General features: G+C 63.6%; 439 protein-coding genes, 2 tRNA genes, 1 other RNA gene, 1 pseudogene and 2 riboswitches (2 of these 445 cut by a window edge). Of the genes and pseudogenes, 257 read left to right on the top strand and 186 right to left on the bottom strand.

Features of this window, described 5'->3' with window-relative positions; translation table 11 throughout:
• From AC07UC_RS07050 to AC07UC_RS07075, 6 genes are all read left to right on the top strand, one after another.
• A protein-coding gene (locus AC07UC_RS07050) for a divergent polysaccharide deacetylase family protein (protein ID WP_494904829.1) crosses the window boundary here: on the top strand, positions 1 to 1,102 show its 3' portion. The gene continues 77 nt to the left of window position 1, outside the view; 1,102 of the gene's 1,179 nt are visible here — the last part of the coding sequence; the start codon falls outside the window, past its left edge; it ends in the stop codon at positions 1,100 to 1,102.
• A gap of 35 nt (positions 1,103 to 1,137) precedes the next feature.
• Positions 1,138 to 1,659, top strand: coding sequence for an RNA pyrophosphohydrolase (locus tag AC07UC_RS07055; RefSeq protein WP_202325516.1), 522 nt, complete (start codon positions 1,138 to 1,140; stop codon positions 1,657 to 1,659).
• Positions 1,660 to 1,751: 92 nt separating this feature from the next.
• A complete protein-coding gene (gene alr / locus AC07UC_RS07060) occupies positions 1,752 to 2,891 on the top strand; it encodes an alanine racemase (RefSeq protein WP_494904831.1) in 1,140 nt (379 codons plus the stop codon).
• A gap of 272 nt (positions 2,892 to 3,163) precedes the next feature.
• On the top strand, positions 3,164 to 3,586 hold the full coding sequence (rnk, locus tag AC07UC_RS07065; protein WP_494904833.1) for a nucleoside diphosphate kinase regulator: 423 nt from the start codon (positions 3,164 to 3,166) through the stop codon (positions 3,584 to 3,586).
• 14 nt (positions 3,587 to 3,600) lie between these two features.
• A complete protein-coding gene (locus AC07UC_RS07070; protein WP_494904835.1) occupies positions 3,601 to 4,143 on the top strand; it encodes a GreA/GreB family elongation factor in 543 nt (180 codons plus the stop codon).
• Positions 4,144 to 4,265: 122 nt separating this feature from the next.
• Positions 4,266 to 5,522 (top strand): D-amino acid dehydrogenase, encoded by a 1,257-nt coding sequence (locus AC07UC_RS07075; RefSeq protein ID WP_494904837.1) that lies wholly within the window; start codon positions 4,266 to 4,268, stop codon positions 5,520 to 5,522.
• Between the two features lie 109 nt (positions 5,523 to 5,631).
• Here AC07UC_RS07075 and AC07UC_RS07080 read toward each other — a convergent pair whose 3' ends face one another.
• Positions 5,632 to 7,791, bottom strand: coding sequence for a phospholipase D-like domain-containing protein (locus AC07UC_RS07080; protein ID WP_494904839.1), 2,160 nt, complete (start codon positions 7,789 to 7,791; stop codon positions 5,632 to 5,634).
• Positions 7,788 to 8,231, bottom strand: a complete 444-nt coding sequence (locus AC07UC_RS07085) for a phospholipase A2 family protein (RefSeq protein ID WP_140776576.1) — start codon at positions 8,229 to 8,231, stop codon at positions 7,788 to 7,790. The genes AC07UC_RS07080 and AC07UC_RS07085 overlap by 4 nt, the downstream gene beginning before the upstream one ends.
• Before the next feature lie 203 nt (positions 8,232 to 8,434).
• Between AC07UC_RS07085 and AC07UC_RS07090 the strand changes: the two genes are divergently transcribed.
• The gene (locus tag AC07UC_RS07090; protein ID WP_494904841.1) at positions 8,435 to 9,010 is read left to right on the top strand and encodes a hypothetical protein; all 576 of its coding nucleotides are present in this window, start codon (positions 8,435 to 8,437) and stop codon (positions 9,008 to 9,010) included.
• Between the two features lie 133 nt (positions 9,011 to 9,143).
• On the opposite strand, the gene AC07UC_RS07095 is transcribed toward AC07UC_RS07090, so the two are convergent.
• On the bottom strand, positions 9,144 to 10,022 hold the full coding sequence (locus AC07UC_RS07095) for a LysR family transcriptional regulator (RefSeq protein ID WP_494904843.1): 879 nt from the start codon (positions 10,020 to 10,022) through the stop codon (positions 9,144 to 9,146).
• 161 nt (positions 10,023 to 10,183) lie between these two features.
• Between AC07UC_RS07095 and AC07UC_RS07100 the strand changes: the two genes are divergently transcribed.
• Complete coding sequence (locus AC07UC_RS07100) at positions 10,184 to 11,680, top strand: CoA-acylating methylmalonate-semialdehyde dehydrogenase (protein WP_140776570.1); 1,497 nt, start codon at positions 10,184 to 10,186, stop codon at positions 11,678 to 11,680.
• A gap of 258 nt (positions 11,681 to 11,938) precedes the next feature.
• Here the strand turns inward: AC07UC_RS07100 and AC07UC_RS07105 are convergent, their stop codons facing one another.
• The gene (locus tag AC07UC_RS07105) at positions 11,939 to 12,739 is read right to left on the bottom strand and encodes an SDR family oxidoreductase (RefSeq protein ID WP_494904845.1); all 801 of its coding nucleotides are present in this window, start codon (positions 12,737 to 12,739) and stop codon (positions 11,939 to 11,941) included.
• Positions 12,736 to 13,065 (bottom strand): nuclear transport factor 2 family protein, encoded by a 330-nt coding sequence (locus tag AC07UC_RS07110; RefSeq protein ID WP_202325525.1) that lies wholly within the window; start codon positions 13,063 to 13,065, stop codon positions 12,736 to 12,738. Before AC07UC_RS07110 ends, AC07UC_RS07105 begins: the two co-directional genes overlap by 4 nt.
• 209 nt (positions 13,066 to 13,274) lie before the next feature.
• Between AC07UC_RS07110 and AC07UC_RS07115 the strand changes: the two genes are divergently transcribed.
• Both AC07UC_RS07115 and AC07UC_RS07120 read left to right on the top strand, forming a co-directional pair.
• Positions 13,275 to 13,598, top strand: coding sequence for a winged helix-turn-helix transcriptional regulator (locus AC07UC_RS07115; protein ID WP_181180148.1), 324 nt, complete (start codon positions 13,275 to 13,277; stop codon positions 13,596 to 13,598).
• Positions 13,599 to 13,824: 226 nt separating this feature from the next.
• Positions 13,825 to 14,136 carry a hypothetical protein gene (locus AC07UC_RS07120; RefSeq protein WP_494904847.1) on the top strand — a complete coding sequence of 104 codons (312 nt, stop codon included), beginning with the start codon at positions 13,825 to 13,827 and terminating at the stop codon, positions 14,134 to 14,136.
• Between the two features lie 8 nt (positions 14,137 to 14,144).
• Here AC07UC_RS07120 and AC07UC_RS07125 read toward each other — a convergent pair whose 3' ends face one another.
• A complete protein-coding gene (locus tag AC07UC_RS07125) occupies positions 14,145 to 14,837 on the bottom strand; it encodes a GntR family transcriptional regulator (protein ID WP_483120293.1) in 693 nt (230 codons plus the stop codon).
• A 69-nt stretch (positions 14,838 to 14,906) separates the two neighbouring features.
• On the opposite strand from AC07UC_RS07125, the gene AC07UC_RS07130 reads away from it, so the two are divergent.
• The 13 genes from AC07UC_RS07130 to AC07UC_RS07190 all read left to right on the top strand — a co-directional run bounded on the left by AC07UC_RS07130 (position 14,907) and on the right by AC07UC_RS07190 (position 29,994).
• Positions 14,907 to 15,800, top strand: a complete 894-nt coding sequence (locus AC07UC_RS07130; protein ID WP_494904850.1) for a dihydrodipicolinate synthase family protein — start codon at positions 14,907 to 14,909, stop codon at positions 15,798 to 15,800.
• A gap of 63 nt (positions 15,801 to 15,863) precedes the next feature.
• On the top strand, positions 15,864 to 17,183 hold the full coding sequence (locus AC07UC_RS07135) for an NAD(P)/FAD-dependent oxidoreductase (protein ID WP_494904852.1): 1,320 nt from the start codon (positions 15,864 to 15,866) through the stop codon (positions 17,181 to 17,183).
• A 15-nt stretch (positions 17,184 to 17,198) separates the two neighbouring features.
• Positions 17,199 to 18,200 carry a 4-hydroxyproline epimerase gene (locus AC07UC_RS07140; RefSeq protein WP_494904854.1) on the top strand — a complete coding sequence of 334 codons (1,002 nt, stop codon included), beginning with the start codon at positions 17,199 to 17,201 and terminating at the stop codon, positions 18,198 to 18,200.
• Positions 18,201 to 18,535: 335 nt separating this feature from the next.
• Positions 18,536 to 19,438: a branched-chain amino acid ABC transporter permease gene (locus tag AC07UC_RS07145; protein ID WP_140776556.1), complete on the top strand. Its 903-nt coding sequence runs from the start codon at positions 18,536 to 18,538 to the stop codon at positions 19,436 to 19,438.
• A 4-nt stretch (positions 19,439 to 19,442) separates the two neighbouring features.
• Positions 19,443 to 21,038: a high-affinity branched-chain amino acid ABC transporter permease LivM gene (gene livM / locus AC07UC_RS07150; RefSeq protein WP_140776554.1), complete on the top strand. Its 1,596-nt coding sequence runs from the start codon at positions 19,443 to 19,445 to the stop codon at positions 21,036 to 21,038.
• Positions 21,038 to 22,582, top strand: a complete 1,545-nt coding sequence (locus tag AC07UC_RS07155) for an ATP-binding cassette domain-containing protein (protein WP_494904856.1) — start codon at positions 21,038 to 21,040, stop codon at positions 22,580 to 22,582. Before livM ends, AC07UC_RS07155 begins: the two co-directional genes overlap by 1 nt.
• Positions 22,582 to 23,310, top strand: coding sequence for an ABC transporter ATP-binding protein (locus tag AC07UC_RS07160; protein WP_140776550.1), 729 nt, complete (start codon positions 22,582 to 22,584; stop codon positions 23,308 to 23,310). The genes AC07UC_RS07155 and AC07UC_RS07160 overlap by 1 nt, the downstream gene beginning before the upstream one ends.
• A 17-nt stretch (positions 23,311 to 23,327) precedes the next feature.
• Positions 23,328 to 23,675, top strand: coding sequence for a DUF6867 family protein (locus AC07UC_RS07165; protein WP_140776548.1), 348 nt, complete (start codon positions 23,328 to 23,330; stop codon positions 23,673 to 23,675).
• 137 nt (positions 23,676 to 23,812) lie between these two features.
• Positions 23,813 to 24,928 carry a branched-chain amino acid ABC transporter substrate-binding protein gene (locus AC07UC_RS07170; protein WP_140776546.1) on the top strand — a complete coding sequence of 372 codons (1,116 nt, stop codon included), beginning with the start codon at positions 23,813 to 23,815 and terminating at the stop codon, positions 24,926 to 24,928.
• Between the two features lie 281 nt (positions 24,929 to 25,209).
• The gene (pyc, locus tag AC07UC_RS07175; protein ID WP_494904857.1) at positions 25,210 to 28,668 is read left to right on the top strand and encodes a pyruvate carboxylase; all 3,459 of its coding nucleotides are present in this window, start codon (positions 25,210 to 25,212) and stop codon (positions 28,666 to 28,668) included.
• A gap of 163 nt (positions 28,669 to 28,831) precedes the next feature.
• Complete coding sequence (locus AC07UC_RS07180) at positions 28,832 to 29,092, top strand: DUF2312 domain-containing protein (RefSeq protein WP_027053014.1); 261 nt, start codon at positions 28,832 to 28,834, stop codon at positions 29,090 to 29,092.
• A 146-nt stretch (positions 29,093 to 29,238) separates the two neighbouring features.
• Entirely contained in the window at positions 29,239 to 29,679 is a 441-nt protein-coding gene (locus AC07UC_RS07185; protein WP_140776542.1) for a hypothetical protein, read from the top strand.
• 6 nt (positions 29,680 to 29,685) lie between these two features.
• The gene (locus tag AC07UC_RS07190) at positions 29,686 to 29,994 is read left to right on the top strand and encodes a hypothetical protein (protein ID WP_494904859.1); all 309 of its coding nucleotides are present in this window, start codon (positions 29,686 to 29,688) and stop codon (positions 29,992 to 29,994) included.
• Positions 29,995 to 30,067: 73 nt separating this feature from the next.
• On the opposite strand, the gene msrB is transcribed toward AC07UC_RS07190, so the two are convergent.
• The 4 genes from msrB to AC07UC_RS07210 form a co-directional block, all read right to left on the bottom strand.
• Positions 30,068 to 30,472: a peptide-methionine (R)-S-oxide reductase MsrB gene (gene msrB, locus AC07UC_RS07195; RefSeq protein WP_202325532.1), complete on the bottom strand. Its 405-nt coding sequence runs from the start codon at positions 30,470 to 30,472 to the stop codon at positions 30,068 to 30,070.
• Between the two features lie 102 nt (positions 30,473 to 30,574).
• Positions 30,575 to 31,765, bottom strand: coding sequence for a vWA domain-containing protein (locus AC07UC_RS07200; RefSeq protein ID WP_494904860.1), 1,191 nt, complete (start codon positions 31,763 to 31,765; stop codon positions 30,575 to 30,577).
• 7 nt (positions 31,766 to 31,772) lie between these two features.
• On the bottom strand, positions 31,773 to 32,219 hold the full coding sequence (locus AC07UC_RS07205) for a GNAT family N-acetyltransferase (RefSeq protein WP_140776534.1): 447 nt from the start codon (positions 32,217 to 32,219) through the stop codon (positions 31,773 to 31,775).
• A gap of 91 nt (positions 32,220 to 32,310) precedes the next feature.
• On the bottom strand, positions 32,311 to 33,150 hold the full coding sequence (locus AC07UC_RS07210) for an AAA family ATPase (protein ID WP_140776531.1): 840 nt from the start codon (positions 33,148 to 33,150) through the stop codon (positions 32,311 to 32,313).
• A 145-nt stretch (positions 33,151 to 33,295) separates the two neighbouring features.
• On the opposite strand from AC07UC_RS07210, the gene ssrS reads away from it, so the two are divergent.
• The 4 genes from ssrS (at position 33,296) to AC07UC_RS07230 (ending at position 35,867) form a co-directional block, all read left to right on the top strand.
• Positions 33,296 to 33,451, top strand: a non-coding RNA gene (gene ssrS, locus AC07UC_RS07215) — 6S RNA.
• Positions 33,452 to 33,546: 95 nt separating this feature from the next.
• On the top strand, positions 33,547 to 34,134 hold the full coding sequence (locus AC07UC_RS07220) for a 5-formyltetrahydrofolate cyclo-ligase (protein ID WP_140776529.1): 588 nt from the start codon (positions 33,547 to 33,549) through the stop codon (positions 34,132 to 34,134).
• A 70-nt stretch (positions 34,135 to 34,204) separates the two neighbouring features.
• On the top strand, positions 34,205 to 35,029 hold the full coding sequence (locus tag AC07UC_RS07225) for a TIGR00282 family metallophosphoesterase (protein ID WP_056575335.1): 825 nt from the start codon (positions 34,205 to 34,207) through the stop codon (positions 35,027 to 35,029).
• A gap of 70 nt (positions 35,030 to 35,099) precedes the next feature.
• Positions 35,100 to 35,867: a TerC family protein gene (locus tag AC07UC_RS07230; protein WP_140776527.1), complete on the top strand. Its 768-nt coding sequence runs from the start codon at positions 35,100 to 35,102 to the stop codon at positions 35,865 to 35,867.
• 25 nt (positions 35,868 to 35,892) lie between these two features.
• On the opposite strand, the gene AC07UC_RS07235 is transcribed toward AC07UC_RS07230, so the two are convergent.
• Both AC07UC_RS07235 and AC07UC_RS07240 read right to left on the bottom strand, forming a co-directional pair.
• The gene (locus AC07UC_RS07235; RefSeq protein WP_494904863.1) at positions 35,893 to 36,255 is read right to left on the bottom strand and encodes a VOC family protein; all 363 of its coding nucleotides are present in this window, start codon (positions 36,253 to 36,255) and stop codon (positions 35,893 to 35,895) included.
• A 15-nt stretch (positions 36,256 to 36,270) separates the two neighbouring features.
• Positions 36,271 to 36,753: an SRPBCC domain-containing protein gene (locus AC07UC_RS07240; RefSeq protein ID WP_494904865.1), complete on the bottom strand. Its 483-nt coding sequence runs from the start codon at positions 36,751 to 36,753 to the stop codon at positions 36,271 to 36,273.
• A gap of 51 nt (positions 36,754 to 36,804) precedes the next feature.
• On the opposite strand from AC07UC_RS07240, the gene AC07UC_RS07245 reads away from it, so the two are divergent.
• The 4 genes from AC07UC_RS07245 to AC07UC_RS07260 all read left to right on the top strand — a co-directional run bounded on the left by AC07UC_RS07245 (position 36,805) and on the right by AC07UC_RS07260 (position 39,285).
• On the top strand, positions 36,805 to 37,128 hold the full coding sequence (locus AC07UC_RS07245; RefSeq protein WP_140776521.1) for an ArsR/SmtB family transcription factor: 324 nt from the start codon (positions 36,805 to 36,807) through the stop codon (positions 37,126 to 37,128).
• Between the two features lie 204 nt (positions 37,129 to 37,332).
• Positions 37,333 to 38,082 carry a YebC/PmpR family DNA-binding transcriptional regulator gene (locus AC07UC_RS07250; protein WP_140776519.1) on the top strand — a complete coding sequence of 250 codons (750 nt, stop codon included), beginning with the start codon at positions 37,333 to 37,335 and terminating at the stop codon, positions 38,080 to 38,082.
• Between the two features lie 82 nt (positions 38,083 to 38,164).
• On the top strand, positions 38,165 to 38,968 hold the full coding sequence (locus tag AC07UC_RS07255) for an RDD family protein (RefSeq protein WP_494904868.1): 804 nt from the start codon (positions 38,165 to 38,167) through the stop codon (positions 38,966 to 38,968).
• Complete coding sequence (locus AC07UC_RS07260) at positions 38,965 to 39,285, top strand: Rdx family protein (RefSeq protein WP_202325540.1); 321 nt, start codon at positions 38,965 to 38,967, stop codon at positions 39,283 to 39,285. Before AC07UC_RS07255 ends, AC07UC_RS07260 begins: the two co-directional genes overlap by 4 nt.
• A 34-nt stretch (positions 39,286 to 39,319) precedes the next feature.
• On the opposite strand, the gene AC07UC_RS07265 is transcribed toward AC07UC_RS07260, so the two are convergent.
• Both AC07UC_RS07265 and AC07UC_RS07270 read right to left on the bottom strand, forming a co-directional pair.
• Positions 39,320 to 39,796, bottom strand: coding sequence for an anthrone oxygenase family protein (locus AC07UC_RS07265; RefSeq protein ID WP_202325541.1), 477 nt, complete (start codon positions 39,794 to 39,796; stop codon positions 39,320 to 39,322).
• Between the two features lies 1 nt (position 39,797).
• Positions 39,798 to 40,625, bottom strand: a complete 828-nt coding sequence (locus AC07UC_RS07270; RefSeq protein WP_494904870.1) for an NAD(P)H-binding protein — start codon at positions 40,623 to 40,625, stop codon at positions 39,798 to 39,800.
• A 125-nt stretch (positions 40,626 to 40,750) separates the two neighbouring features.
• On the opposite strand from AC07UC_RS07270, the gene AC07UC_RS07275 reads away from it, so the two are divergent.
• Entirely contained in the window at positions 40,751 to 41,380 is a 630-nt protein-coding gene (locus tag AC07UC_RS07275; protein WP_494904872.1) for a TetR family transcriptional regulator, read from the top strand.
• A gap of 200 nt (positions 41,381 to 41,580) precedes the next feature.
• Here the strand turns inward: AC07UC_RS07275 and rpmE are convergent, their stop codons facing one another.
• The gene (gene rpmE, locus AC07UC_RS07280) at positions 41,581 to 41,802 is read right to left on the bottom strand and encodes a 50S ribosomal protein L31 (protein WP_010912060.1); all 222 of its coding nucleotides are present in this window, start codon (positions 41,800 to 41,802) and stop codon (positions 41,581 to 41,583) included.
• A gap of 206 nt (positions 41,803 to 42,008) precedes the next feature.
• On the opposite strand from rpmE, the gene AC07UC_RS07285 reads away from it, so the two are divergent.
• Positions 42,009 to 43,808, top strand: coding sequence for an ABC transporter transmembrane domain-containing protein (locus AC07UC_RS07285; protein WP_202325544.1), 1,800 nt, complete (start codon positions 42,009 to 42,011; stop codon positions 43,806 to 43,808).
• Positions 43,809 to 43,860: 52 nt separating this feature from the next.
• Here AC07UC_RS07285 and AC07UC_RS07290 read toward each other — a convergent pair whose 3' ends face one another.
• A complete protein-coding gene (locus AC07UC_RS07290; protein ID WP_494904875.1) occupies positions 43,861 to 45,345 on the bottom strand; it encodes a carboxypeptidase M32 in 1,485 nt (494 codons plus the stop codon).
• A gap of 141 nt (positions 45,346 to 45,486) precedes the next feature.
• Between AC07UC_RS07290 and AC07UC_RS07295 the strand changes: the two genes are divergently transcribed.
• Positions 45,487 to 45,840, top strand: coding sequence for a DUF1304 domain-containing protein (locus AC07UC_RS07295; protein ID WP_494904877.1), 354 nt, complete (start codon positions 45,487 to 45,489; stop codon positions 45,838 to 45,840).
• Between the two features lie 110 nt (positions 45,841 to 45,950).
• On the opposite strand, the gene AC07UC_RS07300 is transcribed toward AC07UC_RS07295, so the two are convergent.
• The 9 genes from AC07UC_RS07300 to AC07UC_RS07340 all read right to left on the bottom strand — a co-directional run bounded on the left by AC07UC_RS07300 (position 45,951) and on the right by AC07UC_RS07340 (position 53,982).
• Positions 45,951 to 46,379, bottom strand: a complete 429-nt coding sequence (locus AC07UC_RS07300) for a hypothetical protein (protein ID WP_494904878.1) — start codon at positions 46,377 to 46,379, stop codon at positions 45,951 to 45,953.
• A gap of 247 nt (positions 46,380 to 46,626) precedes the next feature.
• A complete protein-coding gene (locus AC07UC_RS07305; RefSeq protein ID WP_140776501.1) occupies positions 46,627 to 47,658 on the bottom strand; it encodes a peptidoglycan -binding protein in 1,032 nt (343 codons plus the stop codon).
• A 1-nt stretch (position 47,659) separates the two neighbouring features.
• Positions 47,660 to 48,685 (bottom strand): MotA/TolQ/ExbB proton channel family protein, encoded by a 1,026-nt coding sequence (locus AC07UC_RS07310; protein WP_140776499.1) that lies wholly within the window; start codon positions 48,683 to 48,685, stop codon positions 47,660 to 47,662.
• Between the two features lie 164 nt (positions 48,686 to 48,849).
• Positions 48,850 to 49,536, bottom strand: coding sequence for a PAQR family membrane homeostasis protein TrhA (trhA, locus tag AC07UC_RS07315; RefSeq protein ID WP_494904881.1), 687 nt, complete (start codon positions 49,534 to 49,536; stop codon positions 48,850 to 48,852).
• Positions 49,537 to 49,636: 100 nt separating this feature from the next.
• Positions 49,637 to 50,437: an inositol monophosphatase family protein gene (locus tag AC07UC_RS07320; protein WP_202325548.1), complete on the bottom strand. Its 801-nt coding sequence runs from the start codon at positions 50,435 to 50,437 to the stop codon at positions 49,637 to 49,639.
• A gap of 122 nt (positions 50,438 to 50,559) precedes the next feature.
• Positions 50,560 to 51,126: an elongation factor P gene (gene efp / locus AC07UC_RS07325; RefSeq protein WP_019861758.1), complete on the bottom strand. Its 567-nt coding sequence runs from the start codon at positions 51,124 to 51,126 to the stop codon at positions 50,560 to 50,562.
• A gap of 128 nt (positions 51,127 to 51,254) precedes the next feature.
• Positions 51,255 to 52,295: a tetratricopeptide repeat protein gene (locus AC07UC_RS07330; RefSeq protein WP_494904884.1), complete on the bottom strand. Its 1,041-nt coding sequence runs from the start codon at positions 52,293 to 52,295 to the stop codon at positions 51,255 to 51,257.
• 1 nt (position 52,296) lies between these two features.
• The gene (locus AC07UC_RS07335; RefSeq protein ID WP_494904886.1) at positions 52,297 to 52,944 is read right to left on the bottom strand and encodes a thiamine phosphate synthase; all 648 of its coding nucleotides are present in this window, start codon (positions 52,942 to 52,944) and stop codon (positions 52,297 to 52,299) included.
• A 132-nt stretch (positions 52,945 to 53,076) separates the two neighbouring features.
• The gene (locus tag AC07UC_RS07340) at positions 53,077 to 53,982 is read right to left on the bottom strand and encodes a DMT family transporter (protein ID WP_494904888.1); all 906 of its coding nucleotides are present in this window, start codon (positions 53,980 to 53,982) and stop codon (positions 53,077 to 53,079) included.
• Positions 53,983 to 54,113: 131 nt separating this feature from the next.
• On the opposite strand from AC07UC_RS07340, the gene AC07UC_RS07345 reads away from it, so the two are divergent.
• The 3 genes from AC07UC_RS07345 (at position 54,114) to AC07UC_RS07355 (ending at position 56,279) form a co-directional block, all read left to right on the top strand.
• Positions 54,114 to 54,560 (top strand): Lrp/AsnC family transcriptional regulator, encoded by a 447-nt coding sequence (locus AC07UC_RS07345; protein ID WP_140776488.1) that lies wholly within the window; start codon positions 54,114 to 54,116, stop codon positions 54,558 to 54,560.
• Positions 54,561 to 54,657: 97 nt separating this feature from the next.
• Positions 54,658 to 55,386 carry a class I SAM-dependent methyltransferase gene (locus AC07UC_RS07350; RefSeq protein ID WP_202325551.1) on the top strand — a complete coding sequence of 243 codons (729 nt, stop codon included), beginning with the start codon at positions 54,658 to 54,660 and terminating at the stop codon, positions 55,384 to 55,386.
• Between the two features lie 122 nt (positions 55,387 to 55,508).
• Positions 55,509 to 56,279, top strand: coding sequence for a sulfite exporter TauE/SafE family protein (locus AC07UC_RS07355; protein WP_172371935.1), 771 nt, complete (start codon positions 55,509 to 55,511; stop codon positions 56,277 to 56,279).
• Positions 56,280 to 56,318: 39 nt separating this feature from the next.
• Here the strand turns inward: AC07UC_RS07355 and AC07UC_RS07360 are convergent, their stop codons facing one another.
• Entirely contained in the window at positions 56,319 to 56,870 is a 552-nt protein-coding gene (locus tag AC07UC_RS07360) for a DUF2269 family protein (protein ID WP_140776482.1), read from the bottom strand.
• A gap of 335 nt (positions 56,871 to 57,205) precedes the next feature.
• Between AC07UC_RS07360 and AC07UC_RS07365 the strand changes: the two genes are divergently transcribed.
• The 6 genes from AC07UC_RS07365 (at position 57,206) to AC07UC_RS07390 (ending at position 61,874) form a co-directional block, all read left to right on the top strand.
• Positions 57,206 to 57,586: a hypothetical protein gene (locus AC07UC_RS07365; protein WP_140776480.1), complete on the top strand. Its 381-nt coding sequence runs from the start codon at positions 57,206 to 57,208 to the stop codon at positions 57,584 to 57,586.
• A 382-nt stretch (positions 57,587 to 57,968) separates the two neighbouring features.
• Positions 57,969 to 58,502: a protease adaptor protein RcdA gene (rcdA, locus tag AC07UC_RS07370; RefSeq protein ID WP_140776478.1), complete on the top strand. Its 534-nt coding sequence runs from the start codon at positions 57,969 to 57,971 to the stop codon at positions 58,500 to 58,502.
• Between the two features lie 94 nt (positions 58,503 to 58,596).
• On the top strand, positions 58,597 to 59,106 hold the full coding sequence (ruvC, locus tag AC07UC_RS07375) for a crossover junction endodeoxyribonuclease RuvC (protein ID WP_056575418.1): 510 nt from the start codon (positions 58,597 to 58,599) through the stop codon (positions 59,104 to 59,106).
• A 13-nt stretch (positions 59,107 to 59,119) separates the two neighbouring features.
• Positions 59,120 to 59,740 (top strand): Holliday junction branch migration protein RuvA, encoded by a 621-nt coding sequence (gene ruvA / locus AC07UC_RS07380; protein WP_140776711.1) that lies wholly within the window; start codon positions 59,120 to 59,122, stop codon positions 59,738 to 59,740.
• 43 nt (positions 59,741 to 59,783) lie between these two features.
• Positions 59,784 to 60,821 (top strand): Holliday junction branch migration DNA helicase RuvB, encoded by a 1,038-nt coding sequence (ruvB, locus tag AC07UC_RS07385; RefSeq protein ID WP_010912034.1) that lies wholly within the window; start codon positions 59,784 to 59,786, stop codon positions 60,819 to 60,821.
• A 156-nt stretch (positions 60,822 to 60,977) separates the two neighbouring features.
• Positions 60,978 to 61,874, top strand: a complete 897-nt coding sequence (locus AC07UC_RS07390; RefSeq protein WP_494904893.1) for a metallophosphoesterase — start codon at positions 60,978 to 60,980, stop codon at positions 61,872 to 61,874.
• 55 nt (positions 61,875 to 61,929) lie between these two features.
• On the opposite strand, the gene AC07UC_RS07395 is transcribed toward AC07UC_RS07390, so the two are convergent.
• A complete protein-coding gene (locus AC07UC_RS07395) occupies positions 61,930 to 63,180 on the bottom strand; it encodes a glycoside hydrolase family 5 protein (protein WP_494904895.1) in 1,251 nt (416 codons plus the stop codon).
• Between the two features lie 144 nt (positions 63,181 to 63,324).
• Between AC07UC_RS07395 and ybgC the strand changes: the two genes are divergently transcribed.
• The 12 genes from ybgC (at position 63,325) to ftsH (ending at position 74,357) form a co-directional block, all read left to right on the top strand.
• Positions 63,325 to 63,807, top strand: coding sequence for a tol-pal system-associated acyl-CoA thioesterase (gene ybgC / locus AC07UC_RS07400; protein ID WP_202325555.1), 483 nt, complete (start codon positions 63,325 to 63,327; stop codon positions 63,805 to 63,807).
• 57 nt (positions 63,808 to 63,864) lie between these two features.
• Positions 63,865 to 64,140 carry a type II toxin-antitoxin system ParD family antitoxin gene (locus AC07UC_RS07405; protein ID WP_494904897.1) on the top strand — a complete coding sequence of 92 codons (276 nt, stop codon included), beginning with the start codon at positions 63,865 to 63,867 and terminating at the stop codon, positions 64,138 to 64,140.
• Positions 64,130 to 64,438 (top strand): type II toxin-antitoxin system RelE/ParE family toxin, encoded by a 309-nt coding sequence (locus AC07UC_RS07410; protein WP_494904899.1) that lies wholly within the window; start codon positions 64,130 to 64,132, stop codon positions 64,436 to 64,438. The genes AC07UC_RS07405 and AC07UC_RS07410 overlap by 11 nt, the downstream gene beginning before the upstream one ends.
• 258 nt (positions 64,439 to 64,696) lie before the next feature.
• On the top strand, positions 64,697 to 65,407 hold the full coding sequence (gene tolQ / locus AC07UC_RS07415) for a protein TolQ (RefSeq protein ID WP_010912029.1): 711 nt from the start codon (positions 64,697 to 64,699) through the stop codon (positions 65,405 to 65,407).
• Between the two features lie 10 nt (positions 65,408 to 65,417).
• A complete protein-coding gene (gene tolR, locus AC07UC_RS07420; protein ID WP_140776466.1) occupies positions 65,418 to 65,870 on the top strand; it encodes a protein TolR in 453 nt (150 codons plus the stop codon).
• A gap of 7 nt (positions 65,871 to 65,877) precedes the next feature.
• On the top strand, positions 65,878 to 67,035 hold the full coding sequence (gene tolA / locus AC07UC_RS07425) for a cell envelope integrity protein TolA (RefSeq protein ID WP_202325558.1): 1,158 nt from the start codon (positions 65,878 to 65,880) through the stop codon (positions 67,033 to 67,035).
• A gap of 68 nt (positions 67,036 to 67,103) precedes the next feature.
• Positions 67,104 to 68,387, top strand: coding sequence for a Tol-Pal system beta propeller repeat protein TolB (gene tolB, locus AC07UC_RS07430; protein WP_494908909.1), 1,284 nt, complete (start codon positions 67,104 to 67,106; stop codon positions 68,385 to 68,387).
• Between the two features lie 26 nt (positions 68,388 to 68,413).
• Positions 68,414 to 68,791, top strand: a complete 378-nt coding sequence (locus AC07UC_RS07435) for a four helix bundle protein (RefSeq protein WP_494904902.1) — start codon at positions 68,414 to 68,416, stop codon at positions 68,789 to 68,791.
• Positions 68,792 to 69,027: 236 nt separating this feature from the next.
• Complete coding sequence (pal, locus tag AC07UC_RS07440; RefSeq protein WP_140776460.1) at positions 69,028 to 69,534, top strand: peptidoglycan-associated lipoprotein Pal; 507 nt, start codon at positions 69,028 to 69,030, stop codon at positions 69,532 to 69,534.
• Positions 69,535 to 69,758: 224 nt separating this feature from the next.
• Positions 69,759 to 70,874 (top strand): tol-pal system protein YbgF, encoded by a 1,116-nt coding sequence (gene ybgF / locus AC07UC_RS07445; protein WP_202325559.1) that lies wholly within the window; start codon positions 69,759 to 69,761, stop codon positions 70,872 to 70,874.
• Positions 70,875 to 70,932: 58 nt separating this feature from the next.
• Positions 70,933 to 72,306, top strand: coding sequence for a tRNA lysidine(34) synthetase TilS (tilS, locus tag AC07UC_RS07450; RefSeq protein ID WP_494904904.1), 1,374 nt, complete (start codon positions 70,933 to 70,935; stop codon positions 72,304 to 72,306).
• A 122-nt stretch (positions 72,307 to 72,428) separates the two neighbouring features.
• Complete coding sequence (ftsH, locus tag AC07UC_RS07455; RefSeq protein WP_140777132.1) at positions 72,429 to 74,357, top strand: ATP-dependent zinc metalloprotease FtsH; 1,929 nt, start codon at positions 72,429 to 72,431, stop codon at positions 74,355 to 74,357.
• A 465-nt stretch (positions 74,358 to 74,822) separates the two neighbouring features.
• Here ftsH and AC07UC_RS07460 read toward each other — a convergent pair whose 3' ends face one another.
• Positions 74,823 to 75,275 carry a hypothetical protein gene (locus tag AC07UC_RS07460; RefSeq protein WP_494908910.1) on the bottom strand — a complete coding sequence of 151 codons (453 nt, stop codon included), beginning with the start codon at positions 75,273 to 75,275 and terminating at the stop codon, positions 74,823 to 74,825.
• Between the two features lie 243 nt (positions 75,276 to 75,518).
• Complete coding sequence (locus AC07UC_RS07465) at positions 75,519 to 76,355, bottom strand: hypothetical protein (protein ID WP_140777130.1); 837 nt, start codon at positions 76,353 to 76,355, stop codon at positions 75,519 to 75,521.
• A 370-nt stretch (positions 76,356 to 76,725) separates the two neighbouring features.
• On the opposite strand from AC07UC_RS07465, the gene glmM reads away from it, so the two are divergent.
• From glmM to serA, 5 genes are all read left to right on the top strand, one after another.
• Positions 76,726 to 78,078, top strand: coding sequence for a phosphoglucosamine mutase (gene glmM / locus AC07UC_RS07470; protein WP_056575467.1), 1,353 nt, complete (start codon positions 76,726 to 76,728; stop codon positions 78,076 to 78,078).
• Between the two features lie 253 nt (positions 78,079 to 78,331).
• Positions 78,332 to 79,174, top strand: coding sequence for an outer membrane protein (locus tag AC07UC_RS07475; protein WP_494904906.1), 843 nt, complete (start codon positions 78,332 to 78,334; stop codon positions 79,172 to 79,174).
• Positions 79,175 to 79,416: 242 nt separating this feature from the next.
• On the top strand, positions 79,417 to 80,199 hold the full coding sequence (locus AC07UC_RS07480; protein WP_494904907.1) for an outer membrane protein: 783 nt from the start codon (positions 79,417 to 79,419) through the stop codon (positions 80,197 to 80,199).
• A gap of 201 nt (positions 80,200 to 80,400) precedes the next feature.
• A complete protein-coding gene (locus AC07UC_RS07485) occupies positions 80,401 to 81,576 on the top strand; it encodes a phosphoserine transaminase (protein WP_494904908.1) in 1,176 nt (391 codons plus the stop codon).
• Positions 81,577 to 81,641: 65 nt separating this feature from the next.
• On the top strand, positions 81,642 to 83,243 hold the full coding sequence (serA, locus tag AC07UC_RS07490) for a phosphoglycerate dehydrogenase (RefSeq protein ID WP_494904909.1): 1,602 nt from the start codon (positions 81,642 to 81,644) through the stop codon (positions 83,241 to 83,243).
• Positions 83,244 to 83,402: 159 nt separating this feature from the next.
• Here the strand turns inward: serA and AC07UC_RS07495 are convergent, their stop codons facing one another.
• Positions 83,403 to 84,335 (bottom strand): DMT family transporter, encoded by a 933-nt coding sequence (locus AC07UC_RS07495; RefSeq protein ID WP_140777118.1) that lies wholly within the window; start codon positions 84,333 to 84,335, stop codon positions 83,403 to 83,405.
• Between the two features lie 213 nt (positions 84,336 to 84,548).
• On the opposite strand from AC07UC_RS07495, the gene AC07UC_RS07500 reads away from it, so the two are divergent.
• Together AC07UC_RS07500 and AC07UC_RS07505 are read left to right on the top strand one after the other, a co-directional pair.
• The gene (locus AC07UC_RS07500; protein ID WP_140777116.1) at positions 84,549 to 85,847 is read left to right on the top strand and encodes an adenylosuccinate synthase; all 1,299 of its coding nucleotides are present in this window, start codon (positions 84,549 to 84,551) and stop codon (positions 85,845 to 85,847) included.
• Positions 85,848 to 85,921: 74 nt separating this feature from the next.
• Positions 85,922 to 87,604 carry a hypothetical protein gene (locus AC07UC_RS07505; protein ID WP_494904911.1) on the top strand — a complete coding sequence of 561 codons (1,683 nt, stop codon included), beginning with the start codon at positions 85,922 to 85,924 and terminating at the stop codon, positions 87,602 to 87,604.
• Between the two features lie 44 nt (positions 87,605 to 87,648).
• Here AC07UC_RS07505 and AC07UC_RS07510 read toward each other — a convergent pair whose 3' ends face one another.
• Genes AC07UC_RS07510 through AC07UC_RS07520 form a run of 3 tightly spaced genes read right to left on the bottom strand, consistent with a single transcriptional unit; the run spans position 87,649 to position 90,418 of the window.
• On the bottom strand, positions 87,649 to 87,900 hold the full coding sequence (locus AC07UC_RS07510) for a type II toxin-antitoxin system CcdA family antitoxin (RefSeq protein WP_494904913.1): 252 nt from the start codon (positions 87,898 to 87,900) through the stop codon (positions 87,649 to 87,651).
• A gap of 36 nt (positions 87,901 to 87,936) precedes the next feature.
• A complete protein-coding gene (locus tag AC07UC_RS07515) occupies positions 87,937 to 89,757 on the bottom strand; it encodes an ABC-F family ATP-binding cassette domain-containing protein (protein ID WP_494904915.1) in 1,821 nt (606 codons plus the stop codon).
• 1 nt (position 89,758) lies between these two features.
• Positions 89,759 to 90,418 (bottom strand): thiamine diphosphokinase, encoded by a 660-nt coding sequence (locus AC07UC_RS07520; protein WP_202325581.1) that lies wholly within the window; start codon positions 90,416 to 90,418, stop codon positions 89,759 to 89,761.
• An 87-nt stretch (positions 90,419 to 90,505) separates the two neighbouring features.
• Positions 90,506 to 90,621, top strand: a riboswitch (TPP riboswitch).
• A 43-nt stretch (positions 90,622 to 90,664) separates the two neighbouring features.
• Between AC07UC_RS07520 and thiB the strand changes: the two genes are divergently transcribed.
• The 4 genes from thiB (at position 90,665) to AC07UC_RS07540 (ending at position 96,015) form a co-directional block, all read left to right on the top strand.
• Positions 90,665 to 91,663 carry a thiamine ABC transporter substrate binding subunit gene (gene thiB, locus AC07UC_RS07525; RefSeq protein ID WP_494904918.1) on the top strand — a complete coding sequence of 333 codons (999 nt, stop codon included), beginning with the start codon at positions 90,665 to 90,667 and terminating at the stop codon, positions 91,661 to 91,663.
• Positions 91,664 to 91,900: 237 nt separating this feature from the next.
• Positions 91,901 to 93,517 carry a thiamine/thiamine pyrophosphate ABC transporter permease gene (gene thiP, locus AC07UC_RS07530; RefSeq protein ID WP_494904920.1) on the top strand — a complete coding sequence of 539 codons (1,617 nt, stop codon included), beginning with the start codon at positions 91,901 to 91,903 and terminating at the stop codon, positions 93,515 to 93,517.
• Complete coding sequence (gene thiQ, locus AC07UC_RS07535) at positions 93,510 to 94,286, top strand: thiamine ABC transporter ATP-binding protein (protein ID WP_494904922.1); 777 nt, start codon at positions 93,510 to 93,512, stop codon at positions 94,284 to 94,286. Before thiP ends, thiQ begins: the two co-directional genes overlap by 8 nt.
• 259 nt (positions 94,287 to 94,545) lie before the next feature.
• Positions 94,546 to 96,015: a M48 family metalloprotease gene (locus tag AC07UC_RS07540; RefSeq protein WP_494904924.1), complete on the top strand. Its 1,470-nt coding sequence runs from the start codon at positions 94,546 to 94,548 to the stop codon at positions 96,013 to 96,015.
• A gap of 157 nt (positions 96,016 to 96,172) precedes the next feature.
• Here AC07UC_RS07540 and AC07UC_RS07545 read toward each other — a convergent pair whose 3' ends face one another.
• Both AC07UC_RS07545 and AC07UC_RS07550 read right to left on the bottom strand, forming a co-directional pair.
• Positions 96,173 to 97,036: an RNA polymerase factor sigma-32 gene (locus AC07UC_RS07545; RefSeq protein WP_140777102.1), complete on the bottom strand. Its 864-nt coding sequence runs from the start codon at positions 97,034 to 97,036 to the stop codon at positions 96,173 to 96,175.
• Positions 97,033 to 97,296, bottom strand: coding sequence for a hypothetical protein (locus AC07UC_RS07550; RefSeq protein WP_494904926.1), 264 nt, complete (start codon positions 97,294 to 97,296; stop codon positions 97,033 to 97,035). The genes AC07UC_RS07545 and AC07UC_RS07550 overlap by 4 nt, the downstream gene beginning before the upstream one ends.
• A gap of 61 nt (positions 97,297 to 97,357) precedes the next feature.
• Between AC07UC_RS07550 and AC07UC_RS07555 the strand changes: the two genes are divergently transcribed.
• The 3 genes from AC07UC_RS07555 (at position 97,358) to AC07UC_RS07565 (ending at position 99,712) form a co-directional block, all read left to right on the top strand.
• Entirely contained in the window at positions 97,358 to 98,131 is a 774-nt protein-coding gene (locus AC07UC_RS07555) for an amino acid ABC transporter substrate-binding protein (RefSeq protein ID WP_140777098.1), read from the top strand.
• A gap of 136 nt (positions 98,132 to 98,267) precedes the next feature.
• Positions 98,268 to 98,948 (top strand): amino acid ABC transporter permease, encoded by a 681-nt coding sequence (locus AC07UC_RS07560; RefSeq protein WP_202325587.1) that lies wholly within the window; start codon positions 98,268 to 98,270, stop codon positions 98,946 to 98,948.
• Complete coding sequence (locus AC07UC_RS07565; protein WP_140777094.1) at positions 98,945 to 99,712, top strand: amino acid ABC transporter ATP-binding protein; 768 nt, start codon at positions 98,945 to 98,947, stop codon at positions 99,710 to 99,712. Before AC07UC_RS07560 ends, AC07UC_RS07565 begins: the two co-directional genes overlap by 4 nt.
• 87 nt (positions 99,713 to 99,799) lie before the next feature.
• Here AC07UC_RS07565 and AC07UC_RS07570 read toward each other — a convergent pair whose 3' ends face one another.
• The 7 genes from AC07UC_RS07570 to AC07UC_RS07600 form a co-directional block, all read right to left on the bottom strand.
• The gene (locus AC07UC_RS07570) at positions 99,800 to 100,381 is read right to left on the bottom strand and encodes a CarD family transcriptional regulator (RefSeq protein ID WP_010911999.1); all 582 of its coding nucleotides are present in this window, start codon (positions 100,379 to 100,381) and stop codon (positions 99,800 to 99,802) included.
• Between the two features lie 370 nt (positions 100,382 to 100,751).
• Positions 100,752 to 101,090 (bottom strand): ferredoxin FdxA, encoded by a 339-nt coding sequence (gene fdxA / locus AC07UC_RS07575; RefSeq protein ID WP_008873823.1) that lies wholly within the window; start codon positions 101,088 to 101,090, stop codon positions 100,752 to 100,754.
• Between the two features lie 249 nt (positions 101,091 to 101,339).
• Positions 101,340 to 101,726, bottom strand: a complete 387-nt coding sequence (locus AC07UC_RS07580; protein ID WP_494904930.1) for an RNA-binding S4 domain-containing protein — start codon at positions 101,724 to 101,726, stop codon at positions 101,340 to 101,342.
• 15 nt (positions 101,727 to 101,741) lie between these two features.
• Entirely contained in the window at positions 101,742 to 105,224 is a 3,483-nt protein-coding gene (locus AC07UC_RS07585) for a helicase-related protein (RefSeq protein WP_494904932.1), read from the bottom strand.
• Between the two features lie 299 nt (positions 105,225 to 105,523).
• Positions 105,524 to 105,760: a hypothetical protein gene (locus AC07UC_RS07590; RefSeq protein ID WP_494904934.1), complete on the bottom strand. Its 237-nt coding sequence runs from the start codon at positions 105,758 to 105,760 to the stop codon at positions 105,524 to 105,526.
• Positions 105,761 to 105,933: 173 nt separating this feature from the next.
• Entirely contained in the window at positions 105,934 to 106,659 is a 726-nt protein-coding gene (gene phbB / locus AC07UC_RS07595; protein ID WP_140777088.1) for an acetoacetyl-CoA reductase, read from the bottom strand.
• A gap of 90 nt (positions 106,660 to 106,749) precedes the next feature.
• Complete coding sequence (locus AC07UC_RS07600; protein ID WP_140777086.1) at positions 106,750 to 107,928, bottom strand: acetyl-CoA C-acetyltransferase; 1,179 nt, start codon at positions 107,926 to 107,928, stop codon at positions 106,750 to 106,752.
• Between the two features lie 86 nt (positions 107,929 to 108,014).
• Here AC07UC_RS07600 and AC07UC_RS07605 point away from each other — a divergent pair, with 86 nt between their 5' ends.
• Both AC07UC_RS07605 and phaR read left to right on the top strand, forming a co-directional pair.
• Entirely contained in the window at positions 108,015 to 108,143 is a 129-nt protein-coding gene (locus AC07UC_RS07605) for a hypothetical protein (RefSeq protein ID WP_494904937.1), read from the top strand.
• Positions 108,144 to 108,224: 81 nt separating this feature from the next.
• Positions 108,225 to 108,836 (top strand): polyhydroxyalkanoate synthesis repressor PhaR, encoded by a 612-nt coding sequence (phaR, locus tag AC07UC_RS07610; protein ID WP_202325591.1) that lies wholly within the window; start codon positions 108,225 to 108,227, stop codon positions 108,834 to 108,836.
• Positions 108,837 to 108,874: 38 nt separating this feature from the next.
• Here the strand turns inward: phaR and AC07UC_RS07615 are convergent, their stop codons facing one another.
• Both AC07UC_RS07615 and AC07UC_RS07620 read right to left on the bottom strand, forming a co-directional pair.
• Entirely contained in the window at positions 108,875 to 109,357 is a 483-nt protein-coding gene (locus AC07UC_RS07615) for a GNAT family N-acetyltransferase (RefSeq protein WP_494904939.1), read from the bottom strand.
• Positions 109,354 to 109,773 carry a rhodanese-like domain-containing protein gene (locus tag AC07UC_RS07620; RefSeq protein ID WP_494904941.1) on the bottom strand — a complete coding sequence of 140 codons (420 nt, stop codon included), beginning with the start codon at positions 109,771 to 109,773 and terminating at the stop codon, positions 109,354 to 109,356. The genes AC07UC_RS07615 and AC07UC_RS07620 overlap by 4 nt, the downstream gene beginning before the upstream one ends.
• A 111-nt stretch (positions 109,774 to 109,884) precedes the next feature.
• Between AC07UC_RS07620 and ftrA the strand changes: the two genes are divergently transcribed.
• Positions 109,885 to 110,868 carry a transcriptional regulator FtrA gene (gene ftrA, locus AC07UC_RS07625; RefSeq protein ID WP_494904942.1) on the top strand — a complete coding sequence of 328 codons (984 nt, stop codon included), beginning with the start codon at positions 109,885 to 109,887 and terminating at the stop codon, positions 110,866 to 110,868.
• A gap of 14 nt (positions 110,869 to 110,882) precedes the next feature.
• Here the strand turns inward: ftrA and AC07UC_RS07630 are convergent, their stop codons facing one another.
• The gene (locus AC07UC_RS07630; protein ID WP_494904944.1) at positions 110,883 to 112,025 is read right to left on the bottom strand and encodes a citrate/2-methylcitrate synthase; all 1,143 of its coding nucleotides are present in this window, start codon (positions 112,023 to 112,025) and stop codon (positions 110,883 to 110,885) included.
• A gap of 93 nt (positions 112,026 to 112,118) precedes the next feature.
• On the opposite strand from AC07UC_RS07630, the gene AC07UC_RS07635 reads away from it, so the two are divergent.
• A complete protein-coding gene (locus tag AC07UC_RS07635; protein ID WP_494904946.1) occupies positions 112,119 to 113,207 on the top strand; it encodes a citrate synthase/methylcitrate synthase in 1,089 nt (362 codons plus the stop codon).
• Positions 113,208 to 113,400: 193 nt separating this feature from the next.
• Positions 113,401 to 114,531 carry a patatin-like phospholipase family protein gene (locus tag AC07UC_RS07640; RefSeq protein WP_140777072.1) on the top strand — a complete coding sequence of 377 codons (1,131 nt, stop codon included), beginning with the start codon at positions 113,401 to 113,403 and terminating at the stop codon, positions 114,529 to 114,531.
• Positions 114,532 to 114,568: 37 nt separating this feature from the next.
• Here the strand turns inward: AC07UC_RS07640 and AC07UC_RS07645 are convergent, their stop codons facing one another.
• Both AC07UC_RS07645 and AC07UC_RS07650 read right to left on the bottom strand, forming a co-directional pair.
• Entirely contained in the window at positions 114,569 to 115,561 is a 993-nt protein-coding gene (locus AC07UC_RS07645; RefSeq protein ID WP_494904948.1) for a methionyl-tRNA formyltransferase, read from the bottom strand.
• Positions 115,562 to 115,668: 107 nt separating this feature from the next.
• Positions 115,669 to 117,123 (bottom strand): aldehyde dehydrogenase family protein, encoded by a 1,455-nt coding sequence (locus tag AC07UC_RS07650; protein ID WP_140777068.1) that lies wholly within the window; start codon positions 117,121 to 117,123, stop codon positions 115,669 to 115,671.
• 230 nt (positions 117,124 to 117,353) lie between these two features.
• Between AC07UC_RS07650 and AC07UC_RS07655 the strand changes: the two genes are divergently transcribed.
• The 4 genes from AC07UC_RS07655 to AC07UC_RS07670 all read left to right on the top strand — a co-directional run bounded on the left by AC07UC_RS07655 (position 117,354) and on the right by AC07UC_RS07670 (position 123,914).
• The gene (locus AC07UC_RS07655) at positions 117,354 to 118,430 is read left to right on the top strand and encodes a substrate-binding domain-containing protein (protein ID WP_494904950.1); all 1,077 of its coding nucleotides are present in this window, start codon (positions 117,354 to 117,356) and stop codon (positions 118,428 to 118,430) included.
• 775 nt (positions 118,431 to 119,205) lie between these two features.
• Positions 119,206 to 120,381, top strand: coding sequence for an efflux RND transporter periplasmic adaptor subunit (locus tag AC07UC_RS07660; protein WP_140777065.1), 1,176 nt, complete (start codon positions 119,206 to 119,208; stop codon positions 120,379 to 120,381).
• 77 nt (positions 120,382 to 120,458) lie between these two features.
• Complete coding sequence (locus AC07UC_RS07665) at positions 120,459 to 123,635, top strand: efflux RND transporter permease subunit (protein ID WP_494904953.1); 3,177 nt, start codon at positions 120,459 to 120,461, stop codon at positions 123,633 to 123,635.
• A 120-nt stretch (positions 123,636 to 123,755) separates the two neighbouring features.
• Complete coding sequence (locus AC07UC_RS07670; protein WP_140777061.1) at positions 123,756 to 123,914, top strand: DUF3309 family protein; 159 nt, start codon at positions 123,756 to 123,758, stop codon at positions 123,912 to 123,914.
• Between the two features lie 69 nt (positions 123,915 to 123,983).
• On the opposite strand, the gene AC07UC_RS07675 is transcribed toward AC07UC_RS07670, so the two are convergent.
• Complete coding sequence (locus AC07UC_RS07675) at positions 123,984 to 124,943, bottom strand: SDR family oxidoreductase (RefSeq protein ID WP_494904955.1); 960 nt, start codon at positions 124,941 to 124,943, stop codon at positions 123,984 to 123,986.
• Between the two features lie 91 nt (positions 124,944 to 125,034).
• Entirely contained in the window at positions 125,035 to 125,244 is a 210-nt protein-coding gene (locus AC07UC_RS07680) for a DUF680 domain-containing protein (RefSeq protein WP_140777057.1), read from the bottom strand.
• Positions 125,245 to 125,358: 114 nt separating this feature from the next.
• On the opposite strand from AC07UC_RS07680, the gene AC07UC_RS07685 reads away from it, so the two are divergent.
• Positions 125,359 to 126,273 carry a LysR family transcriptional regulator gene (locus AC07UC_RS07685; protein WP_494904957.1) on the top strand — a complete coding sequence of 305 codons (915 nt, stop codon included), beginning with the start codon at positions 125,359 to 125,361 and terminating at the stop codon, positions 126,271 to 126,273.
• On the opposite strand, the gene AC07UC_RS07690 is transcribed toward AC07UC_RS07685, so the two are convergent.
• From AC07UC_RS07690 to AC07UC_RS07705, 4 genes are all read right to left on the bottom strand, one after another.
• Positions 126,231 to 127,412, bottom strand: coding sequence for an MFS transporter (locus tag AC07UC_RS07690; RefSeq protein ID WP_494904958.1), 1,182 nt, complete (start codon positions 127,410 to 127,412; stop codon positions 126,231 to 126,233). The genes AC07UC_RS07685 and AC07UC_RS07690 overlap by 43 nt on opposite strands.
• 168 nt (positions 127,413 to 127,580) lie before the next feature.
• On the bottom strand, positions 127,581 to 128,522 hold the full coding sequence (locus tag AC07UC_RS07695) for an IS110 family transposase (RefSeq protein WP_494903677.1): 942 nt from the start codon (positions 128,520 to 128,522) through the stop codon (positions 127,581 to 127,583).
• Between the two features lie 335 nt (positions 128,523 to 128,857).
• Positions 128,858 to 129,166, bottom strand: coding sequence for a DUF1244 domain-containing protein (locus tag AC07UC_RS07700; RefSeq protein WP_494904959.1), 309 nt, complete (start codon positions 129,164 to 129,166; stop codon positions 128,858 to 128,860).
• Positions 129,167 to 129,177: 11 nt separating this feature from the next.
• A complete protein-coding gene (locus AC07UC_RS07705) occupies positions 129,178 to 129,975 on the bottom strand; it encodes an N-formylglutamate amidohydrolase (protein WP_202325603.1) in 798 nt (265 codons plus the stop codon).
• Positions 129,976 to 130,263: 288 nt separating this feature from the next.
• Here AC07UC_RS07705 and AC07UC_RS07710 point away from each other — a divergent pair, with 288 nt between their 5' ends.
• The 3 genes from AC07UC_RS07710 to AC07UC_RS07720 all read left to right on the top strand — a co-directional run bounded on the left by AC07UC_RS07710 (position 130,264) and on the right by AC07UC_RS07720 (position 133,078).
• Positions 130,264 to 130,710: a DUF1036 domain-containing protein gene (locus tag AC07UC_RS07710; protein WP_244735517.1), complete on the top strand. Its 447-nt coding sequence runs from the start codon at positions 130,264 to 130,266 to the stop codon at positions 130,708 to 130,710.
• Positions 130,707 to 132,143 carry a pyruvate kinase gene (gene pyk / locus AC07UC_RS07715; protein WP_056575575.1) on the top strand — a complete coding sequence of 479 codons (1,437 nt, stop codon included), beginning with the start codon at positions 130,707 to 130,709 and terminating at the stop codon, positions 132,141 to 132,143. The genes AC07UC_RS07710 and pyk overlap by 4 nt, the downstream gene beginning before the upstream one ends.
• 200 nt (positions 132,144 to 132,343) lie before the next feature.
• Positions 132,344 to 133,078, top strand: coding sequence for a L,D-transpeptidase (locus tag AC07UC_RS07720; protein WP_494904961.1), 735 nt, complete (start codon positions 132,344 to 132,346; stop codon positions 133,076 to 133,078).
• Between the two features lie 35 nt (positions 133,079 to 133,113).
• Here AC07UC_RS07720 and AC07UC_RS07725 read toward each other — a convergent pair whose 3' ends face one another.
• From AC07UC_RS07725 to ykgO, 3 genes are all read right to left on the bottom strand, one after another.
• On the bottom strand, positions 133,114 to 134,181 hold the full coding sequence (locus AC07UC_RS07725; RefSeq protein WP_494904962.1) for an alpha/beta fold hydrolase: 1,068 nt from the start codon (positions 134,179 to 134,181) through the stop codon (positions 133,114 to 133,116).
• 122 nt (positions 134,182 to 134,303) lie between these two features.
• Positions 134,304 to 134,912 carry a tetratricopeptide repeat protein gene (locus tag AC07UC_RS07730; protein ID WP_140777041.1) on the bottom strand — a complete coding sequence of 203 codons (609 nt, stop codon included), beginning with the start codon at positions 134,910 to 134,912 and terminating at the stop codon, positions 134,304 to 134,306.
• A gap of 108 nt (positions 134,913 to 135,020) precedes the next feature.
• On the bottom strand, positions 135,021 to 135,146 hold the full coding sequence (ykgO, locus tag AC07UC_RS07735; RefSeq protein ID WP_006327841.1) for a type B 50S ribosomal protein L36: 126 nt from the start codon (positions 135,144 to 135,146) through the stop codon (positions 135,021 to 135,023).
• A 231-nt stretch (positions 135,147 to 135,377) separates the two neighbouring features.
• Here ykgO and AC07UC_RS07740 point away from each other — a divergent pair, with 231 nt between their 5' ends.
• On the top strand, positions 135,378 to 135,800 hold the full coding sequence (locus AC07UC_RS07740; protein WP_494904963.1) for a lysozyme inhibitor LprI family protein: 423 nt from the start codon (positions 135,378 to 135,380) through the stop codon (positions 135,798 to 135,800).
• A gap of 69 nt (positions 135,801 to 135,869) precedes the next feature.
• On the opposite strand, the gene AC07UC_RS07745 is transcribed toward AC07UC_RS07740, so the two are convergent.
• From AC07UC_RS07745 to AC07UC_RS07795, 11 genes are all read right to left on the bottom strand, one after another.
• Complete coding sequence (locus AC07UC_RS07745; RefSeq protein ID WP_494904965.1) at positions 135,870 to 136,946, bottom strand: 5-(carboxyamino)imidazole ribonucleotide synthase; 1,077 nt, start codon at positions 136,944 to 136,946, stop codon at positions 135,870 to 135,872.
• A complete protein-coding gene (gene purE, locus AC07UC_RS07750) occupies positions 136,943 to 137,440 on the bottom strand; it encodes a 5-(carboxyamino)imidazole ribonucleotide mutase (protein WP_027141852.1) in 498 nt (165 codons plus the stop codon). Before purE ends, AC07UC_RS07745 begins: the two co-directional genes overlap by 4 nt.
• A gap of 99 nt (positions 137,441 to 137,539) precedes the next feature.
• Positions 137,540 to 138,448 (bottom strand): anti-sigma factor family protein, encoded by a 909-nt coding sequence (locus tag AC07UC_RS07755; RefSeq protein ID WP_140777035.1) that lies wholly within the window; start codon positions 138,446 to 138,448, stop codon positions 137,540 to 137,542.
• Entirely contained in the window at positions 138,445 to 138,984 is a 540-nt protein-coding gene (locus tag AC07UC_RS07760) for a sigma-70 family RNA polymerase sigma factor (RefSeq protein WP_202325608.1), read from the bottom strand. The genes AC07UC_RS07755 and AC07UC_RS07760 overlap by 4 nt, the downstream gene beginning before the upstream one ends.
• 46 nt (positions 138,985 to 139,030) lie before the next feature.
• The gene (locus AC07UC_RS07765) at positions 139,031 to 139,234 is read right to left on the bottom strand and encodes a hypothetical protein (RefSeq protein ID WP_140777031.1); all 204 of its coding nucleotides are present in this window, start codon (positions 139,232 to 139,234) and stop codon (positions 139,031 to 139,033) included.
• Between the two features lie 140 nt (positions 139,235 to 139,374).
• The gene (locus AC07UC_RS07770) at positions 139,375 to 140,580 is read right to left on the bottom strand and encodes an aminotransferase class V-fold PLP-dependent enzyme (RefSeq protein WP_494904968.1); all 1,206 of its coding nucleotides are present in this window, start codon (positions 140,578 to 140,580) and stop codon (positions 139,375 to 139,377) included.
• Between the two features lie 25 nt (positions 140,581 to 140,605).
• Complete coding sequence (locus AC07UC_RS07775) at positions 140,606 to 141,067, bottom strand: RidA family protein (protein ID WP_010911960.1); 462 nt, start codon at positions 141,065 to 141,067, stop codon at positions 140,606 to 140,608.
• Between the two features lie 70 nt (positions 141,068 to 141,137).
• Positions 141,138 to 141,932 (bottom strand): amino acid ABC transporter ATP-binding protein, encoded by a 795-nt coding sequence (locus tag AC07UC_RS07780; protein ID WP_494904971.1) that lies wholly within the window; start codon positions 141,930 to 141,932, stop codon positions 141,138 to 141,140.
• Between the two features lie 4 nt (positions 141,933 to 141,936).
• The gene (locus tag AC07UC_RS07785; RefSeq protein ID WP_140777025.1) at positions 141,937 to 142,587 is read right to left on the bottom strand and encodes an amino acid ABC transporter permease; all 651 of its coding nucleotides are present in this window, start codon (positions 142,585 to 142,587) and stop codon (positions 141,937 to 141,939) included.
• Position 142,588: 1 nt separating this feature from the next.
• Entirely contained in the window at positions 142,589 to 143,254 is a 666-nt protein-coding gene (locus AC07UC_RS07790) for an amino acid ABC transporter permease (RefSeq protein WP_056575612.1), read from the bottom strand.
• Positions 143,255 to 143,327: 73 nt separating this feature from the next.
• On the bottom strand, positions 143,328 to 144,158 hold the full coding sequence (locus AC07UC_RS07795) for a transporter substrate-binding protein (RefSeq protein WP_171883346.1): 831 nt from the start codon (positions 144,156 to 144,158) through the stop codon (positions 143,328 to 143,330).
• Positions 144,159 to 144,329: 171 nt separating this feature from the next.
• Between AC07UC_RS07795 and AC07UC_RS07800 the strand changes: the two genes are divergently transcribed.
• Positions 144,330 to 145,118: an IclR family transcriptional regulator gene (locus tag AC07UC_RS07800; RefSeq protein ID WP_494904974.1), complete on the top strand. Its 789-nt coding sequence runs from the start codon at positions 144,330 to 144,332 to the stop codon at positions 145,116 to 145,118.
• A gap of 40 nt (positions 145,119 to 145,158) precedes the next feature.
• Here AC07UC_RS07800 and AC07UC_RS07805 read toward each other — a convergent pair whose 3' ends face one another.
• Positions 145,159 to 147,135, bottom strand: coding sequence for an AAA family ATPase (locus AC07UC_RS07805; RefSeq protein ID WP_494904976.1), 1,977 nt, complete (start codon positions 147,133 to 147,135; stop codon positions 145,159 to 145,161).
• A gap of 263 nt (positions 147,136 to 147,398) precedes the next feature.
• The gene (locus AC07UC_RS07810; RefSeq protein WP_010911954.1) at positions 147,399 to 147,602 is read right to left on the bottom strand and encodes a YdcH family protein; all 204 of its coding nucleotides are present in this window, start codon (positions 147,600 to 147,602) and stop codon (positions 147,399 to 147,401) included.
• 242 nt (positions 147,603 to 147,844) lie between these two features.
• On the opposite strand from AC07UC_RS07810, the gene AC07UC_RS07815 reads away from it, so the two are divergent.
• The 5 genes from AC07UC_RS07815 (at position 147,845) to AC07UC_RS07835 (ending at position 152,166) form a co-directional block, all read left to right on the top strand.
• On the top strand, positions 147,845 to 148,024 hold the full coding sequence (locus tag AC07UC_RS07815; RefSeq protein ID WP_010911953.1) for a YdcH family protein: 180 nt from the start codon (positions 147,845 to 147,847) through the stop codon (positions 148,022 to 148,024).
• 620 nt (positions 148,025 to 148,644) lie between these two features.
• The gene (gene ispG, locus AC07UC_RS07820) at positions 148,645 to 149,898 is read left to right on the top strand and encodes a flavodoxin-dependent (E)-4-hydroxy-3-methylbut-2-enyl-diphosphate synthase (RefSeq protein ID WP_494904978.1); all 1,254 of its coding nucleotides are present in this window, start codon (positions 148,645 to 148,647) and stop codon (positions 149,896 to 149,898) included.
• Positions 149,899 to 149,903: 5 nt separating this feature from the next.
• Positions 149,904 to 150,758 carry a lytic transglycosylase domain-containing protein gene (locus tag AC07UC_RS07825; protein WP_140777019.1) on the top strand — a complete coding sequence of 285 codons (855 nt, stop codon included), beginning with the start codon at positions 149,904 to 149,906 and terminating at the stop codon, positions 150,756 to 150,758.
• A gap of 38 nt (positions 150,759 to 150,796) precedes the next feature.
• Positions 150,797 to 151,348, top strand: coding sequence for a phosphotransferase-like protein (locus AC07UC_RS07830; RefSeq protein WP_494904981.1), 552 nt, complete (start codon positions 150,797 to 150,799; stop codon positions 151,346 to 151,348).
• Between the two features lie 56 nt (positions 151,349 to 151,404).
• Entirely contained in the window at positions 151,405 to 152,166 is a 762-nt protein-coding gene (locus AC07UC_RS07835; RefSeq protein WP_494904983.1) for a Stf0 family sulfotransferase, read from the top strand.
• 6 nt (positions 152,167 to 152,172) lie between these two features.
• Here AC07UC_RS07835 and AC07UC_RS07840 read toward each other — a convergent pair whose 3' ends face one another.
• From AC07UC_RS07840 to AC07UC_RS07850, 3 genes are all read right to left on the bottom strand, one after another.
• Positions 152,173 to 154,509 carry a response regulator gene (locus AC07UC_RS07840; protein WP_494904984.1) on the bottom strand — a complete coding sequence of 779 codons (2,337 nt, stop codon included), beginning with the start codon at positions 154,507 to 154,509 and terminating at the stop codon, positions 152,173 to 152,175.
• Between the two features lie 113 nt (positions 154,510 to 154,622).
• Entirely contained in the window at positions 154,623 to 155,378 is a 756-nt protein-coding gene (locus tag AC07UC_RS07845; protein WP_494904985.1) for an SDR family oxidoreductase, read from the bottom strand.
• A 55-nt stretch (positions 155,379 to 155,433) separates the two neighbouring features.
• Complete coding sequence (locus AC07UC_RS07850) at positions 155,434 to 156,351, bottom strand: polyprenyl synthetase family protein (RefSeq protein WP_494904987.1); 918 nt, start codon at positions 156,349 to 156,351, stop codon at positions 155,434 to 155,436.
• Between the two features lie 221 nt (positions 156,352 to 156,572).
• Here AC07UC_RS07850 and AC07UC_RS07855 point away from each other — a divergent pair, with 221 nt between their 5' ends.
• The 8 genes from AC07UC_RS07855 (at position 156,573) to AC07UC_RS07890 (ending at position 162,504) form a co-directional block, all read left to right on the top strand.
• The gene (locus tag AC07UC_RS07855) at positions 156,573 to 157,334 is read left to right on the top strand and encodes a biosynthetic peptidoglycan transglycosylase (protein WP_140777010.1); all 762 of its coding nucleotides are present in this window, start codon (positions 156,573 to 156,575) and stop codon (positions 157,332 to 157,334) included.
• Between the two features lie 289 nt (positions 157,335 to 157,623).
• Positions 157,624 to 157,806, top strand: coding sequence for a 50S ribosomal protein L32 (gene rpmF, locus AC07UC_RS07860; protein WP_008834724.1), 183 nt, complete (start codon positions 157,624 to 157,626; stop codon positions 157,804 to 157,806).
• Positions 157,807 to 158,085: 279 nt separating this feature from the next.
• On the top strand, positions 158,086 to 158,670 hold the full coding sequence (locus tag AC07UC_RS07865; protein WP_202325617.1) for an Lrp/AsnC family transcriptional regulator: 585 nt from the start codon (positions 158,086 to 158,088) through the stop codon (positions 158,668 to 158,670).
• A 2-nt stretch (positions 158,671 to 158,672) separates the two neighbouring features.
• Entirely contained in the window at positions 158,673 to 159,530 is an 858-nt protein-coding gene (locus AC07UC_RS07870) for a transporter substrate-binding domain-containing protein (RefSeq protein WP_202325618.1), read from the top strand.
• A 100-nt stretch (positions 159,531 to 159,630) separates the two neighbouring features.
• Positions 159,631 to 160,290 carry an amino acid ABC transporter permease gene (locus AC07UC_RS07875; RefSeq protein WP_494904989.1) on the top strand — a complete coding sequence of 220 codons (660 nt, stop codon included), beginning with the start codon at positions 159,631 to 159,633 and terminating at the stop codon, positions 160,288 to 160,290.
• On the top strand, positions 160,287 to 160,961 hold the full coding sequence (locus tag AC07UC_RS07880; RefSeq protein WP_494904990.1) for an amino acid ABC transporter permease: 675 nt from the start codon (positions 160,287 to 160,289) through the stop codon (positions 160,959 to 160,961). The genes AC07UC_RS07875 and AC07UC_RS07880 overlap by 4 nt, the downstream gene beginning before the upstream one ends.
• Before the next feature lie 33 nt (positions 160,962 to 160,994).
• Positions 160,995 to 161,948 (top strand): agmatinase, encoded by a 954-nt coding sequence (locus tag AC07UC_RS07885; protein WP_494904991.1) that lies wholly within the window; start codon positions 160,995 to 160,997, stop codon positions 161,946 to 161,948.
• Between the two features lie 154 nt (positions 161,949 to 162,102).
• On the top strand, positions 162,103 to 162,504 hold the full coding sequence (locus AC07UC_RS07890; RefSeq protein WP_483120184.1) for a hypothetical protein: 402 nt from the start codon (positions 162,103 to 162,105) through the stop codon (positions 162,502 to 162,504).
• Between the two features lie 72 nt (positions 162,505 to 162,576).
• On the opposite strand, the gene AC07UC_RS07895 is transcribed toward AC07UC_RS07890, so the two are convergent.
• From AC07UC_RS07895 to AC07UC_RS07905, 3 genes are all read right to left on the bottom strand, one after another.
• The gene (locus AC07UC_RS07895; RefSeq protein WP_172348204.1) at positions 162,577 to 163,008 is read right to left on the bottom strand and encodes a GlcG/HbpS family heme-binding protein; all 432 of its coding nucleotides are present in this window, start codon (positions 163,006 to 163,008) and stop codon (positions 162,577 to 162,579) included.
• A 170-nt stretch (positions 163,009 to 163,178) separates the two neighbouring features.
• Positions 163,179 to 163,412, bottom strand: coding sequence for a hypothetical protein (locus tag AC07UC_RS07900; protein WP_056576497.1), 234 nt, complete (start codon positions 163,410 to 163,412; stop codon positions 163,179 to 163,181).
• 76 nt (positions 163,413 to 163,488) lie between these two features.
• The gene (locus AC07UC_RS07905; RefSeq protein ID WP_140776994.1) at positions 163,489 to 164,010 is read right to left on the bottom strand and encodes a winged helix-turn-helix transcriptional regulator; all 522 of its coding nucleotides are present in this window, start codon (positions 164,008 to 164,010) and stop codon (positions 163,489 to 163,491) included.
• A 90-nt stretch (positions 164,011 to 164,100) separates the two neighbouring features.
• Here AC07UC_RS07905 and AC07UC_RS07910 point away from each other — a divergent pair, with 90 nt between their 5' ends.
• From AC07UC_RS07910 to AC07UC_RS07925, 4 genes are all read left to right on the top strand, one after another.
• On the top strand, positions 164,101 to 164,946 hold the full coding sequence (locus AC07UC_RS07910) for an alpha/beta fold hydrolase (RefSeq protein ID WP_494904994.1): 846 nt from the start codon (positions 164,101 to 164,103) through the stop codon (positions 164,944 to 164,946).
• Between the two features lie 115 nt (positions 164,947 to 165,061).
• Positions 165,062 to 165,718 carry a glutathione S-transferase family protein gene (locus AC07UC_RS07915; RefSeq protein WP_494904996.1) on the top strand — a complete coding sequence of 219 codons (657 nt, stop codon included), beginning with the start codon at positions 165,062 to 165,064 and terminating at the stop codon, positions 165,716 to 165,718.
• Between the two features lie 5 nt (positions 165,719 to 165,723).
• Positions 165,724 to 166,059: an ArsR/SmtB family transcription factor gene (locus AC07UC_RS07920; RefSeq protein WP_494904998.1), complete on the top strand. Its 336-nt coding sequence runs from the start codon at positions 165,724 to 165,726 to the stop codon at positions 166,057 to 166,059.
• An 11-nt stretch (positions 166,060 to 166,070) separates the two neighbouring features.
• On the top strand, positions 166,071 to 166,535 hold the full coding sequence (locus AC07UC_RS07925) for an SRPBCC family protein (protein ID WP_202325623.1): 465 nt from the start codon (positions 166,071 to 166,073) through the stop codon (positions 166,533 to 166,535).
• Between the two features lie 36 nt (positions 166,536 to 166,571).
• Here AC07UC_RS07925 and AC07UC_RS07930 read toward each other — a convergent pair whose 3' ends face one another.
• From AC07UC_RS07930 to AC07UC_RS07940, 3 genes and pseudogenes are all read right to left on the bottom strand, one after another.
• On the bottom strand, positions 166,572 to 166,835 hold the full coding sequence (locus tag AC07UC_RS07930; RefSeq protein ID WP_027031521.1) for an ArsR/SmtB family transcription factor: 264 nt from the start codon (positions 166,833 to 166,835) through the stop codon (positions 166,572 to 166,574).
• Between the two features lie 31 nt (positions 166,836 to 166,866).
• A pseudogene (locus AC07UC_RS07935) lies at positions 166,867 to 168,138 on the bottom strand (MFS transporter); the annotation flags it as partial.
• Between the two features lie 65 nt (positions 168,139 to 168,203).
• Complete coding sequence (locus AC07UC_RS07940) at positions 168,204 to 168,398, bottom strand: DUF1192 domain-containing protein (RefSeq protein WP_494908911.1); 195 nt, start codon at positions 168,396 to 168,398, stop codon at positions 168,204 to 168,206.
• Positions 168,399 to 168,520: 122 nt separating this feature from the next.
• Here AC07UC_RS07940 and AC07UC_RS07945 point away from each other — a divergent pair, with 122 nt between their 5' ends.
• From AC07UC_RS07945 to AC07UC_RS07960, 4 genes are all read left to right on the top strand, one after another.
• Positions 168,521 to 169,531 (top strand): NAD(P)H-quinone oxidoreductase, encoded by a 1,011-nt coding sequence (locus AC07UC_RS07945; protein WP_140776982.1) that lies wholly within the window; start codon positions 168,521 to 168,523, stop codon positions 169,529 to 169,531.
• A gap of 300 nt (positions 169,532 to 169,831) precedes the next feature.
• Entirely contained in the window at positions 169,832 to 169,972 is a 141-nt protein-coding gene (locus tag AC07UC_RS07950) for a DUF1127 domain-containing protein (RefSeq protein WP_064987068.1), read from the top strand.
• Positions 169,973 to 170,325: 353 nt separating this feature from the next.
• Positions 170,326 to 171,408, top strand: a complete 1,083-nt coding sequence (locus AC07UC_RS07955) for a helix-turn-helix transcriptional regulator (protein ID WP_202327209.1) — start codon at positions 170,326 to 170,328, stop codon at positions 171,406 to 171,408.
• 180 nt (positions 171,409 to 171,588) lie between these two features.
• Positions 171,589 to 172,281 (top strand): DUF1013 domain-containing protein, encoded by a 693-nt coding sequence (locus tag AC07UC_RS07960; RefSeq protein WP_044548374.1) that lies wholly within the window; start codon positions 171,589 to 171,591, stop codon positions 172,279 to 172,281.
• Between the two features lie 56 nt (positions 172,282 to 172,337).
• On the opposite strand, the gene AC07UC_RS07965 is transcribed toward AC07UC_RS07960, so the two are convergent.
• The 4 genes from AC07UC_RS07965 to AC07UC_RS07980 form a co-directional block, all read right to left on the bottom strand.
• Positions 172,338 to 173,057, bottom strand: a complete 720-nt coding sequence (locus AC07UC_RS07965; protein WP_027031515.1) for a helix-turn-helix transcriptional regulator — start codon at positions 173,055 to 173,057, stop codon at positions 172,338 to 172,340.
• Positions 173,058 to 173,129: 72 nt separating this feature from the next.
• Positions 173,130 to 173,537 carry a hypothetical protein gene (locus tag AC07UC_RS07970; protein ID WP_202325626.1) on the bottom strand — a complete coding sequence of 136 codons (408 nt, stop codon included), beginning with the start codon at positions 173,535 to 173,537 and terminating at the stop codon, positions 173,130 to 173,132.
• Positions 173,538 to 173,603: 66 nt separating this feature from the next.
• Entirely contained in the window at positions 173,604 to 174,194 is a 591-nt protein-coding gene (locus tag AC07UC_RS07975; RefSeq protein WP_494905003.1) for a DJ-1/PfpI family protein, read from the bottom strand.
• Between the two features lie 141 nt (positions 174,195 to 174,335).
• Positions 174,336 to 174,503: a hypothetical protein gene (locus tag AC07UC_RS07980; RefSeq protein WP_019861634.1), complete on the bottom strand. Its 168-nt coding sequence runs from the start codon at positions 174,501 to 174,503 to the stop codon at positions 174,336 to 174,338.
• 298 nt (positions 174,504 to 174,801) lie between these two features.
• On the opposite strand from AC07UC_RS07980, the gene AC07UC_RS07985 reads away from it, so the two are divergent.
• The 3 genes from AC07UC_RS07985 to AC07UC_RS07995 all read left to right on the top strand — a co-directional run bounded on the left by AC07UC_RS07985 (position 174,802) and on the right by AC07UC_RS07995 (position 177,585).
• The gene (locus AC07UC_RS07985; RefSeq protein ID WP_494905005.1) at positions 174,802 to 175,755 is read left to right on the top strand and encodes a ring-cleaving dioxygenase; all 954 of its coding nucleotides are present in this window, start codon (positions 174,802 to 174,804) and stop codon (positions 175,753 to 175,755) included.
• Between the two features lie 28 nt (positions 175,756 to 175,783).
• Positions 175,784 to 177,340 carry an ArnT family glycosyltransferase gene (locus tag AC07UC_RS07990; protein ID WP_494905007.1) on the top strand — a complete coding sequence of 519 codons (1,557 nt, stop codon included), beginning with the start codon at positions 175,784 to 175,786 and terminating at the stop codon, positions 177,338 to 177,340.
• A gap of 83 nt (positions 177,341 to 177,423) precedes the next feature.
• Entirely contained in the window at positions 177,424 to 177,585 is a 162-nt protein-coding gene (locus AC07UC_RS07995) for a hypothetical protein (RefSeq protein WP_140776964.1), read from the top strand.
• Positions 177,586 to 177,617: 32 nt separating this feature from the next.
• On the opposite strand, the gene AC07UC_RS08000 is transcribed toward AC07UC_RS07995, so the two are convergent.
• The 7 genes from AC07UC_RS08000 to tkt all read right to left on the bottom strand — a co-directional run bounded on the left by AC07UC_RS08000 (position 177,618) and on the right by tkt (position 187,268).
• The gene (locus tag AC07UC_RS08000) at positions 177,618 to 178,331 is read right to left on the bottom strand and encodes an SGNH/GDSL hydrolase family protein (protein ID WP_494905009.1); all 714 of its coding nucleotides are present in this window, start codon (positions 178,329 to 178,331) and stop codon (positions 177,618 to 177,620) included.
• 61 nt (positions 178,332 to 178,392) lie between these two features.
• On the bottom strand, positions 178,393 to 179,133 hold the full coding sequence (locus tag AC07UC_RS08005) for a DUF899 domain-containing protein (protein WP_494905011.1): 741 nt from the start codon (positions 179,131 to 179,133) through the stop codon (positions 178,393 to 178,395).
• 248 nt (positions 179,134 to 179,381) lie between these two features.
• Positions 179,382 to 180,407 (bottom strand): class I fructose-bisphosphate aldolase, encoded by a 1,026-nt coding sequence (locus AC07UC_RS08010; RefSeq protein WP_202325631.1) that lies wholly within the window; start codon positions 180,405 to 180,407, stop codon positions 179,382 to 179,384.
• Positions 180,408 to 180,528: 121 nt separating this feature from the next.
• Entirely contained in the window at positions 180,529 to 181,731 is a 1,203-nt protein-coding gene (locus tag AC07UC_RS08015; protein WP_494905013.1) for a phosphoglycerate kinase, read from the bottom strand.
• A gap of 157 nt (positions 181,732 to 181,888) precedes the next feature.
• The gene (locus AC07UC_RS08020) at positions 181,889 to 183,769 is read right to left on the bottom strand and encodes a potassium/proton antiporter (RefSeq protein ID WP_494905015.1); all 1,881 of its coding nucleotides are present in this window, start codon (positions 183,767 to 183,769) and stop codon (positions 181,889 to 181,891) included.
• A gap of 285 nt (positions 183,770 to 184,054) precedes the next feature.
• Positions 184,055 to 185,065 carry a type I glyceraldehyde-3-phosphate dehydrogenase gene (gene gap / locus AC07UC_RS08025; protein ID WP_065005509.1) on the bottom strand — a complete coding sequence of 337 codons (1,011 nt, stop codon included), beginning with the start codon at positions 185,063 to 185,065 and terminating at the stop codon, positions 184,055 to 184,057.
• A gap of 211 nt (positions 185,066 to 185,276) precedes the next feature.
• A complete protein-coding gene (gene tkt, locus AC07UC_RS08030; protein WP_140777477.1) occupies positions 185,277 to 187,268 on the bottom strand; it encodes a transketolase in 1,992 nt (663 codons plus the stop codon).
• A 261-nt stretch (positions 187,269 to 187,529) separates the two neighbouring features.
• Between tkt and AC07UC_RS08035 the strand changes: the two genes are divergently transcribed.
• The 4 genes from AC07UC_RS08035 (at position 187,530) to AC07UC_RS08050 (ending at position 190,077) form a co-directional block, all read left to right on the top strand.
• Positions 187,530 to 187,802 carry a DUF4164 domain-containing protein gene (locus AC07UC_RS08035; protein ID WP_056576508.1) on the top strand — a complete coding sequence of 91 codons (273 nt, stop codon included), beginning with the start codon at positions 187,530 to 187,532 and terminating at the stop codon, positions 187,800 to 187,802.
• Positions 187,803 to 187,812: 10 nt separating this feature from the next.
• A complete protein-coding gene (locus tag AC07UC_RS08040) occupies positions 187,813 to 188,178 on the top strand; it encodes a cell division protein ZapA (protein ID WP_056575728.1) in 366 nt (121 codons plus the stop codon).
• A gap of 220 nt (positions 188,179 to 188,398) precedes the next feature.
• The gene (locus AC07UC_RS08045; RefSeq protein WP_065005511.1) at positions 188,399 to 189,058 is read left to right on the top strand and encodes a peroxiredoxin; all 660 of its coding nucleotides are present in this window, start codon (positions 188,399 to 188,401) and stop codon (positions 189,056 to 189,058) included.
• A gap of 146 nt (positions 189,059 to 189,204) precedes the next feature.
• Positions 189,205 to 190,077, top strand: a complete 873-nt coding sequence (locus AC07UC_RS08050) for an MBL fold metallo-hydrolase (RefSeq protein WP_494905019.1) — start codon at positions 189,205 to 189,207, stop codon at positions 190,075 to 190,077.
• A 368-nt stretch (positions 190,078 to 190,445) separates the two neighbouring features.
• Here the strand turns inward: AC07UC_RS08050 and rpoH are convergent, their stop codons facing one another.
• Positions 190,446 to 191,357 (bottom strand): RNA polymerase sigma factor RpoH, encoded by a 912-nt coding sequence (gene rpoH / locus AC07UC_RS08055; RefSeq protein ID WP_140772745.1) that lies wholly within the window; start codon positions 191,355 to 191,357, stop codon positions 190,446 to 190,448.
• A 212-nt stretch (positions 191,358 to 191,569) separates the two neighbouring features.
• Positions 191,570 to 192,625, bottom strand: a complete 1,056-nt coding sequence (locus AC07UC_RS08060) for an RluA family pseudouridine synthase (protein WP_494905021.1) — start codon at positions 192,623 to 192,625, stop codon at positions 191,570 to 191,572.
• 27 nt (positions 192,626 to 192,652) lie between these two features.
• Between AC07UC_RS08060 and AC07UC_RS08065 the strand changes: the two genes are divergently transcribed.
• The 3 genes from AC07UC_RS08065 to AC07UC_RS08075 all read left to right on the top strand — a co-directional run bounded on the left by AC07UC_RS08065 (position 192,653) and on the right by AC07UC_RS08075 (position 193,638).
• Positions 192,653 to 193,036 (top strand): hypothetical protein, encoded by a 384-nt coding sequence (locus tag AC07UC_RS08065; protein ID WP_056575742.1) that lies wholly within the window; start codon positions 192,653 to 192,655, stop codon positions 193,034 to 193,036.
• A gap of 29 nt (positions 193,037 to 193,065) precedes the next feature.
• On the top strand, positions 193,066 to 193,473 hold the full coding sequence (locus AC07UC_RS08070) for a VOC family protein (RefSeq protein WP_494905023.1): 408 nt from the start codon (positions 193,066 to 193,068) through the stop codon (positions 193,471 to 193,473).
• Between the two features lie 90 nt (positions 193,474 to 193,563).
• A tRNA-Glu gene (locus AC07UC_RS08075) sits at positions 193,564 to 193,638 on the top strand.
• Between the two features lie 214 nt (positions 193,639 to 193,852).
• On the opposite strand, the gene AC07UC_RS08080 is transcribed toward AC07UC_RS08075, so the two are convergent.
• Both AC07UC_RS08080 and AC07UC_RS08085 read right to left on the bottom strand, forming a co-directional pair.
• Entirely contained in the window at positions 193,853 to 194,629 is a 777-nt protein-coding gene (locus AC07UC_RS08080) for a class I SAM-dependent DNA methyltransferase (RefSeq protein ID WP_494905025.1), read from the bottom strand.
• A gap of 276 nt (positions 194,630 to 194,905) precedes the next feature.
• On the bottom strand, positions 194,906 to 195,484 hold the full coding sequence (locus AC07UC_RS08085; RefSeq protein ID WP_494905027.1) for a hypothetical protein: 579 nt from the start codon (positions 195,482 to 195,484) through the stop codon (positions 194,906 to 194,908).
• 1,327 nt (positions 195,485 to 196,811) lie between these two features.
• Between AC07UC_RS08085 and AC07UC_RS08090 the strand changes: the two genes are divergently transcribed.
• The 5 genes from AC07UC_RS08090 to tolA (AC07UC_RS08110) all read left to right on the top strand — a co-directional run bounded on the left by AC07UC_RS08090 (position 196,812) and on the right by tolA (AC07UC_RS08110) (position 201,400).
• Entirely contained in the window at positions 196,812 to 197,048 is a 237-nt protein-coding gene (locus AC07UC_RS08090) for a hypothetical protein (RefSeq protein WP_140772733.1), read from the top strand.
• Positions 197,049 to 197,916: 868 nt separating this feature from the next.
• The gene (locus AC07UC_RS08095) at positions 197,917 to 198,312 is read left to right on the top strand and encodes a hypothetical protein (protein ID WP_494905028.1); all 396 of its coding nucleotides are present in this window, start codon (positions 197,917 to 197,919) and stop codon (positions 198,310 to 198,312) included.
• A gap of 930 nt (positions 198,313 to 199,242) precedes the next feature.
• Positions 199,243 to 199,824, top strand: coding sequence for a VOC family protein (locus AC07UC_RS08100; protein ID WP_202325645.1), 582 nt, complete (start codon positions 199,243 to 199,245; stop codon positions 199,822 to 199,824).
• A 28-nt stretch (positions 199,825 to 199,852) separates the two neighbouring features.
• Complete coding sequence (locus AC07UC_RS08105; RefSeq protein WP_494905030.1) at positions 199,853 to 200,752, top strand: glutathione S-transferase family protein; 900 nt, start codon at positions 199,853 to 199,855, stop codon at positions 200,750 to 200,752.
• Positions 200,753 to 201,028: 276 nt separating this feature from the next.
• On the top strand, positions 201,029 to 201,400 hold the full coding sequence (gene tolA / locus AC07UC_RS08110) for a cell envelope integrity protein TolA (RefSeq protein ID WP_140772727.1): 372 nt from the start codon (positions 201,029 to 201,031) through the stop codon (positions 201,398 to 201,400).
• Between the two features lie 155 nt (positions 201,401 to 201,555).
• Here the strand turns inward: tolA (AC07UC_RS08110) and AC07UC_RS08115 are convergent, their stop codons facing one another.
• On the bottom strand, positions 201,556 to 201,771 hold the full coding sequence (locus AC07UC_RS08115; protein WP_140772725.1) for a hypothetical protein: 216 nt from the start codon (positions 201,769 to 201,771) through the stop codon (positions 201,556 to 201,558).
• Positions 201,772 to 202,052: 281 nt separating this feature from the next.
• Here AC07UC_RS08115 and AC07UC_RS08120 point away from each other — a divergent pair, with 281 nt between their 5' ends.
• The 9 genes from AC07UC_RS08120 to phoB all read left to right on the top strand — a co-directional run bounded on the left by AC07UC_RS08120 (position 202,053) and on the right by phoB (position 213,941).
• Positions 202,053 to 203,006, top strand: a complete 954-nt coding sequence (locus AC07UC_RS08120; RefSeq protein ID WP_494905031.1) for a DUF2865 domain-containing protein — start codon at positions 202,053 to 202,055, stop codon at positions 203,004 to 203,006.
• Positions 203,007 to 203,128: 122 nt separating this feature from the next.
• The gene (locus tag AC07UC_RS08125; protein ID WP_140772723.1) at positions 203,129 to 203,365 is read left to right on the top strand and encodes a hypothetical protein; all 237 of its coding nucleotides are present in this window, start codon (positions 203,129 to 203,131) and stop codon (positions 203,363 to 203,365) included.
• A 572-nt stretch (positions 203,366 to 203,937) separates the two neighbouring features.
• Positions 203,938 to 208,101: a PAS domain-containing protein gene (locus AC07UC_RS08130; protein WP_494905033.1), complete on the top strand. Its 4,164-nt coding sequence runs from the start codon at positions 203,938 to 203,940 to the stop codon at positions 208,099 to 208,101.
• 532 nt (positions 208,102 to 208,633) lie between these two features.
• Positions 208,634 to 209,689, top strand: a complete 1,056-nt coding sequence (gene pstS, locus AC07UC_RS08135; RefSeq protein ID WP_202325649.1) for a phosphate ABC transporter substrate-binding protein PstS — start codon at positions 208,634 to 208,636, stop codon at positions 209,687 to 209,689.
• Between the two features lie 68 nt (positions 209,690 to 209,757).
• Entirely contained in the window at positions 209,758 to 210,741 is a 984-nt protein-coding gene (pstC, locus tag AC07UC_RS08140; protein WP_140772715.1) for a phosphate ABC transporter permease subunit PstC, read from the top strand.
• A 3-nt stretch (positions 210,742 to 210,744) separates the two neighbouring features.
• Complete coding sequence (gene pstA / locus AC07UC_RS08145; RefSeq protein WP_140772713.1) at positions 210,745 to 211,596, top strand: phosphate ABC transporter permease PstA; 852 nt, start codon at positions 210,745 to 210,747, stop codon at positions 211,594 to 211,596.
• Positions 211,593 to 212,396 carry a phosphate ABC transporter ATP-binding protein PstB gene (gene pstB / locus AC07UC_RS08150; protein ID WP_056575782.1) on the top strand — a complete coding sequence of 268 codons (804 nt, stop codon included), beginning with the start codon at positions 211,593 to 211,595 and terminating at the stop codon, positions 212,394 to 212,396. The genes pstA and pstB overlap by 4 nt, the downstream gene beginning before the upstream one ends.
• Before the next feature lie 25 nt (positions 212,397 to 212,421).
• Positions 212,422 to 213,129 (top strand): phosphate signaling complex protein PhoU, encoded by a 708-nt coding sequence (gene phoU / locus AC07UC_RS08155; protein ID WP_140772711.1) that lies wholly within the window; start codon positions 212,422 to 212,424, stop codon positions 213,127 to 213,129.
• Between the two features lie 122 nt (positions 213,130 to 213,251).
• The gene (gene phoB / locus AC07UC_RS08160; protein WP_010911896.1) at positions 213,252 to 213,941 is read left to right on the top strand and encodes a phosphate regulon transcriptional regulator PhoB; all 690 of its coding nucleotides are present in this window, start codon (positions 213,252 to 213,254) and stop codon (positions 213,939 to 213,941) included.
• Positions 213,942 to 214,280: 339 nt separating this feature from the next.
• On the opposite strand, the gene AC07UC_RS08165 is transcribed toward phoB, so the two are convergent.
• Positions 214,281 to 215,525, bottom strand: coding sequence for an ROK family protein (locus AC07UC_RS08165; protein WP_494905035.1), 1,245 nt, complete (start codon positions 215,523 to 215,525; stop codon positions 214,281 to 214,283).
• 271 nt (positions 215,526 to 215,796) lie between these two features.
• Between AC07UC_RS08165 and xylF the strand changes: the two genes are divergently transcribed.
• From xylF to AC07UC_RS08185, 4 genes are all read left to right on the top strand, one after another.
• The gene (gene xylF / locus AC07UC_RS08170; protein WP_140772707.1) at positions 215,797 to 216,837 is read left to right on the top strand and encodes a D-xylose ABC transporter substrate-binding protein; all 1,041 of its coding nucleotides are present in this window, start codon (positions 215,797 to 215,799) and stop codon (positions 216,835 to 216,837) included.
• Between the two features lie 145 nt (positions 216,838 to 216,982).
• Positions 216,983 to 218,335: a sugar ABC transporter permease gene (locus tag AC07UC_RS08175; protein WP_056576524.1), complete on the top strand. Its 1,353-nt coding sequence runs from the start codon at positions 216,983 to 216,985 to the stop codon at positions 218,333 to 218,335.
• 13 nt (positions 218,336 to 218,348) lie between these two features.
• A complete protein-coding gene (locus AC07UC_RS08180) occupies positions 218,349 to 219,152 on the top strand; it encodes an ATP-binding cassette domain-containing protein (RefSeq protein WP_494905038.1) in 804 nt (267 codons plus the stop codon).
• A 150-nt stretch (positions 219,153 to 219,302) separates the two neighbouring features.
• Positions 219,303 to 220,943, top strand: coding sequence for a CHASE domain-containing protein (locus AC07UC_RS08185; protein ID WP_140772703.1), 1,641 nt, complete (start codon positions 219,303 to 219,305; stop codon positions 220,941 to 220,943).
• Between the two features lie 102 nt (positions 220,944 to 221,045).
• Here AC07UC_RS08185 and AC07UC_RS08190 read toward each other — a convergent pair whose 3' ends face one another.
• The 6 genes from AC07UC_RS08190 to AC07UC_RS08215 all read right to left on the bottom strand — a co-directional run bounded on the left by AC07UC_RS08190 (position 221,046) and on the right by AC07UC_RS08215 (position 224,627).
• Positions 221,046 to 221,291 carry a YMGG-like glycine zipper-containing protein gene (locus tag AC07UC_RS08190; protein WP_140772701.1) on the bottom strand — a complete coding sequence of 82 codons (246 nt, stop codon included), beginning with the start codon at positions 221,289 to 221,291 and terminating at the stop codon, positions 221,046 to 221,048.
• Positions 221,292 to 221,400: 109 nt separating this feature from the next.
• A complete protein-coding gene (locus tag AC07UC_RS08195; RefSeq protein WP_140772700.1) occupies positions 221,401 to 221,727 on the bottom strand; it encodes a hypothetical protein in 327 nt (108 codons plus the stop codon).
• 194 nt (positions 221,728 to 221,921) lie between these two features.
• Positions 221,922 to 222,098, bottom strand: coding sequence for a hypothetical protein (locus tag AC07UC_RS08200; RefSeq protein ID WP_494905041.1), 177 nt, complete (start codon positions 222,096 to 222,098; stop codon positions 221,922 to 221,924).
• 136 nt (positions 222,099 to 222,234) lie between these two features.
• Positions 222,235 to 223,269, bottom strand: a complete 1,035-nt coding sequence (locus tag AC07UC_RS08205) for a sensor histidine kinase (protein WP_202325653.1) — start codon at positions 223,267 to 223,269, stop codon at positions 222,235 to 222,237.
• Between the two features lie 191 nt (positions 223,270 to 223,460).
• Positions 223,461 to 223,625: a DUF1328 domain-containing protein gene (locus tag AC07UC_RS08210; protein WP_027031438.1), complete on the bottom strand. Its 165-nt coding sequence runs from the start codon at positions 223,623 to 223,625 to the stop codon at positions 223,461 to 223,463.
• Between the two features lie 207 nt (positions 223,626 to 223,832).
• Positions 223,833 to 224,627 carry a response regulator gene (locus AC07UC_RS08215; protein WP_064990804.1) on the bottom strand — a complete coding sequence of 265 codons (795 nt, stop codon included), beginning with the start codon at positions 224,625 to 224,627 and terminating at the stop codon, positions 223,833 to 223,835.
• A 222-nt stretch (positions 224,628 to 224,849) separates the two neighbouring features.
• Between AC07UC_RS08215 and AC07UC_RS08220 the strand changes: the two genes are divergently transcribed.
• On the top strand, positions 224,850 to 225,053 hold the full coding sequence (locus tag AC07UC_RS08220) for a NepR family anti-sigma factor (RefSeq protein WP_056575812.1): 204 nt from the start codon (positions 224,850 to 224,852) through the stop codon (positions 225,051 to 225,053).
• Between the two features lie 3 nt (positions 225,054 to 225,056).
• Positions 225,057 to 225,608 carry an RNA polymerase sigma factor gene (locus AC07UC_RS08225; protein ID WP_010911883.1) on the top strand — a complete coding sequence of 184 codons (552 nt, stop codon included), beginning with the start codon at positions 225,057 to 225,059 and terminating at the stop codon, positions 225,606 to 225,608.
• 42 nt (positions 225,609 to 225,650) lie between these two features.
• Here AC07UC_RS08225 and AC07UC_RS08230 read toward each other — a convergent pair whose 3' ends face one another.
• Positions 225,651 to 226,031, bottom strand: coding sequence for a response regulator (locus AC07UC_RS08230; RefSeq protein WP_172352833.1), 381 nt, complete (start codon positions 226,029 to 226,031; stop codon positions 225,651 to 225,653).
• 151 nt (positions 226,032 to 226,182) lie between these two features.
• On the opposite strand from AC07UC_RS08230, the gene AC07UC_RS08235 reads away from it, so the two are divergent.
• The 3 genes from AC07UC_RS08235 (at position 226,183) to AC07UC_RS08245 (ending at position 227,995) form a co-directional block, all read left to right on the top strand.
• Positions 226,183 to 226,944, top strand: a complete 762-nt coding sequence (locus AC07UC_RS08235) for a Crp/Fnr family transcriptional regulator (protein ID WP_140772696.1) — start codon at positions 226,183 to 226,185, stop codon at positions 226,942 to 226,944.
• 254 nt (positions 226,945 to 227,198) lie between these two features.
• The gene (locus AC07UC_RS08240) at positions 227,199 to 227,525 is read left to right on the top strand and encodes an ElaB/YgaM/YqjD family protein (protein ID WP_140772693.1); all 327 of its coding nucleotides are present in this window, start codon (positions 227,199 to 227,201) and stop codon (positions 227,523 to 227,525) included.
• 11 nt (positions 227,526 to 227,536) lie between these two features.
• Entirely contained in the window at positions 227,537 to 227,995 is a 459-nt protein-coding gene (locus AC07UC_RS08245; RefSeq protein ID WP_494905046.1) for a hypothetical protein, read from the top strand.
• Positions 227,996 to 228,025: 30 nt separating this feature from the next.
• On the opposite strand, the gene AC07UC_RS08250 is transcribed toward AC07UC_RS08245, so the two are convergent.
• Complete coding sequence (locus AC07UC_RS08250; RefSeq protein WP_494905048.1) at positions 228,026 to 229,558, bottom strand: sensor histidine kinase; 1,533 nt, start codon at positions 229,556 to 229,558, stop codon at positions 228,026 to 228,028.
• 154 nt (positions 229,559 to 229,712) lie between these two features.
• On the opposite strand from AC07UC_RS08250, the gene AC07UC_RS08255 reads away from it, so the two are divergent.
• Positions 229,713 to 229,886 (top strand): hypothetical protein, encoded by a 174-nt coding sequence (locus tag AC07UC_RS08255; protein WP_181179846.1) that lies wholly within the window; start codon positions 229,713 to 229,715, stop codon positions 229,884 to 229,886.
• 92 nt (positions 229,887 to 229,978) lie between these two features.
• On the opposite strand, the gene AC07UC_RS08260 is transcribed toward AC07UC_RS08255, so the two are convergent.
• Positions 229,979 to 230,899, bottom strand: a complete 921-nt coding sequence (locus tag AC07UC_RS08260; protein WP_494905051.1) for a diacylglycerol/lipid kinase family protein — start codon at positions 230,897 to 230,899, stop codon at positions 229,979 to 229,981.
• 283 nt (positions 230,900 to 231,182) lie between these two features.
• Here AC07UC_RS08260 and AC07UC_RS08265 point away from each other — a divergent pair, with 283 nt between their 5' ends.
• On the top strand, positions 231,183 to 232,499 hold the full coding sequence (locus tag AC07UC_RS08265; RefSeq protein ID WP_494905053.1) for a PRC-barrel domain-containing protein: 1,317 nt from the start codon (positions 231,183 to 231,185) through the stop codon (positions 232,497 to 232,499).
• Between the two features lie 70 nt (positions 232,500 to 232,569).
• Here the strand turns inward: AC07UC_RS08265 and AC07UC_RS08270 are convergent, their stop codons facing one another.
• The gene (locus AC07UC_RS08270) at positions 232,570 to 234,135 is read right to left on the bottom strand and encodes an alkaline phosphatase family protein (RefSeq protein ID WP_494905055.1); all 1,566 of its coding nucleotides are present in this window, start codon (positions 234,133 to 234,135) and stop codon (positions 232,570 to 232,572) included.
• A 224-nt stretch (positions 234,136 to 234,359) separates the two neighbouring features.
• On the opposite strand from AC07UC_RS08270, the gene AC07UC_RS08275 reads away from it, so the two are divergent.
• The 4 genes from AC07UC_RS08275 to AC07UC_RS08290 all read left to right on the top strand — a co-directional run bounded on the left by AC07UC_RS08275 (position 234,360) and on the right by AC07UC_RS08290 (position 237,437).
• Positions 234,360 to 235,292, top strand: a complete 933-nt coding sequence (locus AC07UC_RS08275) for a VOC family protein (protein ID WP_140772681.1) — start codon at positions 234,360 to 234,362, stop codon at positions 235,290 to 235,292.
• A gap of 4 nt (positions 235,293 to 235,296) precedes the next feature.
• Entirely contained in the window at positions 235,297 to 235,932 is a 636-nt protein-coding gene (locus tag AC07UC_RS08280; RefSeq protein WP_494905057.1) for an alpha/beta hydrolase, read from the top strand.
• 2 nt (positions 235,933 to 235,934) lie between these two features.
• Complete coding sequence (locus tag AC07UC_RS08285) at positions 235,935 to 236,234, top strand: GNAT family N-acetyltransferase (RefSeq protein WP_494905059.1); 300 nt, start codon at positions 235,935 to 235,937, stop codon at positions 236,232 to 236,234.
• 144 nt (positions 236,235 to 236,378) lie between these two features.
• Positions 236,379 to 237,437, top strand: coding sequence for a dipeptidase (locus tag AC07UC_RS08290; protein WP_494905061.1), 1,059 nt, complete (start codon positions 236,379 to 236,381; stop codon positions 237,435 to 237,437).
• Positions 237,438 to 237,557: 120 nt separating this feature from the next.
• Here the strand turns inward: AC07UC_RS08290 and AC07UC_RS08295 are convergent, their stop codons facing one another.
• The 4 genes from AC07UC_RS08295 to AC07UC_RS08310 are packed head-to-tail and all read right to left on the bottom strand — an operon-like array spanning position 237,558 to position 242,267.
• Complete coding sequence (locus tag AC07UC_RS08295) at positions 237,558 to 237,815, bottom strand: hypothetical protein (protein WP_494905063.1); 258 nt, start codon at positions 237,813 to 237,815, stop codon at positions 237,558 to 237,560.
• 2 nt (positions 237,816 to 237,817) lie between these two features.
• On the bottom strand, positions 237,818 to 239,077 hold the full coding sequence (locus tag AC07UC_RS08300; protein ID WP_494905065.1) for an aminomethyl transferase family protein: 1,260 nt from the start codon (positions 239,075 to 239,077) through the stop codon (positions 237,818 to 237,820).
• A gap of 3 nt (positions 239,078 to 239,080) precedes the next feature.
• Positions 239,081 to 240,661, bottom strand: a complete 1,581-nt coding sequence (locus AC07UC_RS08305; protein ID WP_494905067.1) for a phytoene desaturase family protein — start codon at positions 240,659 to 240,661, stop codon at positions 239,081 to 239,083.
• Entirely contained in the window at positions 240,648 to 242,267 is a 1,620-nt protein-coding gene (locus AC07UC_RS08310; RefSeq protein WP_494905069.1) for a phytoene desaturase family protein, read from the bottom strand. The genes AC07UC_RS08305 and AC07UC_RS08310 overlap by 14 nt, the downstream gene beginning before the upstream one ends.
• Before the next feature lie 277 nt (positions 242,268 to 242,544).
• On the opposite strand from AC07UC_RS08310, the gene AC07UC_RS08315 reads away from it, so the two are divergent.
• From AC07UC_RS08315 to AC07UC_RS08335, 5 genes are all read left to right on the top strand, one after another.
• Entirely contained in the window at positions 242,545 to 243,339 is a 795-nt protein-coding gene (locus AC07UC_RS08315) for a class I SAM-dependent methyltransferase (RefSeq protein WP_494905071.1), read from the top strand.
• Between the two features lie 6 nt (positions 243,340 to 243,345).
• A complete protein-coding gene (gene betI, locus AC07UC_RS08320; RefSeq protein WP_056575858.1) occupies positions 243,346 to 244,032 on the top strand; it encodes a transcriptional regulator BetI in 687 nt (228 codons plus the stop codon).
• 48 nt (positions 244,033 to 244,080) lie between these two features.
• Positions 244,081 to 245,163, top strand: a complete 1,083-nt coding sequence (locus tag AC07UC_RS08325) for an ABC transporter substrate-binding protein (protein ID WP_494905073.1) — start codon at positions 244,081 to 244,083, stop codon at positions 245,161 to 245,163.
• A 110-nt stretch (positions 245,164 to 245,273) separates the two neighbouring features.
• Complete coding sequence (locus tag AC07UC_RS08330) at positions 245,274 to 246,350, top strand: extracellular solute-binding protein (protein ID WP_494905075.1); 1,077 nt, start codon at positions 245,274 to 245,276, stop codon at positions 246,348 to 246,350.
• Entirely contained in the window at positions 246,347 to 247,657 is a 1,311-nt protein-coding gene (locus AC07UC_RS08335) for a flavin monoamine oxidase family protein (RefSeq protein ID WP_494905077.1), read from the top strand. Before AC07UC_RS08330 ends, AC07UC_RS08335 begins: the two co-directional genes overlap by 4 nt.
• Here the strand turns inward: AC07UC_RS08335 and AC07UC_RS08340 are convergent.
• The 3 genes from AC07UC_RS08340 to AC07UC_RS08350 are packed head-to-tail and all read right to left on the bottom strand — an operon-like array spanning position 247,621 to position 250,482.
• On the bottom strand, positions 247,621 to 248,694 hold the full coding sequence (locus AC07UC_RS08340) for an ABC transporter ATP-binding protein (protein WP_494908912.1): 1,074 nt from the start codon (positions 248,692 to 248,694) through the stop codon (positions 247,621 to 247,623). The genes AC07UC_RS08335 and AC07UC_RS08340 overlap by 37 nt on opposite strands.
• Positions 248,695 to 248,746: 52 nt before the next feature.
• Entirely contained in the window at positions 248,747 to 249,568 is an 822-nt protein-coding gene (locus AC07UC_RS08345) for an ABC transporter permease (protein ID WP_202325667.1), read from the bottom strand.
• Positions 249,565 to 250,482, bottom strand: a complete 918-nt coding sequence (locus AC07UC_RS08350; protein ID WP_140772656.1) for an ABC transporter permease — start codon at positions 250,480 to 250,482, stop codon at positions 249,565 to 249,567. The genes AC07UC_RS08345 and AC07UC_RS08350 overlap by 4 nt, the downstream gene beginning before the upstream one ends.
• 274 nt (positions 250,483 to 250,756) lie before the next feature.
• Here AC07UC_RS08350 and AC07UC_RS08355 point away from each other — a divergent pair, with 274 nt between their 5' ends.
• Positions 250,757 to 252,175 (top strand): aminotransferase, encoded by a 1,419-nt coding sequence (locus AC07UC_RS08355; protein WP_494905079.1) that lies wholly within the window; start codon positions 250,757 to 250,759, stop codon positions 252,173 to 252,175.
• 71 nt (positions 252,176 to 252,246) lie between these two features.
• Here the strand turns inward: AC07UC_RS08355 and AC07UC_RS08360 are convergent, their stop codons facing one another.
• Positions 252,247 to 253,278, bottom strand: a complete 1,032-nt coding sequence (locus AC07UC_RS08360) for an aldo/keto reductase (RefSeq protein WP_494905080.1) — start codon at positions 253,276 to 253,278, stop codon at positions 252,247 to 252,249.
• A 90-nt stretch (positions 253,279 to 253,368) separates the two neighbouring features.
• Here AC07UC_RS08360 and AC07UC_RS08365 point away from each other — a divergent pair, with 90 nt between their 5' ends.
• Entirely contained in the window at positions 253,369 to 254,013 is a 645-nt protein-coding gene (locus tag AC07UC_RS08365) for a TetR/AcrR family transcriptional regulator (RefSeq protein ID WP_494905081.1), read from the top strand.
• Positions 254,014 to 254,034: 21 nt separating this feature from the next.
• Here AC07UC_RS08365 and AC07UC_RS08370 read toward each other — a convergent pair whose 3' ends face one another.
• Positions 254,035 to 255,237 (bottom strand): aromatic ring-hydroxylating oxygenase subunit alpha, encoded by a 1,203-nt coding sequence (locus AC07UC_RS08370; RefSeq protein WP_140772648.1) that lies wholly within the window; start codon positions 255,235 to 255,237, stop codon positions 254,035 to 254,037.
• Positions 255,238 to 255,734: 497 nt separating this feature from the next.
• Between AC07UC_RS08370 and AC07UC_RS08375 the strand changes: the two genes are divergently transcribed.
• A complete protein-coding gene (locus tag AC07UC_RS08375; protein ID WP_140772646.1) occupies positions 255,735 to 256,145 on the top strand; it encodes a hypothetical protein in 411 nt (136 codons plus the stop codon).
• A 120-nt stretch (positions 256,146 to 256,265) separates the two neighbouring features.
• Here the strand turns inward: AC07UC_RS08375 and AC07UC_RS08380 are convergent, their stop codons facing one another.
• The gene (locus tag AC07UC_RS08380; protein WP_494905083.1) at positions 256,266 to 258,353 is read right to left on the bottom strand and encodes an ATP-binding protein; all 2,088 of its coding nucleotides are present in this window, start codon (positions 258,351 to 258,353) and stop codon (positions 256,266 to 256,268) included.
• A 94-nt stretch (positions 258,354 to 258,447) separates the two neighbouring features.
• A complete protein-coding gene (locus AC07UC_RS08385; RefSeq protein WP_181179873.1) occupies positions 258,448 to 259,221 on the bottom strand; it encodes a response regulator in 774 nt (257 codons plus the stop codon).
• Between the two features lie 45 nt (positions 259,222 to 259,266).
• Here AC07UC_RS08385 and AC07UC_RS08390 point away from each other — a divergent pair, with 45 nt between their 5' ends.
• Positions 259,267 to 259,968, top strand: coding sequence for a response regulator transcription factor (locus AC07UC_RS08390; RefSeq protein ID WP_140772642.1), 702 nt, complete (start codon positions 259,267 to 259,269; stop codon positions 259,966 to 259,968).
• Between the two features lie 69 nt (positions 259,969 to 260,037).
• On the opposite strand, the gene AC07UC_RS08395 is transcribed toward AC07UC_RS08390, so the two are convergent.
• Complete coding sequence (locus tag AC07UC_RS08395) at positions 260,038 to 260,205, bottom strand: hypothetical protein (protein WP_140772640.1); 168 nt, start codon at positions 260,203 to 260,205, stop codon at positions 260,038 to 260,040.
• A 189-nt stretch (positions 260,206 to 260,394) separates the two neighbouring features.
• Here AC07UC_RS08395 and AC07UC_RS08400 point away from each other — a divergent pair, with 189 nt between their 5' ends.
• Both AC07UC_RS08400 and AC07UC_RS08405 read left to right on the top strand, forming a co-directional pair.
• The gene (locus AC07UC_RS08400; RefSeq protein ID WP_494905084.1) at positions 260,395 to 260,715 is read left to right on the top strand and encodes a hypothetical protein; all 321 of its coding nucleotides are present in this window, start codon (positions 260,395 to 260,397) and stop codon (positions 260,713 to 260,715) included.
• Positions 260,716 to 260,933: 218 nt separating this feature from the next.
• Positions 260,934 to 261,389, top strand: coding sequence for a L,D-transpeptidase (locus AC07UC_RS08405; RefSeq protein ID WP_140772636.1), 456 nt, complete (start codon positions 260,934 to 260,936; stop codon positions 261,387 to 261,389).
• Positions 261,390 to 261,519: 130 nt separating this feature from the next.
• Here AC07UC_RS08405 and AC07UC_RS08410 read toward each other — a convergent pair whose 3' ends face one another.
• Together AC07UC_RS08410 and AC07UC_RS08415 are read right to left on the bottom strand one after the other, a co-directional pair.
• A complete protein-coding gene (locus tag AC07UC_RS08410) occupies positions 261,520 to 264,603 on the bottom strand; it encodes an efflux RND transporter permease subunit (protein WP_140772634.1) in 3,084 nt (1,027 codons plus the stop codon).
• Positions 264,600 to 265,949 carry an efflux RND transporter periplasmic adaptor subunit gene (locus tag AC07UC_RS08415; RefSeq protein ID WP_494905087.1) on the bottom strand — a complete coding sequence of 450 codons (1,350 nt, stop codon included), beginning with the start codon at positions 265,947 to 265,949 and terminating at the stop codon, positions 264,600 to 264,602. The genes AC07UC_RS08410 and AC07UC_RS08415 overlap by 4 nt, the downstream gene beginning before the upstream one ends.
• A 145-nt stretch (positions 265,950 to 266,094) precedes the next feature.
• On the opposite strand from AC07UC_RS08415, the gene AC07UC_RS08420 reads away from it, so the two are divergent.
• Positions 266,095 to 266,628 carry a TetR/AcrR family transcriptional regulator gene (locus AC07UC_RS08420; RefSeq protein ID WP_140772630.1) on the top strand — a complete coding sequence of 178 codons (534 nt, stop codon included), beginning with the start codon at positions 266,095 to 266,097 and terminating at the stop codon, positions 266,626 to 266,628.
• Positions 266,629 to 266,681: 53 nt separating this feature from the next.
• Here the strand turns inward: AC07UC_RS08420 and AC07UC_RS08425 are convergent, their stop codons facing one another.
• Positions 266,682 to 267,122, bottom strand: coding sequence for an Lrp/AsnC family transcriptional regulator (locus AC07UC_RS08425; RefSeq protein WP_056575891.1), 441 nt, complete (start codon positions 267,120 to 267,122; stop codon positions 266,682 to 266,684).
• Between the two features lie 132 nt (positions 267,123 to 267,254).
• Here AC07UC_RS08425 and AC07UC_RS08430 point away from each other — a divergent pair, with 132 nt between their 5' ends.
• Positions 267,255 to 270,311, top strand: a complete 3,057-nt coding sequence (locus AC07UC_RS08430; RefSeq protein WP_494905090.1) for an aminotransferase class III-fold pyridoxal phosphate-dependent enzyme — start codon at positions 267,255 to 267,257, stop codon at positions 270,309 to 270,311.
• 121 nt (positions 270,312 to 270,432) lie between these two features.
• Positions 270,433 to 271,446, top strand: coding sequence for an amino acid ABC transporter substrate-binding protein (locus AC07UC_RS08435; RefSeq protein ID WP_494905092.1), 1,014 nt, complete (start codon positions 270,433 to 270,435; stop codon positions 271,444 to 271,446).
• Between the two features lie 102 nt (positions 271,447 to 271,548).
• Here the strand turns inward: AC07UC_RS08435 and AC07UC_RS08440 are convergent, their stop codons facing one another.
• The 6 genes from AC07UC_RS08440 to AC07UC_RS08465 all read right to left on the bottom strand — a co-directional run bounded on the left by AC07UC_RS08440 (position 271,549) and on the right by AC07UC_RS08465 (position 277,725).
• Entirely contained in the window at positions 271,549 to 272,631 is a 1,083-nt protein-coding gene (locus tag AC07UC_RS08440) for an ABC transporter ATP-binding protein (protein ID WP_494905094.1), read from the bottom strand.
• The gene (locus AC07UC_RS08445) at positions 272,618 to 273,556 is read right to left on the bottom strand and encodes a PfkB family carbohydrate kinase (RefSeq protein ID WP_494905096.1); all 939 of its coding nucleotides are present in this window, start codon (positions 273,554 to 273,556) and stop codon (positions 272,618 to 272,620) included. Before AC07UC_RS08445 ends, AC07UC_RS08440 begins: the two co-directional genes overlap by 14 nt.
• Positions 273,556 to 274,578 (bottom strand): SIS domain-containing protein, encoded by a 1,023-nt coding sequence (locus AC07UC_RS08450; protein WP_494905098.1) that lies wholly within the window; start codon positions 274,576 to 274,578, stop codon positions 273,556 to 273,558. Before AC07UC_RS08450 ends, AC07UC_RS08445 begins: the two co-directional genes overlap by 1 nt.
• A complete protein-coding gene (locus tag AC07UC_RS08455) occupies positions 274,575 to 275,420 on the bottom strand; it encodes a carbohydrate ABC transporter permease (protein ID WP_140772618.1) in 846 nt (281 codons plus the stop codon). Before AC07UC_RS08455 ends, AC07UC_RS08450 begins: the two co-directional genes overlap by 4 nt.
• Positions 275,420 to 276,304 (bottom strand): carbohydrate ABC transporter permease, encoded by an 885-nt coding sequence (locus AC07UC_RS08460; protein ID WP_494905100.1) that lies wholly within the window; start codon positions 276,302 to 276,304, stop codon positions 275,420 to 275,422. Before AC07UC_RS08460 ends, AC07UC_RS08455 begins: the two co-directional genes overlap by 1 nt.
• Positions 276,305 to 276,486: 182 nt before the next feature.
• Positions 276,487 to 277,725: an extracellular solute-binding protein gene (locus tag AC07UC_RS08465; protein WP_172372009.1), complete on the bottom strand. Its 1,239-nt coding sequence runs from the start codon at positions 277,723 to 277,725 to the stop codon at positions 276,487 to 276,489.
• Between the two features lie 219 nt (positions 277,726 to 277,944).
• On the opposite strand from AC07UC_RS08465, the gene AC07UC_RS08470 reads away from it, so the two are divergent.
• Both AC07UC_RS08470 and AC07UC_RS08475 read left to right on the top strand, forming a co-directional pair.
• Entirely contained in the window at positions 277,945 to 279,159 is a 1,215-nt protein-coding gene (locus tag AC07UC_RS08470; RefSeq protein WP_494905101.1) for an ROK family protein, read from the top strand.
• A gap of 106 nt (positions 279,160 to 279,265) precedes the next feature.
• On the top strand, positions 279,266 to 280,867 hold the full coding sequence (locus AC07UC_RS08475) for an inorganic phosphate transporter (protein WP_202325685.1): 1,602 nt from the start codon (positions 279,266 to 279,268) through the stop codon (positions 280,865 to 280,867).
• Positions 280,868 to 281,306: 439 nt separating this feature from the next.
• Here the strand turns inward: AC07UC_RS08475 and AC07UC_RS08480 are convergent, their stop codons facing one another.
• Together AC07UC_RS08480 and AC07UC_RS08485 are read right to left on the bottom strand one after the other, a co-directional pair.
• Positions 281,307 to 282,467, bottom strand: a complete 1,161-nt coding sequence (locus AC07UC_RS08480) for a patatin-like phospholipase family protein (protein WP_140772608.1) — start codon at positions 282,465 to 282,467, stop codon at positions 281,307 to 281,309.
• The gene (locus AC07UC_RS08485) at positions 282,460 to 283,248 is read right to left on the bottom strand and encodes an acetoacetate decarboxylase (RefSeq protein WP_494905102.1); all 789 of its coding nucleotides are present in this window, start codon (positions 283,246 to 283,248) and stop codon (positions 282,460 to 282,462) included. The genes AC07UC_RS08480 and AC07UC_RS08485 overlap by 8 nt, the downstream gene beginning before the upstream one ends.
• Positions 283,249 to 283,492: 244 nt before the next feature.
• Between AC07UC_RS08485 and AC07UC_RS08490 the strand changes: the two genes are divergently transcribed.
• The 9 genes from AC07UC_RS08490 (at position 283,493) to AC07UC_RS08530 (ending at position 293,638) form a co-directional block, all read left to right on the top strand.
• Positions 283,493 to 284,281 (top strand): 3-hydroxybutyrate dehydrogenase, encoded by a 789-nt coding sequence (locus tag AC07UC_RS08490; protein ID WP_202325688.1) that lies wholly within the window; start codon positions 283,493 to 283,495, stop codon positions 284,279 to 284,281.
• Between the two features lie 268 nt (positions 284,282 to 284,549).
• Complete coding sequence (locus tag AC07UC_RS08495; protein WP_494905104.1) at positions 284,550 to 285,707, top strand: ABC transporter ATP-binding protein; 1,158 nt, start codon at positions 284,550 to 284,552, stop codon at positions 285,705 to 285,707.
• Between the two features lie 28 nt (positions 285,708 to 285,735).
• Complete coding sequence (locus tag AC07UC_RS08500) at positions 285,736 to 286,872, top strand: ABC transporter substrate-binding protein (protein ID WP_202325690.1); 1,137 nt, start codon at positions 285,736 to 285,738, stop codon at positions 286,870 to 286,872.
• A gap of 84 nt (positions 286,873 to 286,956) precedes the next feature.
• Positions 286,957 to 287,778, top strand: a complete 822-nt coding sequence (locus tag AC07UC_RS08505) for an ABC transporter permease (RefSeq protein ID WP_494905105.1) — start codon at positions 286,957 to 286,959, stop codon at positions 287,776 to 287,778.
• A 20-nt stretch (positions 287,779 to 287,798) separates the two neighbouring features.
• The gene (locus AC07UC_RS08510; RefSeq protein ID WP_494908913.1) at positions 287,799 to 288,617 is read left to right on the top strand and encodes an ABC transporter permease; all 819 of its coding nucleotides are present in this window, start codon (positions 287,799 to 287,801) and stop codon (positions 288,615 to 288,617) included.
• 19 nt (positions 288,618 to 288,636) lie between these two features.
• Positions 288,637 to 289,707 carry a LacI family DNA-binding transcriptional regulator gene (locus AC07UC_RS08515; protein WP_494905106.1) on the top strand — a complete coding sequence of 357 codons (1,071 nt, stop codon included), beginning with the start codon at positions 288,637 to 288,639 and terminating at the stop codon, positions 289,705 to 289,707.
• 24 nt (positions 289,708 to 289,731) lie between these two features.
• On the top strand, positions 289,732 to 290,490 hold the full coding sequence (locus AC07UC_RS08520) for a phosphodiesterase (protein ID WP_494905108.1): 759 nt from the start codon (positions 289,732 to 289,734) through the stop codon (positions 290,488 to 290,490).
• A 167-nt stretch (positions 290,491 to 290,657) separates the two neighbouring features.
• Positions 290,658 to 291,644, top strand: coding sequence for a Bug family tripartite tricarboxylate transporter substrate binding protein (locus AC07UC_RS08525; RefSeq protein WP_494908914.1), 987 nt, complete (start codon positions 290,658 to 290,660; stop codon positions 291,642 to 291,644).
• Between the two features lie 20 nt (positions 291,645 to 291,664).
• On the top strand, positions 291,665 to 293,638 hold the full coding sequence (locus AC07UC_RS08530; RefSeq protein ID WP_494905110.1) for a tripartite tricarboxylate transporter permease: 1,974 nt from the start codon (positions 291,665 to 291,667) through the stop codon (positions 293,636 to 293,638).
• A 1-nt stretch (position 293,639) separates the two neighbouring features.
• Here the strand turns inward: AC07UC_RS08530 and AC07UC_RS08535 are convergent, their stop codons facing one another.
• The 3 genes from AC07UC_RS08535 to AC07UC_RS08545 form a co-directional block, all read right to left on the bottom strand.
• The gene (locus AC07UC_RS08535) at positions 293,640 to 295,103 is read right to left on the bottom strand and encodes a class I adenylate-forming enzyme family protein (RefSeq protein ID WP_494905112.1); all 1,464 of its coding nucleotides are present in this window, start codon (positions 295,101 to 295,103) and stop codon (positions 293,640 to 293,642) included.
• Complete coding sequence (locus AC07UC_RS08540) at positions 295,100 to 296,149, bottom strand: thioesterase domain-containing protein (RefSeq protein ID WP_494905114.1); 1,050 nt, start codon at positions 296,147 to 296,149, stop codon at positions 295,100 to 295,102. The genes AC07UC_RS08535 and AC07UC_RS08540 overlap by 4 nt, the downstream gene beginning before the upstream one ends.
• Positions 296,150 to 296,261: 112 nt before the next feature.
• Complete coding sequence (locus AC07UC_RS08545) at positions 296,262 to 297,257, bottom strand: sugar-binding transcriptional regulator (RefSeq protein ID WP_494905116.1); 996 nt, start codon at positions 297,255 to 297,257, stop codon at positions 296,262 to 296,264.
• 204 nt (positions 297,258 to 297,461) lie between these two features.
• Here AC07UC_RS08545 and AC07UC_RS08550 point away from each other — a divergent pair, with 204 nt between their 5' ends.
• Positions 297,462 to 298,229, top strand: coding sequence for a 5'/3'-nucleotidase SurE (locus tag AC07UC_RS08550; protein ID WP_494905117.1), 768 nt, complete (start codon positions 297,462 to 297,464; stop codon positions 298,227 to 298,229).
• Positions 298,230 to 298,327: 98 nt separating this feature from the next.
• On the opposite strand, the gene AC07UC_RS08555 is transcribed toward AC07UC_RS08550, so the two are convergent.
• Positions 298,328 to 299,173 (bottom strand): metallophosphoesterase family protein, encoded by an 846-nt coding sequence (locus tag AC07UC_RS08555; RefSeq protein ID WP_494905118.1) that lies wholly within the window; start codon positions 299,171 to 299,173, stop codon positions 298,328 to 298,330.
• A gap of 185 nt (positions 299,174 to 299,358) precedes the next feature.
• On the opposite strand from AC07UC_RS08555, the gene AC07UC_RS08560 reads away from it, so the two are divergent.
• The 9 genes from AC07UC_RS08560 to AC07UC_RS08600 all read left to right on the top strand — a co-directional run bounded on the left by AC07UC_RS08560 (position 299,359) and on the right by AC07UC_RS08600 (position 309,056).
• A complete protein-coding gene (locus AC07UC_RS08560) occupies positions 299,359 to 300,459 on the top strand; it encodes an ABC transporter ATP-binding protein (protein WP_494905119.1) in 1,101 nt (366 codons plus the stop codon).
• A gap of 79 nt (positions 300,460 to 300,538) precedes the next feature.
• Positions 300,539 to 301,828 carry an ABC transporter substrate-binding protein gene (locus AC07UC_RS08565; RefSeq protein WP_494905121.1) on the top strand — a complete coding sequence of 430 codons (1,290 nt, stop codon included), beginning with the start codon at positions 300,539 to 300,541 and terminating at the stop codon, positions 301,826 to 301,828.
• A 71-nt stretch (positions 301,829 to 301,899) separates the two neighbouring features.
• The gene (locus AC07UC_RS08570) at positions 301,900 to 302,775 is read left to right on the top strand and encodes a carbohydrate ABC transporter permease (protein WP_140772575.1); all 876 of its coding nucleotides are present in this window, start codon (positions 301,900 to 301,902) and stop codon (positions 302,773 to 302,775) included.
• Positions 302,772 to 303,620, top strand: a complete 849-nt coding sequence (locus tag AC07UC_RS08575) for a carbohydrate ABC transporter permease (protein ID WP_494905123.1) — start codon at positions 302,772 to 302,774, stop codon at positions 303,618 to 303,620. The genes AC07UC_RS08570 and AC07UC_RS08575 overlap by 4 nt, the downstream gene beginning before the upstream one ends.
• A gap of 247 nt (positions 303,621 to 303,867) precedes the next feature.
• On the top strand, positions 303,868 to 305,196 hold the full coding sequence (locus AC07UC_RS08580) for an NAD(P)H-dependent oxidoreductase (protein WP_494905124.1): 1,329 nt from the start codon (positions 303,868 to 303,870) through the stop codon (positions 305,194 to 305,196).
• Between the two features lie 2 nt (positions 305,197 to 305,198).
• Positions 305,199 to 306,227: a thiamine pyrophosphate-dependent dehydrogenase E1 component subunit alpha gene (locus tag AC07UC_RS08585; RefSeq protein WP_494905126.1), complete on the top strand. Its 1,029-nt coding sequence runs from the start codon at positions 305,199 to 305,201 to the stop codon at positions 306,225 to 306,227.
• Positions 306,227 to 307,225 (top strand): alpha-ketoacid dehydrogenase subunit beta, encoded by a 999-nt coding sequence (locus AC07UC_RS08590; RefSeq protein ID WP_140772568.1) that lies wholly within the window; start codon positions 306,227 to 306,229, stop codon positions 307,223 to 307,225. Before AC07UC_RS08585 ends, AC07UC_RS08590 begins: the two co-directional genes overlap by 1 nt.
• A gap of 3 nt (positions 307,226 to 307,228) precedes the next feature.
• Positions 307,229 to 308,569: a pyruvate dehydrogenase complex dihydrolipoamide acetyltransferase gene (locus tag AC07UC_RS08595; RefSeq protein WP_494905128.1), complete on the top strand. Its 1,341-nt coding sequence runs from the start codon at positions 307,229 to 307,231 to the stop codon at positions 308,567 to 308,569.
• Between the two features lie 118 nt (positions 308,570 to 308,687).
• Positions 308,688 to 309,056, top strand: coding sequence for a hypothetical protein (locus tag AC07UC_RS08600; RefSeq protein ID WP_140772564.1), 369 nt, complete (start codon positions 308,688 to 308,690; stop codon positions 309,054 to 309,056).
• Positions 309,057 to 309,086: 30 nt separating this feature from the next.
• On the opposite strand, the gene AC07UC_RS08605 is transcribed toward AC07UC_RS08600, so the two are convergent.
• Positions 309,087 to 310,058, bottom strand: coding sequence for a sugar-binding transcriptional regulator (locus tag AC07UC_RS08605; RefSeq protein ID WP_494905130.1), 972 nt, complete (start codon positions 310,056 to 310,058; stop codon positions 309,087 to 309,089).
• A gap of 263 nt (positions 310,059 to 310,321) precedes the next feature.
• Between AC07UC_RS08605 and AC07UC_RS08610 the strand changes: the two genes are divergently transcribed.
• From AC07UC_RS08610 to AC07UC_RS08640, 7 genes are all read left to right on the top strand, one after another.
• On the top strand, positions 310,322 to 311,308 hold the full coding sequence (locus AC07UC_RS08610) for an ABC transporter substrate-binding protein (RefSeq protein ID WP_494905132.1): 987 nt from the start codon (positions 310,322 to 310,324) through the stop codon (positions 311,306 to 311,308).
• Positions 311,309 to 311,380: 72 nt separating this feature from the next.
• Complete coding sequence (locus AC07UC_RS08615; RefSeq protein ID WP_494905134.1) at positions 311,381 to 313,084, top strand: ABC transporter permease; 1,704 nt, start codon at positions 311,381 to 311,383, stop codon at positions 313,082 to 313,084.
• Complete coding sequence (locus tag AC07UC_RS08620; protein WP_494905136.1) at positions 313,072 to 314,148, top strand: ABC transporter ATP-binding protein; 1,077 nt, start codon at positions 313,072 to 313,074, stop codon at positions 314,146 to 314,148. Before AC07UC_RS08615 ends, AC07UC_RS08620 begins: the two co-directional genes overlap by 13 nt.
• Positions 314,148 to 315,314, top strand: a complete 1,167-nt coding sequence (locus AC07UC_RS08625) for an MBL fold metallo-hydrolase (RefSeq protein WP_494908915.1) — start codon at positions 314,148 to 314,150, stop codon at positions 315,312 to 315,314. The genes AC07UC_RS08620 and AC07UC_RS08625 overlap by 1 nt, the downstream gene beginning before the upstream one ends.
• Positions 315,311 to 316,054, top strand: a complete 744-nt coding sequence (locus tag AC07UC_RS08630) for a 5'/3'-nucleotidase SurE (RefSeq protein WP_494905138.1) — start codon at positions 315,311 to 315,313, stop codon at positions 316,052 to 316,054. Before AC07UC_RS08625 ends, AC07UC_RS08630 begins: the two co-directional genes overlap by 4 nt.
• Before the next feature lie 105 nt (positions 316,055 to 316,159).
• Positions 316,160 to 317,341 carry a DUF930 domain-containing protein gene (locus AC07UC_RS08635; protein ID WP_494908916.1) on the top strand — a complete coding sequence of 394 codons (1,182 nt, stop codon included), beginning with the start codon at positions 316,160 to 316,162 and terminating at the stop codon, positions 317,339 to 317,341.
• 266 nt (positions 317,342 to 317,607) lie between these two features.
• Positions 317,608 to 318,615, top strand: a complete 1,008-nt coding sequence (locus tag AC07UC_RS08640; protein WP_494905140.1) for a DUF930 domain-containing protein — start codon at positions 317,608 to 317,610, stop codon at positions 318,613 to 318,615.
• A gap of 11 nt (positions 318,616 to 318,626) precedes the next feature.
• On the opposite strand, the gene AC07UC_RS08645 is transcribed toward AC07UC_RS08640, so the two are convergent.
• A complete protein-coding gene (locus tag AC07UC_RS08645; protein WP_494905142.1) occupies positions 318,627 to 319,301 on the bottom strand; it encodes an HAD family hydrolase in 675 nt (224 codons plus the stop codon).
• A 105-nt stretch (positions 319,302 to 319,406) separates the two neighbouring features.
• On the bottom strand, positions 319,407 to 320,048 hold the full coding sequence (locus AC07UC_RS08650; protein WP_494905144.1) for a hypothetical protein: 642 nt from the start codon (positions 320,046 to 320,048) through the stop codon (positions 319,407 to 319,409).
• 192 nt (positions 320,049 to 320,240) lie between these two features.
• On the opposite strand from AC07UC_RS08650, the gene AC07UC_RS08655 reads away from it, so the two are divergent.
• The 5 genes from AC07UC_RS08655 to ptsP all read left to right on the top strand — a co-directional run bounded on the left by AC07UC_RS08655 (position 320,241) and on the right by ptsP (position 325,180).
• The gene (locus AC07UC_RS08655) at positions 320,241 to 320,678 is read left to right on the top strand and encodes a transcriptional regulator GutM (protein WP_115140659.1); all 438 of its coding nucleotides are present in this window, start codon (positions 320,241 to 320,243) and stop codon (positions 320,676 to 320,678) included.
• A gap of 164 nt (positions 320,679 to 320,842) precedes the next feature.
• Positions 320,843 to 321,604, top strand: coding sequence for a PTS glucitol/sorbitol transporter subunit IIC (srlA, locus tag AC07UC_RS08660; RefSeq protein WP_494905147.1), 762 nt, complete (start codon positions 320,843 to 320,845; stop codon positions 321,602 to 321,604).
• A 17-nt stretch (positions 321,605 to 321,621) separates the two neighbouring features.
• A complete protein-coding gene (srlE, locus tag AC07UC_RS08665; protein ID WP_494905149.1) occupies positions 321,622 to 322,626 on the top strand; it encodes a PTS glucitol/sorbitol transporter subunit IIB in 1,005 nt (334 codons plus the stop codon).
• A 27-nt stretch (positions 322,627 to 322,653) separates the two neighbouring features.
• Positions 322,654 to 323,034: a PTS glucitol/sorbitol transporter subunit IIA gene (locus AC07UC_RS08670; protein WP_202325713.1), complete on the top strand. Its 381-nt coding sequence runs from the start codon at positions 322,654 to 322,656 to the stop codon at positions 323,032 to 323,034.
• Positions 323,035 to 323,194: 160 nt separating this feature from the next.
• Positions 323,195 to 325,180, top strand: a complete 1,986-nt coding sequence (gene ptsP / locus AC07UC_RS08675) for a phosphoenolpyruvate--protein phosphotransferase (protein WP_494905151.1) — start codon at positions 323,195 to 323,197, stop codon at positions 325,178 to 325,180.
• Between the two features lie 23 nt (positions 325,181 to 325,203).
• On the opposite strand, the gene AC07UC_RS08680 is transcribed toward ptsP, so the two are convergent.
• Positions 325,204 to 325,998 (bottom strand): hypothetical protein, encoded by a 795-nt coding sequence (locus AC07UC_RS08680; RefSeq protein ID WP_494905153.1) that lies wholly within the window; start codon positions 325,996 to 325,998, stop codon positions 325,204 to 325,206.
• Positions 325,999 to 326,154: 156 nt separating this feature from the next.
• Between AC07UC_RS08680 and AC07UC_RS08685 the strand changes: the two genes are divergently transcribed.
• Entirely contained in the window at positions 326,155 to 327,165 is a 1,011-nt protein-coding gene (locus AC07UC_RS08685) for a sugar-binding transcriptional regulator (protein WP_494905155.1), read from the top strand.
• Here AC07UC_RS08685 and AC07UC_RS08690 read toward each other — a convergent pair.
• The 3 genes from AC07UC_RS08690 to AC07UC_RS08700 are packed head-to-tail and all read right to left on the bottom strand — an operon-like array spanning position 327,152 to position 330,330.
• Positions 327,152 to 328,003, bottom strand: coding sequence for a TIGR01459 family HAD-type hydrolase (locus AC07UC_RS08690; protein WP_494905157.1), 852 nt, complete (start codon positions 328,001 to 328,003; stop codon positions 327,152 to 327,154). The genes AC07UC_RS08685 and AC07UC_RS08690 overlap by 14 nt on opposite strands.
• Entirely contained in the window at positions 328,000 to 329,274 is a 1,275-nt protein-coding gene (locus AC07UC_RS08695; RefSeq protein ID WP_494905158.1) for an FGGY-family carbohydrate kinase, read from the bottom strand. The genes AC07UC_RS08690 and AC07UC_RS08695 overlap by 4 nt, the downstream gene beginning before the upstream one ends.
• Before the next feature lie 15 nt (positions 329,275 to 329,289).
• A complete protein-coding gene (locus tag AC07UC_RS08700; protein WP_494905160.1) occupies positions 329,290 to 330,330 on the bottom strand; it encodes a class II aldolase/adducin family protein in 1,041 nt (346 codons plus the stop codon).
• Positions 330,331 to 330,511: 181 nt separating this feature from the next.
• Between AC07UC_RS08700 and AC07UC_RS08705 the strand changes: the two genes are divergently transcribed.
• The 12 genes from AC07UC_RS08705 to ssuD all read left to right on the top strand — a co-directional run bounded on the left by AC07UC_RS08705 (position 330,512) and on the right by ssuD (position 342,784).
• Positions 330,512 to 331,294, top strand: coding sequence for a DeoR/GlpR family DNA-binding transcription regulator (locus AC07UC_RS08705; protein ID WP_494905162.1), 783 nt, complete (start codon positions 330,512 to 330,514; stop codon positions 331,292 to 331,294).
• Positions 331,291 to 332,670, top strand: coding sequence for an FGGY-family carbohydrate kinase (locus AC07UC_RS08710; RefSeq protein ID WP_494905164.1), 1,380 nt, complete (start codon positions 331,291 to 331,293; stop codon positions 332,668 to 332,670). The genes AC07UC_RS08705 and AC07UC_RS08710 overlap by 4 nt, the downstream gene beginning before the upstream one ends.
• Positions 332,667 to 334,211, top strand: a complete 1,545-nt coding sequence (locus AC07UC_RS08715) for a sugar ABC transporter ATP-binding protein (RefSeq protein ID WP_494905166.1) — start codon at positions 332,667 to 332,669, stop codon at positions 334,209 to 334,211. The genes AC07UC_RS08710 and AC07UC_RS08715 overlap by 4 nt, the downstream gene beginning before the upstream one ends.
• Positions 334,208 to 335,200, top strand: a complete 993-nt coding sequence (locus AC07UC_RS08720) for an ABC transporter permease subunit (RefSeq protein WP_140772523.1) — start codon at positions 334,208 to 334,210, stop codon at positions 335,198 to 335,200. Before AC07UC_RS08715 ends, AC07UC_RS08720 begins: the two co-directional genes overlap by 4 nt.
• A gap of 80 nt (positions 335,201 to 335,280) precedes the next feature.
• Positions 335,281 to 336,219: an ABC transporter substrate-binding protein gene (locus AC07UC_RS08725; RefSeq protein WP_140772521.1), complete on the top strand. Its 939-nt coding sequence runs from the start codon at positions 335,281 to 335,283 to the stop codon at positions 336,217 to 336,219.
• Between the two features lie 172 nt (positions 336,220 to 336,391).
• A complete protein-coding gene (locus AC07UC_RS08730; protein WP_494905169.1) occupies positions 336,392 to 337,285 on the top strand; it encodes a sugar phosphate isomerase/epimerase family protein in 894 nt (297 codons plus the stop codon).
• 139 nt (positions 337,286 to 337,424) lie between these two features.
• On the top strand, positions 337,425 to 337,778 hold the full coding sequence (locus AC07UC_RS08735; protein WP_056576558.1) for a cupin domain-containing protein: 354 nt from the start codon (positions 337,425 to 337,427) through the stop codon (positions 337,776 to 337,778).
• A gap of 306 nt (positions 337,779 to 338,084) precedes the next feature.
• Complete coding sequence (locus AC07UC_RS08740) at positions 338,085 to 338,498, top strand: MBL fold metallo-hydrolase (protein WP_494905171.1); 414 nt, start codon at positions 338,085 to 338,087, stop codon at positions 338,496 to 338,498.
• Positions 338,499 to 338,871: 373 nt separating this feature from the next.
• The gene (gene tauA, locus AC07UC_RS08745; protein WP_140772515.1) at positions 338,872 to 339,879 is read left to right on the top strand and encodes a taurine ABC transporter substrate-binding protein; all 1,008 of its coding nucleotides are present in this window, start codon (positions 338,872 to 338,874) and stop codon (positions 339,877 to 339,879) included.
• Positions 339,880 to 339,946: 67 nt separating this feature from the next.
• Positions 339,947 to 340,741 (top strand): taurine ABC transporter ATP-binding protein, encoded by a 795-nt coding sequence (locus AC07UC_RS08750; protein ID WP_494905174.1) that lies wholly within the window; start codon positions 339,947 to 339,949, stop codon positions 340,739 to 340,741.
• A complete protein-coding gene (locus AC07UC_RS08755) occupies positions 340,738 to 341,586 on the top strand; it encodes an ABC transporter permease subunit (RefSeq protein ID WP_494905176.1) in 849 nt (282 codons plus the stop codon). Before AC07UC_RS08750 ends, AC07UC_RS08755 begins: the two co-directional genes overlap by 4 nt.
• A 40-nt stretch (positions 341,587 to 341,626) precedes the next feature.
• The gene (ssuD, locus tag AC07UC_RS08760; protein WP_494905178.1) at positions 341,627 to 342,784 is read left to right on the top strand and encodes an FMNH2-dependent alkanesulfonate monooxygenase; all 1,158 of its coding nucleotides are present in this window, start codon (positions 341,627 to 341,629) and stop codon (positions 342,782 to 342,784) included.
• A gap of 160 nt (positions 342,785 to 342,944) precedes the next feature.
• On the opposite strand, the gene AC07UC_RS08765 is transcribed toward ssuD, so the two are convergent.
• Entirely contained in the window at positions 342,945 to 344,174 is a 1,230-nt protein-coding gene (locus AC07UC_RS08765; protein ID WP_274609149.1) for an acetyl-CoA C-acetyltransferase, read from the bottom strand.
• An 81-nt stretch (positions 344,175 to 344,255) separates the two neighbouring features.
• Between AC07UC_RS08765 and AC07UC_RS08770 the strand changes: the two genes are divergently transcribed.
• From AC07UC_RS08770 to AC07UC_RS08835, 14 genes are all read left to right on the top strand, one after another.
• A complete protein-coding gene (locus AC07UC_RS08770) occupies positions 344,256 to 346,202 on the top strand; it encodes an acetoacetate--CoA ligase (protein WP_494905181.1) in 1,947 nt (648 codons plus the stop codon).
• The gene (locus AC07UC_RS08775) at positions 346,199 to 347,350 is read left to right on the top strand and encodes a thiolase family protein (protein WP_494905183.1); all 1,152 of its coding nucleotides are present in this window, start codon (positions 346,199 to 346,201) and stop codon (positions 347,348 to 347,350) included. The genes AC07UC_RS08770 and AC07UC_RS08775 overlap by 4 nt, the downstream gene beginning before the upstream one ends.
• A complete protein-coding gene (locus AC07UC_RS08780; protein WP_494905185.1) occupies positions 347,350 to 347,790 on the top strand; it encodes a Zn-ribbon domain-containing OB-fold protein in 441 nt (146 codons plus the stop codon). The genes AC07UC_RS08775 and AC07UC_RS08780 overlap by 1 nt, the downstream gene beginning before the upstream one ends.
• A complete protein-coding gene (locus AC07UC_RS08785) occupies positions 347,787 to 348,239 on the top strand; it encodes a MaoC family dehydratase (RefSeq protein WP_056577114.1) in 453 nt (150 codons plus the stop codon). The genes AC07UC_RS08780 and AC07UC_RS08785 overlap by 4 nt, the downstream gene beginning before the upstream one ends.
• The gene (locus AC07UC_RS08790) at positions 348,236 to 349,480 is read left to right on the top strand and encodes an MFS transporter (RefSeq protein WP_494905187.1); all 1,245 of its coding nucleotides are present in this window, start codon (positions 348,236 to 348,238) and stop codon (positions 349,478 to 349,480) included. The genes AC07UC_RS08785 and AC07UC_RS08790 overlap by 4 nt, the downstream gene beginning before the upstream one ends.
• A gap of 71 nt (positions 349,481 to 349,551) precedes the next feature.
• Entirely contained in the window at positions 349,552 to 350,388 is an 837-nt protein-coding gene (locus AC07UC_RS08795; protein ID WP_056577120.1) for a GntR family transcriptional regulator, read from the top strand.
• Between the two features lie 199 nt (positions 350,389 to 350,587).
• Positions 350,588 to 351,364 carry an SDR family NAD(P)-dependent oxidoreductase gene (locus AC07UC_RS08800; protein ID WP_140772497.1) on the top strand — a complete coding sequence of 259 codons (777 nt, stop codon included), beginning with the start codon at positions 350,588 to 350,590 and terminating at the stop codon, positions 351,362 to 351,364.
• Positions 351,365 to 351,391: 27 nt separating this feature from the next.
• Positions 351,392 to 352,051, top strand: a complete 660-nt coding sequence (locus tag AC07UC_RS08805; RefSeq protein ID WP_202325730.1) for an L-fuculose-phosphate aldolase — start codon at positions 351,392 to 351,394, stop codon at positions 352,049 to 352,051.
• A 63-nt stretch (positions 352,052 to 352,114) separates the two neighbouring features.
• Positions 352,115 to 353,116 (top strand): sugar ABC transporter substrate-binding protein, encoded by a 1,002-nt coding sequence (locus AC07UC_RS08810; RefSeq protein WP_202325731.1) that lies wholly within the window; start codon positions 352,115 to 352,117, stop codon positions 353,114 to 353,116.
• A 71-nt stretch (positions 353,117 to 353,187) separates the two neighbouring features.
• Positions 353,188 to 354,714, top strand: a complete 1,527-nt coding sequence (locus AC07UC_RS08815; protein ID WP_494905191.1) for a sugar ABC transporter ATP-binding protein — start codon at positions 353,188 to 353,190, stop codon at positions 354,712 to 354,714.
• Positions 354,711 to 355,742, top strand: coding sequence for an ABC transporter permease (locus AC07UC_RS08820; RefSeq protein WP_494905193.1), 1,032 nt, complete (start codon positions 354,711 to 354,713; stop codon positions 355,740 to 355,742). The genes AC07UC_RS08815 and AC07UC_RS08820 overlap by 4 nt, the downstream gene beginning before the upstream one ends.
• Complete coding sequence (locus tag AC07UC_RS08825) at positions 355,739 to 356,722, top strand: ABC transporter permease (RefSeq protein ID WP_494905195.1); 984 nt, start codon at positions 355,739 to 355,741, stop codon at positions 356,720 to 356,722. The genes AC07UC_RS08820 and AC07UC_RS08825 overlap by 4 nt, the downstream gene beginning before the upstream one ends.
• A 20-nt stretch (positions 356,723 to 356,742) precedes the next feature.
• Positions 356,743 to 357,708: a carbohydrate kinase family protein gene (locus tag AC07UC_RS08830; RefSeq protein WP_494905197.1), complete on the top strand. Its 966-nt coding sequence runs from the start codon at positions 356,743 to 356,745 to the stop codon at positions 357,706 to 357,708.
• On the top strand, positions 357,705 to 358,472 hold the full coding sequence (locus AC07UC_RS08835; protein WP_494905199.1) for an SDR family NAD(P)-dependent oxidoreductase: 768 nt from the start codon (positions 357,705 to 357,707) through the stop codon (positions 358,470 to 358,472). Before AC07UC_RS08830 ends, AC07UC_RS08835 begins: the two co-directional genes overlap by 4 nt.
• A gap of 202 nt (positions 358,473 to 358,674) precedes the next feature.
• On the opposite strand, the gene AC07UC_RS08840 is transcribed toward AC07UC_RS08835, so the two are convergent.
• The 10 genes from AC07UC_RS08840 to AC07UC_RS08885 form a co-directional block, all read right to left on the bottom strand.
• Complete coding sequence (locus AC07UC_RS08840; RefSeq protein ID WP_494905201.1) at positions 358,675 to 359,583, bottom strand: SMP-30/gluconolactonase/LRE family protein; 909 nt, start codon at positions 359,581 to 359,583, stop codon at positions 358,675 to 358,677.
• Positions 359,584 to 359,821: 238 nt separating this feature from the next.
• Positions 359,822 to 360,751, bottom strand: coding sequence for an ABC transporter permease (locus AC07UC_RS08845; protein WP_494905203.1), 930 nt, complete (start codon positions 360,749 to 360,751; stop codon positions 359,822 to 359,824).
• Positions 360,752 to 360,816: 65 nt separating this feature from the next.
• Positions 360,817 to 361,722 carry an ABC transporter permease gene (locus AC07UC_RS08850; protein WP_494905205.1) on the bottom strand — a complete coding sequence of 302 codons (906 nt, stop codon included), beginning with the start codon at positions 361,720 to 361,722 and terminating at the stop codon, positions 360,817 to 360,819.
• Positions 361,723 to 361,775: 53 nt separating this feature from the next.
• Entirely contained in the window at positions 361,776 to 363,299 is a 1,524-nt protein-coding gene (locus AC07UC_RS08855; protein WP_494905207.1) for a sugar ABC transporter ATP-binding protein, read from the bottom strand.
• A 60-nt stretch (positions 363,300 to 363,359) separates the two neighbouring features.
• Positions 363,360 to 364,475: a sugar ABC transporter substrate-binding protein gene (locus AC07UC_RS08860; RefSeq protein WP_494905209.1), complete on the bottom strand. Its 1,116-nt coding sequence runs from the start codon at positions 364,473 to 364,475 to the stop codon at positions 363,360 to 363,362.
• 145 nt (positions 364,476 to 364,620) lie between these two features.
• Positions 364,621 to 365,079, bottom strand: coding sequence for an aldehyde dehydrogenase family protein (locus tag AC07UC_RS08865; protein WP_244735330.1), 459 nt, complete (start codon positions 365,077 to 365,079; stop codon positions 364,621 to 364,623).
• Between the two features lie 41 nt (positions 365,080 to 365,120).
• Positions 365,121 to 366,152 (bottom strand): 4-hydroxythreonine-4-phosphate dehydrogenase PdxA, encoded by a 1,032-nt coding sequence (gene pdxA / locus AC07UC_RS08870; RefSeq protein ID WP_494905210.1) that lies wholly within the window; start codon positions 366,150 to 366,152, stop codon positions 365,121 to 365,123.
• A gap of 226 nt (positions 366,153 to 366,378) precedes the next feature.
• Positions 366,379 to 367,518 (bottom strand): four-carbon acid sugar kinase family protein, encoded by a 1,140-nt coding sequence (locus AC07UC_RS08875; protein ID WP_494905211.1) that lies wholly within the window; start codon positions 367,516 to 367,518, stop codon positions 366,379 to 366,381.
• Complete coding sequence (locus AC07UC_RS08880; protein WP_494905213.1) at positions 367,475 to 368,359, bottom strand: DeoR/GlpR family DNA-binding transcription regulator; 885 nt, start codon at positions 368,357 to 368,359, stop codon at positions 367,475 to 367,477. Before AC07UC_RS08880 ends, AC07UC_RS08875 begins: the two co-directional genes overlap by 44 nt.
• Positions 368,360 to 368,684: 325 nt before the next feature.
• Positions 368,685 to 369,812 carry a helix-turn-helix transcriptional regulator gene (locus tag AC07UC_RS08885; protein ID WP_494905214.1) on the bottom strand — a complete coding sequence of 376 codons (1,128 nt, stop codon included), beginning with the start codon at positions 369,810 to 369,812 and terminating at the stop codon, positions 368,685 to 368,687.
• 313 nt (positions 369,813 to 370,125) lie between these two features.
• On the opposite strand from AC07UC_RS08885, the gene AC07UC_RS08890 reads away from it, so the two are divergent.
• Both AC07UC_RS08890 and AC07UC_RS08895 read left to right on the top strand, forming a co-directional pair.
• Positions 370,126 to 376,383: an MBG domain-containing protein gene (locus AC07UC_RS08890; protein ID WP_494905215.1), complete on the top strand. Its 6,258-nt coding sequence runs from the start codon at positions 370,126 to 370,128 to the stop codon at positions 376,381 to 376,383.
• Between the two features lie 9 nt (positions 376,384 to 376,392).
• Positions 376,393 to 378,171 (top strand): ShlB/FhaC/HecB family hemolysin secretion/activation protein, encoded by a 1,779-nt coding sequence (locus AC07UC_RS08895; protein WP_494905217.1) that lies wholly within the window; start codon positions 376,393 to 376,395, stop codon positions 378,169 to 378,171.
• Between the two features lie 266 nt (positions 378,172 to 378,437).
• On the opposite strand, the gene AC07UC_RS08900 is transcribed toward AC07UC_RS08895, so the two are convergent.
• Positions 378,438 to 378,514 (bottom strand) — tRNA-Arg (locus tag AC07UC_RS08900).
• Between the two features lie 85 nt (positions 378,515 to 378,599).
• Positions 378,600 to 379,763 (bottom strand): M20 aminoacylase family protein, encoded by a 1,164-nt coding sequence (locus AC07UC_RS08905; RefSeq protein WP_140772426.1) that lies wholly within the window; start codon positions 379,761 to 379,763, stop codon positions 378,600 to 378,602.
• A 272-nt stretch (positions 379,764 to 380,035) separates the two neighbouring features.
• Between AC07UC_RS08905 and AC07UC_RS08910 the strand changes: the two genes are divergently transcribed.
• Complete coding sequence (locus AC07UC_RS08910) at positions 380,036 to 381,202, top strand: D-alanyl-D-alanine carboxypeptidase family protein (protein ID WP_140772424.1); 1,167 nt, start codon at positions 380,036 to 380,038, stop codon at positions 381,200 to 381,202.
• Between the two features lie 4 nt (positions 381,203 to 381,206).
• Positions 381,207 to 382,316, top strand: coding sequence for a CobW family GTP-binding protein (locus AC07UC_RS08915; RefSeq protein ID WP_494905220.1), 1,110 nt, complete (start codon positions 381,207 to 381,209; stop codon positions 382,314 to 382,316).
• Between the two features lie 16 nt (positions 382,317 to 382,332).
• Here the strand turns inward: AC07UC_RS08915 and AC07UC_RS08920 are convergent, their stop codons facing one another.
• The 6 genes from AC07UC_RS08920 to AC07UC_RS08945 all read right to left on the bottom strand — a co-directional run bounded on the left by AC07UC_RS08920 (position 382,333) and on the right by AC07UC_RS08945 (position 386,518).
• A complete protein-coding gene (locus tag AC07UC_RS08920) occupies positions 382,333 to 382,572 on the bottom strand; it encodes a sulfurtransferase TusA family protein (protein WP_181179827.1) in 240 nt (79 codons plus the stop codon).
• A gap of 2 nt (positions 382,573 to 382,574) precedes the next feature.
• Complete coding sequence (locus tag AC07UC_RS08925) at positions 382,575 to 383,906, bottom strand: L,D-transpeptidase family protein (protein ID WP_202325765.1); 1,332 nt, start codon at positions 383,904 to 383,906, stop codon at positions 382,575 to 382,577.
• Between the two features lie 257 nt (positions 383,907 to 384,163).
• Positions 384,164 to 384,301, bottom strand: a complete 138-nt coding sequence (locus tag AC07UC_RS08930; protein WP_494905222.1) for a hypothetical protein — start codon at positions 384,299 to 384,301, stop codon at positions 384,164 to 384,166.
• A 75-nt stretch (positions 384,302 to 384,376) separates the two neighbouring features.
• Positions 384,377 to 385,327, bottom strand: coding sequence for an acetyl-CoA carboxylase carboxyltransferase subunit alpha (locus AC07UC_RS08935; RefSeq protein WP_494905223.1), 951 nt, complete (start codon positions 385,325 to 385,327; stop codon positions 384,377 to 384,379).
• A 98-nt stretch (positions 385,328 to 385,425) separates the two neighbouring features.
• A complete protein-coding gene (locus tag AC07UC_RS08940; RefSeq protein WP_494905224.1) occupies positions 385,426 to 386,343 on the bottom strand; it encodes a site-specific tyrosine recombinase XerD in 918 nt (305 codons plus the stop codon).
• A gap of 22 nt (positions 386,344 to 386,365) precedes the next feature.
• Entirely contained in the window at positions 386,366 to 386,518 is a 153-nt protein-coding gene (locus AC07UC_RS08945) for a hypothetical protein (RefSeq protein WP_056575994.1), read from the bottom strand.
• 211 nt (positions 386,519 to 386,729) lie between these two features.
• Between AC07UC_RS08945 and AC07UC_RS08950 the strand changes: the two genes are divergently transcribed.
• The 5 genes from AC07UC_RS08950 (at position 386,730) to AC07UC_RS08970 (ending at position 391,986) form a co-directional block, all read left to right on the top strand.
• Positions 386,730 to 387,341 (top strand): shikimate kinase, encoded by a 612-nt coding sequence (locus AC07UC_RS08950; protein WP_140772415.1) that lies wholly within the window; start codon positions 386,730 to 386,732, stop codon positions 387,339 to 387,341.
• A complete protein-coding gene (aroB, locus tag AC07UC_RS08955) occupies positions 387,338 to 388,474 on the top strand; it encodes a 3-dehydroquinate synthase (protein ID WP_140772413.1) in 1,137 nt (378 codons plus the stop codon). Before AC07UC_RS08950 ends, aroB begins: the two co-directional genes overlap by 4 nt.
• Position 388,475: 1 nt before the next feature.
• On the top strand, positions 388,476 to 389,366 hold the full coding sequence (locus tag AC07UC_RS08960; RefSeq protein WP_140772411.1) for an HlyC/CorC family transporter: 891 nt from the start codon (positions 388,476 to 388,478) through the stop codon (positions 389,364 to 389,366).
• Between the two features lie 85 nt (positions 389,367 to 389,451).
• A complete protein-coding gene (locus AC07UC_RS08965) occupies positions 389,452 to 390,252 on the top strand; it encodes an alpha/beta hydrolase (RefSeq protein ID WP_494905226.1) in 801 nt (266 codons plus the stop codon).
• Positions 390,253 to 390,432: 180 nt separating this feature from the next.
• The gene (locus AC07UC_RS08970; protein ID WP_494905227.1) at positions 390,433 to 391,986 is read left to right on the top strand and encodes an acetolactate synthase large subunit; all 1,554 of its coding nucleotides are present in this window, start codon (positions 390,433 to 390,435) and stop codon (positions 391,984 to 391,986) included.
• A 30-nt stretch (positions 391,987 to 392,016) separates the two neighbouring features.
• Here AC07UC_RS08970 and AC07UC_RS08975 read toward each other — a convergent pair whose 3' ends face one another.
• Positions 392,017 to 392,319, bottom strand: coding sequence for a BolA family protein (locus AC07UC_RS08975; RefSeq protein ID WP_477269578.1), 303 nt, complete (start codon positions 392,317 to 392,319; stop codon positions 392,017 to 392,019).
• Positions 392,320 to 392,478: 159 nt separating this feature from the next.
• On the opposite strand from AC07UC_RS08975, the gene AC07UC_RS08980 reads away from it, so the two are divergent.
• From AC07UC_RS08980 to AC07UC_RS09005, 6 genes are all read left to right on the top strand, one after another.
• A complete protein-coding gene (locus AC07UC_RS08980; RefSeq protein WP_115140634.1) occupies positions 392,479 to 393,108 on the top strand; it encodes a J domain-containing protein in 630 nt (209 codons plus the stop codon).
• 123 nt (positions 393,109 to 393,231) lie between these two features.
• On the top strand, positions 393,232 to 394,218 hold the full coding sequence (cobS, locus tag AC07UC_RS08985; RefSeq protein WP_056576002.1) for a cobaltochelatase subunit CobS: 987 nt from the start codon (positions 393,232 to 393,234) through the stop codon (positions 394,216 to 394,218).
• An 11-nt stretch (positions 394,219 to 394,229) separates the two neighbouring features.
• On the top strand, positions 394,230 to 396,128 hold the full coding sequence (gene cobT / locus AC07UC_RS08990) for a cobaltochelatase subunit CobT (protein WP_140772401.1): 1,899 nt from the start codon (positions 394,230 to 394,232) through the stop codon (positions 396,126 to 396,128).
• Entirely contained in the window at positions 396,125 to 397,153 is a 1,029-nt protein-coding gene (locus AC07UC_RS08995; RefSeq protein ID WP_494905230.1) for an esterase-like activity of phytase family protein, read from the top strand. The genes cobT and AC07UC_RS08995 overlap by 4 nt, the downstream gene beginning before the upstream one ends.
• A 158-nt stretch (positions 397,154 to 397,311) precedes the next feature.
• The gene (locus AC07UC_RS09000) at positions 397,312 to 397,689 is read left to right on the top strand and encodes an ArsR/SmtB family transcription factor (protein WP_494908917.1); all 378 of its coding nucleotides are present in this window, start codon (positions 397,312 to 397,314) and stop codon (positions 397,687 to 397,689) included.
• A complete protein-coding gene (locus AC07UC_RS09005) occupies positions 397,686 to 398,171 on the top strand; it encodes an SRPBCC family protein (RefSeq protein WP_494905232.1) in 486 nt (161 codons plus the stop codon). Before AC07UC_RS09000 ends, AC07UC_RS09005 begins: the two co-directional genes overlap by 4 nt.
• Positions 398,172 to 398,199: 28 nt before the next feature.
• On the opposite strand, the gene AC07UC_RS09010 is transcribed toward AC07UC_RS09005, so the two are convergent.
• The 3 genes from AC07UC_RS09010 to rpmB all read right to left on the bottom strand — a co-directional run bounded on the left by AC07UC_RS09010 (position 398,200) and on the right by rpmB (position 400,086).
• The gene (locus AC07UC_RS09010; protein ID WP_494905234.1) at positions 398,200 to 398,895 is read right to left on the bottom strand and encodes a spermidine synthase; all 696 of its coding nucleotides are present in this window, start codon (positions 398,893 to 398,895) and stop codon (positions 398,200 to 398,202) included.
• 59 nt (positions 398,896 to 398,954) lie between these two features.
• A complete protein-coding gene (locus AC07UC_RS09015) occupies positions 398,955 to 399,635 on the bottom strand; it encodes a queuosine precursor transporter (protein WP_172348375.1) in 681 nt (226 codons plus the stop codon).
• 154 nt (positions 399,636 to 399,789) lie between these two features.
• Positions 399,790 to 400,086, bottom strand: a complete 297-nt coding sequence (rpmB, locus tag AC07UC_RS09020; protein WP_010911765.1) for a 50S ribosomal protein L28 — start codon at positions 400,084 to 400,086, stop codon at positions 399,790 to 399,792.
• 259 nt (positions 400,087 to 400,345) lie between these two features.
• Between rpmB and AC07UC_RS09025 the strand changes: the two genes are divergently transcribed.
• From AC07UC_RS09025 to AC07UC_RS09035, 3 genes are read left to right on the top strand one after another with little or no spacing between them, the layout of a single operon-like run.
• Positions 400,346 to 401,134 carry a DUF3108 domain-containing protein gene (locus tag AC07UC_RS09025; RefSeq protein ID WP_202325777.1) on the top strand — a complete coding sequence of 263 codons (789 nt, stop codon included), beginning with the start codon at positions 400,346 to 400,348 and terminating at the stop codon, positions 401,132 to 401,134.
• 43 nt (positions 401,135 to 401,177) lie between these two features.
• A complete protein-coding gene (gene yddG / locus AC07UC_RS09030) occupies positions 401,178 to 402,092 on the top strand; it encodes an aromatic amino acid exporter YddG (RefSeq protein ID WP_494905237.1) in 915 nt (304 codons plus the stop codon).
• The gene (locus AC07UC_RS09035) at positions 402,089 to 402,763 is read left to right on the top strand and encodes a lysoplasmalogenase family protein (protein WP_140772387.1); all 675 of its coding nucleotides are present in this window, start codon (positions 402,089 to 402,091) and stop codon (positions 402,761 to 402,763) included. The genes yddG and AC07UC_RS09035 overlap by 4 nt, the downstream gene beginning before the upstream one ends.
• On the opposite strand, the gene AC07UC_RS09040 is transcribed toward AC07UC_RS09035, so the two are convergent.
• Together AC07UC_RS09040 and gloB are read right to left on the bottom strand one after the other, a co-directional pair.
• Positions 402,738 to 403,178, bottom strand: a complete 441-nt coding sequence (locus AC07UC_RS09040; protein ID WP_140772385.1) for a cupin domain-containing protein — start codon at positions 403,176 to 403,178, stop codon at positions 402,738 to 402,740. The genes AC07UC_RS09035 and AC07UC_RS09040 overlap by 26 nt on opposite strands.
• A gap of 22 nt (positions 403,179 to 403,200) precedes the next feature.
• Positions 403,201 to 403,968 (bottom strand): hydroxyacylglutathione hydrolase, encoded by a 768-nt coding sequence (gene gloB, locus AC07UC_RS09045; RefSeq protein WP_140772383.1) that lies wholly within the window; start codon positions 403,966 to 403,968, stop codon positions 403,201 to 403,203.
• Positions 403,969 to 404,131: 163 nt separating this feature from the next.
• On the opposite strand from gloB, the gene AC07UC_RS09050 reads away from it, so the two are divergent.
• The 3 genes from AC07UC_RS09050 to AC07UC_RS09060 all read left to right on the top strand — a co-directional run bounded on the left by AC07UC_RS09050 (position 404,132) and on the right by AC07UC_RS09060 (position 407,735).
• Positions 404,132 to 404,920: a class I SAM-dependent methyltransferase gene (locus tag AC07UC_RS09050; protein ID WP_056576031.1), complete on the top strand. Its 789-nt coding sequence runs from the start codon at positions 404,132 to 404,134 to the stop codon at positions 404,918 to 404,920.
• 118 nt (positions 404,921 to 405,038) lie between these two features.
• Positions 405,039 to 406,853, top strand: a complete 1,815-nt coding sequence (locus AC07UC_RS09055; protein ID WP_202325782.1) for an ABC transporter ATP-binding protein/permease — start codon at positions 405,039 to 405,041, stop codon at positions 406,851 to 406,853.
• 84 nt (positions 406,854 to 406,937) lie between these two features.
• The gene (locus tag AC07UC_RS09060; RefSeq protein ID WP_494905241.1) at positions 406,938 to 407,735 is read left to right on the top strand and encodes a DUF1194 domain-containing protein; all 798 of its coding nucleotides are present in this window, start codon (positions 406,938 to 406,940) and stop codon (positions 407,733 to 407,735) included.
• A gap of 12 nt (positions 407,736 to 407,747) precedes the next feature.
• Here the strand turns inward: AC07UC_RS09060 and AC07UC_RS09065 are convergent, their stop codons facing one another.
• Positions 407,748 to 408,683 carry a glycosyltransferase family 2 protein gene (locus tag AC07UC_RS09065; protein ID WP_494905242.1) on the bottom strand — a complete coding sequence of 312 codons (936 nt, stop codon included), beginning with the start codon at positions 408,681 to 408,683 and terminating at the stop codon, positions 407,748 to 407,750.
• Positions 408,684 to 409,679: a glycosyltransferase family 2 protein gene (locus tag AC07UC_RS09070; RefSeq protein WP_494905243.1), complete on the bottom strand. Its 996-nt coding sequence runs from the start codon at positions 409,677 to 409,679 to the stop codon at positions 408,684 to 408,686. It lies immediately after the preceding gene.
• A gap of 290 nt (positions 409,680 to 409,969) precedes the next feature.
• On the opposite strand from AC07UC_RS09070, the gene AC07UC_RS09075 reads away from it, so the two are divergent.
• The gene (locus tag AC07UC_RS09075) at positions 409,970 to 410,290 is read left to right on the top strand and encodes a DUF1330 domain-containing protein (RefSeq protein ID WP_494905244.1); all 321 of its coding nucleotides are present in this window, start codon (positions 409,970 to 409,972) and stop codon (positions 410,288 to 410,290) included.
• Between the two features lie 12 nt (positions 410,291 to 410,302).
• Here AC07UC_RS09075 and metW read toward each other — a convergent pair whose 3' ends face one another.
• Positions 410,303 to 410,917, bottom strand: a complete 615-nt coding sequence (gene metW, locus AC07UC_RS09080) for a methionine biosynthesis protein MetW (RefSeq protein WP_140772803.1) — start codon at positions 410,915 to 410,917, stop codon at positions 410,303 to 410,305.
• Between the two features lie 58 nt (positions 410,918 to 410,975).
• Positions 410,976 to 412,145, bottom strand: coding sequence for a homoserine O-acetyltransferase MetX (gene metX, locus AC07UC_RS09085; protein WP_202325786.1), 1,170 nt, complete (start codon positions 412,143 to 412,145; stop codon positions 410,976 to 410,978).
• A 107-nt stretch (positions 412,146 to 412,252) separates the two neighbouring features.
• Positions 412,253 to 412,330: riboswitch (SAM riboswitch) on the bottom strand.
• A gap of 162 nt (positions 412,331 to 412,492) precedes the next feature.
• Between metX and hisC the strand changes: the two genes are divergently transcribed.
• Positions 412,493 to 413,602 (top strand): histidinol-phosphate transaminase, encoded by a 1,110-nt coding sequence (gene hisC, locus AC07UC_RS09090; protein ID WP_494905246.1) that lies wholly within the window; start codon positions 412,493 to 412,495, stop codon positions 413,600 to 413,602.
• Between the two features lie 22 nt (positions 413,603 to 413,624).
• Complete coding sequence (locus tag AC07UC_RS09095) at positions 413,625 to 414,560, top strand: prephenate/arogenate dehydrogenase family protein (protein ID WP_494905248.1); 936 nt, start codon at positions 413,625 to 413,627, stop codon at positions 414,558 to 414,560.
• Here the strand turns inward: AC07UC_RS09095 and AC07UC_RS09100 are convergent.
• The gene (locus AC07UC_RS09100; RefSeq protein WP_494905249.1) at positions 414,557 to 415,486 is read right to left on the bottom strand and encodes a sugar kinase; all 930 of its coding nucleotides are present in this window, start codon (positions 415,484 to 415,486) and stop codon (positions 414,557 to 414,559) included. The genes AC07UC_RS09095 and AC07UC_RS09100 overlap by 4 nt on opposite strands.
• Positions 415,487 to 415,493: 7 nt before the next feature.
• On the bottom strand, positions 415,494 to 416,492 hold the full coding sequence (locus AC07UC_RS09105) for a DUF2125 domain-containing protein (RefSeq protein ID WP_494905250.1): 999 nt from the start codon (positions 416,490 to 416,492) through the stop codon (positions 415,494 to 415,496).
• 155 nt (positions 416,493 to 416,647) lie between these two features.
• On the opposite strand from AC07UC_RS09105, the gene AC07UC_RS09110 reads away from it, so the two are divergent.
• The 3 genes from AC07UC_RS09110 (at position 416,648) to AC07UC_RS09120 (ending at position 418,957) form a co-directional block, all read left to right on the top strand.
• Positions 416,648 to 417,169, top strand: a complete 522-nt coding sequence (locus AC07UC_RS09110) for a gamma-glutamylcyclotransferase (protein WP_202325790.1) — start codon at positions 416,648 to 416,650, stop codon at positions 417,167 to 417,169.
• A gap of 123 nt (positions 417,170 to 417,292) precedes the next feature.
• Entirely contained in the window at positions 417,293 to 418,240 is a 948-nt protein-coding gene (locus AC07UC_RS09115) for an aldo/keto reductase (protein ID WP_494905252.1), read from the top strand.
• Between the two features lie 90 nt (positions 418,241 to 418,330).
• The gene (locus tag AC07UC_RS09120) at positions 418,331 to 418,957 is read left to right on the top strand and encodes a LysE family translocator (RefSeq protein WP_494905254.1); all 627 of its coding nucleotides are present in this window, start codon (positions 418,331 to 418,333) and stop codon (positions 418,955 to 418,957) included.
• A 19-nt stretch (positions 418,958 to 418,976) separates the two neighbouring features.
• Here AC07UC_RS09120 and AC07UC_RS09125 read toward each other — a convergent pair whose 3' ends face one another.
• Positions 418,977 to 419,765 (bottom strand): lysophospholipid acyltransferase family protein, encoded by a 789-nt coding sequence (locus AC07UC_RS09125; protein ID WP_140772360.1) that lies wholly within the window; start codon positions 419,763 to 419,765, stop codon positions 418,977 to 418,979.
• 78 nt (positions 419,766 to 419,843) lie between these two features.
• The gene (locus AC07UC_RS09130) at positions 419,844 to 420,749 is read right to left on the bottom strand and encodes a LysR family transcriptional regulator (RefSeq protein WP_494908918.1); all 906 of its coding nucleotides are present in this window, start codon (positions 420,747 to 420,749) and stop codon (positions 419,844 to 419,846) included.
• 100 nt (positions 420,750 to 420,849) lie between these two features.
• Between AC07UC_RS09130 and AC07UC_RS09135 the strand changes: the two genes are divergently transcribed.
• The 3 genes from AC07UC_RS09135 (at position 420,850) to AC07UC_RS09145 (ending at position 422,650) form a co-directional block, all read left to right on the top strand.
• Entirely contained in the window at positions 420,850 to 421,401 is a 552-nt protein-coding gene (locus tag AC07UC_RS09135; RefSeq protein WP_494905256.1) for a carboxymuconolactone decarboxylase family protein, read from the top strand.
• 59 nt (positions 421,402 to 421,460) lie between these two features.
• Positions 421,461 to 421,931: a nuclear transport factor 2 family protein gene (locus AC07UC_RS09140; RefSeq protein ID WP_494905258.1), complete on the top strand. Its 471-nt coding sequence runs from the start codon at positions 421,461 to 421,463 to the stop codon at positions 421,929 to 421,931.
• 86 nt (positions 421,932 to 422,017) lie between these two features.
• Positions 422,018 to 422,650: a pyridoxamine 5'-phosphate oxidase family protein gene (locus AC07UC_RS09145; protein WP_494905260.1), complete on the top strand. Its 633-nt coding sequence runs from the start codon at positions 422,018 to 422,020 to the stop codon at positions 422,648 to 422,650.
• Between the two features lie 16 nt (positions 422,651 to 422,666).
• Here the strand turns inward: AC07UC_RS09145 and AC07UC_RS09150 are convergent, their stop codons facing one another.
• The 3 genes from AC07UC_RS09150 to ftsE form a co-directional block, all read right to left on the bottom strand.
• Entirely contained in the window at positions 422,667 to 423,392 is a 726-nt protein-coding gene (locus AC07UC_RS09150) for a YdcF family protein (RefSeq protein WP_494905262.1), read from the bottom strand.
• Between the two features lie 111 nt (positions 423,393 to 423,503).
• Positions 423,504 to 424,496, bottom strand: a complete 993-nt coding sequence (locus AC07UC_RS09155) for a cell division protein FtsX (protein ID WP_494905264.1) — start codon at positions 424,494 to 424,496, stop codon at positions 423,504 to 423,506.
• Complete coding sequence (ftsE, locus tag AC07UC_RS09160; RefSeq protein ID WP_010911739.1) at positions 424,489 to 425,148, bottom strand: cell division ATP-binding protein FtsE; 660 nt, start codon at positions 425,146 to 425,148, stop codon at positions 424,489 to 424,491. Before ftsE ends, AC07UC_RS09155 begins: the two co-directional genes overlap by 8 nt.
• A 189-nt stretch (positions 425,149 to 425,337) precedes the next feature.
• Between ftsE and AC07UC_RS09165 the strand changes: the two genes are divergently transcribed.
• The 3 genes from AC07UC_RS09165 to AC07UC_RS09175 all read left to right on the top strand — a co-directional run bounded on the left by AC07UC_RS09165 (position 425,338) and on the right by AC07UC_RS09175 (position 427,040).
• Positions 425,338 to 425,982, top strand: a complete 645-nt coding sequence (locus AC07UC_RS09165) for a hypothetical protein (protein WP_494905267.1) — start codon at positions 425,338 to 425,340, stop codon at positions 425,980 to 425,982.
• Between the two features lie 23 nt (positions 425,983 to 426,005).
• Positions 426,006 to 426,548, top strand: coding sequence for a hypoxanthine phosphoribosyltransferase (gene hpt / locus AC07UC_RS09170; RefSeq protein WP_096450719.1), 543 nt, complete (start codon positions 426,006 to 426,008; stop codon positions 426,546 to 426,548).
• 120 nt (positions 426,549 to 426,668) lie between these two features.
• Positions 426,669 to 427,040 carry a response regulator gene (locus AC07UC_RS09175; RefSeq protein WP_010911735.1) on the top strand — a complete coding sequence of 124 codons (372 nt, stop codon included), beginning with the start codon at positions 426,669 to 426,671 and terminating at the stop codon, positions 427,038 to 427,040.
• Here the strand turns inward: AC07UC_RS09175 and AC07UC_RS09180 are convergent, their stop codons facing one another.
• Positions 427,041 to 427,988 (bottom strand): DMT family transporter, encoded by a 948-nt coding sequence (locus AC07UC_RS09180; protein WP_140772344.1) that lies wholly within the window; start codon positions 427,986 to 427,988, stop codon positions 427,041 to 427,043.
• Between the two features lie 223 nt (positions 427,989 to 428,211).
• Between AC07UC_RS09180 and AC07UC_RS09185 the strand changes: the two genes are divergently transcribed.
• Complete coding sequence (locus tag AC07UC_RS09185) at positions 428,212 to 429,093, top strand: LysR family transcriptional regulator (protein ID WP_140772342.1); 882 nt, start codon at positions 428,212 to 428,214, stop codon at positions 429,091 to 429,093.
• Here the strand turns inward: AC07UC_RS09185 and AC07UC_RS09190 are convergent.
• The 6 genes from AC07UC_RS09190 to argH form a co-directional block, all read right to left on the bottom strand.
• Positions 429,072 to 429,443 carry a glyoxalase superfamily protein gene (locus tag AC07UC_RS09190; RefSeq protein ID WP_494905270.1) on the bottom strand — a complete coding sequence of 124 codons (372 nt, stop codon included), beginning with the start codon at positions 429,441 to 429,443 and terminating at the stop codon, positions 429,072 to 429,074. The genes AC07UC_RS09185 and AC07UC_RS09190 overlap by 22 nt on opposite strands.
• A 41-nt stretch (positions 429,444 to 429,484) precedes the next feature.
• On the bottom strand, positions 429,485 to 432,070 hold the full coding sequence (locus tag AC07UC_RS09195; protein ID WP_494905272.1) for a TIGR02302 family protein: 2,586 nt from the start codon (positions 432,068 to 432,070) through the stop codon (positions 429,485 to 429,487).
• 192 nt (positions 432,071 to 432,262) lie between these two features.
• Positions 432,263 to 433,204 carry a threonine/serine dehydratase gene (locus AC07UC_RS09200; protein ID WP_494905274.1) on the bottom strand — a complete coding sequence of 314 codons (942 nt, stop codon included), beginning with the start codon at positions 433,202 to 433,204 and terminating at the stop codon, positions 432,263 to 432,265.
• Between the two features lie 28 nt (positions 433,205 to 433,232).
• Positions 433,233 to 434,501, bottom strand: coding sequence for a diaminopimelate decarboxylase (lysA, locus tag AC07UC_RS09205; RefSeq protein WP_494905276.1), 1,269 nt, complete (start codon positions 434,499 to 434,501; stop codon positions 433,233 to 433,235).
• A gap of 69 nt (positions 434,502 to 434,570) precedes the next feature.
• Positions 434,571 to 434,777: a hypothetical protein gene (locus AC07UC_RS09210; RefSeq protein ID WP_494905278.1), complete on the bottom strand. Its 207-nt coding sequence runs from the start codon at positions 434,775 to 434,777 to the stop codon at positions 434,571 to 434,573.
• A 93-nt stretch (positions 434,778 to 434,870) separates the two neighbouring features.
• Entirely contained in the window at positions 434,871 to 436,271 is a 1,401-nt protein-coding gene (gene argH, locus AC07UC_RS09215; protein ID WP_494905280.1) for an argininosuccinate lyase, read from the bottom strand.
• 37 nt (positions 436,272 to 436,308) lie between these two features.
• Between argH and tlpA the strand changes: the two genes are divergently transcribed.
• Positions 436,309 to 436,989 carry a thiol:disulfide interchange protein TlpA gene (gene tlpA, locus AC07UC_RS09220; protein WP_494905282.1) on the top strand — a complete coding sequence of 227 codons (681 nt, stop codon included), beginning with the start codon at positions 436,309 to 436,311 and terminating at the stop codon, positions 436,987 to 436,989.
• Between the two features lie 62 nt (positions 436,990 to 437,051).
• Here the strand turns inward: tlpA and AC07UC_RS09225 are convergent, their stop codons facing one another.
• Positions 437,052 to 439,502, bottom strand: a complete 2,451-nt coding sequence (locus AC07UC_RS09225; protein WP_494905284.1) for a putative bifunctional diguanylate cyclase/phosphodiesterase — start codon at positions 439,500 to 439,502, stop codon at positions 437,052 to 437,054.
• A 559-nt stretch (positions 439,503 to 440,061) separates the two neighbouring features.
• Here AC07UC_RS09225 and AC07UC_RS09230 point away from each other — a divergent pair.
• The 4 genes from AC07UC_RS09230 (at position 440,062) to AC07UC_RS09245 (ending at position 444,498) form a co-directional block, all read left to right on the top strand.
• Complete coding sequence (locus AC07UC_RS09230) at positions 440,062 to 441,414, top strand: extracellular solute-binding protein (protein WP_494905286.1); 1,353 nt, start codon at positions 440,062 to 440,064, stop codon at positions 441,412 to 441,414.
• 167 nt (positions 441,415 to 441,581) lie between these two features.
• The gene (locus AC07UC_RS09235; RefSeq protein WP_140772327.1) at positions 441,582 to 442,466 is read left to right on the top strand and encodes a carbohydrate ABC transporter permease; all 885 of its coding nucleotides are present in this window, start codon (positions 441,582 to 441,584) and stop codon (positions 442,464 to 442,466) included.
• Between the two features lie 7 nt (positions 442,467 to 442,473).
• Positions 442,474 to 443,388 carry an ABC transporter permease subunit gene (locus AC07UC_RS09240; RefSeq protein ID WP_494905288.1) on the top strand — a complete coding sequence of 305 codons (915 nt, stop codon included), beginning with the start codon at positions 442,474 to 442,476 and terminating at the stop codon, positions 443,386 to 443,388.
• A gap of 12 nt (positions 443,389 to 443,400) precedes the next feature.
• Positions 443,401 to 444,498 carry a sn-glycerol-3-phosphate import ATP-binding protein UgpC gene (locus AC07UC_RS09245; protein ID WP_494905290.1) on the top strand — a complete coding sequence of 366 codons (1,098 nt, stop codon included), beginning with the start codon at positions 443,401 to 443,403 and terminating at the stop codon, positions 444,496 to 444,498.
• Between the two features lie 97 nt (positions 444,499 to 444,595).
• Here AC07UC_RS09245 and AC07UC_RS09250 read toward each other — a convergent pair whose 3' ends face one another.
• The 3 genes from AC07UC_RS09250 to AC07UC_RS09260 form a co-directional block, all read right to left on the bottom strand.
• A complete protein-coding gene (locus tag AC07UC_RS09250; protein WP_494905292.1) occupies positions 444,596 to 445,678 on the bottom strand; it encodes an ABC transporter ATP-binding protein in 1,083 nt (360 codons plus the stop codon).
• Complete coding sequence (locus AC07UC_RS09255; RefSeq protein WP_202325810.1) at positions 445,675 to 447,255, bottom strand: ABC transporter permease; 1,581 nt, start codon at positions 447,253 to 447,255, stop codon at positions 445,675 to 445,677. Before AC07UC_RS09255 ends, AC07UC_RS09250 begins: the two co-directional genes overlap by 4 nt.
• 174 nt (positions 447,256 to 447,429) lie before the next feature.
• Positions 447,430 to 447,720, bottom strand: partial view of an iron ABC transporter substrate-binding protein gene (locus tag AC07UC_RS09260; RefSeq protein ID WP_494905294.1) — the end only. It continues 717 nt past the right edge of the window; 291 of the gene's 1,008 nt are visible here — the last part of the coding sequence; the start codon falls outside the window, past its right edge; it ends in the stop codon at positions 447,430 to 447,432.

A 447,720-nucleotide genomic window follows, 5' to 3' on the forward strand; every position in this document is an offset into this window, starting at 1 on the left:
CGCGGGCATTGTCGCGGCGAGCCTTGTCGTGCTGGCGGTGGTCGGCGTTTCGGCCGCGATCGCGCTGCGGGAAAAGCCGTTTCGCAAGCCGCAAGAGGTCGCCGTTTCGACACCGAAAGTGACGGCGGCCGAGCCCGCCGCCGCGCCATCCGCCTTGGCCCCGGTCGCGGCGCCAAAGGTTGAAACGCCAGCCAAGACCGGTGGGCCGCAGATCATCCATGTGCAGAAGGAGGAGGGCGATGGTCCTCCGCAGGCAGCCATCGTCATTCGCGACCCTTCGAGCATCGGGCAGAACCTGAAGATCGCGCATCTTCCCGACAAGGCGCTGATCGAAGCCAGCGATAGCGGACCCTTGCCGATACGCTCCACCGATGGAAGGCGGCCGTTCGATGTCTATGCGCGGCCATGGTCCGGGGCGCGCGGGGCGCGGGTGGCGATCGTCATCGGCGGGCTTGCCGTGTCGCAGACCGGCACCCAGGCGGCGATCGCCAAGCTGCCGCCGGAAGTGACTCTGGCCTTCGCGCCGCAGGGCAACAGCATCGGCCGCTGGATGCAGGCCGCCCGACAGAGCGGCCACGAGATCGTCATGCAGGTGCCGCTCGAACCGTTCGACTATCCCAACGTCAATCCCGGGCGCAACACGCTGACGGTGGCGGCGAGCGCCGAGGAGAACCTGAAGAACCTGCACTGGGCGCTGTCGCGGACGACGAACTATACCGGTGTCATGAACTATATGGGCGCCCGCTTTTCCGCTGACTCGACGGCAATGGAGCCGTTCATGGCCGAACTCGGCAAAAGGGGGCTTGCCTATGTCGACGATGGCTCGTCGGCGCGCAGCCTGGCTCCCGACCTCGCGCTGAAGGACGGCGTGCCCTTCGTCGCCGGCGACACCGCGATCGACGCGGTGCAGGATCGCGGCGCCATCCTGAAGAAGCTGGACAGTCTCGAAGCCACCGCGCGGGCCAAGGGCACCGCCGTCGGCATCGGCTCGGCCTTCGACCTGACCGTCGACACCGTTTCGTCCTGGATTGCCGAGGCCAAGAAGCGCGGCATCGAGATCGTGCCGATTTCAGCGGTGGCGATAGACCCGCAAAAAGGCTAGCCACGCTTGGCCGCGAACCCCTCGGAGCACAGATAATGGCGAAGACGAAAAAGGTCGACCGCGAAACGCTACCCTATCGTCCCTGTGTCGGGCTGATGATCCTCAATGGCGAGGGCCTGGTCTGGGTCGGGCATCGCATCGCTGAGCCCGACAGCGAGTTTGCCGGCACGACGCAGCTCTGGCAGATGCCTCAAGGCGGCATCGACAAGGGCGAGGAGCCGCTGCAGGCAGCGGAGCGGGAGCTCTATGAGGAAACCGGCATGCGCGGCGTCTCGCTGCTCGCCGAGGCCCCGGGATGGATCAATTATGATCTGCCGGACCACCTGGTCGGCATCGCCTTCAAAGGGCGCTATCGCGGCCAGACGCAGAAATGGTTCGCCTTCCGCTTCCATGGCGATGTCAGCGAGATCCAGATCAATCCGCCGCCGGGCGGCCACACCGCCGAATTCGACAAATGGTCGTGGCGGCCGATGCGGGACCTGCCCGACCTGATCGTGCCGTTCAAGCGCAAGGTCTATGAAGACGTGGTGGCGGCGTTCCGGCACCTCGTGCCATAGCTGGACGGGTGGCGGCCGTGGTTCGAAGGGCCGCAGTTGCCGCGCCGGCCCAGCGGTCCTATTGATGCTTATGCGCCACAAGGAGGGTCGCCATGAACGACGCCCCCATAAAATTGCTGCCCGAGGACGTTGTTGCCATAAGTGAAGCGGCGGCCGGAGCAATCCTGACCATTGATCTCGATGCGATCCGCGAAAACTACCGGCGACTGAAGACAAGGCTGGGCGGCGTGCGCTGCGCCGGCGTGGCCAAGGCCGACGCCTATGGTCTCGGCGCCGCGCGGGTGGCATCGGCCTTGATGAAGGAAGGCTGCGACATCTTCTTCGTCGCGCTGCTGGCCGAAGGCATCGCGCTGCGCGAGGTGGTTGGGAGCGAACCGGAAATCTACGTGCTGAATGGACTGCCGCCGGGTTCCGAGCCGGAAGCGGTGGCGGCCGGACTGTGCGCGGTGATCAACAGCGGTGCGCAGCTGAAAGCCTGGAGCGTGGCTGCGCGTGATGCCAGGCGCCGGCTCCCGGCCGCCATCCAGGTCGACAGCGGCATGTCACGGCTTGGCATGGCGCCAGCCGAGGTCGAGGCGCTCGCAAAGGATACCAGCGCGCTCGATGGAATCGACGTCAGATATGTGATGAGCCATCTGGCTTGCGCCGACGAACCGCGCCATCCGGCCAACGAAGAGCAGCGGCTGGCTTTCGAGCGGCTGCGGGCCATGCTGCCCGAGGTGCCTGCTTCGCTTGCCAACTCCTCCGGCATCTTTCTTGGTCAGCGCTATCACTATGGTCTCGCCCGGCCGGGGGCGGCGCTCTACGGCATCAACCCGACGCCAGGCGCGCCCAATCCAATGCTGCCCGTGGTGCGGCTGCGGGCCAAGGTGGCGCAGACGCGCCGGGTCGAAAAAGGCACCGGTATCGGCTATGGTCACACCTACTACGCGGACGGTCCGTTGAGCCTGGCGACGATTTCGTTCGGCTATGCGGATGGCTGGCTGCGACGTTCCGCTTCGGCAGCCTGGTTCGAAGGCATACGCCTGCCTTTCCTTGGGCGCGTGTCGATGGATTCGATCATTCTCGACATTTCCGCCCTGCCGCCCGGCAGACTGCGCGAGGGTGATCTCGTCGAGCTGCTGGGTCCTTCGCAGAGCGTCGACGATGCCGCCGGCCATGCCGGCACCATCGGCTATGAAATCCTTGCCAGTCTTGGTCCCCGCTTTCATCGGCACTATGTCGGCGGTTGAGCGGTTTGGCCACGCTTGACAAGCGGGCGCCTGTCGGCAAGGTTCGGGGCATGAGCAACCTCGCTTACATCAGAACCTTGTTCAGGGTCTGCCCGATCGCGGGATCGTAGCCCCGGCGCGGCCGCCTTTTGGCGTCCGTCCGTACCGGGGCATCCATACATCCAAAATCACCATCAAGCCGTCCAGCCTTTTGCCGCTGGCGGCTTTTCGTAGCGCCGCCAGTGCGGCGGCAAGCGCGCATTCGTTCGACGCGCCGATCCATGAGGTTTGCCATGCAACATGCAACAAGACTGCGCCCAAGCAGCCAGATACTGATCAGCGACACCGACCATGACAGGTTGACCGGCCTGGCGAGAGCCTCGCTCGACCGTGCCCCCGAGACGGCCGAGGAACTGCTTTCGGAAATGGACCGGGCCGTCATCACGGACGCGGCGGCGATGCCGCCCGGCGTGGTGCGCATGGGTTCGATCGTGACGGTCCGCGCCGAGGGAGGCGATACCCAGCGCATCATGCTGGTCTATCCCGGCGAAGCCGACATTGCCGAAAACAGGATTTCGGTGCTGACGCCGATGGGAACGGCGCTCATCGGAGCGGCGATCGGGCAGGCGGTATGCTGGAGCAGTCGTGGCGGCCGGGAACTGTCGGTGACCATCGAAGCCGTCGACTTGCCGGCCTCCGGCCAGCAGCGGCGCTGATCGTGGAGGCGGTGATGACGAGCACGAATTGCTGCCTGACGACGAAGGACTTCGCCGTCCTCGAAGTCATGCTGGAACGCCGGCGGGCATTCGCGGATCCGATCGTGCACATGCTCGAACACAAGCTTTCAAGCGCCGATGTCGTCCCGATCGATTCGGTCGGCCCCGATATCGTTACGCTGAACAGCAGGGTGGTGTTCAGCATCGATGCCGGTCACGCCGAGACGCGCACCCTGGTGCAGAACGAGGTGCGCGGGCCGGTCGGCTCGAGCCTGTCGGTGGCAACCAGGCGCGGTCTCTGCATGCTTGGCATGACGCAGGGCCAAACGGCTTCGATCGAACACGCCGATGGCCGGCGGGAGTCGGTCCTGATCAAGGCCGTGCTTTACCAGCCGGAGGCTGCCCGACGCGCGGTCAGGCAGAAAGACCGGGCCGAAGGACGGCGACCGCACGGGCTCACTCTCGTCTATAGCGCCGAAGCCGACTGGCGGCCTCTTGGCGAGACGGCCCGAATGCGGCAGACAGAAGACGACGACCCCGGTCCCTCGGCGGCGTGAATGGGCCACAGCGCATGGTTCTGGAAAATCGGCATCGATTTTCACCTGGGATCATGCGCAAATCGAGAAATGCGGTCGCGACCACGGCGTCCTGGGGACGTGCGGCGCGCAAGGAGTGAACGATGAAGATCATGGTGTTGGGCAGTGGCGTCATCGGGGTGACCACGGCCTACTATCTCGCCGAGGCCGGCCATGAGGTGACGGTGATCGATCGCCAGAAAGGCTCGGCACTGGAAACCAGCTTTGCCAATGCCGGCGAGATTTCGCCCGGCTATGCCTCACCCTGGGCTGGGCCCGGCATTCCGCTCAAGGCAATCAAATGGCTGTTGATGAAGCATGGTCCGCTGGTAGTCCGGCCGGCTTTCGATCCGCATATGTGGACATGGCTGGTCAAGATGCTGCGCAACTGCACGGCGGAGCGCTATGCGGTCAACAAGTCGCGCATGGTGCCGCTGGCCGAATACAGCCGCGACACGCTGAAGGCGCTGCGCGAGGCGACCGGCATCACTTACGACGAGCGGACCCAGGGCACGCTGCAACTGTTCCGCACGCAAAAGCAGCTTGATGGCACCGCTGGCGATGTCGATGTGCTGAAGAAATATGGCGTGCCCTACGAGATCCTCGACCCGGCCGGCTGCATCGCGGCGGAACCGGCGCTGGCCGGCGTGCGCGAGAAATTCGTCGGAGGGCTGCGGCTGCCGCACGACGAGACCGGCGACTGCAAGATGTTCACCGACAAATTGACGGAACTCTGCGTGGCGCGGGGCGTGAAGTTCGAGTACGACACGACGATATACCGCGTCATCCGCAGCCGTAACCGCATCGCCAACCTCAGCACGAGCAAGGGTTTCAAGGCCTCCGACGCCTATGTGATGGCGCTGGGCAGCTACTCGGCGGGCTTCATGCGCCGCATGAAGCGGTCGATCCCGGTCTATCCGGTCAAGGGCTATTCGATCACCGTGCCGATCAAGGATGCGGCCCTCGCACCGGTGTCGACGGTGATGGACGAAACCTACAAGGTGGCGATCACCCGGCTGGGCGACCGCATCCGCGTCGGCGGCACGGCCGAGATCTCCGGCTTCGACCTCAGGCTGCATGAATCGCGGCGCCGCACCCTCGAACATTCGGTCGGCGATCTCTTTCCAGGCGCCGGCGCCATGCGCGAGGCGACCTTCTGGTGCGGCCTGCGACCGATGACGCCGGATGGGCCACCGCTGATCGGCCGCACCGAGCTTTCCAATCTCTTTCTCAACACCGGCCATGGCACGCTCGGCTGGACCATGGCCTGCGGCTCGGCCAAGGTGCTTGCCGACATCATGTCGAACCGGGTGCCCGACATCGACGCCCGTGCCCTGGCGCAGGAACGCTACCTGAAATAGGGGCGGGCTTCCTTCGGCATGTCGTTGTCCCAAGCCACTTTTGGGCGACATCTCTTGGGTGGATGCAATTCCGGACGGAAAACCGCTTCACACTTTTTCTGGAATTGCATCAGAACGCCTGCCTGACCCAGGTCTCATCGAACAGCAACCGGTAGGCCCAGGGGATCGTCACCTCGGTGGAAACCGGGTTCGAGTGGGCGAGATAGTCGTCATATATGGGCTTCATCCTGACATAGAAGGCGGGATCCAGCACCATCATGCCGTTCTCTGAATCGTGGAAGAAACTGCGGTTGTTGAGGTTGACCGAGGAGATGGCGACCAGCCTTTCGTCGATCATCATGATCTTGGAATGCAGCACCACGTCCGGCGCCTTGAACTCGCGGATGTCGATGCGGTCGCCATATTTCTCGACGAACAGCTTGTTGAGCGCGGTGAGGAACTTGCCGCCGATATCGCCCTTGAGATCGATGCGGCCGACAATGTCGATCTTGACGCCGCGGGCGAGCGCCCGGTCAAAGGCCTGGGCGAGGCTCGGCGTCAGATTGAGATAGGGATTGACGATCTGGATATGGTGCTGGGCGGCGTCGACCAGCTCGACGAAATAGCCTTCCAGCGCATGGTCGTCCTCGTAGGGCACGGAAATGAAGTGCCGGGCGTTTCCCAAGGGGCGGCCATCGGCGCGAACCGGGATGGAGAAGGGGCGCGCCAGGTTGGTGTCGGCGTCGCGCAGCCATATCGTCGACAGATGCGCGGCGAGCGTCTCGACCGTCGGCCTGTCGGCGAACTCGATGTCGAAGTCGCTCCAGTTCGAATAGTAGTTCAGCGAAAAGCCGTCGGTCTTGCCGTATTGCTGCAGGTCCGGATAGCGCGACAGATCGATCGGCTGGTGGAACAGGAAGCCGTCATGGATGTTGCGGCCGCCGATGATGACGCGCGAGCGCGCGGGGTCCTGCGCCAGCGTCGCCAGCATCTTGATATGATGGGTCTTGTGCAGTTGCGATATCTGCTCGTCGATCGGCGCGCCACGATCGGCGCGCCAGCGGTATTCCTGTAGCTGGACATTGGGGAACTCGGCCGCCAGCCGGTGCAGCATGGCGTCGTCCTTGTCGCGTTCCAGCACATCGGTGACCATGATGCGCACCTTGGTGCCAAGGGCCGCATGATGGCGGATCAGCCGTTCGATGATGCGGCCGGAAAAGTCCGCCTTGAATTCCAGCGAGGACAGATAGATCAGCTTCAGCCTTGGCGCCCTGGAGAAATCGAGCGGCAGTTCCGGGTCACCCTTGTCTATTGCCGAATCGGACAGCGGCGCGCCCATCAGCGCCTCGACCTTGGCGTTGAAGCCCTCGCGCGACTTGCGCAGCAGCCTGGGCGCGCCGATCGGCATGGCGCAGGTCTGCGACAGCCAGCGGCTGGCATAGAAGGCGCGCTCAAGCGCATCGAGGCCGGCGCCGTCGGGAACCGGGCAACGCTGGTAGCGGCTGTCGAAGCTGGCGAGTGCCGGATCGGCGGTCTCTTCGCGCCGGATGGCGAGCGGAGCGCCTGCCGGGTCAAGGCTGGAACGGATCCTCGCCGTGCAGCGGCTCAGGCTGTCGCCGGGAAACAGGCTGACCGCATCGTCCTCGCCCGACAGGCGAAAGCGGAATGTCGTGCCGGCGGCGATGGTACGGGACGCTCCGGCGGCCCGGATCGCCAATGCGCCGTCGCAGGTGCCCTCGATGTCGGCAGGCTGCCTGCCGGCCTGGCGCACGACGATCTCGGTGCTGCGTGCCTGCAGGCCGGAGAAATCGAAAGTCTTGGGTGCCGAGGCGCGCGCGGCCGCATCGATGTAGAGCGTCTGCCGCGAGACCCGCCAGCGTCCGGCGAATTGGCCTTCGCCGCTGCCGCCACCGGCTGGGGGCAGATGCGCCTTGGCGACCGGTCCGGCCAGTTGCTGCAGCGTCGAATAGGTCGCCTGGAAGTCGCGATTTTGGACATCGCGGCGGTCGCGCCCGAAAGGGCCGGTGCCGTTGGCCCGATCCATGGCGCCAAGCTGGTTGTGGGCGAGCAGTGCCAGGAACCGTCTTTCATAGTCGTTGGTGCCGGCATCGCCGAAATACTGCGACGCTGCCACCTGCGGCCCGGGCGTGCTGGCCGACAGCGAGGGCCGTGTGCAGGCCTGCTGGCCAGGCAGGAGGTCGCAGGCATCGCGGCTTGCGCCGGCGCAGCCGGCAAGGGCGATGAGCACCAGTCCGAACACGGCAGGGATGGCGGATGCGCGGCGGTTCACCCGGTGGCTCCGGCCTTCATGGCGCTCAACTGCGCCGGGTCGCGCGGCGGCATGAAGCCTTGCGGAAAAACCTTGCAGACCGGGATGGCGAAAGTGGCGATCAGCAGTTCCGCCTCGCCTCGCATTTTTCGCGGCGCCGTCTTGTCATCGCGGATTGCCCTGGCCGAGGCGACAAGCGCGCCGTCGCAGTCACAATGATTGTGGCGGGCGATGTAGCAGGCGTCATGGGTCTGGCACACCGCATCGAGGCGGTCGACCGGCCGGGCCGACAGATCGCCGGTGCGGGTGCCGGGGCCGCAGTAATTGCCGATGACGAAAGGCGAGGGGCGGGCCATGGCGTAGCGGATCGGTTTGGGCAATTCGGCTTCCGGCACCTTCGCCCACGGATTGGCGCATGCGGAAACCAAAAGCAGCGGCAGGATGGCAAGAACGGCTCGCATTTTTATCCGCGCCAGCTTTCTGAACGATTTTCCCCACCCGGTGGCCCTGCCTCGTGGCCGACGACCGCATGCCTGATGCCACACTGGTCGGTTTTATGGCAAGGAAAAGGCGGCGTGTTTCACCTTGCCGTGTTATCGTCGCGGCGGCATAGCTGCCTTTGTCAGGGCACAAATCTCGTCATGGTATCCAGCGAGCACCAGTGATGCGTATCGGCTTTCCGGCCATGGCTGTCGCGTTGCTGTTCTGCGCCTCGGCGGCCAATGCCGCCGACAAGACCGTCCATGACCACGACAACGGGTTCTCGCTGACCTTTCCGGAGGAATGGACCAACGAGCCGCCTTCCGGCGAGACGATGCGGCTGAAGGTAAAGTCCGGCGACCAGGGCCTTACCTGCCGGGTATCGGTCGGCCGCTACGACCCGCAGGCGTCCGGTTCGCCGGCCGATCCCAAGGCATTCATGGAAACGGACTGGTCAGTGGAAGCCTGGCAGGAGATGGTCGGAGCCGCCTTCGCCTCTGCCGTTTTCAGCAGCGACAAGTTGATACGGTTCCCGGATGGCTATCCGGCACGCATGGCCGACATGGATTTCCGGATCGACGACGGCAACGCCGGTTTCCCTGGCTATGCCAAGGTCGTGCTTTCGATCCGCGGTATGCGCTTCGGCCTCGTGACGTGTGGGCTCACAGGCGACACGGTCGAGCAAACCAAGCAGAAATGGGCACCGCTGGCTGATGAGGCCGAACGGGTGGCGGGCTCATTCATTCTCGATGGCCCCTGACGGCGCTTCCACGGCGTTCATCGTTTCAGGGAAACGCCGAGCCGCTGCGGATTTCTGATTTGACGCAATTCCCCAGGGAAAGCGCTGCGCGCTTTTCCCGGGAAAACTGTTTCACGCTTTCCTTGGAATTGTTTCACAGGAAGAGGCTTCTTTCCCGCTCAACCGCCTTGGTGATGAAGCTGGCGACAATCTGGATGCGGCGCAGCGGCCTGACCGATTCGTGATAGACCAGCCAGTAGGCGCGGCGGATGGGCGCTACCACATCGACGGCCACCAGTTCCGGCATCGAACGCGCGACGAAGGTGTGCAGGATGCCGATGCCGGCGCCCGAGCGCACCGCTTCGGCCTGGCCGAGCGCGGAGGAAATGGCGAAGCTGGTGCGCCAGTCGGTGCTGAACTCGGCCGCGTAGTCGAGCGATGGGCTGACGATAAGATCCGGAACATAACCGATGAGCGTGTGCTGGCCGAGTTCGGCGGCGGTCTTGGGCAGACCATTGGCATCGGCATAGGTCCGCGACGCAAACAGGCCGAGCGAATAGTCGACCAGCTTTCCGGCCACCAGCCGGCCTTCCGTCGGCCGCTCGACGGTGATGGCGATATCGGCCTCGCGCCGGGACAGGGAGAAGGAGCGCGGCACCGGCACGAGCTGGATCGTCAGCTCGCGATGCAGTGCGGTCAGTTCGCCGAGACGCCTGGCCAGGAAGGCGACGCCGAAGCCATCGGGTGCTCCGATGCGCACCGTGCCCGAAACGTCGTCCTCGCCGGCAATGGTCGAACGCGCGGCGATCATGTCGCCCTCCATGCGCTCGGCAATATCGAGGAAGCGCTCGCCGGCGGGCGTCAGTTCGCTGCCGGTGGTCAGCCGGCGAAAGAGTTTCGTACGCAGCGCGTCTTCGAGCGCGGCGATGCGGCGCGACACGGTGGCGTGGTTGAGCTCCAGCCGCCTGGCGGCGCCAAGGATCTGACCGGCGCGGGCGACGGCGAGAAAGATGCGGACGTCGTCCCAGTTCATGGGAATCCCCCAGGAGATATGTTGTGGCCGCTATTTGCGAGAATTGATGCGCGCTCGTCAATCGATATCTAATTTTCGCACAACGGTTGCGTTCTCCCTCGCGTTGCCTTCGACCCCGCAAAGGCGGACAATGCAGCATCACAAACCCAGGGAGAGAAATCATGATCGAATACGGTCATTTCATCGGCGGCAAGCGTGTCGCCGGCACCAGCGGCCGCAAGCAGGATGTCATGCAGCCGATGGACGGTTCCGTGCGCGGCACGGTGGCGCTGGCCTCGCAGGCGGAACTGCGCGCGGCGGTCGAGAATGCCAAGGCGGCGCAGCCGAAATGGGCCGCCACCAACCCGCAGCGCCGCGTGCGCGTGCTGATGAAATTCCTCGAACTGGTCGCCCGCGACTATGACGAACTGGCCGACATACTGGCGCGCGAGCACGGCAAGACGATCGCCGACGCCAAGGGCGACATCCAGCGCGGCCTCGAAGTGGTGGAGGTCTGCATCGGCGCGCCGCATATGATGAAGGGCGAGTTCACCGACGGCGCCGGCCCCGGCATCGATGTCTACTCGATGCGCCAGCCGCTCGGCGTCGTCGCCGGCATCACGCCGTTCAACTTCCCGGCGATGATCCCGCTGTGGAAGATCGCGCCTGCGATTGCATGCGGCAATGCCTTCATCCTGAAGCCGTCCGAGCGTGACCCGGGCGTGCCGATCCGCATCGCCGAATTGTTCCTCGAGGCCGGCCTGCCGGCAGGCATCCTCAACGTCGTCAATGGCGACAAGGAAGTCGTCGATGCCATCCTCGACGATCCCGACATCAAGGCCGTCGGCTTCGTCGGCTCGACGCCGATCGCCCACTACATCTATTCGCGCGGCACGGCCGCCGGCAAGCGCGTGCAGTGCTTCGGCGGCGCCAAGAATCACATGATCATCATGCCCGACGCCGACATGGACCAGACCGTCGACGCGCTGATCGGCGCCGGCTACGGCTCGGCCGGCGAACGCTGCATGGCGATCTCGGTGGCGGTTCCGGTCGGCAACGACACCGCCAACCGGCTGATGGAGAAGCTGGTTCCGCGTGTCGAGAGCCTGAAGGTCGGCCCGTCGACGGATTCGGCCGCGGATTTCGGCCCGCTGGTGACGGCGCAGGCGCTGGAGCGCGTGAAGGGTTATGTCGACACCGGCGTCAAGGAAGGCGCCAAGCTGGTCGTCGACGGCCGCGGCTTCAAGATGCAGGGCTACGAGAACGGCTACTATATGGGCGGCTGCCTGTTCGACAACGTCACGGCAGACATGCGCATCTACAAGGAAGAGATCTTCGGGCCGGTGCTCTCGGTGGTGCGCGCCCCGACCTATGAGAGCGCGATCAAGCTCGCCAACGACCACGAAATGGGCAATGGCGTCGCCATCTTCACCCGCGACGGCGACGCCGCGCGTGACTTCGCAAGCCGTGTCCAGGTCGGCATGGTCGGCGTCAACGTGCCGATCCCGGTGCCGATCGCCTATTACACGTTCGGCGGCTGGAAGGCGTCTTCCTTCGGCGACCTCAATCAGCATGGTGCCGATGCCTTCCGTTTCTACACCAAGACCAAGACGGTGACCTCGCGCTGGCCGTCCGGCATCAAGGACGGTGCCGAGTTCGTCATCCCGACGATGAACTAGCCGGACGGTTTTTCGTTTGCGCGTCCTCGCCTTCGGCTGCGGGGCGCGCGGCGGGCATCAAGGACGGTGCGGAGTTCGTCATCCCGACGATGAACTAGCCGGACGGTTTTTCGTTTGCGCGTCCTCGCCTTCGGCTGCGGGGCGCGCGGCGGGCATCAAGGACGGTGCGGAATTCGTCATCCCGACGATGAACTAAGTCCGATATCTGTTTCACGATCAGGGCGCGGCTTTTGTCGCGCCCTTTTCCTTTGCATGACGTCACACCGTTGGAATCGTGCCGCCGTCGATGACGTATTCGGCGCCGTGGATTGCCGAAGCGCGGTCCGAGACAAGAAATGCCACAAGTTCCGCGACCTCTTGCGGCCATGCCGGCCGGCCGATCGGGATGCCGCCCAGCGCATCCATGATGCCCTGGCGGGCGGTTGCCTCATCCGAGCCCGAGTGGGATGCCAGCCGCTTCACCATGGCTTCCGATGCGCTGGTGTGGATCCAGCCCGGCGCCACGCTGTTGACCCGGATGCCCTTCGGGCCAAGTTCCTTGGACAGCGCCTTGCTGTAGGTTGAAAGGGCTGCCTTGGCCGCCGCATAGGCGATGGTGGATTCGTGCAGCGGCAGGCGGCGCTGGATCGACGATATGTGGATGATCACGCCTGCGCCTTGCTCGATCATGCCGGGAATCAGCAAGCGATCGAGCCGCACCGCCGCCAGCAGATTGAGGCTGAGTTCGTCCTGCCAGAGCTGATCGGTCAGTTCGGCAAATCCGCCGCCGGGGCTTTTCGAACCGCCGACGCTGTGTACGACGATGTCGATGCCACCAAGCTGCTTCATTATGGCCGCGGCTACTGTCTCGGTACCCGCCAAAGTGCTCACATCGGCCTGCACGAACAGCTCTTGCGATGATGCTTCGGTCGCTGAACGGGCAGTGGTGAGAACGATCGCGCCTGCCGCCGAAAGCCTGCGCACGATGGCTTCGCCGGCGCCCTTGGTGCCGCCGGTGACCAGAACGCGCTTGCCGGCAAATTCCCGGTCGTCGAACGCAAATTTCTGGACGATGGTCATGCGCCGATCTCCAGCCGCGCGATCCGGTCGCCGGCCAGCGTGAAGACGTAGTGGAGCGTCGCAGGGCTGCCGGGGAAATTCCCTGACACGATGCCGGCGATCCGCCATGCATCGCCATGGACCGTCGCGTCGGCGACCTCGACGGTCACCCGGTATTTGCGTGTCGTCTCCTCCATCCAGCCGCGGATGGCGGCCGGACCCCGATGGGTTTTGCCTTCGTCCTTGACCGTGGCGTCCGACGCGAAGGGCGCCAGCATGGCGTCGATGTCATGCCTGTTCTTGGCGGCGAAATAGTTGGCCAGCGGCCGCGGAAGGTTTTCGGTCATGGTGTCGTCTCCGGTGCGGGTTGCCGCCGCCGGCGGAGGCCGGCGGCGCTTGTCCGGCTTCTAAAATGAGATATGCTGGTGAAATGACAAGAACCGACGAAAAAGTAAGGTACTTACCTGAAAGTAAGCCTGGGCCCGAAAGTAAGGTTGGGACGGAAAGCAAGGTCGGGCCTGAAAGTAAGGTTGGCCCTGAGAGCAAGTCCGAGACACTGACGCCGTTGTCGGCGGCGAGCGGCGTCGAGAATGTGCTGCGTATCCTCGAGGGCCGCTGGAAGCTGGTGATCCTGTTTCACCTGTTCGGCGGCAAGGTGCTGCGCTTTTCCGACCTCGAACGGGCGATCCCGGCGATCTCGCAGAAAATGCTGATCCAGCAGCTGCGGCAGATGGAGAGCGACGGCATCGTGCGCCGTATCGTGCATCACCAGGTGCCGCCCAAGGTCGAGTACTGCCTGACCGATTGGGGCCAGGCCCTGTGCCCGGCCCTCGACGCCTTGTTGAAATGGGCGGCACTCCGCGACCCCGAGGAAGCTTGACGGGGGTCGTCGTCTGCATTGCGCCGCGAGCTCAGAAATGACGCTTGTTTTCGGATCGGGACCTCACCATATCGATTCCAGGGAATGATAAAGTTCCCTGACGACAGACCGGAAACCAGAAGGAGTGACGTGATGAAGACGTCGAACCCGGCCTGGAGCGTTCCGGTGTATTGAGGCTGCCCCAGTGCCTCCCTTTGCCGGAACGCCAAGGCGAAGGAGGTGCCAAATGGCACACAAATTTTCGTTTCGATGGATCAGGATAGCTGTAATCGGCGCCGCGCTGGCGCTGTCGACGCTATCGGCGCAGGCGCAGTTTATCTGCGGCGGCCACAGCGACATCGTCGCGGGACTGGCGCAGGCCTTTCAACAGAAGCAGATCGGCTACGGTGTTGTCGGCCAAGCCGCCGTTGTCGAGATCTATGTTTCGGCGAGCGGGACCTGGTCCATGCTGGTGACCGATGTGAAGGGCCGAAGCTGCATCTTCGCGACCGGTGATGGATGGGAGAACACCGCCATCGCCGCCGCGCAAGGGATCTGATCGCCCGTTCAGCGCGTCGCCGCCGTCTCGGCATGACCGCGCAGCAGCGCCATCAGCCGCTTGGCATCCTTGGCCGCGGCCTCCTCGTCGCCGTCCAGGATCGAGCGGATCAGCGCGACGTGATGCTCGGCTGACTCGGCCAGGCCCGTATCGGCCTTGTAGCGGAACCAGAAGCGGCGACTGTGGGTCTGCAGCGGCGCTGCCAGCCGGGCGGCGAACGGGTTGTCGGCGGCCAGCGCCAGGGCTTCGTCGAGCGCCTTGTCGGCCTGGATGAAGGCAAGCACATTGCCTGAGATGACCGCCTTCTGCATGGCCAGCGCCGCCTCGTGAAACAGGTCGGCGGCCTCGCGGGTGACGAAGCGGGCGGCCGAGCGGGCAAGCACCACCTCGACGCCGCGCCGGGCGTCGAGAACGCGCAGCCAGTCGCCGGGATGCAGCGGCGCGATCGCGATGCCGGCGCGTGGCCTGACGTCGAGCAGCCCTTCCCAAGCCAGTCGCTGGATCGCCTCGCGCACGGGCGTGCGGCCGAGCGCCAGCCTTTCGATGAGCGCGCCCTCGGTGACAAAGCTCGCCGGCGCCAGCTCGAGCGTGACGATCATGTGCTCGAGCACGCGGTAGGCCTTGGTCGCGGCCGGCTCGGATGCCGATCCTGGTTCGATGGATATCAAAGGCGGTCTCCTGATATATCTAGAATATATCATAACAGATTCCGCATTGACAGCGGCTTTCTTAATAGATATACGACTGATATATCAGATGGAGAGATAGCTATGTGGACCGGAGTTTTCCCTGCAGTCACGACCAAGTTCACCGCCGACGATCGGCTCGATCACGCCGAGATGGAGCGCTGCTTCAACCTGCAGATGGAGGCCGGCTGCGACGGCATCATAGTCTGCGGCTCGCTCGGCGAAGGGCCGATGCTGTCGCATGACGAGAAGATCGAGGTACTGAAGACCGCGCAGAAAGTCGCCGGCAAGAAGCCGGTGCTGCTGACGGTCAACGAGGCGGGCACCCGCGAGGCGGCCAGCATTGCCAAGCGCGCCGCCAAGGAAGGCGCCAACGGCCTCATGGTGGTGCCGAGCCCGATCTACCACACCAACGCGGAAGAGACGGTCGCGGCGCTGCGCGCCGTCGCCGAAGCCGGCGACCTGCCGGTCATGATCTATTCCAACCGGCTTGCCTACCGTGTCGACGTCACCGTCGATCAGATGGAGGAGCTGGCATCGGACAAGCGCTTCGTCGCCATCAAGGAATCCTCCGACGACATCCGCCGCTCGACCGAGATCATCAATCGCCTGGGCAGCCGCTACGACCTGTTCACCGGTGTCGACAATCTGGCTTTCGAGGCGCTGTCGGTCGGCGCCATCGGCTGGGTGGCCGGCCTGGTCACCGCCTTCCCGCGCGAGACCGTCGCCATCTATCAGCTGATGAAGCAGGGCCGCCGCGAGGAGGCACTCGCCATCTACCGCTGGTTCCGGCCGCTGCTCGACCTCGACGTCTCGACCTATCTGGTGCAGAACATCAAGCTCGCGGAAGTCTTCGCCATCAACACCAATGACCGTGTGCGCATGCCGCGCCAGCCCCTGTCGGGCGATCGCCGCAAGGCGGTCGAGAAGATCGTCAAGGACGCTCTGGCGGTTCGTCCGAAGCTGCCGCAGTTCTGAGGGCTTTCTTCTCCCTGTTCACCGGGAGAAGATGGTCGCGGTCAGGGGAGAGGCAGCATCGACGTGCAGGGAAATTCCAAATCTCCAGACGGGGGGCGCCGCCCCTCATCAGCCCTTTGGGCACCTTCTCCCCGGGACCGGGGGGAAGCGGAAGACATCGCCATCATCGGCGGCGGCATCATCGGCATCTGCGCGGCGGCCTTCCTTGCCGAGGCAGGGCGAAACGTAACGGTCTTCGACCGCACCGGCATCTGTGAGGAAACGAGTTCCGGCAATGCCGCCGCCTTTGCCTTCTCCGACGTGCTGCCGCTGGCGCACAAGGGCATGATCAAGAATCTGCCGAAATGGCTGGCCGATCCGCTCGGCCCACTCAGCATTCCACCCGCCTACCTGCCCAAGCTGCTGCCCTGGCTGATCCGCTTCTGGCGCGCCGGCGCACCGGCGAAATACGAGGCCAGCCTCGCCGCCCAGGCCGGCATGATGAAGCTTGCCGAAGCGGAATGGATGGGCCTGCTCGATCGTTCCGGTACAAGGGGCATGCTGCGCGAGGATGGCTCGCTCGAATTCTATGAAAGCGAAGCCGAGTTCCGCGCCTCGTTGCCGGGCTGGGCGGCGCGCGAACGTTTCGGCATCGGCTTCCGCCATGTCGAGGGCGAAAGTCTGGCGGATCTGCAGCCGGGCCTTTCACCGCGCTTCATCAAGGGCACCTTCGTGCCGGGCTGGAAGACGGTCGCCGATCCCAAGCTGCTCGGCAAGGCGATATGGGCTTACGCCGAGGCCAAGGGTGCCCGCTTTGAAATGGCCCGCATCGACCGGGTGGCGACGGACCAGAATGGCGCGACGCTGACACTGGCCGACGGCACGAGCCGGCAAGCCAGGCAGCTCGTGGTCGCGGCCGGCGCCTGGTCGCATCTCTTGGCGCGGCAGCTCGGCGACCGCATCCCGCTGGAGACCGAGCGCGGCTACAATACGACCTTGCCGCGGAGCGCCTTCGACGTGAGGCGGCAACTGATCTTCTCAGGCCATGGCTTCGTCATCACGCCGCTCGAAACCGGCCTGCGCGTCGGCGGTGCGGTGGAACTCGGCGGTATCGAGCGGCCGCCCAATTTCAACCGGTCGAAAGCGCTGTTGCGGAAGGCGCAGCAATTCCTGCCGGGGCTCGACCCGTCCGGCGGCCGCGAATGGATGGGGTTCCGGCCCTCACTGCCGGATTCGGTGCCTGTCATCGGCAAGGCGCCGGGAAGCCGGTCGGTTGTCTATGCTTTCGGCCATGGCCATCTCGGCCTGACCCAGGCGGCGGCGACCGGGCGGTTGATCCGGGAACTCGTCCTGGGGCAGACTCCGCCGGTTGATCTGGCCCCTTTCAGCCCACAACGGTTTTGATTTTCGAGGAGCGACATGGCCAAGAAATCCTTCTTCTGCATCGACGGCCACACTTGCGGCAATCCGGTGCGGCTGGTCGCCGGCGGCGGCCCGCTGCTTGCCGGCTCGACCATGATGGAAAGGCGCGCGCACTTCCTCGCCGAGTATGACTGGATCCGTACCGGCCTGATGTTCGAGCCGCGCGGCCATGACGTGATGTCGGGTTCGATCCTCTATCCGCCGACGCGCGAGGATTGCGACATCGCGATCCTGTTCATCGAAACCTCCGGCTGCCTGCCGATGTGCGGCCACGGCACCATAGGCACGGTGACAATGGCGATCGAACACGGGCTGATCAAGCCGAAGACGCCAGGTGTGCTGAGGCTCGACACGCCAGCCGGCCTGGTCATCGCCGAATACAAACAGGTCGGCGAATATGTCGAAGAGGTGCGCATCACCAACGTACCGTCGTTCCTCCATGCCGAAGGCCTGACGGTCGAATGTCCCGGGCTCGGCGAGATCACCGTCGATGTCGCCTATGGCGGCAATTTCTACGCCATCGTGGAGCCGCAGAAGAATTTTCGCGACATGGCGGATTATTCGGCCGGCGACCTTATCGCATGGAGCCCGGTGGTGCGGCAGCGGCTCAACGAGAAATACACCTTCGTGCATCCGGAAAACCCCGGCATCAACCGGCTCTCGCACATGCTGTGGACGGGCGAGCCGACGGTGGAAGGGGCCGATGCCCGCAATGCCGTCTTCTACGGCGACAAGGCGATCGACCGTTCACCGTGCGGCACCGGCACCTCGGCGCGCATGGCGCAGCTTCATGCCAAGGGCAAGCTGAAGGCCGGCGATACCTTCGTGCATGAATCGATCATCGGTTCGCTGTTCAAGGGCAAGGTCGAAAAGGAGGTCACCGTGGCTGGCAAGCCGGCGATCATTCCCTCCATCGGAGGCTGGGCACGGATGACCGGACTGAACACGATCTTCATCGATGACCGCGATCCGTTCGCGCATGGTTTTGTTGTCAAGTAGGAGGAATCCTGCCCTTGCGGAAAGGTATGCGGCAAAAGAATGAACCCTGCCAGGAACGCAACGATTCGTCCCATCACCTAATTTTGACGGCAGTTTCTTCGAAACGGAGCGCATTATACGTCTGAATCATCAAGGACATTGCGTTATGCCAATGATAGGGTCCGCGATAGTCCAGGGTCGGGTGCAAAGAATGGGCGGTCGGAACGACGTGAATCGGAAACACGCGGGGCGATCAAAAAAATCACGTTGCAATCCGGGCTCGAAACTTTACGACTAGGGGAAATACGAAAAGGGATGCGTCTGCATGGGCGACATTCCAGGGGAGCCATGTACACATGCAGTACTTTGTCCAGCAGCTTATCAACGGGCTGACGCTGGGATCGATCTATGGGCTGATCGCGATCGGCTACACGATGGTCTACGGCATCATCGGCATGATCAACTTCGCCCATGGCGACATTTTCATGGTGGGCGCCTTCACGGCGCTGATCGTCTTCCTCATCCTCGGCGCGCTGTTTTACTCCGTGCCCGTGGTCATCGCGCTGCTGGTCATGATGATCGTGGCGATGCTGCTCACCAGCCTTTATAACTGGACGATCGAGAAGGTGGCCTACAGGCCGCTGCGCGGTTCGTTCCGGCTGGCGCCGCTGATCACCGCCATCGGCATGTCGATCGCGCTGTCGAACTTCGTCCAGGTCACGCAAGGCCCGCGCAACAAGCCGATCCCGCCGATGGTCAGCCAGGTCTACAACATCAACGGCGTCAGCGTGTCGCTCAAGCAGATTATCATCGTCGTCGTCACGGCGCTGCTTCTGGCGCTGTTCTGGTACCTGGTCAACAGGACCTCGCTTGGCCGCGCCCAGCGCGCCTGCGAGCAGGACCGCAAGATGGCCGCGCTGCTCGGCATCGATGTCGACCGCACCATCTCGATCACCTTCATCATGGGCGCGGCCCTTGCCGCCGTCGCCGGCACGCTGTTCCTGATGTATTACGGCGTCATCGCCTTCTCCGACGGCTTCGTCCCAGGGGTGAAGGCGTTCACCGCGGCGGTGCTTGGCGGCATCGGCTCGCTTCCCGGTGCCGTGCTCGGCGGGCTGCTGATCGGCTTCATCGAGAGCATGTGGTCGGCCTATTTCTCGATCGACTACAAGGACGTGGCGGCATTCTCGATCCTGGCCATCGTGCTGATCTTCCTGCCTTCCGGCATATTGGGCCGGCCAGAAGTCGAAAAGGTCTGAGACCATGGCCGTGACCGTTTCTCCCGACCGCGACACCGTCGCCAACCCCTTTTCGCGCGCATTGCGCGAGGCCTTCTATGCCGGCGCCATCGCGCTTGGCCTGTTCGTGCTGTTCATCGGGCTCAGAACCGACCAGAACATGTCCAATGAACTGGTCGTCGTGCAGCGCTGGGGCCTGCTCGCCGCCGTGGTCATCGCGACCGCGGTCGGACGCTTCCTCTACGTCGCCTACGGCCAACCCTTCATGGCCAACCAGAAGGTCGCCAACGTAGCCACCGGCCTGTTGCCGGCCAGCGTGGCGTCACGTTTCTTCACGCTGCCGGCCTTCATCGGGGCCATTGTCGCGGCGGTGCTGTTGTTCGTGTTCAACAGCTCGCTCGCCGGATGGGTGGGAGCGGAACCGGCCGGCTACCTGCAATTCCTGCGCGCCCTGGCGGTGATCTATGCGCTGGCCTGCGTGATCTACTATTTCCGTGGCTTCATCCATGCCAACTTCACCAAGCTCGGCATTGCCGCGCTGGTGCTCTATCCGATTCTTGTCGTCGTCGTGCTGTCGCTCATGTCGTGGTCTGTCGCCACCGGGCTGCAGGGCTCGCTGAAATGGGTCGACAATTTCGGCATCCAGATCCTGATCTATGTGATGCTGGCCTGGGGACTGAACATCGTCGTCGGCCTCGCCGGCCTGCTCGACCTCGGCTACGTCGCCTTCTACGCGGTCGGCGCCTACGCCTACGCGCTTCTCGCCACCCATTTCGGCCTGTCTTTCTGGATCCTGCTGCCGGCGGCGGGCGCCATGGCGGCGCTGTGGGGGGTGCTGCTCGGCTTCCCCGTGCTGCGCCTGCGCGGCGACTACCTGGCGATCGTGACGCTCGCCTTCGGTGAGATCATCCGCCTGGTGCTGATCAACTGGCGCGACGTGACCAACGGCTCGGCCGGCATCTCCGGCATTCCGAAAGTCACCTTCTTCGGCCTGATGACCTTCAACGTTTCAGACCCCAACTACATTGCCAAGGTTCTGCACCTCGCGACATCGAGCGCCTACTACAAGATCTTCCTCTACTACCTGATCCTGGGGCTGGCGCTGCTCACCGCCTTCGTCACGATCCGGCTGCGGCGCATGCCAGTCGGCCGTGCATGGGAAGCGCTGCGGGAGGACGAGATCGCCTGCCGCTCGCTCGGCATCAACACGACGACGACCAAGCTGACGGCGTTTGCCACCGGCGCCATGTTCGGCGGGTTCGCCGGCTCGTTCTTCGCCGCGCGGCAGGGTTTCGTCAGCCCCGAATCCTTCGTTTTCCTGGAATCGGCCATCATCCTGGCCATCGTCGTGCTCGGCGGCATGGGGTCGCTGGTCGGCATCGCGGTCGCCGCGATGGTGATGATCGGGGGCACCGAGGCGCTGCGCGAACTCGACTTCCTCAAGCAGGTCTTCGGGCCTGATTTCACGCCGGAACTCTACCGCATGCTTCTGTTCGGCATGGCCATGGTCATCGTCATGCTGTGGAAGCCGCGCGGTTTCGTCGGCAGTCGTGAACCAACCGCCTTCCTCAAGGAGCGAAGAGCTGTCTCAAGCTCCTTCACCAAGGAGGGCCACGGCTGATGAATGCGACCACGCAAATGAAAGAATCCATCCTGCAGGTCGATCATCTGTCGATGAAGTTCGGCGGCCTGGTCGCCATCGGCGACCTGTCCTTCACCGCCAGGCGCGGCGAGATCACGGCGCTGATCGGCCCCAACGGCGCCGGCAAGACCACCGTGTTCAACTGCATCACCGGCTTCTACAAGCCGTCGGAAGGCATGATCACGCTCAACCGTGCCGACGGTTCGAGCTATCTGCTCGAACGGTTGCCCAACCATGAGATCCCGGCGCGCGCCAAGGTGGCGCGTACCTTCCAGAACATCCGCCTGTTCTCGGGCATGACGCTGCTGGAGAACCTTTTGGTCGCCCAGCACAACAAGCTGATGAAGGCATCGGGCTATACGATCCTGGGCCTGTTCGGCTTCAGCGGCTACCGCAAGGCCTCGGCCGAATCGGTGGACCTGGCCAGGCACTGGCTCGAGAAGGCCGATCTCGTCGACCGGGCCGACGATCCGGCCGGCGACCTGCCCTATGGCGCGCAGCGGCGTCTCGAGATCGCGCGTGCCATGTGCACCGGGCCCGAGCTTCTGTGCCTCGACGAGCCGGCGGCCGGCCTCAATCCGAAGGAATCGGCGGCACTCAACGAACTCTTGATGGACATCAAGCATACGACCGGCACCTCGATCCTCCTGATCGAGCACGACATGTCGGTGGTCATGCAGATTTCCGACCACGTCGTGGTGCTGGAATACGGCCGCAAGATCTCCGACGGCAATCCGCAGTCGGTGCGCACCGATCCGCGCGTCATCGCCGCCTATCTCGGCGTCGACGACGAGGAGGTCGAGACCGTGCTGACCGAGGTCGGCGATGAGGACGTCATCGAACAGCTCGACATCGGGCCGGATGCCGCGCATGGCCCGGGGACATCGTCGTCCTACCTGGCAGGGCCGGTGACCGACACCGTCGGACACAGCGATGGGGAGCGCGTTACTGTGTCGAAGGGCGCCTCGAAAGCGGCGCAGGTCGATGCCCGCGCGGCCACCGTGGCGAGCAAACCCGTCGGGACACCATCAAGGCCGGCCGCGAACGTCGGAGCGGCGAAGGCCGCACCGAAGAAAACCGCCACCAAGGCGCCCGCGGCAAAGGCCGAAGGCATTTCGAACCGCCTCGCCGCCCCTCGTGGCGGCAAGGCGGACAATCTGACCCGCATCAAGGGCATCGGCACGGTCAACGAGAAGAAGCTCAACGAACACGGCATCTTCCACTTCGACCAGATCGGCGCCTGGAAGAAGGCCGATGTCGAGGCGGCCGAAGCCTATCTCGCCTTCGACGGGCGGATCGCGCGCGAGGAGTGGGTCAAGCAGGCCAAGCTGCTCGGTCAGGGCAAGGATACGGAATTCTCGCGCCGTGTCGACGCGGGCAAGGTGGCGACCAGCCATGCTTCGGCAAAGAGTGCCAGTGCGGCATCGAAGACCGCAAGTGCGGCTTCGGGGAAGACCGCAAGTGCGGCTTCGGGGAAGGCTGCGGCCAAACCTGTGTCGAGCAAGCGTGGAGGGGGCAAATAATGGCCGGGACAAGGCTGCTCGATATCAAGGGCGTTGAGACCTACTACGGCAACATCCGGGCGCTGAACGGCGTCGATGTCTCCGTCAACGAGGGCGAGATCGTGGCGCTGATCGGCGCCAACGGCGCCGGCAAGTCGACGCTGATGATGACCATCTTCGGGGCTCCGCGCGCCCGCACGGGCACCATCACCTTCGCCGGCACCGACATCACCCAATTGCCGACGCACGAAATCGCGCGCATGCGCATAGCGCAATCACCCGAAGGTCGGCGCATCTTCCCGCGCATGACGGTGATGGAAAACCTGCAGATGGGCGCCAGCCTCGACAACCTCAAGCACTATGACGAGGACGTCGAGAAGGTGTTCACGCTGTTCCCGCGGCTGAAGGAGCGCATCGCCCAGCGCGGCGGCACGCTGTCGGGCGGCGAGCAGCAAATGCTGTCGATCGGACGCGCGCTGATGGCGCGGCCGAAACTGCTTCTGCTCGACGAGCCGTCGCTGGGGCTGGCGCCGCTGATCGTCAAGCAGATCTTCGATGCCATCCGCGAATTGAACCGCACGCAAGGGCTGACCGTGTTCCTGGTCGAGCAGAACGCCTTCGGCGCGCTGAAGCTCGCCACGCGCGGCTATGTCATGGTCAACGGCAATGTGACGATGAGCGGCACCGGCAAGGAACTGCTCGCCAATCCGGAAGTGCGCGCCGCCTATCTCGAAGGCGGACATCACTGAGTTCAGGAGTCCTCACCATGCAAGGCATTCTCTACGAAGAACCGTCAATCTGGCAGTTCTTCTTCGTCACCTGCCTGCTCGGCGGCTGGGCAGCCTGGATGACCGGCAAGGCCAGCGCCCAGACATGGCGCAGCTTCATCCAGCTGTTCGCTTATCTGATCGGGCTCGGCATCGGCATCCGCTTCATCCACCATGCGCTGTTCAACGGCACGATGTTCTCGCTGCATTACTATATCGTCGACACCATCGTACTGATGATACTGGGCTTCGTCGGCTATCAATACACACGAACCAACCAGATGGTCACACAGTATAATTGGCTCTACGAAAGAGCTTCAATCTTGAGCTGGAAACCCAAAGGTTGAGGCTCATCATTAACGCCGCGTCAGGGATGAATCGGCGTGACAAGTGCCTGAAAATCGGCAAACTATGCTTTCTGCGATAAGGGTGGGCATCGCATGAAAGCTTCATCCACGCCCACTCCGTTAATGGGAGCGTTTAAATGAAAAAGTCACTTTTGTCCGCCGTGGCCCTGACCGCGCTCGTCGCGTTCGGCGGCAACGCGTGGGCTGATGTAATGTTCGGCGTCGCCGGCCCGATCACCGGCCCGAACGCGGCGTTCGGCGCACAGCTGCAGAAGGGCGCCGAGGCGGCCGTCGCCGAGATCAATGCCAAGGGCGGCATCAACGGCGAGCAGATCAAGCTCGAAGTCGGCGACGACGTCTCCGATCCGAAGCAGGGCATCTCGGTCGCCAACAAGTTCGTCGGCGACGGCGTCAAGTTCGTGGTCGGCCACTTCAACTCGGGCGTGTCGATCCCGGCCTCGGAAGTCTACGCTGAAAACAACATCGTCGAAGTCACGCCGGCCGCGACCAATCCGAAGTTCACCGAGCGTGGCCTGTGGAACGTGTTCCGTACCTGCGGACGCGACGACCAGCAGGGCGGCATCGCCGGCGCCTATATCGCCGCGAATTTCAAGGATGCCAAGGTCGCCGTCGTGCACGACAAGACGCCTTACGGCCAGGGCCTTGCCGATGAAACCAAGAAGGCGATGAATGCCGCCGGCGTCACGGAAGTGATGTATGAAGGCGTCAATGTCGGCGACAAGGACTTCTCGGCGCTGATCGCCAAGATGAAGGAAGCCGGCGTCACCCTGATCTACTGGGGCGGCCTGCACACCGAAGCCGGCCTGATCATCCGCCAGTCGGCGGACCAGGGCCTCAAGGCAACGCTGATGTCGGGTGACGGCATCGTCACCGACGAACTTGCCGCGATCGCGGGCGACGCTGTCGCCGGCACGCTCAACACGTTCGGTCCCGACCCGCGCCTGATCCCTGCCAACAAGGAACTCGTCGAGAAGTTCCGCGCGCAGGGCTTCGAGCCCGAGGCCTACACGCTCTACGCCTATGCCGCCGTGCAGGCGATCGCCGAGGCGGCCACCAACGCCAAGTCGAACGATCCGCAGGCTGTTGCCAAGGCACTGCATGAAAACGGACCGTACCCGACCGTTCTGGGCGATCTTGCCTATGACGCCAAGGGCGACCCGAAGCTGCCGGGCTACATCATGTACGAGTGGAAGAAGAAGGACGACGGAAAGTATTCCTGGTTCCCGAAATAAGCTGCTCCAGCAGTCTGATATCCATGATGCCCGGCGCGTTGCGCCGGGCATTTTCTTTGGCGCTCCGCGGCGGCCGATGACCTTCTTCCTGGCCGGGCAAGAGCGCATCCAGGATTGGAATTGTCGCCCTTGTTCCGCCGGTTCGGGTCAAGGCATGCGAGTGTTGGCCGGATAATTGATTTAAATCGGTTTAAAGCAGTATTGATTTTGTTTGCACTGCAGCATTTTCACGCTAATCATTGCACCGATTTCCCGTCCCTTCCGCTGCTGGAGCCCAGTCCTTGGCAATCACGAAGATCCTCGTCGCCAACCGGTCAGAAATCGCCATCCGCGTCTTTCGCGCGGCCAACGAACTGGGCCTCAAAACCGTGGCGATCTGGGCCGAGGAAGACAAATATTCGCTGCACCGCTTCAAGGCCGACGAAAGCTACCAGGTCGGGCGAGGCCCGCATCTCAACAAGGACATGGGGCCGATCGAGAGTTATCTGTCGATCGAGGAAGTGATCCGCGTCGCCAGGCTTTCAGGCGCCGATGCCATCCATCCGGGCTACGGGCTGCTGTCCGAAAGCCCCGAATTCGCCGAAGCCTGCGCGCAAGCCGGCATCACCTTCATCGGCCCGAAGCCGGACACGATGCGCCGCCTTGGCAACAAGGTCGCGGCGCGCAACCTCGCCATCGAGGTCGGCGTGCCGGTGATCCCAGCCACGGATCCGTTGCCGGACGATATGGAAGCGGTCAAGACACTGGCCAAGGAGATCGGCTATCCGGTGATGCTGAAGGCCTCGTGGGGCGGCGGTGGACGCGGCATGCGCGCTATCAGGTCCGAGGCAGATCTGGCCCGCGAAGTCACGGAAGGCAAGCGCGAGGCCAAGGCCGCCTTCGGCAAGGACGAGGTCTATCTCGAAAAGCTGATCGAACGCGCCCGCCATGTCGAGGTGCAGGTGCTTGGCGATACGCACGGCAATGTCGTGCACTTGTTCGAGCGCGACTGCTCGATCCAGCGCCGCAACCAGAAGGTCGTCGAACGGGCGCCCGCTCCCTATCTCGAAATGTCGCAGCGCGAGGAGCTTTGCGGCCATGCGCTGAAGATAGCGCGCGAAACCAGTTATATCGGTGCCGGCACGGTCGAGTTCCTGCAGGATGCCGATACCGGAAAATTCTATTTCATCGAGGTCAATCCGCGCATCCAGGTCGAGCATACCGTCACCGAGCAGGTGACCGGCATCGACATCGTCAAGGCGCAGATCCACATCCTCGACGGTTTCGCCATCGGCACACCGCAATCGGGCGTGCCGGCGCAGAGGGACATCAGGCTGAATGGCCATGCCTTGCAGTGCCGCATCACCACCGAGGATCCCGAGCACAATTTCATTCCGGACTATGGCCGCATCACCGCCTATCGCGGCGCCACCGGCTTCGGCATCCGCCTCGATGGCGGCACCGCCTATTCAGGCGCGGTCATCACCCGCTTCTACGATCCGCTGCTGGAAAAGGTGACGGCGTGGGCGCCAACACCGGCCGAGACGATTGCCCGCATGAACCGCGCGCTGCGCGAGTTCCGCATCCGCGGCGTCGCCACCAACCTCACCTTCCTCGAAGCGATCATCAACCACCCGAGCTTCGCGGACAATTCCTATACGACCAAGTTCATCGACACGACGCCGGAACTGTTCCAACAGGTCAAGCGCCAGGACCGCGCGACCAAGCTGCTCAACTACCTGGCCGATGTCAGCGTCAATGGCCATCCCGAGACGCGCGGCCGACCGATGCCAAAGGCCGATGCGGCAGCACCCGTCGTGCCCTACCTCAACGGCAATGTGCCCGGCGGCAGCAAGCAGAAGCTCGACGTGCTCGGGCCGGAGAAATTCGCCGCCTGGATGCGCGAACAGAAAGAGGTGCTGGTCACCGACACGACGATGCGTGACGGCCACCAGTCGCTGCTGGCCACGCGCGTGCGCACACACGACATCGCCGGCATTGCCGGTACCTATGCACGCGCCCTGCCGCAGCTTCTGTCGCTCGAATGCTGGGGCGGTGCCACCTTCGACGTCGCCATGCGCTTCCTCACCGAGGATCCGTGGGAGCGGCTCTCGCTGGTGCGCGAGGCGGCCCCCAATTTGCTGCTGCAGATGCTGCTGCGTGGCGCCAACGGCGTCGGCTACACCAACTATCCCGACAATGTCGTGCAGCATTTCGTCAAGCAGGCGGCGAGCGGCGGTATCGATCTGTTCCGCGTCTTCGATTGCCTGAATTGGGTCGAGAACATGCGCGTCGCCATGGACGCCGTCGGCGCCGAGGGCAAGCTGATCGAAGCGGCGATGTGCTACACCGGCGATATTCTCGACCCGGCGCGGGCCAAGTACGATCTGAAATATTATGTCGGGCTGGCGAGCGAACTGCAGGCCGCCGGCGCCCACATCATCGCCGTCAAGGACATGGCCGGGCTGCTGAAGCCGGCGGCGGCGCGCGTGCTGTTCAAGGCGCTGCGCGAGGCGACCGACCTGCCGATCCATTTCCACACCCATGACACGTCGGGCCTGTCGGCGGCGACCGTGCTGGCGGCGGTGGAGAGCGGCGTCGACGCCATCGACGCGGCGATGGATGCTTTCTCCGGCAACACATCGCAGCCTTGCCTGGGGTCGATCGTCGAGGCGCTGAAGGGCACCGAACGTGACCCGGGCCTCGACCCGCAATGGATCCGCAAGATCTCGTTCTATTGGGAAGCGGTGCGCAACCAGTACGCCGCTTTCGAAAGCGACCTGAAAGGGCCGGCTTCGGAAGTCTACCTGCACGAAATGCCGGGCGGACAGTTCACCAACCTCAAGGAACAGGCGCGTTCGCTCGGACTGGAGACGCGCTGGCACGAGGTGGCGCAGACCTATCATGACGTCAACCTGATGTTCGGCGACATCGTCAAGGTGACGCCGTCGTCCAAGGTCGTCGGCGACATGGCGCTGATGATGGTGAGCCAGGACCTGACTGTCGCCGATGTCGAGAATCCGGCCAGGGACATCGCCTTCCCGGACTCGGTCGTCTCGATGCTGCGCGGCGATCTCGGCCAGTCGCCGGGCGGCTGGCCGGCGGCGCTGCAGAAGAAGGCGCTGAAGGGCGACAAGCCGATCACGGCGCGGCCCGGATCGCTGCTCAAGCCGGCCGACCTCAAGGCCAACCGCAAGGAAATCGAGGAGAAGCTCGAGCGCAAACTCTCGGAATACGAGTTCGCCTCATGGCTGATGTATCCGAAGGTGTTCACCGACTTTGCCAGTGCGCAAGAGACCTACGGCCCGGTCAGCGTCCTGCCGACGCCGACCTATTTCTACGGCATGAAGTCCGAAGACGAGATCTTCATCGACATCGAGAAAGGCAAGACGCTGGTCGTGCGTTGCCTCGCCATCGGCGATGTCGACGAGAAGGGCATGGTCACCGTGTTCTTCGAACTCAACGGCCAGCCGCGTCGCGTGAAGGTGCCTGACCGGGCGCATGGCGCTTCCGCCGCCAAGGCCCGCCGCAAGGCCGAGCCGGGCAACGAGGCACATGTCGGCGCGCCGATGCCGGGCGTGGTCTCCGCCCTTTCCGTCACGACCGGCCAGGCGGTGAAGGCGGGTGACGTGCTGCTCTCCATCGAAGCCATGAAGATGGAGACGGCTCTGCATGCAGAGCGCGACGGTACCGTCGCCGAGGTGCTGGTCAAGGCCGGCGACCAGATCGATGCCAAGGATCTGCTGATCGCCTTCAACTGAAAGCGCGCGAAAGCGCGGGCAGGCTGTCGGCTTCTGTCGGCAGCCCTTGGCGAGCTGTTCGATAACGGCTTGACCCGCCGCGCCCGGTCGGGCATCGAACCGCTGAAATTCGCTGCCGGCAACTTTGCGAGTCGCGGCGCAGAAACAATCCTTGGAGAAGAACATGGCCGACGATATCACCGAGACCAGCCAGACTGTTGCCGCCGGCCAGCTGCGTGCCCTCATCGAGCGCATCGAGCGGCTCGAGGAAGAAAAGAAGACGATCGCCGACGACATCAAGGAAGTGTTCGCCGAGGCCAAGGGCACCGGCTTCGACACCAAGGCGATACGCACCATCATCCGTCTGCGCAAGAAGGACCAGGCCGAACGCCAGGAAGAGGACGCGATCCTCGACCTGTACATGGCCGCGCTCGGCATGGAGTAGGACCAGAGCGTTCTCCGTTTCACGCAAACGGCGAACTGCCCTATCTCTTTGTTGACGCAATTCCCAGGGGAAAGCGTTCACACCTTTCCTGGAATTGCTTTGACCGCCCGGTGCCCGATACGGTTGCGGGAGATACGGTTTGAACCATGAGCGAATTCGACTTCGGCGGCCGTCGCGCCTCGGAATTCCGCCATCGCGGTTTCTGGACGCTGTTCGCTGAGCGGCATCCGGAAGAAAGAGCCCGGCTGGCACGGCGCGGACCCTGGTTCTGGCAGCGCGGGTTGCCTGACTTCGCCCTGGTCATCTCCATGTATGTCGCGCCGGCGCAGAACCATGTCGGCGTCTTCTTCGGCCGCAACGAGAAGTTCGGCGCGACGCAAAGCTGGTCGCGCCTGAAGCCGTTCCAGCCAGAGATAGAGGACCGGCTCAAGCTCCGGCCGGAACAAAGCTGCGAGGGCCTCGGCATCAATTCGATGTGGCGGGTCAATTGCTTTGCCGAGGATAACTGGCCGGCGATGACCGACTGGCTGGTGACCGAATGCTCGCGTGTCGAGCGCGCGGTCACCGAAGTGCTCGGGCAGGGGTAGGCGCCGGTGTCCCGGGAAGGCGTCAGGTCCTTCTTTCGCTCGCGTTGGCTTGGCTTGGCGCCGATCGATCGGCTGTTCTGGCGCGACATGCTGCTGGTCGGGACGGGGATCAGCATCGCATCGTCCGCGGCAGCGCTGATCCTGCTTGGGCTGAAGATGCCGCTCGGTCTCGTGCTGGCGGTGCATTTCGCACCGGTGCCCTACAACATCTTTCTCACCATCGCGGTCTGGCGGACGGCCGAGACATCAGGCGCCAAGGCATTGTTGATGATGCTGGGCTCGGCGCTCTGGCTGATCGCGTCAGTTGTCGTCTGAGGCGAGATTCAGTTGAGCGCATACGAAAAAGGGCGGCTGAAGCCGCCCTTTGCCGAAAGCTGCAGGATATCGTTCAGGCCGCCGGCGCGAATGTCAGCGCCACGCCGTTGATGCAGTAGCGCAGGCCGGTCGGCGGCGGGCCGTCCTCGAAGACATGGCCGAGATGGCTGCCGCAGCGAGCACAGTGGCATTCAGTGCGGACCATGCCGTAGCTGCGGTCGATGGTGTTCTCGACCGAACCCGGCACCGGATCGTTGAAGCTCGGCCAGCCGGTGCCGCTCTCGAACTTCAGCTTGGATTCGAACAGCGGCTGGTCGCAGCCGACGCAGGAAAAGGTGCCGGCGCGCTTCTCATAGAGCAGGGCGCAGCTTCCCGGTCGCTCGGTGCCGTGGCCGCGCATGACCGCATACTGCTCCGGCGTCAGCCGGGCACGCCATTCGGCATCGGTGCGGGTGACGGGGTAGGTGTGGGTGTCCATTTGATCTCCTCAGCCTTGGCGGCTCGTTATTGGTTGCAACTCATATTCGCATGAACATAGGCATTTGTTACAGGTTCGCCCAGCGGCGGACCTTCGACAAGATCAATGTTTCCGAGAAAGCTGCTTCGTGGCGGCTTCAAGCCCGGCCAGCGTCAGCGGGAACATGCGGCCGCCGAAGATGTCGCGGATCATCGCGATCGAATGGGTATAGCCCCAGTTCTTCTGGTTTTCCGGATTGAGCCATACCGCGTTCGGCCATTGCTGCAGCACGCGGCCGAGCCAGACGGCTCCGGCCTCCGGGTTCCAGTGCTCGACCGAACCGCCGGGGTGGGCGATTTCATAAGGGCTCATCGAGGCGTCGCCGACGACGATCACCTTGTAGTCCGGGCCGTATTTGTGGAGGAGGTCGAAGGTCGAAATCACCTCGGCATGGCGGCGCCGGTTGTCCTTCCACACGCCTTCGTAGAGGCAGTTGTGGAAATAGAAATATTCGAGCTGGCGGAATTCGGCTCGTGCCGCCGAAAACAGCTCCTCCACGCTCTTGATATGGTCGTCCATCGAGCCGCCGACATCGAAGAACATCAGCAGTTTCACGGCATTGCGCCGCTCGGGTCGCGTCTGCACGTCGAGATAGCCGTGCTCGGCGGTGGCGTGGATGGTGCCAGGCAGGTCGAACTCCTCCTCGGCGCCCTCGCGCACCCAGCGGCGCAGCCGCTTCAGCGCGATCTTGATGTTGCGGGTGCCGAGTTCGACGGCATCGTCGAAATTGCGGAACTCGCGCTTGTCCCACACCTTCACCGCGCGGCGGTTGCGGCTTTCGTGCTGGCCGATGCGCACGCCCTCGGGATTATAGCCATAGGCGCCGAAGGGTGAGGTGCCGCCGGTGCCGATCCATTTCGAGCCGCCCTGATGGCGGCCCTTCTGCTCCTCGAGCCTTTGCTTCAGCGTCTCCATCAGCTTCTCGAACCCGCCCAGCGCCTCGACCAGCCTTTTCTCTTCCTCGGTCAGGTGTTTTTCGGCCAGCCGGCGCAGCCATTCCTCGGGGATGTTGGCGACGTCGACCGCATCCGGTCCGCCCAGCGCCTCGATGCCCTTGAAGACATGGGCGAACACCTGGTCGAAGCGGTCGATGTGGCGCTCGTCCTTCACCAAGGCGGCGCGGGCAAGGTAATAAAAACCCTCGACGTCATAGTCGACCAGCCCGGCTTCCAATCCTTCCAGCAGCGACAGATATTCCCGCAGCGAAACGGGAACGCGTGCTGCCTTCAGTTCGAGGAAGAAGGGGATGAACATCTTCTATCTATAGCAGATCGTACTCGATGAAGCCGGTCCTGCGCGCGACATGGTCGTAGAGCTTGCGCGCGGTGGTGTTGGTTTCGTGCGTCATCCAGTAGACATTCTTGACGCCGATTTTTTCCGCCGTGTCCTTCACTGCCTTGATAAGCGCCGCGCCGATGCCCTTGCCGCGCACGTCCGGGTCGGCGAACAGGTCCTGCAGATAGCAGTTGTTTTTCTCCGACCAGCCTGAGCGATGGTAGAGATAGTGGGTGAGGCCGACCGCCTTGCCGTCGAGCGTGGCGATAAAGCCCTTCGGCTCGAACTCGCCTTCCGTGAACAGCCGTTTCCAGGTGACGGCGTAGACCTCTTCCGGCAGCTTGGTTTCGTAGAAGGTGAGGTAGTCGGTCCACAGACGTTTCCAGTCAGCGTGGTCGGACTGCGCGAGCGGGCGGACGATAATCTCAGACATTTCATTCCTCCGAAGGGTTCTGGCCGAAGCTGCCTTCCTATCTTGCCGGCAGCAACGGTCCACAGAAGGGGAAAGCGCTATCGCTGCCTGCCTATTGCTGCCGCCGCGCCATGAAGGCCAGCCGCTCGAACAGATGGACGTCCTGTTCGTTCTTCAGCAGGGCGCCGTGCAGCTTGGGCAGCGCGTTCTTGGGGTCGGCGCGCAGATCCTCGGGCGCGATGTCGTCGGCGACCAGCAGGCGGATCCAGTCGAGCGCCTCGGAGGTCGAAGGCTTCTTCTTCAGCCCGGGTACGTCACGGATTTCGTAGAACTGGGTGAGGGCCGCCCGCACCAGGTTCTGCTTGATGCCGGGATAGTGGACGTCGACAATTCTGTGCAGCGTGTCGACGTCGGGAAAACGGATGTAGTGGAAGAAGCAGCGGCGCAGGAAAGCGTCCGGCAGCTCCTTCTCGTTGTTGGAGGTGATGATGACGATGGGGCGCACGGCGGCGCGTATGGTCTCGCCGGTCTCGTAGACGAAGAACTCCATGCGATCGAGTTCCTGCAGGAGGTCGTTGGGGAATTCGATGTCGGCCTTGTCGATCTCGTCGATCAAAAGCACGACCTTCTTGCCGGCCGCGAACGCCTCCCACAACTTGCCGCGCTTGATGTAGTTCTTGATGTCGTTGAACCTGGCATCGCCGAGCTGGCTGTCGCGCAGCCGCGACACGGCGTCGTACTCGTAAAGACCTTGCTGCGCCCGCGTCGTCGATTTGACGTGCCATTCGATGAGCTCGAGGCCGAGGGCCGCCGCCACCTGGCGCGCAAGCTCGGTCTTGCCGGTGCCGGGCTCGCCCTTGACCAGCAGGGGCCGTTCCAGCGCGATCGCCGCGTTGACGGCCACCATCAGGTCCTTGTCGGCGACATAGGCCGCCGTGCCTTCGAAACGCATTTTTGCTCCTTCATTCATTCCGGGCGACCGTAAGGAGGCGGCCCGGCCGGCGCAAGAGTGGGGCGGCGATGCGACGTCGCGAGCCCGGCACGGAAAGAATGGCAACTCTCTGGCGCTCGGGGGACCATCGGCCTATATTGGGGGAGACGGTCTGCGCTTCCCGGCAGGAGAACATTTTCCCCGGGGCCTTAACGATCCTTAGGGAGCTGTCCCTGGGAAGACCCGTGGGTTTTCTCACACGGCGCCCACCTACTTTGTAGGTTCCCGGGATCGCTCTCTCCACCGGTCGCGTGGATCGTCACCTCTTGCATGCGCCCATGCATTCCGGTGGATGGTGCGGTAGAAAACGTCGCTCCTAAAACGCCATCCCTATCCGGCCTTTTCTATCGTCCGCGCATGACATCTCTCAAAGACCTGAAAAAACAGCTGCGGCGCGAAGCGCTTGGACGCCGTGATGCGCTCGATGAATTCTGGCGGGTCGAGGCAGCGCTCGAAATGGCCGAGACGGCGCGCGATCATCTCGCTATCGAGCCCGGCCAGATCGTATCCGGCTTCTGGCCGATGCGTTCGGAGGTCGACGTCAGGCCGTTGATGTTCGCCCTGCGCGAAAAGGGCGCGAGACTTTGCCTGCCGGCCATTCTCGACAAGACCACGATCGTCTTTCGCGAGCTGGTTCGCGGGGCGCCGATGGTGGACATGGGCTTCGGCACGGTTGGGCCCCATGAAGAGGCCGAGGTGCTTGATCCCGAGGTAATGCTGGTGCCGCTCGCCGCGTTCGATGCGCGCGGTCACCGCATCGGCTATGGCGCCGGCTATTACGACCGCGCCATCGCGAAGCTCGTCGACAAGGGGCATGCACCCCGGCTGATCGGCATCGCCTTCGACTGCCAGGAAGTTCCGCAGGTTCCGGATGAACCCCACGACGTCGTCATCCCGGAAATACTCACAGAGAACGGGTTGCGCCGCTTCACGCCGAAATTGTAGATAATGGAGGCATGATCTTTTCGCTGGAGTCATGCAGCTTTTGCTTCGCTGACTTTCGGTGCGGGATCATATGAGACTTCTCTTCCTCGGAGACATGGTTGGAAAGACGGGACGCACGGCGGTGTGGGAACAACTGCCTGGCCTGATCTCGGATTTCAAACTCGACTTCGTCATCGTCAATGGCGAGAACGCCGCCGGCGGTTTCGGCATCACCGAGGAGATCTTTCGCGAGACGATCGCGGCGGGCGCCGACGTCGTGACCACGGGCAACCATGTCTGGGACCAGCGCGACGCGCTCGCCTTCGCGCCGCGCGAGGAGCGCTTCCTTCGCCCCTCCAATTTTCCCAGGGGCACGCCCGGGCGCGGATCGGGCGTTTATATCGCCAGGAGCGGGGCCAGGGTCCTGGTCGCCAACATCATGGGCCGGGTGTTCATGCATCCGGAGCTCGACGATCCGTTCCAGGCTGGTGAGCGCGAGCTGGCCGCCTGTCCGCTCGGCGAGCAGGCCGATGCGGTGGTCATCGACTTCCACGCCGAAGCGACCTCGGAGAAGATGTGCTTCGCGCATTTCGTCGACGGCCGCGCCAGCCTCGTCGTCGGCACCCATACCCACCAGCCGACCGGCGATCATCAGATCCTCAACGGCGGCACGGGTTACATTTCCGACGCCGGCATGTGCGGCGATTATGATTCCTCGCTCGGCATGGACAAGGAGGAGCCGCTCAACCGGTTCCTGTCGAAAGTGCCGAAAGGCCGCTTCGAGGCTGCGACTGGACCTGCAACATTGTGCGGTGTTGGCGTGACTATTTCCGACCGCACGGGCCTGACCGAAAAGATCGCGCCGTTTCGTCGCGGGCCGAGACTTGAAGAAACGGCTCCGTCTTTCTGGTCGTGACATTGATATAGAGGTTTGTAGTACCTAACTGCCGGCGACACTGCTCTAGATCGTAGAGGGGACGACCTCCATGCAGCTCATTGAGTTCCTGGCGCCGCATTTTCACTTTGTATCCGACCCAACGGCCTGGGTCGCGTTGCTGACGCTGGTGGTGCTGGAGATCGTGCTCGGCATCGACAATCTGATCTTCATCTCGATCCTGACCAACAAGCTGCCTGAGGCGCAACGGGCCCGCGCCCGCCGGCTCGGCATCTCGGCGGCACTGGTCATGCGGCTGGTGCTGCTGGCCACCATTTCGGTCATCGTCCAGCTGACGACGCCGGTGTTCACGGCATTCGACCATGGCTTCTCCTGGCGCGACCTGATCCTGATTGCCGGCGGCCTGTTCCTGGTGTGGAAGGCGACGAAGGAAATCCATCATACCGTCGATCCGGACGACCATCAGGACACGATGCTGGGCGAGACGCTCAAGATCTCGCTGGCCGGCGCGATCTTCCAGATCCTACTGCTCGACCTGGTCTTCTCGATCGATTCCATCATCACCGCCGTCGGCATGACCGACGAGATCGCCATCATGTACATCGCGGTGATCGTGGCCGTCACCGTGATGATGCTGGCGGCGGGGCCGCTTGCCAACTTCATCGCCAGGAACCCCAGCATCGTCATGCTGGCGCTGGGCTTCCTGTTGATGATCGGCATGACGCTGATCGCCGACGGCATGGGCTACCATGTGCCGAAGGGCTACATCTACGCGGCGATGGGTTTCTCGGCGCTGGTCGAGGGGCTCAACATGCTGGCACGGCGGCGCAGGAAAGCGAAATCCGGCGACGGGCATTGAGGCTGGTCCGCCGTGGGCCTTGCGCTTACCAGGCGTCGGGTTCGCGAACCATGTGAACGATGTTGGCAGGATTGGTGATCCAGCCGCCACGAAAGCCCTCGCCCAGGGGCTCGATGGCATCGCACCGCACGACACCGGCCTCGGCGAGCTGGGCGGCGGCGACTGAAAAGTCACTGGTGAACAGTTCCAGCCAGACCTCGGCCTGACTCGACATTGGCGCTTCATCGATCCACAGCCGGTTTGGACCGAGCTCGAAGCCGATGGCCGGTGTCTTGGCGGTAAACGGCTTCAGGCCGATGACGTCGCGGTAGAAGGCGATTGTTGCCTGGTACTGGTGCGGCGGCACCTTCATGGCGATGTTGATGCCTCCGCTGATTTTTGCAGTCATTGCTGGCTCCGTTGCTTAAACATTGGTCTCGTTGGCGGGTTCGCCCTTCATCTCGCTGCGGTAGTAGCCGTCACGCAGATTGATGCCGTATTCGACATAGGCCTTCATGCAGGCCAGCATCTGCGACCAGCCCTCGCAGTTGAGGTAGGATTTCTTCAAGCCGACCGCGCCTTCCTGCCAGCCGCTCTCGGCAATGGTGACGAAGGTGCCGCCATCGTCCAGCGGTTCGAAATTCATCTCGATGCGGGTCTTGTGGGCCGGCTTGCCGTCGGCATCGGTGGCGTCCCAGCGCAGCACGATGCGGCTGTCCTTGACCACCTCGTCGACCTCGACTGGCACCTTGCCCCACCAGACGACGCCAATGCCGGTTTCCAGCGGCGCGCTGGCGCCGCCGATGGTGGTGAAATAGCCGCTCAGCTTCTTCGGATTGACGACAGCGTCGAAGACTTCGGCGACCGGCCTGCCAATGCGTCCTGAAACCCGGAATCCAAGGGACATATCCACAGCTCCTTGCTTGATCGGCTCAAGGATATGTTATATAAACATAACATGTCAAGCCGATCGCAAGATGACAATGTTTTCAAGGCGCTGGCGCATCCGCGCCGGCGCGAAATGCTGGATCAGCTGAAGGACGAGCCGAAGACCACCGGCATGCTGTGCGATGCCTTCCCCGACATCGACCGCTGCACCGTCATGCTGCATCTCAAGGTGCTGGAGGAGGCCGGGCTGATCGTTGCGCGCCGTGACGGACGCGAACGCTGGAACCATCTCAATTCCCTGCCGATCAAGCAGATCCATGATCGCTGGATCAGCCAGTATGCCGGCCATGCACTCAGCATCATCGACCGGCTGAAGTCCGATCTGGAGGCATAAGGCGTTGCAGGGGATCGCCGCAACACGGCGCGCTGGACGAATTGAGCCGATTTATCTATAAGCCGGCCATTCCGACAGAGAACGCCGTGCTTCCGTGGGTTGCACCTGGGACGCTCTGAAATTTTGAATTCGAGCATTTTTGCGAAGGGCAAGGTGATCCACCTGGCTGCAGGATGCTCTAGCCGAGAAGACGACAGGGGTGCCATGGCTGGCCATTCGCAGTTCAAGAACATCATGCACCGCAAGGGCCGTCAGGACGCGGTGCGCTCGAAAATGTTTTCCAAGCTGGCACGCGAAATAACCGTTGCCGCCAAGAGCGGCACGCCTGATCCATCGATGAATCCACGCCTGCGGCTGGCGATCCAGAACGCCAAGGCCGTGTCGATGCCGAAGGACAATATCCAGCGCGCCATCAACAAGGCCTCGATGGGCGATGCCGAGAACTACGAGGCTGTGCGCTATGAAGGCTATGGCCCAGGTGGCGTCGCCGTCATCGTCGAGGCCTTGACCGACAACCGCAACCGCTCGGCGTCGAATGTGCGCGCCGCCTTCACCAAGGCCGGCGGCGCGATGGGCGAAACCGGCTCGGTATCCTTCATGTGGGACCGTGTCGGCGAGATCTACTATCCGGCATCGGCCGGCAGCGCCGACAAGGTCATGGAAGCGGCGATCGAAGCCGGCGCCGACGATGTCGAATCCGACGAGGAAGGCCACACGATCTATTGCGCCTTCGAGAATCTCGGCGAGGTGTCGAAGGCGCTGGAAACCGCGCTCGGCGAGGCGGAATCGGTGAAGCTGATCTGGCGGCCGCAGACCAACGTCCCGGTCGATGAGGAACGGGCACAGTCGCTGATGAAGCTGGTCGCCACGCTCGAGGACGACGACGACGTGCAAAGCGTCTACGCCAATTTCGAGGTCGACGACGAGACCTTGGCCAAGCTCAGCGCGGCGTGAGTTTCGAAATATTGTCGCCTTGCGCGATTGAAAACCCTGTTTGAATTGTCCAGCATCGCCCCGGTTTGACTGGGGGGAAGCGATGACAATTGGTGGAACCAGGGCCGAGATGCCTCGGGACAGCATTTTGGCGCGCCCTCGTGCCGGCTTTTGGCGGCGTTTTGGAGCGTTGTTATGTGATGCAGCCTTGGTGCTCATTCCGCTGCAAGTGGTCGTTGCCGTTCTATTTGGCCTGACCAACGGCCAGATCCAGGGAAGCTTTGGCTTCAAGACCACTGTTTGCAATTCACTTGATGTGCTTCCGGAGGGCCTCCAGCCGGCGCCGCCGGAAGGCTTTAATTCGATCGAGGATTGCCGGTCGTCCCTCCTCGGCCTTGTCACCGAGCGCAAGCTAGTCGTCGCGAAGACGACCGTAGAAGGCCATTCCAAGACCAGCTTCTTTCGGGAATACTGGCTTGATGCGGACGGCAGGCCGATCTATGGCGTCTTCGATGTAACCTGGATCGCCATCCTGGCACTGCTTGCGTACATGGCTTGCATGGAGTGGAAGACCGGAGGGACGTTTGGCAAGCGCGCGACAGGGATCAGGGTTGTCGACAGGGAGAATCCCGGCAGTATAGGCGTTCCCTTCGGTCGGGCCCTGTTGCGCCAGGTCGCCACCTATGGGGGCCTTGTTCCGATACTGATGCTCGGGGTTGGCACTGTCGTGCTGGTCAGAGACCCCGCTCAGCTCGAAGCACTGATGACTTCACGATCCTACTTGCTGCTGATGATCATTGCCGGTGTTGCGTGCGCGGCCTGGGCGATCTGGATCATGGTCTCACTTGCGAGAAGGCACGATCCCATCTACGACCGGCTGGCAAGAACGACCGTAGTGGTAAAATGACAGCGTTGCCCGCCATCCGCATCACCTATTGCACGCAGTGCCAGTGGCTGCTGCGCGCCGGCTGGATGGCGCAGGAGCTGCTCTCCACCTTCGGCACCGATCTCGGCGAGGTGACGCTGGTGCCCGGCACAGGCGGCGTCTTCACCGTCTCCTGCAACGACGTGCTGGTCTGGGACCGCAAGCGCGATGGCGGTTTTCCGGATGCGGCAAAGCTCAAGCAGCTGGTGCGCGACGTGATCGACCCGGATCGCGATCTCGGTCATTCCGATCGCAAGGGCCACACGTCGAAGGGACATGCGCAAAAAGACCCCGCCTGAGACGGGGTCCGAGTGTGTTTCGTAAGCGTCTCGTTCAGAGCAATGCGAAGATAAAGCAGGCCATCGCCACGATGGCGGTGATGGTGCGGATGTGGTTCCACATCACCCATTGGCTCAGATGGTTCGCCCACACGGCGGCGCCGTTGCTGCTGGCCGGGTCGACGGCGGCAAGCGCATCGTTGAGCGGCACGTTGAAGACCATGGTCACGATCGGGTTGCCGATCACGTAGATCACCGCGCCGGCGAATAGCCAGTACGAGCCGGACTGGGCCCAGCCCATGATGGCGGCGGCGATAAGCACCAGACAGAGCAGGCCGGTACCGAAAAGCGCCGTCATGAAAGTCGGCGTGATCACCGTGATGTTGATCGAATTCATCGCCGCGATGCCTTGCGGGACAGGCAGCCGGGCAAGTGCTGCCATGACGAAATTGGAAAAGGCGAAGAACACGCCGGCGACGAGGCCCGAGCCGATCGCGGCAATGATGGTGAGGGCGGGAAGAAGCTTGATCATCTCAGTTGCTCCAGACCAGGCTAGCGGCGGTTTCGGTTGCGTAGACGGAAAAGTCTTTCGGCGCGCGGCCGAGCACGCGCTGGATACCGTCGGTGAGCGACTCGTTGCGGCCGTCGAGCACTTGGGTGAACAGTTCATCGAGCAGCCAGACGAATTCGGGTGGCAGTTCATGCGAGGCGACAGCGGTGGTGAACTCGTCGTGCGAAATTCTGACAAAGCGGATGTCGCGTCCCGCCGCCTTGGCAATTTCGGTGACCGCGTCTGCGAAGCTCAAAAGCCGCGGCCCCGTGAGCTCATAGAGCTGGCCGATATGACCGGGCTGGGTCAGCACCGCTTCGGCGGCGTCGGCGATGTCGTCGACATCGACAAAGGGTTCGCCGACAGGTCCGACCGGCAGTGCCACCTCGCCTGCCAGCAGCGGCTCGACGAGAAAGCCTTCGCTGAAATTCTGCGAGAACCAGGCGCAGCGCAGGATCGTCCAATCAGCCCCGGAAGCCTTCAGCATCTCTTCGGCGCGCTGGGCTTCCGTTTCGCCGCGGCCCGACAACAGCACCAGCCGGCGAACGCCATGCTCCACGGCAAGGCGGGTGAAGGCACCGATCACTTCGGCGGCACCCGGCACGGCAATGTCGGGATAATAGCTGATGTAGACCGCGCTGACGCCCTCGAGTGCGGGAGTCCAGCTTGCCGGAGCTTCCCAGTCGAAGCGCGGCGTGCCGGAACGGGAGCCGATCCGTACCGGAATGCCGCGCGCCGTAAGCCGTTCAGCAAGACGGCGGCCGGTCTTGCCGGTGCCGCCGAGGATCAGGATTGGTTTGGTGTCGGTCATGGTGGTTTTCCTTCGTTTCAAAACATGAGTAATCCTCACATTTGCAAAACGTGATAAACCCTCGTATTTTGCGAGTCAAGCCATTTCCCCGGCGATTGTGCCGAATGCGTTATTGGAGACAGTCCATGGAAGGCACGCCGGCCAACGAGCAGATGGCTTCGCCACGGCGGGCGCCAAGCCAGCAGCGCAGCCGCGAGCGGGTGGAGCGCATGCTGGCCGCGGCCTCGGCGCTGATCACCGAGCAAGGCAGCGACGCCATGCGCATGGGCGAGGTGGCGGAGCGGGCAGGGGTGTCGATCGGCTCGCTCTACCAGTTCTTTCCCGACAAGCGGGCGATCATCTGGGCGCTGGCCGAGCGCTACACGGCCGAGAGCCAGGCCTGCATTTCAGCGGCACTCGCCAATGTCGGCGATGCCGAAGGGCTGCGGCGGGCTTTCTCGGACCTGGTCGATATCTATTACGGGCTGTTCCTGGCAGAGCCGGTGATGCGCGACATCTGGTCGGGCACGCAGGCCGACAAGGCGCTGCGCCAACTCGAACTCGCCGACAGCCGGGCCAATGCGGAGTTCCTCGTCGCGGTGCTGAAGCAATTGCGTCCAGACGCCGACCCTGTCGCCCTGGAAACCACGGCGTTTCTGGTCTGGCAAATGGGCGAGGCGGCGGTGCGGCTGGCCATCTCGGTCGAGCGGCAGGAGGGCGACAGGCTGGTCGCCGCCTACAAGCGCATGGCGCTCAGGGAACTGCTGGCCGGGTAGGATGCTCTCTCACCCTCCCCCTCGTGGGGAGGGTCGCTGCGAAGCAGCGGGGTGGGGGCGGCGCAGACCCCCACCCGGACCTTCGGTCCGACCTCCCCACAAGGGGGAGGTGGGCCAAGCGTCAGCCCTAGGCGATCTACGTCGGTAGCAACAAAAAACCCGCCACAAGGGCGGGTTTTGATCTGCAAGCCTTGTTTGGCTTAGAGGCCGAAACCTTCGAAGCGCTTCTTGAACTTCGACAGGCGGCCGCCGCGGTCGAGCAGGGTCTGCTGGCCGCCGGTCCAGGCCGGGTGGGTGGTCGGGTCGATATCGAGGTTCATCGTATCGCCTTCCTTGCCCCAGGTCGAACGGGTCGTGTACTCGGTGCCGTCGGTCATGACGACCTTGATGGTGTGGTAGTCGGGATGGATAGCGCTCTTCATGGCTCGGTTCCTGGCTTGCCGGCGCGGCTGACGGGCATGAGCCTGCGTCGATGCGCCTCTTTTTAAAACTCGAAGCCGCAGCTATTGAGGAGCCACGGCTTCTAAAACGGTCGGCGAGCCTATACATCAGGCGGAATTGAATCACAAGGCCGCGGCAAGCGCATATTGCGACGCCTAGAGCTGAAGCGGCTAGAGGAAACACCGAGATGGCGCAATCAAGCAGCGCAGACGAGCGCCGACGCTCGCTCAAGCCGCTCAGACGCCTGTTCCCCTATATCACGCAATATCGCACGCTGGTCGTCGGCGCCCTCATCTCGCTGGCCATCGCGGCGGCAACGACATTGGCGCTGCCGCTGGCCGTACGGCGCATGATCGACCACGGTTTTTCGTCATCCAGCACCACCTTCATCGCCGAATACTTTGCCGCGCTGGTGGCGATGGCCGCCATGCTGGCGGCGGCATCGGCCTGCCGCTATTATTTCGTCATCACGCTGGGTGAACGCGTCGTCGCCAATATCAGGCGCGATGTCTTTGCCCATGTGACGACGCTGTCGCCTGCCTTCTTCGACACAGCGCAGTCGGGCGAGATCGTCTCGCGGCTCGCCGCCGATACCACGCAGGTCAAATCGGCGGTCGGCGCCACGGCCTCGGTCGCGTTGCGCAACGTCATCCTCGGCCTCGGCGCGGTGGGAATGATGGTCATCACCAGCCCGAAACTGTCCGGCCTAGTCATCGCAGCCATTCCCATCATCGTGCTGCCCCTGGTCGCCTTCGGCCGCTCGGTGCGGCGCAAGTCAAGGCAGGCGCAGGACACGCTTGCCGAGGCGACAGCCTATGCCAGCGAGCAGATCGGCGCGGTGCGCACGCTGCAGGCCTTCACCAATGAGAAGCTGGTCACCGGGCGGTTTTCGGGCGCGGTGGAGGCTGCCTTCGAGGCTGCACGCGCTTCGATCTTCGCACGCTCCTTCCTCACCTTCTTTGCCATTTTCACCATCTTCTCGTCTGTCGTGGCGGTGCTGTGGTTCGGCTCGCGCGATGTGCTCGACGGCAATCTGTCACCAGGCACGCTTGGCCAGTTCCTGCTCTATTCGGTGTTCGCCGCCGGTGCGCTCGGCGCGCTGTCGGAAGTCTGGGGCGAACTTGCCCAGGCTGCTGGTGCGGCCGAACGGCTGACCGAGATCCTCGCCGAGAAGCCGGCGATCCAGGCGCCGGCCGATCCGAAGCCGTTGCCGTCGGTTGCCAAGGGCGCGATCGTCTTCGACGACGTCTCCTTCTCCTATCCGGCAAGGCCCGACCGCGCCGCCGTCCACGGCTTGAGTTTTCAGGTCATGCCCGGCGAGACGGTGGCCATCGTCGGTCCTTCGGGGGCCGGCAAGAGCACGGTGTTTTCGCTGATCCTGCGTTTCTACGATCCCGAAACCGGCAAGATCCTGATCGACGGCGTCGACGTGCGCGAGGCCGATCCAGTCGCTGTTCGCGAGCGCATCGCCATCGTGCCGCAGGACGTCACCATCTTCGCGGCGAGCGCGCGAGACAATATCGGCTTCGGCCGGCCGGGTGCGGGCAATGCCGAGATCGAGGCGGCCGCGAAGGACGCGCTGGCAGACGAATTCATCCTGAAGCTCGAGAACGGCTATGACAGCCAGGTCGGCGAGCGCGGCGTGACGCTGTCCGGCGGCCAGCGCCAACGCGTGGCGATCGCCCGCGCCATCCTGCGCGACGCACCGATCCTGCTGCTCGACGAAGCGACGTCGGCGCTCGACGCCGAAAGCGAGACGCTGGTGCAGACGGCGCTGGAGCGGCTGATGCAGGGCCGCACCACCATCGTCATCGCCCACCGGCTGGCAACGGTGCTGAAGGCCGACAGGATCCTGGTCATGGATGGCGGCCGCATCGTCGAGGAAGGCACGCATCAGAGCCTGGTGGCCAAGGGCGGCATTTATGCCAGGCTGGCCAAGCTGCAGTTCGAGACCGGCGCCAGCGCCTTCAGGGGCGCGGCGGAGTAGGTTACGGCGGGCTGTTACCGTCTGCCGAATCCGGATGGCACGATGGCCGATTTCATCCGCCGTAGCGCTGCTTCAGGTGATTGACGAAATACACGGCATTGAGCTTTTCGCCGGTGGCGCGCTCGAGCAGGCCCGGTGTCGACCAGCGCGACCCCTGCGACCATATCTTCTCGCGGCGCCAGTCGTTGATGGCAGCGAAATTCCCTTTCGCCAGGTCGTCGTCGGCGGAAGGGTGTTCCCTGGTCAGCGCGGCCCATTGCTGCGCCGCCATCATCGCGCCCAGCGTGTAGGACGGGAAGTAGCCGAAGGCGGCGCCCGGCCAATGCACGTCCTGCATCGGCCCGTCGGCCGGATTGTCTATGGTGGAAAGGCCGAGATAGTCGCGCATTTTGGCGTCCCACGCTTCGGGGAGATCAGCCACCTCCAGCCTGCCCGAGACCAGCTCCTGCTCCAGCTCGTAGCGCAGGATGACATGCAGGGGATAGGTCACCTCGTCGGCGTCGACGCGGATCAGGCCGCGCTCGACGCGATGCACGTGCGGCAGGAGATCGTCGAGCGACCAGGCCTCGCCGAGATGCTTTTCCACCACCGGCAGCGCCCAGCTCCAGAAGGCGGGATTGCGGCCGACCTGCTTTTCGACGAACAGGCTCTGGCTTTCATGCACGGCCATGCCGCGCGCCTTGCCCAGCGGCCAGTGCGACCATGCCTTCGGCAGGTTCTGTTCATAGAGCGCGTGGCCGGTCTCGTGCAGCACACCCATCAGCGCCGACAGGAAATCGGACGTCTTGTAGCGGGTGGTGATGCGCACGTCGCTGGGCACGCCGCCGCAGAAGGGATGGTGCGACACCGACAGCGAGCCGTGCGTCAGGTCGAAACCGACCGCTGCCATCATGGCAAGGCCGAGTTCGCGCTGCTTGTCGATCGCATAGGTACCCGAAAGCGGCTTCAGCGGATGCTTGCGCAGCCGCGCCTCCTGGATCGCCAGTGCCTCCGGCACGAATCCCTTGAGGAAGGCTTTCAGGTCGGCGAAGACCGGGGTGATGTCCGCGGTGCGGTTGCCGGGATCGAATTGCTCCATCAGCGCATCGTAGGGGGCGAGGCCCAGCACGTCGGAGCGCAGAGCCGCCTCTTCGCGCACCAGCGCCACCACACCCTCGAGCGCCGGCTGGAAACCGGCCCAATCGTTCTTGGCGCGCAGGTCGCGCCACAGCTGCTCGCAACGCATGCGCGCCGTCGTCTGGCGTTCAACGAATTCGACAGGCAGGCAGGTCAGGTTGGTGTATTGCCGCCGCAGTTCGCCGAGCGCCGCGCGCTGCTCGTCGTCGAGCGCCTCGGCTTCGGCGGCGGCGATCCAGTCCGATATCTCCGGTGCGGTCGCCCTGGTGTGGTACATGCCGGCCAATGCCGCCATCGCCTCGGCACGCTTCTCGCCGCCGCCGACGGCCATATGCGTCGCTTCGTCAGCGCCGAGGATGGCCAGTGCATGCTCAAGCGCTTCGAGCTTGTGGCCGAGGTCGTCGAGTTTCTGAAAGGACATGGCGACTTCCGTGATTGAGGACGGCGCGAAAAGACACCAACGCAAAAGCGTTGGCAACCCTCAGATACCTCCCAGCAGATGCACCTTGCGCAGGCGATGCCACACATGAAATGCTGCGGGCGACGCGTGCAGGGGGAGCAAATGGTCGGCAACATCCTGGTCGGGCTGGTGGCCTTGATCCATGTCTACATCGTCTATCTCGAGATGGTGCTTTGGGACACGCCGCGCGGGCACAAGACATTCCGCCTGACGCCGGAATTCGCCAAGGCCTCGAAGGTGCTGGCCGCCAATCAGGGCCTCTACAACGGATTTCTCGCCGCCGGCCTGATCTGGGGGCTTTACCTCGGCGCCGCCGGTTTTCAGGTCAAGGTCTTCTTCCTGTTGTGCGTGGCCATCGCCGGCCTCTATGGCGCGGCAACGGTCGGCCGCAAGATCCTGTTCATCCAGACCGTGCCGGCGGTGGTCGCCCTGGTCGCGCTCTGGCTCGGTTGGTAGGCAGGCTTGGTTGGTTGGTAGACTGGGCCAGCGAGGAAAAAAGGACGCCCGCGGGATTGGGGTCCCGAAGGCGCCAGGTGGTCCCTTCCTCTTGGACCGTTCCCGAGGCCTCAGCCGTTCGGATAGTTTCCGCCGTCGGAACCATCGCCCATCAGGAAGCCGCTGCCGGTGTCGACCCTCAGCCGCTGGTCGACATTGTCGAGACGGCGCAGCAGTTCATGATATTGCGCGACCGGTATCCTGCCGTGATCCGACGCGGCTATCTTCTCGGCTGCCTGGTTGATGCGGGCGGTGCGCATTTCCAGGCGCTCCGCCACGGCCGGGGTAATGTTGTTGGCCTGCCTGGCGTCGACGATGCCTTGGTGGACACCCTGAACCTGTTGCATGAGAGCCTCGACACGCGGGCCGGTCATGTCTGTCGGGTCCGTCGCGTCGAGAGCGCCCTTGTGATGGCCCGCGGCATAGGCGCCGGCGAGCGGAATGGCGATAAAGAATGCGGTCAATGCTGCAGTTCTGAGCGTGGGGTTAAAAGAGCGCATCGTCGCGTCTCCTCCAGAAGAGGAAGGCAGCGGTTCTTTCGTCTACCTTCCAGCCGCGGGCCGTCGGGTTCCGTCGCGTCGCGATGGGAGGCATCGCCGGCGGTTCTCGGCCCTGGGCGGCAGGCTAGGAGCGCTCCGGCGGGAAGTGTAATTAAAAAAAGATAATCTTTTCAGGCCTTGCCGGCGCCCGTCTGCGCCCTAGAGTTGAGCCGTCGAACAAATTCGCGTGACATCGCGTGATGATGGATCACCGTTCGGTGAGCTTCAGTTCAATGCGGCGGTTCTTGTTGCGCGCCTCGTCGGTATCGGCGGGGTCGAGCGGCTGGAACTCGCCAAAGCCGGCGGCGACCAGCCGGTTGGCCGGCACGCCGTTCTCGATCAGGAACTTGACCACCGAAGTCGAACGCGCCGTCGACAGCTCCCAATTGTCGCGGTAGCGGCCGGTGCCGGAGAGCGGCTTGTTGTCGGTGTGGCCATCGACACGCAGCACCCAGTTGATCTCCGGTGGAATCTCCTTCTGCAACTCGATGATGGCGTCGGCGAGCTTCTTCATCTCGACCTTGCCGGCATCGTTGATGACCTCGGAGCCGGTTGGGAACAGCACTTCCGACTGGAAGACAAAACGGTCGCCGACAATGCGGATGTTCTCGCGGTCGGCGAGGATCTCGCGCAGGCGTCCGAAGAAGTCGGAGCGGTAGCGGTTCAATTCCTGCACGCGCTGCGCCAGGGCGACGTTGAGGCGGCGGCCGAGATCGGCGATCTTGGTGTTGGAATCGCGGTCGCGGGCCTCCGAAACGTTGAGCGCGTCCTCGAGTGCTCCGATCTGCTTGCGAAGTGCGGCGATCTGCTGGTTGAGGATCTCCACCTGGCTCAGTGCCTGCTGGCTGATCTGGCGCTGGCTGTCGAGTTCGCCGCCCAGTTCCGCGGCACGCTGGTTGGCCGCGTCGCCGGCGCCGGCACCTTGCGCCAGCAATTGCTCGAGCCGGCTCTTCTCCGCCTCCGCCGCCGACAGCGATGCCTGCAGGTTGGCGAGTGAATCCTCCTTGTCCTGCGCCGTCGAGCGCTCCAGGGCCAGAAGCTGGGTCAGTTCGTTGATCTGCGAGTTGAGGCGATTGAGCACCGTGTCCTTGCCGGAGATTTCGCGGCCGAGCAGGAACTGCGCCAACACGAAAACGGTGAGCAGGAACATGATGGCGAGCAGCAGCGTCGACAAAGCGTCGACAAAGCCCGGCCAGTAGTCGATGCGGCGATCGGTACGCCGGCCCCTGGCAAGCGCCATGTCAGTGCACCCCGGGCTTCTTCAGGGCGTCGGCGATCTTTTCCAGCGTGTTGCGCATCGCCTTCTGTTCATCGGACTGGGCCTCGACCCAGTCGCGCATGATCTGCTGCTCGGAGCGCATGTTCTTGACCAGGCCGGAAATGCCGTCGGCGAGATTGGCCATGGCGGTGGCGACACGAGGATTGGAGCCGCCGCCATTCTCCTGCATGCTGCGCAGCCGCTCCGACAACAGTCGGATTTCGTCCGACGGTTCGGACTTGGCCGGATCGGAGACGACGATGTCGGAAGAGAGATCAGTGACCGAGGACAGCCAGTTCTCAAGCTCGGTGTAGAAGCGCGTCTGGGCGCGGCCCGCCTGCAAATCGAGGAAGCCAAGCACCAGCGAACCGGACAGGCCGAACAGCGAGGATGAGAAGGCCGTGCCCATGCCGGCCAACGGCGCCGACAGGCCCTGCTTCAGGGAATCGAGCACCGCGGCGGCATCACCCGTGCCGGGGTCGAGCGACTCGATGGTCTCGCGAATCGAACCGATCGTGTTCAACAAGCCCCAGAAGGTGCCGAGCAGGCCGAGGAACACCAGCAGGCCGACAAGGTAGCGCGAGGTGTCGCGGCTTTCGTCGAGGCGCGTGGCGATGGAATCCAGCATTGTGCGCATCGAAGAGGTTGAGAAGGCCATGGTCGAGGAACGGCCGATCATGGCTTTCATCGGCGCCAGCAGCACCGGTTCGATGGTTTCCGAGCCGGCGCGGAAGGAGTTGACCCAGCGCACCTCGCGAAACAGCCTTCCGACCTGGGCGAAGGCGAGCAGGATGCCGACCACCAGCACGCCGATGATCAGGCCGTTGAGGCCGGGATTGGTGACGAAAGCCGTCGAGATCTGGCGGGTCAGGATGGCGGCAATGAAGGCGACGATGGCCAGGAAGATGACCATGGTCAGCAGGAACACCTGCGGACTCGACAGTTTATGCGGATCGTAGATCAGTACGTCGGAGCGCCTGCCCATGCCGAAGGATCTGAGAAAAGCCATCCGTGCCCCGTTTCCGATGCTCTATTTGCCTTTACGCAATTCCGAACGGGAAACCGCTCACACTTTCCCTGGAATTGGTCCAGCGCCGCCGATCACGTAGTTGGCGACTCTAAACGGAATTGTGACCAAATTGAATGGCGCTTGGCAATATTGCCGCGAGCGGATCAGAAGCGGTTAATCACCAGGCAGTCGACCATGGCCGCCAGATGCAGGCCCGCTCCAGTGACGACGAAGCCGTGCCACAGCGCGTTGTGGAAACGCAGCCCCTTCCAGGCGAAGAAGATGACGCCGCAGGAATAGACGACGCCACCGGCGACGATGAGCACGATCGAGGTCGTCGGCAGTGTCGCGACGAGTGGCTTGACCAGGACGATCCCGCTCCAGCCGATGGCGAGATAGAAGACGATCGCCAGCCGGTCGAAACGGCCGGGAAAGAACACCTTGATGGCGATGCCTGTCGTCGCCGCGATCCAGACCAGCGCGATCATCCAGTGGGCCAGCGGCGAGCCGTCGAGCTGGGCCAGAAAAGGCGTGTAGGTGGCGGCGATGAGAAGATAGATCGCGGCGTGATCGAAGCGCCGCAAAACCCATTTGGCCGGTGACGATACCGGCCACAGATTGTAGGCCAGCGACACCGAGAGCACGGTGAGCAGCGAAACGACATAGAAGGCGGCGGCGACGTACTCGCCGGGTCCGACCCGAAACGCCGCCAGCGCCAGCAGCGCCGAGCCGGCCGCGATCGCCAGCACGATGCCGACAGCATGGACAATGCCGTCGGCGATCATCTCCGCGCGCGAGTAATGCCAGCGCCCGACAAAGGGGATTTCGAGTTGCGGCGGTGTGTCAGCCATCGATCGTCCTGCGTCACCCCATATCTGGGCAACCGCCGGACAGTATTTCAAGCTTAGATGGCGGTTTTGCGACTGCGGCTGTTCAGCGCGGCGGAAGGCTTCAGCGGGGTGCGAGGGGCTTTTTCACCGTCTTCAGCAACGCGCGCTGGATGACCTCGTTGCCGGCGACGACGGAGCCGTTGTCCAGCATGTCCTGCCCGCCATCCATGTCCGAGACGAAACCGCCGGCTTCGCGGATCAACAGCAGGCCGGCGGCGATGTCCCAGGCCGACAGGCCGATTTCCCAGAAGCCGTCCATGCGGCCGGCGGCGACATAGGCAAGGTCGAGCGAGGCCGAGCCAAGGCGCCTGATGCCGGAAACCTCGGCCATGACGTGGCGCAACTCGATCAGGAAATTGCCGTGTTGGCCGCGCCCCAGATGCGGCACGCCGCAACCGATGACGGCGTCGACGAGCTTGGTGCGGCCGGCGACGCGCAGGCGGCGGTCGTTCAGGAAGGCGCCGCCGCCGCGCTCGGTCGTATAGAGCTCGTCCATGGCCGGATTGTAGATCACGCCGGCAACGATCTGGCCCTGACGCTCCAGCGCGATCGAGACGGCGAAAAGCGGAATGCCGTGCAGGAAATTGGTGGTGCCGTCGAGCGGATCGACGATCCAGCGGTGCTGGCTGTCGTCGCCGGCGACCGCGCCGCGCTCTTCCATCAGGAAGCCGTAGCCCGGGCGCGCCTTCGACAATTCGGCGAAGACGATGTCCTCGGCCTTGCGGTCGGCCTGGCTGACATAGTCGCCCGGACCCTTCATCGAGACCTGCAGGTTCTGGACTTCGCCGAAGTCGCGCGACAGCGAGCGGCCGGCCTTCATTGCGGCCTGGACCATGACGTTGAGAAGGGCTGAGCGTGCCATATCGTTGAAACTCCAAAAGCCTGGGGCGGATCAACTCAAATTGGATCGCGACCCCGCTTCATCTGCTTGTCTTTGCACGCATGATCTTGTCCGAAAAGTCTGCAACTTTTCGGGATCATGCTCTAGTCGGCGCGGCGCACGTAAGTGATTTCGTTGGTGTCGACGATGATGCGTTCGCCAGCGCCGATGAAGGGCGGCACCAGAACGCGAATGCCGTTCTCCAGCACCGCCGGCTTGTACGAGGATGCCGCCGTCTGGCCCTTCACCACCGGATCGGCCTCGGTGATGGTCAAGGTCACATAGTCGGGTAGCGAGATGCCGATCGGCCTCTCCTCATAGAGCTGGACCGTCACCATCATGCCGTCCTGCAGGAAGGCGGCGCGGTCGCCGACGAAATCCTTGTTCAGTTCGAGCTGTTCGTAGCTCTGGGTGTCCATGAACACCAGCGCGTCGTCCTGCTCGTAGAGGAAGGAAAAATCCTTCAGGTCGAGGCGGATCTGTTCGACCGTCTCGGCCGAGCGGAAGCGCTCGTTGAGCTTGGTGCCGTTGATCAGGTTCTTCAGTTCGACCTGGTTGTAGGCGCCACCCTTGCCGGGCTTGACGGTGTTGGTCCTGACCGCCACCCACAGGCCGCCATCGTGCTCGATGACGTAGCCGGGACGGATTTCGTTGCCATTGATCTTGGCCATGATGATGGGATCCGGAATGAGATTTTCGCTGGGACAAGCGATTTAGGGGCTCCCAAGACCACAAATCGTCCGGAGAGGCAAGGGAGCGGTCAGCAATGGGCCGGCGCCGGGCGATTGCACGAGCGCCATCACGGCAGGCGGTTTGCCTTCTGCAGGGCCTGCTTGGTCTGGTCGTCGCTCAGCCCTTGCAGGAAGTCGTCCATGTCGGGGTCGATGAGACCGGCGCGGCGGGCGACGATGTACCAGGCGCCGGCGAGCACGAGGTCCGGGTCGGTGCCGATGCCTTGCATATAGAGTTTCGCCAGGCGGTTCTGGGCGGCGACATTGCCGCCCTCGGCGGCCTGCTTCGTCCAGCCGAAAGCCGATTTCAGGTCACGGGCGCCGCCGCGCCCCTCGATCATCCAGGCGGCGAGATCGATCTGCGCGGTGTCATAGTTCTGCCGTGCGGCCTGCGCCAGGAAGCGCCTTGCCTGCGCATCGTCGCGCGGCTTGCCGCCGACGCCATTGGCGTAGATCTGGGACATGGCGTACTGCGCGTCGGGGAGGCCGGTCGCGGCGGCGCGCTCATAATAGGAGACCGCTTTGGCCAGGCCGGCGTCACCGGGATCCTGCTGGACCAGCATCTGCGCGAAATTGAACTGCGCCAGCTGGTTGCCGGCTTCGGCCGCGGCCTGCATCAGGGCATAGGCCTCTTTCGTGTCCTTCTTGACGTAGCGGCCGTCGAGCAGCATCAGCGCGTACTGGAACTGTGATTCCGGCACGCCCTGTTCGGCGGCGGCGGCGTACCATTTGGCGGCCTCGGCTGTATTGAGCGGTACGCCCAACCCGCGCGACAGGATCTCGGCCACCAATGTCTGCGCCGCCGGGTCGCCATTTTTCGCGCGGACCAGCGCAAGGTTGTAGGCCGTCTTGTAGAGCCCGCGCTGGAAGGCGCCGTAGGCCGCGTCCGCCGGCTTGGCCCCGAAGCGGTCGGGATTGATGCTGTCGGCCGAGGGCAGCGGCGACGGCTCCGCCGTGGTGGCGGGTTGCGGCAGCTGCTTTTCGATCGGCTTGTCGGTGTGCACGCCGACTTCGGGCTTGGGCTGCGGCAAGGGAATCGTTTCGGCGGCGGCGGCCTGGATCATGACCGCTGCAAGCAAGGCCTGAAGGGGAAGCCTCACCGGAGCCACATCAGTCCTCGAAGCGCGGCGCGGTTTCGTCGAGCAGCGCATTGGCCCGGCCTATTGCCGCTTGCGGATCGACGCCATCGGCGAACACCGCGCTCGACAGCGCGACGAACTCGGCACCGGTGGCGGCCACTTCCTCGACGGAAGCCAGATCGGATCCGGCCATGACGATGCAGGGGATCTGGATCATTTGCGCCCACCACTCGCCCAGTGACAGATTGCGCGGATGCGGCTCCGGCTTGTTGTCGTAGCCGAAGCGGCCGAAGAAGATGTAGTCCGGCCTGACCTCACCGAGTTCGAGTGCGTCGTCCCGCTTCTTGGCGCCGCCGGCGCCGACCATCATCTTCGCCTGGAAATGTTCGATCGTTTCGGCGAGTTCGGCCTTGGACGCCTCGACATGGATGCCATCGGCCTGGACACGGCCCGCGATGCGGGTGTCGCCGGCGATGATCACGGCCACGCCCGCGGCCTGGGCCGTCGGCACGATCTGCTCGGCAAAAGCCTGGAAGGAGGCCTCGTCCATGCCGTTCTCGGGCAGGATCAGCGAGGCGACGTCGCCGCCGTCGAATGCGTTGGCGATGCGGGCGGCCGGCACGCCGGGCGGCGCGATCAGCACGATGCGGCAACGATTTGGGGGTGTGGCGTCGTTCATGGTTCTTCGATCCCGGGTTTCGCCTATGCCGGGCGAAGATGGTTGGATTGCGGCATAGAGCAAACTGCCCGCTTTGAACAGGCGGGCAGCCGGGATGGCGATTTTTGCCGGCGGGGTGCCGGCGGGCGGACCCTACTCGATCGGCTGGGGGCTCGTGACGGACGGTTTCGGCTTCCACAAGGACCAGCCGAGATTCATGCCGGCCGCGGCGATCAGGATGGCGGCGGCGCCAACGACCTGGCTCAGATGCAGCCGGTGGCCGAAGGCGGTGACGTCGACCAGGATGGCGACGACCGGATATATGAAAGACAGCGATGCCTGCAGATGCGTCGGCAGCTTCTGGATGGCACCATACATCAGGATGTACATCAGGCCGGTGTGGACGATGCCGAGCGTCGCCAGCATGGCCCAGCTCCACGGGTCGGCGGGAAGATGCGAAAGATCAGCGAAGGGGGCCAGCATGACGACGCCGACGCAGACCTGGATCAGCGCGATCAGATGCGGCGGCGTGCCCTTGAGCTTCTTGGTGACGATGGCCGCGACGGCCCAGAAGAAGGCCGCGGCCAGTGCCATCAGGATGCCGGCAAAATAGTTGGTGCCGACATCGCCGGCGTCAGGGGTGGCCTCGACGATCAGCACCATGCCGGCGAAGGCTATTATCAGCCAGGTCAGCTTGGTCAGCGTCAGCCGTTCGGCGAAGAAGAGCGCGCCGAAGCCGACCAGCATGAAGGGCTGGGTGTTGTAGACAGCGGTGGCGATCGAGATCGACGCGCGCGAGAAAGCGCTAAAGAGCAGAACCCAGTTGATGACGATGGCCGCGCCGCCAAGCGCGGCCAGGCCGATGACGCGCAGGGGCAGCTTGTCGCGCAGCAAGCCGAGCGAAGTGCAGATGACAAGCAGTGTCGCCGCGCCGAACGCGCAGCGCCAGAACACGACGTCCATGATCGGTTGGCCGGACATGATGACGAACCATCCGATCGTGCCCAGGATCGCCATTGCGGCCGACATCTCGACCGTGCCGCGTACCGTATCGTTCATGATCAGCCTCTGACCTGTTGAGGCGTCATATTCTCATGCGAGGTGTCGGCTTTCCATCTTGCGGAAAAGGTCATATTCAAGGATGACCTAATTATATTAGGCTACTGCTGCGAATCTGTGAGAAATCAGAAATGCTGGACGATCTCGACCGAAATCTCCTCGAAATCCTGGTGAGGGATGCACGGACCTCGCTGAAGGAGTTGGCCGCCCAGGTCGGACTGTCGTCGCCGAGTGTTTCGGAGCGGCTCCGGCGGCTCGAGGAGCGCGGCGTCATCCGGGCGTTCACCGTCGAGATCGATCCCCTGGCGCTCGGCTATACGCTGCAGGCGATCGTGCGCATCAAGCCTTTGCCGGGCAAGCTGCACATCGTCCAGAAATTGATCGAGGAGATTGCCGAGTTCGCGGAATGCGACAAGGTGACGGGCGACGACTGTTTCGTCGCCCGTCTGTTCGTGCGCTCGATCGGCGACCTCGACGGCATTCTCGACCGCATTGCCGACAAGGCCGAGACCAGCACCGCCATCATCAAGGCGCAGCCGATCCGGCGGCGGCCGCCGCCGCTCGGGGCGCCGGCCTGATCGTCTTGACCCCGCAAGGCCGGGGTGGAAATGCGCGGCCTGTCCCCCAGATGTCGATCTTCCGCCAGAGGATTGGTTGAGAGACGAGGAAGAAAACATGGCGCAAAATATCTACGACCAGCCGGAGTTCTTCGCGGGCTACAGCCAGCTCGGCCGGTCGATCGAAGGCCTGGACGGTGCCGCCGAATGGCCGGCGCTACGCGCGATGCTCCCTGAAGTCGGCGGCTTGCGGATCGTCGACCTCGGCTGCGGTTTCGGCTGGTTCTGCCGCTGGGCGCATGACAATGGAGCGAGCCACGTCCTTGGGCTGGACTTGTCGGAAAAGATGCTGGCCCGGGCAAGAGCCGCCGGCCCGGACACGGGCATCACCTATCAGCGGGCCGACCTCGACCATCTCAGCCTGCCGGCGGGCGGATTCGATCTCGCCTACAGCTCGCTTGCCCTGCACTATGTCGAGGATGTCGCGCGCCTGTTCAGGACGGTGCATCAGGCCCTGTCGCCCGGCGGGCATTTCGTCTTCTCCACCGAACATCCGATCTACATGTCCCCGACCAGGCCGGGCTGGGTGGTCGATGCCGAAGGCCGCCGGACATGGCCTGTCGATCGCTATCTGGTGGAAGGTCCGCGCAAAACAGACTGGCTGGCCAAGGGCGTGGTGAAACACCACCGCACCATCGGCACGACGCTCAACGCGCTGATCAAGTCCGGCTTCACGATCGGGCATGTCGAGGAATTCCGTCCCACGGATGCGCAGGTCGCGGCCAAGCCCGAACTGGCTGAAGAACTCGAGCGGCCGATGTTCCTGCTGGTCTCGGCGCGTCGATAGGATAGTCGAAAGGACAAGGGCGTCATTGGCCAGACGCGCCCTGCCTGGATTTGCTGTCGCTCCGTTCAGAATTCTGGGCTATTCAGGCGGTGACGCACTTCCCTCCAGACCAGTCCCCTCCCATGTCAGGCCTGCTTCTCGATCCGTGGTTCTACGCGGCTGCCGTTCCGGCGGTCATTCTGGTCGGCCTGTCCAAGGGCGGTTTCGGCGGCGCTGTCGGTTTCGTCGGCGTGCCGCTGATGGCGCTGACCATACCGCCTGTGCAGGCGGCCGCCATCCTGCTGCCGATCCTGTGCCTGATGGACATTGTCTCGGTGTGGACATGGTGGGGCGTTTACGACCGCAAGATGCTGGTCGACATGATGCCGGGCGCCGTCATCGGCATCGGCCTCGGCTGGCTGACGGCCGCACTTGTCACCGAGGAGGCGGTGCGGCTCATCGTCGGCGCCGTCGCCATCATCTTCGTGCTGCGCTGGCTTTATCTGCAGTTCCGCCATGGCTCTGACCACGCCGCCGAACCCAACCGCGTGGCCGCCGCGATCTGGGGCACGGTCGCTGGTTTCACCAGCTTCGTCGCCCATGTCGGTGGCCCGCCTTTCCAGGTTTATGCGCTGCCGATCCGCCTCGACCCCAAGGTGCTGTCGGGCACGGCCGCGATCTTCTTTGCCGCGACCAATGCGTTGAAGCTCATCCCCTATTTCGCGCTCGGCCAGTTCGACACCGCCAATCTGACGGCGTCCGCCGTGCTGATGCCGCTGGCGCCGCTGTCGACCATCGCCGGCGCCTGGCTGGTGCGGCGCATGCGGCCGGAGATCTTTTATCCCTTCACCTACGCGACCGTGGCCGTCGTGGCGGTCAAGCTGCTGTGGGACGGCCTTGCCGGCCTGATGTAGCGGGCGAGGCGGTTGCCCAGCCGCTCACCGTCAGAGGGATCAGGCGGCGCTGGGCACGAGGCGACGGTTGCCGCCAAGGGCCAGCGTGGCGCCCACCGCGATGACCAGCGCCATGCCGGCGAGGATGCCGATGTCATGCGTGGTCGGCTTGAGCACCATGTCGGCGACGATCACCAGCATCACCGCATAGTCGAAGCGCGCCGCGCTCATCATGCGCTGACCAATGGCAAGCACAGCCGGCGTGACGCCCTCCTTGGCGATCATCGCGCCCATGCGCTCGCCGGTTGGCTTGAAGATGAACATGCCGATCGAGAAGGTCGTGGCGTAGCCGACCAGGCCGATGACGATCCACAGGTCGGAGAAGCCGACCCAGAAGCCGCACATGATGAGGCCGAAGATCAGGGTGAGCATCGACATCGGCGCGAAGAAACACCCGCCCAACTGCCCGCTGGCGCGCATCGCCTGAAGCTTGTCCGCGATGTTGCCGGCGCGCTCGGCAAGCACGCCGAGCAGGAACAGCACGAAGCCGCCTCCGACCCACAAAATGGCCGAGACGATGTGGAGAAATTTGACGATCGAATACCAGTCCATTGGTTGCTCCTGGGCATTTCTGGTGGTTTTGCGGCGGAGCGGAGATGCGCCAGCCGTCAGAGGAGCGGGCGTTTAGCGTGGCGCCTGTTTCGGAACGATGTCGCGAAAAAACAGCCTTTGTTTCGGCGGTTTTCGGCTTGCGCCGGTTCTCAACATCCACCGATGCGCGGCTGCATTTTCTGCTATCGTGAGAAGTGCGGGAAGGGGGCGGCGCGACATCGTCCAGAAACATTTGCCGATGCTAGTGCGCCGAGCCGGAAGCCCGGTGGCGACAGAAATCGCCTGACGATCAACCCATTCCCGAAAACGGGAAAAGGCAATTCGAGGGGACAAGCATGCAAGGGGTAGCACGGAATTTCTTTACGCTGGCCGTCATCTATTCGCTGTTCGGCATGGCGCTCGGCATTCACATGGCCATCAGCGAAGACCACGGCCAGATGCCAACCCATGCCCATACGATGGTGGCCGGCTGGCTGATGTCGGCGGTCTTTGCCTTCTTCTATCATCTGTTTCCGGCTGTCGGGCAAAAGATGATCGCTGTCGTTCACTTCTGGCTGACGGCAATCAGCGGGATCGGGCTCATGATCGGCCTCTACATCCTGCTTGCCGGCAACCCGGCAATCGAACCGCTGCTGGGGATCGCTTCGATCGGCTTCTATGCAGGCATGCTTCTGTTTGCCTTCATCTCCCTGCCGGTGGTCTGGAAGAAGGCCTGAGCAGAGCGGGAAACTGACTTTCGGCCTGTGCCGTTACGGCACAGGAATGGGGTGTTCGATCAAAAAACTTCGGGGCCGTTAAAGGTTCATTAAGCTTTACAGGCGTTTACTATGTGCATCCAGTGATCTGGATTCTTACCGAGTGGTTGGAGCCACTTTGTTTGACGCCTCCCTGTTAAACTCCTGAGAGCCGCCTTATCCGCGGCTCTTTTTTTGTCCGCATTCCGGCGGCACCCCGCGCGGCGGATGGCTGTTAACCTTCTGTTAAACATGTGCTTGCCTTCACCCCCGGCGAAGCGCATTTTCAAGCTTCAGTTATATAGGGTGCCGGGTGTATCGGCAGTGAACCGAATCGGCCGGTCGCAAGTGCAGGGGCGTATCAATGAACGAGCCTTCGAAGGGCAGTGCGAAAACCGTGAAGTTGGCGGAACGCCGGGTTTTTTCGCACTCCTTCAAACCGCTTTACCAGGAAGGCATGGGGCTGGTCGAACAGGCGGCCGAATATCTCGATGGCAAGGGCCGCGCCGAGGCCAAGAAACTGTCGCGGCTGGCGGCCACGCTCTACGCGGCCGAATCGATGCGGCTGACCACCAGGCTGATGCAGGTTGCCTCCTGGCTGCTTTTGCAGCGCGCGGCCAATTCGGGCGAAATGACCCGGGACCAGGTCGCATCGGAAAAGTCCAAGGTGCGCCTCGATACCGCTTCCGCGCATGACGAAGCCGCCGGCTGGGCCGAACTGCCCGAGGATTTCCTCGACCTCGTCAACCGCTCGCTTCGCCTGCAGGCACTGGTGCGCCGCATGGATGACGAAATCTACGGCGACGGCGCCGTGGTCGACATGCAGCCATTGAGCCGCCGGCCCAATCCGGTTTCGGATCAGATCAGCCTGCTCAATACGGCGTTCGCCCGCAACTAGGCGACTTCGGAAATTTCCGGCTCGACAGGTTGCTGTTTCCGGTTTGTTCACATTTCGCTGGCATCGCTGTCCGCCCAGGGGGTAAAGTTACCGTATGGGGGACGCGATTCGCATCATTGGCATCGATCCGGGGCTCAGGCGCACCGGCTGGGGCATCGTCGAGAGCCTCGGCAATTCGTTGCGCTTCGTCGCCTCGGGCACCGTGCGCTCCGAGGACAAGGCGGCGCTGGCGACGCGGCTCTGCCAATTGCATGACGGACTCGCCGAAGTCCTGCATGCGGCAATGCCGCATGAGGCGGCCGTCGAACAGACCTTCGTCAACAAGGATGCCGTGGCGACGCTGAAGCTCGGCCAGGCGCGCGGCATCGCCATGCTGGTGCCGGCACGGGCCGGCCTCGTCGTCGCCGAATACGCGCCCAATGCTGTCAAGAAGGCGGTGATCGGTGTCGGCCATGGCGACAAGAAGCAGATCCACATGATGGTGAAGGTGCTGCTGCCGAAGGCGACCTTCGATACCGAACATGCCGCCGACGCGCTGGCCATCGCGATTTGCCACGCGCATCACCGGCAGAGCGCCGCCTATCGGATGGCGCTTGCGTCATGAGAGGCTGTTGGAAATGATCGGCAAGCTCAAGGGCACGCTGGACGAGATCGATGAGGATCATTGCATCGTCGATGTGCATGGCGTCGGCTACGTCGCCTATTGCTCGGCGCGCACGCTGGCCGCGCTGCCTTCGCCCGGCGAGGCGGTGGTGCTGTTCATCGAGACCTATGTGCGCGAGGACATGATCCGGCTTTACGGCTTCCAGTCGGCGCTGGAGCGCGAATGGTTCCGGCTTTTGATGAGCAATGTGCAGGGCGTAGGAGCCAAGGTGGCGCTGGCCATCCTGTCGACTTTGGCGCCGGCCGACCTCGCCAATGCGATCGCGCTGCGCGACATCGCCATGGTTTCCCGCGCCCCAGGCGTCGGCAAGAAGGTGGCCGAGCGCATCGTCACCGAATTGAAGAACAAGGCGCCGGCCTATGCGGGTTCGGCCTCCGGGACCATCGGCCTGAAGCAGGAGCTCGGCGAAGGCGTGGCAGCCGCGCCGATCACCGACGCGGTTTCGGCACTGGTCAATCTCGGCTACTCGCGCGACACCGCTGCCAATGCGGTTGCCGCGGCGCTGAAGACGGCGGGCGAGGACGCGGACGCCTCGAAGCTGATTCGCTTCGGGCTGAAGGAACTGGCGCGGTGAGGGCTCGCTTGTCCGGTCCTCTGCCTTATGCGAGGAAGGCAGCATGAGCCTGTCGCCTCGTCTCATTGCTCCGGAAAAACGCGGCGAGGATGCCGACCAGACCTTGCGGCCGCAAACACTTGCCGACTTTGTCGGCCAGGCGGCGGTGCGGGCCAATCTCAAAGTCTTCATCGAGGCCGCCAAGGGCCGCAACGAGGCGCTTGACCATGTGTTGTTCGTCGGGCCGCCGGGGCTGGGCAAGACGACGCTGGCACAGATCATGGCGCGCGAACTCGGCGTCAATTTCCGCTCGACCTCCGGTCCGGTCATCGCCAAGGCCGGCGATCTTGCCGCGCTGCTTACCAATCTCGAGGAAGGCGACGTGCTGTTCATCGACGAGATCCACCGGCTGAACCCGGCGGTGGAGGAAATCCTCTATCCGGCGATGGAGGATTTCCAGCTCGACCTGATCATCGGCGAGGGCCCGGCGGCGCGTTCGGTCAAGATCGACCTTGCCCGTTTCACCCTGGTCGCCGCCACCACCCGGCTTGGCCTGCTCACCAATCCGCTGCGCGACCGGTTCGGCATTCCGGTGCGGCTCAACTTCTACACGGTCGAAGAGCTGGAGCAGATCGTGCGGCGCGGCGCCCGCATCCTGCAGATGCCGCTCGGCGACGATGGCGCGCTTGAGATTGCGCGGCGCGCGCGCGGCACGCCCCGCATCGCCGGCCGGCTGTTGCGCCGCGTGCGCGATTTCGCCTCGGTCGCCGGTGATGGTCACGTCGATCGCCTGATCGCCGACGAGGCGCTGACACGGCTGGAAGTCGACGCGCTCGGCCTCGACGCGCTCGACCGCCGCTACCTCTCCATGATCGCACGCAATTTCGGCGGCGGGCCGGTCGGCATCGAGACGATCGCGGCCGGCCTGTCGGAGCCGCGCGACGCCATCGAGGACATCATCGAGCCCTATCTGATCCAGCAGGGCTTTATCCAGCGCACGCCGCGCGGCCGCATGCTGACGGCCAATGCCTGGCGCCATCTCGGCCTCGACGCGCCGAAGGACCTGGCGCAGCAGCAGATCAACCTGTTCCAGGAAGAGTAGGGACGCAGGCGATCGGGCACTGGTTCCCGGACCAGTGATCAAGCATGCGTGAATGCGCAAAATCTGCTCGCCTTTGCCGATTTGCCGGCGCAATCGTGGATTTTATCGGCACTGTCTCGCGGCATGCCGCCGCGATCCATGTGCCGGAGCCACGGAATGATAAGCAGACGCGGGTTCCTGCGCTTCATCGGCGGGTCTTTCCTGACGGCTGTCGCGCTTGGCGCCTATGCGGTCGGCATCGAGCCGATGCTGCTGGCGCATGTGAAGCGCTACGCGCTGACGCCGCCGCACTGGCCTGATGGCCTGAAGCTACGGGTTGTGGCATTTGCCGACATCCATGCCTGCCGGCCATGGATGACGCAGGAACGAATTGCCTCGCTCGTCGACGATGCGAACGCTTTGCAGCCCGACCTGATCGTGCTGCTTGGCGACTATATTGCGGGCATGCCGCTGGTGACGGGGCCGGTTACGCCGTCGCAATGGGCATCCGCGCTGTCGGGCCTCAAGGCGCCGCTCGGGGTGCTGTCGATCCTTGGCAATCACGATTGGTGGAGCGATGGCTTCGCACAGCGCGCCGGAGCCGGCCCGATCATAGCACGCAAGGCCCTGGAGAAGGTCGGCATCCCGGTGCTGGAGAACGATGCCGTGCGCCTCGAGAAGGATGGCCATGGCGTCTGGATCGCCGGCCTGGCCGACCAGCTGGCGCTGTTGCCGGCCAGGAGGGGTGACCCGTGCAAGGGGCTCGACGATCTCGACGGCACGCTGGCCAAGGTCGGTGACGGCGCGCCGATCATCCTGCTCGCCCATGAGCCTGATATTTTTCCGACCGTGCCATGGCGCGTTTCGCTGACCCTGTCGGGCCATACCCATGGCGGGCAGGTGCGGCTGTTCGGCTATTCGCCCGTCGTGCCGTCGCGTTTCGGCAATCGCTATGCCTATGGCCACGTCGTCGAGAACGACCGCAATCTGATCGTCTCGGGCGGGCTCGGCTTCAGCATCCTGCCGGTGCGTTTCGGCATGAGGCCGGAAATCCTGCAGATCGACCTCGGTTGATTTGAATACAGCTCTTTGTTTTGACGCAATTCCCAAGGGAAACCGTTTCACACCTTTAGTGAAGCGACCGGATCACATCCATCACGTCCGGCTCGGCCTTGTCGCCGTTGAAGGCGTCGACGATGCCGAAGGCGCCGCCATAACTCCACACCGACCATGAGAAGCCATGCGCCTCGGCGCGCGCGATCATGTCCTTGACATAGGCGGCGCGGTATTCGGCCGGCATCACATAGGCATTGCCGTATTCCTGGCGGATCATGCCGAACTCGCCCATCGTGATGTTTTCCGGCTTGATGCCGTTGGCCTTGGCCCACGCCTCGACCTTGTTGAAGGGCGCGTCCATCAGGCCAAGCAGCTTGGCGGGACTGTCCATGCTGGCGACCTGCTCGTCGAGATAGGCAAGCAGGCCGCTTTGCCGTGTCCACGGCGCCTCGGCCTTGATCCGGGCGCGAATGGTGTCGAGCGTCACGTCGAGCTGCGCCTTGGGCACTGACGTCAGCGGATAGGGCAGGCCGGTCACATAGGGGATGAAGTCGCCGGCCCAGGTCGCACCCTGATGGGTGAGCAGGAATGGATCATAGGAATGGAAGGTCCAGATGACGTTGTCGTCGGGAATCGCCGTCGGATCGACCTTCTCCAGGGACGAGGCGGCGGAGTAGCAGGCGCCGGTCAGCACCAGGGTTAGCTTCATCGCCGACGATCGCGCCGCGGCGAACAGTTTCCGTTGGCGGTCCGGCCACAGGCTGGTGCCGTCGCTGTCGCAATCGACGATCGGTTCGTTCATCAACTCGAAGGCAACCTTTTCAGGATCCTCCCCGGCCAAGGTGCGGCCCATCTTGCGTATCATATCGACGTAGCTGTCGAAGGTCCGCGGATCGTCCATCACCTCGGCCATGCCTATCTTGCGGCTGCCGCCGGCCGGGATCAGGTGCATGTCGACGATCACCTTGAGGCCGGCGCGATTGATCATGCGCACCGAGTCCAGCACGCTGGCATAGAGGTCGTCGCGCAGCGCCGTTGTCTGGTCGGACAGGAAAGGCGACGGGTCGACCGGCATGCGCAGGAAATCGAAGCCCGCCTCCTTGAGCGCCTTGAGATCGTCCTCCTGAAGGAATTTGCGCCATTCCGGATAGGGCAGTATGGCCTTGGCCTCACTCCACTGATCCTCGCCCGGCCAGGTGACCCACTGGTCGAGATTAAGGCCGCGCTTCATCGAGAAGGTCGCGGCCTGGCCGGGCACCGCCAAGGCCGCCAGCACCAGCAGCGCCGCCATCAAACTCTTGATCATAGCCGTCAACAGTGCCATCCGATGTCAGATCAGGATGACGTTTGGTTGAACCGTCTTCCTGTTCCATTTCTTTCTGGAGCATGGTCTCTGGACAAACGGAAACCGTTTGTCCGAGGTCACGCGCAAAACTGGTGCCTCGCCGCGACTGAAAAAGGAAGCGCAATGGGCGATCATGGTGAATCGGCGACGCTGCTGGCCGGCCTTTCCGGCGCGCTGACGGCGTTCGGCCACCGGCTGATGGCGCGGGTCTATTATGCCGACACCGATTTCTCGGGCGTCGTCTATCATGCGCGCTATCTCGAATTCCTCGAGCGGGGCCGCTCCGATTATCTCAGGCTCACCGGCGTGCATCACACGGAACTCGCCGACGGCAAGCATGGCGAGAAGATCGTCTGGGTGGTGCGCCGCATGGAGATCGACTTCCGCATCCCCGCCCGCATCGACGACATCCTGACCGTCGACACCCGCACCGACACCATTTCCGGCGCGCGCATCTTCATGGCGCAGCAGCTCAAGCGCGGCGACGAGGTGCTGGTCGAAGCCAGGGTCGAGGCGGCGATCATCGGCGAGAATGGCCGACCGCGGCGCTTTCCCAAGGAATGGGTCGCGGCCTTCATGCCCAGGTCTCATGCTTCGGCTGATTGAATAGTATGACAGTGTCACACATTGTGCTACAAGGGTAACACAAGGAAGACATTCGCCATGAGAACCAGCAAACCCATAAGCGTGACGCTCGGACGCCAGCAGAGCAGCCTCGACGCCCGCCTGGCGTCGGGAGCGTACGAGTCCGCGAGCGAAGTCATGCGTGCCGCGCTTCGCGCCCTTGACCGCGAGGAGCAGGTCATCACCGCCATCATGCGAGCCAAGGTGCAGGAAGCTCTCGACGATCCGCGCCCGGATATCCCGGCCGAGGATGTGTTCAAGGCATTGCGCGAGCACCATGCAGACCGCATGAAGGTTGCCAAGCGTGACGCATAGGGTCGTTTTCAGACCCTCGGCGCGCTCCGACATCTTTGCCATTTACAACTACATCGAAAAGGAAAGCGGTGCCGCGCGTGCCGGTGGCTATATCGACCGTATCGAGGCGGCGTGCATGGCGCTGTCCACGTTCCCGGAACGTGGCATCGTTCGCGACGCCATCGGACCCGGAATCCGCGTCGTCTGCTTTGAACGGCGCGCGTCGATCCTGTTCCGGGTTCACGAAGAGCAGGTTCTCATCCTGCGTGTCCTCTGTGGCGGGCAGGATTATCCCACCCACGTGGACGAAACGGACTAGCCTGTGGAAGTGCGTCGGCTGCGCCGCTGGGCGCGGCAATGCGCCGCGCCTTATTCACTAACCCATCCTTAACCATAACGGTTCATGAAGAGATTGGTGAAGATTGGCGCAATCCGGCGCCTTCCTTTCACCAATATTTGCCCTGAAAAGGCCGACAACGGCACGGTTTGGGGTGTCCGGTAGCTGCGTGCGAACCGACCACAAGGGATGCCATGGGCCAGCCGCCAGCTTCGCCCGGAAAATCTTAAGGACGTAACGATGGAAAATATCGCACTCGCCGATCCGGGCGCGCAATTGTCGATTTGGGCGCTGTTCATGCAGGCCAGCTGGGTGGTCAAGCTGGTCATGATCGGCCTGCTTTGCGCCTCGGTCTGGACCTGGGCGATCATCATCGACAAGCTGGTTGCCTATGGCCGCATGCGGCTGGCGCTGAACCGCTTCGAGCAGGTCTTCTGGTCCGGGCAGTCGCTGGAGGAGCTCTACCGCACGCTCGCCGATCGCAAGACGTCAGGCATGGGCGCCATTTTCGTCGCCGCCATGCGCGAGTGGAAGAAGAGCTTCGAGAAGGGTGCCAAGACGCCGCTCGGCCTGCAGACCCGCATCGACAAGGCGATGGACCTGGCACTGACCCGCGAGATGGAGAAGCTGGAGGGCCGCCTCGGCTTCCTCGCCACCACCGGTTCGGCCGCCCCCTTCATCGGCCTGTTCGGTACCGTCATCGGCATCATGACCTCGTTCCAGGCCATTGCCGGCTCCAAGAACACCAGCCTTGCGGTGGTTGCGCCCGGCATCGCCGAGGCGCTGCTGGCGACGGCGATCGGCCTGCTCGCCGCTATCCCCGCCGTCATCGCCTACAACAAGCTGTCATCCGACGCGAGCAAGCTCGCGGTGCGCATGGAAGGGTTCTCCGACGAGTTCTCCGCCATACTCTCGCGCCAAATCGATGAAAAAGTCGCGCCGAAGGCCTGAGGAGTAACTGATGGGTATGTCCGTAGGCATGTCGGGACGCGGCGGGCGCGGCCACAGGCGGCGCGGCCGTCACCATGGGCTGATGTCGGAGATCAACGTCACGCCGATGGTGGACGTCATGCTGGTGCTTCTGATCATCTTCATGGTCGCGGCGCCGATGCTCACGGTCGGCGTGCCGATCGACCTGCCCGACACACAGGCCAAGGCCATGAATGCCGACACGCAGCCGATCACCGTCTCGATCAATGCCGCCGGCCAGATCTATCTCCAGGAAACCGAGATCCCGATCGAGGAACTGGTGGCCAAGCTGCAGGCGATCTCCAAGACCGGCTACGAGGAACGCATCTTCATCCGTGGCGACAAGGCCACCGACTATGGCACGGCGATGAAGGTGATGGCCCGTATTTCGGCTGCCGGCTACAAGAATATCGGCCTGGTTTCGCTGCAGGAACAGGATCAATAGACGCAAGATGAAGACCGGCCTCACCACATCGGTGATACTGCATACGGCGGTGCTGGCCTTCGGCCTGTTCACCCTGTCGGCGCCGGCCGCGCTGCCGTCCGCCGACGTCGAGTCGGTCGCGGTCGACATCGTGCCGATGGAAGCCATTGCGCAGACCTTGCAGGGCGACAAGAAGGCCGTGATGCATGAAAAGCCGGCGCCGCTGCCGACGCAGCGTCCCGACATCGTGCCTGCAGCCCAGAAGGTTGGCGAGAACAGCGTCGACACCGACAAGCCGATAACGCCGGAGGCCAAGCCGAAGCCCGTCGACACGACCTCGGCTCCGCCGCCCGCGCCGACGCCGAAGGAAATCCCGAAGACCGAGGACGTGCCGAAGCCACAGGAAAAGCCCAAACCCACTCCGGCGACGGAAGTGGCGCCTGCGCCGCAGCCCAAGGAAGATGTGAAGCCCGAGCCGGTCAAGCAGACGGAGCCCAAGCCGACGCCGGCCAAGCCGGCACCGACCCCGCCGCCGCAGGACAAGACCGCCGCCATCGACCCGACACCCGTGGTCAAGCCGGATGCCGTCGCCGAGGCCATAGCCAAGGATCCGCCCACCGAAGAGACGCAATTGCCGAGCTCGGCGCCGGCGCCGGAAGCGCGGCCGAAGCCGCAGCCGGCACCGGCTGAAAGCGCCAAGGCGCCAGATCGCAAGAATGCCGACAAGCCGGTCAAGGAAGCCTCGTCGAAACCGAAATCCGACGACAAGCAGTTCAATGCCAACGAGATCTCCGCCCTGCTCGACAAGCAGAAGCCATCCGGCGGCGGCGCCAAGCGCTCGACGCAGCAGGCCTCGCTCGGCGGCGACAAGGATCAGGGCCAGAAGCTGTCGAAGTCGGAGCAAGGCGCCCTGGAAAGCCAGTTGGGTGGTTGCTGGACATTGCCGGTCGGGCTGGAAGGCTCGGAGAATTTCGTCGTCGTCGTGCGCTTCACCCTGGACAACTCCGGCAAGCTTGACGGTCGCCCATCGGTCGAGAAGTCGAGCGGCAACCGGCAGTTCGATGAAAGCGCGGTTCGCGCGGTTCAGAAATGCGACGTGGCCGGCCTGCAGGTTCCCGCCGGCAAGCAAGACATCTGGAACGACATCCGCGTCACGTTCGATCCAAGGGAGATGCTGGGCCTTTAGGCCCTGACATCCGAAAAAATCAGTATGAGAAGCGAGAAGACATGAAATCAATCCTCAAGCCGCTCCTGATGATAGCAGCCATGGCCATCGGCATGACGGCAGCCGGCACGCTGCCGGCGCTGGCGCTCGTCGAGCTCAACGTCAACAAGGGCAATGTCGAGCCGCTGCCGATCGCGATCACCGATTTCCAGGGCGGCGATGCGCTTGGCGCCCAGATCTCCCAGATCGTCACCGCCGACCTGAAGCGTTCCGGCCTGTTCGCGCCGATCGACAAGAGCGCCTTCATCGAGAAGATCACCAACCCGGATGCCGCCCCCCGCTTCGATGACTGGAAGGTGATCAACGCGCAGGCGCTGGTCACCGGCAGCGTCAGCAAGGAAGCCGACGGCCGTATTCGCGCCCAGTACCGGCTTTGGGACACTTTCGCCGGCCAGCAGATGGCGGGCGAGCAGTTCTTCGCCAATGACGCCAACCAGCGCCGCGTCGCCCACATCATCGCCGACGCCATCTACGAGCGGCTGACCGGCGAGAAGGGCTATTTCGACACGCGTGTGGTGTTCATCGACGAATCCGGCGCCAAGAACGCGCGCAAGAAGCGCCTCGCCATCATGGACCAGGACGGCGCCAACGTCCGCTATCTCTCGGATGGCAAGTCGATCGTGCTGACGCCGCGTTTCTCGCCGAACCGGCAGGAAATCACCTATATGTCCTACGAAAGCGGCCAGCCTCGCGTCTATCTCCTGCAGATCGAGACCGGGCAGCGCGAACTGGTCGGCAATTTCCCCGGCATGACGTTTGCGCCGCGCTTCTCGCCCGACGGCCAGAAGGTGATCATGAGCCTGCTGCGCGACGACGGCAATTCCAACATCTTCGCCATGGACCTGCGCAGCCGCTCGACGACGCGGCTGACCAACTCGACCGCCATCGACACCTCACCCTCCTATTCGCCCGACGGCAGCAAGGTGGTGTTCACCTCCGACCGTGGCGGTCGCGCGCAGATCTATGTGATGGGTGCCGATGGCTCGGGCCAGACCCGCATCTCCTTCGGCGATGGCGTCTACTCGACGCCGGTGTGGTCGCCGCGCGGCGATCTCATCGCCTTCACCAAGCAGACCGGCGGCGAGTTCCAGATCGGCGTCATGAAGACCGACGGTTCGGGCGAGCGCATCCTGTCGTCCGGCTTCCAGCAGGAAGGGCCGACCTGGGCGCCGAATGGCCGCGTCTTGATGTTCTTCCGCGACGCCAATGGCGGACCGAAACTGGTTTCGGTCGATCTTACCGGCCGCAACGAACAGCCTATCCCGACCGCGAACTTCGCGTCCGACCCGGCCTGGTCGCCGCTGCTTGAGTAGGAACTGAGGAACTGAGGAACTGAGGAATGGAGAAGCCGGGGCGCTTCGTCGAGCGCGCACGAGACTTGGAAGTCTACAAGCGCGCTTACTCAGCTTCTCTTGAGGTGCATCGAGCCACTCTTGGCTTTCCGAAAATTGAGCAATACGCACTGGCCGATCAGTTGCGCCGCTCGAGCAAGGCGATCTGCGCCAATCTGGCTGAAGGATTTGCCAAACAAAGCCACTCCAAAGCTGAATTTGCTCGTTTCGTTTCGATGGCGATCGGGTCATGCAGCGAAGTGGAGACGTGGCTATCCTACGCGTGCGATCTTCAATACATCACGCCGTCCCAACTCGACACTTGGCGACAATCCTATGCCCAAATCCATGGGATGCTCGTGAGCCTTAGAGAGAGGCTGACCTGAACCCTTTCTTCAATTCCTCAGTTCTTCAGTTCCTCAATTCCCTCTTTCTTTCATGTTTTGGCCGCATTTCCGCCTAGGGTCCGCGCCAACTGTGGCCCGGATCAAACAGGTTGCGGACGGGCAGCTAAACCAATTTTTAACCGTGTTTCTTGAATGCCGGTTAACCCAAACGTGGTTACTGGGTGATCAACGAAATCACTCGAATACGATCACTCGCAATACGAAGGAGAGGCGGCATGGGCCGTATCGCAGCACTTACCACAAACCCGGTCATGATCGCGCTGGTGGCGATGCTCGCCATCACCGGTTGCGCCTCCAAGAAGACCCCGAACAACGCTGCTGACCTTGGCCTCAACGGCGCGGGTGCCGCAACACCTGGCTCGGCACAGGACTTTACCGTCAACATCGGTGACCGCATCTTCTTCGATACGGACTCGACCTCGATCCGGGCTGACGCACAGCAGACGCTTGCCCGCCAGGCGCAGTGGCTGAACCAATACAAGCAGTATGCCATCGTCGTCGAAGGTCACGCCGACGAACGCGGCACGCGCGAATACAATCTGGCGCTTGGTGCCCGCCGCGCCGCCGCCGCCCGCGACTTCCTGGTTTCCAAGGGCGTCGCCTCCAGCCGCCTGAAGACCATCTCCTACGGCAAGGAACGTCCGGTCGCGGTCTGCGACGACATCTCCTGCTGGTCGCAGAACCGCCGCGCCGTCACCACGCTCAGCGGCGCTGGTTCCTAAGTCGGATACAGCCGACCGGCGCGTTGCAAGAACGCGCCACAGTCGAGCGACAAAAATACAACACAGCTTTGCGAAAGGCGGCCTTCGGGCCGCCTTTTTCATATCCGGATGCCTGAAACAAAATTTGGCCGAAGTCTCGCGCCCTGCTATGAGCCGAGGGCGCTTGGCTGGTCCCACTCTGGTTGGAAGGCGCGAACAGACTAACGACACACGGCGAGAGGCACATGCATTTGAGATCGGTTCTGAGCGGCACGCTTGCGGCGCTGCTCCTATCAGGCTTCACCGCTCTGGCGAGCGGCGTGGGGGCGAGCAGCACAGGGCAATCAACCGACAGCGGCTTTTCCTTCCATCTGCCCAGCATCGAATTGCCCAAGCTTTTCGGGGAAAAGAAGAAACCGGATCAGGTTCGGATGGCGCAGTCCGATGGCACCGCCGTCACCAGCCTGGAAGACCAACTGCGGCAGATGAACGGCAAGATCGAGGAACTCAATTTCCAGGTCCTGCAGATGCAGGAGCAGATCCGAAAGCAGCAGGAGGACAACGAGTTCCGCTTCCAGCAGCTGGAAGGCGGCTCGCAGGGTGGGCAGACACCGGCGGCGCCGAAGAAGAAGTCCGACGCGACCACCGACACCAACACCAACGTGGCGTCGGCCCCGGCAACGCAGGCGCCGGCCGATGCCGGCGCCGCGCCCGGCGGCGATCAGTCCTCGGGCGGCAAGACGGTCGAGGACGTCATCGTCGAATCACCCGATGGCGACCCTGGCAAGGTGATCCCGGGCACGGGAGCGCCGGAAAAGACCTTTGGTTCCATCACCGTCGACAAAAACGGCAACGTGATCGATGCCGGCGGCAGCACCCAGGCAACCGCCCCGGCGCAAGACACCGCCCCGGCCACCGGCGCACCGGCCAAGGCCGGCAAGTCCGGCGGCACGGTGGTTGCCGCACTGCCTTCCACCAACGACCCGGAAGAACTCTACCGCAATTCGTACCAGTTCATCCTGTCGGGCGACTACAGCACCGCCGAACAGGGTTTTCGCGATCATATTTCCCGCTTCCCCCGCGATGCGAAGACGGCGGATGCGCATTATTGGCTGGGTGAATCGCTGCTTGGCCAGCAGAAATACCGCGACGCGGCCGAGGTCTTCCTCGCCGCCAGCAAGGACTACCCCAAGGCCAAGAAGGCGCCCGACATGCTTTTGAAGCTCGGCGTGTCGCTGGTCGGCCTCAAGCAGCACGACGTCGCCTGCGCCACCTTCAGCGAGGTCGGCAAGCGCTACCCCGATATCTCCAATGCGCTCAAGGAACGGGTCAAGCAGGAGAAGGCCCTGGCTGCTTGCTGATTTTTCTCCCGCATGTCCTATTCCCGAAACCGGGACCACTTTTGGGCGACACGCGTTGATGCTCGAGACCGAGCCTGATCTTTCGACCAGACTTTTTTCGCATATCGATTTTACCCACGGCGCCGTTGCGGCCGTGTCCGGCGGCGGCGACTCGACCGCCCTGCTCCTCCTTCTCAAACAGCATCTCGACCGAACCGCGCCCTCCGTGCGGCTGCTGGCCGTGACGGTCGACCATGGCCTCCGGCACGGTTCGGCGGCCGAGGCGCAAGCCGTGGCGAAGCTGTGCGCCGGGCGCGGCATTGCCCACCGCACCATGGTCTGGGCTGGAAGCAAACCATCGGCCGGCCTGCCGGCGGCGGCGCGGGAAGCGCGCTATCGGCTGCTTGCGGAGGCGGCGCGCGCGCATGGCATCGGCCTGATTGTGACTGGCCATACCGCCGACGACCAGGCCGAGACGGTGCTGATGCGGCAGGCGCGGGATGAGCCCCGGGAGTTTGCCGAAATGGCCGGCCGTGGGCTTGCCGGCATGGCACCGGCCACTCTCTATGACTGGCGCGAATGGATCGTTCGCCCGCTCCTGGGCACGCGGCGCTCGGCGCTTCGCGATTACCTTCGGCGTGAACATGTCGGCTGGGCCGAGGATCCGTCCAACATCGACGAGGCCTTCGAGCGGCCGCGAATGCGTGCCTCGCTCGCCGCCGAGAGTTTTCGGCGTATGGACGATGCGCTGGCACTGGCCAACCAGGCGGCTGTCGAACGCCGGCAGCTAGGCGAAAGCGCCGCCGATCTGATCCATCGTTTCGCCGGCCAGCCCGCCATCGGCCTTATCCGCCTCGATCCGCGCCTGCTTTCGGCCGGCATCGACCGGGCGGCCGTCTATGCGTTGCGTATCTTGCTGGCCACCGCCGGAGGCGTCGCCTTTCTTCCGGACCAGGCGCGCAGCGAGGCGCTGTTCAACCGGCTGAAGGCCGGATCCCTTTGCGCCACATTGTCGCGGACCGTGGTCGATTTCCGGCGCGCCGGCATCTTCCTGCGGCGCGAGGCAAGGGGTTTGCCGCCCATCGCCGCGGCCATCGACAACACCATCTGGGATGGTCGCCGCCACATCACATTGGACGACAGCTCCGGCGCATTGTTGATCGCGCCGTTGGGGAGCGCGGCGACGAGACGGCTGGCAATCGGCAAGGGAGAGACACCGCAAAGCCTGATGCGCGCCGCGTGTGCTGCTGAACCGACGTTGCGGCAAGCCGTTGAAAACGCTGGACCGCGAGGCGACGAACCGGTCCGCCAAGGGTTCGCGGTGCGGCCGGTCGTTGCACCTTTTGCCCGCTTCCTGCCGTCTTTCGATCTGGCGCCGGCGCGGGCCGTCGCCGAACTGATCGGCGCGCCATCGCTTCCCGCCCCGCCTTTCAGCGGCCACAGTGCCGGCTGATGGTGGTCGAAAGCTTAACCCAGACGTGCTGTTCTGCTTGGCAAGGGGAGGCGCTCTCCCTATGTTAGGCCCAAGTTTCCTCTCATGATGCTGTCCGTCCGCGGACACCAACGGGACAATTGATGAATCCGAATTATCGCAACCTCGCGCTCTGGGCGATCATAGCGGTCCTGCTCATCGCTCTCTTCAATCTGTTCCAGACGCCGCAGACGCGTGGGGCTTCGAGCGATGTGCCTTATTCGCAGTTCCTGCAGGACGTCGCGGCCGGCCGGGTCAAGACGGTGACCATTGCGGGCGCCCGCATCACCGGCACCTACACCGACAATTCCAGCGGCTTCCAGACCTATTCGCCCGGCGATCCCCAGCTGGTGTCGCGGCTGCAGGACAAGAACGTCACCATCAACGCGCGGCCCGAGACCGACGGCTCCAATTCGCTGTTCGGCTACCTGATCTCGTGGCTGCCGATGATCCTGATCCTCGGCGTCTGGATATTCTTCATGCGCCAGATGCAGTCCGGCTCCGGTCGTGCCATGGGTTTCGGGAAGTCGAAGGCCAAGCTTCTGACGGAGGCGCATGGCCGTGTCACCTTCCAGGATGTTGCCGGCGTCGATGAAGCCAAGGAAGACCTGGAAGAGATCGTCGAGTTCCTGCGCGATCCGCAGAAGTTCCAGCGCCTCGGCGGCAAGATCCCGCGCGGCGTGCTGCTGGTCGGCCCTCCGGGCACCGGCAAGACGCTGCTCGCCCGCTCGGTCGCCGGCGAAGCCAACGTGCCGTTCTTCACCATTTCCGGTTCGGACTTCGTCGAGATGTTCGTCGGCGTCGGCGCCAGCCGTGTCCGCGACATGTTCGACCAGGCCAAGAAGAATGCGCCTTGCATCATCTTCATCGACGAAATCGATGCCGTCGGCCGCCATCGCGGCGCCGGTCTCGGCGGCGGCAATGATGAGCGCGAGCAGACGCTGAACCAGCTGCTGGTCGAGATGGATGGTTTCGAATCCAACGAAAGCATCATCCTGATCGCCGCCACCAACCGTCCCGACGTGCTCGATCCGGCGCTGCTCAGACCGGGCCGTTTCGACCGCCAGGTGGTGGTGCCGAACCCCGACATCGTCGGCCGCGAGAAGATCCTCAAGGTGCATGTGCGCAACGTGCCGCTGGCGCCCAATGTCGACCTCAAGGTCGTCGCGCGCGGCACGCCGGGCTTCTCCGGTGCCGACCTGATGAACCTGGTCAACGAATCCGCGCTGATGGCGGCGCGGCGCAACAAGCGCCTCGTCACCATGGCCGAGTTCGAGGACGCCAAGGACAAGATCATGATGGGTGCCGAGCGCCGCTCGTCGGCCATGACCCAGGCCGAGAAGGAGCTGACAGCCTATCACGAAGCCGGCCACGCCATCCTGGCGCTCAACGTGCCGTCGGCCGACCCGCTGCACAAGGCCACGATCATCCCGCGTGGCCGTGCGCTCGGCATGGTCATGCAGTTGCCGGAAGGCGACCGCTATTCGATGAGCTACAAGTACATGATCTCGCGTCTCGCCATCATGATGGGCGGCCGCGTCGCCGAGGAGTTCAAGTTCGGCAAGGAGAACATCACCTCGGGCGCGTCCTCGGACATCGAGCAGGCGACCAAGCTTGCGCGCGCCATGGTCACGCGCTGGGGCTTCTCCGACAAGCTCGGCCATGTCGCCTATGGCGACAATCAGGAAGAGGTGTTCCTCGGCCATTCGGTGGCGCGTACGCAGAACATTTCGGAAGAGACCGCGCAGATCATCGATGCCGAAGTGCGCCGCCTGATCGACGAGGCCTATTCGACGGCGAAGTCCATCCTGACCAAGAAGAAGAAGGAATGGATCGCACTGGCGCAGGGCCTGCTCGAATACGAAACCCTGTCGGGCGACGAGATCAAGCAGTTGATCGCCGGCGAAAAGCCCGCGCGCGACCTCGGCGACGACACGCCGCCCAGCCGTGGCTCGGCCGTGCCGAAGTCCGGTGGCCGCCGCAAGAAGGGCCCCGAGCCCGAAGGCGGCATGGAGCCGCAGCCGTCGAGCTGAGATTGGCCGAGACAGACTGATCGAGAAACGCCGCGGCTTGGTCCGCGGCGTTTTTGTTTGGTACGCCGGAGAGTTGACGGCTTTCACGTTGGTGATTGGCGAAAGCCGGCGCGACGGCCAATCTCCCCCTCGTGGGGGAGATGCCCGGCAGGGCAGAGAGGGGCGCTGTCCCGCCAGGATTGCCAAGTTCTTGTTACTCGCCCTTGCCGAAAGCGACAAAGCGGGCTCGGTGCCCGCTCCTATTCGGCTTCGCCGAGCCGCTCCCCCCCCCCACTTTCGTCAGATAAAGCGACCGTCACTTTACAAGCGTCGAGTTCCTTCGCGCCCCCCTCTGTCCTGCCGGACATCTCCCCCACAGGGAGGAGATTGGCAGCGTCCCCGACGGCACTCCCCTTCTGAAGCACCCAACAAAAAGCCCGCGCATCTCACGATGCGCGGGCTCTCTTTCCTCGGATATCTAGGCGATCAGGTCTTCAGCTTGGCATTGCACAGGCTGTAATAGCCGCCACCCTTCTGGATCCACTTCAGGCCGCTCAACGTTCCGGCATCCTTGTTGCTATGATAGCCTTGAAGGCAGGTCTTCATTCGCGCCTTGGCGGGTTTTTCGGCCTGAAATTCGGCCGCGAGCGTGGTTGGGAACGTCACGCCAGCCGGCGCTACGGTGGGTGCGGTCGCCGAGCTGGCTTCCTTCTTCGGCTGTTGTGTCGCTTTGGCCGTGTTCGCCTCGGCACTTCCCGTAGTGGACGCTGCGCATTTATCCTTGCGGAAAGCGTTCCAGTCCATGCCGTTCAGGGCACCGCTTTCCTTGGCGGTCCGATAGGTCTCGCCGCATTCCTTCATCGTCATTGCGTTTCCCGGAATGGCGCCCCAGGCAATAAAAGTCGCTGCAGCCAGCGCCGTCAATTTCAAGCCAGACATCAAACCCTCCATATCGAGTACAGATTGAACATCTTTTGTATACTTTTTGTTCTGCATATGTTCAACCAGAATCTTATGCCTCACCCAGAAGACGTCCCGCACCCGGCTGCCGGGGGTGGGCTACCACGCTATCGGTCCAAGACTTTCGCGGTAGCGGAAGCAGGACCATTGAGCTTTTCAACGCAACAAAAAGCCCGCGAACCTTGCGGCTCGCGGGCTTTGTTCTTCAGATGCAGCTGTCGATCAGCCCTTCAGCTTGGCATTGCAAAGGCTGTAGAAGCCGCCGCCCTTCTGGATCCACTTCAGGCCGCCAAGCGCGTTGGCATCCTTGAGGACATAGTACTGGTCGAGGCAGGTATGCATGCGGCCCTTTCCGGGGGTTTCGCTGGCATATTTTGCCGAGATCGCGGACGGGAAGGTGACGCCCTTGGGGGCAACCGTCGTCGGCTTTGCCGGTTCCTTGGTGTAGCTTGCCTCGCTCGGAGCGGGCACGCTGTCGTCATCCGAGGCGGTGGCGCCGCATTCGGCCTTGCGGAAGTCGTTCCATTTCTGGCCCTTCAGCGTGTTCCCGGTCTTCGCAGCCTGATACTTGGCGCTGCACTCGGCCATGGTCAGGCCCTTGCCGTCGGCGGCAGCCGCGGCGGCCTTGGTGGTTGCCGGCTTGGTGGTGTCGGCGGCGGCGGATGCGCCGGCGGCGCACTGGCTCTTGCGGAAGTCGTTCCACTTCTGGCCGTTCAGCGTGCCGGCGGCCTTGGCCGCCTGGTACTTGGCGCTGCATTCCTTGGCTGTCAGGCCTTTGGCGGCACTGTCGTCAGCCGCCGCTGCCTTGGCGGCCTTGGCCGGCTTGGTCTCGGCGGCCTTCTTCGTGTCGGCCGGCTTGGTGTCCGTGGTGGCAGCCGCGTCGGTGCCGCACTGCGCCTTGCGGAACTGGTTCCAGGTCGCGCCAGCAAGTGTCCCCGCGTCCTTGGCCGCGTTATATTTCGTGCTGCACTCGGCCATCGTCAGCGCGTTGGCTGGCGCAGCCAGGAACAACGTCGCTACGGCGAGGCCGGTCAGAGTGGCAAGTCGGTGGATGAGCATAGCGTTTCTCCGTTGCTGCAGCCCATTATATACGTCCCTGCGAATCAATAACGCTCAACGATCGGTTGCGCCAGATGCTAAGTGAGGTATATATCGCTGGAGGCTCGATCCTCCCGATAAGGTGATGAAATCATTGCCCCTTGCCGGGTTGAAAACAAGATTTTCCGCGTGCACCTGCGCCGAATAGCTCGCAGAACTGGTATGTTGCAGTGTTACAGTGCCATCATGTTATGCTGGGGCGTTGTTGCGTGCAGTGCACAACAAGGATTTTCTAAGGATTGGTAACATATAATCACACAATGTGATCATGGCGGACCTTCCAATTGTGGCATGAGACGCCGGCAAAGAACCGTCAGGGAATCTAACTAGCATGGCAGGGAATTACTTCGGCACGGACGGCATTCGCGGACGCGCCAACAAGTTTCCGATGACCGCTGAAATCGCCATGCGTGTCGGCATGGCTGCCGGCCTTTCGTTCCAGCGCGGCAGCCACCGCCATCGTGTCGTTCTCGGCAAGGACACCAGGCTTTCCGGCTACATGATCGAGAATGCCATGGTGGCCGGTCTTTGCGCCGCCGGCATGGATGTGTTCCTGCTCGGCCCGATTCCCACGCCAGCTGTCGCGATGCTGGTGCGTTCGCTGCGCGCCGATATCGGTGTCATGATCTCGGCATCGCACAACCCCTATTACGACAACGGCATCAAGCTGTTCGGGCCAGACGGCTACAAGCTCTCCGACGAGATCGAAGAGCGCATCGAGAGCATGCTCGACAAGGATATCGAACTCTCACTCGCCGATTCTGACGGGCTTGGCCGGGCCAAGCGCGTCGACGGCGTGCATGACCGCTACATTGAATTCGCCAAGCGCACCTTGCCGCGCTCGATGTCGCTTTCGGGTCTCCGGATCGTCGTCGATTGCGCCAATGGCGCGGCCTACAAGGTGGCGCCCGAGGCGCTGTGGGAGCTTGGCGCCGAAGTCGTGGCCATCAACGTCGAGCCCAACGGCTTCAACATCAACAAGGAATGCGGCTCGACCCATCCGGCCGGCCTGCAGAAGAAGGTGCATGAAGTGCGCGCCGATATCGGCATCGCGCTCGATGGCGATGCCGACCGTGTCGTCATCGTCGACGAGAATGGCGCGATCGTCGATGGCGACCAGATCATGGCGCTGATCGCCGAGTCCTGGCACCAGAGCGGACGGCTTGCCGGCGGCGGCGTCGTGTCGACGGTGATGTCCAATCTCGGCCTCGAACGCTTCCTCGGCGACATGAAGCTGCAACTGCACCGCACCAAGGTCGGCGACCGCTATGTCGTGGAACATATGCGCGCGCATGGGCTCAATGTCGGCGGCGAACAGTCAGGCCACATCGTGCTGTCGGATTTCTCGACCACCGGCGATGGCCTGGTATCGGCGCTGCAGGTGCTGGCCTGCATCAAGCGCCAGGGACGCCCGGTCAGCGAGCTGTCGAAGAAGTTCGAGCCGGTGCCGCAACTCCTGAAGAACGTTCGTATCGCCGGCGGTAAGCCGCTCGAGGAAGCCCCGGTCAAGGCCGCGATCGAGGATGCGCGCAACCGTCTCGGCAAGGCCGGGCGGCTGGTCATCCGTCCGTCCGGCACCGAGCCGCTGATCCGGGTCATGGCCGAGGGCGACGATCCGCAACTGGTCGAGGCCGTCGTCAACGACATAGTCGAAGTCATATCGGAAACCCGCAGCGCCGCCTGATTTCCGGCGCGCCCGCAGGGCGTCATAGCCGCTTCGATTGCAACCAGGCCCGCCCTTCCGGCGGGCTTTTTTGTTGGCCGGAGTGTCGGCCTCCATTTGTCGAAATTAGCCCCTGAATCCCTTGGATTTTAGCGATTCGTGGTTAATCAACAGGGTTAAACGCGTTTTAACCTTTGCAATTCATTATCCACGCTTGAAAGCCAATCTCATTTCGGACGCGACCGCGTTCCGAGGGTTCCTAGGGGTGACAAGCATGTTCAATACAGCAAGAAAGGCTCTGTTCGCGTTGCTGTTCGCGGGCCTGGCCTGGCCAGTTCTCGCGGCCGACCTGCCAGAGCCGCAGGTCGAAGAAGCGCCACCGCCTGTCTACGAGCAACCGGTCGATGTCGGCGGCTGGTATATCCGTGGCGACATCGACTATCACAAGTCGAAAGTGGGTGACATCGACTACATCACTTACGGAGCCGAGCCTTGCCCGTGCGGACCTCCTGTCGGGGTCGCCGGCAGCAAGTCCTTCGACTATGGCAAGCTCAAGGGCGGCTTCTCGCTCGGTGCCGGCGTCGGCTACAAGATCAACGAACGCTTCCGCACCGACCTGACCGCTGATTATTGGTTCAAGTCCAACTTCAACGGCGGAACATCGGATCTCACCACGACCTCGACCGAAGTGTCGAAGATGAGCGCCCTGTTGCTGCTCGCCAATGCCTATGTCGATATCGGCACCTGGCACGGCATCACGCCTTATGTCGGTGCCGGTATCGGTGGCGCGCGTGTCAAGTGGGATACCGTCTACGATCCGAACACCGCCGAGACCAACCCGGGAACATCCAGCTGGCGCTTTGCCTACGCGGTCATGGCCGGTGCCTCCTACTGCCTGACCGACAAGGTCATCCTCGATGCCGGCTATCGCTTCTCCCATATTCAGGGCGGCCGCATGTTCGAATTTGATACGAGCAGCGCCGGGCCGGGCTTCGACCACGGCTTCAACACCCACGAGGTGCGCGGCGGCCTGCGCTATCAGTTCGGCGGTAACAATGGGTGCGCGGCACCGGTGGTGGCCTACCAGCCCGAACCTGAGCCGATCTACACCAAGTAAAAAATCCACTGCCGCGAATACACGCGAACCGCCCGGCCTTGCCGGGCGGTTTTCGTTTGAGCTGCCGCCAATGAAGTGCCCAGGCAGGCAAGACAATTCAGAGTGTCATGCATTAGCGAGAATGAATTCGCTAACGCTCTGTTAGCCTTAACCGTGACTTAACCACTATGGTTAACAATGCTCCTTGAAACGATGGCTGCCGCTGTGATTGCAAGCGTCGCCAAATCCGGGAGTCGGGGACCATGACACTCACATCGCGTATTGTGCTGGCGCTTGCTGGACTAGGCCTTTTGCCGCTGACGCCAGCATTGGCCGCCGACTATGATCCGCCCATCTATGTCGACCAAGCGCCCGACTATGTGCCGGTCGAGGTCGGCTCGGGCTGGTATCTGCGCGGCGATGTCTCGTACCTGGTGCAGAAAAGCTTCAAAAATGGGGATTTCACCTTCCCGTCGGCGATCAACAACGAAAACTTCAGCGAGAGCGAAGACGCATATTTTGCGAGCGTCGGCTTCGGATATCACTTCAACGATTACCTCCGCGCCGATGTTAACTTCGGCTACTTGCCGGGTAACAAGGCCAGCTTCGGCTATGACGATTCAGCGGTCGTGGCACTGCCGACATTGCCGACCCAGGGGGCGGGATCGCTGAAGAACTATGCCTTCTCGGGGATACTCAACGGCTATGTCGATCTCGGCACCTATGTCGGAATCACGCCTTATGTTGGCGCCGGCGTCGGCTTTGTCCGCAGTTCGCGGAAGCTTTCGGCGACTTACACGGACAACAATGTGCCCGCCAACAGTTTCAGCCTGCAGGACAATGCGACACAATACTCCCTCGCCTACACGCTGAATGCGGGCCTTGCCTACCAGGTGACGAAGAACGTTTCCGTCGATCTGGGCTACCAGTATTTCTCCGCCCCGAATGCCGAATATGTGACGGCCGAAAGCCTGACCTCCTTTCCGATCAAAAAGGGGATCAGCAATCACCAGGTCAAGGTCGGGCTGCGCTACGATCTCTGGTAGGCCTGGGACAAACCAGCACCTTGGCGGCGGATCCCTGTGGTCCGCCGTTTGCGTTTGAAATCACACAATGCTGATCGCGGATCGCCGGTATCTCGGCAGCGACAAAAACTTTCCTCTTGACGCCCGAAGCCTGAACGCATATCGCCGTCCGTGGGCCACCCCTCCCCAACGAGGGGCCACTATCTGGAAGGATAGACCACGATGACGACGCATACGAAGCCCGGACTCCGTCCGGCAAACCCCAATTTCTCCTCAGGTCCCTGCGCAAAACGTCCCGGCTGGTCGGTCGAGGCGCTCAAAAATGCCGCGCTCGGCCGTTCCCATCGCGCCAAGATCGGCAAGGCCAAGCTCGAACAGGCGATCGAGCTGACGCGCGAAATCCTCCAGGTCCCGGCGGACTACCGCATCGGCATCGTGCCGGCGTCGGACACCGGTGCGGTCGAGATGGCACTGTGGTCGCTGCTCGGCGAGCGCGGCGTCGACATGGTCGCCTGGGAAAGCTTTGGTTCCGGCTGGGTCACCGACGTGGTCAAGCAGTTGAAGCTGCCCGACGTGCGCAAGCTCGAGGCCGGCTATGGCGAATTGCCGGATCTCACCAAGATCGACTTCGACCGCGACGTGGTCTTCACCTGGAACGGCACGACGTCGGGCGTGCGCGTGCCGAATGGCGATTTCATTCCAGCCGATCGCAAGGGCCTGACCATTTGCGACGCGACTTCGGCCGCCTTCGCGCAGAGGCTCGATTTCGAAAAACTCGATGTCGTCACCTTCTCCTGGCAGAAGGTGCTGGGCGGCGAGGGTGCGCATGGCATGCTGATCCTGTCGCCACGTGCCGTTGCGCGGCTGGAGAGCTACAAGCCCTCATGGCCGCTGCCGAAAATCTTCCGCCTGACCTCGGGTGGCAAGCTGATCGAAGGCATCTTCAAGGGCGAGACCATCAACACGCCGTCGATGCTGTGTGTCGAGGACTATCTCGACGCACTCCTCTGGGCGAAGTCGATCGGCGGCCTCGATGCGCTGGTCGCCCGGGCGGATGCCAATGCTGCCGTGCTCGATGGCTTTGTCGATAAATCCTCCTGGCTGGGCCATCTTGCCGCCCTGCCGGGGACACGGTCGAATACTTCTGTCTGCCTGTCCTTCACCGATCCGGATATCGCGGCGCTCGACGCCGACGGACAGGCGGCTTTCGCCAAGGGTCTTGTCTCGATGCTCGACAAGGAAGGGGTCGCCTACGACATCGGCTCCTACCGCGACGCGCCTCCTGGCCTTCGCATCTGGTGTGGCGCGACCGTCGAGACTTCCGATCTCAAGGCGCTGCTGCCCTGGCTCGACTGGGCCTTCGCGGCACAGAAGGCGTCGCTGAAAGCGGCTGCCTGAGATTTTCCGTGGCGGCCTGCGGGCCGCCCATTCCCGGATCAATCCCATTTTTCAAGGAGGTCGCGATGGCGCCCCGTGTTCTCGTCTCTGACAAACTCTCTCCCACCGCCGTGCAGATCTTCAAGGATCGCGGCGTCGAGGTCGACTATCTGCCCGATCTCGGCAAGGACAAGGAAAAGCTGCTTGAGGTGATCGGCCAGTATGACGGCCTCGCCATCCGCTCGGCGACCAAGGTCACCGAAAAGCTGATCAACGCCGCCACCAGGCTCAAGGTCATCGGACGCGCCGGCATCGGCGTCGACAATGTCGATATCCCGGCGGCGAGCCGCAAGGGTATCATCGTGATGAACACGCCCTTCGGCAATTCGATCACGACGGCCGAGCACGCCGTGGCGATGATCTTCGCGCTCGCCCGCCAGATCCCGGAAGCCAACGCCTCGACCCATGCCGGCAAGTGGGAGAAGAACCGCTTCATGGGCGTCGAGATCACCGGCAAGACGCTGGGCGTCATCGGCTGCGGCAACATCGGTTCGATCGTCGCCACGCGCGGCGTCGGCCTGAAGATGCATGTCGTTGCCTTCGACCCGTTCCTCTCGGACAAGCGCGCCGAGGAGCTCGGCGTCGACAAGGTCGAGCTCGACGAGCTGTTCGCGCGCGCGGACTTCATCACGTTGCACACGCCGCTGACCGACAAGACGCGCAACATCATCGATGCCGGGGCAATCGCCAAGATGAAGAACGGCGTGCGCATCATCAATTGCGCCCGCGGCGGACTGGTCGTCGAGGCCGATCTGATCGCGGCGCTGAAGAGCGGCAAGGTGGCTGGCGCCGGCATCGACGTGTTCGAGGTCGAGCCGGCCGAGCAAAACGAGCTGTTCGGCATGGAGAATGTGGTGGTGACGCCGCATCTCGGGGCCTCGACGGCGGAAGCGCAGGAGAACGTCGCGCTGCAGGTCGCCGAACAGATGTCGGACTACCTGATCAAGGGCGCCGTCTCCAATGCCATCAACATGCCGTCGATCACGGCGGAAGAAGCGCCGCGGCTGAAGCCGTTCGTCAAGCTCGCCGAAGTGCTCGGCGCCTTTGTCGGCCAGGTCACCGAGGATCCGATCAAGGAGGTCGAGATCCTGTTCGACGGCTCGACCGCGACGATGAACACGCGCGCGCTGATCAGTGCCGCCCTTGCCGGGTTGATCCGGCCGCAGGTCGCCGACGTCAACATGGTTTCGGCGCCGATCATGGTGAAGGAGCGCGGCACCATCGTCGCCGAGGTCAAGCGGGACAAGTCGGGCGTATTCGACGGCTACATCAAGCTCACCGTCAAGACCGAGCACATGACGCGCTCGATCGCCGGCACCTGCTTCTCCGACGGCAAGCCGCGCTTCATCCAGATCAAGGGTATCAACCTCGACGCCGAGGTTGGCCAGCACATGCTCTACACGACCAATGCCGACGCGCCGGGCATCATCGGCCTGCTCGGCACGGTGTGTGGCGAGAATGGCGTCAATATCGCCAACTTCCAGCTTGGCCGTAACCGGCCGGGCGGCGACGCCATCGCGCTGCTCTATCTCGATGCGCCGTTCCCGGAAAATGTGCTGGAGCAGGTGCGGGCGCACAAGTCGATCGACTCGGCCAAGCGGCTGCAGTTCGACGTGGGCGGGATCTGACCCCGGCCTTTGCTAGAGCGGTTCAGCGTTTGACGGAATCGCAGAACCGCTCTAACTATTTGTTTTTACGCAATTCCCAAGGGCAAGCGCTACGCGCTTGTCCCGGGAAAACCGGTTCACACTTTTCCTGGAATTGCTCTAGAGATCGGAAGGTGCGGCCTATGTCGCGCCTTCTTGCTGTTCGGCGCGCCTTGACGGCGTGATCATAGCCATCTTGCGCCCGCTGTATTCGGCAAGCGCGATGCCGCCCAGCACGAGGACCAGCGCCAGTGCTTGGTAAAGCTGGAACGTCTCGCCGACGATCAGCACCGAAAGCAGCGTGCCGAAGATCGGCACCAGGTTGATGAACAGGCCGGCGCGGTTGGCGCCGATCAACTCGTTGCCCCTGATGTAGGTTACCTGCGAAATGACCGAAGCGCCGATCGCGGTATAGACGATCACGGTCCAGCCGCGCGCGTCGGGCGCGATGGCCTTGCCGGCGGCGACCTCCCACAGGAAGAAGGGCAGCGAGGTGATGAGCGCGGCGACTGCCAGGGACAGCATCAGGCTCTGCCAGCGCATCACCGGTTTCAGCCGCAAGCCGACCGTATAGCCGCTGTAGAGGACGACCGCGACCAGCATGATGGCGTCGCCGAAATTGAGCTCCAGCGTCAGCAGCCGGCGCGGGTCGCCATGGCAGGCGGTCAGGATCACGCCGGCGATCGTCAGCACGACGCCGGCAATCTGCGCCCAACTCACACGCAGGCGGAAGAAGATGAAGTTGGCGACGATGATCAGGACCGGCATCGCCGCCTGCTCGATCGAGACGTTGATGGCCGTCGTGTAGTTGAGCGCCGTATAGAAGATGGTGTTGAACAGGGTGAAGCCGCTGGCCCCAAGTGCCGCCAGCACGAACCAGTGCCGGCGCACCACCGGCCAATCCTGCTGGATCGTGCGCCAGCCGATCGGCAGCAGGATCGCGACTGCCAGAACCCAGCGCAGGAAGACCAACGTCATCGGCGAGACATGGTCGACCGCCAGCTTGCCGGCCACCGAATTGCCTCCCCACAGCAAGGTGGTGAGCAGCAGGAATATGTAGGCGCTTCGATGCATCGCTGGATTCCGGCCGCGGCGGGCGCGCCGGGGTGTTTGCCGGCCTATTGCCCCGGCGAGCCCAAGTAAATGATGTCAAAGCCGAAAATTGTTGTGCTTCAGGGCATTTTCGGCGGCAAAGAAAGGTCGCACTCGCGAGGTCTTGACGCTATAGAGGCCTGTCGTTTCGAACCATATCCAGGCCGCTCGGCGGCATCTCAAGGGAAAAGAAACATGGCCAATGTGGTGGTCGTCGGCTCGCAATGGGGTGACGAAGGCAAGGGCAAGATCGTCGACTGGCTGTCGGAGCGCGCCGATGTGGTGGTGCGTTTCCAGGGGGGCCATAATGCCGGCCACACGCTGGTCGTCGACGGCAAGGTCTACAAGCTGTCGCTGTTGCCGTCCGGTGTCGTGCGGCAGGGCAAGCTGTCCATCATCGGCAATGGCGTGGTCTTCGACCCGCATGCTTTCGTGGCCGAAGTGGCGAAACTCAAGGCGCAGGGCGTCGAAGTGGCGCCGGATCGCCTGAAAATAGCCGAAAACACAGCGCTTATCCTGTCGGTGCATCGGGAGCTGGACGGATTCCGTGAGGACGCCGCCTCAAATTCCGGAACGAAGATTGGCACGACCCGCCGGGGTATCGGTCCGGCCTATGAGGACAAGGTGGGTCGGCGCGCGGTGCGGGTGATGGATCTGGCGGATTTGGAAACGCTTCCCCTGAAGGTCGACAGGTTGCTGACGCATCACAATGCGCTGCGCCGCGGGCTTGGCCACGCGGAAGTCACGCATGACGCGATCATGACGGAGTTGACGTCGGTCGCGGATGAGATCCTGCCCTATATGGACCGTGTCTGGAAAATCCTCGACGACAAGCGCCGCGCCGGCGAGCGCATCCTGTTCGAGGGCGCGCAAGGCACGCTGCTCGATATCGATCACGGCACCTATCCCTTCGTCACCTCGTCCAACACGGTGGCCGGGCAGGCCGCTGCCGGCTCCGGTGTCGGTCCGGGCGCCATCGGCTATGTGCTCGGCATCACCAAGGCCTACACGACGCGCGTTGGCGAAGGTCCGTTTCCGACCGAACAGAAGAACGAGATCGGCGAATTCCTCGGCACGCGCGGCCATGAGTTCGGCGTCGTCACCGGGCGCAAGCGCCGCTGCGGCTGGTTCGACGCGGTGCTGGTGCGCCAGGCTGTCGCCGTCAACGGCATCAAGGGCATCGCGCTGACCAAGCTCGACGTGCTCGACGGGCTGGACGAGATCAAGGTCTGCACCGGCTACCGTCTCGACGGCGAGACGATCGACTATTTGCCGGCGAGCCAGGGCGCGCAGGCCCGTGTCGAGCCGGTCTACGAGACGCTGGAGGGGTGGAAAGGCACCACTGCCGGCGCGCGCAGCTGGAACGACCTGCCGGCCCAGGCGGTCAAATATGTCCGCTACATCGAGGAGTTGATCGGCGCGCCGGTAGCACTCCTCTCCACCAGCCCGGAACGGGATGACACGATACTTGTGACCGATCCGTTTCAAGACTAGTTTCTGAGCCTTTCCGGGCATCGCGGCTGATTTGCGGGGGCCGGCGCGGAAGCAAAATACAGGTCGACTGAAGCATGGCAGATTTCGTTGCTATTCTGAAAAAGGCGCTCGACAAGCACGGCGACGAGACGCCCGAGAAGCGTACGCGCATCTATGACAGCGTTCGAACCATGCTGGCCAAGAAGCTTGCGGAATATTCGCCGCCGCCGGCCGCCGAAGCCATAAACACGCAGAAGCGCTCGCTGGAAGACGCTATCGCGGTCGTCGAGCGGGATTATGCCAAGAGCGTGCCGGAAACAGACCCGCTCGCCGAGCTGGAGCACATCTTTTCCTCCATCGACCGCAACAAGAACCAGCCGAGCCACACGCGCCAGCCGGTGAAGGCGGAGCCGGTGTGGCCGGCGCCGCCAGCCGCCAAACCGGAACCTTACCGGCCGGCGCCACCGCCCGCCGCCAAGGCCGAGCCGAGCTGGCAGAAGCCCACGCCGGTGCAACCGGCACCTCCGAACCTTGCCGACCATGCCTTGCCGGGCATGGATGCGGACCAGGACGATGACCGGGCCGATGTCTTCCCGAATGACGAAGAGCCGGAGGCGGCCGATACATTCCGGCGCCTGCGCCCAGCCGAACGCAAGCGCAGCTATGGCGGGCTGATCGCCGCTGTTGCCGCCTTGCTGGTCGTTGCCGGCGGCGGCTATGGCATCTGGCTGAACAAGGATGCCTTCAGCAGGATGCTGGGCCTGGACGGCGGCAAGGTTGTTGCCAAGACCGAGCTGGTGAAACCGGCGCCGGCCAAGCCGTCTACCGACGCGGCGGCGACGCCACCGGCGCCGGCAGCCGGCGCCGAAGGAACCAAATTCACGCAACGCCTGACGCCTGAAGGCGGCGAAACCGATCCCGGCCCGGCCGGCGGGCAAAGCGGCATAGGCGAGGGTGAATCCGTCGCGGCGCTGACGACGCCACCTTCGGCGACCAACGCCCCGACGGCTCCGCCACCAGTCACCGGCGCACCGGCCGCAGCGGCACCCGCCGCGGCCGCGCCTGCCGCGACCACGCCTGCGCCGGGTGCCGCGCCCGCGACACCGCCGGCCAACGGAACCGCACCCGCGGCGCCGGCCGATGCCGCCGCCACGCCGCCGCCAGCGCCGGCGGGCGCCACGCCTGCGGCACCGGCGGCCGCTCCGGCGACGGAAGCCTCGGTACCGGTCGGCCAGAAGGCGATCTTCTATGAGGAGCGCACCAGCACGGCGCAGGGGTCGGCCGAGCCCGGCAGCATCGTCTGGTCGCTGGTGCAGGAATCGCCAGGTGGCGACCTGCCGCCGGAGCCGGCGATCCGTGCCGAGGCGACCATCCCCGGCAAGGACATCCAGTTGCGCATGACCATCCGCCGCAACACCGACCAGACGCTGCCGGCCAGCCATATCATCGAGATGATCTTCCTGACGCCCGACGGTTTCGAAGGCGGCGGTGTCGACAACATCCTGCGCGTCGCCATGAAAAGCTCCGAACAGGATGCCGGCAGCCCGCTGATCGGCATTCCGGCCAAGATCGCCGACGGCTTCTTCCTCGTCGCGCTCAACGACACCAAGGCCGACGAGGACGCCAACATGACCCTGTTGCGCGGCCAGGACTGGATCGACGTACCGGTGGTCTACAAGACCGGCCGGCGGGCGCTGCTGACGATGGAAAAAGGCATCCCCGGAGAAAAGGTGTTCGACGAGGCGATCAAGGCCTGGCAGGCGAAGACGGCGGGCTGACGACGGGCGGCCGTTTCAAGAGCAGTATGGCTATAGTCACGGGGTCAAAACGGCCGATACTTGGCTAAGGGCAGTCCGTTGCGCCTGACATAATCGTTCCAGCCTTCGATGGCTTGCTTGTGCTCTTCCTGCCATCGGCGCGTCTTTTCCGCTGCAATCACCTTGGCGATACCGGTCTCCGCGGCACGGGAGATGCCTAATCCCTTGGCGCCTTCGAGCAGCTGCAAGCTGATCGATATCTTGACGGATTTTCGCTGAAGTTTGCGTTTCGATTGAAGCATGGGGTTGCCCTCCATGCGTCCAACATAGACGCATAACCTCGCAGGCACCAACTACCCCTCCATCTCCTCGCGCAGCATCTCCAGCTCCAGCCATTCTTCCTCGAGCGCGGCCAGAGTCGCGCGTTCCTTGTCGAGGGCGGCGATGGTCTTCTGGAACGAGGCTGGATCGCGCTCGTAATAGGCCGGGTCGGCGATGTTGTTCTCCAGCCGCGAGATCGATGCGGTCACCGCCTCGATCTTCTTCGGCAGCGATTCCAGGGCGAATTTCTGCTTGAACGACAGTTTTTTCGCGGGCCCTTTTGGGGCCGCCGGTTCGCTCTTGCCTGCCGCCGGCATATCTGCGGCTTCCGCCTTGGCGCGGGCCTTGCGGTCGTCGAGCCTGGTGCCGCCGCGCTGCGCCAGCATGTCGGAATAGCCGCCGGCATATTCGACCCAGCGGCCGCCGCCGTCCGGCGCGATGACGCTGGTCACGGTGCGGTCGAGAAAATCACGGTCGTGGCTGACCAGGATGACGGTGCCGGCAAAACCAGCGACAAGTTCCTGCAGCAGTTCCAGCGTCTCCATGTCGAGATCGTTGGTCGGCTCATCGAGCACCAGCAGGTTTGCCGGCCGCGCCAGCACGCGCGCCAGGATCAGCCGCGCCCGCTCGCCGCCGGACAGTTCGCGCACCGGCGTGCGCGCCTGCTCCGGCTTGAACAGAAAATCCTTCATGTAGGAGACGACATGGCGCTGCTCGCCATTGATGACGAGGTTTTCGCCGCGCCCGTCGGTCAGATACTGCGCCAGCGTTTCCTGCGGGTCGACCGCCTCGCGCTTCTGGTCGAGCGTGGCGATTTCCAGATTGGTGCCGAGCCGCACCGAGCCGGCATCCGGCGCCAATTCGCCGGTCAGCATCTTCAACAACGTCGTCTTGCCGGCGCCGTTCGGCCCGACAAGGCCGACGCGGTCGCCACGCTGGATGCGGGTCGAGAAGCCCTTGACCACGGTGAGATCGCCAAAGCTCTTCTCGATGTTCTTTGCTTCGATCACCAGCTTGCCGGATTCGGCGGCATCGCTCGCCACCATGGTGGCGCTGCCTTCGGCGCCACGATGGCCGCGGAAGCGCTGGCGCATGGTCTGCAGCTCGCCGAGGCGGCGCATGTTGCGCTTGCGCCGCGCCGTCACGCCATAGCGCAGCCAATGCTCCTCGCGCACGATCTGGCGGCCGAGCTTGTGCTGCTCGCGCTCTTCCTCTTCCAGCACCAGGTCACGCCATTCCTCGAAATGGCCAAAACCCTTGTCCAGCCTGCGGGTCTGGCCACGGTCGAGCCAGACAGTGGCGCGCGACACGCGTTCGAGGAAGCGGCGGTCGTGCGAGATGACGATGAGCGCCGAAGAGGTGCGGACAAGCTCTTCTTCGAGCCATTCGATGACGGACAGGTCAAGATGGTTGGTCGGCTCATCAAGTAGCAGAATGTCGGGTTCCGGCGCCATGACGCGGGCCAGGGCGGCGCGCCTGGCCTCGCCACCCGAGAGGTCGCCCGGCCGCTCTTCGCCCGACAAGCCAAGATGCTCCATCAGATAGGAGGCGCGATAGGGATCGTCGGCAGGCCCGAGGCCCGCCTCGACATAGCCGCGAACGGTGGCGAAGCCCTCCATGTCGGGCATCTGCGGGAGGTAGCGGACCGTCGCCGAGGGTTGGCGGAAGACTTCGCCGTCCTGCGGCTCGATCAGGCCGGCGGCGATCTTGAGCAGCGTCGACTTGCCGGAGCCATTGCGGCCGACCAGCGCGATCTTGTCGCCGGCCGAAGCGGTCAAGGCGGCGCCGTCGAGCAGCGGCGTACCGCCGAAGGTCAGTTTTATCCCGTCGAGATTGAGAAGAGGCGGGGCCATGTCAGCTTTCGGGCAAAGGATAGGGATGGGCGAGCAGCAGCGCGCGGCCATGGCCGAGCGCGATTTCGAGGCGGCCCCCGGTCTTGTCGAACTTGACCTCGTTGGAGATGGTCAGTGATGAGCCGAAGGCCACCTCGACCTGATTCAGCGGCCATTTGGCACCGGCAACGGTCAGGCCGGCAAGTTCGGAAAAGCCGAGGATCGAAAACAGCGTGCCGTCGGCATAGTCGAACCCGGCCGTTCCCAACAGCAGCGGGACACCTTCCTGGGCACCGCTGGTCAGCAGCACCTCCGTTCCGGCCTCGGCCAGGCGCAGGGCGAGCGCCAGATGCAGGAAGGCATGGTCGGCGCGCTTGCCGCCGAACGCGCCCGCCAACACAAGGCGGGTCGCTCCGCGCTCAAGGGCTGCCGCGATCGCCAGTTCCCCGTCGGTCTTGTCTTTTTCCGCCGGGAAGGTCTGGCGTGGCACCGCGGCGAGGTCGGCGGGCAGGTCGGCCGGCACCGAATCGAAATCACCCACCCACAGTTCCGGCACAAGGCCGAGCAGCCTGGCATGGCCGATGCCGGCGTCGGCGGCGATCACGCGCGAGCCCTCGACCTGGCGGTCGAGCCGGGGCGTGCGGATGAGATCGCCGCCAAGCAGGATGGTGAATGTGCTCATATCCGGTGGCCTGTACCAGCCCGGCAGCGGAAACGGAAGGCGGCAAACTCCCACTTGCGTGGTTCCTCGGCCGGGCCTATGTGTCGAAACGCTCTAACGGGGTGCCGGCTGCGATCTTTCGCGGACCGGCTGAGAGGCAGTCTCGCCAACCCGCTGAACCTGATCCGGTTTGTACCGGCGGAGGGATTAGACGTTTCGGACAGTCCGGCGCCTCAATTCCTTGTCACGCGAACGAAGGAGGCGCCGATGCGCACGCTTTTATACTCTCTTGTCTCAGCCATGGTTTTTGCGCTGTCGGGGCCGGCCTTGGCCAAGGACAAGCTCACCGTCTACACCTATGAGAGCTTTACCGCCGACTGGGGTCCAGGTCCCGTGGTGAAGAAGGAATTCGAGGCCGAATGCGGCTGCGATGTCGAGTTCGTCTCGGTTGCCGATGGCGTGGCGCTGCTCAACCGCGTCAAGCTCGAAGGCGCATCGACCAAGGCCGACATCGTGCTCGGCCTCGACACCAATCTCACCGCCGATGCCAAGGCCAGCGGGTTGTTCGCGCCGCATGGCGCGGTGAACGACGTCAATGTGCCGGGCGGCTGGAGCGACGATACTTTCGTTCCGTTCGACTACGGCTATTTCGCTGTCGTCTACGATACCGAAAAGCTGAAGACGCCACCGAAGAGCTTGAAGGACCTGATCGAAGGCAGCGCCGACGACAAGATCGTCATCCAGGATCCGCGCACCTCGACGCCGGGCCTCGGCCTGTTGCTGTGGGTGAAGTCGGTCTATGGCGACAAGGCGCCGGAGGCCTGGGCCAAGCTCAAGGCCAAGGTGCTGACCGTGACGCCCGGCTGGAGCGAGGCCTATGGCCTGTTCACCAAGGGCGAAGCGCCGATGGTACTGTCCTACACGACGTCACCGGCCTACCACATGGTCGCCGAGAACACGCAGCGTTACCAGGCGGCTTCCTTTGAAGAGGGCGAATACCTGCAGATCGAGGTCGCCGGCATCACCACGACCGGCGCCAAGAACCCGCTGGCGGCAAAGTTCATCGCCTTCATGACCGGACCGAAATTCCAGGACGCGATCCCCGAGACCAACTGGATGTTCCCGGCCGGCAAGACCGACAAGCCGCTCAAACCGGCCTTCGACAAGCTTGTCAAGCCGACCAAGACCTTGCTGTTCAGCCCGGAAGAGGTCGCGGCCAACCGCAAGGCCTGGGTCGATGAATGGCTGGCGGTGATGAGCAAATAGATTGGCCGTATGATCGAAAGATGATTGCTCTACGGCGCCCCCCTCTGTCCTACCGGACATCTCCCCCACAAGGGGGGAGATCGGATGCTATCGGTGATTTCGCCAATCGCCAACGCGGCGGGTATGAGCGAGGCGCGGAAACTGCCAATCTCCCCCCTCGTGGGGGAGATGTCCGGCAGGACAGAGGGGAGCGCGAAGGAACGCTACGCTCGCTAGAGGCCTTCTGGGCGATCCGGCGTGCAACGCGCTGACTCCCGCATCACCGCCGGCATTGCCGCGCTCGCCGCGATCACGCTGCTGATCGGTGGCGCGTTTGCCGGCTTGCTCATCGAAGGCGCCCATGATTTCTCGGGCGCCTGGGCGGCCTTCGATCCCTATCTCCTTCGCGTTGTCCGCTTCACGCTCTGGCAGGCAATCCTTTCGACGCTGCTTTCGGTTATTCCGGCACTCTTTGTTGCGCGCGCCCTGTCGCGGCATCCGCGCTTCTTTGGCCGCGCCGTCATCCTGCAGCTCTTTGCCGTGCCGCTGGCGCTGCCGGCGATCGTCGCGGCGCTCGGCATCCTGGCGCTCTACGGTCGCGCCGGCTACTTCGCCGGGCTGTTCAGCGCGATTGGCGGCAGGGGCTGGCCTGGCATTTACGGCCTGTCCGGCATTCTCGTCGCCCATGTCTTTTTCAATCTACCGCTCAGCGTGCGACTGTTGCTCGAGTCGCTGCAGACCATTCCCGCCGACCAGTGGCGGCTGGCGAGCCAGCTCGGCATGGGCGCGCGGCCGGCGTTCCGGCTGATCGAATGGCCGACGCTGCGCGCCGCTCTGCCCGGCGTCGCCGGGCTGGTCTTCATGCTCTGCATCACCTCCTTCACCATCGTGCTGACACTCGGCGGCGGGCCGGCCGCCACGACGCTGGAGGTCGGCATCTATCAGGCGCTGCGCTTCGATTTCGATCCCGCGCGCGCGGTCGCCCTGACATTGCTGCAGATCGCCTTGACGTTCATCGTGGTGCTGGCGCTGACGCGGCTTGGCGCCAATGTCGTCGGCGACACCAACCTGCCGGTCGCGCCGCGCCGCTATCTCTCCGTCAACGGGACCGAGGCGTCGCTCAACGCCGTGCTCATCGTGTTGGCGCTGCTGTTCGTTGTCGGGCCGATGGCCGCGACCGTGGTGGCCGGTTTGGGCGCCGATCTCGGCCGGCTCGCCGGCGAGGCCACCGTCCGGCAAGCAACGCTGACCAGCGCCGCGCTCGCCTTCCTGTCGGCGCTGCTTTCGGTGATGCTGTCGCTGGCGCTCACCATGGCGCGGCGAGCGCTGGCGCTGGGCCGCCGTGCCGGGCCAAGGACATTGCTTGAGCATGCAACCGACACCGGCGCGGGGTTCGTCCTGGTCGTGCCGCCCATCGTCATCGGCGCCGGCTGGTTCCTGTTGCTGCGCCATGCGGGCGATGTCTTCGCCATCGCCCCGGTGATGGTTGTCACCGTCAATGCTGTCATGGCGATGCCGTTCGCGCTGCGCGCCGTCCGTCCCGCCTATGACGCGGCGAGCGAGCGTCACGAACGGCTCTGCGCACAGCTTGGTATTGCCGGCTGGGCGAGGCTATGGCTGGTCGACTGGCCATCACTGCGGCGCCCGCTCGCCACCGCTTTTGCTTTCGCCATGGCGCTGTCGCTCGGCGATCTCGGCGTGATCGCGCTGTTCGGCAGTGATTCCGTGCAGACCTTGCCCTACCTTCTCCTGGCGCGCATGGGCAGCTACCGCACCGAGGACGCCGCCGGCCTGGCGCTGTTGCTTGGCTTCGTCTGCCTCGCATTGGTGCTGGCCGCGGATTGGCTCGGCAGGGAAAAGGTCGGCAATGTCTGATGGGGCGATGGACAGGAAGGGCGTTCCGGTGCGGCTGGACAAGGTTTCGTTCAGCTATGGCGAGGCCCCGCTCGTCTTCGATGTCGCGTTTGCCGCGGCGGAAATCACCGCCATCATGGGGCCGAGCGGTTCAGGCAAGTCGACGCTGCTCAACCTCGTCGCCGGGTTCGAGACGCCATTGTCCGGCCGCGTGCTGATCGGCGGGGCCGATGTCGGCGCCGCGCCGCCGGCCGAATGGCCAGTGTCGATGGTGTTCCAGGAAAACAACCTTTTCGCCCATCTTTCCGTCGAGCAGAATGTCGGGCTCGGGCGCTCGCCATCGCTGCGGCTGACCGAAGCGGACCGCGCTGATATCGCCGGGGCGCTTGCCCGCACAGGCCTTGGCGGCAAGGAAAAACGCTTGCCGCGCGAACTCTCCGGCGGCGAGCGCCAGCGTGTTGCCCTGGCCCGCGTGCTGGTGCGCGATCGCCCGGTGCTTCTGCTCGACGAACCCTTCGCTTCGCTCGGGCCAGCCCTGCGCGACGACATGCTCGATCTGGTCGCCGGCGTGCATGCGGAGCGCGGCATGACGGTGCTGTTCGTCACGCACCAGCCGGAGGACGCCCGCCGAATCAGCCAGAATGTGGTGTTTCTGGACAATGGCACCGTGGCGGCCACCGGCAGCGCGGACGATTTCTTTGCCGGGGCTGGTCCCGACGCCTTCCGGCGCTATATCGGTGCCAGTGCCGGGAATGCCGTATCACGAGATATTGCCCGGAAGCGGACATAATTTACGGTCAAACCGGCCTCAGGCGATGGGGCGCTTGCTTGCCATGGCAGAAGTAGTGTGGCTAGGTCCGCCCTACTGGTCCGGCACAAGCCGTGATTTGCCTACAGCATCCGCCGCACGCCCCGAGGGACGCGCGACGGATGCTGTAGAAGTTTGTTTTTTGCGCATGACATGTTCCGAAGATCGCCCCCGATTTTCGTGGTCATGCGCCGGGACCTGAAAGGAAGCCGTTCTGGCGATCGGCGTTGACAAGCTGCGAATGAATCCACTGGCGCGCTTTCTGGCGCTGGCCGGCTTTGCCGTGGCGCTTGCAAGCTGCCAGATGTTCACGCCTCCGGAGGTCCAGGAATCCGGCTTCCAGCCGTCCGACAGGCCGATCACGGTCGACAATGTCGCCGCCAACAACAAACTCGCGGAACTCGCCAAGGCGCAGCATCCGCGCATCCTGGCCACCTATGGCGGCGAGTATTCCGATCCCAAGCTGGAGCGCATGGTCGCCAAGGTGGTCGGTAACCTGACCGTTGTGTCGGCGAACCCGACCCAGACCTATCGCATTACCATCCTCAACTCACCCAACGTCAACGCCTTCGCGCTGCCGGGCGGCTATCTCTACATCACGCGCGGGCTGCTGGCGCTGGCCAACGATTCGTCCGAGCTCGCCGCCGTCATCGCGCATGAGATGGGTCACGTCACCGCCAACCACGGCCTGCAGCGCCAGCAACTCGAGGCCGAGGAAGGCCTGGCGACCAAGGTGGTCTCGGATGTGCTGGGTGACAGCCCGACCGCCAAGGCGGCACTGATCCGCGGCAAGCTCAGGCTGGCGCAGTTCTCGCGCAACCAGGAGCTGGAGGCCGACGCCATCGGCATCAAGTCGATCGGCGAAGCCGGCTACGATCCCTATGCCGCCGGCCGCTTCCTGCAGTCGATGTCGGCCTATACCGATTTCCGGTCGATCAGCGGTGCCACCGATGCCAGCCTCGACTTCCTGGCCACGCATCCCAACACGCCGCAGCGCATCGACCTGGCGCAGCGCCATGCCCGCCAGTTCGGCGCACCCGGCTTCGGCACGCGCGACCGCGATTCCTTCCTCGCCGGCATAGATGGCCTGCTCTACGGCGATACGCCGGAAGAAGGCTATGTGCGCGGCGAGACCTTCCTGCATCCGGGGCTTGGCGTGTCGTTCACGGTGCCGGACGGTTTCATCATCGACAATTCGGCAGCGGCGGTGACGGCGACCGGGCCGGGCGACATCGCGATCCGCTTCGACGGCGTTTCGATCGACAAGAACCGCGCCTTGACCGACTATATCAGAAGCGGCTGGGTGGCTGGCCTCGACGACAGCACGGTCAAGCAGGAAACCATCAACGGCAACGAGGCGGCGACCGCGCATGCCGGCGCCGAAGGCTGGCAGTTCGACATCGCGGTGATCCGCGCCGGCGGCCAGGTCTACCGGCTGCTGACCGCGGCACCCTCGGCCAGCACCTCGCTGGATTCTGTCGCGCGTTCGGTCAGCGGCTCATTCCGTATCCTGAGCGCCGCGGAGAAGGCGGCCTTGAAACCGCTGCATATCCGCGTGCTCACAGTGCAGCCGGGCCAGACCATGGGCACGCTCGCCGCGCAGATGGTCGGCGTCGACCGCAAGCTCGACCTGTTCCGGGTGCTCAATGCGCTGTCGCCGGGGGCCGCGGTTTCGGCCGGTGACAAGGTCAAGATCGTCACCGACAAGTAAGAGCACGCTGCAAACTCACTTCGCTGCACGCCTGCCGCGATTTTCTATGCTTCCGGTGCTCATGGACTTACCACTCCGCTCCGGTTCTTGAAATCCACGCCATTCGCCTCAGCGGAGCGAGTTTTCAACGCGCTCTTGATCCTGTGCTTTTGAGCGGTCAGGCAGCTGTCGCCAGAAACTCCGGATTCTGCTTCACCAGCGCGACCTTGAGCTTTTCCATGGCGCGCGCCTCGATCTGGCGGACGCGTTCCTTGGAAATGCCAAGCGTCTCGCCAAGCGCCTCGAGCGTGGCGCCCTCGTCGTTCAGCCGGCGCTCCTCGATGATCCTCAGTTCGCGTGCGTTGAGCGCGCGAAGTGCCTCACGCAGCCAGAGCGACCGGCGCGCGACGTCGATCTTGTCGCCAACGATCTCGTCGGGCAGGGGATCGTCCGAGACCAGGAAGTCCATGCGCTCGGTGCCGCCTGAATCGTCGGCAAGCGGCACGTTGAGCGAGGAGTCGGGTGCCGACAGCCGCGAATCCATCATCGCCACATCCGCCTCGGAAACGCCAAGCGCGACCGAAACTTCGCGGTACAGAGTTGTGTTGGAGAGCGGTTCCGTGCCGTTCGCGAGCCTGGCGCGCAGGCGCCGCAGGTTGAAGAACAGGGCCTTTTGCGCCGAGCTGGTGCCGCCGCGTACAATCGACCAGTTGCGCAGGATGTAGTCCTGCATCGAGGCGCGGATCCACCACGTCGCATAGGTCGAAAACCGCACTTCGCGCTCCGGCTCGAAGCGGGCGGCGGCCTCGAGCAGGCCGACATGGCCTTCCTGTATCAGGTCGCCAAGCGGCAGGCCGTAGTGGCGGAATTTCGAGGCCATGGAAATGACCAGCCGCATGTGGGCGACGGTGATGCAGTGCAGCGCGTTCTGGTCGTTGTCTTCCTTCCAGAGCAAGGCCAGCCGGTGTTCCTCGTCCCGTTCGAGATAGGGAGCCTTCATCGCCGCGCGGACCATGATCCGTCCTGCCATGTCTTCCATCATGAGGTGCTCCCTGGTTCAGGCGAGATGACTTGCGAACTTGGCAGGGCACCGGTTGAAATCGCGGCGTCGCGCCCTAGAACAGCCAAAACTGCCATGCGCGAGAAAGGTTCCGCCGGCGCGGGCGGGCGAGTGATGCTGTCCAGGCGATTTTTGAACCGTCGCCCGGACGCTTCGAACGCTGCTAACAATCCTTTTTTGAGAATGGGGTTTCGGAAATTCTTTGTTTTTGAAATCTGATTCCTTATTCTTTCTGTCTGCATCTGTCATTTTCCAACCCTCACAACAGGCCGGGTTTCAGGCCAAGGACGGGATCACAAAAAGATGAAATGGCTCAAGTCGCTTATCGTCGCCGGAACGCTGCAGGCTCTGGCTGTCACCTCAGGCCATGCGGGCGCCAATCTCGATCAGATCAAGCAGGCCGGCGTCATCAAGGTCGGCACGGAAGGCACCTACGCACCCTTCACCTATCATGACGGTTCGGGCGCGCTGGTCGGCTTCGACGTCGAGATCGCCAAGGCGATCGCCGACAAGCTGGGCGTCAAGGTCGAGTTCCTCGAAGGCAAGTGGGATGGGCTGATCGCCGGTCTAGACGTCAGCCGTTATGACGCCGTCATCAACGAAGTCGGCATCACCGACGCGCGCAAGGCCAAGTATGATTTCTCCGATCCCTACATCGCTTCCAAGGCGGTGCTGATCGTGCGCGGCGACAACACCGACATCAAGACTTTCGCCGACCTCAAGGGCAAGAAGTCGGCGCAGTCGCTGACTTCGAATTTCGGCAAGCTGGCCGAGAGCAACGGCGCCGAACTGGTCGGTACCGACGGCTTCGACCAGTCGATCCAGCTTCTCTTGACCGGCCGTGCCGACGCCACCATCAATGACAGCCTGTCGTTCCTCGACTTCAAGAAGCACAAGCCAGACGCCAATGTGAAGATCGCCGCGCAGGAAGAAAACGCCGACTACTCTGGCGTCATCGTGCGCAAGGGCGATCCCGAACTGGTCGCGGCCATCAACAAGGCGCTGGCCGACATCAAGGCCGACGGCACCTACAAGAAGATCGCCGACACCTATTTCGGCCAGGACGTTTCGAAGTAGTTGATTATCGGGGTCGGTTTTCGGCCGTGCAACATGCCAGCGGCGAGCCGTCTTTGACGGCCCGCCGCTTTTGTCGTGATATGGCGCCTGCATTCGCATTTCGATAACGCCGCCGCGATCATTCTGGGGGTCTTTCGTGCCGCATTGGCTGCAACTGATGCTGGAGTCGCTGCCTTCGCTGCTCTGGGCCGCTCTCATCTTCACCGTGCCGTTGACGCTGTTGTCGTTCGTCCTCGGCCTGACGGTTGGCCTCGGTGCGGCACTTGGCCGGCTGTTCGGACCAAGGCCGCTGGTCGCGGTCGTGCGCTTCTATGTCTGGATCTTCCGCGGCACGCCGCTCCTGGTGCAGCTGTTCCTGATCTTCTACGGCCTGCCGTCGGTCGGTATCCTGCTAGACGCCTTCACGGCAGCGTTGATCGGCTTCACGCTCAACATCGGCGCCTACACGTCGGAGATCATCCGCGCGGCAATCGGCTCCGTGCCGAAAGGCCAGTGGGAAGCCGCATATTCGATCGGCATGACCTGGAGCCAGGCGATGCGGCGCACCATCCTGCCGCAAGCCGGGCGCGTCGCGGTGCCGCCGCTTTCCAACACCTTCATCTCGCTGGTCAAGGACACGTCGCTGGCTGCCGCCATCACCGTGCCGGAGATGTTCCAGGCGGCGCAGCGCATCGTCGCCACCAGCTATGAACCGCTGATCCTCTATGTCGAGGCGGCGATCCTCTATCTGGCGATGAGCTCGGTGCTGTCGGCCTTGCAGACGCGGCTGGAGGAGCGGCTCAACCGCTATGGCGGCTTCTTGGAGGCGCGCTCATGATCGGCCTCACCAATATCGAAAAGCGCTTCGGCGACAATCTGGTGCTGAAGGGCGTGACCGTCGCCATTGCGGAAGGCAGCGTCACCGCGCTGGTCGGCCCTTCGGGCGGCGGCAAGAGCACGCTGTTGCGCTGCATCAACCTGCTGGAAATCCCGACTTCGGGCACGGTGCGCATAGGTGACGAGACGCTCGAGTTCCGTCCGGGCGTCAAGGTGCCGGCGAGCGACATCAGGCGGTTGCGTCTGCAGACCGGCATGGTGTTCCAGAATTTCCAGTTGTTCCCGCATCGCACCGCGATCGAGAATGTCATGGAAGGCCTGGTCACGGTGCTGAAATGGTCGCCCGAGAAGGCCCGCGAGCGGGCGCTCGCCTTGCTGGAAAAGGTCGGGATGGCGCACAAGGCCGACGCCTGGCCGGCGACGCTGTCGGGCGGCCAGCAGCAGCGCGTGGCGATTGCCCGCGCTTTGGCGCCATCGCCGAAGGTGCTGCTGTGCGATGAGCCGACATCGGCGCTTGATCCTGAATTGGCGCAAGAGGTGGTCGACGTGCTCGGCAAGCTCGCCAGCGAAGGCACGACCATGGTGATGGCGACGCATGACCTGCGGCTTGCCTCCAAGATCGCCCAGGAGGCGGTGTTCCTCGATGCCGGCGTCATCGTCGAGAAGGGGCCGTCCGCGGTGCTGTTCGGCAACCCCGAGCGCGAACGGACCAAGCGGTTCATCGCGACGCTGAAGCAGGAGGCGGAGAGGGAAGGCGGCGGCTGAGTCCTACCCCCTTGTGGGGAGTGTAGGTCAAAAAACAAAAAAACCCGGCGCGAGGCCGGGTTTTTCAAATTCGAAGGCCAAGGAGCCTCAGGCTGCTTCTTCCTGCTCGGCTTCCTCATTGTCAGCCTTGGCACCGCGCTTAGGGCCCTTGTTGAGGTTCACCTCGATCAGACGCACGGCTTCGGTTTCCGACATGCGGTTGACGGCCGCGATCTCGCGGGCCATGCGGTCGAGCGCGGCCTCATAGAGCTGGCGTTCGGAATAGGACTGCTCCGGCTGGTTGTCGGCGCGGTAGAGGTCGCGCACGACTTCCGAGATCGAGATCAGGTCACCCGAATTGATCTTGGCATCATATTCCTGGGCGCGACGCGACCACATGGTGCGCTTGACGCGGGCGCGGCCCTGAACGACCTTGAGCGCGCGCTCGACATAATCCTCTTCCGACAGCTTGCGCATGCCGATGGAGGTCGCCTTGGCGACCGGCACCTTCAGGCGCATCTTGTCCTTCTGGAAGTCGATGACGAACAGTTCCAGCTTGTGACCCGCCACTTCCTGCTCGTCGATCGACACGATTTGGCCGACGCCGTGCGCCGGGTAGACGATGTACTCACCAGTCTTGAAACCGTGACGCGCTCCGGTGGACTTCTTCTGCGGGGTGATCGTTGCCATTACGCCCTGAACTCCTTGTTGTGGGCCGGCGGCGGTGCCGGCTGAACTCGTGCGATCGGGGTCACCGACCGTTAGCCGCACAACAGATGAACCCCACCGGAAAGGCCGGGACCGGCAAACCGCACGAATTGCGACCGCCTGGCCCAGATCGCTCTGGTCCGGAATGGGATTTTCACCTTTCAGTGATTTGGGGCGTCTGCGCCATAAATCGACGTTGTGTCACCGGCATGTTTCGCTGATGTAACACAAAAAGTCGGAAGAATCAAGGTTTTGCTGCGTTCGCGAAGGCCACAGCTTCGCGCCGCCTGTCAAGGCGGTTTATGCGACATGTCTCTTACGCTGCGTAATACCGACCTTTACGGCCGCATTGTCAATCGCCTTCACCGGGCTCGGCCGAGAAGTATTTCTCGAACTTGCCGGCCTCGCCGTCGAAGGTCTTGGCGTCTGCCGGAGGCTCCTTCTTGGCGGTGATGTTGGGCCATTTCTCGGCATATTCGGTGTTGATCTGCAGCCATTTGTCGAGGCCTGGCTCGGTGTCCGGCTTGATCGCATCGGCGGGACATTCGGGCTCGCAGACGCCGCAGTCGATGCACTCGTCGGGATGAATGACGAGCATGTTCTCACCTTCGTAGAAACAGTCGACCGGACAGACCTCGATGCAGTCCATGTATTTGCATTTGATGCAATTGTCGGTCACGACATAGGTCATCGGTCGGCTCCGGGACGCCCCAGCTTTAATGGGCCAGTTTTGTTGGGCTTTTTCCGTGAGGTAACGCCTTTGTCCGTCGCTTGCAAGGGCGGCCATGCGCGGCGGCATCGTCGTTTCCGGAATGGAATTCCAGACGGCGGGCACGGCGCAAGCCTGTCATGTCCTCGGGAGGGTCTTGTTTGCCGGGTTCGGTTTCGCCCCAGGCCGTGTCATTGCCGTAAAGCCGCCATGCGGTGTTGAGCGACGGGGTCACTCTTCGCCAAGCAAGTGGTCGGTCTGTCGGCGTTCTCTCTTGGTTGGGCGGCCGCTGCCGGCCTCGCGCAGCCCCGGAATCGCATCGGGAAGGGCCTCACCCTTCGGTGCGGGCGGCGGTGACATGTCCTCATAAAGGGTGCGGGCTTCCTCCGCCGGGCCGCGCCGGACGCCGGCGCCGAGCACCTTCCAGACGAAAATGCGCCGGTCCAGCGTGATGGTCAGCACGTCGCCCGGCTTGATCAGATCGGAGGCCTGCGCTGCTTTGTCGCGATTGATGCGCACGCGCCCGGCGACGACGAGCTTCGCCGCCAGCGAGCGCGATTTGACCGCGCGCGAGAAGAACAGCCATTTGTCGATGCGCTGGCGGCCTTCGGCAACCATCGAACCCTACCGAGCCTACTTCTTCAGCTGGTCGCGCAAGGCGGCGAGCTTGGCGAAGGGCGAGTCCGGATCGAAGCGCACCGGGCGTTCCTCGCGCGGCTTCGCTTGGAAGGCCGGCTTTGCGCCCCCCTTGCCGCGATCGGGGCCACCCTTGCCCTCGGGCCGGCCACCCTTCCAGTCGGGGCGGCCTTCACGGCGCTCGGGACGCTCGCCCTGAGGCCGACCGTCACGGCGCTGTTCACCTTCACCCTGCGGCTTGGGCTTGAACTTCGACCGGTCGAAGCGTGGCTTGCCGGCGCCGTCACGCCGCCCTTCATTGGCGGGGCGTTCTCCCGGTGCGCCGGTCGCTTGAGCGGCGCCGGCCTCGGCCGGTGCGTTGCCGCGGCCGCGCGCCTGTCCGTTGCGCTGGCGATTGTTGCGGCCTTCGTGATGGCGGGGGCGCTGCTCGAAACGGCCCTGGCGCCACAGCAGGATAGGCTTGGGCGCTTCGGCCACTTCACTCTCCCCCTCGGGCGCAGGGTCGGCGCGTAGCGCCGGGGTGGGGGGAGCGGCGATACCGTCAGCTGTGTCAATTGTCGCGCTGGCTTCGTCAGCACTGCCTGCATCGTCGGCGCCATCACCCCCACCCGCGTCGCTTCGCGCCGCGACCTCCCCCATCGAGGGGGAGGTAAGGGCGTCGGCGCTTTCGGTGGCAGTGATGTCAGCGACGGCTTCCGCTTCTGGCTCGGCTTCTGGTTCAGTAGCCGCTTCGGCGGCAGCCTCCGTAGCGGGCTCTTCCGAGGCTTCAGTCGGAGCTTCGATAGGCTCTTCCGCGACAGGCTCCGCCGCCGCTTCCGCAACGGCTTCGGCCGGAGCTTCGATAGCGGTTTCGGCAATAGGTTCCGAACCCTCGACCGCCGCTTCCGCGGCGGCGTCCGTTGCGGCGGCTTCGGCCGTCCTGGCCTGCTCGGCGCGCGCGGCTTCTTCCGCAGCGAGCTTGGCCGCGGCGGCTTCCCGCGCGGCGGTGTCCTGCGCCTCGAGCCGTGCCTTGACCTCCGCCGCCGGCTTCGGCTCGGCGCGATAGCCCAGGCCCTTGAGGATCTCTTCCATGTCGTCGGCGGTGGCGCCGAGGATCGACATCATTGGCGGCGTCACCATGAAGGACTGGCCGTCATAGGCGCCGTCCGGACGCTGGCCGAGGCCAGGCTTCCAGTTGGTCGCCGGACGTATCAGGTCGGCCAGCCGCTCCAGAATGTCGATGCGCACGGCGCGGCGGCCGAGATTGCGGTAGCCGGCGAGCTTGTAGAAGGCCTTGTCGAAGGCCGGATCGATGACCACCGAGGTGCGGCCGGACGCCAGCGCGTGGACCACGTCGCCAAAGCCGGGCTTGTCCTTGCCGTCATTCTTCAGCGCCCACAGCAAGGTCATCAGTCCGGCGGGTGCCGGCTTGATTAGCGCCGGGACGAAGACATGGTAGGCGCCGAAGCGCACGCCAAGCCGGCGAAGCGCGGCGCGACCTTCCTGGTCGAGCGACTTCATCTCCTCGGCGATGTCGCGGCGGTTGATGAGGCCGAAATTCTCGACCAGCTGGAAGGCGATACCACGGCCGATGCCGGAAATCTGGTCGGCGTTCTTCAGGTCGACCAGTGGCTTGAGCAGCGACTCGATCTGGAAATTGACGAAACGTTCGGCGCGCGCGGCGACCTTGTCGCGCGCCGGGCCGGTCAGCTGTTCGTCGGCCAGCAGCACGAGGCGCGGCTTCAGCGCGTCCTCGCCGGAGACCAGCGTGCCGATCGGCGCGCCGATCCAACGCAGCGTGCCGTCCGAGCCAAGTGCCAGGTCGCCATTGGCGCAGGCGCCAAAACGGTCGGCGCGCGCCTCGAACTCGGCGGCCAGCGCCTTTTGCGCGGCGGTGCGCACGGCCTTGGCGTCTTCGCCGCCGGCGGTCTGGTCGGCGGTGAAGCGGAACCCTTGCAACTCGCCGACATGATGGCCTTCGACAAGGACGGTTCCGGTAGGGCTAATTTCGGCTTCAGGCATGGTATTTTCTCTAAGGCGCCGCATGAGGACGGAAGTCCTGCGGTCTACGAAGCGTTTCGTCAACCGCTCATGCAGCGCATCCGACAATCTGTCTTCGATTTCGCGCGTCTTTTCCTGCCAGTGTGCCTGATCGGCCAGCCAGCCGGGCCGGTTCGACACGAATGTCCAGGTGCGGATCTGGGCAATGCGGTGCGACAGCGTGTCGATGTCGCCCTCGGTGGTGTCGGCGCGGCGCACCTGCTCGGCCATGTAATTCTCGTCGACATGGCCTCGCTTGGCGAGGTCCATATAGATCGACGCGATGAGGTCGGCATGTTGCGCCGGGGCGATCTTGCGGTAGTCGGGCAGCGCGCAGGCTTCCCACAACAGCGCCACGCGTTTGGCGTCGGTCGCCAGCGCGCGGATCTCCTCGTCGCGGGAAAGATATTCGAGCGCCTGCGCGTCGACAGCCGGCAGCGCCCGCGTCAGGCCCTCCACCGGAGCGTTGGTCTCGATCGAGCGCTTCAGCGCATCGAGGCTGGCGAAGTCGAAATGAGCGGTGCGCCACTGCAGCACCTTCACCGGATCGAAGTCATGACCTTCGATCTTCTTGACCAGTTCCTCGTCGAGCGGATCGACCTGGCCGGTGACGCCGAAAGTGCCGTCGCGCAGATGCCGGCCGGCGCGGCCGGCGATCTGGCCGAGCTCGGCCGCCGTCAGGTTGCGGTACTGGTAGCCGTCGAACTTACGGTTCTGGGCGAAGGCGACATGGTCGAGATCGAGGTTGAGGCCCATGCCGATGGCATCGGTGGCGACGAGATAGTCGACATCACCCGATTGGAACAATGCCACCTGGGCGTTACGGGTGCGCGGCGAGAGCGCGCCGAGAACGACGGCGGCACCACCTTGCTGGCGGCGGATCAGCTCGGCGATGGCGTAGACCTCGTCGGCGGAGAAGGCGACGATGGCGGTGCGGCGCGGCAGGCGCGTCAGCTTCTTCGAGCCCGCATAGGCAAGATGCGACAGCCTTGGCCGCGTCACCACCGAAACGCCCTTCAGCAAGCGCTGCAGGATGCCATGCATGGTGGCGGCACCGAGCAGCAGTGTTTCCTGGCGGCCGCGAAGATGCAGGATGCGGTCGGTGAAGATGTGGCCGCGCTCAAGGTCGCCGGCGAGCTGCACCTCGTCGATGGCGACGAAGGCGGCGTCGGTCTCGCGCGGCATGGCCTCGACCGTGCAGACCGAATATCTGGCGCCTGGCGGCTGGATCTTCTCCTCGCCAGTGATCAGCGCGACTTTATGGGCGCCGACCTTTTCGCAGACGCGCGTGTAGACTTCCCGCGCCAGCAACCTGAGCGGCAGCCCGATGACACCGGTTTCATGCGCCACCATGCGCTCGATGGCGAGGTGGGTCTTGCCGGTGTTGGTCGGACCAAGCACGGCGGTCACGTCGCGGCCCGACAGGATCAGCGGCTCGGTATGTTTCGGCTGGATGTTCATCGGCTCGGAAATAAGGCTTTCTGGCCTCTCATTGTCGGGAGCGTGCCTCAACTGGCGCGTATGACAGGCGACACATAGGGATTTCGGGCGCGAAGCGAAAGCGGAATGTTCCGTGGGCGGTTCGAAGGCCTCTTTGTCCAGCGCTAAATTGGCTGTCGCTTAACTGATGGAACGAGTCTGGAACGAATCGGCGACGAATCGGTGACTCGACCAGATTCAGCTTTTGTTCACGGCTATATGTGGATTTCGTGACCGTGACTCTCACCACATGCTGAATCCCTGAACTGGCCCGTTTTATGCTAGGCGAGTTCAGCCGTTAAGCTTTGCCGGGAAACGACGCCGGCGGCACGATGCCCATCACTCAAGATTATGAAATTGTTAATCTTTCTGAATTTGGTGTTAAGGAACTGCGGGCGATTCCGGCCTATTAACGTTAACTTGCGCTCAAAGCCGGAACGAATCGGCGACAAAACAGCGCCGACGGCATTTTCCCTTTTTGTTCCCCCAATATCTTGTGTTGTGAACAGCTTATCCACCGACAATCCACAGGCTTGACCACAGGGTTTCGCACAGGCGGCGCTGCCGCCATTAACCCTTGCGTGCCGGATTGGGGCATTGCGCCGCGGCGGGGACTCTTTCGCCTCCAAGGCTTCAACGGAAACGGACCGGGTTTTCCGGTCCGTTCGTTACAGTCTGAAGCCGTTGGACGTCAGGCGAAGTATTGGCCGCCATTGGCGGTGAGGGTCGAGCCGGTGATGAAGCCGGCATCCTCGGAAGCAAGGAAGACGACGCAGCGCGCGATCTCTTCCGGTTCGCCGAGGCGGCCGACCGGGATCTGCGGCAGGATGCGCTCGTTGAGCACCTTCTCATCGATTGCCTTGACCATCTCGGTGGCGATGTAGCCGGGACAGATGACGTTGACGGTGATGCCGGCGCGGGCACCTTCTTGGGCAAGGGCCTTGGTGAAGCCGATGTCGCCGGCCTTGGCGGCGGAATAGTTGACCTGGCCGGCCTGGCCCTTCTGGCCGTTGATCGAGGAGATGGTTATGACGCGGCCGAACTTGCGGTCGCGCATGCCGCCCCACAGCGGGTGTGTCATGTTGAAGACGCCGGAAAGATTGGTGTCGATGACCTCTTTCCACTGCTCACGGGTCAATTTGTGGAACATGGCGTCGCGGGTGATGCCGGCATTGTTGACCAGCACCGAGACCGGGCCGAGGTCGGCCTCGACTCGGCTGATGCCGGCGGCGCAAGCGTCATAGTCGGCGACCGACCATTTGTAGACCGGAATGCCGGTCTCGGCCTTGAATTTCGCTGCCGCCTCGTCGTTGCCGGCATAGTTGGCCGCGACCGAATAGCCGGCGTTCTTCAAGGCGATCGAGATCGCCGCGCCGATGCCGCGCGATCCGCCCGTGACGATTGCAACCTTGGTCATGCATTTCCCCTTTTTGATATCGCCCTGTTGTCGGGCTTGGCAGGCACTGGATATGAAACGGGCGGCCTGCGCCGCCCGTTCAGTATTTCTTCAGAGGGCTTCCACGCACAGGGCGACGCCCATGCCGCCGCCGATGCACAGGGTGGCGAGGCCCTTCTTGGCGCCGCGACGACGCATCTCGTAGACCAGCGTGTTGAAGATGCGGGCGCCCGAGGCGCCGATCGGGTGACCGATGGCGATGGCGCCGCCATTGACGTTGACGATCGAGGGATCCCAGCCCATGTCCTTGTTGACCGCACAGGCCTGCGCGGCGAAAGCCTCGTTGGCTTCGACAAGGTCGAGATCGCCAACCGACCAGCCGGCCTTTTCCAAAGCCTTGCGCGAGGCGGGAATGGGGCCGGTGCCCATGATCGCCGGATCGACGCCGGCGGTTGCCCAGGACGCGATGCGCGCCAGCGGGGTGATGCCGCGCCTTGCGGCTTCCGCTTCGCTCATCAGCAGCGCGCCGGCGGCACCGTCATTGATGCCGGAGGCGTTGGCGGCGGTCACGGTGCCGTCCTTGTCGAAGGCCGGCTTCAGCTTGGTCATGGCGTCCAGCGTCGCGCCATGGCGGATGTATTCGTCCTGGTCGACAATGGTGTCGCCCTTCTTGCCCTTGATGGTGAAGGCGACGATCTCGTCCTTGAACTTGCCCGCCTTCTGCGCCGCCTCGGCCTTGTTCTGCGAGGCCAGCGCGAACTGGTCCTGGTCGTCACGGGTGATCTGGAACTGGCGGGCGACGTTTTCGGCGGTGTTGCCCATGTGATAGCCGTTGAAGGCATCCCAAAGCCCGTCCTTGATCATGGTGTCGATCATCTTGTAGTCGCCCATCTTGACGCCGGCACGCAGATGCTGCGCGTGCGGCGACAGCGACATCGATTCCTGGCCGCCGGCGATGATCACCTTGGCGTCACCGGTGGCGATCTGCTGCATGCCGAGTGCAATGGCGCGCAGGCCCGAACCGCAAACCTGGTTGAGGCCCCAGGCGGTGGTCTCCTTGGGCAGGCCGGCAATGATCGAGGCCTGGCGGGCCGGGTTCTGGCCCTGGGCCGCGGTCAGCACCTGGCCGAGGATGACCTCGTCGACCTCTGCCGCTTCGACCCCGGCGCGCGACAAAAGTTCCCTGATGACGACGGCGCCGAGCTCATGTGCCGGCGTGGCGGCGAACGCGCCGTTGAAGGAGCCGACGGCCGTGCGCGCGGCGCTGGCGATGACGATGGAATCGGACATTTTCTTCTCCAGACTTCAAGGATGTTGTTCTGTCGTTGAGGACTTTTCTTGCCCTTTCCCAACCCCAAGTCAAACCGGAAATCGGCATGGCGCCCATGCACGCCAAGCAGGTCACGCGCCGCCATGTCTTCGGGCTGGCCGCTGCTGCGCAGCATATTTTGCCTGCTATGCAGCATTATATGATCCCGCACTGCACAAACTGCTTGGAATTATGAGGCTTTTGCGCATATCCTCAAAAAGGGCGCAATCGTTACCGGCCGCTTACTCAGGCGCGCCGGTGTCCGGGGAGGATGCAGATGGCCGCAAAAGACGACCCGATCATTATCAAGAAATACGCCAATCGCCGCCTCTATAATACGGGGACGAGCACCTATGTGACGCTCGAGGATCTGGCCGAGATGGTCAAGAAGGGCGAGGAGTTCACCGTCCAGGACGCCAAGACCGGCGACGACATCACGCATCCGGTGCTGACCCAGATCATCTTCGAGCTGGAGAACAAGGACGGGCAGAACATGCTGCCGATCCCGTTCCTGCGCCAGCTGATCGCCTTCTATGGCGACCAGATGCAGATGATCGTGCCGAGCTTCCTCGAACAGTCGATGATCGCCTTCTCCAAGGAGCAGGAGCGCTTTCGCGAGCAGATGAAGGGCGCGATCGGCAAGTCGCCGCTGGATGTGATGAAGATGGCGACGCCGATCAAGGCGCTGGAAGAACAGACACGCCGCAACATGGAGATGTTCCAGAACGCGATGCGGCTGTTCACGCCTTTTCCACCCCCGGGCTCGGCGCCGGCCGCAGCCCCTGCCGAGCCGGCCAGGAAGGACGCGCCGGCAGAGAAGTCCGACGATCTGCAGCAGCTGAAGGATCAGATCGCGGCCATGCAGCGCAAGCTCGATACGATGTCGTAGGCCGGCAGCCGGTCGGGCGCAGCCCAACCGGCCGTGCCTTATCCGTCGATGGTCAGCTTCCACAATTCCCAGATGTCGTCGGCCCGCCCGTCAAGCGAGCGATAAAAAGCCTTGGCCGGCATGTTGGAGTGCAGCACCGTCCACTTGATGGCGGATGCGCCGATGCTGGTGGCATGGTCTCGGAGCCGTTCCACAAGGGCGTGGCCGACCGACATGCCGCGCGCAGCCTCAGCCACGTAGAGTTCCTTCAGCACCACGACTGGCTTCAGATCGTAGGTCCAGGGGATGAGATAGTGGACGGCGATGCCGACGATTGCGCCATCGACTTCCGCAACGAACACGCCGAAGCGGGGCGATGGCCCCAGCCCATGGTCGACGATGTCGGCCTCGGTGACGCGGAATTTGTCGTCATAGCCCTCGAAGACGGCGAGCGCCCGCATAAGGACGAGCACCGCGCCGACATCCCGCCGCTCGAACGGACGGACGACCGCTTTGCGCGCCGGGCTCGGAGTTGGGGTCATGACCTCAGCGTGCCAGGCGCCTTGCCCGAGGCGAAAGGAAGTTCTTCATCCTGCCAGCCTGTCATACCACCGATCATGATCTTGACCGGCAGGCCGAGGCTGGCCAGTTTGAAGGCTGCCTGATCCGCGCCATTGCAATGCGGCCCGGCGCAATAGACGACGAACAGCGTGCCTGCCTGCCATTCCGCCATTCGCTCGGCCGAGATCTCGCGGTGCGGCAGGTGCAGCGCGCCAGGCACATGGCGGCGCTCATAGGCATCAGGCGAACCGACCACATGCAGAAGGACAAAGTCCGGCTCACCGGCGCGCAGGGCTGCTGCAACGTCGGAGCAGTCGGTCTCGACCGAAAGCCGACGCAGGAAATGGTCGCGCGCAATCTCCGGCGATGCCGCCGTAATGTCTGTCACGAGGCTCATCAAGGGTCTCCATCTCAGATGGAACTGGTCTCCATCACTTTTGATGGAACCGAAGTAGCGCACCGGGCCAGGCGATTGCAGCTGGCAGCTTTGCCATATATCGTCAAGATCATGCCAAATCTGCCTCTTGCCAATCCGCTGGTCGTTGCCGTCGCCTATGACGGGCTGTGCACGTTCGAGTTCGGCGTGGCGGCCGAGATGTTCGCCTTGCCCAGGCCGGAGATGGGCGCGGATTGGTATCGGTTTGCCGTCGCCGGCATAGATGCCGGCGAAATGCGCGCGATGGGCGGCGTGCGCATCGTCGCCGATGGCGGGCCCGATCTGATCGGCGAGGCCGGCACGGTGATCGTGCCGGGATGGCGCGGTGTGGAGTGTCCGGTGCCGCCCTTGCTGATCGAGGCGCTTCGGGCGGCCAATGAGCGGGGCGCACGCATCCTGTCCATCTGCTCGGGCGTCTTCGTGCTCGCCGCGGCCGGCCTGCTGTCGGGCAAGAAGGCGACCACGCATTGGCGCTACAGCGAGAAACTGAGGGAGATGTATCCCGATATCACGGTGGTTCCTGACGTTTTGTACATCGATGAGGGGAATGTCCTGACATCGGCCGGCAGCGCGGCAGGCATCGACCTGTGCCTGCATCTGGTTAGGCGCGACTTCGGCACCAAGGCCGCCAACATGGTGGCGCGACGGCTGGTCGTGCCGCCGCATCGCGACGGCGGCCAAGCGCAATATGTCGAGAGCTCGGTTCCCGAGCCTCATGAACGCAGCCGGCTCGGACCGTTGATCGACAGGATGCGTGCGGATATTTCCGCCGACTATCCCATTGCCACCCTCGCCGACCTGGCCGGAATGAGCGAGCGGACATTCTTGCGCCGGTTCGCGGCCGCAACCGGGGTCACGCCGGCGCGCTGGCTTCTTTCGGAGCGGCTATCGCGGGCGCGGACATTGCTGGAGGACACCGCCATGCCGATCGAGCGGATTGCCGAGACCGCCGGATTTGGCGCGGCGGCGACGTTGCGGCATCATTTCCGCCAGCAATTCGCAACGACGCCCGCCGCTTACCGGGCGAGGTTCGGAACCAGTGCCAACCCAGGCTGACGACATCACCGCTGTCAGGGCAGCAATCCCTCATAGCGTCCGCGCGGACGGATGATGCTGCCGCTTACGATCTGTTCGACCATATGGGCGGCCCAGCCGACGCTGCGTCCGAGCGCGAACAGGTGGAACGGCGCATCGCGCGGCAAGCCCAGGCTGCGCGTCAGCACGGCGAGGGCAAAATCGATATTCGCTGGAGCGCCGGTCGCGGCAATGGCGGCGCTTTCCAGCGACCGCAATGTCTCGTCGGTGTTGCCGACGGACGCCAGAAGCGCCGTGGCCCGGGGATCGCCTTCGGGGTAGAGCTGATGGCCGAAACCCGGCAATGGCCGGTCATGGCCGAGCCAGCGCCGAACCGTTGCATCGGCGCCGTGCCGTGCCGCATCTTCGGCGAGGTGCATCACCGCCTCGCCGGCGCCACCGTGCCGCGGGCCGGACAGCGTCGTCAGCCCCGCCAGCAGGCAAGCGGCGGGTGAGGCTCCCGTGGAGGCGGCGACGCGAGCCGCGAAGGTCGATGCGTTGAGTTCGTGATCGGCGAGCAGCACGAGGGCGCGCCGGATCGCTTCCGCGCCGTCATCGCCGACCGACCATCCCTGCGCCAGTCGTCGATGCACCGGCTCCGGCCCTGCCTCGGCGCCGAGAGCGCCGGCCAGCGCGCCGATCGCGCGCGCCGCGTCGACGCACAGCGAGGCGGCGCTGCGTCCAAGCGAAGGCCGCGCCTGGCCGGCAAGCAAGGCAAGTTGCGCGAAGGCCGGGCCTCGGCCGAACTGGCGCGGCGCATCCGGCGACGGCGCCTCGAAGCGGACCGGTTCGGGCAGGGCCCAAAGCACGGCGGCGGTTTCTTCCAGCGTCGCATGGTCGGACAGCGCAACGGCGTCCCGGCCCCGATAGATGAGTTGCCCGTGCCAGACGGTCGAGATCGCCGTTGCGATCGACGGTTCGCCCCAGGCGATAGCGCTTTCGGCGATGGCAGAGGGGCTGCGCCCGCGCGCCCTTCGCGTTGCCAGCGCGGCGATGTCGTCAGCGCGATATTCGCTGCGGCGCGGGTCGGCACGGTCCGGGCGCATGCCGATGCGACCGCGGCTGACATAGGCGTAGAGCGTCTGCGGCCTCACCCGCAGCCTTTCCAGCGCCTCTTCCCGCGACAACCATTCGGACATGGCGAGCCCTGATATTGATTCTATTGATCAAGATTGATGGTGATCCGGCCTACCCTTATCTCCCACATGGAAAAGCTTCAAGGAGACAAGGTTATGGCGAATGGGCTCGATGATGTGGTGGCGGCCGAAACCGTGCTGTCCGATGTGGATGGTCTGGGCGGCCGGTTGACGATCCGTGGCTATTCGCTGCCGGAACTGGCCGGACGATGGAGTTACCCGCAAGTGGTGCGCCTGCTGCTGGATGGTTTCTTCGACGATCTGCCTGGTGATGCCGAACTGGCGGCGAGACTGGGCGGGGCCCGCGTCGAGGTGTTCGAGCGCCTCCTGCCTTCGCTACCCTTGCTGGCGCCGCTCGAAATCTACAGCGCCATGCGCGCCGGCATGGCGTTGCTGCCGGATGGCGAGACGCTGGCGGACGCCTTGCGGCTGATCGCGGCGCCCGCCGTGCTGACGCCGGCTTTGCTGCGCCTGCAGCGCGGCGAGCAGCCGGTCGCGCCGGACGGCAAGGCCGATCATGCCGCCGACATGCTGAGCATGCTCAATGGCGTCGCGGTATCGCCGGCATTGGCAAAAGCGCTCGACACCTATCTGGTGACCGTCTGCGACCATGGACTCAATGCCTCGACCTTCGCCACCCGTGTCGTCGCCTCGACACTGGCCGGCCTGACCTCGTCGGTGCTGGCCGGGCTCGGCGCGCTCAAGGGGCCGCTGCATGGCGGCGCGCCCGGACCGGTGATCGAGATGCTGGATGCGATCGAGGCGCATGGCGACGCGGCCGGCTGGCTGCGCGACGAGATCGCCCATGGCAAGCGCATCATGGGTTTCGGCCACCGCATCTACCGCGTGCGCGATCCGCGTGCCGATGTGCTCAAGGCCGTGGTGCGGCAGCTTGGTGGCAAAGGCGAAACCGGCCGCCGGCTGGCCTTCGCGGAAACGGTCGAGCAAACCGCGCTCGAAGTGCTGCGGATCGCCAAACCGCAGCGCGCGCTGCAGACCAATGTCGAGTTCTATACCGCGCTGGTGCTGGAAGCGGCGGGTTTCCCACCGCGGGCTTTCAGCAATGTCTTCGCCGCGGGCCGTGTTGCCGGCTGGATCGCGCATGCACGGGAGCAGCAGACAACCGGGCGGCTGATCCGTCCGCAATCGCGCTATGTCGGCCCGGTGCCGGACCTCGTCGCCTAACCCATCAAGGCACGGCCTCTCCGCGTCGAAGCGGAGGGGCTTTCTGCATGAGCGAAATTTCATGTGATCACGCGACCGTGTTCGTGTCTTGCCATGGTCCATCCTTATATGCTGCACTGCAACATAGAGCGACAGCAGCAGCTCTCTCCATTGACGTAGGGGCAGGCTGACGCATCAGGATGACAGGAACGCCATGACGAAGAACGGCAAGGCGGAGGACAAGAAGAAGATCAACATCGCCCTTCAGGGAGGCGGCTCGCACGGCGCCTTTTCCTGGGGTGTGCTCGACCGCCTGCTGGAGGACGGCAGGCTGGAAATATCGGCCGTTTCCGGTACCAGCGCCGGCGCCATGAACGCGGTGGCGCTGGCCGACGGTTTTGTCCGCGGTGGGGTCGAGGGCGCGCGCAGGAAGCTCGATGATTTCTGGCACGCCGTCGCGGCGAAGGGCCGGTTCAGCCCGGTCCAGCGCATGCCGTGGGACGTCGCATGGGGCAACTGGTCGATCGAGAATACGCCAGGCTATGTCTTCTTCGATACGATGTCGCGGGTGTTCTCGCCCTATGTCGCCAACCCGCTTGGCCTCAATCCGCTGCGTGACGTGGTCGCGCAGGAGATCGACTTCGAGAATGTCCGCGCCTGCAAGTCCATGGAACTGTTCATCTCCGCCACCAATGTCGAGACCGGGCAATTGCGGGTCTTTTCCGACGGCGAGATCGACCTCGACACGGTGATGGCCTCGGCATGCCTGCCGCAATTGTTCCGTGCCGTCGAGATCAAGGGCGTACCTTATTGGGACGGCGGCTATGGCGGAAATCCGGCGCTCTATCCGTTCTTCAAGACAGCGGCGACCGAGGATGTGCTCCTCGTGCAGATCAACCCCGTGGTGCGCGAGGGAACACCGAGGAGCGCCAACGAGATCCAGAACCGTATCGACGAGATCACCTTCAATGCGGGGCTGTTGCGCGAATTCCGCTCGATCGCCTTCGTCAAGGAATTGATCGCCGCCGGCCGCCTGCCGCATGGCGAATACCGCGACATCCGCATGCACCGCATCGATGCCGACGAGGCGTTCAAGGACTTGTCGGCGTCATCGAAGGTCAATGCCGAATGGGCGTTCCTGACCTATCTCAGAGATCTTGGCCGCACCGCTGCCAGCGACTGGCTGGAGGAGAATTACGACGCCGTCGGCAGCCATGCCACGCTCGACCTCTCCGGTGAACTCGATGACGGCTTCAAGCCGGTGCGCGGTCCCGCACCAGGCCGTCGGGTCAAGGAATTCCTCGCCGTGCGCAAGAACCCGGAGGCCGAGCGCCGCCGGGCCTGAACTCGCCGGCGCTCGCTGTTTTTGATAGCGCCGGCGATCAAGCGTCGGCGACGTCCTTCTCGACCTTGGCGGGCGATACAGGCTTGGCAGCGGGGGCGTCGGTGCCCAGTTTCGAACCGGCGAGCAGGCCTTTCGACTTCGCGAGCTCGGCGCCGGACATCTTTGCCCCGGCCTCGGTGCGCACCCTAGAGATTTCCAGATTACCGCCCTGGACGGTGACCTGCAGGCTCTTTTCGCCGACCCAGCTGATCTCGCCGGGCTTGCCCACCACATCGGCGAACTTGCGCGCTGAGTGCTTCCTGACTTCGAACAGGCGGATCTTTTCGCCATCCACCGTGGTCCAGGCGCCCGGTGCGGGATCGCAGCCGCGAATGAGATTGTGGATGGTGTCGATATGGCTGTTCCAATTGATTTTCGCCTCGGCGTCCTTGCACCAGCCCTCATAGCTCGCCTGGGATTCGTCCTGGGGGATTTCCTGGTGCCGTCCCGAGACGACGAGATCGGAGGCATCGAGCATGGCCTGAACGCCGAGCGGAAAGAGCCGGTCGAAATAGACCGTTCCCAGTGTGTCCTCGGGACCGATGCCAACCGTCACCTGCAGCAGGATCGGACCTTCATCGAGGCCATCGGTCGGCCGGAAGATGGTCAGGCCGGTCTGGCCGTCGCCCTTGATCAGCGGCCAGTTGATCGAGCTCGGGCCACGGTACTTAGGCAGCAGCGAAGGATGATACTGGATGGTGCCGTGCTTCGGAATGTTGACGAAGGTCTGCGGGGCGAACTGCAAAACGTAAGCCATGACCGCGAGCTCGACGTCGAGCTCGCGCAACGCGGTCTCGGCCGCTTCGCCCTTGAGGCTTGGCAGCTGGAACAGCTTCAGTCCATGCTCTTCCGCTGCAAGGCGCAGCGGATCGGGCCTGGAGCCGGGTTTTTCCGGGGCGCAAAAAACGCCTGCGATGTCGTCGCCGCGCGCCAGGAAGGCCTCGAGCACGCTTTTGCCGAAGGCCTGCTGTCCGATGATTGCAATGCGCATGATGGTTTTCCTTATGCGTTGGACAAAGTTCGGGTGAACCCTCGCAGCCCAGCGGTCGCGAAGGTGGATGTCGGTTCGAAACGTGAGGCTTCAGGTCGGCCGGAGGATCACTTGCCGGTCTGGATCCATACGACCTTCTGCTCGGTGAAATTCTCGATGGCCGCGTCGCCATGTTCGCGGCCGAAACCGGAATCGCGCGAGCCGCCCCAGGGCAAGCGGATATCGGTCGGGCCGTAGGTGTTGACCCAGACCGTGCCGGCCTTCAGTTCCCTCGCGAAGCGATGCACACGGCCGATGTCGCTGCTCCAGACGCCGGCCGCCAGGCTGTAGACGGTGCCGTTGGCGAGACGCAGGGCGTCAGCCTCATCGGTGAATTTGATGACTGTCGCGACCGGGCCGAAAATCTCTTCCTGAGAAATCCGCATCTGGTGCCCGACATTGGCGAACACCGTCGGCTTGACGAAATAGCCGACATCGCCGTGGCGGCTGCCGCCGGTCACCAGCGAGGCGCCTTCGTTGCGGCCGATCTCGATATAGTCCAGCACGCGCTTCATCTGAACTTCGGAGACCAGCGGACCCATCGCCGTCGAGGTCTCTTGCGGATTGCCGATGCGGGTGGATTCGGCGCGAGCGGCCAGCCGCTGGACGACCTCGTCATAGATGGATTCATGCGCCAGGATGCGCGAACCGGCCGAGCAAACCTGGCCGGTGTTGAAGAAGATACCGGAGCCGGCGGCCTTGACCGCGGCGTCGAGGTCGGCGTCAGGGAAGATGATGTTGGCGGACTTGCCGCCGAGTTCCAGCGTCACGCGCTTGAGATTGCCCGAAGCGCCTTGCAGGATCTGGCGGCCGACGACCGGCGAGCCGGTGAAGGTGATCTTGTCGACGTCGGGATGATCAACGAGGGCCTGGCCGGCGATTTTGCCGAAGCCCGGAACGACGTTGAGGACACCTGCGGGGAAGCCGGCTTCGAGCGCCAGCTCGCCGATCTTGAGCGCCGTCAGCGGCGTCACCTCGGCGGGCTTCAGCACCACGGTGCAGCCGCAGGCGAGCGCAGGCGCGATCTTCCACATGCCGATCATCAGCGGGAAGTTCCAGGGAATGATCGCGGCGACGACGCCGAGCGGCTCGCGCACCGTGTAGGTCAAGGCATCGGTACGGGCGGGAATGACCTGACCATTTATCTTGTCGGCCATGCCTGCATAGTAGGTCAGCGTATCGAGCACCGCCGGCAGGTCCTGACGGCGGATGGCCGAGACCGGCTTGCCGGAATCGAGGCTCTCCAGATCGACCAACTCGTCCTCGTCGCGCCGGATGAGGTCCGCGAGCTTCAGCATCAGCAGGCCGCGATCGGCGGCGCGCATGCGCTTCCATGGACCTTCGAAGGCGGCGCGGGCTGAGCGTACGGCGGCATCGATATCGTCCACGCCCGCCTCGGCGACCTTGGCGATGACTTCCCCGGTGGCGGGGTTCAGCGTCTCGAAGGTACGACCGGACAATGCCGCCACGCGGCGTCCGTCAATGAGGAGATTGTGCGTCTGGTCGGAAGCTCGGGTGAGCATGCGGCATTTCTCCCAATATATGAACTTGATTGCATATGTGGCCGGTGAGGCCACGACCTGCTCTGTCGCAACGGAACCTACATCTCAGCTAAATCACTGGGAATATGATATTTATTGCCTATCATCACAGGCAAAGATATGAAGGACGGTTCCTATCTCGTAGCGATTGTAGATATGATTGTGAGTTCATATCTCTGATCTACTGCAAGCTCCTGGAGGAGGCGGATTATATGATCCAGATCGAAATCGATCCGGTATGGCGCTTCAGGCGGCGCGAGGATGCGCAGTCGCTGCAAATCATGCTGGACTTCCTCGCCGAAATACGCGCGACGGGAAAGATCACGTCGGCGGCCGACAAGGCGCATATCTCGTATCGGCACGCCTGGAACCTAATCGAGAAATGGTCCGCTTTCTTCAACATGCCGCTGGTGGTGCGCAAGCAAGGCAGCGGCACCAGCCTGACGCCGTTCGGCGACAAGCTGGTCTGGGCCGGCCAAAGGCTGGAAGCCCGCCTTCGTCCGTTGCTGCAGAACCTGTCGCAGGAACTGGAGACCGAGATCAACCAGATGTTGCCGCACGGCCCGCTGATCCTGCGAGTTCATGCGAGTCATGGCTTCGCGGTGCCAAAGCTGCGCGAGATCCTTAGCCGCGAGCCCGATATCGGCGTCGACTTCCGCTATGTCAGCAACCAGAGTTCCCTGGCCTCGCTTGCCCATGATGGCTGCGATCTGGCCGGCCTGCACCTGCCGCAGGGCGAGTTGCGTAAACGCGCGATCGCCGCCAGCAAGGGCTGGCTGACGCCCAGCATCCATCGCGTCATCAGTTTCGTGACGCGCGAAATGGGCCTTATGGTCCGACGCGGCAATCCGCTTGGCATCACCTCGCTGGAACGGTTGCTCGATCCGTCGATCCGCTTCGTCAACCGCGATCCGGATTCAGGAACCAGGCTGCTGTTCGAGCAATTGCTGGCGCAGCACGGGCTGGATGGGATGCGCATCAATGGCTACGAGCATTCCGAATTCACCCATGCCGCGGTTGCCGCCTATGTCGCCAGCGACCTGGCTGACGTGGCCTTCGGTGTGGAGGCCGCCGCGCGGCAGTTCGGGCTCGATTTCGTACGGGTGCTGACCGAGGATTATTTCTTCGTCTGCAAGAAGCAGATCCTCGAAGTGGAAGCCGTCCAGCGGGTGCTGTCGATCATGCGCGGCGAGGAGTTCCATGCCGCCATTTCGCAACTGCCAGGCTATCGCGTGAAGGATGCCGGATCGATCAAGACCATCAGTGAGGTTTTTCGAAAATCGGAATAACGGATAGGGCGATCCGGCACTGCGACAACCTTCGCGTGTGAAGGATGCTTCATCATGCTGACGCCTGCTGCCACCCACGTGCCGAAGATGCAGCGCGGTGTTGCCGAACCGACGAGCCGAACGACAGACGCCGCTCCAGCGAATGGTACGGAAGATCGTTCGGATTTCCGCGGTCGCACCACGCCCGTTGTCCGGTCGCGAGCCGATAGGTTCAACCGATCCCAGATGTTCCCGAACAGGGCACATCGAGGTTGCCGATGCCAGGTTCCGTGGCAACGAAACCGGCCTCAGGCGATCCCGGCCTGATTGGCTTTCTCCGCCAATTGGCGAGCAATTCCAATGCATTGAACAAGCGCCGTGGGGCGGGGGTAGTGTTGTTCACCTACCGAAAGCGATTTGGCTCGTCGGTCTAAATTCGCGTCCAGATTCAGGAATCTGCGCATGGCGGCGGCGTTAGTTGAGGGGGCGCCGCGTTGCCTGTCGGCAATGGCAGACCGGCCGTTCGGGGTTGGTCATGAGGGAGAGGTTGTGAGCCGACTGCCAAGTCCGCTGAACTGGTATTTTAGCGGATCAACAACAGTTTCGCGGCGGCCACGCCTTGTCCCGTCACGCAATGCTGCTGCAACTTTCGGACTATATTGCGGTGCAACTTTGATGTAGAAGCGCCCTCGCCGATCACGGCAATTTGAACACGGTCAGGCGCGCACCCATATCGGCGACGCGCCCGCGTCATGAAGGCGCGGCGCTGGCCGAACCCGCAACGGAAAAAACGACGATGCCTAGAATCAGGTTTCACAAGCTTGCAGCCATTGTTGTGCTCATCGGCTTCGCGGCCTGGATGGCGACAGGCGAATTCTCGTCGGTCGGAAGCGTCGCGGCGAACAAGGCAAAGGCGGCCGAAGTCGAGCAGGGCAAGGCACCAGACGCGGGCAAGCCGAAGACGGCGGAAGCCGAACCGAAAGCGCCGTTGCGCACCGTCGCGGTGGTGACGCCGCCGCGCAAGACCTATGCGCGTGCCATCCGCATTTCAGGCCTGACCGAGGCCGACAAGCGCGCGGTGCTGGCAACCCGTGTCGGCGGCGTCATCGACAAGCTGCCGGTCAGCCAGGGCCAGCACGTCAAGACGGGTGATCTGGTGCTGATGCTGGCGGCGGAAGAGAAGATCTCCAATGTCGACAACGCCAAGCAGTTGCTGGCGCAGCGCAAGGCCGAGCTCGATGCCGCGGAGCGGCTGGCCAAGACCGGCAATTTGCCCAAGCTGCAGCTCGACACCGCCCGCTCCAACCTGACCCAGGCGCAGTCCCAACTGGATACCGCGCAGGCCGAACTCGACCGCAACGAAGTGAAGGCGCCGTTCGACGGCGTTATCGACCGGGTGCCGGTGGAACTCGGCAGCTCCGTCATGCAGGGCAGCGAGGTGGCGACCATCCTCAAGCTCGATCCGGTGATCGCCCGCGGCGAGATCAGCGAGCGCGACCTCGGCTATCTCAAGATCGGTGACAAGGCCAAAGTGCGGCTGGTCAGCGGCCAAACCGTCGAAGGCACCGTGCGCTATATCAGCCGCGACGCCTCGTCGGCGACCCGCACCTTCCGTGTCGAGGTCGCCATCCCCAATGCCGACGGCTCCGTACCGGCCGGCATGACGGCGGAAATCCAGCTCAGCGCGTTGCCGACCGATGCGGTTCTGCTGCCGCGCTCGGTGGTGACGCTGGGCGACAAGGGCGATCTGGGCATCCGCGCCGTCGGCAAGGACAACAAGGTGGCGTTCTTCCCGATCGACCTGGTCGACGACACGCCGACCGGTCTGGTGCTTGGCGGAATCCCGGCCGATGCGCGCATCATCGTTGCCGGCCAGGAACTGGTGAAGGAAGGCGATGAGGTCAATCCGGTCGAGGCCGACCAGGCGACCATCAACAAGCTGATCGGCGAAGCCACCGCCGGCACGCAGTAGCGCGGGGGCGACGACGCCGGACCTTCCGGCGACAGACGTCCGTTCGCCACTTCCGAAAGCAACCGCAGGCATAAGTCATGGATATCGTCAGACTCGCAATCAACAATGCCCGCCTGACCATCTCGGTCCTGGTCTTCCTGCTGATCGCAGGCTGGGTCGCCTATCAGTCGACGCCGAAGGAAGCGGAACCCGACGTTCCGATTCCGATGATGTATGTCAGCCTGATCTATCAAGGTATTTCGCCGGAGGATTCCGAGCGCCTCCTGTTGCGGCCGATGGAAAGCAAGCTGAAAAGCCTGAAGGGTCTCAAGGAAATGCGCTCGGCCGCCTTCCAGGGCGGCGGCTACGTGCTGGTCGAGTTCCAGCCGCAGACCAATCTGGCGACGGCGCTGCAGGACACACGCTCCAAGGTGCAGGACGGCAAGGCCGACCTGCCGCAGGCGGCCGAGGAACCGGTGGTCACCGAAGTCAACATCTCCGAATTTCCGGTGCTCGTCGTCACGCTGTCGGGCGAATTGCCCGAGCGTGTTCTGGCGGCGGCCGCACGCGAGTTGCGCGACCGCATCGAAGAGGTGCCCGGCGTTCTGGAAGGCTCGCTGCAGGGCTCACGCGACGATCTCGTCGAAGTCGTCATCGATCCGATGAAACTATCGTCCTACGGCTTGCAACTCGAGCAGCTGATCGGGGCGGTGGGCGCCTCCAACAGCCTGGTCGCAGCCGGCAACATCGAAGGGTCGCAGGGCAAATACGCCGTCAAGGTGCCCTCGCTGATCGAGACGCCCGAGGATGTGGCGGCGCTGCCGGTGGTCGCCGGTCCCAATGCGGTGGTGCAGGCCAAGGATATCGCGACGATCCGTTCGACCTTCGCCGATGCCGACACGATCACGCGCCTCAACGGCAAGCCGGCCATCGCCATAGAGGTGAAGAAGCGCATCGGCGCCAATCTGATCGACACGCTCACCAAGGTGAGGGCGGTGTCCGACGCCTTCGTCAAGACGATGCCCGAGGGGATGCACGTCACCTACACGCAGGACAAGTCGGTCTTCGTCAATCAGCTGCTGGGGGACCTGCAGAACCACGTGATGATCGCCGTCATCCTGGTGTTCATCGTCATCCTCTATGCGCTGTCCGGCCGGGCCTCGCTGCTCATTGGCCTGGCCATCCCGTCGTCCTTCCTGATCGGCATCCTGCTGCTCGCGATGATGGGCTACACGATCAACATGATCGTGCTGTTCAGCCTCATCCTGGCCGTCGGCATGCTGGTCGACGATGCCATCATCGTCACCGAATTCGCCGAACGGCGGATGAGCGAAGGCATGCCGAAGCAGGAAGCCTTCGCTCTCGCCGCCAAGCGCATGGCCGGTCCCGTCATCGCGGCGACGATGACACGCATCGCCGCCTTCTCGCCATTGCTGTTCTGGCCGGGCATCATCGGCGACTTCATGAAATACATGCCGATCACGCTGATCGTCACGCTGTCGGCGTCGATGCTCTATGCGCTGGTCTTTGCTCCGACGCTGGGAGCGATCTTTGCCAAGGCGCCGGAACATCACGCGGATGACAATCGCGATGGCTGGTACATGGCTGTCGTCAAGCAAGCGGTGCGCTTCCCCATCACCGTGATGGTGCTCACCGTGGTCCTGCTGGCCGGCATCTTCGTCGGTTATTCGAAGTATGGCGCCGGCGTCGAGTTCTTCCCGAGTGTCGAACCGGATTACGGCCTGCTCTACGTGCATGCCCGCGGCAATCTTTCGCTGGCCGAAATGGATACGGCGACCAAGATCGCCGAAAACAGGCTGCTTGGCTGGCCCGGCATCAAATCGGTCTACACCCGCGTCGGCAAGACGCAGGGCGGCGGCCAGGACGTCCCGGAAGATGTGGTCGGCGTCATCCAGTACGAATTCATCGACTGGCGCGAACGCAAATCGGCGAACCAGATCCTGAACGATCTGCGCGGCGTCATGGCCGGCATCCCGGGTGTCGACGTCGAGGTTCGCGTGCCGGAAGCCGGCCCGCCGACCGGCAAGCCGATCCAGATCAGGCTTTCGGCCATCGACCCGGCCGGCCTTGACGGCAAGGCGCGGGCGGTGGCGGCGCGGATCGCCAAGGTGCCCGGCGTCATCGACATTTCCGATGGCCTGCCGCCACCCGGCGTCGACTGGGCTCTCGAGGTCGACCGCGCCAAGGCTGCCCAATACGGCATCAGTCCGACCTCGGTTGGAACGGTGGTGCAGCTCGTCACCAACGGTTTGAAGCTGTCGGAATACCGGCCTGCCGGCGCCGACAAGGCGGTCGACATCCGGCTGCGTCTGCCGGAGGACCGGCGCACGCTGTCGACGCTCGACGAGCTCAGGGTGCAGACCGCGCAAGGTTCGGTGCCGATCTCGAACTTCGTCGTCCGCAAGGCAAAGCCCAGCGTCGGCATCCTCAACCGCATCGACGGCGCCCGCACCGTGGTGGTGCAGGCCAACGTCGCCGCCGGCGCCCAGGTCGCCGCCGTTCAGCAGGAGGTGACCCAGGCCGTCACCGACATGAACCTCGGCAGCGGCATCCGCTGGAAGCTGGCCGGCTCGAACGAGGACAGCGCGGAAGCCAGCGCCTTCCTCAGCAAGGCCTTCGGTGCCGCGATCTTCCTGATCTTCCTGGTGCTGCTGGCGCAGTTCAACAAGTTCACCAGCGTCTGGCTGGTGCTGTCCTGCGTGGTCATGGCGACGATCGGCGTGTTCCTCGGGCTGCTGATAACAGGCGAGACATTCGGTATCGTCATGTCGGGCATCGGCGTCATCGCGCTTGCCGGCGTGGTGGTGAACAACAACATCGTGCTGATCGACACCTATGACCGGCTGCGTGAAGAAGGCTGGGACAAGATGGACGCCGTGCTGCAGACCTGCCGCGAGCGCGCGCGACCGGTGGTGCTGACGGCGGTGTCGGCCATCCTCGGCGTGTTGCCGATCGCTTTCGGCCTTGGCCTGGAAATCTTCCATCACGAGACGACGATCAACGCGCCTTCGACGCAGTGGTGGATTTCGCTGTCGTCGGCGATCGTCTTCGGCCTGTCCTTCGCCACGGTGCTGACGCTGGTGGTGACGCCGTCGATGCTGATGGTGTTCACCCGCGCCAAGGTCAAGCCCGGCGCGCGGCGCGGCCTATTCAGCCGGCTGTTCCGGCGCGGCAAGGGCGAGATTTCGTCGGACGCGCCGACTGCGGATGCCGGCGCGGAACCCGCGATCGCCTTCCCGAAAGCCGCCGAGTAGGCAGGTTTCCTGATCTGACCGGCAAAGGCCGCCCGGAACAACCGGGCGGCCTTTTGCATTTTCCCTCCACGAGCAATGCGAAGCGTTGTCTCGGGAACAACGCAGAGCGGGGAATATCTCATGCCGATCAGCACTCTTGTCATCGTCGTCCTGATCCTTGTCCTCATCGGCGCGGTGCCGGCCTGGCCGCACTCGCGCTCCTGGGGCTATGGGCCGTCGGGCATTATCGGCGTGGTGCTGGTGGTGGTTCTGGTGTTGCTGCTGATGGGGCGGCTCTGAGCAGCCTTTTCGGTTCGTCGAGACGCCTTTCAGCGGAAAGAGAAGGGCGGGCATGGCCCGCCGACTGCCTCAGGCCGCTTTCGACGTGCCCTTCACAGTGGCGATGCCGATATCCTCGAGGGCTTGAGCGATCGCCTGATCGAGTGGCGTATGCGGGATTTCGCCGATGATGCCTTCCAGCCGCGTCGAGACCAGTTGGTGCCGTTCGAAGCGCAGATAGGACATCGAGACGATCTCGCGCCACATCGCCACGAACGGGCTGCCGGCGCGCAGTACCCACCAGGGCATCGAGGTCATCTTGAGCGACCGGCCGAGCGCCTTCTCGGCAGCGGCCTTGATCTCAAGATCGGTGACCGCGTGGCCGGGAAAATTCAGCGCCTCGTAGGAGCCGAGCTTGTCGAGGTTCCTGGCCAGCGCCACGAAGCCGACAGCGAAGTCCGGCAGATAGGCCCATTCATGCACGAGGTCGGCGGGACCAGGCGCGGTGTAGACGCCCTTGATGATCTTGGCGGCGACAACCAGGTCGAACCATGAGCCGCTGCCGGTGCCGCCGAAGAAATCGCCGGCGCGCAGCACAATGGTGCGCACCCGGCCAGACTCGGCCTCGCGGCGGAACAGATCCTCCATGGCGCAGCGGATGCGGCCCTTCTCGGTCGTCGGGTGGAACGGCGTGTCTTCCGTGATCACCGCCGGCATAGGCGAGCCGTAATTGTAGACGGTGCCGGGGAACAGATGCAGCGCGCTGTTGGCATGGCAGGCGGCCATGACGTTTTCGGCCATCGGCAGGCATTTGCCCCAGTCGGTGTAGATCGGGTTGAGGCCATTGAAGATGATATCGACGCCTTCGGTGGCGCGGATCAGCGATTGGCGGTCCAGCGCATCGCCGGCAACCGCCGTGGCGCCTTCGAGTTCGGCCGGCACCTTGCCGGTGCGGGTGACGGTGCGGACGTCGAAGCCGGCGTCGATGAAGGCTTTGGCAACCACGCGGCCGAGCCGGCCATTGGCGCCGAGAATTGCGATCTTGGTCATTGTTTGTCTCCTTGTTTGCTCTGAAGCGACAGGTTTGTTCCGAAGCGACGGGACGAGCCCGCCGCTTTCAGGATCGTTCGAGAACCACCCTTCAGCGGTTGCCGAACAGGTTGCGGTCGGCGCCCTGGATGACCGGTTGCTGATCGGCGGTCCCGGACTTCTCGATGGACGTGGTGATCATGCTGTCGGCGCTGGTGGTGGCGGGCTGTTTGGTATCGTTCGAGCCGAACTTGTCGCTGCCGGCAAAAGCAGTGCCGGCGGCGATGAGGAGGGCGGCGGCGGTGAGTGCGATCTTGGTCATTTGAATTCTCCTGGTTGGTGTTTGCAGTCCGTATCGGTGTTTGCAGGGCGAATATGATTGCCTCATGGATGAATTGAAATTGACCATAGATGCAGTTTTGATATTCATTATTGAATGGAAGATATTGATTGGAACCTTATCAAGAGCTTCGTTACGGTCGCGGAAACCGGCAGCCTGTCGGCCGCCGCGCGAAAACTGTCGGCCAGCCAGCCGACGCTGGGCCGTCACATCGGGGAGTTGGAGCAGGCGCTCGGCGTCACGCTGTTCCGGCGTGGTCGGAGCGGCTACGCGCTGACAGAAGCCGGCGCCACGCTGTTCGAACGCGGCAAGGCGGTCAGCGAGCAGGCGAGTGCTTTTTCGCTATTGGCGTTGGGCTCGGTCGAGGCGATCGAAGGCACGGTGCGCATCGCCGCCAGCGAAGTGGTGGCGGCCTATGTGCTGCCCGACATGATGGCGCGGCTCGGCATCGAGGAACCCGGCATCGAGGTCGAGATCGTTGCCTCGAACCAGGTCGAGAACCTGCTGCGTAGGGACGCCGACATCGCCATCCGCATGGTCAAGCCGGCGCAGAACGAACTGGTGGCGCGCAAGGTCTGCGATATCCCGCTCTGCGCCTGCGCGGCCATTTCCTATCTCGATCGGCGCGGCCGCCCAGCGGGGCCGGCCGATCTCGTCAATCACGCCCTGATCGGCTTCGACCGAAGCGATGAGATCATCAGGGGCTTCGTCCAGCATGGCATCCCGGTCACCCGCGGCAGCTTCCGCTTCAGGGCCGACAACCAGATCGTGCTGTGGGAAGCAGTGCGGGCGGGAAACGGCATTGGCCTTGGCCAGGAGCCGCTGGCCGAGCGTGATCCGCTGGTGGAGAAGGTGCTTCCCGGCCTGCCGCTGCCTGGCCTGCCGGTGTGGCTGGCCATGCATCGCGATGTGCGCGGCAGCGTGCGCATCCGCCGCGTGGCGGACTTTCTCCACGAGGAACTCAAACGCTATTCGGCGGGTGCCGTGTCGGGGGCGAATTCGGCGCGGTGAGCGAGGCCCGCCATCAGCAAGACGACGATCAGCAGCACCGACATGGCGACGAAGATCGGCCCGAAACTGGAATGCTCGGCGACGAAGCCGATCGCAGACGGCGCCACCAGAATGCCGGAATAGCCCATGGTGGTGACGACGCTCATGCCGGTGCCCGATGACATGCCTTCCTGGTTGCCGCCGGCCGAAAAGATGATCGGCACCATATTGGCGATGCCGAAGCCGCACAGTGCGAAGGCCGCGATGGCGAGCCAGGGTGAGGGCGACAGGCCGGCGATCAGCATGCCGGCGGCGGCGACGCCAGCCGAGCCGCGCAGCGTCGTCACCGCGCCGAAGCGGTTGCGCACGCCATCGCCGAAGAAGCGCATGATCGCCATGACGCCGGAAAAGGCGGCATAGGCAAGACCGGCGACGGCAAGGTCGGCGCCGAGTTCCTGTCTGAGATACAGAGCCGCCCAATCGAGCACCGCGCCCTCGGAGATCATTGTCAGCAGGGCCATCAGGCCGATCAGGTAGACCAGCGGGTTTGCCGGCAGCGTGAATTTATGATGCTCGGCCGCTTGTGGTCTGTCCTCGGCAACGAGATAGCCGACCGCCATGGCGATCGCCGCGAAGGCAAGCGCGGTCACCACAGCGGCATGGGCGAGGTGGCCATAGTGCTGGATGGCAAAGCCGCCGAGGCCGCCGCCGGCGAAACCGCCGAGGCTCCAGAAGCCGTGCGAGGACGACATGATGGCGCGGGACATTTTTCGCTCCACCACCACCGCATTGGCATTCATGGCGACATCCATGCCGCCGATCGAGCCGCCGAAAATGAACATGGCGATGGCCGCCAGTGGCACGTCGGGCGCCAGCGCCACCAGCAGCAAACCGAGACTGCCGCAAAGGCCGAACCAGCGCAGCACGGTGCGCGAGCCATGTTTCGAGATCAGGTGGCCGCACAAGGTCATGGCGGTGACCGCGCCCGCACCGAACAGAAGGATCAGCAGGCCGAGCGTGAATTTCGAAATGTCCAGCCGGGTCAGGAACACCGGAATCTGCGGCGCCCAGCTGCCGGTCAGGAAGCCATTGGCAAGGAAAATGGCGGCCACGGCCCATCGCCCGCGAATGGCAGTCTGCATGGCGTTCGGCGCGTTCATAGGGCGAATCCGGTCAGAAAATGGCTTTGCGCGGCAAATTAGATCGATTCAATTCGCAGTCAAGCGCCGTCCGCAGGGAATGCTTGGACCAAAGGGCGAAATGGGACCGGCATCGCTGATGGCGGGCTGACACCTCGGAGATGAGCCGAAACGCTCTTCCCTTCGTCATCAACTCTGAGGAATGGTGGCGTCTCTGAGCCTGGCGTTTAGGGTGACGACGATCTTTCGCATGACTGCAGCGATGGCCACCATTGGCTTTTTGCCGTTGGCGATGAGGTGTTTGTAGAAGGTTGCGAACTCGCCCCTTCCGGCAGCGGCGTGCAATGCGGGCATGTAGAGCATGCTCCTGATCTCCGGTCGTCCGCCACGGATTTTGCGGTAGCCTTGCTTTTGTCCGCTGTCGTTTGGATGAGGCGCGAGCCCTGCAAGCGCGGCAGCCTTTCGACGTGTCATGGTGCCGAGTTCGGGCAAGATGGCCAGCAGCTTGGCGGCCACGATTGGGCCGAGACTGTCCATGGCCGTGCAGATGGCGGCTCGATGCTTGAGGGCGCTGCTGTTGGCGATCAGCTCGCGCATGGCTGCATCGATCGCCTGGATCTGACGCTCGACGACTTTGATCACGGCCTCGAAGGAGGCGGCGAGGTCTCGAGCACTAGGTGCCTTGGCGCGGTTCTTCTCGGCGATCTTGATGGCGATGAGCTCCTGGCGGCGGCGCACCAAGGCGCGCAAGCGGGTCTCGTCGGGGTCCGGAGCCTGCCAAAGGGTCAGCTTTTCCCAGCGTTCGCGGCCGTAGGCCCTCAACATCGCGGCATCGATGGCATCGCTCTTCCCGTGGGTGCCGTAGGAGCGGATGAAGCTCTTGACCTTGAGCGTGTCGGCGCGATGGCAGGCGATGCCGGCACGCAGGCACTCTTCGAGCAGCAGGCCTTCATGGCCACCGGTCGGTTCACAGACCACAAGGTCTGCCTGCTTGTGGCTCTTGAGGAAGGCGCGGATCGTGCGTCGCTGGTTGTCGATGACATGGGTGGTGGTGCCATCGGCGGCGGTGATGGTGTCCTTGGCGATATCGAGGCCGAGGCACAGTTTCGGTTGTTGATGCAAGAAGGCCATGCTGGTGGTATCCTTGTCAGGCTTCGGATTGTTTGCGGGCGTGGCGCGAGCCAGCGGCCAATCAACTCTCCAAGCGATGGCGGACAAAGACGGCAGGGACCATGATGACGTCGGGTGTTGCCCGATCCCAGGGACGGTCGCCTGCCGCCGGGACTGCCGGTTGTGATGGGCCGCAGTCCCGGCCGCCAGACTACCCGATCCTTCTCAAACAATCCTAGGGTCTGCGCCGCGTCGCTTCGCTCCTTGCTCCGCCCTAGGATGACGAAGCCGCGGAGGTTTGGTCTACACAGGCGCCGGAAGCGAGTGGCCGGAGGCCGCTCGCCGTATCGGGCACGCTAATGATCCTTCGGCCGCCTGGCCTCGAATTCGGCTTTCTTGGCGTCCGACGCCTCGGTCTGGTTGAGCGCCTGCCACTCGGCATAAGGCATGCCGTAGACGATCTCGCGCGATTGGTCCTTGGTGAGGTCGACGCCGTCGGCATTGGCGGCCTCGCGATACCAGTTCGAGAGGCAGTTGCGGCAGAAGCCGGCGAGGTTCATCAGGTCGATGTTCTGCACGTCGTTGCGTTCTCTGAGATGCTCGACCAGCCGGCGAAAGGCAGCGGCCTCGAAGTCGCGCTTCTGCTCGTCGCTGAGTTTGGTCATCGAAACCTCCGTCAAAGCGGCCCGGTGCGCGAGCCGAACATTTTCACGACATGTATATCGGGACGGCGGTCGATGGCGTCAACGATCGGCGCCAGACGCCCGGCCCACGCGATCGCGCCCTTCTGGTCTGAAATCAGGTCCTGGCGGATCTCGATCAGTGCGTGGGCATAGCCATTGACGATGGCATGCTTGAACATGGTGTCGCCACGCAGCGCGCCGTCATAGGGCTCATTGTCCCCGACGACGAGGTTCTTGTCTTCGGCAAGCATGTCGATCAGCGGCCGCGCCACCCGGTCGTCCCGATCCCAGAGGATGCCGACATGCCACGGCCTCTGCCTGCCCTGCATGACCGGGGTGAAGGAATGCACCGAGAAGATGAAGGGCGCCTGGCCGGAAGCCTGCGCGACCGAAGCGATCATGGCGCCGACGGCGTCGTGATAGGGCCGGTAGAAGCGGTCGAGCCGCCTTTCGCGCTCCTCGGGTGTGAGCGGATAGTTTCCCGGCACGACAGTGCCGTCATAGAGCTGGCGAATGAGCGTCGGATCGTCCTCGCCGCGATTGGCGTCGATCAAGAGCCGTGAAAAGCTGGCGATCAGGGCAGGCACGCCGAGCAAGGCCGCAAGTTCGCGCGTCACCGCTTCGACGCCGATATCGTAGGCGATGTGACGGTCGAATTCCGCCGCCGGCAGGCCAAGGCTGCCATAGTCCTCGGGTAGGTCGCGGCGGGCATGATCGGCCAAAAGCACGATGCCTCGCTTGCGGTCGCCCTCGACGATATCGAAAGGCGCGAAAACTGTGGATCGGGTCATTGGCGGGAAATGGTCTGTTCGCTGGCTTCCGGGGAGGGTGCTATCGTCATTCCACGAAGACGACGCGTGCGCAATGCCGTTGTTTGGCCAAGGTTTCCGCTGAAATCTGGCAAGGGGCGACGGATAGTGCGCCGGGAGCCTTCCTAAATCGATTGGAATTGGTCAAAACGGCGCGTTGACATGCGCCCGGACTTTTCCGAAAAGGGGCGCAGAGAGATGCTGATGTGGTTCTTGAGGGGTATTGGGATGGGTTCCGCCGGCAGGCAGCGCATGCGCTCTGCCTTTGCCATGCCGCTCCTGATCCTGACCGTTGGAGTGTCGGCGATGGTCATGGCCTCGCCGGCGCGCGCCGATTTCCGCGTCTGCAACGCCACGCAGAACCTGGTCGGTGTCGGCATCGGCTATCGCGCCAAGGCCGGCTGGATCACCGAAGGCTGGTGGCACATTGAAGGATCGAGCTGCAAGACGTTGATCGAAGGGCCGCTGTCATCAAGGTTTTACTATCTTTATGCAGAAGACGCCGAGCGCGGTGGACGCTGGGACGGCCCGATCAACATGTGCGTGGCTGAAAAAGAGTTCAAGATCGCCGGCGTAAACGACTGCGTCGCCCGGGGCTTCCAGCGCGCCGGATTTCAGGAATATGACACGGGCGAACAGGCAAGCTGGATGGTCCAGCTGACCGATGAGCCCGCAACGGGAGGCGCTCCAGCCGCCCCGGGAACCAACAGTCAATGAGACGCAGCCGCAAGGTCAAGATCCTAGCCACAATCGGTCCGGCCTCCTCCTCCGAGGAGATGCTGAAGAAGCTGTTCGAAGCGGGCGCCGATGTGTTCCGCATCAATATGAGCCATACAGATCACGAGCTGATGCGCACGCTGGTCGGACGCATCCGGGCCGTCGAGGAGCAGGTGGGCCGGCCGATCGGTATCCTCGCCGACCTGCAAGGCCCCAAGCTGCGCGTCGGCAAGTTCGCCAATGGCAAGGAAGTGCTGACACCGGGCCAGACCTTCACGCTCGACGACAATCCCGAGCCCGGGACGTCGACCAGGGTCTACCTGCCGCATCCGGAAATCCTGAGTTCGGTCGAGGCCGGTCACCGTCTTTTGATCGATGACGGCAAGCTCGAGCTGAAGGCGGTGAAAAGCGACGGCAAGTCGATCGTCTGCACCGTCGTCGCCGGCACCACGATTTCCGACAAGAAGGGCGTCAGCCTGCCCGACACCGACCTGCCGGTCGGCGCGCTGACCGAGAAGGATCGCAAGGACCTCGACGCGGTGCTCGCCACGGGCGTCGACTGGATCGCGCTGTCCTTCGTGCAGCGTCCCGAGGATCTGGCCGAAGCGCGCAAGATCGCGCGCGGCCGGGCGCTGATCATGGCCAAGATCGAAAAGCCGCAGGCCGTTGCCCGGCTGGCCGAGATCATCGAATTGTCCGACGCGCTGATGGTCGCCCGCGGCGATCTGGGCGTCGAGATGCCGCTCGAAGCCGTGCCCGGCATCCAGAAGCAGATCACGCGCGCCGCGCGCCGCGCCGGAAAGCCGGTGGTGGTCGCCACGCAGATGCTGGAATCGATGATCACCGCACCGGTGCCGACCCGCGCCGAAGTGTCGGATGTTTCGATCGCCGTGTTCGAGGGCGCCGACGCCATCATGCTGTCGGCGGAATCGGCGGCGGGTGCCTATCCGGTCGAGGCTGTGGCGATGATGAACCGCATCGCCACCAAGGTCGAAACCGATCCGACCTATGCCGGCATCATCAACGCGCAGCGCTCCGAGCCGGAAGCGACCGGCGCCGACGCCATTTCGCTGGCCGCCCGTGAAATCGCTGAAACGCTGAAACTGTCGGCCATCATCACCTACACCGCGTCCGGCACCACCGGCCTGCGTGCCGCCCGTGAGCGGCCCCAGGTGCCGATCATCGCGCTGTCGCCGATCCTCAACACCGCGCGGCGGCTGTCGCTTTTGTGGGGCACGCATTGCGTGGTCTCTCCCGACGCCACCGATCTCGACGACATGGTCAACCGCGCCTGCCGCATTGCGCTGGAAGAAGAGTTCGGCAAGCCCGGCGACCGCGTCATCATCACGGCCGGTGTGCCGCTGAGGACGCCCGGCTCGACCAACATGCTGCGCATCGCCTATGTCGGCTCGGACGTGCAAAGCAGCCGGTAATTTGCTGATTTCCCGACGCAGCATCCCGCGCGATTTTGTGCCGAGGTCGCTGTGGCCATAATGCAACGAATGCACGGACAATGATCCCGGCCTTTGTCTCGACACAGGGTCGCCGCGATCGCCTCTACAAGGCACGGGTGAGGCGGCATCAACGGTCGCCCCTCGCCGTCGGCCTTCCCATCATTTTGAAAGTATAGTGAATGTCATCTCTTGTTTCGCGCCGGTCGCTTCTGACCGGGCTGTCGCTTGTTGGCGTTTCGGCCATCTCGGCCTGTGCCCAAATGCCCAGACAGTCGATCGGCATGGCAGCTCCTCTCAATCCGCCGCCGCTCGGGACGGCACCAGAAAAGGCGCCGATTGAAGATGCAGCGCCTGAAGCCGCTGCCCCGGCGTCGCCCGATTACGCCAGCATGTACAGCGCGGTCGAAGATGGCGGCCATTCGCTGCCGGCGATTCCCTTCAGCAAGGTCGACGGCCGGTTCCTGCGGCAGATCGTCGACGATCCGACTGGAGAAAAGCCCGGCACGATCGTGGTCAACACGACAGACAAGCACCTTTACTGGGTGCTCGGGGACGGCAAGGCCATGCGCTATGGCGTGGGCTTGGGGCGCCAGGGTTATTCCTGGAAAGGCCGCGCGATCGTCCAGTGGAAACGCAAATGGCCGACCTGGACGCCGCCTTCGGCAATGATCAGCAGGGATCCGAAGCTGGAAAAATGGCGCCAGGGCATGCAGCCCGGTATCAGCAACCCATTGGGGTCACGTGCGCTGTACATCTTCAAGGACGGCGTCGACACGCTCTATCGGATTCATGGATCGCCGGACTGGAAGTCCATCGGCAAGTCAGCGTCATCAGGCTGCGTGCGCATGTTCAACCAGGATGTCATGGATCTTTACGAGCGCGTTCCGGGCAAGACACCGCTGCTGGTCATCTAGCGTAGGGCGCAACGTAGCTCCCTGTCGGCTAAATATCAGGTCGGAGCGAGCTCGGCCTGAGGCTCCTTGAGGTCGGCACATTTGCCGGCGCCATAGGCGTCGCCGGCAATCCGCGCTTCCGCTGTCCTGGCTATCGCCTCCAGATCGATATCCTTGCCGGCGACCTTCTCGATGGCACCGACGACGAGGTCGGGGGTGATCCAGTCCGGCTTGTGGCCGAGATTGTGCACCCAGACGAGTTCGGCGCCAGCTATGTCGCGTACCAGGCCGACGGAATGGATGTGGGCGTAGACGACCTTGTCGTGGTCGCCCGAAATGACCACGGTCGGCGCCGTGATCTCGTTATAGTGCGGCGCGGCACCAAGCGCGTAGCTGTAGAGGCCGGCAACGTCGGTGGCATTGGCGCGAAAGGCCGATGGCCGCAACACCAGCGGGATCGCGGCCATGCCGAGATAATTGTCCGGCACCTTGTTGGGCGCGAACACGCAGGTCGTGGCGTCCGCCATCTGCAGTGTTCCGGCCGGGTAGGTCAGCGTCTCGGAGAACAACCGGCCGATCACCGGAATGGTGGTCAGGTCGTAGTACCAGGACGTCGCGCCGCCCGGCCAGGGATGCGTCGCCGGCGCCAGGAAGACGAGGCCAAGCGTCTTGTCGGCATGCTCGCGGCCGAAAGCGGCCGTGACCACGCCGCCGAAGGAATGGCCGACGATGATTGCCTTCCTGATGCCGAGACGGTCCATCAGCGCGGCAATGGTGGCGGCCTGCGCCGACGGATTTTCATTGTTGCCGGGGCCGCGCCCGGACCAGCCATGACCCGGCCGGTCGAAGAACAGCATCTCGGCGCGGCCTTCGAGCCCAGGCCTCAGCGGCAGCATCTGATCCCTCAGATTGGCGCTGGCACCGTGGATGAAGACGATTGGCGGCAGGTCCGCCTTGGAGGGGGCGGGGATGTGGACATAGTGGATGCGGGCGCCGTTGATGTCGGCAAATTCGCCGATCGGCTGGTTGCGGCGCTCGATCAGCCATGAGCCGACGCGGGTAACGCCGACCAGGGCAAGGACGAGTGCGAGGAGAAAGGCGACCGCGGCGTAGATCAGGTTCATGCGGGGAGATACGGAGGTGGAGGGGGATAAGTTCTGGGGGGAACGGGCAGTAGGGTCGTGTGTTCCGCAGTGGAATCTATCCCCTACTGCTTACTGCCCTATTGCCTTACTCCCTTGAGGGGTCAAATTCCTTCGCCGGCAAGCTCTTCCGAAAGGGTGGCGACCTGGTCCTGGGCGCTGCGCATCATCGGATAGATGGCCAGCACCTTCTGCCAGGCCTCGAGCGCCGACTGCTTGTGGCCGGTCAGCGCCATGATCTGCGCCAGACCCGACAGCGCGCCGAAATGGCGCGGCTCGAGCTGCAGCGTGCGGTCTATGTCCGACATCGACTTGCCGTAGTTCTTCATCATGAAATGCACCGTGGCGCGCCGGTTCCAGCCCTCGGCATAGGTCGGCTGCATGGTTACAACCTGGTCGAGGAAATCGAGCGCGACGTCGAATTTCTGGTTGTCCATCGCTTTTTGCGACCACAGCATCATCAGGTCGATCGAGGCGCTGCCGGACTGGGACCATTCGTTCCAGATGTTGCCGGCGATGCGTTCGGCCGCCTTTTCGTTGCGTTCGCGCTTGAGGTCGGAGAACAGCTTGTCCAGCCGGGCCTGTTTGGTCATCGGCGGGGCCGGAGCATCCGGGGTGGCTGGCACTGCCGGCTGATCGTCGGCGGCTCTGGCCGGCAAGCTCATGGCGCCGGAAACAAGCAGAGCTGTCAAAAATGCAAAAAGAATCCGCATCGCCCGATCCTAGTCCCGGGCGGCGGAACATCAAAGTGATTTTAGCGTGAGAAGGTCGGCGGGCCGACAAGCATCAAGGGGCGGAGGCAAAAGCCTCCGGCCGAAAACTCAACCCTGGCGCGCCTTGTAGCGCGGGGCGGTCTTGTTGATGATGTAAACGCGGCCCTTGCGGCGAACCAACTGGTTGTCGCGGTGACGCGCCTTCAGCGCCTTGAGCGAATTCTTGATCTTCATGGTCTTGCCTGTCGGTGTGGACCCGGTGCCGGGTCGAAATTTTAAGGCGCGCCAGAAGACGCGCCTTTTGAACGGTGGGTGGCTCATAAACGAGGACCCTTGTCCGTGTCAACCGCAAGCGTGCGCCGCGTCCTGATATCATCAAATATCCGCCATGTCGTCCCGGCGGCATTGCACGGCTCCGGGCGCACTGGGATGATGCGCTGTATCGCAAGTGATTTGGGGACCATCATGCGCCGAACATTCCTGTCCGCCTGCCTTGTCTTGTTGGCGGGAGCGTCGGTTGCTCGCGCACAGGAATGCGACCGCTCCGACGACAGCCAGCAGATGATGAACATCTGTGCCGGAGCGGATTACCAGGCCGCCGACGCCAAGCTCAACGCGGCCTACCAGAACCTGATCGGCTCGGATGATGCCGATGGCAAGAGATTGTTGCAGGCGGCGCAGCGCGCCTGGATCGCCTTCCGCGACGCCGAGTGCGCGCATACCACCGCCGCCAGCACGGGCGGTTCCATCCACGCGATGGAGGTTTCGCAATGCCTGACCAGGCTGACCAACGACCGCGTCAAGCAGCTCGCCGCCTCGGCCAATTGCGAGGAAGGCGATGCGGGCTGCGCCAGTTCCGACGAGGTTGAAGGCGACGAGGTGCAGTAACCTGCGTCCGCGATAGAACGGTTCACCGTTTCACGGAAACGCCGAACCGCTTTTACCTCATTGTTTGCTCTAGCCGTGCCGGCTGATGCGGGTGAAGTGGCCCATCTTGCGGCCGGGCCGCGCCTCGGCCTTGCCGTAGAGATGCAGCATCAGATCGGGCTCGGCGAGCAGGACCGGCACGCGCAGCACGTCGTCGCCGATCAGGTTTTCCATCACGCAATCGGAATGGCGGTCCGGGCTGCCGAGCGGCAGTCCTGCAACGGCACGGATGTGCTGCTCGAACTGCGAAACGACGCAGGCGGCCTCTGTCCAGTGGCCGGAATTGTGGACGCGCGGCGCAATCTCGTTGGCCAGCAGCGAACCGTCGGCCAGCACGAAGAACTCGACGCCGATGACGCCGACATAGTCGAGCGCGGACAATATCCTCGATGCTGCCGCACGCGCCGCTGCCGCCGTCTGTGGTGTGATGGCGGCGGGCAAGGTCGAGGTGTGGAGAATGCCGTTGCGATGCACATTCTCGGCCGGGTCATAAGCGACGACCGCTCCGTCCAGCCCCCGTGCCGCGATCACGGAGATTTCGCGCTCGAACGGCACGAAGCTTTCCAGGATCAGCGGTACATTGCCCATCGCCTCGCAGGTGCCGGCGAAGCCGCCCGTTTCCATGTTGCGGAAGACGCGCTGGCCCTTGCCGTCGTAGCCCATGCGACGCGTCTTCAGGATGCCGCTGCCGCCGAATGTCTTCAGCGCCACCGTCAGCTCGTCGTCGGTGTCGACCGGACGAAAATCGGCGGTGGCGATGCCGATGCCGTTGAGGAATGTCTTTTCGTTCACCCGATCCTGCGCCACGTCAAGCGCGCGCGCCGGCGGATGGACAGGCACCTTGGCGGCAAGCGCTTCTGCCGCGGCGACCGGCACGTTCTCGAACTCGTAGGTAATAACGGCACTCGCGGCCGCCAGTTCGGCAAGGGCGGCCGGATCGTCATAGGCGGCTGTTATCTGCCGGTTGGCGACCTGGGCGGCCGGGCAATCCGGCTGCGGCTCCAGCACGATGGTGCGGTAGCCGAGGCGGGCGGCGGCCATTGCCAGCATGCGGCCAAGCTGGCCGCCGCCGATGATGCCGATGGTCGATCCGGCGGGCAGGCTCACGGCGTATCCGTCGGTTCAGCGGCGACCTTGGCGGTCTGCGAGGCGCGCCAGGCGTCGAGCCGCTGGGCGAGCTTGTCGTCGTTCAGGGCCAGCACTGCGGCGGCCAGGAGGGCCGCATTGGCCGCACCGGCCTTGCCGATGGCCAGCGTGCCGACGGGGATGCCGGCCGGCATCTGCACGATCGAGAGCAGCGAATCCTGCCCCGACAGCGCCTTCGATTCCACCGGCACGCCGAATACCGGCAATGGCGTCATCGCCGCCGTCATGCCGGGCAGGTGCGCCGCACCCCCGGCGCCGGCGATGATCACCTTGTAGCCGGCGGCCTTGGCACCCTTGGCGAATTCATAGAGCCGGTCGGGCGTGCGATGGGCTGATATGATCAGCCGTTTGTGCGGAACGCCCAGCGCCTCCAGCGTTTCGGCTGCCTGGCGCATCGTCGCCCAGTCGGACTGGCTGCCCATGATGATGGCGACGTCGGCGCGTTGGTCGTTCAAGCTATTGCTCCCCGGCGACAAAGGCGCGCCTTAGCGGAATTCGCGCGGGGCCGCAAGGATTTCAGGCCATCGGCCAGATGCCGACGGCCACAATCCGGGTCAAACCGCCGCCTTGCGGAAGCGGGCGACGAAGTCGTCGAGCTCGGGCCGTTCCATGTCGGAGATCGCCCAATAGGAGAAGGCGCCGTCGCTCCATTGCACCATTGAGAAGCCGCCCGAAGAAAGGTCGTCGGGCTGGGTGGCCTTGCCGCCCTGCTGCGGTTCGGCGACCAGCGTGATCAGGTGCTCGCGGTGGCGGTAGACCAGGGCCGGCACCGGCCTGCCCGATATCACCTCGACCCGGCCGCCGATCAGCGCGTAGCCGTCCTGGGCAAGGTCCGGCGCCGGCGGCGAGACGCCGATGCGGGCGTCGAGCCACGGCTTGACCGTATGGCGGTCGGACGAAACGATGTCGATCGGGCTCGCCGCAAGCAGGCTGCGGCGATGGCCGCTGGCGACCGCGGCGGCAAAGCCGTCATCGACGCCACTCTGCATCACCCATTGCGTCGCCCCGCTGGCGAGCACCGCGCTGATCATGATCGACGCCGCCATGGCGCGCCAGTCGAACGAGCCGAAGCGGCGCGCTCTTGGCGATGGGCGCGCCAGGGAGGGACGTGTCCCGGCTTCCCGTCTCTGGCCGCCGCCGGCGCCTGCAATCAATCCCGGCAATGCCGACGGCGCGCCCCGCTGCGGCTGCGCCACCTCGGCCGGCGCCTGTTGCTCGGTGCCGGCCATGCCGATCGCCGCGATGCGGGCGCGAAAGGCGTCGCTGACATCGGGACGCGGCAAGCGGCTGACGGCGCCCTGCAAGGCGACAATGCGGGCATGCTCGGCGGCAAGCGTGGGGTCGGCAGCGATGCGCCGTTCCACGGCCAGTGCCGCGGCCGCATCGAGTTCGCCATCTACCAGAGCGTGGATCATCAGCCTGATGCCTTCGGGATCGTTGGGCAGTCCGTCGTCGTGCGTCATGACGCTCTCCCCAGTTCAGACGCCAGCAGACCGCGGGCACGCGCCAGCCTGGACATGACCGTGCCGATCGGCACGGCAAGCATGGCCGATATTTCGCGGTAGCTGAGGCCGTTGATATCGCGCAGCACCAGCGTTTCGCGAAATGGCTGCGGCAAGGCGGCGATCGCGGCCTCGAGTGCCGCCGTATCGGCCCTGGCGATCAGGCTCGCCTCCGGGCCATCCTCGTCCGGCAGGCTGCTGCCGTGTGCCGCGGCCATGTCGTCGAGATCGCCGAGATCGCCGACGGCCATCATGGCGCGCGGCCGGTTGCGCGACATCCAGGTGTAGGAGGTGTTGCGCACGATGGTCAGCAGCCAGGCGCGGGCGTTGCCGCCAGCGTAACCTGATATGCCGGCATGCGCCTTGATGCAGGCGTCCTGCACGACATCCTCGGCGTCGGCGGCATTGCCGGTCAGCCAGCGGGCGAGCGCCAGCGCATCGCCGAGATGTGGCAGCACCACCTCGTTGAAGCGTTGTGCCTGCGCCCTCTCGCTCAAAGCAGCACCATGATCCGATACTCCGGGAGGAACAGGCCGTGCGCTTTCAGAGAGCGACGGCAATCTTGCCCTGCCTGCGCGGGCGAAACCCGCGGAAGCAGGCAACGCCGCCTGCTGTGGTGAAAGTGAATTCATCTGTGTCACCAGTGTCAAGCGTCCTGAAGGAGGGACTGGTGACGATCTTGCTCGCCAGCACATGGTGACAGCTGACGCCGCAACCATATTCGCTGTCCTGGCAATGATGCGGCATGCCGATCTCCTCAACGCCAGCAGTGGCGTATAACGAGGAGACTTGTCGCGGCGCCGGTTTATTCCCGCCGCGTGCAAATCCGGCTGATCACAGTCGCGTGATCGGCCGGTGCATTTCGCGATTGCTGGTCGGCTTGCCGCTCAATCCGGCCAGCGCAGGACGCCGGACGAATCCTTGCGGGCAGTCTTCATCGCATCGGCGGGACGGTCCTTCGCGGTCAATATGGCGCGCAGGCGGTCGCCGACGATCTCCGCCTCGCCGGGATGCAGATTGCAGGGGTCGAGGAAGAAATGGCCGCGCTCGATCTCGTGGTTGCGCACAATGATCGGGGGCGAGCCCGAGGCAAGCGCCGAGGTGAGCCCGGCGGCGGTAAAGCGGCTCTCGGGCGATACGAAGATCTGCAGCCGGTCCAGCGGATTGGCTGTCGGGTCCGGAATGATCTTGGCAAAGATGCCTGGTATCCCCTGCAAAGCGGCCTTCCAGAGATTGAGTGCGGCCTCCTCGCGCTGGCGGATGCCGTCGTGATCGCGCGTCTCCCAGGCCTCCAGCGCGGCCATGGTGCCGGCGATGCTTTCCTTGCCGACCTTCATGGCCCGCGCCACGCCGCGGTTCTGCAGATAGGCCGCCCGCACCAGATCCTTGCGGCCGGTGACGATGCCGCTGGTCGGCCCGCTCAGGAATTTGTGGCCGCTGTAGATGACGACGTCGGCGCCGCGCGCCAGAAAGCCGCGCAGATCGTATTCGGACGCGGCATCGACGATCACCGGCACGCCCTTGGCGTGGCAGATCTCGCAGAATTCCTCCAGCGACAGCATGCCGTACTGCACGGTGTGGTGGGCGACGACATAGAGGCCCGCCGCCGTGCGCTCGTTGATCGCTTCGCGCACATGATAGTCCTGCGTCACGCTGACCGTGCCGGCGGGTACTACCCTGGCGCCGGCGACGCGGACCGACTGGTCGATCGGCGCGCCGTAGTTGACGATGTGGCCAAGCTGGATAACGACCTCCGACTTGAGGTCGCCGGTATCATCGGGCAGGCGCTCGATGGCGAGCAGGCTGGTTCCGGTCATCGCGCCGGCGATCGCCATGGTGATGCCGCTGGCACAGCAGGCGGTGATGAAGCCTGCCTCGCCGCCGGTGAGGCGCGCGACGACGGTGCTCGCGGCACGCTGCAGATCGTCCATCTCCACCCATTGCGAGGCCATTTCGGCCATGGCGCGGATCGCTTCCGGGACGATGATCGATGCGCCGAGCGCGGTCATGGTGCCCGAGACATTGATGATTGGCCTCAAGCCCAGCCGTTCGCGGATGGTGGTGTTGGAGCCGGTGGAGGAAGTGGTTTTCATGTGAGCGGATCCTGTGGGTGGCAGATCAGGCGGCGATCTCGACGACCGCTTCGATTTCGACAGTGATGTTTCCGGGCAGCGAGCCGACGCCGATGGCCGAGCGGGCATGGCCGCCGATCTTGTCAAAGACATCGGCGAACAGGTCGGAACAGCCATTCACCACCTTGGGGTGGTCGCTGAAGGTCGGCGTCGCGTTGACGAAGCCGAGCAGCTTGACGACGCGCACGATGCGGCCGAGATCGCCGGCGGCGGCGTGCATGACGGCGAGCAGATTGAGCCCGGTCAGGCGCGCATGCTCATAGGCCTGCTCGACGGTCACATCCTCGCCGACCTTGCCGGTGCAGAGCGTGCCGTCGGCGCGCAGCGGTCCCTGGCCGGACAGGAAGATCAGCCGCCCGCTCTCGGCATGGGTGACGAAGTTGGCGATCGGGGTTGGCGGCTCGGGCAGCGTCAGGCCAAGTTCGGCGAGCCGGATGTAAGGCGTCATGGAAGAAGGCTCCCTTGGTTGGCTTCAGCCATCCGATATTCAAAAATGAGACGGCGTCAGCCGTCCGATGTCAGAAATGCGAGGCGCGGAAGCGCGCCAGGAAAGTGCGGAGGCGCTCGTTGGTGGTCTCCGCCGCGAGGATTTCCTTGGGCGGGCCGACGGCGCTGACGCCGCCATCGGCCATGAAGACGATGCGGCTCGAGGCGTCGCGGGCAAAGGCCATTTCGTGCGTCACCATCAGCATCGTCATGCCGTCCTCGGCAAGGCTGCGCACCACGGCCAGCACCTCGCCGACCAGTTCGGGATCGAGCGCCGAGGTGATCTCGTCGAGCAAAAGGATCTTCGGCTCCATCGCCACGGCGCGCGCGATGCCGACGCGCTGCTGCTGGCCGCCGGAAAGCTCCGCCGGCAGGCTGTCGGCCTTGTGGGCGAGGCCGACGCGGCCGAGCCAGTGTTCGGCGGCCTGGCGCGCTTCGGCCTGGCTCTTCCCCCGCACCTTGGTCAAGCCCAGCATGATGTTGCCGGCCGCCGTCAGGTGCGGGAACAGGTTGAAGCTCTGGAAGACCATGCCGGTCTCGGCACGCATGGCGGCCAAGTCGCGCTCGCTGCGGCGCTGGCGCGTTCCGGCTGAGAGATAGCCGACCTCCTTGCCGTCGATGCGGATCGAGCCGCTATCGTAGCTTTCGAGGAAATTGACGCAGCGCAGCAGCGTGGTCTTGCCGCTGCCGGAAGGTCCGATGACGGTGACCACCTCGCCACGCTTCACCTGAAGGCTGACGGAACGCAGCACCTTGACGGCGCCGAAAGCCTTTGACACATCGCGCACTTCTAGCAGTGCCGGATTGGCGCTTGTGGTGTCGGACATCGTGCTATTCCCGAATGAAGGCAAAGCGCCGCTCAAGCCGCCGGCTGGCGAGCGAAAGCGCGTAGTTGACGGAGAAGTAGATGAGCGCGCCGAGGATATAGAGCGGCATCGCCTCATAGGTGCGGCCGATGACCTGGTTGATGGCCTGCATCAAATCGGTGATGCCGAGCAGCGAGACCAGCGCGCTGCCCTTGACCGCGTCGGTGACGCCGTTGATCCATGGCGGCAGGAAGCGCCTGAAGGCCTGCGGGAAGATGACGTAGGTCAGCCGCTGGCGGAAGGTCAGCCCGATCGCCATTGCGGCCTCGGACTGTCCCTTGGGAATCGAGGCGACCGCGCCCCTGAGATATTCGATGACCTGCGCCGTCTTGAACAGGGTCAGCGCCAGCACCGCCGCCCAGAACGACGGCAGATGAAGTCCGATGGCGGGCAGGCCGTAATAGACGAAGAACATCAGCACCAGGATCGGAATGCCACGGATGGTGTCCGAGAAGATGCGCACCGCCCAGCGCAACGGGACGGGACCATAGACCAGGGCGACACCCAGCAGGACGCCGGCGATGAGCGACAGGACCACGACCAGAAGCGATACCCAAAGGGTCAGCGCGAAGCCTTTGGCGAGGAAAGGGAGGGCGTATAGGATCTGGCTCAGCATGTCAGCGCGCCGCCCTGAACCGGCGCTCGACGAGCCTGAGCGCAAAAAGCAATGCGTAGCCGGTCACCAGATACATCGCCGTCGTCACCAGATAGACCTCGACGATGCGGAAGGTGTTGAAGTTGATCCACTGGGCGCCGAAGGTGAGCTCGGGCACCGAGATGACCGAGGCGATCGACGTGTCCTTGAACAGCGAGATGAAGGTGTTGGACAGCGCCGGCAGCGTGATGCGCAGCATGGTCGGCAGGCGCACATGGATGAGCCTTTGCCATGGTGTCAGGCCGATCGCCTTGCCGGCATCGAGCTGGCCGCGCGGGACAGCCTCCAGGCCCGAGCGAAACACCTCGACCAGGTAGGCGCCGCTATAGACCGAGAGTGTCAGGACAAACGAGGTCGGCGCGCTGTAGGCCAGGTCGACCACGGTCGGCAGGCCGTAGAAGACAAGGTAGACCAGCAGGATCAGCGGCACGTTGCGGATGAATTCGACATAGGCGGCGATGATCGCCCGCACCACGCGCCCGGCCGAGACGTACCAGACCGCCAGTACCAGCCCGATGACGACGCCGATGGCGATCGAGATGACGGCAAGCTCGAGGCTGAGCAGCAGACCGCCCCACAGCTTGTCGAAATGCCGCCAGATCAGATTGAAATTGAGGGCGTAGCCCATGCGTCCGCCTTGGTGTGAAGGGCGTCGGATAGGTTGCGGAAGGGCTGGAACGCGGCCCTTCCGCAATCCGGGATCAGATGACCGGGAAGCCGGGGTGGCGCGCCGGCGGCTCCTGGCCGAAATAGTCCTTGAAGGCGGCGTCATAGAGCGCCGATTCATGGCCGAACATGGCAATGGTGAAGGTCTGGTTGACGAAGGTCAGCCAGTCGAGGTCGCCTTGCCGAAGCGCGGCGCCGTAGAGCATCGAATACCAGCTCTTGCCGGCGTCGAAATATTTGTCCGGATTGCGTGAGGCGAGCCAGCGCACGGTGGACAGATCGACGGCGGCAGCGTCGGCGCGCTTGGATTCCAGCGCCTGCAGAACGTTGGCCTGGGTGTCGATCTGCAGCACCTGTGCCTGCGGCAGAGCGTAGTGGACGGAGCTTTCGGCGTCGACATTCTGCAGGATGGAGATGCGCGTCGCCGAACCGCCGGCAAGCAGCTTGTCGAAGGTCTTGTTCTCGGCGGTGGGAAGCGTCAGCAGGGCAACGCCTTCGACATAGTACGGCCGGGTGAAGTTGATCAGCTGCGAACGCTGCGCCGTCATCGTCATGAACTGGATGGTGATGTCGACCTTGTTGGTGGTGACGTTGGGGATACGCTGCGCCGGATCCTGCATGACGAACTCGACCTTGGTCGGATCGTCGAAAAGGCCCTTGGCCAGGATGCGGCCCATGGTGATGTCCATGCCGACCAGTTCGCCGGCATCGTTCTCGAAATGCCAGGGCGCGTTGGTGCTGCCGGTGCCGACGATCAACTTGCCGCGGTCGAGCACGGTGCGCAGCAGGCTGTCGGATGCGGCCTGAGCGGCGGCCTTCTGGGCATCGACGGTTGCCAGCACGCCGGCGGTGGCCAGTCCAGCCATTCCCAATTTCAGAAAATCACGTCTTCCGGATGTGTCGTTCACGGCGACCTCCTTTCGTGTTGTGTTCCCCTATGCACAGGCAATACACGCGACAGTGATCATGAGAAGATTGTCTCTTACAAGAGACGCATGTATCCTGTACAAGACAGATACTAGCACCAGGAATCGACAATGCAAGATGGCAATGCCTTGGCCGTTTCGGCCGATGAAAAGACGACGGCTTCCCGCGAAAAGGGTCTCAACCGGGTGCTCGAGATCCTGGACTTCCTGCACACGACGCAGCGCGCAATCGGCATCGGCGACCTTGCCAAGGGGGTGAATGCGCCGCGCTCGACGACTTATACGCTGGTGCGCTCGCTGGTCGACGCAGGCCTGCTGGAAATGGCCGGCGACGGCAACCGCGTCTATTTCGGCAAGAAGCTCTATCTCTATGGAATGGACTATGTGCGCGGCAACGACCTGTTGCGGCGGGGGCGCCAGGAGGTCGACCATCTGTCGCGCGAGACCGGGGAGACCTCGGAACTGTGCATGCTGCAGAGCGGCCGCTACACCATCGTCCACTCCAGCCCCGGCACCAGGCCGTTCCGCATCAGTTCCGCCACCGGCCTGCAGATACCGCTGCCCTGGACCGCTTCGGGCCGGCTGCTGCTGGCGGGGCTGGAGCGGGCCGCGATCGAGGACATGGTGTCGCAGGACGATCTCGTGCTGCCCGATGGCCGCAAGCTGCGGCTCGATGATTTCATCGCCGACATCGCCAAGGCGCGCGTCACCGGCTACTGCGTCACCTCGGGGCTCGTCGACGCCTACACCAAATGTCTTGCCGTGCCGGTCTTTTCAGCGCCGGGCAAGGTCGAGGCGACGATGTGCCTGGTGGTTCCGATCGATACGACCGACGAGCGGACCGGCAGTCTCATCGGCCTGCTGCGCGAGCGGGCCGGCCGGCTCTCTATAGCCGGATAGGCTGCTAAAATGTCATCCGCAGCCATGACGGTAAGGACACCTAATGGTGGGCTGGACGTTCCAGCAAATCCTCAATCACCTGCTTAACTTGCATGGGCATCAAGCCGGGATTATCTGCGAGCACATTCGAGACGATATGCTCCATCAACTTACCGCCGTGATTTCTCGAGATCGATTGTAAGAAAGGAAACGCTGCCAGAACCATTTCCTCCAAATTGTGGTCGTCGGTCGTGAAATATCGGGAATCAACCCTCAGACTAAGTCCGCCAACATAATTCGCCCCCTCGGTCATATTTGGATCAGATCCGAGGACTTTCTTTGTAACTGCGTCTACCATTCCCTGTAATAATGGGGTCTCGGCTACCGCCAACTCGAAGTAACTCATTCGGCTGGGCACATCGATTTCGTGCTTCAAGCCCGGAAATCCCCGGCATATCGCGAGTCCTAGAAGGAGCGGATCCAAGATGATGTTTTCGAGTCCATTTCGCGACCGGTGCCCGACTACAGCGATCCTTTCGCTGGGGTCATGCCTTCCATCCCAATCCAAAAGACCGAAGACGGATACATTGCCAGCGTTTGATAGCTCTGCGACTAGCCGCTTCACTATATCGCACCCGGTATTTATGTCCCCCTTGCCCGGCGTCCGAGTTCCTGTGGCCACGAACTCCAGCGAACGCTCAGAGGCTATCTTTGGTTTCAAAAGTTTATAGAGCGCATCGTAGATCTTAGCATCAATAGGACTCTCAACAAAAACTTGCCTTCTACCATCATAGGTGATCGCCAGCGTTGGAACACCGATGGTGAGAATGTTAAGAGCTGCTGCCTTTGAGCTTTTATGGAGGCCGGCCTCACCAGGCCTCATAGTATATATGCTTTCCTCGGGTGCTAACGCCACCGTAGAAGGTGAGTGCGTGGCGGCTATAACTTTGATTTTAAATGATTCTACTAGGATTTTTGTTATAGTGTTAACTACGCTTCTAGACATCGACGGATGGAGAGGCGCATCGATTTCGTCCAGTAGTAGTAGCTTTGGGCGTTTAGCTATCTGCCTCTTGTCATTCGCGTAATAAACACAAAAGGCAAAGGACATTATCACCTTCTCTCCAGACGAAAGAGCTGCAAATGGGACTGCTATGCCGCTTGATCGTTTCGTTAGCATCGGGTGGAATGGTAAGTAATCGTTTTCAATAGGTCTATTGATCTCAAAGTCAATTCCGGCTGACAAAAGAGAATCATTAACGAATTCCCACGGTGGAGAGCCGTATATTTGAAAAAAATCTTCACCTGCGATAAACTCTACATTTTCTCCTTTAGATGCCCTGTATTCCGCAAATAGGTTTGCCAATTTAATGTCGCGGTAGGCTACAAAAAGACGGGCAAAAGAATGCTGAAAGATGTCACTTTGTCCCCACGCGGGTACCGACGATGAAAGTATATCCTTCTCGTCTAGAGCAAAAATTGGCTTCCTAGCCAAGGTTGACGTTGCTTGTAGCTGAGATCGCTGGCCTGGGTCTAAGTCATTTAGTGCTGCGGTTTCGAATGTAGCTAATGCTTCCCCAACTTCAGATCTTAGCGCCTGTGCCTTTTGTTTGTCTCCCAGCAAGGACACTAACGTTTTTTCGGTGATCTTCAGAATTCTAGTAGGATCGTTGAGCAAATCACCATCAATTCCAAATTGGCGTATTACTGCTCTGGCAGGGTCTATGTACCTCGGATTTCCCTTCATATTCCTGAATATATTAAATAGATTTTGCCGTTCATTCCTAAGAATGTCGCTATTAAAAGGTCCGCTGTCCTGCGGAGTCATATTTGTCCAGTCGAGAAGCCGTATCTGATCGGGAGTATTCTGATTTTGACTTGGTGCTAGGCTTGTTACGATGTTGCCCTGGTAAATTGCCTGAAGCAAATGGGTTTTACCCACCCCATTTGGGCCAGTTATAAGGGTAAAATCTGGGATATCGATGTCCGGAAAACTAACTATCGAAGAGTAAGATTGAGAAAACCTCAGGTCGATCACAACTGTAGCCTTCTACTGGTAAAGCTGCCTCACAGTAGTCAAAAGTTAGCAGGCTACGCAATGATTTCGTGTACAAATCAATGGGGCTGGTGTGTGAGTGGGAGTGGCTGACGATAGCTGGATAGTGATGCAAGGGTATGAATCGTCTATTGGACTTGCATGGAGGTTGCGGACAAGATCACGATGCCCGAATATGCGGGTGATGACGGCGAACCGGCGGATCGAGCTTCTCAAAGCCAGAAGACCAAGGGCCCGGTTCGGTTTCAAGCGATGATGTCGGGAATGATCTTGTCTTCCAGCTTCATCAGCCGGTCTTTCAGCGCCAGCTTCTTCTTTTTCATGCGCTGGATCTGCAGCGGGTCGCAATTGGTGGCGATCATCGCGTTGATCGCCGCGTCGAAATCGGCGTGTTCCTGCTTCAGCCGGGAAAATTCGAGGCGAATATCGGCCTGTTCCTGATCGGACATTCTCTACCGTCTGCACGTCTGCGGCGCCCAAAAAACTGGGCCTGATTGGGCGGGGGCGGCAATTTCTGCCACCGGCGCGCAGCCCATATCACATTTCACATTGCCGTGGAATGCTACCACGCAGCATTCGACATCGCAGTCGGAAGGTGGCAAAGTGTCATTGTGCCGTCACAGAAGCGACCTGCGGTGGACGCGCCTTTTGGCGGCAGCAATCGAGGAAACCATGAAAGGGAGAACCAATCATGTCTCTTGCTTCCCATCTTGACGAGTTGCAGCGGAAACACGGCGACATCGAACGCGAGATCGATGACGCGATGAACCACCCGTCGGTGGACGACCTCGAAATCGTGAATCTCAAGCGACGCAAGCTGGCACTCAAGGATGCGATTGAGAAATTGAAAGCGCAACCGACCACGCATTGATGCCCGACTGACATAGCCGCCACTATGCGGTCTTCCTTGCCGGCGGCAGCCGCCGCCGGTGCTGGTCGGTTTTGATTTTCAGCAACAAGACCTAGCTGAACTTTCATTCTAAAAAGTCTCCGCTTCGGCTGTCACAAGCGCCCATCGCTTCCTTTCGGTGGATCACCGTAAACATTTGAGATTGGCCGAAGCCTCCTGAATTTCGTCATCCACGGGCGGAGCAGGAGCGAAGCTCCGTCGCGGAGACCCGAGGATCCATTCCGTGACCTTGACCGTAGAGTGCAGCGGAGCAAGATTCCGAACCGTGGCAACGCTTTGAGGTCGCGGCATGGATCCTCGGGTCTGCGCCGCGTCGCTTCGCTCCTTGCTCCGCCCGTGGATGACGAAGTGATGGGTGTTTTCCGCTAGCGGCCAAGGTATGCCATTCGCAAGCGAGCGGCCGTCAAAACTTCGGCACCGGGGAACTGCTTGCGGGTCATTTCGGGGCCAGTGGCGACCTGTCGCCATTGACAAGCCATCTTTGCTCCTCCACCTCATGCCGGACTCTTGCGCTTCGGCCCCGGGGTGTGCTTGTGCGTCGAAGTGGACGCTTGGCGCTCCAGAGACAAAAGGCTGCCGGCATGACCGGATATTTTTCCTTTCCCTTCCCTCGCCGCACCTCGGTCGGCGTCGATGTCGGCGGCGTGGTCGTCGGCGGCGGTGCCCCGGTTGTCGTGCAGTCGATGACCAACACCGACACCGCCGATATCGACCAGACGGTCGCGCAGGTTGCCGCACTGCACCGCGCCGGCTCCGAGATCGTGCGCATCACCGTCGACCGCGATGAGAGCGCCGCCGCCGTGCCGCGCATTCATGAGCGGCTTCAGCGGCTCGGCGTCAATGTGCCGCTGGTCGGCGACTTCCACTATATCGGCCACAAATTGCTCGCCGATCACCCGGCCTGCGCCGAGGCACTGGCCAAATACCGCATCAATCCGGGCAATGTCGGCTTCAAGGACAAGAAGGACCGCCAGTTCACCGATATCGTCGAGATGGCGATCAAGCACGACAAGCCGGTGCGCATCGGCGTCAATTGGGGCTCTCTCGACCAGGAGCTCCTGACCCGGCTGATGGATGACAACCAGGACAAGGGTTTTCCGCTGACGGCGCAGGAGGTGACGCGCGAGGCGATCGTGCAGTCGGCTATCCTGTCGGCCGAGATGGCCGAAGAGATCGGCCTTGGCCGCGACAAGATCATCCTGTCCGCCAAGGTCAGCGGCGTACAGGACCTGATCGCCGTCTATACCGAACTCGCCACCCGCTCCAACCATGCGCTGCATCTCGGCCTCACCGAGGCCGGCATGGGTTCGAAAGGCATCGTCGCCTCGTCGGCGGCGATGGGTATCCTCCTGCAGCAAGGCATTGGCGACACCATCCGCATCTCGCTGACGCCCGAGCCGAATGGCGACCGCACGCGCGAGGTGCAGGTATCGCAGGAATTGCTGCAGACGATGGGCTTCCGGCAGTTCGTGCCGATCGTCGCCGCTTGCCCTGGCTGCGGCCGCACGACATCCACCGTGTTCCAGGAACTCGCCCAGAACATCCAGGCGGATCTGCGCAAGAACATGCCGGTGTGGCGCGAAAAATATCCCGGTGTCGAGAACCTCAAGGTCGCGGTGATGGGTTGCATCGTCAACGGCCCTGGCGAATCCAAGCATGCCGATATCGGCATTTCGCTGCCCGGCACCGGCGAGACGCCGACGGCGCCTGTCTTCGTCGACGGCAAGAAGGCGGCGACGCTCCGGGGGCCGGCGATCGCAGCGGATTTCGAGAAAATGGTCGCCGACTACATCGAGCAACGGTTCGGTCGCAGCGGCAAGGCCGCGGCAGAGTAGGCCAGATGCGGCGTTTCCCCAGGGCGGCGCTGATTGTCCTGTGCAGTGTGGCCTGGTCGACGCTTGCCCAGGCCGATCCGCCGCAATCGGCCAAGCAGCGGCTGATCGACAAGGTCTGCAATTTGATCCAGGCCCATGCCGACCAGAACGGCCTGCCCCGGGATTTCTTCGCCCGGCTGATCTGGAAGGAAAGCCGTTTCGATCCCAACGCCGTCAGCCCCGTCGGCGCCGAGGGCATCGCTCAGTTCATGCCGGGCACCGCCAAGATGCGAGGGCTCGAAAATTCCTTCGACATCAACCAGGCGATCCCTGCCTCAGCGAAGTATCTCGCCGAAATGAAGACCAGCTACGGCAATCTTGGCCTGGCGGCCGCCGCCTACAATGCCGGCGAAAGCCGGGTGTCGCGCTGGCTGGGTTCGGGCGGTTTCCTGCCGATGGAGACCGAGAGCTATGTCTTCGACATCATGGGCGAGCCGGTCGACAAGTTCACCGACCCCGCCTATGCCGGACAGGTCGCGCCGCTCGACGCCAAGACGGATTTTGCCGTTGCCTGCCGCAAGCTGCCGGTGATCATGTCCCAGACCGTGGCGATGGCCTCGATCAACGTTAAACCATGGGGCGTCCAGGTGGCCGGCAATTTCCGCCGCAGTGCCGCAATCAGCCAGTGGCTGCGGGTGAGGAGCCGGTTTCCGGCCCTGCTTGCCGGTCATGATCCGGTGGTGAGCCGGGTGCGCACGCCGATTGGGCGGCGCGGCATCTACGCGGTCAGGATCGGAATCGACGACCGCGCCGCCGCCAATGTCATTTGCCAGAAACTGCAGAGCGTCGGCGGGGCCTGCGTGGTGGTGCGCAACCGTTAGGGGCTGAAGCCGGCTCGATGTTTGAAAGAGAATCGAACGTGAAAGCCAGGATCGTCCTGCTCAATGGCGTCGGCAGTGCCGGCAAAAGCTCGATCGCCAGGGCGTTGCAGACAATAACCGCCGAACCGTTCCTGCATGTTCAGATGGACACCTTTATCGAGATGCTGCCCGATGCCTTGCAGGACCATGCTGATGGCTTCTCCTACGAGACCATCCGGCAAGGCGGCCGGCCCTCGGTCGTGATCAGGACCGGACCGACGGGAGCGCGTGCCCTGCGCGGCATGCGCCACGCCGTCGCCGCCATGGCCGGGCAAGGCAACAGCCTGATCGTCGACGATGTGCTGTGCAATGGCGAAATGCCTGAATATGTCGAACTGCTGTCGGCCTTCGATCTCCATCGGGTTGGCGTCATGGCGCCGCTGGAGGTCCTGGAAGCCCGTGAAGCCCAGAGGGCCGACAGGCGGCCGGGCCTGGCGCGCTGGCAATATGGGCGCGTGCACGCGGGCATAGTCTACGATCTCGAGGTCGACACCAGCCATCTCACCCCGCTGGAATGCGCCCGTCGCATCCAGCAACAATTTCGACTATAGGCGGCGATGGATCGGCCGGGGGTTTGCCCTGCCTGTGAAACGACAAGGGCAACGGGATGTTCGACGCCTACATTATCTGCGGCACGCCGAGAACCGGCAGCACTTTGCTGTGCAAGCTCCTGGCATCCACCGGGACATCAGGCGATCCGCACTCATTCTATCGGCGGCAGGATGTGTCGGAGTGGGCCGAGGAGTGGAAACTGCCAGCCCGCGACATGATGGGCGAGCTTGAATTCGATGTTGCCTATCTCGATGCGGCAATCACCGCCGGCAAGGGCGGCACCGAGATTTTCGGCCTGCGCCTGATGCGCGAAAACCTGGATGAACTTTCGGCGATCCTCGACCGGATTTTCCCAGGGCTGGCCTCGGACACGGCGCGTTTCGAAAGAGCTTTTGGCCGCATTCTCTACATACATCTGTCGCGGGAGAACAAGCTCGCGCAGGCGATCTCGCTGATCAAGGCACAGCAGACCGGTCTTTGGCACATCGCGCCTGACGGCACCGAAATCGAAAGGGTCGCACCGGCGCAAGAGCCCCAATATAATTTCGAGCGGATCAAAGGGGAGCTTGCCGAACTTGAATCCTATGACGCGGCCTGGAACATCTGGTTCACGGCGCAAGGCATAACGCCGCTGCGCGTTGGCTATGAGCGTCTATCCGCCGATCCGGCGGCGGCGTTGCTGGGCATCTGCGAGGCCCTCGGCGTTCAGCCTCCGAATGCCGACGACATCCGGCCGGGCGTCGCAAAGCTCGCCGACGAGACAAGCCTCGACTGGATGCGCCGCTATCGTCTTGACGCGGCCCGCCTGGCGTCGTGACCTGGATCAGGCCGTCTTGGCCACCACCGTTTCGCTGAGCCATGTGCCGATCTTGGCGCCGAGGCGATCGGGCGAGACCGGCTTCGGCAGATAGTCGTCCATGCCGGCCTCGATGCATTTGTCGCGATCGCCCTTCAGCGCGTGCGCGGTGACGCCGACGATCGGGATGTGGCCGCCCGACGAGGCCTCGATCGCGCGGATGGCGCGGGTTGCCTCGTAGCCGTTCATCTCGGGCATCGAGACGTCCATCAGGATCAGTTTCGGATGCAGCGACCGGTACATCTCGACCGCCGTGCGGCCGTTGCCGGCGATGCGGTAGCTGAGGCCAAGCCCGTTGAGGATCTGGCCGAACACCAACTGGTTCACCTCATTGTCCTCGGCGATGAGGATGTCGATCGGGCCGTTCGACGTGGCCGTCGATTCCGGTACTGCCACGGCCGGCACGGCTGGGCCACGGATGACCGTGAAGGCAGGCGGAGCCGCCTGCGGCATCTGGACCGGCTCGCGAACGAAATGCGCCTTGCCGACCTGCGAGCGGGCCTTCTGGATAACGGAGATGACCGTGCCGAGCAGGATCGCCGAGCGCGCCGGCTTGGTCAGATGCGCCGATATGCCGAAGTCGATGATCATCTTGCCGAAATCGACCTGGTCGACCGAGGTCAGGATAACGATCGGGATGGCGGACAGCCGGCTGTCGGCGGCGATGGCGCGGGCGACATCGGCGCCGTTCATGCCGGGCATCTGGTAGTCGAGGATGATGCAGTCGACGCTGGCACCCAACTGGCAGGCGCGATCGAGGAAGGCGAGCCCCACGGCGCCGCTTTCGGCTGCCGCGCAGTCGAAGCTCCAGCTTCTGAGCTGCTCGAGCAGGATCTCGCGGTTGACCGGATTGTCGTCGATGACCAGGACGCGCGCGCCGGTGACGTCGACCGGCACGACCGCGTCGCGCGCTTCGGCGTGATGCACGGGCAGCGGCACCGCGAACCAGAAGACGGAACCGCGCCCGATCTCGCTCTCGACGCCGATCTTGCCGGCCATCAGGTCGACGAGGCGCGCGGCGATGGCAAGTCCCAGGCCGGTGCCTTCGTGACGGCGGGTCGAGGACCCGTCGACCTGGGCAAATTTCTCGAACACGCTCTGCAGTTTCTCGGCCGGGATGCCGATGCCGGTATCCTCGACGCGCAGCTTGAGGTGGACGACATCGTTGACGGTTTCGCCGCCGACATCGATCAGCACATGGCCCTTCTCGGTGAACTTCACCGCATTGCCGACCAGATTGGTGACGATCTGCCGGAACCGCCCGGCGTCGCCGACGACATGGGCCGGCAGGCGCGGATCGACGCGCACGATGAGTTCTAGGTTCTTTTCGGCGACACGTGCCGAAACCAGCGTTGCCACATCCTCGACCGCTTCGGAGAGACGGAACGGGGCAGGGTCCAGGGTGAGCTGTCCGGCATTGATCTTGGAGAAATCGAGGATGTCGTTGATGATGGTGAGCAGCGCGTTGCCCGATTTGACGATGACATCGGTGAAGGTCTTCTGGCGCGCGGTCAATTCGGTCTTGGCCAGCAATTCGGCCATGCCGAGCACGCCGTTCATCGGCGTGCGGATCTCGTGGCTCATATTGGCCAGGAATTCGGACTTGGCACGGTCGGCGGCCTCGGCCTTGAACAGGGATTCGGCCGATTGGGCAAAGGCGCGGCGGATCGCCTGCTCCATCGGCCGGAAGATCCAGAAGGCGACGATGGCCAGGACGCCGAACAACAGGCCGCTCGCCCACAGCAGCAGCCGGTCGCTGGAAGCGTCGGCCAGATGGCGCTCGTCATCCATCGCGGTACGGACACGCACCAGCATCGGCTGGACAAACAGGTCGTTCTGGTTGCGGATTTCCCGGTAGCTCCATTCATCGGCTTTTTGCGCCACCGACATCAGGTTGAGATTGCGCACCATGTCGCGCGGCGACCAGAACAGATCGCCGTTGACGGAAGAGGCTTCGAGTTCGTTGATGGTCTTGGCCGACAGGCGCGGACGTATCGCGTCGAGCTGGGCGGTCAGTGTGTCGATCTCGCGGGTCAGGCGTTCGGAATGGTCACGCGCCGAAGCGCTCAGCGCATCGCGCGTTTCGTTGCGCCAGGCGGACCCTGCCGTCTCGGCGAAGCTGGTCGCGTTGCGCAGGTCGCGGGTGAAGACGACGAGGTTGCTGCTCAGCGCATCGATGTCATGGCGGAAGGAATTGACACGGTCGAGCGCAATCATGATGGCCATGGAAGCCAGCGCGAAAATCAGCAGTCCTGAAAGGTAGCGGATCCGGACAAACCGGATGAAGGAAGAATATTCCGGCATGCGCAACCCCAACACATACGCATTATTTTAACGATCGGGATTACGCTTCATTTACATTAAGATTTCGTTCGCGCGGACGATGCGGTTGCTCTTGCATACGGCGTCGCGACGGATCAGATCGATGCGGTGATGCCGCCGTCGACATAAAGGATATGACCGTTGACAAAGGACGAGGCATCGGAGGCCAGGAACACGCAGGCCCCGACCAGTTCCTCTACCTTGCCCCAGCGGCCGGCCGGCGTGCGCTTCTCAAGCCAGGCGCTGAAGGCAGAATCGGCGACAAGGGCCGCATTGAGCGGCGTATCGAAATAGCCGGGTGCGATGGCGTTGCATTGCAGGCCGTGTTTGGCCCAGTCGGTCGCCATGCCCTTGGTCAGGTTGCCGACCGCGCCTTTCGTCGCGGTGTAGGGCGCGATGCCGGGGCGAGCGAGGGCTGTCTGCACACTTGCGATGTTGATGATCTTGCCGCGGCCTCGCCTGATCATGTGGCGTGCGACCGCCTGACCGACATGGAAGACGCTGGCGACGTTGGTCTGCAGCATGCGCTCGAACGCATCGGCGGGGAAATCTTCAAGCGGCGTGCGGAACTGCATCCCGGCATTGTTGACCAAGATGTCGATCGGCCCGCCGGACAGCTCGAAATTGTCGATCGCCGAGCGGACCGCGTCATGATCGGTCGCGTCGAAGGCGAGCGTTTCCGCCGCAGGGATCTGCGCCGCCGCCGCGCCGAGTTTCGCGGCGTCACGACCGTTGAGGATCACGCTTGCGCCGGCTTGCGCCAGGCCCTTGGCCAGAGCGAGCCCGATGCCTTGCGACGAGCCGGTTACGAGCGCCCGGCGCCCGCTGAGATCGAACAGATTGGACGACATCGAAGCTGATCTCCCATTTGCCTCTCGCCACGCACCGCCGATATCGGGCCTGCCGTCAGCTCTTGCGCGTCGCGACGAAGGTCGCGGCTTCCTTCAGCAGCGCCGCCTTGTCGCCATAGGGGTCGAGCAGCGTGTGCGCCTGGCCGACAAGGCCATGCAACTGGCTGCGCGCCCAGTTCACACCATGTAGCGCCACCAGGGTTGCCTTGCCGGCGGCGGCGTCCTTGCCGGTCGCCTTGCCCATCTGGCTGGCGTCGGCCGTCAAATCGAGCAGGTCGTCGGCAAGCTGGAAGGCGAGGCCGATCGCCGAGCCGAATTCGGCGAGCCGTTCGCGATCCTCAGCCGGTGCGCCGGCGATGATGGCACCCGCCTCGCAGGCGAAGCGGATCAGCGCGCCGGTTTTCATCGCCTGCAGCCGGATGATGCCGGCCTCGTCGGGCGCTGCCTGTTCGGCCTCGAGATCGAGTTTCTGGCCGCCGACCATGCCGCCGGCACCGGCGGCGCGGGCAAGCGCCAGCACCAGGGCGGCCCGCCGCTCGGCCGGCAACACGGTCGCCTCGCTGGCGATGATGTCGAAGGCCAGGGTCAGCAAGGCGTCGCCGGCCAGGATGGCTGTCGCCTCGTCGAAGGCCCTGTGCACGGTCGGCTGGCCGCGGCGCAGATCATCGTCGTCCATCGCCGGCAGGTCGTCATGGATCAGCGAATAGCAGTGCACGCATTCGAGCGCCGCCGCGACGCGCAGCGCCGCTTCGCCATCGGCCGAAAACAGGGCGGCACTTTCCATGACCAGAAACGGCCGCAGGCGCTTGCCGCCGTTCAGCACGCCATGGCGCATCGCCGCCATCAGACGATCGGGCCGCGCGATCTCGCCCGAAAGCGGGCGATCGTCGAGCAACCGCCGCAGCAGCACCTCGATGGCGGCTGCCCGCCGGATAAGCGCCATTTCGAACGCCATTTCGTCGTCATTCGTCATGGCCGGGAGCGGTAGCCGACACTCAGACGTTGCGCAAGAAGGCAAGCGCCATTATGCCGGAGCGGTAAGAGCCCGTTTGGAAACTCTCCTCCTGCGGTCATCTGAAGGCGTTTTCCGCGCTTCCGGTGCTTGCGTACTCGAATGTACGCTCGTTCCGGGTCTCGAAAACACCGTCATGTGATGAACAGGAGGGAGTTTCAAAAGGATCTCTCTGGCACGGGTTGGGCGGCTTGGCGGAACCGATCGTCGATCATGAAACCGAAAAGCTGGACATGGCGACGAGATCGCGCGGCGTGAACCGCCGCGGTCTCAGGCGCTGGGTCCGGCGCGGCCTCATCGCGGCCGCCGTGCTGGCGCTGATCCCGACAGTGCTGACCTTTCTTTACCTGCCGTCCTTCGTGCATCCGGTGTCGACGCTGATGCTGAAGGATCTGGCGACCTTCTCTGGCTATGACCGGCGCTGGGTGTCGATCGACGATGTCGCGCCGGTGCTGGCCCATTCCGTCATCATGTCGGAGGACGGTCAGTTCTGCTTCCACCGCGGCGTCGATCTCGGCGAACTCAGGGGGGTCGTCGACGATGCGCTGGCCGGCGAGGCGACGCGCGGCGCCTCGACCATCACCATGCAGACGGTGAAGAACCTGTTCCTGTGGTCGAGGCCGCTGGGCTCGGTGCGCAAGGTCGTCGAACTGCCGCTGGCCGTCTATTTCGACGCGGTGATGTCGAAACGGCGGATCATGGAGATCTACCTCAATATCGCCGAATGGGGCCCCGGCATCTACGGCATCGAGGCGGCGGCGCAGCACCATTTCGGCATTCCGGCAAAACAACTGTCCAGACGGCAGGCGGCGCTTCTGGCCGTCACGCTGCCCAATCCGATCGCCCGCAATCCGGCAAAACCCGGGCCGGGCTTGAGACGGCTCGCCAATCTGATCGAGCGGCGTGCCGGCCGTTCAGGCGCCTATGTCGGCTGTCTGGAATAGGCTATATCGATGTTCAGGTGATGCCGGCCTGCAAACGGCGGACACCTGCGCTTCCGGTGCTCACGTACTTCAAGTACGCTCCGCTCCGGTCCTCGGTATCCATCGTTTTCGGCTCGGCCTGACCTGAACCTCAATACACCCTAGCCTAGCCGACTCAAAAAAATTCACTGTAGTGCTGGCCAAAACAGTGTCAGGCGTGTATAGGCACCCGACTTTCTCAGATTTAGGCCCCGACATGGCCCTTTCACGAGGGCGGGCTGGGCTTTTGACCATGTAGTGGAGCATATCCATGGCCGTTCCGAAACGCAAAACCTCTCCGTCCAAGCGCGGCATGCGCCGCTCGGCCGACGCCCTCAAGGCCCCGACCTATGTCGAGGACAAGAATTCCGGCGAAATGCGCCGCCCGCACCATATCGACCTGAAGACCGGCATGTATCGCGGTCGCCAGGTGCTGACCCCCAAGGAAAGCTGAAACCAGCTTTTTTGAAGGTTTTGAGTTACAAAGGACCGGCCTCTGGCCGGTCTTTTTGCGTTTGGCGGAATTTTGACGATCGGAGCCGAAGGCTCGGGCCACCGCCCACTCCAGGACACCGACATGCTCTTGAGGCTGCCTCCAACGGGGGCTGTTTCCATGCGCGTCGGATGCCCGCGCGCCGCGCGACCCTCACTGGCTGACGTCCATCAACCTGACTTCCCTCAACACCAAGCCCAGCTTCCAGATCTCATCCGACCATCGATAGGCCACCCTTCGATGGTTTTCGGCATGGGTGGGATTGTGCTTGACGATTTCTTATGTAATTTTCAAAATAATAGTCGGAAATCGACACCAATGGGGAATTGCATGTGGGATTTCGTCAGCACGAGTGATCTCGACGACACCGAACAGGCGGTGCTTTCCCAACTCAAGGTCGACGGGCGGATGTCGAGCGTCGATATCGCCAAGCGCATCGGCGTCACCGAAGCGACGGTGCGGCGGAAAATGGCGCGCGTGCTCGAGGATCCGGATATCTGCATCCAGGCGGTCGTGCGCCCCCTGCGCAGCGATGTCGGCATCGCCGCCATTGTCGGGTTCGATGTCGATCGCGAGCACATCATCAGCGTCGCCCGGAAACTGTCGGAATATTCGTTCGTCGACAGCGTCTACGCCATGACCGGGCCGTTCGACATCATCATCCAACTCACTTTGCCATCAACGACCAGCTTGCATGACTTCCTGGTCAGCGAACTGGCGAACGTTCCCGGGATCAAGGATTCCGAGAGCTACATGATCGGCCGCGTGTTCAAGCACTCGGGCCGGGCCTACCAGCGCAGCAAAACCGAAGAAAAAAGAGGGTAACAATGGGTGAGTTCCTTTCCGCATCGCGCCGCCGCGTCCTGTCTCTGCTTGCCGCCGCGCCGCTCTTCCTGTCGTTAGCATCCGCCGCTCATGCTGACGGGCTTGTCGACCAGATCAAGCAGCGCGGCACCATCGTCGTCGGTACCGAGGCCGCCTTCGAGCCGTTCGAGTTCGTCCGCGACGGCCAGATCGTCGGCTACAACAAGGACATCCTCGACTATGTGGTGAGCCAGCTCGGCGTGAAGCTCGACCAGCTCAACCTGCCGTTCCAGGGGCTGCTGCCGGGCCTGCTGGCGAAGAAGTTCGACCTGATGGCCACCTCGACCGGCATCAATGCCGAGCGGGCGGCGAAATATGCCTATACGAGGCCGACGGGCTCGTTCGAGAACGTCATCGTGGTGCGCGCCGATGAGGAGCGCATCAAGAAGCCGGAAGACATCAGCGGCATGGTGGTGGCAACGCAGCTTGCCTCGTCCGTGCAGCCGATCATCGAAGCCTATGACAAGGAACTCAAGGACAAGGGAGGCAAGGGTGTCGGCGAACTGAAGCTGTTCACCTCCTTCCCCGAGACCCATGTCGCTCTCGCTTCCGGCCAGGTCGATGCGATTGTCATTGCCTCGCCTTCGGCGGCGGTGCTGATGAAGAACGTCCCCGACACCTACAAGGTCGTCGGCTCGATCGGCGAATTCTCCTACCTGTCCTGGGTCGTGCGGCCGGAGGACAAGGACCTGCGCGAATTCATCAACACCAAGATCGGCGAGCTGAAGGACAGCGGCAAGCTGAAGGAGTTGCAGCTGAAATGGTTCGGCTTCGAGATGAAGACGCCAGACCAGGGCTATCTGCCGCCCGGCGCGCTCTGAATCGTTTCCCCTGAACTTGTCTGGCGTGGCGCAGGCGATGCGCTGTCGCGGCTATCGCCCGCGCCGACGCCGGACGGTGCTTCTCCGTTCGAGCTGAAAAATGTTCCATTTTTCAAAAACGCTGACCTTCCTGCCGCAATTCCTGACCGGCGCCGGCATCACGCTCGGCGTCTCAGCGCTGGGGTTCCTGGCCGGCACGCTGATCGGCTTCGGCCTGCTGGCCTGCGGCCGGTCGCGCTGGCGCCTGGTTCGCTGGATCGGCGCGCTCTACACCAGCTTCATCCGCGGCACGCCGCTGATCGTGCAGATCTTCGTCGTCTATTACGTGCTGCCGGGGCTGGTCGGTATCGATCTGCCGCCGCTCCTGGCGGGCGTGCTGGCGCTCAGCTTCAACAGCGCGGCCTTCGTCGCCGAGATCCTGCGCGCCGGGCTGACACGCATTCCCTCCGGCCAGTATGAAGCGGCCAAGGCGCTCGGCCTGAAACCCGTGGTGACCTGGTTCAAGATCATCATGCCGCAGCTGTTCAGGGCCATCATCCCGCCGATGGTCAACGAGTTCACCATGCTGGTGAAGGCCTCGTCCATCCTGTCCGTGATCGCCGTGGTCGAGCTGACCCGCACCGCGCAGAACATCATGAACGTTACCTACCGGCCGGTCGAGGCGTTCTGTATCGCCGCGGTGCTGTATTTCATCGTGCTGTTTTCCTGCAGCCTTTTGACCCGGCATCTGGAGCGCAAGGCGGAAGGCGCGCGCGCATGACGTTCGATTTCACCGTCATCGCGGACAACTGGCAGATCCTGGCCAAGGGTTTTGGCAATACGGTGCTGATGTGCGCAGTGTCGCTGCCATTCGGCTTCGCACTCGGCATCTTGCTGGCGCTGGTGAGGCTGAGGGGCGGACGGCTGCCGGCGGCAATCGTGTCGGCCTATGTCGAGATCTTCCGCAACATCCCGTTCCTGATCCAGATTTTCCTTTTGTTCTACGCCTTGCCGATGTTCGGCATCCGGCTCTCGCCGGTGGTGGTCTCGATCGGTGCGCTGTCGGCCTATGCCAGCGCCTATTCCGCCGAGATCATCAGAGGCGCGATCCAGTCCATCTCATATGGCCAGGTCGAGGCCGGCTATGCGCTGGGCCTGCGCTACCTCACCATCTTCCGCAAGGTCCTGGTGCCGCAGGTGCTTGGCTACATACTGCCGGCGGCCACCAACCTCACCATCACATTGATCAAGGAATCGGCGATCCTGTCGGCGATCACCGTGCCAGAACTCACCTACATGGCCCAGAACATCATCGGCCGCACCTTCTCGCCGGTGGAGATCTTCACCGCCATCGCATTGCTGTATTGGGGGCTGACCGCCCTTGTCGCGGCAATCTCGCGCAGCCTGGAGCACAGGCTGCAGCCCCATCTCGCAGCCCGCCGTGGCGCCTGATCCAAAAAAGCCTTTCAACACAGAGGAGACCCCATGTCCAAACTCACCGCCGCGCCGCGCGATGTCTTCCAGACATTCCTGAACTTCCCGCTGGTCGAGGATCTCGACACGCTGAAGGCCGATGTCGCCATCATCGGCATGCCCTATGGCGACCCCTACACGATCGACGAGCTGATCAACGACCAGACCAACGCGCCGACTGCGGTACGGCGCGCCTCGCAGCGCATCAGCCAGGCGCTCGACCGCCATGATTTCGATATTGGCGGGCCGGTCTTCGCCGGCCAGGACATCAAGGTGGTCGATGTCGGCGACGTGCCGGGCAATGCCGCCGATCATGTCGGGCACTACGGCAGGGCCGAGGCGGCGATCCGCAAGATCCTCGCCGCCGGCGCACTGCCGATCACCATCGGCGGCGACCACGGCATTCCGATCCCGATCTTCCGGGCGCTCGATGGCGAAGGCCCGATCACGCTGGTGCAGCTCGACGCCCATCTCGACTGGCGCGACAATGTCAACGGTGTCAAGGAAGGCTATTCCAGCACCATCCGGCGGGCCTCGGAGATGGCGCATATCAAGGATATCTTCCAGGTCGGCATTCGAGGCCAGGGCAGTGCGCGTACCGAGGAGGTGGAGGCGGCCCGCGCCTACGGCGCCAACATCATCACCACCAACGAATGGCAGGATATCGGCACCGCCGCGCTGCTCCAGCGCATTCCGGATGGCGGCCGCTACTACCTTACCATCGACGCCGACGGACTTGACCCTGCGGTCATGCCGGCGGTGGAGGGCCCGCAGCCGGGCGGCATCAGCTACCGCCAGACGATCGACCTGATCAAGGGGCTGGTCGGCAAGGGTCGTCTCGTCGGCATGGATATCGTCGAGATCGCGCCGGCGCGCGATGTCAACGAGATCACCTCGATGACGGCCGGCCATATCATCCTCAACGTCATCGGTGCCGCCGTGCGTGCCGGCTACTTCAAGCGCTGAGCCTTTTATCTCTCGTTTGCTCCATGTCAGCCGGGCAGCCGGCTGACATGGTTGTTGCATCCGGTCTTCGACCGTGTTCGCGGCGGCGCACGAAAAATCTTGACGGCGTGCCAGTGGCGCATTCTACAGAAGGTGCCCCCTATGGAGACGCCAGATGTTCGGTGCCGTCCCGCTTTTGATCGTGCCTTTCATTCTCTACAATCTCGGCCTGCTGGGTATATTCGGTGGCGGCGACGATCCATGGGCGAGCGAGATCTTCTCGTTCCGCATGATGTCTGGTGGAGTTTTCTCGATGACGCTTGGCGACCTGATGGTGCTGCTCGGGCTGATCTTCCTGTTCCTCGAAATGGTGAAGGCGGCGCGCACGACCGGCGCTTCGATCATGGACCACCTTCTGTCGACGCTGGTCTTCGTCGCCTTCCTGGTCGAGTTCCTTCTGGTCAAGGGCGCGGCGCATTCCATCTTCTTCACGCTGATGATCATCGCGCTGTTCGATGTGCTGGCCGGGTTCGCGGTGTCGATGCGGTCGGCAAGCCGGGACATCAACCTGAACTAGCTCCTTCCGCGCGGAAGTTTGACGGGCGCTTGTGCCGACAGTTGGCGGAAACGCCCGTCGGGTCCCCGGCCCTCAGCCTGGGTCGGCGGTAAAGCCGGCGGCCTCGATACCGGCTATGGCCGCGGCCTCGTCATTGTCCGAGGTGTCGCCGGAAATGCCGACGGCGCCGATGATGGTGCCGGCCTTGTCGCGGATCAGCACGCCGCCGACCACAGGCAGTACGCGTCCGCCCGACACATCGGAAATGCCGGCGACCAGATGGGGGCGCTCCTTGGCGAAGGCCTCGACCTTACGCGAGCCCATGCCGATGGCCAGTGCGCCATAGGCCTTGCCCGCCGACATTTGCGGGCGCAGGAACGAGGCGCCGTCCTGGCGCTGGAAGGCGACCAGATGGCCACCGGCGTCAAGCACCGAGACACCCAGCGGCTTGAGCTTGAGATCGGCACCCTTGGCGAAGGCGGCATCGATGATTTGACGGGCTTTTTCGAGCGGCAGTGCGGTCACGGCAATCTCCTGTTTGAAAAGGGCAATGATCGGCGACCGGCCGCACGAAGCAATCCCGGTTTCGCTTGAAATTGCTTCTTGCGAAGCGATGGAATGAAGGCCGGGGCTGTCTGGATGGTGCCGTCGAGCTGATGTATCCGAGCAGTGTCGGTTCACTGGAGAGCGGCGCGCTATTTCTTCTTGGCGCGCGCAGGCTTCTTGGCAGGAACTGCCGGCGCGTTGGCGAGGTCTTCGGCTTCCTTGGCGAGCCGCAGCGCCCGCAGCTTGTCGGTCTTGGCTTTGCGGGCATCACTCTCCGCGGCGTATTCCGCCATCGCTTTCTGGCGGACGGTTGCTGCCTCTTCCTGCTTCTTGAAGCGCAGATCGGCGCGCGCGCGGGCGGCATCCCGAGAGTTCTCAACCAAGACCTTATCCAATCCCGTGAATTGTGGTTTCCGCTTCTTCTAGCAGAGCCGGCCTCTTAGCGGGGAAAATAGTTGGTCACGCGGCCGGGCTGGTGCCGAGAGCCTTGCCCGCGACCACGGCTTCATAGGCAGCCTGCAGGGTCGCGCGGACAGAAGGGCCAGTCGCCGTATCGAGCGGCGTGCCGAGATGCTCATGGCGCAACTCGTCCATGAATTTCTCCCACAATGGCGGTCCGCCCTTTTCCAGGAGCTCGGCCCGGATCGAGAGTTCCTCGCTGGTCGGCAGCCAGACCCGGCCCCAGGCGCCAAGATGGGCCAGGATCGGTACCAGCGTGATGGCCATCTCGGTCAGGCTGTAGATCGCCTTCTGCTTGTGCGAGGGGTCGTCGGCTTTGGTCAGCATGCCGAGCTCCATCAGCCGCTTCAACCGGTCGGCGAGGATGTTTGAGGCAATGCGTTCCATCGATCCGTTGAGCAGCTCGCGAAAATGGCGCCTGCCGCCGAAAATCATGTCACGCAGGATGATCAGGCTCCAGCGGTCGCCGAACACTTCCAGCGACAGGTTGATCGGGCAGCCGGACCGGCGATCGAGGCTCATTCGATTCTCTCCATAAAACCAGTTGCATTATCGTATCAGTTTTACTATGGTGCAACTGATTGCAAAATGCAATCAGTTTGGAGACCTACAATGTCGACGATCGACCGTCCCGTGATCCTGTCCGAAACCTTCGGCGACCCGGAAAATCCTCCGCTGCTGCTGATCATGGGCGCGATGGCTTCGATGCTGTGGTGGCCGGTGGCATTTTGCCGGGAGTTGGCGGATGCCGGGTTGTACGTGATCCGCTACGACAATCGCGATACCGGCCGCTCGACCAAATATCCGCCTGGCGAGCCGTCCTACACATTCGACGACATGGCGGACGATGCGATTGGTGTGCTCGACAGTCATGGCATCGGCAAGGCCCATGTCGCCGGCATGTCGATGGGCGGCATGATCGCGCAACTCGTGACGCTCAGGCACCCCTCCCGTGTTGCATCGCTGACCGTGATCAGCAGCTCGCCGATGGGGATGGACACCTCGCATCTGCCAAGGATGAGCGATGCCTATATCGAGCATTCGGCCGAGGGCGCCGACCTCGACTGGACGGACCGCCGCCAGGTGATCGACTTCATGGTCAGGGATACCAGGGCGATCGCCAGCATCGCCCATCCATTCGACGAGGCCGGGATGAGAGCCTTCATCGAACAGGATTACGACCGATCCGGCGGGTTCCTGAGCGCGACCAATCATTTCTCGCTCAAGGGCGGCTCCAAGTGGAAGGGCCGCCTGCACGAGATGCAAGCCCCGCTGCTGGTCATCCATGGCACCGCCGATCCCATTTTTCCGGTCGAACATGGCGAGGCGCTGGCCCGGGCGGTCGCCGGCGCGAAATTCCTTCGCGTCGACGGCGGCGGCCATGAACTGCATCCTCAGGACTGGCCGGCGATATCGGCCGCCATCATCATGCATATCAGGTCCAACCAGGGGACCTGATATGTCGGCCTTGACGGGCAAGGCTTGGCACAATAGTGAAGTAAATGCTTCAGTGTTGGCTTGACGGGACATCCGGCTCCCGCCCGCCGACGAACCAGAAACATGCGAGCAAAGAATGTCCCTGACGCTGTATTTCCATCCTCTGGCCTCCTTCTGCTGGAAGCCGCTGATCGCGCTTTACGAGAACGGCACCGCCTTCAACCCGATCATCGTGGATCTCGGCGACGAGCAATCGCGGGCCGCCTTCCTCAAGATATCGCCGACCGGCAAGATGCCGGCGCTGCGCGACGATGCGCGCGACCGCACGGTGCTGGAATCGACCATCGTCGTCGAATATCTGGCTGCGCATTATCCGGGGCCGGTCGAACTCGTTCCCGCCGACGTCGACCCGGCGCTGGCCGTCCGCCAGGCTGACCGCTTCTATGATTTCTATGTGCAGGAGCCGATGCAGAAGATCGTCGGCGACCGGTTGCGTCCGCAGGACAAGACCGATCCGTTTGGTGTCGAGCAGGCGCGCGGCCAGCTGCGAACCTCTTACGCCATCATCGAACAGGAGATGCAGTCGCGGAGCTGGGCGGTGGGCGATGCCTTCAGCCTGGCCGATTGCGCGGCATCTCCAGCACTCTTCTATGCCAACAAGGTCGAGCCGTTCGGCGACGAATATCCGGCCGTGAAGCGCTATCACGACCGGCTGCTGCAGCGCCCTGCCTTCGCCAGGGTGATCGAGGAGGCGCAGCCCTACTTCAAGTTCTTCCCCTATAATAACGGCTGACCGGGATGCTGCACGATCCCGCCCAGCTCGACCTGATGTTCCAGGCGCTTGCCGATCCGGCGCGACGGCAGATGGTCGACCGGCTGTCGCGTGGCCCCGCCTCGGTCAGCCAACTGGCCGAGCCGCTGGCGATGTCGCTGTCGGCTGTCGTCCAGCATCTCAACGTGCTGGAGGCCAGTGGCCTGGTGCGCTCGGAAAAACTGGGGCGCGTGCGCACCTGCCAGATCGAGCCGAAGGCGCTGAGAGCGGCCGAGCACTGGATCAACGAACGACGCCTCGTCTGGGAACGCCGGCTGGACCGGCTCGGCGATTTTCTCGCAGAAACCAGTGACGAAACATGAAGGAGGCTTCAGTGAGCCAACGATCCGTCGTCCATTCCACCTTTGTCGTCGAGCGCTTCTATCCGGCGGCACCTGCAAGAGTCTTCTTCGCGCTCAGCGATCCTGATGCCAAGCGGCGATGGTTCGTCGATCCCCACGACCCGATGCCCAGCCGGCACGAAATGGACTTCCGCGTCGGCGGCAGGGAGACCAATGCCGGCTGCCCGAGCGACGGGCAGATGCATTTCTTCAACGCGGTCTACCAGGACATCGTGCCGGACAGCCGCATCGTCTACAGCTATGAGCTGCTGTTCGGCGAAACCCGCGTCTCGGTGTCACTGGCGACGATCGAGATCATGGCGGAAAACGGTGGCACGCGGCTTGTGATGACGGAGCAGGGGGCCTTCCTCGATGGCCACGACACGCCGGCCACGCGTGAGCATGGAACGGGCGAACTGCTCGACGCGCTTGGCGCCTTCCTGCATGTACAGACCTGATCATCGGGGCGCTGTCGGAGGTTGAGGGCGCCTGGATCAGGCCTCCCAGAACTGATCAAGCCAGATGTTGAGTTTCAGGAAGCCCGCGTTGCTTACCGTATAGACACGCCGCGTGCCTTCGGCCTTGGCATTCACCAGTCCGGCGTCGAGCAAAACTTTCAGGTGCTGTGAAACGGCTGGGCGTGACACTGGCAACCCGGCCGCTAATTCGTTGACGGTCTTCGGACCGCGTCGAAGTTCTTCCAGAAGATGGCGCCGATTGGGGTCGGCGATCGCCATGAAGGCGTCGGAAAACATCATGCCTCATTTGTGAGGCAAAGTTTTTCAAATCTCAACTGTCTGTTTCTTCTTTTCTTCTTGGATCAAGCCGCAATGCTTCCGGCGTCACCGAGCGGTCGGCCGGTTGCGTCTTGAAGGCATCGCGATCTCCGATCGGCACCGGAGCGCGGCGGCTGATGCGCAGCAGCGTGTAGCCAGCCAGCGACAGATGCGCGAAGGCGGTCGCCAGGAACAGGCCTTCCGGGCGCATCCAGCCCATCAGCGCCGCCGCCAGCAAAGGGCCGATCATGGTGCCAAAGCCGTAAAGCAGCAGCAATCCGCCCGATACCTTGACGAAATCCTCGGCACGGGCGTGGTCGTTGGCGTGCGCCACGGCGATCGAATAGAGCGTGTAGGCGAAAGCGCCATAGGCAGCGGTGAAGACGATGACGAAGATGCCGGAGCGCGGTTCGAACAGGAAGATCATGAGCGCGAACAGCGCCGCGCCGAACGCGGCACCGGCCAGCACGAAACGCCGGTCGGTCTTGTCGGACAGGCGCCCGGCCGGCAGTTGCATGGCGGCGCCGGCGACGACCACAAGGCTCATCATCAAGGCGATCTCGGCGGTGGAAATACCAATGCGGGCACCGTAGACAGCACCAAGCGTTCCCCAGGCGCCGTTGGCGATGCCGATCAGCAGGCAGGCGATCGCCGACACCGGCGAGTTGGCGTAGAGCCCCTTGACGTCGAGTTTGACGTCCTGCAGCGGTTTGGGGTGCGAGGCCGTCGAAACCGCGGTCGGGATCAGCGACAGGCAGAACAGGATGCCGGTGATCATGAACAGCGATGCCGATTTCACATCGCCGCCAGCGACGATCATCTGGCCCCCCATGATCGAGGCATAGGTGACCATCATATAGAGGCCGAAGACGGTGCCGCGGTTCTCGTTTGTGGCCTTCTCGTTCAGCCAGCTTTCGATGACCATGAAGGCGCCGGCCATGGTAAAGCCGGTGAAGGCGCGCAGCAGGATCCAGACATATTCGTCGATGATCAGGCCGGTGAGCAGCGCCACGATGGCACCGGACGCGGCAAAGGCGCCGAACGCGCGCACATGTCCGGCGCGGCGCACGATGCGCGGTGCAAAAAAGCAGCCGGTGACGAAGCCGCCGGCCCAGGCCGTGCCCATCAGGCCAAGCGAGGCTGTCGAAAACCCTTCCACCTGGCCGCGCAAGGGCAACAGCAGCCCATGCAGGCCCGATGCCGCCAGCAGGAAGGCAGTGCCGCGAAGCAGGGAGAGGATCGGCCTGTAGGATGCGAGCATTTTCTGATCCGGCTGGACTCTGGGAGGGACGCAAGGTCTGAAGACAGGCGCATTCGGGCTTTTCGGCGGCGGGCCGTTGCGCCCGTCGCCTATCCGCGGCGGAACAGCGCCTCGGCGGCCGATTTGGTGTTGTCCTTGGCCTTGAGTTCGGCCTCCAGCCGGCCGATTTCGTCGCGCAGGATGCCGATGCGCTCCGACAGCTCGCCAACGGAGAGCAGCGACAGGTCCTGCCCGATCTCGTGCGGACGCGCCTTTTTCTTGGGTTCGTCGTCGAAGATCGCCATGGTTGCTCCTCCTCCGCCAGACCAGATTGGCCATTTGCCTGATTTGGCAATGAGCATACATAGGGCAAGGGCGTCGATGCAAACAGCCGGTAAGAACGCGGCGAGGAAAGACGGGAAAGTTCATGGCGAGCGGACAGAAAATTCCGGCAAGGATGACAGCGATCGCGATCTCGGAGCCGGGCGGCCCACGGGTGCTGAAACCGGAAACCCGTGACGTGCCCCAGCCTGGTCCCGGCGAGATCCTGATCAAGGTGCATGCCGCCGGCGTCAACCGGCCCGACGTACAGCAGCGCAAGGGGGCCTATCCGCCACCGCCTGGAGCATCGGACCTGCCGGGCCTCGAGGTCTCGGGCGAAGTGGCCGCGCTTGGCGACGAGGTATCGCGCTGGCGCATCGGCGAACGGGTCTGCGCGCTCACCCCCGGCGGCGGTTATGCCGAATATGTCAAGGTTCATACCGGCAGCGTGTTGCCGCTGCCCGCGGGCTTCACCCATACGGAAGCGGCGGCGGTGCCTGAAAACTATTTCACGGTCTGGCACAATGTCTTCGAACGCGGCGGCTTGAAGAAAGGCGAGACGCTGCTCGTGCATGGCGGCTCGTCCGGCATCGGCACAACGGCGATCCAGCTTGCCTCGGCCTTCGGCGCGCATGTCATCACCACCGCCGGATCCAAGGAGAAATGCGATGCCTGCCTGAAGCTCGGCGCCGACCGGGCGATCAACTATCGCGAGGAGGACTTCGTCAAGGCGGTCAAGGAGGCGACGGGCGGCAAGGGCGCCAATGTCATCCTCGACATGGTCGGTGGCGACTATGTCCAGCGCAACTACGAGGCCGCCGCCGTCGAGGGCCGGATCGTCCAGATCGCGGTGCAGGCGGGCGCTGTCGCCAGTGCCGACTTTTCCAAGATCATGGTCAAGCGGCTGACCCATACGGGTTCGACACTGCGGCCGCGCACTGTCGAGTTCAAGGCGGCGATCGCGGCTGCGCTGGAAGCGCAGGTCTGGCCGCTGCTCGGCACGCGCAAGGTCGCTCCGGTCATGGACATGATCTACCCACTCACGGATGCCTGGCGCGCGCATGAGCGGATGGAGGAGGGCGAACATATCGGCAAGATCGTGCTCGACGTCGGCTAGGACGTATCGATATTCAGGTGAGGCCGGCCTGCAAATGATGGCTTCCTGCGCTTCCGGTGCTCACGTACCTGAGCACGCTCCGCTCCGGTTCTCGGAAACCATCATTTTCGACGCGGCCTGACCTGAATCTCGACACGTCCTGGGCCAGCGCCCTTCGTCCCACTGCCTACGAGATGAACAGAAGCTTAATGGTGCAATGCAGCATTTGCATCATTGCTATGCAAAATCGGCCGTTCAAGTCCTCATCGATGACCACTATCTGTGCAGCATCGAAACGAACACCCCATCAGGAGGACCATCATGAACCCGATCCGCGCTTTCCGTAACTGGCGCATGTACAACGAGACCGTGCGCGAACTGAACCGTCTCAACGCGCGTCAGCTCAGCGATCTCGGCATCAACCGCGCCGACATCGAACGGATCGCCCGCCAGGCGATCTGATTTCAAGCACGACCCGGCCGCAAGGCCGTGCTCGTGCCGAGAAGCAGAGCCGTCGCAGACGCTTCCCGTCTCCGGTTCCGAACCCGCTGGACCCAGTCCAGCGGGTTTTGTCTTTTGGGGATCCGGGCGATTGGCTTCCGGTTCCAGGAGCGCGCGCGTCGCGTTGCTTGCTCCGGCTTGCGCAAGCGGCAGGAGGCAGTTCAATGGTGCTGCTCAGGCCGACCGCTCTTCGGCATTTTGCTTATTGACCGTGGTTGCCGCCGTGGCATGTTTGACCTCGGGGGAAGATCGGTCGGCCTGAAGCGTTGATTGTTCGGGTCTGGCAAGTTGCTTGCCCGAAAGGCTTCTTGCCCATGCTCGACGACCTGACGAACAGGATCTACGAGGCGGCCTTCGTGCCCGACCTCTGGCCGGATGTGCTGGAGGATATCGATTCCGTATCCGGCTCCGTGGGTGGCGCCGTGTTTCTGTTCGGCGACGACCAGCCCGCGCGCGGCAAGACGATCGCGTTCCTGCAGGATCTGCAAGGCGAATTGCTGGCGAGCGACACGCTGCAGTTCTCGGCGGCGGTTTCGCGCATGTGTGCGCTGCAGCCGGCAAGCTTCGTCGACGTTGAGGCTTTCCTCACGCCCGACGAGATCGAGAACGATCCGGTCCGAAAACGGCTTCGCGCCATGGGTATCGGCGCGCATGCCTGCACCGCGATACCGATGCCCAGCGGCGAGATGGCTATCTTCGTTTTCCAACGACGGCTCGGCGAAGGCGACTACGACCAAAAGAGCCTGGACGTGCTCGACAGTCTCCGGCCAGCCATGGCGCGTGCCGGCCTGATAGCGGGGCGGCTCGGCCTTGAACGCGCCGAAGGAACGGTTGCCGCCATGACGGCGATGGGCCTGCCGGCGGCTGTCCTGTCGCTGAAAGGGCGGGTGATGCTCGCCAATACGCTGTTCGACGGCCTGTCCTCCCTGTTCCTGCCCACCGCCTTTGGCGGCTTGGCCATTGCCGATCCCGAGGCCAACCGGCTGTTCCAGCAAGCTGTCGTCGCCGCGCGCAACGACATGGAGCCGACAGTCCGCTCCATACCGGTGCAAGGCGTGGAGGGCCGGCGGCCGATGGTTCTGCACATGTTGCCATTGCGCCGTTCGGCGCATGAGATCTTTTCGGGCGCCGACATTCTGGTGGCGGCGACGGCGCTCAGCGCCAGCTCGCTTGTGCCTTCGCCGACACTGCTTGCGGGATTATTCGATCTGACGCCGGCCGAAGCACGGCTGGCCACGGCGCTGTCGCAAGGCCATGCGCTCAAGGCCGCCGCAGTCGGTTCCAACATCACGGAAAAAACCGCCCGGACCTATCTGGAGCGAATATTCGCCAAGACCGGGACACGCCAGCAAAGCCAGCTCGTGGCGCTGCTGAAAAGCGCCGGCCCCTTTGGTTGAGGTCGCCGGCGGTTGGCAGTGAATGCGCTTGCTGGTTCCCGAACGTATTGAGGCCGCCCGCGCCTCCAAAAACATTGCGAAACAGCAAGGGAACGGTTATACAGGCCGCGAATTTCCCATTTTGGTGGCTCTAAACCACCGCCCGCGCGGGAACGCGGGCGAACGAGAAGGATTTTTAAAATGGCCAATACGCTGCTGATGCCCAAGGCGACCGCCGTCTGGCTGGTCGACAACACCGCGCTCTCCTTTGAGCAGATCGCGCAGTTCTGCGGGCTGCATCCGCTCGAGGTCAAGGCGATCGCCGATGGCGAATCGGCGCAAGGCATCAAGGGCATGGACCCGATCATGACCGGCCAGCTGACCCGCGACGAGATCGCGCGCGCCGAGAAGGATCCGAACCAGCGCCTGAAGCTTTCCGATCCCAAGGTGCGGGTGCCGGAATCCAAGCGCAAGGGTCCGCGCTACACGCCGCTGTCGAAGCGCCAGGACCGGCCGAACGCCATCCTGTGGCTGGTGCGCAACCATCCCGAACTCAAGGACGCCCAGATTTCGCGTCTCGTCGGCACCACCAAGTCGACGATCGAGCAGATCCGCGAACGCAAGCACTGGAACTCGGCCAATCTGCAGCCGATGGATCCGGTGACGCTGGGTCTTGCCTCGCAGATCGACCTCGACATGGAAGTCAACCGTGCCTCGCGCGGCCGCGAGCAGGCGCAGCCGGTCGGCGACACGCTGCTGCCCGCGGCCCTGACCGAGCGGCTGGTGCCGGCTCCCGAAAAGCCGAAGGACGAAGATGCCGAACTCGACGCCAACGCCGTGTTCGCCAAGCTCTCGGCACTGAAGTCGAAGAACGAGGACGCGGACGACGAGTGAGCGTCTCGACAGACCAAAAAGCCCGCTTCGAGCGGGCTTTTTTTTCTCTTGGGATCTCAGCTTCGCGCCACGCGGTCCGGCGCCATGCCGTAGTCCTCGCTGCGCTCCACCGCCCGGTAGAAGTCGGCAAGCTGCTTGCCGCGCTCCGGCTTGAAGATGCGGCCGGCGATCACCACCGAGGCGATGCGGTCGATGCGGAAGGCTCGAAAATCGTCGCGCATTTCGCACCAGGCGACCAGCGTCCACACCTTGCCCCAGAACCACAGGCCGAGCGGCCGGATGTCGCGCGCGGTGCTACGGCCGGCTTCGTCCGAGTAGTCAACGGTCAGCACCTGGCGCTTCTCGACGGCGCGCTCGATCAGGTCGATCGCCTCGCGGGCGGCGTCGCTCACCACCCACATCGGCGTATGGATCTCGGTGCGGGCGATGCGGTCTTTCTCCGCGTCGGGCAGCACGGCGCCGATCTTGACCAGCGCCTCGTCGGCGGCGCGTGCCATGGCGGCGCCGCCAAAGGCGCGCACCATGCGCGCGCCGGCAACCAGCGCCACGATCTCGTCACGCGTGAACATCAGCGGCGGAAGGTCGAAACCCTCCCTCATCATGTAGCCAACACCGGCCTCGCCGTCGATCGGCACCCCGGTCGACTGCAGGTCGGCTATGTCGCGGTAGATCGTTCGCTCGGAAACCTCGAGCCACGTGCCGAGCTTCTGGGCGGTGACCAGACGGCCACCCCGCAGATGCTGCACGATCTGAAAGAGCCTGTCGGCGCGGCGCATCGTTTGCTTCCCCAGTGGTTTTCCCATGCATGCCGTGGCTCCCGGACCGGATCCACTTGCGAATGACATGCATTACGGCTTCAGTCCTTCGCGCTTGCGCTGCGCGGCAACGAACTCCGCGCCAAAGGACAGTTTCTTCGTTGTCGGCGTCTTGGCATCGAGCACGCGCCAGAAGGGAGCGATGTCGCTCAGCGTCATGCCGCGCTCCAGGTCTTCCCTGGCGGCTTCGGCAACCGTGCGCAGATGATAGCCGATGGTGACCGGGCATGTCACTTCGGCACCGTGTTCGACGGCAAGCGCCGTGCGCAACGCACGCACGTCCATCTCGACGCCTTCGGGAATGGAGCGGATGAAGTCATCGACCTGCCGTGCGGTCGGCACCAGCATCGGCTGGCCTTCGATGACATCTCCCACCGTGCGTGGCGTTGGTTTCACGCCGTTGATGCCAGGCGTGTTCAGCCTGTCGTTCCAGCTTTTCATCGATCGTCCTCTCGGCCGGCCTTGCGCATTGTCCCACCATCGCACGCGCCTCCTGACAGCATACTGTCAGGAGGCTTCAGCATATTCCCTGGCGAACAGCGTCCGCATCTGCGCGAGATCGCTGCTTCTTTCCGGATAGAGCGTCTTCAGAAAGGCGAGGGCAAAGGTGCCCGGCGCCGAACCCGGCGCGGATACGATCTTGCCGTCCGCGACCGCGTGCGGCACGTCCTGGTAGTTGTTGTCGCCCGCATAGCCGGCTTCATGACCGTTGATCCAGTCGCGGCCATTGCTGGTATGTTTGGCATGTCCGAACATGCCGGCCCGAGCCAGAGCCAGCGTGCCGGCGCAGATCCCGCCGACGACACCGCCGCGCGTTGCAACGGAGTTCAGCAGTTCGGCGACATCCGGCGGTGCCTTGCCCGCCCACTGGTCGGAACCGATGACGGCGACAGCATCGAGATCGGCATTCTCTTCAACGCCGGCCGAGCGGTCAGGCGTCAGCCGAAAACCGCTGATTCCGGTCACCGGCCTGCCTTCGGGGGTCAGCGACACGGCGCGGGCGCCGAACCATTCAACCGCCGAGGCCGCCAGCAAGCCATACTCCCAGTCGGCAAAACCTTCGATGAAGAGGAAGCCGATTGTCTTCTGTTCGGGCATAAGCTCGCTCCATCCCCGGCGCGCCATAGCTTCATTTTCATGCATGTCGTGCCCCCAAGCCGGGGGCGATTTTCGGGCTACATGCATCGATATCTGGGCATTGGCGCATCCATGTCCAATATCGACGTCGAAAAATTCGCCTCAATTGCCGCGAGAGCGACGTTCCGCATACATATCCGGCCAGCCGATATCCTTGCGGATGTCCGCGGGCAGTGCGTTCATGAAACGCTGCGTGCGGATTTCGTTGCGCATGGTGCGAACCTTGCCGACATAGTGCTGCATGCCGCGCAGAATGGTGAAACCGTTCATGGCTATTCTCCTCTCTCTGACTGAATGCAGTATCGCACACCCCTCCTGACAGCAGTCTGTCAGGAGGATGGCAGGGTTCGCGGCGATAGCTCCGCCTGATACAGATCCGGGAAGGCCATCCTCGAACCGCAAACTCGGGCCAGCGAGCAGGAGGAGGATTGTTCACCGTATGAGTGCTTATCGATGGGTCATTGTTCAATCCGCGGCGACGGACTGTCGGGATACAAGGCCTTCAGCGATGGGGCCGCAGTTCTGATATGACAGGAGAAAATTCTTCCCCAAAAACAGGGAGACGACCATGAGCCTGCAACTGACAGGAATCCACCATCTGACCGCCATCACCGCCAATGCACCCGGCAATCTTCACTTCTATACGAAGGTGCTGGGCCTGCGGCTGGTCAAGAAGACGGTGAACCAGGACGATACGTCGGCCTACCACCTCTTCTATGCCGACGGTGAGGCAACACCGGGCACCGACCTCACCTTCTTCGACTGGCCGGTTGGCCGCGAACGACGCGGCACCCACAGCATCGCGCGGACCAGCCTCAGGGTCGGCAGCCAGGAGAGCCTTGCCTGGTGGAAGCAGCACCTGGCCGCTGAAAACATCGTGACAGGAGAGATTGCCGACATCGGCGGCTACCCCGGCCTCGATTTCGAGGATCCTGAAGGCCAGCGTCTGCGGCTGATCAGCGATGGCGGGAAGGGCGGCAGCCACCCCTGGGCGCAAAGCCCGGTGCCGGCCGAGCATCAGATTCGCGGGCTCGGGCCAATCGTCATCAGCGTCCCCGACATCACCAATACAGAGGCGGTGCTGACCAGGGTGATGAACATGCGCAAGGTCCGCGACTATGCCTCGCCGGACGGCGAGGGCCAGGTCCACGTGTTCGAAATGGGCGCGGGCGGGCCGGCGGCAGAGCTTCATGTCGCCGTGCAGCCCGGGCTGGCGCCGGCAAGGCAAGGCGCCGGCGCTGTTCACCACGTCGCCTTCAGGGCGCCGGACCAGGAGACGCTGCATCAATGGACCGCCCGTCTGGGCGAATTCCGCCTGCCGTCGAGCGGCGAGGTCGAGCGCTACTACTTCCGCTCGCTCTATTTCCGCGAGCCGAACGGCATCCTGTTCGAGATCGCCACGGATGGGCCGGGCTTCACCGCGGATGAGCCGCTGGAGACACTGGGCGAAAGCCTGGCCCTGCCGCCGTTCCTAGAACCGAAGCGCGCCTCGATCGAAGCCGGCCTCAAGCCGCTGAGGTAACTCAAGACAGACGGACGAGAGGAGCACTTTGACAGCCGGCCGCCATGCAGGGCAAAAAGCGGCTGTCGAAATTCCTCTCGTTCGTTGTGAGACCATGACTGTCGGCCAGCCGCTCATGCCAGCCACCGCCGCCGGCCTGACACGGAGTGATTCCCAGGCGTTGGCCATGTTGGTGCTGGCCGCGGTCTCGGCGTCGCTCGCCTTTTACAACCTCGACTTCCCTTTTGGGATCCAGCCGGACGAGTCGATCAAGGTGGCGTTTGCCGCGGGGCAGCACCACAATTACGCACACCCTCCATTGTTGATCGTATTGGCCCGCTTCGCGGGATGGCTTTCCGGCGCGTCGAACGAACATGACTATTTGCTGGCTGGCCGAAGTGTCAGCGCGTTGGCCTGTGTTGCGGCAAGTATCCTCTTCTATATCGTGTTGCGGCGATACGCGGATGATATCAATGCCTTCCTGTGGGCTTGCGTTTTCGCGGTCTCGCCAGCCATCGCGGTTCACGCGCATTACTTCAAGGAAGACGCTGTCCTGGTCTTCGCCCTGTGTGTCGGGCTGCATGCGCTCGTTCGGCTGAAGGAGCAGGTTAACTCAGTCAATCTCGTCTATTTCGGATTTGCGCTCGGCCTCGCCGTCTCGGCGAAATATGTGGGCGCCGGCAACAGCCTCGTTCTTTTCATCGTGGCGATCGTCTACTGCCGGCTCGGTCTCAGGCAGACCGCCATTATCGTCGCCGCTGACGCGCTTACCATATTGGCAATCTTTGGCGTGTCGCTGCTGACCGAGGCCGGAAGTGGCCTTTCAACGGTGATCAAAGGCCTTGGCTCGGAACTGATACACGCTGAAACAGGCCACGACCTCAGGGAATGGTTCTGGGAGGGCTACGGGCTCACGCATTTCCGTTACCATCTGATCCCCAGCCTCAGCGGCCCGACCGTGGCGATCGCGCTTGGGGCGATCGCTTTTGCCATCATCGCCGACCGCAACAAATATGTTGCCGCCTACGCGGGCGGGGCCTTCATCTGGCTCTTCCTGCTCGAACTCTCGCCACTCAAAATCGTCGGCTCCATGCGTTACATCCTGCCGGTGGTTGTCTATCTGCTGTTGGCCGCGGGTATTGCCTGTTCCAGGTCGATCGGGTCGCGAGGCAGGCCGGTGGCGATCGGACTTGGACTTGTCGCGATGGTTGCCAGCGCGCACGCCGGCATGACCTATGTCGCGAACCTGGACCGGGAAACGGATACACGCTTTGCGGCGATGCGCTTCCTTGAAAAGCAAGGAGTCACGCGTTTCGTGGTGGATTTTCCAATGGGAGAGCCGGCACCGGAAACCAAGGACTACCGCAATCTCTCGTCGGCCGACTACCTCGTATCGTTGAAGTTTCAGCGATATCTGCGCGGCGGAGGATTGAGAGCGCAGGATCCGCTGATTTATGAGCTTGCCGGCATGTTCCATTGCCTCGACGGCCATGTCGTGGCGCAATTTTCGAAGCCATATGGGGACTATGGCTATGTCGCGCCGACGGTAAGGATCTATGATCTGCGCAACGCGCGATCCTGCATCCCCGCCAGCATGGTCCGCTGATGGCATGCGCTGAAACATCTGGCTTCGGCCGGTGATGTATAAGCAGGTTTTGACAGCCGGTCGCGTTGCTGGTCAAAGGCGGCATGACGAAACTTCTCGCCCTTGTCATCGTCGGCTTCATGGTCATCCAGCTGATCAAGCCAATCGGCTGGCCCGGGCTGAAGCGCCGCGCCGATTTCTGGAAGCTGGCGCTTCTGGCGATGGCCGCGATCTCGCTGGCGGCCGTGCTCGGGCATTTGACATAGGCCTTCCCAAGACAAGATAGGCTTCTTGGCTGTCAGCTGGCGAGGACCATGCCGACGAGATGTTCCGCCCAGGCCCGGTAACCCGCCTCCGAGGCATGAAAGCCGTCCGAGGCAAAACCGGCCTCGGGATTGGTGATCGGCAGGCGGGGTGCGGGCAATGCGCCGCGCTCCAGGCAAAGCCGCTCGCCCATCCTGTTCATCGCGGTGGCGCGGATTTCGAGGATTTTGCCCAGCAGCGTCGGCATGGCGGGAGCGCGGGTGAACTCCAGCACCGGCGACCACACCACGCGCGCCTCCGGCCATTTGGCGCGCAGCGCGTAGAGCAGGCCGCCGAACTCCTTCTTGAAGCGCGGCACGGAATGAAAATTCTTGGTGTCGTTGGTGCCGATGGCGAGCACGATATGCGTCCACGGATCGGCCGACAGATTGGGCAGGACGTGGTCGCGGATTTGGCCCGACGTCGCCGAATTGAAGCCGGCGGCGCGCCAGCGCACGGCCTGGCCGGTACGCTGCGAGACCAGAACGGCGAGCTGCGCGGCAAGCCCGTCCTCGGAATTGCCTATGCCGACCGAGGCGGCGGAGGAATCGCCCAGCACCAGCAGCGAGATCGCCGGTGACTTGCCTGATATCTCATGCATGACCGGCCCCTGCGCCGGCAGCATCCGCGAGGTGCGGCGGCGCACACCCAATCCCTGCCAGACATAGATGGGGAAGGCGAGCCAGGTGAGAAGGGCGGGAAAACGCATGGCGATACCGTGGAATGATTTGCGGCAGGCTTAGCGCATGTTTCGGCGGAGGTGAACGCCTTCAGTCGCAGCAGTTCGGCTGGCCCGCCTGCTTGTCCTGATATTCGTCGTGCAGCCGCACCCAGTCCATCAGGCCGTGATAAGGGCCATTTTCATTGCGGCCTTTCGGCGTCATATCGAGATAATCATAGGCGCCGATCTGCGCCTCGCCGCCGCGCGCACGCGACAGAAAGGTGAGGAAGATGTCACCGTTCTCGTCCTGATAGAAAACACTGGTACCGGGAAGCTCCTTCGATGTCCGCGGACGGGTCTCGAAATTGTAGGTGGTGTCGCCGGCCGCAATCTGCTTGTCGGTGAAGGAAACCTGCATGTCGAAGTTGAAGTCCGAAGCATAGGACGACACCCAGTCGAATTTCCAGCCCATGCGCCGCTTGTAGGGCAGAAGCTCGGCCAGCGGCGCGCGCGAGATCACCACCAGGGATACATCGTGATGCCTCAGATGCTGGTTGGCGCCGTCTATATGATCGGCAAGGAAGGAGCAGCCCTCGCAGTGATGCCTGCAGCCCGGCCCGAACATGAAGTGGTAGACGATCAGCTGGCTGTTGGCGCCAAACAGGTCGGCCAGTTTCTTTGGCCCCTGTTCAGTCTCGAAGACATAATCCTTCCTGATCTTCAGCCAGGGTAATTCACGCCGCTCGGCCGCGATGCGCTCGCGAAGCCGGGTCAGTTCCTTCTCGCGGGCCAGATGTGCCTTGTGCGCCTGGAACCAGTCTTCGCGTGAAACGATCTTGTTGCGATGCATGAATCTCTCCCTGTCTGCACCCCAAGGACGTTCGGGATGAGCGCAAACCGACATCGCTCGTTGGTTGAGCATGATCCCTGGACAAGCCGGCTCCCGTTTGTCCGGGAAGACCGGATTCCACTTTTTGGATCATGCTCCAGCGCCGAGAGGGAGATAAGGATGGACAGGCTCCATCCCAAGCCCGGGCCTGCCGCAAACAAAAACCCGGGCGCATTGGCCCGGGTTCGAAGAAGACGAGAGAACTGTGTTCAGGCGGCCTGTTCGAGGCTCGCCTTCCATTTTCCGAGCGCGGCCAGATAGTTCATGTGAGCGCGATGGGTGAAGGCGGCCTGACCGGCGGCGACATTCGATGCCTTGCCGCTCCAGGCCTTCTGCGGGGCGGCCTGCAGCGCGCGGCCGTAGGAGAAGGTCAGCTTCCACGGATGCGGGCCGATGGCGTTGATGGCGTTGAGGTTGGCGGTCGCCTCCTCGTCCTCCTGGCCGCCGGAAAGGAAGGCGATGCCCGGGACCGCAGCCGGCACCGTCTCGCGGAAAAGTTTTATGGTCATCTCGGCGACCTTTTCGGGACTGTCCACCGTGCCTGACTTCTTGCCCGACAGCACCATGTTGGGCTTCAGGATCGTGCCTTCGAGCACGACGCGGGCCGCGTAGAGCTCGTTATAGAGCTTGAGCAAAGTCATCTTGCTGATCTCGTAGCACGTGTCGATCGAATGGGCGCCGTCCATCAGCACTTCCGGCTCGACGATCGGCACGATGCCGGCTTCCTGGCAAAGGGCGGCGTAGCGGGCCAGTGCATGGGTGTTGGAGCCGATAGAGGTCGCCGACGGCACGCCCTTGGCGGTGTCGATGTCGATCACCGCGCGCCATTTGGCGAAGCGGGCGCCGAGCTTGTAGTAGTCGGCAAGGCGTTCGCGCAGGCCGTCGAGGCCCTCGGTGATGGTGTCGCCGGGGAAGGCGGCCAGAGGCTTGGCGCCGGCATCGACCTTGATGCCGGGGATGGCGCCTGCCGCCTTGATGATGTCGACAAGCGGCGTGCCGTCGGCGGCCTTTTGGCGGATCGTCTCGTCATAGAGGATGACGCCGGAAATATACTTGGTCATCGCGTCCTTGGCGCGGAACATCATCTCGCGATAGTCGCGGCGGCTGTCGGCGGTCGATTCGACGCCAATGACATCGAAGCGCTTCTTGATCGTGCCGGAGCTTTCATCGGCGGCCAGCAGGCCCTTGCCGTTGGCCACGATCGCGGCGGCAATGTCTTCGAGACGTTCGCTCATCATGCTTCTCCTGAAAGGGGTTCGTTCCGCGCTTAACGGAAGTCTACCGCCAAAGGAATGGCATCGGAAAGCTCGAATCGATTGAAAGTTCCGAGCGCCTTTTTTGGCGCTGTCGTCGCGGTTAGGCCTTCTTCTTCAGCACGTCGACGCCGGGCAGGGGCTTGCCTTCCATCCATTCCAGGAAGGCGCCGCCGGCGGTCGAGACATAGGTGAAGTCGTCGGCGACACCGGCGTGGTTGAGCGCCGCCACCGTATCGCCGCCACCGGCGACGGAGATCAGCTTGCCGGCCTTGGTGCGGGCCGCCGCGTGCTGGGCGGCAGCCACCGTGGCGTGGTCGAACGGCGCGATCTCGAAGGCGCCGAGCGGGCCGTTCCAGACCAGCGTCGCGGCACGGTCGATCCACTCGCCGATCGTCGTCACGGTCTTGGCGCCGACATCGAGGATCATGCCGTCGGCCGGCACCTCCGATATGGCAACGGTCTCGCAGGCCGCACCCGCCTTGAACTCCTTGGCGACGACGCCGTCGACGGGCAGGATGATGGCGCAGCCGGCCTCCGCCGCCTCGATCATGATCTGCTTGGCGGTGGGGGCGAGGTCATGCTCGCACAGCGACTTGCCGACAGCGGTGCCACGCGCGGCCAGGAAGGTGTTGGCCATGCCGCCGCCGATCACCAGTGCGTCGACCTTCTTCACCAGGTTCATCAGCAGGTCGATCTTGGTCGAGACCTTGGCGCCGCCGACGATGGCGACGACCGGGCGCACCGGTTTGCCCAGGCCTTTCTCCAGTGCTTCCAGTTCAGCCTGCATGGTGCGGCCGGCAAAGGCCGGCAACAGACGGGCCAGCCCTTCGGTCGAGGAGTGGGCGCGGTGGGCCGCCGAAAAGGCGTCGTTGACGAAGATGTCGCCATTGGCGGCGAGCCTTTCGGTGAAGGCCGGGTCGTTCTTTTCCTCGGCCTTGTAGAAGCGGGTGTTTTCGAAGAGCAGCACGTCGCCCTTGTTCATGGCCGCGACCGCACTGCCCGCCGTGTCGCCGACGCAATCCGAGGCAAAGCCGACGGGGCGGCCGAGCACCTCGGCCGTCGCCCTGGCGATCGGCTCCAGCGAGAATTCGGGCGAGGGACCATCCTTCGGCCGGCCGAAATGCGCGAGCAGGATGACCTTGGCGCCCTTGCCGGACAATTCGGCGATGGTCGGCGCGATGCGCTCGATGCGGGTGGCGTCGGTGACCTTGCCGTCGGCGACGGGAACGTTGAGGTCGACGCGCACCAGCACGCGCTTGCCGCTGATGTTGCCGATATCGTCCAGTGTCTTGAAGGCAGCCATGCCGGTCCCTTTCCTTGGAAAATCGCCGGGACCATACCCCGCATCGGTGCCGATGCAAGGCTTTGGCCACGGTGTGGTGCGAAATTTTGAGGCGGGCGGGGACATAGTCCGTGAAGATCGGCCCACGCCGACGGGAGAGGGCAAACGATCGCTGTTGTCAGCTTCCGGTCGTTGCCTTTTCAGCCGGTGGCTCGGGGCCGTCTTCGGGCTCTGCCGCCACCTGCGTCTCGATCGGCTTGCGCCAGTTGCGGATAAAGGCGCTCAGACGGTCGCCCATCTCGCCGGCGCTGAGGAACACCGGCACCCGCGCCACCGGTGCGGTCGGCTCGAAGGAAAGACCGAGGCCCGTGATCCTGCCCTTGTCGTCGACGTCCCTGACGATCAGTTCGATCGAGCCGATGAGCACTCGGTCGGCATATTCGGCATGGCCGCCGAGCCGCGCCGTGACCAGCGCGCCGACGGTCTGTTTCTGCTCCGCTTCGGTCAGGCCCGGCGCGTAGGCGGCCTCCAGCTCGGCGGCGGAGCGCGCCGGGTCGACGGCGAAGGCGCCGAAGAAATCGGCATCCTCGGGGTCGACCACGGCGCGGCTGGCGAACAGCTTGTCGAGCAGGCGCGGATAGCGGTCCGGCACGAAGATGTAGACCTGGTCGCCGGCGGCCAGCCGGCCCATGTCCTGGAAGCGCATCGAGCGGCCGTCGCGCAGCACCAGCGAGGGCCGTGCCCAGCGCGGAATGCGCTCGCCGCGCGCCACAGGGCTGCCAGGTGCGACGCGATAGGCGAGAAGCTCGTGATGGGCGGAGCCGGGGAGTTCGAGTTCGACCTTGTCCAGCGGTCCCAACCGTGCCGGGACGATGAGGCCGAGGCGGCGTGCCAGCGGACCGACCGTCCAGCCCTGAACGACCAGGGACACCAGCACGATGATGAACGCCGTGTTGAAGATGACGCGGCCGTTCTCCAGCCCGCCGAGCAGCGGCGTGATGGCAAGCAGGATGGACACGGCGCCGCGCAGGCCGACCCAGGAGACGAAGGCGACTTCGGGTCGCGGCAGGCGGAACGGAATCAGGCAGAGCCAGACCGCGACGGGTCTTGCGACAAACATCAGGAACAGGCCGAGCAGCACCGCCGGCACCATGATCGCCGGAAACTGCGAGGGTGTCGCGAACAGGCCAAGGATCAGGAACATGATGATCTGCGCGAGCCAGGACATGCCGTCCTGGAAGCGCTTCAGGATGGTGACGGCGCGGATGTCGGAATTGCCGGCAATGAGGCCGGCGATATAGACCGCCAGAAAACCCGAACCGCCAATGGCGCCGGCGGCGGCGAAGACCATCAGCGACAGGGTCAGCACGAAGATCGGCAGCAGGCCGTGGTCGAGGTTGAGCCGGTCGACGAGACGCACGATGGCAAGGCCACCGAGCACGCCGACGATGGCGCCGAGGCCCATATTGACGAGGAAGCCGAGGATCAGGCTGGTGACCAGGACGTCAGCTTCGGGGTTGGCGTGGGCGGCGATGACCTCGACCAGAGTGATGGTCAGGAAGATGGCGATCGGGTCGTTGCTGCCGGATTCCACCTCGAGCGTGGAGCGCACGCGTTCGCGCAGATTGATCTCGCCGGCGCGCAGCAGGAAGAACACCGCCGCGGCGTCGGTCGAAGCGACGGCGGCCCCGAGCAGGAAGGATTCCAGCCAGCTCAAATCGAGAAGATAGTAGGCTGCGGCGCCGAAAAGGCCGGTGGTGAGAAGCACGCCGAAGGTCGCCAGCGAGAGCGCCGGGCCCGCCGCCTGCCGCAAGGCGTTGAGCGGCGTGCCGAAGCCGGAATCGAACAGGATGACGGCGAGAGCCAGTGAGCCGGCAAAATAGGCGATGCGGGCATTGTCGAATTCGATGCCGAGACCGTCGGTTCCGGTGGCGAGCCCGATGCAGAGAAAGAGCAGGAGGAGAGGGGCTCCGAAGCGGAAGGCGATCAGGCTCGAAAACGCGGCGGCGACAACGAGCGCCGTGCCGACCAGCGTGACGAGATAGATCGCATGCTCCATCCGTGATTTGCCCCCTCGAATTCCTGCCGCATGCCCCCGAAATCGGGATCGATTTCGGAAAGGATCATGCGCAAATCAAAAGTGTTACAGCGTCCCTTGCGCGTCCAAGGACGCGCGGCGCTGTAATGTCTTCCCGATTCAATGGAGAGTGGGGCGAAGGCATGGCCAGTGCAAGGCGGCAGGGTGGTTTTTTGGCCGAAGCCGCCGATTTTCGTCGCTGCTCCGGCAAATGAAAACGCCCGGACAAAGCCGGGCGTTTCAAGTCTCTGGAAGATGGGGCCGCGATCAGGCGATGGTCTTGCCGAAGGCGACGGCCGTGTCACCCATGCGGTTGGAGAAGCCCCATTCATTATCGTACCAGGACAGCACCGAAACGAAGTTGCCGTCCATCACCTTGGTCTGGTCTAGCGCCATGATCGAGGACCGCGGATCGTGGTTGAAGTCGATCGACACGTTCGGGTGATGAGTGACGCCGAGAATGCCCTTCAACTTGCCATTGGAGGCGGCGATGACCGCGTCGTTGATTTCCTGGACCGTGGTCGGACGCTTGGCGATGAACTTGAAGTCGACGACCGAGACGTTCGGGGTCGGCACGCGGATCGAGATGCCGTCGAGCTTGCCCTTGAGATCGGGCAGCACGAGGCCGATGGCCTTGGCGGCACCGGTCGAGGTCGGGATCTGCGACAGGGCCGCGGCGCGGGCGCGGTAGAGATCCTTGTGCATGGTGTCCAGCGTCGGCTGATCGCCCGTGTAGGAGTGGATCGTCGTCATCATGCCCTTTTCGATGCCGACCGTCTCGTGCAGCACGGCGGCTAGCGGCGCGAGGCAGTTGGTGGTGCAGGAGGCGTTCGAGATGACGATGTGGTCCTTGGTCAGCTTGTCGTGGTTGATGCCATAGACGACGGTGAGGTCGGCGCCTTCGGCAGGGGCCGAGACCAGCACGCGCTTGGCGCCGGCGGTCAGGTGCGCGGCGGCCTTGTCACGGGCGGTGAAGATGCCGGTGCATTCGAGCGCGATGTCGACGCCGAGTTCCTTCCACGGCAGCTGCGTGGGGTCCTTGATGGCGGTGACCTTGAACTTTTCCTTGCCGACCGTGATCTGGTCGCCGGACACCGACACTTCATGCGGGAAGCGGCCGTGCACGCTGTCGTAGCGCAGCAGGTGCGCGTTGGTCTCGACCGGGCCGAGGTCGTTGACCGCGACGACGTCGATGTCCTTGCGGCCGGATTCGTGGATGGCGCGCAGGATGTTGCGGCCGATGCGGCCGAATCCGTTGATGGCAACTCTGACGGTCATTTTTCTCTCCCTGGGAGCTGGAGGGCAGACGATGGGTCCGCAGCTTCATAGCGGCGCAAGCGGAAAGAATCCAGCCGCAGCGACGCAGATTTAAATCGATTAGTTTGGGCCAGTCCGGCGAAATCGCTTTGCGCGGTTTCGCCGGGTCATTTTTGTTTCGTGCAAGTCATCACCCCCAAACCGCAATAAGGCTTGGGCACATGCACAGGCCTTACTTGGCGTGCAGGCGGGCCTCCGCTGCCTTGGCCGCCGCCTCGGCGGTGATGCCGAAATGCGGGTAGAGCTGCTCGATCGTGCCCGAGGCGCCGAAGCCGGTCATGCCGACGAAGATGCCGTCCGAACCGATGAGATGATCCCAGCCCTGGCGGATGCCGGCCTCGATCGCCATCTTGATCGGCGCGTTGCCGATGGTCTTCTTGCGGTAGTCGTCGCTCTGCTTGTCGAACAGTTCGAAGCAAGGCACCGAGACGACGCGGGTCGGATGGCCGTGCTTCTCGAGCAGGTCACGGGCGCCAAGAGCGATCTCGACCTCGGAGCCGGTGGCGAAGATGGTCACCGCCGCCTCGCCGCTGGCCGCGGCCAGTTCATAGGCGCCCTGGCTGCTCAGGTTCTTGGCGGAGTGCTCGGTGCGCACCGTCGGCAGGTTCTGACGGGTCAGCGCCAGGGTCGACGGGGTCTTTTCGGATTCGAGCGCGATCTGCCAGCATTCGGCGGTTTCCACCGCATCGGCCGGGCGGAAGACATTGTGGTTGGGGATGGCGCGCAGGGCCGCCAGGTGCTCGACCGGCTGATGGGTCGGGCCGTCTTCGCCGAGCCCAATGGAATCATGGGTCATGACGAAGATCGAGCGGATGCCCATCAGCGAGGAAAGCCGCATCGACGGGCGGGCATAGTCGGAGAAGCACATGAAGGTGCCGCCATAGGCGATGAGGCCGCCATGCAGCGTCAGGCCGTTGATCGCGGCCGCCATGCCGTGCTCACGGATGCCGTAGTGGACATAGCGCTGGCCATAGTCGTCGGGCGTGATGTTCTTGGTCTGGCTGGTCTTGGTGTTGTTGGAGCCGGTCAGGTCGGCGGAGCCGCCGATGGTTTCCGGCACGGCGCCGTTGATGACTTCCAGCGCCATCTCGGACGATTTGCGGGTGGCGACCTTCGGCTTGTCGGCCGAAAGCTTCTTCTTGTACTCGGCAATGACGGCGTCGAAATTGGACGGCAGCTTGCCGGCGAGGCGGCGCTCGAACTCGGCCTTCAGCTTCGGCTCGGCCTTGGCGAGGCGGCCTTCCCAGTCGGTGCGCGGCTTGGCGCCGGCCTTGCCGGCTGCGCGCCAGGCCTCGAGGATCTCGGCCGGAATCTCGAAAGGCGGCGACTCCCAGTTGAAGAACTTGCGCGCGCCGGCGATCTCGTCGGCGCCGAGCGGCGAGCCGTGCGCCTTGTTGGTGCCGGCCTTGGTCGGGGCGCCGAAGCCGATGGTGGTCTTGCAGGCGATCATCGTCGGCTTGTCGGAATGGCGGGCGGCCTCGATGGCGTAGGCGATCGCTTCCGGATCGGTGCCGTCGATATGGCTGGCATTCCAACCCGAGGCCTGGAAGCGGGCGACCTGGTCGGTGTTGTCGGCGAGCGAAACCGGACCGTCGATCGAGATGTTGTTGTTGTCCCAGAAGACGATCAGCTTGTTGAGCTTCAGATGCCCGGCAAGCGCGATCGCTTCCTGGGAAACACCTTCCATCAGGCAGCCGTCGCCGGCCAGCACATAGGTGTAGTGGTTGACGAGGTCGTTGCCGAAGGCGGCGTTCATGATGCGCTCGCCAAGCGCGAAGCCGACCGAATTGGCCAGCCCCTGGCCGAGCGGGCCGGTCGTCGTCTCGATGCCGGTGGCATGGCCGTACTCGGGATGCCCGGCGGTCTTGGAGCCCAACTGGCGGAAATGCTTGATCTGGTCGATCGTCATGTCCTCGTAGCCGGTCAGGTAGAGCAGCGAATAGAGCAGCATCGAACCATGGCCTGCCGACAGGATGAAGCGGTCGCGGTCGGCCCAGTGCGGGGCCTTGGGATCGTATTTCAGGAAGCGGGTGAACAGCACCGTGGCGATGTCGGCGCAGCCCATGGGCAGGCCGGGATGGCCGGAATTCGCCTTCTCGACAGCGTCCATGGAGAGAAAACGGATCGCATTGGCCATCCGGTCATGTTGTTCACGCGACGTCATGGTTCCTCCAGGGTGGGGGTTTGGGGGCTTGGGAGAGCCCTTGAAAAGGGTGCGCGACACATAGCAGGCGCGGGCTTTTAGTCAACAAATCGGGTGCACATTTGCCAGTCTTGTGATGCCGGCGGCGGGCCTACATTAGCGTTAGCGGGGGACAGTCGCGAGAGCTTTGTTGACGTTGCCTTCACCCGGTGCCTAATGTTTCCGAGATAACGCGTTCTGAACGCGAACGATTCGGTGATGGGCAGGGCACAGGACGAAGCCATGACCGGGGAAAGCACGCTCAAGGAAGTAATCGCCAGGCTGGGCAAGGCCATCGAAGGGCTGGAGAATGCCGTCGCGGCCAAGCTGGAGCACGAGCGCGACTATTCGGAAGCCGAGGCCGAAGTGCAGCGGATGAATGCCGACCGCTCACGGCTGGCGCAGGAACTCGACAATTCCGAAGCGCGCGCCGAACGGCTGGAAGACGCCAACAAGGAAGTCTCGCGACGGCTGGTGACCGCCATGGAAACCATCCGCGCCGTGTTGGACAGATAGGAGCTGGCCCATGGCACAGGTCACGGTTTCAATCGACGGCAAGCAGTATCGCATGGCCTGCGACGAGGGCCAGGAAGAGCATCTGATCGACCTTGCCGAACGCTTCGACCGCTATGTCTCACACCTGAAGGACTCGTTCGGCGAGATCGGCGACCAGCGGCTGACGGTCATGGCCGGCATCATGGTGATGGACGAACTGTCGGAGCTGCAGAAACGCGTCAAGGGCATGGAAAGCGAAGTGCTGACCTTGCGCAAGACTCGCGACGAGGCGTTGACCAAGGCCGATAAGAGCGACAGCGTGCTGACCAACGCGCTCGGCGCGCTGGCGCAGCGCATGGAAGATCTCACGGCGACGCTGGCGATCAACAAGGCCTGAGTTGCCGAAGCCTCGCCGGTGCAACCGGAAGGCTCTTGCGCCGATGCCGTCGGCAGCATGAAAATGCTCATTCCGCCGCCGACAAGAGTTTCATATTATCTTGCAGTCACGATTTTTGCGCTAAGATGCGGCTGTGCCGGAGGGCGGGCGCCTGGTGGCGGCATGGTTTGCCGCCCGTCGCGCTGACCGCGGACCAGATCAGTTACAGGGGAAATGTGCCATGAGCCTTCGTATCAACGACATCGCGCCGGACTTCACCGCCGAGACCACGCAAGGAGAGATCAAGTTCCATGACTGGATCGGCGACGGCTGGGCGATCCTGTTCAGCCATCCGAAGAACTTCACACCGGTCTGCACGACCGAGCTTGGCACGATGGCGGGGCTGGAAGGCGAGTTCAAGAAGCGCAACGTCAAGATCATCGGCATCTCCGTCGATCCGGTCGCGAGCCACGAGAAGTGGCAGGCCGACATCAAGACGGCGACCGGCCATTCGGTGCACTATCCGCTGATCGGCGACAAGGACCTCAAGGTCGCCAAGCTTTACGACATGCTTCCCGCCGGCGCCGGCGAAACCTCGGAGGGTCGCACGCCCGCCGACAACGCCACGGTGCGCTCGGTCTATGTCATCGGACCGGACAAGAAGATCAAGCTGGTACTGACCTATCCGATGACCACGGGCCGCAACTTCGACGAGATCCTGCGCGCGGTCGATTCCATGCAGCTCACCGCCAAGCATCAGGTGGCGACGCCGGCCAACTGGAAGCAGGGCGAAGACGTCATCATCACCGCCGCCGTCTCCAACGAGGATGCGATCAAGCGCTTCGGCGCCTACGAGACCATCCTGCCCTATCTCAGGAAGACCAAGCAGCCATCCGCCTGACGCAGGCGCACCGGAACAGTTTTTGGCTTTTCCGCCTTTGCGGGCCACGTCATGCTTGACTGGCCCGCGAGGGTGGACAACCATGCTCCTGTTGGGTGCCGGTGGAGAAAATCGTTCCCGCCGGCGATGGGTCGAGGGAGCCGGACGTGGACGTAACTTTGGCCAGGCCAATGGTCAGGGGCTTCTATGACAAGCCGACCGGGGCCATCCAGTATGTCGTCGCCGACCCTGCCACGAAGCGGTGTGCCGTCATTGATCCGATCCTCGACTTCGACGAGAAATCCGGTGCGACGGGTACGAAGAGCGCGGATGCCTTGCTCGATTTCATCGGGGAAAGCGGGCTGGAGCTCGAATGGATCCTCGACACACACCCGCATGCCGACCATTTCTCGGCCGCGCACTACCTGAAACAGAAGACCGGAGCGCCGATGGCGATCGGCGACAGGATCGTCGACGTCCAGAACCTGTGGAAGGTGGTCTACAACTGGCCGGATTTTCCCGCCGACGGCTCGCAGTGGGACAGTCTGTTCGCAGACGGCCAAACCTTCCGGGTCGGGACGATGCAGGTCAAGGTGTTGTTCTCGCCGGGGCACACGCTGGCGTCGATCACCTACGTCATCGGCGATGCCGCCTTCATTCACGATACGCTGTTCATGCCCGACAGCGGCACGGCGCGGGCTGATTTTCCCGGCGGCAGTGCCGCGCGGCTGTGGCACTCGATCCAGGGCATACTGGCGTTGCCCGACGAGACGCGCGTCTTTGTCGGGCATGATTATCAGGCCGGTGGCCGCGAGCCGTTGTGGGAAAGCACGGTGGCCGCGCAGAAAGCGACCAACATCCATCTCGTTGCAGCGCGCAACGAGGCCGAGTTCGTCGCCCTGCGCGAGGCGCGCGACCGGACATTGCCGATGCCGCGGCTGATCCTGCACGCGCTGCAGGTCAACATGAATGGTGGCCGGCTGCCGGAGCCGGAAGCCAATGGAAGGCGGTATCTGAAGTTTCCGCTGGATGGGCTTTGAAGAACCAGCGATCTTCCCCCTTGCGGGTAGGGCTATCACATATGAGACTTCCCGAACGTCTGCCCGGCACGTACCCCCACCCCTAACCCCTCCCCACAAGGGGGAGGGGGACTTTCGTTGGCACTGACCTCAGCAAATTACCTGCGTTTCGACACCAAGGAGGGAGTAACAAGCACGCGGCAGCGTTCCCTCCCCCTTGTGGGGAGGGTTAGGGTGGGGGTCCTCTTCGTAAAAACTCATATGCGATTGCCTTGCCCTTGCGGGGGAGATTGGCTTTTCCCTCGCTTTCGCCAACCACCAGCAGTAAGCATAAAAAAGGCGGCGCCAGTTTCCTGGCGCCGCCTTCTGTTCATTACCGAACCCGGGCTTTAAGCCGCCGGCTGGGCCTCGATGGTGCGCAGGGCCTGTGTCTGGCGCTTGGCGGCGGCCTTGACCGCATCCTGCACCTTCTCGAAGGCACGCACCTCGATCTGGCGCACACGCTCGCGGCTGATGTCGAACTCGGACGACAGCTCTTCCAGCGTCAGCGGCTCCTCGGCGAGGCGACGGGCCTCGAAGATGCGCCGCTCGCGCTCGTTAAGCACGGCAAGAGCGCCCGAAAGCATGCCGCGCCGGTTTTCCAGCTCGTCCTGCTCGATCAGCATCTCTTCCTGGCTTTCGTGGTCGTCGACCAGCCAATCCTGCCATTCGCCGGATTCGCCTTCCGTCGCCCGGATCGGCGCGTTGAGCGAGGCGTCGCCCGACAGGCGGCGGTTCATCGACACCACTTCGGCTTCGGAAACGTTGAGCCGTGTGGCGATCTCGGCGATCTGGTCGGGCTTGAGGTCGCCGTCGTCCAGCGCCTGGATCTTGCCCTTCACCTTGCGCAGGTTGAAGAACAGACGCTTCTGGTTGGCGGTCGTGCCCATCTTGACCAGGCTCCACGAGCGCAGGATGTATTCCTGGATCGAGGCCTTGATCCACCACATGGCGTAGGTCGCGAGGCGGAAGCCGCGCTCGGGTTCGAATTTCTTGACGGCCTGCATCAGGCCGACATTGCCTTCCGAGATCACTTCGCCGATCGGCAGGCCGTAGCCGCGATAGCCCATGGCGATCTTGGCGACGAGCCTCAAATGGCTGGTGACGAGCTTGTGCGCGGCGGAAGTGTCTTCATGCTCGGCATAACGCTTGGCGAGCATGTACTCTTCCTGCGGCTGAAGCATGGGAAAGCGGCGGATCTCTTCCAGATAGCGGCTGAGGCCGCCTTCGCCGGAAACGATACTGGGTAGTGACTGGGCCATGATAGCGCCCCCTCTCTATTGGAGTGATGCCCCCGAAACGCGGCGGGCATGTGACGCGAACACCAAAAGGCTCGCTCGCGACATCAGAACTTATACAGGAACAAAACCAGAAAAGACAGACATTTGTTCAACACGAAACAGTGTGTCACGTTGAAGTGAACAATGCCAGTCAGGTTTTTTGATGGCTGGTTTCGAGCTCGTTGATGGCAGGTTCAGAGATTACGAAAGCCGCCGACGAGTTCCTCCATGTCCCCCGGTATCGGCGCCTCGAACCTCATCGGTAGATGGGTATCGGGATGGCGAAATGCAAGGAGCCAGGCATGCAAAGCTTGCCGGGAAAATGCCTTGACCTGACTTTTCAGGGGCTCCGGCAGCCGATTGGCCTTGGTGCGGAAGGCCTGGCCATAATCAGGGTCGCCGATCACCGGGTGGCCGATATGGGCCATGTGGACGCGGATCTGGTGGGTGCGGCCCGTTTCCAGCCGGCATTCGACCAGGCTGGCGGTCGCAAATGCCTGCTGGTTCTCGCCGAAACGCTCCTGAACGGCGAAATGGGTGACGGCATGGCGGGCGTCGTCGCGGCCTTCCGGCACCACGGCGCGGCGCACCCGGTCGGCGGCGCGGCCGAGCGGTGCATCGACCGTTCCGGTCGGCCTCTGCGGGATACCCCAGACCAGGGCCAGATAGGCGCGTTCTAGATCGCCGGTCCGGCCATGGTCGGCGAAGGCTTCGGACAGGGCCTTGTGGGCGCGATCGGTCTTGGCCACCACCATGACGCCGCTGGTTTCCTTGTCGAGACGATGGACGATGCCCGGCCGGCGCACCCCGCCGATGCCGGAAAGGCTGTCGCCGCAATGATGGATCAGCGCGTTGACCAGCGTGCCGGTCCAGTTGCCGGCGCCGGGATGCACGACCAGCCCCGCCGGCTTGTTGATGACGATCAGTGCGTCGTCTTCATAGAGTACGTCGAGGGCGATGTCCTCGCCCTGTGGCGCGGCCGGCTCCGGCTCCGGCATCGCGACCGATACACGTTCGCCTGGTGTCATCTTGCGCTTGGTCTCGTCAACCGGCTTGCCGTCGACCCTGACCGCGCCTTGCCGGATCAACATCTGCACGCGGCTGCGCGACATATCAGGGCCAAGGCTGGCCGCCAGCCATTGGTCGAGGCGCTGGCCCGACGCATCCTCGCCCGCTATCAGCACGGCGGGTGCCGCCTCTGTCAATTGATCCCCTATCAATTCGGGGGCCTCTTCGTTATGAGCGCTCATCGAAAAACCGTTCCGGAATGTTTTGCCATGGCCCGGCCCGCTGCCGAAGAAGATCAGGAAAAGCCGCTCGATCCCGAGGTCGAAAAGATGCGTGGCAAGCTCGTCCGCTTCATGGCCATCAATCTCGGCCTGCTGTTGCTGGCCCTTATGGTGGTGATCGCGGCGATTGTCTACAAAGCCCGCAAAGCATCTCCCGAGAACCCGCCATCGGCCGGCGATATCCAGGTGCCCGCCGGCGAGCCGTTGAGCGGCGACATCGTGCTGCCGGTCGGCGCCAAGGTGGTCAGCCAGTCGCTGTCCGGCAATCGCATCTCCATCGATGCCGAACTTGCCGACGGCGGCCGAACGATCTTCGTCTATGACATTGGCGAGCGCCGCCTGATCGGCCGTTTCGCTGTTCGCAACAAATGACAGGCAGCAATAACGAGCAGGCCCAAGGCATGAAGGGTTTTGCCCAACATCGCCGTGTCGCGACCGTGGCACTGGTCGTTGCCAACTATGACGAGGCGATCGCCTGGTATGTCGGGCGGCTGGGCTTCCTGCTCACCGAGGATGTCGATCTCGGCGGCGGCAAGCGCTGGGTGACGGTGGCGCCGGCCAACGGGCATGGCGCCCGGCTGCTGCTGGCCGAGGCGTCGGACGAGGCGCAAAGGCAAAGCATCGGCAACCAGACCGGCGGCCGCGTTTTCCTGTTCCTCGAAACCGACGACTTTGCCCGTGACCATGCGGCGATGCTGGAAAAGGGGGTCGAATTCCGCGAGGCGCCGCGTTTCGAACCCTATGGCACGGTGGCTGTTTTCGCCGATCTCCACGGCAATCTCTGGGACCTGATCGAGCCGAAACGGTAAAGCGCGGGCGTCTTTTCATTCGATCTGGTAAAGCCGCCGAACCCCAGTTGCTTTTTCCTGGCCGTCAGCCTATATCGCCGGTTCTTGAACGCGCCCATCGTCTAGCGGTCAGGACACCGCCCTCTCACGGCGGGAACAGGGGTTCGATTCCCCTTGGGCGTACCAACGAAATCAATCGCCATTGCAGTAGAAGTCATAGACGTGCCGCCCCGTGGCTCGCCACATCAGGGCATAGTTCTGACGGCTGAAAGTGTGCACATGTGCTTTCGCCCTACCGAGAAAAGCCGTGGCTGTCACCGAACAGGTATCCCCAAATGTGCAACTCTCCGAGTTGCCGGCGGAGTGGGCCACCCGCCGGGTCCGCTTCTATGGGGCTCGACTAGCGTTTTCTCGCGACCACCAAGAAGTTTTGGGCAAAGCGCTCCGGGACACCGGCTCTCCTGCTTATCGTCTCAATGGGCCCGACCAACATTTCGCAAAGCCTTGGTAGCAGCCATCCGGGCCGCGGCAAGTACCCGTAACCGATGACCTGTTCGACGACGAAGCCATTGGAAACGAGCATCTGGCGATATGCCTGGACGCTCAGCGTATTGCGCACGACGCGTCCCTGACATCGGTTTAGAAAGCGATAGACCAGCCCCATTGGCGAGGATGCGTTCATGTGGATGTTGGAAACCAGCAACCCGCCCTCGTTCAAATGCTCATGAATAGCCAAAAGCGCGTCTTTCCTAAGAGTGTCTTCAGCGTTCAAGAAGAATCGAAAAGCCGTAACCACGTCGAATCTTCTGGGGAGCGGGGAGACCGTCAGATCGGCTTTCACCAGCGTCACTGTCCCCGGAACCCGCGCACAAGCAAGCATGGATTGGGAGACATCGACCCCAACCACCACGCCAAACAGTGGGCCTGCAACATTTGTCACGCGACCTGTGCCGCACGCGAAGTCGAGACAGCTGCGGTCCGGCCCGGCAAGAGGCTTGAGAATGCTCTCGACGAGGGGGCGTTCGATACGCGACCACAACGCAGCATAGTAGCCGGAACAGAAAGTTCTCAAGTAACTGTTGCCGTAGCCAGCGTTCTGATGGCTTGATCGGTAATCGCTATAAGCGCCCTGCTCGGATGGCCGCTCGCCCAACACATAAACATCGGAACCGTCCATCGCGACAATCTCCTTTCTCGGCCCGCGAATAGAGGTCACTCTTCATAATCGATCTTCATGCTTTCACACGACGCAGACCTTACAAATGCGTAAGGAATGAAGGGTCGTCAGGGGGGGGGCGCTCTTCAAGGGTGTGAGGCCGGCAGCCACAGAGAATGGATCAAGCCGGCAACTTGAATGTCACAGCGCCTTGGGTGGGTGTGCGGCAGCCTTGTACCACGAGCGCGCCGGTACCACGAGCGCGCCGGCTACGCGCAGATAGGCCGCGAGCAAGCCTTAGGAGCCCGATGGCGAGGTCGTAGCCGATTTTTCAATATTCACATCGGTCTCGTCATACGCTCTATCGACGAGTGCAAGAAACTTGGTTGAGTATATTCCCCTATAACTGTCAGCATCAGGGACATCCCTATGCAGAAGCGGCCTGATGTATTCACCATGCCGAGATAGCTGGTCGCGTAAAATCTGAAAATAATAATCACCTTCTGTATAATTTATTGCCTCATCGAAGGCAGATAGCATTATAGAAACGAAAGTGTCATACCTGTCCTCGTCTACCTCGTCGCCTTTTCTGTATTTCCCCATAGATAAATCTGGGAACTTCAAGCACAATTTAAGGTAATCATTATAGAGTGATTTGGCCGACGATTCCCTGCTAATCTGCTTGTCGAGTTCATTAATTCTTATCTCCCTATCTTTTTCGTCTTGGGTTCTTCTTTTATCTCGCTGATACTCTTTGTAGGAAATTACAAAGGCCGCAAACAGGAACGCCACCGCAACAATGTTTGCGACGTCTATGCCAGGCTGGATCTGGTTGGCAACGTGAGACTCGAGAAAGTTCGAAACCCATTCAAACATTGTGCCAATACCCCACGACAAATGACTGAATATCGTCCCGGCACACTGGGCGAGGACTGGCGAATATATGCGCCGTTCTAATATTCGCGAAGCATTCAAATGGAGGACGGTGAGATGTGACGGATAAGCCGGCTACACCCCGCGGCGACAGCCTGCCGGTGACTGCGGCGAAGCGTTAGGTCTCAACGGGTGCTTTCCACCGTTCTTCAATTCGGTCGGATAGATTTCGCCGGCATTGGAATGTCAGTCTGTAGCCCTAGGGCGTCCGCCGCCCAATCTCTCATTTCCGGTGAAGCGTCGCTGGACTTTAATATTGACACTGCCAGCGCAGAGATGTCGGCGGGAGGTCTTCTGTAGGCGGTTGCGTAGGTGAAATAGCCAACCAAGATGGCGCATACCACCGAAATGATCGGTGGGACGAACCGCAGTGTCGCTAGAGCCAACGTCCGCCAGCGTGCTGGCAGATAGGTTCTTGGAAGTTCACCCTCTTCTGCAAGGTCGGTCATTCCACTTCGCCCCCGCGTCGATAGAACGTCCGTATGATAATGGTCTACATTAGTTAAAATGCGAATAAACACCTTGAAGCATATTGTGTCAGAGAGGCGCCCTGGATTTCCAAGCTTCGCCAGACGCGCAGCTTGCTACCACGCCGGACGCATGTCCCAGAATGAGGCATGTTGGATTGGCACCGCAATTGCGATCGGAAGTGTGTAGGGGTGGACGAGGTCCGTCGCTTCGCGAATGAGGCGGCGGGCCTTCGATTTGTGGATTGGCGGCCAGTGCGGGCCGATACACAGTTGCCTGAGGCCACGCGAAGATGGACCACGTCGGCAATCCATCCGTTGAACTAATCCACGCTATATCCCGCGGCTCAATGCAAAGCACAGGGCTGGCACGACGGCCAAGCCAATTGCCATGGCTACGATAACGACAACACCAAGTCTCTCGGTTCGTCTGACGAGGTCCGCCATCTTATCGTCTTCCGACGAAAGGAGGTCCAAGGCTGAGGAGATATCAGGAGTGGGGGAATTGTTGTCATTCGCGGCTTGGTTTTCGCCGTCATGGACTGTCGTTCTCTCGACAAAACTCGCTGGTTGCCCCGCTTCCAAAAATCTCACGACAGTCACCACTAAGCCACATCCACAACAGGGGTTTGCGCGCTCCACCGAGGGGCTGCGCCAGGTGCGATTCTAACGTGCTTGCCAGGCTCCGGTTGCGGCGCAGGACTTCAGTCGGGTGGCTTCCCGGACCTTAGCCTCACAGCGGAACGCATATGTGCGGGGGCCGTTGCTCAACCGTTGTAAACGGAAAATTGGAGAGGAAAGTCATGGCGGACGGCCCAACTGTTGTAAACTCGGGGGGCGGCGGCACTGCCGTCGCCATTGTTCTCGCAATCATCGCAATTGTTGTCTTGTTGTTCTTCACGGGCGTTATCAATATCCATGGAGGCAACGGGCAGGACATCAACGTAAAGGTTGAAGCGCCCAAGGTTGAGGCTCCGGCAAAGCCAGCAGCACCTGCGCCAGCGGCGCCAGCTCCGGCACCGCCTGCCAACGGCGGTTAACGCACGGGCTTGTTGGAACCGATTACGCTCGGCGAAGTTCTTCGGGAGCTCGGGCGTCCCCTCGATCGAGCTGACAAACAAGAGCCCGTCACTGCCTCCGTGGTGGCGGGCTTTTCGTTACAGATGCACCGTTGGTGCGTGCGACACCGCTAGCGGACAATCCCGGCGATCCGAACTGCGAGTGCATCGAGCCCGCCGCTGTAAATACTCGTCAAGACCTGTTCCGCAACTTCAGCTCTTTGCGCAGTGCATCCGATCAGGTCTCCGCCGCCCAGTCTTGCTGGCTTGTTGCCGACGCAGTCCCACACGCCCCATGATCCGTCAGCCTCGATATGGCAATAAAATCTATGCTGGTGATTTTCCATATAGCCCAACCGTTCAACCTGGGTTTTGGGTCCACGCTATCCATGACAGTGGTTAATGGACCAGCGGCTGTCGCTTCCAAGAAGCCGGAACTGACCAGGCCTGAGAAGCTGTCGAGCGATGTGGCTCAGGTGGCGTGTCCGCCGCCGATCGACACTGAGCCCACGTAATCGCCGTGGGCCTGAATCGAGGCCCGCTGGCTCCGGCTGACGGGCCTTTCTCGTTTTTGTCGCCATCTTCCAAACTCGAGATCGTTGCCCCTTCTGCGGGCCGACGGCTTATGACGCGACGCCTCGTGCCAGAATACCTCGCCAAGTCACGCTGATCCACTTTCTGTCCGCAGTAGGGGCACGGGTAGATATGACTGTCGATCGCATCAAGCTGCTCACCTTGCGCTAAGAAGGCACAAGGATGATGATGACGGCGGCAAGGCTTCCTCGTTCGCGTGGATTGAACAGGGAAACTGCGCCGACCTCCAGGGGCCTGCCAACTCGATGTTGCCTTCGTGATCGACCCTTCCAAGCGCCAGGACGGCCATCCCGACGAGGCCATCGAGCCGGCTTTTCAGGCAATCGAGGCACGCAGGGTTCCCTTGCCCGGCGGCTACCGACAAGGTGTGATCTCCGCGATCACCGTATTGCTCGGATTTTCGCTGCTGTTCCTGCGGTACTGGAATTTCGAAGCTGATGGCGGATGGACGATTGCCTCGATCCTGGCGACGCTCCTTCTCGCGCTGGCCATCGTTCTGCAACTCGTCGCACTGTGGCGTTCGCTGCTCCCAAGCGATGACGACGAGCCGGTCTATCGAGTCACGCTGCGCTGGTTCCTCGCCTCGATCATCGCTCTCCTTGCGGGCGTGCTGCTGGCCGGGCTGATCGCCTCGCACGTCTTCAATCTTTGATCGAGGCGGTTCCGGCTGCGCCACTATCCGCGCCTGCGCCCCGAGACCGTCCTGGTTGCCTGGCATGGGAAAGGCCCGCCGACCGGGAGTCAGGCGGGCCTTGGAGTAGTCGCAAAGGGACTGGCTTCCGACTGCTCTGTGATCCGTAGGATCACCTTCAATATGGTCCTCAGGATAAGTTGGCGCATCGGCCGAATAGATGAAAGAAGCAACCCTATCCGCATTTCGTGGCGATCCTGCTCTGAGAATAGAGAGGAAGAATAGAGAGGGCCTGGACGACACCCGGGCACGCATCCGCGCGGATCGCGCCTGGCCAGGGGATTGGCAAAATTTCCGAGGGCCCGAAGGCTTAAAGCCTTCAATCCACCCAATTTAAGTCAGGCCGCGGCGCTTGAAAGCGCAGCAATCTCTGTTACTTGCGGTGCCGGGGGTAGTATCCGCGGCAGTGCGGATTTTTGGGTCGGTAGAGTTGGAATGGCGTCACTGAAGATGATTTGCCCGCGTTGCCATGGCGGCGGCAAGGTTTTCGATTGCTCCAGATGGAGTGCATCGAAAGGGCATTGCTGCCCACAAGGGACGCATCAGACCAGTTGCCCGGGGAAGACCCTCATTTGCACCGAATGTGGCGGCGTTGGGATGCTTGGGGAAGCCGAGCTCAGGGCTGTCGCCTAGTCATTGCTTCGGCAGCCACGCGATGCGGACGGCTTTCGCGTCGCGATCGTGCCGCCATCCCTTGAAGAGATCCCGCGGGTTTTTGCGGCCAGAGCGGCTTCGCCCTTCGTGCAACGATAGGACGTGCCGCTTCTGGCGCGGCGTCACCGATTGCATTAGCATCACGTCATGGATTTCGAGGCACGGCTGAAGCGCCGCGCGGAATGCCGGGTGCCAGGCAGATCCTGACGGGCAGACGATGCCGTAGGGAGAAGGCCAATGCAGAAACTGCAATCGCAGGGCGTCCACCACATCACGCTGGTCGGCGCCGGGCGCCAGACCTCGATCGATTTCTGGGAAGGCGTGCTCGGCATGCCGTTCATCTTCGAGCAGCCCAACCTCGACAAGGCCAGCGAAAGCCATCTCTATTTCGATCCAGGCGACGGCCGGCTCATCACCGTCTTCACCGATGAGAGCCGCACGCCGGTCAAGCGGCGCACGCCGACCGATCCGGGCTGCGTGCATCATATCGCTTTCGCGGTGTCGCGCGTCACCTTCCTGCAGGCGGTCGCCAGGCTCGACGAGCGCGGCATCAAGCACAGCGGTGTCAAGGATCGCGGCTTCATGGATTCGATCTACTTCGAGGATCCGCTCGGCCTGCTGATCGAACTCGCCTCCTACCGCTTCGAGCCGCCGGCGGGTTTCACCCATGCCGACGTGCTGATGCAGGCACACAGGCTGCGTATCGCGCGCGGCGACTACAACATCGCCGAGGTGCATCTTGCCGACGCGATCCAGGCGCTTGTCGAAAGCTCCCGCGCGACCTTGTCGGACGACCGGGCGCCGAAGAATCCATACTGACGGCCAACAAGACAGAGGGAGGAAAACAATGGCGAAGACAGCGACCAAGAGCGTGAAGAAACCGGCTGCCAAGGCAAAGCCGAAAGCCGCCGCCAAGCCTGCCGCGAAGGCAGTCGCGAAGCCGGCGGTGAAGGCAGCAGCAAAGGCCGCGCCGAAGGCGGCCGCGAAAGCCACGGCAAAACCGGCAGCCAGAAAGCCGGCGCCGAAGATCGCGAAGGCCAAGGCAGCGAAAAAGCCGGCGCTGAAGCTCAGCATGCTGAAGCCGAGCGTCAACAACATGACGGTGCGGGTATTTGCGCGCGCGGCAGGGTTCGATGCCGCCGAGACGGACGCCTGGGGTCACACGCGCTCGCCCGACTACATGGCGCGCAATCCGGCGCATCTGACGCCGATGATCGAGGACAAGGGGCTGCCCAGGGGCGTGCTTTGGGAAAGCTGCGCCATCATGCAGTATCTGGCAAACAAGTACGGGCTGGAGAAATTCTACCCCAAGGCGCCGGCCAGGCGGGCGATGGTCGACAGTGCCATGTTCTACCTGATCGGCACGCTCTACCCCTATGTGGCGCGCGCCACATATCCGGCGCTGGGGTTTCCGCAATATGCCGGCGAGGTCGGCCACAGCGATGCCCATCCCGACAAGAAGTCCGAAGCGCAGAAGGCCGCGATGGCGGCGATCGCCGAGCCGCTGGAGGTTTTCCATAGCTTCTTCAGGGACGGCAAGCCGTTCATCGGTGGCAAGAACCCGTCGATCGCTGACATCCGGCTGGCGGCGACGCTCGAGTTCCTGGCGGTCATCGACTACGCGCTGCCGCAATGGGCGACCGAATATATGGCGGCAATCGAGAAGAAGCTCGGCAAGGCCTACGCCGAGCCGGCCGGCGACGTGCGCGGCTATATCGCCTATGTGAGATCGCAGGCGAAGGCCTGACGTTAAGGATTCATTAACCAAAGCCCTGTCTACTGTCAGGAATTCGCCGCGCGACCACGGATGTACTGGCGCAATATCGGTGAAAGGAAAGGTCGGCTCCGTGCCGGCCTTTTTGCTTTTCCGAGCCCCATGCCGGGACATAGCGAGACGGTGATCCGGCAAACCCGGAGCATCAACTTTTCGCGTCGGGATATTGTCATCGTCGACGTTGGCTCTAACATCCCTTTCAGCGAATCCGGCCTGGAATGCCGGCCTGGAGTGAGATGAGGGTTTGCGATGAAATGCGTGGCGGCAATGCTGATGATCGCCGGTGGAATGCTTGCCGGGACGCTTCTCCCATCGCGGGCCGCAACGCTCACCACAATGGATGATGTCGGGGCCGCGATCCAAGCGTGCTGGACGCCGCCGGCGGACGCAGGGAATTCGATCGTCACCCTGAGCTTCAGCTTCAAGCGCGACGGCTCGCTGATCGGTCCGCCACGGCCGACCGCCGCGAAGGTCGCCGGCGATGACAAGGCGCGCAAGGCATTCATCGACGCGGCCATTGCCGCCGTCAAGAATTGCACGCCCCTGACCTTGTCACCGGCCTTGGCGCAGGGCATTGCCGGCAACGTCTTCACGTTGCAACTGACTTCCCCGAAGCAATAGCAGTTACCGCCGGCTTCTCAGTAGGAAGGAGCGGTAGCGAGAAATCGCGGCATGTAGATTCGCAACCTCGTCAGTGGGCGAGGGAATGCTTTCAAACAGCAGATGACTGTCGGGGCTTTCAGACCCCGCCAGACCAGTTCTTCAAAATCAACGGCTCAATGGCTCAGGCGCCGTACCTCGGCATGCCGGGCCAGGTCCGGTGTTTCGAACACATAGTCGCTCCAGGCCGATTCCGGAATTTGTCCAGCCAGATAGCATTCCAGCAACAGATTTTGCTCGGGATTGAGCGGTCGTGGGGCGCGCTCGTGATCCAGCCCGAGGGAATGAAAAAGGTTCCTTGTCAGTTCCGATACCGTGAAGTGGATCGACATCTGCGTTCTCCTTTGCCCATCAACGCCGCAGTCAGGCAAAGGTTTCAGCGCCATGCACCGGTAACGCCGGATTGATCGTTCGCCAGAGACCATGGCCCGTCAACGTCGACAGCCGCCGGTCTGGCCGCATTTGTTTTCCGGTTCGTCTCAATCTTGAAATAAAAATGTAATACCGAATTTACAGGGGCCCTTCTACTACACTAGATAAAAGTCTGTTTAGATCGGAAATTCTTAAGTATTAGGTATAGCTCATTTAGTCGAAGATTACCCAAGTAGAAATAATGCCTTCCCAAGCCGTCAGCAACAGGGACAGTGTCGTCGCGATGATCCGTTTCCGGCTTCTCATGATGGTGGCGCTGGTGACGGTGGCCGCCTTTGCACTCGGCACGACGTCTTCCCATGCGGATAGTTGCAGCGCGATCAAAGGCCAGTTGCTTTCCGGCGGCCGCGGCGGGGGTGTGAGCCCCGAACTGGCGCAACTGCGCCGCCAGCTTGCGGCAATCCAGGGTCTGGAGAGGCAGCGCAGGTGCACGGCGCAGAGTACCACGGGCGGCTTCTTCAACGCTTGCGCCGACCTTGCCAGAAACCGGACAGAGGTGCAGCGCCAGATGGCGGCCGCGTCCAGTTCCAGCCGGGACATTTCAGGCCTGCAAGCACGCTTCGCGGCGCTGGGCTGCACCGGGGCAAAGGAACAGCGTTCGGCACCGAAGACCCAATCCGCAGCGGGTGGAGCAACGTATGCCGGCAATACGATGCTGTTTTGCGTGCGCCTGTCGGACGGATATTTCTTCCCGGCGCCAAAGTCGCAATTCGCCGGCAGCGGCGATCTCAAGGAAACGGCCGATCAGTGCCGTTATATCTGCGATGATCCGGCCGTCGATCTGTACACGTTGAGCGATGCCAGTCTGGAGACCGAAAAGATGGTCGCGCTTGATACGCGCAAATCCTACACCGAACTGCCGTCGGCTTTCCGCTACCGGGACGATGCAAATTTCAAGGCCTGCGACGTCAAACGTTATTATCAGCGTGTTGCCGAACTCAGGGCAAGGACTGTGACGCCGACAAACATGTCCAATGCCATCATTCCCCTGCCTCAGCCGAAGCCGGACCTCGGCGGTGTCGCGGCAATCCCGCAATCCGGCACCGAAGCCCCGGGTGTTGCCCAACTGCAGTCGATCGAGGCCGGCAAGCGGACGGTGCGCGTGGTCGGCCCGGCCTTTTTCCCGGCGGAATAAACCGCTTCTTTCTTCCCATCCCGCGGATACAGCTTGCAGCGAGCCGCCAGCGCGGCAGCAAGGCCAGCTGGAACGGAGGGGCGCTCACGGCGTTGTGATCGACATCAGCCAGGAGAAACGCCATGGCCACGTTCCGGGAAATGCGGGTGCAGGAAATCGTCGAGGACGAATCGCTGTCCACCGAACAGAAGATCGCCGAGTTGCGTGAGATCGAATCCGAGGCACGTGGGCTGCAACGGGCGGCATCGGAGAGCTCGATGGGTGATAATGACGGTTGGCAGGACGATTTGCGCCAGGTTCGGTTCGCGCTCGACAAGCTGGGCGCAAAGGAACCGAAGAAGGGCGCGGCATCACTATAGGGCCTGTCCGCGACTTCGGGTTGTGTTTCCAGGGATCAGTCGCAGACCATGCGGACTCGCTGGCCGGGTGCGCTAACGTTCCTGCACGCCAGTTGTTTTTCCGGCTCAGAGGACGCGGGAGACGGCGGTGAAAGCCTCGTCTGGTGTCGTCTCTGGACGGCAGGTTTCGAAATCCTGCGTTCGGAAAATTGTGCGGGCGGCTGCGGCGGCACCGGAAAGGCGCCATTGTCGACCTGCGGCGCGTAATCGACATTCGGGGGCGGCCGTTCCCAGAAGCGCCTGGCGTCGAGCGGCCGCGGGATGACGACCGTGCCGTCATAGCTGCGCGAACAGCCACTGCCGAAAAGCAGTGTCACGCCCAGCAAGAAAGGCCCTATCCGTCCGTACATTAGCAACACCCCTGCATAGGCTTATAACGCGGCCGGGGCGCGCCCGACAACCGGGCGGAATAACGCAGGCGCAGCGTGCCGGCCGCGCCGTTAAGGTTAGCGGATCGTTAATGCTTCTCGGGCACATTCCGCCGACGAACCGCGGAGGGAGGGTTCGACCTTGATTTTCGGGGTGGGGACAGCATGGCGGAAGCGGACGAAGCAATCGGTGCGCGCGGCAAGCGTGGGTCCGGCAAGGCGGTGCATCGCGGCGACGCGCCAGCGTGCGCGGACATGGATTCGGCCGACGCGCTTCGCCAGCTGGTCGAGGCAGGCTCGGACTGGATCTGGGAGACCGACGCCGAACTGCGATTCTCCTGGCTTTCACCCACCTATCAGGCGGCCACCGGTATCGACCCGGCTGATGTGCTCGGCCGGTTCCGCTTCGATTTCCTGAACCAGGTCCTGAAAGGCAAGCGCAGCGCGGCGGCGCATCTGGAGGATCTGGAGGCGCACCGGCCTTTCCGCGACTTCGTCTATGAACTGAAGGGAGGCCGCGCCGGCTGTCGCTGGGTGCTAACTTCAGGCTTCCCACGGTTCGACGGCGAAGGAAAATTTGCCGGCTATCGCGGCATAGGCCGCAATGTGACCGCACTGGCCAGCGCGTTCGAAGACATCGCGTTCGACGACATGGAGCCAAGGCAGGAACCGCCAGTCGGCGGCGACACGGCCGGGCATCTTGCCGATCTCGAGCGGACGATGGACGCCATGCGCATGGGGATCGTGCTTCTCGACGCGAAGCTCGACACGCTGATCATCAACAAGGCCTATCGTGACATCTCCAAGATGTCGGAAGGCGATGTGGCCGTCGGCGCACCCTTCAGCCTGCTGATGGAGATCAATCGGCGCAACGGCATTTATGGCGATATCGCCCAGCCGGAATGGGAGCGCTATCTCGCCAGCCGGCTGGATGAGATCCGTGCCGGCAGCGTCTCGGCACGCCAGTTCCGCCATGCCGACGGCAAGACGATGCTGTTTTCCATCACCGCCTTGTCGGGCGGCAAGCGACTGCTGACCTATTACGACATCACCGAGCTGAAGCTGCGTGACGCCGAGCTCGCCGATGCGCTGGAAAAGGCGCGGCTCGCGGAGGCGGTGATCAACGCCGTCGAGGATCCGATTTTCGTCAAGGACGATCATCTCCGGTTCGTCTTCGTCAATGAGGCGTTCGCGAACCTGTTTGGCCAGACACCGCAAGCCATGCTTGGCAGACCCGGAGGCGATTTCCTTGGGCCGACCCAGGTCGCGCTCTTCGAACGCAGTGAACGGGAAGTCCTGTCGACGGGACAAATCTATGAAGTCGAAGAGAATTTCAACGATGAAGGCGCCGCTCGTTCGCGCATTGTCAGGAAAAACCGCGTCCGCATGCCAAGCGGCCGCGACTATGTCGCCGGCTTCCTCTTCGACATTTCCGATATGAAGCGGCGCGAGACCGAGGCGCAGGATGCGCGCAAGCATCTCGCCAGCGTGCTGGAATCGCTGCCGGCCGGCGTGATCATCTACGATCGCGACGACAAGTTCGTCTTCGCCAACCACAAGCTGCAGGATACGCTGCCGGCGCTGAAGCCCTTCTGGCAGCCTGGCCGGAGCTTCCGCGAGGCGCTGGAATTCGGCCATTCCGTCGGCTATTTCCGCTCGAGCGGCGACAGCGGGATCGACGGGCTTTACGAATCCGAACCCGAACGCTGGCTCGACAGCATATTGGCGCGCTACCGGCTGCCAAATTCTTCCTACGAGCGCCTCAATGCCGATGGACGCTGGTATCAGGTCTACGACATGCGCACCGATGACGGCACGTTCATCGGCGTGCGCGTCGACATCACCGATATCAAGAGCCGCGAAGCGGCCCTGCGCGATTCCATGCGCCAGATCGACCTGTTCCGGCACGTCATGGATGAGCTGCCGGTGGCGGCCTTCATCAAGGCGCAGGACCTGAGCATCGAATTCGTCAACAAGGCCTGGTGCGCGATCACGGGCCTCGCCAAGGAAAACGTCATCGGCCGGACCGACCGCCAGCTGTTCGGCGCCGCGGAAGCGGAAGGCTACAGCCATGACGACAGCGATGTAGTGGCGACCGGCGCCGTGCGCGAGGTCGAGGAGCCCGTCACCCATCGCGACGGCACGGTGCGGCAATTGATGACGCGCAAGAGCCGCCTGGTGGCGACGGACGGATCGGTGCATCTGGTCGGCTCCAGCACGGACATCACCGACGTCAAGGCGCGCGAGCGGGCTTTGGAAGAGAGCATGCGCGAGAACGAGGTGTTCCGCAGCCTGATCGACAATGTGCCGGTGTCGATCTACGCCAAGCGCTCCGACCTCAGGCAGTTCTATGTCAACAAGGGCTGGTGCGACCTCACCGGCTTCAGCAAGCAAGAGGCGATCGGCAAGACCGATGTCGAGATCTTCGGCCCGGATGGCGAAGCCTTCGTCGCCGGCGATCTGGCCGTGCTGCGCACCGGCGAAACCCAGGAGATCGAGGAGAGCGTGACGCTCCCCGATGGCAGCGTGCGCCACCAGTTCGCGCGCAAGGGCGCGATGATCGCATCGGACGGTTCGCTCTACCTGATCGGATCGACCACCGACATCACGGAGCTGAAGATGCGCGAGGCGGAGCTCAGCGAGGCGCGCCAGCGCGCCGTGCTCGCCGACCGCGCCAAGTCGGAATTCCTCGCCAATATGAGCCATGAAATCCGCACGCCGATGAACGGTGTGCTGGGCATGGCGGAACTCTTGGCCAAGTCCAATCTCGATCCGAAGCAGAAGACGTTCACCGACATCATCGTCAAGTCGGGCAACGCGCTCTTGACCATCATCAACGACATCCTGGATTTCTCCAAGATCGATGCCGGCCAGATGGTGCTCGATCCGGCGCCCTTCAACCTTGCCGAGGCGATCGAGGATGTGGCGACGCTGGTGTCGACGCGTGCCAAGGAAAAGGACCTCGAGCTTATCGTGCGCGTCGAGCCAAGGCTCGAAAACCTGTTCATCGGCGACGTCGGCCGCATCAGGCAAATCGTCACCAACCTGCTCGGCAACGCGGTCAAATTCACCGATGAAGGCCATGTGCTGGTCGACGTGACCGGCGAGAGGGTCCCGACCGGAACCAGGCTGACGATCTCGGTCACCGACACCGGGATCGGCATCCCCGAGGAAAAACTGAAGCTGGTGTTCGAAAAATTCAGCCAGGTCGACACCTCTTCGACACGGCGGCACGAGGGCACCGGGCTTGGCCTTGCCATCACCTCGCGGCTGGTCGACCTGATGGGCGGCGAGATCGGTGTCGAGAGCGCCGAGGGCAAGGGCTCGACCTTCTGGTTCACCGTGACGCTGCCCAGGGCCGGACAGCAGAACGGCCAGCGCATCATGCCGGTGGACGTGACGGGCGCACGGGTGCTGATCGTTGACGACAATGCCGTCAATCGGGCCATCCTGACCGAGCAGATGACCTCGTGGACGTTCGATTCCTGCGCGGCCGAAAGCGGCGCCGAAGGCCTCAAGGTGCTGATCGCGGCCGCCGCCTACGGCGTGCCCGTGGACTGCGTCGTGCTCGACTACCAGATGCCTGAGATGAGCGGCGCCGAAATGGCGCGCATCGTGCGCAACACCGAAGGTCTCGCCGACACGCCCATCATCATGCTGACCTCGGTCGACCAGTCGCTCGCCAACACCAGCTACCGTGATCTCGGCATCGACGCCCAGCTGATCAAGCCGGCGCGTTCCTCGGTGCTCCTGGAGACGCTCGTCGCGACCATACAGCGCCATCGCCACGCCACGGATGGCCACGCGGCCCAGCGGCTCGCAGGCGAGGGGCCCAGCGCTTCTCCGCCGCTGGCATTGTCCGAACAACGCGCGCAATTGCAGCCGCCACCGGTTCGCCCCAGGCTGCCTGCCACCGGCGATGGCGGACACAGGCTGGACATCCTCGTGGCCGAGGACAATGAGGTGAACCAGATGGTCTTCACCCAGATCCTTGGCGAAACCGGCTATGGTTTCGAGATCGTCGGCAATGGCCGCAAGGCGCTCGACGCCTTCGGCAAGCTCAATCCATCCATGATCCTGATGGACGTCTCGATGCCGGAGATGAGCGGGCTCGAGGCGACCGCCGCGATCCGCCGGCTGGAGCAGGAAACCGGCACGCATGTGCCGATCGTCGGCGTCACGGCGCATGCGCTCAAAGGCGATCGCGAGCGGTGCCTGGAGGCGGGCATGGACGACTATCTGCCCAAGCCGATCAGCCCCAGGGCCCTGCTGGAGAAGGTCGAGCGCTGGATCGGCGCCGGCCGCCAGGTCCAGCGCAACGCGGGATAGCATCGCGTTGCCTGGTTCCAGGGATGTGAGATGCAAGCCAAGGGAATCAATCGCGGATTTGCCGCTGCGCCCGCGTGCAATGACTATGGTGCGATCGCACCATATCAAAGGCGGCGCCCAGCCGAGACAATGGCAAAATCGAATTCCGCCCTTGCAGTTACGGGCGGGAGCAGCGACCGCCGGCAAAGAAGCAGCGTCAACCTACCCCAACGGACCTGTTTTTGGCGATGGCCCGGCCACGACACGCTCTGGCCTTGAGCAACGCGCTCCCGTCCGGATTTTCTTCCCCTGAGAAAGCCCCGTCGAATCCGGCGGCGGCTCCGGCTGGCGGATGGGCCAAGTCACTGATTCCGAGAGCAAACTCGGATCTGGCCGCAGCCGCTCGATGCCACCGCCTTTGCCAGGGCCTGTGACGCGTTACCGGGCTGACACGAAACTGTCATGCGACTGTTATAATCGAAGGCTATTGGCCTCAGCGGGCGCCGGTTAGGAATGGCGCCGAGAGACCATCTTCCGAACAGGAGCAGGCCACATGAGACATTTCATCCGCTCGGCGGCCGTTGCTATTGCAATGGCTACGGCGTCTACCTTCACCCTTTCCGCAGCAATGGCAGCTGACCTTTCCGGCGCCGGCTCGACATTCATCTACCCGGTGTTCGCCAAGTGGGCCGACACCTACAAGAAGGACACCGGCATCGGCCTCAACTACCAGTCGATCGGTTCGGGCGGCGGCATCAAGCAGGTCATCGCCAAGACCGTGACCTTCGGCGCCACCGACAAGCCGATGTCCGACGCCGACCTGGAAAAGAACGGCCTCGTGCAGTTCCCGATGGTGATGGGCGGCATCGTTCCGATCGTCAACCTCACCGGCGTCAAGCCGGGCGAGCTCGTCCTCGACGGCAAGACGCTGGCCCAGATCTATCTCGGCGCCATCACCACCTGGGACGACGCCGCGATCAAGGCGCTGAACCCCACCCTCACCCTGCCGTCGACCGCGATCGCCGTCGTGCATCGTTCGGACGGTTCGGGCACCACCTTCAACTTCACCGACTATCTGGTGAAGCTCTCGCCCGATTGGAAGGACAAGGTTGGTTCGGACACCGCCGTCGAATGGCCGACGGGCGTCGGCGCCAAGGGCAGCGAAGGCGTTGCCAACACCGTCAAGCAGACCGACGGCGGCATCGGCTACGTCGAATACGCCTATGCCAAGCAGAACAACCTTTCCTACTCCAAGCTGGTGAACGCTGCCGGCAAGGTCGTTGAGCCGTCGCTCGAATCCTTCGGCGCCGCCGCTTCGAATGCCGACTTCAAGACTGCCAAGAACTTCAACGTCATCATCACCAACGAGCCCGGCGACACCACCTGGCCGATCGCCGCCTCCACCTGGGTCCTGATCCACAAGGCTCCGGACGATGCCGCGACCACCGGCGAAGCCCTGAAGTTCTTTGCCTGGGCCTACAAGGACGGCAAGGAAACCGCCAAGGCGCTCGACTATGTCTCGATCCCCGACAGCGTCGTCGACCTGATCAAGGCGTCGTGGAAGGCCGACATCCAGGCCGGCGGCAAGCCCGTCTACGCCGGCGAGTAACATCTTCCTAAGGAGCGCCGCGACCGTGGCGCTCCTTTTCCCTCAACCCTGAAAGAGCCGAGCTTGACATGAGCGCTGTCCAGGAAGCCTTGCCAGCCGTCAGAGGTTCCCGCGATGCCACCGTTCGACGGTTCGCGCTGACCGACTCAATCTTCCACGCGACAACCCGCGCCGCCGCGATATTGGTGCTGGTGCTGCTTGGCGGCGTCGCGATCTCGCTATTTGCCGGTTCGTGGCAAGCCCTGTCGACTTTCGGCTTTTCCTTCCTGACCAGCGAAAGCTGGAACCCGGTGACGGAGAAGTTCGGTGCGCTGGCCCCGATCTACGGCACCATCATCACCTCGGCAATCGCCATCCTGATCGCCGTGCCGCTCGGCATCGGCATCGCCATCTTCCTCACCGAGCTTTGCCCGCGCCCGCTTCGGCGCCCGATCGGCATGGCGGTGGAATTGCTGGCCGGTATCCCTTCGATCATCTATGGTATCTGGGGCCTGTTCGTGCTGGCACCGTTCCTGCAGACGACCGTTCAGCCTTTCATCATCAGCGTGTTCCACGGTATTCCGGGCCTCAACAGCCTGTTCGCCGGCCCCCCTTATGGCATCGGCCTGCTCACCTCGGCGATGATCCTGGCCATCATGATCCTGCCTTTCATCACCTCGATCACCAAGGACGTGTTCGACACGGTGCCATCGGTGCTGAAGGAATCGGCCTATGGGATCGGCTGCACGACCTGGGAGGTCACGCGCCGGGTCGTCATCCCCTACACGCGCATCGGCATCATGGGCGGCGTCATGCTGGCTCTCGGCCGCGCGCTTGGTGAAACAATGGCGGTGACCTTCGTCATCGGCAACGCGCACCGCATCTCGACGTCGCTGTTCGCGCCGGCAACGACCATCTCGGCGACCATCGCCAACGAATTCACCGAAGCCGTCGGCGATCTCTACACCTCCTCGCTGGTCGCGCTCGGCCTGATCCTGTTCGTTATCACCTTCCTGATCCTTGCCATCGCACGCTACATGCTGATGCGCATCGATGCCCGCACGGGAGCCTGACCGATGTCGACAGCCACATCGCTTCACCAAAGCCGCAAGCGCAAGAATGGCGTGATGATGACGCTGTGCGTCATCGCCGCCGGCATCGGCCTCGCCTGGCTGGCGCTGATCCTCGGCGCACTGCTCTACAAGGGCCTGTCGGGGGTCTCGCTGTCGGTCTTCACGGAAATGACTCCGCCGCCCGGTGACGCCGGCGGCCTGCTCAACGCCATCTACGGCAGCATCGTGATGACCATCATCGGCATCATCGTCGGTACGCCGATCGGCGTGCTGGCAGGCACCTACATGGCTGAGTATGGACGCTTCTCGAAGCTCACCACCGTGGTGCGCTTCATCAACGACATCCTTCTGTCGGCGCCATCGATCATCATCGGTCTGTTCGTCTATGAGCTGATGGTGCGACCGATGGGGCATTTCTCGGCGATCGCGGGGGCCGTCGCGCTGGCCATCCTGGTCATCCCGGTCGTCGTGCGCACCACCGAAGACATGCTCAATCTGGTGCCGAACGCGTTGCGCGAAGCCGGCACCGCGATCGGCGCGCCGCGCTGGGTGGTCATCCGTTCGGTTGCCTATCGCGCGGCGCTTTCCGGCATCGTCACCGGCATATTGCTGGCCATCGCCCGCATCTCCGGCGAGACCGCACCCCTTCTTTTCACGGCGCTGAACAACCAGTTCTGGTCCAGCAATCTCAACGCGCCGATGGCCAGCCTGCCTGTCACCATCTTCCAGTTCGCTCTCAGTCCCTACGAGGAATGGCAGCAGCTGGCCTGGACCGGCGCACTCATAATCACATTGACGGTTCTCGCGCTCAGCATCTTTGCGCGCAGCCTGACCGGACGCAGAGAGGACAAATGAGCCAGATGTTGTCTCCAGACATGACGATCGCCGCCGAGGCGGCGGCCAAGGCCAAGATCGAGGTCAAGAACCTCAACTTCTACTACGGCCAATCGAAGGCGCTGAAGGATATCACGCTATCGCTGCCCGAGCGCAGCGTCACCGCCTTCATCGGCCCTTCCGGTTGCGGAAAGTCGACGCTGCTGCGCGTCTTCAACCGCATCTACGAGCTCTACCCCAAGCAGACCGCCGAGGGCCAGGTGCTGCTCGACGGCCAGAACGTTCTCGACCGCTCGCAGGACCTCAACCTTTTGCGCACCAAGATCGGCATGGTGTTCCAGAAGCCGACGCCGTTCCCGATGTCGATCTACGAGAACATCGCCTTCGGCGTCAGGCTCTATGAGAAGATCAGCAAGGCCGAGATGGACGGTCGTGTCGAGCAGGCGCTGAAGCGCGCCGCTTTGTGGACCGAGGTCAAGGACAAGCTCAATGCCAGCGGCCTCAGCCTGTCGGGCGGCCAGCAGCAGCGGCTGTGCATCGCCCGCACGGTGGCGGTGAAGCCGGAGGTCATCCTGCTCGACGAGCCGGCCTCCGCGCTTGATCCGCTGTCGACCGCCAAGATCGAGGAACTGATCGACGAGCTGCAGGCCGACTACACGATCGTCATCGTCACCCACAACATGCAGCAGGCGGCGCGCGTCTCGAAGCAGACCGCCTTCATGTATCTTGGCGAACTGGTCGAATTCGACCGCACCGAGAAGATCTTCACGTCGCCTCGCGAGAAGCGCACGCAAGACTACATCACCGGCCGCTTCGGCTGATCGCACGCATACGAGGACCAGGATCATGGCCGAACATACAGTCGCAGCCTTCGACGAGGATCTCGGACAGATCAGCAGGCTGATCAGCGACATGGGCGATCTCGCCGGTTCGATGGTCGGCGGCGCCACCAAGGCGCTGCTGAATTCCGACAACGCGCTGGCACAGCGCGTAGTCTCCGACGACGCCATCATGGATGCGCGCCAGCGCGAACTCGACGATCGCGCCATCACGCTGATCGCCAAGCGCCAGCCGATGGCCGACGATCTGCGCCATGTCGTCGGGTCGATCCGCATGGCCGGTGACCTCGAACGCATTGGCGACCTTGCCAAGAACATCGCCAAGCGCGTCGGCACCGTCGGTCTCAACGCAACGCCGCGCGACCTGTCGCATTCCATCGACGCCATGGCGCAGCTGGTGCTGATCCAGGTGCAGGGCGTGATCGAGGAGTATGCGGCGCGCGACGCCGCCGCGCTTGCGAAGCTGCGCGCCGACGACGAACGCATCGACGTCAAGTACACCTCGGTGTTCCGCGAACTGCTGACCTACATGATGGAGGATCCGCGCAACATCACCGCTTGCACGCATCTGTTGTTCTGCGCCAAGAATCTCGAACGCATCGGCGACCATGTGACCAACATCGCCGAGAACGCGTACTATGTCCTGACCGGCACGCAACTGCCCGCCAACCGCCCCAAACAGGACGAGACGGCGATGTCGGCGCCGGCGGCTTGAGCGTTGGAGCGGTTCATCGTTTCGCGGAAACGCCGACCCGCTCTATCTCTTTGTTTCACGCAATTCAGGATGGAAAACCGCTACACATTTTTTCCTGGGATTGCTTTAGAGGTGACCAGTCAATGATCGCACCACGCATCATGGTGGTGGAGGACGAGGAGCCGCTCGGCGTGCTCCTCCGCTACAATCTGGAATCGGAAGGTTATCAGGTCGAGGTGGTAACCCGCGGCGATGAAGCCGAAATCCGGCTGCAGGAAAACGTGCCCGATCTCCTGGTGCTCGACTGGATGGTGCCGGCGGTGTCCGGCATCGAACTCTGTCGCCGGCTAAGAATGCGCCCCGAGACCGAACGGCTGCCGATCATCATGCTGACCGCGCGGGGTGAAGAAAGCGACCGCGTGCGCGGCCTTTCGACCGGTGCCGACGACTATCTGGTCAAGCCGTTCTCGACGCCGGAATTCATGGCCCGCGTCAAGGCGCTGCTGCGCCGCGCCAAGCCGGAAGTGCTGTCCAGCGTGCTCAAGGTCGGCGACATCGTGCTCGACCGTGAATCGCACCGAGTCTACCGCAAGAAGAGCGAGATCCGGCTCGGGCCGACCGAATTCCGCCTTCTGGAATTCATGATGCGCCATCCCGGCCGCGTCTTCTCGCGCAGCCAACTGCTCGACAATGTCTGGGGTGAGACGATCTATATCGACGAGCGCACCGTGGACGTGCATGTCGGCCGCCTGCGCAAGGCGGTCAACAATGGCCGCATGCCCGACGTCATCCGCACCATCCGTGGGGCAGGCTACGCGATCAGGGAAGATTAGAGCCTTGAGGCGGAAGCGTTGATAGGTTGAATGTGTCCACTCCCGGGTCACACGCATTGACAATTGGCTGAGACGCTCATGGCCTCGTCATCTTTGGGCGAAGCAAGGAGCGCAGCGACGCGGCGCGGACCCCTGGAGCTGCTCTGCAGCCCAAGGATCCATGCCGCGACCTCAAAGCGTTGCCACGGCGCAAGTTCTGCTCCGCTGCACTGCGTGGCATAGGTCACGGAATGGATCCCAGGGTCTCCGCGACGGAGCTTCGCTCCTGCTCCGCCCACGGATGACGACGGCCAATCTCCAAGTAAGCGAGGGTCTACGGCATCAACGACGAATGCCAGCTCAGGCAACGCTCTTCCCGGCACTGCCTCTTGCCTGCACGCCCGGCGCGAAGATCTCCTGATCGACGAAGGTCAGTGCGCGCATGGCGCAGCCCTCGCGGATCAGGGGCAACTCGTTCGGTTCGGTGTCGAACGAAATCGATTTCGAGTGCTGGCCGCCGGCGGTCTGGGCGATCGCCTCGCGCAATGCCGGCTCGATCAGGTCGAAGGCGGCGGCGCTGACGCCGACCATGGCCACGGGGGCGGGATCGATCAGCGCAAACAGGCTGCCGAGGCCATAACCCAGTGCTTCTCCGGCCTTGCGATAGGCTTCGCGCTCGGGCCCGGCTCGTTCCCGCGCCGTCGTCGCCAATGCCCGCATCTGCGCGTCGCTGACGTCGGCGACCGGTTCGGTGTCCTCGCCAAGCTGCCTGGCATTGCGCCAGATGGCGTAGTTGCCGGCATAGGCCTCGACGCAGCCGCGCCGCCCGCAGCGGCAGAGCGCGCCGCCTGGCCGATGGATCATGTGGCCGAACTCGCCGCCCGACGAATGGGTGCCGGTGAACAGCTCGCCCTTCAGCACAAGGCCCATGCCGATGCCGTGCGACAAAAGGATGGCGATGAAGTCGTCGCGGTAGCGTTCGGGGTCGCGCCAGCGCAGCGCCACCGCCATCATGTTGCAGTCGTTCTCCATGGTGGCCGGGATGCCGAACTCGGCTTCCAGTATGTCGGCGAAGGCGATGTCGGTCTGCGGCGTGATCGGCGACCACAGCATGGCCCTGGCCTTGGTGTCGGTGATGCCCTGGATCGCCAGCGCGATGCGGGCGACGCTGCGTACGTCGATATCGGGATCCTCGAGGCGCCGCCGTACAATGGCGACGCATTCACCGATCAGCGCCTCGCGCGACATGGTCAGCGTGTCCAGCCGGCGCTGTTCCTCCGATATCACCTGGCCGGCATAGTCGATGACGGCGACGGACAGGAAATTCAGCGACAGCACCACAGTCATGATGGCCGCGGCCTCCGGGTTGAGGCCGAGGCCGACCTGTGGCCTGCCGCGTTTGAGCGCACCGGCCTCGCTCGGCTTGCCCTCGACCAGGATGCCTTCGCCGATCAGGTCGGAAGAGATCGCCGATATGGTTGAATGGCTGAGGCCGGTGGTCGCGGCGATCTCGGTGCGCGACGGTTGGCCGGCCCGGCGCACGGCCGCAATCACCATGGCGCGGTTGCGCCGGCGCAGATCGTCGTGGCGGATTCCGACCGACATACTTTCCCACATCCTCCCCGTCGCCGTGGTTCTTCCTGCCCCTCGAACACTGCCGGTGACTGGGGCAAATACTGGCAGAAGCGGCTGGTGCTGTCATTTATTTATTGCGAGGCTCGAAAAAAAGTCCACGACACCTCAAGATCCATCAGAATCGATGTTGACAGCGTTCCGACGATGGATCAGTATTTTTTTTGAGGCTCGAAAAAATAGAGCCTCTGTGCCGGCCTTCGGGTCAGTTTGGTCGCGCCATACGCGGCGCAGGGAGGATATCATGAAGAGATTCACGGCCGCCATCCTGGCGGGTGTCGCCATGTCGCTGACGCTTGCGTCGGTCGCGCAGGCGAAGGACAAGGTCATCGGTGTTTCGTGGTCGAACTTCCAGGAAGAGCGCTGGAAGACCGACGAGGCCGCCATGAAGAAGGCGATCGAGGCCGCCGGCGACAAGTACATTTCCGCCGATGCGCAGTCCAATCCCGGCAAGCAGCTTACTGATGTCGAAAGCCTGATCTCGCAGGGCGCCAACTCGCTGATCATCCTGGCGCAGGATGCCTCGGCGATCGGCCCGGCGGTGCAGAAGGCACTGGACGAAGGCATTCCGGTCGTCGGCTATGACCGCCTGATCGAGAACAAGGACGTCTTCTACCTGACCTTCGACAACAAGGAAGTCGGCCGCTTGCAGGCCGGCGCAGTGTTCAAGGTCAAGCCGGAAGGCAACTATGTCTTCATCAAGGGCTCGGGTGCCGATCCGAACGCCGATTTCCTGTTCTCGGGCTCGATGGAAGTGCTCAAGGCGGCCATCGACAGCGGCAAGATCAAGAATGTCGGCGAGGCTTATACGGACGGCTGGCTGCCCGCCAACGCCCAGAAGAACATGGAACAGTTCCTGACCGCCAACGACAACAAGGTCGATGCCGTGGTCGCCGCCAATGACGGCACCGCAGGCGGTGTCGTCGCGGCGCTGACGGCGCAAGGCCTTGCCGGTACCGTGCCGGTGTCGGGCCAGGATGGCGATCATGCCGCGCTGAACCGCATCGCGCTCGGCACCCAGACCGTGTCGGTGTGGAAGGACGCGCGCGAACTTGGCAAGAATGCCGCCGAGATCGCCTCGCAGCTGGCTGACGGCAAGAAGATGACCGACATCGCCGGCGTGAAGGATTTCACGACGCCTGGCGGCAACACCGTCAAGTCGCTGTTCCTGACCCCTGTCGCCATCACCAAGGACAATCTCAATCTCGTCATCGATGCCGGCTGGATCAAGAAGGACGAGGTCTGCGCGGGCGTCGCCGCCGGCAGCGTCGCGGCCTGCAACTAGAACGGCGCTGCACTGTTCGACAATGACGCCGCGGCCCAAAAGCCGCGGCGTTTTCTCAAAAAGATTTGTGTTTCCGCCTCAGGCGGATAGCTTCTAGGCTGCGTTCCGGCATCCGTGCCGGATGGCCGGCCGGTGGGAGGAAATCATGACCGACACGACGTCCAACCCGCAGGTCGACACCGCGCGCGCGTCGGAGCTTGGCGCGGTCGCCCGGTTCCTGAAGGCAACCGAGATCGACACCCGCATGCTCGGCATGATCGGTGCCCTGTTGCTGATCTGGGTCGGGCTGCACGTGATTTCGAGTCTGCGTCTGGGCGTCAATCCGCTCGATTTCGACAGCCGCACCTTTCTCACTCCGCGCAATCTGTGGAACCTGTCGGTGCAGACCTCCGCTGTTGCCATCATGGCCTGCGGCATGGTGCTGGTCATCGTCATGCGCAATATCGACCTGTCCGTCGGCTCCGCCGAGGGCCTGATCGGCATGGTCATGGGCTTTGCCCAGGTGCATTTCCTGGTCCGGTTCGTCGGGCTTGAACTCGGCAATCCGTGGATATGGGTTCTGGCGCTGGTCATCGGGCTGGCGCTCGGGCTACTGATCGGCGCTTTCCAGGGTTTCATCATCGCCTATCTCGAAGTGCCGGCCTTCATCGTCACGCTGGGCGGCCTGCTGGTCTGGCGCGGTGCCGCCTGGTGGGTCACGTCAGGCCAGACCGTGGCACCGCTCGATGCCACGTTCCAGCTGATGGGCGGCGGCCCGGCCGGATCGATCGGCGCCACCTGGAGCTGGATCGTCGGTATCGTCGCCTGCCTCGCCGTCGTGTTTGCACTGTTCAACGGGCGGGTGCAGCGCAAGCGCTTCCGCTTCCCGTTGCGCCCGGTCTGGGCCGAAACGCTGCTTGGCACCGTCACCTGCGCCGTCATCATGGGCGCGGTGTGGCTGGCCAATTCCTATCCCTGGCCCATCGGCATCGTGAACAGATACGCCGCCGCCAACAACATCACCGTACCCGAGGGTGGCCTGTTCATCGCCCACGGCATTGCCATCCCGGTGCTGATGGCGATCGCCGTCGGGCTGATCATGACCTTCATCACCAACCGCACCCGTTTCGGCCGCTATGTCTTCGCCATCGGCGGCAACCCGGAGGCCGCCAACCTGGCCGGTATCAACACACGCTGGATCACCATGAAGGTGTTCATGATCATGGGCGTGCTGGCCACGATCGCCGCCGCGATCTCGTCTGCCCGGCAGAACTCGTCGACCAACGTGCTTGGCACATTGGACGAGCTGCTTGTCATCGCCGCCGCCGTCATCGGCGGCACATCGCTGGCCGGCGGCTCGGGAACGATCATCGGCGCCATGCTCGGAGCGTTGCTGATGCAGTCGCTGCAGTCCGGCATGGTGCTGCTCGGCGTCGACTCGCCGCTGCAGAGCATCGTCGTCGGCGCCGTTTTGGTCATCGCCGTCTGGCTCGACACCGTCTACCGCAAGCGGGTTTAGGGGGAGAAAGACTATGGCTGACAAAACCGCTCCCGCCGCCGGCACGCCGCTGGTCGACATGCGCAACATCTCGATCGCCTTTGGCGGTATCCGGGCCGTCGACGACGCCTCGATCGATCTTTTCCCGGGCGAGGTCGTGGCGCTCCTCGGCCACAACGGCGCCGGCAAGTCGACGCTGATCAAGATCCTGTCCGGCGCCTACAAGCGCGATGCCGGACAGATCTTCGTCAATGGCGAGGAGGCTTCGATCTTCAACCCGCGCGACGCCAAGAAATACGGCATCGAGACGATCTACCAGACGCTCGCCTTGGCCGATAATGTCGACGCCGCCGCCAATCTTTTCCTTGGCCGCGAACTGATGACCGCCTGGGGCACGCTCGACGATGTCGCCATGGAGGCCGAGGCGCGCAAGGTGATGGGGCGGCTCAATCCCCGCTTCCAGCGCTTCAAGGAACCGGTGATCAAACTGTCGGGCGGACAGCGGCAATCAGTGGCGATCGCACGCGCGATCCTGTTCAACGCCCGCATCCTGATCATGGACGAACCGACGGCGGCTCTCGGTCCGCAGGAGACGGCGCAGGTCGGTGAACTGGTCAGGCAGCTCAAGTCCGACGGCATCGGCATCTTCCTGATCAGCCACGACATCCATGATGTGTTCGAGCTGGCCGACCGGGTCTGCGTGATGAAGAACGGACAGGTCGTCGGCACCGCACGCACCACCGACGTCACACAAGACGAGGTGCTCGGCATGATCATCCTGGGCAAGTGTCCCCCTGGCGCCATTCCCGGACCAGGCGCGCTGAAGATCGCCGCCTGAGGGCTTTCGGCGGGGTGGCATGACTCTCCCGCACGTCCCCGTTGCCGCTCACGTGATGTGCCAGTGATCGCGATGGGTTGGCCTTGCCATTGTGTTGGCCCGGCGACTTGCCCATAAAGGTCCGGTATTGCTCATGGACCGCATCATCCGTTGAAGAAACTTTTTCCGATTGTCGCGTTCATCGCCGTTGCGCTGATCAGCATGACCATGGCGGGGTTCGCCTATTTCGCGACGCAGGAAGCCGCCCGCATCAAGTTCGAGGCGGCGGCCGATGACGCACTCAACCGAATCGAGAGCCGTATCGATCTGCATTTGTCGCTGCTGCGGTCGACGCAGGCCCTGTTCGACGCCCGCAATGGCGACATCTCCCAGAGCGAGTTCAAGGCGTTCTTCAACGCGCTGGATGTCGACACCAATTTCGCCGGCCTGCGCGGCATCGGCTTCCTCGGGCTGGTCAAGACGGGCGATGAGGCGGCGGTCGAACGCGACATCCTGCATGATTTTGGCGCCAGCCATCCAGTCTATCCGGAGACGACGCAGCCCTGGCGCGCGCCCATCATGCTCTTCGAGCCGATGGATCCGTCCAACCAAGCCAGCATCGGCTACGATATGTTCAGCGAACCAGTGCGGCGCGCGGCGATCGAGAAGGCGATGGCCGATGACCAGCAGCACGCAAGCGGGCTGCTGCAACTGGGCCAAGGCACCGGCGCCACGCAGACTTTCACCGGCTTCCTGGTCTTCGTCCGGCTTAACGTCGAAACAGCACCCGAGGTCATCAACGCATCGCGATCCTCGACCGCGGGCTTTCTCTACGCGGCCTTCCGCGCCCGCGACCTGTTCCAGATCGCGCTCAGCCGTGCGCCGCTATTGCCGGTCAACACGGAAATCTATGACGGCGCGGTGAACAGCGACGACCTCCTGTTCCAGTCGGAGACGCCGCCGGCTTCGTCCTTTGGCGATCGGCTGCTAGTCACCCGCAAGATCACGGTGGCCGGCCGGCCGTGGACGGTATTGTTCAGGCCGACCAGCGCCTTCTCGCAGCCATCGTCGCGCGCCATCCCGGTGATGCTGGGGCTGTTCGGCCTGCTGGCGGCAGGCGCCATCGCGCTGGTGGCGCGCTATCAGGAGCGTGCCTATGAGGCGGCATCGCGCTTGCACGAGACGACCGAGAAGAGCCTGCTCGAAAAAGACCTGATGCTGCAGGAGATGAAGCATCGCATCAAGAATTCGATCACCAGGGTGCTGGCGATCGCGCGGCAGACAGCTTCGCGAGCGACCGACGTCAACGAGTTTTCAGCGTCCTTCTCGGCCAGGCTGCAGGCGATGGCCGCTTCCCAGGACATGCTGACGCGCTCGCGCTGGCAGAAGGCCGATCTGGCCGATCTCCTGCGCATCGAACTTGGCCAGGTGTTCGGCAAGGACCTGCCGGAGGGGTTGTTGACGGGTCCCGAGGTGCTGCTCGACGAAACCACGACGCAGGCGCTTGGCCTCACCTTCCATGAACTGGCGACCAATGCGCTGAAATATGGCGAAGCCGGCAATTCCGCCAATGCGCAACGAAGTGACTGGGCGCTCAAAGTGGACTGGTCGCTGGAAGGGCGGGGGCGCGAGCGGACGCTGGCGCTGAACTGGCGAGAGGCCGGGAAGAAAAAGGTCGAGGCGCCCGCCGAGACCGGATTCGGTACCAAGCTGATCGACCTCAACGTCACGCGCGAGTTGCGCGGCACGATCAAGCGCGATTTTCAGGCCGATGGTTTGAAGGTGGAAATAAGAATTCCGCTCGCGGGCTGACGGCCAAATGGCCGCGCCGATAGCGATGGAATGTGTCCATACGTGCAAAATCCGGAGGCTGGCGTGGCCGGCCTCCGGATCGAAGTTTCGACTATCGCCGAATTAGTTGCAGCGGGCCGTGTAAATCCGGCCGTGACGGTCGCGATACTGGCAATAGCCGTTGCGCAGGTTGCGAACCAGCAAGCCCGATCCGGCACCGACAGCCGCACCGATCAGCGCACCCTTGCCGCCGCCGACCAGGCCGCCAATGCCAGCACCAATCAAGGTGCCGCCAGCCACGTCCTTCTCGGTCGAGGTGCAGCCGCTGAGAGCGGCAACCGCAACCACCGCAATAATCATCTTCCGCATTGAGTCACTCCTCACTTTGTGTCCACACTTTGGTTGGCTCCAGCAGCCATTTAGCTTAGTTGGGTCCAGCAGCCATTTAGCACGAAATGACGGCCTTTGCTGCTCGAATTTATTGTTGGCTAAGATAGTCTTTTTCTGGGCGCGCCGCCGCCGATGCCATCACCACATTGGAAATCGCCAATGATGCATTGAGGCTGCCATCGGGGCGCACATTCCAGACTATTTGATCGTAGTCATCCTCAAGCGCGGGATCGACCGCGAGGCATTTGGCGACGACATGCTGAGCCTGCCCTTGCACGTCGCCCATCGCGAATGGCCGTTCAGCGGTGCATTCATCGGCGGTCGCGAAAACACTGACGGGCACCTGCAATTCGCGGCAATCGGCCATCGAGTTCGAACAGCCGATGACCAGCAACAACGCGGCTATGTGTTCCATGACGAGATGTCCTCTCGCCGCAATAACGGCGCACATCGTCAAAAAGTTCCTGTCAGGTCACGAGGACGCGCAAATAATGACGGTGCGAAGAACTGGGTTTCCGCACGGCCAGAGGCTGCCACCAGCAAGCCTGGGACCGGGGCAAGGTAGTGACGTTCAGCCGAGAGAGCAGGGGAAGGCGAGCAGGACTTCGGTCAGGTCAACTGGAACAGAGCGGCCAGGAGTATTATCGCGGCCAGCGCCAGGCCGATCCCTTTCATCAAACCGTGACGTGCATGAGGGAGTGTTTCCGCGGCGGCTTCGGCATCCAGAAATTCGCCCATCGAAATACGGGCGGCCTGTTCCAATCTGTTGATGTCGGCAACCGTCAAGACATTCCTCCTCTACCGTCTGAAGTCCTGCTGCCAACAATGTCCGAAGGCTGGACAGGTTCCGGCGGTGTCTGGGTAAAAAACCATCCGCTTTTATGGTGAATGGCTGGTTAAAATCGGTGCTGCCGCAAGCCGCTCACTGGGCCTCGAAATTGCTGTGTGGGACGACGAGGCGGTATTCGAGGCGGCCATCCACGATGTCGAGGGTCGCGGTTCCGCCCAGGGATGTCGGCACCACCCGCTCCAGCGCGACGCTGCCGAAGCGCTTCTCCGTCCTCCGACCGCCATTGGCTCCGACGGCTTCGGCCCATGTCAGCGAGAGTGTAACCTCACCGGTCGCGGCGGTGTTGAGATCGGCGGTTACTTCGACGAACCCATCCGGCCGGGACAGGGCGCCGTAGCTGACCGAGTTGACGGCGAGCTCATGCATCGCCAGGCCGATATGAAGCGCGGCGTTGGGATTGAGGTAGGGATTGGCGCCCCGGAAGCGAAGGCTGTGCGGTGTGTTCGTCCCATAGCGGCCAACCTGGCTCGTCACCAGTTCATGAAGCGCCGCACCGCGCCAGTTCGAGGACGTAACCAGATCCTGGGAGGAGGCCAGGGACTGCAGCCGGCCGCGAAAGCGCGTCAGGAAGTCGCCGATGCCATCTGAATAGCGGCCGGTCTGGCTCGCGATGCTCTGGATGATCGCCAGGAGATTCTTCGAGCGATGGCTGACCTCGCGCAGCAGCGTTGTCAGTGTCTGTTCGCGCCGCTTCTGCTCGGTCGTCTCGACCATGGTGGTGACGACACCTTGCACGTCACCGGCGTCGCCCCGGTCGGCATCGACCCAAATCTGAAACCAGCGGACGCCATTCTCGACTGGAACACTGATTTCAAGGCGCTCCGGATTGCCGGTCGCAACCACATCGCGCTTGGCGGCGCTGATCCGGTCGGCCTGCGCCATCGGCAGGATGCCGTTGCCGTCGGAATTGTCCGAGGCCCAGGGCGCGCGCATGTTGCGCGCCCATACGGTTTTCATGTCGCGATCCTGATAGAGGACGGAAATGCCTGCATTGTGCAGTGCGTGGAGAAGGGCCCGGCCAAGCTGCATGCCACTTTCAGCCGGATGCAAGGCGATGACTTCATCGCTCCGTGCGCCTTCCGTTTTATCTGCAGTCCTGGAGCGCATCGGTCTATCTGTCCACCCAACTCAGGCTGAACGGCTCACTGTCGAATGGGTTCCAAAATGAAATGTCCCGAGAACCTGCCCCTCTAAAGCGGTCCGCCGGACGATGTCCCTTGAAGGGATACCGCCCGGCGGTGGCTGGAAACCGTTTGAGGGGTGCGGCTTCCAGTGTTCGCTCGGAGAAGTGTTCGTCCTCAGGCCCGTTTGAACAGGCCGGCCAAGAGCGAAATGACCAGGAAGGCGAGAAAGATGAAGAACAAGATCTGCGCTATACCGGCGGACGTGCCGGCGATGCCGCCGAAACCAAGCGCGCCGGCAATGATTGCCACGACGAGAAATACGAGCGCCCAGTAAAGCATGGTTCATCTCCTTCCGAATGGTGCAGGGAAAACGTGGGTGGATGCGGTTTGTTCCACCATTTGCCGAAAAAGACGATGCTTGCAAACCGTTAGAGGCGGAACCGACAGCGAAATTCAGGAATGACGGTCTCGGCTGCCAAAAGGCCGCCCGACGCATCGCGTCGAACGGCCTTTGATTTTTTGATATTCGTGCCGGAAACAGCGAACCTATGCGGCGGCCTTTGCCTGGCGGTCAAAGAACAGCGCCTGGCTGATCAGCGCCTTGACCATGTCGGGATTGAACGGCTTGGTCACCAGGAAGGCCGGTTCGGGGCGCTCGCCGGTCAAGAGCCGCTCGGGGAAGGCGGTGATGAAGATGACCGGCACCGAGGTTGACGACAGGATCTCGTTGACCGCCTCGATGCCCGAACTGCCGTCGGCGAGCTGGATGTCGGCCAGCACCATCTTCGGCCGTGTCTTGCCGAACATCGTCACTGCTTCGGCATGCGTGCGCGCCGTTCCAACCACACGATGACCGAGGCTCTCGACCATCTCCTCTATGTCCATGGCAATCAGCGGTTCGTCCTCGATGATGAGCACGTCGGTCGCCACCTGGCGGGAAATTTCATTGCTTGCCTGGGCAAGCAGTTCGGAGAATTGCTGGTCGCCGACGTCGAGAATCTCGGCCGCCTCGTCCTCGCTGAAGCCTTCGACCGCAACCAGCAGGAAAGCCTGGCGGGGCAGCGGCGCGATCGCATTGAGATTGGCGGCGGCGCGCTGCTCCCACGCCGATTGCGCCTGTTCCTGCGGTACGCGGATGGCGACGGAGGTGAACAGCTTGGCGAAAACCTTGTACAGAGCGATGCGGTCGCTCGATGCCTCAGGGAAGATGTCGACGTCGGCGATGATGGCTTCAAGCATCGCAGCGACCAGCGCGTCGCCGCTCTCTTGCGATCCCGAGACAGCGCGCGAGAAGCGGCGCAGGAATGGCAGATGCGGTGCGATGGTGGCGGATAAACTCATGGTAAAACGTCTCCCTCAGAATGACGTGATTGCCTGGATTGCAGGTCAAGCTGATTGCAAGCCCCGCTAATACAACGCGGGTTTTCCGAAAAAGTTCCGGCCGATATGGAACGAAAAGGCGGGAACGGCGTTTGGTGTCGGGATGGGCAACCAGACGAGGGTGCCGCTTGCCTTGTATTGAGTTGAGTATGAGCGGCCTAGCGCTGGGAATATAAGGGCGAAATGAAGGACATGACGAAAGATATTCTGGCTGGCGCCGAGGGCAGGCGCCGGAACGGTGTCGGTGACCCTCTGGGGCCGAACTCCGAGATCGGACGCAAACTCAAACAATATTACGACGAGCTGGTCTCCGACGATGTGCCGGATCGCTTTGCCCAGTTGCTCAGCCAGCTGGAACAGACCGAACCCGCACAGAAGAAGGACTGAGGCATGGCAGCGGTCTCCCAAGGCTTCAAGACCGATCTGCTTGGGGCAATCCCGAGCTTGCGGGCCTTTGCCGTGTCGCTGACGCAGAATGCCGACAAGGCCGACGACCTCGTCCAGGAAACGCTGGTCAAGGCCTGGGACAAGCATGAGAGCTTCCAGCCCGGCACCAATCTCAAGGCATGGCTTTTCACGATCCTGCGCAATGAATTCTATTCGCAGATGCGCAAACGCGGCCGCGAGGTTCAGGACAGCGACGGCATCATGACAGCGAGGCTCGCGGTGCATCCCGCCCAGCACGGCCAACTCGACCTCAAGGATTTTCGTGGCGCTCTCGAGCAATTGCCGGAAGACCAGCGCGAGGCCATCATTCTCATCGGCGCATCGGGCTTCTCCTATGAGGAGGCCGCCGAAATCTGCGGTTGCGCGGTCGGAACGATCAAGAGCCGCGTCAGCAGGGCCCGCACGCGCCTGCAGGAGATCCTGAAGATTTCCGGCGAGGACGAATATGGTCCCGATGCGATCTCGGCTCAGGTCACGGGGACCGCGGCGCATTGACGTAAGGTTCAGAGAGCGAATTCGGACGCAGCTGTATCGATCTTACCCCGCGGAGCCGCGTCCGTAGGCCCGAGCCACCGCTTCGACGAGATCCTCGCCTGAATAGGGTTTGGTGACCAGCCTCACCCCCGGAAAGGACGCCTTGATCTCGTCCGCATCCGAATAGCCGGAGGCAAACACGAAAGGGACGCCTGTTTCCCGCAAGCCGGCGGCGAATTCGAGCGTCGATGTGCCGCCCAGCATCAGATCGACAATGGCCGCGTCAAACTGCATCGCGACCTTTCCGCCGTCGACCTCGGCCAGGTCTCGGGCTATCACCACTTCCCGCGCACCGTGGTCGCGGCAAAGCTGCTCGACATCCATGGCGATGAGGAATTCGTCCTCCAGGACAAGAATCCGCAATCCGTCAAGCAATGTGGGCATCACAGGTGAAGGCTCCTTGAAACGCCGGGAGTCATGATCGCAATCGGGTGTGTTGTCATTTAAAAAAGACATGCCCTCAACCTGGAACTCCGATCCCGGCAAAACGTTTAAGGGTGCCTGCTGACCGGCAGGCTTTCGAAGAGGGGTCGAAATGCCAGGGCAGAACGGGCGTGCTTCATCCAGCCGGCAATATCCTTGCGAGAAGTGTCCTTTACGGCCGTTGCCGGTTTTCCGCGAGTTCGAAAATCAGGAACTGGCCTTCATCAGCAAGTTCAAGAAGGGCGAGCTCGCGGTCGACAAGGGCGCCACGGTGCTCGTGGAGGGGAGCCATAGCGCCCATCTCTACACTGTACTGTCCGGCTGGGCGTTCCGCTACAAGCTGTTGCCGGACGGCCGACGACAAATTCTCAACTATCTCATGCCCGGCGATCTCATCGGCCTGCAAGGCAGCGTCATGGGCGAGATGCAGCATTCCGTCGAGGCCTTGTCGCCGATGCTGCTTTGCGTTTTTGAACGCGACAATCTGCACGAACTCTACCGCAACCATCCGGGTCTCGGCTACGACATCACCTGGATCGCGTCGCGCGAAGAACGCATGCTGGACGAGAACCTGCTCAGCGTCGGCCGCCGCAGCGCGATCGAGCGCGCCGCTTATCTGATTGCCTTCATAGCCAGCCGCGCCAAGGTCGTCGGGCTGAACGGCAAGCAATCCATCCAGATTCCGATCACGCAGCAGCACATCGCCGATACGCTCGGCCTGTCGCTGGTTCATACCAACAAGACGATCCGCAAACTGATGGACCGCAAGCTGATCCTTTGGCGGGATGGCGGCTGCGAGGTGGTCGACACTGAAGGGCTCAAGCAGCTCGCCGGTTGGGAAGGGTTGGGCGAGGGCCGTCGCCCACTGATCTGACGACACGCCCTCTCGCCATGGTTTGGTGATTGGTGCGTCCGTGCGCGTTTTCGGCTAGATCAGTTCACTGTTTCACGGAAACAGCGAATTGCTCTATCTCTTTGTTTTCGACGCAACTCCCAAGGGAAAGTGCTACGCGCTTTTCCCGGGAAAACCGCTTCACACTTTTCCTGGAGTTGCTCTAGTTTGTCCCGATACCGGAACCTTGAGACGCAAGGCGCGTTTGAAATCGAGCAATCACAAGGAGTTAAGCAATGGCAACCGCCGCAGGAAAGACCGCCAACGAAGCGCGGACGAATTCGGACCTCGAAGCCGACATCAAGCAGTTGAAGGCCGATATCGACAAGCTCACCAAGCAGTTGGCCAAGACCGGCGAACACGGCTACGGCACGGCGCGCCGCGCGGCGGCCGAGGGTGTCGAGCAGTTGCGTGCCCAAGGGGAAGCGGCCTTTGACAGCCTGCGCGGCAATGCCAGGGATATCGAGGCACAGATGGTGGCGAGCGTGCGCGAAAAGCCGGTGACGTCGCTGGCGATCGCCGCGGGCGTCGGCTTCCTCTTCGCGCTGCTCGCGCGTCGCTAGATCCGCTCCAGATGGGACTGCTGGCATCCCTGCTTTCGGGTTTCGCCTCGGGTGAAACCGTGGCCGCCATACGCCGCGCGCGTACGGCGGCCATCATCTATGCGCTTGCCGCGCTGGCGGCTTTGTGCGGTCTCGGCTTTCTGGTCGGGGCAGCCTATATATGGGCTGCGGCCCGCTATGGATCGTTCGCGGCGGCGCTTGGCTTCGGTGTCGGCTTCCTGGTGATCGCCGGCCTCGTTCTTCTCGTCCATCGCTTGATGTCCGGCGCCCGCGCCCGCCGCGAGGCGCGGCGGCGCAACGCCGACATGAAGGCGATCGGCATCACGGCCGCACTTGCCGTGCTGCCGGCCTTGCTCAAGGGAAAGGGCGGCCTCGGCGTGATTCTGGGCCCGGCCGTGGCGCTCGCCGCCTATGCCATATACCGCGAGAATACGAAGTCCGACGATCCGGATGCGGGGCACGAGACATGACGCCGCCGCTCTGATCCTCGATAGGATCCGTCACTTGGACAGATCTTCCAGCGGCATCGATATTTCGGCGAAGACGCCCTCGGGCCGGAATTCATGGGTGACTTCGCTTGAAATGACCTTGGCCAGGCTGCGGCGGATGAGAATCGAGCCGAAGCCGTGGCGCTGCGGCGGGGCGACTTCAGGGCCGCCGCTTTCGCGCCAGGTCAGCACCAGGCGCCGGTCGCCCTTCCTGCCTTGTGTCTTCCAGCCGAGGTCAACCTTGCCCGATGCAACCGACAGCGATCCATATTGCAGCGCATTGCTGGCCAGTTCGTGCAGGATGAGCCCGAGGCCGACGGCCTGGTCGGGCGACAGCAAAAGGTCGGCGCCGGAGATGGCGATACGCGGCTGGTCGTCGGTGTCAAAGGGCCTGATCTCGATCTGGACGAGTTCGCGGATGCCGATGCCGCGCCACTCGCGGTCGGACAAGAGATTGTGGGCGATGCCCAATGCCTGAAGCCGGGCGCCGAAGGCGTCGAGGAATTCGCTCGGCTGGCGAGCATGACGCACGGTCTGCGTCGCCAGCGCCTGGACGGTCGCCAGCGTGTTCTTGACGCGATGGTTGAGTTCGCGCAGCAGGAGCCGCTGCCGCTCTTCGCCGAGCTTGCGTTCGGAAATGTCGTAGTTGACGCCGAAGATCAGCGTCGGCTTGCCGTCGCCGTCGCGCTCGATGACGCTGCCGCGCGTGGCCACCCAGCGCGGCGGATGAAAGTCCTTCACCCGGTATTCGCCGAAATAATCGTCGCTGCCGGTCAAGGCGTCACGAAAGCGGGTTTCGGTCTGATAGACGTCGCGCGGATCGATGGCGGTCAGGATGTCGCGTGCCCGCAGCCGGGTCGAACGCGGCAGGTTGAACAATTCCGACAATCGCACATCGCACTCGATGATGTCCGTGCGGACATCCCATGCCCAGCTGGCCAGCGATGCCGCTTCGAGCGCGATGGCACGCCGCTTCTCCTCGCGCGCAAGTGCTGCCTCGGCGATGGCGCCGCTGCGGGTCGCGTCCTTCAAGGTGAACAGGCTGGCGGCAAGGCCCGCCAGCGTCTTCAGCTGGTCGAGCTTGGCCTGTGACGGAAAGGCATGTGGCTTGCGGTCGAGCACGCACAGCGTGCCGATCCTGGCGCCTGCCACGAGCATCGGCGCGCCAGCGTAGAAACGCACATGGTGCTTGCCGGTGACCAGCGGATTGGCCTTGAAGCGCGGGTCTGTGGTCGCGTCGGTCACCACCATGGGATCGTCGCCGGCTGCGATGGCGTGGGCACAGAAGGAGATGTCGGTCGAGGTTTCGGTCTCATCGAGCCCAAAGCAGGACTTGAACCATTGCCGCTCGACATCGACGAGCGTCACCAGGGCGACCGGCACCTGCATCACGGATGCGGCAAGGCCGGTGATGCGGTCGAAATCCGGGTCGGGCGCCGTATCCAGCATCTCCAGCCCGTGCAGCACGGCCAGCCGGTCTTGGTCCTCTATCGAGCGCGCGACCTCGGCCGGCAGGCTCGTCCCTATTTCCGCCTTGCTATTCACCCCAATCCCCAATGCCCATGCCGGTCTTCGCCGTCTTGCCAAACCACCGGCCCGCTACGGGCTCGCTTTCCCGGAACCATCCTAGCAGGGAACCGTTACCCGACCGTGTTTTGCCGAGTGCGCCAACAGGCGCAGAACGAAACAAGGATCGGCCATGACCAAGATCATTCCCGAAGACAAGGCGCGACAGGGCCGATGGGGCTGGCACGGCCTGCGCATCCTGATCGCCGCGCTGCTGCTGGCCATCGCTGCCTGGGGCATCGCCGAAATCTATGGTGAGGTGGCCAAGACACCGGCGACGCAGCAGGGAAGCGCGCCGAGCGGCTAGGGCAATTGCGGGAAAAGCGTGAAGCGGCTTTCCGTCCGGGATGGAGTCAAGACAATGCTCCGGATTTTCGGCCGTCATGGTTGGGGATCGCATCAGGCGGCCTTTGCCTCGGCGATGCTGGCGGGCACCAGGACGTTCAACGCACGAGGCTTGATCTCGATGGTGGTTTCACGATCAAGCCGGACCAGTTCACCATCCATGACGGCGCGGAACTTCCTGCTGCCGGAATGGATTTTCAGGACAGTGCGGTCGGACTGATGGATTTCGACATGTTCATTATCGCGCCATTTGCCGCGCGCCACGTTGAAGAGGAACCTTACCAGTTCGGCACGCTGCTGCGCCACCGTGACGTAGATGCCCAGCACGCCGCCCGAAGGGTTGTCCGCATAGGGAAGGTGGCCCTCGCCGAACAGATTGTTGGTGACGCCGATGCCTGTTATGCGCGCCGTCATCTCGGCGTCCCCGATGCCGAGCGTCACGTTCATCGCAGGCGGGTTCTTGATCGTCGCCCACGCCGCCTTGGCCGAAGCTCCGATCTTGCCCAGGCGCGACCCGAATTCCATGCCTTGGCGCAGTTGCACCATCTTGGCATGCATGCCAATCGAGAACTGATGGACGAAGGGTTGGCCATTGGCCGTGGCCATGTCGACCGCGATGATCTCGCCGTCGGCGAAGGATTCCAGCGCGGCATCAAGCGACTGCGGAATGCCGAGACCGCGTGCGAACAGGTTCATGGTGCCGGCCGGCAATATGGCAAGTGCCTTCTTCTTGCCCATCAGCCTCGCGGCCGCGGCTGAAATGGTTCCGTCACCGCCGCCGGCGAGCACGACATCGACGGTGCGGCGCGAGGCAGCGCTGTCGAGGGTTTCCACCACGTCCTTGCCGGCAACGACATCGATGCTGAGAGAATGGCCTGCCGTCTCCAGCGTCTGGCGCATCCTTTCGGAAAGGGCGGCGAGGTCGGTGGTGCGCAAGGTGCCGCCATCCCGGTTCAGCACCGCCGCAAATTTCATGCCCCGCTCCGTCTGTCAGCCAAAATGTGCCGGGGCGAGCCCAGCCGCAGGCTGAAACGTGACGGTACGGGAAAGGTTCCATTCGAACGATGCAATTCAGCGCATGGTCTCAAGCCGCCGTGCAACCGCTCCGTGTTTTTTCGCCGCCGGATCCAGGCCAATTTTGTCGGAACAACAGCATGGTCACGACGTTGTGAACCCGTAGAGATGCCACGCCCGATCTTCCCAGCGACGGTTCAATCGGGCGCGGCGTGCACGAAATCATGCACGAGGAGAGACTATCATGATCCGCACCCTTTTTGCCACGACCGCACTCGCAACGCTGATCGCGACCGGCGCCTTCGCACAGAGCGCGACGACTCCGGCTCCGGCGGACGCCCCCGCCGTTCAGGAGCCGGCCGCAGCCGCTCCGGTGCCGCGCGCCGAAGGCAGCATCGTCACCAACATCATTGGCGAATCCGTCTATAACGGCACGGGCGACGACGCCGAGAACATCGGCAAGGTCAGCGATGTCGTCTTCGACAAGGATGGCATGGCGAAATCCGTCGTCATCGGCGTCGGCGGCTTTCTGGGCGTAGGCGCGAAAAATGTCGCCTTCGACTACGACAAGCTGCAGTGGGCCGAGAAGAATGGCGACCGCTGGCTGGTTGCCCAGACAACCAAGGAAGAACTGACGGCGCATCCGGAATTTGACAGCAAGCCCTATGGGCCCGCGCCGGCACCAGCGGCTTCGACGGATGCGACAGCTCCCACGGCCCCCGCGACAACGGATACAGCGCAGAAACCTGTCGACATGAATGCCACCCCGGCTGAGCCGGTGAAGCGCGCCGACGGCAACCTTGCCACCAATATCATTGGTGAGACCGTCTACAACGGCACCGGTGACGACGCGCAGAATATCGGCAGTGTTAACGACATCGTGCTGTCCAAGGAGGGCAAGGCCGAATCCCTGGTTATCGGGGTGGGTGGGTTTCTTGGCCTAGGCGCCAAGAATGTCACCTATGATTTCGGCAAGGCACAGTGGGCCGAGAAAAACGGCGACCGCTGGCTGGTGGCGCAGACGACAAAGGAAGAGTTGCAGGCGCAGCCGGATTTCAACCGCAAGGCCTATGATCCGGTGCCGGCAACCACGGCTTCCAGCGAGCCCGCGGCGACAGCACCGGCCACGACCACGGCTCCCGCCGCCGCTCCGGCGGACAAGACAGCCGAGGCTCCGGCCGCGACGGCTCCCGACCAGACGCAGACGGCTGCCATCGACAAGTCCACGCTGACCGCGATGCCGCTTGGTGAGATCAAGGCCGACGACCTCAAGGGCACCACGGTCTACGGCGCCAATGATGCCAAGGTCGGCGAGATCGGCGATGTCGTGCTGACGCCCGACAACAAGACCGATGCCGTGATCGTCGACGTCGGCGGCTTCCTCGGCATCGGCGGGAAGGAGGTCGCGGTTGGCCTGGATAATCTCAAATTCATGACCGACAAGGACGGCAAGAAGTATCTCTACACGACCTTCACCAAGGAACAGCTGCAGGCGCAAACCGCCTATGACAAGGGCAGCTATACCGAGAAGCGCGACCAGCAGCGGATGATTGTGAGGTAGGGCAGTAGGGCAGTAGGGCAGTAGGGTGCGGCGTCGGTGCTGGTATATCCAAACATACTGCCTTACTGCCTTATTCCCCTATTGCCTTACTGACATGGCCAACCACGCCATTTTCCGTCAATTCCGCCAGCGCCAGTGACTGGTCGAGATGTTCGGCCCGCCAGGCGAGAAGCCGCTCGGCGAATTCCAGACGGGTGGACAGATGTGCGGGGCTGTTGGCGAGGTTGGTCAGTTCGCCCGGGTCCGCCTCGATGTTGAAAAGCAACGGCGGCAAGCCGCCGCCAAAATGCACGTATTTGAACTTCTTGGTCCGGATGACCGCCAGGTTGCACTGGCGAGAGTCAATGCCGAAATGCGCTTCGGCCTCGCCGCCCGCGATCGAGCGGAAGTCGAATTCCCAGTGCGCGGCATCGCGCCAGCTAGCCGGGGTTCCGCCGCTCAGGAATGGTTTCAGCGAACATCCGTCGAGATGCGGTTTGGGCGGCTCGCCAAGCAAATCCACAAGCGTGGGCAAGATGTCCACCGCTTCGGTGAAGCGATCGATGCTGGTGCCGGCAGCCTTGCGATGTCGCGGATCGCGAATGATCAGCGGAATGTGGTAGCTGCCGTCGAAATAGCCGCCCTTGCCCAGCATGAAATGATCGCCCATCATTTCGGCGTGGTCCGAGGTGAGAATGATGATGGTGTCGTCCCAGGCGCCTGAAACCTTGACTGCCTGCCAGATGCGGCCAAGCTGTGCGTCGACCTCCGAAATCATGCCGTAGTAAATCGCCCGGATGCGGCGGAAGTCATCCTCGCTCCAGTCGTGCACCCTGCCTGTCGCGCCGGGACGGAACTTAGCGCGTTTCTGGTGGCTAAGATCATAGGCGAGATAGGGATGGCTCTGAGCTTCAGCCCGCCAACTCTCCGCGCGATGAAACGCCGGGCCATCGGCCGGATCATATAGCGTGTTGTAGGGCTCCGGGACGATGAAGGGTGGATGCGGGCTGATGAAGGAGAGATGCGCGAACCAGGGCGTGGCCTGCTCCTGCTCGCCGAGCCAGCGGATGAACTCGCCGGCAAGGAAGGCCGTCGGCGTATGGTCTTTCGAATAGATTGGCGGTGCCTCGGTCACCGCGTCGGCGTCGCCTTCCTCGTCTACGGGACGATGGATGTCGGGAGACCCGGCGCCGGCATCGATGCCGCGCAGCTTCAGCCAGGACAGCCATTGCTTCTGGTGCTCGGGCAGCAGTTGGCGCACCGTGAATCCAGGCAGTACGCCTTCATAGCTTTTCAGCCTCGGATCGCCTGAACTCATGAGACGCGGATCGAGCGACACGTCGGTGTAACCGAACAGGGTCGGATCGTAGCCGAGGCCGCGCGCGTGCAGAGCGATGTTGCCGTGGCGGGCGTCAAGTGGCGAGCCGTTGCGGCAGACCCGGTTGTTCATCTGGTAGAGGCCGGTGTAGAGGCAGGCACGGGCCGGTGAACAGGGCGCCGCGCCGCCATAGTGCCGCTTGAACAGCACGCCTTCCGCGGCCAGTGCATCGGCATTCGGCGTCTTGACCACGGAGTGGCCGGCGGCCGACACGCAATCGCCGCGCCACTGGTCGCAAGTGATCAGGAGAACGTTGGGGCGCCTGGCTTTTCCTGTCACTCGCGATACCTTTCGCTGCATGTTCGACGCCGTTCATGGAAACGATTTCCGGCAACGGCGCAAGGCCGCTCTCGTTAGCTAATTGGTGAACAAATCTCTTTTGATTGTTCGCTTTTACAGCACAGTCCATTCTGCGTTTGCCGCCTTTGCCGCAAGCGGTGGTGTCCTCATATTGGCGTGGACAGCGGCGAGGGCCGCACAAACACAAGGGAAGGAGCAAGACAATGCTCGACCAGATCAAGGGCCTCCATCACGTCACCTCGATGGCTGGGGATGCGCGCCGGAACAATGATTTCTTCACCCACAAGCTTGGCCTGCGCCGGGTCAAGAAGACAGTCAATTTCGACGCGCCCGACGTCTACCATCTCTATTATGGCGACGAGGTCGGCACGCCCGGTTCGGTGATGACATATTTTCCGTTTCCCAACATCGGCAAGGGCCGCCGCGGCGTCGGCGAAGTCGGCACCACGGTCTACTCCGTGCCGCAAGGCACGCTCGCCTATTGGGAAAAGCGCTTCGCCGACGAAGGCGTGGCGGATGTCTCCCGCGAGGAGAGCTTTGGTGAGAAACGGCTCAGATTTGCGGGCCCCGACGGCGACGGTTTCGCGCTCGTCGAGGCCAAGGCCGATAGCCGTGCGCCCTGGGTCAAGGGCGGTATTCCGGCCGACGAAGCGATCCGTGGCTTCCATTCGGTCGCGCTTCGGCTGAAGGATGGCGGCGCCACCGAAGAGCTCTTGAAATTCATGGGCTACGAGGAGATCGAGAAGTCGGGCAATGTCAGGCGGCTGGCCGTGAAGAACGGCAATGGCGCCGATGTCGTCGATATCGAATCGCTGCCGACCGCGGCCTTCGCCGACCTCGGCGCCGGCTCTGTCCACCATGTCGCCTTCGCCGTCGAGAACCGCGCCAAGCAGCTCGAAGTGCGCAAGGCGTTGATGGATACGGGTTATGGGGTGACACCGGTGATCGATCGCGATTACTTCTGGGCGATCTATTTCCGCACGCCAGGCGGCGTGCTGTTCGAAGTCGCCACCAACGAGCCGGGGTTCGACAGGGACGAGGACACCGCGCATCTGGGCGAAGCGCTGAAGCTGCCGACGCAGCACCAGCATCTGAGGCCCTATCTCGAACAGCATCTGCAGAAGCTGGAAGGCTGAGACCATGAGCAAGGACGCTTACATCCACAAGGTGCTGCCCGGTTCGCCGGGCGGCCCCATGCTTTTCGTCTTCCACGGCACCGGCGGCGACGAGAGCCAGCTTCTGTCGCCGGGGCGCGATCTCGTGCCCCAGGCCACCATCATCTCGCCGCGCGGCGATGTGTCGGAACACGGCGCGGCGCGCTTCTTCCGCCGCACCGGTGAGGGCGTCTACGATATGGGCGACCTGGCGCGAGGGACGAGCAAGATGGCTGAGTTCGTCAAGGCGCATGTCGAAGCAGCCCATGTCGGGGCGGCAAAGCCATCGGCGGTGCTGGGCCTCGGCTATTCCAACGGCGCCAACATACTGGCGTCCGTGGTGTTCGCTGAGCCTGCACTGTTCGACGCCACGGTGCTGATGCATCCGCTGATCCCGTTCGAACCGAAGGTGGAGGGCAGCCTCGCCGGCCGACACATCCTGCTGACCGCCGGTAAGCGCGATCCGATCTGCCCGCCGAACCTGACGACGCGGCTCGAGGCCTATTTGCGTGCCGACGGCGCCGATGTCACAGTGGAGTGGCACGAAGGCGGGCACGAAGTTCGGCCAAATGAAATCGAAGCGGCGCGGCGGCTCTTTGCCGGTGTCGCTCAAGGAGTTTAGAAATGCCCGACCAACTGCCTGAGATCGAATTGGAAGACCGCGGCTCCAAGGGCCGCTATGTCCTGCGCGGCCCCGGTGGCGCCGAGGCGGAGATGACCTTCACCAAGATCGGCGAGCACCAGATCATCATCGACCACACGGAAGTGCCGGACGCGTTTCGCGGCCAGGGTGCCGGACTTCGGCTGGTCTCCCGCGCCGTCGAGGATGCGCGCGCGGCGGGCAAGAAGATCATCCCGCTTTGCCCGTTCGCCAACGCCCAGTTCCGCCGCCATCCGGAATGGGCCGACGTGCTGAAGCAGTAGCGAGCCGCACTTCGTCGACAGGCGGCAGCGGGGGGATAAAGGGGCAACTCCCGCTGCCGGTTGGCTTTGTCATTTGCCGCGACCGGATATCTTGCCTAGATATGATATCTCGCCGTGCCGACAAACGAACTGAATGATCCCCTGATGACCGAAACAGACCTCGTCCCCGTCTTCGACGGCCACAACGATACGTTGCTGCGCCTTTATCAGTCCAAGAACGCGGACGTCGAAAAGCTGTTCATCGAGGGGAAGTCGGGCGGTCATATCGACCTGCCGCGCGCGAAAGCCGGCGGCTTTGCCGGCGGCATGTTCGCGATCTTCCCACCCCCGGTCGAGAAGGCCAGGCGAAGCGCCGTGCCATTGGCGCCCAGCGACAGCGAGCCGCTGCCGCCGGAGGTGCCGCGCGCCGATGCGCTCAATTCGACGATTGCGATGGCTTCGATCCTGTTCCGGCTGGAAAGGGCCGGGGCGCTTGCCGTCTGCCGCAGTGCCGGCGACGTGCGCAACGCCATGGCGCAAGGCACGGTTGCGGCAGTCTTCCACATCGAGGGCGTCGAGGCGATCGATCCCGAACTCACCATGCTCGATGTGCTGCATGCCGCCGGCCTGCGTTCGCTTGGCATCGTCTGGAGCCGTCCAAATGCCTTTGGCCACGGCGTGCCGTTCCGCTTTCCGTCCTCGCCGGACACGGGCCCGGGCCTGACCGATGCCGGCAAGGCGCTGGTCAAGGCCTGCAACGAGCTGAAGATCATGATCGATCTTTCGCATCTCAACGAAAAAGGCTTTCGCGATGTCGCGGGGCTCAGCGATGCGCCGCTGGTCGCCACGCATTCCAACGTGCATGCGATATGCGGCCACTCGCGCAATCTGACCGACTGGCAGCTCGGCGCGATCCGCGAGTCCGGCGGCATGGTCGGGCTGAACTTCGCAACCGGATTCCTGCGCGAGGACGGCCGCATGAATGCCGATACCAGCCTCGACATCATGGTGCGCCATGTCGATTCCCTGCTGCAGGCGCTGGGCGAGGATGGCGTCGGCCTCGGCTCGGATTTCGACGGTGCCATGATCCCGGCCGTCATCGGCGACGTCGCCGGCCTGCCGAAGTTGATCGATGCGCTGGCCGAGCGTGGTTTTGGCCGGGCGCTGATCGAGAAGATCGCTTACCGCAATTGGTTGAGCATGCTTGAGCGAACGATAGGTTGAGGCGACAATTTTGGACGATCGAGATTGAGGCTTTGGTGCACCCCAAACGTCGTCATCCTAGAGTCTGCGCGCGTCGCTTCGCTCCTTGCTCCGCCCTAGAATGACGAGTGATGGGAAAGCCTAAGCACCCATCCTTTTGAGCCAATCCTTACCGACGCCGCGATCGCGGATGATCGGCAGCGGATCTTCAGAATCAAGCCGCGCGCAGATGCGGTAGACCTCGAGTGTCTCGGCGCTCATCTCGTCGCGCTTGTAGAAGAACATGGCAGCGGCGTAGCGCGTGCGGCCGGACCATTTTTCGCCGAGCGGCGTGTTGACCAGGTCCCACTGCTCGGCGGCTTCGCCATCGTCTTGCTGCTTGTCCGCTTCGTCGGCCATGGTCAGAAATCCGCCGGCGGATTGGCGGTGCGGCGGTCGAGTTTTATAAACGGCCGTGCCACCACCTTGGCCCGCTTCATCAGCTTCTGATATTGCAGCTCGCGCATGGCGTAGATCTCGACCCAGAGGTCGTCCACAATGGTATCACCATAGGGCCGCGCCAGCGAGGCGATGGCGATGTTGCGCTTGGCCATCGGCGACCACATGGCGGCGCTGACCAGGCCAACCTCCTGGCTTTTCTTGTGGTAGACGATGGCGTGTTCGGCGGGGATGTTGCCTTCGATCTCCAGCCCGACCAGCACATGGCGCAGCTTGCGTTTGGCGCGCGCTTCGAGAATGGCGCGGCGGCCGTTGAAGTGGCCTTTCTCCGGATCGATCATGAAGCCGAGCCCGATCTCGTCTGGCATGCGCAGGCGATCGGCGCGGATGGCATGTTCGGCGGTGGTGAAGTCGGCATTGGCAACGATCAGCCCGGCCTCGAGCCGCGCGCGGTTCAGCGCGGTGTAGCCGATGGCACGGATGCCGCGCAGTTCGCCCGCCGCCATCAGCCGATCCCACAGGCTCAGCGCCTTGTCGGCGGTCACAAACAACTCGTAGCCGAGATCGCCGGTGAAGCCGGTGCGCGAGATGGTGACGGTGCCGCCGTCATGGGCGAACTCGGCGAGGTCGAAGATCTTCAGTCTCTCGACGCCGGTGAAGCCGGCATCGCGCAGCACGGCGAAGGAGGTTGGCCCCTGCAGGGCGAGCCCGGCGACGGCCTCGGTTTCTTCCTCGACGGTGACGTCGAATCCAATGGCGCTGTCCAGTAACCAGGGCAGATGCCGCTCCTGCGAACACAGGCGGAAGCGCGTCGGCGACAGGCGAAACAGCGTGCCGTCGTCGAGGACAAAACCTTCGTCGTCACACCAGGCGGTATAGTGGACACGGCCAGGTCTCAGCTTGGTCACGTCGCGCAAGGTCACGCGGTCGAGAAGGGCCTCGGCATCCGGCCCCTCGATCCGGTATTTGGTCATCGGCGAGATGTCGAACAGCGCCGCCTGGCTGCGGATGGCGAAATATTCCAGCTCCTCGTCCCACAGCGAATGCGGTGCGCGGTAGCCGGCCCAGTTGTACCAGTCCTGAGTCCTGGCCAGCGCATCGAGGCGCGGCTGCAACGGGGTGCCGAGGCGCAGCGTGCGGAAATGGCCTTGCGCGGCGATGCGTGCGGAAACGACCGCACTGGCGGTCTTTGCAACGGGCTTCTTCCTGGTTGCCTGGGCCATGACCTACCTCTTCATCGCAATGATGCGTCGCGCGGCATTGAGGCCGGGTGCGCCGGAGACACCGCCACCGGGATGCGAGCCGGCACCGGCCAGGAACAATCCTTCAAGCGGCGTGTCGTAGCCCGACCAGCCGGAGACGGGCCGCGAAATCAGCATCTGGTCGGCCTGCAATTCGCCGTGGTGCCAGTGGCCGCCCGGCATGCGGTAACGCGTCTCGATATCGGCCGGCGTCAGCAACTCGGCATGGACGACGCTCCTGCCGATGCCGGGCGCGTAAGCCTCGAGCTGCGCCATGACTGCCTTGAGGAATCTCGGCTTGCCGGTTTCCCAGCCTTCCTTCAGCGAGTAGGGGGCGTATTGCACCACTGCCGACAGCACACAGGCTCCAGTAGGCGCGAGCAACGGATCGGCGAGGCTGGGCAGCGTGATCTCCATCACCGGCGAGGGTGAGAATTCGCCATATTTGGACGGATTGAAGGCGCGCTCGACATGATCGGGCGAAGGCGCGATGACCAGCCTGCCCTTGTGGCCGGCGGCATCGACGCCGGCGAATTGCGGCGGCCGATCGAGCGCCAGATTGAGTTTCGCCGCGTCGCCTTTCATCCGAATGTTCTTCATCTTGCGCACGAAGCCGGTGTCGAGCCCGCGCGGCCCGACAAGGTCGAGGAAAGTTGTCGCCGGGTTGATGGCGGAGATGACTGTCCTGGCGCGCAGCTCCTCGCCGGTGTCGAGCGCGACGCCGACGGCGCGGCCTTTCTCGACGATGATCTTTCCGACGAGCGCCGATGTCCGGACGGTGACGCCGGCCATCTCCGCCGCCGCGCGGATGGCGGCGACAACGGCGCCCATACCGCCTTGCGGCAGCATCTGTGCGCCGGACGCACCGCCGATCTCGCCGGCGAGGCGATAGTAGAGGCCGAGCAGCGAGGTCGGCGAGCGCGGGCCGAGATGGCTGCCGAGTGTCGCATCGAAGGCGAGCAGGCCTTTCAGCCTGTCGTCTGCAAGCTGCTCGTCGAGCAGGTCGGCGACGTTCATCAAGAGCACGCGCAGGAAGTCGCGCATGTCTTCCTTGCCGAGCTTTTTCAGCGCCAGCGCGGTCTGGCCGAGTGAAGCGGTCTCGAGCAGCGACATGCCGGCGAGATCGGGCGCGCGGCGGGAGAGGAACGGCTTCAGGATGCCGGCATAGCGCAGCAGCTGCGCACGCAATTCCTTCCAGGCCGATTGCTCGGAGGAACTGGTGCCGGTCAGCACTTCGCCATAGGCGCCATGCAGGACCAACGATGGACCGTCCTTCGAGAGTGCCACCGACGGCAGGACGTCCGCGCGGGTGACTTTTAGTCCGTGTTTCTCCAGCTCCAGCGTCTTCACCACGTCGGGGTGCAGACGGTTCAGCACATGCGCGATCGATGAGATGCGAAAGCCCGGCGCGAACTCCTCGGTGCGCGCCGCGCCGCCGGTTTCGCTGCCCGCTTCCAGCAGGAGCACCTTGCGGCCGGCTTTCGCCAGGGTGGCGGCGGCGACGAGACCGTTGTGGCCGCCGCCGATGACGAGCACATCCCATTTTGGTGCATCAAATGACGTCATGGGCAGGGCTCATATGCGAGGTGGATTTGGCGAGATCGCGCAGGATCTCGGCGGCGGCATTGCGGCCGGGCGCGCCCATGACGCCGCCGCCGGGATGGGTAGAGGAGCCGCACATATAGAGCCCGCCGACCGGCGAGCGGTATTGCGCGTAGCCCGGCACCGGGCGATTGAACAGAAGCTGGTCGAAGGTCAGTTCGCCCTGGAAAATGTTGCCTTCGGTGAGGCCGACCTCGGCTTCGATCTCGCGCGGCGTGCGCACCTCCATGTGGATGATGCGGTCGCGGAAGCCCGGCGAATACTCTGATATCTGCGCAATCACGCTCTCGGCGAAGCCGTCACGATCGGCATCGGTCCATTCGCGGCCGTTCACCTTGGGCGGCGCGTATTGCACGAAGCAGCTCATGAAATGCTTGCCCGGCGGCGCCATGGTCGGATCGAGCGTCGTCGGGATCACCATGTCGAGGAAAGGATCGGCCGACCAGCGCCCGGCCTTCCAATCGTCATAGGCGCGCTCCATGCGTTCCATCGAATCGGTGAAATGCATGTCGCCGCGATAGACCGGCGAATCCTTCGGCAGCGCCGGGAATTCGGGCAGCGAATCGAGCGCGATGTTGACCTTGCCGGACGAGCCGCGGATCTTGAAGTTCCTGACCCGGCGCAGGAAAATGTCGGGCAGTTCCTTCTCCTCGACCAGCTTCAGGAAGGTGCGCTTCACGTCGGCATTGGAGACGACGAGCTTGCCGTAGATCTCCTCGCCACCGGCCAGCACCACGCCTTTGGCTTTGCCGCGTTGGACCAGCACATGGTCGACCTCGGCGCCGGTGCGGATGGTGCCGCCCGAAGCCTTGAACGACGCGGCCAGCGCCTTGGTGACCGCGCCCATGCCGCCGCGCGCATAGCCCCAGGCGCCGACCGAGCCGTCGACCTCGCCCATATAGTGGTGCAAGAGCACGTAGGCCGTGCCGGGCGACATCGGCCCAAGCGCCGTGCCGATGATGCCGGACAAAGCGAAGTTGGCCTTGATGACATCGGTCTCGAAATACTCGTCGAGGAATTCCGAGATCGACATGGTCCAGAAGCGCAGCGTCAGCGCCATTTCTTCCGCCGACAGGCCGGCAAACTTCCTGCCGAGATAAAGCAACTCGCCGAGGTCGCGCGGCTTGAAGCTGGTCGGGTCGGGCGCGGTGCGCATCAAGAGCGGCTGGATGAAACGGCACTGCCGCGTCACGTCGCGGGCGTAGCGATCATAGGCTTCGGCGTCGCGTTTCGAGAAGCGGGCGAATTCGCGCCGGTGCGCATCATGGTCACGGTAGTTGGCGAGGTAGTCGCCGTCGCGGGTGAACACCGCGCCGCCCTCATAGGAAATGACCTGCAGGCCGAAGCGCGGCAGTTCGAGGTCGCGCATGATTTCGGGGCGGAACAGCGAACAGACATAGGAGCAGTTGGAGTAGAGGAAGCCGGGTGTCAGCTCGCGGCTGGTGGCGGCACCCCCGATCCAGTCGTTCTTCTCCACCACCAGCACGTCGAGCCCGGCGCGCTGCAGATAGCAGGCGTTGACCAGGCCGTTGTGTCCGCCGCCGATGACGATCGCGTCCCAAGCTTTCATTGTGGCCCAGTCTCTTTGTTTCCGCGCAATTCCCAGGGGAAAGCGCTGTGCTATTTTCCCGGAAAACCGCTCATGCTTTTCCTGGAATTGCCCTGTACGACCCGCTGTTCATTTTTGCGTGATCTGTTCCCGAATATGCGGAATTTGGCATGGTATCGGCTGTTTTGTCCAGCCATTCTGAATGAATGTTCAACAAACGATGTTGCGTTTTCCCGGGCATGCGCTAGGCTTTGCCGGCGTTCGAACTGGGCAATCATCGATTGGGGATCGAGGGCTGATGATCGAAACGGCAGATGCCGAGCCGGAGTATGACGACACCGCGATCCGCTTCCTCGAGGCGCTGTGGGGCGAGGGCTACCTGTCGCCGGGCGGTCCTGATGAGGTCGACCGGGTGGTCGAAGGGCTTTCGCTCAAGGGCAAGACGATCCTCGATATCGGCTGCGGCTCCGGCGGCATCACCTTGCATCTGGTCGAGCATCACGGCGCCGCCCACGCCACCGGCTTCGATGTCGAACAGCCGGTGATCGAAGCAGCCAGACGGCGAGCCGCGGCGCGTGGCTTCGCAAATCGCGCCAGCTTCGTTCAATCGCCTCCCGGACCGCTGCCTTTCTCCGATCGCTCCTTCGATGTCGTCTTCTCCAAGGACGCGCTGCTGCATGTGCCTGACAAGGACGCGTTGTTCGCCGAGATTTTTCGCGTGCTGAAACCGGGCGGCGTCTTTGCCGCCTCCAACTGGATGATTGGGCATGACGGCGAACCCTCGCCTGAGATGAAGGCTTATGTCGCGGCGGAAGGTCTGTCCTTCACCATGGCATCGCCGGCGCGCTATGCGCAGGCGATGCGAAGCGCGGGCCTTGCCGACATCACCGTCAGGGACCGCAACCCCTGGTACCGGGAGGTGGCGCGCGGGGAACTCGCACGGCTCAAGGGACCGCTCTACGCCCGAGCCGCGGCCGCGGTCGGCGCGGCCTATGTCGACAAGAACATCAAGACCTGGGAGGCAATGCAGAAGGTGCTTGACAGTGGCGAGCACCGTCCCACTCATCTGCGCGGTTGGAAGCCGGTTGGATAGCCGGCAATGCTGGAGACCGTCACATCCATGAAGACTTCCGAGGCCAGGGACGTTCTCGCCGAAACGACGCGAAAGAGCGACGCCGAAAAGCGCGGCCGCAAGGCTTCGAAGGAGGTCCGTCAATTGCAGCTGATCGAGGCAACGATCGATTCCTTGGCCAGGCGCGGCTACGCCGAGACGACGATGGCCGATGTCGCCGATGGCGCCGGCCTCTCGCGTGGCATCGTCAACTTCCATTTCGAGAGCAAGGAAAAGCTGCTGATCGCGACGCTGCAGCATATGTATGACGAGTACTCGGCGCATTGGCGCGCCGCGCTGCAGAAGGCAGGCGACGATCCGGCACGGCAGCTGCAGCAACTGGTGTGGGCCGATTTCGACCGCTCGATCTGCAACAAACGCAAGCTGGCCGCCTGGCTGGCCTTTTGGGGCGAGGCCAAGTCGCGGCCGACCTATCAGGCGCTGAGCAGTTCCCGCGATAATTATTACCAGCAGGTCTTCATCGATCTGTGCACGGCGCTCAAGCAGAGCGGCGCATATGCCTATGAGCCGCAGGTGATGGCGCTGGCGCTGTCGGCCATGCTGGAAGGGCTGTGGCTGCGGCTGATGATGGGCACCGAGGACACAACGCGCGAAACAGCCTTGCAGGCGGCTAACGCTTTCTTGGCCGCTGCCTTCCCGAAGCACTACGGTTAGCAACAGCCGGCCGCCAAGACCGGCAAGACCAAAAGAGGATGGAACAGCATGAAGAAACTTAGCCGACGCCTGACATTGACATTGGCGCTGGGCGGCGCGCTTGCGGCTTCGGCGGCAGCGTTCGCCGTCGCCGCGGACAAGGACCTGATCGTGTTCGACTGGTCCGGCTACGAGGACCCGAGCTTCCACCCGAAATATGTCGAGAAGAACGGCGATTCGCCGACCTTTGCCTTCTTCGGCGACGAAGACGAGGCGTTCGAGAAGGTCCGTTCCGGCTTCAAGGCCGATCTCGGTCACCCCTGCTCACAGAGCGTGACGAAGTGGCGCGAAGCCGGGCTGCTGCAGCCGCTCGATACCTCGAAGATCACGGGCTGGAAGGACCTCAATCCCGGCATCATGGCGATGAAAAACCTCGCCACGACCGATGACGGCAAGGCGTGGTTCATGCCGTGGGATTGGGGCAACACGCAGCTCACCTACAACTCCTCCAAGATCGACGCCAAGGACGTGCAGTCGCTGAAGGCGTTCGCCGATCCGAAGTTCAAGGGTCGGGTGTCGATCGGCGACAATGTCGACGACGCCTATGCGCTGGCGAGCCTTGCCATCGGCCTGCGGGACTGGACCACGATGACGGACGACCAGTTCAAGCAGGCGTCCGACTTCCTGCGCCAGGTGCACAAGAACGTCCGTTCCTACTGGACCGACACCACCGATATCGTCCAGTTGCTGTCGGGCGGTGAGGTCGACCTCGCCTGGGCCTGGAACGATGCGACCGTGCAGTCCGTCAAGGCAGGCGTGCCGATCAAGTCCGTAAAGGACACCAACGAAGGCATCTCGACCTGGGTTTGCGGCTACGTGCTGTTCAAGGACGCGCCCGGCAATATCGACAAGGCCTATGATTATCTGAACGCCGTCAACGATCCGGAGACCGCCAAGGTGCTGGTCAAGGACTGGGGCTATGGCCAGGCCAATGCCAAGGGCATGGCCGGGGTCGACCAGGCGATCCTGAAGGAAAAGGGCTATGACGACGTGCAGAAATTCGTCGACAAGACCCTATTCCAGTCGCCGCTGCCGTCCGACCTCAAGCTGAAGATGATCGCCGAATTCGAGAAGATCAAAGCCGGGTACTGAGTTCGTTCCACGGTCCGTCCGCTGCCGCCTCGGTGCAGCGGACGACCCTCGCCAAAGCAGATGATTTCTCCTAACCTCGCTGCAGCTTTTCGCGATGGGGGAGTTTCGCCATGACGCCAATGCTACGCCGCCTTGCACTTGCCGCCGCCTGCATGATCGGCGCCGGCGGGGTCTATGCCTGGGCGGAAGGCGGCGGCGATCTCGTGGTGTTCGACTGGTCCGGTTACGAGGACCCGCTGCTGCATCCGGCCTACACCGCCAAACACGGCGCCGAGCCCACCTTCGCCTTCTTTGGCGACGAGGATGAAGCCTTCGAGAAGATGCGGGCGGGCTTCAAGGCTGATATCGCGCATCCCTGTTCGCAAAGCGTGGCGAAGTGGCGCGATGCAGGGCTGTTGCAGCCGCTCGACACCTCCCGGATTGCCGGCTGGAAGAACCTCAATCCTGGCATCATGGCGATGAAAAACCTCGCCACTACCGAGGACGGCAAGGCCTGGTTCATGCCGTTCGACTGGGGCAATACGGCATTGCTCTACCGCACCGACAATGTCACGGCCGAGCAGGCGCAGTCGCTGCGGATCCTGGCCGATCCGAAATTCAAGGGCCGCGTCACCATCGGCGACAATGTCGACGACGCCTACGCGCTGGCGAGCCTGGTCATCGGGCTGAAGGACTGGACCAAGATGACCGACGCGCAGTTCAAGGAGGCGTCCGATTTCCTGCGCCAGGTGCACAAGAACATCCGTCTCTACTGGACCGACTCGAGCGATATCGACCAGGCTTTTTCCGGCAATGAGGTCGACCTCGCCTGGGGCTGGGGCCAGACACTGATCGCGATGAACGGGCAAGGCGTTCCCGTCGCCATGAACCGCGATACCAAGGAAGGCATGTCGACCTGGGTGTGCGGCTACGTGCTGATGAAGGACGCGCCGGGCAAGCTCGACCAGGCCTATGATTTCCTGAACGCGGTCAACGCGCCCGACATTTCGAAATACATGGTCACGACATTCGGCTACGGCCATGGCAACAGCGCCGGCATGGCCGCGATCGACCACAAGGTGCTGGCCGAGCGCGGCTTCGACGACATTGACAAGTTCCTCGACAAGACGCTGTTCCAGCAGCCGGTCGCGCCGGAACTGAAGAAGCGCATGGTCGACGAGTTCGAGAAGATCAAGGCCGGCTATTGACGAGCGAACTGGAAAGAACCGAAGTCGTCATCGTCGGTGCCGGCTTCACCGGCCTGTCGGCTGCGCTTGAGTTGAAGCAGGCCGGCATAGGTTTCCTGCTGCTCGAAGCGCGCGACCGTGCCGGTGGACGGGTCGAGGCGGTCCGCAACGGACTTGGCGAGCGCATCGACAGCGGCGGCCAGTTCCTGTGCGAGGACATGCCGGAAGTGATGGCGCTGGCGAAGGCACGCGGCAAGACATTCGTCGCCACCTATGTCGAGGGTGATTTCATCACCCATCCATCAATGCCGGCCAAGGACGCCAAGCAGACCTATCACGGCGCGATGGCGATCCGCGAACGCATGAACGGCATCGAGCCGGACGACACCTCCATAGAAGGCATGAGTGTCGCGGCCTGGCTGGAACAGCAGCATGATCCCATCGATGCCAAGACGGCCTTCCGCTCGATGATCGAAGGCCTGTGGTGCCTGCCGATGGACAAGGTGCCGCTCTGGTACCTGATCGACAATGACCGCCGCATCACCAACGAAGTGCCGGAACTGCAATATTCCCTGCGCGAGACCATGCAGTCGCTGGCCGAGGATCTTTCTGGCGATCTCGGCGATCGGGTGTTGCTGAGCGAACCGGTCACGCGCATCGAGCATGGTCTGCAAGGCGTTCGTGTCGTCACGGGCAATGGCGTGATCGAAGCGCGACACGTGCTGATGGCGCTCCCGCCGGCGACGGCCGCGAAGCTCGATTTCGCACCGGCCTTGCCGACGAGACTCGCGACGGCGCTTGGCGCCTGGGAAAGCGGCGCGGTGATCAAGATCCTGGTGCGCTATTCCAGGACATTCTGGCGCGAGCAGGGTTTGAGCGGCATGGTGATGTGGCGCGACCTGCCGGGCCTCTTTGCCTGCGATGCCAGCAAGGATGCGCAGCATGCCGCGCTCGTCGTCTTCGTCGGCGGACCGCTCGCGCTGCGCTGGCGGGGGCTGGGCGAAACGGCACTTCGTGCGGAAGTGACGGCACGATTGCAGGACGCGCTCGGTCCGCATGCCGGCGATATCCTTGATTTCAGTTCGCGCGATTGGATACAGGATCGCTGGAGCGGCGGCGCCTACAGCGACCTCATTGTCGACGTGACGGCCAGGGATGCCGAGCGGACGATTCTGGCGGGCACGCCGCCAGTACATTTCGCCGCTTCGGAACTGTCCCCGTCATTCCCCGGCTATGTCGAAGGCGCGATCGTCGCCGGGCGCATCGCGGCGCGCAAGATCTTGGCGCTGCTTCACTCGCCCATCGCCACCAGCGCCTCGGGATCGTAGGCAAGGCGGATCGGGGTGCCGACGGGAATGTCATCGGCGCCGAAATCGTTGGTTTCGGTCACCGACAGCGGCTTTTCCAGTCCGGGTATCTCGACGATCAGGTGGGTGATCTCACCGAAATAGTGGCGCTCGACCACCTTGCCGGCAACCTCGAATTTTGCCGTCGCATTGTCCCACAAAACACGCAGGCGCTCGGGCCTAATGCCGAGCGTTGCGGCGCCGCCATTGCGCACGAAGGCCTTCGGCTTGTCGGTCTTGACGCGGCCGAAGCCCAGCGTGTCGACGATCAATGAGGCGCCGTTCTCCTCGACGATCTCCGCCTTCACGAAGTTCATGCCACCGAGGAAGTCGGCGACCTGGCGATTGACTGGCCGCTGGTAGATTTCCTTGGGCGAGGCGACCTGTGCGATCCTGCCGCCGAACATGACGGCGATGCGATCGGACATGGCGAGCGCCTCGTATTGGTCGTGGGTGACCAGCACGAAGGTGATGCCGACGGCCTGCTGCAGGCGGCGCAGTTCGACCTGCATCTGCTCGCGCAGCTTCTTGTCGAGCGCCGACAGAGGCTCGTCGAGCAGCAGCACCTTGGGCCGCATCACCAATGCGCGGGCAAGCGCCACGCGCTGGCGCTGGCCGCCCGACAGTTCGGTGGCCAGCCGCTTGCCAAGGCCGGTCAGCGAGACCTGCGCCAATGCCTCCTCGACGCGGCGCTTCTCTTCGCCGCCCTGTAATTTCAGCCGCTTCAGCCCATAGGCGACGTTCTGCTCGACATTGAGATGCGGGAAGATCGCATAGCTCTGGAACACCATGTTGGTCGGCCGTCGGTTGGCCGGGATGCCTTCCATAGACTGGCCGCCGACCGCGATCGATCCGCTGGTCGGGTTGTCGAAGCCGGCGATCATGCGCAAAAGCGTGGTCTTGCCGCAGCCGGACGGCCCGAGCAGCGAGAAGAATTCGCCCTCCCGGATGGTCAGGGACGCATCGTCCAGCGCCTTGAACGATCCATAGCTGCGGGTGACGTTGCGGATCTCGATCATCGCGCGATCGGACTGGGCTCGATCGGATTGAGGGCGCTCGATCTGCGGCTGTTCAGGCATAGAGGCCTCCCTCGTTCTGGGTGCGTCTGGCCGCGCGGCGACGCAGGATTTCGGCAATCGTCATCAACAGGAAAGAGGCCACGAGCAGCAGCGTGCCCAGCGCCAGCACGCCTGGCAGTTTCGAGGCGAAGCGCAACTGGCCCCAGATGTAGATCGGCAGCGTCGCTTCGGTGCCGGTCAGGAAGAAGGCGATGATGAATTCGTCGAGCGAGATGGTGAAGCAGACGAGCAGGCTCGAGATGATGGCCGGCGCCACCATCGGCAGCGTCACCCGCCGGAAGGTGCCGAAAGCGCTTTCGCCGAGGTCGGCGGAGGCTTCCTCCAGGCTGCGGTCGAAGCCTTCGAAACCGGAGGTCAGCACCGTCATCGAATAGGGGATGCAGACCAGCACATGGCCGAGCACGACGGTGAATAGCGACAGGCTCAAGCCCAGCTGCAGCATCACCAGCAGCATGGAGATGGCGACGATCACCTCGGGCAGCACCAGCGGCGCCATGATCAGGCCGTTGATGGTGCGGCGGCCGGGATAGCGGTAGCGGGTGATCGAGCGGGCGGCGAGGATGCCGAGCACGGTGGCGAGAACCGAGGCGCAGACACCGACTTTGAGGCTGTTCCAGGCGGCGTCGAGCAGGGCCGGCGTGTGCGGCAGGTCCGCATACCATTGCAGGGTGAAGCCGGTGAGCGGGAATTTCGGCGTTGGCGCGGTGTTGATCGAGAAGATCGGCAGGAAGATGACGGGCAGATAGAGGAAGACGATGTAGAGGAACGCATAGACGGACAGCCAGCCGCCCGAAAGGAAACGCCGCGCCCTCATCGTGCCAGCCTCTGCAAGGCGCGGATGATCAGCACCGTGGCGCCGGCCATCAAGGTGACGATCAGCATGGTGGTGACGGAAAGGGCGGCACCCAGCGGCCAGTTGGCGGCCTTGCCGAACTGCGCCTGGATGGCATTGGCGATCATGACGCCGTCCTTGCCGCCGACGAGCTTCGGCGTGACGTAGTCGCCGACGGTCGGGATCATGACGATCAGCGCCGCCGAGATGACGCCTGGTGCCGACAGCGGCAAGGTCACGCGCAGGAACGAGCGCAAGGGGCCGTCGCCAAGGTCGGTGGCCGCTTCGACCAGCGTGCGGTCGACCTTCTCCAGCGAGACGAAGATCGGCAGGATGGCGAAGGCCGCCCAGGCGTGGGTAAGCGTGATGATGACGGCGCTCGAATTGTAGAGCAGGGCCGTCGACGGCTCGTGGATGATGCCGAGGCCCATCAGGCCGGAATTCAGGACCCCGTTGTAGCCAAGGATGACCTTCCAGGACATGACGCGCAGGAGATAGCTGGTCCAGAACGGGATGGTGATGAGGAACAGCCACAGGCTCTTGTGACGGCCGCCATGGAAAGAAATGAAGTAGGCGATCGGGTAGGCGAGGATGACGGTGAGCAGGCTCACCGTCAGCGAGATGTAGAGCGAGCGCCACAACAGATCCCGGTATATCGGTTCGGTCAGCGCGACGCGGTAGTTTTCCAGCGTGAAGGTGCGGTCGATGGTCAGGTAATGCTGTGTCCAGAAGGAATGGGCGATGACCACCAGGATCGGCAGGACCAGCAGGATGAGCGCGTAGAGAAAGGTCGGGCTGATCAGGGCAAAGCCCTGTACGGGCTCGGACTGCAGAAGGGCATTTCGTCTGGCCCGCGTCATGCGCAGCGGGGGCGACCCTTCCGCCGCCGCCGTCATTGCCAGACTCCGGGGGGCAGGGCTCCGGGCGTGATTTCGGTTGCTGGCCTGGACTGTTCCGCCATGCGGCATCCCATTGTGCTGGCGCCGACTTGTTGTTCCCCTTGCCGGCTTTCTTTCATCATGCCCGTATCCGCGGATTGAAATCAAGCGCTATTTCTGCAATATTGATTGAACGGACATTCAAAATGAAGTGAAGAAAGCCCGGATTTTCGGCATTTGACGCTGAATTGGATGCCCGAGAAGAAATCGATGAGATGATGTGGAGGCGATCATGGCGGCTGCGAGAGATCTAAGAGCGACCGAGACGACCGAGCCCGGCGGCGGCGATGCCATCGAACTGGCCAAGCGCCATCTCATCCAGCCCTGGCCTTATGCCGGTTCCGTCGGTGCGGAAGCACGCGCGCTGATCGGTGAGGGCGACGGCATCTACATCACCGACAACACCGGCAAGCGGCTGATCGACGGGCCGGCCGGCATGTGGTGCGTCAATGTCGGCCACCGCCGCGAGGAGCTGGCCAAGGTGATGTACGACCAGGCGATGGCGTTGTCCTACAACACGCCCTGGTACACGATGAACGCGCCATCGGCGGAGCTTGCCATGCGCATCGCCGGCCATGCGCCGGGCGATCTCAGCCATGTCTTCTACACCACCGGCGGCTCTTCGGCCGTGGAGACGGCGCTGCGCTTCATGCAGTTCTACAACAATGTGCGCGGCCGCCCGGAAAAGAAGCTGATCCTGTCGCGCGGCGGCGCCTATCACGGCTCGACCTACCTGTCGGCCTCGCTCAACGGCCGACCACGCGACCGCGACTGGATGGATGGTGCCGACGAGCTGGTGATCAAGCTGTCCTCGCCCGATCCGTTCCGCCGTCCGCAAGGCATGAGCCTTGCCGCCTTCACCGATTTCCTCGTCGACCAGTTCCGCGACACGGTCGCCCGTGTCGGCGCCGACAGAATAGGCGCCTTCGTCGGCGAGCCGGTGCAGGCCTCCGGTGGCGTCGTCGTGCCGCCCGATGGCTATCTCGGGCGCATCCGCGAGATCTGCCGCGACAACGACATCCTGTATGTCTCCGACGAGGTGGTGACGGGCTTTGGCCGGCTTGGCCATGTCTTCGCTTCGGGCGACGTGTTCGGCATCGATCCCGACATGATCACCTTCGCCAAGGGCGTCACCTCGGGTTATTTTCCGCTCGGTGGCGTCATCATCTCGGAACGGCTGCTGGAAGAACTTCGCCGCTCGAACCATCCCGATGCGATGTTCGGCCACGGCCTGACCTACACTAGCCACCCCGTCGGTTGCGCCGTGGCGCTGAAGAACCTCGACCTGCTGGAAGAAGGCGTGCTTGCGCACACGCAGGCGGTCGCCCCCTATTTCCAGGCGCAGCTGAAGACGCTGGAAGACCTGCCGTTGGTCGGCGAGGTGCGCGGCGTGGGGCTGATGGGCTGCGTGGAATGCGTCGCCGACCGCGAAAGCAAGGACCCGCTGCAACTCGACAAGGATGTCGGCAAACGCATCGACGCCCATTGCCATGAGCTTGGCCTGCTGGTGCGTCCGCTGATCAATATGTGCGTGATGTCGCCGCCGCTGATCATCACGCGCGAGCAGATCGACGACATGGTCGCAATCCTGCGCGAAGGCATTTCACGCACGATGGATGACCTGCGTCGGGAAGGCGTGTGGCAGGGATAAAGCTCTCCCTTCTCCCGTTTCACGGGGAGAAGGTGCCTGTTGGGCAGGTGATCTCCTCCGACCTTGCGGATCTATGCAGCGGCGCGTTCGCCGGCAGGCCGGCGGCGCTGATCGGCTTGCAGGATCGCCGGCGGGTTGTAGTTGGCCTCATTCAGTCCGACATCGGTTCCCGGCGGGACGATCTGATCGATCCGATCCAGAATGTCGTCGCCGAGGCGAACCTCGGCGCCGGCGAGCAGATCTTCGAGATGCTGCATCGTGCGCGGTCCAAGAATGGCCGATGTCACGCCCCGATGAGCCATCACGAAAGCCATCGCCATGTGGGTGAGCGACAGCCCGGCCTCGTTCGCCAACGGGATGAGTTGCTCGACCGCATCCAGGCTGCGCTCATCCGACATTTGCCTGGGCATGTATTTCACCCGCAGGCTGTCGGGCATCTTCTGCCCCTTGCGGTAACGCCCGGTGAGCATGCCTTTCGACAATGGGCTCCAGACCATCGCTCCCATTCCATGTCGCTCGCAGGTGGGAAGCACGTCGCGCTCGATGCCGCGATCGAGGATCGAATATGGCGGCTGTTCCGTGCGGAAACGGGCCAGCCCGTGCCGCTCGGCGACCCATTGGGCCTCGACGATCTCGGAGGCCGGGAAGGTCGACGATCCGATCGCCCGCACCTTGCCGGCGCGCATCAGATCGGTGAGCGCGGAAAGCGTTTCCTCGATGTCTGTGTCCGGCGCCGGCCGATGGATGAGGTAGAGATCGATATGGTCGGTTTGCAGGCGGCGCAGCGACGCCTCCACAGCCTGCATGATCCAGCGTCGTGAATTGCCCTGGCTGTTCGCGTCTTCCCCCATGGGCCCATTCACCTTGGTGGTCAGCACGATGTTGTCGCGCCGGCCCTTCAGCGCCTTGCCGACGATCTCCTCCGACTCGCCGCGGCTATACCGGTCGGCGGTGTCGATGAAGTTGATGCCGTGATCCAGGGCTTTGTGGATTATGCGGATGCAATCGTCGTGGTCGGGATTGCCCAGTCCGCCGAACATCATCGCGCCCAGGCAGTAAGGGCTGACCTTGATGCCGGTTCGTCCCAGTGTGCGGTAGTGCATAACGTTCTCCTTGGTGCAGGGTTGTGGCCAGCACTGCCTTGCTGTGCTATTCGGTCTAAGCGGAACAGTATTCCGTTTTTATACGGAACAATGTTCCGTTTTGCAAGCGGGTGTGCCGTGAACGACCAGACAGACGATTCAGAAGGTGGCCTGGAGCCTCGGGCTCGCGCCGACCGGCGCGTGCGCGCCGACGCTCGGCGCAATCTCGACACGCTGCTCCAGACGGCCATGGCGGTGTTTGCGAGCTCCGGCGTGGATGCGCCGGTGCGCGAGATCGCCGAAAGGGCGGGCGTCGGCATCGGTACCGTCTATCGGCACTTTCCGCAGCGCTCCGACCTGATCGCCGCCGTCTTCCGCCGCGAGATCGATGCCTGCGCGGACGCAGCATCGACCCTGTCGGCAGGGCATGGACCCTTCGATGCGCTGGCGAACTGGATGCAGCGATACGCGGCCTTCGTCGCGGCCAAGCGTGGGCTCGCCAAGGCCCTTCACTCAGGAGATCCGGCGTTCGACAGCCTGCCGGGTTACTTCGACCAGAGGCTGCGGCCTGCCCTGCGCACGCTTCTGAAGACCGCGACCGACGCCGGCGAAATCCGCGCCGATGTCGATGCCGACGAGCTTCTTGGTGCGGTGGCGAGCCTTTGCATGTCGGCCCACAATGCCGGAAGCGGCCGCGCGGAGCGCATGGTCGCTCTCCTCGTCGACGGGCTGCGCCACGGCGCGAAATCGTCGTAGCGGGGCCAAACCTGCACTGCTCTAGGACCGCGACCTGAGCGCGTCATTCAGATTCCACATGTCCTTCTCCTCGGGCGCGGTCTCCAGGCCCAGCACCGGCAGCATCTTGCGCAGATGGTCGTGGTGGGTGCGCACACCGTATTCGAGGTCTGAGAGATAGAAGCCCTCAAAGGCCTCGGACAGCATGGATTCGTTCGACCACACGGACAACTGCACATCTTCCGACATGGTGTCGCGGTCGATGCGGAAGGACAGGTATCTGGCGGCGGCCTGCTCGCGGCTTTCGTCGCGGTAACGGTAGATGGCGCCGCGCAGCAGGGTCTGACCCGTCGACAGCGGAAACTCCTGATAGAACTGCACGGATTCCGGCATCACCGAAATGACCGCATTGGGGAAAATGCCATAGTAGACCCATGCCTTCTTCAGATAGTCCGGCAGATGCGTCGGCTCGGGCGCGATCTTGACGTAGTTCCTGACGCTCCAGCGGCGGCCGGCATGCGGGTTGTAGGTGGCGAAGGATCGCGACACGCCGTTTATGAAGGGCTCGTCGAAATAGGTCGCGCCATAGAGATCCTGCAAGGCGGGATGCGCCATGGCGACGTGATAGCCCTCATTGTCGACATCGCGCACCGACTTCCAGTTGACCGGGGTCTTCTGGGTCCAGATGCCCCAGGACGGCACCATGTCGGCGGCATTGTAGTGCGCGAATTCGGGTTCGATCGGCTTCATCAGTTCGGCGACTGAAGGCTGCGGGCCGCCATTGCGGAAGCGGATGAAAATGAAGCCCATCCAGATTTCGAGATCGAGCTGCATCAGGCCGAACTCGGTCTTGTCGAGGTCGGGGAAGGAGCGCGGGCGCGCGGCGCCGCGCAGCGTGCCGTCGAGATTGTAGACCCAGCCATGGAACGGGCACACCAGCGCGTTCTTGCAATTGCCCTGGCTGTCGGCGACGACGCGGCTGCCGCGATGGCGGCACATGTTGTTGAAGCCGCGCACGACGCCATCCTTGCCGCGCACGATGAGGGCGCGTTCGCCGACCACGTCCATGGTCAGGTAATCGCCGGGGTTGGGCACGTCGCTGACATGGCCGACGATCTGCCAGTGGTTGCGGAAAACATGCTCCTTCTCAAGCTCGAGAAGGGCATCGGAATGGTAACTCCAGCCCGGTAGTCCCCGCCGGTCCCAATCGTTGGGGATCGCCACGTCACGGAGGTGCGGGTTCATAAAACGTCTCTTCTTTTTGTTGAATAATCATTCAATAAAAGCATATTTTTCATTGAAATGCAATGGCTTGTGAAAATACGAATGGTTTCAAGGCGAGGCCCTGGCATTGCCCTTGGCTGAATTCGATACGGCTGCTGCCCAGGAAAATCGCGGAGAATCCGGGTGTTAGCCTCGGTTCCGAGGCGCCGTTTCGACACGATATCCCGAAGCGCGGAAAACGAAGGACAAGACGCCTGGCCGGAGGCAAAAAGCGCTCGCCGCGCCTCGGCCGATCTGCTGTTCGGCAGGCGCTTGGGGCCGGGATCGCCCGTGGGACTTGGCCTGAGGTTCGCTTGCCTCGGCCACATGCGATCCGGAATGACCGATTCTGCCCGATTTTGCCCGAAACTTCTGTTTCAACCTGGTTACATTGCCAGATCTACACCACGTTCGTGCTGTTACAAAGCGCGAGTAAGTTCGTTTCATCAGCAAAAAGAAACGCAGCGAAGGGGAAGGCAATGCATGCGAAAGTCAAGATCATCAGCGGCGAGCACCGCCTCCAGGCTCCAGAGCGCGCTGACCGCCGCCCGAAACTGGCGCTGCGCCAACGCGCCAGCGACCACCCGATGGCTATGTTCATGGGACTGGCTGCTTGCGCCTTCGTCGGCATGGCGCTTACGCCGACAGTCGGGCCGGCCTTCGCTTCGTTGAACCCGCCGGCCAACGTCGTTGACGGCGCGCCGACGACAATCAAGACCGCGCGGCTGCCGATGCCGACGCTCGATTTCGCCTGCAAGGGACAGGCCTGGGGCGCCGAGAGCGTGGATTGCCTGCGCGCTATCGCCGAGCAGTCCGGCACGCACAAGGCCCGCGCGATCCGCATGATCGCCAATGCCGCACCACTGACCAACACGCCAAACATTTTCTGATTTCCGTCGAAGCGTGGTCCCGAAACCCGTTCCCATTCGGGATCATGCTCTGACCTCCCCGAGCGCTCCTCCAGCGCTCTCTTCGGCTCCCGCCGCTCAGTCGGCCGGGAGCCTCTTTTTTTACCCTTTCAACGCCGCCTGCTCGGCAATCGTTGAAAGCACGCTGCGCACGTCCAGCGTGCTGAACGGCTTTTCCAGGATTTGCGGCCGCTGCTGCGCCGGCAAGGCCTCGATTTCCGCCTTGGCGCCGATCAGATCGCCGGTGACCAGCACGAAACGTCGTGCGAGGTCGGGCCTCTCGGCAAGCAGTTCGCGGTAGATCGCTATGCCCGATGTGCCGGGCATGCGCAGGTCCGAAAAGACGATGTCCGGTGGCATGTGGCCGCTCAAGGTGGCGGTGCCCGATACCCAGACGGGCGCGATCCGCGACTTGATGCCCATCAGCTCGAGAATGTCCGACAGCGAGCCGGCGACGTCAGGTTCGTCGTCGATGATCAAGGCATGACGCAGACCGCTCGAGCGTGGCTGCGTCTCGCCGGCGGCGGCGATGCCCGCCGAGATGGCCGGCAGATGGACGACGAAACGCGCGCCTCTGGGCACAACTTCCTCGAACCAGACATTGCCATTGTGCCGTTCGATGATCGATTTCGAGATCGACAGGCCAATGCCGGTGCCCACGCCAACGGGCTTGGTGGTGAAATAGGATTCGAAGATGCGGTTGCGGATCGCTTCCGGAATGCCGGGCCCGTTGTCCTCGACCGAAAAGCCGGGATTGCCGCGATCGGTACGGAATGTCCGCACCTTGATCAGCCGGTCGCCGGCAATGCCGGCAAGCGCATGCTGGCTGTTGATCAAAAAGTTGGCGGCCACCTGCGTCACGTGGTCGGCGTCCGCCATGGCCAGCAGCGGACCGGGCGCGAAATCGGTATCGATGATGATGCCGCTCGAGCGGGCGCCGTAGGCTGTCACCTCGAGGGCGGCACGGATCACCTGGTTGAGATCGGTCTCGGCCTGCGCCGCTGGATGCAGGCGCACCATGGAGAGGAAGCTCTTGACGATGCGGCCGCAGCGCTCGGCGGCGGCGCGGACCTTCTCGGCGCGGACCTTGGTCTGTGGATCGGTGGCGAATTCATGCAGCAGTGTCGATTGCGCGACCACCACCGCCAGCGGGTTGTTGAGCTCGTGCGAAACACCCGCGAGCAGCGAGCCCATCGCCGCCATCTTCTCGTTCTGATGCAGTTTCTCGCGCTGCCGGTTGATCTCTTCCTCGGCGCGTAGCCTGTCGCGCAAATCGCGGATCGAGCCGAAGATCAGGCGGCGGTCGGCGACCCGCATCTCGGTCGCCGTCAGTTCGATCGGAAAAACCTCGCCAGCGGCATTCTGCGTCACGGTCTCGAGCCGCTGGCCGACCATGGGCGCGCCGCGGCCCGACATGTAGTCGGCGCCCGAGGAATAGCCCTTGCGGTAGTATACGGGCACGACGGTGTCGAGCAGGTCCTTGCCGAGGATGTCGCTGCGCCGGAAGCCGAACATCTTTTCGGCGGCAGGATTGAATTCGATGATCGATCCGGCCTCGTCGATGACGATGATGGCGTCGAGCGAGGCTTGCAGCATGGTTCGCCGGATAACTTCGCTGGCATGGGCGTCGGAGGGCGAGTGTTCGATGGCGTCGCCGATGGCGAGCGCGATGATGTGCAGCGTCGCCTCTTCCTCATCGGTCCACTCGCGCTCGCCGACGCAGTCATTGACGGCCAGCGTGCCCCACAGATGGCCATGCGCGAAGACCGACACCGACAGGAACGACTTGATGCTCTGCTTCTCGAAATCGGTTCTCAGGAAGCCTTCGAGATTGCGCGTGTGCCCGGCGAAGATCTTGCCTTGCCGTTCGTCCTCGGCCACGCGCTCCAACAGCGGATCGGAGTTGACGATCGACTGCATGATGACGGTCGGCGATGCCAGTTCTCCACCGAAGTCGGGGTCGATCCAGTAGGCGGACACCGACTGGGCAAAGCCCTGGCCAGGCAGCTCACGCAAGCGGAAAAGGATGCCGCGCTGGCACTCGATGGCCCGGCACAGCGTCTCCAATATCCCGTCCATTTCGCGCTGCCAGTCGCCGGCCTCGCGCAGCCGACGAACGACGCGCACGGCCGCCATCGCCGCGCCCTGCCTGAAACCCTGCATATCCGTGCTTGTTGCTTCGCCCGTCATTGTCAGCCGTTATTCCAAGGTCATTGCCAATTCGATCGGCCCAAATTCGATCGGCGAGCAACGGCTGCGAACCTGAACCCTGTGGGCCTGGCGCTCAGTTGCCGTCGCCGGTCGGCAGCGAGAAGATATAGCCTTCGCCGCGCACCGTGCGCAGGAATTTCGGGTTGGCCGGGTCCATCTCGATCTTCTTCCTCAGGCGCATGATGCGGATGTCGACGGCGCGCGACGATTCCGGATCCTCGGTGAAGCCGATGGCCTCCGAGATCGCGGCTCGTGTCAGCAGCCGGTTGGCGCGGGTCAGGAAGACCTCCAGCACGTCGAATTCGCTCTTGGCCATGTCGATCACGGCGCCATTGGCCCCGGTGACCAGCCTGCCGTCGAGATCGGCCTGGAACGGGCCGAAGGCGACCGAGCGGCGATCTGCCTTGGCTTTCCTGTCGAGCAGCTCCGTCGGCTGCGGAACGCGGCGCAGCACACTGCGGACCCTCGCCAGCACTTCGCGCAATTCGTATGGCTTGACGATGTAGTCGTCGGCGCCGAGTTCCAGCCCGACGATGCGGTCGAGCGCGGTGCCGGCGGCGGTCGCGTAGATGATGCCGATCGGCATTTTCGAGCGCAGCCAGCGGCCAAGCGACAGCCCGTCCTCGCCCGGCATGGCGATGTCGAGGATGGCCAGATGGAAGGGTTGCGTTTCGATCAGGCTGCGCGCGGCGGCCGCGGTTTCCGCGGTCGCCACGTCATAACCGGCGGCGCCGAGATATTCGGCAACCGCGTCCCTCAGGTCGGGCTCGTCCTCGACGATAACAATTCTTGCCCGCACGATGCACTCGCTCCCACTTTCAGTGGAAAGTAGATTGGGTATAAACATCATGTCCAGCACTCATATCCGGTTGCAAGGGAATGGTTGGAAAACATGGCCGCACGAGCCGTCATCGCGCTTGTTTCCGTCGCCGAGGTGGTCGCGACCGAACTTGCAGACCATCTCGAGCGGCGTGGCCATGACGTGCGCCAGGCGCGACAGCCCTGGGAGGCGGAATCGCTGCTGGCGGGCAGGGGCATCGATGTCGTTGTCGTCGGTGACAGTCTCAGCCAGGCGGAAGGGCGGGATCTGCTCAGGCGTTATGGCGGCCAAGGCGAGGGCGGCGGGGATGGACCCGACTTCATCCTGATCTGCCGGCCTAGCGATCTGGTCGACAAGGTGCTGGCGCTCGAACTGGGTGCGGCCGACGTTGTCGAAAGCCCGCTCAATGTCAGGGAACTCGCCGCCCGTGTCGGCGGCCTGCTGTCGCGGCGCGGCAGGGGCACCCAGGAACTGATCGTGCTGGAGAATGCGACCGTCGATTTGAGGTCGGCCATCGTCATGCACCGCTCCGGCACGGAGGAACAGCTTTCGCCCGGCCAGGTTGCGCTGCTCCGGCTGTTCCTGGCGAGCCCCCGCAAGGTGCTGACGCGTGACGACATCATCGCCGCGGCACCGGCCGAGAACGCCGACGCCTTCGATCGCTCGATCGATTCGCGCATCGTGCGGCTGCGCCGCAAGCTCGACACCGAGACCATCACCACCATACGCGGCGCCGGTTACCGGTTCGATCCGCCGCAGCAATTCGCTGACTGATGGCAGGGTGCCCGGAAGATCTTTCTGGTTGAGCATCGGATTTCCCCCTCGCACCGATGCTCCCGAAGCTCAGCGTACCACCAGCAGCGACGGCCCCGATGGCATGTCGTTGCTCATGACGAGTTCATTGGCCTGGGCACGATCCCTCAGGAGCACGGTGGCAAGGGCGGCAAAGCCGAGCAGGCCCTGCGCATAAAGCAATGCGGAAAGCACCGAGGCCGCGAATTTCGTTTTCATCGTTCCAACTCCCCAGAAATGCCAATTCTTCAAAAATCAATGTGACGCGGGTCGCTTCAGGAAACTCCCGAAGTGCCCGCGCCGCCCACGGAGCCCCCCGTCGCGGCGCGGGCCTTCGGTCCTCTCGGCAGCAAGATGCCGGAGGGGCCGCGCAATGCCAGCAACCGAAGGCCAACCCGCCAGAGGGCCTTGAGCCGGGCGATGCGCAGGCTGGACACAATCCAGACCGTGGCGGAAAACAGGGCGGCGTGCAGTGTAGAGATCTCGTTCGAACTCATCGCCGCCAACCTTGCCACGGAACCGCCGGCAACCGTGCCGACACCGCCGATGACCGCCGCCGCGATGCTGATCCTGAAAAGCCAGGATCGCGTGTTCGTTTTCGTTCCCATGGTCGTTGCCGTCTGCTTTCGTTACGTCAACTTTGCTTCCGGCCCGTATCCGGATCATGCCGCCCGACCCGACGTTTTGTTGCAGATTGATTTCGAGATAGGCCACAGGCCTTTCATATAATGGAATACGAACTTTCGTTTCGAGGAAAATACCTATGTGCCGCATCCCGCTCCGGTTTACGCGAGCGAACGCAGGCGATGCGACCGCTTAATTTGTTAACCGGAGGAAACAGATTCGAAACACAAACGAGCATTTCGTGAAATCTGTCCGAAACATGCCGCAGCGATAAGCCGCTCATCGAATTGGAGCCGGCCGGACCGGCAGAGAGAGGGGATATCATGCACACCACCATTTCCGCCAAGCTCATCAACATCACCGCCGCCGCGCTCACGGGTGCCGCGCTTCTGTTCGGCGCCGACGCAGCGCACGCCGCCAACAAGATCGTGGCGCGGGTCTCGCTTTCACAGCAGATCATGGAAGTCTCGGTCGATGGCCGGCCGACCTTCGCCTGGAAGGTTTCCACCGGCGACCGGGCGCATGTGACGCCGACGGGCTCGTTCAAGCCGACGCGCATGCATGAGATGTGGTATTCGAAGAAGTACGACAACGCGCCGATGCCGCACTCGGTGTTCTTCAGCGGCGGCTACGCGGTGCACGCCACCTATGCGATCAAGCGCCTCGGCCAACCGGCCTCGCATGGCTGCGTGCGGCTGCATCCCGACAATGCCGCCGATTTCTACCAGCTTGTCGAGACCTTCGGGCCGGCCAACACCAGCATCGTCATCGTCAAGTAGCAGGCTGTCAGCGGGCCGGCGGACCGCCGTGTCTGTTCAGGACTCCCGCAGGACCATTTCCCGCGGTTGAGCGCAGCCAAAAAAAGAGGCCGGGAAATTCCCGGCCTCTTTTTTGTTCTTCGTCTTTCCATCAATCCGGCAGCGCCGGCATCAATTTCGGATCCGGCTTTTCCGCGTGATGCGGCAAGTCCTTGCTGGCGATGAAGGTGTAGAACATGGGCACGACGAAGAGCGTGAACATGGTGCCAACCAGGATGCCGGTGAAGATGACCAGGCCCATCGAATAGCGGGCCGCGGCACCAGCGCCGCTCGACGTGATCAGCGGCACAACGCCAAGCGCCATTGCCGCCGTCGTCATCAGGATCGGCCGCAGGCGCACCTTGGCCGAGGCGATGATGGCGTCGCGCCGCCGCATGCCATGGGCCTCGCGCTGCTGGTTGGCAAACTCGACCAGCAGGATGCCGTGCTTGGTGATCAGGCCGATCAGCGTGATCAGGCCGACCTGCGTGTAGATGTTGAGCGTGCCAAGGCCCAGATTGAGCGGCACGATAGCGCCGAAAATCGACAGCGGCACCGCCATCATGATGATCAGCGGGTCGCGGAAGCTCTCAAACTGCGCCGCCAGCACCAGGTAGATGACGATGACTGCCGCTCCGAAAGCGATCAGGATCGTGTTGCCCTGTTCCTTCTCCTGCCGGGACTGGCCGGAATAGTCGATGAAGAAGGTATCGGGCAGGCTCTCCTTGGCAATGTCCTCGAGGACCTTCAAACCGTCGCCGGTGGTGACGCCGGGCAGCGGCAGCGCGGAAATCGTCGACGAATTCAGCTGGTTGAACTGCTCGATTGCCGCCGGCGAGGCATTGTTCGAAATCTTTACCACGGCCGACAGCGGCACCATCTCGCCCGTCACGCTGCGCACGAAATACTCGCCGAGCCTTTCGGGGTTGTCGCGGAATTCCTGCGGCACCTGGGGGATGATGTCGTAACTGTTGGAGTCGCGGTCGAACTGCGCCACCTCGGCGCCGCCGACCAGCAAGGTGAGCGTGCGGCCGATATCGGCGATCGGCAGGTTGAGCGCCGCCGCGCGGTCTCGGTCGATGGTCACCGTCACCTGCGGTGCGTCATAGGCCATCGAATTCTGCACGACGATGAAGCGGCCGGAGGCCTGCGCCTTGTTCTTGATCTGCTCGGCCGCCTCGTACACTTCGGCAGAATCGCCGGTCGAGCGTACCACCAGGGAGATGGGCAGGCCGCCGCCGGACCCCGGCAGCGTCGGCGGAGCGAAGACGAAGGCCTGGACGCCCGCCACCTTGGCGATACGAGCGGTAATGTCGGCCTGCAGCTCTTTCGAATTGCGCTTGCGATCCGCCCAATCCTTGAAAGCAAAACCGACGAAGGCGCTGTTCGTCGTGCCGCCGAAGGCAACGGCGGAGAACTGCGCCCGCGTTTCCGGAATATCCCTCACCAGACCGAGAATCTGGTTGACGTAGGTCTCGGTGTAATCGGATGTCGCGTAACGCGGCGCGGTCACCAGCGAGAGCAGGAAGCCCTGATCCTCTTCCGGAGCCAGTTCACTCGAGGTCTTGGTGAACATGAAGCCGGTCACACCGACAAGCGCCAGCACGATCAGCAGCGTCAGCGGGCGGTAGTTCAACGAACCGGTGACGGCTCGCTCATAGACGTGCTCCACCCGCGCGAACGTGCCGTCGACAATGCGCTGGAAACGGCCTGCGTTGCCGGGCTTCAGGAGGCGTGCCGACATCATCGGGGTGATGGTGATGGCGATGATGCCCGACAGCACCACCGAGCCGGCGAGCGTCACCGCGAATTCACGGAACAGCGCGCCGGTCAGGCCACCCGTGAAGGCCAGCGGTGCGAACACGGCAGCCAGCGTCATGGTCATGGCGACGATGGCACTGGCGATTTCGCGCATGCCGTTGAAGGCGGCCTGCATAGGCGACATGTGGTCTTCTTCCATGTGGCGGTGGATGTTCTCCACCACCACGATGGCGTCGTCGACGACAAGGCCGATCGCCAGCACCATGGCCAGCAGCGACAGAAGATTGATCGAGTAGCCGACCGCGAACAAAAGGAAACAGACGCCGATCAGCGACAGCGGGATGGTGATGATCGGCATCATCACCGAACGGAAGGAGCCAAGGAACAAGAGGATGACCACGACGACGATGGCGACCGCCTCGGCGATGGTCTTGAACACTTCGTCGATCGAGGCGCTGATCTGCCCGGTCGCGTCGTAGACGACCTCGATCGTCATGCCTTTCGGCAACGTCTCCTGGATCTGCGGTACGAGCTTGGTGAGCGCTGCCGCGGTGGTCAGCGGATTGGCCGCCGGGGTCGGGAAGATGGCGAGGAAGGTGCCGGGCTTGCCGTTGAAGCTCACTCTTGTATCGGTGTTCGCGGCAGCGAGTTCGACGCGGGCCACGTCGCGCAGCCGCACGACATTGCCGTCGATCGAGCGCAGCGGCAGCTCGGCGAAGGCTTCCGGCGTCTGCAGCGTCGAGCGCACGGTGATCGACGAAACGACGTACTCGTTCTGGGTGTTACCGGGCGCCGACAGGAAGTTCGAGTTGTTGATCGCCGCCAGCACTTCCGCCGCCGTCACGCCACGCGCCGCGAGCCTGATCGGATCGATCCAGACGCGCATCGAGTATTCCTGGGCGCCGAAGATCTGTACGTCGGCGACGCCTTCGACCGTCGACATGCGGGGCCTGATGACGCGCTCGATATATTCCGTCAGCTGCTCCTTCGTCATGTTCGGATTCTGCATCGAGATGTACATCATCGCGAACTGCTGGCCGGTGCCCTTGACGATGACCGGATCCTTGGACGCGTCCGGCAAGGTGCCACGCACGCCCTGGACCTTGGACAGCACTTCGGTGAGCGCCACGTCCGGGTCGGAGCCAAGCTTCATCTGCACCGTCACGGTGCTGGAGGACGGACGGCTGGACGAGGTGACGTAGTCGATGTTCTCGGTCGAGGCGACGGCGCGCGCGATCGGGGCTGAAATGAAGCCCTGGATCAGGTCGGCGCTGGCGCCCGGATAGGCCGTCGTGATCGTGATCGCGGTTTCGTCAACCTTCGGATACTGCCGGATCGACAGGTTGAAGATGCCCTGGAAACCGAGCAGCAGGATCATGCAGGCAAGAACCGTCGACAGGACGGGCCGGCGAATGAAGAGATCGGAAAAGCTCATTGGTCGTCGGCCTGCTTGTTCGCCGATTTGGTCGGGTCGATCGTGTTGTCGACGTTGACGGACATGCCGTTGAAGAGGCGGTTCTGACCCGCGGTGACGACCTCGTCGCCGGCATTCAGACCTTCGACGATCTCGACCATGCCTTGATTGCGGCGGCCGGGCTTGACGAAGACCTGCGACAGGACAAGCGCGGGCTTGTCGCCTTCCGCCGCCGGTTTGGCAGGGTCGGCAACCGCCGGTTTGGCGGCATCGGAAGCGGCCTTGTCCGCTGGCTTGGCGGCATCGGCGGCAGGCTTCATGGCATCAGCCGCCGGTTTCATCGCGTTGGCCGGTTTGGCGTCCGCCGGCTTGTCGGTGGCCGCCGCCGCGGGCTTCTCATCCGGTTTGGCGGTCTGGGCCGGGGCCGCCCCGGCGGGCTTCGCCTGCTGCACCACGAAGACGTAGTCGCCATAAAGGCTGGTGGTCAGCGCCGTTTGCGGCAGCGCCAGCACGTTCTGCTCCTCGGGCAATTCGACACGCACCTGCACGAACTGGCCAGGAGTAAGCTTGCCTTCCGGATTGGCGACTTCCGCCCTGATGTTCACCAGCCGGCTGGACGAGTCGATCTTGGGGTCGATGCCGCGAATGGCGCCGGCGAACGGCATGTCCGCGCCGCTCAGGCCCAGCCGAACCGTCTGACCGATCTTGAGCAGCGGCAACTGCTGTTCGGGAACCGAGAAGTCGACCCGCATCGTGTCGAGATCCTGCAGCGTCACCACCGAGGTGCCGGGTGCGATGTATTGGCCCAGGTCGATCCTCGGAATGCCGACCGTGCCGCCGAAGGGCGCCGTCAGTTGCTTCTGGTCGAGCACGGCCTGCAACCTGGTGACCTGGGATGCCGAAGCGGACGCCGCCGCTCGCGCGCTGTCCAGCGTCGAGTCGGAGCCGACGCCACGCCTGGTCAGTTCGATGGCGCGGGTCAGCGATACCTGATCGAGCGCGGCCTGCGCCTTCTGTGCGTCGAGATCCGCGCGTTCGACAGCGTCGTCGAGTTGCAGCAGCACTGCGTTGGCCGCGACCTTCTCGTTGGCATGGAAGGGGATCTCCTTGACGATGCCGGCGGTCTCGACCGTCAGGTCGACACCGCGCACGGCGCGCACCGTACCGATCGCCTCGACGCCCGGCGTCCAGTTCGACGGTTTGGCGATGGTCGTCGAAACGGTCGCCGCCGGCGGCTTCATCGTGGCGAAATACTGCTTGATGCCGTTGTCGCGCAGGAAGTTGAAGCCGACGATTCCGCCGACCACAATGACGAGCACGGCCAGGACGACAATGATGAGAAAGATACGAAGTATGCGCTTGAACAAGGAAGTCCCCTCAGTCGAAATCCGGCGCGAAGCTCGGACATCGGGACACATACCGACTGCGGGTCCCGATTTCAAATAGTGGCGGTCTTACTGTACCGTCTGGACGGTCTTGTCAATTGGGCCTAAGCTTGCGATGGGAGGCGCCATGAGAGCCCGACGACCGAACTCGCGCGAGAAGATTCTCGCAGCGGCGGCTGATGTTGCCCGGGAATCCGGGCCCGGCAGCCTATCGCTGGATGCCGTCGCCAGCCGCGCCGGCGTATCGAAAGGCGGGCTGCTCTACAATTTCCCGACCAAGGCCAAACTGATGCAGGGGCTGGTCGAGGGTTATCTGCGCGATTTCGAGCAAGCGCTGGAAGCCGCCAGCAGCGGCGACGATGGCGAAAACCCGCTCGCCGCCTATATCAGGCTGTCGGCCAGTGATTGCGAGGAAAAGCAGCCCTCGGCCTCCTGGATCTTTTCGGCGATCGCCGAGGATCCCGATTTCATGACGCCGATAAAGACATTCAAGCAGCAGCTTTTCGAGCGGCTGAAGGGTGAGACATCAGACCTCAAATCGCTGCTGATCTGTTATCTCGCCATCGAGGGGCTGCGCAGCTTGAACCTCTTCGATTTCGACGTGCTGTCGAAGGATGAGCGCGATCTGCTGGTGGCGTCGTTGCTGGAGATCGCCAAATAGGTATGGCTGTGCGGACGTGGCCGTGCGCGAAGGACGCCGTTGTCGCGGAGTTCTCAATCGACGGCGCGTTCAATGTCCCGGCGCAAGACGATCGCGGTCGTCAGGTCCTCGACGCCGCCGAGAGTGGCAACGAGGTCGCGCACTGTGTTCAGCCTGTCGATCGACGGCACTTCGACCTCGACCACGAGATCCAGCTGGCCACTTACCGACGACACGCGCCGGACCTCCGGATAGCGCGCCAGCTGGTCGAGAATGCCGATTGACGGCGTGCGGACCAGCGTGACCAGCAGGAAGGCGCAGACCAGTCCTTTGTCCATCTGGCCGATATCGGCCCGGTAGCCTCTGATGACACCACTCTTTTCCAGCGAAGCCACCCGCTCGCTCGTAGCGCTGCGCGACAGGCCGATGCGCCCCGCGAGCGTCTTCAGGGGGATGCGGGCTTCCTTGGACAGAATGGCAAGAATGTCCCGGTCCTTGGCGTCCAGTTCCTTCATGACGTCACGCTCCCCCGCGGTTCCGTTAATGTGCCGGCCGATGCAGTCATTGTGCCGGCGCAACCGACGCTTTGCCGGATGCCCGATTTCCAGGCCCATGCCAAGCTTTGACAAGGCAAATCCGGAATCCCGATGACCAACGTTTCACACCCGGCCCCTCAAGTCTCGCAGAACGAGGCCGTCGATATCGCGACGCGGTACTTCGGTATTTCCGGCAGCATCGCGCCGCTCGACAGCGAGCGCGACCGAAATTTCAAGCTGACCGCTCCAGACCATTCGCTGTGGATCCTGAAGATCGTCAACGCCAGCGAGCCCATCGTCGAGAGCGAATTCCAGACGGCATTGTTCGATCACCTCGAGCACAACAGCCCGGATCTGGCCGTGCCACGTCTGAGGAAGACGCTGCAGGGTGCTTCGCTCGCCCATGCCAAGGTGCCGGCCGGCGAGGATCATGCCGTGCGCCTGGTGTCGTGGCTTCCCGGCCGGCCGCTGGCCGAGAGCCGGACCACGCAGGCGCTGCTGGAAAGCCTGGGCGGCGCGCTCGGCAGGCTGGACCGCGCCCTGCAAGGCTTCATTCACCCCGGCGCGCTGCGCTCATTCGATTGGGACATTCGCCGGGCAGGTGCAGCACGGCAACGCCTGCACCATATCGACGACGATCAGGACCGCGCCCTGCTGGAACGGTTCCTCGATCATTTCGATGCCGAGGTGGCACCCAGCCTGCCGGCATTGCGGGCACAGGTCATCCACAACGACGCCAATGACTGGAATGTGCTCGTCGATCCAGAAAGACCCGAGCGTGTCGCCGGGCTGATCGATTTCGGTGACGCCTTGCACAGCGTGCTGATCGCCGAGGTCGCGGTCGCCTGCGCCTATGCGATCCTCGATGCCGAGGATCCGATCGGTGCCGCTGCCCGCCTCGCCGCCGGCTTCCATGCCGAGTATCCGCTGCGCGAAGAGGAACTCGACCTGCTGTTCGACCTTATCGCCATGCGTCTCGTCACCTCGGTGACACTGTCGGCCGCGCGCAGGGACCGCACCGCCGACAATCCCTATCTGTCGATCTCGGAAGCGCCGGCCTGGCGATTGCTGCGTCGTCTGGACAGGATGAACCGGCGCTTCGCGACGGCGATCCTGCGCAGAGCCTGCGGCTTCGAAGCCGCCTCCGGCGCCCGCGCCGTGACAGGCTGGATCGCGGCAAACCGCGCGCGGCTCGCGCCAATCCTCGACCGCCATCCGGCGACGCTTGCCAAGGCGCTGGTGCCTTATGGCGATCCGCAAAATCCGATGACGGTGACATCGGCCGCACAGCAGCCCGACAAGGCCACGGCGTGGTGGGATGCCTATTGCGCCGAGCACGGCATTGCGCTCGGGATCGGCCCATGGGGTGAGGCACGCACCGTCTACACCAGCGACATCTTCCAGTCGCGTTTCGTGGAAGGCGCTCGCCGTGCCAACCATCTCGGCCTCGACCTTTTCATGGCGGCGGGGACGCGGCTTTATACGCCGCTCGCCGCCATCGTCAGAAGCGTCGAGGTCGAGGAAGATCCACTCGGCTATGGCTGCCTGGTGGCGCTGGAGCACACGCCGCCGGGGTGCCCGCCCTTCGTGACGCTGTGGGGGCATATGGCGCATGAGGCGGGACGGAGGCTTAAGGCAGGTGATCGTCTGGAAGCGGGCGCGCTTGTCGGCGAGATGGGCACGCCAGCCGAAAACGGCGGCTGGGCGCCGCATCTGCATTTCCAGATATCGACGGATACCAGCCTCGCCGCACGCGACATCCTCGGTGTCGGCGAGGAGCGCTATCTTGACGTCTGGAAGGAACTTTTCCCCGATGCCGCCGATCTCGCCGGCATTCCGCCGGAAACCCTCCGGCAGAGCGGCAGGTCGCGGCCACAGATCGTTGCCGCCCGCAAGGCATCGCTGCTGCCCAACCTCTCCATTTCCTATTCCGAGCCGATCAAGTTCGTGCGCGGCGAGGGCGTCTGGCTGATCGACGATCGCGGCCGCGCCTATCTCGACTGCTTCAACAATGTCTGCCATCTCGGCCATGCCCATCCCGACGTGGTCGAGGCGATCGCCGGACAGGCCGCGAAGCTCAACACCAACACGCGCTATTTGCACGATGCCATCGTCACCTATGCGGAACGGCTGACGGCGACGCTGCCCGCCGGCCTGTCGGTGGCGTCCTTCGCCTGCTCGGGCAGTGAGGCCAACAGCCTGATGCTGCGCATGGCGCGTACCCATACCGGCCGCGACGAGACGATCGTGCTCGACTGGGCCTATCACGGCACGACGCAGGAGCTGATCGAGCTCAGCCCCTACAAATACAAGCGCAAGGGCGGCAAGGGGCGCCCGGTGCATGTGTTCGAGGCAACCATACCCGACAGCTATCGCGCCCCGGCCGAGTGGCCGGTGGACGAACATGCAAAGCGTTTCGCCGGGAGCGTCGCCGAGCAGATCGCCGATATGGCGAGACAAGGCCGCGCGCCGGGCCTGTTCCTGGCGGAATCGATCCCCAGCGTCGCCGGCCAGGTGTTCTTGCCGGACGGCTATCTCGCGGAGGTCTATGCGATGGTGCGCGCCGCCGGCGGCATTTGCGCGGCCGACGAGGTGCAGGTCGGTTTCGGCCGCGTCGGCAGCCATTGGTGGGCTTTCGAGACGCAAGGCGTGACGCCCGACATCGTCACCATGGGCAAGCCGATCGGCAACGGCCATCCGATGGCGGCGCTGGTGACGACGTCAGAGATCGCCGCCTCGTTCAACAACGGCATGGAGTATTTCAACACCTTTGGCGGCAACCCGGTTTCCTGCGCTGCCGGGCTCGCGGTGCTCGACGTCATCGAGCGCGATGGCCTCAGGCGCAATGCGCTGGAGATCGGTGATTATCTCATGGCCCGCTTCAAGGCCTTGCAGGACCGCTACGACATCCTCGGCGATGTGCGCGGCCAGGGCCTCTTCCTCGGCATCGAACTGGTCGAGGGTCGCAAGAGCAAGGCGCCGGCCACACGCCTTGCTCGCCGCATCAATGATGGGGTGAGGGCACGTGGCGTGCTGATCGGCACCGAGGGGCCGCATGACAATGTCCTGAAGATGCGTCCGCCGATGATCTTCAGCCGGGCCAATGCCGATCATCTGGTCGGCGTTCTCGACGAGGCGATGGCGGCGGTTCTGGCGGAAGGGGCTTAGGACAGATCAACGCACCGCCCAGGCGGTGCGTGAGCAGACAGGACAACAGCGATTTTCACGAACGTCCGGCGCTTCAAGCGCCGGCGGCAGGCGAGGCTTTGCCTCATCAAGGGAGGAAACCATGAGACATGCATTGATCACCGCGCTCTTGCTCGCATCGGCCACGCTGGCCGCGCCGGCGAAGGCGGACACATTCGACATCGTCAAGCAGAGGGGCTCGATCATCTGCGGCGTCAGCCAGGGCGTGGCGGGTTTCTCGGCGCCCGACGACCAGGGCAAATGGAGCGGCTTCGACATCGATTTCTGCCGCGCGGTTTCGGCCGCCGTTTTCGGCGACCCTGACAAGGTGAGCTATGTGCCGCTGTCGACGAAGGAACGCTTCACGGCACTGCAGGCCGGCACCGTCGATATGCTGTCACGCCAGTCGACCTGGACCCTGTCTCGCGACACCGGCATGGGCATCCACTTCGTCGGCGCCGCCTATTATGACGGCCAGGGCTTCATGGTGCGCAAGAACCCTGGCGTCGACAGCGCGCTCAAGCTCTCTGGCGCCACTGTCTGTGCGGAGCAGGGCACGACCACCGAGCAGAACGTCGCCGACTATTTCACCGCCCATCAGATGAAATACGAGGCGGTCGTCATCGATTCCGCCGACAGCATCATCAAGGCGTTCGACAGCGGCCGCTGCGATGTCTACACCACCGATGCCTCGGCGCTCTACGCGCAGCGCCTGAAGCTGACCGATCCCGCCGCCTTCACTGTGCTGCCCGAGATCATCTCGAAGGAACCGCTTGGGCCTGCCGTTCGCAAGGGTGACGACAAGTGGTTCGATGTCGTGCGCTGGACGCTGTTCTCGCTGATCGAGGCGGAAGAAGACGGCATCACGCAGGCCAATGCGGAAGCTTCGCTGAAGTCGCAGAACCCGACGATCCGGCGGTTCCTCGGTGTCGAGGGCGACAATGGCAAGCAGATCGGGCTCGATCCAGCCTTCGCCTACAACATCGTCGCCAAGGTCGGCAATTATGGCGAGATGTTCGAACGCAATCTCGGCCAGTCCAGCCAGCTGAAGATCGCGCGCGGCATCAATGCGCTCTGGAACGCCGGCGGCCTGATGTACGCGCCGCCGGCGCGCTGATGCCCAGATCTGTTTGACGCAAATTCCGGGTGGAAAACCGGTTCCCGCTTTTCCTGGAATTGCCCTGGGCCGCGCATGTCGTTCAGGCCTGCGCGGCCTCTCTCAAACCGTTGCCAGGGCCTTACTCGTCGAGGGGTCGAACAAGCGAAGCGCTGTCTCATCGAAGGTAAGGCTGCACTTCTCGCCCTTGGCGACGCGGGCCCTTGGCGGCAGACAGGCCGTCAGCCGCTGCGTGCCGATCCGGGCCGTGGTGACCAGTTCGGGGCCGGTCAGCTCGACGACTTCGATCTCCACGGGCAATGAAAAATCCGTCGGAACGGTCGCCAGGCGAAGCGCTTCGGGCCTGATACCGACGACCACTTGCACACCTTCACCAGCCGCGCTGGCATAGCGTGCCGGCAAGGGGATCCGCACGTCGGACCCGGCGACGGCCAGCTTGCCGGCGGTGACGGTCGCCTGCAGCATGTTCATCGACGGCGCGCCGACGAAGCCGGCGACGTAGAGCGTGGCCGGCTCGTTGTAGATCTCCTCGGGTGTGCCGAGTTGCTCGATCCTGCCGTCGCGCATGACAGCGATGCGGCTCGCCAGCGTCATCGCCTCGATCTGGTCGTGGGTAACGTAGACGACGGTGGTCTGCAGCATCTGATGCAGTCGCTTCAACTCGGTACGCATCTCCAGCCGCAGCTTGGCGTCGAGGTTGGACAACGGCTCGTCGAAAAGGAAGACCTGGGGCTTGCGCACCAGCGCCCTGCCGATGGCGACGCGCTGGCGCTGGCCCCCGGAAAGCTGGCTCGGCTTGCGGTCGAGCAGGGCCTCGATCTGCAGCAGCCTTGCCGCCTCGCTCACCGCCTTTTCGCGCTCATCGGCGGCGACCCCGCGCATCTCCAGGCCAAAGCCGATGTTGCGGCGGACAGTCAGGTTCGGATAGAGCGCGTAGGACTGGAAGACCATGGCGATGTCGCGGTTCTTCGGGTGAACGCCAAGGATCGAGCGGCCGCCGATCAGCACATCGCCGCTCGTCGCTTCGGCGAGGCCCGCGATGATGTTGAGGAGCGTCGATTTTCCACAGCCCGAGGAGCCGAGCAGCACCAGGAATTCCCCGTTCTGCAGCGCAATGTCGATGCCCTTGAGCGTTTCGACATTGCCGTAGTTCTTGCGAACGTTACGGATTTCAAGCGCGCTCATGCGTGGCGTCCTCGAGGTGCATCGGCCCGCCATAGTTGCGGGGCAAGGTGGAGATGGCGCGCGAGGCGACATGCGTCGCGGCGGAAAGGCATGCGGACAGTGGCCGCTCCTGGGCGAGGGCGGCGAGGAAAGCGGCGTTGAAGACATCGCCGGCGCCGATCGTGTCGACGACGCGGACATCGGGCGCCATTGCTTCCACAAGCGTGCCGTCGGGACCGATGGCGATGGCGCCTCGCGGTCCGCGCTTGACGACGAAGGTCGCGCCTTGCCGCATGCTGGAGCGGATTTCGCGAGCGGCATCGATCGGGTCCGGCATTCCCGCCAGCGTGACCGTCTCGACCTCATTGAACAGCGCCAGCGCGCAGCGCGAGAGCCATGCGCGCGTGGCAGCGCAATTGGCCTCGGTCCAGCCATCCATCGGCCAGCCGGTGTCGAGCGCGACGGCAATGCCGTGGCTGTCGGCCCAGTCGAAAAACGCCTCGTAGTCGCGGGTGAGGTCGTCGGTCAGGAAAGAGCCGCACAACAGCGCGTACCCGCCGGAGAGCGCGCTGCCGTCGAGAACAGACAGTACGTCGGCCAGGCTGAAACGCGGCAGGTGTCCACGCGTGGTGAAGAAGGTGCGTTCGCCGTCCGGGTGGGTCATGCCGACGGACAGCGTCGTGCCTTCGGGACGGACCGGCCAGGTCTCGGCGCGATGGCCAAAAGCCTCGCGGAGCCAGCGGCCGAACTGGTCGTCGCCGACATTGGCGGCAATGGTGAAGTCGACGCCCAGCGCTTCCCAGGCGAGCGCGCTGTTGCCGGCCTGGCCACCGACGCGCAATTCGTCATGGTCGACCACGGTTTCCGTTCCCGCCTTCGGCCACGGCGCGACCGGGCCAACGATCAGGTCGACATTGACGTTGCCGATCACCGCGAGCGGACGCATCATTCGCTCCTGGTGATCTTGGTGGAGCGCACGGGCGTGCCGGCATTGTCGACACGGCTATCGGCGAAGGCGATCATCAGGCGCTGGGCCACCGGCAGCATGGCGAAGACCGCGGCGAGACCCGAAGCCGGCTTGAAGGAAAACGTGACGGCATCCGCCACGGGCGATTGTCCTGATGCGTCGAAGATGATCAGCGGCGCGCCGGCCTCGAGCACGGAGGTGGCCATGGCGGTCACCAGTTCCGCGGTTGGGTCGTTGCCGCGAAACAGGACGACGCCGACCCGCGGGCCAAGCATCTCCATCGGTCCATGCCGCAACTGGCCGCCTTCGAGCGAAAAGCAGGGCAGGCGCGACAGCTCGGTGAGGCCGAGCGCCAGCGCCTCGGCAACGCCTTGCAGCCGGCGTCCCGAGGTGACGATGGTGGTCACCTTGCCGAGGGCTGCCAGCGCCTGTGAAATGTCCGTGTCCTGCGGCTGATCCAGTGCGCCGAGTGCTGCAGCCGGATCCTCGCCAAGTGCGGCGAGAATGGCCAGATGCAAGGCGAAGGTCACGGTCAGGCTGCGCGTCGCGGCGAAGGCCAGTTCCGTCCCGCCGGCGCCGACCAGGCAAGGCGCGGTGCGGGCGAGGAAAGAGCCGCCTTCGAGCGTCAGGCCGAAAACATCGGCAGGGCTCCCGGCCTCCGCGAACCATCTGACGACCTCGGCGCTCTCGCCGGATTGCGAGGTGACGAGCACCGTCCGGCCCGCCAGCGGCAGCGGCTGGCCGAGCTGTTCGGACAGCGGCAGGGCCAGCGCATCGATGCCGAGCGCGCGATAGAGCGGTTCAACGGCACGTCCGACGGCATGCGAGCCGCCCATGCCAAGCAGGAGGAGACGACCGGTCTTCCTGATCGAGGCGGCGAGTTCCAGCGCCATCGCCGTGTTGTGCTCGAATGAAGCGCGCGCATCCGCGTTCTGGCGTGCCATTTCGCGGTCGATGGCGGCCAGTCCGGCCGGCCGAATTCTGGTTGCGGTCATCATCATCCTTTCACACCACCACTGGTCAGGCCGGAGATCAGCGCGCGCTGCATGACCAGGCCGATCAGCACCGGCGGCAGCGCAGCCAGCACGCCGGCCGTCGCGATCAATCCGTAGTCGGAGACACGGCCGCCGGCCAGATCGGCGATGGCGACGGTCAAGGTCTTGGCCCGCTGGTCGGAGGTGAACAGCAGCGCATAGAAGAATTCATCCCAGGCCAGCAGCAGGGCGAACAATGCCGAGGTTGCCATCACCGGCGCTGCAAGCGGCAGCGTGATGATGCGCAAGGTCTGGAACAGGCCGGCGCCGTCGATCATCGCCGCCGCTTCGATTTCGCGCGGGATGGAATCGAAACCGGACTTCATCAGCCAGGTGGTGAAAGGCGCCAGGATGGTCAGGTAGACAAGCGCCAGGCCGAAGACATTGTTGAGCAGGCCGAGATGCGACAGGCCCATATAGAGCGGCACGGCCAGCGCGACGGGCGGCAGCATGTAGGTGGCGATGACCATCGACAGCGACCAGCCGATCGTTGGCGTGCGCGAGACCGCCCAGCCGGCGGGGATGGCCAAGGCGAGTGCCGCCAGGGTTGCCATGCCCGCGATCTCCAGGCTGTTGCGCAGTGACGAGGTGAAGGCCGCGCCGGCACTGTTTTCCGCTGTCGAGAGCAATTGCTGGTAGCGCGAGAAATCGACGGCCTGCGGCCACCAGCGCAGCGGCTTGGCGGCGAGGTCGGCGGCCGGCGAAATGCTCATGATGAACAGCCAGGCGATGGGCGCCAGGATGATGGCGGCAAGCAGCAGCGCGCAGGCATGGATGAAGACGGTGAAGGCGGGGCTCCTGCGTTCCATCAGGCGGCACTCCCGGCGGTCTTCCTGACCAATGCCGCATAGGCGGCGGCGAGCACGGTGACGAGCAAGGTGACGATCAGCGCCAGCGACGCACCGGAGCCGGCGCGCTGGAAGGAGAAGGCTTCCTGGTAGACAAGGATCGACAGTGTGCGCGTGCTGTTGGCCGGGCCGCCACGGGTCATCACCCAGATGATGTCGAAGACCTTGAAAGCCTCGATGGTGCGCAGCACCAGCGCCACCATCAGCGGGCCGGCGAGATAGGGCAGTATGACGAAGCGGAAGCGGTTGAAAGGGCCCGCGCCATCGACGAGCGAGGCGGCGGTGATGTCGCGCGGCACCGCCTGCAGGGCGGCGAGCGCGATCAGTGCCACCAGCGGAAAGTTCTTCCAGCAGTCGGCGACGATCAGGGCCGCCAGCGCCGTGCCGGGTTCACCGAGCCAGGAGCGGTAGGCGTCGATGAGATGCAATTGCGTCAAGGCGGCGTTCAGCGCGCCATATTCGGGATTGTAGATCAGCCGCCACAGGGTGGCGTTGACCACTGTCGGCAGCGCCCAGGGCAGGATCATCAGGGCGCGCAGGACGGCGCGGCCGTGAAACTGCTGATTGAGCAGGAGAGCGGCAAGAACGCCGATCACCATTTCGGCGGCAACGGAGATGACCGCGAACAACGTCGTGGTGGCCAGCGTGCGCGAGAAATTCGAGCTCGACAGCATGTTGCTGTAATTTTCGAAGCCGACGTAATTGCCGCCCGTGCCGACCAGCTTGGCGTCGGTGAAGGAGAGGCTGACCGTATCGACCAGCGGCCAGCCGATGACCGCGACCATGACCACAAGCAGCGGCAGCATCAAGAGCCATGCACGGGTCGTCATCCAGGTGCCCGACATCAGAGCAGCCTCTCTTCACTCAACAGGATTTCAGACATAGCATGGGCGGCACTACAGCGCCGCGCGTCCTATTGGACGCGCCAAGGACGCTGTGGCGTTTTGGTTTTGGGGCATGATCCCTTCCAAAAAATCGATTCCGATTTTTGGGTCATGCCCCGGCCGCCCATGAAGGACAACGATGCTCAGAGGCCGCTGTTCTGCGCGGCGGTCTTCAGCGCATCCTCGGGCGAGGACTGGCCGAGCAGCGATTCCTGGATGGCCTGCTGCAGCGCGGTCGACAGCTCCTGGTACTTCGGCGTGGTCGGGCGCGGATACATGGCGGCCAGGCCGAGCTTGGCGGCGGCGATCAGTTCTTCCTGGCCCTTGGTGACGGCCGGGTCGTCATAGGACGAGGCCCAGATCGGCAGCGAGAGCTTGGCATACTGGTTCTGTGTCGCCTGCGAGGTCATGAAGGTGATGTACTTCCAGGCCTCGTCCGGATGCTTGGAGACCGCGGTGACGCCAAGGCCCATCGAGCCGTTGACGGCCGACACCTCGCTGATGCCGGTGACGCCGGGCGCCGGCACGACGCCGACCTTGCCCGCCACCTTCGAGTCCTTTGGGTCGTTGGCCATGTTGTACATGTAGGTCCAGTTCAGCGCGAAGGCGGCATCACCGTTTTCGAAAACCTTGCGCACGTCCTCTTCCAGGAATTCCTTGGAATTCGGATTGGTGAGGCCGGACTTGTAGCTGTCGACCATGTATTTCAGTGCCGAGAGGCCGCCGCCGTTCTGGAAGTCGGGCTTGCCGTCCTTGAGGAAGTCGCCGCCATAGGCGCTGACCAGCGTGGTGTAGTCGCAGATCGCGGCTTCAGCCTGCGACCAGCTCCAGGCGATCGGCGTCTTCAGCAGGCCCTTGTCCTGGATGATCTTGGCCTGTGCGCCGAGCTCTTCCCAGGTCTTCGGGGGTGTCTTGATGCCGGCCTTTTCCAGGATGTCCTTGTTGTAGAACAGGTATTTGGTGTCGAGGATCCACGGCATGCCGTAATACTTGCCGTCATACTGGACGGTGGTCCAGGCGCCGGGCAGCACGCCCTTCTTCATGTCGTCGGTGATCTTCGGCGTCACGTCGACCAGCACCTTGTTGGTGGCGTATTCGGCCGGCCAGATGACGTCGAACAGCACGACGTCGTAGCCGCCGCCCGAGCCCTGCGCGAGCACGGTCTTGTCGTGCAGGCCTTCATAGGGAACGAATTCGAGATTGACCTTGACGTCCGGGTTGGCCTTGGTGAAGGCGTCCGTCATGGCGCGCACGTCGGCCTCGCTGTAGGCGGCCTGAGCCATGAACAGCGCGTTGAGCGTCGTTTCGGCGAAAGCGTGGGGGACAAGCAGTCCTCCGGCGAAGACCGCGCCGACCAGTGTCTTGGTGATTGTCCTAAGCATTTTCTTCTCCCATTTCCGGCGTTGACGGGCCGGCAATGCGGGCATTTCGCATCGTCTTCCCGGATCCATGTCGCGTGACCTGATGGTTACCCGGCTGACCAGTGGCGGCAGGCGGAGGCCCTGGCCATCTTGTTTTGGGGCGTTCGGTTCGCATTAAGTCAACTCGCTTGACTTAATTAGTCGATCAATATTCTAATGGAGTCAAGAGGGGAAACGCCGATGGACGACATCAGCCCGATCCGCGCCAAAAGCGGCACCAATCAGGAAGGCACCAGCGCGCACAACCGCCGCGTCATGATCGAGGCGCTGCGCCTTAATGGCGCCCTGTCGCGGGCCGACCTGGCGCGGGCGACGCAGCTCACCAAGCAGGCGGTGTCCAACATCATCGAGGATCTCGAAAGCGACGGCCTGGTCGCCGCGCTCGATGCGGTGCGCAAGGGCAGGGGACAACCCTCGACCCCCTACAGGCTGGTGCCCGAAGGCGCCTTCGCCATCGGCCTGCAGATCGACCGCCACCTGACGCGGGCGGTCGCGGTCAATTTGATGGGCAGCGTGCTGGCGCGCGCCGAGGCGAACCTGCCCTTCGATGAACCGTCGAAGGGCGTCGAGGTCATTCTCGGCCTGATCGACGGCGTGCGCCGCGACCTTGCCGGCATCTCCTCGCAGTCGGAGAAGCGGCTTGTCGGTCTCGGCGTTGCCATGCCCGGCCCTTTCGGCCTGAAGAACTCAGACGACAAATGGATGATGCCGGCCTGGCAGAAGTTTCCGCTGCTGGAAACGCTGGCTGCCAGGACAGGACTGAATGTCGGCCTGCAGAACGATTCCGCCGCCTGCGCCACGGCCGAGCGCATCGTCGGCGCGGCGCATGGCGTCGATCACGCGGTCTGCCTCTATGTCGGCTATGGCATCGGCACCGGACTGATCCTCAATGGCGAACTCTACAGCGGCGGCCATGGCAATGCCGGCGAAATCGGCATGGCGCTGCTGGCGCCCGCCGGTCCGGGGTCGACGCCGCTCGAACACCGCGCCTCGCTGGCCTCGCTCTATCAGCACCTCGACCTCAATCCGGCCGACAGTGATATCTATGAACAGATGAACGCCCTGGCGCTGGCCGAAGATGCGAAGATGATGGCCTGGATCGATGGCGCGGCGCACGATCTGCGCTGGAGCGTGCATCTCATCGAAACGATCTTCGATCCGCAGACCGTCATCTTGACCAGCGGCGCGCCGGAAGCGCTGGCGCGCCGCCTTGTCGAGGCGATGCATCCGCTGTTGCCGTCGATCGCCGACCGGCCAAGCAGGACTTTGCCGCGCCTGCAGCTCGGCACCACGGACCCCTGGTCGATCGCGCTAGGCGCGGCCGCGGCGCCCATCAGCCGCGCCTTCGATCCCTTGTTCTCGGCGATCCTGAAGACAAGCCCCGGACTTGCGTGAAGGAGCGGACACCGGGGGGCAAACGCCCCTTTGGCGTCACACAGGGTTCATCGTCCGGACATAGCGTCCATCCCGGTTCTTTGCTGCGATGCAATAGGAGTGGGACATGGTGGACATAGTTTCTAGTGAGGCGGGCATTCCGAGGCCGGATCATCCGCTGGATAGTTCGGGCAGCGCGAAGTGGTTCCTGCCGGCTTTCGGCGTGCTTGTGCTGGTCGGCGTCGTCTATGTCGGATACGCGCTGAGCCAGGACCTGGCCGAAGCCAAGACCGTGCCGTGGATCCTGCTAGGCATCGCCTTGCTGATCGCGTTGGGCTTCGAGTTCGTCAATGGCTTCCACGACACCGCCAATGCGGTGGCGACGGTCATCTACACACGTTCCCTGCCGGCCGAGTTCGCCGTCATGTGGTCGGGCGTCTTCAATTTCCTCGGCGTTCTCACCTCCAGCGGCGCGGTCGCCTTCGGCATCCTGTCGCTGCTGCCGGTCGAGCTCATCCTGCAGGTCGGCTCCTCCTCCGGTTTTGCCATGGTGTACGCGTTGCTGGTCGCGGCGATCGTGTGGAATCTCGGCACCTGGTTCCTCGGCCTGCCTGCCTCCAGTTCGCACACGATGGTCGGCTCGATCATCGGCGTCGGCCTTGCCAACCAGTTCACGGCACCGGCAGGCAGCGCCACAAGCGGCGTCGACTGGTCGCAAGCAACCAATGTTGGCCTGACCTTGCTGGTGTCGCCGATCGTTGGCTTCTTCGCCGCCGCGATCCTGCTCTATGCAATGAAGCTGCTGGTGCGCAATCCGGCACTCTACGAGGCGCCGAAAGGCAACACGCCGCCGCCGTGGTGGATCCGCGGCCTGCTGATCTTCACCTGCACCGGCGTCAGCTTCGCGCATGGCTCCAATGATGGGCAGAAGGGCATGGGCCTGATCATGCTGATCCTGATCGGCGTCGTGCCGACGGCCTTTGCGCTGAACCGCACGCCCGACATCAACTATCTCGAGGCCTACAAGTCGGCTTCTGCCGGCGTCGAGCAGGCGCTGGGCAAATATGTGAAGCCCGGCATCACTGTCGCCGATGCCAAGGCCGCCGTCCAGGATGCCGTGCGCACCCGGACCTGGAGCGACCAGACGACGGTCGCGCTGCAGACCTACATCCACAACACCACGGCTTCGCTGCAGCCCTATGCCTCGGTGGATAATGTTCCGACCGACCTGGTCAGCAACGCCCGCAACGACATCTACCTGATCGGCGAGGCGCTCAAGCTGATCGACAAGAAGCAATTGCTGCCGATGCAGACCGCCGATCTCAAGGCGGTCACCGACTACCACAAGGCCGTCGACAACGCGACGAAGTTCATCCCGCTCTGGGTGAAGGTCGCGGTGGCGCTGGCGCTGGGCCTCGGCACCATGGTCGGCTGGAAGCGCATCGTCGTCACGGTCGGCGAGAAGATCGGCAAGAGCCATCTGACCTATGGCCAAGGTGCGGCGGCCGAACTCGTCGCCATGGTGACCATCGGCATGGCCGATCGGCTCGGTCTGCCGGTGTCGACAACCCATGTCCTGTCGTCGGGCGTCGCCGGAACGATGGCTGCCAACGGTTCGGGCCTGCAATGGGCGACTGTGCGCAACCTGCTGCTGGCCTGGGTGCTGACCCTGCCTTGCTCGATCGCGCTGGCCTTCGTGCTGTTCATCGTCTTCCGCCACGTGTTCTGAGCGGAGCGTATAAGCATCCAAACAAAAGGCAGCGCCGGCGACGGCGCTGCCTTTTTCTTTGAGCGAATTTCGAAGAGGCATTCGCGTTTGTATTGACGTGGAATATGCCTGCGAGACTGGCGCGAAACGCCCAACGCTTCGTCATCCACGGGCGGAGCAAGGAGCGCAGCGACGCGGCGCAGACCCGGGGAGCTGCTCCGCAGCCCAAGGGATCCATGCCGGGACTCCTGAGCGCCGCAATGGTGCAGAATTCTGCTCCGTTGCACCCCGTGGCATAGGTCACGGAATGGATCCCAGGGTCTCCGCGACGGAGCTTCGCTCTGGGATGACGAAGTTTGGAGGCTTCAGCCAATCTCGAACGTTGGCGACGGCCGCTCGACACGAGCAGCGCAATCCGGGTCAGGAAGGAAACCTTCGAGAGCCTTCGGCCCGCGAAGTCTCAGGTCGGGTCTTCGCGATGCAGGTCGTGGATGGCGACGCCATCGACATTGGTCGGCAAGGTGAGCCACTTGCGATGACGCAAGGTGCGCTGGGTGTCTTCCAGGCCTGTCTCCCAGTGCTCACGCATCGAGGTGCCGGAGAATTCATAGTCCTTGGCGTGCCCCTCATAGCCTTTGTGCTGGTAGATCAGGTGCACGATGTTGACGATGCCGGCGTCGGAATAGTCGGCGATCAGCGCTTCTTCCGCCGGCGTCAGCTGCTCCTTGGGCACGCGCTTCAACGCATCGAGCAGGCGCATCTTCAGGCCATGGATGCGCTTGAAATTGTCGGTATTCTGGCGCGTGCGGCTGGAATACATGATGTCCTTGTGGCGGGACAGCACGTCCGGCATGCTGCGCGGCAGCACGCCGCGGGCACTGAACAGGTCGACCTGGAACACCAGGGAAGACCGGTCCTCTTCCTGATCGAGCAGATATTGCAGCGGCGTGTTGGAGACGATGCCGCCGTCCCAATAGTACTCGCCCTCGATGCGGACCGACGGAAAGGCGGGCGGCAGCGCGCCGCTGGCCATGATGTGCTCGGGCCCGATGCGCACCTTCTCGGTGTCGAAATAGACGAAATTGCCGGTGCGGACATTGACCGCGCCGACGCTCAGCCGCTTCTTGCCGTCGTTGAGGATATCGAAGTCGATCAGGCTCTCCAGAGTGTCCTTCAATTCGGCGGTGTCGTAGAAGCTGGTGGCGCCCTCGGCGCCCGGATGCTCGAACCAGGGATTGGGATTGCGAGGCTTGAAGAAGCCGGGCTGACCCATGGTCATGGTCATCCATGACGAGGTGCGGTTGCGGATGTCGCGGTAGATGTCGCCTTCCGGCGTATAGGCCCAGATCTTGCGGCCGGAGATCGTCTGCCAGAACTGTTCGAGCCGCTGCAGGCGGCGGCTCGGCTCGTTGCCGGCAATGATCGAGGCATTGATGGCGCCGATCGAGACGCCGGACAGCCAAGTCGGCTCGCAACCGGCATCGGCCAGCGCCTGGTACACCCCGGCCTGGTAGGCACCGAGCGCGCCGCCGCCCTGGAACACCAGGGCGATGCGGTCATATTGGGCCGAGATTTCCTCGATGGTGGCGGCGGCTTCCTTGTTTCGGTTGCGTTCAAGCACGAATTTTCTCCGGCTGGGCTGTGCTGGTTGCGAGCCGGTCGTGATCGGCAAGATAATCGTGCACGACCTCGCCCAGCCCAAGGGTAAGATCGGCCTTGAAGTGAACGGCGGAGACGATGTCGAGCACCGGCAGCTTCGCCACGTCGGCCATGACATGGGGCCGCAGGTCGAGTGCCGCGGGCGCCGTCCAGGCCTCCTTCAGGGTGATGTCCGTGAGGTAGTAGCGCACCAGCTCGCAAATGCGGGGCGTGCCGTCGACATGCGGAATGATCTTGATCAGGAAGTTGGGCGCGGCGAGCGCGGCGAGCACGGAATCGTGATCGGCTTCCTGGTGCTTGTAGCCCATCGTGCCGGTGGCGCATAGAACGCTACCATAGTGCAGCGTGCCGACGATCACCTCGCCCTCATGGACGATCTTCGGATTGGCCAGCTTCTTCGGAAAACCCCAAAGCTCACGGCCGCCGGCGATCGGCGCGTCGTCGTCGAGATACATCGAATGGACATAGCCGCCATGCTGGCCCTTGTATTTCACCGGAATGACCTGGCCGGTCTCGGTGTAGTCGCCGAAGCCCGTGGAATCAGGCATGCGGATGAATTCGTATTTGACCAGCGGCTCGTCGATTTCCAGCGGCGCCGGCACGACGGCCTCAAGCGCCTCGCGTGTCGTGCGATAGGTTATGATGATGTATTCGCGGTCGAAGAAACGGTAGGGCCCGGGCGGGAAAGACGGACTGGTCAGCGGCATCGCATAGGCGCGCTTCACGACATCGGCGATTTCCAAGCTGCACCCCCAGGGTTCTGTCGGCGAATTTCGTTCAGGAGTAACCGCGCGAATGCGCTGCCGATTATGTTGCACGGCACCATGACAGTGCCGTGTCAGCCAGACGACCATGGTCTGGAGCCGGTTGAGAGCCACGCCGAGGCTGTCGTCTGGCTGTAATCGCATCGACACATGGCTCTGTCATTGTCATGCTGCGACGCACAATTATATCCTCCTATTCCCTCCCACCTCTCGCGAGATCACCATGGGTTCCCTGTCTTCGAAGAATGCCCTCGTTACCGGCTCGACCAGCGGCATAGGCCTGGCCATCGCCCGCGCCTTTGCCGCCGAGGGCGCCAACGTCACCATCAACGGCCTTGGCGACGCCGCGGCAATAGAGCAGGAGCGCGCCGGCATCGAGAAGGATTTCGGCGTCAAGTGCCGCTATTCCGATGCCAACATGATGGACGGCGCTGCCGTCACGGCGATGGTTCGCGACGCCGAGGCGGCGTTTGGCAGCCTCGACATCCTCGTCAACAATGCCGGTATCCAGCATGTCGCGCCGATCGAGGAGTTCCCCGACGACAAGTGGGAAGCGATCATCCGCATCAATCTCCTGGCGGCCTTCTATGCCATCAAGGCGGTGGTGCCGGGCATGAAGGCACGCAAATGGGGCCGCATCATCAACACGGCTTCCGCGCATGCGCTGGTCGCCTCGCCGTTCAAGTCGGCCTATGTCTCGGCCAAGCATGGCATTGCGGGCCTCACCAAGACGGTCGCCCTGGAAGTCGCGCAGGACGGCATAACCGTCAACGCCATCGCGCCGGGCTATGTCTGGACGCCGCTGGTCGAGAAGCAGATTCCCGACACGATGAAGGCGCGCGGCATGACCGAGGAACAGGTCAAGCATGATGTGCTGCTCGCTGCACAGCCGACGAAGGAATTCGTCACCGTCGAGGAGCTTGCCGCGTTGGCGCTGTTCCTGTGCTCGGATTCAGCCAGGCAGATCACCGGCACGACCTTGCCGATGGATGGCGGCTGGACGGCGCAGTAACGCATCGGTCGCAACATTTCCGCTTTTACCGACCAGTACCGAAAAAGGCGGTTCCCTATCGCTGCGGGATGATTGTATCCTGATGGCGGCCGCGGAAGGATTGGGAGGTTTTCCGCAGCCATGAGCCGCGTCGACTGACCGGCTGACGAAGGGAGAGAGGCGAGGCTTTCCCTTCAAACCGTCATCAAGCCGTTACCTAGACCTCCTATTCGGGACTCGAGAACGGGCAGCTTGCACATAGCAATGCACAGCTGTGCAAAGGTGATAAATGACCAAAGCAAACTTCCTCGAACTTGGGCGTGTCAGCGCCGGATACGGCGCTTCGCGGGTTCTGGACGGCATAGAGCTGGGCATAGCGAAGGGCGAGTTCGTGGCCCTTCTGGGCGCTTCCGGCTGCGGCAAGACCACGCTGCTGCGAGCCATCGCGGGCTTTGTTTCGCCAAGCGCGGGTTCGATCAAGGTAGCTGGCCGCGATGTCACCCGCCTGCCCCCGGACAAGCGCGGCATGGCGCTGGTGTTCCAGTCCTATGCGCTGTGGCCGCACATGACGGTGGCGCAGAACATCGGCTACGGGCTGAAGCTCAAACGGCATGCGCGCACCGAGATCGCGCGGCGCGTCGGCGAGATGGAAAAACTGCTCGGGCTCGATGGGCTTGGCGATCGTAAGCCGGCGCAGCTTTCGGGCGGCCAGCGCCAGCGCGTGGCGCTTGGCCGGGCGCTGGCCATCGATCCGGAAATCCTGCTTCTCGACGAACCGCTGTCCAATCTCGACGCGCGCATCAGGCTGACCGTGCGCCACGAAATCCGCGCCCTGCAGAAGCGGCTCGGCATCACCGCCGTGCATGTCACGCATGATCGCGAGGAAGCCATGGTGATGGCCGACCGCATCGTCATCCTCGATGACGGGCGCATCGCGCAGCAGGGCACGCCCGAAGCCGTCTACAACCGCCCGGCTTCAGCCTTCGTCGCCGCCTTCATGGGAGCGGAGAACCGGGTGGAACTTTGGGGTCAGCCGTTGCGGGGCCGTTTCGAGATCGAAGCCGGGCCGGCGAACGCCGCTTGCGCGGTGCCGCTGGAGGGGCGCCCGCTGGCGCGCGGCTTCGTCGAGGCGCGATTCCGCGCCGAGGCGGCACAGCTTTTCGCGGGCACCGCCACGGACGCCGTTCCCGCCGGAACGCTCGAGCTGGCGGGCCATGTCGAGACCGTCAGCTATCCCGGTGGCCTCTGGCGCCATGCGGTCAGGGTCGGCGACGACATGGTCCTGGTCGATGCCCACAAGGCGTTCGCTGTCGGCGAGGCGGTCAAGGTCCGCATCCCGTCCGATGTGCTTTTCCTGTTCAACGCGCCGGCGGTTTCGCCGTTGGCGCCAACCCGTTCCCGGTCGGGCGGCGCCAAAAGCCGCTTCCTGGAAGCATCCGAAGCTTGAATCTCTTCATCCAACTGGAGACCTTTCCGTGAAGACAATCCTGCAAGCCGCACTGGCTCTCGGCCTGATGGCGTCACCCGCCACCGCCGCCGAACTCACCGTTCTCACCGCCGGCGACCAGAACATGGTCGACTACATCAACGACTATCTCGGGCCGCTGTTCGAGAAGCAGAATCCGGGCAACACCGTGCGCGTCGTCGGTACCGGCCCGGGCGATGCCGGATCGCAGAAGATCACCGAACGCTTCAAGGCGCAGGCCGATGCGGGTTCGCAGAAGTGGGACACGGACGTCGCCGTCGTGCACGAGAAGTTCGCCGGCCCGATGGTGACAGCCGGCTATCTCGAAGCCTATCGCCCGAAAATCGACACCGGCAAGATGGTGACGCGTTCCAATGCCGACATGGCGCTGGGCTCCAATGTCAGCGGCTATGTCATGCCGATGTTCAACAGCCAGACCGCGATTGCCTACAATCCGGCGATGGTGCCCAATCCGCCGAAGAGCTACGAGGAACTGGTCGCATGGGCCAAGGAGCATCCCAAGCAGTTCGGTTATAACGGCATCAAGGGCGGCGCCTCCGGTGTCAGCTTCGTCATGGGCTGGATCTATGCCTTCGGTGAGGGCGACGCCAACAAGCTGATGAACGGCCCCTTCGACGAGGCCGAGACCAAGAAGTGGGACAAGGCCTTCGCCAGCCTGAAGGAGTTCACCGCCAATGCGACGCTGACGCCCGGCAATGCCGGCACGCTCGACATGCTGTCCCGCGGCGAGATCGCTATGGGCCCGGTCTGGGTCGACATGTTCTACTCCTGGCAGGCCGACGGCCGGCTGCCGCCGGAGCTGAAACTGGTGCTGCCGGCGCCCGGCATGCCCGGCCAGCCGATGCACTACGTCATCCCCGCCAAGAGCCCGAACGAGGCACTGGCCGAGAAGTTCGTGGCGCTGGCCACCAGCCCGGAAGTGCAGGCCGACGGCATCGTCAAGAAGTTCAACTGGTATCCGGGCATCGACGCCGATTTCGTCAAGCCAAAGCTCGACGAGGCAACCTGGAACAAGCTGTTCGTCGACATCTCGCCGGCGGACCTTGCGAAATACGGCAAGCCGTTCCCGATCGCTCCCTATAACAACGCGATCCTCGAAGCCTATGAGCGCCAGACCGCGAATTGAGCGGGCTGACTGACCTTCGAACCCCGCACCGCCCGGCATTGCCGGGCGGTGCGGGAATGTCCGCTACCCGGTGAAAGACCCACGATGTCGAAACGACTTTTCGGCCTGCTGCTCGTCCTGCCCGCGCTGGCGGTGATCGTGCTGTTGTTCATCGTCCCGCTTGCCGCTTCGGTCATCGGCGCGTTCGAAGTGGACGGCGGCTACGGAATGGGAAATTTCGTCAAGTCGTTCGAGCTCTACCGCAGCGATACGATCTTCACCGTTCTGATCGTCAGCCTGTCGACGCTGCTGATCGGCCTGTTTTCCATCGCTATCGGCGGCTATCTGACGCTGGGCGAAAATCCGCGCGCGGTGGCGATCCTGCGTTGGCTCTATCGCTGGCCGATGTTCATTCCCTTCATCGTCGTCGGTCAGATCCTGCGTACCTTCCTCGCCAAGAACGGCCTGATGAACAATCTTCTGATCAGCGCCGGCGTCATCACGCCGCTGCAGGCCACCGCTTTTCTCGACTGGCGCGGCATCGTCATCGCCTTCGTCTGGAAGCAGGTTCCTTTCGTTGCCTTGCTGGTCGCCGGCGCCATGGCCTCGATCGATCGCGGCACGATCGAGGCCGCGCGCAACCTCGGCGCTTCGCGGCTGCGCATCCTGATCGAGATCGTCGTGCCGCAGATCGCCACCACGCTGCTGGTCGGCCTCATCCTGTCCTTCGTCACGATGATGTCGGTGCTGTCGGTGCCGCTGATGGTCAATGCACAGTCGCCGACCATGCTCACCGCAGACATCGCCTTCCGCATCAATGCCTATGGCGACTACGGCGTCGCCAACGCGCTCGGCCTGATCTCGCTGGTCATCACCTCGGGCGTTGCGTGGATCTATCTGCGCCACACGATGAAGGAGCGCGCATGAGCCTCGCACCATCATCCGTCATGGGACATAAAGTGCGGATCGACCTGTGGTGGTTGCCCAGGGCTGCGATCCTGGGCCTGCTTGCCTTCATCATCTTCGGCCCGTTGCTCAATCTGTTGCTGTGGACCGTGGCGGAGCGCTGGTATTTTCCGCATGTCCTGCCGCTCGACTATGGCTTCAGCGTCTGGGCGCGTGTCTTCTCGCCACGCGGCGGTGCGATGGATTCGCTGCAGAACAGCATCCTGGTGGCGGTGCTGACGGTCATCGTCTCGCTGGCGCTTGCAATCCCTGCCGGCTATGCGCTGGCGCGATTGAAGTTGCCGCTGCGCGGCCTGATCCTGCTCGCCTTCCTCATTCCGCAGGCGTTTCCGAACCTGCCGGTCTATGTCAACATCGCGCGCGTCTTCTACCAGATCGGCCTCAACGGCACGATCACCGGCGTGGTTCTGGTGCATGCCGTGCATGGCCTGGTCTATGCGGTGTGGATCGCGACGGCGGCTTTTTCGGCCGTCGATGCCGAACTCGAGCAGGCCGCCCGATCAATTGGCGCCGGAGCGTTCCGCGCCTTCCGTGATGTGACCTTGCCGCTCGCCATGCCCGGCCTGATGGCCAGCGCCATCTTCGTCTTCCTGGAATCGCTCGACGAATTCACCGGCAGCTATTTCGTCGGCGCGCCGGATGTGAATATGTTGCCGCTGCTGCTGTATTCGGCGGGCGCCGGCGGCAATTATCAGATCGCCTCGATCACGGCACTTCTGCTGCTCATCCCATCGATCGGCTTCATGCTGATCGTCGAGCGGTTCCTGAAGGCCGATGTGCTGTCGCGGGTTGGCCATTGAAAAGCGTGAGCGTCGACCAATGACGGCAGACGAGAATTCGACCACGGGCGACAAGACCTCGGACAAGCTTCGCTCGGTCAGCGCCCTGCATGTCGCGCGCCAGGCGGGCGTGTCGCGCTCGGCGGTGTCGCGCGCCTTCACGCCGGGCGCCAGCGTCGCCACCGAAACGCGCGAAAAGATCATGCGCGCCGCCGAGGAACTCGGCTATCAGGTCAACGATCTGGCGCGCGGCCTGCTCGCCAACCAGAGCCGGCTGGTGGGGCTGGTGGTGACCAAGCCGGAAGTCGGCTTTCGTGCCCATCTCACCGCTGCGCTCACCAAGGCGCTGATCCATCGCGGCAATGTTCCGGTCATGATCAACACCGGCCAGACCGAGCAGGAGCTGATATCGGCCCAGAAGACGCTGCTTGGCCATCGCGCCGAGGCGACGATCATCCTGTCGGGCTCGCCGCCCTCGTCCTTCTTCGAGCTGGCGCGGCGCAACGGCCAGCCGCTGGTCGTCATCGGCCGCTCCGAACCGGAAGCCGATCATATCCAGACCGACGGCAGCGCGGCCGCCAAGCTCGCGGCGGCATTGTTCGTCGCGCGCGGCATGACGAAGCTTGGTCTGGCGGGATCGCTGTCGGGTACACCCACCATCACCGAACGCGAGGATGCATTCTGCGCCGAGGCAGCGCGTCTTGGCGCCGAGGTTGTGATCGCGCGGGGCCGAGACACGGACTATGCGGGCGGGCTGCAGGCGGGCAATGCTCTCATTGATAGCCAGGATCGGCCGCAGGCGATCTTCTGCGTCAACGACCTCATCGCCTTCGGCGTCATGGACCACGCCCGGCAGGCCGGGCTCGACATCCCCGGCGATCTCTCGGTGATCGGCTTCGACGATGTTCCCGAAGCCGGCTGGCTTGCCTACCGGCTGACCACCTTCCGCCAGGATCCGGAGATGATGGCCGCCCGTGCCGTGGCATTGCTCGATCTGCGCCAGCGGCAGCCGGATCTTGCGCCCATCCGCGAGCGCTTCAACGTGCCGCTTGTCGTGCGCGGCAGTTTTGTTCCGCATGACGCGGAGCGACTTCCAGACAGTTCCTCCTGAATCCTCAGCCACAGGTCGACGCCTATGAAAATCATCCAGCTCTCCGATCCGCACCTGATGACGCCGGGTGGCCTTCTCTATGGCTCCGATCCGCTCGCCAGGCTGGACGCCTGCTTGGCGGACATCGGCAAAAACCATGCCGATGCCGAACTGGTGGTGATATCCGGCGACCTCACCAATGATGGCGAGCGTGCCGCCTACGCGGCATTGCGGGAAAGGCTGGCGCAATTTTCTCCGCCTTGCCGGTTGATGCTCGGCAACCATGACGATCGCGCGCTTTTCCTTGAAATGTTTCCCGACGCCGCTGCCGAGCAAGGATTCGTGCAGAGCGTTTTCGATGGCACGGAGGGTCGCCTGATCCTGCTCGACACGCTGGACAGCGGCCATGTCGAGGGCAGGCTGTGCGCGGAGCGTCTCGACTGGCTCGACGAACGGCTGCAAGAGGCGCGCGACAGGCCGGCCTTCCTCTTCATGCACCACCCGCCGTTTCGGATACACATGCCGGTGCTCGACGAGGTCAGGCTCGCCGACGCCGATAGCTTCCACGCGGTGCTGTCGCGTCACGGCAATGTCCGCCACATCTTCGCGGGCCACGTCCATCGGCTGATCGCCGGCAACTGGCGCGGCATACCGGTCAGCACGCTGCGCAGCACGAACCACCAGACCGCGCTCGATTTTTCGCAGAGCTGGAGCCTGGGCCACGAGCCGCCCGCCTATGCAGTGATCTTCATCGACGGGGATGGGGTGGTCGTGCATTTCCACGATTTTCCCATCGCCGGATAATGCATATGCCGCCAACAGAATCAGGACGCTGACGCTCGCTGCACGTCACGGATTGGCTGTCGTAACTGTGATCCGATCCCGTATCATCCCCCGTGAAAATTATTACCGATTTGTAAAGTCATGGGTTAGAACCGCTTTGGGTTTGATGCGGGGTTGATACGTTGGCTGTGATTTTCCGCGCTTTGCGCGTTCTCTCCTTTCTTGTCGTTGGCCTAGTCCTCGCGATGTGCGCGCAGGCACAGGCGGTCGAATTCAAGACCATCACGATCAAGGTCGGCTATGGCCCCGGCGGCGGCTACGACCAGACATCGCGGCTGATCGCTCGTCATTTTGGCCGGTTCCTGCCCGGCAACCCTGATATCGTCGTTCAGAATGTGCCGGGCGGCGGCAGCCTCAAGCTCACCAAGATGGTGCTGGGCAGCGAACCGGCCGATGGAAGCGTCATCGCTTCGGTCAGCGAGGCGATGTCCTATGCTCCGGTGCTTGATCCCCAGAACGCGAATTTCGACCCGCTGGCCCTGCAATGGATCGGCTCGCTCGTCAACGAACCGGCCTATTGCCTGACCGCCAAAAGCTCCGGCATCGACACGATGGACAAGTTCCTGCAGTCCGATTTCCTGATTGGAGCGACCGGCAAGAGCAGCGTGACCTATATTTTCGCGGCGCTGGTCAAGAACGGGCTGAAGGCGAAATTCAAGATCGTCACGGGTTTTGAAGGCACCGCCGATATCGAACTGGCAATGCAACGCGGCGAAATCGCCGGAATGTGCGGTGTTTCCAGCTACAACATCTCCGGAAACCGCGACACGCTCAACCTCGTCGGAACGTTTGGCCCGGGCACGGTTGCAGGCCAGGAGAAGTTCACGGCCAGGATCGAAGACCCTGAGGTTCGGGAGGCGGCCGCGCTCATAGAGACGACCTTGCAGTTCCATCACCCGCTCGTTGTTCCGCCGGGAACACCCAAGGACACCTTCGAAGCGCTTCGCAATGGCTATATGGAGATGGTCAAGGATCCGGCGTTTCTGGCCGATATCGGCAAGCTCAGCGAAATGACCGTCAACGCCACCAGCGGTGAAGACATAAGCCGGCTCGTGGCGCAGCAATTGAAGGTGGATCCGGACGTATTCGAAACCGCCAGAAATCTGGTGAAGTAGATTTCCGGCGAGGCTCAACGGTGGATCTGATCCTCACCGCCATTTTCGAGATGGCCCAGCCATTCCGTATGCTGATGCTGGTGACCGGTGTTTTCGCCGGCCTGATTGTCGGCGTCGTCCCCGGCATTGGCGGGCTGTTCGCGATGGCGCTGCTCATCCCCATGACCTACAACATGGACGCCTATGCCGCCTTCGCGCTGCTGCTTGGCATGGGATCGGTCAACACCACCTCCGACACCATACCCGCGATCCTGTTCGGCGTTCCGGGTTCGGTGGGCGCCGCGGCAACGGTGCTTGATGGCCATGCGATGGCCAAGAAGGGCGAAGCCGCGCGTGCCTTCGGCGCCTCCTATTCCGCTTCGATGATCGGCGGCGTGTTCGGCGCGCTGGTGCTTGCGGCGGCGATCCCGGTCATGCGGCCGCTTGTCCTCTACCTGAAGACGCCGGACTTCTTCGCGATCTGCGCCTTTGGCCTCTCCATCGTCGCCATGCTGGCGGGAAGCCAGCCGCTCAAGGGGCTGGCGGCGGCCATGTTCGGCATGCTGGCCTCGTTCGTCGGCATCGACAAGATCGCCGGCATCGACCGATGGACCTTCGGCGAAATCTATCTCTGGGACGGTCTGCCGGTTGCCCTGGTGTTTCTCGGCCTGTTCGGCCTGCCGGAACTGGCGTCGCTTCTGCTGCGCGGTTCCATCCAGGGCAATGCGGAGAGGCCGACCTATGCCGGCATGTGGCAAGGCATCATGGACACGCTGCGGGAATGGCCGCTGGTCCTGCGATGCAGCACCATAGGTTCCTTGCTTGGTGCCGTTCCCGGTGTCGGCATCGCGGTGCTGGACTGGATCGCCTATGGCTATGCGTCACGCCGGCCAGGCTCTGGACCGAAGTTCGGCGAGGGCAACGTCAGGGGCGTCATCGCTCCTGAAAGCGCCAACAATGCCAAGGAAGGCGGCTCGCTCATTCCGACGATCGCCTTCGGCGTGCCGGGTTCGGCCTCGATGAGCATTCTGCTTGGCGCCTTTGTCGTGCACGGGCTCGTTCCCGGACCGGACATGCTCGGCAAGAATGCCGCGCTCACCATGTCGATGGTGTTCAGCATTGCCGTGGCCAACATAGTCGGCGCGGTGACCTGCCTCGTGCTGACCCGGCCGCTGGCGCGCGTGGCGCAGGTCTCGGCCGCGATATTGGTGCCGCTGGTGGTGACCTTCATCGTGGTTGGCGCTTACCAGACCAACATGAGCGCTTTCGATTTTGCGCTGGTCATCGGCGTGGGCGCCATCGGCATGGCGATGAAGGAACTCAACTGGCCGCGCTCGGCCTTCTCCTTGGGTTTCGTTCTTGGGCCGAGCCTCGAGAATTACTTCTTTCTCGCCTACCAGATTTCCGGCTGGTCGTGGCTCGCCCAGCCCTTGGTGCTGCTGCTGCTTGGACTGGCCGTGGTCGGCGTCATCAGGCAGACGCTGTCGTGGATCAGGGCCAGAAACCCAGGTGGCCCGCTGCCGCCCGCGCTGCCCGATATTATCGCCGGCGCCGCCATGACATTGCTGGCGTTGGCGGCATTGGTGACCGCCGCTACCGGTTTTCCCTTCGAGGCCGCCATCTTCCCGATCATCACAGCTGGATTGCTGATGATGTTTTCGCTGACGACGACAGGGCGGACGACACTGCGATGGTGGACGCCCTCCACGCCCGTCCCGTCCGCGCCCGCCGGGGCTCCCGGCGAATGGTCGCCGGCCACGGAACCAACCATGAAGGGCAATCTTGCGGTGCTGGGCCTCTGCCTTGCCTTGGCCGTCCTCATCCTGTTGGTCGGACACCTGGCGGCGACTTTCATTTTCGTGGCCGGCAGCATCGCGGTGCTTGGCTCGAAGTCATGGCGGTCGCCGCTGACGATCGCCGCCGCCACGACGGTTTTTGTCTATTCGGTTTTCGATATGCTGGCGTCCCAGCCATGGCCGACGCCCTGGCTCGCCGGTATCTGGGGGATCTTTTAGTTTATTTGCGCGCCAGCGTTTCGATCAACTGGCGGCGCAGCAACTTGCCGTTGCTGCTGTAGGGCAATGATGGCACGATCCGTATCTCGCGCGGCCGCCGGTCGGGTGCGATGTTGGCGCGCAGGAATGCCTGGAATTCCTCAATCGTTCCCTGTTCGGAAACAATGAATACCGCGATTTCCTGCCCCATGGTCTCGTCCGCGAAACCGGCCACGGCGACGTCCTGCACCTTGGAATGGGCGCGGATCAGTTTTTCAAGCTCCTGGGGCGCGACGCTGACGCCGCCGCGAACGATCATATCGGATTCGCGGTCGACGATCGTCACGAAGCCGTCGGCATCCAGGAAACCGATGTCGCCGGGAATGCCCCAGTCCGAGCCCATGATCTGTGGATCGACGAAGAGGCGGTTGCCGGGCATCAGGACGGCCGATGCCATGGTCGGGGTCCGGGCCTTGATCAGCCCCCTGTCCCCTTGTTGCAGCACGTGGCCGTCGGGACCGACAATCTCGATTTGAACACCCGCCACTGGGCGGCCCGCGCTTTCGGGCTTGGCCAGGATATCTGAACCCGACAGCGAGGATATTATGCCGGTGAGGCTCGATGAGTAGCTTATCCGGTAACCCGGCGAGATGTAGCGCCAGGCGGCGATCTTGTCTTCGCCCCTGGCCGGTCCGCCTATGCTGTAGAGAACGGAGAGTTTTGGGAGCAGGTGGGTGGCGCGCTCACCGGTTTCCTTGACCATTCGGGCTATCACCGACGGTGCCAGCGCCGTACCGCTTGCCTGGAACGACAGCAGTGCCTCGATGAGTTCGGAGGGCGTGAACAGCGGCGGGAAGAACCGGACGACGCCGCCGTAAAGCAGATACCCGAAAGTCTGGTGGCGCATTGCCGAGTAGGACAGCGCCATCGGCGTCAGAAATCGCTTGGCGGTTCCCTCCACAACGCTCCGGCGCGCCGCGATACGCCGGGCAAGCGCTTCGTGCGACTGTGTATAGGCCTTTGGGTCGCCCGTGGTGCCGGACGAGAAGATCAGGAAGGCCGGATTGGCATCATCCATCGGGGCGCTGGCCTCGAATCCCGGCGCCGAGGCCGATTTCCAGCCGGTATCAAAGAGGGCGTTCGGATAGATTTCGTCGCCGGGCATGGCACGGCTTTCGAAAACCATCTTCAAGCCGAAGTCGCGCGCCTGTCTTGCACGCTGGCTTCTGGGCGTTCGAAAATCGATAACCACGGGGGTTGCGCTGTTTTTCCAACAGGCGAGGATGGACAGCACCACGTCGATGTTGTCGACCATGGCAAGGCCGACGCGGTCGCCGGGCCTGATGCCCGATGCGTTGAAGTTTGCCGTCAGATGTCCGATCTGCGTCAGCGCTTGCGCGTAGGTGATCTGCGAACGGTCATTGACCATCGCGACCTTGTCGCCATGGGCCGCGAAGGCTTCCAGTATCTGCCGGCCAAAACTCATCGCCGGTGCTGGACGCGTGTCGCCCCGGGTCTTTCGGAGAGGAAAGTGAGGATCTCCGCGTCGATCGCGTCCATGTTGGCCTTGCGGAATTTGTTGTGCGTGCCCGGCATGACGACCGTCTTCACGCTGGCCTTGTCGGATGCCCAGCCCTTGTAATCCTTCACCGTCGTGGCGCCCCATTCGGAACTGGCGAGGATGAGAACGTCGCAGGGATAGGAGGAGGGCACGAAACCGGCCGCGGCCTGCAACAATGCGCTCTTGTAGGCTTTCTTGCGCAGATGCCGTCCCAGGCGTGTCTGCCCCAACCCCACCGTGCTCATCGTATCGCGCAGCAAGCGCCAATAGATCACCTTGCGCGTGATCTGGCGGCGCCGGCTGTCCGTCAGGCGGTCGTTGGGCATCGGTTTCAGCCAGGCGGAGCCGGGCGAGGGCGGATCGATGAGCACGATGGCGGGCCGCTTGCCGGTCGCCTCATGGCTCAGCCGGCCGACCTCGATCGCCAGGAGGCCACCCACGCAAATGCCACCAATCACGTCGGGATGCTGGTCGGTCACCGAAGTGAGGGCCTCGAAATAGCTGGAGCAGATTTCGGCCATGCTGGAATAAGGCGTCTCGCCGGGCTCGGTGCCCATGCCGCGAACGGCCATGATGGCGTATTTCTCTTTCAGCCGCTTGCCGAAGCGATTGGCGAACAAGGCCGAGCCGGTAATGCCATGGATCATGGCCATCGGCTCATGGCCGATGCTGCCCGCCACCGGCACGATCAGCTCGCGCGCCGGATGGACCGGCACCAGCGACGCGATCAGCCTGCCGAATTCGCGCGGTGTCTGCGCTTCGAGCAGAATGGAGGTCTGGAGCTTGACGCCGAATCGTTTCTGCACGGCAAGCACCAGGGTCTCGGCCATCAGCGAGTCGCCGCCGAGATCGAAGAAATTGTCGTCGAGACCGACCGAGGGAACCTGCAATTCCGCAGCGAAGATGCCGGCGATCGCATGTGCCGGTCCGTCGCCCGGTGATGCAGGCCGCAGCCTTTGTTGGACGTTCATCGGAAAGCCCCTACCGATGCATATTCCTGCCTTTTACGCACAGCTGTGTCCAGGGACAAGCCCATGCTCCGCCTAAGTGACGGGCGCGCTGCCGCTGTCGTGTCGCGACGGGTCAGGAGGCCTGTTCGAGCGGAGGAAGCTCGAGCAGCGCCTGGGCGGCGGCGACGTCGGTGATGAGAAGCTTGGCGTTGGTCGCCGCGATGCCGGCGCGGATGGCGTGGATCTTGCGCAGGCCGCCCGACGAGATGATCACCTTCGGCACCCTGCTGATGTCGGCGGGATTGATGGCCATGGCGCGATGGTTGACGGGATGGTCAAGCACATTGCCGTCGGCATCGACGAAATGGCAGAGCACATCGCCTACGGCACCGGCATCCTTGAGGCTCTTGGCGTCCGACCAGTTGAGAATGCCGCGGCGGAAGATCGAGGCCTGGGTGCCGACATCGCCGACGCTGAGCAGAGCGATGTCAACGGCACGTGCCCGCTCGTAGAGCTGTTTGAGATCATCCTGTTTCCACAGTGCGTCGGCCAGTTCGCGGTCGGGCACAAAGACAGGCGCGGTGATCTGATAGAGTTCCGTGCGGTAGAATTCGGCGAAGCGCCAGGCGACGGCCGAAGGATTGTGCGCTGTCGCATGGGTCAGGCCGCCGAGCAGTGAAATGACGGTCATGTCGTTGACCTCGCGCCAGATCAGCGACCGCATGCAGACCTGCAGCGTGGCGCCCCAGCCGACACCGATCGACAGTCCGTTGGTGACCTGTTCGGAAATGTAGCGTCCGGTGGCGTGGCCGACGACGGCCGCGACGCTCTCCTCGTCCTGGTTCGACGCGGGCACGACGATCGCCTCGGTCAAGCCGAGGTGCTTTTCCAGGTTCCGCTGCAGGCGGATCAGCGATTCGGCCTGCGAATTGATGGTGATCTGGACCGTACCGTCCTCACGCGTCGCCGCAAGCAGGCGCAGGGCCTTGATGCGGCTGATGTCGAGATGCTGGGCAACCTGTTCCTGGGTCAGGCCCTCGACATAATAGAGATAGGCGGCTCTCAGCTTGAGTTCGTCCTGGTCGGACTGGAATTTCGTCCGCCTCGGTCGCTTTTCCGAACCTGCCATGCCCACTTCCCTCAAGACGTACCCCCATTAGACGATTTGCCGGCGGAGGGAAATCACGCGGCCGCTCGCGCGCCGGCCGCCCGTGGAAATCCAGCAAACCGAAAAGCCTGCCCGAGTTCATCTTACGGAATTGTACAATAATTCTCAATATGGCATAAATGTACGAATTATGAAGACGCTCGGGCGCAGCCAGAAGGATATGACATGCGAATACTGCTCTCCAATGACGACGGAATCGACGCGCCCGGTCTGGCGATCCTGGAAAGGGCAGCGGCGCTGCTGAGCGACGACATCTGGACCGTGGCGCCGAGCGGCAACCGCAGTGGCTTTGGTCATTCGATCACGCTGCGGCAGGCCTTTGCCGTTGAGCAGGTAGCGCCCCGACGCTATTCGTGCACCGGCACCCCGGCCGACTGCGTCATCGGGGCGATGCACTGGGTGTTCCGCGATGGCGCAAAACCCGATCTGGTGCTGTCGGGCATCAATGAGGGGCGCAACGTCGCCGAGGATGTCTCCTACTCCGGCACCATGGCGGTGGCGCGCGAGGCGGCCCTGTGCGGCATCGCCGGCGTCGCTTTCTCGATGCCGCGCGACAGCCAGGCCTATGGCGATGACGAGGTCGCATGGCTGGCGGCGCGCATCGAGGGTTTTTGGAACACCCGCCAGGAGTGGGCCCAGGAGGGACATTGGCTGAGCGTCAACCTGCCGCGCAATGTGCCGGCCCCCATGCGTTCGGCGCGCATCGGCCGCGACAAATGCGCGACGCGGGTGATCATCCATGCCGAGGATGGGCGCAGCGCCCGCATCGAGCCGCTGGCCGACCGCAACTACGCCACGACGCCGGGTGACGAAAACAGCCTGATCGATTCCGGCATTGCCTCGGTCACCTGCCTGAACTGGATGGGCCATGCCCTCGTGCCGGCGGGCGCCTTGTCGGAACTCGACGGGGCTCTTGAACAGGCGGTCGCCTGAGACTTGATCCCGAAAGGATCGGACGAACCGGATTCGAAGTTAAAAAAGGGCGCCCGGATCACCGGCGCGCCCTTCTTGCGTTCTCGAGCATGGGGCGATCAGTATTTCGGGTAGACCTCGAGCAGGCAGTCGTCGAGATAGCTGTTGACGAAGCCCGGGATGGTCACCGCGCGGGTTTCGATGCCGCCGTCATCATGCAGCACGTGCTCGAGATAGCCGACCTCGCGGTTGCCGCCCATTTCGGGCACCAGCTCCTCGCGGGTGGTGAAGGCGATCGACGAGCACCATTCGAGCCTCACGCCATCGTGGCCGCGCGAGCGCTGCTGGTGCAGATGCCCGCTGGCGATCATCTTCAGCTGCTTGTGCGCCATCAATTCGTGCAGGTTCTCACGACCGATCGGATCGACTGTCCAGTAGGTCAGCTCGGTGCTTTCCGGCGTGTCGACATAGAGCGGCTGATGCGAGAACAGCGCCAGGTGCCGCTCGCCAAGCGTCGCCAGCTGTTCGCCGATCCAGTCATATTGCTGCTGCTCGCCGTCCAGTCCCGAACCGACACGCAGCGAATTGATGCCGAGCAGCCGCCAGTTGCCGCGGTCGATCGACCATCTGTCGGCGCCATAATAGCGCTCGTAACGGTCAAGCCTGGTCGGGCTGATGGCGCTGCCCATGGCGGTTTCGGGCTGCGACAGGCGTGGACTGTCGCCGACATCGTGATTGCCGGGGATATAGCGGATGTCCTTGCCGGCGCGCTCCAGGAACGAGCGGCAGAAGGGATAGTCTTCCTCGAAGCGGATGCCGTCGAGCGTGATGTCGCCGGTATGGACGATCAGGTCGTGATCGGCGGTCTTCAGCACGTCGATCATGAGTTCGTTGTTCTCGTGAAACCGGTGGGTTCGCGGCGACAGGTGGGTGTCGGATATCTGCATAATTCGAATCGAGGCCATGGATCTCTCTTTGCCGGTGGGCGTGGTCTGACGCGTCGCTGCTTCAGAATTGTACAATTGTATTGACTTGAGAAAGATAGTTCAATATTCGATTTTAGCGATCAACGGATCGCCAGCCCGAGCGCGTCTTCGCTGCGCGGATTCCGGAGGGATCGGGCGGGAGGTTACCGGAACAGGGAGGCACCATGTCCGGCATCGAGATCAGGAACCTCAACAAGAGGTGGGCGACCTTTGACGCCGTGAAGGATGTCAGCTTCGAGGTGAAGCCCGGCACCCTGACGGTGCTGCTTGGACCGTCAGGCTGCGGCAAGTCGACGACGCTGCGGTTGATTGCCGGCCTCGATTCGGTCACTTCCGGCCAGATCTTCATCGGCGGCAAGGACGTCACCGTGCAGCCGCCGGCCAAGCGCGGCCTGGCCATGGTGTTCCAGTCCTATGCGCTCTTCCCGCACCTCAGCGTTGCGGAAAACATCATATTCGGTCTCAAGGTACGGCGGGTGCCGGCCGGGGAGCGGACGCGCCGCCTCAAGAAGGCAGCCGACATTCTCGGGCTGGGGGCGCTTCTTGACCGCAAGCCTTCCCAGCTTTCGGGCGGTCAGCAGCAGCGCGTCGCCCTCGGCCGGGCGATCGTCGCGGAGGCGTCGGTGTGCCTGATGGACGAGCCGCTGTCCAACCTCGACGCGCAGCTTCGTCACGAGATGCGCAAGGAAATACGCACCATCCAGCAGGCGCTGGGCATGACCATGGTCTATGTCACGCATGATCAGATCGAGGCGATGAGCCTTGCCGATCAGGTCATCCTCATGCGCGGCGGCCGCATCGAGCAGAAGGCGGAGCCGGCAGGGCTTTATCTGCGGCCGGCGACGTCGTTCGCGGCAAAGTTCATCGGCACGCCGCCGATGAACCTCGTCTCGCTGGCCGATGGGCCGGCCGGCGCCGTAATCAAGGGATCGGCGGGGCCGGCACTGGTCGAAGGCAAAGGCGATGGGCTGTCGCTCGGGCTGCGGCCGGAGGAGATCCGGATCGAGCCGGATGGCGTCGTTCCCGCCATCATCCGCGGCATCGAATATCACGGCGCCGACAGCATTCTGGAGTGCGTCGTCGGCGACCAGCTTCTGCAGGTGCGCGTGGACGGCATCCGTCGGCAGTCCGTTGGCGACCAGGTGCGGCTGGGCTGGCTGCCCGACGCCATGCACGTCTTCGACGAGGCGGACGGCAACAGGGCCGAGCGCAAGGTATTGGTCGGTCAGGCGGTCGGCGAGCGCGTGCTGCGCGCGGTGCCCTGACCTGCCGGGAACGGCCCGCGGTCTCGAAGCAGGCCGATTGGCGACGACAACGAGAAAACATCACAAACCGGAGGAAACGATGTTTGCAAGAAGTGGCAAGTGGCTTGGCGCCGCGCTGTTGGGAGCAGGCCTGAGCCTTGGCGCGGCGCAGGCCGAGCCGGTCGAAGTCAGTTTCTATTATCCCGTGGCCATCGGCGGTCCGGTGACCAAGATCGTCGATGACCTCATCACTCGGTTCGAGGCGGCCAATCCCGACATCAAGGTCAAGGCGATCTACTCAGGCACCTATTCCGAGACGATCAGCAAGGCGCTGACCGCGTTCAAGGCCGGCCAGCCGCCGGAACTGGCGGTCATGCTGTCGGCCGATCTCTTCACGCTGATCGACGAAGGCGCGATCGCGCCGATCGACGACCTGGTCAAGACCGACGACGACAAGGCCTGGCTCGCCGGATTTTCGCCGGTGTTCATGACCAACAGCAAGAGCGAGGACAAGACCTGGGGCATCCCCTTCCAGCGCGGTACGACCGTGTTCTTCTGGAACAAGGATGCCTTCAAGGCGGCCGGCCTCAACCCGGATGTCGGCCCGCAAAACTGGGAAGAAGTCGTCGATTTCGCCACCAAGCTGACCAAACGCGACGCCAGCGGCAACGTCACGCAATGGGGCATGCAGGTGCCGTCGTCGCTGACCTCCTACTGGTTGCTGCAGGGCTATGTCGCCCAGAATGGCGGCACGATCGCCGATGTTTCGGGGGACAAGACCTATTTCGATTCCCCCGAGGTCGTCGAAGGATTGCAGTACTGGACGGACCTGGCGCTCAAGCACAAGGTGATGAAGCCCGGCGTGATCGAGTGGGCGACCAACCCGAAGGACTTCTTCGAGGGCCGTGCCGCCATGATCACCACGACCAGCGGCAACCTGACCAATGTCAAGACCAACGCGCCGTTCCCGTTCGGCGTGCAGATGCTGCCGGAGCACAAGAAGCGTGGCGCGCCGACCAGCGGCGGCAACATATTCATCTTCAACGGCACGGCGCCCGAGAAGCAGCAGGCGGCCTTCCAGTTCGCCAAATGGCTGACCTCGGCCGACCAGGCCGCCGAATGGAGCATCAAGACCGGCTATATCGCGCCGCGCGACGATGCCTGGAACACCCCGGAGATGCAGGCCTATGTCAAGGAATTCCCGGGTGCCGCCGTCCCGCACGACCAGATCCCTTACATGGTGCCGGAGCTTTCGACGCATGAGAACCAGCGTGTCGCCCGCGTCATCGATGACGGCATCGAGGCCGCGCTGACCGGCACCAAGACGCCGGCGCAGGCGATGGGCGATGCGCAGCAGGAAGCCGACCGCATCCTGAAGCAGTATCGCTGACCGATACGAAGGGCGGTGGGTCGAAGCCGATCCGCCACCCTTTCCGCCACAGCGACAGGAAAGGGTGTCTCGTGACACAAGGACGAAATCAGATCACCGCGTGGCTGCTGCTGTTGCCGGCCGTCGTGCTGCTGGCGGCGTTCACCCACATCCCGGCGGTGATGACGCTGGTCAACAGCTTCTACAACACGCCGCGCGGCGTACGTCCGGCAAAGTTCGTCGGGCTCGGCCACTACAGCGACATGCTGAGCGACCCGGTGTTCCTGGCCGCGCTGAAGAACAATGCCATCTATGCCATCGGCACCGTGCCGGTGGCGATCGGCCTCGCCATGCTGATGGCGCTGATCGTCAACTCGTCCATCCGCGGCAAGGCCCTGCTGCGCATGTCGTTCTTCCTGCCTACCATCCTGCCGATGATCGCGGTGGCCAACATCTGGCTGTTCTTCTACACGCCCGGCTACGGTCTCATCGACCGCTTCCTTGGCCTGTTCGGCTTTGCCGAGCGCAACTGGCTGGGTGATGGCTCGACGGCGCTGGGCAGCCTTATGGTGCTGGCGGTCTGGAAGGAAGCCGGCTTCTTCATGATCTTCTACCTGGCGGCGCTGCAGCAGATCAGCCCGTCGCTGTCGGAGGCCGCGGCTCTCGAGGGCGCCGGGCGCTGGTACTTCTTTCGCCGCGTCACCTTCCCGCTGCTGATGCCGACGACTTTGTTCGTGCTGATCAACGCCATCATCAATTCGTTCCGGCTGATCGACCACGTCATCGTCATGACCCGTGGCGGCCCCGACAATGCCAGCACGCTGCTCCTCTATTACATCTACCAGACGGCGTTCCGCTTCTGGGATACCGGCTATGCCGCCGCGCTGACCATGGTGCTCTTGGCACTGCTCGCTGCGCTCGCCTTCGTGCAGTTCGGCATTCTCGACCGGAGGGTCCACTACAAATGACCGTCACCGCTCTCCCCCAGCCGGTCCAGTCGCGCGAACAAGGCTTCTGGCACGCCATCGAGGTGATCGGCTGCTACCTGCTCGGCGCGCTGTGGATCCTGCCGCTGCTCTATGCGGTGTGGATGGCGTTCCATCCCGCCGAATACGAAGTGCGCTTCGACCTGACGGCGCCCCTGACATTAGGCAATTTCATCCAAGCCTGGAACGCGGCTCCGTTCGCACGCTATTTCCTCAACACCTTCGTGCTGATCACGGTCATCCTGGCCTCGCAATTCGTCATCTGCACGCTCGCCGCCTATGCCTTCGCCCGCTACGATTTCCGCGGCAAGACGCTGGTGTTCATGCTGGTGCTGATCCAACTGATGATCATGCCCGAGGTGCTGCTGGTCGAGAATTACCGCACCATGGTCAAGCTCGGCCTCGTCGATACCGTGCTGGCGATGGGCCTGCCCTACATGGCCTCGGCCTTCGGCATCTTCCTTCTGCGTCAAGCCTTCCTGACCGTGCCCAAGGAACTTGACGACGCCGCACGCGTCGAAGGGGCCGGGCCGCTTGGCATCCTGCTCAAGGTCTACGTCCCGCTGTCGCGCCCGATCTATGTCGCCTATGGGCTGGTCTCGGTCAGCTACCACTGGAACAATCTCCTGTGGCCGCTGGTGATCACCAACTCGGTCTCGACCCGGCCGCTGACGGTCGGCCTGCAGGTCTTCGCCTCGCCCGATCAGGGCGTACAGTGGAGCATCATCTCGGCAGCCGCCTTGATGACCTCGGCGCCGCTGCTGATCGGCTTCCTGCTGTTCCAGCGCCAGTTCGTGCAGAGTTTCATGCGGGCCGGCATCAAGTAGCCGCCTTTACCGGGACATCGCGGCGTCCGCCGCGCGGCTTCGCGGCTCGACGGCTGTTCGGCATCCCGGACAGCCTGCCGCAACGCGTGGCTTCCGGCTTTTGCCGGTGGCCATTCCGCGCCTCCCGGAAGCCTCCGGAAAGGGCACGAAAGTGCGGTAATTTTGGACATTAGTCTTGACAGAAATACAGATGTTCAATACCCGTCAAGCACTTGAACAAGCCTGCAATGTGGGAGGAATAAGCGGTATGGCTTCCAATATTTCGTTGACGGGCCTTGCCCGCGATCTCGATGAGCGTGGCAAGTCGGGCAAGCCCATCCGCATCGGCCTGATCGGCTCCGGCGAGATGGGAACCGACATCGTCACCCGCGTCGCCCATATGTCCGGCATCGAGATCGGCGCGATCTCGGAGCTGAACCTGCCGGCCGCCAGCAAGGCGGTGGATATCGCCTTCCAGGAAACCGGCCATGCGCGCGAAGTGTCGAGCGCTTCGGCGATGACGGCGGCCATGGAAGCCGGCAAGGTGGCGGTCACCAACGACGCCAACCTGGTCATCAACAATGATCTCATCGACGTGGTCATCGACGCGACCGGCGTTCCCGCCGTCGGCGCCGAGATCGGCTTGCGCGCCATGGAGCACGGCAAGCATCTGGTGATGATGAATGTCGAGGCCGACGTCACCATCGGCGCCTATCTGAAGAGCGAGGCCGACCGGCTCGGCGTCACCTATTCGCTGGGCGCGGGCGACGAGCCGTCCTCCTGCATGGAACTGATCGAGTTCGTTTCGGCCATGGGCCATCCGATCGTCGCCGCCGGCAAGGGCAAGAACAACCCGCTCAACATCGACGCCACGCCGCCCGCCTACGAGGAAGAGGCCAAGCGCCGGCACATGAATGTGCGCATGCTGGTCGAATTCGTCGATGGCTCCAAGACCATGGTCGAAATGGCGGCGATCGCCAATGCCACCGGCCTGGTGCCGGACAAGGCCGGCATGCACGGCCCCGCGGCGACACTCGGCGAACTCTCGAAAGTCCTGGTGCCTGAAAAGGATGGCGGCGTGCTGTCCAGGGTCGGCGTCGTCGACTACTCGATCGGCAAGGGCGTGGCGCCCGGTGTCTTCGTCGTCGCCGACATGTCGCATCCGCGCATTTCGGAGCGCATGGAAGACCTGAAGATGGGCAAGGGCCCGTATTTCACCTTCCATCGCCCCTATCACCTGACCTCGCTCGAAGTGCCGCTGACCTGCGCCCGCGTCGTCCTTTACGGCAAGGCCGACATGGTGCCGCTGGCAAAGCCGGTGGCTGAAGTTGCCGCGGTCGCAAAGAAGGACATGCAGCCCGGCGAGAAGCTCGATGCGATCGGCGAATATTGCTACCGGGCCTGGATCATGACGGCGCCGGAAGCGCATGCGGCGCGAGCCATTCCTTGCGGCCTGCTGCAGGGCGGTTCCGTGACGGCGCCGATCAAGAAGGGCGAGCTCATCACCTATGCCAATGCGGCCCCTGCGCCGGGCTCCAAGATCGCGGAGCTGCGCGCTCGCCAGGACAAACTCGTCTACGGAACCGTGGGAGCCTGATCATGGCCACAGCCAGCAAAGCCGTCGCGGACAGCCGCGCCAACCTGCCTTTCGTCTATCGCCAGTACAGCGCCGAGCAGCTCAAGCAGGTGCTCTACAAGATGTACCTCATCCGCCGCTTCGAAGAGGGCGCGGAGGAAAGCTACACGCGCGGCCTGATCCACGGCACCATGCACCTGTCGATCGGCCAGGAAGCCAGCGCCATGGGCATCTGCATGCCGCTTGGCGAGGATGACCAGATCACCTCGACGCATCGCGGCCATGGCCACTGCATCGCCAAGGGTGCGGAGGTGAAGCGCATGTTCGCCGAGTTCTTCGGCAAGACCACCGGCTACTGCAAGGGCCGTGGCGGCTCGATGCACATCGCCGATGTCGCCAAGGGCAATCTCGGTGCCAACGGCATTGTCGGCGGCGGCATTCCGATCGCCGTCGGTGCTGCGCTCTCCTCCAAGATGATGAAGACCGGCAAGGTCGTCGTCTCCTTCTTCGGCGACGGCGCCAACAATGAGGGCGCCTTCCACGAAGCGCTGAACATGGCGGCGGTCTGGAAGCTGCCTGTCATCTTCGTCTGCGAGAACAACGGCTACGGCATGTCGACATCGACGGCCCGTTCGACCGCGGTGAAGAACATCGCCGATCGTGCCGCCGCCTATTCGATGCCCGGCGTCATCGTCAACGGCAACATCTTCTCCGAAGTCGCCGAGGCTTCGTACAAGGCCGTCGAACGGGCGCGCGCGGGCGAGGGGCCGACGCTCATCGAATCCAAGACCTACCGCCATCGCGGCCATTCCAAGAGCGACCGCAATCGCTATCGCACCAAGGAAGAGATCGAGGACTGGATGTCGAACCGCGACCCGATCACGCTGTTCGAGAACGAATTGCGGGAATTCGGCTTCATCGACGACAAGGGCATCGAGGCCATTCGCGACGCCGTGGCGCAGGAGATTGCCGACGGCATCGAGTTCGCCAAGGCGAGCCCTTCGCCGGATGTGAGCGAGACTGGAAATTATGTGTATACGGAGCAGGCGTGATGGACGCGATGGTGCGTGAACTGAGCTACGCCCAGGCGATCCAGGAAGCCATGGCGATCGCCATGGACATGGACGAGCGCGTCTTCCTGATGGGCGAGGATATCGGCGTCTATGGCGGCGCCTTCCAGGTGACCGGCGACCTGGTCGACCGTTACGGCGCCGACCGGGTGATGGACACGCCGATCTCGGAGCTGGGCGGCGCGGGCGTCGCTGTCGGCGCCGCCGTCACCGGCATGCGACCGATCTTCGAATTCCAGTTCTCCGACTTCGCCACGCTCGCCATGGAGCAGATCGTCAACCAGGCGGCCAAGATGCGTTTCATGCTGGGCGGCGAGGTTTCCGTTCCCGTGGTGATGCGCTTTCCAGCCGGCTCCGGCACGGGTGCCGCCGCGCAGCACAGCCAGAGCCTGGAGGCCTGGCTCGGCCATGTGCCAGGTCTGAAGGTCATCCAGCCGGCGACGCCCTACGATGCCAAGGGCATGCTTTTGGCCGCCGTCGCCGATCCCGATCCGGTGATGATCTTCGAGCACAAGCTGCTCTACAAGGTGAAGGGCCCGGTGCCCGAAGGCTACTACACGGTGCCGATCGGCAAGGCCGATATCCGCCGCGAAGGCCGGGATCTCACCATCGTCGCCACCTCGATCATGGTGCAGAAGGCACTCGAAGCCGCTGCAACACTGGAAGCCGAGGGCATCGACGTCGAAGTCGTCGATCTCCGGACCATCCGGCCGATGGACAAGCAGACCGTCATCGACAGCGTCAAGAAGACGTCGCGGCTGATGTGCGTCTACGAAGCGGTCAAGACATTGGGCATCGGCGCCGAAGTCAGCGCCATGATCGCCGAGAGCGAGGCGTTCGACTATCTCGACGCACCGATCGTGCGGCTGGGCGGCGCCGAGACGCCGATCCCCTACAATCCGGAGCTCGAAAAGGCCACCGTGCCGCAGGTTCCCGACATCATCACCGCCGCGCGCGACCTCGTGAAAGGGGTTCGCTGAGACATGCCGACAGAAGTCATTCTTCCCAAGGTCGACATGGACATGGCGACCGGACAGATCTCGCGCTGGTTCGCCACGGAAGGCCAGCAGGTCAAGAAGGGCGACGTGCTGTTCGAGATCGAGACCGACAAGGCGGCGATGGAGATCGACGCGCCGGCCAGCGGCGTGCTGCGCGACGTGACCGGCAAGGAAGGCGTCGACATTCCGGTCGGCGCGCCGGTCGCCTGGATTTATGCCGATGGCGAGGCTTATGGGGCCAAGCAAGACACGGCGCCAATTTCCCTCCCTGTGGAGTCGACAGAGGGGGGCGCTGTCCCGCCAAAGTCGCATTCTGTCACGACCCCCTCTGCCCTGCCGGGCCCCACAAGCGGGGAGATCGTCCAATCGCCGTCGGGCGCACGCGCGACACCGCTTGCCCGACGTCTGGCCCGTGAGGCAGGTCTTGCCCTTGCCAGCATCACCGGCACCGGTCCTTACGGCCGCGTGGTCAAGGCGGATATTGATGCGGCGATTGCCGGTGGCGGTGCCAAGGAGGCCCCGGCGGCGGCTCCTGAAGCTCCCGCCGCAGCTGCTTCCGCTCCCGCCGTGAAGGCGATGTCGGACGACCAGGTGCTGAAGCTGTTCGAGGAGGGTTCCTACGACCTCGTCCCGCACGACAATATGCGCAAGACCATCGCGCGGCGCCTCGTCGAGGCCAAGACTACCATTCCGCATTTCTACCTGACGCTCGACTGCGAGCTCGATGCGCTGCTGGCATTGCGCACGCAGATCAATGCTGCAGCCCCGATGAAGAAGACCGACAAGGGCGAGGCTCCCGCCTACAAGCTGTCGGTCAACGACATGGTCATCAAGGCGATGGCGATGGCGCTGAAGGCGGTGCCGGATGCCAATGCGTCATGGACCGAAACCGCCATGGTCAAGCACAAGCATGCCGATGTCGGCGTCGCCGTCTCGATCCCCGGCGGCCTGATCACGCCGATCATTCGGCATGCCGATGAGAAGTCGCTGTCCACCATCTCCAACGAGATGAAGGATCTGGCGAGCCGTGCGCGCAGCCGCAAGCTGAAGCCGGAAGAGTATCAGGGCGGCACCACGGCGGTGTCGAACCTCGGCATGTTCGGCATCAAGGACTTCGCCGCCGTGATCAACCCGCCGCATGCGACGATCCTGGCGGTCGGTGCCGGCGAGGAGCGGGCCGTGGTCAAGAACGGCGAGATCAGAATAGCCACCGTGATGTCGGTGACGCTGTCGACGGACCATCGTGCCGTCGACGGGGCACTTGGCGCCGAACTGCTGGTCGCCTTCAAGCGGTTGATCGAAAACCCGATGGGCATGCTGGTCTAGGCCGTGTTGACAGTTGGGTGAGGCCGGCCTGCGAAGCCGGCTCACATTCAGAAACGACTTGTCAGGCGTCGACCCTTGACCCATGTTCTCCAGTGGATTGCGTTCAAGGGAGGCCAGCATGCCTGCATTCGACCCATCTGACGTCAAAACCTTGTTCGGTAAGGTCATGGGTGCCTCGCCGTCCGATATCAAGCTTGTGGCGCAGCGCCTGCACGATCACGCTTTCGAGCCGCGCATGTCGGCGGACGAGACGAAGCAGCTTGTCGCCGGCCTTGGCTATGACAGCCTGGACGCGTTCTGCGCCGATATCGGCCTGCCCGCTCATATTGCGGAGCGCTGGAGCCGTTTCGGCGTTTCCGGCGAGATGAAGCAGGTGTTCACGTTGCTGGCGGCCCAGCGCAGGCGGGTTGCCGAGGCGATCGCCGAATTCGAATCCATGACGCATGTCGGCGTCGAGGATTTTTTGCGCGAGCGCGGACTTATCTAGCTCGAACCGATGGCCGGAGCGAAAGCTGTCTTAGCCGCCCTTGGCCAGCAGCGCGGTGGCCGTGTCGCTGTCGGTGATCAGCACATTGGTGCTGACGGCTTTCAGCGCGGCCAGGATCGCCGCCACCTTGCGTCTTCCGCCAGCGGCCAGCACGACATTCGGCACCTGGCCGACCATTTCGAGATCGATGGCCATGACGCGCCCGTTGACTTCGTGATCGACCAGCCTGCCGGCGGCATCGACGAAGTAGCACAACATATTGGCGACCGCGCCTTTCGCCTTCAATGGCGCGATCAGCGATGACGGCAAGATGCCATGGCGGAAGATGGTGGCGTCCGGTGACATGTCGCCTACGGTGAGCAGGGCAATATCGGCGGCCGCGGCGCGGCGGCGCACGTCTTGCAGGGTCGGTTGTGCCCACAGGAGATCGCGAAGCGAAGGATTGTCCACCATCACCGGCGCGGTGATCTGGTAGCTGTCGACCTCGAAGACATCGGCGACCTTGGCCGCGACGATCGACGGGTTGATCCATTGCGAATGCGGCAGGCTGCCGACAAGTGCCACCACCGAAGCGCGCTTCAGCTGCCGGCGGGAGAGGAAACCCAAGCTGGCATGCAGCGTCGCACCGCCGCCGATCGCCAGCGTCATGCCGTCCCGCATCTGCTCGCCGAGATAGGCCGCGACGGCATGGCCGATCGCCTTCTCCAGATGCTCGTGCGCCGAGGGTGTCGGGATGACGACGGCGGCGTTGAGGCCCCAGCGCTTTTCCAGCTGCCGCTCGAGCGCCACCTGCTCGGCGGTCGGCGCGTTGATCATGGTGACGACGATGCCTTCCGCGGTGCAGGCAGCCAGCGTGCGCATGACCTTCACCCTGGAAACATCGAGCTTCTCGGCGATCTGCTCCTGCGTGAAGCCCTCGACATAGTAGAGCCAGGCCGTCTTGACGTTGAGGTCCGACGAGACCATCGGCAGACGGGCCGGTCCGGGTTTTTCGGCGGGCATCGGTTCTGGTCCCTCATGAGCCATGGTCTGGCGGCGTTGCCCTCATCGGAGAAACACCGATCGGATGTCAACTGGATGCCGGCTTGCGGCATGCCGATTGTCGCACATCTCTGTTCATTTGTAATTGACATTGTACATATGAACATATTTTGTGAGTTCCACGCGCTGTGTCATCCACCAGTCATATGCGCCGTGCAGGGAGGAAGAGACGGGGAGCCGGCCAGGGGCCGGACCGGTCATGCACAGACAAGACAGGAGGTCTCATGAAGACGCTATTCATCAAGCTGCTGGCCAGCCAGCTGGCGCTCGCCGCAACTTTGTTTGCCGGCGTGGCAAGTGCCGAAACACTCACGCTCTACACATCGCAGCCGGAGGCCGACGCGGCCAAGACAGTGGACGCTTTCAAGAAGGCTCAGCCCGGCATCGACGTGACCATCTATCGTTCCGGAACCAGCGACATCCTGACCAAGATGGCGGCCGAGTTCGCTGCCGGAAGCCCGCAGGCCGACGTGCTGTTGATCGCCGACGCGGTCTCGATGGAGCTGCTGAAGAAAGATGACAGGCTGATGGCCTATCCCGAGGCCAAGCTCGACGGCATCGAGGCCGACGCCTATGACGCCGACAAGACCTATTTCGGCAGCAAGCTGATCACCACCGGGATCGTCTACAACACCGCCGCGGCCGAGAAGCCGGAGCATTGGGCCGACCTAGCCAAGCCGGCCTACGCCGATGGGTTGGTCATGCCGAGCCCGCTCTATTCGGGTGCGGCCGCCTATCTGCTCTCGGGCTTCGCCGGCGATACGAACTATGGCTGGGACTTCTTCCAGAAGCTCAAGACCAACAACACCGTCAGCGTGCGCGGCAACGGCGCGGTGCTGAAGTCCGTGGCATCAGGCGAGAAGCCCTACGGCATCCTCGTCGACTTCATGGCGATGAACGCCAAGAAGAAGGGGTCGCCGGTCGAGTTCGTGTTCCCTGCGGAAGGCGTGCCGGCGGTGACCGAGCCGGTGGCCATCATGAAGACCGCGAAGAACGTCGATGGCGCCAAGAAGTTCGTCGACTTCATTCTGTCGGATGAAGGCCAGAAGCTGGCGTTGTCCATGGGCTATCTGCCGGCACGCGCCTCGGTCGGCCGCCCCGACTGGCTGCCGGAAGGCGTCAAGGTCAAGGTGATGCCGTTCGACACCAAGGCAATCGTCGCCAAGACCGACGCCGACAAGGCGAAGTTCCAGGAACTGTTCGGCGGCTGAGCCGGCAATCGCGGGGGATGCCGATCAGGCGGCATCCCTCGCGTCGACGGATCGATCCCAGGAAACACAATCATGTCAACACGCATCAGGGAAAGCCGGGGTCAGGAAATGGCCCTGACGGCGGCGGTGGCCGTCGTCATCGTGCTGCTTTCGTTGCTGCCCATGCTGCGCCTCGTCAAGGAGATCGTGGCACCCGGCGGAACCCTGTCGACCGTGGCCGTGCAGGCCGGACTGAGAAGCCCGGCGACCTGGATCGCGACATGGCACACACTGGTCGTCGGCATCGGCGGGACATTGCTTGCCGTGCTGTCGGGAACGCTGGTGGCGGTCCTGGTCTCGCTGACCAACATACGTGGCCGCGGCGCCCTGGTGCTGTGCTATGTCATGCCGCTGATGATCGCGCCGCAGGTGACGGCGCTGGCCTGGCTGCAACTGTTCGGTCCGGCAAGCCCGTTCCTCAAGCTGTTCGGCGCCGCACCGCCACTCGGCACGAAGAACCCGCTCTATTCGACCTCGGGCATCATCCTCCTGCTCGGCGTGCAATACGGCCCGCTGGTCTTCCTGCTGGTGCGGGCCGGCCTGCGCAAGCTGCCGCGTGAACTGGTCGAGGCTGCACGCGCTGGCGGCGCCGGCTGGTTCACCGTGCTTATTACCATCGTGCTGCCTTTGATGACGCCGTCGATCATGGCGGCCGCGGCGCTGGCCTTCGTCTCCTGCGTCGGCAATTTCGGCATTCCGGCCTTTCTCGGCATTCCCGCCAACTACCTTGTGCTGCCGACGCTCATCTATCAGAAGCTGGCCGGCGGCGGTCCGGCGGTGCTCGGCGAAACCGCGTTCCTCTCGGTGCTGATCGGGGTCATCGCCATGGCCGGCATCCTCGCCCAGGAGGTGATGAGCCGCCGCCGCGACTACCGCATTTCCTCGACATCGCTGCCGGCTGAACCCTACGAGCTCGGCCGCTGGAGGCCCGCCGTCCAGGCCGGCATGTGGCTGCTCATCGTGCTGGTGCTGTTCCTGCCGCTGTTCGGGCTGGTGCTGACCTCGCTGGTGCCCGGCTATGGCATCGCATTGACCGCCAAGACGGCGACGCTCGACAACTACCGTTTCGTGCTGTTCGAGCATGATGCCGCAAAGCGCGCCTTCTTCAACAGTTTCTGGCTGTCGATCGCGGCGGCTTTCTTCGCGGTCATCGTAGCCGTGCCTGTCGGCTATCTCATCGCCTGGGGCAAGCAACGCTGGGTGCGGCTGCTCAACCTGTCTGTCGAACTGCCCTATGCCTTGCCCGGCGTGGTGCTGGCGATCGCCTCGCTGCTCTTGTTCCTGCGGCCGATCCCGTTCACCGGCATCCAGCTCTACAACACGGTCTGGATCATCCTCTACGCTTATCTCGCCCGCTTCCTGGTGTTGGCGCTGCGGCCGACCATCAGCGGCTATCACCAGATCGACCGGGCGCTGGAAGAGGCCGCGCAGGTGGCCGGCGCCGGCCTGTTCACGCGCATGCGCACCATCGTCTTTCCGCTGGTCGCTCCGGCGGCGATCGCAGGCGGCCTGTTGATCTTCATGACGGCACTCAGCGAACTTACCGTCTCGGCGCTGCTGTGGGCCTCGGGCTCCGAGACGATCGGCGTGGTGATGTTTTCCTTCGAGCAAGGCGGCGATTCCAACTATGCGGCGGCGATGTCGGTCATCACGGTCGCGGTCACCTTCGCGCTCATGCTGGTGACCAACCTGCTTGCCCCTCATCTTCCGAGCGGAGTTCTGCCATGGCGCGATTGACCCTGGACCATGTGACCAAGAGCTTCGCCGATTTCGACGCGGTGAAGGATGTCTCGATCGACGTTGCCGACGGCGAGTTTCTCGCCGTGCTCGGGCCTTCCGGCTGCGGCAAGACGACATTGCTGCGGCTCGTCGCCGGCTTCGAGAAAGTAACATCGGGCCAAATCCGCATCGGCGGCGAGGTCGTGTCGGCCAAGGACGGCAGCGTCGCGCCGGAAAAGCGGCGCGTCGGCATTGTTTTCCAGAACTATGCGCTGTGGCCGCACATGACGGTTGCCGAAAACATCGGCTATTCGCTGAAGGTGGCGAAGCTCGACAAGTCGGTTGCGCGCCAGAAGGTCGAGGACGCGCTCGCCTTGGTCAATCTGCAGGGGCTGGGCGAGCGCCGGCCCGCCAATCTCTCCGGCGGCCAGCGCCAGCGCGTGGCACTGGCTCGATGCCTTGTCGCCGCGCCCTCGCTGGTGCTGTTCGACGAGCCGCTCGCCAATCTCGACGTGCATCTCAGAGCCTCGATGGAGGACGAGTTCGCAGCCTTCCACAAGCGCACCGGCACGACCATGGTCTACATCACCCATGATCAGGCCGAGGCAATGGCGCTGGCCGATCGCATCGCGGTGATGGATCACGGCAGGCTGGTGCAGCTGGCCACGCCGCGCGAGCTCTATCATGAGCCGGCAAATGAAATGGTGGCGTCCTTCATCTCGCAAGGCATATTGCTGCCGGCGGATGTCCTGACGGGCGAAGAAGGCGGCCATTGCAAGGTCAGGGTCCTCGGAGCCGAGCTGGTGGTCCGCTGCCGCCTCGGCGAGCGGCCGCGTGCCGGCGCGAAGATCTGCTGTCGGTCCGCGGATCTCGACGCATCACCGGATGGTCCGGGCTTCGACGGCCTCGTCAAGCGGGTGATCTATCAGGGCGGGGCGGCGCGCGTCGAATTCACGCCCGCCGCCGGTCCCGGGCTTACCTTGCATTTCGAGCAACCCGATCCGGTCACGCTTGAGAGCGGGGCCCAGGCGCGGCTGCGGATAAGATCAGGATGGCTCATTCCGGCGGAGGCGGCATCGTGATGATGCTGGACCTGCTCGGCGGCTTTGGGGAAAAGGGCCGCACCAGCCTCGCTGTCAGCAGCGGCGAAGACCGCATCCTGCTCGATGTCGGCATCAAGGTCGGCGCTTCCGGGGCGGAGTATTATCCGGCGCTCAACGGATCGGTCGGCGACATCGATGCGCTTTTTGTCTCGCACGCCCACGAGGATCATGTCGGCGCGCTGAGCTGGCTGTTGTCGCGCGGCTATGCCGGCCCGATCTTCATGACGGCCGAAACGCGCGACGAGGCGCCGGCCACGCTCGCCGCCTATGCCGAGCCGGAGGATTTCAGGCGCTTTCCGGTTCCGCACGATCGGGTCGAGATCTTCGAACCCGGCGATACGTTGCAGAGTGGCAATCTCACGGTCCGGACCGGGCGGTCGGGACATGTCGTGGGCGGCGTCTGGTTCGCCGTCGACAACGGGAAAAGCCGCGTCGCCTATTCGGCCGATGTCGTGCCGGATAGCCATGTGTTTGTGATGGACACGATCCCGCACTGCGATCTTCTGGTCTTCGATGCCTCCTACGGCGCCGATCCCGTATCGGGCGCGGCGCGGGCGCGGGAAATTTCCGAATGGGTGGCAAGGCATCCGCAGGGGTGCCTCCTGCCGACGCCGCTGTCGGGGCGGTCGCTGGAATTGATCGCGGCTCTGCCGGGCCCGTTTGCCATCCATGCCGGCATGCGTTCCTCCCTGGAGGCGCAGATTGGCGCCACGGCGGCCTTGTTGCCTGGGGTTTCCGAGCTTCTGCTTGTCCGCTTGGCGAACGCGGCCGACTGGACCGATGCCGATCCGTTGCCGCCACTGCCGTTGCTGGCCGATGACGGCATGGGCGAGGCCGGGCCGTCGTCACGCCTGTTGCCGCGCGCCGATCAGGCCGGGTTCCCTGTGCTGCTCACCGGGCATCTGCCGGCCGGTTCTCCAGGCGATCTCCTGCACAGGGCCGGCAGGGCGGACTGGATGCGCATGCCGACCCATCCGACGCTGTCGGGCAATGTCGCGATCTGGGAGAAGGCAGGACGGCCTGAAGCGCTCGGTCATTCCTGCGCCACCGATCTTCTCTCTGATCTGAAGAGCCACATCCCGTCACTGCGCGCGCAATGCCGCACAGGCCAGCGCATCATGGTGCCGCAAGGAAGCAAACAATGAGAATCCTGATCTGCAACGACGACGGCATCGAGGCGCCGGGCCTTGCCCGCCTCGCCAACGCCGCCGGCGGGTTGAGCGACGATGTGTGGGTGGTCGCGCCCGACGGCAAGCGCACCGCCGCCGGTTCGTCGCTGACGATCGCGAGGCCGTTGACGATGCGGCACGTCAAGCCGAACTGGTACTCCTGCTCCGGCACGCCGGCAGACTGCGTGGTGAGCGCGATGACGTGGCTGTTCGCGGACGCCAGGAAGCCGGATCTGGTGCTGTCGGGCGTCAATGACGGCCGCAACGTCGCCGAGGACCTCGCCTATTCCGGCACGCTTGGCATTGCCCGGGAGGCAACCTTCTGGGGTGTGCCGGCGATCGGCTTCTCGCGGGTGAAAAATCCCGATTTCATTGACGGCGACGACCGGTGGCTTGGCGCGCTGATCGCCTCATTGTGGCGGTCGCGTGCCGATTGGGCGACAGAGGGCCATTGGCTCAGCGTCAACCTGCCGACCGCCTTGCCGGCTGAAATCCGCCAGCCGCGCATTGGTCGCGACAAGATCGGCCGCACCGCCGAGATCGTGGAAAGCGACGGCGATCGCACGGTCATCACGGTTCCGCGCGGGCGTGCCCATGCCAGTGAGCCGGGCGACGAGAACGAGGCGATCGATGCCGGCTTCGTCAGCATCAACCGGCTGAACTGGTTTGGCGAAACGCGGCTGGACGAGGGGTTTCTGGATGGGATTCCGGGCTGATCTTCTGCGTGTGATCATCCAGATCACCAAGCTGTCAGCGGCCAAATTGCGCTAATCCGGTGCTAACGCTTGAAGCCGCCGCTATTTCATTCCAAATCGATCAGCGTGAAGGATGAGGCAAGAGAACGGCGTCGGAATCTGTTGTGGGGCATCCCCGCATCGCTGATCCTGCATGCGCTTTTCGTGGTGGCCCTGGTATACGGCGTACGCACGCCCTCCCAACAGCCACAGGAGGAGCGGCCGATCAATGTCGCGCTGGTGCCTCCGCCGCCCGAGCAGCCAAAGCCGAAACCTGTTCCGCCGCCGCCAAAGGAAGCCAAAGCGGAACCCAAAGTCGAAAAGCCGCCGGAACCCAAGGTTGAAAAACCGCCCGAGCAGCCGCCCAAGCCGGTGGACATTCCGGTTCTGAAGCGCGTTTTTCAATATGGCAAAAAGGATACCGGGCCTGAGAAATCCCTGGACGGAGGCAGCGCTCAAGCCCATACGCCGTCGCCAGCCAAGGATGAGGCCGCGAAGCCGCCAGTCGAACCGAAGCCCGCGCCGACCCAGGCCGCTCCGGCTGCAACGCAACAGCAGCAGACACAGCCCGTCAAAACTGACGAGAAACCGGCAACCGCCGCACCGGACGAAAAACCCGCGCAAAGTGAGGAAAAGCAAGTGACTGAGGATGCTGACAAACAGCAGCCTGACAAACAGGAGGCGACGCCGCAAATCACTGAGAAACCAGCGGTCGCGGAGCCAAAGCCATTGGCTGCCGAGGCTGGCGGCAAGCCTGCGCCGCCACCCTCTGCCGAAAAGGCAAAGGCTAAACCCGCAAAGCCGATGAGGTTCAAACCCGCAACAGCCTTCAAAGCTCCAAGCGGAAAGCCGGGAAGGTCAAATCCTGCCAATACCGAGGCTGCGGGATCGCCGATCTATTCCGGCCTTCCGGGCGTCCGAAAGCTTTACTCGCAGGGCGCAACCGGCGATGCGTTGGCCACAAGCTCCATGGACAACGTTCCGCGCGATCAGCGCGTTGCCAACCTTTGCGGCAACGTTCTGGACCAGGAATTGCAGAGCGCCGATTATACGCCCAAATGGGTGCCGACCATTCCGCTGAAAACAGGCAATGTCCTTAATCCTCCGCAGGCCGCCTTCAGCACGAGAAACACGTGGTACAATCTGAGCTTCCGGTGCGAAGTCGACGCCGATGCGACGAGGGTCCTGTCCTTCAACTTCCGTGTCGGGTCATTGATTCCGCCCGGCGAATGGGCCAGTCGCGGATTTACGAAGTATCCGCTAAATTAGGTTGGCACGGCGGGCCGGACAATTGCTGGCTATTTTCTTGCCAGTCGGCGCAGACGAATCGGCACCAGCCTCCGTCAGTTGGGCGGCACGGCGGCAGCGAACTGGCCGGTCCCTTGTCTTGATGGGTCGGATCGTGTGGCAGCCACTCGTTGAGCCGCCGCTGCGCCTTGGCCGGGCTGGACCGGGTGTGGTGAATCGACAAGCTACACGCGCAAATCCAATGCCTATGCTTGAAGCCGCCGCTATTTCATTCCACATCGGTCAGGATGAAGGACGAGGCACTGGAACGGCGTCGGTATCTGTTGTGGGGCATCCCCGCATCGCTGATCCTGCACGTGCTCGTCGCGGCGCTCCTGATATATGGCCTGCCAATTCCTCCCCAAAAGCCGCAGGAGGAGCAGCCGGTCAGTGTCGCGCTCGTGCCTCCGCCCGATCAGCCGAAACCGAAACCTGCTCCCGTGCCGCCGCCCAAGCCACCGGAACCGAAAGGTGAAAAACCGCCTGAGCAGAAGGTTGAAAAGCCACCTCCGCCGGAAAAGCAGCCTAATAAGCAACCGCCAGTCGATGCCCTGAAGCCCGTTTTTCAGTTCGGCGACAAGGATATCGGTCCGAGGAAATCCCTGGATGGGGCCAGTGCTCAGGACAGTTCGCCGGTGCCGGCCAAGGATGACGCTTCGAAGCCGCAGGTCGAGCCGAAGCCCGCAGACAGCCAACCAGCCGCGCCGGCAGACTCCGAGGCAGCCAAACAGGAGGCAGACAAGCAGGCGGCGCTCGACGCCGCCAAGCAAGAGGGCCCGGCACCAGCGCCTTTGGCTGCCGACGGCGAGATCGAGCTTCCCGCATCAGCCGAAGCGCCGAAGCCCAAACCCGCGAATGCGCCGAAGCCCAGCCCCTCAAAGGCCTCGAAATCCGCATCTCGGAACGATTCTGGCCTTCCGGGTGTTCGTAAGCTCTACTCGCAAGGCGCTACCAGAGATGCACTGGCCACGACCGCGATGGACGGGGTGCGTCGCGGTCAGCGTGCTGCCATACTTTGCGCCAACGCGTTACAGCAGCAGTTGCTGGATGCCTCTTATTTTCCCAAATGGGTGCCATCTGTTCCGCTGAAAGCGGGCAATATTGTTGACGGCTCGGATGTCGCTTTCAGCACCACAACCACATGGTACCATCTGAGCTTCCGGTGCGAGGTTGATACCGATGCGACGAGGGTCTTGTCGTTCGACTTCCGTGTCGGCGCTGAGATTCCACGTAACGAATGGCCGCGGCCTCTCTAGCTTCTGCCGGCCTAGGCCGGCACTCCGAACTTGGACAATTGCCGGCTAACTTCATGCCAGTCGGCACAGACGAAATCGGCACCAGCCGCCATCAGCCGCGCGGCGTGCTCGGCATAGGTGTGGCCGCCGCCGGTGTAGCCGATCGCCGTCATGCCGGCGGCGACCGCGCCCTGGATGCCGAAGGGCGAATCCTCGATGACGATGCAGTCGGCCGGATTGGCGCCCAACCTGGCGGCGGCGAACAGGAAGATGTCCGGCGCCGGCTTGCCGTTCTTGACCATCGAGGAGCTGTAGATCGCATCGCCGAAGAAATGCGCCAGCCCGGTGACGGCAAGGCTGTGGTTTATCCGCTCGACCGAGGATGACGAGGCAACGCAGCGGTCGCCCTCGAGCGTTTCCAGAAACGCGGCTATGCCAGGGGTCGGCTTCAATTCCTCGGTGAACAGCACCTTGGTCTCGGCCCAGATGTCGCCGTCGGCCGAAGCCGGAAACTGGTGGCCGGTCAATTCCCTGATCCGCACGATGATGTCGGACTGCTTCATGCCGACGCACTGGGCGATGATGCCGCCATGGACGCCCGGCATGCCGTGCTTTTCATAGACGCGTTCATAGGCCCTGGCTGCCAGCGGTTCGCTGTCGACGAGCACGCCGTCGCAATCGAAAATGATAGGCCTTGGTCGCGCCACGCACTTGTCTCCTGAAGTCAATTTCCGCACATCGCTATCGGCAAAAAGTCAAATGTTCAATAGCGCGATGGATTGAAGACGCTTGGGCTCGAAACCGGGGAGCAGTCAAAGCTGGCGCAGCGCGTCGCTTGCGCGGGAGGATCCGAGCGCCCGCTGCATGGCTTGCCGCGACTGTGCGCGGTCGGGCGTGATCCAGTTCGGCTCGGCACCGAGGAAGCGGTCGAGGAAAGCCACCGCGTAGGCCGGCATCTCGGTGACATTCTCGCGATAGGACCACCAGGTGCGCAGGTCGTCGGCGCATTTGTCAATGCTGGGCGCCTTGCCGAATTCCTGTTCGTAGATGGCCGAGATCACCGACACGCAGTAGTTGGTATAGAGAAAGCCTTCCGGCCAGAAGCGGATGATTTCAAGCGTGCCGGCATTCTGATCCGTCTCGATGAGCTGCGCGAGGCCGGAGATCTCCCTGGCCGGCGCCTGTTTGATCAGTTCGCGCAGCACGAGGCCGGCGGCAAAGACGATGAAGTCGGCGCGGTCTATCGCGGCAAAGCGCTTCTGCTCCTCCATGATCTCGACCCAGTCGAGAAAAGCTCGGGTGAGCTTTGCCTCGTCGATCTCGTAACGCACGCCGAACGTGTCCGAAACCACCTTGGCGCTGCCGCGGAAGGTGGCGCGGAACCAGCGCAGCTGCCGCAACCGGTGGCGCAGGTCGGGCATAAGGGCCAGTTCATCCCTGAAGGGCAGTTCCATTGCATGCATCCCGTTTGGTGGCAGGTTAGCACAGCCGTGCCGCCGCCGAAATCGGCCGACGGTCCTGTGGATGACCGCGACCAAGGCCAATATCATACATATTGACATTCACGGAAACAAATGTTCTCACTTTGCTGTTGTCGCGCGCCGGTCCAAGGTGCGGTTCAACTGAGGCTTCGGGAGGAGAACCGAATGGCGATTTGGCAGTGGGGACTGCTTCTGCTGGTTATTGTCTGGGCGCTGCAGTCGCTCGGCGTCTGGCTGCAGATGCGGCACTATTCGGATGTCTTCCGGGGCGTCACCGACCAGTACAAGGATGGCTTCGTCGGAGCCGGCAATTTTCGCGGCCGGTTGGCCAAGGGCACCATCGCGCTTGTCGTGGTGACGCCCGACCTGATCGTGCGCCGCATGATGGTGATGAGCGGCCGTTCCGTTTTCACCAAGTTCAAAAGACATGAAGAATTCGAGGGTGTTCCCCTCGATCGACTCCGGTCCAACCCTGCGATCATGGGGGAGGGGGAACCCGGTGTGGCCGAGGCCGTGAAGCGGGCGATCGAACAGATCGACAAAGCACGGTCGGAGCCGGGGAAGAAGCCGGGCCTGGCCGGCTTGAACGTAGCAAGGGCCTAGAGTCGGATGATTTCAGGTCTGTTCGACATGAAATCTGAATCCGCCTCTAAATCAAAGGGATAGAGCATGATGTCGTCCGAAAACCGTTTCACGCTTTTCGGCATCATGTTCTGAGGACGCCGCGCACCGACTGGGATAACCGGCGGGCGGCATAAGGAGGAGAAATGTCTGTATTTTCGTTGTTGGCGCAGCATGCCGACATGGCCGTGCACAATCTGCATGTCGCAGGTGCGATGGTCTCGGATGCTGCATTGCATGGCAAGCTCGCCGTCGAGCATGCTTCCGATCATCTCGTTGTCCTTGCGCAAGCAGATAGCGGGCCGATTACCGTCGACCAGTTCAAGGAAAAGCTGAAGGACGTCCAGCAGGAAGAGCAGCTCGGCTGGCTGACCGCCATCGGCAAGTACTTCATCGGCATCTTCCAGAAGGGCGGCGAAGTGTTCGCCGGCTTCGTCACCGGTATCATCCCGACGCTGGTGGTGCTGATGACCGCTTTCTACGCCGTCACCGAACTGGTCGGCGAGGAGCGCGTGCATGGCCTGGCGCGCGGCGCGGGCAGGATTGCCTTGACCCGCTATACGTTGCTGCCGCTGCTGGCGGTGTTCTTCCTCACCAATCCGATGGCCTATACGTTCGGATCGTTCCTGGAAGAAAAGCACAAGCCGGCCTTCTATGACGCGGCCGTGTCCTACGTGCATCCGCCGCTTGGCCTGTTTCCGCACATCAATCCCGGCGAATATTTCGTCTGGGGCGGTATTCTCGTGGCTCTGCTCGAGCTTGAGAAGAAGGGCGTCGTCGTCGCCGGTTACCACGTCAAGGTGGCGATCTGGTACGCCCTTGTCGGCCTCGTCGTCATCCTGCTCAAGGGCATGCTGACCGAGCGCATCACCACCATCATGGCACGCCGCCAGGGCGTTGAGCTGTAAGGGCGGGGAGGACAATCATGGCCAAGACATACAAAGCCGTAAAGATCTCCCGCGGTTCCACCGGCTGGGGCGGGCCGCTCGTCATCGAGCCGACCGCGCAGCGCGACAAGGTCGTCTCCGTCACCGGCGGCGGCATCCATCCCGTGGCCCAGCTTATCGCCGACATGACCGGTGCCACGGCCGTCGACGGCTTCAAGGCACCGCCGGTCGAAGGCGAGATGGCGGTTGTCGTCGTCGATTGCGGCGGCACCGCACGCTGCGGCGTTTATCCGCGCAAGCGCATCCCGACCGTCAATCTGACGCCGGTCGGCCAGGCTGGGCCGCTCGCCCAGTTCATCACGGAGGACATCTACGTTTCGGGCGTGAAGCCGGCCAACGTCACAATGGCGGACGGATCCGAGGCGGTCACCACTGCGGGGGGAGCAGGATCGATGAGTTCAGGCAACAACACTGCAGCCGCGGCGCCACAGCCGCTGCCGAGCGAAGGCGGGCTGATCGGCCTGATCAGCTCGATCGGCCGCGTCATGGGCCGGGTGGTCGGCATTTTCTTCAATGCCGGCCGCCGTACCATCGACCAGGTGGTGCGCAACGTGCTGCCGTTCATGGCCTTCGTGACCATGCTTATCGGCCTGATCCTCTACACCGGCATTGGCGATGTGCTCGCCCAGCCGATGGGTCCGTTGGCCAACAACATCGTCGGCCTGCTGATCATCTCGGCCATTTGCGGCCTGCCGTTCCTGTCGCCCATCCTGGGGCCAGGCGCTGTTATCGCGCAGGTCATCGGCGTGGCCATCATCGGCCCGCAGATCGCCAACGGCACGATTTCACCGGCGATGGCCCTGCCGGCGTTGTTTGCCTACAACACGCAGGTCGGCTGCGACTTCGTGCCTGTCGGCCTGGCGCTTGGTGAAGCCAAGCCGAAAACCATCGAAATCGGCGTGCCGGCGGTGCTCATCAGCCGCCAGATCATGGGTCCGGTCTCGGTGTTGATCGCCTGGGTCGTCTCACTGATCGTGTTTTAAAGAGAGTAAGGAAATGAGGTTCGCCATATGACGGTTCTGTTGAGAACACGGGTCACTGCCATCGGACCCGAAGTGGCGGATCTTGCCGAAGGGGGCGTGCTCATCCTGTTCGCGGATGGCTCGCCGCCGGAGCTTGCCGAAGTCTCCGTCCTGCACAAGACGGAGCAGGGACCAAGTGACGGAGCGCCCGCCAAGGGCGCTTCGATCACCGTCGGTTCGGTTTCAGCCGTCATAACGGCGGTTGGCTCCAGCGCATGGAGCAAGGTGCTCGAGATGGGCCATGTCGTCATCTCGTTCAACGGCGCCACCGAGGCCGAGCGGCCAGGGGAGATCTGCGCATCGCAGGTCGATACCCAGGCGCTCGTGGCCGCCCTGGAGACAGGCGCGATCATCACCATCGCCGCCTGAACACACTCGCGCCGGGACCGTCCGGTCCTGGCGCCAAGAGCAATTCCAGGAAAAATGTGAAACGGTTTTCCGTCCGGAATTGCGTAAAAACAAGGAGTTAGAGAGATTTCGCCGTTTCGATGAAATGGCGAAATAGCTCTAGGAAAGCAGAGTATTTGCCATGGAACGCTCGACCATCGTCAGAGTGCACGAAGGTTTGCACGCCCGTCCCGCCACGCGGTTCGTCAAGCTCGCCAAGGGTTTCGAATCCGATGTCGAACTGGTCAAGGACGGCAAGGCGGTCAGCGCCAAGAGCTCGGTCAAACTGATGCTGCTGGCGGTCAAGGAAAACCAGGAAGTCACCGTTCGGGCGAACGGCGCGGATGCCATCGAGGCCATCGAAGCGCTGATCGGCTATCTCGAAAACCCCAAGGCTGGTCTCGACGATGAAGCGGGGCCGCAGAGCCCGGCCAATGATGCCGGGCCGGAAGCGGCAGCCGCACCAGCGGCCGAATCTGCGCCCGCCGCATCCGGCGAAGCGAATGGCTTGCGCGGTGTCGCGGCAAGCGAGGGTGTCGCGATCGGGCCGGCTTTCGCGCATTTCCCGCCTGATATTACCGGGCAGGGCCGCACGCTGCAGGCTGAAGAGATCGCCGGCGAGATCGACAGGTTCCGCGCTGCTGTCGCCGCCGTCCAGGCGCGAATGGACCGGGCCTTGGCGCAGGACAGCCTGTCGGCCGGAGACCGAGGCATCGTCGCGGCACTCAGGGATATCGCCGCCGATGACAGCCTGACCGGGGAGGCCGAGAAGGCGATCAAGGGCGGCAACGACGCGGTCTCGGCCGTCATCACCGCCGCGTCCGCCATCGCCGCCGATTTCAGCGCAGTCGACGATCACTATCTGAATGCGCGCGCTGATGACGTCCATGCCGTAGGGCGGCAGATCTGCCTCGTCCTGCTTGGGCAGGATGACGTCAGCCTCGAAAACATTCCGCAAGGCGCCATCCTGATCGCCGACGACATCGGCGCCTGGGACCTGGCGCGCGCGCCGCTGAAACGCATAGGCGGGGTGATTTGCGGCCATGGCGGCGCCACCTCGCACATCGCCATCATTGCCCGCTCGCACGGCATTCCGGCGGTGCTGGGTCTCGGCGACCAGATCAATGCCTTGCGCACGGCGCACGACGTGGCGCTCGACGGTAACACCGGCCATGTGATCATCGACCCCGACGAGGCGACGCGTGCCGATTTCGCCGGCCGTGTCGAAGCGGCGGCGAACGAGCGTGCCGGCCTGACCGCCTTCAAGACGGTGACGCCGAAGCGCGCCGACGGCAGGGTCATCGAGGTCGCGGCCAATATCGGTTCACTCGAGGAAATCGAAGCAGCGCAGGAGGCCGGAGCCATGGGCGTCGGCCTGTTCCGCACCGAGCTTCTGTTCATGCGCCACATGCACCTGCCCTCCGAGGACATGCAGGCCGAGACCTATATGGCGCTGGCCAAGGCCTTCGAGCCCTATCCGGTCATCGTGCGCACGCTCGACATCGGCGGCGACAAGCCGATCGCCGGCATCGAGTTTCCCGACGAGGAAAACCCCTTTCTCGGCTGGCGCGGCATCCGCATGTGCCTCGACCGGCCCGACATCTTCAAGCGTCAGCTCAGGGCGCTGCTCAGAGCGGCCGTGCATGGCAACATCAAGGTGATGTTGCCGATGGTGTCCGATATTTCCGAAGTCACGCGCACCCGCGCACTGGTCGATGAATGCGCCGCCGAACTCAAGGCCGAAGGCGTGCCGCATGCGACGTTCGATCTCGGCGTGATGATCGAGACCCCGGCCGCCGTGCTGATCGCCCCGGCTCTGGCCAAGGAAGTGGCCTTCTTCTCGATCGGCACCAACGACCTGACCCAGTACATCATGGCCGCCGACCGGCTGAACCCGACCGTGGCCAAGCTCAACGACGTCACCAATCCGGCGGTCATGTCGGCGATCGAGCTGACGGCAAAAGCCGGCGTCGCCGCCGGCATCATGGTCGGCATGTGCGGCGAGGCGGCCGGGCGACCGGACCTGATCCCGGCCTTCGTGAAGATGGGGCTGACCGAGCTTTCGATGAGCCCGGCCTCGATCCAGCGCGCCAAGAAGACGATCACGGCCATGATAGCCGGGGAATAGGTTTCCTAAAGCGCTGCTGGGGCCTACGGCAAATGCGCAAGCAAGGTGGCGAAGACAGGCGTCAGCTCATCGACCGGGCTTGCCTTGGCGCAGGCCTGCAGGATGCGGTCATGACGGATATCGACCGCCAGGATCGCTATCTCCAGCATGTCCGGCTCCGGCGCGCCGTCGCGGCCGGTGGTCGCCAGGCCGCAGGCCAGAACGACCGGCGCCAGGCAGCTTATGTCGAGGGCCCGCTCCCCCGCCATTTCCGGCGCGGCGTCGCCAAAGCGGACCGGACGCTGGCCGAGCAACTCGACCAGCAACGCCGCGCAGGTGGCCGCGATTGCCGGCAGCCCGGCACCCGGCGCGGCCAGGGCCGCCAACAGATCAGCGTGGCGTTTGCGCATGGCGGCGTGAGCGGCTGCGAAATCGGCTTCGTGGATGCGGGCGTTTTCGACCTTGAGCCCGGCAAGCACCGCCTTGGCCAGATAGTACATGTCGCGCCGGAACAGGCGCTCGGCACTCAACTGCCGCTCTTCGTTTCCGGCCGGGAAATAGGTGCCAAGGCCCTTCACGGTCGTGCCGTCCACCTTGATCGGACGCTCATGCGGGACAAAGGACTCGGCGATCGACAGCGCCTCGTCGACGGCGCTGGCGGCGTGGCTGAGCAAGCCTTCGATGCCCTTGCCCGGAAACGGCGGCAGATGGCTGGTCGCCTCGCGCAGGACGCTGGCGTCGCCGCCGCCATCATGGCGGCTCTGCCTGATGATGTCTCGGACTTCCCGCAACCGGTCCTTCAGGTTGACGCGGACGTCTTCGGAGATTTGTCGGAGCATCGCGGTTTGCCTCGAAAGTGCCGTGGATTGCCGCCAGCAAGGGGCGGCCACCAACTCTACATTGTTCCTATCGATTGGTAGATCAATAGGCGATACTAGACCAGCATGCAGAATCGGTGACGGCGCGCGCATCCGTTACCGCGGGGGAGGGATGATTTGGCCAGGCGACGACAAATCGACGAAGGTCGGGCGGGAGCCGAAGCGACCGAACAGGTCGTCAGCGAAAGCCGGACGGATCGTCTGAGGATTCGGGCCGCCTGGATGTATTTCGTCGAGCAGATGACGCAGAACGAGATCGCCGACGTGCTTGGCGTCGGCCGCGTCACCATCGTGCGCATGCTGGCGGAGGCGCGTTCGCGCAACGAGGTGAAGATCACCATCGAGAGCGAATTGTCGGAGATCGTGCGGCTGGAGCGCGCGCTGGAGCGGACGTTCGGCCTGCAGCAGGCGCTGGTGGCGCCGCTCACCGCGCCTAATGCCGACCCGATCCCCGCGATCAGCGCCAAGACCGGGATCTTCCTGTCCGATACGATGAAATCCGGCATGCGCGTCGGCGTCGGCTGGGGCCGGACGTTGTTCTCGAGCCTGCCGTTCATCAGCGCCAGGTCGCTCTCGGACTTCAAGGTGATCTCGCTGCTGGGCGGCGTTGGCGTCGCGCGTCGCTACAATCCGGCGGAGTTCGCCTGGCGGTTCGCCCAAGTCTTCCAGGGTGACGGCTATCTCATTCCGACACCGGCCGTTGTCGACAGCGTCGAGACCAAGATCGCGCTGGTGGAGCGCTGCGGCCTGCAGGAAATCTTCGAGATGGCCGACACGCTCGACGCCGTGCTGCTGTCGATCGGCGGCATTGCCTCGGCGACGACCTTCTATCGGGGCGGCTTCCTCAAGGAGGCGGAGCGCGAGGCGCTGGTCTCGCGCGGCGCGGTCGGCGACCTTCTGTTCCATTTCTTCGACCGCAATGGCGATCTGGTCGACCATCCGATCAACAGCCTGGTGATGTCGGTGGATGTCGACCGCCTGCGCAAGGCGCCGATCCGCATCCTGACCTCCGGCGGCGAGGAGAAGATCGAGGCCCTGCTCGGCGCCATGAACCTGATCGCGCCGACGATCCTGATCACCGACGAGGAGAGCGCAAGGCGCATGCTCGAGGCGGTCAGCGCAAGCTGAAGGACCCGGTAATGTAATCGGGCCAGGCCTGCTGCTCGTCGAAAACGGCGGCAAGATCCGGTGTGTCCGCCAGTATCCCGCTGAGAACCAGTGCCGTGGCGATGCCGGAACCGTTTCCGCCCGCAATATCATGCTCGACGCTGTCGCCAACGCAGACCACGCTGGCGCGATCGGGCTCGCCGGCCAGTGCCAGGGCCGCGTCGAAAATCGCCGGATAGGGCTTGCCGATGCGGGTGACGCTGCCGCCGAGCTCCTCGTAGAGATCGGCGATCTCGCCCGCGCCGAAACGGGGTCCGACCGCCGTAAGCATGATCCGGTCGGGATTGGTGCAGAAGCAGGGTACCTCGCGGGCCGCCGCCGGGGCAAGCAGCCGGCGATAATGGTCGAGGTCATGGCGGTCGCCCTCGCTGGCCGAGATCAGCACCAGTTCGGCGTCTTCGCCTGCCTGCGTCAGCACAAAGGGCAGGCCTTCGACCGCGGTGCGGTCGTCGTCGCGGCTGATCAGCAGGCACTTTGTCTCCGGGCGCAACCTTCCCGATGCCGCCATGTCATTGAAGGACCGCCACGCCACCTCGCCGGAAGACACGAAATGGTCCCAGCTTCCGGCGGCGAAGCCGAGCTTCAGCAGGCGATCCTCATTGGGCCTGGCGCGCTTGCCGGAGTTGGAAATCAGCACCACCGTCTTGCCGGCACGCTTCAGCGCCGACAATGCCTCTACCGCGCCTGGATAGGGGGCCTGGCCGTCATGCAGCACGCCGAACTGGTCGAGCAGGAAAACCTGGTAGCGGCCAGCCAGCGGTCCGATACCGTCGAGTCGCTCGATTGCTTTCGCGCTCATATGAGTCCTGCCTTGCTTGCACCCCTCAGCGCCAGCCGCGCGGTGCCGGCGGCGGCCTCGTCGGAAAGCGCGGGCAGGAAGTCGACGCCGAGCTTGCGCCGCCGGATGGCAGTCCAGGCCGGATTTGCGGCACCGCCTCCCACGCTCCTGACCGATGTCAGCGCCGGCGCGCCAAGTTCGGCCAATCTGCGATAGCCGAGTGCCTCGATCGCGGCCATGCCTTCCAACATCGCCTTGAGATAGTCGGTGTCGTCAGCCGGCCTCGGGGCAAGGCGCGGCGGCAGGGTCGGATCGGCGATCGGGAACCGCTCGCCTGCTACGCTGAGCGGGTAGTAGTCGAGGCCGGTCTCGGTCGCGGGATCGATTGCCGCGCTGAGCTCGATGATCCGCGCCAGTGGAAAATGCTGAGCCAATACCTTGCCGCCGGAATTCGATGCACCGCCGGCCAGCCAAGTATCGCCGAAGCGATGGCTGTAGATGCCGAAGCGTGGCGCCGAGATCGGCCGGTCGGACAGGATCTTGATGGTCAGCGAGGATCCCAGCGCCGTGACGCCGTCGCCGGCCGCCGTGGCGCCCGTCGCCAGGAAAGAGGCGCAGCCATCGGTGGTGCCGGCGACCACGACCACATTGCGCGACAAACCGAACAGTTCCGCGGCGGCCGCGGTGAGCGAGCCGGTGACGTCGCCCGGCTCGACGACATCAGGCAGCAAGTCCATGCGCATGCCGGTGGCCGCGATCCAGTCCGGCCAGCGGCGGGCCTCGACATCATAGCCTGTCTTCAGGGCATTGTTCTCGTCGCTGACATCGAAGCGGCCGGAGAGATTTCCGGCAATCCAGTCGGCCTGGTGCAGCACGGCCGCGATATCGGGCAGATGCTGGAACCGCAACGCCTTGGCGAGGCCGGAGGTCGCGCCGTGGGCGGCGCTTGCGTCCGGCGCCTCGCGGGCGATCGCGGCCAGTATATCCCCTTCGGCGACCTTGTCGTTGTACATCAGCGGCTCGGCCAGCGGCTGCCCCGCGGCGTCGACCGGCAGCAGTGTACCCGACGTGCCGTCGACGGCGATGGCGCGGACCGCGGCGCGGTCGATGCCCGAAAGCAGTTCCGCCAGAGCCGCCTGGACCGCTTGCCACCATGCCGAGGCGGCGCGGGGATCCTGGCCGAATCTGTCGAGCCGGACGGCGGACTGGCCGGCAATCGAAAAGTCCGGGCGCATCGCGACAGCGCGCGCGCCCGACGTGCCGATATCGATGCCGATGACAAGTGGCATCATGTCTTCAGTCCTTTGCTAGCCGGCGGCATTCAGCTTCTGGCGATACTGCTCAGCGTCCCAATTGACCAGTTCGTCATTCTCGGCGGCGGTGAGATAGCTCAATCGGGCCGCGACATCGACGCGTGCCGTCACGTCGGCCAGGCAGCGCTGCATGGCGTCCGCGCCGGCGCTGGCGTCGCCGCGCATCAGCACGCCGGCATCGGGAAACAGGATCGCAACGGGTGCCGCGCCAAGCCGCGCGGTGACACCCGCGGCGTCTTCGCCGGGCCTCGCCACGACCGAACCCTGGCCGAGGAAGATGACATGGTCGGGATAGAGGCTGCCGGCCCCGGCCATGCGGCGGCTTTCCGGATCGAGCGCGGCGGCATGGGCTTCGACATCGGCCGGCAATCGGTAGACGCCTTCGCCGGCAAGCGCGGTCAGGGCCGCGATGTCGGGTGCGATGGTCGCGCGCGCCGGGCGCGCCAGCAGCGACCGGACGCGGTGGAGCAGACGATCCGCCTCGGCGACGGTTTCGGCGGCGACGACCAGCCCGTGATTGCCGAGGATCAGTACGTCGACGCCAGGCCGCAGCTTCTCGGCAATGCCGCGGGCAAGCGGCAGGCCCGGCCGGAAATAGGGCACGTAGGCCCATTCGATGCCCCCCAGCCGCTTGGCGACCTCAGCTTCGCCATCGGCCTGCACGGCAAGCGAGATCGTGTCGACGCAGTGGACATGCAAAACCACGCGCTGCGGCATCAAAGCGTGCACCGTGGTCTCGATCGATGGGCGCAGGCCGCGCGGATTGAGCGCCGCAATGGCGAAGCCCTGCGGCTTGTCGGCGGCCGGGTCGCGCTCCTCGACCGCCTTGAGCAGCGGCGCCATCGCCACCGGCACCATGATGTCGTCGGTGAGCGCATCCTTCAGCCAGGTGCCGGACGCCTTGATCCAAAGCGTGTCGCCGGCCTTGAGCGAGGTGTTGCCGCCCGCCGCCTGGGTCATATGCGCGTCCAGCCCAATGCCGGCTGAAAGTGCCCGCAAGGCCGCCAGCTCCTGCGCGTCAGCTTGGGTTGCCATGGCGCCATTCCTTCCACGCTGCACGAAATCCCGTCGCCCGGGCCGCTGTTGGCGCTGATATCGCAGATGCGAGCGACTTACGTCAACCGTGATCTACTATCATCAAAACTGGCTTGCAATCTCACTAATGTTGAGTAAGTTGCGCCAATTGCCATGGGAAAATGGCATTGGGAGGAAAAAGTTGAGCGACTCCGGCCGCCAGCGTCAGATCGTCGAACTGCTGCGGGATCGCCCGTTTGCCTCAGTGCGCGAGCTGCAGGAGCGGCTTGGCGTTTCGGCTGCAACGGTCAGGCGCGACATCGACCGGATCGACGAGGCCGGTGAGGCGCGCAAGGTCTATGGCGGCATCTCGGCGCTCGATGGCGCCTCGCAGGCGGGCATTGCCTATGCCAGGCCCTATGACGAAAACCGTGACCTTGCCGTCGAGGCCAAGCGGCAGATCGCGGCTGTAGCGGCGACCATGGTGCGCGATGGCGACGCCGTCATAGTCCATGGCGGCTCGACTTGCTTCCACCTCGGGGTCAAGCTCGCCGACCGCAACATCCGCCTCTACACCAATTCGATGCCGCTGGCGGCCTATCTCAGCGACCACGGCCATTGCAGCCTGACTGTTGCAGGTGGTGACCTGCATCGCGAGCCCGGCATCATCCATTCCCTGACCCAGGCAGCGCCCTTCTACGCATCGAAATTCTTTCTCGGCGCGCAAGGTCTCAACCAGGAAGGGGTGCTGGAATCGCACCCGCTGCTGGTGCGCTCCATCGTCGACCTCAGCCTCTGCTCCGACCAGATCGTGGTGCTGGCCGACAGCCGCAAACTGTCGATCCATGCGCGCAATGTCGCGCTGCCCCTGTCGCGCATCGGCACGCTGGTGACCGATGACGGGCTCTCCGATGCCGATGCGCGCATGCTGGAAGATGCCGGGGTCATGGTGCGGATTGCCTCCACTTCGGGGGCGATCCCATGAGGCTGGCGGTGCTCGATTTCGGCAAGACCAATTCGAAGCTGTTCGTCTTCGGCCAGGACGGACGCATTCTCGACGAGCGCCGGACCCAGCCGAAATGGACGCGCAAGGACGGATTCAGCGTGCTCGCCGAGGCCGAGCTCCATGATTGGGCACTCGGTGCCGTCGCGGACGCGGTCGAAAACCATGGCGTGGAAGGGGTGATGGTGTCCGGCCATGGCTGCACCTTTGCTCTCGTCGATGATGCGGCGCTGACGCATCCAATCCTCGACTACGAGCAGGAACCGCCGGCCGAAATCGCCGCGCGGATCGATCGCAGCATCCCGGACTTCTCCGAGACGTTCTCGCCCCGCCTGCCGCTCGGCTTCAACTATGGTCGTCACATGCTGTGGCTGCAGGAGGTCGATCCCGATGCGTTCGCGGCGGCGAAATCGATCCTCGGCTATCCGCAATACTGGAGCTGGCGCCTGGGCGGCCGGGCAGCCTGCGAAGTGTCCTATCTCGGTTGCCATTCGCATTTGTGGGCGCCGCGCAAGCGCGATTTCTCCTCACTGGTCGATGCCCAGGGGTGGCGCGGCCGGATGCCGGCCTTTGAGCGCGCCGGCACGGTCATCGGCGAGCGGCGCCTTGCGGGCGCGGCGCGGCCGATCGCCATCCACAATGGCGTTCACGACTCGAATGCGGCGCTGCATGCCTATCGCCGGCAGGACCTTGGCCCGCTGACCGTCGTGTCGACCGGCACCTGGGTCATCGTGCTCAATCCCGACTGTCCGCTGGATGCGCTCGACCGCGAGCGCGACATGCTGGTCAATGTCGATGTCGACGGCGGTCCGGTGCCGACCATCCGCTTCATGGGCGGCCGCGAATTCGCCTTCATCAGCGACGGCTGGCAAGGCGCGATCCCGCATGGCTCGATCCAGCAAGCGATCGACGCCGGCATCATGGCGCTGCCGAGCTTCGCGCCGGGCGGGCCGATGCCGGGCAGTGCAGGCCGGCTGGTCGGGCGCATGCCCGATGCCGGAGAACGCGCCGCGGCCGCTCTGCTCTATGTGGCGCTGATGGTCGATCTCTGCCTTGACCTCATCCATTCGCAAAACACCGTCATCGTCGATGGCGGGCTGAACGCCGGCGGCCTGCTTGCCGGGCTCATTGCGCAATTGCGTCCCGGCCAGGCCTTCCTGCAGGGCGCCTCGCTGGAAGGCAGTGCCACGGGGGCTGCGGCGCTCGCCTTCGAGAGCGTTGGGCGCGAATTCGCCGCCGAGGCGCCAGAGCCGGTGCATGCGGCGCGCTTCGGCGGCCTCGCCGGCTATCGCGACGCCTGGCGCGATCGCATTGCCGCGCAGGGCGCCGCCGTCAAGGCAGCGGGTGGTGCACGATGAGCGTGCCGGCACAGAAACACGCAAGCAGTCACCCAGTGCTGGAGATGCGCCACATCTCCAAGACTTTCGGCGCGATCCGCGCCCTGCACGATGTCTCGCTCACCGTCCACGCCGGCGAGCTGCACGCGCTGATGGGCGAAAACGGCGCCGGCAAGTCGACGCTGATGAAAGTGCTGTCGGGCGCCTATCGGCCGGATCCCGGCGGCGAGATCCTGATCGATGGCGCGCCAGCCGCGACCGGCGATCCGATCAAGGCGCGCGCCGCGGGTATCGCGGTGATCTATCAGGAGCTGTCGCTGGCGCCCAACCTGACGGTGGCGCAGAACATCTTCCTCGGCAACGAACCGCGGCGCTTCGGCATCGTCGACCGTGACCAGTGCAGCCGGCGCGCGAACGAAATCATCGCGCGGCTCGGCGTCTCCTTCTCGGCGCGCGCCCTGGTCTCCAGCCTGTCGCTCGGCGAGCGCCAACTGGTCGAGATTGCGCGTGCGCTATCGACCAATGCGCGCATCATCGTCATGGACGAGCCGACCACGTCGCTGACCTCGCGCGAGACCGACAGCCTGTTCGAGGTGATCGCGACGCTGAAATCGCAAGGCATCGCCATCATCTACATCAGCCACCGCATGGAAGAGGTCTACCAGCTCGCCGATCGCGTCAGCGTGCTGCGCGACAGCGGCTATGTCGGCACGCTGGAGCGCGCCGACCTCAACGCTTCGCGACTTGTGTCGATGATGGTCGGACGCGATCTCTCCGCCTTCTACAAGAAGGATCATCGCCCACCGGACGAGAAGCGCGCCGTCGCTCTCTCGGTGCACGGCATGTCCGACGGGCGGCTGTTGAAGAACTGTTCGTTCGACCTGCACAAGGGCGAGGTGCTGGCCCTGGCGGGTCTTGTCGGTTCCGGCCGCACCGAACTCGCCCGGCTGATCTTCGGCGCCGACAAACGCATATCGGGTACGGTGGAGCTCGAGGGCAAACCGATCTCCATCGGCTCGCCGCGCGAGGCGCTCGATGCCGGCATCGCCTACCTCACCGAGGACCGCAAGGAATTCGGCCTGTTCCTCGACATGTCGATTTCCGACAACATCAACATGGGCGTGCTGGCCAGGGACGCGCGGGCCGCCGGATTCCGCGATTTCAGCGCCGCCGATAGGCGTGCGGCAAAAGCGATTACCGACCTGTCGATCCGTACCCGTTCGGCGCAGGCCAATGCGGGCTCGCTGTCGGGCGGCAACCAGCAGAAGGTGCTGCTCGCCCGGCTGCTGGAGACCGAGCCGAAGGTCGTCATCCTCGACGAGCCGACCCGGGGCGTCGATGTCGGCGCCAAGTCGGAAATCTACCGGCTGATCGACAATCTCGCCAACAAAGGCATCGCCATCCTGATGATCTCCAGCGAATTGCCCGAGGTGATCGGCGTCGCCGACCGCGTGCTGGTGATGCGCGACGGCACCATAGCGGGCGAGGTGACTGCATCCGGGGGCGAGCCGCTTCGTCAGGAAGCGATCATGGAACTTGCGACGGGAGCGGCCCAGGAATGACCGACAGAACGACGACGAGCGTGGATCAGGCCGCGGTCAGGAGCCGCCGGCTGCGCACCGCCTTCGCCGCACTTGGCATGCTGCCGGTGCTGGTGCTGCTGGCGGCCGGCTTCCAGTTCATCAACCCCCGCTTCCTCACCGAAACCAACCTGCTCATCGTCACGCAGCAATCGTCGATCAACATCGTGCTGGCGGCCGGAATGACCTTCGTCATCCTGACCGGCGGCATCGACCTGTCGGTCGGCTCCATCCTCGCCGCCGCGGCGATGGTGGCGGTGCTGGTGTCATTGGTGCCTGACTGGGGTCTGCTCGGCGTGCCGGCGGCCATCCTGGCCGGCCTCGGCTTTGGCCTCATCAACGGACTGCTCGTCGCCTATATCAGGCTACCCCCCTTTATCGTCACGCTGGGTTCGCTGACGGCCGTGCGCGGCATTGCCCGCCTGCTCGGGCAGGATACGACCGTGTTCAACTCCGACCTGCCGTTCGACTTCATCGGCAACGGCTCGCTGTTCGGCATTCCCTGGCTGGTCGTCATCGCATTGTCGGTCGTCGTGCTGTCCTGGCTGGTGCTCAAGCGCACGGTGCTCGGCACCTGGATCTATGCCGTCGGCGGCAATGCCGAGGCGGCGCGGCTGACCGGCATCAAGGTGCCGCTGGTGCTGCTGTTCGTCTATGGCGTTTCGGGCCTGCTCGCCGGGCTGGGCGGCGCCATGTCGGCGGCAAGGCTCTACGCCGCCAACGGCCTGCAGCTCGGCCAGTCCTACGAACTCGATGCCATCGCCGCGGTCATCCTGGGCGGCACCAGCTTCGTCGGCGGCGTCGGCTCGATCTGGGGCACGCTGATCGGCGGCCTGATCATCGCGGTGCTCTCCAACGGGCTCATCTTGGCCGGCGTTTCGGACATCTGGCAGTACATCATCAAGGGATTGGTCATCATCGTGGCGGTCGCCCTCGACCGCTACCGGCTCCAGGCAGGGGCGAGAACGTGAGTGACCTGGTCGCCGGCATCAAAGGCCGGCTTGTGTAACGCACCGTGAGAGGCGCGGGGCAATTGGAGGAAGTAAGCGTAATGAAGACCATCGCCAAACTGCTCTGCGGCGCCGCATTCGCGGCTGTCGCCATCGCGCCGGCATCGGCCAAGGACCTCAACAAGGTCGGCATCTCGGTCGGCCTGCTCGGCAACCCCTTCTTCGTCGCCACCATCAAGGGCATCGAGGACGCGGCCAAGAAGATCAACCCGAAGGTCGAGGTGACGTCGGTTTCGGCCGACTATGACCTCAACAAGCAGGTCTCGCAGGTCGATTCCTTCATCGCCGCCGGCGTCGACGTGATCATGCTCAACGCTGTCGACGCCAAGGCGATCGCACCGGCGGTGAAGAAGGCACAGGCCGCCGGCATCATCGTTGCCGCCTTCGACGTTTCGGCGCCGGGCGCCGACGTCACCGTGATGACCAACAACGTCAAGGCTGGCGAGGAAGCCTGCCAGTACCTGGTCGACCACACCGGCGGCAAGGGTGACTACGTCATCCTCAACGGCCCGGCGTCGTCGTCGATCCTGGAGCGGGTCAAGGGCTGCAAGAACGTGCTTTCGCAGCATCCCGACATCAAGATCCTCTCGGACGACCAGAACGCCGAAGGTTCGCGCGACGGCGGCCTGAAGGTGTTCCAGTCGCTGCTCACCCGTTTCGACAAGATCGACGCGGTGTTCGCCATCAACGATCCGACCGCGATCGGCGCGCAACTCGCCGCCAAGCAGCTCAACCGCTCCGAGTTCATCATCACCGCGGTCGACGGCGCGCCCGATATCGAGAAGGAGCTCTCTTCCGGCACCTCGATGATCAAGGCCTCGGCCTCGCAGGACCCCTATGTGATGGCCGGCCAGTCGCTGACGATGGCGGCGGAGCTGCTCGCCGGCAAGAAGCCGGCGGAGGCAACCGTGCTGCTCGATCCCAAGCTGATCACCGCCGAGAACCTGAAGGACTACAAGGGCTGGACCGCGGCCCGCTGATCAGTCCGACACAAGCGCGGCCGGGTTGATCCGGCCGCGCCTTCCTCATCGCCGCTAGAGCGTTTCACCGTTTCACGGAAACGGCGAACCGCTCTATCTCTTTGTTTTAACGCAATTCCTGTGGGAGAACCGCTCACACTTTTCCTGGAATTGCTCTAACCCGGAGACGATCATGTCGCGCATCGGAATCCATTCTTTCGTCTGGTCGGCAAGCTCGGCGCAGAGCGAACTCGAGCGCACGCTGGCCAACACCAGGGAGGCGGGCTTCGACCTGATCGAATTCTCCTATCTCGATCCCGCCGATGTCGACATTGGCGGGCTTGCCAAACGTATCGCCGATCTCGGCCTTGGCGTGGCGATCAGCATCGGATTGCCCGGTGACGGCGACATATCGAGCGCCGACAAGGCGGTTGCCGCGCGTGGCGTCGAAATCCTCCACGAGACCATCGCGCTGACGCGCGACCTTGGCGGCAGCAAGGTCGCCGGCATTCTGTCGGCCAGCCACGGCTTGCAGGCCGAAGCGCCGACGCGCGACCAATGGAACCGCAGTGCGACAACGCTGGCCAAGGTCGCCGAGACGGCGAAGGCGGCCGGCGTCACGCTCAATCTCGAGATCGTCAACCGCTTCGAAAGCAATCTGCTCAACACCGCCGCGCAAGGGTTGGCCTTCATCGAGGACACCAGTTCGGACAACATCTTCCTGCATCTCGACACGTTCCACATGAACATCGAGGAGGCCGATGTCGGGCTGGCCATCCGCCATGCCGCGGCCAAGATCGGTTATGTCCATATCGGCGAAAGCCATCGCGGCTTCCTGGGCACCGGCAACATCGACTTCGCAGGGATTTTCGATGCGCTGACGGCAATCGGCTACGCCGACGATCTCAGCTTCGAATCCTTCTCCTCGGAGATCGTGGATGAGAACCTGTCGAAGAAAACCGCGATCTGGCGCAATCTGTGGACCGACAATATGGCGCTCGCAAAGCATGCGCGCGCCTTCATCGGTCTCGGGCTGGAAACGGCGCGCCGCAAGGCCGAACTCGTCTCGGCCCGGCACAAGCCGTAGCGCGGGAGCGGGCAGCGGGACGTCCCTAGCTGGGTTGCCTGATGCGGAAGCGCCGCTGGTTCTCCTGGTATTTGCATTGCTCCCGTCATGCGCATCGGCTATCCGACCTCTCGGACAGATGAAGCAAAAGGAGCCCGGCATGACGAACAAGACGATCCTCAAATTCGGCCCCGTCGAACACGCGGAAGCCGGCGACCTGCCTGGCTGGATCGCGGTCGAGGGGCAGCCGACCATGCAAACCGCTGTCCAGCACACGACCGCGGACGGCAAGGTCATATCGGGAACCTGGCGGGCGTCGCCCGGCACCTATCACGCGACCTACACCGACTACGAGTTCGTGCACATGATCGCCGGCCGCATCATCATCACACCGGACGGCGGCACGCCTGTCGAAGTGGGTCCCGGCGACGCGTTCGTCGTGGAAGCCGATTTCAAGGGAACCTGGAAGATCATCGAGCCGGTGACCAAGCATTTCGTGGTCAGGGTTGGCTGAGCCAGCCTGATCGAAGCTGCAGCATGTGAGGCCCGCCATGGCGAACCATGACGGGCTTTTCCTTGCCGGCTTGCCTCGCTTGGAAATGCGGACGCCTCGCCGTCGCATGATCCGTACGGAAGAGGACGATGCCTACCTCGACTACGCCATCGCCAAGGGCGGCGTTGAGGACGGCTTGTGCGCCAGCTTCGTGAACTCGTCCCAGGAAAACGGGCATCGGCAACGGACTGGCGTTGCCGGAGCATGCTTGAGACCTATATCCGCTAGCAACTCGCTTTCCCCAACGCCACGATACGGATGTCGGACGTGGAGTGGAATTTTGCCAAGTCCAACAAGGCAGTGGCCGATATCGTCAAGGTGATCGCCGATCACGTGAAACCGTTCAAGGCCGGCGCCGAGGTGGCCCCCGGCATCACCTCGGTAGCGCTCAAGGGCCATACGCCAGGCCATGTCGGCTATCAGATCAAATCCGGAAAAGAACGGCTTTTCGATATCGGCGATACCGTGCACAGTTCGATCCTCTCGCTTGCCAAGCCCGACTGGGCGGTGGCCTTCGACGGCGACAAGCCGGAGGCGGAGCACAACCGGGCCAAGACTTTGGCGACACTGGCCAAGGACCACGAAATGATCTTTGCGCCACATTTCCCCTTCCCAGGTGTCGGCTATATCGAGAAAGACGGCGATCACTTCAAATGGGCGCCGAGCGACAAGCCGCAGTAGGTTTCCGGTCCCCGGTCGAAAAAGGTTGTGGCGCGATGACTTGAAGCGACAGCTGTCCATTGGCGCGCTGAAGGAGCCAATCATCGCCTTCCGTCGAGAATGTACCATCCGCGCGGTCCCGGCTTCGGGTTCGTGACGAAATGGACGTGGATACCGGCCGACGCCAATTGTGCGGTCCAGGCAACCACATTTGGCTCGACAGTCGCCACGCGCGACAAACCCGATGTCGGGGCCTGCTTCTTTTTCAAAGGCGAGCCGCATTTCAGAATTTCATTTCTATCTAAGTCTATAAGTTAAGTGGAATTTAGTCCGACGCTCTTGGCCAGGGCGGGCAATCGAGGGGTTTGCCCTCTGTTCAAAAGGACTGAATGCCATGCGAAAACTGATTTCCGCCACCCTTGTCGGGTTTGCCCTGGCAGCCATTTCCGCTGCAGCGCACGCCGCCGACAAGAAAGTCGTCATCGCCTACCAGACCGGTGCCAACCCCTACAATCTCGGCATCGCCAATGGTGATCTTGCCAAGAAGACCGGTTGGGACATTGAGTTCCGCCGCTTCAACTCAGGCGCCGACATCTTTGCCGCCATCGCGTCCGGCGACGTCCAGATCGGGGATGTCGGATCGAGCCCGTTCGCCGCTGCCGTCAGCAAGGGCATCGACGTGAAGGCGTTCTACATCTCGTCGGTCTCTCGTGACGGCGAAGCCCTGGTTGTCCGGCCCGAGATCAAGACCCCGGCCGACCTGCGGGGCAAGAAGCTCGCCGCTGCGCCGGTCTCCACCGACCACTACCAGCTTCTCGCCGTGCTCAAGCAGGAAGGCATTTCCGAGAAGGAAACCCAGGTCATCGCCATTCCACAGCCCGAGATTGTCGCGGCCTGGAAGCGCGGCGACATCGACGGTGCCTTCGTCTGGGATCCCGCACTCTCCGAACTCAAGAAGAACGGCAAGGTCCTGCTCACGGCCGGCCAGGTTGCCGATCGTGGCGCGCCGACCTTCAGCGCGCTGGTCGTGACTGGCGATTTCGCCAAGGCCAATCCCGACTTCCTTGGCCAGTATGTCCGGCTGATCGACGGCTACACCACGTCCTATCTCGGCAATCCGGCCGCCTGGGGACCGGACTCCGAGAACGCCAAGGCGATCGCCAAATTGCAGGGCGGCACGGCGGCCGAGAATTCCGAGCAATTGAAGACGACTGTCGTTCCGCCGCTTGACGAGCAGGTGTCGGATAAATGGCTGGGTGGTGGCGACAAGAGCGCCGTTGCGAAGATCCTCAAGGACACCGCGGGCTTCCTGAAGGACCAGAAGAAGATCACCACCATCAAGGACAGCTACGCCGCGGCCGCCGATCCGCAATATGCGGAGGCCGCCAAGGCCTCCAACTAGAAATCCCCGAACGACATTCGGTTCTGGCTGGCGGAAATCCCGCCAGCCAGACTGCCTGGAGGCCACCATGCTTCGAATTCGCGACGCCAGCGTCACCTTTCCAGCCTCGGACGGTCAGGAGGTACACGCGCTCGATCACGTCTCGCTCGACATCGCCCCGGATTCCATCGTCGTCGCGGTCGGAGCTTCCGGATGCGGCAAGTCGACATTGCTCAACGCGATCGCCGGCTTCCTGCCGCTAACCGAAGGCTCGATCACGCTGGACGGAAAGGAGATTGTCGCGCCCGGCGGCGATCGGGGCGTCGTGTTCCAGAAGGATACCTTGCTGCCCTGGGCCAGCGTGCTGGACAATGTTGCTCTCGGCCTGAAATACCGAGGCGTGCGGCGCGGCGACCGACGTGAGCAATCACGACGCCTGCTGGAACTGGTCGGGCTCGCCGATTTCGCCGAAAAGCCGCCCTACGAACTGTCCGGCGGCATGCGCCAGCGCGTCGGCATCGCGCGTGCGCTGGCCACCGATCCGAAGATACTGTTGATGGACGAGCCTTTCGGCGCCCTCGACAGCCTGACGCGCGAGACGATGCAGCAGCTTCTGGCCTCGGTCTGGGCCAAGACCGCCAAGCAGATCCTGTTCATCACCCATTCCATCGAGGAAGCCCTTACGCTCGGCACGACCATCGTTGTGATGTCGCCTCGGCCTGGCCGCATCGTTGCTCGGTTCGACGCCGATTTCGTGCGCGAGTTCGCCGAGACCGGCGACATCGGGCCAATCCAGTCCCACCCACGTTTCATCGAACTGCGTCAAGAAATCCGCTCGCTCATCCACCTGCCGGAAGGCGCCCGCAAAGGAACCTTGCAATGACGCTTGCCGCCAATTCGGGAACTTCATTTCCAGCTTCGACAACTCAGCGTGCGCGGTCCGCTCGGCCGCGCCGGTCCACATCGACAAGCACGCTCGGCATCAGCCTGGTCACGCTGGCTGCGCTGATCGCATTGTGGTTCCTCGCCGCGCATTTCGGCTGGGCCTCGCCGCTGTTCCTGCCTTCGCCCGCCGAGGTACTGACCCAGTTCAGCGCTGTCTGGGCCGACGGTTATGCCAACGGCACGCTCCTTGACCACACGCTGGCAAGCCTTGGCCGCATCGCCGCGGCGCTCGGCGTTGGTATTTTCCTTGGCATTCCGCTTGGCCTGCTGATGGGGCTCAATCGCTGGGTCAAGGGCATCTTCAGCGTTCCGATCGATCTCTACTGGGGCCTGCCGCCTTTGGCCTACCTGCCGCTGCTGATCATCTGGCTGGGCATTGGCGAGACTTCCAAGATCGTGCTCCTGTCACTGTCGACCTTTGCTCCGATCTGCTTTGCCGCACAGGCCGGCGTCAGGTCCGTACCCATCGAACGGATCAATGCCGCGCTGTCGCTTGGCGCCAGCCGCCCGCAGCTGTTCACCAGCATCATCCTGCCGTCCGCATTGCCGGAAATCATGACCGGCCTGAAGATTGCCATTGGCGCTGGCCTGTCGACGCTGGTCGCGGCCGAGTTGATCGCGGCCCAGTCGGGCCTTGGCTACATGATCATGTCGGCGGCCAATTTCCTCGCCACCGATGTCGTATTCGTCGGCCTCATCGTCATCGCCATCCTTGCTTTCGCCTTCACCAGCGGCATGCGCTGGCTGGAGCATCGCCTCATCCCCTGGAAGGGCAAGATCTGACGCCTGCCCTACATTCCACAGCCCCTGAAGGAACAATCCGATGTCCAGCAACACCCGTCCGGTCGACCTCTACTGGTACCTGCCGACCCATGGCGATGGGCCGTATCTCGGCACGGACGAACGGCACCGTCCGGCGACGTTCGGATATCTCAGGGAGATTGCCCAGGCCGCCGACCGGCTTGGCTTCAAGGGCGTGCTCCTGCCTACCGGGACTCGGTGCGAGGATGCCTGGATCGTGGCGGCAGGGCTGATCCCGCTCACCGAACGGCTCAAGTTCCTCGTGGCGCTGCGACCGGGCAGCGGAACACCGGCCCTGTTCGCGCGCCATGCGGCCACCCTGGACCGCATTTCCGGTGGTCGGGTCCTGCTCAATGTCGTCACTGGAGCCGACCCGGCCGACCTTGCCGGCGACGGCAACAAGCTCGGTCATGACGAGCGCTATGCGCAGACCGACGAGTTCCTCACCATCTGGCGGCGGATACTTTCGGGCGAGCCGGCTGATTTCGAGGGCAAGTATCTGTCCGCCCATGGCACCGACATTTCCTTCCCGCCAGTTCAGCAGCCCCACCCGCCACTGTGGTTCGGAGGCTCATCCGACGCCGGCATTGCGATCGCCGCCAAGCATGTCGACGCCTATCTGAGCTGGGGCGAGCCGGTGGACCAGCTTGCCGAAAAGATCGATCGCGTGAGGAAGGCCGCCGCGGCGCAAGGCCGGACGATGCGCTTCGGCCTTCGCATTCATCTGATCGTGCGCGAAACGGAAGATGAGGCCTGGGCGGCGGCCGACCGGCTGATCAGCCATGTCACCGACGACCTGATCGCCGAAGCCCAGAACGGGTTCACCAATATCTCGGAATCCGTCGGCCAAAAGCGCATGTCGGCGCTTCATCAGGGCCGGCGCGACCGGCTGGTCGTCGGTCCGAATTTATGGGCGGGACCCGGGCTGGTGCGCGGCGGTGCGGGAACGGCGCTGGTCGGCAATCCCGACAATGTCGCGGCGCGGATTCGTGAGTATCAGGACATCGGCATCGAGACGATCATCGCATCGGGCTACCCGCATCTGGAAGAGGCGTTCAACGTTGCTGAACTGCTTTTCCCCAAACTCGGACTAAGCGGTGAGGCCGCGCAGGCGGAGCGTAGCTGGGATGTCGAGTTCGGACGTGGAGTACGCCCTCAGGCCGCCGCATCCGCTTCGTGATGTCATGGTGCCAGTGATCTGGGCGCATGTGGACCGGCCAAAGGCCGGCCTTCACATCCTCCCGGGCAGCTGGAGTCATTCGCGGTGACGAAATTCCAGAGGTGGCTTGGCCAAGGCCGTTGTGCAAAGCCTTCGGACGCCAACCGATCAAAGCCTCCGTTCACCGTTCCAGGCAGATCGCCACACCCTGGCCGCCGCCTATGCAGAGCGAGGCCAGGCCCTTGCGGGCCTTGCGCCTCGTCATCTCGTGAAGCAGCGTCACCACGATGCGGCAGCCGGATCCGGCCAGCGGGTGGCCGAGCGCGATGGCGCCGCCACTCATGTTGATGATCTCCTCGTTCCAGCCCATCTCGCGGTTGACCGCGATCGCCTGCGCGGCGAAGGCTTCGTTGATCTCCATGACGTCGAGCTCGGACGGCCGCCAGCCGGCCTTCTCCAGCGCAAGGCGCGACGCCGCGACAGGGCCCAGCCCCATATCCATCGGCTCGACACCCGCCGAGGCGTAGGATGCGATGCGGGCGAGGGGCTTTAGCCCGAGTTCGTTCATCCGTGTCTCCGACATCACCAGCACGGCGGCGGCCCCATCGTTGAGGCCGGAGGAGTTGCCGGCCGTGATTGTCCCCTCTCGTTCGAAGACCGGCTTCAGCCGGCCAAGCCCTGCGAGGCTGGTCGAGGGGTTTGGGTGCTCGTCACGGTCGACAACGACATCGCCTTGCCTGGTCTTTACGCAGACAGGCACAATCTCATCGTCGAACCTTGCCGAGCGGATGGCGGCGTCGGCTTTCTCCTGCGAGCGCAGCGCGAAGCGGTCCTGCTCATCGCGCGTGATCTGGTAGCGCCGCGCCAGCGACTCGACCGTGACGCCCATATGGACCTGATGGAATGCGTCCCACAGCCCGTCGGTGATCATCGAATCCTTGACGACCTGCTCGCCCATGCGCAAGCCGCCGCGAACGCCTGGAATGAAGTGCGGCGCCGATGTCATCGAATCCTGTCCGCCGGCAATCACGCAATCGGCGTCGCCGCAGCGAATGGCCTGCGCGGCAAGATGGATCGACTTCTGGCCGGCGCCGCACACCTTGTTGACCGTCATGGCGGGGACGCTGACCGGCAGGCCGGCCTTGAGCGATGCCTGTCTTGCCGGGTTCTGCCCGGCGCCGCCGGTCAGCACCTGGCCCATGATCACTTCGCTGACGGATCCTGGCGCGAGCCCGGTTCCGGCCAGCATCGCCTGAATGAGCTGCCCGCCCAGTTCCGCCGCCGAAAGGCCGGCGAGCGCGCCATTCAGCTTGCCGATCGGCGTGCGTTTGGCCGCGACGAAATAGACCGCATCCTGCAATTTCCCGTCCTCCACCTTCGCGGCACACAGGCTGTGTTCGCCGCTTGACATTCTGGTTATAACCAATAATCTGAAAGCAACATGCAGACAAGATGACGGCTTCGTGCCGGCCTGCATTCCGGGAGGAAATTCATGTCATCCGTGCTTTGGGCGCCGGCGCCAGCCGCGTTCGAATCGTCCAATCTTGCGCGCTTTTGCCGGGCCAACGGCTTCGACCCGCGCGACTACGAAACGCTGCATCGCTGGTCGGTCAGTGACCTCGGCGCGTTCTGGCGGGCGGTGTGGGACTTTGGCCGCGTGATCGGCGATCCCGGCGCGCGATCTTTCCTGCGCGACGATCAGGCGCCGATGACGCGGAGCCGGTTCTTCCCCGACGCATCACTCAATGTCGCGGAAAACCTGCTGCGGGGCGACGACGATCGGACCGCGGTCATCGAGACCGACGAGAGTGGCCATTTCCGCACCTTCACCCTTGGCGAGTTGCGACGGCGCGTCGCCAGGACGGCACAAGGCCTGCGCGCGGCCGGTGTGGCCAGCGGCGACAGCGTCGGCGGCATCCTGCCCAACCGTGTCGAAGGTCTCGTGGCGCTGCTGGCGACGCTGTCGATCGGCGCCGTCTGGTCGTCCTGCTCTCCGGATTTCGGCGCCGCGGCGATCGTCGACCGCCTCGGCCAGATCGGCGTCAAGGTGCTGTTTGCCGCGCCGCGCTATCATTACGCGCGCAAGGAACACGACATCTCCGAGCGGTTGGCCGAGATCGCCGCCGCGATGCCGACGGTGACCACGCTCGTGTTGACCGGCGAGCCGGGCGCAAAGCCGGACTGCGCGGCGGCCTGTATCGCCTTCGACGATTTCGGCAGCGACGGCACGCTCGCCTTCGAACGCGTGCCCTTCGATCATCCGGCCTATGTGCTCTACACCTCCGGCACCACGGGCGCGCCGAAGGCGATCGTCCACCGCACCGGCGGCGTGCTGCTCCAGCATCTGAAGGAGCATCTGCTGCATGGCGATGTTCGCCCCGGCGACGTGATGAGCTGGTACACCAACACAGCCTGGATGATGTATCATTGGCTGATCTCGGGCCTCGCCTGCGGCGCGACCGTGGTGCTCTATGACGGCGCGCCGATCCTGAAGACCGCTGATGGCCTCGACCCCGGTCCGCTGTGGACAATGGCGGAGCGTGCACGCGTCACCCATTTCGGCACCAGCCCGAAATATCTGGCGACGCTGGCCGCCGAAGGTTACGCGCCGGGGCGGCTGCACGACCTGTCCTCGCTGCGCTCCCTGCTCTCGGCCGGCGCGCCGGTCTCTCCCAGCCAGTTCGACTGGGTCTACGCGCATGTGAAGCCGGACATGATCTTTGCCTCGATCTCGGGCGGCACCGAGATCATCGGCTGTTTCCTGCTCGGGTCGCCGATCCACGCCGTTCGTCGTGGCGAGCTGACCGTCAAAGGGCTGGGCCTCGCGGTGGCTGTCATGGACGAGCGCAACGCGCCGATCATCGGCCGGCAAGGCGACCTGGTCTGCACCGAACCATTCCCATCCATGCCGCTGACTTTCTGGGGCAAGGACGGCGACGCGCGTTACCACGCCACCTATTTCGCCGCACGCCGGGAAATCTGGACGCATGGCGATGTCGCGGAGATGACGGCGCACGGCTCGGGGATCATCCATGGCCGATCGGACACGACGCTGAAGCCCGGCGGCGTGCGCATCGGCACAGCCGAAATCTATGCCACCTGCGAGACCTTCGCCGAGATCGAGGATTGCCTGGTCTTCGGCGCACCGGTCGAAGGCGACGAGGAGATCGTGCTTTGCGTCAAGCTGAACGAGGGTTTTGGCCTCACATCAGAGCTTGCCGCGCGGATCCGCCGCGCCATCCGCGAGGGCGCATCGCCGCGTCACGTGCCGCACCGCATCCATGCGGTGCAGGCCGTGCCTTACACGCTCAACGGCAAACGGGTGGAAGGTGCGGCGCGAACGACACTCGAGGGCAAGCCGGTGAAAAACATGGCTTCGCTCGCCAATCCCGCATGCCTCGAGGAATACCGTGCGCTCGACAGGAGCAAGGCGGCATGAGCCGGGCCAAGGGAGCGATCGTCGGTATCGGCGAGTTGAAGCCGCAACGCCTGACCAGCGGCGTGACGACGCTGGAGATGATCGCCGAGGTCTCGCGCCTGGCGGTGCTCGATGCCGGGCTGGAGCCAGCTGATATCGACGGGCTGCTGGTCGGGCCGCAGGTCGGCGAGACGCCGCAGCATGTTCCGGCAACGATCGCCGAATATCTCGGTCTGGCGCCGACCATGGCCAATGTCGTAGACCTCGGTGGCGCCTCGGGGGCAGGGATGGTCTGGCGCGCGGCGGCGGCGATCGAGGCCGGCATGTGCGAGACAGTGCTGTGCGTGCTCGCCAACAACCGCGAGGCGGCGGCACCCCGCTCGCCCAACCGCAATCCGATCCGCGAGTTCGACGTGCCGTTCGGCGCTTCGGGCGCCAACATCTCCTACGCGCTGCTGATGCAGGCGCATATGGCGCAGCATGGCTCGACCGCCAGGGATTTCGCGCTGATTGCCGCCGCGGCGCGCGCCAATGCGCAGCTCAACCCCGACGCCATCTTCTTCGGCAAGCCGGCGGATGTGGACGCGGTGCTGGCTTCGCCGATGATCGCATCGCCATTGCATCTCTACGAAATCGTCATGCCGGTCGCCGGCGGCGAGGCGGTGATCGTCACCTCGGCCGAACGTGCACGCTCGCTGCCCACAAGACCCGTGCATCTGCTCGGCGCCGGCGAGAAGGTCACGCATCGCGCGGTCAGCCAGGCGCCCAGCCTCACCTCGGGTCCGCTGAAGAGCGCCATGGCCCGGGCCTTCGCGCAGTCCGGAACCGACGCCAAGGAGATGGATCTCCTCTCGCTCTACGACTGCTACACGATCATGGTCGCCACGACGATCGAGGATGCCGGTCTGTGCGCGCCCGGTCAGTTCGGCGCGTGGCTGCGCGACCACGATCTCTCTCACCGGGGCGACAAGCCGCTCAACACCCATGGCGGCCAGCTCGGCTTCGGCCAGCCGGATCTTGCCGGCGGCATGACGCATGTCGTCGAGGCGGTGCGTCAACTCCGCGGCGAGGCGGCCGAACGCCAGATCGGCAAGGCCGAGCTGGCGCTGGTCACCGGCAATGGCGCGACGATGAGCGAGGCGACGGCGCTCGTGCTGGGAGCCGCCTGATGTCCGTCGATCTCAACACATTGAAAACCCCCGCTCCGACGATCACCGCGTTGACCCAGCCATTCTGGGACGCGGCGGCGCAAGGGCGGCTGAAAATCCAGCACTGCGAGGACTGCGGCAAGGCCGTGTTCTACCCGCGCCCGATGTGCCCGCATTGCTGGAGCAAGCGCCTCATGTGGAAGGAGGCGGCGGGCAGGGGCCAGCTGAAATCCTTTTCACACGTGCACAAGCCGGGCCATCCCGGCTGGCTGCCGGCGGCACCTTACGTGGTCGGGCTGGTCGAACTGGCCGAAGGCCCGACCATGCTCAGCTTCATCTTGCCGGGCATGCGATCGCCTGTGGTGGGGGACACGTTGCTGCTCGCGCCGACAGCCATAGGCGGCCGTGTCCTGCCGGCCTTCAAACCCGTCGAAACCGCAACAGAGGAGAAGCCGAAATGAGCACCGAGACGAAAGACGGCTGGGCAGGCGTTGTGAAGGGCCGTCCGCAGGTCGGCGCCTTTGCCGAACGCACGCGCCGCACGCGCATCAGCGACATCGAAGCTTTCACCGACATCACCGGCGACCGCAATCCGCTGCACTATGACCGCGCGCTGGCCGAGAAATCGGTGTTCGGCAAGCTGATCGTCCAGGGCGGCGTCACCTCGGGCATCCTCAATGCGCTGGTCGCCGAGGATCTGCCGGGACCCGGCACCGTCTTCCTCGAGGTCGCCTGGAAGTTCGTCAAGGCGGTTGGCGTCGACGAGGAGATCACCGGACGCGTCGAGGTCAAGGAGGTGCGTCCCGACAAGCCGATCTGCAAGATCGAGACCAGCGTGCGCAACGGCCAGGGCGAGCTTTGTCTCACCGGCACGGCGACGGTGTTCACCGTTCCGCTGCAAGGCGTATGAACACGGCGGGCGACAGCCGGCTTGGCGTGGCGGCCGACCGCGAACGCTGGCGCGTTCTGTCGCTGCTCTGCCTGGCGGTCGTCCTGTCGCTGACCACCTGGTTTTCGGCGACCGCCATCCTGCCCGAGCTGAAGCAGGAGCTTGCGCTCGGCCCTGGCGCCGAGGCCTGGCTGACCAATGGCGTTCAGGTCGGCTTCGTGATCGGCGCGCTGGCGGCGAGCCTGGTCAACCTTCCCGACCTGGTACGGCTCAGCCGTCTCATGGCGGCGGCGGCATTGGTTGCCGCGCTCGCCAATGCCAGCCTGCTGTTCCACCCCGATCCGGGCGGCGCCATTGCCGCGCGCATCGTCACCGGCGCGGCACTCGCCGGCGTCTATCCCCCGGCCCTGAAGCTGGTCGCAACCTGGTTCACGCGCGACAGGGGCCTGGCGCTCGGCGCGGTCATTGGTGCGCTGACCATCGGCTCGGCGCTGCCGCATCTCTTCCGCGCCGCCTCCAGCGCGCTCGACTGGCGGCCGGTGGTCGCTGCCGCCAGCCTGGCGACGGCCATCGGCGCGCTGCTGTTCCTGCTGTTTGCCAAGGAGGGCCCCTATCCCTTCGGCAAGGCGGTGTTCGAGCCGGCGCGCATCGGCCAGGTGTTTCGTGAAAAGCCGCTGCTGCTGGCCAATCTCGGCTATCTCGGCCATATGTGGGAACTCTACGCCATGTGGGCGTGGCTGCTTGCCTACACGCGCGCGGCTTTCGAAACGCAAGCGATCGGAACAGCCGCCGCCGCTTCGCTGTCGACCTTCTTCGTCGTCGCCTCCGGCATCCTCGGCTGCCTGCTCGGAGGCTATCTGTCGGACCGCATCGGCCGAACGGCGACCACAGCCGGCATGATGATCGTCTCGGGAAGCTGCGCCCTGCTGATGGGCTTTCTGTTCACCGGGCCGCTCTGGCTGTTCATGCTGGTGGCCGTCGTCTGGGGCATTTCGGTTATCGGCGATTCCGCGCAGTTCTCCGCCGCCATCACCGAGCTTGCCGACCGCCGCTTTGTCGGCACGGCGCTCTCGGTTCAACTTGGCGCCGGTTTCGCGCTGACGGTGCTCGCCATCTGGCTGACACCGCACTTTGCCGACCTCATCGGCGGCTGGCGCTGGGCCTTCCTGCTGCTGGTTCCCGGCCCGCTTCTCGGAGCCGTGGCCATGCTGTGGTTGCGAAACTTGCCGGAGAGCGTGAATATGGCTGGCGGCCTCCGTTAGGGAGGACGCTGCCGCTCCTTGAGTCGCGGCAAATGATTTTGCGGCGGGACCGAATGGAACAAACGACCAGAATGCGTGGGCGTCCTCGCTACGACCAGGAAGATGCAGGAGCCGCCGAGGCGTTCCGCTCGATCGGCTCCAAGGTCGAGCTCAACCGCGACGAGGCGGCACCGCTGTGGGTGCAATTGCGCAATCAGGTCGAGGAAGCCATCAACACCGGCCTGCTGGCGGCCAATTCGCGCATCCCTTCCGAGCAGGCGCTGTGCGACTTCTTCGGCGTCTCGCGTCCGGTCGTGCGTGCCGCGATCGGCTCGCTGTCCAGCGAAGGCCGCATCATCAAGATGCCGCGCAAGGGCATGTTCGTCGCCGCACCGCGCGAGCATGTCGACTTCATGACCGCCAATCTCGGCGTGTTCGACGACCTGACGGCGAAGGGCCACAAGGTCTCGACGCGCACGCTCGAAATCTACCGCTGCCCGCCGAACGAGAAGGAATCCAGTGTCTTCGGCATTCCCGCCAATGGCAGCGTGGTCCGCATCAGCCGCGTCTACATGACCGACGGCGCGCCGATCACCATGACGCGCATCAGCCTGCCGGGGCACCGGGTGCCCGGTCTCGAAAACATCCTGTCGGAAAACCAGTCGATTTTCGGCACCATCCGCGCGGTGTTCGGCCTGACGGTGAAGCGCGCCGACCGTTGGCTGCGCGCGGCATTGCCCACCAAGGAAGAGGCCGAGCAGATGGGCGTTGCCGCCAACACGCCGCTGATCGAGATCGAGTCGATCGCCTATGACGCGGACGGCGCGGCGCTCGAATATTACGAGGCCTTCTACAACTCCTCCGTCGCCCGCATCCACATGGCGGTCGAGCAGCCGTCGGCGACGGTGAACGGTGTCGATCGCACCTGAATCACATCCGTGAAAAAGAATCCGTTTTCTGGTTATAACCAGATTGACGGACCCGGGAAGCTTCTGTAACGTCCCTGTCATGGGGTCGGGAGGAGCCTGACCCCGGAGGCATTATCAGGATCGATCGGCTTGCGACGCTGCCTTGGCGGCGAGGGAAAGATTTTGCCCGCGTGCAAGCCTGGTCCGATGGAGGATCTGCGTGGATTACCGGTCGCAATTCGACCTGACGGGTGAGGTTGCCGTCGTCACCGGCGGCGCCAGCGGCATCGGCTTGGAGGCCGCCAAGGCGCTTGGCACTTGCGGCGCGCGCATCGTCCTTCTCGACATGAATGCGCAAGGGCTGAAAGCCGCCGCCGACGAGCTCACGGCGGCCGGTGTCGCAAGCGTCGACGGCCGCGTGTTGGACGTCACCGATCCGCAAGCCGTCGAAGCGATGGCCGCCCGGATCGTCAGCGATTTCGGCCAGGTCGACATACTGGTCAACAGCGCCGGCATCGCCCGCCTCAACACCGCGCTCGACACATCGGACGAGGAATGGCGCCTGGTGATGGATGTCAACGTCAACGGCGTCTACTGGGCCTCGCGCGCTTTCGGCCGCTCGATGGTCGCCCGCAACAAGGGCTCGATCGTCAATCTCGGCTCGATGTCGGGCCTGGTCATCAATCGTCCGCAGACCGCGCCCTCCTACATGGTGAGCAAGGGCGCCGTGCACATGATGACCAAGGCGCTCGCCGTCGAGTGGGCGAAATCGGGCGTTCGCGTCAACGCCCTGGCGCCGGGCTATGTCGGCACCGAGATGACGCTGAAAATGCGCGAGCGTCCGGAACTCTTCAACACCTGGATCGACATGACGCCGATGGGCCGGCTCGGCGAGCCGCACGAGATCGCTTCGGCGATCCTGTTTCTCGCCTCGCCGGCATCGAGCTACGTCACCGGCGCGATCCTGTCGATCGATGGCGGCTACACGGCCTGGTGACGGGCCGAGCAAGGATTGGAATATCGCATGACCGTTTCGGACCTAGAGGCACGCCAGGCAATCATCGATGCCTGCCTCAAGATGAACGCGCTGGGCATCAACCAGGGCACCTCGGGCAATGTCAGCCGGCGCCATGGCGAGGGCATGCTGATCTCACCGACCAGCACGCCTTACGACACGCTGGTGCCCGAGGACATCGTCTTCATGGCCTGGGACGGCGAGGTCGACGGGCGCCTGCCGCCGTCGAGCGAATGGCGTTTCCATCTCGACATCATGAAGGCGCGGCCCGAGGTCAACGCGGTCGTCCACGCGCATCCGACCTATTGCACGACCATCGCCATCATGGGCAGGAAGATACCGGCGATCCACTACATGGTGGCGGTCGCCGGCGGCAGCGACATTCGCTGCGCCCCTTACGCCACCTTCGGCACGGCGGAGCTTTCGGCGCATGCGGTGGAGGCGCTGCGCGACCGCAAGGCCTGCCTGCTCGCACAGCACGGCATGATCGCGGTCGGTTCCAGCCTCAGCCAGGCGATGTGGCTGGCGGTCGAGGTTGAAACGCTGGCGCGGCAGTATCACGGCGCCCTGCAGATCGGCGAGCCGCCGATCCTGTCCGAGGAGGAGATCGAGAACGTCATCAAGCGCATGGCCAGCTACGGCCTGCGCGACAAGGAGGCTGCTGCCTGAGCGGCGGCCATCTGGCACAATCCTCCGGGAAGGCCCGGAGCGATCAACAAGGGAGGAAATGAAATGACCGGATCAATGAAAGGCCTCGTCAAGGCGCTCGCTTTGGGGTTGGCGGCGGCTTGCAGCCTGGCCGCCATCTCGGGCGCGAGTGCCGAGGAACTGTCGCTCAAGGGCAAGCGCATCGGCGTTTCCGCCATCGGCACGGATCACTATTGGGACCTGATGGCGTTCCGCGGCATCCAGGATCGTGTGAAGGAGCTCGGCGGCGAAGTGATCGCGCTCGACGCCGGCCGCAAGGACCAGCAGCAGATCGCGCAGCTGCAGACGCTGATCGCGCAGAAGCCCGACGCCATCATCGAGCAGCTCGGCAATCTCGAAGTGCTGAACCCGTGGCTGCAGAAGATCCGCGATGCCGGCATCCCGCTGTTCACGGTCGACACCGCGACGCCGCACGCCATCAACAACACCACGTCCAACAACTACAATATCGGCGCCGAGATCGCGCTGCAGATGGTCGCCGACATGGGCGGCAAGGGCAATGTGCTGGTCTTCAACGGCTTCTACAGCGTGCCGGTCTGCAAGATCCGCTACGACCAGCTGAAGTATGTGCTGACCTCGTTCCCGGATGTGAAGATCGTCGAGCCGGAATTGCGCGACGTCATCCCGAACACTGTGCAGAGCGCCTACTCCAACGTCACCGACATGCTGACCAAGTCGCCCGAGAAGGGCTCGATCGGCGCGGTGTGGGCCTGCTGGGACGTGCCGCAGATCGGCGCCACGCAGGCGGTCGAGGCCGCCGGCCGCAACGAGGTCAAGACCTACGGCATCGACGGCAGCCCGGAAGTCATCAAGATGGTGATGGATCCGAAGTCGTCGGCAGGCGCGGTGGCCGCGCAGCAGCCCTATGAGATCGGCAAGACATCGGTTGACAATGCCGCCAGATATCTTGCCGGCCAGAAGGTTGCGCCCTTCACCTTCGTACCGGCGGTGCTGATCAACAAGGAAAATGCCGCCGAAAAAGGAAAGCCGTTCCTCGACGCCGCCGAGAAGGCAGGCGTTAAATAGGCGGAACGAAACGGCGGGCAGCCATCCCCAGGGAAATGGCCGCCCGCCACCATCAACCAGGATTGACGGCCATGCAGACAGCAAAGCGTGAAATTGCTGTATCGATGAAGGACATATCGAAGCGGTTCGGTCCGGTGCGGGCGCTGGAGAACGCGAACCTCCAGATCGCGCGCGGCTCGATCCTCGGCCTCGTCGGCCAGAACGGCGCCGGCAAGTCGACGATCATCAAGGTGCTGGCCGGCATCATCCGACCGGATAGCGGCACTATCGTCATCAATGGCGATACCGTGACCTCGCTGTCGCCGGCATCGGTGGAAAAGCTCGGCGTGCATTTCATCCATCAGGACAGGCTGCTGGTGCCGACCGCGACGGTCGGCGAGGCGGTGTTCCTCGGCCATGAAATCGGCCTCGGTCCGTTCGTCAGCCGCCGCGCCATGGAGCGCAAGGCGGCCGATCTGTTGAAGCGGTTCTTCGGCATGGAATTGCCGGCGGGAACCCTGGTCAAGGACCTGACCACGGCGCAGCAGAAAGTGGTGCAGATCACGCGGGCGCTGGCGCAGAAGGCGTCCGTGCTGGTGCTCGACGAGCCGACGGCGGCGCTGGTCAAACGCGAGGTGGACAGCCTGTTCGACGTGCTGCGCCGGCTGCGCGACGACGGCATCGCCGTGGTCTTCATTTCCCACTACATGCAGGAAATCGAAAAGCTCTGCGACCGCGTCACCGTGATGCGCAACGGCACCGATGTCGGCACGGTCGACCCGCGTGAGACATCGATCGACGAAATCATATCGATGATGATCGCCCGCGATGTCGGCGAGATGTTTCCCAAGCGTTCGGTCACGCTTGGCGCGCCGGTGCTCGAAGTCGCCAATCTGCGGCTCGGCGGCAGCTTCGAAAACATCGGCTTCAACGTTCGCGCCGGCGAGATCGTCGGCCTCACCGGCCTGCTCGGCTCGGGCGCCAAGGAAATCGTGCAGTGTCTGTTCGGCCTCAAGACCGCCGATGGCGGCCAGATCAAGCTCGAGGGCAAGCAGCTGTCGCTGTCGACGCCGGTCAAGGCAGTGCGTGACGGCATCGCCATGCTGCCGGAGGATCGTCGCGCGCACGGCGTGGCGCTCGGCCTGTCGGTGCGCGAGAACATTTCGCTGGCCAGCCTGCGCCGCTATTCCAGAAGCGGGCTGGTCAGCCGCAACAGCGAGAACCAGGCGGTCGACGGACTGATCAAGGAATTGTCGATCAAGACGCCGCATCGCGACGCGCTGGTGCGTGAACTCTCCGGCGGCAACCAGCAGAAGGTGGCGATCGCCAAATGGCTGAGTTGCCAGTCGCGCGTCTACGTGCTGGACGAGCCCACGGTGGCGGTCGATGTCGGCGCCAAGGTCGAAATCTACAATCTGTTGAACCGGCTGGCGGGCGAGGGCGCGGCGATCCTGCTTCTGTCGTCAGACCTGCTCGAACTGGTCGGGGTCTGCGACCGGGTGCTGGTCGTCTATCGCGGCCGGCTGGCCGGTACCTTCTCCGGAGCGACGATGAACAGCGATGCGTTGCTCGCGGCGTCATCAGGCGCGCGCTCGAACGCTGACGGAGTGGCGGCATGAGCGCGACAACTGTCCACGCCCAAGCCGGCGTGTCCGACCAAACCAGCGCCACAGGCAAAAGTGCTGGCCGGCGCTTCGCCACCCTCGTCGTGCGGCTCGGCGCGATTGCCGCCTTCGCCGCGATCATGGCCTATTTCGTCGTCTTCGCGCCGGGCTTCACCTCGACCTTCAACCTGATCAACGTCGTCGAGCAGTCGGCGATCCTGGGCGTGCTCGCCTATGGCATGACTTCCGTCATCATCGGCGGCGGCTCCGATGTCACCGAAGGCGGCATCGACCTGTCGATCGCCGCCAATATGGGGCTGTGCGCCGCCGTCTACGCCACGCTGCTGTCCATGGGCTATGGCGACTTCGTTTCGGTGCTGGCGGCCATCGCCGTCGGCATGGCGGTCGGCGCGCTGAACGCCCTTGCCGTGGTCGGCCTCGGCATCCTGCCGCTGCTGGCGACGCTTGCCGTGCTCAACGTCGCCGCCGGCATGGAACTCACGCTTACCCAGAACACGGTCGTCGGCGCATCCTCCCCGCTGCTCGGCTTCCTGGTTTCCGGGGCCTTTCTTGGCATCTCGGCGCTGGCCTGGGCGCTGATCCTGTTCTCCGCCCTCGTCATCGCCATCTTTCACTACACCTCGTTTGGGCTCAGGCTCTACGCGGTCGGCGGCCATCCGGAAGCAGCGCGCGCGGCCGGTCTCAGCGTGCCCTTTTACGTGTCCTTCACCTATGTGCTGAGCGGCTTCTGCGCGGCGGTGGCAAGCGTCCTCACCGTTTCGCGGCTCTCGGCCAGCACGCCCGGTTCCGGCGAACTGCTTTTGTCGGTGCTGGCGGCGGCGCTCCTCGGCACCGTCTTTTCCCGCCGCTTCGTGCCGACCATGGGCGGCACGCTGCTCAGCGTGCTGTTCATCGGCCTGCTCGCCAACGGCTTCCAGTTGCTCAACGTCTCGAGTTACTGGGTCAACGGCGTGCAGGGCGCGCTGATCCTGCTGGTGGTGGCCATCACATCCTTTGCCCGCGGCTCGGAGGGTTCACGATGAGCGTCTCGGCCAATGACAGTCCCAAGATGGGCCTGCGCGCTTTCCTCGCCAAATACAGCGTGCTCATCGCCTTCGCGGCGATCGTCATCTTCTTCGCGGTGGCGAGCCCGACCTTCCTGACGCCGGCCAACCTCTTCAACGTGCTGGTCAACAATGTCGTCATGCTGGCGATCGTGGCGCTCGGGCTCACCATCGTCATCTCGTCCGGCGGCATCGATCTTTCCGTCGGCGTGTCCGTCGACATGGCCAGCATGGTCTTCGTCATGCTGCTCGCCGCCGGCTATAGTGGCGTGGTCGGCGTCGGTGGCGGCCTGGGTGCTGCCCTGGTCGTCGGCATCCTCAACGCCATCCTCATCACCAGGCTCAACATCAGCCCGTTCCTGGCAACGCTCGGCGTGCTGTTCATCGGTCAGAGCACACAGCAGCTCGCCACCAGCGGCGGCCAGCCGATCTACCTCACCAGCGGTTATGCCAGCGACCAGTTCAACGCCATTGCCCGCACCGCCCTGTTCGGCGTGCCGACACCGGTGATCGTGCTGGTCGTCTCGGCTATCGCGGTCCACGTCCTGCTGCACCGTTCTGTCTTCGGCCGCTATGTGCAGGCGATGGGCGCGCAGCCCGGCGTCGCCTGGTATTCCGGCATCCGAGTGCCGCGCGAATTGTCGATGGTGCATGTGCTGTGCGCGCTGCTGGCAGGGGTCACCGGCATCCTGCTGTCGGCAACCGTCAAGTCCTACGTACCGCTGTCCGGCAACGCCTTCCTGCTCGATGCGATCGGCGCCACCTTCATCGGCACGACGCTCAGCCGCGAGCGCAAGCCTTCGGTGATCGGCACGCTGCTCGGTGTCCTGCTGCTTGCCATCGTCAAGAACGGGCTGCTGCTCGTTGGCTGGAATTTCTACTGGCAGCAGGTCGGCATCGGCGTGCTGGTCTTCCTGGTGCTGGCCGTGAGCTTCGGCCTGCGCCGCGCCACCCATTGAGTTCGAAAGGTCAGCCAACCATGCCACAATTCGACGTCAGCTCGATCGGCTTCTACGTCCTTGATATCCTGGGGCGGCCGGTGTCGCGCATCCCCGAGGGCGGCCGGGCCGACTATATCGAGGAGATCCGCATGACGGTCGCCGGCACGGCCGGCGCGACCGGCATGGACTGCGCCATCCTCGGGTTGAAGACGCGGGCCGTCACCACGCTTGGGACCGACGACATGGGCGACTGGTTCCTGGCCAAGCTGAAGAAATATGGCCTGGAGTGCGGCCTGGTGCGCCGCGACGGCAGCGTCCAGACCTCTTCCACCATTCTGCCGGTGCGGCCAAATGGCGAGCGTCCGGCATTGCATGTGCCGGGGACGGCCGCCGTGTTCGAGGTCGCGGATGCCGATCTCGACGCCGCGCTCGACGCCACGGTCGTCCATGTCGGCGGTACAGGGCTGTTGAAGCGTTTTGATGGCGCGCCAACGGTCAAGCTGTTGAAGCGCGCCAAGGAACTTGGCCGCGTCACAACCTTCGATCTGATCCAGGCGACGCCGGAAACCTGGAAGCTGGTTGAGCCGTGCCTGCCCTATATCGACTATTTCGTGCCGAGCATCGACGAGGCGGGCGAGATGGCGCACGACCGGGATCCGGACCGCGTGACCGCCTTCTTCAAGGCGAGGGGCGTGAAGAACTGCATCCTGACCCTCGGCGCCGATGGCGTGCATGTCTCGCCGCAGCATGGCGAGGATTTCCACCTGCCGGCCTTCGACGTCGAGGTCTTCGACACCACGGGCTGCGGTGACTCCTTCACCGCCGGCATCATCGTCGGTATCGTCAAGGGCTGGGACCTCAAACAGTCGGCGCGCTTCGCAACCGCCGTCGCCGCCAAGGTGGCGATGGGGCTCGGCTCCGACGGCAAACTCGTTTCATTCGACGACACGGTCGCGGCGATGGATTCGCTCCCGGTCAAGACATCAAAGGTGCAAGCAGCATGACCATTCTTCCTGAGGCCAAGGGCAAGACGGCTCTCGTCACCGGCGCCAGCCGCGGTATCGGCAGGGCGCTCGCCAAGGGGCTTGCCGAGGCGGGCTTCGACGTCGCCGTCACCGACCTGCCGTCGCAGGCCGCGGAGCTTGCCGTAACCAAGGCCGAGATCGAGGCGGCCGGCCGCAAGGCCTATGTCTACACGATGGATGTCAGCAAGAAACACGAGATCGAGGCGACCGCGCAGGCGCTGCTTGCGGCGGCTGGCAGCATCGACGTGCTGGTCAACAATGCCGGCATCCTGAAGCCCAGCCTGCTCCAGGACCTCGACGAGGCCAGCTGGGACGCGCATTTCGACATCAATGCCAAGGGCGTGCTGATGATGTGCCAGGCCGTGCTGCCGCATATGCGCACCAGGAGATCGGGCAGGGTGATCAACATCGCCTCGATCGCCGGCCGCCAGGGCGTGCCGACGCAGGGTCATTACGCGGCGACCAAATCGGTGGTGATCACGCTCACCCGCGTGCTGGCGCAGGAAGTCGGCATGGACGGCGTCACTGTCAATGCCATCTGCCCCGGCATCATCCTGACCGAGATGGGCAAGAACAACCTCGGCAGCGAGGCGGCGATCCGCCATTGGGAAGATGTCGCGGCGCTGAAGCGCCTCGGCGCACCTGAGGACGTCGTCGGGCCGGTGCTGTTCTTCGCCTCGGATTTGTCGGCCTTCGTCACCGGCCAGTCGCTCAACGTCGACGGCGGCATCTACTACCACTGACGGTCCGACGCGGGTTTGCGCAATCGCCACGTCCACGTCTGGCGTCGAAGATACAACGCGAGAGAGCGATGTGTTTGGAATGCTGGCAGGAAGGTGGCCCCAGAACGAGCGCCTAAGCCGCGACAGATTTGGGCGATCTGCTTCTTCCTGGATCGTGAGGCTGATTGAGTGATCGCGCGTTGTCGCGGTCAAGTCATCGTGCTCAGCAGAAATGCAACCCGGCCGTGTTGAGATAGACGGCATAAAGCGAACTGTCGGCAGTGATGAACAGGCGATTTCGATGAGGTCCGCCAAAGCACACATTGGCGACAGTCTCCGGGACAAGAATCTTGCCAAGAAGCGTACCGTCCGACGCAAGGCAATGCACGCCATCGCCAGCCGACACCCATAAATTGCCGTCAGCATCGATACGAAACCCATCAGGGATGCCGGGATCGATCTCGGCAAAGACGCCGCCACCCGAAAGGCGGCCGTATTCGTCCACATCGAAGCGACGGATATGGTGCGGCTTATCCGAACCATGGGAACGGCCGCTGTCGGCGACATAGAGATGTGTCTCGTCCGGGGAAAAGGCAAGGCCGTTCGGCTTGTCGAAGTCGCCGGCAACCACCGATAGCGTACCTGACTTGGGATCGAGGCGGTAGACGTTCCAGGCTCCGATCTCGCTGGGTGCCTTGTAGCCCTCATAATTGCTCAGGATGCCGTAGGGCGGATCGGTAAACCAGACAGTATCGTCAGACCTGACCACCACGTCGTTGGGCGAATTGAGACGCTTGCCCTCGAACCGATCGGCCAGGACGGTGATGCTGCCATCATATTCGGTACGCGTGACGCGCCGTTCCCCATGCTCGCAGCTGACGAGGCGTCCCTGCCGGTCGCGCGTATTGCCGTTGGAAAAATTCGACGGATAGCGGAAAGTGGATACATCACCCGTCACTTCATCCCACTTCAGCATCCTGTTGTTGGGAATGTCGCTGAAGAGCAGAAAGCGCCCATCAGCGAAATACACGGGCCCTTCGGCCCAGCGCGTTCCGGCGTGAAGTTTTTCGAGTTTGCACAACGGGATGATGAAATCGTGGAAGCGACGATCAAGAACCTCGTAGTATGTCATCTTCAGGTGCCTTGCTTGCTGGGTTGCCTTGCCGATCAGCCGGTTCCTTCGGGCTTGCACATGGCCCGACAGAGCGTTTCAACGTCGCGCAAACGCCTGCGCAGCTCGCGCTCGGCCTCGTCGGCATTATGGGCAATGAAGGCCTGATAGCCGCGACCGGCGCATCTCCTCGCAGCGCTGAACGCCTCGGGGTGCTGGAGAGATGCATGACGCCTCATTGACAGGTCCGCCAACAGCTTCAGATGTCCTTGTTCTTGCCGGTGAGACCGTGAATCAGCAGCATGACCAGGATGATCGCGCCGAAGATCATCTCGCGCGCGGCAGCGGGCATCTGCATCACCGAAAGGATCGACGACAGAAGCGTGATGAAGATCGCGCCGGCGAAGGTGCCGATATAGTTCCCCCGACCGCCTTGAATGGAGGTTCCCCCGACCACCACAGCCGAGATGACCGGCATGAGGTAGGGGTCGCCCATGCCCTGATAGGCCTGGTTGGTGTAGCCCAGCAGCAGGATAGCGCCGAAACTGGAAAACGCTCCGGCAAGGACGAAGGTTGCTACTGTCACCAGGCGGACCCGCGCCCCGGCAAGGAACACCGCACGTCGCGAATTGCCCAGTGCATAGAGGTAGTTGCCATAGACGGTACGCCGGAGCACCCAGACCGTGACCACGGCCACTCCCAGCCATACGAGAAAGGCGTTGGGGATGCCGAAGGTCCGTCCGATCGCCGCCTGTGTCGCCAGCCAGGGGACCTCACCGTTGGGACGGCTGTTGCCGGTGTAGAAAACCGTGGCGCCAAGCAGCATGGCGTTCACCGCCAGCGTCCAGACCATCGCGGGTACGCGAAAGATCGCAACACCGATGGCGTTCAAGAGCCCAATAACCATGCCAAAGCACAGGCCTAGTGGAATTGCCAGGCTGGCGATCACGGGATTGGAACTGCCAGTGGCCGAGATGACAACAATCGCCGTGCCTGTGATCGTCCAGGGCACCGAAAGGTCGATCTCGCCCAGCAGGATCACCAGCATGGCACCGGTGGCGATGATACCAAGAAAGGCGGCGATCTGAAGCTGTTGCAGAATGTAGCTGGGCTTCAGGAAGCCGGGATACAATAGCGAACCACCCAAGAGCAGGGCGATGCAGCCCAGCCCAATCAGCAGGACGGACACATGGTCCCGGCTTAACCAGCGGCGGGATTTGTGGGGCGCAGCGCGTCGTGCGGTTGCATCAGTCATCAGCGGTACAACTCAAGCCGGCTGCGCACCCGGAAGACGCCGAGCGCTCCCAGTGCAATTGCAGTTGCGAGGATCAATCCCTCGAAGAAGGGCTGCGCCAATGGTGGCAGCCCGGAGAAGAACATCAACGACGAGATTGTCTTGAGGATCAAAGCGCCGATAACGGCGCCGATGGGGTTGCCGACGCCACCGCTCAGCGCCACTCCGCCCAGCACGATGGCGCCGATCGAATTCAGCGTGTAGGACGGCGCGATATTGGGATCGCCAGTAAGCGTGACCATGCTGACATAGATGCCGGCAAGAGCCGCGATGAAGCCGCTGCTGCCGTAGGCGATGAGCTTGAGCCGGTTTACGCGAAGGCCGGTCATGTAAGCCGACTGTTCAGACGATCCGACAGCATAGAGGCCGAGGCCGAGGGCCGACCGGCGCAGAAAGACCATCAGTGCGACAAGGACGACGACAAGAATCATCGCCGAGACCGGAACGTCCGCCACTGCATAGGTGAGCGCGTCCGACATCGTCTCATCGATGCTGCCTCCGGGCGTAGGTCGCAAAAGCAGAGCGATGCCGCCGAAGATTCCACCCGTCGCAAGGGTGGCAACGATTGGCTGCACCCGGCCATAGACAACCGCGATCCCGTTCACCAGCCCGCAGGCCACCCCGACGGCCAGCACTGCAATCATCCCAAGGGCGATCGAGGTCGGAGATCCGTTTAGAAGGAACGACGCCACCACGTTGGTCAGTGCGATAATAGATCCTACCGACAGGTCGATTCCCTTGACCAGAACCACAAAGAACTGAGCGATCGCGGCAAGCCCAAGCAGTGCCCCCTGGTTCGACCAGATTGTAACCACATAGGTTGAAAAGCCGCGCGGATGGACGGCCATGTAGCCGGCGAAAAGCACGACCAGCGCGAGCGCGGCAATCGCTTCCTTGGCATTTTGGCGAAGCCAGGACATCATGCTCGGGCCTCAGCGTGAAGGTGCACGTTCATCGAGGCGGCGATGAGCGCATCGGCGGACAGGGTATCGCCCTTTAGTTCCCTGGCCACACTGCCCCGGTAGAAGACATAGACCCGATCGCACAAGTGGATAAGTTCCTCATAGTCGGTCGATTGCAGGATCACGGCCATTCCCTCGGCCGCTAGGTCAGTGAGCAGCCTGTAGATCTGGGCCTTGGTCGGCAGGTCGATGCCGCGCGTCGGGTCCATCAGCAGCAGACATCTGGGCGACAGAACCAGCCATTTGGCCAGCACCACCTTCTGCTGGTTGCCGCCCGAAAGCGTCGAGACGGGATCATCGAGCGAACCGTAGGTCAATGCCAGCCGTTCGATCAGGCCTTGAAGCCGGGCCTCGTTGCCGCCGTTCAGGTCGAGCAGGCCGAAGGGCGCGCGCCCGAGAACTGCCAAGCGCAGGTTTTGCGCTACCGACATGCCGGGGATCAGCCCCTCGGTCTTGCGATCCTCGGGCACGAGCGCCAGACCGACATCGGATTGTTTCACCCTCGGCGGCTGCAAACCGTTCAGTCGCTTGCCATTCAGCGTGATGCGGCCCGTCACTCCGCGCAGCACACCGAAGACCGCATGCATGATCTGCTGCTGGCCCTGGGCATCCAAACCGCCGAGCCCGACGATCTCGCCGGCGCGAGCGGCGATCGATACGTCGACAAGCTGGTTTTGCCAACTGACGTTGGACACATCCAGAACGGTCGGCGCCGCGTCGGGCACGGGCGGGCGGCGCGGCGGAAACAGCTCCTCCAGCGAGCGGCCGATCATCAGGCCCACGATCTCATCGGTCGTGCGCGCGCCAACGTCGAATGTCTCGATATGCTTGCCGTTGCGGAAGACGGATATGCGGTCGGCGATGGCGTCGACCTCGTGCATGCGATGCGAGATGAAGAGGATGGCGACGCCCTGCTCCTTCAGCATTCTGAGGACACCGAACACCGTCTCGACGAGCTCGCTGGTCAACGCCGAGGTCGCCTCGTCAAGGATAAGAAGCTTGGGCTTGCGGAACACGGCCTTGGCGATTTCCACAAGCTGGCGTTCGGACAGCGACAGGCCAGAGACCCGGGCGCCGAGCGGGATCGACTTGGCCCCTACCAGATCCAGCGCCGCGCGCGCCTCACGATAAACACCGCGCTGCATCAATCCCATCCGGGTGCGGGGCGCGGCGAGCACGATATTGTCGCCGACCGAAAGGTGCGGCATCAGCGACAGTTCCTGGAACATGCAGACCGTGCCCTGTTCTGCCGCCTCGCGCGGCGAGGAAAAGTGCACCGTCTGCCCGCCAATGGAGATCGTTCCCGTATCCGGCTGGATGACACCGGCCAACAATTTCATCAGCGTTGACTTGCCGGCGCCATTTTCGCCGAGAATGGCGTGCACGCGCCCTGGCTCGCAGCGGAAATCCACCATGGTCAACGCTGGAACGCCACCATAGGATTTCGACACCGATTTCAGTTCAACATAGCGGTCGGCCATGCGCGCTCCCTGCCGTCGACCTGGCCGGCGCAGACGCCGGCCAGGGTCATGTGTCATTGGCTAGTTGGAGTTATCGGCCGTCTGGCCGTTCAGCTCATCGGGCGTGAACACGGGGAAGCACTGGGGAAAACCGGTGGCCGTGTAGAAGGTCTTGGGCAGGTCGGGAAAGAAATCCTTGCCCTCTGTCAGGTCCGCGTTGTCCTTGTGCGGGATTGGCAGGAAAACCTTCTGCGGCAGCGCATTACCCTCCAGCAGCACGACCGAGGCCTCCAGCGCCATGGCGGCCAGCGCCGGCGCCTGAGCGGCGGTAATCCCCGGATACTTGCCCTTGCTGACCAGCATCCGCGTGCCGTTGCCGGCATCGAAGCCGACCGGGACCACGGGGTGCTTGGCCGCGGCCATCGCCTCAAGCGCGCCAACGGAGCCCTCCTGGACAACGATGCCGTCAAAATTGCCGTTGGTGGCGATGGCGTCGGACGTTACCTTCGACGCCTTGCCCACGTCCCAGTCGCCTTCGACCTTGACCGTCTTTAGATCGGGGTACTTGGAGAAGACCTCGCTGAAGCCCGCCTGGTTGTCGCGGTCGACGCTGTTGCCGGGGACGCCATCGATTTCCAGAACCTGACCCGAAACATTGCCCTTCTTGGCCTTGATGCCATCGACCACGGCCTGCGCCTTGATCCGGCCCAGCTCGACCTGATCTTCATTGATCTGCACGACCTGGTTGGAGTCGAGGACGTTGTCATAGGTAACCAGCACCACGCCGGCTTGCTTGGCACGCCTCACGACCGCGTCGAAGGCGGTGGGATTGACGGCATTGATGATCACGGCGTCGTAGCCGGCGGCGATGAAGTTGTCGATCGCGGAGATCTGCGCCGTGGAATCGTTGCCCACCGATATGATCTTCAGGTCGGACAGCTTGGACTTATTCTCGGGACGCGCGCCCCAGGCCTTTGCGGTCTGGATGGAGTTGGCACGCCAGTCATTGCCGACATAGCCGTTGACCAGGGCAATCTTATAAGGCCCGGCCTTCTTCGGATAGGAGATCACCGAAGCACTGTCCGGTGCAGAAGCGTAGCAGTCGGGCTTGTAGGTTTCCTGCGCCCGGGCGCTTGGGAGCGTTGCGGCAGATGCCGCAAGGGCGCCCATCATCAGAAGCGTCATACGTCTTTTCATTTCACTTTCCTCCCGTTGTCCGGCGACCACCGCCGGTTTTCAAATTGATGTGAGCTTTCCTCCGCCGCACTTGCCGCTGCGGAGGCCGAATTCCCGAGATGGAGGCATATGGTCGGATCATGGTCCTGCTGCCATCAACGCCGGTTCAACGAGACGGCAATGATGATGATGGCCCCCTTGATGCATCGGCCAGGACGATGAATGGCGCCTTGCCGCCAAGCTCCAGCGAAACAGGAGCCAGATTGCGCGACGCATTGGCCATGATGCGCTTGCCGGTCGGTACGCTCCCGGTCATGGTGATGAGGTCGACGCCGGGTTCCGTGCAGAGCACTTCGCCTACGATTTCACCTCGTCCCGTTATGATGTTCACCACGCCGCCCGGCACGCCCGCTTCGACAAAGATGCGAGCCATTTCGAGTGCCGAAAGTGGCGTGTCTTCATGCGGTTTGAGGACGATGGTGTCGCCGGCGATCATGGCGGGCGCCACCTTGCGGCTGACCAGGGCGCCATTGGCTGGATTGATCACCGGGCGCATACCGGCTTCGCCAGTGACAAACTTCCCGTCGATCAACATGGGATAGGATTTCTTGTCTTCTGCTGCCATGGTTCGATCCGCTTTTGCGTGCGTTGCAGGCGTGCCGACGCCTAAGGGTTGGATTTCGCCGCAGCCATCTGGACCGCGAATTCGATCGCCTCGATCAGACTGTCCTCATTGGCGATGCCCTTGCCGGCAATGTCGAAGGCCGTGCCGTGGTCGACGGAGGTGCGGATGATCGGAAGGCCGAGCGTGACATTGACCCCGGAGAGCGCTTTCCACTCACCGGTCACGGGATCGACGTTGAAGCCGAGCAGCTTCACCGGGACATGGCCCTGATCGTGATACATCGCGACCACCGCGTCATATTGGCGGGCGCGCAGCTTGACGAAAACCGTATCGCCCGGAACGGGTCCAACCACCGTAAAATCGGCGGACGTGTAGGAGGCGACGATCGGGGTCGTGATATCGATATCCTCACGGCCGAAAATGCCGCCCTCACCGGCGTGCGGGTTGAGCGCGGCAATCGCAATGCGGGGATGGGCGATGCCGAGGCCGCGCAACGCCTCGACCGTCAACTGGATGACCCGCCGCAACCGGGGCTCGGTCAGTTTCGACGGAACCTGGGCCAGCGCTACGTGGGTCGAGACATGGCTGACTCGAAAATCGCCATGGGCAAGCATCATCACGGAATCGCGGGCGCCTGTAAGTTCCGCCAGCATGTCGGTGTGACCGGCATAATGATAGCCGGCCAGGTTGAGCGCTTCCTTGTTGAGAGGAGCCGTGACGATACCCGCGATTGAACCGGCCTGCGCCAGGCGCACGGCTTTTTCGATCGCCAGATAGGCGAGGCGCCCGCCTTCAGCCGACATGACGCCTGTCTCAATGGGGGTCCGCTCCGGTCCAGCCTCAAGAATGGCCACGGGCGGAACGGTCCCCCTCGCCGAAGCTGACGTTTCTTCCAGCTCGATGCGTCCTGAGATGGACTCCATTGCGCGCATCGCGGTGACGCTGCCGATAATGAGAAGCGACAACGATCCGTCGGCAAGCCGCGGTTTCAGCCTTGCGCATGCTTTTGCAATGATCTCAGGGCCGATGCCCGCGGGATCACCCATTGTGATGCCGAGTCTTGGACCAGACATAAACGCCCCTAATTGGTCAATTGTGGTCATCTTGTAATCCTTTCAACCATCGACGTGCAATAGTTTTCTTTTTCGGTCATCCGTAATCATATGAACGTGAGAATCGCCTCTTCGCCTGCCTCTCCGTGGCGTGCGATCCGAGGTGCCGGGCTGTTGAAATATCGTTTGACGCCATTTGACCGGCGGAGACCGACCCGCCGGCGCTTCTGGCCGGAGATCGTCTTGATCAGCGATGCGCGAGGGCCGCGAGCCTGCAGAGCAGGGCGCTGTCGCCGAATGCGCCGGATTTCGAAATGGTGGCCAGTCCCTCGAAAACACCACCCTTGACCCTGGAAACCGGAAGCCCCGGTTCGATCTCGCATTCGACCGTGAGTTCGATGACGCCCAGGCTGTCGCACACCGATCGCAATGTTTCACCGCCGGTGACGAGTAACGTGCCGGGCTTTGGCAAGCCTGCGAGAAGCGAGGCAAACACCTTGCCGATATGGGCTGCCACGGCGTGGCGATCACCCGATGCAGCGACACTGACGACCGACGGCTCCCCGCGGATCATCCTTTCCGCCAAACGCCTTCTCGCCTTGTCGATGTCGTGCTCCACGACCACATGCGCATCCGCATGCCTGGCTGCAAAGAGGGCTACCTGTCCCGCCGTGACTTCATGATTTGTGCCGACAAGGGCCAGAAATGGATCGGAAAACGCAGGAACAGGCTTGTGCGGCACATTCATGTGCCGTGCGAGTGCGGCCGCCAAGCCGCCAGTGCCGACCCACAACGTCGCTTGTTTCGGTACGGTCGCGACGATCCTGTCCAGGTCGGCATCCGTTTCGGCGTCGTGGAGTGTGATGAAATCAACTGGTTGTGACCCTGGTGCAGAACGCCCAGCCGTAAAGCGCTGGCCTAGACCGGCGACCAGGTCGGGACCTACCATTTCGGTTTGATCGAGCCGCCATTGCCGCCCAAGGCGCGTGGCGCGTCGCTGAAATGGGAACGCAGGTGCGATAACAACACGCCGGTACGTTCCGTTGACGATGCAAGCCTCAATTTCAGCGATGACGTGGCCGCGCAAAAGGCTGTCGATCTTCTTGAAACTCAACTGTCCGCCGGCAAGCCATGGCGCAAGCGCCCGGTGTCTCTCGACCGCCGTCGCCACAGGCCCCTCCCGGGTGGCGGCGTCGATAGCCATACGTCCCCCAAACGTACGGTCCAGCTGCCAGCTTACCCCAATGCCATTCCCGGGCGATGCAAGGGAAACCGCGCTATCCAGGGCGCCGGTCAAGTCGTCTGCGACGACCCGGATATCCTTAACCTCAGGAGTGCTCAACTCAACAACCCGAACGGCTGACGCGCACGACCTTGACGTCCACATCGAGCGTCCGAAGATTGGTGAGGTGAGCCGGATCGATGCCCTCGTCGGTAATGATCTGGTGGATCTCGGTCAGGCGGCAGATCGTGCAGAAATTGGGGACGGTGAACTTCGAATGGTCGGCAAGCACGACCACACGACGCGCCGCGGCAATCATCGCCTGCTTCATTGCCGCAACCTCCAGCGAGGTCTCCGTGAGCATGTCTCCGGTGATGGCATGAGTGCCCAGAATGGCCACATCGGCGTGAATGGTTCGCAGGAAATTCTCGCCAGGCTGGCCAATCAGTGTAAGCGAACCAGGCTTGCAGGTGCCTCCCGGCATCACCAGACGCACTCCCGGCACAGGTGCAAGTATCTGCGCGATCGCAAGGCTGTTGGTGACGGCCGTAAGCGGGATGGGCGCCGCGGCTATGGCGCGGGCGACTTCCAGAACGGTCGTGCTTGCGTCGAAAATGACGCTTTGCCCGGCTCGAAGTTCCGACATCATGGCGGCGCCTATGGCCTCTTTCTCGGCTCTGGCGAATTGCGCTGCAGTGGCGAGATCCGGCTCGAACGTGGCCAGTTCCGTGCGTTGAAGCATTGCGCCGCCATGCGTCCGCTCCAACGCTCCTTGCCGTTCAAGCGTCTCGAGATCGCGCCGGATCGTCGAAGGTGACGCGCCGATGAGATCGATGAGTTCCTGAACGCCGACGGCTCCTTCTCGTTTAAGGCATTCGAGGATGAAGGCGTGGCGCTTGGCCGGAATCAGATCGACCCGCCCGCGCCCGCCATCATCTTCCCATGCCCCGGCGGACACGACAGGCGCCATGTCCTCGGCTGTTGATTTTCGGACATTCCTTGCCACGTTCGTATCTCCGCATGGTCGCGACGCGCTCACCTGATTCACAGCGCGCTCTGTACCGCGAATATCACGAATCCCTCGGGCTAGCCCAATGATTTGTCACCCTGATGGGCGAATTCCTATCATTATTGGCTGACTTGGAATTATTTTGAACGGTTTTGACTGAATCTGGGAAACGGATATCGTCACCCTTTTGTCATTTCGTGGTTACCAAGCGAGCAATTTTCTTCCCTGCTTCATCTCGCGTCCCGGCCCACAACATTCCGATGACGTCCATCTCTCTCACCACGTGGCGAGAGCGGTCGGAACAGTGGCGTACCGACCAATCTCAGAGCAGGCGTCCCAGGAGCGCGATCAGCTCGCTCTGCTTATGGGTGTCGGTCTTCTGAAAGATTGCCTTCAGCCTATGCCTGGCCGTTTCGGAGGCGATCCCCAGCATATCGGCGGCTTCCTTTGGTGAATGGCCAAGCAAGAGCACTTCGCACAGCCTCTGTTCGGCGGGTGTGAGACCGAAGGCAGGGGCCAAATCCGCTATCGTGCTGGCTTCGGCCGGCGTCGACAGGTTGCGCACGATGAGCAGAAAGAGCGGACCGCCCGAAAAGAGGGAACGAAACCCGGATACGCCGGGAAGGCGCACAATGCCGATCTGATGTGCGCTGCCGGCAAAGAAAACCCGTGTCGTCGCGTCCGGCTCCAGGCCTGCCGCCAGAAGCCTGAGCGTATCCGCCAGCCAGCCATTGATGTCGCTTGCCAGGATGGAAAACTTGCCCTCCCGCATCGAGACCACTTTACAGCGCTGGAATTCACTCTCGGCCCGTGCGTTTGCTTCCGTGACCGTCAACTGCTCGTCGACCACGCATGCGATGTCGCCGGGGCGCGAGACGATCGCCGAGGCCGATCTCTCGCGGTCCACGGTTTGTTCGAACAGACGCGCTGCTCCCATGGAGCGGAGCAGGGGCCTGCTGATGCCGCGCAGCAGTTCCGACACCGGCTCGTCATAGTGGCGGGCACGGCTGACGCCGTAGTGTACCCCGACGGCAGCCAGGTTCTCGCAACTCGCCTCCAGAATGATCGCCGCCCCCGCGCGCAATTCGGGATCAAGCCAATCGTAGAACTCCGTATGGCTGAAGCTACCGGACGGGCAGTCACGCTCGCTGACAAGCACCGTGCCGGACGGCACGGAACGCATGGGCCGAATCCATGGATTCAAGCTGCAATAATGCGCCCGATAGCTGGACTCATCATCCGGGTCCATGTTCAGGACGCGGTCATAGTCGACCCTGTTCCGGCGCAGGTTGAAACGCTGGAATACGATGCAGGTACCCGGCAGCGCAGCGCCAAGCTGCTCGACAAAATCGTCCCACGCGCTCGGGTCGAGAACGGCGCGGTCGACCGTTTCGGCGATCCGGGCGGACGTCTCGGTTATGAATTTCCCGTCAAATACGATATTCTGCAATTTGCTCCCCCAAGCCATCCTAACTTCATCATACGGACGGCGAAAATCAAGGGCGGCGGTCAGGTCTGGTCGGGACGAACCGCAGCTTGCGAACCCCTATGATTGTCGTGCAGCGCGGCAAGGTCTGCCGCCGCGCCAGTCCAAATCCGGAAGAGAGCACGATTTGCAAGCCGTCACCCCCATTTGGGTGTTGATGGCCCCTATCCGTGTTGCGAGAGGGGTAAGCGGTATTGGCTCTTCCCAATTGGGCCGGGGGGTGTTCTCCGGCCGCAGATGGACTTGGCAATCCTGAACCGGGCACAGTGGGGCAGTAGTGAAGTCAGCGATTTTCATTTCTTCGCGCGCCAGGGCGTCCGGCCTGCGCTGCACAACGTCCTTGCTGAGCATGGCGGTGGCCATTGCCGCCACGGGTGCGGCCTCCGCGCAGCAGCTGCCGTCCGGCGGCACGGTGACCTCCGGTTCGGCGACAATTTCGCAATCAGGCCCGAACCTGCTCGTCACGCAGACATCGCGGAACGCCATCCTGTCGTGGCAGAGCTTCTCCATCGGCGGCTCTGCAAGCGCGCATTTCGAGAATGGCACGGGGGCCACGCTCAACCGGGTGACGGGCAATTTGCCCTCGTCCATCGACGGCTCGCTCACCTCGACCGGCTCGCTCTACCTGATCAACCCGGCGGGCGTCGTGGTCGGCACCAGTGGCATGGTGCGCACCGGCGGCTCGTTCATCGCCTCGACGCACGACACGACGGATGCCGACTTCCTCGATGGCGGCGGCCTCACCCTCAAGGGAAGCAGCAAGGCCGACGTCGTCAATCGCGGCGCGATCGTCTCGCAATCCGGCGATGTCGTGCTGACCGCGCGTCGCGTCGAGAATTCTGGGGGCATCGACGCACCGAACGGTTCGGTCGGGCTGTTGGGCGGCTACGAGGTCGAACTGCGCGATACCTCGCTTGCGGACGGCAAGTTCGCCGTCAAGGTCGGCGGCAGCGACACCGAAGTCGTCAACAGCGGATCGATCCGCGCCGCCGAGGCCGAGTTGCGCGCCAATGGCGGCAACGTCCAGGCTCTCGCCGGCAACACCGGGAAGATCATCAAGGCGACCGGCGTGAAAAAGGTCGGCGGCCGCGTCTTCCTGACCGCCGGCGACGGCGGCTCGGTGACGGTGACGCAGCGCGTCGTTGCGCGCCGCGCCGTCCAGCCGGCGCAGAAGGCCGTGGTCGCGGCACTTCCCGCCTTCGGGCCGCTGCCTGCCGCGCGGCCGGATTTTTCCGGCGGCGAGGTGCATGTGGCCGGCGGCACGGTCAGCCTGGGCGGAGCGATCGACACGGTGGGGGCGGGGAGCGCGGGCGGAACGATCACGGCGACGGCGGCCGGCGGCAAGCTTTCGCTGTCCTCGACCGCGGCGCTCGACGCCTCGGGCGACCGCGGCGGCCTGATCTTGCTTGGCGGCGACTATCAGGGTGGATCGGATTCCGGCACCCGCCATCTCGGCACGACGCTGGCCAGGGCCGCGTCGGTGACGGTCGAAGCCGGGGCGGCGATTGCCGCGAACGGCACGATGGGCAATGGCGGCAACGTCGTCGTCTGGTCGGACGGGAAGACGAGCTTCGCCGGCACGATCAGCGCCACGGGCGGCGCCGGTGGTCACGGCGGCAACGCCGAGGTGTCCGGCAAGGCCGTGCTCGCCTATACCGGCTTCGCCGACCTCTCCGCCGCGAACGGCTCCTTCGGCACGCTGCTGCTCGACCCCTACAACGTCACCATCTCCAGCGGCACGGACACGCTGGGCGGCGGTCCGGGCTTCACCGCCGGCGCCAACGGCAGCGTCATCAATGTGGCGACGTTGCAGGCCGCGCTGGCCGGCGCCAACGTGGTCGTCTCCACAGGCTCCGGCGGCGGCCAGGCCGGCGACATCACCGTGGCGGCGCCGGTCAGCTGGTCGAGCGGGTCGACGCTGACGCTCGACGCCTATCATTCCATCGCCATCAACGCGCCGATCACCATCGCCGGCGCGGGCGGGCTCAGCCTCGTCACCAATCACGGCGGCAGCGGCGGCACGCTGTCCTTCGCGGGCGGCGTGCAATACACCGGCACGCCGGGCAGCGGCCAGTCGCTCGCCATCAACGGCCAGTCCTACACGCTGCTCTACTCCATGAGCGATTTGCAGGGCATCAACAATGGGCTGAACGGCACGTATGCGCTGGCGAGGTCACTCGATGCGACCGGCCTGATCGGCTGGGTGCCGCTCGGCACGGATGGTGCTGGGACGATACTGAACGGCAATAACGGCTTCGCCGGCACGTTTGACGGCCTCGGCAACACCATCAGCAACCTGAATATTGATATCGGCACTAACATCCGTGCCGGGCTGTTCGGTTATTCGAGCGGTGCCATCAGCGACATCGGTTTGATCGGGGGCTCTGTCAAAGGAGGCCAATTCGTCGGCGGATTGGTGGGTTACCAATACGACGGCAGTATCATGCAAGCCTATGCGACCGGCGAAGTCGCAGGAAGCTTGGATTGTATCGGCGGATTGGTTGGGTACCAGTACGCCGGCACTATCACGCAAGCTTATGCGACCGGCGAAGTCACGGGCCCCTTCGGTAATCTCGGCGGATTGGTCGGGTACCAGTACCATGGCAGCATCACGCAAGCCTATGCGACCGGCCAAATTACAGGGAGCGGCGCTGCTGTTGGCGGTCTAGTCGGCAGCCAGAGTTATGGCGGCACCATCACGCAAGCCTACGCGACCGGCCAAGTTACAGGGCTATCTGGCGTCGGCGGATTGGTCGGGTGGCAGGCCGGTGGCGACATCACGCAGGCCTACGCGATAGGCCAAGTGACAGGAACCGGTGAGTACGTCGGCGGATTGGTCGGGAGGCAAGGCGGTGGCAGCATCACGCAAGCCTATGCGACCGGTCAGGTCAAAGGACACCAATTAGTCGGCGGGCTGGTCGGCTCACAAGTCGGTGGCAGTATCGCGCAGGCCTATGCGACCGGTCAGGTCATAGGAGACCAATACGTAGGCGGATTGGTCGGGGCGTCCAATGGCACCGTCACCTCCAGCTACTTCGACACCTACTCGACCGGGCGGTTCACAGCCACCAGCACAGGCACCCCCGCCGGCATCACCGCCGTCACCAGCGACCCGACGCTGGCCGGTGTGCCGAACTACGCCTACTGGCAGTCCGCCTATTCTGGCCTGAGCTTCACCACCACGGCTGGCGGCAGCGGCTGGTACATGATCAACGGCCAGACCCGGCCGCTCGGCGCCTGGGAATATTCCACGAATGTCGTCAACGGCCACCAGCTCCAGCTCGTCAACATGGACCTGAACGCCAGCTACCGGCTGGCGCGCAGCATCGATCTCGGCCCCGACCTCGCCTCCGCGACGGTCAATGGCAGCAACATCACTTATGCCGGCATGTGGCGTCTGGGCAGTTTCGTGCCGATCGGTACGGACGGTGCCGGAACTGTATTGAACAACTACAATGGCTTCACCGGCAGCTTCGACGGCCTCGGTAACACCATCAGCAACCTGAAGGTCGATATCGGCGACGCCTTCTATGCTGGGCTGTTCGGCTGGTCGAGCGGCGTCATCAGCGACATTGGGTTGATCGGTGCGGCTGTAAAGGGAAGCGATTACATCGGCGGATTGGTCGGGTTTCAGAACGGCGGCATCGCCCGAGCCTATGCCACCGGTCAAGTCACAGGCGAGTATTTCGTCGGCGGATTGGTCGGGGTGCAGATGGGCGGCAGCATCAAGCAGTCATACGCGTCGGCTCAGGTCACAGGTAGCCATGGCGTCGGCGGATTGGTTGGGGTCTTCCAGAGCAATGGCAGCATCACGCAGGCCTATGCGACGGGTCAGGTCAACGGCACCGGGAATGTAGGAGGATTGGTTGGGACGCAGAGCGGCAGCATCAAGCAGTCCTACGCGACCGGTCAGGTCACAGGCTCCACTAACGTCGGCGGATTGGTCGGGACAGGCGGAAACATCACGCAAGCCTATGCAACCGGTCAAGTCACCGGCTCCAGTAACGTCGGAGGGTTGGTTGGGACGCAGAGCGGCAGCGTCACGCAGGCCTATGCGACAGGCCAAGTCACCGGCGTGGGCGGAGGATTGGTCGGATTTCAGTCTGGTGGCAACATCTCTTCCAGCTATTTCGACTCCGATACGACGGGCCAGATGGCCGGCGTCGGCTCTGGTTCGCAGGCAGGCGTCACCGCGCTGAGCAGCGTTTCGGGAAGCGCCTTCGTCAAGGCCAATTACGCCGGTTTCGACTGGACGGCCTGGGCGCCGGCCAGCGCAGCTGGAGGCAGTTCGCCGGCCTATTATCCCGAACTGTTTGGTGTATCTGGCGTCGTTGGCGCCGACTTCGGCAATGCAACGATCACCTATGGCGACACGGCTTCGTCTCTGAGCGCGCCCTCCGCGATCTATGGCATCGGCTATTTCAACCAGTGGACGACCGCGCCCGGCGCCGGCACGGTCGCCTCGACCAATGCCGGCACCTATGCCGTGTCTTCATCCGGCGCGGCCGCCACCTTCACGCCCGGCGGGCAGAGCCGCATCGTCAATCTAGGCACGCTGACGATCACGCCGGCCGCGCTGACGGTGACGGCGGCCGACGCCTCCAAGGTCTATGACGGTCAGGCCTGGTCCGGCGGCAACGGCGTCACCTATGCCGGCTTCGCCAACGGCGAGGACGACTCGGTGCTCGGCGGTGCGCTTGTCTGGGGCGGGATCGCCCAGGGCCAGAAGGACGCCGGCACCTACACGCTGAGCGCGTCTGGCCAAAGCAGCGGCAATTACACCATTGCTTACGTCGATGGCGCGCTGACCATCGGCAAGGCCGCGCTCACGGTGACGGCGACCGACGCCTCCAAGGTCTATGACGGTCAGGCCTGGTCCGGCGGCAACGGCGTCACCTATGCCGGCTTCGCCAACGGCGAGGACGACTCGGTGCTCGGCGGTGCGCTTGTCTGGGGCGGGACCGCCCAGGGCCAGAAGGACGCCGGCACCTACACGCTGAGCGCGTCTGGCCAAAGCAGCGGCAATTACACCATTGCTTACGTCGATGGCGCGCTGACCATCGGCAAGGCCGCGCTCACGGTGACGGCGACCGACGCCTCCAAGGTCTATGACGGTCAGGCCTGGTCCGGCGGCAACGGCGTCACCTATGCCGGCTTCGCCAACGGCGAGGACGACTCGGTGCTCGGCGGTGCGCTTGTCTGGGGCGGGACCGCCCAGGGCCAGAACGACGCCGGCACCTACACGCTGAGCTCGTCTGGCCAAAGCAGCGGCAATTACACTATCGCCTATGTCGACGGCGCGCTGACCATCGGCAAGGCCGCGCTGACGGTGACGGCGAACAACGCTTCCAAGGTCTATGACGGCCATGCCTGGTCCGGTGGCAACGGCGTCACCTATGCCGGCTTCGTCAACGGCGAGGACGACTCGGTGCTCGGCGGTGCGCTTGTCTGGGGCGGGACCGCCCAGGGCCAGAAGGACGCCGGCAGCTACACGCTGAGCGTGTCTGGCCAAAGCAGCGGCAACTACACCATCGCTTACGTCGATGGCGCGCTGACCATCGGCAAGGCCGCGCTGACGGTGACGGCGAACAACGCTTCCAAGGTCTATGACGGCCATGCCTGGTCCGGTGGCAACGGCGTCACCTATGCCGGCTTCGTCAACGGCGAGGACGACTCGGTGCTCGGCGGTGCGCTTGTCTGGGGCGGGACCGCCCAGGGCCAGAAGGACGCCGGCAGCTACACGCTGAGCGTGTCTGGCCAAAGCAGCGGCAACTACACCATCGCTTACGTCGACGGTGCGCTGGCCATCGGCAAGGCCGCGCTGACGGTGACGGCGACCGACGCCTCCAAGGTCTATGACGGTCAGGCCTGGTCCGGCGGCAACGGCGTCACCTATGCCGGCTTCGCCAACGGCGAGGACGACTCGGTGCTCGGCGGCGCGCTCGCCTGGGGTGGGACTGCCCAGGGCGAGAAGGACGCCGGCACCTACACGCTCGCCGCCTCGGGGCTGACCAGCGGCAATTACACCATCGCTTACGTCGATGGCGCGCTTGCCATCACGCCGCGTGCGATCACCGTGACCGCGGATGACAAGAGCCGCTTGCAAGGCCAGCCCGATCCGGCGCTGACGTGGACGGTGACCGGCGGCAGCCTGGCGTCCTTCGATGCCGTCGCCAGTGTGTTCAGCGGGAACCTCGCACGCGATCCCGGCGAAGCGGCCGGCACCTATGCCGTCAACCAGGATTCTCTCGGCGCCAACTCGAACTACGCCCTGACCTTCGTCGCGGGCACCTTCACCATCGAGCCCGCCCAGGCCGCGGCGCAATACACCAACGCGCAAGCGCTCGAACGGCAGGGCGACCGGAGCGCGCCGCCGTTCCTGTCGCCGCTGCTGCTGTCGTCCCTGCTCTTGTCCGAGGCTGCCGACGGCAGTGCGGCCGGAACGTGCGCTACAGGCGTGCTCGGTCCGGAATGCGTTGCCTTCACCCATCCCGCCAATCGTGACCTTGGCCCCTACATGCGCGCGACGGAATAGGACCGCGAAATGGTGAAGACCAATATCAAGGGCGCATTGGTACGCGCCCTGGCGGCAAGGCTCTCGGCGTTCCTTTTCCTGCCCGCTCTGTCCCTGCCGGCCTTCGGGCAATCGGCGCTGGAGCGCAACCTTCCCGAGCAGACGGTGCCGAGGCCGGCAACCGTTTCGGTGGGAGAGCAGGATTATGGCAAGGGCGACGATACTCCCCTGGGCGTCACTGTCGCTGGGGTGCGGCTGATCGGCCAGGACGAGGCGGTGCAGGCCGCCGCCCCCCGTGGTGTCACGGTTGGCACCGTGCCCGGCATCGCGCCGCAGGCCGCAACGGCGGCCCTCTCGCCGTTTGTCGGCAAGCCCCTGACGAAAGCCTTGATCGTGAACATGCAGCGCGAACTGGCGGGCGTGTGGCGCAAGGCGGGTTTCCCCTTCGTCTCGGTGACCGTGCCACCACAGGAGATCACATCCGGCGTGCTCACCTTGCGCGTCGTAGAGTTCCACGCCGGAAAGATCGCCGTCGAGGGAATGGCGGTCGAGCGCAATCTTGCCGGGCACGTCAGGCTGGTGCCGGGCGATCGCATCGACGCAGGCGCGCTGGAAGAAGATCTCGGATGGCTCAACCGCAACCCGTATCGTCACGTCGAAGGCGCGTTCGCGCCGGGGGACGCCCTCGGCGCCAGCGACTTCACCCTGAAGGTGAGCCAGGACAAGCCGTGGTCCGTCTTCGCCGAATACGCCAATACCGGCAGCGAGGCGACCGGTCGCGACCGCTGGTCGGTGGGCGGCGGAGCCTGGATCCCCGAACTGAACGACATGACCGTCTCCTATCGCTTCACCCGCTCGGGAGAGTTCTGGCACGATGGCGGTTTCGGCTCGCTCGACATTGCGCGACCGGGCTATCTCAGCCATGCCGCGCGCATCGACCTTCCGACCTGGCCGCGCCAGGTGCTGTCGATCGCGCCGAACTTCGTCGAGACCAACGAAGTGATCGCGGGCACACCGTTCTCCTTCGACAACAGAACCTTCGAACTGCCGATCCTCTATCGGGGCGCGCTCTCCAACCTTTTGCCCGGCCGCCACTGGGGCGATGTCTATTTCGGCGTTGAACCCAAATGGGTAAAGCGCACCACCGCCTTTGGCGGCAATGAGGTTGCCAGCGGCACAGCCGGCCTGTTCAACATCGTGCTGGGCTGGGCTGGCGAATTCAGCGATGCCCATGGCAGCACCACGATGGACGTCCGCATCAAGGCCAATCCCGGCGGCATTGTGGACAACAACACCAGCGCCGACTGGGCAGCCTTCACCGGTGGCCGTGTCACCGACGCGACCTATGTTGTCGGTGGCCTCGACATCACGCGCACGACAAGGCTGCCGCATGACTTCTTCTGGGTCAGCCAGCTTTCGGGATTGATTTCGAACCAAGCCCTGCCTGATACCGAGCGGATTAGCCTCGGCGGTTATTATGCCGTTCGCGGCTACAACATGGACGACGGGGGAGCCGATACAGGCTTTGTGTGGCGCAACGAACTGCGTCTGCCAAGCTTTTCGTTGCTGGAAAAGGCTGGAATGGGATTGGCCGACGGTGCTTCTCCTTTTGCTCTCGTCGATTTCGGTCATGGCTACGACTTTGCCGCCCATGGCCATCCGACGCTCGCCAGCACGGGTTTCGGCCTGGACTACGCGATTGGCCGCAGTTTCCTGGCCAACTTCACCGGTGCCGTCGCGCTGAATGATGCCGGGCAAACCCGATCTGGCGATTGGACCTTCAACGCCAACCTACGCATCGCCTATTGATTTTCAGCTAGAGCGCTTCACCGTTTCACGGAAACGATGAAGCGCTCTGTTTCAACGCAATTCCCCAGGGAAAGCGCTACGCGCTTTTCCCGGAAAACCGATCACGCTTTCCTGGAATTGCTCTAGTGGCAATCTCCGTCGATGGATTTTGAAGGTCGGGCGTCTAGCCTATTGCTGCAACGCCTTCAAACGACTTCCTCACCGATCGAATAGCAACCAACCTTTGGGTCTGATCGCCTAGCTGGCTGAATTTCCTTTATTTTTCGTGGTGATCCCGACAGGAATCGAACCTGTGACCTACAGATTAGGAATCTGCCGCTCTATCCTACTGAGCTACGGGACCACGCGGCCAGACACATAGCCGCTTCGGATCGTTTCGCCAAGGGGCCGGCCGCATGCAATTCGGCCGGCTCCTTGCGCGGCGGGCCTCAAGCGGCCAGAGCGGTTTCCGCCAGTTTCACCCAGTAGCTCATGCCGTGGGGGATGGCTTCGTCGTTGAAATCGTAGGCTGGGTTGTGGAGACCGGCGGTGTCGCCATTGCCGATGAAGATGAAGGCGCCGGGGCGGGCTTCCAGCATGTAGGAGAAATCCTCGCCGCCCATCACCGGCTGGATGCCGCGGTGGACATGGCTGTCGCCCGCGACGTCGGCCGCTACGTCGCTGGCAAACACCGTCTCTTCGGCATGGTTGAAGGTGACTGGATAATTTGCCTGGTAGTCCACTTCGATCCTGGCGCCGAACGCGGTCGCCAGTCCGTCGCAGATCGCGCGGATGCGCTCTTCGGATTTCTTGGCGATCTCCTTGCGCAAGGTGCGCACGGTGCCGGCGATCTCGGCCGATTCGGGAATGATGTTGTAGGCGTCGCCGGCATGGAACTTGGTCACCGACACCACCACGGCCTCGACCGGATCGGTGCTGCGCGAGGCGATCGTCTGCAGCGCGCCGACCAGCTGGCTGGCGATGACGATCGGGTCGATCGTGCCGTGCGGCATAGCGGCGTGGCCGCCGCGGCCTTTCACGGTGATGGTGAATTCGGCCGTCGCCGCCATGATCGGGCCCGGCCGGATGGCGAACTGGCCGACAGGCAGGCCCGGCATGTTGTGCATGCCGAACACTTTTGCGATGCCGAAGCGCTCCATCATGCCGTCCTTGACCATCTCGTTGCCGCCGCCGCCGCCTTCCTCCGCCGGCTGGAAGATCACCGCCACGGAGCCGGCGAAATTGCGGGTCTCGGCGAGATATTTGGCGGCGCCCAGCAGCATCGCCGTGTGGCCGTCATGGCCGCAGGCGTGCATCTTGCCGGGAACGGTGGACGCATAGGCCTTGCCGGTGATCTCATTGAGCGGCAGCGCGTCCATGTCGGCGCGCAGGCCGATGGTGGCGCCTTCACCCTGGCGGCCGCGGATGATGCCGACGACGCCGGTCTTGCCGAGGCCGGTGACCACATCGTCACAACCGAACTCCTTCAGCTTTTCAGTGACGAAGGCGGCCGTCTTGAAGACGTCGAAATTGAGCTCCGGCGTCTGGTGCAGATGCCGACGCCAGCCGGCAACTTCGTCCTGCATTTCAGCGGCGCGGTTCAGGATTGGCATGATGGTTCCATTTCGTGGTTGGAGCAGCCGGCTTCAGCCTGGTGTTTCGCAACTGGGCCCAGTGTTCTGCAATTGTGCCCGTTTTGCAATTGTGCCGGGTGTTTTGCAATTGTGATTGTCAGGTGCTTTGCCATGTTGGCGTCACATAGGGTAAATAGCACCGCAACGATGCGGTCCGTTTTTGAGGGGCGGACCCATTATGCTGGCGGTCACGTAACGAAATCTTACGGAGCCAGGGGCGATCAGGGCAAGAGGCGATTTCGGATTCGATCATGCGGCACAGGCATTTCCTCAAACTATTCTCGGTCGGCGCAATCGTGCTGTCGGTCCTGGCGGGGCCGGCGCTGGCCAATCCGGTGGTTGTCTTCGACCTGAAGAACGGCCAGATCCTGCAGCATCAGGATGCGTTCAAGCGCTGGTATCCGGCCTCGCTCAGCAAGCTGATGACCGCCTATGTGACCTTCCGGGCGATCGCGGCCGGCGAAGTCCAGCTTGATTCGCCGATCAAGGTGACCAAGCACTCCGCCGGCGAGCCGCCGAGCAAGATGGGTTTCAAGCCGGGCTCGGTGATGCGGCTCGACAACGCGCTGAAGATGATGCTGGTCAAATCGGCCAACGACATCGCCATGGCGGTCGGCGAGAATGTCGGCGGCTCGCAGGCCGCCTTCGCCGAGAGGATGAATGCCGAGGCGACCCGGCTCGGCATGAACGGCACCCATTTCGTCAATCCGAACGGCCTCTACTCGCCCGACCAGTACACCACGGCGCGCGACCTTTCGGTGCTGGTGATGGCGATCCGCCGCGAGTTTCCGCAATATGCGCCGTGGTTCTCCATCGAAGGGCTTGCGGTCGGCAAGAAGGCGATCCCGAACTACAACCTCCTGATCGGCCGCTATCCCGGCGCCGATGGCATGAAGACGGGCTTTGTCTGCCCTTCCGGCTTCAACATGATCGGTTCGGCGACGCGCAATGGCCGTACGCTGGTCGCGGTTGTGCTTGGCGAGAAATCGGCGGTCAGCCGTGCCGAGGCCGCGGCAAGACTGCTCGACCAGGGATTTGACACGCAAGCCGCCGGTTCGGCCACTGTCGCCACCCTGGCGCCCTACGGTGACACGGTCTCGCCCAACGACATGCATGACGAGGTCTGCAAGAAGAAGACGCCGGAGGAGCAATCCGAGGCGCCACCGGCCGCCGCCGCCAAGGACGTGCCGAAATCGCCCTACCAGGAAAAGCTCGACCATGTACCGACGCTGGTCGCCGTCGGCCTCGGCGGCGCCACGGGTCCGGCGCCGAAGGCGATGCTCGACCAGGGCGGCCAGGAATATGCCGACGTGCCGATCCCGAGCTGGCGGCCGGATCGGCCGGCGCCGACCGGCGCCGGTCCGGCCGTTGCCGGTTCCGCCGCGCAAGGCGATCAGCCGGCCAAGGTCGCGAACTAACCTGATGAGCGGATTCCCGATTCCTGTCTCGGTGCTGACCGGCTTCCTTGGAGCGGGCAAGACGACGCTGCTCAACCGGCTCCTGAAGGACCCGGCGCTGGCCGACACGGCGGTCATCATCAACGAGTATGGCGAGGTGGCGATCGACCATCTGCTGGTCGAGCAGGCTTCCGACGGCATCATCCAGCTTTCGGACGGCTGCCTGTGCTGCACCGTGCGTGGCGAACTGGTCGACACGCTGGCCGACCTCGTCGACCGGCTGCAGACCGACCGCATCGCCCGGCTTGCCCGCGTCATCGTCGAGACCACGGGGCTTGCCGACCCGGCGCCGGTGCTGCAGTCGATCATGGCGCATCCGGCGCTCGTCCAGGCTTTTCGGCTCGACGGCGTCATCACGCTGGTCGATGCGGTCAACGGCAATGCCACGCTCGATGCCCATGTCGAGGCGGTCAAGCAGGTCGCCGTCGCCGACCGCATCGTGCTCAGCAAGGTCGATCTGGCGACCGATGCCGGCGATCTCGACACGCTGCGGACGCGCCTGCGGCAGATCAATCCGGGTGCCGAGCTGCTTGATGCTGGCAATTCAGCAACAGGTGTGGCGGCGCTGTTTGATTGCGGCCTCTACAATCCCGCCACCAAATCCGCCGACGTGCGGCGCTGGCTCGGCGAGGAAGCGGCGCATGAGCATGCCCACGACCATCACGACCACAATCACGATCACAGTCATGATCATGGCCATCGCCACGATCAGCGCGTGCGCTCCTATTCGCTCGTCCATGACGGTCCGGTGCCGTTTTCGGCGATAGAAATGTTCCTCGACCTGTTGCGTTCGACGCATGGCGAAAAGCTGCTGCGCATGAAGGGCGTGATCGAACTCAGGGAAGATCCGTCACGCCCGCTGGTCATCCACGGCGTGCAGAAGATCCTGCATCCGCCCGCGCGGCTGCCGGCCTGGCCCGACGGCCAGCGCGGCACACGGCTGGTGCTGATCACGCTCGATATGCCGGAAGACTATGTGCGCCGGCTGTTCGCCGCCTTCACCAACCGGCCGTCGATCGACACGCCCGACCGGGCGGCGCTGGAAAACAATCCGCTGGCGATCGCCGGAAGATAGCGTTCCACGCCGAAATTCAGACGGTCTCGCCGCGCTCGACCAGGAATCGATGGCCGCCTGACATCGCCGCTGTTTCAATCAGCTGGTGGCCGGCGTCCGAGCAAAAGGCGGGAATATCGATGACGGCGAGCGGGTCGGTGGTCTCGAGCCAGAGCCGGCTGCCCGGCTGCATTCCGGCCAGGCGCTTCTTTGCCTTCAGTACCGGCAAAGGGCAGTTCAGCCCTTTCAGGTCGTAGATAGCGGTATCCCCGGCCAAGCTCAGCCGCCGAACATGCCGAGTAGCTTGTTTTTCAGCTTTGTCACTCGGCTTTCATCAGCGCTTGCGGCCTGCGTTTCGGCGACCGGCGCGACATCCGTGGGAGCAGCGATGGTGGCGGTGGCGACAGGGGCTTCCTTCGCGGCCTTGGCCGCTTCCTTTGCAGCAACGGCTTGCGCCTTGGCCGCTTCCTTTTCGGCCAACGCCTGCGCCTTGGCAGCTTCCTTGGCCTGCTTGGCGGCCTCTATGGCGGCCAGCCGCTGCTCCTCGGCCTTCTGCTTGGCTGCTTTTTCGGCGTCGAGTGCCGCCATCTTGCGGCCGGCGGGCGAATCGATGCGGCCCATGCGCGCCGTCTCGGTCACCGTGCCGTCGTTGTTGAGCGACGGCGGATCGATCGGCACGCGCTCGCCGCGCGCCCGGCGCTTCGACCAATCCGAAACGATACTGGCTTCCTTGATGCCGGCAATGGTCGGCTTGGGCGGCGGCACGCTTGCCTTGAGCGCGCCGTTGAAGGCAGCGTCGTAGGTGCTCTGGTAGGCGTTGTAGGCGCTCTTCAGCGAATCTGGCTGGGTGGTGGCCGGGCACTGTCCGGTCGGATCGAATGTCTGGCCGTCGGCGGCGACCTGGTTGAAGACGTAGCGCTTTTCGCAGACGTCGACCTTCGGCGGCACCTTGGTGATCTCGAAATTGTCGTAGCCGACCTTCAGCATCTTCCAGAATTCATAGTTCGGGTCGTTGCGATAACGCGCCATGTTGGCGGCGGTCATGCGGAACGGGAAGGCCTGGATCTGGAATTCGGTCTGGCCGCCCTGGAAGGCGTCGCGGCCGAAGGCATAGATCTGCTCGATCTGCGCGTCGGTCATCGAGTAGCAGCCCGACGACGAGCAGGCGCCGTGCACCATCAGGTTCTGACCCGTGCGACCGTTGGCACGGTCATAGGCGTTGGGAAAGCCTATGTTGAAGGACAGGTGATAGTTCGACCTGGGATTCATCTGCGACGGACGCACCGTGTAGAAGCCCTCCGGCGCCTGGCGGTCGCCCTCGGTGTATTTGGGCCCGAGCTTGCCCGACCATTTGCAGATGTCATAGGAGGCGACGAGACCGTAGCGGCCGTCGGTCTTGGCCTTCCAGATCTCCAGCTTGCCCTCTTCCTTGAAGATGCGCGCCATCACCGAGGAGGTACGCACCATGCCCTTGGCCCTCATGTCGGCCAGGATCTTGTCCGGCAGCGGCTTGTTGGCTTCCGGGGCAAAGTCCTTCATCGACGAATCATTGCAGCCGGCGACGGCTATCGAGGTGATGAGGACTCCGGTGCGGGCGAGCTTGGCAAACATGGATACGGCTATGTCTTTTCCCTCGGGCCAATGGCTTCAAAATGCCGGCCCGCATGCTGAACACCCACGGACCGTAAGCCCGTTAACCTTGAAAATTCCTTACCGCAAGCCTCGGCCAACGCCTCGCGGCAATTTCATTGAACCGAATGCGACGGCATTTTTGTGGCGGAATCGTGCCTTCCCGCCACTTTGCCGTGTGGTGGCCGGGGCAATCCCAAGGCGATCACACGTTTTGACAGATCCGGATTTGCCGGGGACTAGCTAATGGTGCCAGCTTCGTTATTGCCGCCTTCGTTATTGCCATTGTCCACTGGCGGCTGGGAACTCGCCTGTTGAGCCGTCAGTGCTTGCAGGCGGGCCGCTTTGACCAGCGTAGGTCTCTCGTATTTTTTCATCTCGGATCCCCCGTAAAACGACAAGCTTAATTAGCAGCCGTTAAAGCAGAGTGTCCATCGATCGTTACCCGGTCCCTAGAGACTTCTGCCCATCGCCAGGTATTTCTCGCGGCGCTGCTCGCGAAAATCGGTGTTGGCGCCGGCGAATTCCTTCAACGTCTTGGCGATGAGGTCGCCCGTCGCGGCAATCACCGTTTCGGGCGCGCGCTGGGCGCCGCCCATCGGCTCGGGGATGATGGCGTCGATAACCTTCATTTGCAGAAGGTCCTGCGCGGTGATCTTCATATTGGTCGCCGCATCCTTCAAGCGGGTGGTGTCTCGCCACAGGATCGAGGCCGCCCCCTCCGGCGAAATCACCGAATAGATGGCATGTTCGAGCATGTAGACGCGGTTGGCGGTGGCGATCGCTATGGCGCCGCCCGAACCGCCTTCGCCGATGACCACCGAGATCGACGGCACTTTCAGGCCAAGGCAGGCCGAGGTCGAGCGCGCGATGGCTTCGGCCTGGCCACGTTCCTCCGCACTGACGCCAGGATAGGCGCCAGCGGTGTCGACCAAGGTCAGAAGCGGGATCTTGAAACGGTCGGCAAGCTCCATCAAACGCACCGCCTTGCGGTAGCCTTCAGGGCGCACGGAACCGAAATTGTGTTTCAGGCGGCTCGTCGTGTCCGAACCCTTTTCCTGGCCGATGATCGCGACAGGCTCGCCGCGAAAGCGGGCAAAGCCGCCGACGATCGCCTGGTCCTCGCCGAAATTGCGGTCGCCGGCGAGCGGCGTGAAATCGCTGAACAGGCCCTTGATGTAGTCGACGCAGTGCGGCCTGTCGGAATGACGCGCCACCTGCACCTTCTGCCACGGCGTCAGCGCCTTGTAGAGTTCGCGCAGCGCGTCGTGGGAACGCTTCTCGAGCCTGGCGATCTCATCAGCGACATCGACCGCCTCGCCGTTCTCGGCAAGCTTCTTGAGCTCGAGGATCTTGAGTTCAAGATCCTGCACCGGCTTTTCGAAATCGAGGTAATTGTACATGCTTGAGCGGACCGATACGTCGGAAGGCAAGGACCGCGGAACCCTTGAAACCAAGGTTCCGGGCGGTGAAATGTCGTCCTCACATAGCGATATGAGGCCTAGTCGGCAAGCGGATGATGATCGTTGACCAGCCGCACCAGCCGCTCCTCCAGCACATGGGTGTAAATCTGTGTCGTCGATATGTCGGCATGACCGAGCAGCTGCTGCACGGCCCTGAGATCGGCGCCATTCTGCAGGAGATGGCTGGCGAAAGCATGGCGCAGCACATGCGGCGATATCTTGCCCGAAGCGATGCCGGCCCGCGCTGCCAGTCCTTTCAGGTCGCGGGCAAAGACCTGGCGCGAGAGGTAGCCGCTGTCCGATGCGGCCGGAAACAGGAACGGGCTGTCGGCGAAGGCGGGCACCCCGGCCCGGGCGGCCAGCCAGGCGCGCATCGCCGTGCGCGCCTTGGCCGACAGCGGCACCATGCGCTCCTTGTCGCCCTTGCCGCGCACCATGAAGAAACGGTCGTCGCGCTGCGCCACAGTCACCGGCAGGCCGACCAGTTCGGACACGCGCAAGCCCGTGGCATAGAGCACCTCGACCAGCGCATGCAGGCGAAGCGCCGCCAGCCTGTCGCTATAGCCCAGCCCGGCATCGCCGGCTTCGGTCGCGGCGCGGTCGATCAGCCGGCCGGTCTCGGCCTCGCTCATCGTCTTGGGCAGCGGGCGGCCTTTTTTCGGGCTATCCAGCGTGCCGGTCGGGTCGTCGCCGCGCAGACCCTCGGCATAGAGGAATTTGAAGAATTGGCGGATCGCCGACAGTTTGCGCGCTTGCGAGGTCGGCGCGAAGCCGCGCGCGGCGATGTCGTCGAGATAGGCGCGGATATCGGCGGCGGCCGCACCGGCAAGCCCGCCATCGATCTGGCCCGAAGCGTCTTCGAGGTCGCGCCGGTAGGAGGAAAGCGTGTTTTCTGCAGCGCCCCGCTCGGCGCTCATCATTTCCAGGAAGGCCTCGATGCGGGCGGCGCTGTTCATCCTAGCGATCAGTTTCTTCGGGTCAATTTTTCTTGGGATTGAGCTTGTCCGGGGGGATGCGCACGCTCATCTCCGCTTTTTTCGGCTCGACGAACATCACCAGTGCGAACATCGTACCATAGGCAATGCCGGCCAGAATCGCGAGGGTCACGACAAAGCGAAACAGTGTCGGCATCAATTTTCGCTCGTCTTCTTGTTCTGCGTTTCCAAACCCTGTGCCCTTATGGGACGCCAATCCGGCCAATTCAAGGAAGAAGCGGAGGCCTGTTAGCAACTTCTGATGCAGGCGCCCATCCGCCCATATCGGGCTCCGGGCGCTCGGCACGCTTGACGCAAACCGGCTTTTCATGTCGATACGCCGGCAAAGAGGGCCCAAGAAACAGCTGATGAACGCGCACCAGGCAAATCCTCCAGGCGAGACCCACGCCGCGCTGCTTGGCCGGCTGGGTGGCAGGTCCATTGTCTTTGTCGGCCTGATGGGCGCTGGCAAGACGGCGATCGGCCGCAAGGTGTCGACCATGCTTTCGCTGCCCTTCATCGATAGCGACCAGGAGATTGAAAGCGTTTCGCGCATGACGGTGCCGGAGCTGTTCGAGCGCTATGGCGAGACCGAGTTCAGGGCGCTGGAGCAGCGCGTCATCCTGCGCGTGCTGGAAAATGGCCCGCAGGTTCTGTCGACCGGCGGTGGCGCCTTCATGAACGCGCAGACGCGCGAGGCCATCGCGGCCCATGGCGTGTCGGTGTGGCTGAAGGCCGAACTCGACCTTCTGATGGAACGGGTCTCCAAGAAGCAGAACCGGCCGCTGCTGAAGAGCGCCGACCCCCGCGCCGTGCTGGAGCGGCTGATGGGGGAGCGCTATCCGGTCTATGCGACCGCTGATGTCACCGTGCCAACCCGCGACGACCGCAAGGAGATCATCGCCGCCGAGGTCCTGGACGCACTGTGCCGGCATTTCGGCATCGATGAAATCGCAGCGACGGGCGAGGTCGAATCGTGAGCGCGGATCAGCCGGTCACCGTCGAAGTCGGGCTTGGCGACCGGGCCTACGACATATTGATCGGGTCCGGCCTTTTGTCGCGCGCCGGTGAGGAGATTTCCCGCCGGCTGCCGGGCACGCGCGCCGCTGTCGTCACCGACGAGAACGTGGCCGCCGCGCATCTCGATACGCTGAAGGCCGGGCTTGAGAAGGGCGGCATCCAGCCCACCGTCATCACAATGCCACCCGGCGAGAAAACCAAGAGCTTCGCCCATCTCGAAGAGGTGGTCGATGGCGTTCTGGCAGCCCGGCTGGAGCGCGGCGACGTCGTCATCGCGCTTGGCGGCGGTGTGATCGGCGATCTCACCGGTTTTGCCGCCGGCATCGTGCGGCGCGGCATGAATTTCGTGCAGATCCCGACCTCGCTGCTGGCGCAGGTCGATTCCTCCGTCGGTGGCAAGACCGGCATCAACAGCCCGCGCGGCAAGAACCTTGTCGGCGTCTTCCTGCAGCCCAAGCTGGTGCTGGCCGACACCGAAGTGCTCGACACGCTGCCGATCCGCGAATTCCGCGCCGGCTATGCCGAGCTCGCCAAATACGGGCTGATCGATCGGCCGGAATTCTTCGCCTGGCTGGAAGCGAACTGGAGACAGGTTTTCGCCGGCGGGCCGCAGAGAGCACAGGCGATCGCCGAGGCCTGCCGGGCCAAGGCCGATGTCGTCGCGCGCGACGAGTTCGAGACCGGCGACCGCGCGCTGCTCAATCTCGGGCACACGTTCGGTCACGCGCTCGAAGCCGCCACGCAGTATGACGGAGCCCGCCTCGTCCACGGCGAGGGGGTCGCCATCGGCATGGCGCTGGCGCATCGGTTCTCCTCGCGGCTCAATCTGGCGAGCCCCGACGACGCGGCGCGTGTCGAGGCGCATCTGCGCGCCGTCGGTCTGCCGTGGCGGATGTCCGATATTCCAGGTGACTTGCCCGATGCCGAGGCGCTGCTTTCCTTCATCGGCCAGGACAAGAAGGTATCGCGCGGCGCGCTGACCTTCATCCTGACGCGCGGCGTCGGCCAGGCCTTCATCGCCAAGGACGTGCCCGCTTCGGAAGTGCTGTCCTTCCTGAGGGAAAACCATCCCACCAGCCGGAAAGCCGGCTGAGATGGACAACGAGACGGGCTGGATCGTCGTCGCCGTCCTTGCCATCGTCATCCTGCTGGTCGTTGCCGTGCGCACGCGCCTTCTCGCCATGTTCGGCTATGAGCTGTCGCGAATCGAGCCGCAGCGGTCGAGCCAGGACGAATTGCGGGGCGCGGTCGACGATTTCCGCCGCGACGGCCAGGTAGTGCGCGAGGACCGCGACCGTGTCGGCGGCCTGTTCGATCTCGAAGAGCTCGAAGTCTCCGATATCATGGTGCACCGTACCAACATGCGATCGGTCAACGCCGACAATGCGCCGGAAGCGGTGGTGCGCGAGATCCTGCAGAGCCCGCACACGCGCATGCCGTTGTGGAAGGGCTCGCTCGACAATATCGTCGGCGTGCTGCACGCCAAGGACCTGCTGCGCGCGCTGAACGAAGTCGGCAATGATTTTTCCAGGATCGACGTGATGAAGATCGCCTCGAAACCCTGGTTCGTGCCCGACACCACGACCCTGCAGGAACAGCTCAACGCCTTCCTGCGCCGCAAGGCGCATTTTGCCATCGTCGTCGACGAATATGGCGAGGTCGAGGGGCTGGTGACGCTGGAGGACATCATCGAGGAGATTGTCGGTGAAATCGCCGACGAGCACGATGTTGACATACAGGGCGTCAAGCAGGAGGCGGACGGCTCCGTTGTCGTCGACGGCACGGTGCCGATCCGCGACCTGAACCGGGCGCTCGACTGGAACCTGCCGGACGAGGAGGCGACCACCATCGCCGGCCTCGTCATCCATGAGACACAGTCGATACCAGAGGAGAAGCAGGCCTTCACCTTCCACGGCAAGCGCTTCATCGTCATGAAGCGCGACAAGAACCGGATCGCCAGGATCAGGATCAGGCCGGTCGCGTAGCTTGGCGGCAGGCCACGTTACCGATCCTTCATTGGAACTTCGCGTCGTCCCGGTGCATTTTGCGCCGGGCAGTCAGGAGAGGATGATGATCGATCGGCGAACCCTGCTTTTGGTTTCGATGGCGGCTTTTCTGCCGGCCACGACTTTCGCGCGGCAATCCTCGCCCTCTCCCAAAACCTTCGATTACGGGCCGGCCAAGCTCGACATCTACGCGCCCGACGGCGCGAACGGACTGCCTGTCGTCTTTTTCGTCCATGGCGGCGCGTGGGAGTTCGGCAAACGCAGCCAGGTGGGCGCCAAGCCGGCATTCCTGCTCGCCAACGGCTTCTGCTTCGTTTCGATCGACTACCGCATGCTGCCTGAGGCCGATGTCGCCACCCAGGCCGCCGATGTGGAAAAGGCCTATGCCTATGTCAGGGCCAACATCGCCGAGCATGGGGGCGATCCCAAGCGCATTGTCGGCATGGGCCATTCGGCAGGTTGCCATCTGATTGCCTTGACCGGCATGCGCGGCGGGCTGCCCGGCGTCGCCGGGCTGCTCCTCGACGACACCAGGGCCTACGACCTTGCGGCGCTCGAGAAAAATGGCGGCATGGTGCGGGCCTATGCGCGGGTCTTTTCCGATCGCTCGCAATGGGCGGCACTGTCGCCGGCCAGTCATGTCGACGGCCGCAAGCATCCGCCGACCTTCATCGCCTATTCGCGCGCCGAGGGCCGTGGCGAGGGGTCCAAGGCCTTTGCCGAGCGCCTGCGCGCCACGGGTACCGAGGTGACGCTGTTCGACGGCAGTGCCTATACGCATATGTCGATCGACCGCGATTTCGGCAGGGATGGTGACGCGCTGACCGCTGCCGCTCTGGCATTCCTGAAATCCGCAGCCGGCTGATCGCCGGTGACTTTCCGCTCGTCCATTCCTGCGACTGGATCATGCCAAAAGCGGCGGCGGGATATTGCCGCGCGGACACCCGCGGGTGCAATTGCTCCATCTGCTTGACGCAAATCTCCAGGGAAAGCGCTACGCGCCTTTCCCGGAATTGCTGCTGACCGCGAATGGGAGAAAAATTGCATGAATGGTGCCGATGTGCTGTGCGACGTGCTGCTGGCCAATGATGTGACGGTCTGCTTCGCCAATCCCGGCACCTCCGAGATGCATTTCGTTGCCGCGCTCGACCGCAAGCCGGAGATGCGTTGCGTGCTTGGTCTGTTCGAGGGCGTCGTGACGGGGGCGGCCGACGGCTATGCGCGCATGACCGACCGTCCGGCCGCGACCTTGCTGCACACAGGTCCGGGCCTGGCCAATGGGCTGGCCAACATGCACAATGCGCGCCGTGCCAGGACGCCAATGATCAACATCGTCGGCGACCATGCTTCCTATCACCTGCCCCTCGACGCGCCGCTCACCAGTGACATCGAAGGCCTCGCGGCGCCGATGTCCAACTGGGTGCGCCGGATCGAAGGACCCGCGGATGTACAGCCGGCCACCGAAGCCGCCTTCCGCGCCTCGCTGACGCCGCCGGGCGTCACCACGCTGATCCTGCCGGCCGATGCTGCCTGGGGCGACGCCAACCCTGCCTCGCCGGGCAAGGTCGTGCTTTCTCCGCCGCCGGCGGTCGACATGGATGCCGTGCGCGAGGCTGCCGCCGCGATCCGTGCCGCGCCAGGGCGCGTCGGCATGATCGTTCGCGGGCGTGCGGCGCGGGCCGATGCGCTCGAGATCGCCGGCCGGATCTCGACAGCCTGCGATGTCCGCCTGTTCAGTGAGGTCCTGATCGCGCGCATGCAGCGCGGACGCGGGCGCGTGGCGCCAACCCGCATTCCCTATCCGATCGATGCTGCGACTTTGTTGCTGGGGGATCTCGATGTCCTGGTGCTGGTCGGCGGCATTGAGCCGGTGGCCTTCTTCGCCTATCCGGGAAAACCGGGGCGGCTTGTGCGCGACGACTGCCAGGTGCTGACGCTGGCCGCCCATGGAGATGATCTGCAGGCGGCGCTCGGAGCGCTTCGTGATGAGCTCGGCGTCAAGCCATCGCAGCAGACGGTGTTCGCGACAACCTTTCCCGACGAGGCAGCGCCGTGCGGCCAGCTCACGGAGGACGCCATCGCGCTGTCGGTGGCGCGCAAGCTGCCGGACAATGCGATCGTCTGCGACGAGGCGGTCACTTCGGCCAGGCGTTTCTTCTCGCTGTCGGCCTTCGCCGCGCCGCATGACTATATGATGGGCACCGGCGGATCGATCGGCGGCGGCATTCCGATGGCGACGGGAGCGGCGATCGCCTGTCCCGACCGCAAAGTGATCAATCTGGAGGCTGATGGCAGCGGCATGTACACGGTGCAGGGGCTGTGGACGCAAGCGCGGGAAAATCTCGACGTGGTGACGATCGTCTTTTCCAATCGCACCTACGCGATCCTGCATGGCGAGATGAAGAATGTCGGCGTCAATGCGATCGGCGAGAACGCCAGGCGCATGCTCGACCTCGACCATCCCGCGCTGGACTGGGTGTCGCTGGCCAAGGGCATGGGGGTGGAAGCGGCGCGCGCCGACACCTGCGAGCGGTTCGACGCGCTGTTGGACAGCGCCCTGTCGCGGCGCGGCCCGTTCCTGATCGAAGCGGTGATTTGACCGTCCAACTGACGGGCGGGCGGATCCGACCTACCAGCGCGTCTTCTCACCGGGCGCCGCCGGTTCGATCGCCAGCGCGTGCACGCCGGCCTTCAGTTCGTCGGCCAGCAGTTCGTTGACGGCGCGGTGGCGGTCGATGCGGCTCATGCCGGCAAAAGCGGACGCGACGACGCGGACGCGAAAATGCGTCTCGCCGGTGCCGTCATAGGCGCCGTGATGGTCGGAGCCGTGGTGGTGATGGCCGGCGTGGAGATGACTTTCGTTGATGATGACCAGCCGATCCGGCGAAAATGCCTTGTTGAGCTTGTCTTCCATGGTCGCCTGTATGGACATTGCCTTCTCCCTTCACCACATATGGCTGGCGTAACAGCCCTGGGGGCCGCTGTTTCGCAACTAAATCCGCCATTCGCCTGCTTTAAGCCGCGATTCAGCGGTTAGGGCGATGATCGCGAAAATGTCAATTCTTGTTTCGCATCTGCGAACGCCCCATAAATGGGTGAGATGAAGCCGTATCCCAAATATTTCGAGAAGATTCGCGTCCGCCCTGACAAGGACGCGGAGCTGAAGTCGCATTCGCCGATTTGCCAGTGGGACGGCTGCAAGGAGGCGGGCACCCATCGCGCGCCGGTCGGGCGGATGAAGGAGGGCGAGTATTTCCGCTTCTGCTTCGACCATGTGCGCGAGTACAACAAGGGCTTCAACTATTTCTCCGGCGTGCCGGATACCGAGGTGGCGCGCTTCCAGAAGGAAGCGATGACCGGCCACCGGCCGACCTGGAAGATGGGCGTCAACGGCGCCTCGACGCGTTCCTCGCCTGATATGGCGCAGATGCGCTCCGGCCGCGCCGGCTACTACAACCGCATGCGCGACCCGTTCGACCTGTTCAAGGGACCGAAGGATCCGCGCGAGGCGCGCGAGCGCAAGGCGAAGCCCCTTGAGGCCAAGGCGCTGGAAACGCTTGGCCTTGATACAAAGGCGACTGGCAAGGATATCAAGGCGCGCTATAAGGAACTGGTGAAGCGTCACCATCCGGATGCGAATGGTGGCGACAGAGGTTCGGAAGACCGGTTCCGCGATGTGCTGCAGGCCTATCGCGTGCTCAAACAGGCGGGCCTGTGCTGAGCGACCCTATGGTTTGTGTCGTTTTCCAACTTTCATAAGGTTGGAAAAGGCTTTAAGACCGCCCCCGAACAAAATCGATTGCCGGCGAAACGGGACGTTTCGCCCGTGGAGACGTTGAGAGATATGAACAAGGTCGATCGCGACATCGCCAACCTGCCCGACACGACGGTGTCGGTTAAGGAGAAATTCGGCTTCGACTCCAAGATGGTGGTGCCGGCCTATTCGGTGACATCAGAACATGTGCCTGATGTCGATCCGGACTATCTGTTCGACAAGGCAACGACGCTGGCGATCCTCGCCGGCTTTGCCTACAACCGCCGCGTCATGGTGTCGGGCTATCACGGCACCGGCAAGTCAACCCATATCGAACAGGTCGCGGCCCGCCTCAACTGGCCCTGCGTGCGCGTCAACCTCGACAGCCATGTCAGCCGTATCGATCTCGTCGGCAAGGACGCGATCGTCGTCAAGGACGGGCTGCAGGTCACTGAATTCCGCGACGGCATCCTGCCCTGGGCCTACCAGCACAATGTCGCGCTCTGCTTCGACGAATATGACGCCGGCCGCCCGGACGTGATGTTCGTCATCCAGCGCGTGCTGGAATCCTCGGGCCGGCTGACGCTGCTCGACCAGAGCCGGGTCATCCGCCCGCATCCGGCGTTCCGCCTGTTCTCGACCGCCAACACGGTCGGCCTCGGCGACACCACCGGCCTCTATCACGGCACGCAGCAGATCAACCAGGCGCAGATGGACCGCTGGTCGATCGTCACCACGCTGAACTACCTGCCGCACGACAATGAAGTGAACATCGTGCTGGCCAAGGCCAAGCATTATCGCGATGGCAAGGGCAAGGACATCGTCAACAAGATGGTGCGCGTCGCCGACATGACGCGCTCGGCCTTCATCAATGGCGATCTGTCGACCGTGATGAGCCCGCGTACGGTCATCACCTGGGCCGAGAACGCCGAGATCTTCGGCAATATCGGCATGGCGTTCCGGCTGACCTTCCTCAACAAGTGCGACGAGCTCGAGCGCTCGGTGGTGGCCGAGTTCTACCAGCGCGCCTTCGGTGAGGATCTGCCCGAGAGCGCCGCCAACGTGGTGCTGGGCTAAGCAGAGCCTCGATGGCGGGTCCGGGCGACAACACGCGCAACAAGTCCAAGACGGGGTCTGAAGCCGACAGCTTCAAACGCGCCGTCACCGTCTGCATGCGCGCCATTGCCGGCGACAAGGACATGGAAGTCGGCTTCGCCAAGGACCGGCCGGCGCTCGCCGGCAGCCGCGCGCGCTTGCCCGAACTGCCGAAAAAGGCCTCGAAGACCGACATCGCGATCACCCGTGGGCTCGGCGATTCCATGGCGCTGAAGCGCGCCTGCCACGATGCGCGCATCCACACCAAGCTGGCACCGGAAGGCAAGGCGGCCCGCGCCATCTATGACGCGGTCGAGCAGGCCCGCGTCGAGGCGATCGGCAGCCGCGCCATGCAGGGCGTCGCCGACAATATCGGCTCGATGCTGGAGGATAAATACGCCAAGGCCAACCTCGTCGACGTCAAGGACAAGGCCGACGCGCCGATCGAGGAAGCGCTGGCGCTGATGGTGCGCGAGAAGCTGACCGGCCGGCCGGTCCCGAAGAGCGGCGAGCGGCTGGTCGAACTCTGGCGGCCCTGGGTCGAGGAGAAGGCCAAGGCCGACCTCGACGGGCTGTCGGCCAAGCTCGACGACCAGCAGGCCTTTGCCCGCGTCGTGCGCGAGATGCTCGCCTCCATGGAAATGGCCGAGGAACTTGGCGACGACCAGGAGACGGAAGACTCCGAGGACAATGACGACAACCAGCCGCAAGGCGAGGAGCAGAGCGAGGAGGGCGGTGAAGAGGATTCCGGCTCCGAGCAGTCGCAGTCCGAGGATGCCGAGGCTTCGGCCGATGACGAGCAGTCGTCCGAGACGGAGGCGTCCGACGCCACCGCCGACGACCTGTCCGACGATGACGATGCCGATGCCGAGACGCCCGGCGAGGCGCGCCGCAACGACAATCCCTTCACCAATCTGCCGAAGGAAATCGACTACAAGGTCTTCACATCGGCTTTCGACGAGACGGTCGGCGCCGAGGAGCTTTGCGAAGAGGAAGAGCTCGACCGGCTGCGCGCCTTTCTCGACAAGCAGCTTGCCAATCTGTCGGGCGTCGTCGGCCGGCTGGCCAACCGTCTGCAGCGCCGCCTGATGGCGCAGCAGAACCGGTCCTGGGATTTCGACCTCGAAGAGGGTTACCTCGATCCGGCGCGGCTGGTGCGCGTCGTCATCGACCCGATGCAGCCGCTGTCCTTCAAGCAGGAACGCGACACAAAATTCCGCGACACGGTGGTGACGCTGGTGCTCGACAATTCGGGTTCGATGCGCGGACGGCCGATCACGGTTGCCGCCACCTGCGCCGACATATTGGCGCGCACGCTGGAACGCTGCGGTGTCTCGGTCGAGATCCTTGGCTTCACCACCCGGGCGTGGAAGGGCGGCCAGGCGCGCGAGAAGTGGCTGAAGGACGGCAAGCCGCCGAACCCCGGCCGCCTCAACGATCTGCGCCACATCATCTACAAATCCGCCGATCATCCGTGGCGGCGGGCACGGCGCAATCTCGGCCTGATGATGCGCGAAGGCCTGCTCAAGGAAAACATCGACGGCGAGGCGCTGCTGTGGGCGCACAACCGGCTGATCGCCCGGCCCGAACAGCGCAAGATCCTGATGATGATCTCGGACGGCGCGCCGGTCGACGATTCGACCCTGTCGGTCAATCCGGGCAATTACCTTGAGCGGCACCTGCGCGCCGTCATCGAGCTGATCGAGACGCGCTCGCCGGTGGAATTGCTCGCCATCGGCATCGGCCATGACGTCACGCGCTATTACCGCCGCGCCGTCACCATCGTCGATGCGGAGGAACTGGCCGGTGCCATGACCGAGCAACTGGCCTCGCTGTTTGCCGAAGAGAGCGTACGCGACACGCGGCGCGGCGGCATGCGGCGCGCCGGATGATCCTTTCGCGGGGCGGGTTTCGGCAGACGCTTTTCGCCGCCATCGCCCTGCTCGCCGGCGTGGCTTCGGCGCCAGCCGGTGCGGCTGGGCCGGCCCCGGTTGAGCCCATCGAGATTTCGGCCCGCCCGATCACCGAATTCCGCATTGGCCGGACCGACAGGCAGTTCGGTCCGCTCGAATTCGTCGGCGGCCTGGAAATGACCTCGAAATCGCGCGATTTCGGCGCGCTGTCGGCCTTCCGCTTTCTGAAAGCGGGCAGCGATTTCATCGGCGTGGCCGACACCGGCTACTGGTTCTTCGGCACGGTGGCCCGTGATGCCGACAGGCGACCCGTGGCCATCCAGAACTTCCGCATGCAGCAGATGGTCGACCAGAGCGGGCAGCCGATCGACGAGAAATGGGAAGTCGACGCCGAGGGCCTTGCGGTCAAGGATGGCATCGCCACGGTCGGTTTCGAGCGCAACCACCGCGTCTCCCAGTTCGGGATCGACCCGGCCAATATGAAGGCGCCATACCGGCAGCTGGATTTCCTGGTGCCGGCGCGGGAATTGCGCCAGAACCGCGGCTTCGAGACGGTCACCCACGCCAATGCCAATGGCCAGCACGAGGGCGGTCTGGTCGTGGTCTCGGAAAAGAGCCTGGACAAGGCCGGCAATATCTATGCCGCCATCATCGAAGGGCCGCACAAGGGCGTCTTCACCGTCAAACGCAACGACGATTTCGACATCACCGATGGCGCCTTCCTGCCGGATGGCGACCTTTTGCTGCTGGAGCGCAGTTTCACTATGGCGGGCGGGCTCAAGATGCGGCTGCGGCGCATCTATGGCGAGAGCGTCCAGAAGGGTGCCGTCGCCGACGGGCCGGTGCTGCTGGAAGCCGACATGGGCTACCAGATCGACAATATGGAAGGTCTCGACGTCTGGACCCGCGACGACGGCGCGCTGATGGTGTCGCTGATCTCCGATGACAACCACTCGATCCTGCAGCGCAACCTCTATCTGGAATTCATCCTGCATCAAGATTGAGAAGCTGTTCCAATCGCGAAGCTGAAGTTGAGGGTTTTCAACGGCGGATTCGATTTGGGGCGGGTTCGATCTGGTTGGGGTCGACTGCCCGTCACCCGATTTACAAATACTTTAGTCAAGACTTGACAATTGGCGCTCCCGCCGCAATACTCAAGTCCATGCTTAACTATTCCGAGATCGACAGCATCCTTCGCGCTCTTGTCGAGCCAACCCGTCGCCAGATCCTGGAAAGGCTAAGCCGCGGACCGGCCACCGTCAGTCAGCTGGCGGAGCCGTTCGGCATGACGTTTGCCGCCGTGCTGCAGCATCTGCAGGTGCTGGAGGCCTGCGGGCTGATCCGCAGCGAAAAGATCGGGCGGGTGCGCACCTGCCGGATCGAACCGGGCGGGCTTGCCCCGCTCGCAGACTGGATTGCCGAACGCCGCATACCGGCGGAACGCCACCTCGACCGGCTCGGTGAAATCCTGGCCGAGTCAAATCCATCCCCAGAAGGCCAATCCCCCAGGAAGAAACAGGAAAAGGACGAAAAGCAATGAACCAGATCGCCCCCGTGAAGGACGAGCATTCCGTCATCCACTCCACATTCACCATCGAGCGGACCTACCCGCAATCGCCGGCCAAAGTCTTCCATGCTTTTGCCGACAAGGCGACGGTGCGGCGCTGGCGGGTCGGAGGCGACGGTTTTACCATCGCCGAATTCAGCTTCGACTTCCGTGTCGGCGGTGGCGAGGTGTCGCGCTTCAGTTATGGCGGCGGCCCGGAGGTCAGGCTCGACGCCCAGTTCCAGGACATCGTTCCGGACCAGCGCATCGTGTTTTCCTACCGGATGGCGATCGGGCCGCAACCTATGTCGGTGTCGCTGACCACCGTCGAGCTGACGCCCGCAGGCGATGGCACAAGGCTGACCTATACCGAGCAGGGCGCCTTCTTCGATGGCGTCGATTCCGCCAAGGGACGGGAGGAGGGGACGCGCGGGCTGCTGGAGAGCCTCGCCGCGGAACTTCAGAGGTCAAGGTAAACCCGACGCCGCCAGCGACGGTTTTTGGTCAGGACCGTGGGCCGTTGGTGGCAATCCAGATGACATGGCGCGCGCCGCGCTTGCCGTTGGCGCGCGTGTTGACCTCCTCGACAGCGAAACCCGCCTGCTTGAGCCGCTGCGTGAAGCCTGTATCCGGCCCCTGCGACCACACTGCCAATACGCCGCCGGGTTTGAGGGCACTGCGCGCGGCGCCAAGGCCCGCCAGGCTGTAGAGGGCGTCATTGCCCTTGTGGACGATACCCTCGGGGCCATTGTCGACATCGAGCAGGATCGCGTCCCAGGCCGCAGGCCCCGACCGTATCGATTGCCCGACATCGGTCTCCTGGATGATGACGCGGGGATCGTCGAGACAACCGCCAAACACTTCCGCCATCGGGCCGCGCGCCCAGGCGACCACGGCCGGCACCAGTTCGGCGACAGTGACGCTGGCATCCTTGCCGAGTTCGGCAAGAGCAGCGCGCAGCGTGAAACCCATGCCAAGGCCGCCGATGAGGATCCTCGGCTGCCGATGGCCCGAAATCCTCTGGCCCGAAATCCTCTGGCATGACAGTCTCGCCAGCGCTTCCTCGGAGCCGCTGAGGCGGCTGTTCATCAGCTCATTGGTGCCGAGCATGATCGAGAATTCGCTGCCGCGCCGCTTGAGACGAAGCTCTTGGGCACCATCCCCGGTCTTTGCCGAATCGAGCTGGACCCAGGGGATCATGGGCTTTGTCTGACCATGATCTTTTCCGAAAACCGGAAGCCACTTTTCGGGATCATCGTCTAGGCGGCCACTGCCGGCTGGCTCCAGCGGGCGGCGAGCAGCCGGTAGGGGATAAGCGCGACCACGGCGATGATCAATTTCACCGAGAGATCGCCCAGCGCCCAGGAAACCCAGCGCATGGCCTCGATATGGAAGACGCCCATCAGCGGCGCCGTTTCGAGCGCAAAGCTATCATTCGGGCCGGCAAAGGCGAAAGCGGCCGAGAAAGCGACGGTGAAGAAGACCATGGTGTCGAACACCGATCCGACCAGCGTGCCGACGATCGGCGCCCGCCACCAGCTCTGCCGGCGCAGCCGGTTGAACACGGTCACGTCAAGCAATTGCGCGGACAGGAACGCCGCGCCTGAAGCGGCGGCGATGCGCGCCAGCCGGTCAGCGGCGGTCTCGAATTCGATCAGGCCATGGCGGAACAGGAAGGGCGGGACGAGGATCGAGCAAACCACCGCCGTCATGAAGCCGACAAAGACGATCCGGCGCGCCACGGCAGGCCCGTAGCGGCGGTTGGCGAGGTCGGTGACGAGGAACGAGAAGGGATAGGTGAAAGCGCCCCAGGTAAGCAGGTCCGCCAGCGACAGGCCGCCGATCTGGCCCTGCATCGGGAACTGCACGAGGATGTTCGACGCCACGACGACAAGCGCCATGGCGGCCACGAAGGGCAAATAACGCGAGAAGGAAGTCATTTTTTTATCCTGGGTAATGGAACCAGCGGAGCATCTGCCCATCGGGCGGTGCTCGCTTCGTAGTCGAGCATCGGATTGTCGAACCTTGCGGATCCATCCGATGCTCCAAGCCAACAAGAGGTTGGCCCGGGCGGTCCCCCGCCTTTATCCGATGTTAGGCAGCGACCTGTTCGGCCAGCTTCTTGGCGATCTGCTTCTTCAGCAGGCGCGCGCGCTGCGACAGTTCCTTGACGTCGGCCTTGGCCAGGAAGGCGTCGAGGCCGCCGCGATGCTCGACCGAACGCAGCGCGTTGGCCGAGATGCGCAGGCGCACATTCTGGTTCAGCGCTTCCGAAATCAGCGTCACATTGACGAGGTTCGGCAGGAAGCGACGCTTGGTCTTGTTGTTGGCGTGGCTCACATTGTTGCCGGTCTGGACTGCCTTGGCAGTGAGTTCGCAGGTGCGGGACATAATTCTAACCTTCAGTTCTCTCGGGACCTGCCAAACCCTTGTGCCCACGCCGGGTGGCGCGCGGTTCTGGTCAGGCGGCCTTATGGAAAAAGTTGGCGTTCCATAGTTGCATTTCACCGGGGCGTCAAGCTCCGGCTTCCCCACGGAAGCGCCCGGCATTTCATATTAAGGCCGGATTTCACCCTATAAGCGGTCTTATAGGGACATGCCAGACCGGAGTTGCCCGCCTCCGGCCGAAAATCAAGGATCCGATCCCGCCATGCCTCGTTTGTCTCACGCACTTGTTGCCGTGCTTGCCATCGCCTTGCCGTCGGCCGCCTCCGCTGCCTCGCCGCAGTCCTTCAAAGGAGAATATACGGTCTCGTTCCTTGGCCTCTCGATCGCAAGATCGACCTTCTCAAGCCACTATGAGAACGGCGCCTACGCGATCGACGGCACCGTGACGGCGGCCGGTCTCGCCAAGCTGTTCGACGACACGCGGGGTACGATCTCGTCCAAGGGCACGATTTCGGGCCAGAAGATGGTGCCGCAGGCATTTCGTGCCGATTACACCTCCGGCAAGAAGGCGTCCGCGATCGACATCCGCTTTGCCAATGGCAACGTGACCTCGACGCAGGTCATCCCGGCGCCCGGCAAGCGTGACCCCAATGCCTGGGTGCCGATCGGTGCCGGCGACCTCGCCGCGGTGCTCGATCCAATGGCGGCGACCGTCATCCATGCCGACAGTCTCGACCAGGTCTGCGGCCGCAAGGTCAAGTTCTATGACGGCGAGATGCGCGCCGACCTGACGCTGACCTACGCCTCGAAAGGCACGATCTCGGTGCCGGGCTACAAGGGCGATACCATCACCTGCCGGATGGGTTTCGAGCCGGTGGCCGGCTATCGCAAGGGCCGCAAGGCGCTCAACTATCTCAAGAACAAAAGCCGCATGATGGTGACGTTTGCGCCGCTCGGCCAAACCGGAGTATATGCGCCGATCCACGCCACGGTCGGAACGCAGATCGGCACCTTGACCATCAGCGCCGGGCGTTTCGAAGCGGTACAATAGGCACGCCACCGGAAACAGAAGAGGGCGCGCCACGGGAGAAAAAATGGGGCGCGCAACACTGATCGGCTTTTCGGCGGTCGCCATGTGGGCGCTTTTGGCGCTGCTCACCGACGCATCCGGCAAAGTGCCGCCGTTCCTTTTGTCGGCAATCACCTTCTCGATCGGCACTGGCGTCGGGCTGGTCGCACGGCTGTTCATGCCGGCGGCCGACAGGAGCCAGAAAATACCACCCCAGGTCTGGGTGATTGGCATTGCCGGCCTGTTCGGCTACCACTTTTTCTATTTCACCGCCTTGCGCAACGCGCCAGCGGTGGAGGCGAGCCTGATCGCCTATCTGTGGCCGCTGCTGATCGTGCTGGGCTCCGCGCTGATGCCGGGTGAAAAACTGGCGTGGAACCATGTCGTCGGCGCGCTGCTCGGCCTGGCCGGCACGGTTCTGATCGTGACCAAGGGTGGCGGGCTGGCCTTCGATGCACGCTACACCTTCGGCTATGCGATGGCCGCCATCTGCGCCCTGTTGTGGTCGTCCTATTCGCTGTTGTCGCGGCGCTTTCCGTCGGTACCGACCAGCATCGTCACCTGGTTCTGCGCGGCGACCGCCGTGTTGTCGCTCGTTTGCCATCTGGCGCTGGAGCAAACGGTCCTGCCGGACGGCGCCGGCCAGTGGCTGGCGGTGCTTGGCCTTGGCCTGATGCCGGTGGGGGCTGCCTTCTATGCCTGGGACATCGGCGTCAAGCGCGGCAACATCCAGGTGCTGGGCGCGGCGAGCTATGCGGCGCCGCTGCTGTCGACGCTGGTGCTGATTGCGGCCGGCGTCGCCGAGCCGTCGCTGCGCATCCTGGCCGCCTGCGTGCTGATCACCGGCGGCGCGGCCCTGGCGGCCAAATCCCTGTTCCTGCGCAAGCCGGTCGTGGCTGGGGGCGAGGCCGGGGCATCCGAAAGCGGAGCCGGGGCATGACGATGCCGTTTGCCGGCGGCATCGATGCCAACGCCAATGCAACGCTGATCTTTTCGTTGGTGGCGGCGGTGATCTACGCCTTCTCCTCAGGCATGGCGCCGACGCTCGCCCGCTCGGCGGCAAAGACGCTCGCGGTCGCGATGCTTGCCGTGCTGGCGGCACTGCAAGGTGGCCCGCTGCTGCTGGTCGCCGCTCTTGCGCTCAGCGCCATTGGCGACGCGTTCCTGTCGCGCGACGGCGAAAAGGCGTTTCTCGGCGGCTTGGCCAGCTTTCTCGTCGCCCATATCGTCTATATCGCGCTGTTCCTGCGCAGCGGTGGCGGGTTGGCACTGCTTGGCGCAGAAGCCTGGCGCGGGGCGATTGCCTTGGCATTGGCGGTGTTCGTGATCGTCATGCTGGCTGCGCTCTGGCGCCGCGTCGGCCCCAGCCTGCGTGTTCCGATCGCCTGTTATGTCCTGGCGATCCTGGCGATGGGCATGGCGGCACTGACGACGAGCAATGCCTGGGTCATCGGCGGCGCAGTGCTGTTCATGGCATCGGACGGGCTGCTGGCCATGGAGAAATTCCTGGTCGCGGCCATCTCGCCACATCGCGGCTGGATGCGTTTGGCCGTCTGGGTCTTGTACTATACCGCCCAACTCGCGATTACGCTGGGTTTCCTGTTGGGCTAGGCTGCCAGCCCGGCGCTGCCAATTCGAAGGCGGCGAAATCAAACCCCGGCGCGACGGTGCAGCCGACCAGCGTCCAGTCGCCCAGGCTGCGCGCCGATTGCCACCAGCCTGCCGGCACGACGATCTGCGGCCGTTCGCCCGCCGCGAGTTCGATGCCCAGCACCTGCTCGATCACGGCTGCGCCTTCTTCCCACATCGACAGCGCCAGCGGCGCGCCGGCGTGGAAATGCCAGACCTCGGCGGCGTCCCTGACCCGATGCCATGCCGAAAGCTGGTGTTGTTCCAGCAGGAAGTAGATCGCGGTCGAATGACCACGCGAACCGCCGGCTTCGTCGCGAAATGTCTCCGCGTACCAGCCGCCTTCCGGATGCGGTTTCAGACCAAGCAAAGCGATGATTTCCGCGGAACTCGTCATGGGGTCGACGATACCACCAGGCTCAGAAATTGTCCTTGCGTTTGCGGATTTCGGCGAACACCTCGGCATCCCCGGCCTTTTCCATGCCGAGATGCTTGCGGATCGCCGGATCGTGCCAGCGCAGGAAGGGATTGGTCGACAGTTCCTCGCCGATCGTCGTCGGCAGTGTCGGCTTGTTGTCGACCCGCAGCGCCTCGATCCTGGCGGCGCGCTCCCTCAATGCCGAATTGGTCGGGTCGACGGTCAGCGCGAAACGGGCGTTGGCGAGCGTATATTCGTGGCCGCAATAGATTGTCGTCGCGGCGGGAAGCGCGGCCAGTTTCTTCAGAGAATCATACATCACCGGCGGTTTGCATTCGAACAGCCGCCCGCAGCCGAGCGCGAACAGCGTATCGGCGGTGAACGCCACCTGCGATGCCGGCAGATGATAGGAGACGTGCCCGGCTGTATGGCCGGGGGTGGCGATCACCTCGATGCGCTCATCGCCGAGATGAAGGACGGAGCCTTCTTCAACGGTTTCGTCAATGCCGGGGATCTTGGCCTTTTCCGCCTCCGGGCCGACGATGCGCAGCTTGAAGCGCTCCTTCAGCGCCAGATTCGCCTCGACGTGATCCATATGATGATGCGTGGTCAGGATCATCGTCGGCGTCCAGCCGGTGCGCTTGATCGCGGCCAGGATCGGCGCCTCCTCGGGCGCGTCGATGATCGCGGTCTGCCCGCTCCTGGGGTCATGCACCAGCACGCCGAAATTGTCCGCGCGGCACATGAACTGCTCGATTTCGACCGCCATTCGCATCTCTCCTTTTGTCGCCGCAGACATAGGGCGCCAGAGGACGGATGTCATCCACGCGATGACGAATGTCATTCCCGGGGATGATGAATCTCATCCGAGTATGTCGGGCGCCTCAGGGCCCTTTGTTGAATCCGGCCGATATCACGGCTACATCCCTGACATGCATTCCGACATCGTCGACCTTCGCTCGTTCTACTCGACAACGCTCGGCCGGTTCGCCGAACGCTCGATCACCATGGCGCTGTCCTCGATATGGGCTGCCGTGCCAAACGAACGCCTGGTCGGTCTCGGCTATACATTGCCCTGGCTGGAGCGTTTCGGCTCCGACGCCGAGCGGGTCTTCGCCTTCATGCCGGCGACGCAGGGCGCCGTGGTCTGGCCGGCAACAGGGCCGACGGCGACCGCCCTGGTCTTCGACGAGGAACTGCCGCTGGTCGATTCCTGCATCGACCGCATGTTGCTCGTCCATTCGCTCGAACATGTCGAAAACCCGCGCGAGACGCTGAACGAAATCTGGCGGGTGCTGTCGCCCGCCGGGCGCGTCGTCATCGTCGTGCCGAACCGGCGCGGGGTCTGGGCGCGCTTCGAGCACACGCCGTTCGGCAATGGCCGGCCTTTCTCGCGCGGGCAACTGACGGAACTGCTTCGCGAGGCGAATTTCACGCCGGCGGCGTGGTCGGATGCGCTGTTCTTCCCGCCATCACGGCGACGCTTCATGATGCGCTTCCACAACGTGCTGGAGCGCTTCGGCCGGCGGCTGTGGCCGATCTTTTCCGGTGTCATCGTCGTCGAGGCGCAGAAGCGGCTCTACCAGGGTGTGCCGGTGGTCCAGCGCGCGTCCCGCCGCGTCTTCGTGCCGGTGCTGTCGCCGCATGGCGCGACACGGCTCGGCCGCCGGGCCGAGGCTGGCGGCGCGGCAACGTCGGCTCGCCAGGTGAAACCTTCGTGATCAGCGCGGAAACTTTCCTCGCGCGGCATTTTTCCGACCTATCTGTCGTGCACGGGCGGCGGCCGTCGGCTCTCTTCATCCGGTTTCAGCATCGCACCTGAGCGCAAGGACTTCTGATATGGCTGATCAACTGGACAATCAGGCCACCGTTCAGCCGGTCGCCGTGGCCAGCAGCCTGCGTGATCAGGTCACGACGATAAAGCAAGCGCTGGTGGTATCGCCGGTTCGCAAGTGGTTGCTGTGGACGTCGGTCGGCATCATGGCCGTCATCGTCGCGACATCGATCGGCCAGGTCCTGCTCAATCGCTGGAACCAGCCCTTCTACGATGCGCTGGCGCGCCGCGACATGGCGGCCTTCCTGCACCAGCTCCTTGTCTTTGCCATGATCGCCGGCGGGCTGCTGGTGCTCAATATCGGCCAGACCTGGCTCAACCAGATGATCCGGCTGAAGCTGCGCGAGGCGCTGACGCTGGATTTGATCGACCAGTGGATGCGGCCGGCGCGCGCCTTCCGGCTGGCCAATGCCGGCGCCATCGGCGTCAATCCGGATCAGCGCATGCAGCAGGATGCGGCGCATCTGTCGGACCTGTCGACGGACCTCGGCGTCGGGCTGCTGCAGTCGCTCATCCTGCTCGTGTCCTTCGTCGGCGTGCTTTGGGAACTGTCTTCGGGCTTCGTCTTCCACGTCAACGGCTGGTCGCTGGCCATACCGGGCTACATGGTCTGGGCCGCGTTCCTCTACGCCGGCACCGCCTCCTGGTTGAGCTGGCTGGTCGGGCGCCCGCTCATCAGCCTGAACAGCGACCGCTACACGCGCGAAGCGGAACTGCGCTCCTCGATGGTGCGCGTCAACGAGAACGTCGATGCCATCGCGCTCTACCATGGCGAGGACGATGCCAGGCGGCGGCTCGAACTAGACCTCGGCACGGTGCTGGGCGCCATGCGGCGCATCTATACCGCGCAGATCAACCTGTCCTGGGTGACCGATACCTATGGCTGGATCACCGTCGTTGCACCGATCCTGGTCGCTTCGCCTGTCTATTTCTCGGGCGATATCAGCTTTGGCGGGCTGATGATGGCGGTCGGCGCCTTCAACCAGGTCCATTCTTCGTTGCGCTGGTTCATCAACAATATCGGCAGCATCGCTGACTGGCGCGCCACGCTGATGCGCGTCGCCGATTTCCGCATCGCGCTCAATGAAACCGATGTGCTGCACGACACCGAAAAGCGCATCACCTTCGACCAAAATGCCAATGGCAGCCTGACCTTCGAGAAGCTGGAAGTGGCCTCGCCGGAGGGCTGCACAAAACTCTCCGACGAACATGTCGAAATCCGCGCCGGCGAGCGCGTCATGATCACCGGCGAGCCGGGCGCCGGCAAGACGCTGTTCTTCCGCGCCATCGCCGGGCTTTGGCCCTGGGGCGGCGGAAAGATCGGCCTGCCGGCAGGAGAAACCCTGATCTTCGTGCCACGTGTGCCGTATTTGCCCGCCGGCACCCTGCGCGAGGTGCTCAATCACGCGAACGGGCATGCGCCCGCGAGCGATGCCGACATTTCGGCGGTGCTGGCCGAGGTTGGCCTTGAACGGCTGTCGTCGTCGCTCGACCGTGTCGGGCGGTGGGACCATGAGTTGGGTGATGACGAACAGCGCTTGCTGGGCGTGGCCAGGCTCGCCCTGCGGCGGCCGAAATGGGTGATCATCGACGAAGCGATGGATGCGTTCGATGGACCCGCGCTGCGCCGCGTGCTGGCGATGCTGGAAAAGCACCTGACGGGAGCCACGATCATCAATATCGGGCGCGGCCAGCACAACAATCAGTTCTTTCCGCGCGGTTTGACGATCGTGAAGGATTCCGGTGCGCCGGCGCTGAAGCCCGCCCGTGTCAGGGCCGGCGCCATCGATCCGCCACCCGCCGTCCGCCGCAAGAAGTAGGCTGTTTCTCCGGCTGCCTGCGCAAACCTTATTTTGCCGTGATCGCGATGGAAGGTTTCCCGGGGAAACAACCCTGGCGCCGCCATGTTTGATGCTCTTCTGATTGCCTGTCTCACCTGCGCGCAGGCTACCCCCATTGCCTCGCCCCCGGCGCTGGCCGTCGATGTCGAGCTGGTGCTGGCGGTCGACATCTCGTTGTCGATGGATGAGAAGGAGTTCGCGTTGCAACGCGCGGGCTATGTCGAGGCGCTGCGGCATCCCGACTTCATCCAGGCCGTCCGTTCCGGCAATACGGGCCGCATCGCGCTCGCCTATTTCGAATGGGCGGGCACCGTGCGCGATGACGCGATCATCGGCTGGCAGATCATCGATAGCGCGCAAAGCGCCAACAGCTTTGCCGACAAGGTGGCGGCGCGCCCGTTCCGGAGTTTTCGCGGCACCTCGATTTCCACCGCACTTGCCTTCGGTGCCGGGCTTTTCGACAGGACGAACTTCGCCGGCGAACGCAGCGTCATCGACATATCGGGCGACGGTCCCAACAATATCGGGCCGCCGCTCACCGCCACGCGCGATGCGGCCATCGCCAAAGGCATCGTCATCAACGGCCTGCCGATCCTGATCAACCCGTCGCCGACCTTCAGCCATCTCGACCAGTATTATGCGCAGTGCGTGACCGGCGGGCCTGGCTCCTTCGTGCTGCCGATCCATGCGGCCGCCGAATTTTCCACCGCCATCCGGCGCAAGCTGATCCTCGAAGTGAGCGGCCTTCAAGACAAGGCCGAGATCACTCCCGTCAACGCGGACGCGCCGATCGACTGCCTGAAGGGCGAACGGGACAGGCGGTTTCTGTCGGATCCCTATTTTCCGGAACTCGACCGGTAGGCCTGGCGCCAACTAGGCCGGCCGGGCACCGAACCGGTTGCGAAATTCATTGTAGAGATTGCGGCGCCAACGCCGGCCATAGACGTAACCGTTGACCAACTCCGGCAACGAGTAACCGAGTTCCTTGGAAGACCGGTTGGCCATGTATCCGGCAAACGCCTCGGGCAAACGGCCCCTGAGAATATCGGCTATGAGCTGGCGTGAGATCATGTAAGGAGGAATGTGCGGATAGGCGTGGGCAATATACGGATGCTTGCCCATCAAATTCGCATAGGCTTCGACATAGCCATCGCGCCGTCCCGAAATCGAATTCTCCGAATTGTGTTTCGTCCAGTCGAGATCGCCGGACAGTTGTGCGCCGAAGCGCCGGGCAAGGCGCAGCAGCAATTCCCGATCCTGCATCCGGGTTATATCGCTGTCATAGCCGCCAATGGCCAGCAAGGCCTCGCGACGCGCGGTGATCGCCGAGCCGGCGATAAAGATCGTCTGGGCGACGAGTGTCCGCTCCAGCATCGCCGGATTGATGAAGGCCTCGGGGTTGGTGCAGTTGGTGCTGCGGCCGTTCTTCAAGGACACAAAAGAACTAAGCAGCACCTGAAGGCCAGGGTTGTCTTCGAACCAGGCCAAAGTCCGTTCAAGCCGATGCGGCATGTAGACATCGTCCGAATCGAGAAACGTCACCAGGGGCGTTCGCGCCCGCTCGATGCCGGCATTCCTCGCGGCGTTGGCCCCGCGCCATTTCGCACCGACATAGATCAGACGCGGGTCGTGAACGCGGTCGAGCGCGGCTTCGGTTCCGTCCGTCGAGCCATCGTCGACCACAATGTGCTCAAGCCTCGACATGCTTTGGGACAGCACGCTTTCGACAGCGCGCAACACCTTGTCGCGCCTGTTGTGGGTCGGTGTGATCACCGTGATGAGGGGAGCCGGATCCAAGGCTTTGGCCACTCAGCTATGACCGACGTAAAGAGGGACGTATTCCGGCTCGTCCCGGACCAGACCAAGCGCCATGGCCATCTGGGCGACGAACACCAGCGTGCAAAAGGCCATGCCGACGATCAGGGCAAACGGAATCTGCCAGATTGGCATGCCGAGTCGTGCCGCATGCGCAAGGATGCGGCCGCCCACCCGGCGCGATGTCGAAAACCAGCGCCTTGCCGCCTTGACCACCCGTGCGGTTCGCGACGGCGATTCCAGCGCCACATATTTGCGGTCCGCATCGCGACCGGTGACGAGCGCGCGCCAGAAGAAAAAACGCCAGCCGCGCGGAGGATAGTGGCTGGCCCGGGCATCGACCCTGACGAAGTCATGTCCGCTTTCCCGCAACTGGCTGGTAAGCAACGTGCAGGAAACCTTGAAACCATTGCTGGCCGGATAGGGATGGCTGGCCAACCAACTTCTGCGAAAGGCGCAATTGTTGGCGTTCATTGCCCGCCTGGAGGCGAAACGCTGATCCCCGTCGCGCAGCGGGAAGAACCACAGCAGTGCAAAGGTGCGGGAGGCGAAATCGTCATGGCCGAGATAGGTGTAGCCGCTCACGGCCATCGTCTTCGGGTCCTGTAGCGGTTCAAGGAGCGCCGACAGCCAGCCGCTCTCCATAACCGTGTCGGAATCGCAGAAAACCACGATGTCGCCCGTGGCCAATCCAACGCCCGCGTTCTTGATCTCATAGTATCGGCTGCCGGTGCTGGCGCTGAAGACCAGATTGGCGACAGCGCCAAGCCGCGGGACAAGCTTGGCGACACGCTGCTGGAGGAGCGGCGTCTCGGTATTCTCTCCGCTGTGAACGACAATAACCTCCGGCTTGGGGTGCCGATCGTCAGTCGTTGCGGCCTCTATTTCCCGCGCCAAGGCGCGGAATGAAGCGCCGATCTCATCTTCATTGATGGATTGGGCATTTTCCATTTCGACTACGATTGAATAGGTCTGGGATTTGCGTTCCATGCCCCGCCCAAGCATTACGTTCGGCGCGACGCTACAAAGACCATCTTCACATGTCATCCAAAGACGCGAAATCCGGCTGGTCTGAGACGCCGATTTTGGGCCTCCGCGCCCCAATAGCAACACCCTGGCAAGTCTGAGGGGATGCGGTTCCGCTCGCGCTCAAGCGCTGATTCGTGCGCGGCATCGATGTTGGCCTATTACCTCAGGCGTAATCGAGTCTCGTCACCTCCCTTGGCAATTTGCAGCCATGAGACCGGCAAATCGGCCTCGCTCGACAAGGGAGTTACGTCATGACCGCTTACGCCGTTGCCCATATGCGCCAAGTCAGGATGGGCCCGCAGATCGCCGAATATCTGCACAGGATCGATGCCACGCTGGAACCTTTCGGCGGCCGCTTCCTGGTCCATGGTGGTGATGTCGAGGTGATCGAGAACGATTGGCCGGGCAACCTCATCATCATCGAGTTTCCCGACCGGCGGCAGATGCGCCGGTGGTATGATTCGCCCGCCTATCAGGCAATACTAGCCCTGCGCACGGACAATTCCCAATCCGATGTGGTGTTCGCCGACGGTGTCGAGCACCCGCACAAGGCCACGGATGTCCTGGGCTAGACGTTCCGTGCCTTACCGCTTCAGCAAGAACACCGCTTGCTGGCCGAAGAAATTCCAGAACCACCAGGGCATCGACAGGCCGATCTTCTGGCCGGCTGCGTCGAGCGCGGTCGCCTTTTCCACCGTCGCGCCAAGCTCATCGCACAGGTTGACGAAGTCGCGGATGGTGCAGAAATGGATGTTGGGCGTGTCGTACCAGGAATAGGGCAGGTCCTGGGTCACCGGCATGCGGCCCTTGACGAACAGCGACAGGCGCACCCGCCAATGGCCGAAATTGGGGAAAGAGACGATCGCGCGATTGCCGATCCTGAGCAGTTCGTCGAGCACCAGCTTCGGGTTGCGGGTCGCCTGCAAGGTCTGCGACAGGACGACGAAGTCAAAACCCTTGTCGGGATAGAACTCGAGATCCTTGTCGGCATCGCCCTGGATGACAGAGAGGCCGCGCGCCACGCATTCGTTGACGCCGCGCTGCGACAGTTCAAGCCCGCGGCCGTCGACCTGTTTGGTTTCCTGCAGCAATTCAAGCAAGGAGCCGTCGCCCGAACCGACGTCGAGCACGCGCGACTGTGGCGGAATGAGGTTGGCGACGACCTCGAGGTCGACGCGCTGGCTGCCGTTGACGCTCATGATGTCGCCTCCTGTATGGCGCATGAGCCTGATCCTGAAAGTCTGCAACTTTGCGGGGTCATGCGCTTAGCCCTCTGGCGCGGGCCGCCGAGCCGATGAAGCCGTTGATGGCGGCGAACAGTTCCGGCTCGTCGAGCAGGAAGGCGTCGTGGCCGCGATCGGTCTCGATCTCGACGAAGGATACCGAGGCGCCGGCGGCGTTGAGCGCGTGCACGATGGAGCGGCTCTCCTCGGTCGGAAACAGCCAGTCCGATGTGAACGACACCAAGCAGAAACGGGTCTTGGTGCCGGCAAAGGCATCCGCCAGCCTGCCGCCATGATCGGCGGCGAGGTCGAAATAGTCCATCGACCGCGTCATGTAGAGATAGGAGTTGGCGTCGAAGCGGTCGACGAAGGTCATGCCCTGGTGGCGCAGATAGCTTTCGATCTGGAAGTCGGCGTCGAAGCCGAAAGTCAGGTGGTCGCGATCCTGCAGATTGCGGCCGAATTTTCGATGCAGGGCGGCCTCCGAGAGATAGGTGATGTGGGCCGCCATGCGCGCCACAGCCAGGCCCTTTTCCGGGCGCTTGCCATGCTCGAAATATTTGCCACCATGCCAGTCCGGATCGGCCATGACGGCTTGCCGGCCGACCTCGTGGAAGGCGATGTTCTGCGAGGAATGGCGGGCACCCGTGGCGATCGGCAGCGCCGAAAAGACGCGCTCGGGATAGCTCGACGCCCATTCCAGCACCTGCATGCCGCCCATCGAGCCGCCGAGCACGCAGAACAGTTTATCGATGCCGAAATGGTCGATCAGCATCTTCTGCGCGCGCACCATGTCGCGAATGGTGATGACAGGCAGGTCGAGCCCATAGGGCTTGCCGGTGACGGGATTGGTCGAGGCCGGACCGGTGGACCCCAGGCAACCGCCGATGACGTTGGAGCAGATGACGAAGAAACGGTTGGTGTCGATGATCCTGCCGGGGCCGATCAGCACTTCCCACCAGCCCGGCTTGCCGGTCACCGGGTTGGTGTTGGCGACATGCTGGTCGCCGGTCAGCGCATGGCAGACGAGAATGGCATTGGAGCGGGCATCGTTCAGCGTGCCATAGGTCTGGTAGGCGATCTGGAACGGCGACAAAAGCGTGCCGGCGTCGAGCTTGAGCGGCTGGTCGGGCCCGAAGCGCAACACCGGGCTCGACGGTTGGTCGGCCTCGTTGTTGGTCTTTCCTGCACGCAGAGCGGCCATTCACGTACTCACTTGCTGCATCGTGCCCAACGAAAAATCGCCGCCGATGCGTTTTGTCCGGCCGGCCGCGGACAATAAAAAACCGGCATTGCCTTCGCAAAGCCGGTTACGTCACGCAAACGGCCCTTTAGCGAATTGTTTAACGTGGCTGCAAGCCGACCGGCCAAATCACCACGGAACTGTCACCGTCCTTCTAGAACTCGCCCGCCTCGCCGTCAATGCCGGAAGGCTGGGCCGGAGGCTGGGCCGGCTGCTGGCCCCACCGCCGCCTCTCGACATTGCCGGCCATGGCTTGTATTTCCGCTGCGGCCTCCGGATGGAGGCATTTTCGACGGATTTTGCAAAAAATGAACCAGACACCGGATCAGGCACGTCCAACCCCGCGCGCGGGCATCATGGACATAGACGCCTATGTGCCCGGCAAGAGCACGGCGCCGGCCGGTGTCGCCAAGGTCTACAAGCTGTCGTCGAACGAGAACCCGCTCGGTCCGTCACCGAAGGCCATCGAAGCCGCCCGCGACGTCGCCGCCAAACTCGACATCTATCCCGATGGCACCGCCAGGCGGTTGCGCGAGGCGATCGCCGAGGTGCATGGCCTCAACGCGCAGAACATCATCTGCTCCAACGGCTCCGACGAGATCCTCGGCCTTTTGGCGCAGACCTATCTGGCGCCCGGCGACGAGGCCATTTTCACCGAACACGCCTTCATGGTCTACAAGATCTACATCCAGTCGGCCGGGGCCACCCCGGTTGTGATCAAGGAGACCGAAGAGCGCGCCGACATCGATGCGATGCTGGCCGCCGTCACGCCGCGCACGAAAATCGTGTTCCTCGCCAACCCTAACAACCCGACCGGCACCTATGTGCCGTTCCAGGAGGTGCGCCGCCTGCATGCCGGCTTGCCGAAGAATGTGCTGCTGGTGCTCGACGCGGCCTATGCCGAATATGTCCGCCGCAACGACTATGAGGCCGGGATCGAGCTGGTCGGCAGCGCCGAGAACGTGGTGATGACGCGCACCTTCTCCAAGATCGGCCTTGGCGGAGCGCGGATCGGCTGGATGTACGGGCCGATGCATATCGTCGACGCCATCAACCGCGTGCGCGGTCCCTTCAACGTCAATGCGACGGCGATCGAGGCCGGCATCGCCGCGATTCGCGACCGCGCCCATGTCGAGCGCAGCGTGGCGCATAACGAGACCTGGCTCACCTGGCTGAGCGCGGAGATGACCGGGCTTGGGCTGCGGGTGACGCCCAGCGTCGGCAATTTCCTCCTCATTCATTTTCCCGACGACCAGAAGCATTCGGCGGCGGCGGCGGACGATTACCTGACGGCGCGCGGCTACATATTGCGGCGTGTTTCCGGCTACGGCTTTCCCAACGCGCTGCGCATGACCGTTGGCACCGAAGAGGCCAATCGCGGCGTCGTCGCCGCGCTCACGACATTCCTGAAAAGCTAGAACGCCCGAAAGCTCTAACGCCATGACATCACCGATGTTTGAGAAGATCGCGCTGGTCGGCATCGGCCTGATCGGCTCGTCGCTGGCCCGCGTCATCCGCCGCGAGGGCCTTGCCGGCCACGTTGCCATCTCGACCCGCAGCGCGGCGACGCTGGCGCGGGCGCAGGAGCTTGGGCTGGGAGATTCCTACACGACCGATGCCAAGGAAGCGGTCCGCGATGCCGATCTGATCATCGTCTCGGTGCCGGTCGGCTCGTCCGGCGCGGTGGCGCAGGAGATCGCGCCGGCGCTGAAGAAGGGCGCGATCCTCACCGATGTCGGCTCGACCAAGGCCTCGGTCATCGCGCAGATGCAGCCGCATGTGCCTGACGGCGTGTATTTCATTCCCGGCCATCCGCTGGCGGGTACCGAGAAATCCGGACCGGATGCCGGTTTCGCCGACCTGTTCGACAATCGCTGGTGTATCTTCACGCCGCTGCCGGGCACCGATCCAGACGCTCTGGAAAGGCTGTCGGAATTCTGGCGCCGCTGCGGCGCCAACATCGACACGATGGACCCGCAGCATCACGACATGACGCTCGCCATCGTTTCGCATTTACCGCACATCATTGCCTACAACATCGTCGGCACCGCCGACGATCTGGAATCGGTGACCAAGACGGAAGTGATCAAATATTCCGCCTCCGGCTTTCGCGACTTCACGCGCCTGGCCGCCTCCGACCCGACCATGTGGCGGGACGTGTGCCTGCACAACAAGGACGCCATCCTCGAAATGCTGGCGCGGTTCTCGGAAGACCTGGCATTCCTGCAGCGGGCGATCCGCTGGGGCGACGGCGACAAGCTGTTCGACCTGTTCACCCGCACCCGCGCGGTGCGCCGCTCGATCATCGAGGCGGGCCAGGATATTGATGTGCCCGATTTCGGCCGTCAGGCGATCGAGCACCCGTCGAAGAATTAGGCTGTTTCAGGCCATGTCGCCGCGACCATGGCCAGTGTCTCGGCCCGGTCCGGCGCACCGAGCCTGCCGCCGAAGCGCAGGCACTTGAGCGCGGCGGCGGCACTCGCAAAACGCATGGCCTGTTCGACCGGCATGGCTTCCGCCAGCCCGACGGCAAAGGCGCCGTGAAAGACATCGCCGGCGGCGAGCGTGTCGACCGCCTTGATCCTTGGCGCCGCGACATGGCGGGATGATCCCGCCGCGCGATCAAACCACCAGGTGCCCGCCGCGCCGCCGGTGACCGCGACGAGGGCATCGGTGCGGGAGGCGAGGTCAGTGCAAGCGATCCCCAGGTCCAGCGCCTGGCCGCATATGATGCGGACTGCCGGCTCCGAGGCGACGATGTGAGAAGCCAGCGGCAACAGCCGCTCCAGCACCGCCAGCGGCGCGGTATCGGCGTCGAGAATCGCAGGCCGGCCGGCGGCGCGCGCTGCCTTCAGGGCAAGGGCCGCGGCCCCCGGCCAGCGCACATCGGCCAGCACGGCATCGAATGCCGCGATGTCGGCGAAAGGCAAAGAATCGGGATCGGTCTGGGCCAAGCTGTCATAGAAAGGCACGATGATGCGTTCGCCATGGGCGTCGACCAGGATCGATGCCAGCGCCGAGCGGGCGCCGCTGACGCGGCGCACGTAGCTGCAGTCGACGCCTTCGGCCTCGATCCCGGCAATCAGTTGATCGCCGACCGGATCATCGCCGGCACTTGCCCACAGCGATACGTCGGCGCCCAGGCGATGCGCGGCGCAGGCAGCGCTGGTGGCCATGCCAGAGGCGATCTGGACGCCGTCGGAGGCGATGAATTTTCCCTGATGCGCGGGCAGCGTCTCGACACGCAGGATGGTGTCCAGCGTCAGCGCGCCGACACTCAGGAGCCTCGCTGGTCTTGCCATGGCAGCGCTATTGAACCGGCTTGATCTTGCCGAGCGGGATGAAGCCGAGCGAGGCCTTGCCCTTGACCACCTTCAGCGGCATCGATGGTTCGCTGCCAAGCAGCGCCAACGCCGCGAAACCCTGTTCGATCGCGTTCTTCTGCTCGGGTATGGCGCCGGCAAGGATGGATGCGACAGCCTTCGGATCCTTGATCCTGATCATCAGGTCGGCGTCGACAAGGCCTTCGGCATCGACCGACAACGGCCCGGAAACGGTAACCCTCGCCGTGCCCGACGACAAATCGAGGTTGCGAATATCGACCCTCTGGCCGCGAAGGCTCTTCACCTGCGTTCCGATCAATGCGACGCCGTTCTTCAGCGTGGCATCGCCGCTGGCATCGAGCGCCGGCAGCACGCGCCCGCCGATCGCATCCGGGTCGATCTCCAGATCGGTGAAGCTGCCGACATAGTCGAGATCCACGCCGTTCGGCTGCAACTGGCCGGCTGCCCTGCCGGCGCTGAACAATTCCACCGGATCGGTGTCGTCGGCCGGATCGGTCTGGCCGGACAGGCCCTCCGCCTGCAGTGCAATGCGCCGCGGCAGCGGCCATGACAGTTTCACGTTGGCCTGCAGATTGTCCCAGTCGATCCACAGCGGCACCATGCCGGGGACTGAGGTCCTGAGCGGGCCGCGCAGATCGGCGACCGGCGACAAAGGCTGGATGATCTGGGCGACGGCATTGAAGGAACCGGCTGAGGCCGCGATGTTCTTGGCATCGTCCTCATACGCCAGATTGTCGCAAGAGACGGCAAAGCTCAGGGGATAGCCACTGACCTGGAGATTGGCGCAACCGGCTTCGATGCCGCTCTTGTTGAGCGTGGCAACCGCCTTGTCGGCTTCAGCCCTGACCCTGCTGGCCAGGTAGAACCAGCCGCCGCTGTAGATGGCAAACAGCACAATGACGAACGTCACAAGCCAGAAGAGGCCGCGACGGGACTTTGGTTGGTGTTCGTCACTTGACGTCATGCTTTGGCTCTCATTAACGCATGGGTATTGGCGGACGGACCTTCGATTCCGACAACACTGGGCAGACAGAGACGAATAGGTAGCCGGGGACGGTTGGAAAAAACACCGGTTTCCGGTGCGGTGTTGCCATTCTTTTTGCAATCAGGCGCGGCGATATGGGCGATTTTTGGGTGTTTGGCTACGGTTCGCTGATCTGGCGGCCGGGTTTCGCGCATATCGAGACACGCCGCGCCCAGCTGCACGGCTACCGCCGCTCGCTCTGCGTCTATTCCTTCGTGCACCGCGGCACGCGCCAGCGGCCCGGATTGGTGCTCGGCCTCGACCATGGCGGCTCCTGCGTCGGCCTGGCTTTCCGTGTGCCCGGGGAATTGCGCGACGAGGTCATCGCCTATCTGCGCGAGCGTGAACTCGTCACATCAGTCTATCTCGAACGCACCCTCAAGGTCCGGCTCGACGGCGGCGGTACGGTCGAAGCCGTGGCCTACATCGTCGACCGCAAACATGAGCAATATGCCGGCGCGCTGGACACGGCGGACGCGGCGGCGGTGGTGCGCGGCGCGGTCGGCCAGTCCGGTAACAATGAGGATTATGTTCTCAGCACGCTGAAGCATCTTGAAGCACTTGGCATCCGCGACCATTGGCTGGAGGAGGTGGCACGGGGGATAGCGCCTTTGTGAAGCGCTGGCTCTGCGGAAAAAGGCGGCCAGGCCTTTGATCTCGGCGAGGCAAGACCTAGGTTAGGTTCCGAACCCAGCCAGCGGGCGGCGTCCGCCCGGTCTTAATCATTACGGAGATTCGTCTTGCAGAAACGCCGTCTCGGTCGCACCGACCTGTCCATCGCGCCGCTGGTTCTGGGCGGCAACGTCTTCGGCTGGACCGTCGACGAGAAGACCTCGTTCGACCTGCTTGATCGCTTCGTCGGCGGCGGACTCAACGCGATCGATACCGCGGACGCCTATTCGCGCTGGGTGCCGGGCAACCAGGGCGGTGAATCGGAAACCATCATCGGCAAATGGATGAAGGATCGTGGCAACCGCGACAAGGTCGTGGTGATCACCAAGGTCGGCTCGGATATGGGACAGGGCCACAAGGATCTGTCCGCCGCCTATATCGAGAAGGCTGTCGAAGCCTCGCTGAAGCGGCTGCAAACCGATGTCATCGACCTCTATCTGTCACATTGGCCGGATCCGGCCACGCCCTACGAGGAAACCCTTGGCGCCTACGAGAAGCTGCTTGCCAAGGGCAAGGTCCGCCATGTCGGCTGCTCGAACCTCGACGCCGGCCAGTTGCGCGCCGCACTCGATGTGGCGAGCCTGCGCAGCCTGCCGCGCTACGAAGTGCTGCAGCCGGAATACAATCTCTACGATCGGTCCTCCTTCGACGGGCCGTTGCGCGATCTGTGCGTGGCCGAGGATATCGGCGTCATTACCTATTTCAGCCTGGCCAAGGGGTTCCTAAGCGGCAAATACCGCAGCGAAGCCGATCTTGGCCAAAGCGAGCGCGGCGAAGATGTCGGCAGTTATCTAAACCCGAGGGGCATGCGCATTCTTGCCGCCCTGGACGCGGTATCGGCCAGGCATTCCGCGAAGCAGGCGGAAGTCGCTCTTGCCTGGGTTATCGCGCGGCCAGGCGTTACCGCACCGATCGCCAGCGCCACCAAGCCGAGCCAGATGGACAGTCTGATCAAAGCTGCGTCGCTGAAATTGACCGCCGGTGACATTGCCGAGCTCGACAAGGCGAGTGGCTGAAGCTTCCAGCCGCTCTCCACGCACGAACGTCCAAGACCACGCTCCTGTCCTGCCATAGCGTCCTGTGCTCGTGGCAAGACAGAGAGCGCAATGACGGAGCCGCTTCTTTCGCAACCGGAGTTTTGGCGACCGCTGCTCGCGCTGGTGCTGGCCGCCACGGTGGTCATGGGCAGTCCGGGGCCGGCAACGATAAGCGTTACCGCTGTCGGTGCCGCCTTTGGCCTGCGTGATTCGCTGCGCTATGCCTGCGGGATCGTGCTGGGCACGGTCGCCGTGCTGCTGGTCGTGGCGACAGGGGTCACGGCGGCCCTATCCTCGATGCCGACGCTGGCGCCGGTGCTGGTTGTCGCGTCCGCCGCCTACATCCTCTATCTCGCCTTCAAGATCGCTACGGCACCGCCGCTGGCGGCACGCGCGGCCGAGGCTTTACGCCCGACATGGCTGGCCGGTTTTCTGCTGGCTGTCGCCAACCCGAAAGCCTATGTGGCGATCGCCGCTGTCTTTGCCGGCGCCTCGTCGAAGCAGGGTGCGGCAGAGCTTGGTCCATGGCTGAAGCTAGCGGTTCTGGCAGGGATGATCGTTGTCATCCACGCAGTGTGGCTTCTCGCCGGTGCGGCGTTCGCGCGCTTCCTGCGCAAGCCCGTTACTTCCCGGATCATCAACCTGGTTTTTGCCGCCACGCTGGTGCTGACCACGGTGCTGGCTGTTTACGGCTGATTGCCCGGCCGGACGGCCTTCACGGCTTAGCGCCGAGCTCCCGCAGCCGCTTCACCGCCGTTGGCGGCAGGGCCGGCGGGTTGGGTGCGCGCGATGCCTCGATGAGAAGCTGATCGCAGGCAGCTTCCGTCTCGCCGATCAGCCGCGCCATGAACTCGTCCTTGCCGAGGCCCGGCGGAATCGCCGGCAGGAAACGCGCCTTGATGGTGCCGGGATAGCGCAGGAACTTGCGGCGCGGCCAATAGAGGCCCGCGACATGGGCGACCGGCACCACCGGAACACCAAGCTGCGCGTAGATTTCGACGATGCCGTATTTGTAGGCCGGCTCGTCGCCCGGCGCCCGGCGCGTGCCCTCGGGATAGATGATCAGCTGGCGTGGGTTGCGCGCCATCTCTTCCTTGGTCGCCGCGACCACCGCCTTCAAGGCCTTGGAGCGGCTGCCGCGATCGACCGGGATCATGCGCATCTTCATGATGTACCAGCCGAAGAACGGGATCCAGGTCAACTCGCGCTTGAGGATGTAGAGCGGGTCCCGGAGGAAAGGAAAGAAGGCGATGGCGTCCCAGAACGACTGGTGCTTGGGCGCCAGGATGAAGGAGCCCTCGGGCAGGTTTTCCTGCCCGGTGATGTCGTTCTTCGTTCCGGCGATCTTGTCATAGAGCCACATGCAGCTGCGCGACCAGAATTTCGGCACGAACCAGGCGCGGTGGCGGGGCGACAGGAAATAGTATGGGGTCCAGAGGATCATCTGGACGATCAGATTGACGTAGAAGACGAAGTTGAACGCCAGCGATCTGACATAGAGCATGGGGGAGGTCCGGTGAGGAAGTGTGCGTTGGTTACACCAAGCAGCGGAAAAAAGGAAACAGGGCGATGCGGCTCATTACTACCAGGTCGCCTGCGCCAGACGTTCCCTGAGGCGTGGGGCGGCAAAGTCGAGGAAGGCGCGCAGTTTCACCGGCAGCCGGCCCTGGCCGGCGTGCACTAGGTTTACCGGCCACGGCTCGGGCTCGAAATCCCTGAGTACAGGCAGCAACGTTCCTGAGCGTACAGCGGCGACGATCTGGTAGGAAAGCACGCGCGTCATCCCGACACCGGCAATAGCGGCATCGATCGCCGCCTCCGCGGTGTTGACCCGCAGCCTTGAGCGGACCGGGACAGGAACGTCAGCTTTTTCCACCGCGAAGGTCCAAGTGGCGAGTGAGCCAAGGCCCTCGAAGGTGATGCAGCTGTGCGTCTCGAGATCTCCTGGGGTCTTCGGCGTGCCATGCTCGGCCAGATAGGCGGGGCTCGCGCAGACAACATGACGGATAGAACCGAGACCGATGGCGACCATGCGCGAGTCCGGCAGCCGGCCTATGCGGATGGCGAGGTCGATATGGTCCTCGGCCAACTGGGCTATCCTGTCGCCAAGCGTCAGGCGGATGTCCACTTGCGGGTAGGCGGCGAGGAACGCGGTGACGATCGGCAGCACGTGAAGTCGGCCGAAGACGATCGGCGCGGTGATGATCAGTTCGCCGGTCGGGGCGCTGTATTCGCCGCCGGCGACGCGTTCGGCCTCGCCGACGTCGTCCAGAATGCGGCGGCAGGCGGCAAGGTAGGCGTCGCCCGCGTCGGTCAGTGTCAGCCGGCGCGTCGAGCGGTTCAGCAGACGTGTCTGGAGATGCCTTTCCAGATCGGAGACCTTGCGGCTGACGGTCGCAAGCGGAACGCCCGAACGGCGTGCGGCGGCGGAAAGGCTACCGGCCTCCACCGTCGCGACGAAAAGGGACATGGCCTCGAGGCGATCCATCATTTCTTCCAGAAATTGGAAGGATTGATTGCAAATATGCCATCTACATCCGGCAAGTGGAAGAGTGCAAATAAGCGGTGTGACCAACAGGGAAATCGCAATGCCGCGCATCACCACGCCATCGTCCATCGCCGCTGCGCCCGCAGCAACGCAACCCGTGCTGCAGGCCGTCGAGAAGCAGCTCGGCGTCGTGCCGAACCTGTTTCGCATGGTCGCCAACAGTCCAGCCGCGCTCGAAGGCTATCTCGGCATGTCGGGGGCGTTGGCCAAGGGTCGGTTGCCTGCACCGACACGTGAACGCATCGCGCTGGCGGTCGCCGAGATCAATGGCTGCAGCTACTGCCTGTCCGCACACACCTACCTTGGCAAGAACCTCGCCCGGCTCGACGATGCCGAGATGCTCGCCAACCGCCACGGCGGCTCCACTGACCCCAAGGCGGCCGCGGCGGTGCGTTTTGCCGCCAGGGTTGCGCACAGTCGCGGCCATGTCGGCGACGAGGATCTCTCCGCCGTCAGGCTGGCAGGCTACGACGATGGAGAGATCATCGAGATCGTCCAGCATGTCGCCCTGAACGTCTGGACCAACTATATCAATGAAGTTGCCCAGACCGAGATCGATTTTCCGGTTGTTTCTATCCGCGATGCTGCCTGAATCCGAAAAGGGCTGGCGGTGTCCGCCGGTCCCCACCCTTCATGCCGCAGAGGATTCCCATGTCTGAAAGCCGCCCGCCGCTTCCGCCCTTCACCGCCGAAACAGCCGCGCAGAAGGCACGCATGGCCGAGGATGCGTGGAACTCGCGCGATCCGGTACGGGTCGCGCTTGCCTATACGACCGACAGCCGCTGGCGCAACCGCGCTGAATTCCTGCAAGGCCGCGATGCCATCCAGGCTTTCCTGACGCGCAAATGGAGTCGCGAGCTCGACTATCGACTGATCAAGGAAGTCTGGGCTTTCCACGGCAACCGCATCGCCGTGCGCTTCGCCTATGAATGGCATGACGACAGCGGTTCATGGTTCCGCAGCTACGGCAACGAGAACTGGGAGTTCGACGAGCACGGGCTGATGCGCCTGCGCATCGCGAGCATCAACGATCTGCCGATCGCGGAAGCCGACCGTAAATATCACTGGCCGCTCGGGCGCCGCCCGGATGACCACCCAACATTGTTGGAGCTCGGGCTTTAGAGCAATTCCGGGAAAAGTGCGAAACGGTTTCCCGCCAGGAATTGCGCCAACTGCCGCAAGCCCCGCCATACGCAAGGAGGCTTTCGATGAACGCACATGCTTTTGCCAGTGACGTCGCCTTCACGCCGACCGTCAAGGCGATCCAGACGCGCAAGGGCTCGCGCCAGTCCTACTCCCGCGTCGAGGAGCGCGGTGGCTGGAAATCGGTGATCACGCCGGACCTGGCCGCCTTCATCGAGATGCAGACCAGCGTCTTTCTGTCGACGGCCAATGGCGATGGCCAGCCCTATATCCAGCATCGCGGCGGGCCGGCCGGCTTTCTCAAGGTGCTCGACGAAAAGACGATCGGCTTCGCGGACTTTTCCGGCAACAGGCAGTTCATCACGCAGGGCAACCTGGCCGACAACCCACGCGCCTTCCTGTTCCTGATCGACTATATGCTGCGCCAGCGCATCAAGATCTGGGGTACGGCGCGCGTCATGGAAGACGATGCCGAGCTGATGGCCAAGCTGATGCCGCGGGATTACAAGGCGCGTCCCGAGCAGGTCATCCTGTTCACCGTCTCGGCCTGGGATGCCAACTGCCCGCAACATATTCCGCAGCGTTTCGAGGCCGCCGATGTCGCGGCGGCGCTTGGCGAACGCGACAGGCGTATCCAGCACCTCGAGCAGGAGATCGCGCGCCTGAAGCAGGCTTCGACGGGGACAGACAAGGAATGATGGTACGGCCGAGGGGTCAGCCGCCGGCGGCGGTCTCGGCCAGTGCGATGCCGTCCGGGGTCGGTTTCACCGGTACGATGCCACGCGCCAGCGCCAGCAGATATTTGTTGTACTCGGTGAACAGCACGCGCAAGGCCTGCGGCTTGGTCAGCCAGCCACCATTGTCGAGGTTGGAGTTGACCACCGGATAGGGTTCCAGCTTGGCGCCATGCAGAAGCCGGCTCATTTCAAGCAGGCTGCGCGGCATGTGATAGTTGTTGGTGACGAGGATCACCGTGTTGTAGGCGTGGCTTTCGACCCATTTGGCGCTTTCCTCGGCATTGCCGATCGTGTCGAGCGCGGCACGGTCGATGTCGACGCAGCAGGAAAACAGCTTCTTGTCGCCGCCGGTCGCTACCTGGAGCTGGCGCCGGCTGGCCGAGGGATGCACGCCACTGATCAACAGGCGCTCGCCTTTGCCGGAGGCCAGCAGCTCCATCGCGGCGTCGAGACGGGACTGGCCGCCGGTGAGCACGATGATGGCGTCGGCCTTGGCCGGATTGGCGGGCGTGGTCAGATGGCTGACCTTGTTGGCGAACCAGCCGAAGCCGCCGGCAAACAACAATGCGAGGACGAGAAGAGAGAGCGCGGATATCCGAAACGCGGTCTTTAAACGGTTAATCCTGCCGTGGTCTCGCAAACGAGCAACCACCACTGGCATCTGTCCAGCCGTCCCGGTCGAATCCCGCACGTCCATGGCCATATGGTTAATCCTGAAATGCGGCCTTTGGTAGGTAAAAGACGCACTTTGCGTTACGCCGTTTCTCCATCCGTGATCACCTGGCTTCCGACCTCGCCAAAGCATGCTCGCTTCTCACGCGTCGGGTTGGCGAACGTCGATATCGCTGAGATAGGCGACGACGGTGGCATGCGAGGTTGCCGCCGTCAGCGCGCCGATCACCAGCACCATGAGGACGACGCCGAGATAACCCGCGGAGCCGATGGCGAAATTGCCGAACAAGGCGGTTGCCTGGTCGGCCTGCGGCGTTGCCATATTGCGCGACGACCACCAGGAAAAGACGATGAAGACAAGCACCGCCGCCGCGCCGCCGGCGGCCGCGCCCTTCATGCCGGTGACCAGGAAATGCCGGCGGAATTCGCGCGCGATGAAGCGCGCCTCGGCGCCGACGAAATGCAGCACCTCGATGATGTGGCCGTTGCCGGCCATGGCGCCGCGCGTGGCAAACACCACCGTCAGCACGGTCGCCGACAGCATCAGCGCCAGCACGGCGATGCCGATGGTCACCGTGGTGCGCGCCATCGCCACCAGCCGGTCGACCCAGGTTCGGTGATCGTCGAGCGACGCGCTTGGCAGCTTCGGCGTGATCGCGGCGCGCATGGCGGCGAAGTCGGGCGGGCTGTTCTCGTCGATTGTGACGATGATCAGGCGCGGCACCGGCAGGTCGTCGATGTTGAGGCCCGAACCCAGCCATGGCTCCAGCAACCTGGCGGTCGCCTCGCGATCGATGATCCTTGTCGACTTCACGCCGGGGAATTCGCCGGCGATCTGCGAAGCCTGGGTGAGGGCGGCCTCCATGTCGAGGCCGTCGACCGGCTTGATCTGGATCGTCGCCTCGCGCGAGATCTGGTTTTCCCAGACCGAGGCGGTGTCGCGCACCAGCGTCACCGCGCCGAAGGTCAGGCAAGACAGGAAGGTCATGATGGCGATGACCAGGACCAGCGCCCGGCCGGCAATGTTCTGCGCCGGCACGATCGGCGCCATCCGGCGCTGGGCACGCGGCCGTACCGCCGTTGCCTCGGTTTCCTGCTCCTGCTCTTCGAAATGTTCGGCGGACAGGTCAGTCATAGATATCCAGCCTTCCGCCGGCCAGGATCATGCGGCGCGCGTCGACCTGCTCCATCAGGCCGAGGTCATGGGTGGCGATCACCACGGCGGTGCCGAGACGATTGAGCTCGATGAACAGCCGCAGCAGCCGCCGCGCCAGCGGAGGATCGACATTGCCGGTCGGCTCGTCGGCCAGCAGGATCTCGGGCTGCTCGATCAGTGCCCGCGCGATGGCGGCGCGCTGCTTCTCGCCGCCCGACAGGACCGGTGGCAGTACATGCATGCGCTCGCCCAGCCCCACCCATTTCAACAGCTCGGTGACATCGGTGCGGTAGCTCGCCTCCTCGCGCCCGCGCACGCGCAACGGTAGTGCGACGTTCTCATAAGTGGTCATGTGGTCGAGCAGGCGAAAATCCTGGAACACCACGCCGATGCGGCGTCGCAGGTGCGGCAGTTCGGTGCGCGAGATGCGCGAGCGGTCCTTGCCGAAGATGGTGATCAGGCCGCGTGTCGGCTTCAGCGACATGAACAGAAGGCGCAGCAAGGTCGTCTTGCCGGCGCCCGAAGGCCCGCTCAGGAACTGGAAGGAGCGCTCCGGTATATGCAAGGAAATGTCACGGAGGATTTCCGGACCCATGCCATAGCGGAGGCCGACATTTTCGAAGCGAATCAATTTCGACGACCTGAAGTTCCGGGTTGCGGCGAGCCATCCCGTTCTGGGAAAAGACCATCGGCCGGCATGGTTAACCGGCGGTTAATTCCTGTGCTGTTTCGGCGCGTCACGAGGGCTCCGGTGGGGAAGCGTTAACCATTTATGTTTACGCAAAAGAAACGAAAAGCGAACACGCGCAATAACGGGGCCATGATGGCTGACGAACGAACCGCGCGCCCGGTTTCCGGCGAAATCATGACCGATGCCCCGGCAATTGCCGTGGCGGACCGGATCGTGCGCGATCCGGCGGCTGATATCGTCGATGCGGACTATGAGGTGATGCCGCGCGTTGTCCCTACCGTGGAAAGCGTTTCACCGCCGCCGCGCCTGATCGTCACGCCGTCCATCGAGGGCATGGACATGCTGCGCAAGCCGGAAGCGCCGGCGGAACGGCCGCCGGCCGCCCGCGGCGGGCCGATCTTCTGGATCGCCGGCATCGGTGCCGCCCTTGCCGCCTTCTGGGTCTCCGGCGGACACGCGCTGGTACGCCAGGCACCGTTTCCGTCTGGCGCGCATGCGTCGGCGCTTACCATTTCAGGCGTCACCTCACGCGTCGATGCCTCGGGAGCCAATCCGGTGCTGTTCGTCGATGGCGAGGCCGCCAATGACGGGGAGGGGCCGGCGACAATGCCGCCGCTTGAAATCCGCGTGACGGGCAATGATGGGCGCACAACCCGCTATACGTTGGGGACATCCGGCCATTCGCTGGCATCGGGTGAAAGATTCGGCTTTGCCAGCCGGCTCGACGTGCCTAAGAACGGCGTAAGAACCGTTTTGGTTACTTTCGCAGAATAGGCGATCACCGGGGAAGACCACCAATGCCCATCGTACGCGACAAGGACATCGAAGTCCTGTTTTCGGCGTCGGCGATCGCGCGGCGCAATCTCGAACTCGCCAAGGAGATCGCCGGGCACGACTATCACGATCTGCTGGTGATTTCGGTGCTGAAGGGGTCGTTCATCTTCGCCGCCGACCTGATCCGCGCCATGCATGATGTCGGCCTGTCGCCAGAGGTCGAGTTCATCTTCATTTCCAGCTATGGCGCCGGCACCACCAGCGGCGAGGTGAGGGTGCTGCGCGACATCGACAATGAAGTCGCCGGCCGCGACGTGCTGTTGATCGACGACATTCTCGAATCGGGCAAGACGCTGACCTTCACCCGCGACCTGATGCTGTCGCGTGGGGCCAAGAGCTGTGCCATCGCCGTGCTGCTCGACAAGCGCATGCGCCGCCAGACCGCGCTCACCGCCGACTATGTCGGCTTCGACTGCCCCGACTACTTCGTCGTCGGCTACGGCATGGATGTCGCGCACGCCTTCCGTGAATTGCCGTTTGTCGGTGTTGTGAAAGGTGATGCGTGAGGCGAGCGCCTCGCGGCGGAGAATTCTGAAAAAGACCTTAACGGCGTCAGGAAAATTAGCCCCTGTCGAGCGCCGGGGCTTTCAGGAAAAGTCAACTTTTGCCCGCCAAATATGCCGGCCATGGCAAAGCTTCTGATCGTCGAGGACGATGAATCCGTCCGCACCCTCGCAGCCCGCGCGCTCGAACGCGCCGGCCACGCAATCGATATCGCGGCGGACGGCGCTCAAGGCCTGGCGCTGATACGCGCCGCGCATGGTGGCTACGATCTCGTCGTCTCCGACATCCGCATGCCGGAGATGGACGGCATCGAGATGGCGATCGCGGCCGCTGCCCTTTTCCCGGCGATGAAGATCATGCTGATGACCGGCTACGCCGACCAGCGCGAGCGCGCCGAGGAGTTGAACGGCATCATCCTCGACGTCGTGCAAAAGCCCTTCACACTGGCCGAAATCCGCTCGCGCGTCGAACGGGCGCTAATCTGCTTCGCCTGATCAGACCGGATCGGCGGTTGCCAGCCCGGGTGCTTGGCTCTTGCGCCGCTCTGTCTTGAGCGCCAGCAGGCCGGCGCCGATGATGAGGGCCGCACCGATCACGGTCGTCGACCTGGGCACCTCGGCGAAGAACAGAAAGCCCCAGAGCGGCGACCATAGAATGCCGGTGTATTCGAAGGTGGCGACCCGATTGGCCGGTGCCAGCCTGTAGCCCTGCGATAGAAGGATCATGCCGGCGGAGGCGACGAAGCCGCAGGCGGCCATCTTGAGGAAATCCGGTAGCGTCGGCCATATCCACGGCCGCACCAGGAACTCAAGGCTCGGGTGGACGGCGTGGGTTATGCCGGCCAGGTGGAATGTGCCGGCAACCACGGCCGCACCGACGAGATAGGCGCCATTCTGGTAGAAGGCCATGACCGTTGACGATTCGGTATCGCCGATCTTGCGCGCCATCAACTGCGAGAACCCATAGAGCGCCGCCGAACCCAGCGACAGCAGCGCCGCCCAGTCGAACAGTCCCGCGCCTGGGCGCACCATCACGATGACGCCAAGCAGTCCGATCAGCACCGTCGCCAGCGTCCGCCAGGACACGCGTTCGCCAAGGTAAGGTCCGGCCAGCGCCATGATGAACAGCGGCGCCATGAAATAAAGCGCCACGGCGTCAGCCAGCGGCAGCGCGGCGATGGCCAGATAATACACCGTGTAGGAGGTGAACTGGATGAAGGCGCGTATCGTCAGCAGGCCGAACCGCTTCGACAGGATTGCCGGCAGCCCGACATCGGCGTGGACGAGGATGATCAGGATGGGCAAGGCGACGATCGAGCGGATCGCCATCACTTCGGTCACCGGATAGGAGCTCGACACGGCTTTGACGAGCGGGTCCTGCAGCGAAAAAACCAGCACGCCCAGGCACAGGCTCAGGATGCCGCGCACCATCCTATTCTGCATCTGGTTTCCGGCTCCTGCGCGTATGGTCCGAAGCTGTCGCCTGCGGAGTAAAAAGAACCCGCCACCGTTTCGGGTAGCGGGCACGAGTGAGGACTCTTTGATTGGTCCGCAGCCGATTTCTCGGCCGCTTATCCAATGGGTATGGCGACTATCATCCGGCGTTTGACATGTTGCAAACGAATTGGAATGATATCAGCAATCAAATTTTCTTATGATGGAAATCATGCGCCCGACCCTCGACAGCGATCTCCTGCGCACCTTTGTCGCCATCGCCGAGGCCGGCAATTTCACCAGGGCGGCCGAGCAGGCCGGCCGCACCCAGTCGGCCGTGTCGATGCAGATGAAGAAGCTCGAAGAACTGATCGGCGACAGTCTGTTCGAGCGCGGCTCGCGCGGCGTGGCGCTGACGCGGCGCGGCGGCGAACTCATCGTCAACGCCCGCCGCATCGTCTCGCTGCTCGACGAAACGGCGGCGTCGATGGCGGCCGCGCCGCTCGGCGGACCGGTGCGCATCGGCATTCCGGAGGAATATGGCCACGCCATCCTGTCACGCGCGCTCGGCGCATTTTCGAAACGCCACACCAAGGTCGAGGTCACCGTGCGCTACGCGCATTCGGAGGCGCAGCTGGCGGCGCTCGCCGCCGGCGAACTCGATCTGTGCGTGGTGTTCGAATGGCAGGACCCGGCCGGCGGTGAAGTGTTGATGCACGACCCGACCGTGTGGGTAACGTCGGCCGTGCATCACATGCACGAGGAAAGGCCGGTGCCGATCGCGCTCTACAACCGGGTCAGCTGGTGCAAGGACTTCGCCATCAAGTCGCTGGAGCAGCGCGGGCTTGCCTATCGTGTCGCCTATACCAGCGACACAACAGGCGGCCTGAAGCTTGCCGTCACCTCGGGACTGGCGATCGCGCCGATATCGCGCAGCAACATTCCCGACGGCTGCCGCGAACTGACGTCAGCCGATGGATTCGGCGACATCGATTCCTCCAATGTGGTGATGCATCGCAACTCGAATGCATCGGGCGAGGCGATCGACGGCATGCAGGAGGCGATCCGCGAGGCGTTCGTCAACCGGCAAGGTCAGTCTCTTACATCCTCATAGAAGGTCAGGCGGTTGCCGAACGGATCGTTGACCGTGACCTCCTTCGTCTTCCAAGGCGTCTCCTCCAACCCCTGCCTAGCAAAGCGGTATTTTCTTTCGGTCAACTCGCGGTGGAGCCCGGCGATGTCGGCTGTCTCGATCCGGACGTGAGAGCCCGGCGCGCCGTCGCCATGATGTTCGCTCAGATGCAAGACACAGCCGTCGCGGTAAACGCCTGTGTAAAGCGGCGTGTTGTCTTCGAAGCGGTGTTCGAACTGCACCTCGAAACCGAGAAAACCGACGTAGAATTCATGCGCCTTGGCAACATCGAAGATGCGCAGGATGGGCGTGACAGTACCGAGCTTCGGCATGGTGTTGCGACCGTTCGGGCGGGATTTAAGGGGGGCGGTTCCTATTTCAGCTCAAGCAGCCGTTCCAGATAGCTGCGCTCGATATCGGGGCTGAGCGCGTTGCCGAGCCGCTTGCGGATCGCTTCCAGGATCTGGCGGGCGCGCTGGACGTCGATCTCGTCGGGCACCTTCACCGAATCGCCGAAATCGGGACCCTGGCTGGCGCGCGGCCGGCCGAGCGGGTCGCGGTCGGCGTTCTGCTGGCGGCCGCCTTCCTGGCTGCCGCCCTGGTCGCCCTGCATGGCTTGCATCTGCTTCATCATGTCCTTGGCGCCCTTGCGCAGCGCCTCGAGTGCCCGGCCCTGGTGACCGACCGCTTCGTCGCCCTGGCCCTCGCCAAGCGCCTGCTCGGCGCTGCCCATGGACTTGCCGGCCTCGCCAAATCCTTCATTGGGCTCCATGCCCATGCCTTCGAGCCCCTTCTTCAACTTGTCGAGATCGCTTTTCAGCTGGCCCTGGCCTTCCTGCAACTGCTTGAGCGCATCGGCGAATTCCTGCGGGGTCATCGGCTTTTGCTGGCCATTCTCGCCGGGCTTATCGTTTTGACCTTGCTCACTGTTCTGACCAAGCTGTTCGTCGCGGTTCTGCCCGCGCTGGCGTTCGCCGCGCTGCATCTGGTCCATGCGGAAGGTGTCGTTCATCATCTCCTGCTGGCGCCGCAGGATATCGCCGAGCTTGTCCATCTGCTGGCGCATCTGGCTGTCCTGCTCGCCGCCCTGCTGCTGACGGCCGGCCTGGAGATTGTTCATCATGTCCTGCAGTTGCGACAGCAATTGCTGTGCCTTGTCGCGGTCGCCCGACTTCGCCAGGTTCTCGATCTGGTCCATCATGCGGTCGATGTCGCTCTGGCGCAGTTCCTGGCCGTTCTGCTGCATCTGCGGCGCGTTCGGGTTCTGCTTGGCGCGTTCGGCGAATTCCTGCAGGAACTGGTTCATCGCCTCGCGCAGTTCCTTCATCGCCTTTTCGATTTCCTGGTCGCTGGCGCCGTTCTTGATGGCGTCCTGCAGCGCCTGCTGCGCCTGGCGCAGCCGCTTCTCGGCCGCCGAGAGATTGCCCTCCTCGATGCCAAGCGCGATTTCCCAGAGATAGCCGACCTCGCCGCGCAGCTGGTCGTCGTTCCCGGCCAGCTTCAGCCGGCTGCGCGCGCTCATGATGGCGAGGTAGTGGGACATGTTGTCGAACGTGTCTTCAGGCCGCAGCGTGATGGCGTCGATCAGGTCGAGCACGCGCGGCTTGGCATTGGCGTCGAGCGCCAGCAGGCGCCGCTGTTCGATCACCGCACGCGCCAGCGGGTTGGCGAACGGGCGCTCGGGCATAACAAGCGTCTTGGTCTCGCTGGACGCGGTGTGTCCGGCATCGTCGGTGGCGACCAGCGTCAGCTTGATGCTGCTGCCGGCCCAGACGTGTTCGGTCAGGTCTTTCGTTGTCTTGGCGGCATTCGACTTGCCGCCGCGGCGCGGCAGCGTCAGCGGCATTTCCGGCGGGCCGTAGAGGGCATGCGCATCCGGCGCCTGCGGGTCGGCCAGCGCGAACACCGCCTTGGCGGTGGCGGCGCCATAGTCGTCGTCGATCTGATAGTTGAGTTCGAAGGCGCCATTGGCGGCGCGCTTTGGCTCGCCGACGAAGCGGATCTGCGGCGGCTTGTCCGGGATCACCGCGAAGGCCCAGCGGCCAAGCTGATCCTCGCCCGATTTCAACGTCAGCGTGCCGTCGCCGGTCAGCTTGTTGGTGAACTGGCGAACTCTTGAAGGTGAGCTGGGGGACGGCGCCGCCGGGGTTGCGGCAGGCTTGGCTGTCGGGGCGGCCGGGTCGATGGCGCGCGAATTGCCGTCCTTGTCGGCATAGGCAAGCGTTTCTTCGCCCGAGCCGCCGGTGACGCGCAAGGAGACGTCGCTACCTTCGGGTACATGAAACGTCGGTGTCGCCTGGTTGGCGTCGGCGGTCAGGAAGACCGGCGGCTTGCCGGTGTAGGCCGGCGGCGTCACCCATGCATCGATGCGCGGCGGCACGGCATCATGCGCACCATGGGCGCTGAAGCCGTCGGCTATCCTGCCGCCGGTCGGCCCGAAGGAGAAGGCAAAGGCGGTGACGAGCAGCAGTGCCGCCACGGCGCGCAGCCCCCAAGGGTCGCGCTCCGGCACGCGCGTGCGGGGCAGGTCGGCGCCGAGGCTGTCGAGCCTTGCTGCCATGCGCTTCTGATGTTCGCGCCACAGCGCCTGCGAGAAGCTACTCTCCCGGCCGCTCGGCCGGTCGGTCTGCACCAGCACGGGGCTGTGCAGCAGCCTGTTTGCAGCCTCGATGCGGCGATCGACCTCGGCGGCCGAGGGCATGCGGAAGAAGCGCAGCGGATAGAGCCCAGCCAGCCCTGCCAGGCCGAATGCCGCGACGAGGCCGATGCGCGCGATATCCGGCAGCCGGGAGAAGATGCCGAACCAGGACATGCTCAGGAACAGGCTGGCGACAACAAGCAACGGAAGCAGCAGCGGCCAGCCGCGCTCGACCATCATCGAGACCCGTGTCGCCAGCCGGCTCAAGGCCAGGCGCCCGGCCAGGCCGCGGTCGTTGCTGAAGGTGGGTCGTTCGGTCATCGGCCCTTCCTGGAGCCTGTTCCATCCCGAAAGAAACGGGGCGGGGCTCATCTCTTTGAGCATGAACCGTTTTCGGGATCATGCCGTGGGGCGGGGCAGGATAGCCCAAGCCTCACGACTCGAAGAATACCAGCAAACACGGCAAAGGCGAGGCAGTTCGAAAAAACGTGAACCCGGCCGAAACGGCTGCAATCAGAAATTGGCGGGGTTTGCGTTGGCGCCGCAGACCAGCACGGCGACCCGTTCGCTCGGCGCCGGCGCATAGCGGCCGGACAGCACCGCGGCGAAGGCTGCCGCCCCGCCCGGCTCGGAAATGATGCGCACGCTGTTCCACAGTGCCTTTTGGGCAGCAATGATATCGTCGTCGCTGACCAGGATGGAGCGTTCGACGAAGGCTTCGGCGATCGGGAACATCATTTCGCCGACGCGCTTCGGCGCCAGCGAATCGGCGGCGATGCCTTCGGCCGGCGCATCGACTGGATGGCCGGCCTCGAAGGCGCGATGAAGCGTCGGCGCACCCTCGGGCTCGACGGCGACGATGCGGATGCGGCCTGCATACCAGGCGGCGATGCCTCCGATCAGGCCGCCGCCGCCGACGGCGACCAGCAGCGTGTCGATCTCAGGCAAGTCCGCCTCGATTTCGAGACCGAGCGTGCCCTGGCCGACGAGCGTTTCCTCCTGGTTGAAGGCGTGGATTTGCAAGGCGCCGGTTTCCTCGGCGAAACGTTCGCTGGCGGCCAGCGCTTCCGCATAGCGTGCGCCGCCGACGACAAGGTCGGCGCCATAGCCGCGAATGCGGTCGAGCTTGGCTTGCGGGCTCACTTCGGGAACGAAGATTGTCGCCTTGTGGCCGAGCCGCATGGCGGCATAGGCGACGGCGGCACCATGATTGCCGCCCGATGCCGCGACGACACCGGCCGCCGGCACCCGCCGCTCGAGCAGATTGGTGAAAGCGCCGCGCGCCTTGAACGAGCCGGAATGCTGCAGGCATTCGAGCTTGAGGTCGATGGCCTGCGGCGGCCGGTCGAAGTCGGCCATGTCGACGCGCAGCACCGGCGTGTGGCGCACATAGGGGCGGATGCGCGGTTCCATCGCGGCAATGCGTTCGCGGGTGACGGTGTTGCCTTGCGCCATGACTTGCTCCTCGTTGTGAGATTCCGCCTTATGCGAGCCAATCGGGGACCGAATCCAGCCCGATCAGGTCGTCATAGGTCAGGCGCGGACGCACGACGTGGAAGCGGTCGCCGTCGACCAGCACCTCGGGCACCAGCAGGCGGGTGTTGTAGGTGCCGGCCTGCACGGCGCCATAGGCACCGGCCGTGGAAACAGCGACGAGATCGCCGGCCTTCAGCCTGGGCAGGTCGCGATCGAGGCCGAGATAGTCACCGGTCTCGCAGACCTGGCCGACAACATCGACCATCATGCGCGGCGTATCGGCCGGCGGCTGCACGACCGGCCTGATGTCGTGGAAGGCATCGTAGAGCGTCGGCCGTATCAAATCGTTCATGGCGGCGTCGACGACGAGGAAATTCTTCGCGTCGCCTTCCTTCACGAAGATCACTTCCGAGACGAGGATGCCGGCATTGCCAACGATCAGCCGGCCCGGCTCGAACATCACCTTCAAACCGAGCTTGGTGACATGCTTCCTGACGATCTGGGCATAGGCGTCGGGAAGGGGCGGCGGGTTGTTGTCGACGCGGTAGGGAATGCCCAGCCCACCGCCGAGATCGACGTGCTCGATCGAATGGCCATCGGCGCGCAGCGCGCCGACCAGGTCGACAAGCAGGGCGAAGGCGTCGTCGAAAGGCTGCAGTTCGGTGATCTGGCTGCCGATATGGGTGTCGATGCCGGTGATCTTGATGCCCGGAAGCGTTGCGGCGCGGGCATAGACCTGCCGTGCGCGCTGCCACGGAATGCCGAATTTGTTCTCGGCCTTGCCGGTGGAGATCTTCTTGTGGGTCTTGGCATCGACATCGGGATTGATGCGCAGCGAGATCGGCGCCACCTTGCCGAGTGCCGTGGCGCGGGCCGAGAGGAGGTCAAGCTCCGGTTCGGATTCGACGTTGAAGCAAAGGATGCCGGCTTCGAGCGCGAAGTCCATTTCGCGCGCGGTCTTGCCGACGCCGGAGAACAGGATCTTGCTCGCCGGAATGCCGGCGGCCAGCGCCCGGCGCAATTCGCCTTGCGAGACCACGTCGGCGCCGGCGCCGAGCTTGGCCAGGGTCCGCAGCACGGCCTGGTTGGAGTTGGCCTTCATGGCGTAGCAGACCAGCGCGTCGAGGCCGGCAAAGGCCTGGGCGAACACCCGGTAGTGCCTGGTCAAGGTGGCGGTGGAATAGCAGTAGAACGGCGTGCCGACCTGAGCGGCGATATCGGGGATTGCCACGTCCTCGGCATGCAGCACGCCGTCGCGGTAGTCGAAATGATTCACGAGAGTGGTTCCGGAAAGTTGGAGCACGATGAGATCGGGCTCAGAAGACCAAACCCGGTCCGATCGGTTCTAGATCAGCGGGTCGAGGATGAATTTCTTGTCCTTGACCGGTTTTTCTGGCTCCGGCGGCAGGGGCTGCTTGGCCCGCTCGGCATCCTTGCGCGCCTGGACGGCCGCCTCGTAGGGCGTGTCGAGACCGGCCCTGCGGCCGCAGGAGGTCACGACGGCCATCGCCGCCAGCAGCGTCAGCGTCACCAAAATCCTGCTTCCGGTCATCGATCCATCCGTCCGAAACGTTCTGTCAGCCGCCGCTTTTAGCCGAGTTCTCGGCGCATTGCACCCCGGATATTGCGATCGCAATATTGGGCATCACGCCTTCGCCAGCCGCTTTTTCCAATAGCGGATCTGCTTCCTCACTTCAGACGGCGCTGTGCCTCCGAAGCTGGTGCGGCTCTTGACCGAATTCTGCACCGCCAGCACGGAGAAAATATCGGATGTGATGCCTGGATTGATCGACTGCAGGTCCTCCAGCGAAAGCTTCTCCAGCCCCACCTTCTTGTCCTCGGCAAGCGCCACCGCACGGCCGGTGACATGATGCGCCTCGCGGAACGGCAGGCCCAACGTGCGCACCAGCCAGTCGGCGAGGTCGGTCGCGGTCGCGTGGCCGGAGCCGGCGGCCTTCTTCATCGCGGCGGCGTTGACCGTCATGTCCGAGACCATGCCGGTCATCGCCGCCAGCATCAGGTCGAGCGTCTCGGCGGCATCGAAGACCGATTCCTTGTCTTCCTGCATGTCCTTGCCATAGGTCAAAGGCATGCCCTTCATCACCGTCAGCAGGCCGACCAGATGGCCATTGACGCGGCCGGTCTTGCCACGCACCAGTTCGGCGGCGTCGGGGTTTTTCTTCTGCGGCATGATCGAGGAGCCGGTGGAGAAACTGTCCGACAACCTGATGAAGCCGAATTGCGGCGTCGACCAGATGATGATCTCTTCAGCCAGCCGCGACAGATGCGTGGCGCAGATCGCCGCCATGGCGAGGAATTCCAGCGCGAAATCGCGATCGGAAACGCTGTCCAGCGAATTGCGCATCGGCTCGCGGAAGCCGAGCGCCTTGGCCGTTCTGTGGCGGTCGATGGGGAAGCTGGTGCCGGCCAGGGCGGCGGCGCCAAGCGGGCTCTCGTCCATGCGCTCGATCGCATCGCGCACGCGCGACAGGTCGCGCGAAAACATCTCGACATAGGCCATGCAGTGATGGCCGAAGGTCACGGGCTGCGCTGCCTGCATGTGGGTGAAGCCCGGCATGACGGTCGCCGCGTGCTCCTCGGCCCGCTCCAGCAGCGCGGTGATCAGCCCCTTAAGCGCCTCGGCGACGCGAAAGCACTCGTCCTTGACCCACAGCTTCAGATCCACCGCCACCTGGTCGTTGCGCGAGCGGGCGGTGTGCAGGCGGCCGGCGGCGGGGCCGATCAGGTCGGCGAGGCGAGCCTCGACATTCATGTGGATGTCTTCAAGCTTGGTCGAAAACTCGAAGCTGCCGGCCTCGATCTCCTTCAGGATCGTGTTCAGGCCGTGAGCGATTCTTTCTTGATCGGCCGCCGAAATAATGCCCGTTTGCGCCAGCATCTCGCTATGGGCGATCGAGCCGCGTATGTCTTGCGCGTAGAGTTTGCGGTCGAACGAGATCGACGCGTTGATCGCTTCCATGATCGCGGCCGGACCCGAGGCAAATCGTCCGCCCCACATCTGGTTGCTGGTCTTCTTGTCGCTCATCGCTATAAAACCCGTGCTTCGGAGCAGTTTTGAGAAAATGGCAGACGGAAACAGATTTTTCCCGGCCCCGCGCCTGATCCTCGCCGCCCTGGTGGCGGGAGCGCTGGCCGGCGCGGTCGCGGTATATGTCAGCGAGAGCCGGTCTGGCAACAACGCCGCGCCCCAAGTGGCGGTCGGCGAGAGCAAGGACGACATCGCCTGCGCCGCCAAGAGCGACCGCGCCAAGAAGGTCGCGGCCTCGGCCACCGGCGAGGTCGCCGCGCTTTTGCCCGCCGATCCGCCGCAATCCATGAAGAGCCTCGCCTTCAATGGGCCGGACGGCAAGCCGATGACGATCGCCGACCATGCGGGCAAGACGGTGCTGCTCAACCTCTGGGCCACATGGTGCGCGCCGTGCCGCGCCGAAATGCCGGCGCTCGATGCGCTTCAGAAAGAGAAAGGCAGCGCCGCCTTCCAGGTCGTCGCCGTCAATGTCGACGCCGGCGACGATGTGAAGCCGAAGAAGTTCCTCAGGGATACCGGCGTCGAGGCGCTCGGCTACTACCGGGATTCGACGGTGGCGCTGTTCAACGACCTCAAGGCACGCGGCCTGGCACTCGGCCTTCCCGTCACCCTGCTGATTGATGGCGAAGGCTGCCTGATCGCCCACATGAACGGTCCGGCCGAATGGTCGGGGCCTGACGCCAAGCGGCTGGTCGAGACCGCGCTCGGATCATGAACACCAGAGTGTCTTGACGCAATTCCCCGGGGAAAGCCGTTTTACCCTTTTCCCGGAATTGCTCAGGCCGAGCGCACGTTTGGTTTGAGCAAAACGAGATTGCCGTCCTGGCGGTCGACGCGCACCGGAGCGCGCTTGCCATGGCCGGTCAGATCGTCAAACGCCTCGATCGGCGCCGGCTTGCCGAGATAGTAGCCCTGGCCGATCTCGCAGGCTTCCGCGTCCAGGAACTTGAGCTCGCCAAGCGTCTCGACGCCTTCGGCAAGGACCGGCAGGCCGAGGCCACGTCCCAACCCCAGCACGGCGCGCACGATCGCGGCGACCTGTCCGTTCGTGTCGACCGCCTTGATGAAGGAGGCGTCGATCTTGATCTTGTCGAATGGGAAGGCGCGCAGGTTGGAGAGAGAGGAATAGCCGGTTCCGAAATCGTCCATGGCCACGCGCACGCCAAGCGCCTTGACCTGCCGCAGGGTTGCCAGTGCGCGCGGCATGTCCTTCACCAGCGCGGTTTCGGTGATCTCGAGTTCCAGTCGTGCCGGGGCCAGGCCTGTCTTCAGCAGGGTCTCGTGGACCTTGCGGCTGAAATTGGGATTGTGAAGCTGTACCGCGGAGACGTTGACGGCGACCGTCAGCGGATTTTCCCAGCGGGCAGCTTCCTCGCAGGCCGCGTCGAGCACCCAGTCGCCGATCTGCCCGATGGCGCCGCTATCCTCGGCGACCGGGATGAATATGGCCGGGGAAACGTCGCCGCGTTCGGGATGGCGCCAGCGGATCAGGGCTTCGAAGCCGACCATCCTGCCGCTGCTGATCTCCTTCTGCGGCTGGTAGACGAGATAGAATTCGCCACGCGCGACGGCCTGGCGCAATTCGTGCTCCATCACGCGCCTGTCGCGGGCCTCGGTACCCATCGACGCCTCGAAATAGCGATAAGTGTCCCTGCCTTCGGTCTTGGCCCGGTAGAGTGCCGTATCGGCATGGCTGATCAGGCTGGTCTGGTCCTCGGCATCGAGCGGATAGATCGCGATGCCGATGCTGGCCGAGACCAGCCCGCCACCGGCCGCTGACCGGTTTTCCTCACGCATGGCGGCCAGAACCGAGCTTGCGATGCGGCCCGCCGCCTGCGGGTCGGGCAGGTTGGGGGCGATGATGGCGAATTCGTCGCCGCCAAGGCGTGCAAGCAGTTGCCCGTGGCGCAGAACGCCCGCCGCGCAGCTCGCCACCTTCTGCAGCATCGCATCGCCGGCGCCGTGTCCGTAGAGGTCGTTCACTTCCTTGAAACGGTCGAGGTCGAACAGCAGAAGCGCGAGATGCCGGCCTTTGACGGCCGTCCCGGCATTGGTTGTCCGGTTCATGGATGCGATTTCCGCGTCGAGGCGGCTCGAGAAACTGCGGCGATTGGCAAGCCCGGTCAGCGGGTCGAAATGGGCGAGGCGAAGGATTTCCTCCTCAGCCTTCTTGCGTTCGCGGATATCGCGGACGGCGATGACATTGTGGGGTTTGCCGCAATAGTCGATGCTTCGGGCGATCAGCTCGACGGGAATTTGCGTGCCGTCGCGGTTCCTCAACTCGGCCTCTCGCGGCTGGCCTTCCAGGCTGGCCGCGTCGGTTGCGGTGCGTTCGTCGAAGAGCTCGCCCAGTTCCTTGCCGTTCAGCGCCGCGGCTGGCGTGCCGGTCAGCTTGCCCATGCTGTCATTGGCGCTGACGATGCGGTTGCCGTCGCAGACGATCAGTCCTTCCACGGCGGCATTGGCCAGGCCGTGCATGCGGTCGACCTCGAGCTTCTGGCGACGGAAGCGCAGATCGATCCACAGCGCCGATGCCGACAGCACCAGGATGACCAGCGTGGCGGCGGCGGCCGCGAAGGCCTGCGAGGTCGGCGCGATCGTATATTCGGAGATGGTGATCGAGGAATCGGGAAAGATCGAGACGGCACCCATGCCGATGAAGTGCAAGGTGCAGATGGCCAGCGTCAGCAGCGCCGCGCCGACGGACGTCGCCGGCAGGGAGGGGCGGCGTAGCACGACTCGCAGCGCCAACGCCGCAAGCGTTACGCCCGCCAGCAGGGAAACGGCGACAAGCAACAGGTTCCACTCGATCCGACCCTGAACCTCGAATGCCGCCATGCCGATGTAGTGCATGGCCGCGATGCCACCACCCAGAACGGCGCCGCCGACGAGATGATAGTCAAGTTCGTCCCGCAAGGTGGCGATCCACATCCCTGCCGCCGTCAGTGTGACCGAGGCGGCGAGAGAGAGCACGGAAAGCCCCGGATCGTAGGCGCTGGGTATGCCCGGCGTGAACGCAAGCATGGCGATGAAATGCGTTGCCCAGATGCCAAAGCCGGTTGAGGTGGCCGCGATCATCAGCCAGGCAAGCCGGTTCCTGTCCGTCGAGCGGCTGATGTGGTGAAGCAGATTGACAGCAGAGAAACAGGAAATTCCGCAGATCAGCGCGGCGAGTGCGACCAGTCTCAGATCGTGCTGGTTCACGATACAATTATAGACCGTCAACATCTTATTTCCCCAAGCCCATCGGAAATAAAAAACGAAATATGACTGATTAGGGCTTGGCTGTTGAAGGATCGATGAAGTCGCCTGCAACCGTAGCGTGCCTTTGCGGCGTGGAAAGGCCGCGGCATGACAGGATTTCTTCCAGTGGAAACCAGTGAGCGGCCACCGCCATGGCTTCATGGTTCCGGCGACGCCGTGCCGTTGATTTCGATCGGACGCAGGGTCGGAATGACGGCTGCATCCCGCAATGGATAGTGCTGTCGCCAAAGCCATTGGGCATAGCGTGCCCGTGGGCGTTGTGTGGGTTGCCGCACGGCATTTCATCATCCCTTTAGCCGGGTAACCATGGTGGCCTTCGCAGTCTTTACGTCATCTGCGGTCGCCCTAGCTATCCAAGGCGCCGGTGTGACGTTTTGATGCCGGCCAAGCCGCCGAGGGAGAGGAGCGAGCAGCTGTGCAAAGGCCTGAGCGCCACAGCAGAACTGTCACATACCTTCTCTAAGAGAGCGGGCAAGGACTTGCGCAAGACCCTTGTCACCCAGCCACTCAAGAGGGAAAAACCATGACCATGATCAAGCGGGGCCTTGCTGCCCTTGCCGCAGGTGCGCTCAGCACCGCGCTGGCGATGCCTGCCTTTGCGGAGCCGGTAAAATTTGATTTCTGGTTCGGCCTTTCGGGCGACCTCGCCCGCGTCGTCGACACGCTGTGCAAGAACTTCAACGAGTCGCAGAAGGATTATGAAGTCGTCTGCACCAGTCAGGGCAACTATGACGCCACGCTGCAGAACACCATTGCCGCCTTCCGCGCCGGCAAGCAGCCGGCCGTCGTCCAGGTCTATGACGTCGGCACCGCCACCATGATGCTGTCGGGCGCCTACAAACCCGCCGACAAGCTGATGGAAGAAAACGGCTACAAGATCGATTACGCGGACTATTTCCCCGGCATCGCGCGCTATTACGCGACGTCGAAGGGCGAGATGCTGTCCTTCCCGTTCAATTCCTCGACCGCGCTGATGTACTGGAACAAGGACGCCTTCGCCAAGATCGGCAAGACCGAGGCGCCGAAGACCTGGGAAGATGTCGGCGCCGACCTCAAGGCGATGAAGGACGCCGGCTACGAGTGCCCGATGGCGATCAACATCTCGGCCAACGAAAGCTGGCAGCTGATGGAGCAGTTCTCGGCCATCCACAACCAGCCGATCGCCACCAAGAACAATGGCTATGACGGCCTCGACGCCCGTCTCGAAGTCAACAAGACGAAGTTCGTCCAGTACGTCACCGACCTGAAGAAGTGGTATGACGCCGGCCTGATCAAGATCAAGTCCAAGGATCTCGGCCAGGACATGGTTCAGGCCTTCGCCACCGGCACCTGCCAGGTCATCCTGACCTCGGTCGGCGACCACGGCACGGTCACCCGTACGCAGAAGGAAGGCATGAACTGGGATGTCGCCGAATTGCCGGTCTATGCCGGTACGGAGCGCAAGAACTCGCTCGTGGGCGGCGCTTCGCTGTGGGTCCTCTCGGGCAAGTCGGATGCGGAATACAAGGGCGCTGCCGCGTTCCTCAACTTCATCCACGATCCGAAGACGGCTTTGTTCTGGTCGACCAACACCGGCTACATACCTGTGACAAAGTCGGGCTTCGACTACATGAAGGGCGAAGGCTTCTACGACAAGGCGCCCTACAAGGGCCGTGAAACCGCGATCGCCAGCCTGACCGCTTCCGAGCCGACAGAAATCACCCGCGGTGTGCGCCTGGGCAATTTCACCCAGATCCGCGCCGAGTTCGGTACGCAGATGCAGGCGATCTTCGCCAACAAGGTCAGCGTCCAGGAAGGCCTCGATACGTTGGTCAAGAATGGCGATGCCATCCTCGACCGCTTCCAGCAGACCTATCCGGGCAAGACCCTGCCCTGAGCCCGGGTAGCGGAACGGCCGTCCGTCGAGACTCGACGGGCGGCCATTTCGTACAGGTTTTGATTTACGCATGTCCTTGTCCTGAAACGGGGTGCCCACTTTCGGGAGACATGCTGTAGTCTTCCGCCGAGAAAGCGGACTGGCGGTTCAACGGCATCGGCGGATCGATGGAAAAACGCGTCACTTTCGGCAAATGGACGATCGGCATCCTTTTCGCGGTGCCGCAGCTCCTCCTGATCTTCACGTTCTTTTATTGGCCCGCCGGCCAGGCCGTTTACTGGTCGCTGACGCTGCAGCAACCCTGGGGCGGCGGCAACATCTGGGTCGGGCTCGACAATTTCCGTTCGATCCTGTCCAACGCCGATTACTGGAACTCCATCACCGCCAGCCTGGTTTTTGCCGGGATCAGCACCGGGCTTGCGATGTTCATCGCGCTGGTGCTCGCGGCCCTGACCGATCGGCAACTCGCCGGCTCGCGTCTCTATCGCGTGGTGCTGATCTGGCCCTATGGCATCGCCGCGCCGGCGCTGGCGATGGCGTTCCGCTTCATCCTGGCGCCGGAAGCCGGCTTCATGGCCGTGGTCAACCGGGTCTGGCCCGGCTTCTGGGATCCCGGCCTCGACGGCGCCGACGCCATGGCTTCGATCATCGTCGCCTTCTCGTGGAAATATGTCGGCTACAACTTCATCTTCTTCCTTGCCGCGTTCCAGGCCATCCCACGCTCGCTGATCGAGGCCGCCGCGATGGACGGTTCCGGTGTCATCAGGCGTTTCCGGGACATCCAGTTCCCGCTGATCACGCCGACGATCTTCTTCCTACTGGTCATCAACATCACCGAGAGCTTCCAGGATTCGTTCGGCATCGTCGACATCATGACAGCAGGCGGCCCGGCGAACGCCACCAATCTGATGGTCTACAAGATCTATTCAGACGGCTTCAAAGGCCTCGATTATTCGGGCGCCGCCGCGCAGAGCATCATCCTGATGCTGCTCATCATCGTGCTCACCATCTTCCAGTTCCGCTTCATCGAGCGGCGCGTGCATTACAGGTGAGATCGCCATGGTCGAGCGCACTCCGTTCCTCAATTTCTTCACGCACCTGATCCTGTTCATTGGCTTCGTATTCTGCATCGCGCCGTTCGCGGTCGTTGCGATCGCCGCGTCGCACAATCTCCGGGATGTCAACGATGTGCCGATGTCGCTGCTGCCGGGCAGCGACTTCTGGGTCAATATCAAGACCGCTTGGACGACCGCGGACCTCGGCCCCAAGCTGCTCAACAGCTTCATCATGGCGGCGGGTGTCGCCGCCGGCAAAGTGATCATCTCGGCGCTCACCGCCTTCTCGATCGTCTACTTCCGCTATCCCGGGCGCACCTTCATCTTCTGGCTGATCTTCGTGACGTTGATGCTGCCGCTGGAGGTACGCATCGTGCCGACCTACGCGGTCGTTGCCAATGTGCTGTCGCCCTATCAGGCCATTCTGGACGTGACCGGCCTGAGCTGGCTGATCGAGAAGGTGTCGGGCGTGCAGGTCTCGCTCAGCCTCGGGCTGCTCAATTCCTATACCGGGCTGATCATGCCGCTGATCGCCACGGCCACCGGCACGTTTCTCTACCGGCAGTTCTTCCTGACGGTGCCGGATGAGCTGACAGAGGCGGCGCGCATGGACGGCGCCGGGGCGCTGCGGTTCTTCATCGATATCCTGCTGCCGCTGTCGCGCAACAACATGGCGGCACTTGGCACCATCATGTTCCTGTGGGCCTGGAACCAGTATCTGTGGCCGCTGCTCATCACCACCGACCAGTCGCACGCGACGGCGGTCACCGAGCTCAAGCAACTGATCCCCAATGTCGGCGGCATTCCGGAATGGAACTTCGCCATGGCCGGGACGCTGATCGTCATGCTGCCGCCGCTGATCGTCGTGGTGCTGATGCAGCGCTGGTTCGTGCGCGGTCTGATCGCCACCGAGAAATAAGAGGAGACAAGAATGGCCTCCATCGCAATACGCGGCGTCAAGAAGAACTACGCCAAGACGCAGGTCGTGCACGGTGTCGACCTCGACTTCGCCTCGGGCGAATTCGTCGTGATCCTCGGACCGTCCGGCTGCGGCAAGTCCACGCTGCTGCGCATGATCGCCGGCCTGGAAGAGATCTCCGATGGCGAGATCGCGATCGACGGCACTGTCGTCAACAAGCTGGAGCCACGCGAGCGCGGCTGCGCCATGGTGTTCCAGAACTACGCGCTCTATCCGCATATGAGCGTCGCCCAGAACATCGGCTATTCGCTCAAGGTCGCCGGCGTGCCCTCGGCCGAGCGCACGCAGCGGATCCAGGCGGTCGCCCGCACTTTGGAGCTTGAACATCTGCTCGACCGCAAGCCGATGGCGCTTTCCGGCGGCCAGCGTCAGCGCGTCGCCATGGGCCGCGCGATGATCCGCGAACCGAAGGTGTTCCTGTTCGACGAACCGCTGTCCAATCTCGACGCCAAGCTGCGCGTGCAGATGCGTTCGGAAATCCGCAAGCTGCATCGCCGCCTGAATGCCACTTCCGTCTTCGTCACCCACGACCAGGTCGAGGCGATGACGCTCGCCGACCGGCTGGTGGTGATGAATGGCGGACGCGTCGAACAGGTCGGCACACCCGGTGAAATCTACACCCGCCCGGCCAGCCGCTTCGTCGCCACCTTTGTCGGCGCGCCGGCGATGAACATTCTGGAAGGCACGGTCGAACTCGACGGGCTGTCGCTGCTCGGCGGCCGGCGCCTGGCGATCGCTCGCGCCGGGCTGCCGGTCGGCACGAAGGTTGCGATGGGCATCCGGCCGGAGTCCGTCCGGCTGGTTGCACCGGGCACGGCCGGCGCGCTCGACGCCACCGTCGACCTGGTCGAGGAACTGGGCGCGGGGCGGGTGATCTATGTCGATCTCGACGGCGCGCCGTTTTCGGTGATGACGTCGGAGGCGGTCCACCCCGAGCCCGGCAGTGCCGTCGGCTTGAAGATCTTGCCCGAGGACATGCATTTCTTCTCGTCCGAGACGGGAAGCCGCCTCGATGTCTTCAAGGCGTCCGTGCCCGAGCCGGCGCTCTGATTTTCAGGCTTCCTTGAGCAGTGGCCGATCTGTTCAGCCGATACCGGCGAACGCATCGCCGCCTGAACTGCCTATGCGCCGGCGGTGCCGTCGTCGTTCAAGCGAACACATGTGCCTTTCCCGACACGGTGAGCCGCACGATCTCACCGACCGCCGGCGCGTCCATGCCCGATTTGCGCAGGATCAGCGGCGTGTTGCCTATCGCGGCGGCGTCCGGCGGATCGGCGTTGTTCAGGAGACGCACCGAGATCGTGCATGTCGCGCCGGCGAATTCCGAGTCCGTCACCTCGCCGAACAACATGTCCGGCGTGCCTGACATGCCTTCGCGCGACGTCCGTTTCAGCCCGATCTGCTCCGGCCGCAGCATGATGCGGGCGACATCGCGGCTGTCCGACGTGTCGACGGCGATGCGGCCCAGCGGCGAGCTGGCGAAGCCGCCCGAGATGCTCGCCGGCAGGATGATGGCATCGCCGAGGAACTCCGCGATCATCCGGTCCTTCGGCTTGAGGTAGAGATCGCGCGGCGTGCCGACCTGCGAGAATATGCCATCACGCATCACTGCCACCTGGCTGGCGAAGGACAGCGCCTCCGCCTGGTCGTGCGTCACCAGGATGGTGGTGATGCCGGCCGCCTCCAGAAGCTCGGCCACCGCCTTGCGCATCGAGGCGCGCAGGCCGGTGTCGAGTGCCGAGAACGGCTCGTCGAGCAGCATCAGCCGCGGCTTCATCGCCATGGCGCGGGCCAGCGCCACGCGCTGCTGCTGGCCGCCTGAGAGTTCGTGCGGGCGGCGCTTGAGGATCGCCTTGTCCAGCCCCACGATATAAGCGAGCTCGACGATGCGCTCGGCGCGCTTGTCCTCGCCCCGGTCCATGCCGAAACCGATATTGTCCGATATGGTCAGATGCGGGAACAGGGCGCCGTCCTGTGCCACCACGCCGATGCCGCGGCGATGTGCCGGGACAGCGCCGCCGCCATTGGCCAGCACCTTGCCGTCGAGCATGATACGGCCCTGGTCCGGCGCCTCGAAGCCCGCGATCAGCCGCAGCAAGGTCGTCTTGCCGCAGCCGGACGGGCCGACGATCGCGGTCCGGCTGCCGCTGGCGACATTGAGGTCGATGCCGGCAAGGGCCGCGACCGGGCCGTAATGCTTTTTCAGGCCACTGATTTCGAGAAAGCTCATCGTCCCGCCATCCGTTTCGACTGGACATAGAGCAGCCATGTCAGCGGCAGAGACATCGCCACCATGATGAAGGCGTAAGGTGCCGCCGAGGCGTAATCGATCTCGCCGCTGTAGGACCAGAACGCCATCGCCAGCGTGCGGGTGCCGTTTGGCGCCAGCATCTGGGTCGCGGTCAGTTCGTTCATGATGCCGAGCGCCACCAGCGCCATGCCGGCCGCGGCACCGGGCGCCGACAGGCGGATGGTCGTCGACCACAGCGCGTTGAGCGGCGGCCTGCCGAGGCTGGACGCGGCGCGCTCGAGCTCGACCGGGGCCTGGGCGATCGAGGCGCGCAGGCTGACCAGGGCACGCGGCAGGAACATGAGGGCATAGGCGACCAGGATGGTGAACAGCGTCTGATAGAGCGGCAGGGCGATACGCACGGTGATGGTAACCAGCGCCAGCGCGATGACGACACCCGGTAGCGAGCCGACGATGTAGTTGCAACCCTCCAGCAGGCGCTGCAACGGTCCCGGCGCGCGGATCGAGATCCAGGCCATCGGCATGGCGGCGACGGTGGCAAGCAAGGCCCCGGCAATCGACAGGAACAGCGTCTGGCCGAGCGCCAGGCCGATCTCATCGAGACGCCAGACCTCGGCGCCGCCGGCGATGAGCCAGCGGCCGATGGTCACGAACGGCACGCCAAGCGCCAGCAGCGTGGTGACGGCAAGCAAGGCCAGGCTCGGGATGGTGGCGCGGCCGAGGCTCGTGCGTTGCTGGTAGCGCGCCGCGCCGGAGCCGACGCGGGCGTAGCGCTCTTCTCCGCGCACCAGCACTTCGAGGCCCAGAAGCACGAAGCAGCAGGTCACCAGGACGCCGGCCAGCATGTTGGCGGCCGGTCCGTTGAAGGTCGACTGGAACTGGTCGACGATCGCCGTGGTGAAGGTATCGAAGCGGATGAAGACGTAGAGGCCATATTCGGCCAGCAGATGCAGTCCGACCAGCAGCGAGCCGCCGCAGATGGCGAGCCTGAGTTGCGGCACCACGACACGCCAGAACACGCGCCAGGGCCCAAGGCCAAGGGCTGAGGCCGCGTCCTCCAAGGCAGGGTCGAGGCGGCGCAGCGCCGCCGATACGGGCAGATACAGGAAGGGGAAATAGGCGATCACGGACACCAGCACGCCGGCCCACAGGCCGTGCAGACCGGGCACCATGGTGATCCAGGCATAGGAGTGCACGAAAGCCGGAATGGCGAGCGGCGCCACGCACAGCCAGGCCCAAAGCCTGGCGCCAGGCAGGTCGCTGCGCTCGGTCAGCCAGGCCAGCGCGACGGACAGCACGATGGCGATCGGCACGGCCAGCAGGACCAGCAGGGTGGTGTTGACCAACAGTTCGCCGACGCGCGGCCGGAAGACCAGCGCCGAAACGGTTTCCCAGCCCGTCTGCACCGCGGTCCAGATGATGAAGGCGAGCGGCAGAAGGGAGAGCAGCGAGACGAAAACAGCGGCGGTGACAAGCCAGGGTGCCACCCGCCTTCGCGCCTTTCGGCGCATCGTCGGCGGCAAGCCAGCGCGCGCGAGATCGACCGCGGGCTGCATCAGCTCAGACACCCCACGGTTGCGGCGCGGTGGCGGCAATAAAGGGGCTATGATCGCGGTCAGGAACGCAGCGTGTCGTCATCGACGAATGCCATCTCGAAAACAAAACGCTCCCGCGGAAGGCGAATTCCCGCGGGAGCTCGGTCGGTTTGTCCTTATTAGGACGAACAGCAACTAAAGCAAGCCGGCTGCCGTCATCAGGTCGGTGACCTTCTTGGAGTTCAGCGTCGCGGCGTCGACCTTCGGCGCCTGCAGATCGGCCAGCGGCACCAGCTTAGGATTGGATTCGGCGCCCTTGCCGACCGCGTATTCGAAGGAGGTTCCGTTCTTCAGCACTTCCTGGCCGCCCTTGGCCGTCACCCACTTCAGGAAAGCCTGGGCTTCCTTCGGATGCTTGCTCGAGGCGAGCACGCCGCCACCGGAGACCGAGACGAAAGCGCCCGGATCCTGGTTCTTGAAATAGTG

The sequence above is a fragment of the Mesorhizobium sp. GW821-FHT04C10 genome, assembly GCF_059420305.1.

Bases quoted from the DNA above. Each gene is read 5' to 3' on its own strand.
- AC07UC_RS07055 (WP_202325516.1), top strand. From the start codon at position 1,138: ATGGCGAAGACGAAAAAGGTCGACCGCGAAACGCTACCCTATCGTCCC.
- alr (WP_494904831.1), top strand. From the start codon at position 1,752: ATGAACGACGCCCCCATAAAATTGCTGCCCGAGGACGTTGTTGCCATA.
- rnk (WP_494904833.1), top strand. From the start codon at position 3,164: ATGCAACATGCAACAAGACTGCGCCCAAGCAGCCAGATACTGATCAGC.
- AC07UC_RS07070 (WP_494904835.1), top strand. From the start codon at position 3,601: ATGACGAGCACGAATTGCTGCCTGACGACGAAGGACTTCGCCGTCCTC.
- AC07UC_RS07075 (WP_494904837.1), top strand. From the start codon at position 4,266: ATGAAGATCATGGTGTTGGGCAGTGGCGTCATCGGGGTGACCACGGCC.
- AC07UC_RS07085 (WP_140776576.1), bottom strand. From the start codon at position 8,231: ATGCGAGCCGTTCTTGCCATCCTGCCGCTGCTTTTGGTTTCCGCATGC.
- AC07UC_RS07090 (WP_494904841.1), top strand. From the start codon at position 8,435: ATGCGTATCGGCTTTCCGGCCATGGCTGTCGCGTTGCTGTTCTGCGCC.
- AC07UC_RS07095 (WP_494904843.1), bottom strand. From the start codon at position 10,022: ATGAACTGGGACGACGTCCGCATCTTTCTCGCCGTCGCCCGCGCCGGT.
- AC07UC_RS07100 (WP_140776570.1), top strand. From the start codon at position 10,184: ATGATCGAATACGGTCATTTCATCGGCGGCAAGCGTGTCGCCGGCACC.
- AC07UC_RS07105 (WP_494904845.1), bottom strand. From the start codon at position 12,739: ATGACCATCGTCCAGAAATTTGCGTTCGACGACCGGGAATTTGCCGGC.
- AC07UC_RS07110 (WP_202325525.1), bottom strand. From the start codon at position 13,065: ATGACCGAAAACCTTCCGCGGCCGCTGGCCAACTATTTCGCCGCCAAG.
- AC07UC_RS07120 (WP_494904847.1), top strand. From the start codon at position 13,825: ATGGCACACAAATTTTCGTTTCGATGGATCAGGATAGCTGTAATCGGC.
- AC07UC_RS07125 (WP_483120293.1), bottom strand. From the start codon at position 14,837: ATGATATATTCTAGATATATCAGGAGACCGCCTTTGATATCCATCGAA.
- AC07UC_RS07130 (WP_494904850.1), top strand. From the start codon at position 14,907: ATGTGGACCGGAGTTTTCCCTGCAGTCACGACCAAGTTCACCGCCGAC.
- AC07UC_RS07140 (WP_494904854.1), top strand. From the start codon at position 17,199: ATGGCCAAGAAATCCTTCTTCTGCATCGACGGCCACACTTGCGGCAAT.
- AC07UC_RS07145 (WP_140776556.1), top strand. From the start codon at position 18,536: ATGCAGTACTTTGTCCAGCAGCTTATCAACGGGCTGACGCTGGGATCG.
- livM (WP_140776554.1), top strand. From the start codon at position 19,443: ATGGCCGTGACCGTTTCTCCCGACCGCGACACCGTCGCCAACCCCTTT.
- AC07UC_RS07155 (WP_494904856.1), top strand. From the start codon at position 21,038: ATGAATGCGACCACGCAAATGAAAGAATCCATCCTGCAGGTCGATCAT.
- AC07UC_RS07160 (WP_140776550.1), top strand. From the start codon at position 22,582: ATGGCCGGGACAAGGCTGCTCGATATCAAGGGCGTTGAGACCTACTAC.
- AC07UC_RS07165 (WP_140776548.1), top strand. From the start codon at position 23,328: ATGCAAGGCATTCTCTACGAAGAACCGTCAATCTGGCAGTTCTTCTTC.
- AC07UC_RS07170 (WP_140776546.1), top strand. From the start codon at position 23,813: ATGAAAAAGTCACTTTTGTCCGCCGTGGCCCTGACCGCGCTCGTCGCG.
- AC07UC_RS07180 (WP_027053014.1), top strand. From the start codon at position 28,832: ATGGCCGACGATATCACCGAGACCAGCCAGACTGTTGCCGCCGGCCAG.
- AC07UC_RS07185 (WP_140776542.1), top strand. From the start codon at position 29,239: ATGAGCGAATTCGACTTCGGCGGCCGTCGCGCCTCGGAATTCCGCCAT.
- msrB (WP_202325532.1), bottom strand. From the start codon at position 30,472: ATGGACACCCACACCTACCCCGTCACCCGCACCGATGCCGAATGGCGT.
- AC07UC_RS07200 (WP_494904860.1), bottom strand. From the start codon at position 31,765: ATGTTCATCCCCTTCTTCCTCGAACTGAAGGCAGCACGCGTTCCCGTT.
- AC07UC_RS07205 (WP_140776534.1), bottom strand. From the start codon at position 32,219: ATGTCTGAGATTATCGTCCGCCCGCTCGCGCAGTCCGACCACGCTGAC.
- AC07UC_RS07210 (WP_140776531.1), bottom strand. From the start codon at position 33,150: ATGCGTTTCGAAGGCACGGCGGCCTATGTCGCCGACAAGGACCTGATG.
- AC07UC_RS07220 (WP_140776529.1), top strand. From the start codon at position 33,547: ATGACATCTCTCAAAGACCTGAAAAAACAGCTGCGGCGCGAAGCGCTT.
- AC07UC_RS07225 (WP_056575335.1), top strand. From the start codon at position 34,205: ATGAGACTTCTCTTCCTCGGAGACATGGTTGGAAAGACGGGACGCACG.
- AC07UC_RS07230 (WP_140776527.1), top strand. From the start codon at position 35,100: ATGCAGCTCATTGAGTTCCTGGCGCCGCATTTTCACTTTGTATCCGAC.
- AC07UC_RS07235 (WP_494904863.1), bottom strand. From the start codon at position 36,255: ATGACTGCAAAAATCAGCGGAGGCATCAACATCGCCATGAAGGTGCCG.
- AC07UC_RS07240 (WP_494904865.1), bottom strand. From the start codon at position 36,753: ATGTCCCTTGGATTCCGGGTTTCAGGACGCATTGGCAGGCCGGTCGCC.
- AC07UC_RS07245 (WP_140776521.1), top strand. From the start codon at position 36,805: ATGTCAAGCCGATCGCAAGATGACAATGTTTTCAAGGCGCTGGCGCAT.
- AC07UC_RS07250 (WP_140776519.1), top strand. From the start codon at position 37,333: ATGGCTGGCCATTCGCAGTTCAAGAACATCATGCACCGCAAGGGCCGT.
- AC07UC_RS07255 (WP_494904868.1), top strand. From the start codon at position 38,165: ATGACAATTGGTGGAACCAGGGCCGAGATGCCTCGGGACAGCATTTTG.
- AC07UC_RS07260 (WP_202325540.1), top strand. From the start codon at position 38,965: ATGACAGCGTTGCCCGCCATCCGCATCACCTATTGCACGCAGTGCCAG.
- AC07UC_RS07265 (WP_202325541.1), bottom strand. From the start codon at position 39,796: ATGATCAAGCTTCTTCCCGCCCTCACCATCATTGCCGCGATCGGCTCG.
- AC07UC_RS07270 (WP_494904870.1), bottom strand. From the start codon at position 40,625: ATGACCGACACCAAACCAATCCTGATCCTCGGCGGCACCGGCAAGACC.
- AC07UC_RS07275 (WP_494904872.1), top strand. From the start codon at position 40,751: ATGGAAGGCACGCCGGCCAACGAGCAGATGGCTTCGCCACGGCGGGCG.
- rpmE (WP_010912060.1), bottom strand. From the start codon at position 41,802: ATGAAGAGCGCTATCCATCCCGACTACCACACCATCAAGGTCGTCATG.
- AC07UC_RS07285 (WP_202325544.1), top strand. From the start codon at position 42,009: ATGGCGCAATCAAGCAGCGCAGACGAGCGCCGACGCTCGCTCAAGCCG.
- AC07UC_RS07290 (WP_494904875.1), bottom strand. From the start codon at position 45,345: ATGTCCTTTCAGAAACTCGACGACCTCGGCCACAAGCTCGAAGCGCTT.
- AC07UC_RS07295 (WP_494904877.1), top strand. From the start codon at position 45,487: ATGGTCGGCAACATCCTGGTCGGGCTGGTGGCCTTGATCCATGTCTAC.
- AC07UC_RS07300 (WP_494904878.1), bottom strand. From the start codon at position 46,379: ATGCGCTCTTTTAACCCCACGCTCAGAACTGCAGCATTGACCGCATTC.
- AC07UC_RS07305 (WP_140776501.1), bottom strand. From the start codon at position 47,658: ATGGCGCTTGCCAGGGGCCGGCGTACCGATCGCCGCATCGACTACTGG.
- AC07UC_RS07310 (WP_140776499.1), bottom strand. From the start codon at position 48,685: ATGGCTTTTCTCAGATCCTTCGGCATGGGCAGGCGCTCCGACGTACTG.
- trhA (WP_494904881.1), bottom strand. From the start codon at position 49,536: ATGGCTGACACACCGCCGCAACTCGAAATCCCCTTTGTCGGGCGCTGG.
- AC07UC_RS07320 (WP_202325548.1), bottom strand. From the start codon at position 50,437: ATGGCACGCTCAGCCCTTCTCAACGTCATGGTCCAGGCCGCAATGAAG.
- efp (WP_019861758.1), bottom strand. From the start codon at position 51,126: ATGGCCAAGATCAATGGCAACGAAATCCGTCCCGGCTACGTCATCGAG.
- AC07UC_RS07335 (WP_494904886.1), bottom strand. From the start codon at position 52,944: ATGAACGACGCCACACCCCCAAATCGTTGCCGCATCGTGCTGATCGCG.
- AC07UC_RS07340 (WP_494904888.1), bottom strand. From the start codon at position 53,982: ATGAACGATACGGTACGCGGCACGGTCGAGATGTCGGCCGCAATGGCG.
- AC07UC_RS07345 (WP_140776488.1), top strand. From the start codon at position 54,114: ATGCTGGACGATCTCGACCGAAATCTCCTCGAAATCCTGGTGAGGGAT.
- AC07UC_RS07350 (WP_202325551.1), top strand. From the start codon at position 54,658: ATGGCGCAAAATATCTACGACCAGCCGGAGTTCTTCGCGGGCTACAGC.
- AC07UC_RS07355 (WP_172371935.1), top strand. From the start codon at position 55,509: ATGTCAGGCCTGCTTCTCGATCCGTGGTTCTACGCGGCTGCCGTTCCG.
- AC07UC_RS07360 (WP_140776482.1), bottom strand. From the start codon at position 56,870: ATGGACTGGTATTCGATCGTCAAATTTCTCCACATCGTCTCGGCCATT.
- AC07UC_RS07365 (WP_140776480.1), top strand. From the start codon at position 57,206: ATGCAAGGGGTAGCACGGAATTTCTTTACGCTGGCCGTCATCTATTCG.
- rcdA (WP_140776478.1), top strand. From the start codon at position 57,969: ATGAACGAGCCTTCGAAGGGCAGTGCGAAAACCGTGAAGTTGGCGGAA.
- ruvC (WP_056575418.1), top strand. From the start codon at position 58,597: ATGGGGGACGCGATTCGCATCATTGGCATCGATCCGGGGCTCAGGCGC.
- ruvA (WP_140776711.1), top strand. From the start codon at position 59,120: ATGATCGGCAAGCTCAAGGGCACGCTGGACGAGATCGATGAGGATCAT.
- ruvB (WP_010912034.1), top strand. From the start codon at position 59,784: ATGAGCCTGTCGCCTCGTCTCATTGCTCCGGAAAAACGCGGCGAGGAT.
- AC07UC_RS07390 (WP_494904893.1), top strand. From the start codon at position 60,978: ATGATAAGCAGACGCGGGTTCCTGCGCTTCATCGGCGGGTCTTTCCTG.
- AC07UC_RS07395 (WP_494904895.1), bottom strand. From the start codon at position 63,180: ATGGCACTGTTGACGGCTATGATCAAGAGTTTGATGGCGGCGCTGCTG.
- ybgC (WP_202325555.1), top strand. From the start codon at position 63,325: ATGGGCGATCATGGTGAATCGGCGACGCTGCTGGCCGGCCTTTCCGGC.
- AC07UC_RS07405 (WP_494904897.1), top strand. From the start codon at position 63,865: ATGAGAACCAGCAAACCCATAAGCGTGACGCTCGGACGCCAGCAGAGC.
- tolQ (WP_010912029.1), top strand. From the start codon at position 64,697: ATGGAAAATATCGCACTCGCCGATCCGGGCGCGCAATTGTCGATTTGG.
- tolR (WP_140776466.1), top strand. From the start codon at position 65,418: ATGGGTATGTCCGTAGGCATGTCGGGACGCGGCGGGCGCGGCCACAGG.
- tolA (WP_202325558.1), top strand. From the start codon at position 65,878: ATGAAGACCGGCCTCACCACATCGGTGATACTGCATACGGCGGTGCTG.
- tolB (WP_494908909.1), top strand. From the start codon at position 67,104: ATGATAGCAGCCATGGCCATCGGCATGACGGCAGCCGGCACGCTGCCG.
- AC07UC_RS07435 (WP_494904902.1), top strand. From the start codon at position 68,414: ATGGAGAAGCCGGGGCGCTTCGTCGAGCGCGCACGAGACTTGGAAGTC.
- pal (WP_140776460.1), top strand. From the start codon at position 69,028: ATGGGCCGTATCGCAGCACTTACCACAAACCCGGTCATGATCGCGCTG.
- ybgF (WP_202325559.1), top strand. From the start codon at position 69,759: ATGCATTTGAGATCGGTTCTGAGCGGCACGCTTGCGGCGCTGCTCCTA.
- tilS (WP_494904904.1), top strand. From the start codon at position 70,933: ATGCTCGAGACCGAGCCTGATCTTTCGACCAGACTTTTTTCGCATATC.
- ftsH (WP_140777132.1), top strand. From the start codon at position 72,429: ATGAATCCGAATTATCGCAACCTCGCGCTCTGGGCGATCATAGCGGTC.
- AC07UC_RS07460 (WP_494908910.1), bottom strand. From the start codon at position 75,275: ATGTCTGGCTTGAAATTGACGGCGCTGGCTGCAGCGACTTTTATTGCC.
- AC07UC_RS07465 (WP_140777130.1), bottom strand. From the start codon at position 76,355: ATGCTCATCCACCGACTTGCCACTCTGACCGGCCTCGCCGTAGCGACG.
- glmM (WP_056575467.1), top strand. From the start codon at position 76,726: ATGGCAGGGAATTACTTCGGCACGGACGGCATTCGCGGACGCGCCAAC.
- AC07UC_RS07475 (WP_494904906.1), top strand. From the start codon at position 78,332: ATGTTCAATACAGCAAGAAAGGCTCTGTTCGCGTTGCTGTTCGCGGGC.
- AC07UC_RS07480 (WP_494904907.1), top strand. From the start codon at position 79,417: ATGACACTCACATCGCGTATTGTGCTGGCGCTTGCTGGACTAGGCCTT.
- AC07UC_RS07485 (WP_494904908.1), top strand. From the start codon at position 80,401: ATGACGACGCATACGAAGCCCGGACTCCGTCCGGCAAACCCCAATTTC.
- serA (WP_494904909.1), top strand. From the start codon at position 81,642: ATGGCGCCCCGTGTTCTCGTCTCTGACAAACTCTCTCCCACCGCCGTG.
- AC07UC_RS07495 (WP_140777118.1), bottom strand. From the start codon at position 84,335: ATGCATCGAAGCGCCTACATATTCCTGCTGCTCACCACCTTGCTGTGG.
- AC07UC_RS07500 (WP_140777116.1), top strand. From the start codon at position 84,549: ATGGCCAATGTGGTGGTCGTCGGCTCGCAATGGGGTGACGAAGGCAAG.
- AC07UC_RS07505 (WP_494904911.1), top strand. From the start codon at position 85,922: ATGGCAGATTTCGTTGCTATTCTGAAAAAGGCGCTCGACAAGCACGGC.
- AC07UC_RS07510 (WP_494904913.1), bottom strand. From the start codon at position 87,900: ATGGAGGGCAACCCCATGCTTCAATCGAAACGCAAACTTCAGCGAAAA.
- AC07UC_RS07515 (WP_494904915.1), bottom strand. From the start codon at position 89,757: ATGGCCCCGCCTCTTCTCAATCTCGACGGGATAAAACTGACCTTCGGC.
- AC07UC_RS07520 (WP_202325581.1), bottom strand. From the start codon at position 90,418: ATGAGCACATTCACCATCCTGCTTGGCGGCGATCTCATCCGCACGCCC.
- thiB (WP_494904918.1), top strand. From the start codon at position 90,665: ATGCGCACGCTTTTATACTCTCTTGTCTCAGCCATGGTTTTTGCGCTG.
- thiQ (WP_494904922.1), top strand. From the start codon at position 93,510: ATGTCTGATGGGGCGATGGACAGGAAGGGCGTTCCGGTGCGGCTGGAC.
- AC07UC_RS07540 (WP_494904924.1), top strand. From the start codon at position 94,546: ATGAATCCACTGGCGCGCTTTCTGGCGCTGGCCGGCTTTGCCGTGGCG.
- AC07UC_RS07545 (WP_140777102.1), bottom strand. From the start codon at position 97,036: ATGATGGAAGACATGGCAGGACGGATCATGGTCCGCGCGGCGATGAAG.
- AC07UC_RS07550 (WP_494904926.1), bottom strand. From the start codon at position 97,296: ATGCAGACAGAAAGAATAAGGAATCAGATTTCAAAAACAAAGAATTTC.
- AC07UC_RS07555 (WP_140777098.1), top strand. From the start codon at position 97,358: ATGAAATGGCTCAAGTCGCTTATCGTCGCCGGAACGCTGCAGGCTCTG.
- AC07UC_RS07565 (WP_140777094.1), top strand. From the start codon at position 98,945: ATGATCGGCCTCACCAATATCGAAAAGCGCTTCGGCGACAATCTGGTG.
- AC07UC_RS07570 (WP_010911999.1), bottom strand. From the start codon at position 100,381: ATGGCAACGATCACCCCGCAGAAGAAGTCCACCGGAGCGCGTCACGGT.
- fdxA (WP_008873823.1), bottom strand. From the start codon at position 101,090: ATGACCTATGTCGTGACCGACAATTGCATCAAATGCAAATACATGGAC.
- AC07UC_RS07580 (WP_494904930.1), bottom strand. From the start codon at position 101,726: ATGGTTGCCGAAGGCCGCCAGCGCATCGACAAATGGCTGTTCTTCTCG.
- AC07UC_RS07585 (WP_494904932.1), bottom strand. From the start codon at position 105,224: ATGAACATCCAGCCGAAACATACCGAGCCGCTGATCCTGTCGGGCCGC.
- phbB (WP_140777088.1), bottom strand. From the start codon at position 106,659: ATGACCAAGGTTGCAATCGTCACGGGCGGATCGCGCGGCATCGGCGCG.
- AC07UC_RS07600 (WP_140777086.1), bottom strand. From the start codon at position 107,928: ATGTCCGATTCCATCGTCATCGCCAGCGCCGCGCGCACGGCCGTCGGC.
- AC07UC_RS07605 (WP_494904937.1), top strand. From the start codon at position 108,015: ATGGCGCCCATGCACGCCAAGCAGGTCACGCGCCGCCATGTCTTCGGG.
- phaR (WP_202325591.1), top strand. From the start codon at position 108,225: ATGGCCGCAAAAGACGACCCGATCATTATCAAGAAATACGCCAATCGC.
- AC07UC_RS07615 (WP_494904939.1), bottom strand. From the start codon at position 109,357: ATGACCCCAACTCCGAGCCCGGCGCGCAAAGCGGTCGTCCGTCCGTTC.
- AC07UC_RS07620 (WP_494904941.1), bottom strand. From the start codon at position 109,773: ATGAGCCTCGTGACAGACATTACGGCGGCATCGCCGGAGATTGCGCGC.
- ftrA (WP_494904942.1), top strand. From the start codon at position 109,885: ATGCCAAATCTGCCTCTTGCCAATCCGCTGGTCGTTGCCGTCGCCTAT.
- AC07UC_RS07630 (WP_494904944.1), bottom strand. From the start codon at position 112,025: ATGTCCGAATGGTTGTCGCGGGAAGAGGCGCTGGAAAGGCTGCGGGTG.
- AC07UC_RS07635 (WP_494904946.1), top strand. From the start codon at position 112,119: ATGGCGAATGGGCTCGATGATGTGGTGGCGGCCGAAACCGTGCTGTCC.
- AC07UC_RS07640 (WP_140777072.1), top strand. From the start codon at position 113,401: ATGACGAAGAACGGCAAGGCGGAGGACAAGAAGAAGATCAACATCGCC.
- AC07UC_RS07645 (WP_494904948.1), bottom strand. From the start codon at position 115,561: ATGCGCATTGCAATCATCGGACAGCAGGCCTTCGGCAAAAGCGTGCTC.
- AC07UC_RS07650 (WP_140777068.1), bottom strand. From the start codon at position 117,123: ATGCTCACCCGAGCTTCCGACCAGACGCACAATCTCCTCATTGACGGA.
- AC07UC_RS07655 (WP_494904950.1), top strand. From the start codon at position 117,354: ATGATCCAGATCGAAATCGATCCGGTATGGCGCTTCAGGCGGCGCGAG.
- AC07UC_RS07660 (WP_140777065.1), top strand. From the start codon at position 119,206: ATGCCTAGAATCAGGTTTCACAAGCTTGCAGCCATTGTTGTGCTCATC.
- AC07UC_RS07665 (WP_494904953.1), top strand. From the start codon at position 120,459: ATGGATATCGTCAGACTCGCAATCAACAATGCCCGCCTGACCATCTCG.
- AC07UC_RS07670 (WP_140777061.1), top strand. From the start codon at position 123,756: ATGCCGATCAGCACTCTTGTCATCGTCGTCCTGATCCTTGTCCTCATC.
- AC07UC_RS07675 (WP_494904955.1), bottom strand. From the start codon at position 124,943: ATGACCAAGATCGCAATTCTCGGCGCCAATGGCCGGCTCGGCCGCGTG.
- AC07UC_RS07680 (WP_140777057.1), bottom strand. From the start codon at position 125,244: ATGACCAAGATCGCACTCACCGCCGCCGCCCTCCTCATCGCCGCCGGC.
- AC07UC_RS07685 (WP_494904957.1), top strand. From the start codon at position 125,359: ATGGAAGATATTGATTGGAACCTTATCAAGAGCTTCGTTACGGTCGCG.
- AC07UC_RS07690 (WP_494904958.1), bottom strand. From the start codon at position 127,412: ATGAACGCGCCGAACGCCATGCAGACTGCCATTCGCGGGCGATGGGCC.
- AC07UC_RS07695 (WP_494903677.1), bottom strand. From the start codon at position 128,522: ATGGCCTTCTTGCATCAACAACCGAAACTGTGCCTCGGCCTCGATATC.
- AC07UC_RS07700 (WP_494904959.1), bottom strand. From the start codon at position 129,166: ATGACCAAACTCAGCGACGAGCAGAAGCGCGACTTCGAGGCCGCTGCC.
- AC07UC_RS07705 (WP_202325603.1), bottom strand. From the start codon at position 129,975: ATGACCCGATCCACAGTTTTCGCGCCTTTCGATATCGTCGAGGGCGAC.
- AC07UC_RS07710 (WP_244735517.1), top strand. From the start codon at position 130,264: ATGCCGCTCCTGATCCTGACCGTTGGAGTGTCGGCGATGGTCATGGCC.
- pyk (WP_056575575.1), top strand. From the start codon at position 130,707: ATGAGACGCAGCCGCAAGGTCAAGATCCTAGCCACAATCGGTCCGGCC.
- AC07UC_RS07720 (WP_494904961.1), top strand. From the start codon at position 132,344: ATGTCATCTCTTGTTTCGCGCCGGTCGCTTCTGACCGGGCTGTCGCTT.
- AC07UC_RS07725 (WP_494904962.1), bottom strand. From the start codon at position 134,181: ATGAACCTGATCTACGCCGCGGTCGCCTTTCTCCTCGCACTCGTCCTT.
- AC07UC_RS07730 (WP_140777041.1), bottom strand. From the start codon at position 134,912: ATGCGGATTCTTTTTGCATTTTTGACAGCTCTGCTTGTTTCCGGCGCC.
- ykgO (WP_006327841.1), bottom strand. From the start codon at position 135,146: ATGAAGATCAAGAATTCGCTCAAGGCGCTGAAGGCGCGTCACCGCGAC.
- AC07UC_RS07740 (WP_494904963.1), top strand. From the start codon at position 135,378: ATGCGCCGAACATTCCTGTCCGCCTGCCTTGTCTTGTTGGCGGGAGCG.
- AC07UC_RS07755 (WP_140777035.1), bottom strand. From the start codon at position 138,448: ATGACGCACGACGACGGACTGCCCAACGATCCCGAAGGCATCAGGCTG.
- AC07UC_RS07765 (WP_140777031.1), bottom strand. From the start codon at position 139,234: ATGCCGCATCATTGCCAGGACAGCGAATATGGTTGCGGCGTCAGCTGT.
- AC07UC_RS07770 (WP_494904968.1), bottom strand. From the start codon at position 140,580: ATGAAAACCACTTCCTCCACCGGCTCCAACACCACCATCCGCGAACGG.
- AC07UC_RS07775 (WP_010911960.1), bottom strand. From the start codon at position 141,067: ATGACGCCTTACATCCGGCTCGCCGAACTTGGCCTGACGCTGCCCGAG.
- AC07UC_RS07780 (WP_494904971.1), bottom strand. From the start codon at position 141,932: ATGTCCGACACCACAAGCGCCAATCCGGCACTGCTAGAAGTGCGCGAT.
- AC07UC_RS07785 (WP_140777025.1), bottom strand. From the start codon at position 142,587: ATGCTGAGCCAGATCCTATACGCCCTCCCTTTCCTCGCCAAAGGCTTC.
- AC07UC_RS07790 (WP_056575612.1), bottom strand. From the start codon at position 143,254: ATGGGCTACGCCCTCAATTTCAATCTGATCTGGCGGCATTTCGACAAG.
- AC07UC_RS07795 (WP_171883346.1), bottom strand. From the start codon at position 144,158: ATGGCTGGACTGGCCACCGCCGGCGTGCTGGCAACCGTCGATGCCCAG.
- AC07UC_RS07800 (WP_494904974.1), top strand. From the start codon at position 144,330: ATGCAAGATGGCAATGCCTTGGCCGTTTCGGCCGATGAAAAGACGACG.
- AC07UC_RS07810 (WP_010911954.1), bottom strand. From the start codon at position 147,602: ATGTCCGATCAGGAACAGGCCGATATTCGCCTCGAATTTTCCCGGCTG.
- AC07UC_RS07815 (WP_010911953.1), top strand. From the start codon at position 147,845: ATGTCTCTTGCTTCCCATCTTGACGAGTTGCAGCGGAAACACGGCGAC.
- ispG (WP_494904978.1), top strand. From the start codon at position 148,645: ATGACCGGATATTTTTCCTTTCCCTTCCCTCGCCGCACCTCGGTCGGC.
- AC07UC_RS07825 (WP_140777019.1), top strand. From the start codon at position 149,904: ATGCGGCGTTTCCCCAGGGCGGCGCTGATTGTCCTGTGCAGTGTGGCC.
- AC07UC_RS07835 (WP_494904983.1), top strand. From the start codon at position 151,405: ATGTTCGACGCCTACATTATCTGCGGCACGCCGAGAACCGGCAGCACT.
- AC07UC_RS07840 (WP_494904984.1), bottom strand. From the start codon at position 154,509: ATGCCGGAATATTCTTCCTTCATCCGGTTTGTCCGGATCCGCTACCTT.
- AC07UC_RS07845 (WP_494904985.1), bottom strand. From the start codon at position 155,378: ATGTCGTCCAATCTGTTCGATCTCAGCGGGCGCCGGGCGCTCGTAACC.
- AC07UC_RS07850 (WP_494904987.1), bottom strand. From the start codon at position 156,351: ATGACGAATGACGACGAAATGGCGTTCGAAATGGCGCTTATCCGGCGG.
- rpmF (WP_008834724.1), top strand. From the start codon at position 157,624: ATGGCCGTTCCGAAACGCAAAACCTCTCCGTCCAAGCGCGGCATGCGC.
- AC07UC_RS07865 (WP_202325617.1), top strand. From the start codon at position 158,086: ATGGTTTTCGGCATGGGTGGGATTGTGCTTGACGATTTCTTATGTAAT.
- AC07UC_RS07870 (WP_202325618.1), top strand. From the start codon at position 158,673: ATGGGTGAGTTCCTTTCCGCATCGCGCCGCCGCGTCCTGTCTCTGCTT.
- AC07UC_RS07875 (WP_494904989.1), top strand. From the start codon at position 159,631: ATGTTCCATTTTTCAAAAACGCTGACCTTCCTGCCGCAATTCCTGACC.
- AC07UC_RS07880 (WP_494904990.1), top strand. From the start codon at position 160,287: ATGACGTTCGATTTCACCGTCATCGCGGACAACTGGCAGATCCTGGCC.
- AC07UC_RS07885 (WP_494904991.1), top strand. From the start codon at position 160,995: ATGTCCAAACTCACCGCCGCGCCGCGCGATGTCTTCCAGACATTCCTG.
- AC07UC_RS07890 (WP_483120184.1), top strand. From the start codon at position 162,103: ATGTTCGGTGCCGTCCCGCTTTTGATCGTGCCTTTCATTCTCTACAAT.
- AC07UC_RS07905 (WP_140776994.1), bottom strand. From the start codon at position 164,010: ATGAGCCTCGATCGCCGGTCCGGCTGCCCGATCAACCTGTCGCTGGAA.
- AC07UC_RS07910 (WP_494904994.1), top strand. From the start codon at position 164,101: ATGTCGACGATCGACCGTCCCGTGATCCTGTCCGAAACCTTCGGCGAC.
- AC07UC_RS07915 (WP_494904996.1), top strand. From the start codon at position 165,062: ATGTCCCTGACGCTGTATTTCCATCCTCTGGCCTCCTTCTGCTGGAAG.
- AC07UC_RS07920 (WP_494904998.1), top strand. From the start codon at position 165,724: ATGCTGCACGATCCCGCCCAGCTCGACCTGATGTTCCAGGCGCTTGCC.
- AC07UC_RS07930 (WP_027031521.1), bottom strand. From the start codon at position 166,835: ATGATGTTTTCCGACGCCTTCATGGCGATCGCCGACCCCAATCGGCGC.
- AC07UC_RS07940 (WP_494908911.1), bottom strand. From the start codon at position 168,398: ATGGCGATCTTCGACGACGAACCCAAGAAAAAGGCGCGTCCGCACGAG.
- AC07UC_RS07945 (WP_140776982.1), top strand. From the start codon at position 168,521: ATGGCGAGCGGACAGAAAATTCCGGCAAGGATGACAGCGATCGCGATC.
- AC07UC_RS07950 (WP_064987068.1), top strand. From the start codon at position 169,832: ATGAACCCGATCCGCGCTTTCCGTAACTGGCGCATGTACAACGAGACC.
- AC07UC_RS07955 (WP_202327209.1), top strand. From the start codon at position 170,326: ATGCTCGACGACCTGACGAACAGGATCTACGAGGCGGCCTTCGTGCCC.
- AC07UC_RS07960 (WP_044548374.1), top strand. From the start codon at position 171,589: ATGGCCAATACGCTGCTGATGCCCAAGGCGACCGCCGTCTGGCTGGTC.
- AC07UC_RS07965 (WP_027031515.1), bottom strand. From the start codon at position 173,057: ATGCGCCGCGCCGACAGGCTCTTTCAGATCGTGCAGCATCTGCGGGGT.
- AC07UC_RS07970 (WP_202325626.1), bottom strand. From the start codon at position 173,537: ATGAAAAGCTGGAACGACAGGCTGAACACGCCTGGCATCAACGGCGTG.
- AC07UC_RS07975 (WP_494905003.1), bottom strand. From the start codon at position 174,194: ATGCCCGAACAGAAGACAATCGGCTTCCTCTTCATCGAAGGTTTTGCC.
- AC07UC_RS07980 (WP_019861634.1), bottom strand. From the start codon at position 174,503: ATGAACGGTTTCACCATTCTGCGCGGCATGCAGCACTATGTCGGCAAG.
- AC07UC_RS07985 (WP_494905005.1), top strand. From the start codon at position 174,802: ATGAGCCTGCAACTGACAGGAATCCACCATCTGACCGCCATCACCGCC.
- AC07UC_RS07995 (WP_140776964.1), top strand. From the start codon at position 177,424: ATGACGAAACTTCTCGCCCTTGTCATCGTCGGCTTCATGGTCATCCAG.
- AC07UC_RS08000 (WP_494905009.1), bottom strand. From the start codon at position 178,331: ATGCGTTTTCCCGCCCTTCTCACCTGGCTCGCCTTCCCCATCTATGTC.
- AC07UC_RS08005 (WP_494905011.1), bottom strand. From the start codon at position 179,133: ATGCATCGCAACAAGATCGTTTCACGCGAAGACTGGTTCCAGGCGCAC.
- AC07UC_RS08010 (WP_202325631.1), bottom strand. From the start codon at position 180,407: ATGAGCGAACGTCTCGAAGACATTGCCGCCGCGATCGTGGCCAACGGC.
- AC07UC_RS08015 (WP_494905013.1), bottom strand. From the start codon at position 181,731: ATGGCTGCCTTCAAGACACTGGACGATATCGGCAACATCAGCGGCAAG.
- AC07UC_RS08020 (WP_494905015.1), bottom strand. From the start codon at position 183,769: ATGGAGCATGCGATCTATCTCGTCACGCTGGTCGGCACGGCGCTCGTT.
- gap (WP_065005509.1), bottom strand. From the start codon at position 185,065: ATGACCGTCAGAGTTGCCATCAACGGATTCGGCCGCATCGGCCGCAAC.
- tkt (WP_140777477.1), bottom strand. From the start codon at position 187,268: ATGACGTCGCGTGAACAACATGACCGGATGGCCAATGCGATCCGTTTT.
- AC07UC_RS08035 (WP_056576508.1), top strand. From the start codon at position 187,530: ATGACCGGGGAAAGCACGCTCAAGGAAGTAATCGCCAGGCTGGGCAAG.
- AC07UC_RS08040 (WP_056575728.1), top strand. From the start codon at position 187,813: ATGGCACAGGTCACGGTTTCAATCGACGGCAAGCAGTATCGCATGGCC.
- AC07UC_RS08045 (WP_065005511.1), top strand. From the start codon at position 188,399: ATGAGCCTTCGTATCAACGACATCGCGCCGGACTTCACCGCCGAGACC.
- rpoH (WP_140772745.1), bottom strand. From the start codon at position 191,357: ATGGCCCAGTCACTACCCAGTATCGTTTCCGGCGAAGGCGGCCTCAGC.
- AC07UC_RS08060 (WP_494905021.1), bottom strand. From the start codon at position 192,625: ATGAGCGCTCATAACGAAGAGGCCCCCGAATTGATAGGGGATCAATTG.
- AC07UC_RS08065 (WP_056575742.1), top strand. From the start codon at position 192,653: ATGGCCCGGCCCGCTGCCGAAGAAGATCAGGAAAAGCCGCTCGATCCC.
- AC07UC_RS08070 (WP_494905023.1), top strand. From the start codon at position 193,066: ATGAAGGGTTTTGCCCAACATCGCCGTGTCGCGACCGTGGCACTGGTC.
- AC07UC_RS08080 (WP_494905025.1), bottom strand. From the start codon at position 194,629: ATGGACGGTTCCGATGTTTATGTGTTGGGCGAGCGGCCATCCGAGCAG.
- AC07UC_RS08085 (WP_494905027.1), bottom strand. From the start codon at position 195,484: ATGTTTGAATGGGTTTCGAACTTTCTCGAGTCTCACGTTGCCAACCAG.
- AC07UC_RS08090 (WP_140772733.1), top strand. From the start codon at position 196,812: ATGGCGGACGGCCCAACTGTTGTAAACTCGGGGGGCGGCGGCACTGCC.
- AC07UC_RS08100 (WP_202325645.1), top strand. From the start codon at position 199,243: ATGCAGAAACTGCAATCGCAGGGCGTCCACCACATCACGCTGGTCGGC.
- AC07UC_RS08105 (WP_494905030.1), top strand. From the start codon at position 199,853: ATGGCGAAGACAGCGACCAAGAGCGTGAAGAAACCGGCTGCCAAGGCA.
- tolA (WP_140772727.1), top strand. From the start codon at position 201,029: ATGAAATGCGTGGCGGCAATGCTGATGATCGCCGGTGGAATGCTTGCC.
- AC07UC_RS08115 (WP_140772725.1), bottom strand. From the start codon at position 201,771: ATGTCGATCCACTTCACGGTATCGGAACTGACAAGGAACCTTTTTCAT.
- AC07UC_RS08120 (WP_494905031.1), top strand. From the start codon at position 202,053: ATGCCTTCCCAAGCCGTCAGCAACAGGGACAGTGTCGTCGCGATGATC.
- AC07UC_RS08125 (WP_140772723.1), top strand. From the start codon at position 203,129: ATGGCCACGTTCCGGGAAATGCGGGTGCAGGAAATCGTCGAGGACGAA.
- AC07UC_RS08130 (WP_494905033.1), top strand. From the start codon at position 203,938: ATGGCGGAAGCGGACGAAGCAATCGGTGCGCGCGGCAAGCGTGGGTCC.
- pstS (WP_202325649.1), top strand. From the start codon at position 208,634: ATGAGACATTTCATCCGCTCGGCGGCCGTTGCTATTGCAATGGCTACG.
- pstC (WP_140772715.1), top strand. From the start codon at position 209,758: ATGAGCGCTGTCCAGGAAGCCTTGCCAGCCGTCAGAGGTTCCCGCGAT.
- pstA (WP_140772713.1), top strand. From the start codon at position 210,745: ATGTCGACAGCCACATCGCTTCACCAAAGCCGCAAGCGCAAGAATGGC.
- pstB (WP_056575782.1), top strand. From the start codon at position 211,593: ATGAGCCAGATGTTGTCTCCAGACATGACGATCGCCGCCGAGGCGGCG.
- phoU (WP_140772711.1), top strand. From the start codon at position 212,422: ATGGCCGAACATACAGTCGCAGCCTTCGACGAGGATCTCGGACAGATC.
- phoB (WP_010911896.1), top strand. From the start codon at position 213,252: ATGATCGCACCACGCATCATGGTGGTGGAGGACGAGGAGCCGCTCGGC.
- AC07UC_RS08165 (WP_494905035.1), bottom strand. From the start codon at position 215,525: ATGTCGGTCGGAATCCGCCACGACGATCTGCGCCGGCGCAACCGCGCC.
- xylF (WP_140772707.1), top strand. From the start codon at position 215,797: ATGAAGAGATTCACGGCCGCCATCCTGGCGGGTGTCGCCATGTCGCTG.
- AC07UC_RS08175 (WP_056576524.1), top strand. From the start codon at position 216,983: ATGACCGACACGACGTCCAACCCGCAGGTCGACACCGCGCGCGCGTCG.
- AC07UC_RS08180 (WP_494905038.1), top strand. From the start codon at position 218,349: ATGGCTGACAAAACCGCTCCCGCCGCCGGCACGCCGCTGGTCGACATG.
- AC07UC_RS08190 (WP_140772701.1), bottom strand. From the start codon at position 221,291: ATGCGGAAGATGATTATTGCGGTGGTTGCGGTTGCCGCTCTCAGCGGC.
- AC07UC_RS08195 (WP_140772700.1), bottom strand. From the start codon at position 221,727: ATGGAACACATAGCCGCGTTGTTGCTGGTCATCGGCTGTTCGAACTCG.
- AC07UC_RS08205 (WP_202325653.1), bottom strand. From the start codon at position 223,269: ATGCGCTCCAGGACTGCAGATAAAACGGAAGGCGCACGGAGCGATGAA.
- AC07UC_RS08210 (WP_027031438.1), bottom strand. From the start codon at position 223,625: ATGCTTTACTGGGCGCTCGTATTTCTCGTCGTGGCAATCATTGCCGGC.
- AC07UC_RS08215 (WP_064990804.1), bottom strand. From the start codon at position 224,627: ATGAGTTTATCCGCCACCATCGCACCGCATCTGCCATTCCTGCGCCGC.
- AC07UC_RS08220 (WP_056575812.1), top strand. From the start codon at position 224,850: ATGAAGGACATGACGAAAGATATTCTGGCTGGCGCCGAGGGCAGGCGC.
- AC07UC_RS08225 (WP_010911883.1), top strand. From the start codon at position 225,057: ATGGCAGCGGTCTCCCAAGGCTTCAAGACCGATCTGCTTGGGGCAATC.
- AC07UC_RS08230 (WP_172352833.1), bottom strand. From the start codon at position 226,031: ATGCCCACATTGCTTGACGGATTGCGGATTCTTGTCCTGGAGGACGAA.
- AC07UC_RS08235 (WP_140772696.1), top strand. From the start codon at position 226,183: ATGCCAGGGCAGAACGGGCGTGCTTCATCCAGCCGGCAATATCCTTGC.
- AC07UC_RS08240 (WP_140772693.1), top strand. From the start codon at position 227,199: ATGGCAACCGCCGCAGGAAAGACCGCCAACGAAGCGCGGACGAATTCG.
- AC07UC_RS08245 (WP_494905046.1), top strand. From the start codon at position 227,537: ATGGGACTGCTGGCATCCCTGCTTTCGGGTTTCGCCTCGGGTGAAACC.
- AC07UC_RS08255 (WP_181179846.1), top strand. From the start codon at position 229,713: ATGACCAAGATCATTCCCGAAGACAAGGCGCGACAGGGCCGATGGGGC.
- AC07UC_RS08260 (WP_494905051.1), bottom strand. From the start codon at position 230,899: ATGAAATTTGCGGCGGTGCTGAACCGGGATGGCGGCACCTTGCGCACC.
- AC07UC_RS08265 (WP_494905053.1), top strand. From the start codon at position 231,183: ATGATCCGCACCCTTTTTGCCACGACCGCACTCGCAACGCTGATCGCG.
- AC07UC_RS08275 (WP_140772681.1), top strand. From the start codon at position 234,360: ATGCTCGACCAGATCAAGGGCCTCCATCACGTCACCTCGATGGCTGGG.
- AC07UC_RS08280 (WP_494905057.1), top strand. From the start codon at position 235,297: ATGAGCAAGGACGCTTACATCCACAAGGTGCTGCCCGGTTCGCCGGGC.
- AC07UC_RS08285 (WP_494905059.1), top strand. From the start codon at position 235,935: ATGCCCGACCAACTGCCTGAGATCGAATTGGAAGACCGCGGCTCCAAG.
- AC07UC_RS08290 (WP_494905061.1), top strand. From the start codon at position 236,379: ATGACCGAAACAGACCTCGTCCCCGTCTTCGACGGCCACAACGATACG.
- AC07UC_RS08295 (WP_494905063.1), bottom strand. From the start codon at position 237,815: ATGGCCGACGAAGCGGACAAGCAGCAAGACGATGGCGAAGCCGCCGAG.
- AC07UC_RS08300 (WP_494905065.1), bottom strand. From the start codon at position 239,077: ATGGCCCAGGCAACCAGGAAGAAGCCCGTTGCAAAGACCGCCAGTGCG.
- AC07UC_RS08305 (WP_494905067.1), bottom strand. From the start codon at position 240,661: ATGACGTCATTTGATGCACCAAAATGGGATGTGCTCGTCATCGGCGGC.
- AC07UC_RS08310 (WP_494905069.1), bottom strand. From the start codon at position 242,267: ATGAAAGCTTGGGACGCGATCGTCATCGGCGGCGGACACAACGGCCTG.
- AC07UC_RS08315 (WP_494905071.1), top strand. From the start codon at position 242,545: ATGATCGAAACGGCAGATGCCGAGCCGGAGTATGACGACACCGCGATC.
- betI (WP_056575858.1), top strand. From the start codon at position 243,346: ATGCTGGAGACCGTCACATCCATGAAGACTTCCGAGGCCAGGGACGTT.
- AC07UC_RS08325 (WP_494905073.1), top strand. From the start codon at position 244,081: ATGAAGAAACTTAGCCGACGCCTGACATTGACATTGGCGCTGGGCGGC.
- AC07UC_RS08330 (WP_494905075.1), top strand. From the start codon at position 245,274: ATGACGCCAATGCTACGCCGCCTTGCACTTGCCGCCGCCTGCATGATC.
- AC07UC_RS08340 (WP_494908912.1), bottom strand. From the start codon at position 248,694: ATGATCGAGATCCGCAACGTCACCCGCAGCTATGGATCGTTCAAGGCG.
- AC07UC_RS08345 (WP_202325667.1), bottom strand. From the start codon at position 249,568: ATGAGGGCGCGGCGTTTCCTTTCGGGCGGCTGGCTGTCCGTCTATGCG.
- AC07UC_RS08350 (WP_140772656.1), bottom strand. From the start codon at position 250,482: ATGACGGCGGCGGCGGAAGGGTCGCCCCCGCTGCGCATGACGCGGGCC.
- AC07UC_RS08355 (WP_494905079.1), top strand. From the start codon at position 250,757: ATGGCGGCTGCGAGAGATCTAAGAGCGACCGAGACGACCGAGCCCGGC.
- AC07UC_RS08360 (WP_494905080.1), bottom strand. From the start codon at position 253,278: ATGCACTACCGCACACTGGGACGAACCGGCATCAAGGTCAGCCCTTAC.
- AC07UC_RS08365 (WP_494905081.1), top strand. From the start codon at position 253,369: ATGTTCCGTTTTGCAAGCGGGTGTGCCGTGAACGACCAGACAGACGAT.
- AC07UC_RS08370 (WP_140772648.1), bottom strand. From the start codon at position 255,237: ATGAACCCGCACCTCCGTGACGTGGCGATCCCCAACGATTGGGACCGG.
- AC07UC_RS08375 (WP_140772646.1), top strand. From the start codon at position 255,735: ATGCATGCGAAAGTCAAGATCATCAGCGGCGAGCACCGCCTCCAGGCT.
- AC07UC_RS08380 (WP_494905083.1), bottom strand. From the start codon at position 258,353: ATGACGGGCGAAGCAACAAGCACGGATATGCAGGGTTTCAGGCAGGGC.
- AC07UC_RS08385 (WP_181179873.1), bottom strand. From the start codon at position 259,221: ATGTTTATACCCAATCTACTTTCCACTGAAAGTGGGAGCGAGTGCATC.
- AC07UC_RS08390 (WP_140772642.1), top strand. From the start codon at position 259,267: ATGGCCGCACGAGCCGTCATCGCGCTTGTTTCCGTCGCCGAGGTGGTC.
- AC07UC_RS08395 (WP_140772640.1), bottom strand. From the start codon at position 260,205: ATGAAAACGAAATTCGCGGCCTCGGTGCTTTCCGCATTGCTTTATGCG.
- AC07UC_RS08405 (WP_140772636.1), top strand. From the start codon at position 260,934: ATGCACACCACCATTTCCGCCAAGCTCATCAACATCACCGCCGCCGCG.
- AC07UC_RS08410 (WP_140772634.1), bottom strand. From the start codon at position 264,603: ATGAGCTTTTCCGATCTCTTCATTCGCCGGCCCGTCCTGTCGACGGTT.
- AC07UC_RS08420 (WP_140772630.1), top strand. From the start codon at position 266,095: ATGAGAGCCCGACGACCGAACTCGCGCGAGAAGATTCTCGCAGCGGCG.
- AC07UC_RS08425 (WP_056575891.1), bottom strand. From the start codon at position 267,122: ATGAAGGAACTGGACGCCAAGGACCGGGACATTCTTGCCATTCTGTCC.
- AC07UC_RS08430 (WP_494905090.1), top strand. From the start codon at position 267,255: ATGACCAACGTTTCACACCCGGCCCCTCAAGTCTCGCAGAACGAGGCC.
- AC07UC_RS08435 (WP_494905092.1), top strand. From the start codon at position 270,433: ATGAGACATGCATTGATCACCGCGCTCTTGCTCGCATCGGCCACGCTG.
- AC07UC_RS08440 (WP_494905094.1), bottom strand. From the start codon at position 272,631: ATGAGCGCGCTTGAAATCCGTAACGTTCGCAAGAACTACGGCAATGTC.
- AC07UC_RS08445 (WP_494905096.1), bottom strand. From the start codon at position 273,556: ATGCGTCCGCTCGCGGTGATCGGCAACGTCAATGTCGACCTGATCGTT.
- AC07UC_RS08450 (WP_494905098.1), bottom strand. From the start codon at position 274,578: ATGATGATGACCGCAACCAGAATTCGGCCGGCCGGACTGGCCGCCATC.
- AC07UC_RS08455 (WP_140772618.1), bottom strand. From the start codon at position 275,420: ATGGAACGCAGGAGCCCCGCCTTCACCGTCTTCATCCATGCCTGCGCG.
- AC07UC_RS08460 (WP_494905100.1), bottom strand. From the start codon at position 276,304: ATGTCGGGCACCTGGATGACGACCCGTGCATGGCTCTTGATGCTGCCG.
- AC07UC_RS08465 (WP_172372009.1), bottom strand. From the start codon at position 277,725: ATGCTTAGGACAATCACCAAGACACTGGTCGGCGCGGTCTTCGCCGGA.
- AC07UC_RS08470 (WP_494905101.1), top strand. From the start codon at position 277,945: ATGGACGACATCAGCCCGATCCGCGCCAAAAGCGGCACCAATCAGGAA.
- AC07UC_RS08475 (WP_202325685.1), top strand. From the start codon at position 279,266: ATGGTGGACATAGTTTCTAGTGAGGCGGGCATTCCGAGGCCGGATCAT.
- AC07UC_RS08490 (WP_202325688.1), top strand. From the start codon at position 283,493: ATGGGTTCCCTGTCTTCGAAGAATGCCCTCGTTACCGGCTCGACCAGC.
- AC07UC_RS08495 (WP_494905104.1), top strand. From the start codon at position 284,550: ATGACCAAAGCAAACTTCCTCGAACTTGGGCGTGTCAGCGCCGGATAC.
- AC07UC_RS08505 (WP_494905105.1), top strand. From the start codon at position 286,957: ATGTCGAAACGACTTTTCGGCCTGCTGCTCGTCCTGCCCGCGCTGGCG.
- AC07UC_RS08510 (WP_494908913.1), top strand. From the start codon at position 287,799: ATGGGACATAAAGTGCGGATCGACCTGTGGTGGTTGCCCAGGGCTGCG.
- AC07UC_RS08515 (WP_494905106.1), top strand. From the start codon at position 288,637: ATGACGGCAGACGAGAATTCGACCACGGGCGACAAGACCTCGGACAAG.
- AC07UC_RS08520 (WP_494905108.1), top strand. From the start codon at position 289,732: ATGAAAATCATCCAGCTCTCCGATCCGCACCTGATGACGCCGGGTGGC.
- AC07UC_RS08535 (WP_494905112.1), bottom strand. From the start codon at position 295,103: ATGAGTTTTGGCCGGCAGATACTGGAAGCCTTCGCGGCCCATGGCGAC.
- AC07UC_RS08540 (WP_494905114.1), bottom strand. From the start codon at position 296,149: ATGAACGTCCAACAAAGGCTGCGGCCTGCATCACCGGGCGACGGACCG.
- AC07UC_RS08545 (WP_494905116.1), bottom strand. From the start codon at position 297,257: ATGGCAGGTTCGGAAAAGCGACCGAGGCGGACGAAATTCCAGTCCGAC.
- AC07UC_RS08550 (WP_494905117.1), top strand. From the start codon at position 297,462: ATGCGAATACTGCTCTCCAATGACGACGGAATCGACGCGCCCGGTCTG.
- AC07UC_RS08555 (WP_494905118.1), bottom strand. From the start codon at position 299,173: ATGGCCTCGATTCGAATTATGCAGATATCCGACACCCACCTGTCGCCG.
- AC07UC_RS08560 (WP_494905119.1), top strand. From the start codon at position 299,359: ATGTCCGGCATCGAGATCAGGAACCTCAACAAGAGGTGGGCGACCTTT.
- AC07UC_RS08565 (WP_494905121.1), top strand. From the start codon at position 300,539: ATGTTTGCAAGAAGTGGCAAGTGGCTTGGCGCCGCGCTGTTGGGAGCA.
- AC07UC_RS08575 (WP_494905123.1), top strand. From the start codon at position 302,772: ATGACCGTCACCGCTCTCCCCCAGCCGGTCCAGTCGCGCGAACAAGGC.
- AC07UC_RS08580 (WP_494905124.1), top strand. From the start codon at position 303,868: ATGGCTTCCAATATTTCGTTGACGGGCCTTGCCCGCGATCTCGATGAG.
- AC07UC_RS08585 (WP_494905126.1), top strand. From the start codon at position 305,199: ATGGCCACAGCCAGCAAAGCCGTCGCGGACAGCCGCGCCAACCTGCCT.
- AC07UC_RS08590 (WP_140772568.1), top strand. From the start codon at position 306,227: ATGGACGCGATGGTGCGTGAACTGAGCTACGCCCAGGCGATCCAGGAA.
- AC07UC_RS08595 (WP_494905128.1), top strand. From the start codon at position 307,229: ATGCCGACAGAAGTCATTCTTCCCAAGGTCGACATGGACATGGCGACC.
- AC07UC_RS08600 (WP_140772564.1), top strand. From the start codon at position 308,688: ATGCCTGCATTCGACCCATCTGACGTCAAAACCTTGTTCGGTAAGGTC.
- AC07UC_RS08605 (WP_494905130.1), bottom strand. From the start codon at position 310,058: ATGCCCGCCGAAAAACCCGGACCGGCCCGTCTGCCGATGGTCTCGTCG.
- AC07UC_RS08610 (WP_494905132.1), top strand. From the start codon at position 310,322: ATGAAGACGCTATTCATCAAGCTGCTGGCCAGCCAGCTGGCGCTCGCC.
- AC07UC_RS08615 (WP_494905134.1), top strand. From the start codon at position 311,381: ATGTCAACACGCATCAGGGAAAGCCGGGGTCAGGAAATGGCCCTGACG.
- AC07UC_RS08620 (WP_494905136.1), top strand. From the start codon at position 313,072: ATGGCGCGATTGACCCTGGACCATGTGACCAAGAGCTTCGCCGATTTC.
- AC07UC_RS08625 (WP_494908915.1), top strand. From the start codon at position 314,148: ATGATGCTGGACCTGCTCGGCGGCTTTGGGGAAAAGGGCCGCACCAGC.
- AC07UC_RS08630 (WP_494905138.1), top strand. From the start codon at position 315,311: ATGAGAATCCTGATCTGCAACGACGACGGCATCGAGGCGCCGGGCCTT.
- AC07UC_RS08640 (WP_494905140.1), top strand. From the start codon at position 317,608: ATGAAGGACGAGGCACTGGAACGGCGTCGGTATCTGTTGTGGGGCATC.
- AC07UC_RS08650 (WP_494905144.1), bottom strand. From the start codon at position 320,048: ATGGAACTGCCCTTCAGGGATGAACTGGCCCTTATGCCCGACCTGCGC.
- AC07UC_RS08655 (WP_115140659.1), top strand. From the start codon at position 320,241: ATGGCGATTTGGCAGTGGGGACTGCTTCTGCTGGTTATTGTCTGGGCG.
- srlA (WP_494905147.1), top strand. From the start codon at position 320,843: ATGTCTGTATTTTCGTTGTTGGCGCAGCATGCCGACATGGCCGTGCAC.
- srlE (WP_494905149.1), top strand. From the start codon at position 321,622: ATGGCCAAGACATACAAAGCCGTAAAGATCTCCCGCGGTTCCACCGGC.
- AC07UC_RS08670 (WP_202325713.1), top strand. From the start codon at position 322,654: ATGACGGTTCTGTTGAGAACACGGGTCACTGCCATCGGACCCGAAGTG.
- ptsP (WP_494905151.1), top strand. From the start codon at position 323,195: ATGGAACGCTCGACCATCGTCAGAGTGCACGAAGGTTTGCACGCCCGT.
- AC07UC_RS08680 (WP_494905153.1), bottom strand. From the start codon at position 325,998: ATGCTCCGACAAATCTCCGAAGACGTCCGCGTCAACCTGAAGGACCGG.
- AC07UC_RS08690 (WP_494905157.1), bottom strand. From the start codon at position 328,003: ATGAGCGCGAAAGCAATCGAGCGACTCGACGGTATCGGACCGCTGGCT.
- AC07UC_RS08695 (WP_494905158.1), bottom strand. From the start codon at position 329,274: ATGATGCCACTTGTCATCGGCATCGATATCGGCACGTCGGGCGCGCGC.
- AC07UC_RS08700 (WP_494905160.1), bottom strand. From the start codon at position 330,330: ATGGCAACCCAAGCTGACGCGCAGGAGCTGGCGGCCTTGCGGGCACTT.
- AC07UC_RS08710 (WP_494905164.1), top strand. From the start codon at position 331,291: ATGAGGCTGGCGGTGCTCGATTTCGGCAAGACCAATTCGAAGCTGTTC.
- AC07UC_RS08715 (WP_494905166.1), top strand. From the start codon at position 332,667: ATGAGCGTGCCGGCACAGAAACACGCAAGCAGTCACCCAGTGCTGGAG.
- AC07UC_RS08720 (WP_140772523.1), top strand. From the start codon at position 334,208: ATGACCGACAGAACGACGACGAGCGTGGATCAGGCCGCGGTCAGGAGC.
- AC07UC_RS08725 (WP_140772521.1), top strand. From the start codon at position 335,281: ATGAAGACCATCGCCAAACTGCTCTGCGGCGCCGCATTCGCGGCTGTC.
- AC07UC_RS08730 (WP_494905169.1), top strand. From the start codon at position 336,392: ATGTCGCGCATCGGAATCCATTCTTTCGTCTGGTCGGCAAGCTCGGCG.
- AC07UC_RS08735 (WP_056576558.1), top strand. From the start codon at position 337,425: ATGACGAACAAGACGATCCTCAAATTCGGCCCCGTCGAACACGCGGAA.
- tauA (WP_140772515.1), top strand. From the start codon at position 338,872: ATGCGAAAACTGATTTCCGCCACCCTTGTCGGGTTTGCCCTGGCAGCC.
- AC07UC_RS08750 (WP_494905174.1), top strand. From the start codon at position 339,947: ATGCTTCGAATTCGCGACGCCAGCGTCACCTTTCCAGCCTCGGACGGT.
- AC07UC_RS08755 (WP_494905176.1), top strand. From the start codon at position 340,738: ATGACGCTTGCCGCCAATTCGGGAACTTCATTTCCAGCTTCGACAACT.
- ssuD (WP_494905178.1), top strand. From the start codon at position 341,627: ATGTCCAGCAACACCCGTCCGGTCGACCTCTACTGGTACCTGCCGACC.
- AC07UC_RS08765 (WP_274609149.1), bottom strand. From the start codon at position 344,174: ATGTCAAGCGGCGAACACAGCCTGTGTGCCGCGAAGGTGGAGGACGGG.
- AC07UC_RS08770 (WP_494905181.1), top strand. From the start codon at position 344,256: ATGTCATCCGTGCTTTGGGCGCCGGCGCCAGCCGCGTTCGAATCGTCC.
- AC07UC_RS08775 (WP_494905183.1), top strand. From the start codon at position 346,199: ATGAGCCGGGCCAAGGGAGCGATCGTCGGTATCGGCGAGTTGAAGCCG.
- AC07UC_RS08780 (WP_494905185.1), top strand. From the start codon at position 347,350: ATGTCCGTCGATCTCAACACATTGAAAACCCCCGCTCCGACGATCACC.
- AC07UC_RS08785 (WP_056577114.1), top strand. From the start codon at position 347,787: ATGAGCACCGAGACGAAAGACGGCTGGGCAGGCGTTGTGAAGGGCCGT.
- AC07UC_RS08790 (WP_494905187.1), top strand. From the start codon at position 348,236: ATGAACACGGCGGGCGACAGCCGGCTTGGCGTGGCGGCCGACCGCGAA.
- AC07UC_RS08795 (WP_056577120.1), top strand. From the start codon at position 349,552: ATGCGTGGGCGTCCTCGCTACGACCAGGAAGATGCAGGAGCCGCCGAG.
- AC07UC_RS08805 (WP_202325730.1), top strand. From the start codon at position 351,392: ATGACCGTTTCGGACCTAGAGGCACGCCAGGCAATCATCGATGCCTGC.
- AC07UC_RS08810 (WP_202325731.1), top strand. From the start codon at position 352,115: ATGACCGGATCAATGAAAGGCCTCGTCAAGGCGCTCGCTTTGGGGTTG.
- AC07UC_RS08815 (WP_494905191.1), top strand. From the start codon at position 353,188: ATGCAGACAGCAAAGCGTGAAATTGCTGTATCGATGAAGGACATATCG.
- AC07UC_RS08820 (WP_494905193.1), top strand. From the start codon at position 354,711: ATGAGCGCGACAACTGTCCACGCCCAAGCCGGCGTGTCCGACCAAACC.
- AC07UC_RS08825 (WP_494905195.1), top strand. From the start codon at position 355,739: ATGAGCGTCTCGGCCAATGACAGTCCCAAGATGGGCCTGCGCGCTTTC.
- AC07UC_RS08830 (WP_494905197.1), top strand. From the start codon at position 356,743: ATGCCACAATTCGACGTCAGCTCGATCGGCTTCTACGTCCTTGATATC.
- AC07UC_RS08835 (WP_494905199.1), top strand. From the start codon at position 357,705: ATGACCATTCTTCCTGAGGCCAAGGGCAAGACGGCTCTCGTCACCGGC.
- AC07UC_RS08840 (WP_494905201.1), bottom strand. From the start codon at position 359,583: ATGACATACTACGAGGTTCTTGATCGTCGCTTCCACGATTTCATCATC.
- AC07UC_RS08855 (WP_494905207.1), bottom strand. From the start codon at position 363,299: ATGGCCGACCGCTATGTTGAACTGAAATCGGTGTCGAAATCCTATGGT.
- AC07UC_RS08860 (WP_494905209.1), bottom strand. From the start codon at position 364,475: ATGAAAAGACGTATGACGCTTCTGATGATGGGCGCCCTTGCGGCATCT.
- AC07UC_RS08865 (WP_244735330.1), bottom strand. From the start codon at position 365,079: ATGGCAGCAGAAGACAAGAAATCCTATCCCATGTTGATCGACGGGAAG.
- pdxA (WP_494905210.1), bottom strand. From the start codon at position 366,152: ATGTCTGGTCCAAGACTCGGCATCACAATGGGTGATCCCGCGGGCATC.
- AC07UC_RS08875 (WP_494905211.1), bottom strand. From the start codon at position 367,518: ATGTGGACGTCAAGGTCGTGCGCGTCAGCCGTTCGGGTTGTTGAGTTG.
- AC07UC_RS08895 (WP_494905217.1), top strand. From the start codon at position 376,393: ATGGTGAAGACCAATATCAAGGGCGCATTGGTACGCGCCCTGGCGGCA.
- AC07UC_RS08905 (WP_140772426.1), bottom strand. From the start codon at position 379,763: ATGCCAATCCTGAACCGCGCCGCTGAAATGCAGGACGAAGTTGCCGGC.
- AC07UC_RS08910 (WP_140772424.1), top strand. From the start codon at position 380,036: ATGCGGCACAGGCATTTCCTCAAACTATTCTCGGTCGGCGCAATCGTG.
- AC07UC_RS08915 (WP_494905220.1), top strand. From the start codon at position 381,207: ATGAGCGGATTCCCGATTCCTGTCTCGGTGCTGACCGGCTTCCTTGGA.
- AC07UC_RS08925 (WP_202325765.1), bottom strand. From the start codon at position 383,906: ATGTTTGCCAAGCTCGCCCGCACCGGAGTCCTCATCACCTCGATAGCC.
- AC07UC_RS08930 (WP_494905222.1), bottom strand. From the start codon at position 384,301: ATGAAAAAATACGAGAGACCTACGCTGGTCAAAGCGGCCCGCCTGCAA.
- AC07UC_RS08935 (WP_494905223.1), bottom strand. From the start codon at position 385,327: ATGTACAATTACCTCGATTTCGAAAAGCCGGTGCAGGATCTTGAACTC.
- AC07UC_RS08940 (WP_494905224.1), bottom strand. From the start codon at position 386,343: ATGAACAGCGCCGCCCGCATCGAGGCCTTCCTGGAAATGATGAGCGCC.
- AC07UC_RS08945 (WP_056575994.1), bottom strand. From the start codon at position 386,518: ATGCCGACACTGTTTCGCTTTGTCGTGACCCTCGCGATTCTGGCCGGC.
- AC07UC_RS08950 (WP_140772415.1), top strand. From the start codon at position 386,730: ATGAACGCGCACCAGGCAAATCCTCCAGGCGAGACCCACGCCGCGCTG.
- AC07UC_RS08960 (WP_140772411.1), top strand. From the start codon at position 388,476: ATGGACAACGAGACGGGCTGGATCGTCGTCGCCGTCCTTGCCATCGTC.
- AC07UC_RS08965 (WP_494905226.1), top strand. From the start codon at position 389,452: ATGATCGATCGGCGAACCCTGCTTTTGGTTTCGATGGCGGCTTTTCTG.
- AC07UC_RS08970 (WP_494905227.1), top strand. From the start codon at position 390,433: ATGAATGGTGCCGATGTGCTGTGCGACGTGCTGCTGGCCAATGATGTG.
- AC07UC_RS08975 (WP_477269578.1), bottom strand. From the start codon at position 392,319: ATGTCCATACAGGCGACCATGGAAGACAAGCTCAACAAGGCATTTTCG.
- AC07UC_RS08980 (WP_115140634.1), top strand. From the start codon at position 392,479: ATGGGTGAGATGAAGCCGTATCCCAAATATTTCGAGAAGATTCGCGTC.
- cobS (WP_056576002.1), top strand. From the start codon at position 393,232: ATGAACAAGGTCGATCGCGACATCGCCAACCTGCCCGACACGACGGTG.
- cobT (WP_140772401.1), top strand. From the start codon at position 394,230: ATGGCGGGTCCGGGCGACAACACGCGCAACAAGTCCAAGACGGGGTCT.
- AC07UC_RS08995 (WP_494905230.1), top strand. From the start codon at position 396,125: ATGATCCTTTCGCGGGGCGGGTTTCGGCAGACGCTTTTCGCCGCCATC.
- AC07UC_RS09000 (WP_494908917.1), top strand. From the start codon at position 397,312: ATGCTTAACTATTCCGAGATCGACAGCATCCTTCGCGCTCTTGTCGAG.
- AC07UC_RS09005 (WP_494905232.1), top strand. From the start codon at position 397,686: ATGAACCAGATCGCCCCCGTGAAGGACGAGCATTCCGTCATCCACTCC.
- AC07UC_RS09010 (WP_494905234.1), bottom strand. From the start codon at position 398,895: ATGATCCCCTGGGTCCAGCTCGATTCGGCAAAGACCGGGGATGGTGCC.
- AC07UC_RS09015 (WP_172348375.1), bottom strand. From the start codon at position 399,635: ATGACTTCCTTCTCGCGTTATTTGCCCTTCGTGGCCGCCATGGCGCTT.
- rpmB (WP_010911765.1), bottom strand. From the start codon at position 400,086: ATGTCCCGCACCTGCGAACTCACTGCCAAGGCAGTCCAGACCGGCAAC.
- AC07UC_RS09025 (WP_202325777.1), top strand. From the start codon at position 400,346: ATGCCTCGTTTGTCTCACGCACTTGTTGCCGTGCTTGCCATCGCCTTG.
- yddG (WP_494905237.1), top strand. From the start codon at position 401,178: ATGGGGCGCGCAACACTGATCGGCTTTTCGGCGGTCGCCATGTGGGCG.
- AC07UC_RS09035 (WP_140772387.1), top strand. From the start codon at position 402,089: ATGACGATGCCGTTTGCCGGCGGCATCGATGCCAACGCCAATGCAACG.
- AC07UC_RS09040 (WP_140772385.1), bottom strand. From the start codon at position 403,178: ATGACGAGTTCCGCGGAAATCATCGCTTTGCTTGGTCTGAAACCGCAT.
- gloB (WP_140772383.1), bottom strand. From the start codon at position 403,968: ATGGCGGTCGAAATCGAGCAGTTCATGTGCCGCGCGGACAATTTCGGC.
- AC07UC_RS09050 (WP_056576031.1), top strand. From the start codon at position 404,132: ATGCATTCCGACATCGTCGACCTTCGCTCGTTCTACTCGACAACGCTC.
- AC07UC_RS09055 (WP_202325782.1), top strand. From the start codon at position 405,039: ATGGCTGATCAACTGGACAATCAGGCCACCGTTCAGCCGGTCGCCGTG.
- AC07UC_RS09060 (WP_494905241.1), top strand. From the start codon at position 406,938: ATGTTTGATGCTCTTCTGATTGCCTGTCTCACCTGCGCGCAGGCTACC.
- AC07UC_RS09070 (WP_494905243.1), bottom strand. From the start codon at position 409,679: ATGGAACGCAAATCCCAGACCTATTCAATCGTAGTCGAAATGGAAAAT.
- AC07UC_RS09075 (WP_494905244.1), top strand. From the start codon at position 409,970: ATGACCGCTTACGCCGTTGCCCATATGCGCCAAGTCAGGATGGGCCCG.
- metW (WP_140772803.1), bottom strand. From the start codon at position 410,917: ATGAGCGTCAACGGCAGCCAGCGCGTCGACCTCGAGGTCGTCGCCAAC.
- metX (WP_202325786.1), bottom strand. From the start codon at position 412,145: ATGGCCGCTCTGCGTGCAGGAAAGACCAACAACGAGGCCGACCAACCG.
- hisC (WP_494905246.1), top strand. From the start codon at position 412,493: ATGAACCAGACACCGGATCAGGCACGTCCAACCCCGCGCGCGGGCATC.
- AC07UC_RS09095 (WP_494905248.1), top strand. From the start codon at position 413,625: ATGACATCACCGATGTTTGAGAAGATCGCGCTGGTCGGCATCGGCCTG.
- AC07UC_RS09100 (WP_494905249.1), bottom strand. From the start codon at position 415,486: ATGGCAAGACCAGCGAGGCTCCTGAGTGTCGGCGCGCTGACGCTGGAC.
- AC07UC_RS09105 (WP_494905250.1), bottom strand. From the start codon at position 416,492: ATGACGTCAAGTGACGAACACCAACCAAAGTCCCGTCGCGGCCTCTTC.
- AC07UC_RS09110 (WP_202325790.1), top strand. From the start codon at position 416,648: ATGGGCGATTTTTGGGTGTTTGGCTACGGTTCGCTGATCTGGCGGCCG.
- AC07UC_RS09120 (WP_494905254.1), top strand. From the start codon at position 418,331: ATGACGGAGCCGCTTCTTTCGCAACCGGAGTTTTGGCGACCGCTGCTC.
- AC07UC_RS09125 (WP_140772360.1), bottom strand. From the start codon at position 419,765: ATGCTCTATGTCAGATCGCTGGCGTTCAACTTCGTCTTCTACGTCAAT.
- AC07UC_RS09130 (WP_494908918.1), bottom strand. From the start codon at position 420,749: ATGGATCGCCTCGAGGCCATGTCCCTTTTCGTCGCGACGGTGGAGGCC.
- AC07UC_RS09135 (WP_494905256.1), top strand. From the start codon at position 420,850: ATGCCGCGCATCACCACGCCATCGTCCATCGCCGCTGCGCCCGCAGCA.
- AC07UC_RS09140 (WP_494905258.1), top strand. From the start codon at position 421,461: ATGTCTGAAAGCCGCCCGCCGCTTCCGCCCTTCACCGCCGAAACAGCC.
- AC07UC_RS09145 (WP_494905260.1), top strand. From the start codon at position 422,018: ATGAACGCACATGCTTTTGCCAGTGACGTCGCCTTCACGCCGACCGTC.
- AC07UC_RS09150 (WP_494905262.1), bottom strand. From the start codon at position 423,392: ATGGCCATGGACGTGCGGGATTCGACCGGGACGGCTGGACAGATGCCA.
- AC07UC_RS09155 (WP_494905264.1), bottom strand. From the start codon at position 424,496: ATGACTGACCTGTCCGCCGAACATTTCGAAGAGCAGGAGCAGGAAACC.
- AC07UC_RS09165 (WP_494905267.1), top strand. From the start codon at position 425,338: ATGATGGCTGACGAACGAACCGCGCGCCCGGTTTCCGGCGAAATCATG.
- hpt (WP_096450719.1), top strand. From the start codon at position 426,006: ATGCCCATCGTACGCGACAAGGACATCGAAGTCCTGTTTTCGGCGTCG.
- AC07UC_RS09175 (WP_010911735.1), top strand. From the start codon at position 426,669: ATGGCAAAGCTTCTGATCGTCGAGGACGATGAATCCGTCCGCACCCTC.
- AC07UC_RS09180 (WP_140772344.1), bottom strand. From the start codon at position 427,988: ATGCAGAATAGGATGGTGCGCGGCATCCTGAGCCTGTGCCTGGGCGTG.
- AC07UC_RS09185 (WP_140772342.1), top strand. From the start codon at position 428,212: ATGCGCCCGACCCTCGACAGCGATCTCCTGCGCACCTTTGTCGCCATC.
- AC07UC_RS09190 (WP_494905270.1), bottom strand. From the start codon at position 429,443: ATGCCGAAGCTCGGTACTGTCACGCCCATCCTGCGCATCTTCGATGTT.
- AC07UC_RS09195 (WP_494905272.1), bottom strand. From the start codon at position 432,070: ATGACCGAACGACCCACCTTCAGCAACGACCGCGGCCTGGCCGGGCGC.
- AC07UC_RS09200 (WP_494905274.1), bottom strand. From the start codon at position 433,204: ATGGCGCAAGGCAACACCGTCACCCGCGAACGCATTGCCGCGATGGAA.
- AC07UC_RS09210 (WP_494905278.1), bottom strand. From the start codon at position 434,777: ATGACCGGAAGCAGGATTTTGGTGACGCTGACGCTGCTGGCGGCGATG.
- argH (WP_494905280.1), bottom strand. From the start codon at position 436,271: ATGAGCGACAAGAAGACCAGCAACCAGATGTGGGGCGGACGATTTGCC.
- tlpA (WP_494905282.1), top strand. From the start codon at position 436,309: ATGGCAGACGGAAACAGATTTTTCCCGGCCCCGCGCCTGATCCTCGCC.
- AC07UC_RS09225 (WP_494905284.1), bottom strand. From the start codon at position 439,502: ATGTTGACGGTCTATAATTGTATCGTGAACCAGCACGATCTGAGACTG.
- AC07UC_RS09230 (WP_494905286.1), top strand. From the start codon at position 440,062: ATGACCATGATCAAGCGGGGCCTTGCTGCCCTTGCCGCAGGTGCGCTC.
- AC07UC_RS09235 (WP_140772327.1), top strand. From the start codon at position 441,582: ATGGAAAAACGCGTCACTTTCGGCAAATGGACGATCGGCATCCTTTTC.
- AC07UC_RS09240 (WP_494905288.1), top strand. From the start codon at position 442,474: ATGGTCGAGCGCACTCCGTTCCTCAATTTCTTCACGCACCTGATCCTG.
- AC07UC_RS09245 (WP_494905290.1), top strand. From the start codon at position 443,401: ATGGCCTCCATCGCAATACGCGGCGTCAAGAAGAACTACGCCAAGACG.
- AC07UC_RS09250 (WP_494905292.1), bottom strand. From the start codon at position 445,678: ATGAGCTTTCTCGAAATCAGTGGCCTGAAAAAGCATTACGGCCCGGTC.
- AC07UC_RS09255 (WP_202325810.1), bottom strand. From the start codon at position 447,255: ATGCAGCCCGCGGTCGATCTCGCGCGCGCTGGCTTGCCGCCGACGATG.